The sequence below is a fragment of the Lactobacillus helveticus genome (assembly GCF_046109915.1).
Taxonomy (GTDB): Bacteria; Bacillota; Bacilli; order Lactobacillales; family Lactobacillaceae; genus Lactobacillus; species Lactobacillus helveticus.
Genome location: NZ_CP151471.1, coordinates 1556039 through 2017411, shown reverse-complemented (window position 1 = coordinate 2017411; position 461373 = coordinate 1556039). Strand labels below are relative to the sequence as shown.

The following is a 461373-nucleotide window of genomic DNA, read 5'->3' as shown; positions in this document are numbered from 1 at the left end:
AGGCCATTAATTTTAATGCCTTCTTTTGAATATCAATTGATTCAGTTGGAATTTTTTCCTCATTATCAACCATTGATTGTGCGGTCTTTTTATCGTGATCGACAAAAGCTCGGGTGGCTTGATCAATTTGTTCGTTTACGAACACACCCATTTCCATAAATTGTGTGTTTAATTTCTTTAATTCATCTAAAAATATTTCGTGCATCTTTTTACCTCAAAATTTAACCAAAACGACCATTAAGATAATCACTCGTCATTTGTTTTTCAGGTGCAATAAACATTTCTTCAGTTGGACCCGCTTCAATCAAATCACCATTCATTAAAAATGCTGTTTGATCAGAAATTCGTCCTGCCTGCTGCAAGTTATGAGTAACCATAATGAAAGTATACTGATGTTTTAATTCCATTAAGGTTTCTTCAATTTCACTACTTGATATTGGATCTAGTGCACTAGTTGGTTCATCTAAAAGCACTACCTTAGGTCTAACCGCTAATGCACGAGCAATACAAATTCGTTGCTGCTGTCCACCAGAGAATGCTTGCGCATTACGCTTCAAGTTATCCTTGGTTTCCTTCCAAATAGCGGCTTGTTTTAGACTTTCTTCAACTCTTTGATCAATTAAATCCTTGTCTTTTACACCAGCGATTTTTAAACCATAAGCTACATTGTCATAAACAGAAAATGGAAATGGTGTAGGCTGTTGGAAAACCATCCCTACTTCCTTGCGAAGCTTAACTAAATCCATTTTAGAGCTATAGATGTTTTGCCCTTCAAACTTGATTTCTCCAGTAATTTTTATATTTTCAATATCATCATTCATTCGATTTAGGCAACGCAGAAATGTTGACTTCCCACATCCTGAAGGTCCAATTAATGCTGTTAATTCTTTTTCTTGAAAATCAAGACTAATGCCATGAAGTGCTTCATAATTGCCATAGCTCAAATGAACATCTTTTGCTGAAATTATTGTTGTCATTTTAACCAAAACTTCCCTGAATATATTCTTCAGTAATCTTACCCTTAGGATTAGTAAAGATATCCGCCGTTGCATTGTATTCAATTACATGTCCTAAATGGAAAAATGCCGTATAATCGCTGATTCTTGATGCTTGCTGCATATTATGCGTAACCATAATCATCGTATATTTGCTTCTAAGTTGCTTTAAGGTATCTTCCAATTTAGAAGTAGAAACTGGATCTAATGCACTAGCCGGCTCATCTAAAAGCAGTACTTCAGGTTTAACAGCCAAAGCTCTTGCAATACACAAACGTTGCTGCTGTCCACCGGATAAAGCTAAAGCACTTTTATCTAACTTGTCTTTTACTTCATCCCATAAAGCTGCAGCACGTAAACTTTCTTCTACGATCTTATCGAGCTCAGCCTTATTAGTTTGCCCATCAGCCTTTAAAGCATAGACAATATTTTCTCTAATTGATTTAGGGAATGGATTAGGACGCTGGAAGACCATACCAATATTTTTTCTTAACTCATAAACGTTAATATTGGGCTTATTCACATCTAAACCATGAAACCAAATTTCGCCATTAACAGTCGCAACTCGATCATTCATACGATTAAGCGAACGCAGAAAAGTTGATTTTCCAGAGCCAGAAGCTCCAATTAAAGCAGTAATATTATTTTTCTTAAATTGTAAACTAGCATCAAAAAGTTTCTGTACTTTTCCGCCGTATAAAACACTTAGATCCTTTGTAGAAAGCTCTAAATTATCCTTGGCAAAAGTTTTGACGTAGCTTTGTTTTAATTCTTGCATCATATCACCTTTATTTAGCTGCGGTTAACTTACGGTACAATTTATTACCTAAATAACGTGCACCTAAATTGAACACAATAACCACAATCACTAGTAAAGCAGATGTAGCCGCAGAAACGATTGTTGCATCCGGAATAATACCCTCTGTATTAACTTTCCAAATATGAACTGCAAGAGTTTCTGCTGGACGCATCACATTTAATGGACTAGTTGGACTAAATGGATTCCAATCTGCATAGTTAATAGTTGATCCACTTTGACCTGCAGTATAGATTAATGCAGCTGCTTCACCAAAAATTCGCCCTGCACTTAAAATGATACCAGTCAAGATACCAGGAAGTGCCGCTGGCAAAACAATACCGCGAATAGTTTTCCAATTAGATAATCCTAATGCCAAACCAGCTTCACGTTGATCTTGTGGCACGCCCTTAATTGCTTCTTCAATATTACTAGTTAAAATAGGCAAATTGAAAAATGTAAGAGCTAAAGCACCAGAAATAATCGAAAAGCCTAATCCAAATTGAACTACAAAGAGCAAGTATCCAAATAAACCAACTACGATTGAAGGTAAAGAACTTAAAATTTGGATAGTGGTACGAATCAAGTTAGTGCCCCAATTATCTTTAGCATATTCTGCCAAATAAATTGCAGCACCTAACGCAATAGGCAATGAAATGATCGTGGTTAAGATCAATAAATATATTGAATTAAATAATTGATCTCGCACCCCTCCACCAGCTTGATATGAGGAAGCTTCTGATGATAAGAAATGCCATGATAAGTGAGGAACACCGGTAATTAAAATATTACCTAAAATACCAGCCAGAATTAATACAACGATTCCAACCAAGATGTAGATAACAGCGGTTGCTAATTTATCTTTCTTTTTTGCATCCATCTTATTTCTGGCCTCTCTTTCCAATTAATTTAACTAAAAAGTTAAATACTAATGACATAATCAAAAGCAATAAGGCTAATGACCACAATGCATTGTTAGGCAATGTACCCATTACGGTATTTCCCATTTGACTGGTTAATTGACTAGTCAATGTTGCGGATGGACTAACCAAGTTGTATGGCATAAGAACCGCATTACCAATAACCATTTGTACGGCTAACGCTTCACCAAAGGCTCTAGCCATACCAAAAATTACTGCTGTTAAAATTCTAGGAGTAGCTACACGCAAAACCACACGATAAATGGTTTGCCAGTGAGTTGCTCCTAATGCCATTGATGCCTTTCTGAAATGACTAGGCACGGCTTTTAGACTATCTACAGTTAAGGATGTAATAGTAGGCAAAACCATAACAAATAAAACTAAGGTTGCAGCTAAAATACCAAAACCTGTTCCACCGAACAATGTTCTAATCACTGGAATAATGATAGTTAAACCTAAGAAACCATAAACAACTGATGGAATACCTACTAACAATTCTGTAACTGATTGTAAAAATGAAGCTCCCTTTTTAGATGAATATTCTGTCATGTATAGTGCAATAGCGACAGCAAATGGCGTAGCTACCAAGGCTGCCAAAAGCGTTACTGCAAATGAGGTAACAATCATTACTGCAGCTCCCACATGATTCTTCCCTTCACCAGGATCCCAATCAGTTGAGGTCAAGAAATGAAAGACATTTACATGGTTATCAATAAAAGTTTCAAGTCCGTGATAACCTACAAAGCCAATGATTGATACAACCAATACAATGATTAAACCGATAGCCAAGTAAGTTAATCCTTTGCCCCAATATTCTTGACGCGTTTCTTTCGAGGGTTTAGTTAATTTTTCAATATCAACATTATTCGGACCCATCTTTTTCAATTTAACGTGTGGGACCTGTTGATCAGCTATCGCCTGGTCAACCACTTCTTTTAATTTATCTTTATCGTTCATAAATTATTTTCCTACTTTAATAACTCGATTATTACTGTCTCGGGTTACCTTCATTTCATCAATACTCAAATAACCGATCTTAGGTACAAGATCATGTTGTACTTTTTTACCTAACATGTATTTAATGAAAGTCTTAGTCTTTTTATCTGGTTCACCCTTAGTGTACATATGCTGATAAGCCCATAATTGCCACTTGTTAGTAGTAATGTTCTTATTAGTTGGCTTCACGCCATCAATACTAAGTTTTTGAATATTATTACCATTAGCATATGGAAAAGATATGTAGCTAATCGTTCCCGGCGTCGAATCAACGATTTTCTTAACCGCACCATTTGAATCTTGCTCTTGTGATTTAATAGCTTTTTGATTATGTAGAACAATATCTTCAAAAGAATCCCTAGTACCACTGCCTTTAGAACGATTAATTACAGTAATCGGAATGTTTTTTCCACCAAGTTGTTTCCAGTTAGTTAGCTTACCGGTAAAAATCTGACGGAGTTGTTTCATAGAGACATCCTTAACACCGACGCCTTTATTTACAATTGGTACAATGCCAACAACTGCAACTTTGTAATCTTTAAGCTTTTTTGCATCGATTCCTTTTTTTGTCTCCGCAAAAACATCAGAGGTTCCAATCTGAACTGCACCAGCTTGTACTTGACTTAATCCAGTACCCGATCCACCACCTTGAACAACAATATTGCTACTTGGATGGGTCAAACGATAATCATTACCAGCCTGTTCTGCTAGAAGCTGCAATGCACTAGAGCCAACAATTGTAATCTTAGAATTATCCTTAGCACAGCCTGTCACAAAGGCTAACATCAGCAGCACTAAAACAAATATTTTTCCAATAGAATGTTTTTTCATTAACATTTTCCTTAAGTAAACAGAATACGATTTCATATAGACAATTTATGATACCATGTTAAAAAATGCCAGGTCAATTATGTCCATGGCTTCTTAAGCCATAATTAGGTTAAGTTTTTCTTAAGCACATAAAAAGCCTCGCAAAAGCGAGACTTTTTATTAATCAATTTTAAATTAGTCCAAGTTTAATGGATCAAGCTTGATACCAGGGCCAAAGGTTGCAGAAACAGCAACACTCTTGATGTATTGACCCTTAGCTGAAGCTGGACGAGCACGTAAGATAACGTCACGTAAAGCATCAAAGTTTTCAACTAATTGATCTTCAGTGAATGAAACCTTACCAATTGGAGTATGAATAGCTGCTTGACGGTCAACACGGTATTCTACTTGACCTGCCTTAACGTTCTTAACAGCCTTTTCGATATCCATAGTTACAGTACCAGTCTTAGGGTTTGGCATTAAGCCCTTAGGTCCAAGGATACGACCTAAACGACCTACCTTAGCCATCATCATTGGGGTTGCAACTACAACGTCAAAGTCCAACCAACCGTCTTGGATCTTTTGTACTAAATCATCTGAACCAACAAAGTCAGCACCTGCAGCCTTAGCTTGATCAGCTTGTGGGCCTTCAGCAAATACTACAACGGTTTGAGTCTTACCAGTACCATTTGGTAAAACAAGTGAACCACGGATTTGTTGGTCTGCTTGCTTAGGATCTACGCTCAAGTTGTAAGCTACATCAACTGTAGCGTCGAAGTTAGCGTATGAGGTTTCCTTAACAAGTTTCATAGCTTCTGCTACTGAGTATAATTTATTTGAGTCTACCTTCTTGGCAGCATCTAAATATTTCTTACCATGCTTTGGCATGTGATTTCCTCCTTGTATATGTGGTCAAACGAGCTTCTCTCACTCTCCCACCTAAAGTGTTAACTAAATAAAATTAACAGGATTAGTCTTCGACTTCGATACCCATACTTCTAGCGGTACCTTCAACCATGCGCATAGCAGCTTCAATATCAGCAGCATTAAGGTCTTTCATCTTAGTCTCAGCAATTTCCTTAACTTGGTCCTTGGTTACCTTACCAACTTTCTTGGTGTTAGGTTCGCCAGAAGCCTTCTTGATCTTAGCAGCTTGCTTTAAAAGCACTGGTGCTGGTGGAGTCTTAGTAATGAATTCGAATGAACGATCTTCATATACTGTAATAACTACAGGGATAATCATGCCCTTTTGGTCAGCAGTTCTAGCATTGAAGTCCTTAGTAAAACCTACAATGTTAATACCAGCTTGACCCAAAGCAGGACCAACTGGAGGTGCTGGGGTAGCAGCACCAGCTGGGATTTGTAACTTAACTACGTTAATAACTTTTTTTGCCACGGTCAAAACCTCCTTGATTCCGTGATGCGGTTAAAATGGAGAATTTTTCTTTTTTCTCCTCCCACAACAATAAATGTACCGTATTAGAATAACATCGTTTAGCTGCAATTACAACTAAAATTTATAGTTATTCGTTTACATCCAACTTTTTAACTTGATCATAATCAAGTTCAGCTGTAGTAGCACGACCAAACATATCAACTGAAACGTATAATTTGTACTTATCAGGTTGAATATCAGTAATCTTACCAACCATGCCGTTAAATGCACCCTCAGTAATAGTTACTGCTTCACCAATTTCAAAGTTTTCAGTTGCCTGCTTAGCAGGTTGGCCTTGGTTCTTAAGAAGACGATCTACTTCTTCAGGAAGAAGTGGTGAAGGCTTAGAACCACCACCGTGTGAACCAACAAAGCCAGTTACGTTAGGAGTGTTTCTTACGATGAACCAACTTTCATCAGTCATTACCATTTCAACTAAAACGTAACCTGGGAAAATCTTTTCTTCAACTTCTTGCTTCTTACCGCGGACAGTTTCAACCTTTTCTTCTTCAGGAACCATTACGCGGAAAATGTAATCTTGCATCCCCATACTTTGAGCACGAGAAAGCAAGTCTGACTTAACCTTATCTTCATAGCCAGAATAAGTGTGTAAAACGTACCATTGCTTTTTTGCAGTTTCGACCATAATTCTTCTCCTTATTTTTGGGTAAACAAAAAAACCTCCCACAGAGGTTTTTCTAGCTATTGTTTATTATAACATGAACTAATAAGAATTTCTATTCTCATTGATTACTACATCTTTTGAGTTAACCAGCTAAAGAGCCAGTCAAGTGCACCCAAATATGCCGCAAACAAAATTGAACTTGTAATAACAGTCATAGTATCATGTCTATTTTGCTTTGCAGTTGGCCAAGTAACCAATTTCATTTCGTGGGCAACGCTCTTAAAGAACTTAATCATTAACCTTTTACCTCGTTTCCTTGTGTAAAGTCATTTTACCGCAATGCTTGCAGAACTTCTTCAGTTCAAGTCGCTTAGTGCGATTCTTACTTGCGGTGATTGAGTAGTTGCGTGACCCGCATACGCTACAGGCTAAAGCTGCTTTTTTCACTGCCATAATCTCACTTCCAAACTTTTACGTAAAAACACATACTTATGAGTATTTTATACTGTCAAACACAATTACGTCAATATTCTAAATACCAATAACTAAAATCTATCCTAATCCATAGCAACTTAATATTTCAAATCATTCTATTACTTATCTATAATAAGTATAACGAGTTAAGGAAAGGACTACTATTTATGAACAAACATCCAGAATATTTATTAAATAAAATTTCTGGTCCGCAAGACTTAAAGAAATTATCTATTCCTGAAATGGAACAATTAGCACAAGAAATTAGAACCTTGATCTTAGAAAAAGATGCCGCTGAAGGTGGTCACTTAGGTCCTGATCTTGGAATCGTTGAAGCTACTATTGCATATCACTATGTTTTCGACGCTCCAAAAGACAAGATTGTTTGGGATGTATCTCACCAAACTTATCCACATAAGATGTTAACAGGACGTGCCCTTGCTTGGCTTGATCCTGATCATTATGAAGATGTTACGCCATACAGCAATCCTGACGAAAGTCCATATGATTATTACGCTGTTGGTCACACCTCTACTTCAATTGCCTTAGCAACTGGGATGGCTAAAGCTAGAGATTTAATGGGTGGTCACGAAAGCATCATGGCTTTGATTGGTGATGGCTCAATGACTGGTGGGCTTGCTTATGAAGGCTTGAACAACGCCGCTATCGAAAAGCATAACTTAGTCGTTGTAGTCAACGATAATCAAATGTCCATCGATGAAAACGTTGGTGGTTTAGTCACTGCTTTGAAGAAGCTTCGTGATTCAAATGGCGAAACTAAGGAAAATCCATTTACTGCAATGGGCTTTGACTACCGTTATGTTGCTGATGGTAACGATATTAAATCAATGATTGAAGCCTTTAAAGCAGTTAAGGATGTTGATCACCCTATTCTTTTACACATCAATACTTTAAAAGGCAAAGGCTATAAGCCAGCAATTGATCAAGAAGAAGCTCACCACTGGGTAATGCCATTCGATTTAAAGACTGATAAGCCATTAGCACCTGCAAGTAGTGCACCAACTGCTAACTCCGTTGCCTTAGATGTAGTTAGCGAAGAAATCGAAAAAGGTACCAACTTAATGGCGATTAACGCCGCTATTCCTGGCGTATTCGGTTTAGATAAAATTAAAAATAAATATCCAGACCACTACACAGACGTTGGTATTGCCGAACAAGAATCCGTTGCCTTTGCCGCGGGTGCTGCTAAAGAAGGTGCAGTTCCAGTTTTATTTGAAAACTCCACTTTCTTGCAACGTGCATTTGACCAATTATCACATGATGTCGCAGCTAATGATTTGACTGTTGTTATGATGGTTGCTGGTGGCGGAATCTCTGGCACGAGTAAAACTCACCTTGGTATTTTTGACCAAGTAATGATTTCTAACTTGCCTAACTGGATTTACTTAGCTCCTACTAATTTAGCCGAAGAAAAAGCAATGATGAAATGGGCTATTAAGCAAAGAAAGCATCCCGCAGCAATTAAGATGCCAACTAAGGCTGTCCCTGAAAATGGAGATGCACAAGCAGACTACAGCAAAATTAAATACCAAATTAAACCTGGCAAAGATGTGGCTGTTCTCGCCTTAGGCGATATGTATGCCATGCTTGGTGAAAAGGTAGCTCATGAACTTGGCGCCACTTTAGTTAACCCAGTTTCAGCCAATATCTTAGACAAAGATGCCTTGGATAAATTAGCTAAAGAAAATAAAGTCATTATCACTATTGAAGACAATGTTTTAGATGGTGGTTTTGGAGAAAAAGTAGCTTCATACTTAGGTGACCAAGATGTCAAAGTTTTGAACTATGGTCAAAAGAGAGTCTACACTGACCAAACCCCATTAAAGGATATCTTGAAGGATAATCGCTTGACGGTTGAGCAAATAGTTGAAGATGTAAAGAACGCTTAAATAGTATTAATATCCCTAAATTTTTGATAAGAAGCAGCTAAATCATTCTTAATTTCACGATAAAGTGGAAACAGTTTTTGATAAATGGCTGCTTCTTTTTGATTAGGATAATAAACTTTGCCTTTTTCAATAAACCGACCTATTTCATCAACATTTTTATTTAATCCTAGTGCCTGCCTTGCTAAAAACATAGCAGCAAGGGAGCCACTTTGTTGCTCCTTCATCGTGACAATTGGCACATCAAAAATATCGGCACACGTTTGTCTGATAAGATCACTTTGCATAAATCCGCCAGTTGCATTAATCGCAGCTGGCTTTTTTGTGCTCTCAATTAATCCTGTTGCTGCATCATAAAGATTAAAAATAATTCCTTCGATCACTGCTCGTGCCATGTCAGCTTTAGTATGCTGCCGAGTTAAGCCAACAAAAGAACCGCGAGCATTGGCATCCCAGATTGGAGCTCGCTCTCCTCCCAAATATGGCAAAAAGATCAAGCCATTGCTGCCAACTTGTGCACTTTTAGCTAATCGCAAAAAATCTTTTACGGTTGCCTTTTCATTTAATAGAGTTAGAGTTCGTCTTGCCCAATCCAAGACAATACCGCCATTATTAACTGGACCGCCCAGTAAGAATTGCCTTTTACTTGCTGAATAACAAAAATAGCGCGCATCTTGATCCACTTGTGCTTGGGGTGAAATAGTTCGGATCGCGCCAGAAGTACCAACATTCAAAGCAAAATGATTTTCATCCACAGCGTCTACGCCGATTGTAGATAAATAGCCATCGCTCGCTCCTAAAACGATTTTAGTATCTGCACTTATCCCCAGTTTTTGCACATATTCCGTACTAACTGAACCTACAATTTCTGTTGGACTAGCTAAGTCAGGCAATTGATCTGCAGCAATTCCAGCTTTTTGCAACAGATCCTGATCCCAAGATAATGTCTTCAGATTAAGCATCCCCGTACCAGCCGCCATTGTTGTATCTATCATAATTTTGCCAGTCAAACGAAATATTATATATTCCTTGATTCCAATCCATTTTTGTACCTGGTGAAAAAGATTAGGATTACTCTGCTTCAACCACATTAACTTATAGATCGGAGCCATCGGATGGATCGGCATCCCTGTTGTGTGATAAATTTTCTGCGCTAATCCATTCTTCTTGGCTTCTTCAACTATATTGGTGCAGCGATTATCTGCCCAGGTAATGCTATTAGTTAAAATCTCATAGTTTTTTCCTAGTCCAATTAAACTGTGCATTTGACTCGACCATGAAATAGCAGCGACTTCTCCCTGTACTTTTTCAGCTAATTTAAAAATAATCTTTTGCACAGCATCCAAAATTACCTGTGGATCCTCTTCTGCCTGTCCCAATTTTCTTTGAATTAATGGATAACCTCGACTTGCAGATATAATCATCTGTCCATTTAAGTCATACAGCACCCCTTTGGCTGCCGTTGTTCCAATATCCATGCCAATTATATATTTCATAAATCTATTCCTTACTCATTTTTGCAACAAAAAAACAGCTGCCGGAGAGCAGCTGTCTTGGTGGTCAAACATACGTGACCACGGTGCGTAGAACATTGTTTTTAGTCGGATTTACTTCTTAAGATTTTCGTTAACGAAGGCTTCGATTTTTTCATCTGAGTCTTTCAAAAATGGAAGCATATCTTCTTCCGTCTTCATGGTATCTCTACCATTCTTTTCCATAAAGTAGTCCCAAAGGGCATCTCTAACTGGCATATCTGAATCACTCCAGTCAAAAGCTTCCTTCATGTGACGGTCTAACAATGCAGTCTTAATAATTTCGTCTGCCATCTTAAATTACCTCCTAAAATATTCTACATCTAGTATTATACCGCACTTTCTTTTGATCAGCTACAAATAGACATACTAAAAAAGAACATTCCTCATCTTTTGAATTGTTCTGGATCGTGCTCGCAATAACTGAGTAGCTCCAATATTCAACTGATCAATTACGTACTCAACACTCATCTCGCCCAATATTGTTAATAAGGCAATTAATTCAAGTCGTGACAAGCTTTTAACAAAATTATTATAGGTATCATTGATCGGGATCGCGAGTTCAGAGCGTTTAGGTTCATTAATACCCTGTAAATTAATTCTTTCTAAAGAAATTGAATTGTTATACGTTCGCCGCCTTAATGCAGTGTGATAACGGACTAAAGTTCGAGCATGATTAGTCAGCTTTGCCTTATATAAACCAGCAAAATTTCCCTTACGCTCTGAATAAACCATCGCAGCTTCATAACAGATAATCATCGCCTCTTGTTGCCAATCTTTTTGATCATAGTGTCGTAAATAATATCCCTTCAATACCTTATTAACCAAAGGTTGATATAAAGCAAATAACTCCTCTAAGGCTGTGTCATCTCCCTTTTTGACCTGCTTAATTAGCTTCTTCTCTTTAGCATGCATTTTATTTCTCCTCAACTTTTCTTCGTTGAGAATACCTGGCGTCCTCAGAGGCTGAGAAGAAAACAGATGTTTATCACTACATATCTATTTTTCTGTATAAAAAAAGACGGACAAAGCTATTCCTTTGTCCATCCCTATTCAATTAATGCAATGGCTGCCTGCTATTGTAAGCTTGGTAAAGTAAAACCCCGGTTGCTACACTAGCATTTAAAGATTGTACATGACCGATCATTGGCAAAGTGATTGTTTGATCCATTTGCTTTTTGAGTAATGGTGCAATTCCCTTACCTTCGTTGCCAATTACTAAAACGGTCTTTCCTTTTGCATTCCATTCACGATAATCGGTACCAGCCATATCAGTACCAAATATCCAATAGCCACGCTTCTTTAATTCTTTGGTAGTTTGTACCAAATTGTTAACGCGAGCAACTGGCACATAATCGATTGCACCAGTTGAAGTCTTCGCTACAACTGAGGTCAACCCTGTTGCATGGCGTTTAGGAATAATAATACCGTCAACTCCAGTAGCATCAGCCGAACGCAAAATTGAACCTAAATTGTGTGGATCTTCAATAGAATCAAGCATTAATAAAAATGGTTCTTTGCCTTCATCATCAAATTGATCCAACAATTTACTTAAATCAGCATATTCAAAACTAGAAATAGCCAAGACCAAGCCTTGGTGATTACCACCATCAACTAAACGATCAAGCTTATTTTTAGGCACATTTTGAATTACTAAACGTTTCTTTTTACAAATGGCATAAACCTGATTAGCAAAATCTTCCTGAATACCATGTTGTAAAAAAACTTTATTGATTTTATCAGCACTTTGCGTTTTTAAATAATCAAGACCAGCATGACGACCAAAAACAAAATCTTTACTTGAAGTCATAATCTTTTAATCCATCCTCTTCTACTGTGTTAATACACCACTCAGTTATTTCTTGAACGCGTTCATTTTTATTCAACAAATCAAGATAACCAATCATGGCTTCAAACCCAGTCGATAATTGATATGTCTTCAAACTAGTATTTTTAGCCTTAGTATGACTTTTGGCATTTCGGCCGCGGCGAAAAGCTGTCAATTCCTCTTCCGTTAGTCGTTCTTCATCTTGCATTTTAGTAACTAAGCCAGCTTGAGCCTTAGCGGAAACATAATGAGTAGCTTCTCGCTGCAAAACTTGGGGTTTAACAATTCCACCTTTGACTAAATGGCGCCGAATAATCACTTCATAAACTGCATCCCCTAGATAGGCAAGCGTTTGTCCATTTAGAGTATCAGGATTTACTTCTTCCGTCAATTTCTTAATTTTAGTCACGAGTCCACCTTGTTCCTTGTGGAGTATCTTGAATAGTGATACCCATTTCTTTTAATTGATCACGGATCTGATCACTAGTTGCCCAGTCCTTTTTCTTACGTGCTTCATCACGTTTTTTTACTAATTGATCAATTTTATCATTTGAGCCAGCACTTTGACTGCAGAGTTTTTCAGTGTCAATTCCAAATACCAATAACCATGCGGAAAGTTTGTCTTTGAAAAGCTTCAATGACTTTTTATCAGCTTTTTCTGCATTAGCATTGGCATTAACTATTGGCAATAAATCATAAATAGCAGTTAAAGCATTTTGCACATTGAAGTCGTCATCCATTGCTACTTCAAATTTTTCATTTGTTTTAGCAATAGCTTTTGCCAATTCATCTGAATCTTTACTTGGCGTATCGTCTTCAAGACGGTAATTGATATTAACCAGAGTATTTTTAAATCTATCCAAAATAGTAGCTGCTTGTTGCAGGTTTTCTGCAGAGTAATTGATCTGACGACGATATTGTACGCTTGCCATGAAGAAACGTAAAACTTGCGGATCAACTTCTTTCAAAATATCGTGCACTGTTACAAAGTTGTGCAATGACTTAGACATTTTTTCTTGATCCTTGCCCACAGTGACAAAACCATTGTGGAGCCAGTAATTAACAAATTTCTTACCAGTCTTGGCTTCACTTTGAGCAATCTCATTTTCATGGTGAGGGAATTCTAAGTCTTGACCACCACCATGAATATCGATTGTATCACCCAAATACTTGGTAGACATGACAGAACATTCAATGTGCCAGCCTGGACGGCCTTTGCCCCAAGGTGAATCCCAAGCAATTTCATCAGGTTCTTTTTGAGCTTTCCAAAGAGCAAAATCGATTGGGTCTTCTTTACGATTTTGTTCTTCATCATTAATGTGCTCTGATGCACCTTCTTCAAGGCGTTCAATATTTTGATCACTCAGTTCACCATAATGCTTGAATTTTTTAGCACGATAGTAAACATCACCGTGACTTTCATAGGCATAGCCCTTATCAATCAAAGTTTGAACAAAGGCAATAATCTCTTTAATTTCATGAGTAGCACGGGGATGCAGTGTTGCCGGTTCAATATTTAAAGCAGTTGTATCCTCTAAAAACGCATTAATAAACTTTTCGGCTAACTTAGGAACCGTGGTCTCTTCAGCATGGGCTTCATTAATCATCTTGTCATCAACATCAGTAAAGTTAGAAACATACTTAACCTTATAGCCCTTGTACTCTAAATAACGTCTGATAGTATCAAAAGCAATCGAGCTACGAGCATTTCCGATGTGAATATAGTTATACACAGTAGGTCCACAGACATACATGCTAATTTGGCCTGGAACTAATGGTTTAAACTCTTCTTTTTTACGCGTCAGTGTATTATATACTTTCACGGCTAACACTTATCCCTTCTGTAAAAATAGCTATCCTCATTTTAGCAGAAGAAAAAAGAAGTTGCAGTTATCTGCAGCTTCTTTTTCTGCTCAATATAAAATTAAAGATTATTTTCGCTCATTTGCTTTAAGGTCAAATCAATGTGTTCAACCACACGCTTCTTGCCTAAAAGTTCCATAGCTTCACCAATACCAGGGCCCACCATTGAACGAGTAGTAGCAATTCTGATTGGCATAAAGAGCTTTCTGCCCTTAACACCAGTTGCTTTACGAGTAGCTTGAATAGCATTCATGATTTGAACTGAAGTAAATCTTGGAATAAGGTCTAATTGCTTCTTGAATTCTTCAATTACGCCACGACCATCATCGTTTTTGATTTCTTCGATTTCTTCATCTGAAAGATCTTTTGCTTCTTCAAAGAAGATCTTAGCCATGTCAACGATTTGCTTAGTGTATGACATTTGTATTGAGTAAATGTTAACCAATTGACGAATCCATTCCATCTTTTCTGGAGTTGGGTGTTCATCAACTAAGCCTGCTTCTTGCAAGTTGTTCAAAGCAAGGTCAAGCAAGGTATCACGGTCGGCCTTCTTGATGTATTGGTTGTTAATCCATTCAAGCTTCTTTTGGTCAAATGCAGCAGGTGACTTAGATAAACGAGCTGGATCAAATTGCTTGATGAATTCACGCTTGTTAAAGATTTCGTTTTCACCTTTTGGTGACCAACCAAGAAGAGTAATGAAGTTAAACATAGCTTCTGGCAAGTAACCAAGGTCACGATATTGTTCAATAAATTGAAGAACTGATTCATCACGCTTAGAAAGCTTCTTACCAGTTTCTGAGTTGATAATCAAAGTCATGTGACCAAACTTAGGTGGTTCCCAACCAAGTGCTTCATAAACAACTAATTGCTTAGGTGTGTTTGAAACGTGGTCATCACCACGAAGTACGTGAGTGATCTTCATCAAGTGGTCATCAATTACAACGGCAAAGTTGTAAGTTGGCATACCATCACGCTTTTGAATAACGAAGTCGCCACCGATGGTGTCTGATTCGAATTCAAGGTGACCCTTAACGATATCATCCCATGAGTAGGTTTCCATTTCTGGAATATGAATACGAACAACTGGCTTCAAGCCCTTAGCCTTAGCTTCATCTTGAGCTTGCTTGATTTCATCAGCAGTCATGCCTTCATATTCATAAGTATAGTGAGGTGCAACACCCATAGCACGTTGTTCTTCACGTTGTGCTTCAAGTTCTTCTTCAGTCTTGTATGAGTAGTATGCCTTACCTTCATCGATCAATTGATCAATATACTTTTGGTAAATTTCTTTTCTTTCTGATTGACGGTATGGACCGTAGTCTCCGCCCTTATCTGGACCTTCATCCCAGTCAATACCCAACCAGTGAAGGTTTTCCATCTGAGACTTGGAACCGCCCTTAACGTTACGTTTTTGGTCGGTATCTTCAATTCTCAATACCATAGTACCCTTGTTGTGACGGGCGAATAAATAGTTAAAAAGTGCAGTACGTGCGTTACCAATGTGCAAGTGACCAGTTGGACTTGGTGCATATCTTACACGGATTTTTTCTTTAGCCAAAATTCATGCCTCTTTCAAAATAGTAAATTCAAACAATTTTAGTTTACTCGTTATATAGGAAGAATTCAATCTGTGCTAGCCAAAAACTAATTCTAATGCCTGTGGAATGCTGGCAACTGGAATTACTTCAATGCCATTTTCCGTTAGACTTTGATACATATTGTGCTTAGGAATAAAAATACGTTTAAAACCTACCTTGGCAGCTTCCTTTACTCTAGCTTCGATTTTATCAACGCTGCGAACTTCACCGGTTAATCCCACTTCCCCTACAAAACAATCAGTCGGTGAGATTTCTTTATCGGTGTAGCTTGATGCTACTGACATAGCAATAGCTAGATCGATTGCAGGTTCATTTAATTTAATACCGCCAGTAGCCGTTAAATAAACATCCTGATTTTGAAGCATTAAATTGCCGCGTTTTTCAAGAACCGCTAATAATAGTGAAGCTTTATTAAAACTAATTCCTGAAGTAGTTCGTTTGGCATAGCCAAATGCAGTTGGCGTTACTAATGCTTGAATTTCTGCCAAAAGTGGCCGCGTTCCTTCAAGTGAAACTACTACGGCTGACCCAGTTGAATTAGGTAATCTTTGATCAAGGAAAATCGAAGATGGATTGGTTACTTCACGTAAGCCTTCATTTTCCATTTCAAACATGCCGATTTCGTTAGCAGCACCAAAACGATTTTTTACGGAATGCAAAATCCGGTACGTGTGGTGTTCATCCCCCTCAAAATAAAGGACAGTATCCACCATGTGTTCCAAAATTTTGGGGCCAGCAATCGCACCTTCTTTAGTCACGTGTCCAATAACAAAAACAGTAATTGCATCCATCTTAGCAATCTTCATCAATTCACTTGTTACCTCACGTACTTGTGAAGCAGAACCAGTCATTGAATCAAGACTAGGTTCATTCATCGTTTGAATAGAATCAATAACGACAAAATCAGGCTTAACATCATTGATCTGCTCACGAATATCATGCATATCTGTTTCTGGATATAAAAGCATGTTGCTTTGACCAACTCCAAGCCGATCTGCCCTCAGCTTGATTTGATTAGCTGACTCTTCTCCTGAAACATAAAGCACTTTATATTTTTCTGCCAGATCACTCATAATATGCAACATTAAAGTTGACTTACCAATACCAGGGTCCCCACCAATTAAGACGAGGGATCCAGGAACGATCCCGCCACCTAATACACGATTTAATTCTTCGGACTTAGTAGGAATTCGTTCTTCTTTTTCAGCCTTGATTTTATCCAAATGAACAGGTTCATTAAGACCTGTTTTTTGAATTAAACGGCTTGCCGTTGCTTTAGTAGATCTTTTCTGTACTTCTTCAGTTTCTTTTTCAAATTGATTCCATGCACCGCAGTTAGGACAACGACCCAAGTAACTAGCTGAAATATAACCACAGGAACGACATTTATATTGCGTTTTTACTCTAGCCATTAATCATCTTCCTTTTCATTCGTTGAACCAAAACCACTTAATCGTTCACGACTAATCGGATTATCGTCATCGGTTTTCAAATATTTCATAAAAATACCTTGTGCAATTCGTTCACCTTTATGAATGTGCAGCGGACAAACGCCATAATTTAGCATTTGAACAAATAACTCACCCTCATTATTGGGATTATTGTAATAATCAGCGTCAATGACTCCAATGCCATTTGGTAAAGACAAGTGTCTTTTAAAAGTATTGGATGAGCGATTTGCCAAAATTAACACCTCATCTTCTGGCATATAAACTTTCAAACCAGTTGGTACTAAAATTGGCTTTAAAATTTTATCGGCCATCTCAAAATCACGTTGATACAACTGATGACCATTACGAATTAAACGAAAAATTCTAACAAAATCTAACCGCCAAATGCTAGGGATAGTAATATCCTCAGCTGCTTCAATATCGTAGCCTGCACTAGCTATAGTTTGGCGTCGTGGTAAATTAATCCCTTTATCCTGATATTTCTTTACTACTTCAAATCCGCGTGTTTTCATTTCGATAACTCCATTTATTACTTTTCATATGACAGATATATATTCTACAATGTTTTGAGTAAACAAAAAATATTTAGCTCTCTATTATTTATTACGCAAAAAAAGAACGATTTTTCTTTTAAAAGGTGAAATTTTATGTTTGATATTAATAAATCCCATCTGTCCTTTGAAGATCATGATGACAACAATGTTTTAACCAGTAGTTGGACAATGGACAAAATAAAAAGAAATGACGGCACCGTTTGGGTGATGAATCATTTCTTCATTAATCCTAATTCTAATCTAGAAGCAGCTTTAGCAAAAGAAATGCCAACTGCATTATCCGTTGCTCAAGAATCCGACTATCCTATCTGGCCACTTGATCCAATAGTTATCGACTACTTTGAAAAGCATCCCGAATTCCACAAGATTTGGTATCATCGTCCCTACGCAAAATAAAAGCCCATGTTTGTGGACTTTTATTTTCTTTATAATTGATTGTATTTTGCTCTATCAGGCAATTTAAAATCTATTTTATTGATTAATTGCCGAAGAAAACACGGGATTTTAATCCCGTGATGAATCCGGCCTTTTTTAGTTTTTTTGCTTGTTCCCCCCTTCTTTCTTAAACATATGTTTGATATAATCTTAAAAAGAAAGGAGGGAACAAATGTGCTAAAAGGGATCAAATTAAGACTCTATCCTAATAGAACACAACAAAACCAGCTTGAGCAGATGTTTGGCAATGATCGCTTTGTTTGGAATCAAATGCTGGCCATGATGAATGAGCGCTATCAGAATAATAAAGCTTTGCCTTTTTTAGGCAAGTTCAAGCTGAATTATCTGCTTAAGCCGCTTAAAAAAGAATATCCTTTTTTGAAAAACAGCGATTCTTCAAGCTTGCAGGTAGTTAATGAATTCCTAACTCAATCTTGGAAGAACTTCTTTCAAGATAAAACTGGTCAAATTGGCAAGCCTCGTTTTCATTCACGCAAGTATCTGAAAAAGTCTTATACAGGCAAGTCAATCATAAAAACTGCAGGTAAAAGGTACTTGCAGATTCCTAAATTAGGCTATGTCAAAACCAGCAAGACTGGAGTTTTGCAAAACACTAAGATTAAGCGCTACACTGTTCTGCTTGAACCAACAGGAAAATATTATTTGTCTCTACAAGCTGAAATATCTGAACCAGAGAAGTACAGCTTAACTGACAAACAGGTTGGAATTGATGTTGGCGTAGCTGATTTAGCAATTCTGTCTAATGGGCTAAAATATCCTAGTTTTGACAGTTCTTATTTTGAAAAGAAAGCCAAAGTCTGGCAAAGAAAATATGCTCGTCGCAGACATTTAGTTAAATTACTAGTTTTACAAAATAAGAATAAAAGGGTGCTTTGTCCTAGAAGCTTAGAAAGCTTTACTAATTGGCAAAAAGCGCAAAAGTCAAAAGCCAAATACCAAGCTAAAGCAGCTAATCAGCGCAGAGATTATCTGCATAAACTAACTACGCATTTAGTTAAGCAATATGATGTAATTGCGATTGAAGATTTGAAAACCAAGAATCTTCAGAAAAATCATCATTTGGCTAAGTCAATTGCCAATGCTTCATGGCGAATGTTTAGACAAATGCTAGAATACAAATGCGAATGGTATGGCAAGAAACTAATTGCAGTTGATCCCAAGAACACTTCCAGAATTTGTTCAAAATGTGGCTATAACAGTGGCGCTAAGCCATTAGAGATTCGTGAATGGATTTGCCCTAAGTGTCAAACCAAGCATGATCGAGATATTAATGCGGCAATTAATATCTTGCATAAAGGAAGTACAAAGCTAAGTGGTCAGGGACTGGCCATGGTAACAAGCTGAGTTCTGTGAGTTAGGTATTTGACTAGTTCAATGTAAGATCCTAAACACTACTCAGTGTTCCCAGAAACCCGGCACTTTAGTGCCGGTGTAGTTCATTGTAGCCATTTCAAATTGTTTGTTGCTCTACTAATTTAGTTTCATTATTTTGTGTACTTCTTTGTCTTTTTTTCAGTCATAATTTCTCCCTTCATCTCGCTATCTTTAGCTTATCAAAATATATTCTCTAGATATATTCATCTAGAGATAGACCACTTCCTTTTTATCAGCTAAAATATAGAATGAGAAGGTATACATTAAAGGAGGATTTTTAATGGCAAAAGAAATTAATAACGATACCATTGCAAAATTTGAAAATGATTTAAACAATCATCCTGTTTTCAATGTTGCAAGTCACGCAGCACAAGAAAACGGTATTTACAAAGCAAGTCAAAACTTACAAACTAAGATCGACTTAGACCCAATTTTCTCAATTGAAATTGATACTGGTAAGCCAGCTAATCAAAAGCAATCAGGTCGTTGCTGGATGTTTAGTGCTTTAAACACTATGCGCCACCCATTACAAAAGAAGTTTAAGTTACAGGACTTCGAATTATCTCAAAACTACACTAACTTCTGGGATAAATTTGAAAAATCTAACTGGTTCTTCGAAAACGTGATTGCGACTGCTGACAAAGATTTAGGCGATCGTAAGGTTTCATTCTTGTTTGCAACACCACAACAAGATGGTGGTCAATGGGATATGCTTTGCGGTATTATCGAAAAATACGGTATCGTACCAAAGAGCGTTTACCCAGAAACTGCTAATGCAACCAACTCAAGTGCATTAAATGATACTTTAAACACCTTGCTTCGCAAAGATGGTCTTGAATTACGCAGACTTGTTAATGCTGGCAAATCAGAAGACGAAGTACAAGCTCGCAAGGAAGAAATGTTAAATGATGTCTTCCGTGTTCTTGCAATTTCACTTGGTGTTCCACCAAAGAAATTTAACTTCGAATACCGTGACGATGATCACAACTACCACATCGACAAGGACATTACGCCTAAGGAATTCTTTGACAAATATGTTGGTATGGATTTAGCCAACCATATTTCAACTATCAATGCCCCAACTAGCGACAAGCCTTTCCACAAGGTATTCTCAGTTGAATACTTAGGTAACGTTGAAGGTGGTCGTCAAGTTCGTCACTTAAACTTAAAGGTTGATGAAATGAAGGATTTGATCATCAAGCAATTAAAGAGCGGCGAAGTTGTATGGTTTGGTTCAAACGTTGTTAAGGATTCTGAACGTCGCGCTGGACTTCTTGACACCAATCTTTACCGCCGTGATCAATTATTTGACGTTGACTTCTCAATGTCTAAGGCTGATAAGCTTGACTCAGGCGAAAGCATGATGGACCACGCAATGGTTATTACTGGTGTTGACATCGTTGATGGCAAACCAACTAAGTGGAAGATTGAAAACTCATGGGGTGAAAAGCCAGGCTTTAAAGGCTACTTCGTAATGAGTGATTCATGGTTTGACTCATTTGTTTACCAAGCAGTTATTAACAAAGATATTTTGCCAGAAGATCTTAAGAAGGCTTACGACGAAGGCAAGGATAATCCTATTCAATTATTGCCATGGGATCCAATGGGTGCTTTAGCATTTAAGTATTAATAATTAGATTTATTCCACATAATTAAAAGACTAGGAATGTTTGACACTTCTAGTCTTTTTCATGAAAAGGCAAAAAATTTGCTAGCAATTTAGATTTATTTTAATATTATGTAAGTACTTACAAAAAATAAGGTAGTTAATTTATGAATATACTTATTGCTTTAATTCCAGCACTTGGTTGGGGAATTTTTTCACTTATTGCTGGCAAAATTAAAAATAGTCATCCTGCTAATGAGTTAATGGGGTTAGGAACTGGGGCATTAATAATCGGTATTATTACAGCTATCATTCATCCAACCAGTTCCAACATTACAAGTTTTTCGTTATCACTAATTTCTGGAATGTTTTGTGCACTTGGACAATCTGGTCAATTCATTTCAATGAGAAATATCGGTATCAGTAAAACGATGCCATTATCAACAGGTTTTCAACTGATCGGTAATACTTTAATTGGGGCAATAATTTTTGGAGAATGGACTAGCAGCTCTCAATATTTAATTGGTACTTTAGCTTTAATCTTAATTATCGTTGGTGTTAGTTTGACCGCCATCAGCAAAGATAAAAGCGCCAAACTCAAAATGAGAGATATTATTCTATTGCTCTTCACATCAATTGGTTATTGGATTTATTCATCATTTCCCAAAGCTATTACAGCCGATGCACAGACCCTATTTTTACCACAAATGATTGGTATCTTTATTGGTAGTATTATCTTTTTGTTAGTATCTCGCCAAACCAAGGTATTAAAAGAAAAAGCTACCTGGCTTAATATCTTTTCCGGTTTTTCATTTGGGATCGCCGCATTCGCATATATCTTTTCAGCTCAATTAAACGGCGTTATTACTGCTTTTATTTACAGTCAACTTTGCGTAATAATTTCTACTTTAGGCGGTATTTTCTTTATCGGTGAAAATAAGACTAAATCCGAATTAATTGCAACCTTTGTTGGCCTAATCTTAATTATCATTGGTGCTGCTATTCAATGAATACTAAAAATTAATGAAAGACTTCAGATTTATTCTGAAGTCTTTTCTTCATTTCCTGCCAGTATTCTCAATCTTATAATGTTTAAAAAATTCCAAGTGCATATTCTTGCTTTATCCAAAAATGAAACATACAGTGAAAGCCTATTTATTAGAGATGATCATTTACCTAGGAGGTAATAAACATGACAGATTATTCAAAGAGACAGACAGATTATTCAAAGAGACAATTGAAAGCTTTAGACAGATTTTCTAAGAAGATTAGTGAACGCTGAAAGTCACTTAGCTAGAATCGAAGATTCAGTTCCTGACCGTCGTCACCGTACTGCACAACATGAAACTATTAAGGACATTAAGTCCATTTTAAAGCATGCTAGAAAAGTCGGTGAATATGACGCCAAGATTGACGCTAAAGCTGATGAAAACGAATATGTTTATGTAGAGGATGAATAAGGCGTTATTAAGGATCTTGAAAAAGAATTCAAGGAACTTGATGAAAAGCTTGATAGATTAAGTGATACTGATATTAAACGTTATCGTGAAGAACACCACTCACTTGAAAAGGCTAAGGAAGTTTTAGCCAAAGCTGGTAAATTAGAATAATTTATTCAGTAAAATAAAAAAGGCACAGCTAGGTAAGCAAATCTTACCGACTGTGTCTTTTTTGTTATATCAAGTATTTCTCAGATTTCATGTACCACTTTTTAACTACAGTAGTTAAGGCAATATATAAAACTAATAAAACAAATACGATTGCCAAGAAGTATACCGGAATCGGACCAAACTTCATTGCACTTGCAATTGGATTAATAAACGGTAAAGCTGTTCCGATTGCTGCCATGCTAATGGTTGACCAAGTAACAATTGCCGTTGCATGTTGCTTAATAAAAGGTACTCTTGGATCTCTTAAAGCATGGATCACCATTTCTTGTGTCCAAAGAGATTCAATAAACCAACCAGCACTAAAGACAAGACTAAACAATAATTTTTGTGAAGCTGTTGCTCCTGCATAACTGGTACCCACAACTTGTGGACAAACTACAAAAAATAGAATTGCAAAAGTCAAAATATCAAAAATCGATGAAGTTGGACCAAAGTAGAACATAAACTTAGGCAACTTCTTAGTACTCCACTTTCTTGGTTCTGAAAGATAATGACGATTCATTGTATCAAATGGAATTGATAAACAACTGGTTCCGTACATCAAATCGAGAATTAGTAATTGAATTGGCAACATTGGCAAAAATGGTAAAAATGAAGATGCTACTAAAATTGATAAAATATTACCAAAATTAGATGAAAGTGTAATCTTGATATACTTCATTGCATTACCAAATACTTGTCGACCAATTTGAACTGCTCTTTCCAAGATTCGTAAATCTTTATGAAGCAAAATAATATCTGCAGATTTTTTAGCGATATCCACAGCCGTGTCCACAGAAATTGAAACATCGGCAGCCTTCATAGCTGGAGCATCATTAATACCATCACCCATGTAAGCTACGGTGTGCCCATCTTCTCTCAATACTTTAATAATCTTGGCCTTTTGCTGTGGTGATAGCTTAACGAAAACATCGCATTCTTGCACTATCTTCTTTAATTCAGCTGTAGTTTTATTTTCAAGTTCTTTACCTTGGTATACTTTATCAATATTCAGACCTACTTGCGCACCAACATTTCTCGTTACAGCTTCATTATCACCAGTCAGAATCTTAACTGTAATTCCATCTTGTTTTAAAGCATCCAATGCCTCCTTAGCACTATCCTTTGGTGGATCAAGGAATGCTAAAAATCCGGCGAGAATCAATTCTTTTTCATCGGCTACACTAAATTCACCAACAGGAGCTGGATTTTTCTTGTAAGCAAGCAAAATAACTCTAAGACCATCACGATTCATTTCATCAATCTTGTCTAAAATCTCTTTTCGCTGCGCTTCATCTAACGGTTTGATCTCCCCATCCTTTTCTACTCTATTAGAACATGCCAACATTTCTTCCGCAGCACCCTTAGTTACTAATAGATGCTCATTTTTCTTATTTTTAACAACTACACTCATCCGCCGACGTTTAAAATCAAAAGGAATTTCATCAATTTTTTGATAATCTTGTTTAATCTTAACTGTGTCTATTTCATCATCGGCAGCATGAATGATGGCCTCATCCATCAAGTCTTTCATCCCTGTTTGATAGTAACTATTTAAAAAGGATAATCCTAAGACTTTTGGTTTTTCTTCTAGATTTAGATTGTAATGTCTTTCAAGTACAACCTTATCTTGAGTTAAAGTACCTGTCTTATCAGTACACAAAATATCTGCAGAGCCAAAGTTCTGAATTGAACTCATTCTCTTAACAATCGTTTCATGCTTAGCCATTTCTACAGACCCCTTAACCAAGTTACTGGTAACAATTACCGGTAACATTTCTGGTGTTAGACCTACAGCAGTTGCAATCGCAAAAATTAAGGCATTAAACCAATCGCCCTTTGTTAGCCCATTGATCAAGAAAACCAATGGCGTAATAACTGCAGTCATCGTTAATAAGGTCTTAGAAATATTTTTAATACCAATATCAAAAGTAGTTTCCTTAGTCTTATTTTTAGCTAAACTACGTGCTAGATTACCAAAAACGGTTTTATCACCTGTCGCAAATACAACTCCCATGCCTGAACCGGAAATAATATTAGTACCCTCGTACAGGATATTAGGATAATCAAGATAACTTTCATCATCTTTTGGTTTTTGATCTGCAATCTTTTCTACCGGATTAGATTCACCATTTAAAGAACTAGCTGAACAAAATAGATCCTTGCTTCGAAGTAACCGCATATCAGCTGGAACTAAATCCCCTGCAGTTAAATTAATGATGTCACCAACTACAACTTCCTTAGTTGGCAATTCTTGGTCTTTTTGATCCCGTCTAATATTAGTAGTTACGGAAACCATATTTAAAAGACTTTCTACAGCATCATTTGTTCTTACATTTTGAATAAAACTCGTTAGTCCAGAAATCAATACCATAGTCAACATAATAATTACGGTACTCAAATCCTTATCAGCTGGTGCTGCTAATAGATAATTAGTAAAAAACGATAAAGTTGCTAAAATCAATAACACTCCAGTAAATGGAGTCATAAATGCATCTACTAAGAAATGTAACTTAGGATGATGCTCTTTATTGGAAACCTCATTTAATCCATCACGCTCTAATCGTTTTTTTGCCTGACTAGTTTCTAATCCTTCAACCGACGTATGTAATCTATCTAATACCTCACTTTTTCCCTCTCCTGCAATCTGTTTAGCCAAAGTCGCATCTGTTACCACACGATCTTTAGAGTAAATTTTTAACATTCTAATCCCTCCCCTAAAAAATCGGCAAACAAACAAAAGACCAACGCAAAAACTGCATTGGTCTTAGTTATCAAGCGATTTCTACTCGTCGTTCAGTTTTAACACTACGTAACGTGAAGTCTGTTCAACTAGCTGACTGGGCAAAGCCTTAATTCGACAGTTCCTGTTTAACCCATCGGCATCTCTGGATGTTGCTGGGCGTCAGCGTATATTTACGTAGGAGTCTCACCTAACAGTTCATTTGCTTTAACTATTTAATTAACAACTTCATCATAAAAGGGCAAGGACAGATATACAAGTACTTTTAATAAATCTTTATCTTTTCTTCATATAATTTTTAGATAACTGCTATTAAAAAATTATCAGACCCCAAAATGAACTACACCGGCACTGAAGTGCCGGGTTTCTGGGAACACTGAGTAGTGTTTAGGATCTTACATTGAACTAGTCAAATGCCTAACTCACAGAACTCAGCTTGTTACCATGGCCAGTCCCTGACCACTTAGCTTTGTACTTCCTTTATGCAGGATATTAACTGCCGCATTAATATCTCGATCATGCTTGGTTTGACACTTAGGGCAAATCCATTCACGAATCTCTAATGGCTTAGCGCCACTGTTATAGCCACATTTTGAACAAATTCTGGAAGTATTCTTGGGATCAACTGCAATTAGTTTCTTGCCATACCATTCGCATTTGTATTCTAGCATTTGTCTAAACATTCGCCATGAAGCATTGGCAATTGACTTAGCCAAATGATGATTTTTCTGAAGATTCTTGGTTTTCAAATCTTCAATCGCAATTACATCATATTGCTTAACTAAATGCGTAGTTAGTTTATGCAGATAATCTCTGCGCTGATTAGCTATTTTTGCTTGGTATCTGGCTTTTGACTTTTGCGCTTTTTGCCAATTAGTGAAGCTTTCTAAGCTTCTAGGACAAAGCACCTTTTTATTCCTGTCTTGCAAAACTAATAATTTAGCTAAATGTCTGCGACGAGCATATTTTCTTTGCCAGACTTTGGCTTTCTTTTCAAAATAAGAACTGTCAAAACTAGGATATTTTAGCCCATTAGACAGAATTGCTAAATCAGCTGCGCCAACATCAATTCCAACCTGTTTGTCAGTTAAGCTATACTTCTCTGGTTCAGGTATTTCAGCTTGTAGAGACAAATAATACTTGCCCGTTGGTTCAAGTACGACCATATAACGCTTAACCTTAGTGTTTTGCAAAACTCCAGTCTTGCTGGTTTTGACATAGCCCAATTTGGGAATCTTTAAATATCTTTTACCTGCAGTTTTTACGATTGACTTGCCTGTATAAGACTTTTTCAGATACTTGCGTGAATGAAAACGATCATTGCCAAACATCTGCTCAAGCTGGTTTTGTTGTGTTCTATTAGGATAGAGTCTTAATTTGATCCCTTTCAGCACATTTGTTCCCTCCTTTCTTTTTAAGATTATATCAAACATATGTTTAAGAAAGAAGGGGGGAACAAGCAAAAAAACTAAAAAAGGCCGGATTCATCACGGGATTGAAATCCCGTGTTTTCTCCGGCAATTAATCAATAAAAAATGAGTCTGGAAAAATATTTTTCCAAACTCACTCATTTTTACCAAATATGTAATAACCGTGTTGGATCTAACTTGCTTAAGTTAAACTGACGAACGTGCTGCTTAGAATTTTCTGGAAACTTCTTAATAAAATCGGCTACATTGTAGAGCCCTGTTGAATACGTCCAAACCCCTTTAACTTTCCTAATTGGATCAAGCATTTCATTTCTGATTGGGTAAGCAGAAATTAAGAAATGCTTATGATGAAACTTGAATACAAAGTATGGTAACTTGAATTGCTTTACAGCCTCATCTTCAGTTTTTGCAATAGAAACTACATTTCGATATGTACCATATTTTTCAGTAAACTTTTCGTTGAATGAAAAGTAGAAGTTAGAGATATGCACATGTGGAAAATCTTCTTCTTCCACTTGATCTGGAACTGCAATCACATGTGCATAACGATCTAAATTACTTTCTCTCTGGGACAAAGCGTGATCCATTTGATTAGGGATAATCTTGTGTGCCCAGTAAGGTACCTCAGGATGAGCCTCATATGAACGATACATTTGTTTAACTACTTCTGGTTTTACCCAGTCATAATGCATTCTCGTCTGATTACGTTTAAGCAAATTCTCTAATGTATTGTGCTGCATAAAATCAACTACAAAACATTCATAATGATACTTATCTACCCATGGCTTAAAATGTTCAATTGCACTCGGAACAATATGCGTTCCATCGACAATTACGGTTTCCCCATGTTCCATCTTGTGTTCTACAAGGTGATCCACCATTTGCTCAGTACGCACTGTTACGTGCCGCGGAATAACTTGGTGTAATACATCCGCATCCTCTTGATAATAAACTGTCAAATTCGCCAATAATAACCTTATTTGATCTCGACTAATCGCATAAGGCATTAAGTGATGGCGTGCAATAAAAGAAGATTTACCGGAGCCAGGTGCACCTCGTAATAAAAATAATTTACGCATGCCTAATACTCCAAACTAAATATACTAGAAATCATATTAGATTTTACCATAGATACGCGAAAATCATTATTAAGAGCACTAAAAAAATGCAGCAAGCTGCATTTTAACTCCTCAGTATTTCTTTTTTAACAATATTTAACTGCTCATCCATAGTATAAACAATTGGTTCTGCGTTAGGCACTTCCAAGTTTACAATATCGTGATTGTTAATATTTTCTAATTTTTTAATTAAAGCTCGCAAACTTGAACCATGAGCTACTATTAATTGATCCTCACCATTAAGCAATCTTGAAGCAATGTGATCATAATAATATGGCATTAGTCGCTTTTGTGTTTGATGCAAACTCTCCGCACGCGGCATTAAATGTTGATCACACAACTTATAACGTCGATCGATAACTGGCGAGCCTTGCTTTGGCGGAACAGAGTCAAAACTGCGCCGCCATAATAAAACTTGCTCTACGCCAAAGACTTTACGTGAGATATCCTTGTTAAGGCCTCTTAAGGCGCCATAATGCCGTTCATTTAAACGCCACGTCTTAGTCATAGGTAGCCATAAGAGATTGCACGTCTCAGCTACGATATTGGCTGTTACAATAGCACGCGACAAAACAGAAGTATGAATATGCGTTGGTGCAAAATCAGAAATAGTATTAATCAATTCACCTGCTTTTTTAGCTTGTTGCTCACCTTTTTTGGTTAACGGCACATCATTCCAGCCCGTATAAACATTTGCGGCATTAGCAACACTTTCACCGTGTCGAACCAATACTAATTTCGCCATTTTATCGATTCCTTTATTTAAGTAAACATCTAATAATCATTACTATACCAGCAATTGTAAAAATTATCCCCAAAATCATGAAGGCTCTAATGCCACCTTTATTATTGAGCTGCTTGCGTCTATTAAAGGCGTAAGACATGTCATAGATCCCCATAATCAAAACAATTATCGCTGTAAAAATATTAACTGAGAACATTTTTTCACCTAATCCTCATTAGTTCCACGGCATGGAACGATCATTTTATCATTACGTCCACGTTCACATTCCGCTTGTAAAGTTACATGGTTAATACCCAATTCTGATTTAAGTTTTTTACCAATATCTTGATAAAGATTCTCAAGTTCATCTGCGTGAAGATTGCGATCAACATTAATATGGGCATCCATCATAATAAAGTCATCACTGTAGCGCCATACATGAACATGGTGAATATTCTTTACTTCTGGAAAAGAAAGCACAATATCATTAACTGAATTTAAATCAATATTGGGATTTGATTCCATCAACACATTAGCAGCTTTCATCGTGATTTCATAAGCTTCATGCAAAACAAAGATTGAAACCAAAATTGTCAAAACCGGATCAAGCCAAGTCACATTCCAGAAATAAATGAAAATCGCGCCGATTACAACAGCTACACTAGACAAGGCATCACTAAGCATATGAATAAAGGTTGAACGGACATTTAAATTACCTTTAGCATCGTGATGCATGGCTAACATAGAAATAATATTAGCTACCAGTCCGATAATTGACACGACCAGCATAATTCCGCCATGAATATGTTCTGGTTTCCAAAATCTTTGAATAGCTTCAACGAATAATACAACACTAATAACTATTAGCACAACACCGTTAGTAAATGCAGCCAAAGTTTCGGCTCGATCATAGCCAAAAGTCTTTCGCTGATTGCGGCTTCTTCTACTAATCAAGTGCGCTACAAAAGACAAAATAATGGCTCCTACATCACTTAAATTATGCACAGCATCTGAGAGTAATGCCAATGAGCCTGATAAAATACCACCTAAAAATTCCGCAATAGTAATTATCACATTAAGCAATGTAACAAATACATAACGCTTTGTTGTATGATCTTTATTCATAAATATTTTCCTTCCGTTATCAGTGTACCAAAAAAGCCCTACTTATGCAGTAGGACTTATTTTTATAGTTTTTCGGCATCGACATTATAATCTACAATTTCAAATTTGCCATTATCGTGCAAAATCCCCCGAGTGACACTTCCGTTATCTGGGAAAATAATATCGTGTTTGCCATCGCTTTTATTCCAGTACTTAATTGATAAGGTCTTAATAAAATCACCATGAGTTACTAATAACACTCTTTGTTCATTTTTGGTTACATCTCTTAAGACATCAATTGCGCGAACCATGCGTTCATCTAGCTCATCTTTATCTTCAGCCAAATGTCTTGGATCTGCTCTCTTAGTAGCTTCACGAAATTCTCGCAAACCTACTTGATTGATAATCTTGGCAACATTATCTTCATGCCCTATGCCTGCTGCCATTGCTACCTGATCCCAGGTTTGGTTAATATCGTCACCTTCAAAAGTTCCGAAGAATACTTCACGAAATTCAGGTAACTTTTTAATTTTACCAATATCTGAAACCAAGTTAGCATCTTTCATTAAGTGAACAGTGTCAATTGCTCTTTTTAAATCAGATGAATACATATTATCAAAGTGAACCTGGCTCAAAGCATTAGCGGTCACTTTTAAATCGTTAATTCCCTTAACAGTCAGCGGTGAATCACACCAACCTTGAACCTTATTCAATTGGTTAAACATGGTTTCACCATGGCGAACTAAATAAACTTCTGTTGACATATTAACCTCCCTTTACATTACTAAATATTGTATCAAACTTAATGTAAATAAGCTTTATAAAAGAAATATCCGGCTTGAACAAACGCCAATGTGGCAATAAAAATTCGGATCGGTTTTTCTGGTACTCGTCTTAAAATTGCTGGTCCAATATAACCACCAATAAACATCCCGATAGCTAATGGTATCGCCTGCAGCCAATAGATGTGCGAAGTAAAAATAAAAATGATGAGAGCCACTAGATTAGCAAAACCACAAATTACATTTTTGATTGCATTAATTACAATGAATCTTTCATTAGTTATATAAGTCAAAAGCACGAGTACTATTACACCACCAGCAGCGCCAAAATAACCGGTGTAGGCGCCCATTATTAAAAGTGCAATGAAATAGATTATCTTTAACCATGTCGGCTGCTTTTTGGTATTTAAACTGTGATGTTTTCCCGAAACAATGATCATAATTCCAGAAAATGCTATGAAAAACGGTACTGCTTTTTCAAAAACGCTGGATGGAAACGAAAGCAAAAGCATGCAGCCAATAATTGAACCAACTACAGTAAAAATCGTGTAAAACCAGACCTGCTCCCAGTGCCCTTTTAACTCTTTCGTAGAAGAAACGGTTGAACCTATACTAGTCCAAATTAATGCAGCGTCATTGGTCACATTGGCAAAAACAGGCGGAATACCTACAGCTAACAGCACCGGATATGAGGCAAGTGATGCCATCGATGCAATAGAGGAAAGCAACCCACCAGCTACTCCACCTAGCAACAAGAAAATTGTCGTCCAAATCGTCATTTTCTAATCTCTTTCCTTAAACTATCTTCTTCATTATAATTCTAGTAGTTACTAACACAAAGGAAGTCATTACATGTCTACATTCAATACTTTAATTTTTATTCCGAGGGCAGTCTTTTAAATGAAAAACTAGCTGAAAGAAATGCTCTTCGCCAAACCTTAAAACATTATGGCGTAGATTGGGGGACCTGCAGAACGGATTAAATATACTAGCCTGCAGAAACAATTCAAGCTTTTATCCACAGATGAACAAATCGATTTAGCTTTATCTACATATTTAAAAGAAAACTTAGCTGCAACACGAACTATTTTTGCACAAAAAATGCAAGAACAAACTCGCTTGGTTAAAGGTGCTACCGATTTTTTAGATGAGGTCAGTGGTTCTCTGCGTATGATCTTGCTTGCTAAAGAAACTAGAACTCAGATTGAACCGCGCCTAGCACCAACAGAATTACTCAGCTCTTTCGATTTTGCCTATTTCGCAGATGACTTCAAAGTCAAATTACCTAGTAAAAATATCTTCTTCAAGATATTGAAAGATCATCCTGAGATTGATCCTGACAATACTCTTGTGATTGGTACAAATCTAGATGAAGAAATTCAGGGCGCAGAGAATGCAAATCTAAAGTCATTATGGCTCGCACCAAAAAAGGACAAGATTCCTATCTCACCTCGCCCTACTTTGCATTTAAGCAAATTAGCAGACCTTGATTTTTTATCTAGATCTCAACTAACAGTTATAATAGATATATGTAACTTAGAAAGGATGATTCTATGACAAAAGTTGCTGTTATCTTTGCAGACGGTTGTGAAGAAGTTGAAGGTTTAAGTGTTGTTGATGTATTGCGTCGTTTAAACGTTGAATGCGATATGGTCGGTTTACACAGTAAAGACGTTGATGGTGATCACCATATTAAATTAACTTGTGATAAAGTTGTGGACGACAGCTTGCTTGATTACGATTTGGTAGCATTCCCAGGTGGAATGACTGGTTCAGCTAACTTGCGTGACGATGAAAAATTACGCGATTTAATGGTTAAGCGCCATGAAGCTGGTAAGTGGGACGCTGCAATGTGTGCTGCTCCTCGTGCATTGGCTCGCTATGGCGTATTAAAGGATGCTGAATTCACTTGCTACCCAGGTATCGAAGAAGAATGTGAAAAGTATGATCCAAGTGCTCACTTTAGCGAAAGAATTACTGTCACTGACAAGGAACACAAAGTTTTGACCAGCCGTGGTCCAGCTACTGCTTGGGCATTTGCCTACGCTATCGCAGAAGCACTTGACGTTGATACTAAGCAATTGAAGCATGGTATGCTTTACGACTACTTAGCTGATAACATTAAAGATAGTTTATAATTTGTGATTACATTATGGAAAAAGAATATTATAAACAACCCTATCATGAACCGGAAAGCCAGGTTCCTAATCCCAGCTTTTCAGAATTATGAAAGATTTCTTTTTTGCACCTTTTAAGTGGAATGCTCGAAGCACAAGAAAAGAATTTTGGGTCAGTTATGCTATTCAATTCGTTATAAGTATTATTATTGGTACCATCGAATTGCTTGCACTTTTACCTTATACCACAGTTGATACCAACGGTACTGGTTGGACTGAACCTGTATCATCTATCACAATCACGTTTATTATTATCAATGTGATTGTAGCTATTCTATTGATTTGGTTAAAACTAGGACTATTAGGTACTGCAGTCAGACGATTACATGATACTAACCATGAAGGCTGGTGGATTTTACTATATTTAGTACCATTTGGCTGGATTTTTATCATTTACTTTATGATTTTGCCTACTGTTGAAAAACCTGTTAGATGGGGCAATTACTTATTTACTAAATAAAAATTGGCATCAAAAAAGCATCCCTAATTGGGATGCTTTTTGTATAAACGTAAATCTGAAGATTAACGCTTTGAGAATTGTGAAGCTTTACGGGCTTTTTTCAAACCTGGCTTCTTTCTTTCCTTCATTCTTGGGTCACGAGTTAAGAAACCTGCCTTCTTAAGTGGACCACGGAAGTCTGGGTCAACTTCAAGAAGAGCACGTGCGATACCGTGACGGATAGCTCCGGCTTGGCCAGAGAAACCACCACCGTTAACATTAACGTGAACGTCGTATTGACCTTCAGTTTCAGTTAATGTTAAAGGTTGTTTCAAATCTTTAACCAAGTTAGGGTATGGAATGTATTGATCAACATCTTTACCGTTAACAGTGATCTTACCGTTACCTGGTACTAAACGAACACGCGCAACTGAATCCTTGCGGCGACCAGTACCTGTGTATGCAGCTTGTTGTGCCATTATTTAACCTCCTAATTAAATTAACTTGTTGATATCTAACTTTTCAGGCTTTTGTGCTTCGTGCTTGTGGTCTTCACCAGCATAAACATGCATCTTCATGAATTCATGATGACCAAGAGTGTTCTTTGGAAGCATACCCTTAACTGAGATTTCAACCATCTTAACTGGGTTATTGGCAAGCAATTCGCCGTATGAAACAGCCTTCAAGCCACCACGCCATTCTGAGTGGTGGTAGTAGAACTTGTCTAAAGCCTTTTTACCAGTCAACTTAATCTTTGAAGCGTTGATAACAATAACGTTATCACCGGTATCAACATTAGGTGTGTATTGAGGCTTGTTCTTACCTCTCAAAATAGTGGCTACAGCTGCAGAAAGACGACCTAAAGATACGTCAGTTGCATCAATAATGTACCACTTACGTTCGATTTCACTAGATTTTGCTAATGGTGTAGTACGCAATTTAAATTCCTCCGTTTATTTGCAGTTTGAAAACAATAAGTTTCCGGGGCCTACCGTGGACAAACATACTATACTAGAGTACGTCCTTTTTGCTAAAAAGTCAATTATAAATGCCGGTCATGTCGATATTTTTGTGGTATTTCATCATAAAAAACGTGATATAGATAAAGACCACTTGCTTGAGCAGTTTGTCGTACTTCTTGTCTATCTTTAGCGGCAATTACACGCTTCAAATCATGAACCGGGCGCCTTCCATTGCCAATTTCAAGCAATGCAGCAACCATAATTCGAACCATATTGTATAAAAAACCAGAACCAATAAAATCAAATACTATTTCATTTTCTTTTTCATCTTTAGCAATGTTCACATAATAAATAGTTCTGACCTTATCCTCTATCTGTCCACCGCTTGCTGCAAAGCTAGTAAAATCATGCTTGCCTAGCAAGTCTTTAGCGGCTTCTTGCATTTTCCCTACATCCAATGCATAAGAAAAATGTCCTGTGTAGAATCGCTTAAAAGGATTAACAAAATGATCCAAACTTACTCTGTAGCGATACCATTTACCTTTGATAGAATATCTAGCATGGAAATTCTCATTAACTATTTCACAATTATTAAAAATAATATCAGTCGGCATCATTGAATTTAATGCTAAAATCATCCGATTAGCCGGAATAGTTTTACCAGGATAATCAAAATGGATTACTTGTCCAATGGCGTGAACACCAGCATCTGTTCTACCCGAGCCTTGAACGATAATTCGCTTTCCCTTAGTCATTTTCTTTAATGCATCTTCAACGGTCCCTTGAACTGTACGTTGATCCGGTTGCAACTGAAAGCCATGGAATAAATGACCATCGTATGCCATTGTCATCTTATATCTAGTTGTCATAATTAATGTGTCCTAAAAATTAACAATAGTCCTACCAACAAAATAAAATATGCCAAAGAAATCAAATCATACTTTGACCAATTTAGAACTCGATATTTAGTTCGTCCTGCACTTCCACGATATCCACGTGATTCCATCGCAGTAGAAAGATCAATCGCCGTTTCAAGCGAATGAATAAATAATGGTATAAGAATCGGTGCAATTGCTTTAGCCCTTTTTATTAAGCCACCATCATTAAAATCAGCTCCACGTGATCTTTGTGCATTCATGATTTTTAAAGTCTCATCAAATAAAGTTGGGACAAAACGTAAGGCGATCGAAATGACAAGGGCAATTTTATCTACAGGAACTTTAAATATTTTTAGAGGCTTTAACAGCCACTCCATTGCATCTGCTATCTCTAGAGGCATAGTGGTCACCGTCATCACTGTAGAAATTAAAATGATTAACGTAAATCGAATGAAGATATATATTGCATTCTCGACACCATAACTTGAAATACTAAATATCCACCAATGCCAAAAAACATGGCCACCAGTCATAAAAAATAATTGCAATAAAGAAGTAAAGAAAATTAAGCCTATTAAAGGCTTAACACCGTTCCAAAAAACTCTTGCTTTTAATCCTGTAGCAATTATCGCTAAAAAACAAAAGAAAGTAATAATTGCATAAGTAATCGGATTATTTGCTAAAAAGATAGCCAAAATGAACAAAATAGTAATTAATAATTTGCCTCGGGGATCCATTTTATAAACAAGAGAATCACCAGGAATATATCGTCCAATAATTATCTTACTCATTAAACTCCCCCTGCACATTTTCCTTAATTCCATCAACTAATTCTTTTATAGTTAATGGATTTTCTTTAAATTTAAAACCTGTTAAAGATGATGCAAATAAACTTGGAGTAGGCTCATCTAAGTAATGTTTCTTCAACCATTCCTTATTTTCAAAAATCTTTCGTGGTTTATCATGCTTTATTAATTTGCCATGTTCCATTACTAAAACATCATCAGCATACTTAGCCACATCATCCATATTGTGTGTGACTAAAATGACAGTATGCCCCGCCTTTTGATAATTTACAAAGATTTGCATCATTTCTTCTCGAGCTCGTGGATCTAATCCAGCTCCTGGCTCATCTAAGCAGAGTATTTGAGGCTCATTGACCATTACACCTGCAATTGCCACACGCCTCATTTGCCCTCCAGAGAGCTCAAATGGAGATTTAGAAATCACATCAGTAGGTAATCCTACTTGTTTTAACCATTTTTTTGCCTTAATTTCGGCTTCTTTGTCACTTACCCCAAAATTTTTAGGCCCAAATTTAACGTCTTCAAGCACAGTATTTTCAAACAACTGAGTTTCTGGAAATTGAAATACCAATCCCACTTCTTTGCGCAACTTTTTTAAGTTTTTATTTCCTGTTTGCGGTGTAATATGATATCCAGCTATATCAATGGTTCCCGAACTAGGCTTTAATAATGCATTAAAATGTTGCATCAAAGTCGATTTACCACTACCTGTATGTCCGATCAATGCAATAAAACTATTGTCTAATAATTCAAAAGAAATATTATCTAATCCCTTTTTCTCCATTGTTGTTCCAGGAGAATAAATATAATTTATATTTTCAAATTTAATTGACATAGATATTGCTTCAACTCATCTTTCGTTCTTACATTCTGAGGTACTGATACTCCACTCTTATCTAATGCTAGTATCAACTTATTAGTAAACGGAATATCTAGACCTATTTGTTTAAGCATCGTTGTCTTGTTAAAAATCTTTACTGGTGAATCTTGATCAATTATTTCGCCATCATTTAAAACAATGACACTATCTGCCATATTGGCTTCATCGATATCATGTGTGATAGAAACAACTGTTAACTGTTTCTTTTTCATCAGCTCACTAATTATTTTTAAAATTTGCTTTCTACCACTTGGATCAAGCATAGAAGTAGACTCATCTAAAATAATAATTTGGGGCTCAACGGCTAATATTCCAGCAATAGCTATTCTCTGTTTTTGTCCTCCAGAAAGATTTGCAGGCTCAGAATCAATATATTCCAGCATACCCACTTCAGATAAAACATTTCTTACTATTTTTATCATTTCTTGTCTAGGTACACCACGGTTTTCTAAACCAAATGCTACATCATCTCCGACAGTAGCGCCAACAAATTGATTGTCTGGATTTTGAAAAACTATTCCAACTTTTTCTCTAATATCCCAAATATTTTCAGCAGTCACATTGGTCCCTAAAACAGTAATTTTACTATCAGAATTTTCATCTGGTAAAAGTAACCCATTGATTAACTTGGAAATTGTAGATTTACCGCTCCCATTGTGTCCAATTAAAGACATCCATGAACCTTTTTTAACTACAAAATTAACATCTTTTAAGACCGTTTTTTTTGAATCTGGATAAGTGAATTTAACATGTTTAAACTCAATAGCATTATTGTTAGACATACTCACACATTCCCCTCTTAGATTACTTATTAGTAATTGTAACAGAAAAAAGAGCAAAAAAAATCATCCATGAAGAGGGATGATTTTATCATCTAAGCTAGACTAAGCTTTCGCCATCATCTTTACGCTTTTTCTCACTTTCATGGATAATTCTTAATACGTATTAAGTTGTGGTAATCCTAAATTAAACTAATTCAAGAATAACCATTGGAGCAGCATCACCTTTACGAGGAACAGCTAACTTCAAAATTCTAGTGTAACCACCGTTACGATCCTTGTAACGAGGTGCTACATCGCTGAAAAGCTTTTGCAATGCTGATTTAACAACAACTGCATCTTTTTCTTCATGAACATCTGCAACTTCGTTACGTACGAATGCTGCAGCCTTTCTTCTTGAAGCTAAATCGCCGCGCTTACCTAAAGTGATCATCTTTTCGGCAGTTTTACGAACTTCTTTAGCACGAGTTTCAGTAGTAACAATACGTTCGTTCATGATTAATTGAGTAGTCATTTCTCTTAGCATTGCTTTTCTGTGAGCACTATCGCGACCTAATTTACGGTATGCCATGGGTTTGCCTCCTTTATTTACCTACTTTAGTCTTCCTGACGAAGTGAAAGACCTAAGTCGGTTAATTTATTCTTAACTTCTTCCAATGATTTACGTCCCAAGTTACGTACACGCATCATATCTGACTCTGTCATATCAGTTAACTCTTGAAGAGTGTTAATGCCGGCACGTTTCAGGCAGTTGTATGAACGAACAGAAAGATCAAGCTCTTCAATTGTCATTTCGAGTTTCTTTTCTTTCTTGTCGTCTTCCTTTTCCACCATTACTTCGCTGAATTTAGTATCTGCATCAGCTGATTCAAATACTTTGAAATGTTCAACTAAAATCTTAGCAGCAAAACTAAGGGCGTCATTAGGCTTGATTGAACCGTCAGTCCAAATCTCAAAAGTGAGCTTGTCAAAATCGTCTCTCTTACCAACACGAGTTGATTCAACTTGGTAGTTAACCTTTTTAATTGGTGAGAATAGAGAATCAACAGGAATTACTCCAATTGGCATGTCATCACTCTTATTGTCACTTGCAGCAACATAACCTCTACCATTTTGTACGGCGATTTCCATGTGCAAGTGTCCACCTTCAGCAATGGTACAAATGTATTGATCCGGATTTAAGACTTGAACGTCTGCATCAACTTTAAGATCATCAGCAGTTACTGTGGCAGGACCTTCAACGTCCAATTCAATAACCTTTCTTTCATCTGAAAAAGACTTTAATTCAAGCTTCTTCAAATTAAGAATAATCTTGGTTACATCTTCTCTGACGCCAGGAACTGTTGAGAACTCGTGTAAAACGCCATCAATTTGCACATAAACAAGTCCAGTACCAGGAATAGAAGTAAGTAAGACTCTTCTTAAAGAGTTACCTAAAGTAGTACCAAAGCCTCGCTCAAGTGGTTCAACAACAAACTTACCGTAAGAATCTTCTTGTTCAACAACGGTAATATTTGGTTTTTCAAATTCAATCATTACTGGGCCCCTTTCAAAACGTAACGTCCTATATCAAGGACAATATTAAACACGACGACGTTTTGGTGGTCTGGAACCATTGTGGGGAACTGGCGTAACGTCACGAATTGCAGTAATTTCAAGACCAGTTGCTTGAAGTGATCTAATAGCAGATTCACGACCAGCACCAGGACCTTTTACAGAAACTTCTACATGTTTCATACCTTGGTCCATTGCACTCTTAGCTGCTGCTTCTGCTGCCATTTGAGCTGCAAATGGAGTAGACTTACGACTACCCTTAAAGCCCAATGCACCAGCTGAAGACCAAGCAACTGCATTACCTTGAACGTCAGTAATCATGACTAAAGTATTATTAAACGTTGAGTGAATGTGTGCCACACCGCTTTCAACATGCTTCTTCACACGACGCTTACGTGCTGTTTTCTTTGCAGGCATCAATAAACCTCCTTATAAATAAAATTAACGGTTTCTCTTAGTACCCTTACGAGTACGAGCATTATTCTTGGTATTTTGACCACGAACTGGAAGTCCACGGCGGTGACGAATACCACGATAAGAACCAATATCAACTAATCGCTTAATGTTCATGCTTACTTCACGGCGCAAGTCACCTTCAACACGATACTTATCAACTTCAGTACGAAGCTTTTCTTGATCTTCTGGAGTTAAATCCTTTGAACGAACATCTTCAGAAACACCAGCATCAGCACAAATCTTCTTAGCAGTTGCATCACCAATACCATAAATGTATGTTAAAGCAACAACAATTCTTTTATCTCTTGGTAAGTCAACACCAGCAATACGAGCCATAAACTACACCTCCTCTTTTTCTTACTATTAACCTTGACGTTGCTTGTGCTTTGGATTTGCTGAGCAAATAACCATTACACGGCCATGTCTTTTAATGACTTTACAATGTTCGCACATTGGTTTAACAGATGGTCTAACCTTCATGTTTCCCTCCGTTATATTACTTTATAAACCGATACGTAATTCTACCTTTAGTTAAATCATATGGAGATAATTCTACTGTTACACGGTCTCCAGGCAAAATACGAATATAGTGCATTCTAATTTTACCTGAAACATGTGCTAAAATAGTAGCTCCATTTTCTAATTCAACTTTAAACATAGCATTAGGTAAGGTATCAACTACCTTACCCTCTACTTCAATGACATCATCTTTTGCCAAAGTTGTTCCTCCGCAATTAAACAGTCATACTTTGAAATTATAACACGGATAAAAAATTATACAAATTTATTCTATTGATTATTACTCAATACCGCATCAATATCTTCAAAGACTTTTTCTGGAGTTTGTTCACCATTAATTACAGTAAGCAAACCTTTCTTTTGATAAAAGTCTTTCAAAGGTGCATTCATCTTTTCATTAACTTCAAGACGATTCTTAACAACTTCTGGCTTATCATCTTCACGTTGATAAAATTCATGACTACCACAACGATCACAAGTACCTTCAACTTTAGGTTGCTTTGAAAGTTTATTGTATGTAGCACCACAATTTTTACACATGTATCTAGCTGATAAACGCTTAATCAAAGTGTCCTCATCAACTTCAAGCGCAATAACATTTGTTAATGGTTTCTTCAAGCGTTTAGTAATACCGTCAAGAAGTTCTGCTTGTACAGTAGTTCTTGGAAAACCGTCTAAGATAAAACCTTCTTTAATATCAGGTTGACTTAAACGTTCTTCAACTAACTTAGCAGTTACTTCATCTGGTACTAAGTTACCTTTATCAATGTAACTTTTAGCTTCAAGACCTACCTTAGTCTTATTAGCCATTGCTTCCCTAAACATATCTCCAGTTGAAATATGAGTTAAGTGATATTTATCGACAATTCTCTCTGATGCTGTACCTTTACCAGCACCTGGTAAACCTAAAAGAATTAAGTTAATCATTTATCCGTTCCTATCTGATGAATCCAACATATTCTCTCTTCATTAACAATCCGTTAATTTGACGAGATAACTCAAGAACAACCCCAATAACAATTAAAAGACTTGTTCCTCCTAAACCAATAGAACTTGGGAGATTCCAAAAGTTAGTAGCTAATTGAGGTAATAATGCAACTAAGCCTAAAAATACTGAACCTACAGTTGATAATTTAATCAACATTTTTGAAATATAATTCTGGGTATCTTTTCCTGGCCAAATGCTAGGAATGTAAGCACCTTGTTTTTGTAAGTTTTCTGCTAGCTTCTCAGGGTTAACCTGTACAAAAGCATAGAAGAATGTAAATAAGATAATTAAAAAGGTGTAGATAATAACTCCAGGTGTAGTTTGTAAACTAAAGATCTGGTTCATTACTTTAAACCATTGCTGATCACCTTGGGTTCTTTGAAAGGCCATTAAAATTGTTGCCGGTGTAACAATAAAAGAACTGGCAAAAATAACTGGAATAACTCCAGATACATTGACCTTTAATGGTAGAAAACTTTCAGAACCACTAATCGTCGCTCTTCTTGTATATTGAATAGGAATACGACGATCAGCTTGTTCAACCCACGTAACCAATTGGGTTACGATAAGGATTGCAACTATAATCGCGATGAAGAACAAAATACCTTGCCAACGATCACTGGCACTATTATTAATAACCCCTTCTTTATAGATTTGCCATAAACCACTAGGTAATCTTGCAATAATACCAGCAAAGATAATTACTGATACACCATTTCCAAGACCTTTATCTGTGATTTCATCACCCAACCATGTTAACAACATGGTTCCGGCAGTCATGATAATAGCAATTTCTATATAGGTTTGTGGAGTTTGGCTTTTTACTAACCCCATTTGAGTTAAAGCGTTAAAACCAAGTGTAATACCAATACTTTGAACAAAAGCAACTACTAATGTTAAGTATCTAGTAACTTGATTTGTTTTACGACGCCCAACTTCACCTTGTTTTCCCCATTCTACTAATGTAGGTACGATATCCATTTGCAATAATTGAATTACAATTTGTGCCGTAATGTAGGGAGAAACACCCAAGGAGAATATTGAATAGTTATCTAGTCCACCACCAGATACAGTATCTAGCATTGGAACTAGTCCAGTTTGAGCAACCTGCGTGATCGCCTTTGCATTAATACCAGGAACAGCAATATTAGCACCAATCCGGTATATTAAAAGAATAAAGAGAGTAAAATAAATCTTATTTCTAATTTCTTTATCCTTAAAGGCGTTCTTCAAGGTCGAAAACATTAGATCACCTCAACAGTTCCGCCAGCGGCTTCAACTGCTTTCTTAGCAGCTGCGGAAACTTTGTTAACCTTTACAGTTAATTTAACTTTCAATTCACCGTTGCCAAGTAACTTAACGCCTGATAATTCTTTCTTTACCAAACCGTTTTCTTTAAGAGTTTCAACAGTTACTTCACTGCCGTCATTGAACTTATTTAAGTCATCTAAGTTTACAATTGCATATTCTTTACGGTTAATATTCTTGAAACCACGCTTTGGCATAGTTCTGAACAATGGCATTTGACCACCTTCAAAACCTAAACGTGTATGACCGCCTTGACGAGCCAATTGACCCTTTTGACCACGGCCAGAAGTCTTACCGTAACCACTTGAAGTACCACGACCAACACGCTTTCTATTGCGACGTGAGCCTTCAGCAGAATGTAATTCATGAAGCTTCATTAATTTGGCACCTCCTTGATATCTTATTTATTAATCTCTTCAACAGAGATTAAGTGAGCAATTTTTAATAATGCACCGCGAGTAGCAGCGTTGTCTGGAAGAACAACAGTACTATTTACTCTACCTAAGCCAAGAGCTTTAACAGTCTTTCTTTGTTCAGGTAGACTGTGAGCAGCACTTCTAATTAAAGTAATCTTTAAATCAGTCATCTATGATCTCCCTAATCTAAGCTCTTTCAGGTTGACGAAGTTTATTTACTTCTTCGCTAGTTCTAAGCTTCTTCAAACCATCAATAGTTGCACGAACAACATTGATTGGAGTATTAGAACCAAGTGACTTTGAAGTTACGTCTGAAATACCAGCCATATCCATAACGATACGTACGGCACCACCAGCAGCAACACCAGAACCAGCTTCAGCAGGCTTCAATAAAATGTTACCTGAACCGTAGTGACCAATAACTTCATGAGGAATAGTAGTACCAACCTTAGGTACGTTAATCATCTTCTTCTTACCGTCTTCTACAGCCTTACGGATTGCTTCCGGGACTTCTTGAGCTTTACCAGTACCAAAGCCTACACGGCCTTTCTTGTCGCCAACAACAACAAGAGCAGCAAATCTCATACGGCGACCACCCTTAACAACCTTAGTGATACGGTTGACAGCGACTAATTGATCTTCGATATCGTCTTTGTTTCTGCGATTATTACGAGAATCATTACGGTTTGCCATGTGTTAATTCTCCTTTCCTAGAAATCTAATCCGTTTTCACGAGCAGCATCAGCTAATGCTTGAATACGGCCGTGGTATAAGTAACCACTTCTATCAAATACAACAGTAGAAATATTCTTAGCCTTTGCAGCTTCAGCAATAGCCTTACCTACAGCAGTAGCTTGTTCTACCTTAGTTGCATCTTCTGATACGTTTTCATCCAAACTTGAGGCGTTTGCAAGCGTAACACCCGCTACGTCATCAATTAATTGAGCGTAGATGTTTTTATTTGAACGAAAAATGCTTAAGCGTGGGCGCTCAGCAGTACCAGAAATCTTGCCACGAATACGTTTATGACGCTTTAAGCGTAACTTATTTTTATCTGGTTTAGAAATCACAATTTCACCTCAAAATAACTACTTATTACTTACCAGTCTTACCTTCCTTACGACGTACGTATTCATCAACATAACGAATACCTTTACCCTTATAAGGTTCTGGTGGACGTACGGCGCGGATTTCAGCTGCAAATTGACCTACATCTTGCTTTGAAACACCTTCAACTTCTACATCAGTTGCTGAAGTTGCCTTAACAGTAACACCTTCTGGTGCAGTCAATACAACTGGGTGAGAATAACCAACGTTTAAAGTAACCTTGTTGCCTTGTGCTTGTGCACGGTAACCAACACCGATTAACTTCAAAGTCTTCTTATAACCGTTAACTACACCTTCGATCATTGAAGCCAAGTTAGCTCTTTCAGTACCGTGAAGTGCTTTATCACTTTCGCTTGAACGTGAAAAGTTAATTTCACCATCTTTTTGTTCAAAAGTGATCTTTGGATCGAAGTATCTAGTTAATTCACCCTTAGGACCCTTAACAGTAATGTTGTCGCCTTCCTTGGTAACAGTGACACTGTCAGGGACTTCAATAGTCTTTAAACCGATTCGGCTCATTAATTGTTCTCCTTTCTGTCAGTATTACCAAACGTAGGCAATTACTTCGCCGCCAACGTTCTTTTGTCTTGCTTCTTTGTCAGTAATAACACCAGCAGAAGTAGAAACGATGGCAATGCCTAAACCATTGAGAACTTTAGGTAAGTCTTCAGCACTTACGTAGTTTCTAAGACCTGGCTTAGAAATACGCTTTAAGCCTGAAATAACACGTTCTCCATTTGGACCATATTTCAAGAATACCTTGATAACGCCTTGCTTGTTATCATCAGCAACTTCATAATCACGGATGAAACCTTCACGTTTCAAAATTTCTGAAATAGACTTTTTAATATTTGATGCAGGAATTTCAACTGAATCGTGCTTTGCCATGTTGGCATTTCTGATTCTAGTCAAGTAATCTGCGATTGGATCTGTCATGACCATTTAAGCTATCCTCCTAACCGTATACTACCAACTAGCCTTTTTAAGACCAGGGATTTGACCCTTGTGTGCTAATTCCTTTAAGCAAATACGGCATAAACCGAATTTACGGTACACGGAATGTGGACGACCACATCTCTCGCAACGTGTATATTCGCGTGAAGAGAACTTAGCAGGACGACGATTTCTGATTTTTTGTGATGTTTTAGCCATTAATGTCCTCCACTATCTTGCAAACGGCATACCAAATTGAGTCAAAAGTTCACGAGCTTCTTCATCAGTGTTGGCAGTAGTTACGATAACAATGTCTAAACCTCTAGTACGGTTAACTTTATCAAAATCGATTTCTGGGAAAATCAATTGTTCCTTAACACCTAAAGTGTAGTTACCACGACCATCAAATGAACGAGTTGATACACCACGGAAGTCACGAACACGTGGAATAGAAACATTGATTAACTTGTATAAGAAGTCATACATTCTGTCGCCTCTAAGAGTTACCTTAGCACCGATAGACATACCTTCACGTAAACGGAAGTTAGCGATTGACTTCTTTGCCTTAGTAATTAATGGCTTTTGACCAGAAATTAAAGTTAATTCTTCAACAGCTTCATCCAAGTTCTTGGCGTTAGAAACAGCGTCACCAACACCCATGTTCAAAACGATCTTATCGATCTTTGGAATTTGCATTGATGACTTGTAATCAAACTTTTCTGCCAATGCAGGAGCTACTTTTTCTTTGTATTCTTCAGCTAAATAACTTGCCATTTGTGTCCTCCCTTCTACTTATCTTCTTTTTTACTAATTACTTTAACGTTTGATGCATGAATTGAACCTTCTGATTCAACTACACCACCGTTAGCGTTGGTTTGAGAAGGCTTTTGGTGCTTCTTAATCTTGTTAACACCCTTAACAACTACACGGTTCTTCTTAACATTAATAGAAAGAACAGTACCTTCTTTACCTTTATCTTTTCCGGCAATAACTTTTACCTTGTCACCAGTTTTAACGAACATCAGTGCACCTCACTATCAATTATAAGACTTCAGGAGCAAGAGAGACGATCTTCATAAAGTCGTACTCACGTAACTCACGTGCAACTGGCCCAAAGATACGAGTACCACGTGGGCTCTTATCTGCGTTAATAATTACTCCAGCATTTTCATCGAATTTGATGTATGAACCATCTTCACGACGTGCACCTGACTTTGTTCTGACAATTACAGCTTTTACAACGTCGCCTTTTTTGACAACGCCACCTGGTGTTGCTTGTTTAACAGTACATACAACGATGTCACCAATGTTACCAGTCTTACGCTTTGAACCGCCTAAGACTCTAATAACTAAAAGTTCTCTGGCACCAGAGTTATCAGCAACCTTTAAACGAGATTCGTTTTGAATCACTGTAGAATCCTCCCCTCACTAAATCTGCAAATTAAACAGATTTCTTAACAATCTTTGCTAAACGGAAGCGCTTCTTACGAGATAATGGACGGGTTTCCATGATACGTACAGTATCGCCAACTTTAGCTTCGTTATTTTCGTCTTGTGCGTAGTACTTCTTAGAATATCTAATACGCTTGTTGTAAACTGGGTGGTTCTTGTAAGTATCAACAACGACTACGATAGTCTTGTCCATCTTATCAGAAACTACACGACCTTGGTATACGTGACGACGATTTCTTTCGTTTGTTTCGCTCAAGTTAATAGCTCCCTTCCACTAATTGTTTTCTAATGCTTTTTCGCTCAGAATAGTCTTAATTCTGGCGATATTCTTGCGGACTTTACTCAAGCGAGCGGTATTTTCTAATTGACCCGTTGCTTGTTGGAAACGCAAATTAAAGAGTTCTTCTTTATATTGCTTTTCTTTTTCTAACATTTGATCAGTGGTTAATGCTCTGATATCTTTAGCCTTCATTAGATTCGCCACCTACTTCCGAACTTCTAGTTACAAACTTAGTCTTAATTGGTAACTTAGTTGAAGCAAGTCTCAAAGCTTCACGAGCAGTTGCTTCATCAACACCACCAATTTCAAACATAATCTTTTCTCTCTTAACTACAGCTACCCAACCTGCAGGTGCACCTTTACCAGAACCCATACGTACACCTACACCTTTTGCAGTGTATGACTTTTGAGGGAAAATTCTAATCCAAACTTTACCGCCACGCTTCATGTAACGTGTCATAGCAACACGAGCAGCTTCGATTTGACGGTTAGTAATCCAATGTGATTCGAGGGCTTCAAGACCATATTCACCAAAGGCAATATACTTACCACCTTTAGCAGCACCACGCATCTTACCACGGAATTCACGACGGTGTTTTACTCGTTTTGGTACTAAAGGCATTATCTATTTCCTCCCTTCGCTGGCTTTGAAGCTGGCTTGTTCTTACGAGTAGGTAAGATTTCGCCACGGTTAATCCAAACTTGGACACCAATTTCACCATAAGTAGTGAAGGCATTTACCCAAGCGTAATCAATATCAGCTCTCAAAGTTTGTAATGGAACACGACCTTCTGTGTGCCATTCTCTTCTTGCCATGTCGGCACCGTTCAAACGACCAGAAGTTTGAACCTTAATACCCTTGGCACCAGCACGCATAGCTCTTTGAGTAGCTTGACGCATAGCACGTCTGAAAGCAATACGAGCTTCAAGTTGACGAGCAATACTATCTGCTACCAATTCAGCATCAAGATCTGGTTTCTTAATTTCAACAATATTAATGTGAACTTGCTTGCCAGTTAAAGCATTTAATTGCTTTCTCAATGCTTCAACTTCAGAACCACCTTTACCAATTACCATACCTGGCTTTGCAGTGTGGATTGAAATGTTAATTCTGTTAGCTGCACGTTCAATTTCAACAGTGGATACTGAAGCATCCTTCAATTTCTTTGAAATAAACTTTCTGATTCGAAGGTCTTCATTTAAAGTTTCTTTGTATCCTTTGTCAGCATACCATTTTGATTCCCAATCACGGATGACACCGAGACGAAAACCGTTTGGGTTAATCTTTTGACCCATTAATATACCTCCCTTAATCGTTCTTTTCTGAAACTACTACAACTACGTGACTGGTTCTCTTGTTAATTGGAGAAGCCATACCCTTAGCACGGGGACGGAATCTCTTCAAAGTAGCACCTTCGTTTACATATGCTTCTGATACGTAAAGATTTGCACTTTCAAGATCGTAGTTGTGTTCTGCGTTAGCAATTGCTGAACGTAAAACCTTTTCAACGATTGGGGAAGCAGCTCTAGGCGTAAATTCTAAGATTGCTAATGCTTCGGCAACGCTCTTACCACGAATTAAGTCAACGACCAAACGAGCTTTTCTTGGAGCGATGCGAACAGTTCTTGCTTCTGCCTTAGCTGAACTAATTTGTTCTGCCATTTAGATGTTTCTCCTTCCTCTATTGTGCTGTGGTTTTATCTTCAGTGGATCTGTGTCCATGGAAAGTTCTTGTTGGAACAAATTCACCTAACTTATGACCAACCATGTCTTCATTAATGTATACTGGGACATGTTTTCTACCATCGTAAACAGCTATAGTCAATCCAATAAAGGAAGGAAAAATAGTTGAACGACGTGACCAAGTTTTAATAACTTGCTTCTTATCTGCATCTGCTTGTGCATCAACCTTCTTTAATAATGATGCATCAGCAAAAGGACCTTTTTTAATACTACGGCTCATTAATTAACCCTCCTTCTATTACTTGCTACCTTTACGGTGACGAATGATTAACTTCTCGCTAGCCTTCTTGGTGTCTCTAGTCTTGATACCACGAGCCTTCTTACCCCATGGAGTCATAGGTTGTGGACGACCAACTGGAGCCTTACCTTCACCACCACCATGTGGGTGATCGTTAGGGTTCATTACAGAACCACGTGATTGAGGACGCTGGCCTAACCAACGCTTACGACCAGCTTTACCTAATTTAATTAATGAATGTTGTTCGTTACCTACAACACCGATAGTTGCACGGCATGATGACAAGATCTTACGAACTTCACCACTTTGTAATCTTACTAAAGTGTAGTCACCATCAACACCCAAAACTTGAGCAGAAGCACCAGCACTTCTTACAAGTTGGCCACCCTTACCTGGCTTTAATTCAATGTTGTGAATTGAAGTACCAGATGGGATGTTCTTTAATGCTAATGCGTTACCTGGCTTAATGTCAACTGAATCGCTTGATTCAACGATATCGCCAACCTTTAATCCCTTAGGTGCTAAGATGTAAGCTTTAATACCATCAGTGTAGTGAAGCAATGCAATGTTAGCAGTTCTGTTTGGATCGTATTCGATAGCCTTTACAACTGCCTTTGTATTGTCCTTGTTACGCTTAAAGTCGATGATACGGTATTTTTGTTTGTGACCACCACCACGGTGTCTTACAGTGATGTGACCATATGAGTTACGACCTGCAGTATGTGATTGTGATTCAAGTAAAGTCTTTTCAGGCTTTGTCTTGGTAATCTCAGCAAAGTCGGAAGAAGTCATATGACGACGACCATTAGTGGTTGGCTTGTAAATTTTAATAGCCAATTGACTGACCTCCTATTACTTGTTGTCTTCTTTATTTTCGTTTTGGAAAATCTTGATGTCGTTTGAATCGTTAGTCAAAGTAACGATTGCCTTTCTACGACGAGCAGTCTTACCAGTGTAACGACCTACTCGCTTGTCTTTACCGCGAACATTCATAATGTTAACGTTCTTTACCTTAACATCGAAGATTTCTTCAACAGCATTGCGAACTTGTGTCTTGGTTGCAGTTAAAAGCACGTCGAATGTGTACTTCTTATCATCCATTAAGTTCGTGGACTTTTCAGTAATGACAGGTCTTAAAATGATATCGCGTGCGTTCATTAAGCCAAAACCTCCTCAATCTTCTTAACAGCATCTTGAGTCAAGATTAACTTACCATAGTTAACTGCATCTTCAACGTTTAAACCGTTAACTGGAACAGCCTTAACCTTAGCTAAGTTTCTTGCGGAAAGTTGTACATTGTTATCATCTGAAACAATTAAAACTTTACCATCAACATTTAAGCTGTTTAACATTGATACTAAATCCTTAGTCTTAGGTGCTGACATAGTCAACTTATCTAAAACAATCAAATCCTTATCAATCATCTTTTGGGAAAGAACTGACTTAATAGCCAAACGACGTTGCTTTCTTGGCATCGTGTATGCGTATGAACGAGGTGTTGGGCCAAATACTGTACCACCACCACGCCATTGTGGAGATCTGATAGAACCTTGACGAGCACGACCAGTACCCTTTTGTCTCCAAGGCTTCTTACCACCACCGCGAACGGCAGATCTGTTCTTAACCTTTGAGGTACCTTGACGCTTACCGGCTCTTTGTCTAATGATTGTTTCAAAAACGACACTTTCGTTAGGTTCAATACCAAAAACTTTATCGTTTAAAGTAACTTCACCAGAATCTTTACCGTTTTGATCCATAACTTTTATATTAGCCATTCTAGTCCTCCTTCCTATTTATCAGCCTTAACAGCTTTAGAAGCAGTCTTAACAACGATTAATGAGTTCTTAGCACCTGGAACATTGCCCTTGATCATCAATACGTTCTTGTCTGCTACAACTTTTTCAATTACTAAGTTTTCAATGGTAACTTTCTTCATACCCATGTGACCTGGCAAACGCTTGCCCTTTGGTACACGGTTAATAATGGAACCCATTGAACCAGGAATTCTGTGGTATCTTGAACCGTGGGTTTCTGGTCCTCTTGATTGGCCCCAACGCTTGATGTTACCTTGGTATCCATGACCTCTTGAAGTACCAGTAACGTTTACAACGTCACCTTCCTTGAATGTATCCACAGTAACTTCTGAGCCGACTTCATAGTCCTTAAGCTCAACACCGCGGATTTCCCGAATGAAGCGCTTAGGTGAAGTCTTTGCTTTATCAGCATGACCTTTTTCTGGTTTGTTGCTCAAAACTTCACGTTTGTCTTGGTAACCTAATTGAACAGCTTCGTAACCGTCTGATTCAACAGTCTTAACTTGCATAACAACGTTAGGAGTTGCTTCTACAACTGTTACAGGAACAAGGACACCATCTTTAGTAAAGATTTGAGTCATACCAACTTTTCTTCCTAAGATTCCTTTGGTCATGATTACACCTCTTTCTATTTAAATTACAATTTAATTTCGATGTCTACGCCACTTGGAAGATCAAGCTTCATTAATGAATCAACAGTCTTAGGTGTTGGATTCAAAATGTCAATTAAACGCTTGTGAGTACGCATTTCGAATTGTTCACGTGAGTCCTTGTTCTTGTGTGGTGAACGAAGAACAGTGAATAAAGTTCTTTCTGTTGGAAGAGGAACTGGACCTGAAATTTCAGCACCAGTTCTCTTTGCAGTAGCTACGATCTTAGCAGCTGATTCATCGAGAATACCGTGTTCGTAAGACTTAAGTCTAATACGGATTGTTTGACTTGCCATTAAATTACCTCCTTAACGTCTTCTTTAAAAGATGACTCGCTCGGCAAAAATTCCCCGCACGCCACTGTGGCAATGCATCCTGGCGTGCCGCAACCTTTTGCGTCAACACTTTACAACAATATTAACTGCCCAGGGCACAATCGTCCCTTAAGCACAAAAACTATTGTACTTTGTCTTCCCCTAAATATCAAGGCTTACGGGCATTTTTTCTTAAAAAGATTTACAAAAAAAGAGTTATTGAAAATTCTCAATAACTCTTTTTTTATATATAATTGTTTTCAATTAAGCTAAAAGTATTAAAACTTTTTATCATTAAAAATTATTCAGCTTCGCCGCCGCGTTTCTTAATGATATCAGCTTGAATTGACTTAGGTGTTGGTGAGTAGTGATCAAATACCATAGTAAATGTACCACGACCTTGAGTTGATGAACGCAAAGTAGTTGCGTAACCAAACATTTCTGAAAGTGGAACAAATGAGTTAATGATCTTAGCACCGGCTCTGTCTTCCATACCTTCCATAGTACCACGACGAGCAGTGATTGAACCCATAACATCACCTAAGTATTCTTCTGGAGTAGTTACTTGAACCTTCATAATTGGTTCCAAGATAACAGCGCCAGCCTTTGAAGCAGCATTCTTCAAAGCAAGTGAAGCAGCAACCTTGAAGGCAGCTTCTGATGAGTCGACTTCGTGGTAACTACCATCGTAAAGCTTAGCCTTAACGTCGATTAATGGGTAACCTGCAAGAACACCATTCTTCATAGCTTCTTGTAAACCTTGGTCAACTGAAGGAATGAATTCACGAGGAACAACACCACCAACGATGGCATCTTCAAATTCGTAACCCTTACCCTCTTCGTTAGGAGTAAAGTCAATCCAAACATCACCGTATTGACCTTTACCACCTGATTGACGAACAAACTTACCTTGAGCCTTAGCTTCCTTAGTGAAGGTTTCACGGTAAGCAACTTGTGGTTCACCGATCTTAGCATCAACGTTAAATTCACGTCTCATACGTTCAACCATGATATCAAGGTGAAGTTCACCCATACCTGAGATCAAAGTTTGACCAGTTTCTGGGTTAGTTTCAGCTCTAAAGGTTGGGTCTTCTTCAGTAAGCTTTTGCAAAGCAACATCCATCTTATCACGGTCAGCCTTTGACTTAGGTTCAACAGAAACTTGGATAACTGGATCTGGAACTTTCAAGCTTTCCAAAATAAGTGGGTGATCTGGATCAGTTAATGAGTCACCAGTAGTGGTGTTCTTCAAACCGATGGCACCAGCAATATCACCTGAGAATACTTCTGGAATTTCAGTTCTTGAGTTGGCGTGCATTTGAAGCAAACGACCTACACGTTCACGTGAGTTCTTTGATGCGTTCAAAACGTATGAACCTGATTCAAGAGAACCAGTGTAAACACGGATGAATGTCAAACGACCTACGAATGGGTCAGTAGCAATCTTAAATGCAAGAGCTGCAAATGGCTTCTTGTCGTCAGCCATAAGTTCAACTTCGTCACCAGTCTTAGGATCGTGAGCAACATAAGGCTTAACATCAAGTGGTGATGGCAAGTAGTCAATAACACCATCAAGCATCATTTGAACGCCCTTGTTCTTAAATGCTGAACCAGCATATACTGGGAAGAATTCCAAGTTCAAAGTAGCCTTACGGATAGCTGCCTTTAATTCGTCGTTAGAAATTTCTTCACCGCCAAGGTATTTTTCCATGATGCCGTCGTCAACATCAGCAACAGCTTCAATTAATTCACCACGACGCTTTTCAGCTTCTTCCTTGTATTGATCAGGAACTGGTACAGTATCCCACTTTGAACCAAGCTTGTCTTCGTCGTAGATATCAGCAACCATGTTAATTAAGTCGATGACACCTTCAAAAGTATCAGCTGAACCGATTGGCATTTGAACTGCGTGAGCGTTAGCGTTTAAACGTTCGTGCAATGACTTAACTGACTTATCAAAGTCAGCACCAATCTTATCCATCTTGTTAACAAAAACAATACGAGGAACACCGTAAGTTTCAGCTTGACGCCATACGTTTTCAGTTTGTGGTTCAACACCAGCTTGAGCATCAAGAACAGTTACAGCACCATCAAGAACACGAAGTGAACGTTCAACTTCGATAGTGAAGTCAACGTGTCCTGGGGTATCAATAATGTTAATTCTGTAGTCCTTCCATTGTGCAGTAGTGGCTGCAGAAGTAATAGTGATACCACGTTCCTTTTCTTCATCCATCCAGTCCATTTGTGAATCACCTTCGTGAGTTTCACCAATTTTGTGGATCTTACCAGTGTAGTAAAGGATACGTTCAGTAGTAGTAGTCTTACCCGCATCAATGTGGGCCATAATACCAATGTTACGTGTCTTTGCTAATGGAAATTCACGCTTGTTAGCCATAAATTGTTTCTCTCCTTAAATTAAAACGAACAAATTAGAAGCGGTAGTGTGCAAATGCACGGTTAGCTTCAGCCATACGGTGAACGTCTTCACGCTTCTTAACAGCTGAACCAGTGTTGTTTGAAGCGTCAATGATTTCGTTAGCTAACCGTTCATCCATAGTGTGTTCGTTACGTAAACGAGCATATGAAACAAGCCATCTTAAACCTAAAGTAGTTCTTCTTTCAGGACGTACTTCAACTGGGATTTGGTAGTTTGAACCACCGATACGGCGAGCTCTAACTTCCAAAACTGGCATAACGTTGTTCATAGCTTCTTCAAATACATCAAGTGGTTCCTTACCAGTCTTGTCTTGAACAATGTTGAAAGCATCGTAAAGGATTGAAGATGCCTTAGCTCTCTTACCATCAATCATCAAGTGGTTAATTAACTTGGTAACAAGCTTTGAGTTGTAAACTGGATCTGCTAAAACGGCTCTTTTAGTTACGTGACCTTTTCTAGGCATTATTTAACTCCTCCTTTAATCTTTCTTAGTACCGTACTTAGAACGGCTTTGCTTTCTGCCATCAACACCGGCAGTATCGAGGGCACCACGAATGATGTGGTAACGAACACCAGGAAGGTCCTTTACACGACCACCACGAATTAAAACAACTGAGTGTTCTTGCAAGTTGTGGCCTTCACCTGGAATGTAAGCAGTAACTTCGATTAAGTTTGAAAGACGTACACGAGCGTACTTACGTAAAGCTGAGTTAGGCTTCTTTGGAGTCATAGTACCAACACGAGTTGCAACACCACGCATTTGTGGAGCTGGGTTGAATACTGATTCCTTCTTCATACTGTTGTAGCTGTAATTCAAAGCAGGTGACTTTGACTTAGTAACCTTTGAATGACGGCCTTTTCTTACCAATTGATTAATGGTTGGCATTAAAATTTCCTCCTAAAATTATTATTTTGTTCACACATCCGGGAGTTTCTTTTTAAACTCACGAATAGACTGTTCAAAACATACAAACACTATTGTACTCGGTTTTTAAGAGAAATCAAACTTTTTCAAAATAAAAAAAGAAAAGTGATGATTTTTTGCGTATTAAATAGTGAGGTGATTTTTTTGAATTTAATTTATCTTTTTACTAATTTTGTAATTGGAACTTGTATTGCATCCCACATGGCTGTAATTTTTGATCGATGGGAGAATAAAAATTTTATTTTTTCTCGTTCCTATTGCAAATATTGTCACTTTGAATTATCCCTGCTGGACGAGATTCCCATTATTTCTTATTTACTATTAAGAGGACGTTGTCGTTATTGCAAGCAACCTATTCCAAGCGAATTGTTTTTATTTGAATTGGTGGGAGGATTTGCTTTTTCTCTAATTGATTTCAGCTCTATTAATGGCATTACGAATTCTGTATTCCTTTCCTCTCTTCTTTTAACTGCCATCTCTGATTTCTATGAAAATGAATTCGATCTATTATTTCTTTTCCCTGCAATGTTTATTGCTACCTTCGAAAATAAACTTTCTGCTTTTACGACCTTAGATTTTATTTCCTTCGTATCAATTATTTCAATTTTTTGTTGGAATATTCTTAAACATAAAATGGGATTAGGCGATCTATTAATTTATCTCGCTATTGCCAGTTACTTAACTCCTTCTACTGCTAACATAATATTTTTATTTGCCTGCTTCTTGCTTTTATTATTTTTTGCAATTGAAAACAATGATGCCAACTATCACTATCCTTTCATTCCTTTTATCTTTTTAGGACTAATTTTTACGCAATTCTTAAACTAAAAAAGCGTTTCTATTCTTTATGAATAGTGTAGTGGCCCGCATTTTTCGGACACTTTGTTGATATTATGCGGTTAAGGACTTATTCCGATATTCTATCGGAGTAAGTTCTTTTAGTTTGTTTTTGGTTCTCTCTGTATTGTAATCGTTTATACTTTCTGATAGCTTGTTCTAATTCGTCAAGCGAGTCATATTTATTCTCCTGACCATAGAACATTTCTCGTTTAAGAATGCCAAAGAAGCCCTCCATTAAGCCATCATCTGGAGAGCAGCCTTTCCTAGACATGCTTTGTTCAATGCCTCGAATAGCTAACTCGTGTTGGTAAGCCTTGTGCTGGTATTGCCAGCCTCGATCTGTATGAAAGATTAAACCATTTAATGCTTGATTAGTTTTAAAAGCATCGTTCAACATCGACATCACCTGTTTCAGATTAGGATGACGAGAAATATTATAAGCAACTGTATCACGTCCACAGCCATCAATAATAGGCGATAAATAAAGTTTCTTACCTTTAAGATTGAATTCAGTAATATCGGTATACCATTTCATATTTGGTCTTAAAGCAAAGAATTTGCGTTTAATTATGTCTGGCTTGATTCTGCCTTTAATATCTCCTTGATAGCTGCTATATGGATGTCTACGCTTCATTACATAACCATACAGATCCATTTTGCGCATTAAACGACTAACTGTTTTGCGATTAATTTGACAATTCATGCCTCAATTCGGTAATAGCTTGTGCTATTTCTGTTTTGGTTGGCTCTTTCTTTTTTGAACCAAGGCATCCAATTTTTTTATATATGCGTTTTCGACAGTAAGCTTTAAATTCTGGCTACGCAGCTTGGCGTTTTCTTGCTTGAGCCGCTCTAATTTGTTCAGCTTTTTCTTGCTCATGGGTTCGTCGTCCTTTCTTCTTGATAACGACATTATACCCATTTTCTTTGTAAGAGCGAATCCAATTGCCTAACATACCTCTGCTAGCTAAGCCTAAATCAAGCGCTACAGCGTTAATTGCTTCATTTCCTAAAAGCACTCTTTTAATTGCCTGCTCTTTAAATTCCTTAGAATAATGTGCATAAGATTTATCAAGAATAGACAAGCCATGCATTTTAATTAAGCTTACTAAATAATTTATATTGGCTATATTTACTCCATATTTTTTGTTTAAGTAAGTACCACGTTTATCTTCTAAAGTCCATTCTTCAAAAATATGAATTTTATCTTGTTTGGTTAATTTGGACATAATAAACATTCTAAGCTAAATAGTGAATTGATTATCCGACGGGATAATTGATTCACTATTTTTATTCTCTTGTAGAATTGAGATAGCAGTAAAACAATATGCCTTCGGGGGTTTAGACACGTGATGTCGTATAATAAACTGGCAGTTTTGCATAGGAATTTGGCAATCTCTTCGAAGAATGTGGGCACCTAGATGTCGAGTTTAGAAAATTAGATCCGAGTTCTTAAGCAAAAATGTTTTACTGCTGGATTGGGAGGCTAATGATGAAAGTTGTATTCGGTATTGATGTAAGCAAGTCTGCTTCAACAGTGTGTGAATTAATCGGTGAAAGCAAGAATGAGTTTGAGATTACCAATGATCGGCCAGGCTTCTTGCAGCTATTAAAAGAATTGCATGTATTTGCCATTCATCCACAAATTATCTTTGAAGCAACCGGCGTTTATTCGCGCAGACTACAGACCTTTCTTGAAGATTATGGCTACGATTATATCATTCTTAATCCGTTAAAGGCCAAGAAAGAAATGGATCAGGGATTACGCCACAACAAGACTGACCGCAATGATGCTTATCACTTAGCACTAATTTAAAAACTTTATCATCATCCAGTTAATCAATTGCAGGCTGAAGAATATCATCAGCTCAATGCTTTAAGCAGGTTCTATGATCAATTAACCTCAGATTTGATAATGGCTAAGAATCGTCTTCACCAGGCACTGCAGTCGACTTTTCCTGAAATTGAGACTTTATTTAGTAATTCTAAAGGCAATAATTATTGGCAGATAATTAAGCAATATCCACATTGCGAAAGTATTCTTGAATCTGACAAGGAGCAGATTGTTCGCTGGCTGCTTACGTTAAAAGGCTTTGGCAACAAGCACGCACAAAAAACTGCCAAGAAACTTTTAGAATTGGCTCATAAAAGCTATCCTGTTGTCGAAAATGGTAGCGTTGAAACAAAACAAGCAAGATACTATGCAGATCGTCTGCTCGTATTAAGCAGTCAAAGGGAAAGGATAATCAATCAAATGACAGCTTTAGCTAAAAAGCTGCCAAATAGAGATCTTGAAATACTTGAAAGCATTCCTGGATTTGCTCAAACTACTGCAGTCAGAGTGTTAGCAGAGTTAGGCGATATGCGCAGATTCAGTAATCCCAATAAGATTAATGCGTTTATCGGTATTGATCCGGGAAGATACCAGTCAGGTGAAATGGATTCAAGCTTAAGTATTACTAAGCATGGCAATGCCGTAGCCAGAAAGATTCTCTATCGGGCCATTGGACAGATAGACAATGCAGCTAAAACCAACCCATGCCATATTGCCGACTATTATGAAAGCAAAAAGCGATCTTCTCAAACCAAAGGATTCAAGAAAATCGCTATTGCTTCAATTCATAAACTGATCAGAACCATATATGCCCTGATCCAAAACGACCAATTATATGATTACAGCGTAGCCACACATAACCAAAAAGACTTTTGCCGTAATTAATTGATCTAAAGACATTATACCCCAGCCTATTAAAGAAAAGCATAATTAATAGGCTTATTTGTCATAGATTTAATTCTTAAATAAATTGCCCCTCAAATACTAAAAGATAAAAATCAAGGTAAAAAACAAAGCCAAGTACCTAATGATACTTGACTTTACGTAGAAAAACCCCCGAGATTCGTGTCCGAATTTCGAGGGTCACTACATAGAAACGCTTTTTATATAGAACTAGTTTTACTTACTTTGTTCTTTTTCTTTCATTTGCTTTTCAATATCACCAATTGAGTAAACTGAATCTGGCTTCTTAACGTCAGCTTCAGGTTCCATGTTGCGGTATACAGGCATACCAGTACCAGCAGGAATAATCTTACCGATAATAACGTTTTCCTTAAGTCCAAGAAGTGGATCATTCTTACCTCTGATTGAAGCATCAGTAAGAACACGAGTAGTTTCCTGGAATGAAGCAGCTGACAAGAAACTGTTAGTTTCCAAAGCGGCCTTAGTAATACCTAAGATAACGCTTTGTGCAGTTGCTGGGATACCACCAGAAATAATAACTTCCTTGTTACGGTCTCTAAATTGACCGATATCCATAACTTCACCTGGTAAGATGTCAGTTTCACCTGGATCAAGGACACGTACCTTTTGAAGCATTTGACGAGTCAATACTTCGACGTGTTTGTCGGCAATGTCTACACCCTGCATTCTATATGCCTTTTGAACTTCAGCCAAGATGTACTTTTCAGTAGTCAAAGTATCAGTAACTTGGATCAATTCCTTAGGATCAACAGAACCAAGAGTCAACTTATCACCACGGTGAACATAGTCGCCTTCAGATACAGCCACAGAAGCAGTGTAAGGAACACTGTAACTTCTAGTATCAATCTTACCCTTAACAGTAATTTCACGAGTATGGTCTGCTGGGTTTTCTTGAATTGAATCAATTACACCATCTACTTCAGAAATGGTTGCACGACCCTTAGGGTTACGTGCTTCGAACAATTCTTGCACACGAGGCAAACCTTGAGTAATATCTTCGGCACCGGCAACACCACCGTTGTGGAAAGTTCTCAAAGTAAGCTGAGTACCAGGTTCACCAATTGATTGAGCGGCAACAGTACCAACTGCTTCACCAACTTCAACTTCTTCACCAGTAGCAAGGTTCATACCGTAACATTTACGACATACACCGTGTGGAGTATCACAAGTAAGAATTGAACGAATCTTAACATGGGTTACACCTGCATCACAGATCTTATGAGCCATGTTTTCATCCATCATAACATCTCTACCCACGATAGCTTCACCAGTCTTAGGATCCTTAACTGTTTCAGCAGTGAAACGACCAACCAAACGATCAAATAATGGTTCGATCATTTCGTCACCTTCCATAATGGCACTAACTGTAATACCACGATCAGTACCACAATCATCATTACGAATAATAACGTCCTGAGCAACATCAACCAACCGACGAGTCAAGTAACCTGACTGAGCAGTCTTCAAAGCAGTATCAGTCATACCTTTACGAGCACCGTGAGTTGACATGAACAATTCCAATACTGACAAACCTTCCTTGAAGTTTGAAGTAACAGGGATTTCGAACAAACCACCGTTAGGAGTAGCCATCAAACCACGCATACCAGCTAACTGAGTAAAGTTTGAAATGTTACCACGGGCACCAGAGTCGGCCATGATTGAAATTGGGTTACGTGGTGAGTGAATTTGAGCAATTTCGTTTTGGATTTCGTCCTTACATGCGTTCCAAATACTAATTACTCGATCGTGACGTTCTTGTTCAGTAATTAAACCACGTCTGAATTGCTTAGAAACAATATCAACTTGTTTACGTGCCTTAGCTACCTTTTCATCCTTATCTTTAATTTCTGGAACATCATTCATACCAATGGTAATACCTGAAGTAGTTGAACTAGTGTAACCTAACTTCTTCAAATCATCCAAGTATTCTGAAGTTCGTTGAACCTTGTAGTACTTGTAAATAGTAGCAATAGAATCAGATAAGAAACTACTCTTAAATGGAGTAGCGATTAAATCATCGCCAACTTCATCAATCTTGTCATGAATATCTTGACCTTCACCCAAGAAGTACTTAGCATCCAAAGGATTATTTAAGTTTTCTTCAGTTGGTTCGTTGATGTAGAAGTAATCATCTGGAAATAATTGGTTAAAGACAAGCTTACCGTATGTAGTAATGAAAATGCCATGTTCATGACCTTGTGGCCATGGCTTCTTAGGCATAGCATCAGCTGACATACCAATGATAGTGTGGTAGTGAATGTCACCATTTTCATAAGCTACAGTAGCTTCAGCAGGTGAACTAAAGATCATACCTTCACCTTCACGACCACGTTCAGCTTGAGTCAACCAGTAGTTACCCAAAACGATATCCTGTGATGGAGTAACGATTGGCTTACCATCCTTAGGAGCCAAGATGTGGTGAGCAGCAAGCATAAGTAAACGAGATTCAGCAACAGCTTCATCTGAAAGTGGTACGTGGATGGCCATCTGGTCACCATCGAAGTCGGCGTTGTAGGCTTCACAAGCTAATGGGTGAAGTCTGATTGACTTACCTGGTACCAAAACTGGTTCAAATGCTTGAATACTCAAACGGTGAAGAGTAGGTGCACGGTTCAAAAGAACTGGACGTTCCTTAATTACATCTTCAAGTACATCCCAAATATCATCATCTTCACGATCAATCTTACGCTTAGCATTCTTAATGTTAGAAGCAATACCACGTTTAACCAATTCGTGCATTACAAACGGCTTAAACAATTCCAAAGCCATTGGACGAGGAACACCACATTGATAGAATTTCAATTTTGGTGAAACATCGATAACTGAACGACCTGAGTAGTCAACACGCTTACCAAGCAAGTTTTGACGGAAACGACCTTGCTTACCCTTAAGCATGTGTGAAAGTGACTTAAGTGGACGGTTACCTGGTCCAACAACTGGACGACCACGACGACCGTTATCAATTAAAGCATCAACAGCTTCTTGAAGCATACGCTTTTCGTTTTGAACGATGATGTTAGGAGCGTTCAAATCAAGCAATCTCTTCAAACGATTATTACGGTTAATAACGCGTCTGTATAAATCGTTCAAATCTGATGTAGCGAAACGTCCACCTTCAAGTTGAACCATTGGACGAAGATCTGGTGGAATAACTGGAACAGCATCCATAACCATCCATTCAGGCTTATTACCAGAGTTCTTAAATGCATCCAAAATGTCCAAACGTCTGATAGCACGTGTACGTTTTTGACCAGTTGCAGTTTGAAGTTCTTTCTTCAAATCCTTAACTTCTTTGTCAAGGTCAACTTTTTTAAGCAATTCGCAAATAGCTTCAGCACCCATTTTAGCTTCAAAACGGTTGCCATATTTAGCCTTTTGTTCACGATATTCTGCTTCGGTCAATAATTGCTTAGGCTCAAGATCAGTATCACCTGGATCAATTACGATATATGCAGCAAAGTAGATAACTTCTTCAAGCAATTTTGGAGAAATGTCCAATACTAAGCCCATTCTTGATGGGATACCTTTGAAGTACCAAATGTGAGTTACAGGGGCAGCTAATTCAATGTGTCCCATACGTTCTCTTCTTACTTTTGAAGAGGTAACTTCAACACCACAACGGTCACAAACGATACCGCGGTATCTAACACCTTTATATTTACCACAGGCACATGACCAGTCTTTAGTTGGTCCAAAGATTCTTTCATCAAATAGACCATCTTTTTCAGGTTTTAAAGTACGGTAGTTGATGGTTTCAGGCTTCTTAACTTCACCATATGACCAGCTTCTGATCTTGTTAGGTGATGCAAGACCAATTTGCATACTTTCAAATTTATTTACGTCGATCAAAAGTTTAACCTCCTACTATTTAGAAACTTTGTCGTCAGATTCATCTGCAGGAGCTACTGGCTTATCTGCATCTTTCTTGTTTTCTTTCTTATCTTCTGATTTTCCAGTTTCTTCGGCTAACTTCTTTTTTTCTTGTTCTTCTGCCATACGTGACAATGAATCAATGTTTAAGTGTTCACTTGAATCTTCATCCATATCACGAAGTTCAATTTCATTATGATTCATATCAAGAACACGAATATCCAAACCTAATGATTGAAGTTCCTTAACAAGAACACGGAATGATTCTGGAACACCTGGCTTAGGAATTCTTTCACCCTTAACAATTGCTTCGTATGCCTTTACACGACCAACAACATCATCTGACTTGTAAGTCAAAATTTCTTGCAATGTGTAAGCTGCACCGTAAGCTTCAAGGGCCCAAACTTCCATTTCACCGAAACGCTGACCACCGAACTGAGCTTTACCACCCAAAGGTTGTTGAGTAACTAATGAGTAAGGCCCAATTGAACGAGCGTGGATCTTGTCATCAACCATGTGAGTAAGTTTCAAGTAGTGCATGACACCTACAGATACACGGTTGTGGAATGGTTCACCGGTACGACCATCGTAAATAACAGTCTTACCATCTTTATCAATACCAGCTTGACGAACAGTGTCCCAAACGTCATTTTCGTTAGCACCATCAAATACTGGAGTAGCTACGTGAATACCTAATTGACGTGCTGCTGCACCCAAGTGTAATTCAAGAAGCTGTCCGATGTTCATACGTGATGGAACACCCATTGGGTTCAAGCAAATGTCTACTGGAGTACCATCTGGTAAGTATGGCATATCTTCTTTTGGTACAACAGCAGCAACAGTACCCTTGTTACCGTGACGACCAGACATCTTGTCCCCAACTTGAATCTTTCTCTTTTGTGCAATGTAAACACGAACCATAGTGTTAACACCTGGTGAAAGTTCATCGCCGGCTTCACGAGTATAAACCTTAACGTCTTGAACGATACCGCCACCACCGTGTGGTACACGAAGTGAAGTATCACGAACTTCATGAGCCTTTTCACCAAAGATTGCGTGAAGTAATCTTTCTTCAGCAGATAATTCAGTTACACCCTTAGGAGTTACCTTACCTACCAAAATATCACCATCGTGAACTTCAGCACCGACACGTACAATACCGTCAGCATCAAGATCCTTCAAAGCATCTTCACCGATGTTAGGAAGTTCTCTAGTAATTTCTTCAGGGCCAAGCTTAGTGTCACGAGCTTCTGATTCGTAGTCTTCAATACTAATTGAAGTGTAAACATCATCCTTAACTAAACGTTCTGAAAGCATGATGGCATCTTCGTAGTTGTACATGTTCCAGGTCATGAAAGCGATAAGTGGGTTTTGACCTAAAGCAAGTTCACCGTGATCCATAGTTGGACCGTTAGCAATAACATCACTTACGTCAACATGATCACCTAATTTAACATTAGGAGTTTGGTTGTATGACTTAGAGTTGTTTGAACGACGGTATTTTTCAAGAGTGTACTTGTCTAAAGTACCATCTTCACGTCTGATACGGATTTCATTTGCATCTACGTATTCAACAGTACCAGCAGCCTTAGCAATTAAAGCAGCACCTGAATCGTGAGCGGCACGATATTCCATACCAGTACCAACAAGTGAACCATGTGGGTTGATCAAAGGTGCAGCCTGACGTTGCTGGTTGGCACCCATCAAAGCACGGTTAGAGTCATCGTTTTCAAGGAATGGAATACATGCTGAAGCTACAGAAACAACTTGCTTAGGAATAACGTCCATGTAGTCAATCTTATCAGGAGTAACTTCGACGTTATCTTCCTTTTGACGAGCTAAGATCACATCACTCTTAAATGAACCATCGTCATTCAAAGGAGTGTTTGCACCGGCAATGATGTAATTATCTTCTTCATCAGCAGTTAAGTAGTCAATCTTATCAGTAACCTTGTGAGTCTTCCAAGATACACGACGGTATGGAGTTTCAATGAAACCATACTTGTTAATAATTGCGTATGAAGCAAGTGAGTTGATCAAACCAATGTTAGGACCTTCTGGAGTTTCGATAGGACACAAACGACCATAGTGAGTATAGTGAACGTCACGAACTTCATAACCAGCACGGTCACGAGTCAAACCACCAGGCCCTAAGGCTGACATACGACGCTTGTGAGTCAATTCACCTAATGGGTTGTGTTGGTCCATAAATTGTGAAAGTTGTGATGAACCGAAGAATTCCTTGATACTTGCAACAATTGGACGAATATTGATCAATTGTTGTGGAGTAACGGTTGAAGGATCTTGGATTGACATTCTTTCACGAACAACACGTTCCATTCTTGCTAAACCAATTCTAAATTGGTTTTGAAGAAGTTCACCAACACGACGAATACGACGGTTACCCAAGTGGTCGATATCATCAGTGGTACCAATCTTGTCTTGTAAAGCAAAGAAGTAGTTAATTGATGCCAAAACATCTGCTGGAGTTAAGTGCTTAACATCTGCAGCAATATGACCATTTGACATTAATTTAACTTCACGTTCAGGATCTACCTTTGAGTAAACCTTAATTTCTTGAACTGTAATAGGATCTGGTAATACGCCTTCCTTTGAAGGTTGGTAAGTTACCATCTTAAAGTCATCACGATCAAGGTATGGAGCTAACTTGTCCATTACTTCGTGAGTAACAACAGTATCCTTCTTAGCAATGATTTCACCAGTATCTGGATCAGCCAAAGTTTCAGCTAAAGTTTGACCGTATAAACGGTTCTTAAGTGAAAGCTTCTTGTTAATCTTGTAACGACCAACTGGTGCCAAGTCGTAACGACGTGGGTCAAAGAAACGAGCATACAAAAGTGAACGTGATGAATCAGTTGTCTTAGGTTCACCTGGACGTAATCTTTCGTAAATATCCTTTACGGCTTCAGCTACACGAGAATCTGCTGGATTCTTGTGAACATCTTTGTCCAAAGTAAATTTTAAAGTATCGCTTTGACCAAACATGTCGATGATGTCACTATCAGAGCCGATACCCATAGCTCTAATCAATACAGTAAGTGGCAACTTACGAGTACGGTCTACACGAACAAATGAAACATTCTTAGCATCAGTTTCATATTCAAGCCAAGCACCACGGTTAGGAATAACTGTAGTACCAAAGATTTGACGACCATTCTTGTCGTAATCACCAGTGTAGTACACACCTGGAGATCTTACTAATTGAGAAACAATAACTCTTTCAGCACCATTAACAATGAATGAACCTGATTCGGTCATCAATGGTAAATCGCCAAAGAATACATCTTGAGTCTTAATTTCACCAGTTTCTTGGTTAGTAAGCTTTAAGGTTACGCGCATTGGTGCAGCATAAGTTGCATCGTGATCACGAGCTTCATCAACTGTATATTTAGGCTTTTGAAGCTTGTAGCCTTCATATTCTAATGAAAGCTTACCTGAGAAGTCACTAATAGGCATAATGTCGTCAAAGACTTCTTTAATGCCTTTATCAAGAAACCACTTATATGATTCGGTTTGAACATCAGTTAAGTTGGGAAGCTTCAATACTTCTTTAATGCGAGAGAAGCTACGTCTAGTTCGATGTTTACCGTAGTTCACTACGTGTCCATTTAACAAGGAAAAACATCCTTTCTGTCTAAGAAAGCAAATATTACATTTCTGTTACAAATTCAAAAAACTGCAATTTTAGGTATAAAAAAGACAAAAACGAAGTTTTCTCGTTTTTGTCCTTATCATTTTGCTGGACAATAGATCAGCAAAATCCTGAATCTCAGTCTTTTTAAATCAGTAAAAATTTTACATTGTTTTTTGCTTTTTGTCAAGGTCTGATGCTTGATATTACTTAGTTTTCACCAGTTTTTTCTCTGGCACAACATCAAATTTCAAATGACCATGTTGACTACCAATTTTCAAAGTGTCGTTTGCTTTTACTTCACCTGTAATCAACATTTCTGCTAATTTATCTTCGATATCATTTTGGATTGCTCTTCTAAGTGGACGAGCACCATTTTCAGGGTCATAACCATCTTTAACAATTTTATCCAAAGCGGCACGGGAAATCCTAAGCGTAATTCCCTTCTTTTGCAAACGAACTACCAACTTGTGAGTAAGTAAAGTTACAATGTCCCGCAACTGCTTCTTAGTTAATTCATCAAAGATAATCGTTTCATCAATTCGGTTCAAAAATTCCGGACGGAAGAATTGCTTAATTGCCTGTTGAACTTTAGCTTGTCTTACTTTAGCTTGGTCAACCCTATCAGCATTGAAACCTACAGCCTTGCTGTCAAATAACGTACGTGAACCCAAATTAGAAGTCATAATGATGATTGTATTTCTAAAGTCGACTTTTCTGCCTTTAGAATCTGTCAAAAATCCTTCATCCAAAACTTGCAAAAGCAAATTAAATACATCAGGATGAGCTTTTTCCACTTCATCAAGCAAAACAACTGAATATGGATGACGACGAACTTGTTCAGAAAGTTGTCCGCCCTCTTCATAGCCAACATAACCAGGAGCTGAGCCAATTAACTTGCTTGAGGCAATTTGATCCATGTATTCAGACATATCTAATCTGATCAAATTATCTTCTGACCCAAACATTGCTGCTGCAACTGATTTAGCTAATTCAGTCTTACCTACACCTGTTGGCCCTAAGAACAAGAATGATCCAATTGGACGGCGCTCATCCTTAATACCGCTTCTGCTACGACGAATTGCACGAGCTACAGCTGAAACAGCCTTATCTTGCCCAATCACGCGTTTATGCAAAATGCTCTCTAAGTTAGCTAATTGGCGACTTTCATCCCTCTTCATCTGAGTAACAGGTACACCTGTCCAGTCAGATACTACCTTGGCAATATCTTCGGGGCCAACAACAGCCTCAGCACTAACCTTAACTTGCAATGCATTCTCCATTTCTTCTCGCTGCATTTGCAAATTGTTTTGTGCTTCTTGAAGTTGAGCTGCTTTAACAAAGTTCTGACTCGTAGCTGCTTCATTCTTTTGTTCAATAATATTCTTTATCTTTTCATTAATTTGAACCAAATCTTTGTTTGAACCAACATTAGTTCTAATTTTAACTGCTGCACTAGCCTCATCTACCAAATCAATCGCCTTATCTGGCAAGAACCGATTAGTAATGTACCGACTAGATAAATCAACAGCATCCTCAAGACTAGCATCTGAAATAGTCACATGGTGGAACTTTTCATACTTAGGTCTAAGTCCCTTTAAAATAGCTAACGTATCCTTCTTAGTAGGTTCATTCAAACGTACTTGTTGGAAACGACGAGCCAATGCTTGATCCTTTTCAATGTACTTTTGATATTCATCAAATGTAGTAGCACCAATCATTTGAATATCGCCGCGCGCAAGTGAAGGTTTCAAAATATTAGAAGCATCAATTGCCCCTTCAGCACCACCAGCACCAATCAAAGTATGCATTTCATCGACAAATAGAATGACTTTACCGTCTTTGGCAATTTCATCCAAAATCTTTTTCATTCTATCTTCAAATTCACCACGATACTTAGTGCCTGCTACTAAACTGCCCATGTTAAGAGCCATTACTCGCTTATCAAGCAAGCCTTCTGGAACTTTTTTATTAACAATTTCTGTAGCAATTGCTTCGGCGACCGCAGTTTTACCTACACCAGATTCGCCTACCAAAATTGGATTGTTCTTAGTACGACGAGATAAAATTTGAATAACTCGCTTAATTTCTTTTTCACGGCCAATAACTGGATCAATTCCACCTTCACGGGTGCGTTGATTTAAATTAACCGCTACTTTATCTAGAGTTGGTGTAGTACTATTTTTACGTTTCTTTTGGCCAGTAGCGGTATTGCTATTGCCTAACCAGCTTGCTGAATCGCCAAAGTCTTGTTCTTGATCCAAGCTGTCATTAACATCTTGACGCAAACGGCCAATATCAACATTTAAGTTCTTTAAAATCATGGCTGACAAAACCTGTTCACTAGCAGTTATTCCTAGCAAAACATGATTAGTTTCAATTTCTTTATATCCACCTTGGTCAGCCTGTCTTTTGGCATAATCTAACGCTAAGCTTAAACGAGGTGACATTTCCATGTAGCTTGACTTAGCTGCTGAGCCATAGCCTGTGTAACGTTCAATCTCTTCTCGTACGGCAGTTGGCGTCAATCCCCATGAGCGCAAGATTTTTCCTGCTTCACCTTCAGTTTCAATCACCATAGCCAATAACACATGCTCAGTACCAATTAGCCGATGATGAAACTCCTGTGCTTGTTCACGCGCAATTTCTAACACTTGATTAACGCTTTTACTATATGAATTTTCCATATAAACACCACCCCTTTAAAATACGCTATGGTATTGTACTTTTATTTTAACAGTTAGTAAAATATTTCGACTTATATCCAAGTTCATTATAACTATGCAAATAATTATGCAAAAATCACGTTTGCAATTTCAGTTAAATACTTTTTATCTGTCTCATCAAAATTATCTAATTTAGTTGAATCAAAATCAAAAACGCCCCAAAGTTGATCATCTTTAAAAATAGGCACAACAATTTCAGAATTAGAAGCACTATCACATGCAATATGTCCCTGAAATTCATGAACATTAGGAACAATTTGTGTTTTTTCTGTTTGAGCTGCTGTACCACAAACGCCCTTGCCCATTTGAATATGAACGCAAGCTGGCATCCCTTGAAATGGTCCTAAAATCAACTCACCGTTTTCAAACCGATAAACGCCGGCAAAGTTAACATTATTCAATGAATTAAACAAAAGAGCAGATAAATTGGCTGTATTAGCAATCCAATCTGATTCTCCAGCAACTAATGCTTTTGCTTGCTCAACTAATAATTCATATTCCTCTTTTTTGGCTGCAGTCATCTATAAACATCCCCTATGATTTTAGAGCTTATTATAACAAAAAGAAAAAAGCTGTCCTACTAGACAGCTTTTCATTATCGGGAAAACAAGATTTGAACTTGCGACCTCTGCGTCCCGAACGCAGCGCTCTACCAAACTGAGCCATTTCCCGTAAAAAAAGGCTCACCATTCGGTGAGCCTTCTATCTTGGAGCGGAAGACGGGATTCGAACCCGCGACCCCCACCATGGCAAGGTGATGTTCTACCACTGAACTACTTCCGCAACAACAAATATAATTATAGCAAATCATTTATGCTTTGCAATACCTTTTTTGAAAAAAGTTTGATTTTCACCATAATCAACTGTTGTAACATATCAATCCACATTAATTTGCCAAATGAATATGTTTAAATAGTAATACTTTACGCGCAATCGGCTGAGCAATTAAAGCTTCAACAGCAAATGCTATGCCAAAATTTCGTGGCCAATTATTGAAATAAGTATAAAAAGGAGCAAATGAAATTTGTCGTTGACCAATCCAAGTCCCAATAATAGTCATTATCGCAGAAATAATAATTACATTACACAGAATATTAACAGTAATTTGTGCGCCAAAACTATCATGCTTATCAACAAATTAATTTTTTAAAACTGTTGCAGGTTTTTGTGCAAGCAAAACGATTATAATTACTGCCATCCACATGAATGGAATAATTGATAGTGTCATTAAATAATTATGCCAACTAAAACTTGTCTCAAACATTGAAATTAATGGCGCAATAATATTTACCGAGATAATTGAAACAATCCCCATAAAAATCATAGTTTCATGAACATTGTGTAGTCATTGCATATAGCCTTTTTTCATAATTAACCTTTCTTTCAAAGAAAAAAACGGTTCAGCAAAATTCAATAAAGAATTGCTGAACCGTTATACGCTAAAAATTTAGATTTTATAAAAATAAAAAGACTCATAATCATGAGTCTTCATCTTAGAGCGGAAGACGGGATTCGAACCCGCGACCCCCACCATGGCAAGGTGATGTTCTACCACTGAACTACTTCCGCAGAACAGTTATTATTATAGCAAAACCATTTCACTTTGCAATACCTTTTTTCAAAAAAATAAAAAATAAGCTATTTTCTTTTCCAAAATAGCTTATCTTTTAGTAATTTATTCTACTTGTTTTCTTTATTCTTCTTAGCTAAATCAGCCTTAACTTCGGCATCAATTGATTCAACACGTTCTGGACGCATTGTTGGGAAGAGCAAAACATCACGAATAGCTGGAGCATCAGTCAAAAGCATTACCAAACGGTCAATACCGATACCCAAACCACCTGTAGGTGGCATACCGTATTCCATAGCACGAAGGTAATCTTCATCAATCATATCAGCTTCATCGTTACCTGCTTCACGTTCTTCCATTTGAGCTTCAAAACGAGCACGTTGATCATCAGGATCGTTCAATTCTGAGAAGGCGTTACCGTATTCTTCACCCATGATGTAAATTTCGAAACGGTCAGTAAATCTTGGATCATCAGCATTCTTCTTAGCAAGTGGTGAAATCTCTACTGGGTGACCGTAAACAAATGTTGGGTCAACAATAGTTTCTTCACAGTACTTTTCAAAGAAGGCGTTAATAATGTGGCCAACCTTCCAGAACTTTTCAACATGAATATCGTGATCTTCAGCAATCTTAGTTGCTTCTTCAAGAGTCATTGGCTTCCAGAAATCAAGGCCGGTCTTTTCCTTGATTAAATCAACCATGTGAATGCGACGGAATGGCTTGCCTAAGTCAATGTCTTGACCTTGGTAAGTAATCTTGCCATCATCTGAAACAACCTTAGCTGCAGCACGAATAATGCCTTCTGCTTCGTCCATAACATCGTGGAAGTCCCAGTATGCAGCATAACTTTCAAGTTCAGTAAATTCTGGGTTGTGGTGAGTGTCCAAACCTTCGTTTCTGAATACACGACCGATTTCGTAAACACGTTCCATATCACCAACAATCAAACGCTTCAGTGGAAGTTCCAAAGCAATTCTCATGTAAAGGTCAATATCCAAAGCGTTGTGGTGAGTAATAAATGGACGAGCTTCAGCACCACCTGGAATGTTGTGCAATACTGGAGTTTCAACTTCCAAGAAGTTTTGCTTATTCAAGTAATCACGAATAGCTTGGATAATTTGAGTACGGTGAACAAAACGCATGTAGCTATCGCGATTAGTAATCAAGTCAAGGTAACGTTGACGGTAGATTGCTTCAACATCCTTCAAGCCGTGGTACTTGTCTGGCAAAGGACGAAGAGCCTTAGATAAGAAGGTTACGTGAGTAGCACGAATAGTCAACTCACCAGTACCGGTTTTCATAACTTCCCCATCAATACCCAAGAAATCACCAATATCTGACTTCTTGAAGATCTTGTAGTTGTCTTCGCCTACGATGTCTTTACGTACATAAATTTGAATCTTACCAGTACGGTCGTAAAGATCTGCAAAACCTACTTTACCCTTACCACGTTTTGCAAGCATACGACCTGCAATCTTAGTCTTAGGCATATCATCGTTTAATTCGTCTTCATCTTCTTTACCATACTTTTCTTCCAAAGCACTTGCCAAATCTTGACGATCAAACTTTCTTTGACCGAATGGTTCAATTCCGTTTTCACGCATTTCGTCCATCTTTTGACGACGAACACGTAATTGGTCATTCATTTCGTTCTTTGCCAATTTATTTTTCCTCCATTATTTGTTCATTGTCGCGCGTCTTGCAGCACGAGCTTTTTCTCTTTTTTCATACTCATCAACAAAATTGTCGAGTAAGTCATATACTTCTTGACGCGTCCAGACCTCATTTATTTTAGCACGAGTACGGGCCGAACGGGGAATTCCCTTCAAATAGTATGCAGCTTGTTGACGAAATTCTGGCACTGCACGCTTTTCTCCATGAATTTTAATCAAAGCATGAAGTTGATGCTTAGCAGTTTCTACCTTTTCACGTACCGTTTGTGGCGGTAATTTCTTACCAGTCTCTAGGTAACGGGTCATATCCTTCAAAATCCAAGGATTACCTAAAGCCGCACGTCCTACCATCACCGCAGTACAACCAATCTCATCCAGTGCTTTCTTAGCAAGCTCAGGGGTTCTGATATCGCCATTAGCCACAAAAGGAACATCGAGCACTTGAGCAACATCGTGCAGGATCTCCCAATCTGCTTCGCCCTGGTACATTTGCTTACGGGTTCGACCATGCATTGCAATCATGCTAGCGCCTGCTTCTTGAGCCGCTAAAGCATTTTCTACCGCAAATACATGCTTTTTATCCCAACCAGTTCTCATTTTAACAGAGACAGGTTTTTGAACATTCTGCACTACTGCATGGACCATTTGATAAATTTTATTCGAATCAAGCAGCCATTTTGAACCAGCATCAGTCTTGGTTACCTTAGGTACAGGACAACCCATATTAATATCAATAATGTCAGCATCAGTATGTTGATCAATATATTGAGCAGCTTGAAGCAATGTTTCTTCAGTTCCCCCAAAAATCTGAATACTCATTGGGTGCTCTCGTGGATCCACATCCATCATACTTAAGGTCTTTTTGTTTCGATAAATAATTCCATGATCAGAAATCATTTCGCAAACAACCAGCCCAGCTCCGAATCCCTTACATACAACGCGGAATGCTGAATTTGAAACTCCCGCCATCGGGGCAACAACAACTCGGTTAGGAATGGTGATATCGCGAATTTTCCAGCTGTTATCCACCAAATCATCCTTTCAAAATACCCTATTATAATATCAAAAAAGCCCCGCAGGACAAAACCCTAGGACTTTTTATTTAGTTAATAATCTTTTTCTTCTTTTTTCTTAGCTAAGATATCTTTTAATTCATCTTCAGTGTAATGATACTTATTTCCGCAGAAATTGCAAGTAAGTTCTGCTCCATGATCTTCATTAATCATGGCTTTTAATTGTGAACTCTTCAAAGTTTCAAGAATACCAGCATATTTTTCTTTAGAACAGTCACAACTAAATGCAACATCATCTTTTTCAAGAATCTTGCAATCAGTGCCTAAGATCTTGCGAGCTAAATCTTCTGGTGTCATACCATCTAAAAATGCGGTAGAAAGAGCTGGCAATGCCTTGATTCTCTTAATCGTTTCAGTAATCAAAGCATCGCTTGCACCTGGTAAAGCTTGAAGCATAAAGCCACCAGCTTCACCAATAGAATTATTGGGATTAACGAAAACAGATAAACCAACAGCTGATGGTATTTGTTCTGACTTAGTTAAGTAGTATGCAAAATCTTCTGCAATTTCGCCAGAGACAATTGGCACTTGACCAGTATAAGGCTCTTTCAAACCTAAGTCCTTGGTAACTTCGAGCATCCCTTGACCAACGGCCTTTTTCACATCAATATGGCCATTCTTCTTTGGTGACAAAGCAATATGCGGATTCTTTACATATCCCTTAACCTTTAAATCTGATGTTGCAGTTACAATGGTTGGTCCAACGGGGCCATTGCCTAACAATCTAACTGTTAATTCTTCTTTATCTGTTAATTCTGCTCCTGCTAAAAGCAATGAGCCAACCAGTGTACGACCAAGTACAGCAGCAGAAGCAGACCATAAATCATGACGCTTTTGTGCTTCTCCAACAACATCTTTAGCAGTAATTGTTAGCAAACGTAAATTTTTAGTTTTATCAATTGATTTTACTAAATAATCACTCATTTTTAATCCTTCTCTCTAAAAAAAATAGAGCCCATTACAGGCCCCATTTTCATTTAGTTATCTTTGTGTTCTTCATCCGCAGAATGATCTTCAGTTGATTTATTTGAACTTCCCGTTTTTTCTGGATTTTCAGGATTTTCTTCTTCAACTTCGTGATTCTTTTCTGATGGAGTTTCCAAAGCAGATTTTTCTTGTTCAGCCAATGCTTGATCTGAATCTTTCTTTTCTGCCTTTTCAACTTCACGTTTTTCTGCAGCAGCCTTAGCTTCTTCATAAGTTGAAGCCTTAGATTCACTTGGATATTCATTTTCGTATTTTTCAGGCATCTTGCCAGTCTTATACAAAGACATGATTTGCTTTTCGTCTAAAGTTTCATACTTGAGCAAGGCTTCGGCAATAATTCTATGCTTTTCCTTATTTTCCTTAACAATCTCAAGAGCTTTAGCGTGAGCTTCATCCAAGATTTTCTTAACAGCTTCATCAATCTTAGCTGAAGTAGCTTCACTGTATGGCTTAAAGCCGTATGGATTGGTTTCGCCTTCTTTTTCAAGTTCAACCATTCCTAATGATTCGGTCATACCGTAATTTACTACCATACTGTGAGCAATAGCAGTAGCTTGTTCAAAGTCGTTAGAAGCACCAGTTGACTTATCGCCAATAGTTGCCTCTTCACCAGCACGACCACCCATTAAACCAACAATTTGTTCAAATAATTGTTTCTTAGTCAAAATGAATTGGTCATCTTTAGGTAACATAATGTTGTAACCACCGGCACGGCCACGTGGCACAATAGTTACCTTACGAACTGTTCTAGAATCACTTAAAACCAAACCACAGATTGAGTGCCCTGCTTCGTGAAAAGCAACACGACGTCTTTCTGGTTCAGCAATTAAACGATCCTTCTTAGCTGGTCCCGCGATGACACGGTCTTCAGCCTCATCAATATCTGAAGCAGTAATTTTAGTGCCATTTCTACGAGCAGCGACCAAAGCAGCTTCGTTCAAGACATTAGCTAAATCTGCACCAACGAATCCAGGAGTTTGACGAGCAACTTCCTTCAAGTCTACATCTGGAGCAAGTGGCTTGTTTTTAGCGTGAACCTTCAAGATGGCTTCACGACCACGAACGTCTGGACGATCAACTAAAACCTTACGATCAAAACGACCTGGACGAAGCAAAGCTGGGTCCAAAACGTCAGAACGGTTAGTAGCAGCAATGACGATAACACCTTCATCGCCTTCAAAACCATCCATTTCAACCAGCAATTGGTTCAAAGTCTGTTCACGTTCATCGTTGCCACCGCCGGTGCCATTGCCACGACGACGACCGATGGCATCAATTTCATCGATAAAGATGATACTTGGTGCATTCTTCTTGGCATTGTTAAACAAATCACGTACACGACTTGCACCAACACCAACAAACATTTCAACAAAGTCAGAACCTGAAATTGAATAAAATGGCACGTTAGCTTCACCAGCTACAGCACGAGCAAGTAAAGTTTTACCAGTACCAGGAGGACCCTCAAGTAAAACACCAGATGGAATTTTGGCACCTAACTTAGTATATTTTGATGGATCCTTTAAAAATTCAACAACTTCTACTAATTCTTGTTTTTCTTCTTCTTCACCGGCTACGTCAGAGAAACGAACCTTATTCTTAGAAGGATCCTCTGGCTTGACGTGTGAACGACCAAAATTCATAATTCCGCCGCTGCCACCACGACCAGCGCCACCCTGATTCATCATCATCCAAAGCATGACAATAAACAAAACGGTTGGCACAAGCATGACAATGGTTGAAATCCAATTGCCAGACTGTGATTCTCCTTGAGTCGTCATCCGAGCGTTACTCTTTTGTGCCAAGTTTTGCACGTTAGAAACGGTAGAATCATTCTGTAACATAGTAGTAGAGAAGCGTGATACTTTCCTACTTGAGTTATTACTAAAGAAATCAAAACTATTATTTGATTGATTCTTTGCTGTTTGTGCAGTCTTGTAACTACCTGAAACGGTATATACACCATTTGCAGGTTGAACACTAAAGTTTTTAACTTTGCCTTGACGCAAATCTTTAACAAATTGTGAATAGCTGATATTTTCAGAGCTACCACCACTGTTAGAGCCGCCGAGTGCCCAGTTGATTCCCCATAGGAGCAAAAGGAACACAACTATATAGAATAGGCCGTTCGATAACAGCCGATTCCGGTTATTCTTCATAAAAAACCTCCGCAAAGTCTCTAAGTTATACGTTTAAAATTTTATCACAAAATAAGATGCTACCACTAATATTTTCAACTATTTTGAAGACTTTTTAAGAATTATATAGAAAATAATGTTTGCCATTTTTAATCCAATTTTGATTTTGATAAATTTTCTCTACAAAAACTGGCTCATTTTCCGCATAAATGGCTAAACAAAATGGTCGCAAAGCCAAGGAAATCGCATTTTCTGCAAACTTCTTTTTTGCTTTAACATGATGACCATTTTGAAGCAGAAGCTTACTGCCAGGAACTAACTCTCCCATGCTAAATTCAGTATCCGGCTTAAACCAAAAATCACCAATTGGCTTTAAATCTGTCTTCCTTTCAGTACTTAACACCATTTTTCTATTTCTGAACACAAATGGTTGATTTAGATTAATTTCCTGTTTTCTTACTTCCAGGATATTTTGCTTTTTATACAAATAAAAGTAATTCTGATATTCCATTACTACAAAATTACCTAAATTTTCATTAACGCGTCGATGATATTTTTGCCAAATCATTCTTTGCCAGAAGAAAATTCTTTCTTTCTCTGTCAGTTGACTCAAAGCCTCACTCTTAATGCGATAGGCCACATTCAAAAAGGATTCTAGTTGCCCCATTGCACTATTTTTTTCATCAACATAATCAATCAACTCATCCATTTTTTGGCTAAAAAAGAGCGCATTCCTGATTAAGGCAGGATTTTCTTTTTTGAGTAATGGCACCACATGATGACGCAAGCGATTACGCATGGTTTCATCAGCCTGATTGGTTGAATCAATTACAAAATCAATTTGATGTTTTTGATTATATTGCAATAACTCAGCTTTGCTGTAGCCTAATAACGGCCGCAGGAGCTTTATGCCATGCATTTTGCCTATCATTTGCAAACTGTTCATTTCTTCGGGATTGCCTGAACGAATGAATTTCAACAAAATATTTTCCAGCAAATCATCCCCATGATGAGCAGTTAACAAATAATCAGCATTATTCTCTTTAGCCATTTGTGTCAAAAATGCATATCGCGCATGTCTAGCAGCAGCTTCAATTCCCACTTTAGGTTGATCTTCCTTGGGCCATTTAGCAATAAACAATGGCACATGATTTTCGCTGCAGTACTTTTTAAGAAGTTTACTTTCTTCTTCACTATCTGCTCTTAATTGATGGTTAAAATGAGCTGCCATCAATTTAAAATGTGCATTATCCTGTAGGTTTTTAAGCATATCAAGTAGAGCCATTGAATCAGGACCACTACTTGCAGCTACTAGTAATTTTTTATCGGTTACATTTATATTATTTTCTCTAAAGAAATCTGCTATTTTCATAAATATCCCTAACGAAAAAATGACCCACCACGGGTCATTTTTAATTCTTATTTAAAACCTTTTTCAATTCATTAATTTCTTTTTTGGCATCTCTACTTACCTTGTTTAAAACCTGATCAAATTCTGCAGGTTTAGTATCAGAGAATTGATTGTCATGATCAACCAAGTCAGGATCATTTACACGCGCAATTGACAGATTAAATCTACCTTTGTGAATATGCACAACAATTACGCGAACTTCTTGACCTACCTGATATTGTCGCCTTTCTCGCGCCCAATTATTGCCAAAATCGCTATGATGAACTAATCCTGAATGTCTATTAGGCAATGTAACAAAAATACCTGAATCGGTAATATTATTAATCACCCCGGTTACCCGGTTACCGGCTTGATACTTTTTCATCAGTCATTATCATTTCTTTCATGCACGTTATAAATATTTTCATTTGATTTAGAATAATAAAATTTATAACGAATTAATTTGGCAACATAATTTGGATCATTAAGATTTTGTCTTTTGGTTTTCAAATTATTGGCCGTTTTCTTCACCTTAGTCAAGTTTTCTTTTTCAGCTTTTACTTGATTATTAATGCGTGCTGTTTGAGAAACCCTAATTGCAATCTGAACACCTAAAACAACAAAAATTATGGCAAAAATAGCAACAATTCTATTTAACCGAATGCGATGCGTTTTCTTCTCTATTTTTGCTTGTTTACGTCGCAATTGTTCTCTTTGGGCTTCAGGACTTAACGAATTGTAAATATGTGGACCATAATTCATTTTTTTATCCTATCCTCTGTTATAACAAATATCGTTTACGTTAAGTATAACAACGATTCATGGGAAAGTCATCAATCAACTAACTCGTAAAGTTCACTTGCTTCAGCTTTTTTAGTAGTTTCGCGAATGTTTAAAACTTTAGCTTTAATTACTCGAGCACCGTAACCAAGTTCAATAATATCATCGATTTTTACATCGTAACTTGACTTAACTACTCGGCCATTGACCTTAATTCGACCTTGGTCTGCCATTTCTTTAGCAACAGTTCTTCTTTTAACTAATCTTGAAACCTTTAAAAATTTATCAATTCTCATAATTTATACCTCTATCTTTGTACTATTTCACTAGCAGCTTGCAAGAATGTAGTTAATTCATTAAATAAAACTCGATTCTTCATTTTATCAGGCAGCTGCAATAAAATAACCATTCTTTTTTCTTGATTCATACTAATACGTGCTTTAAGACTCACATGCTCTAAGGCTCTAAAAATATTAGGGCCTTCTAGTTCATGTGATGCAGCATTATTAAATTCAACCTTAATAGTATTATTGTCTTTCTTCAGTACATTTAAGACTTGAGCCAAATCTGCATCTACTTTTAATCCAGCTACAGCGAGCAAGTTCTCAACGGCTGCAGGATAATCTCCAAAACGATCAATTAGTTCATCTTCAATTTTATCTAATTCTTCCTGATTATTGACCGCTTTAATCTTTTTGTAAAATTCAATCTTTTCTTCTTGGTCGCCAATATATGAATCTGGAATATAAGCTTCAAGCTTTAAATCAATTTCGGCATTTGATTTCTTAACTGTCTTCTTGCCCTTACGTTCTTTAATTGCATCACTCAGCATTTGTGAATACAAATCATAACCAACACTATCAATAAAGCCATGCTGTTGGGCTCCGAGCATATTGCCGGCTCCTCTAATCGATAAATCACGCATAGCAATCTTAAAACCTGAACCTAATTCAGTAAAATCACGGATTGCATCTAGCCGCTTTTCACCAACTTCAGTTAACACCTTGTTAGGTTGATACAAAAAATATGCGTAAGCTAGTCTGGCACTACGGCCAATTCTGCCTCGAAGCTGATAAAGCTGACTCAAACCGTAATGATCAGCATCTTCGATAATCATCGTATTGACATTTGGCATATCAATTCCCGTTTCAATAATCGTGGTGGTAACCAAGATATCAAATTCTCGATTCAAAAAGCGATATAAAATATCCTCTAATTGATTTTGACTCATTCTCCCATGAGCACTAGCAATACGCGCATTAGGAATCAGTTGTTGCAATTTTTCCACCGTTTCATCAATATCGCTAATTCGGTTATGTAAATAAAAGACCTGTCCATCACGCTGCATTTCGCGTAAACATGCATCCCTTACTACACTTGGAATTTGTTCCATCACATAAGTTTGGATTGGATATCTGTTTTGAGGCGGCGTTTCCATCACAGATAAATCGCGCACACCAACCATTGACATATGCAAGGTTCTAGGAATTGGCGTAGCAGTGAGTGTTAAGACATCGATATTAGCCTTTAACTGCTTTAATCGTTCTTTGTGTTTAACGCCAAAGCGCTGCTCCTCATCAACGATTAATAATCCCAGATCTTTAAACTCAACGTCTTTGGACAAAAGTCTATGAGTACCTACAACTAAATCGATCTTGCCCCCTTTAAGACCTTCAATGATCTCTTTGGATTCAGCGGGAGTTTGGAAACGAGAAAGCATGGCAGTGTTAACTGGGAAGTCTTTGAAACGATCTTGAATAGTTTCATAGTGCTGCTGAGCCAAAATGGTTGTTGGTACTAAAAAAGCAACTTGTTTATTATCTTGGATTGCTTTGAAAGCCGCTCTTAAGGCAACTTCCGTTTTACCAAAGCCAACATCTCCTACAACAAGACGATCCATTGGCTTCGGTTTTTCCATATCTTCTTTGATTTCTTTAATTGAGCGCAATTGATCCGGAGTTTCCGCATACGGAAAGGCGTCTTCAAATTGTTTTTGCAGATCATCATCTGATGAAAAGGCAAAGCCCTTTTCCGACTCACGCTTAGCATAAAGTTCAATCAAATCATCAGCAATATCTTCAACCTTAGATTGAACCTTGTGCTTAGTCTTAGCCCATTCACTGCCGCCAAGCTTATTAATATGTGGCGTCTTTCCTTCGGAAGCCACATACTTCTGCACCAAACTCAGCTGATCTGCTGGCACAAATAATTGATCGCCATGTTGATAAGTAATGGTAATATAGTCTCGTTTTACGCCATTATTCTCTAGCGTTTTAATTCCTTCAAAGCGACCAATACCATGATTAACATGAACAACATAATCTCCAGGTTTTAGTTCAGTATAATTACGTAACCTTTGCGCATTTTCTAAAGTTTTGATTCTCTTTTTACGTTGTGGGCGCTTGTTAAATAATTCACGCTCAGTCAAATAAACTAATTTTACTGAAGGTAAGCTAAAGCCACTAGTATAACCAGCTACTACAATTTGTGATTTGCCTTCTGTAATTTCATCCTCGCCTACAATTGGCAAATTTAAGCCAAAATCAACCATTGTCTGGTCGATTTGCTTTGCTCTTTTTGCATTATCAGCTTGCAATACAACCGTTTGACCAGATTTTTGATATGATTCAAGTTCAGATTTAATTAGGGGCATCTGGCTGAAGAACTGCGCTGGTTCACGCGTTTGCCAATTGAACATTTGACCTAAACGAATTCGGCCCATACTGCGCTGGAAAAGAGAGAAATATATTCTATAATGTTTGTCTTTAGTTAATACTTGATCAAAATCATTGCGCAATGTTTGCTTAGGCAACATCACACCAGTTTTTAGTTCATCGCTAATAAACGCAGTATTTTGCTTATCTACAGTCTCTACTGCTTGTTTAACCAAGGGTAAATCATCAATTAAGATTTGACCATTTTTATCTAAATATTCTAATAAGCTGCTTGGCTTTTTAATTAAATAATCTACCAAAAAGGCATAATTATCAGGCAGTCCCCCTGCATTCAATGCATCAAGTGCAATCGTAAAATGGTCTTTGACTGCCTTGTCTGGTGCAGGTGCATCCCCCATATCTTGTTCTATCGCTTCTGCCGCAGTTTTAATAGCTTCAACGGAAAATACCCGATCTTGAGCTGCAGAAATTTCAACATGATCAATTTCTTTTTGACTGCGCTGAGTTGCTAAATCAAATTCCTTAATCGTATCAATTTCATCACCAAAGAATTCAATTCTTACAGGATTTTCTCTATCTAAAGGATATACATCCAAAATATCGCCACGAATAGCGAATTCTCCAGGACGCGCTACTAAAGCTTCTTTTTTATAGCCTAAACTGACAAGCCATTTATTCAGATCAGTTAATTCATATTCCTTACCAGGTTCAAAGTCCTTTTTTGCCTGAGCAAACTCTTGCGGATCTGATAGCTTATACTGCAAACCTTGCGGAGTCGTAACTACGATCCCAGATTTTTTGCTTAATAAAAAATTGAGGGCTTCAATTCGATTGCTTAACTCATCTGGTGAACTAACTGCAGTTTGCGTAGCGATAGTGGCATCGACAGGAAAGATTTGGACACTGCCATCAGGCAAAATTGCACTTAATTCTCCATATAAATTTTGTGCTTTATTTTCATTTTCCTCTACTAAAATAAGTGGAGTTTTTAACTCAGTTACGATTTGTTTTAAAAGCAGACTAAAAGCACCGGCATTAGCGCCAGTGATTAGTGAATTCTTTACTTGTTTAGTTTTTGCAATAAAATTATTTAAGTCTTGATCTTCTTTTAATATTTCTGTTAGACGCATTTTAATTATACTTATTCATCAAATATTGACTATCGCGGCCTGCAATAAAGTCATCGATAATCTTTACACTTGTATCAAATGCATCATCCATTAATTTTTGTTGTTCATCGTTAAATGGCGTAAGCACCCATGAAACAACTGTTGTGTTCTTAGGGTGACGAATGCCAATTTTTAAGCGATTAAACTTTTCTGTTCCCAAGTCTCGGATAATGCTTTTAATTCCATTATGGCCGCCGCTTTTACCATTAGCTCTAATTCTAATTTTTCCAATTGGCATATCCATATCATCTTGAATAATCAAAACGTCTTCTGGGTCTACTTTAAAGAAATTAGCAATTTGACTAACTGAACGACCTGATTCATTCATATAAGTTTGAGGTTCAAGCAAAATTACATCTTCACCATTAATTTTTTGCTTAGTCCAATGTCCTTCAAACTTGTCTTTGTCTAATGACAAACCTTTTTCATTAAGATAATGGTCCATCGTCATAAAACCAGTGTTGTGCTTGGTTTTATCATACTTTTGACCTGGATTACCTAAACCTGCAATTATTTTCATTTATATATACCCCTCATTACATCATAATCCTTCATATAATAGCACAATCAGCAAATAATAATTTTATTAATACCTGCTATCATGGTATAATTTTTTTGTTAAAATTATCACTAATAAAAAGGAGATTTATTGTTATGGCAAGAGAGGAAAAACCTCGTAAAGTTATTTTAGTCGGTGATGGTGCTGTAGGTTCTACCTTTGCATTTTCAATGGTACAACAAGGTATCGCTGAAGAATTAGGTATTATCGATATCGCTAAGGAACACGTTGAAGGTGACGCAATCGATTTAGCTGACGCAACTCCTTGGACTTCTCCAAAGAACATTTACGCAGCTGACTACCCAGATTGTAAGGATGCTGACTTAGTTGTTATTACTGCTGGTGCTCCACAAAAGCCAGGCGAAACTCGTCTTGATCTTGTTAACAAGAACTTGAAGATTTTATCATCAATCGTTGAACCAGTTGTTGAATCAGGTTTTGAAGGTATTTTCTTAGTAGTTGCTAACCCAGTTGATATCTTAACTCACGCAACTTGGAGAATGTCAGGCTTCCCTAAGGATCGTGTTATCGGTTCAGGTACTTCACTTGATACTGGTCGTCTTCAAAAAGTTATTGGTAAAATGGAAAACGTTGACCCAAGTTCAGTTAATGCATACATGCTTGGTGAACACGGTGATACTGAATTCCCAGCATGGAGCTACAACAATGTGGGTGGCGTAAAGGTTGCTGACTGGGTTAAGGCTCACAACATGCCTGAATCTAAGCTTGAAGACATCCACCAAGAAGTTAAGGACATGGCTTACGACATTATTAACAAGAAAGGTGCTACCTTCTACGGTATCGGTACTGCTTCAGCAATGATCGCTAAGGCTATCTTGAACGATGAACACCGTGTACTTCCACTTTCAGTACCAATGGATGGTGAATATGGTTTACACGATCTTCACATCGGTACTCCTGCAGTTGTTGGCCGCAAGGGTCTTGAACAAGTTATCGAAATGCCATTAAGCGATAAGGAACAAGAATTAATGACTGCTTCAGCAGATCAATTAAAGAAGGTTATGGACAAGGCCTTCAAAGAAACTGGCGTTAAGGTTCGTCAATAATCTTTAATCTTGTTCATTAATAAAGAGCATCTCTTTTCTTAGGAAGAGATGCTTTTTTATTTCACTAACTATTGTTAAAATATATATGATTACTTTAGCTAGTCTTTAATTAACATTTAATTAATATGCTGATTATGCTATAATTACTTGAAACATTTTCACTTTGGAGGCGAACTCATGCTTATTAAATCTTTAGTCATTAAGAAAGATTACTTAACAACAGTTAATGAAAAAGCCACATTAGCAGAAGCATTGGACATTCTAGAAGAATCTGGATATAGATGTGTGCCTATTGTAGATGACACTGGCACTATTTTCCGCGGTAACATTTATAAGATGCACATTTACCGTCACAAATCTCAAGGCGGAGATATGAACTTGCCTGTAACTTACTTGCTTAAAAACGCTACTAAGACAATTAAGGTAAATTCTCCATTCTTTAGAGTATTCTTCAACATCAAAGACTTGCCATATATTGCTGTTCTTGATGAAGACAACCATTTCTACGGTATCCTTACCCACTCAAGATTGTTAGACATGTTATCAGATGCGTGGGATGTAAAGAATGGTTCATACGTCTTAACAGTTTTATCTGATAATGCACGTGGTAATTTAATTAAGATGTCAAAAATCGTGTCAAAGCACACTAACATGTCTAGTGTAATGACACTTGACGCTGCAGCAGGAGAACTTGAAGGAGACTTCGTAAGAAGAACCCTATTCACCTTGCCTGCCGGTGTTTCTGAAATCACAATGAAAACTATTGTAGGCAAATTGCAAAAGAAAGGTTTCGTTGTTTCTGAGATTGAAGATTTGCAAGCTGGCATGACTATTATGAGCGATGAAAATCCTGGTGTATTCATCGAACATCCACACAAAGATTAAAAAATTGCATAGAAAAAGCTTCTAACTAAATTAAAAGTTAGAAGCTTTTTTATATTGCATTAATCCTAAGAATTGTAGTGGTGTTCGAGTTAAATACCCTGCAATATAACGACGCATATCAGCTGGTGATAATTCATCATTATATTTAATTAATTGCAACACGACATTAATAATATTAATATCAAAAATTCCTAAAACCATTTTAGGCGGAAGCGACTGCTCTTGTGCCAAAATAGCTTTATAGTTTGGATTCATCTTCTCCATCCGCACAGCAAATTCCTTGTTGGCATATTCAACCATTTTATTAAAAAAGCGGATGTCACCATTATCAGAAGTTAAAATTTCAAGTTTAGTTTTGTTTTTCAAAAAGAAAGAAATGGAATTTCTAGAAATATTTTCCGCTACTGTTATTAATTCATCTTGAGATAAAACGTGATCAATTCCGTTAACAGCGCTACGATCAGCAAGTAATGCTTTATTGAATTCAGCTAAAATATCATCTTCAACCGCTAATAATAAAGCATGGATATCCTTATAATATTGATAAAAAGTACGTGAACTAATGCCAGATGCTAGAATAATATCTTTAACTTTAATTTCACTAAATGCTTGCTTTTTCATACATTGAAGCAAAGCTTTTTTTTAAAATTACTTTTTGTTGTTTGGGTTCTAATATCCAATATGTTCCACCTTGTTATTACTAGATAAAAAAAGGCCAGAATCACGAAAAACGATCGTGATTTCGGCCTTTTTACCTATTATTTTTCATAATAAACTCGTGGTAACCGATCATTCAATAAGCATGCAACTTCATAGTGAATTGTATCAACATAATCTGCAGCAGCCTTAATATTGTTAGGATCAGATGGATTATTTGAAATAATTACTACCTTAGTGCCGACTGGCATTTTCTTAGGCATTTTAACCATAAATTGATCCATACAAATACGTCCTACGATTGGACAATACTCATCGCCAACTTTTACTTTAAAGCCTTGATACTTTCTAATCCAGCCATCAGCATATCCAACTGGTACCGTACCAATAATTGTATCTTCTTCAGCCATGAAAGTAGAGCCGTAGCCTACACCATCACCTTTATGAATGGTCTTAACATGAGTTAATTCACTTTCAAATGATAAAGCAGGTTCAAGTTCAATCGCTGAAGTTAAATCAGGAGAAGAAGGATTAGAAGATGGATTTAAGCCATAAATTCCAATTCCAAAACGAACTAAATCGCTTTTTATGCCTGAATGAAAAATACTTGCGGCAGTATTATCAACATGAATCCACTTAGGCTTAACAGTTAATAAGCTCTTCATATGCTTAAATTTTTCACATTGATGCTTGAAGTAAGTTTTATCATCACTATCTGCAGAAGCAAAATGGGCAAACATACCTTCAATAAAGAAATTATCATTATTTTCCAAGAACTTATTAGCTGCAACAAATTCATCATCTTCATTAAAACCAATTCTACCCATACCAGAATCAATTCCTAAATGAATCTTTAATTGCAGATTCTCTTTAGCTAAGTATTTTTCAGCATCTTTAAGCCACTCTAAGTTAGGTACTGTTAATGAAACATTATTTACAGCAGCAATTGGTGCATATTCAGGAGAAACAACTCCCAAAACCAAAATAGGCTTAACGATATCAGCACGACGCAATTCAAGTGCTTCATCTAAAATAGCAACACAAAAGCCTGTTGCTCCCTCTTCTTCAGCCACCTTGGCTACTTCTACTGCACCATGACCGTAACCATTAGCCTTAACTACAGCTAGCATCTTTTGATTTGGTTCAAGATGTTGCATCTCATTTTTAATATTTCTTCTAATTGCACCTAGATTTACCTTTACTACGGCTGGACGATGATAGCCTGGAACCATTTTTATTTCTCCTCTAATACAACAAAAGTAATAATTTCATGATTATCATGTGTGATACTTGGAAAAATATTTCCATCAAACTTAGTTGAAGTCATCACCGGATGGCCCAAATCATCCCATAAAGTTTCCACATCTTGAAAACCTACGTATTTACCTAAGCCTGTTCCCATAGCTTTAGAAAAAGATTCTTTTAATGAAAAACGACCTCCGAGATATTCAACTTTTCTTTTGCCTTTCATCTTTTGATATTGGGCAAATTCTTTTGGAGTCAAAACTTTATCAGCGAAAGAGTCTCCTTTTGCCACGATCTTTTTAACACGTTCAACTTCAATTGAGTCAATCCCTACACCTTTAATCATCGTTTCTCACCTCACACAATGACATAATTATAATACAAAAAAGAAGTTGCGAAAATTACAACTTCCTTTTTAATCTAAAAAATTAATCTTTTTTATTCTTGATTGCGAATTTATGTCCGTTGCCACGTCCACGACGCCCACGATTACCATTATGACGGTAATCGTCATTACTATTGCGGCGACGGTGATAATTTCCATGTCCGCGACCACGACCGTGATTATCATGTCCACGGCGTCCACGTCCATGACGACCATCACCCCTATATGGCAAAGGCTTTTCTGGCGTAATTTTAACCTTGATATCCGTTGAATCCTTAGCCAAATTCTTAAGGAAGGCAGCTACCAAATCAAGAGCTGAGTAATTATCAAGAAGCTCACTAGCATCTTGAGTATACTTACCCAAGTCGCCATTCATTAAGTCTTCGATTTCAGCCTTAGCTTGCTTTAATTGACCACGAAGAGCTTGATCATCTGTTGGTAGACGAAGTGGTGACATCTTTTTCTTAGTAAGTTGTTCAATAGTTCTCATGTAGCCAATTTCGTTTGGAGTTACGAAGGTTACTGAAACACCATTTTGTCCCGCACGACCAGTTCTACCAATACGGTGAACATAAGAATCTGGATCTTGAGGAATATCATAATTATATACGTGAGTCACTCCTGAAATATCCAAACCACGTGCTGCCACATCAGTAGCAACTAAAATATCCAACTTACCCTCACGGAATCGCTTCAAGACTGCCATACGACGTGCTTGAGACAAGTCTCCGTGAATACCTGCAGCATTATAGCCACGTGCCTGCAATCCACGTGTAAGCTCATCTACGCGGCGTTTAGTCCGTCCGAATACAAGTGCCAAGTCTGGGCCTTGAACATCAATCAAACGACACATAATGTCAAATTTTTCGGATTCTTTGGCACGAACAAAATATTGATCAATTAAGTCAGCTGTTAATTCCTTAGCCTTAATTTGAACAATAGCAGGATCCTTCATGAACTTTTCACCAATTCGTAAAATTGGCTTAGGCATAGTAGCACTGAAAAGCAAAGTTTGCTTACAGTTTTTAGCATACTTCAAAATGCTTTCGATATCTTGGATAAAGCCCATGTCGAGCATTTCATCTGCTTCATCCAAAACTACTGTATTAACTTTATCTAAATCAATTGTGCCACGCTTTAAGTGATCTAATAATCGACCTGGCGTACCAACTAAAATTGATGGTACATTATGCTTTAATGAACGAATCTGGCGGCCAATATCTGCTCCACCGTAAACCACTTGTACATGGGCATGTTCATCACGACCCAAGCGGAATAATTCTTCCTGTGTTTGAATAGCAAGCTCACGCGTTGGTTCGATAATAATTGCTTGGATTGCCTTTTCGTTTTTATCAATAGATTGCAAAATTGGCAAACCAAATGCTGCTGTCTTACCAGTACCAGTTTGTGCTTGTCCAATTACATCTTTTCCTTGCAAAGCAAGTGGAATAGTTTGCTCTTGGATTGGGGTTGCCTCTTCAAAACCTGAGCGTTTAATCGCTTTAAGAAGCGCATCGTTTAATCCTAATTCTGAAAACTTCAAAAAATTGTTCTCCTATCTTAGTCGGGCTAAGACATTTTCAAGGTGCATCCCGTGTGAACCCTTTAATACGATAATGTCGTCCGGCTTAATGTCATTTTTAAGATCATTAATCATATGATCCATTTGATCTTGAGTATAATAATGTAAATTCTCTGGCTCGTATTTATCCTGCAAAGCATCATACAAATTCTTCATTTCAGAGCCGTACAAGTACACTTCATTGATGATTTGTGGATCCAAAGTATCGCTTAATCCGGCATGAAGTTCAGGTGATTTTTCACCTAATTCCAACATGTCGCCAAGTACAGCGATTCTGCGACCACCATCTTTAACTTCAACTTGACCAAAACTAGTAACAACCGCTCTAACAGCAGTTGGATTTGAGTTGTAAACATCACTCATAATAGCTTCGCCAGCGTCGCCTTTTTCCCATTCCATTCGGTTAGCAGTTGGCTTAAAGTTAGACAATGATGAAGCAATTTCCTCATCACTTTCACCAAAGTGATGACCTACACTAATTGCTGCCATTGCATTAGAAACATTATGCTTACCAATCATGGGAATTGAGAACTTTTGCTCTGAATCATTAATTGTAAAAGTGGCATGATGCATGTAGCTCTTGAATCCAGTTGCATGAACTGTATCTTCATCTCTGAAGCCAAATGTAGCTTTAGCTTGATCAAGCTTCTTAGCACGTTCTTGCAACAATGGTTCATCACCATTATAAATGAATTCACCATCTTCACGCAAAAAGTCTGTGATTTCCATCTTAGCATCAGCAATCTTGTCACGGCTACCAAAGAACTCAATATGAGCTTCACCGATCATAGTAATGACAGCTACATCTGGATGAGTCAATTCACTCAAATGATGTAATTGACCTGGTCTATCCATACCCATTTCAAGTACCAAAATTTCAGTATTTGGTTTCATTTCGAGAATGGTCATTGGTACACCAATTTCATTATTAAAGTTAGCTTGTGTCTTATGTACGTTAAAACGCTTAGATAAAACTGCAGCAATCATATCCTTAGTAGTAGTCTTACCATTAGAACCGGTAATGCCTACTACAGTTGGATTAACCTTGCGCAAATAATAACGCGCTAAATCTTGCATAGCAGTAAGAGGATTATCTACTTCAATTACTGTGATATTTTCAGGCTTATTTGGATGGCCCTTTTTCCACAAAGTAGCAGAAGCACCATTACTAATAGCACCCGCTACGAAATCATGTCCATCACGTTCACCCTCAAGCGGTACAAACAAACCACCAGTTGTTATATTTCTGGAGTCAAAGGCAACAGAAGTAATAACAGTTTTGTCGTCGCCTTCACAAGTAGTATTTAAAGCCTTGGCAATTTCAGCCATTTGCATTTTCATTGAATCTTTACTCCCATAAAAACATTTTTATACAGAAACCATTATACTGTCTTTCAAGCATTCTGCCAAATGATCTAATAAAGAAAAAAGCAGTCCCAATGGGACTGCTTCCACCAGACAAAGTTTTACTTCTTCAAGCCGTACTTCTTGTTGAACTTTTCGATTCGACCATCTGCTTGAGCAAACTTTTGCTTGCCAGTGTAGAATGGGTGTGAATCTGATGAAACTTCAACACGTACTAATGGGTAAGTTTCGCCTTCGTAGTCAATAGTTTCTTCTGGCTTCAAAGTTGAACCAGCTAAGAACTTAGCACCAGTTGCTGAGTCCATGAAAACTACTTTTTGAAAATCTGGATGAATACCTTGTTTCATAATTTATTACTCCTTTGCCATGACCATATTACAGATCATAGATTAATCGATTAACATAGAATAGAATAACATCTTCATGTAATTAATTCAAGACATTTTTCACAAGTTGCAACTGATATAGCATGTAACCCCTTACAAGGAGTGCTAAACTAATAGCAGAATTTATTTTGAGTGAGGTAATTAGATGAAAGATCTTCCTTTTAAAACTGTTGCAATAGATGTCAATGGTACATTCGTAAACGATGAAAAGAAGTACGCTCATGAGATGTTCGGCGAAATTTTATATCGTTTGCACAAACATGGAGCTCACTTCATCATTGCCAGTGGCAGACCTGCTGGACGATTAGAAGCAGACTTTGGTGATTTTATTGATTCAGTTGATTTCGTTGCTGATAATGGTGCAGTTTTGGTTCGTGATGGCAAAATCATTCGTACAACAACTTTTTCTAAAAAATGTATTTTAAATTTAGTTGATTATTTGCAGCTGCGTTATCCCGGAGCAGTACAAAGCACATTAATCAGCGGCGTCAAACATTCATACTTCTTAAAAAGTACGCCGGCTCAATTTAAACGATCACATCATTATTTTTATCCTAATAGCATTGAAGTTGATAATTTTGATAAAATTCCTGAAGATGATCAATATACTAAAGTTACAGTCGATTATCCTAGCAAGGTTCGGCGAGAATTAGAGTATGGCTTCAATAGTCGAAGTGTAGCAAAAATTCATGTTACCACTAGTGGTTGGAACTATATGGATATTGTTCCTCAAAATGTAAATAAAGCTAATGGTCTTAAAGAATTCTTAGCCTACCTAGACGTCCCTCGAACTCAATTAATTGCATTTGGCGATGGCGAAAATGATATTGAAATGCTTAAATTAGCTGGACTAAGTTATGCCATGGAAAATGGTCAAGACAGCGTTAAAAAGATTGCTAAATTTATTGCACCAAGTAATAACGATAACGGAGTTTTCAAAGTGTTAAATAAATATCTAAACGAAACACGAAAGTAAAAAATAAAGTTGCCGCCGGCAACTTTATTTTTTATCATCTTTTTCAATGTAAAGATCGATTTTGCGTAATCCTGTTTTAATGCCCCAGTAATAAAATCCAAGTGAAGCAACAGCAATCACAACAAAGTCCACTGGATATTTAATCCAATTTTGCCCGCCAAAGCCTTCGCTTCCTACATAAGACATCACTGACATAAAAATCAAATAACCGATCATCCACCAGCAGCTACGCAATTGTTCTTTCAAATTTAAATGCTGATAGCGAATTTCATAATAGAAATAAATTGGCAAACCTAACGCAATTACTAAAATAACTTGAATTGTCGTTGGCCACATCGACCAATAAATAGCTAAACTGGTTAAAACAAATGCAATCGGTGCTAAATATGGCATATAACGCGGCTTAAACGGACGATTAAGATTTGGCTTTGCCTTTCTCAAAGTTATTACTGTCACTGGACCTGTCAAATATGCAATTAACGTAGAAGCAGTAATTACTGTGGCCAGTAAATTCCAGTTTCGGAATAAACTAACTAAAATTACCGCCAAAACTAAGTCAGCAATCATTGCATAACGAGGAATTAAATACTTTTGATTAAGACGACCTAACCACTTAGGTAAATGTCGCGTATGTGTCATGGCAGCCAATGCTCTCGATGCTGTAGCAACAAAGGCCACTCCTGTACCAAATGGTGACACAAATGCATCTAAATAGAGCAAAATCACTAACCAATTAATTCCTAAAATAATTGCCAAATCTGCAAACGGTGAGGTAAAGTCGATGCCATGCCAACCTGCTTTAGCCAATGTACTTGGCTCAACTGCACCAATGAAAGTTACTTGCAGCATAATATAAATCGCTGCAGTAATGATCATGGAAATCAGGATGCCACGCACAATATTCTTACGTGGATTCTTCAACTCTCCACCCATGTTGATCACAATCTGAAAAGCATCATACGACATGATAATTCCTGAAACTGATGTTGCTTCAAAGATAGACCGTGTACCATATGGCATGAATTCATGAACGTTGGAGCCAAAGTTTTGTGCATGAAAACCACTACAAATTAAAACCACAATCGTCAAAGTAGGCAATAAGATTTTAAAAATAGAAATTAAATTAGTAAACTGCGTCATGATTTTTACTGACCAAAAATTGATCATTGTAAAAATACACATAAAAATAAATACGATACCTAATCCTGCAAAAGTAATATTGCCATCTTTAATAAAATTCTTAGTCCAATTAGCCCATGACCATTGCCACGAACTCATATATTGCACTGCCGCTACTGCTTCCATTGGCACTAAAGTTACCAGTGAAATCCAATTGGCCCAAGCAGCCACAAATCCCAACAATGGTCCATGGCTATACTGAGCGTAGCGACTCATCCCTCCACTTTCAGGAAACATTGCCCCTAATTCTACGTAGGTCAAAGCAATAGCAATAATAATGACGGCACCTAAAATCCAAGATAAGATTGCAGCTGGTCCCGCAATTTTAGCGGCAGACCCTGACCCAAATAGCCAACCTGATCCTATCAAAGAATTTAGGGCCAACATAATAGCTGAAAATAGGCCTATTTTATGTCGTTTTATTCCTTCCAAATAATCACTCGTCCTTCATTCTCATCCTATGTTTTATTTCTTGCTTTTTAGCTTTTAATTATAGCAAAAACAGTTCTAGCAAAAAACTAGAACTGTTCATTGTAAGTGTCAATATTTTTGCGGTAGGCTATTAGCCATTAGTCTGACCTTAATTTCTTAAATATTTATTTGATTTATTTTTCTGCTAAAATCGTTTAAATAGCTATGTCCTGCTGTTAAGCTTTCAATGGCGCCGTGATGAATGCCCAGATGAGCTTCATGCGTCTTTCTTAGGCTGGCACGAACTGCACCTTTCAATTCTTCCTGATCAACAATATCGAGCTGCCCACCTGCAAATTCACTGCTAAGCCAGTATTCCAGCTCTTTGTTTTTAATGCAAGTCAGCACACGCAGAATTCCTTCGGCACCATCTTCTGACCAGTATTTTCCTTGCCCTTTGACGCGATAAGTATACTTGCGGTGATTGCTCTCACAGCAGCCAATTGCCTTAATTACTGACAAATGACGCATTTTGAATGGCTTAATATCCACCCAGCGACGATGAAGATAGCTGCGCAGGCGCCTTAAATTCTCATGATTTTCTGGCGTATTCAGCTCATCAATCAGATTGCTTTCAATCGTGTCTAAAATCACGTCAGTCAAGTGACGGTCATATTTAAACTCAACTGCACTGATCAATTTGCTTGGCATAGCCGGCATAAAGCCTAAACGGTCCTTGATCTTTTTATTCAAGTGAAAGACATCCAAGAAGTGTTCGTGCTGCCGGCAATAGCCAACTATTTCATCAAAGTCTTTCTTGGCATAGCCAGCACCGCCATCGGCATTACTGATAATTAAAGTATCGCTTAAGTCATAGGTATTGGCTAAATAAGCTTTAATTTTTTGCAAAGCATCCAAGCGGCTTAAAGAAACAAACTCTTTGGCCTGTACTCTCTTTCTGCGTGTCTTGCTTAAATTAATAATATCCTCGCAGACTTGATAGCGATGAAATTCCAGTCGCTTCTTGGTGCCTTTAATCACAACGCCATCGCCTTCAAGATAAAGCACTGGCACCTTTTTCTTTTGAGCAATACCATCGTATCTTTCCTCAGACTGCTGCTGTGCTTTAATCTGTTTGCCTGCTTGCACAATCAGCTTGCCAACTTGACTATGGCTAATATTGAAACAGGAGAGAGTATTAACAGCTAAAGCAGTATTGCGGTAAGTTGCCACGGCGCTAACCTGCAAAATATCCTTCACTGCCAAAACACTGTAACGCTTATATTTGTCATAGCCCATCAGCTTATCCAGTGGATATTTAGCCTTTTTGCCAGGACAAGCATATCTTCTGCGCCAATAGCTGATTTCACCAAAGGCAGTCACAACTGAACGCTTATTTTTCTTCTCGATCTGATAGCCTTGCTTTTTAGTCTCTTCAACTAGACCAGCATCAACTTCTTCTAGTGCTGCTGTCATCAATTCTCTAATCAGATCAAAGAAATAGCACATTAATGCCTTTTCACGGGCAATAACATTATTTTCAGACTTAATAATTTTTACGATATCAGCTATAATAGATTCCATAAAAGACCAGCTTCTAATGTGTTTTTTTCGTTAACATCAGACTACTGGTCTTTTTGCTTGAGCTCAAGTCCAATTTCAAAGGATTTGAGCTTTTTTAATTAATTATTCAACTTACCGCAAAAAATTATACACTTAGCTGTTCATTTTCTATTCAAGTTAGTCAATTGGATGCTTTTGAGTTAATCCCTTAACTTCTTGCTTAACATGATCAATTGTCGCTTCATCTTCTGGATTAGATAAAATTTCAATAATTAATTCAGCAGTCTTTTTAGCATCTTCTTCATCAAATCCGCGGCTAGTAATAGCAGGCGTACCTATTCTCAAGCCACTAGTTACAAATGGACTGCGCTTATCACCTGGAATTGATTCCTTATTTGTTGTGATGTGAACATAATCAAGCAAGTTTTGAGCATCTTTACCAGTTAATCCGGTATCGGTAATATCAATGATCATTAAATGGTTATCAGTCCCACCTGAAACTACTCGAATATTATCTGATTGAGCAAAAGTTTCAGCCATTGTCTTAGCATTTTTAATTACTTGCTTAATATAATCTGTAAATTGTAGCTGCAAATCTTCATAGAATGCTTGCGCCTTGCCCGCAATTACATGTTCAAGCGGTCCGCCTTGCGTACCAGGGAATAATGCCGAATTAATCTTTTTGCCAAGTTCAAGATTATTAGATAAAATCATGCCCCCACGTGGGCCACGTAAGGTTTTGTGTGTAGTTGTAGTCACAACATCTGCAATAGGAATTGGACTTGGATGCTGACCTGTCGCGACCAAACCAGCGATGTGTGCCATATCTACCATCAGGTAAGCACCAACTTCATCTGCAATTTTACGGAATTTTTGCCAATCAATAATACGGCTGTAAGCTGAAGCACCGGCTACAATTAATTGTGGTTTTACCTTTAAAGCGATTTTACGAATTTCATCAAAATCCAGTTCTTCTGTTTCTACATTTAAACCATAACTATAAGATTGATAATATTTACCACTGAAGTTTACTTTAGAACCATGTGTAAGGTGTCCACCGGCACCCATGCCCATACCCAGGATCTTATCGCCAGGTTTTAAAAGTGCTTGGTAAACAGCCATATTGGCTTGAGAACCAGAGTGTGGCTGTACATTGGCAAATTTTGCATTAAAAAGCTTTTTAGCATAATCAATAGCTAGTTGTTCAACTTGATCGATGTATTGACAGCCACCATAGTAACGCCGACCTGGATAGCCTTCTGCATATTTATTAGTTAAAACTGAGCCTTGGGCTTCACGAACGGCATCAGAAACAATATTTTCTGACGCGATTAATTCGATAGTATTTTGTTGGCGTTGTTCTTCTTTATGAATTGCATCCCATAAAGCAGGAGATTTTTCTGCATATTTCAAATAAGGTGCCCCCTTCTATATCTATTAAATTGTTAGTTTATAAAAATTATACTATTAATGTAAGCCTTTTACTATTAGCAAAAAACACATTGTCATTCTATTCATAATATATCTTTATTTAGACATTGCAAAAATGCATATTTTTTTATAAAATAAAATCGCCCGTAGTAATACTAGCGATCTTACTTATTATGGGACAACATGCTTAGCCTTCCCGAAGCTAAGCATGTTTTTGTATACTTATACAATATATTACTTAAACGCGTGGTGCTAGTTAAATTGTTTTAGTTAATATAGACTTAAGTTGTAGTATCAAAAAGAAAAGAGTCTGATCTGATTGAACTGCCTTAAGCTTAAGCGTTTTAGCCACCATTTACAAGTTAGTTTTAAAGATTTAGTGATAATTTGTCGGCACTGGTATCGTTTGTATGCACCGGCTGAGTTTACTCATCGGCGAAATATTGATCAAATTAAAACTACGGACAGTCTGATTTTGGCTTTACTTATCTGGCAAGCTAAGACAGGAATTGAATCACAAAGAAGATTCTGTGAATGTTTCAATTGTTTATCACACTCACGTTTTAATCGACGTTCACGTCAGCTATTGCAATTGATTTATCAGATACGGCAAGAAATGAATAAAAAGGTTGACCTGAATGGACAGTTCTTGATCATTGACAGCTTTTCCGGTACCTGTTTGCCAACCAATTCGCAACTATCGTGCTAAAATTTTTGGCGGTTATGCCAACATTGGTTATAAGGCCACCAAGAAAATTTACTTTTATGGTTTCAAAGTTCATGCCATTGTTAGCGATGACGGTTACATTCTTGATTATGTCGTAACAAAAGCATCAGTTCATGATGCCAGGGAGACAGTTGAACTGATGGAAAATACCCATCCATCTAATTACTATCTTCTTGGCGACGAAGGCTATTTAGGCAAAGAACTGCATCAACAGCTAAAACAAATGGGTTATGAACTTTGGACACCATATCGTAAAAATATGACAGGAGCTAAAAAGCACAATGATCATCAATTGATGGCTATTCGCAGAACAATTGAAAGCGACTTTTCGCTTCTGACCTATTACAATGCCGAGAACAATCGAGCACGTAGTCTGATAGGCTTTCAAAGCCGGTTAGAAATTGCAATTTTAGCTTATAATTTGGCTTATTGTCTAGAACGATTTAACTAGCACCACGCGTATTACTTAAACATAATTATACTATAAATAACGTCCACTCTCAGCATAACACCCTTTTAAACAAAGTTAAACGCCATTATTATAATAGTGACATCAGAATTTTAATGAAAACGTAAAAAAACTACTTTTTGTAAGAGACTTAATTGATTTTCAACAAAATCTTTCCCTTATTTCAGCCCTTTGCCACTTTATCCATGGCTTCTTTCGTTTGAGATAAAGAAAAAATATCTCCATAAACGGGATGTACATTTGCTTTAGTCAGAATATCAACAGCCTCTTGCAGCTGCTTTCCATCTGCATGAACAAAGATAAAATGATAATGAACTTGATATTTCTTCGCCATGCATTCAATTTTTCGACTAGCTAATTTGAAAAGCAATTGTTTTGCCTTTATTTCTATCAAATAATCCATAAGTCCAAACTGTTTTATTATCCCAAGTTACGCTTAATTCCGCATTGTCTCTTTTATCTTTATGAACTACACCGGCACTGAAGTGCCGGGTTTCTGGGAACACTGAGTAGTGTTTAGGATCTTACATTGAACTAGTCAAATACCTAACTCACAGAACTCAGCTTGTTACCATGGCCAGTCCCTGACCACTTAGCTTTGTACTTCCTTTATGCAAGATATTAACTGCCGCATTAATATCTCGGTCATGCTTGGTTTGACACTTAGAACAAGTCCATTCACGAATCTCTAATGGCTTAGCGCCACTGTTATAGCCACATTTTGAACAAATTCTGGAAGTGTTCTTGGGATCAACTGCAATTAGTTTCTTGCCATACCATTCGCATTTGTATTCTAGCATTTGTCTAAACATTCGCCATGAAGCATTGGCAATTGATTTGGCTAAGTGATGATTTTTCTGAAGATTCTTGGTTTTCAAATCTTCAGTCGCAATTACATCATATTGCTTAACTAAATGCGTAGTTAGTTTATGCAGATAATCTCTGCGCTGATTAGCTGCTTTAGCTTGGTATTTGGCTTTTGACTTTTGCGCTTTTTGCCAATTAGCAAAGCTTTCTAAACTTCTAGGACAAAGCACCCTTTTATTCTTATTTTGTAAAACTAGTAATTTAACTAAATGTCTACGTCGAGAATACTTTTTCTGCCAAATTTTAGCTTTCTTTTCAAAATAAGAGCTATTAAAACTAGGATATTTTAGCCCATTAGACAGAATCGCTAAATCAGCCACGCCAACATCAATTCCAACCTGTTTGTCAGTTAAGCTGTACTTCTCTGGTTCAGATATTTCTACCTGTAGAGACAAATAATATTTTCCTGTTGGTTCAAGCAGAACAGTGTAGCGCTTAATCTTAGTGTTTTGCAAAACTCCATTCTTGCTGGTTTTGACATAGCCTAATTTAGGAATCTTTAAGTACCTTTTACCTGCAGTTTTTATGATTGACTTGCCTGTATAAGACTTTTTCAGATACTTGCGTGAATGAAAACGAGGCTTGCCAATTTGACCAGTTTTATCTTGAAAGAAGTTCTTCCAAGATTGAGTTAGGAATTCATTAACTACCTGCAAGCTTGAAGAATCGCTGTTTTTCAAAAAAGGATATTCTTTTTTAAGCGGCTTAAGCAGATAATTCAGCTTGAACTTGCCTAAAAAAGGCAAAGCTTTATTATTCTGATAGCGCTCATTCATCATGGCCAGCATTTAATTCCAAACAAAGCGATCATTGCCAAACATCTGCTCAAGCTGGTTTTGTTGTGTTCTATTAGGATAGAGTCTTAATTTGATCCCTTTTAGCACATTTGTTCCCTCCTTTCTTTTTAAGATTATATCAAACATATGTTTAAGAAAGAAGGAGGAAACAAGCAAACAAACTAAAAAAGGCCGGATTCATCACGGGATTGAAATCCCGTGTTTTCTCCGTCAATTAATCAATAAATATTAAAACCTATTCCAATAAATGAAACTACCAATGAAATGATAGATATGACAATAGGAATCCAATTTCCCATATAATTCTTTTCCCCCCATTAAAAAACTCTTAGTTTTTACACTAAGAGTTTTATTATTGGCATACTTTTGGCATACTTCTATGTCAATTAATACCTTTTTAAGTAGTTTTTGTTCCTGTTAAATGCTGATATATCGGCATTCCAACTCTAATTAATATAATGGTTTTATTCCCATTCAATAGTTGAAGGTGGCTTACTCGTCACATCGTAGACTACACGGTTAACGTTATCTACTTCATTGACGATTCTATCTGAAATATGACCAAGTACATCCCATGGAATTTGGGCAAAATCAGCAGTCATCCCATCAATTGAAGTAACGGCACGAATACCAATGGTGTAGTCATAAGTACGGCCGTCACCCATAACGCCAACTGAACGAATACCTGGTAAAACTGTGAAGTATTGCCAGATCTTTTCTTGCAAACCAGCCTTCTTGATTTCTTCACGCAAAATCGCATCGGAATCACGCACAATCTTGAGCTTGTCTTCTGTAACTTCGCCAAGCACGCGAATACCAAGACCTGGACCTGGGAATGGCTGACGCCATACTAAGTCATGTGGAATGCCTAATCTTTCACCAAGTTCACGAACTTCATCCTTGAACAACTTACGAAGGGGTTCAATTAACTTGAAGTGCATGTCCTTAGGAAGGCCACCAACGTTGTGGTGAGACTTGATAGTTTGGGCAGTGTTAGTCCCTGATTCAATGACATCAGTATAAAGCGTACCTTGAGCTAAGAAGTTTACATCCTTTAACTTCTTAGCTTCTTCATTGAAGACTTCGATAAATTCCTTACCGATGATCTTACGCTTTTGTTCAGGATCAGTAACACCCTTTAACTTGTCCAAAAATCTCTTTTGTGCGTTAACGCGAATAATGTTGACGCCAAGATCCTTATTCAAGGCTTGCATTACTTGGTCGCCTTCATCTTTACGCAGCATCCCGTGATCAACGAAAATTGCAGTCAATTGATCGCCAATTGCTTTGTGTAAAAGAGTAGCAGTAACGCTGGAATCCACACCGCCTGAAAGTCCTAAGATAACCTTCTTGTCACCAACTTCTTTACGAATATCGTCAACCTTCATGTCGATAAAGTCGTTCATGGTCCAGTTAGTCTCAGCACCACAAACATCAAAGGCAAAGTGCTTCAAGATGTCTAAACCATATTCTGAATTACGTACTTCTGCGTGGAATTGAATACCGTAAAACTTTTTATCTGGATTAGCAATAGCAGCAATTGGACAGTTCTTGCTTGAAGCAGTTACCTCAAAGCCGTTAGGAGCCTTAGTTACCAAATCACCATGACTCATCCAAACATATTGCTTACTTGGCAGGCCCTTAAACAATGCACTATCAGGATCTTCAACGGTAATATTAGCACGACCATATTCTTTGTTCTCAGCCTGTTCAACCTTACCGCCTAAGTCATATGACATGAGCTGCATTCCATAACAAATACCTAAAATTGGGATACCCAACTTGAAGATTTCTGGATCTACTTTTAATGCACCATCATCGTAAACACTATTAGGACCACCAGAAAAAATAATGCCCTTGGGATGCATTTCTTTAATCTTGGCAATAGAAAGATCGTGAGGTAAAAGTTCTGAATAAATACCGAAGTCACGAATGCGTCGAGTAATCAATTGGTTGTATTGACTACCAAAGTCAAGAACAATAATTTTATCAAAATAGTCTAGATTTTTAGCCACTAGGTACTCCCTCTTTTCACTAAACATTTTTAACTAACTCTACTAGGAAAAATTAAAAAGGTCAATCAAAAAATATGAAACCCGCCACAATTGTTCGGCTTTAACTATGGCAACTAGCAGTTGCAACCGCTAGTTGCGAGCGATGCAAGCAAAAAGTTCTTGTTTGCAACTGAGCTTTTTTGTAAATTGAGGATGTTCAAAAAATTGCAGAACTACGCAAGAAAGATCATCTTTCCAAAGAGGCCTTAGCCGAAAAAATGAATGTCAGTCGACAAGCCGTATCAAAATGGGAAAGCGATCAATCGATTCCCGATATTGAAAAAATCGTGGATTTATCGGAGCTTTTCGGTGTTACTACTGACTACTTATTGAAAAATGGCACGCCCTCTTTTAACACTAATGCAAAGCAAGATTCCGAAAAAAGGGAAGTAGAGTTACCCAAGTTAACCGATGATCAAATTAACGATTATTTATCGGTCACTGCAAAGGCAGCTAAGTTTAAAAGCGTTGGGTTGACTTTGGGAGGCATCGGTCTAGCACTTTTCTTTGCTATTATGGGATTCTATGAAGCAATTCATTACACTATTTTTCCTTCAACCGCCATTATCACAACGTTAATTACCTGGGCAATTAGTGTTGGATTCTTTATTTATGGATTTTTGTTAACTCGTGATTTTTATCAAATTAAAAGAAAGCAATTTACATTAACAAATGAACAACTAAAACAAATTCAAAATAAGCAAAAAAACTTCCATGACAAGAATAATAAGCGCATCATCGCTGGAGTTGTTTTATGTATTCTAGCAATTATCCCGCCTTTAGCTGTTATCGCTTTATTTACTATCCCCTTTTTTGAAGTAGAAGCCCTTGCTTTATTTATCCTCTTATTCAGCATTGCTCTTTATCAATTTGCAATTTACAAGTTACAAAAAGCAACATATACCACATTAATTCAAGAACAAAGATTATTATCGAAGAAAGATCAACAATTATTTATTAACATCTCCATCATTTACTGGTTCATTATTTTTACATGTTGGTTCATAATTGTCACTTACTTATACTCTACTTGGCTTTATAAACTAACGCTTCCAATTATTCTCTTCGGCTTCATCATTTACCTCATTTTCACCTGGTTCTACATCCAGAAAAAAGCACAAAAATAGCTAATTCAATTGCTATCATTTAGAATATTAATTAAAATATATAATCATTAATTTCATATATGATAGAAGTGAATATCATGACAACACATGCACTAACTCAAAACACTATCAATCAATTTCTTGCTGCTCGTAAAAAAGCAGCTACGCAAATTGCCATCGGCGTTCTGCTCTGCATTTTAGCAGCAGCTCCCCTGTTGATTTTAATCAGTTTCACACATCTTGGACTTTTTAGACTGTCTCTAGAAATGATGGGCATTTTAGGTGTAATTATCCTGCTAATCCTAGTAGCAATCGGTGTTTCCTTCTTCATTGCCGCTGATCACCAGACTAAGATTTACGAAGAACTAGAATATGAAAATTGTGAACTTAGCAATGAACAAGCCGAGCAAATCAGACAAGCTAAAAGAAATTTTTCTAAGCCATACACCAATATGACTATCACAGCGACTGTTTTATGCATTCTTTCAGCTGTTCCTCTTCTCTGCGGAGTCTTTTTCACTAAAACGTTAAACGGCAGCCAAATGGATCACCTAATGCCTGGGCTTGTTGCCGGTACCCTAGTTTTAGTAGCCATTGGCGTTTTCTTCTTCATCAAGAGCAACATCACAATGAACAGCTACAACATTTTGCTTCAAACAGATGACTACACGCCTCAAAAGAAAAACGGTCGCCGCATCATGAACAAATACGCTGCTATTTATTGGCTAACTGCCACAATGCTCTACTTAGAGCTACAGCTTCTTGACAAATAACTGGGAGCACAACTGGATCATCTGGCCAATTGCCGGTATTCTTTATGGCATCATTGAAAAAGTTCTTAGTCTGAAAAACAACGATATCGCACCAAAATAGGTCTTGCATTAATAATCGAACATTTAACTCTCAACTAAGTGTATAATTTTTTGCGGTAAGTTGAATAATTAATTAAAAAAGCTCAAATCCTTTGAATTTGGACTTGAGCTAAAACAAAAAGACCAGTAGTCTGATGTTAACGAAAAAAACACATTAGAAGCTGGTCTTTTATGGAATCTATTATAGCTGATATCGTAAAAATTATTAAGTCTGAAAATAATGTTATTGCCCGTGAAAAGGCATTAATGTGCTATTTCTTTGATCTGATTAGAGAATTGATGACAGCAGCACTAGAAGAAGTTGATGCTGGTCTAGTTGAAGAGACTAAAAAGCAAGGCTATCAGATCGAGAAGAAAAATAAGCGTTCAGTTGTGACTGCCTTTGGTGAAATCAGCTATTGGCGCAGAAGATATGCTTGTCCTGGCAAAAAGGCTAAATATCCACTGGATAAGCTGATGGGCTATGACAAATATAAGCGTTACAGTGTTTTGGCAGTGAAGGATATTTTGCAGGTTAGCGCCGTGGCAACTTACCGCAATACTGCTTTAGCTGTTAATACTCTCTCCTGTTTCAATATTAGCCATAGTCAAGTTGGCAAGCTGATTGTGCAAGCAGGCAAACAGATTAAAGCACAGCAGCAGTCTGAGGAAAGATACGATGGTATTGCTCAAAAGAAAAAGGTGCCAGTGCTTTATCTTGAAGGCGATGGCGTTGTGATTAAAGGCACCAAGAAGCGACTGGAATTTCATCGCTATCAAGTCTGCGAGGATATTATTAATTTAAGCAAGACGCGCAGAAAGAGAGTACAGGCCAAAGAGTTTGTTTCTTTAAGCCGCTTGGATGCTTTGCAAGAAATTAAAGCTTATTTAGCCAATACCTATGACTTAAGCGATACTTTAATCATCAGTAATGCCGATGGCGGTGCTGGCTATGCCAAGAAAGACTTTGATGAAATAGTTGGCTATTGCCGGCAGCACGAACACTTCTTGGATGTCTTTCACTTGAATAAAAAGATCAAGGACCGTTTAGGCTTTATGCCGGCTATGCCAAGCAAATTGATCAGTGCAGTTGAGTTTAAATATGACCGTCACTTGACTGACGTGATTTTAGACACGATTGAAAGCAATCTGATTGATGAGCTGAATACGCCAGAAAATCATGAGAATTTAAGGCGCCTGCGCAGCTATCTTCATCGTCGCTGGGTGGATATTAAGCCATTCAAAATGCGTCATTTGTCCGTAATTAAGGCAATTGGCTGCTGTGAAAGCAATCACCGTAAATATACTTATCGCGTCAAAGGGCAAGGAAAATACTGGTCAGAAGATGGTGCCGAAGGAATTCTGCGTGTACTGACTTGCATTAAAAACAAAGAGCTGGAATACTGGCTTAGCAGTGAGTTTGCAGGTGGACAGCTCGATATTGGTGATCAGGAAGAATTGAAAGGTGCAGTTCGTGCCAGCCTAAGAAAGACGCATGAAGCTCATCTGGGCATTCATCACGGCGCCATTGAAAGCTTAACAGCAGGACATAGCTATTTAAACGATTTTAGCAGAAAAATAAATCAAATAAATATTTAAGAAATTAAGGTCAGACTAATGGCTAATAGCCTACCGCAAAAATATTGACACTTACAACTCTCAATTTTAACTTGTGTTCGGTAAAATCTTCTGCTAAGATTGAACCAACATAAATATCTATATAAAGTCGTAATATGGTCGACAGTTTCTACCCATTACCCTAAATAATGGACTATAGGTGATTGAAAGTTAAGAATGATATATCTTATGGACTTCTTTTACCTAGTTAAGGTAGAAGAGGTCTTTTTGTTTATCTCGGGAGGTAAACGTTGAAGTTATTAGAAGACAGAATTAAAAAAGAGGGCGAAGTTTTAGACGGTGACGTTTTAAAAATCAATTCATTTTTGAATCATCAAGTTGATCCCCAACTGATGATGCAATGTGGTGCAGAATTTAAACGCCTTTTTGCAGATCAAAAGATCGACAAGATTTTAACCTGTGAAGCTTCTGGAATTGCACCCGGTGTGATGACCGCCTATGTATTAGGCGTACCTATGGTTTTCGCCAGAAAAAAGAAGCCATCAACTCTTAACGATGCCGTTTATTGGGCCGATGTCTTCTCATATACCAAAAAGGTTAACAATAAAATCTGCGTCGAAGAAAAATTCCTGCACAAGGGTGAAAATCTTCTGATTATCGATGATTTCGTTGCTCATGGTGAAGCTGTTAAAGGCATGGTTAACATCGCCAAGCAAGCTGAATGCAACATCGTTGGCGCAGGTGCCGTTGTTGCTAAAACCTTTCAAGGCGGTAGCGACTGGGTTAAGCAGCATGGTCTTCATTTTGAAGCTTTAGCAAGTATTGATAGTTTTAAAGATGGTCAGGTTCACTTTGCAAAGGAAAATTAAACTATGAAACACGATGTTAGCCACAAAAAAGCAGCTATCTTAGGTCTACAACATCTACTTGCAATGTATTCCGGTGCGGTTGCTGTTCCCCTTTTGATCGGTACCGCCCTTAAATTTAACAGTGAGCAGATGACTTATCTGGTCTCCATTGATATTTTTATGTGTGGTCTAGCCACTTTAATTCAATTATTTAGAAATAAATATTTCGGTATTGGCTTACCCGTCGTTTTAGGCTGTGCTATCCAAGCAGTTGCACCCCTAGAGATGATTGGACAAAAGTTCTCAATTAACACCATGTATGGTGCGATCATCGTCGCCGGAATCTTCGTCTTTCTAATCGCTGGCTGGTTTTCAAAAATCAAAAAGCTTTTTCCACCTGTTGTCACAGGAACTTTAATCACAGTCATTGGACTAACATTAATTCCTGTCGCCTTTCAAAACATGGGTGGCGGCAATGCTCAAGCTAAAGACTTCGGTGATACTAAAAATCTAATTGTTGCCTTTTTAACTATCATCATCATCGTAGCCATAGAAGTCTGGACCAAAGGATTTCTTCGCTCCATCTCCGTTTTGATTGGCTTAATTGTGGGAACACTGCTTGCCAGCTGCATGGGCCTCGTAACTCTAACACCAGTAGCTCAAGCTTCCTGGTTCCATTTACCACAACTTTTCTATTTCGGAGTTCCAGAATTTGAGTGGTCATCCTGCTTAACCATGATTATCATCGCTTTAGTTTCCATGGTCGAATCAACCGGCGTATTCTTTGCCATCGGTGATCTCCTTCATCAAGATATCACTGAACAAGATCTAAAAAAAGGATATCGTGCAGAAGGTATTGCACAAATCTTTGGTGGTCTTTTCAACACCTTTCCTTACACCACATTCTCACAAAACGTTGGCTTGCTCCAACTATCTGGCATCAAAACCAAGCGACCTATTTTCTGGGCTGCGGGACTTTTAATGGGTATGGGTTTATTGCCTAAAATCGGTGCTCTAGTTACAATCATCCCTGATTCCGTTTTAGGTGGAGCAATGCTAGTCATGTTTACCATAATCGCCGTTCAAGGAATTAAAATGCTAACTAAAGTAGATTTTCAAAACAACCGCAACATTCTCGTAGTAGCAATTTCAATCGGCTTAGGATTAGGCGTAACAGTTTATCCACAAATTTTTCAAGCTTTACCTCAAACAATCCAGCTTTTCCTCGGCAATGGTATCGTAGTAGCCAGTTTAAGTGCAACTTTGCTTAATTTGATTTTCAATAAACAAAAAAACTAGTAACTTAACCAATCAAATGAAGGACATCAAGTTAGATGTCCTTCATTTTTTTCATCTATAATAGATATAAGATATTTTCTATAACTGAGTGAGGTTAATATGCCAAATCAATACCATAATTTATCCAATCCACATATTGAAAGCTACATTCTATTTTATGGTCAACAAAAGTGTCATCCCAATGAATATTTTGAAAGCAATAATTTGCAAAAAAACTACGTTTTATACTACATCCTTTCAGGTGAAGGCACTTTTTCATCCAATGGCCATCACACCGTTAATTTAAGTCAGGGAGATCTATTTTTAATACCACGCAATACAACATGTTTTTTTAAAGCTGATAAAGACAATCCGTGGGAATATCTCTGGCTAGGCTTAGCTGGCAGTGATACTAAGAAAATAATTGAGGCATCCAATTTACCTAATAAAAATTTTCTTCGTCAAATCAAAAGAACTGAATTCTACAGTATCTTACTAGAACTATACGAAATGCTGAATAAAAGAAAGTCTTTACTAACTAATCTTAAAATTGCGTCTCTTACTTCTCAGTTCTTCTACTATTTAGTCAAAGAATTTCCTAACCATCCTCCAGTTCGAAAAACTCCTAAAAATGATCAATACCAAATCGCAATTAATTATTTGCAAAAAAATTATACTGATCCTAATTGCAACATTGTGGAGCTTTGCAACAGGTTAGGTGTCTCACGTAGTTTTTTATATTCATTATTTAGAAAAAATACTAATATTTCACCGCAAAAATATCTGATGCAGCTGCGCATGGAAGCAGCCAAAAAAGAATTGCAAAATACCACATCCAATTTAAAAGAAATTGCCCACAAAGTTGGCTATGGTGACGAATTCACTTTTTCAAAAGCATTTAAGCGTTACAGTGGTGTTAGCCCCAATGTATTTCGTAGAAATTAATTATATTCTTTGCTTAACTCAGGCTTCTTTGCATACAATATATAGTGTATAACTTATTAAAACAGTAAAGGAATGATTCAATGAAACAAACAGAATGTACTACTATCTTAGTAGGTAAAAAAGCAAGTATTGACGGCTCAACTATGATCGCTCGTAGTGAAGATGGTGGCCGTGTAATTATCCCTGAAGGCTTTAAAGCAGTTAATCCAGAAGACCAACCTAAGCACTACACTAGCGTTATCAGCAAGCAAAAGATCGATGATGAAGATTTAGCTGAAACTCCACTTCGTTATACTAGTGCTCCAGATGTTTCTGGTAAAAATGGTATTTGGGGCGCTGCCGGTATCAACGCTGATAACGTGACAATGACCGCTACTGAAACTATTACCACTAATTCACGCATCCAAGGCGTTGATCCTATTCTTGATCCAAGCGAAGGTGGTCTTGGGGAAGAAGACTTTGTTACTTTAACTCTTCCATATCTTCACTCTGCTTTCGATGGCGTTAAGCGTGTCGGCTACCTTGTTGAAAAATATGGTACCTACGAAATGAACGGTATGGCCTTCTCAGATAAAGACAATATCTGGTACCTTGAAACTATTGGTGGTCACCACTGGATTGCACGCCGCATCCCTGATGATGCCTACGTTATCGCACCAAACCGTTTAAACATCGATACTTTCGACTTCGATGACAGCGAAAACTTCGCTGCAGCTAGCGACTTAAAGGATTTAATCGATGAATATCATTTAAATCCAGACCGTGAAGGTTACAATATGCGTCACATCTTTGGTTCTTCAACTATCAAGGATGCACACTACAACAACCCACGTGCTTGGTACATTCACAACTACTTTGATCCCGACTTTGGCGGCACTCCAGCAGATCAAGATCAACCTTTCATTTGCCGTGCTAACCGCTTAATCTCAATCGAAGATATTAAGTGGGCTGAAAGCTCACACTACCAAGACACCCCTTACGATGCATATGGTGATCAAGGTACTCCTGAACAAAAGAAGACCTTCCGTCCAATCGGAATTAACAGAAACTTTGAAACCCACATTTTACAAATCAGAAATGACGTTCCTGCAGAAATTGCGGGTATCCAATGGTTAGCATTTGGTCCCAACACCTTCAACTCAATGGTGCCATTCTACACCAACGTCACAACCACTCCAGAAGCTTGGCAAACCACTCCTAAGTTTAACTTGAACAAGATTTTCTGGTTAAACAAGTTAACTGCTCAACTTGGCGACACCAACTACCGTGTATATGGCGAACTTGAAGATGCCTTTGAACAAAAGAGTTTAGCGCAATGCCACAAGATTCAACATGAAACTGATAAAGAAGTTAAGAATCTTTCAGGCAAGGAATTGCAAGATAAATTAATTGCAGCTAACCAAAAGATGTCTGACACTGTTTACAACAATACTGTCGAACTTTTGGGTCAAATGGTTGACGAAGGTCACGGCTTAATGACTTTGAAGTACGACTTGCTCGACTAATAATTCAAATATAAAAAGCAATAAGAGCTTGAGAATCATCTCAAGCTCTTATTTTTTACTCAAATAATGGAATTTGCATCGGCAAGTGTTTTGACTACAGTCACCTTTTTGGTTATTTCTTCTGACGGCATCACTTGGTCTGGAACAAGTACCACATCAATTCCTGCATTTAATCCTGATTCCACTCCATTTGGTGCATCTTCAAAAATCACTGCTTCATTTTTATTCACTTTTGCGATATCCAATGCATGAAGATAAATATCTGGAGCTGGCTTATTATTTTTTACATCTTCACCGGTAACGATACCTGCAAAATATTGACGCAAATCGTTGTGGCTAAGATTAAAATTAATCTTTTCCATATCTGAAGAAGAGGTAATGTAAGATTTAATTCCTTTTTCTTGTAAAAAACTAAGCAATTTTTCTGCACCAGGTTTAACTGCCAGCTTCCCTTCTTCAACTCGCTGATTAAATAAAGCCAAGGCCTCATCAAAAATCTTTTGCCCTAATGCCTTATCACCTGTTTTTTGCTGTAAATATCTCAATGTAGGCTCAAACCCAGTTGCCAAAAGTTTATTATTTTCAGATTTTTGATAATCAAAACCATATTTTGCTAAAACTTCTTTACGCGTTTAAAAATATAATGTCTCACTATCAACTAGTGTTCCATCCATGTCAAAAAAAGCTACTTTTTTATTCTTTAAATCCATTTTACTCTCCTTATACTTTTTATTTTATGTAACCTCTTTCATTGTAACAAATAAAAAAGGCATATTCTTATTCGAATATGCCTTTTTAACTAGATATTATCTAATATACCAGGTTCACTTGGATCATCTTTAATTGTGACATCAGCTCCAAGTTGACGAAGCTTCTCTTGTACACGATCATACCCGCGCAAAATATTGCCAGCTTTATCAATTACAGTGGTACCACTTGCCATTAATCCAGCAATCATCAAGCAAGCTCCTGCCCTAATTTCACCAGCAGTTACTTCTGCACCATGAAGTTGCTTAGTTGGATGAGCCAAAATAATATTATCCTCAACCTTAATATCAGCCCCCATCTTTTGTAATTGTGGGATGTGACCGTTACGTTTTGGATAAATATTATCAATTACTACGCCTTCACCTGATTTAGCAGTTAAAAGAAGTGGGGTAATTGGTTGTTGAAGGTCAGTGGCAAAGCCAGGATACACATCGGTCTTCACCTGAACCATCTTTAAGTCCCCTGCTGGGTAAACATAAAGTGAATCTTCATCTGCGTTAATTACTACACCCATTTCTTCTACTTTAGCTAAGTAAGAATCTAGGTGTTCTTCAATAATATTATGAATACGAATACCATTACCAATGCAAGCGGCCAAAGAAACATAAGTACCTGCTTCAATACGATCAGGAATAATTGTATGTGGAATCTGTGCTTTAAGCATATCCACACCTTCAATTCTGATTGAATCAGTTCCGGCACCACGAATTACTGCACCCATATTGTTTAAAAAGGTGGCTAAATCAATAATTTCTGGTTCTTTAGCTGCATTTTCAATAATAGTTTGACCCTGCGCAGTTACACTGGCCATAATAATATTCATCGTTGCACCAACAGATGGCATTTTCAAATGAATTTTTGCCCCATGCAATCCATCTTCTGGTGCTGTAATTATAATTTGATCATTTTCATTCTTTACACTGGCGCCTAAGGCTTCAAAGCCCTTAATATGTTGGTCAATAGGACGTGGCCCAATATCGTCACCACCAGGGAAGCCTACTACTGCCTTGCCAAAACGACCAAGAAGTGCACCCATGAAGTAATACGATGCACGCAAACTCTTAATCTTACCAGCTGGTAATGGACTCATCTTGATATTTTCTGGATCAATACGTAATGTAGTTTCTCCAAAATCACAATGTACATCCATCTCGCTTAATAAATCCATTAAGTTGGCAACATCAACAATCCTTGGGACGCCTTCCAAAGTTACTGGTGTTCTTGACAAAATCGATGCTGGAATGAGCGCAACTGTAGAGTTCTTGGCGCCACCAATCCAAACATCACCTTGTAGAGGCTTTCCACCATGAATAATCATCTGCTTCATTGGCGAAAATCCTTTTCTTTTACTTTCAATTAATCATAATAATGTTAAAGGATATTTGAGAAAAAAACAAGAGCCGAGGTCTCTCAACTCTTGTTTTCTTAAGATTTTGTATAATTCAAGTAATTATTTTTAAAATTCTTGTTCTGGAAGTCCACTAGCTGCACCAATAAATGACTTAAACAATCCTTCTGGACGTTGTGGACGACTCAAAAATTCTGGGTGATATTGAGCTGCAATAAAGAACTTCTTCTTTGGCAATTCAATAATTTCAACCAAATGATTATCTGGTGATACACCTGAGAATACCATACCAGCCTTTTCAAAAGCTTCACGGTATTTGTTGTTAAATTCGAAGCGGTGACGGTGACGTTCTTGAATCACATCTTGATCGCCATAAGCCTCGCGAGTCTTAGTACCCTTCTTAAGAGCAGCTGGGTAAAGACCTAAACGCAAAGTACCACCAATATTTTCTTCATCACGCTTATCAGCCATAATATCAATAATATTGTTCTTGCAATGTGGTTCTGCTTCAGTAGTATTAGCATCTTCAAGATTTAAGATGTCACGTGCAAATTCTACACTTGCCATTTGCATACCCAAACAAATACCCAAGAATGGAATATCATTTTCACGAGCATACTTGATAGCAGTAATCATGCCTTCAAGACCACGAGTACCAAAACCACCAGGCACGATTAAACCATCTGAACCTTCCATGATCTTAGCGATGTTGTCTTCAGTGATATCTTCTGCTTGAACCTTATCTACATCAATCTTGGTGTTGTAAAGGTAACCAGCATGTTGCAAAGCATCAGTTACTGAAATATAAGCATCTTCAAGTTCTACATACTTACCAACCAAAGTAATCTTAGTGTGGTGCTTTAAGTTCTTAGCACGATCATCAAGCTTCTTCCAAGCTTCCATATCTGCTTCAGGCTTTGGACTGTCAATATGCAAGAAGTCACAAACCTTTTGGTCCATGCCTTGCTTTTGAAATGCCAAAGGCACATCGAATAATGAAGGAGCATCAATAGATTCAATGATTCGATCAACAGGAACATCAGTGAAAGTTGAAATCTTATTCTTGTGTTCTTGATCAATTGGTTGTTCAGCACGAAGAACAAGCATATTAGGTTGAATACCGATACTGCGAAGTTCAGCAACTGAATGTTGAGTTGGCTTAGTCTTCATTTCATGAGCTGCATGAAGAAGTGGAACTAAAGTACAGTGAATGTACATTACATTTTCTTCACCAACTTCACGACGCATTTGACGAATTGCTTCCATGAATGGAGTTGATTCCATATCACCAACAGTACCACCAATTTCAGAAATAATTACATCTGAATCAGTGGTGAGTGCTGCACGCATGATCTTCTTCTTGATCATATCAGTAATATGTGGAATTACTTGTACAGTAGCACCGTTGTAGTCACCACGACGTTCTTTTTCAAGAACTTCTTGATAAATCTTACCAGTAGTTACATTAGAATACTTACTGGTTCTAACATCAACGATTCTTTCATAGTGACCTAAGTCAAGGTCAGCTTCTGTACCATCATCGGTAACATAAACTTCACCGTGTTGGTAAGGACTCATTGTACCCGGATCAATGTTAATATATGGGTCAAACTTTTGCATGGTTACTTTTAAGCCACGATTTTTAAGAAGTCGACCTAAACTTGATGCAGTAATACCCTTACCAAGTGAAGATACGACACCGCCAGTTACGAAAATGTATTTTGTCATTTATTTGCTCCTTTTTAACTTATCCTTTAAACAAAAAAGCTCCCTTGTTAGGGAGCTAAACGCACATAGGGTGCCCAACAAAAATACTATCTGCTTTGTCCTCTTAAGTCAAGCAAATTAATTATCTTCGTCGTCATCATCGTTTAATTGTGATAATTGACCTTCAATTCCGTCTGGCAATACATCATCAGTATCGTCATTGTCTTCGTCATATTCAGAATCATCATCACCATAATCGTCATCGCTATCGTCAGCAGTAGCGTCTAAATCATCGTCTTCTGGATCATCATTATCGTAGTCAATAATGTCATCATCACCAGTTGCGCTTGCTAAGAATGCGTTAACCTTCTTATGGTGCTCACGTGCATCGTCTTCTTCATCTTCTGGGTGGTTAACTTCTTCGTCAACTGATTCATATGGGAACCAAGTACGAAGTGCCCATACATTTTCACCCATAGAGATAAATTCACCATCAGTATTCATATCTGTATAAAATTGTGGTAAACATTCACGAATTTCTTCGTCACTCTTATTCAAGTATTTTTGTACGGCATTAACGATATCAGCAAATGCCATTCTCTTACCATTATCTTCCAAAATTGCTCGTGCAACTTCGATCATTGATAATTCATCGCGGTTTTTGTCTTTAAATTTGTCTAATCCCACAGCTGTACGTCCTCTCTTTTACAATCTTTACTATTCTACTAGGCGTTTAAGTAAAAATCAACGTGATTGCATAGTTACTTATTAAGTATAGTCCATTAAAGAGGTCATATTCAAGCCGAAGTTGATGTGAACTTGCTTGCTCTTCATATTCAAGCAAATTTGTCACACTGGTCATATCCATTTGTCGCCCTTCAACAACATAGCGGCAATTAGCCTTTTCACCAGGAACAAATTTCATTAAAGAGTAATTGCTACTATCTACTCCACGCCGAATTATGAGTTCGTCCTCTTTCAGCAACATTTTAACAGGAATAGTATCATCTTCTTTATAAGACACACGAATTACTCCATTATTTTCTTCTAACTGACCTGGAGCTACTTTAGTAAAAGTTTCAGTTTCATCATCTTGTGTAATTTTGCTAGTCAAATTAATCCTAATTGCTGCCATGTCCTCATCCCTTTCCTGAACACTCTGCGTATATATTTGCTATAATTTTATGTGGTTACAATCTATTTTAGTATATAATTCTAAAAATTAAATTATCAAGCTTGGTGGTTTTTATGGCAAGATTTCAAAGTAAAAAATTAAAACAAGAAGTTGTACTCCGTGATCCAGTACACGGCTATATTCATATCGAAGACAAAGTTGTTCTAGATGTTTTTAAATCTAAAGAATTCCAACGCATGCGCAGAATTAAGCAGCTAGGACCTGTCAGCTATGTTTTCCCTGGTGCTACTCATACCCGATTTGAACATAATCTAGGTGTGTATGAACTTACTAGAAGAATCTGTGATATTTTTGCCAAAAAATATCCTTCTATCACACCGGGGGATGGGTTATGGAACGACGACAATCGTTTATTAGTTGAATGTGCCGGCTTGCTCCATGACATTGGTCATGGCCCATATTCACATACTTTTGAGTATCTTTTTAATACTAATCATGAAAAGATCGGTCAAAAAATCATTACGGATCCTAATACCGAAATCAACAAAGCTTTAAAACAGGTTGCACCTAATTTCCCTGAATTAGTAGCTAGCGTTATTGCTAAAACTTATCCTAACCCACAAGTAGTTAAGATGATCTCTAGTCAAGCTGATGCGGACAGAATGGACTATTTGCAACGAGACGCATACTTTACAGGCGTTAACTATGGTCGATTTGATTTATCCCGCATTTTACGTGTTATTAGACCTTATCAAAACGGAATCTGCTTTACCAATAACGGAATGCACGCCGTTGAAGATTATATAGTTTCACGCTATCAAATGTACCAACAAGTTTACTTCCACCGTGTAGGACGTTCTATGGAAGTTATATTGCAGCATCTGCTTGAACGTGCAAAAGATATTTATAAGAAAGGCAATTTAAAAGTTACTTCTAGCTTAGCCAGCTTTTTGGAAGGAAATTGGACTCTTGATGATTACCTTAACTTAGATGATGGTGTGATGGAAACCAACTTCTTAATATGGACCGAAGCACAAGATCCCATTTTATCAGATTTGGCCAAGAGATATTTATACAGAAAGCCTTTTGCCAGTGTAAGAATTGATGAAGAAACTAAGAATTTATTGCCTAAACTTAGAAACATCATTAAGCAAACGGGCTTCAACCCTGATTACTACACTGCTACTAACTCTGCTTTTGACGAACCTTATGATGCTTATAAGCCTTCAGGCAAAAATGCCAATAGTCAAATTGAAATCATGCAAGATGATGGCAGCTTGATAGAGTTGTCACAGCTTAGTCCTTTAGTTCGGGCATTAAATGGTACTTTCCAAGGTGATGAACGCTTCTTTTTCCCTAAGACCATGCTGTCTCACGATGAGGATCAACCACAAATTTTTGATCCTCTTTACGAGCAATTCCAAAAATACGTTAAAAATGGAGCGTTAAGATACTTAAGAAAGCCTCGTAAGAAGTAAATAGACTTATAGAAAGAGGTATTTGCTATGAACAACGAAGACTTAAACAAAAACATAAGAACTCAAATTAATCCTGAAGATGAGATTGAACATGTAGAAAAGAGCGGCTACAGACAAGTCAAAGACTTAATGAATACTATTCATGGTTATTGCATGGATTATACTAAGTTGTCATTTGATTTCATTCATGACAATAAGGATTTAGTTAAAGAAGTTGTAAAGACAGGATGCAAGACTGCAATGGTTGTTAGCATAGCTGCAGCCAGCGTAAGTATTGCTAAAGCTTTATCCAAAAATGAATAAATTTAATTAATGAAAATGGACTAGTCAATAACTAGCCCATTTTTGTTTACTCTTTTTCTTTTAACTCAAGCAGCAACGCATATAAAGCCCCATATAAGTTAGCGTCATTGCCATATTTTGCGGCGACCACCGGTGGAGCAATCATTTGCTTACCGATCATTAGATTGTTTTCTAAGATTTTATGCAATTGATTATTAATTTCTTCAATCAGTACTGGCTGCGCACTAATACCTCCACCAATTACAAATTTTGAAGCATTAACTACGGTTTGAATATTAATGATCATAATGGCAACATTGCGACAATAACGTTTAAATATTGCCAATGCACGCAAATCTTCTTCATTAATTGCTTTAAATGCTGCGACCCCATCATCTACATTAGTAACATTACCTAGCGCCAAATTAACTTTTTTAATCATATTTACTGCCGAACATGTATATCCAGTATATGCCGCCATATTCTTAGTACCTATTCCAGCATTGGTAATCATCCAGCTAAGCTCTCCGGCTTGAAATGTCCAACCATGAACTACTCGATGATTAACTACTATTCCGCCACCAACGCCGGTACCCAGGGTAATCGCAACCCCATCATCTACATCCTGCAATTCACCATGCCATTGCTCTGCTAAAGCAGCAGCTTTGCCATCATTTTCTACGCTAACTGGTACCTTATATTTTTCACCTAAAGTTTCTTGTAAATTTAAACCATCAAGGAACGGCAGAGCCCCACCAAAATAGATAATCTTATGTTCAGTATCGATCTTGCCTGGTGCACAAACAGCGATGCCCCGATATTTTCCTTGATATTTATCTGCAACTTGATAGATCGATTGCATGAAAGCCTCAAGACTTTCTGTGTTTGTTTCTACCCTATCTTTTTCAAAAATTTTTCCTTCTTCATCGATTAAGGCATACTTCAAATTAGTACCACCAATATCGAAAGTTAAATACTGTGTCATCTACTCACCCATACAAAAAGCACCTAATAACATAGGTACTCTTTTAACATAGGTACTCTTTTGCTTAATTAAAAAATATCGTTTACTTGTTCTTGTCTGCTTTGTATCTAGTATTAAATAATGGACTAAGTGCCTTATGTTCTTGAATGCACTTAATAGCATCCCCCATAAGTGGACCCACTGATACTAGAAGCATCTTATCAAGCTTCTTTTCAGCTGGTTGATTAATTGAGTCAGTAAGAACTAAGTTCTTAATTGGTGAATCATTCAATCTCTTGATAGCTGGACCAGAAAGAACGGCATGAGTTGCACTAGCATAAACTTCAGTTGCACCTGCATCGATTAATGCTTGGGCTGCTAAAGTAATAGTACCAGCGGTATCAATCATGTCATCAATGATAATTGCACGCTTACCCTTAACATCACCAATAATATTCATAACTTCGGCAACATTAGCCTTAGGACGACGCTTATCAACAATTGCGATAGGACAACCTAAGAATTCAGCAAGCTTTCTAGCACGGTTAACACCACCGTGATCAGGTGAAACAACAACTGCGCCTTCTTCTAAGTTGTTACGTAAGAAGTAATCAGCAAGAAGTGGAGCACCCATTAAGTTATCAACTGGAATATCAAAGAAACCTTGAATTTGTGGTGCATGTAAATCAAGTGACAAAATACGATTTGCACCTGCAGTTTGAAGCATATCAGCAACAAGCTTAGCAGTAATTGGTTCACGTGCACGAGTCTTACGGTCTTGACGAGCGTAACCATAGTAAGGCATCACAATGTTAATTGTACGAGCACTAGCACGACGTACAGCGTCAATCATGATTAAGAGTTCCATTAAATTATCATTTACTGGATCACTGGTAGATTGAATAAGGTATACGTCTTTACCACGTACAGTTTCATCAATATTAATTTGAATTTCGCCATCACTAAAACGTTCAACACTTGACTTTGAAAGTGGTACGCCCACGCGATCGGCAATCTTTTGTGCTAATGGCACGTTTGAGTTGAGGGCAAAAATCATCATATCGTCTTTATAGGACATAATTTCCTCCGTAAAAATAATTAACCAACTCTATTTTAGCAAAAGTCATTCCAAAAAGAACTACATACTCTTTAATTATAACAAGATTTTTCATTTTAACAGTAAAAAAGCGGTAAAAGCACTAACTATTCACCATTAAAAAAGTTAGAATATACTTGTACTTTCTAGTACAACGAAAATATCCTAAAAAATAAGACGTAGCATTTTTTGACGCTACGTCTTATTTTATTTCTTATTTAATTAACGATTGATAGCTGAGTTTTGAACAGCGTAATCATTAATGTTTAATGGTTGTGTGTAACCATTAGTTACGATTGATAAAGTAGTGTTGTTGTTTGAGAATTGAATTGCGCTTTCTGGAACGTTATTAGCATTTGCAGCAGCCTTAACAATTGCAGTTACTTCATCTGGAGTCAAGCTATTAAAGTTAGCTACGGCAATCTTAGCACCGTTAAGCTTAGCCTTAGCAGCGACAATAGCACCTTCAGCTTCGTTAACTTGACCGATAGTTGCACTAGCGTTGTTGTTTACAATAGCACCATCAGTAATAGCCTTGTCATATGCAGCCTTAGCACTTGAACTTGAAAGCTTGTAAAGTTCTGAAGCCTTAACACTAGCTGCTTCATTGATGCTTTGAGTCAACTTAGCCTTATCAGCAGCAGTTGCTACAGTAACATCAGCCTTAGCTTGTTCTGGAGTGTTAACTGGATTCAAAATCTTGCCATCCATAGTTACATCATCATACTTCAAGTAGCCTCTACCACTAGCTAACTTGAAAAACAATTGTGGAGTTGAGTTTACTGAAGTTGCAATGTATCTTAATTCAGAAACTTGTTGGCTTACACCAGCATCAAATATTCTATTAGCGTATTTTTGACCCTTAATATCGTAAAGTGAAACAACACGCTTAGTAGTTACCTTAGTTGAATTTACATCTTCAGTGTCTGGAACTTCAACGGTTGCTGCACCATCTGGTTCATTGACTGGATCAAGTTCTGTACCCTTAACCTTGCCTACATTAGTAGCCTTAACAAATTGATCGTCACCAATCTTGTAGTAAAGCTTTGTGCCAATGTATCTAGCTTCAGTAGTTTTAACAGTCTTGCCCTTCTTAACAAGCTTCTTCTTAGTCTTGCCTTCGCCATTATAGATGTAGGCGTTCTTCTTTAAGGTAATAATAGTTGATGAACTAGTTGCAGCCTTGCCATCTACATTGGCAGCCTTAATATATGCACCACCACCAAGGCTGTAGTAAAGAACGCCATCAATAGTCTTAGTACCCATTGGAATTACAGTTTCGCCTTTAGCAATAGTAGTGTACTTCGCCCAACCCATGTAAGTCTTAAGACGCTTACCATTCTTGTCATATACATAAGCATTGTGGATTAACTTAATAGTATTAGACGTAGTCTTTTTTGAAGTAGTTTTCTTTGATGGAGCAGCTTTCTTAGAAGTTGACTTCTTAGTAGAAGCGGACTTCTTGGTAGTTGCTTTCTTGGTTGAAGTCTTCTTTGCAGTGGTCTTCTTACTTGAAGCTGTTGCAGCATTTACATTTTGAGTAGTGTTTACAAGCGGACTAACACTCATTAATGCAGCTGCTGACACCATAATTAACTTATGACTTAATTTCATCGATAATTTACCTCAGATCTAAAACTAAAATTCTAATTCATTTATCTATTGTAAATCCAAATCAAAAATTTGCCAATTTTAGAAACAAAAAAGATACCCTTTTTGGCTCTATAATTTTTTCTGTTGATGACTTATCTATATGATAAGCTGTTAGCAGGATTTTTTATTGCAAAAAAGAGGACATAGTCCTCTTCAATAAAAATCGTTTCCACACAAATTCTTATAAATAAAGGTGATTTCTATGTCCTCTCTTAATCATTGTATTAAATTCGAGCTTGATGTTAAAGAAAAAAATATTGTTTTCAAAGACTATTTCTACAAAATGGTCCAGATGAAAAAGCACAAAATCTATGAAGCAGAATTGATTCAGCCTGCTTGTCCTTACTGTGGCTCCTTGGCTCTCCTGCATAATGGACATCTGATTACCAACATTCGCTATTTAACAGCTAATGCCAGCCATCCAGTAACTATTAGACTGGCTAAGCAGCGAGTTAGATGCCGTGATTGCAGTCGCTGGTCAATGGCCCAATCAGAATTGGCAAGCAAGTACTGTTCTATTTCTAATGCCTCTAAGCTAAAAATTTTGTCTGCGTTAACTGAAGATCGTTCGATGACCAGCATTGTCAGCGAAAACAATGTTTCTGTCAACACTGTTCAAAGAGTTTTAGGCAGCTGCTCTCACCGTTTCCTTGACAGCTATGAGTATCTGCCAACTCATTTGGCTTTCGATGAATTCAAGGGCGTTGATCGTCAGCTGCACTTTATCTGCTTAGACGGCGATAGTCATCAAGTCGTGCAGATTCTTAGAACGCGTTATAAGAAGAATCTGCTTAAGTATTTTGGACGTTTTTCGCCTCAAGCTAGAGCTAACGTTAAGACGGTCACGATGGATCTTAATTTTTACTATCAAGATATCGTCAGAGCTTGTTTTCCTAACGCTCAGATTGTCATCGATCGTTTTCATATGATTCAAATGCTTACGCGTTCTTTCAACTCACTAAGAGTCCAAGTCATGAAGACCTTTGATAAAAGATCCAGACAGTATCAGCTACTCAAATCTCCCTGGAAATTATACTTGAAGAAGTTTGATGAGCTTGAAAAAGTTCATCCTCGCTACAACTGGCATTACAAAGACTGCTTAACTCAAGCACAATTAGTTACAGAAGGCATTAACACCAGCACTACTTTAGAGAATTCATATAACCTGATGCAAAGCTTTATTCAAGCAATTGAAACAAACAACACTCAAGAGCTTAAATCATTGATTACCAGCAAAGATTCAATTGGAACCCTAATGCATAAGACGCTGCTAACTTTTAAATACAATCTAAAAGCGGTGCTTAACGGTGTGGCGCTGCCTGATTCTAATGGCTGTCTTGAAGGCTTCAACCGCAAAATCAAGCAAATCGAACGAACAGCTTTTGGCTATTCCAATTTTACCAATCTCTTAACCAGAATTCGTTTGGAAGAAGATCTGTACAAAGAAAAAGAACCAAACAGCCTTTTAATGGTTGCCTGATTCTATTCATTTACTCTCTATCAACAGGATTTGACAAAGAGCCCCCTTTTTTTAATGAAAAGGTATCTTTTACTTCATATTGTTACTTAACAGTAACATCTGAACTCTTAACGTAATAATGATTTGGCTTTAAAGCGTAGTATTTAGTCCCTTTAATAGTCTTAGTACCTAAGCCTTTTACAGTCACACCTTTACCAATGTAACTAGTACCTGAATAATTTTTAACGCGCTTACCATTTTCATCGTAAACATAAGCATTATGAATCAACTTAATACTAGTACTATCTTCTGATTACTCATCAGATGAAGTGTTCTTTTCTGATGAAGTATTCTTGTTTGAAGTAGTCTTTGATGATGTCTTCTTAGTTGATGAACTAGTTGCAGCCTTGCCATCTACATTGGCAGCCTTAATATATGCACCATCACCAAGGCTGTAGTAAAGAACGTCATCAATAGTCTTAGTACCATATGAATTTACAGTTACGCCTTTAGCAATAGTAGTGTACTTTGCCTTACCTTCATACTTCTTAAGACGCTTACCATTCTTGTCATATACATAAGCATTGTGGATTAACTTAATAGTATTAGACGTAGTCTTTTTTGAAGTAGTTTTCTTTGATGGAGCAGCTTTCTTAGAAGTTGACTTCTTAGTAGAAGCGGACTTCTTGATTGTAGTCTTCTTGCTGTCTTTCTTAGATTCTGACTTTTTAGCAGTCTTCTTTGTTGTCTTCTTAACTACCTTTTTAGTAGTCTTTTTAGCTGATTTCTTAGTTGATTTGGCAGTTGAAGTAGAAGTTACAACTTTCTTGCCATTAGACTTAAGAGTATAAGTTGTATTACCAGACTTGTAAGTTACTGTACCTTCAGTTGCAGCAGCTGGGATCCAGTACTTCAAATCAGTTTGAATACTGTAGTAAACTTCACCGTTAATGTTCTTTACATTCCAAATAGTGTAGTGACCACCCTTGGGTGCTGGCCTTGAAGTCTTCTTACCGTAGCGATCTACACACTTCATGGTCTTAGTCATCTTAACACGACTATTTTTGCCATAAGTATTGTGAACACCTTTAGCATGTGCAATTGGTGCAGCTTGTACAGAAGAACTATTTGCCATACCTACAACTGGGCTAACACCCATCAAAACAGCAGCTGAAACTAAAACTAATTTATGACTTAATTTCATTACTTATTACCTCATATCTAAAAATTATTAGCACTTATATTGTAAGGCTCTGCAGTAATTTTGCAATAAAATTTACTCTTTTTTACTAATTATTAACTACTTTACCTACATTTGCAGCCTTAACATAAGCATCATCGCCAATATAGTAGTATGTTTTGCCGCCAATTTTCTTTGTTCCATAGTAGTTAAGATCAGTGCCTTTTTTAATGAAGTATTTACCCAAGCTGCTCTTGATGCGCTTACCTTTGTAATTATAAACATAAGCATTATGAATCAAAGTTAAAGTCTTAGCAGTTGGAGCAGTCGTTGCATGCGGCTTAATTGACTGCTGTTCATTGCTAGTAATTGTATATGTTAATTTTCCCTTCTTATAAGAGATTGTCCCTTTAACTGCAGAAGCTGGTAACCAATATTGGTTATTCTTTTGTACGCTTAAATAAGTTTCGCCTTTCATATTCTTTACAGCATAAACAGGGTGACTGCCACCTTTTTCAGCTATAATCGATTGTTTCTTTCCTTGGCTATTAACGAAACTGGTATTCTTAACCACCTCAACCGTATTGTTACCAACTGTACTATATACACTTGCGTAAACTACATTTCCATTATGTGAAGAAGTCATCCTAGTAACAGAACTAATACCCATTATTGCAATAGCTGACGCCATAATAATTTTAGAATTCATCTTCATAATCTCTCGATCTCCTTCTATCAAATTTGCTCTGTCTATGTCTATATCCACGTATATTATAAAACTTCATTGTAGTTTAATTAATATATTTTGTTATTTTTTGTAAAATAAAGTTCCATCATGTCAGTGATATGTAAATATGAATGATCATGAAAACGTTATTTTAATATTGTGCATAATAAAAAAAGATCAAATTTTAAATTCGATCTTTTCTACATTTACTTTTTAATTTTTATTCCCAATCTTTATCTTTGGAAAGTGGAAGTTTATGCCAGTAGTCTTCCTTGTTAGTTTGACGACCACGAGCAATCGCCATATCGTATTTGCCAACATCCTTAGTAATAGTTGAGTCAGCAGCAATAAAGGCATGATCTGCAACATTGATTGGGGCAATAAGTGTTGATCCAGCACCGATAAATGAGTGGTCACCAACATTAGTATGGAACTTCTTAACACCATCATAGTTAGAGAAGATAGTACCACAACCAATGTTAATATCCTTGCCTAAAGTTGCATCCCCAACATAAGTCAAGTGACCTACCTTAGTATTTTCACCAATTTCTGCCTTCTTAATTTCAACAAAGTTACCAATATGAGCACCCTTGCGAATAATTGCCTTAGGACGAAGGTGAGAGTTTGGACCAATATCGGTATTGTCATCCATTTCTGCTTCTTCAATAGTAGAAGAAGTAATAGTTACACCATTGCCAATCTTAGAATCAACAATTCTTGAACCATTAGTAATGTAGCAGTCACTACCAATTTCAGTATTGCCCTTGATAACTACATTGCCTTCAATAACAGTGTCGTTGCCAATTTTTACATCTGCATCGATATAAGCAGTATCAGGGTCAATAAATGAAACACCATCACGCATATGTGCTTCATTTATTCTTCTTTGCATAGTCTTAGTAGCTTGAGCTAAAGCAACACGGTCATTTACACCAAGGCTTTCGCTAAAGTCAGGCATCTTGTAAGCACCAACGCGTTCACCATTGTTACGCAAGATTTCAAGTACATCAGTTAAGTAATATTCACCTTGAGCATTGTCATTATCAACATGCTTTAAAGCTTCAAATAACTTTTGGTTGTCAAAACAAAATACACCGGTATTAATTTCCTTAACTTTTAATTCGTCAGGATTACCATCTTTTTGTTCAACGATTCGTAAAACATTGCCTTGATTGTCACGAATAATTCTGCCGTAGCCAAATGGATTTGGAGCTTCTGCAGTCAAAACAGTAGCAGCATTACCCTTTTCTGCATGATACTTAAACAATTCATTAAAAGTATCAGTAGTAAATAGCGGAGTATCACCTGTAACTACTAAAGTAGCACCTTCTTTATCGCCTAAAGCTTCTTTAGCAGTCATTACTGCATCACCGGTACCCACTTGTTTTTCTTGGAAGGCAAAATCAGACTTATTTGCCAATACCTTTTCAACTTCGCCAGCACCAGTACCTACTACAGTAACAATCTTTGTAGGATTAATTCCACTAGCAGCATCAACTACATGTTCTACCATAGTTTTACCGCAAACTTTGTGTAAAACTTTGTACAACTTTGACTTCATTCGTGTCCCCTTGCCTGCGGCAAGAACAACTACATATTTTTCCATTAGTAATTAACCTCTTAATAATTAAAATTTAGGTCTAGTATAGCATTTAAAAGCGATCAAAATCAGTCTCATTTAAGAAGTTTCCTGGTTCAGCCAAGATGAGCTTCTTTGCTGTATCAATTTTACTAATTTTTACTAATGAAAGGTAATTCTTAACTAATTTTTCTTTATCAAAATCAGCTTCACAAAGAACGCAAATACCGGCAATATCACCTTCGAATTCTTTAACTAATTCTTCCATTCCAGTTAAGGTGCCGCCGCCCTTCATAAAGTCGTCTACAATTAAAACCTTAGCGCCTTTTTTAAGAGCACGAGTTGGCAATTCCATCTTAGAAACACGGGCTAATGAAGATGAAATATAGTTAACTGAGACTGTTGCTCCTTCAGTAACCTTAGAACGTTTTCTCGCTGTTACGAATGGCACATCCAAATAGCGAGCTACAGCTTGAGCCAAGGCAATTCCTTTAGTTTCAACTGTCATTACGGCATCTATATCATCATAAGCGTAGCGAGTGGCAACAAGTTCACCGATTCTACGTAAATCTTGTGTATTGCCTAAAATATCTGATAAATAAACAAAACCACCAGCAAGAATTCGACTAGGATCTTCAATTCTTGATGCTAAATCAGATAAATAATCTTCTGCATGATTTTTACCTAAAAATGGAATGTAGCGTACCCCGCCAGCTGCTCCTGCTACAGTTTCCAAAATACCATCTTGGTTATTGGCTAGTGTGTGTTTCAAAATGGCTAAATCTTCTGAAATAGAGGACTTAGCAGCACCGTATCGCTTAGCAAAAAATGGCAACGCAATTAGAGTATGGGGACGCTCCATTAAATATTTGGTCATATCAGCCAATCTTTCTGAACGTTTCATGATATTTCCTTTCTAATGTTTGGCTTTATACTTAATAAATATACTATAAAGAGCAAAAAAAAGCACTAACATTTTGAATGTTAGTGACATTTTGAATTGTGTTTAAGCTTCAGCTTCCTCAGCCTCATCATCAAACTTTAATGCAATATTCTTAGTTAATAAATCAGTGTAACTGTAAGAAACATGTTTAAAATTATTTTGATGTTGGTCTAAATCGACCACAAACACTGCAGGAAATGTTTCTCTAAGAATTCCCCGTCTCTTAGTAACTTTCTTACGACCCGCTTGAGCTACTACTGTTAAGGTATCACCTAAGTGAGAATCCAACTTATGCTTTATTGTGATAATCGATGTTGGCACTAAGCAACAACTCCTTTAGTGGCATTTTATCACATTTTTAAGGCAAAATCAATATTATACACTACTTAGTAAGTGTCAATATTTTTGCGGTAGGCTATTAGCCATTAGTCTGACCTTAATTTCTTAAATATTTATTTGATTTATTTTTCTGCTAAAATCGTTTAAATAGCTATGTCCTGCTGTTAAGCTTTCAATGGCGCCGTGATGAATGCCCAGATGAGCTTCATGCGTCTTTCTTAGGCTGGCACGAACTGCACCTTTCAATTCTTCCTGATCACCAATATCGAGCTGTCCACCTGCAAACTCACTGCTAAGCCAGTATTCCAGCTCTTTGTTTTTAATGCAAGTCAGTACACGCAGAATTCCTTCGGCACCATCTTCTGACCAGTATTTTCCTTGCCCTTTGACGCGATAAGTATATTTACGGTGATTGCTTTCACAGCAGCCAATTGCCTTAATTACGGACAAATGACGCATTTTGAATGGCTTAATATCCACCCAGCGACGATGAAGATAGCTGCGCAGGCGCCTTAAATTCTCATGATTTTCTGGCGTATTCAGCTCATCAATCAGATTGCTTTCAATCGTGTCTAAAATCACGTCAGTCAAGTGACGGTCATATTTAAACTCAACTGCACTGATCAATTTGCCTTGCATGGCCGGCATGAAGCTTAGACGATCTTTAATCTTTTTGTTCAAGTGAAAGACATCCAAGAAGTGTTCGTGCTGCCGGCAATAGCCAACTATTTCATCAAAGTCTTTCTTGGCATAGCCAGCACCGCCATCGGCATTACTGATGATTAAAGTATCGCTTAAGTCATAGGTATTGGCTAAATAAGCTTTAATTTCTTGCAAAGCATCCAAGCGGCTTAAAGAAACAAACTCTTTGGCCTGTACTCTCTTTCTGCGTGTCTTGCTTAAATTAATAATATCCTCGCAGACTTGATAGCGATGAAATTCCAGTCGCTTCTTGGTGCCTTTAATCACAACGCCATCGCCTTCAAGATAAAGCACTGGCACCTTTTTCTTTTGAGCAATACCATCGTATCTTTCCTCAGACTGCTGCTGTGCTTTAATCTGTTTGCCTGCTTGCACAATCAGCTTGCCAACTTGACTATGGCTAATATTGAAACAGGAGAGAGTATTAACAGCTAAAGCAGTATTGCGGTAAGTTGCCACGGCGCTAACCTGCAAAATATCCTTCACTGCCAAAACACTGTAACGCTTATATTTGTCATAGCCCATCAGCTTATCCAGTGGATATTTAGCCTTTTTGCCAGGACAAACATGTCTTCTGCGCCAATAGCTGATTTCACCAAAGGCAGTCACAACTGAACGCTTATTTTTCTTCTCGATCTGATAGCCTTGCTTTTTAGTCTCTTCAACTAGACCAGCATCAACTTCTTCTAGTGCTGCTGTCATCAATTCTCTAATCAGATCAAAGAAATAGCACATTAATGCCTTTTCACGGGCAATAACATTATTTTCAGACTTAATAATTTTTACGATATCAGCTATAATAGATTCCATAAAAGACCAGCTTCTAATGTGTTTTTTTCGTTAACATCAGACTACTGGTCTTTTTGTTTGAGCTCAAGTCCAATTTCAAAGGATTTGAGCTTTTTTAATTAATTATTCAACTTACCGCAAAAAATTATACACTTAGCACTACTTAGCTGGGATATTTCTAGCTATTTCAATAAATTGTTCAATTGTTAAATTCTCAGGTCTTACTCGTGGATCTACGCCAAGCTTTTTGATTAATGCTTCACGCTTTTCAGAATCTGGAATTAAGGTTTTCAAGTTGTTATTTAGTGTCTTTCTGCGCTGGGAGAAGCACATTTTTACCACCCAAACGAAGTGTTTGCGATTCTCAATCTCAGGCTTATTCTTCAATGGAGTTAAAACAACTACGCTCGAATCAACCTTAGGACGTGGCATGAATGAATTATGATTAACTTCCAGTGCCACCTTGACATCCATTTCAGTTTGGACAGAAATAGTCAAAGGACCATATTCTTTACTACCAGGCTTAGCTTCCAGTCTTTCAGCCACTTCTTTTTGCATCATTAAAGTTAAACTGGCAAAATGCAAATCTGATTCAGCCAAAGCAAAAATAATTGGAGTAGTAATGTAATATGGCAAATTAGCAACTACCTTGATTGGCTTACTCATATCAAAAAAGCCAGCAAGATCTTCTTTAAAATTAGCTTTCAGTACGTCTTTAAGCATTAATTTAAAGCGATCTTCTAAGGGAGCATCACCAATTTTTTTAGGCAGTTCATTTTGCAAAATTTCAGGTAAGCTGTCATCTACTTCATAGGCAAAAACTTTTGCACCGTCAAGTAAAAGCTGCTCTGTTAAAGAACCAATACCAGGACCGATTTCAATTACTTGATCACCTGCATGAATATCTGCCGCTTCGACAATACCCAAAATTGCATTTTGATCAATCAAGAAATTTTGACCCAAGTTTTTCTTAGCCTTTACAAAATAGCGGTTAATAATTGCCTGGGTTCTCACCGCAGAACCAATTGGAATATTATTTGCCATTCTTTGCCTCCTCTACTGCCTGCTTCAACTCATTAAGTGAAACACCAAAGGTATGCAAACGATTATAAAATTGCTTAGAATTGCCATAACCTACTCTTAACTTAATGCCAACTTGTTCACGCAATTTACGTGAGCCCGTACCACCTGCCAAGCCTAACTTACGGTATTCTTCTTTTGTTAAATCACTATTTTTCGGAGCAACATCGTGTAAATCACTCAAAGCCTTTTCAAGTGCCTCTTTTGAAGCATGTTCTACGCCAAGGCTCCCCTTTTTATGAGGTTCGCCCTCTTTACGTGTAATAAAGGCTTGCTTTGCATTAGGCACCGCGTTAGTGACAATCCGGCGAATACGCTCACCATTAAAGTCAGGATCTGTAAAAACAATAATTTGTCTAGTTTTACTAAGCTGCTTCAACTGAGTTAAAACACTATCTGAAACAGCAGAACCGTTAGTTTCTACTGTCTCAATTCCTGGGAAAAATTGTTTTAAACGAATAGTGTCATCTTTTCCCTCAACAACTACTACCGCATCAAAATTCTTTTTATTTAAGACCATAAACTCTCACTGTATTTTTATAAGTAGCTTCTGCGACTTCCTCAAGTGGAATATCTTTTAATTTAGCAATGGCTTCTGCAACATAACGCACATAGCCAGTCTCATTTTGACGACCGCGATATGGCTTAGGCGTTAAGTATGGTGCATCAGTTTCCACCATGATTCGATCAAGTGGAGCTGCTTTAGCACTTTCATGAACTTCAGTAGCCTTGGTAAAAGAAACCACACCTGAATATGAGAAGTAGACATTCAAATCCAAAAACTTGTTTAACCAGTCAATTCCACCATTAAAGCTATGCAAAATCGCGCCATACTCTAAATTGCTATTCTTCAAAATATCGTAGCAATCAGGAAAAGCATCCCTAGTATGAATATCAACCGGCATTTTTAGATCATGCGCTACTTCGATTTGACGTGCAAAAACTTCGCGTTGTACATCCCTAGGCGATTCATCCCAATAATAATCGAGACCGATCTCACCCATTGCGACAACCTTAGGCATTTTTAACTGCTCAATTAGCTTATCTTCAGCCTTTTGATCATAATCTTTGGCCACATCAGGACAATATCCTACCATCGCATAGACATTATCGAATCTTTGAACCAAATCAACAGCTTGCTGATTAAAATCCGGATCTTGACCCGCACATATTACTTTAGTTACTCCTAAACTTTTGGCACGTTCAAGATAATACTGTTCCTTGCCTCTAAAAGGCTCATCATTTAAGTGAGTATGGTTATCAATAATCTCCATTAGCCTAATTCAGCTCCAACTGAGTGTTCATCGCCAACAAGTGCTAATTTAACTTGACCATCTTTTTCACTGGATAAAAGCATGCCTTCGCTAAGGTGACCTAACATCTTGCGTGGCTTCAAGTTAGTAACAGCTAACACCTTTTTATCAAGAAGTTCACTTGCATCTGGGTAGAACTTGCGAATACCACTCAAAATTTGACGTTCTTTACCATCGCCAAAATCAAGCTTGAACATAAGCAACTTGTTTGAGCCCTTAACTGGTTCTACTGACAAAATTTGACCTACTTGAATCTTTACCTTGTCAAAATCGTCAATGGTAATTTCGTTACCCTTCTTTTGTTCACTTCTAGTGGTCTTCTTTGGCTTAGCCTTAGCCATTTCATCCTTGATGTATTTAACTTCTTCTTCGGCCTTAAGTCTTGGGAAAATTGGCTTTGGTTTTTCAACAACTTTGGTGTTCCAACCAAAATCATTAAAGGCTAAATTCTTTTGATCTTCATCATCCCAGTTCAAGCCAAGTTGTTCAAACATCTTAGGTGTAGTTTCAGTCATTACTGGATAAATCATGATGGCGATCAAACGCAAGCTTTCAGCTAAGTTGCTCATTACATGAGACAATTCATCCTTCTTGCCTTCTTTATTCAATACCCAAGGGGTAGTTTCATCGATGTACTTGTTAGCGCGGGCTACTAACTTCCAAATACTATCTAAAGCTTGTGAGAAATGAAGTGAATCCATTTGTTCACGATAGTCAGCAATTACACTAGCAGCTGTATCTTGCAAGTCCTGGCCAAACTTGTCTTGAGCAACAGGAACAGGTGCAACTTGACCATCTTGGTATTGGTTGATCATTGAAACAGTACGGTTAAGCAAGTTACCAAGGTCATTAGCCAAATCGTAGTTAATTCTTTCAATAAAGTCTTCAGGAGTGAAGATACCATCTGCACCAAATGGAAGTGCACGCATCAAGTAGTAACGAAGTGGGTCAACACCATAACGGCTAGTAAGTGATTCTGGGTAAACGGCGTTACCTTTAGACTTAGACATCTTACCGTTCTTCATCAATACCCAGCCGTGACCAATAATATGTTTTGGCAATGGCAAATCAAGTGCCATCAACATAATTGGCCAATAAATGGTGTGGAAGCGGACAATTTCCTTACCTACCAAATGAACGTCTGCTGGCCAGTATTTCTTAAACAATTCATCATGATCTGAACCATAGCCTAAAGCAGTAATATAGTTTGAAAGTGCATCAATCCAAACATAAACCACGTGCTTTGGATCACTTGGCACAGGAATACCCCAGTTAACAGTAGTACGAGTAACTGAAAGATCTTCAAGTCCTGGCTTAATGAAGTTATTAAGCATTTCCTTTTCACGAGAGTGAGGCAAAATAAATTCAGGATGTTCCTTATAGTATTCAACCAATCTGTCAGCGTACTTGCTCATCTTGAAGAAGTATGAAGGTTCCTTAACCAAACGTACTTCATGACCACTTGGAGCCTTACCACCAATAACGTTGCCATTATCATCCTTATAAACTTCGGCAAGTTGTGATTCTGTGAAGTATTCTTCGTCTTCAACTGAATACCAACCAGTGTATTCGCCTAAGTAAATGTCGCCCTTCTTTAAAAGTTTTTCAAAGATTTTTTGAACAGCCTTAACGTGTTCCTCGTCAGTAGTTCTAATGAATTTATCGTAAGAAATGTCGAGGCTCTTCCATAACTTCTTGTATGATGCAGCCATCTTATCTACAAATTCTTGTGGCTTAATTCCTTGAGCTTCAGCCTTTTGTTCAATCTTCAAGCCGTGTTCGTCAGTACCAGTTAAAAAGAAAGTGTCGTAGCCTTGACTACGCTTGTAACGAGCCATGGTATCTGCGGCAATTGTGGTATAAGCATTACCAATAGTTAATCTACCAGATGGATAGTAAATCGGGGTTGTAATGTAAAAAGTATCTTTATCAGCCATTAATTAGTCATACTCCTTTATTCGTCTAAAATATCTATTCTATAATAACATGCTAAAAAAGAAATTGGGCTAAAACACCAATTCCTTTTTCATTAAAATTTTTCTTTTTTCAAATATAAGTGCTTAACTGCAGTAGTTAATAAAACATATATTACTTCTAAGGCAACGACTACTAAAGTAAAGCCAATTGGCAATTGCGTTAATCCTAAACTAGGCGCAACGTTAGAAGATGGCAAAACGCTGCCCCAAATAGCTAAGCCGAAGGTGACAAGAATGACAACTGGCGTCGCATGTTGTCTAAAAAATGGGAAGCGTTCATCCCGCAATACATTAATAACCATTTCTCTTGTCCATAGAGATTCCACAAACAAGCCAGAGTAAAACAATGATTGGAATACCCAATGATGATAGTCTGCTCCCACCAAATATGGACAAATCACATAAAACATTAATGCTATGGTGATTAAATCGATTATTGCGGGAATTGGACCAAAGTTAAATACGAATTTAGGCCATTTATTAATTGACCATTTTTGCGGTTTTTTCACATAATTTCTGGATACGCGGTCAAACGGAATTACTACGCAGCTGAGACTATAAATCAAATTTAAGATAAGCAGCTGCAAAGGCAGTAATGGCAAAAACGGCAAAGTAAGTGAAGCTATTACCATCGCAATAATGTTGCCAAAGTTGGTTACCAAGAAGGTCTTGATGTATTTCATTGTATTTGAGAAGACTTTGCGCCCAGTAATAATCATTTGTTCAAGCAACTGCAAATCTTTTTGTTCAAATACAATGTCGGCGGATTCTTTAATAATATCGACAGAACTATTAGATGTCACGGTTACATCTGAGACTTTCATTGCTAGAGCGTCTTTATTGCCATCGCCCATGTAGCCTACTGTATGTCCATTCTTTTTTAGAGCCTGGATAATCTTAACCCGCAATTCAGGAGTTAAATGAACAAAAATATTACATTTTTCAACAATTTCAGCCAATTCTTCTGCCGTTGCTGTTTCAATTTGTTCACCATCGTAAACCGTATCGACGTTTAAGCCGACTTGCAAAGCAATCGCTCTAGTAACCGCCTCATTATCGCCGGTAAAGATTTTGACGTTTAAATTATCATTTTTAAGATCTTGTAAAGCCTCTTTAGTGCTTTCCTTAGGTGGATCAAGATATGCCAAATAGCCAATAATTGTTAAATCATTTTCATCTTTAGCAGAAAATTCTCCCACTGGCGCTGGATTCAATTTATAACCAACTAACAGCACTCGTAAACCATCATCATTCAGTTCATTGATTTGATTAAGGATTCTTTTGCGCCAAGCATAAGTCAACTTTTCGCTTTTGCCATTGACTTCAACTTGATTAGAAATATCCAGCATCCCTTCAGCTGCGCCTTTAGTAACCAATAAGTGTTGCCCGTGGTGTTCATCATTATCAACCACCACAACGCTCATTCTTTTTCTGCTATAGTCAAAAGGAATTTCGTCTATCTTGTTGTAATCACGCTGAATCTCGTTTACATCTAATTCATCACCAGCCGCATCAATCACTGCTTTATCAATCAAACCCTTCATCCCGGTTTGATAATAAGCATTTAAATACGAAAACTTTAGAATACGCGGCGTTTCTTCCATTTCCAAATCATAGTGACGCTCTAGAACTACCTGCTTTTGAGTTAATGTACCTGTTTTATCGATACAGAAAACATCAGTTGAGCCCAAATTTTGAATAGCATTCATTTGCTTGACTACCACGCCTTGTTTGGACATTTCAAGTGCGCCTTTAGTCAGATTGCTGTTAACGATAATCGGCAAAACTTCAGGAGTAAGCCCAACTGCCGCTGCCAAAGCAAATATTAGGCTTTCTCCCCAATCACCTTTTGTTAAACCATTAATTATGAATAACAAGGGCAACAAAATAGCTGTCACAATTATTAAAATTTTAGCAAGCTGCTTCATTTCTCGATCAAACAGCGTTGTATTGACCTTTTTGCGTGAAATCTTCTGAACTTCTTTGCCAAAAACGGTGTTGTTTCCTACCGCAAAAACAATGCCGCTACCGGAACCGGAAACAATCGTAGTTCCCTCATACAAAATATTGGGATAATTTAGGTAATCAGCTAACATACTCGGTTTTAGCGTAACGTTGGCAACTTTCTCTGTCGGTTCGGAATCACCATCAAGATAGCTAGAAGAACAAAATAAATCCTTACTTGTTAGCAGCTTCATATCAGCTGGGATCATGTCGCCTGCAGATAAGTTGATCACATCGCCAACTACTACATCTTCAGTTGGCAATTCCATATTTTTTCCATCACGCCTGATATTGGTAGTAACTGACACCATATTTAATAATTTGTCAGTAACCTTAGCAATCCGTATTTTCTGAATAAAATTTGCCACAACAGAAATCAGAAGCATCAGTAGCATTACCAATACAGTCTCTATATCACTATTGCCATGAGGAACAATGTAACTAGTAAAGGTGGTAAGCAAGGTCAAAATAATTAATACCAAAGTAAATGGTGTTGCTAAGGATTCACCCAATAATTTCCATTTAGATGCATTGGTATTCGTTCTTATCTCATTTTTGCCATATTCCTTTCTATTTTCATTAGCTTTTTTGGTTGAAAGTCCTTCGGCACTCGCTTGCAGCCTCGCTAGCGTTTCGCTGCGTGATTCACGTGCAATCCGTTGAATTCGTTGAATGTCAACATTTGAATGTTTTTTGCTCGCTGGTTTTAACATTCTACAATTCCTCTCATTCAATAGACAAGCAAACAAAAAAAGCCACCTGCTATTTCTGCAGGTGACTTGCACGCCAAACAAGGCTTTTGTCATACTCGTCGTTCAGTTTTAACACTACGTGACGTAAGCACATGCTAGCTATCTGGATCTCGCCTTAAGTCGACGACACCTATTTAACCCGTTGGCATCTCTGGATGTTTCTGGGCGATAGCGTGTGTTCACGTAGGAGTCTCACCTAACAGTTTTACTTACTATATCTACAAAAAGTTTAAGGACTTAATTCAAATAAGTCAAGTTGCCTATTTGCGCAAATTAGAGCTATGATGTCCGAATCTTCTAAGTATATATATTATTCCCATAATTAGGAATGCCAAGGCTAATGCGATTGGCAGTGCTATTCGATGGGGATGCGAAATCTTATTTTGTTCGCTTTGCGATAAATCAAATTTATCAAGAGCATATTGATATTGTTGATCTACCTTGGTTGCACAGGCACGAAAAACAAATCGCAACCCCTTGTTAAAAGTAGCATTATTATAACTTCGAAGTTGATCTGCCTCAGCGCTAAGAATATTTGATCTCGCATCTGCTGTAAAAGCACCATGTAAATCTTTGCTTGAAAAAATTTGTACATTGCGCTTCTTACCTTTTTGCCCTACCACAATAAAAACAGTGCGCTTAGATCGATTTAACGATTTTGGCGTTAAGTTTTTAAGTTTTTTCACTGTAACTACAGTTATTTGAGGTTGCTCTTTGGTTTGCAAATAACGATTATTCTTCTCTTTAATTAAAGTCTTAGTCTCTTTATTTAAAATATGAGCATGATCCTCAATATTAGGTTGCACAAATCCCGTCATCGTCATAAAGACGGCCAACAAGCCAAATAGCCAAATAAATCTAGTTTTCATCTTCTTCAAGTTTATAAGCCAAGCTTTCCACATATTTCCGATCGATTTTAATCTGTTCATATGGTACCCCACAATCATGAAGCAGCTGCATTGCCAACGGATTGTCGCGATAATCAAAGTAATAATTAATTTTCTTTACGCCAGCTTGAAGTAAAGATTTGCAGCAATTATAACAAGGAAAATGAGTCACATATATTTCAGTATCATCAGTTGATACGCCAAATTTTGCACATTGAATGATGGCATTCATCTCGGAATGAATAGTCCGAACGCAATGTCCATCAACCATTTGATGGCCTACTTCATCACAATGTGGCTGTCCAGAAACGGACCCATTATACCCTGTGCCAATAATACGATTATCTTTTACTAAAACACTACCAACAAGAGCTCTATTACAAGTAGAACGCTGTGCTATTACTAGTGCTTGCATCATGAAATATTGTTTCCAAGGAATTCGATCGTGCATGAACTTACCTCTGTTTATTCATATTATCTATTTTTAAAGTAGTTCAAACCAATAGCATCACGAACTTGTTCCAAAGTCTCATTAGCTACTGTATTTGCTTTCTTTGATCCTTCTAAAAGCATCTCGTAAATTGCATCTTCATCTTGAGCATACTTTTCACGACGTTCACGAATAGGTGCAAGTTCAGCTTCCAGCACTTTGTTTAAGTAACGTTTAATTTTAACGTCACCCAAACCGCCTTTTTGGTATTCTGCCTTAAGTTCTGCTACCTTATCCTTATCTGGATCAAAGACATCGAGATAAGTAAAGACAGTATTGCCTTCAACCTTACCTGGATCTTCAACGTGAATATGATTTGGATCGGTGTACATTGACATAACTTTCTTTTGTACAGTCTTAGCATCATCTGACAAATAAATGCAGTTGCCAAGTGACTTAGACATCTTAGCGTTACCATCAAGACCTGGAAGACGACCTGAACCATTTGGTGGGAAGTAACCTTTAGGTTCAACCAAAATATCAGTGTTGTAAACGCGGTTAAAGGTTCTTACAATTTCACGAGTTTGTTCAAGCATTGGTTCCTGATCATCCCCAACAGGAACGATAGTAGCCTTAAAAGCAGTAATATCTGCAGCTTGAGAAACTGGATAGTTTAAGAAACCTACTGGGATTGAATCTTTGAAATCTTTTTGCTTAATTTCAGTTTTAACAGTTGGGTTTCTTTCAAGGCGTGCAACAGTTACCAAGTCCATGTAGTAAGAAGTTAATTCAAACAAAGCTGGAATTTGTGATTGAACGTAAATTGTTGATTTACTTGGATCAATACCTACAGCTAAGTAGTCTAATGCTACTTGAATTAAACTGTTGCGAATTTTTTCTGGATTACGAGCATTATCTGTCAATGCTTGCGTATCAGCAATCATGATATAAGGATCATACTTGCCAGAATTTTGCAATTTTACTCTATTTTTAAGTGAGCCAATATAGTGACCAATGTGAAGCTTACCAGTTGGACGATCACCGGTTAATAAAATTTCTTTTGCCATAACTTCTACTCTTTTCTAATTTTATTTTATACTCTTTACTTTTTTATTTTATTTCTTAGTTAATACCTAATTTTAACAAAATTTAGACTATGATTAAACTACCAGCAAAGAAAGGAAACAATCCATGTGTAATCACTTTCGTTTACCCGATTTAATGCAAATCAAAAAATACCTGACCGAGGATTTGAATCTGCCATTAATAGATCCTCAAATTGAAATAAAACAACGAGATATTTTTCCAAACCAAGCTGCACCCGTTTTGCTTTATCATGATGATAAGCTGCAACTCGTCAATAAAAACTGGGGCTATCCTAGTCCAGTTGATCCCAAAAAGCCAATGTTTAATGCTAGAATCGAACGATTCTATGAAAATAAACCTTCGATGTGGGATCATTCTTTTGCTAAACAACGCTGTTTAATCTTAAGTAGCGAATTTTTTGGATATGCAAAAACTACTTATCAAGTAGCCAATGGTAAAAAATATCATGACCGTTACCGCTTTAAAACTAACAATCCTATCACGATGATTGCGGGTATTTATGATCAAAATGATTTTTCTATGGTTACTACTGCTCTTAACAAAGATACGGCTCCCATTCATAATCGGATGCCGTTAGTCATTGAACCAAGTGAATTGCGCAGATGGCTTTTTCAAAATTTTACCAGTTTAATCGATCGCAGCGATATTAACCTCGAAGTTCAAAAAGAGCCCCATCAAAAATAATTGGTTTCTTAATTAAAAGCATGATAGAATAAAGAAGTATTGCGGGTATAGTTAAATGGTAGAACGACAGCTTCCCAAGCTGTAGATGCGGGTTCGATTCACGCTATCCGCTTTTTTAATGTCAAAAAACGGATGAGATTTTTTCTCATCCGTTTATTTTTTAAGCCATAATAACAGTTAAAACTCCGCTAATAATAGCTAGATAAATTGGCATCCAGAGTGTTTGCGTATAAAGATAGCTCCAGGCAAATAACCCACCATAGATAATCTCAATCACAAACAATAGAAGTGAACTTTGAAAGTTTAATAAACTAAAGATAATTCCTGAAACAATAATTCCTAATATCGCAACTTGTTTGGTATTTCTTCGAAAAGCATAATTAAATAAAAATCCTGTTGCCAGAAATTCTTGCAGGATTGGCAGGATAATTCCTTGAACTAAAATCAAAAACCAAAACATGTCAACCGATTCATTTTTTAAATAAATCAATTGAAAATCATAATGTGGAATTCGATTATACGCCTGTAAGTACGAAATTAGGATCCGAGTAGCCGTAATCACCAAAGTAAGCAACATTACTGCCGAAAAGTTACCCAGCCAGGGCAGCTTAAAATCTCGAGCAAAAAAACGTTGTTCGCGGTTAAAGCGATAAATATAGAACAGTAATATCATTGCTGCAACAAGGCAAAATAAAATTAGATCCCAAACATGCAATGGCGTCTTCCTAGTCACCAACTTGACTACAGCAAAGACTATCACATACCCTACCAGGTATACTGCATAGCGGATAACATTTCCCTCTCTCGATTCTGGCGTATTCAAAATTTTCACTCCTACTCTGGATTCTATCCTACAAATTCCATATTATACCAAAAAAGTACAGTTTATTAAATACAGATAGGGCGTCCGTTTATTTCACTTCTACAATTGTCACTTTATATTCTCCAGCTGGTGCCTCAACTGTTGCCACTCCACCAGCTTCTTGTTTCATAATTGCTTGGCCTAAAGGTGAATCGAAAGAAATTTTTCCATCTGCAAGATCTGCTTCCATGCGTCCTACAATCTTATACTCTTCTGTTTCATCATCGTCATCAAACTTAAGAACAACGGTCTTGCCCCAATCCACTTTGCCGTCATCTGTAGTTTTCACAATTTCTGCATACTTTAATTGTTTACCTAAATAACGCAAACGACTTTGCAAGTGACCAAGGTCTCTTTTAGCCTCTGTATACTCAGTATTTTCTGATAAGTCACCTAAAGCCCGCGCTGCCTGCAGAATCTTTATTCTACGAGGACGATCCTTTTTTAATCGTGCAATTTCATCTTCAATTTGTTTGTAGCCTTCCGGCGTCATTTTTTGAAAATATACCATAATTTAACACCTGATTAACAGTTCATTCATTTTTTCTTTCTAATTATACAAAAGTTATCCACAGGTGTTAAGCATTGATCTAGCAAAGTTTTTCTACAAAAATTAGCACTATATGCTTTTTAGTGCTAAATAGTTTAACTTATTTAAAAAACGACTATAATAATCAGTGTAAGGAAAAAGAACGAGACCTTACAGATTAAACAAGCAAAAAAATAGAAAGGAAGTTTTCAATATGGCAAACGATATAATGAATCGTCGTAATGATATGATGGATGCAATGAACGACTGGTTTGGTTTTCCAAGAAACTTCTTTGATGACACTGAAATTGAAAACATCATGCAATCAGATGTTGCTGAAACCGATAAAAACTATACTGTTAAGATTGATATGCCTGGTATGAATAAAGAAGACATCAATGTAAATTACAAAGATGGTTTTTTAACAGTTGCAGGTAGCAGAAAATCATTCAAGGATACAAGCGACAAGGATAAGAATATTATCCACAAAGAAAGAAGCGAAGGTCGCATTTCAAGAAGCTATAGATTGCCAAATATAGTTGCAAGTGAGATCCATGCAAAGTATGATAATGGTGTATTGACTATCACCTTGCCAAAGCAAAACGCTGGCGATGATAGCAATTCTATCCATATTGATTAATTTATTAGATTAAGCAAGAAGTCTAATAAGTGACGGATATAATTTTCTGAAGCGAGTTCATTATTGAACCCGCTTTTATTTTGGCTTAAAATAGACTTAATTTAAGAAAAAATTAAAAATTATAAAAGGAGAATTCTTAAATGGCTCATGAATTAACTGTGCAGGAACTTGAAAAGTTTTCTGCTGATTTTAATAAAAATCCTAAAAATAAAGTCGTTGCTCGTGCTGCTCAACGTAGCGGTGTACTTGAAGCTTCTTATAATGACCGCGTTCAAAGCGAATTAACCCGTGTCTTTTCAACTGAACTTGATACTGACAACGTTACTAACCAAAAACACTCAGGTCGTTGCTGGTTATTTGCCACATTAAACGTTCTGCGTCATGAATTTGGCAAGAAATACAAGGCAAAAGACTTTACTTTCTCACAAGCATACAACTTCTTCTGGGACAAGATTGAACGTGCCAACATGTTCTACAACCGTATCTTAGACAGCGCTGATATGCCACTTGATTCTCGTCAAGTTAAGACTGACTTAGACTTTGCAGGTACAGATGGTGGTCAATTCCAAATGGCTGCTGCCTTAGTTGAAAAATATGGTGTCGTACCTTCATATGCTATGCCTGAAACCTTTAACACTAACGACACTACTGGTCTTGCCACTGCATTAGGCGACAAGCTTAAGAAGGATGCTTTGGTTCTTAGAAAATTAAAGCAAGAGGACAAAGATGACGAAATCAAGAAGACTCGTGAAAAATTCTTGAGCGAAGTTTACCAAATGACTGCTATTGCTGTTGGTGAACCACCTAAGAAGTTCGATCTTGAATACCGTGATGACGATAAGAAGTACCACTTAGAAAAAGACCTTACTCCACTTGAATTCTTGCACAAGTACTTAGATGGCGTTGACTTTGATGACTACGTTGTTTTGACCAACGCACCAGACCACGAATATGGCAAGCTTTATGGTTTACCAGCAGAAGATAACGTCTCTGGTTCAATCAGAATTAAACTTTTGAATGTTCCTATGGAATACTTAACCGCTGCTTCTATTGCTCAATTAAAAGACGGTGAAGCTGTTTGGTTCGGTAATGATGTGCTTCGTCAAATGGACCGTAAGACTGGCTACCTTGACACTAACCTTTACAAGTTGGATGACTTATTTGGCGTTGACCTTAAGATGTCAAAGGCTGACAGATTAAAGACTGGTGTCGGCGAAGTTTCTCACGCCATGACCTTAGTCGGTGTTGATGAAGATAACGGTGAAGTTCGTCAATGGAAAGTTGAAAACTCATGGGGCGACAAGTCAGGTGCAAAGGGTTACTACGTAATGAACAATGAATGGTTTAACGATTACGTTTATGAAGTTGTCGTTCACAAGAAGTATTTGACTGATAAGCAAAAGGAACTTGCAGAAGGCCCAATTACTGATCTTCCTGCATGGGATTCACTTGCTTAATGAAAATTTAAACATAAAAATAAGCCTCAGAACTTCTGAGGCTTATTTTTTATACTTATTTAGATAGTTTTGATTAAAGGATTAGTCTTCATAACTAGCCGCTACTTGTTCGTAGTGCTTAACTTCATCGTCACTGCAACGAACAAAGTGACCAGGGCGAATTTCATGCATACTGCGTTCCTTACCGTCCATTTCTTCTTTTTGAGCATCATAAGGAATACGAGTACGACTACGTTCAATTTCTGGGTCAGGGATTGGCACAGCGGAAATTAAACTCTTGGTATAGTCATGCAATGGACGATCATATACATCGTCTGCAGGACCAACTTCAAGCAGTTTACCGTAGTGCATAACTCCAATACGATCAGAAATAAACTTAACCATTGATAAATCGTGTGCAATAAAGAGATAGGTCAACCCGCGTTTTTTCTGCAATTCAATCATCAAGTTAACAACTTGAGCCTGAATTGACACATCCAAAGCTGAAATAGGTTCGTCAGCCACAATGAATTTTGGTTCAACCGCCAAAGCACGAGCAATCCCGATTCTTTGACGCTGACCACCTGAGAATTCATGTGGGAAACGACTGACATGACTTTCGTTCAAACCTACAGTTTCAAGTAGTTCTTCTACTCGTTTGCTTCTTTCTTCCTTGTTTTTTACTAAGTGGTGAATATCAAGCCCTTCAGCAATGATATCTTCAACGGTCATTCTTGGATTGAGCGAAGCATAAGGATCTTGAAAAATCATTTGAGCATCCCTAGTAAAAGCTAATTTATCAGCTCTACTTTTCAGGTTTTCAACATTCTTACCTTCAAAAATAACTTCACCGCTAGTTGGCTTATACAACTGTAAAATTGAACGACCGGTAGTTGTCTTACCAGATCCTGATTCACCTACCAAGCCAAAAGTTTCACCTTCATAAATGTCAAAACTTACATCGTCAACAGCTTTGGTGACATTACGGCCATTTTTAAAGTATTGTTTTAGATGTTTTACTTCCAAAATTTTCTTTTTTTCTGGCATAAAATTCTCCTTTGCTGCGACTACTTAACTCTTGGTAGTTTGTTTTCTTGTTTCATTAAATCATATTTCTTCCAGCGTCTTTGGATTTCCACTGGCGGTTTCACCTTTGGTGCACCTGGTGCAAGCAACCAAGTTGCTGCATAGTGCGTATCTGACACCTTAAAGAATGGTGGTTTCTTTTCTACATCAATTTTCATTGCGTATTTATTTCTTGGGGCAAATGGATCACCCTTTGGTGGATCCAATAAGTTAGGTGGAGTACCCGGAATTGATTCCAAAGTATCACTTTCAAGTGTTGGCATTGAATTAATTAAGCCCCAAGTATATGGATGTTGTGGATCATAAAAGATTTCATCGACACCGCCGAATTCAAGGAATTCACCGGCATACATTACGGCTACACGATCAGCCATTCCTGCAACAACACCTAAGTCGTGTGTAATGAAAATAATTGAAGTTTTTACTCTCTTTTGCAAATCTTTCATTAAGTCCAAAATTTCAGCTTGAACAGTTACGTCAAGCGCAGTAGTTGGTTCATCGGCCAACAAAATTTCAGGTTCACAAATCAGAGCAATAGCAATAACAATTCTCTGTCTCATACCACCTGAGAATTGGTGTGGATATTGGTTGATTCTTTCTTCAGCATGAGGAATTCCAACAGCCTTCATCATATCCAGTGCCTTGGCCCAAGCTTCTTTTTTAGAAACGCCTTTATGTTTAATCAAAGGTTCCGCAATTTGCTGACCAATCTTCATCGTAGGATCAAGTGAAGTCATTGGATCCTGGAAAATCATTGAAATTTCATTACCACGAATCTTCTGCATTTCTTTTTCAGGCAAATCCAATAAGTTTTTACCATGGAAATCAATCTCGCCACCCTCGATTTTGGCATTACGTGCCAATAAACCGATAATACTACGAGTAGTAACAGACTTACCTGAACCAGATTCGCCTACGATTGCTAAAGTTTCACCCTTATTCAAGTGAAAGGACACATTGCGGATAGCTTTAACCTCACCAGCATAAGTGTGAAAATCAATTTTTAAATTTTTAATATCTAAAACTCTTTCTTCTGGCATTTAGGTTAGTCCTTTCTATCTTTGTCCTCTTGGATCGAAGGCATCACGCAAACCATCACCAAGCAAGTTGAAGGCAATCATTAAGATACATAAAACAATTGCTGGGTACCACATTTGATATGGTAAGAATTGGAAGTTCTTTTGACCTTCATTAAGCAATACACCAAGTGATGTTTCTGGAGCAGAAATACCGATACCGATGAAACTTAAGAAAGCTTCGAAGAAAATAGCAGTTGGGATAGTGTACATCGTTTGAATGATGATGATACTTGAAAGGTTTGGTACTAAGTGCTTCCAAGCAATCTTCCATGATGATTCACCCAATGAACGGGCTGCTAAAACATATTCTTCGTTCTTCAAACTCAGCGTTTCAGCTCTGACCTGCCGCGCCATTGTCGTCCAACTAGAAATGGCGATGGCTAAAATAATTGAGGTAATACCTGGCTTTAAAACAACCAACATTAAAACAACGATAATCAGGTTAGGTACGGAAGAGATAATTTCGATAATTCGCTGCATCACGTTATCGACTCCTCCGCCTTTCCATCCGGACACTATTCCGTACGCGACCCCAATAGTTAAGTCAAAGAAGGCAGCAACTAAGGCAACAATTAAAGAAATCTTTGTACCATAAATAATTCTTTGACCAAGTGAACGACCTAAGTAATCTGTTCCGGCAATAAAGTATTTATCTTTTGGCACATTGTTTTCAGCATATGCATCAACCCACTTGCCGTTTTGCTTGATCTTACCGTTCAAGCCATTAACTGCACTCATGCCAGGAACCTTAGCAGGTAAGTTGGCATATTGTGGATGTGATTTAACCAAGGTTGATTTATTAATAAATGGCGTTGAACCAAAGGAAACAACAATCATAATAATAACGATAATTGCTGAAATCACAGCTGCTTTTCTTTGCTTAAAACGAATCCAAACGTTTTGGACAAAGGACAATGATGGACCAGCAATATTTTCATTATCTTGCGCTTCATCTTTTGGTAAAGGTTCAAAGGCATCTGCAGGAAGGGTTAATTTTTCTTCAGCCATATTGTCTTCTAAGCCTCGCTTTCATCTAATCTAATTCTTGGATCAATCAATCCATAGATAATATCAGTAATCAACAAAATTACTACAAGTCCGATACAGTAGACCATCGTAATTCCCATGATTGTTGGGTAGTCGTTAGTCAAAATTGACTTAACAAATTGTTCACCAATACCAGGAATATTGAAGATATTCTCGATAACCATTGAACCGGTCATCAAAGCAACTGCATAAGGACCAATTAAGGTAACTAATGGAATCATTGAGTTACGCATTGCGTGCTTTCTAATAACTTCCATTCGGCTCAAGCCTTTAGCTTTACCTAATTCAATGTAATCACTACTCAAGGTATCAACCATGCTAGTTCTAATGAACCGCGCCGTCTCGGCGAATGGTCCTACCGCCAGAGCAATTGTTGGCATGATCGTTTGAGAGAATTGACCCCAACCAGCTAATGGAAAAAGACCTAGCTTTAAACCAATATAGTACTGTAAAAGTACTGCTAAAACGAAGTTAGGAACTGATTTACCAATAATAGAAATTACGGTCGCAGTTGAATCTACCCAAGTTCCTTGCTTCACAGCAGCAATAGCACCGACGATTACGCCAAGTACAACGCCCAAGATTAAAGCTTGCAATCCCAATTGCATTGAAGCTCCTAAACGAGCACCAATCAATGAAGATACAGATTGATTACTGTATTGGAAGGACGTTCCAAAATCTCCATGAAGCATCCCAGCAATATAGATTAAATATTGTTGCCAAACAGGCTTATTCAATCCATATTGTTCATTCATAATATGTTGCTGTGTTAGTGTCATCTTCGCTTCGTTAGCGTAAGGTGAACCAGGCATCAACTTCATTAAGAAGAACGTTACCGTGGCTACGATAAACAAAGTGAGGATCATATAAAAAATACGTTTTAATAGGTATCTAGCCATATTAATTGCTCCCTCATTTTTCTTTTTATTTTATATTTTGTTTTTAATGTTGTTTTAATTATACCAAATGATTCAAAAATATCTAGGTAAATACTAAATAAAATTAAAAAAATAAGAGAAAAGCTTATACTTTTCTCTTATTTTTAATTTATTGAAGAAATCTTGCGATGATTTTACTTATAATTAGGTGCTGCCTTGGTCATTTGTACATCATGTGGGTGAGATTCACGCAAACCGGCATTAGTAATTTGTACAAATTGAGCTTTCTCAATCAATTCAGGAATATTAGCTGCACCACAGTATCCCATACCAGAGCGAAGACCACCGTCAATTTGGAAGACTACGTCACTAACATCGCCCTTATATTCTACGCGAGCTTCAACACCTTCAGGTACTAATTTATTAGCTTCGTTAACGCCACCTTGGAAGTAACGATCACTTGAGCCGTGAGCTTGAGCCATTGCACCAACTGATCCCATACCACGGTAACGTTTAAACTTCTTACCATTATCTTCAAAAATATCGCCAGGTGCTTCTGTAGTACCGCTAAGCATGCTTCCGAGCATTACAGCATTGCCACCTGCAGCAAGTGCTTTAACAACATCGCCAGAATACTTAATACCACCGTCTGCAATAATTGGCTTGTGATATTCACGTGCTGCTGTAGCAGAATCATAAATAGCTGTAATTTGTGGAACACCAACGCCGGCAACAATTCTAGTAGTACAAATTGAGCCAGGTCCAATACCAACTTTGACTACATCAACGCCAGCATCAAACAATGCTCGAGTTGCATCCCCTGTAGCAACGTTACCCGCAATTAAAGTTTGCTTAGGAAAATGTTCACGGATTTCCTTAATCTTGCGCAAAACACCTGCTGAATGACCGTGTGCAGTATCAATGACAATAGCATCTGCACCAGCTTCAAGCAAAGCTTCAGCTCTTTCAAAAGTATCGCTAGTCACGCCCACTGCTGCTGCACAAAGCAATCTATTTTGATCATCAACTGCAGCCTTGGTAGCATTACTTGGTACCACTACGCTCTTAACATTAGCTACTTCACTAGCTTGTGCTTGGATAGACATATTTTTATGTACAACGCCCAATCCACCTTGGAGAGCCATTGCAATAGCCATTGCACCTTCAGTAACGGTATCCATGCCGGCACTGATCAATGGAATATTTAATTTAATATTATCAGCCAATTTAGTACTTAAATCTACTTCATTTGGCAAAACATGACTTTCTGCTGGAATTAATAAAACATCATCAAAAGTTAAACCTTTTTTGGCAAATTTTGTATCCCAATTATACATTTATGCTCGCCTTTTCTCATTCAAAAAAAATTATTAGCTATACTTTACTAGCAGATTTACCATTTTTCAAGGAAAAATTTAAAAGCAGACTGAATTTTTTCAGCCTGCTTTTAACTTAAGAGAGGAGTTTTTATTGTTTAGTTATTGTTATTTATAGTTAGTTGGCAACATATGCACCTTTGAAGTTGTAAGGAGCACCTGCACCATTGTAGATTACGTTTTTGACGCTTGGGCGAACCATCCAAGCTTCTTCTGGGTGGTACAAAGGTGTTACGCCTTGAGTAGAAATGATTCTTTGTTCAGCCTTAACCAAATCATCCCAGCGCTTAGTTTCACTCGGAGTTACCTTAGAATCAGCAACTAACTTGTCATAGGTTGGATCTGAGTACTTTTCCCAGTTTTGAGAGTTCTTAGATGTGTTCAAGTCTAAGAATGAAATTGGATCTGAAAAGTCTGCAGTCCATCCCATTAAGAAGACGTCGTAGTTGCCGCTTCCTGCATGGTTCAAGGCTGTCTTCTTAGGAATACTTTGTACTCTGACGTTTACGCCCTTCAAGGTTGATTCAATAGTACTTTGCAAGTATTCACCCGCCTTCTTAGAAGCATCATCATCGTAAGTCAAGATAGCAAAGTTGACACTCTTCTTGCCCAATTCCTGTTGAGCTTTCTTCCAGAATGCTTGTGCTTGCTTCTTGTTGTATGTATTGAACTGCTTGGTTGCTTCACCTCTTACTAAGTCAGTGTAGTCTTTACCATTGACCTCAGTCATATTTTCAGGTGAAAGCGTATCTGCTGGTTCTGCAGTACCACCAACTGAGTTAGCCAATTCTTTTCTATCGATAGCTAAAGAAATAGCTTTTCTAAAGTTCTCGTTGTTAAATGGTTTCTTCTTCATATTCATTTCTAAGTAGATAGTTGAAGAAGTCTTTCTAAGCGTGTAGCCCTTTTGATTCTTCAATTGCTTAGAAGCTTGTGGACCAAGCAAAGCTGCATCTAACTTACCTGATTGATACAAGTTGTAGTCAGTTGATGGGGTCTTTTGAACGCTGAAGTTGATGGTATCCAACTTAATGTTCTTCTTGTCCCAGTAATTTTTATTCTTAACAAGTTTCCAGGAAAGGTTCGAGCCTGTCCAACCTTTTTGGATGAATGGGCCATTGTAAACCGTTGTCTTGGATGAAGTACCATAGCTCTTGCCATATTGTTCAACTGCTTTTTGATTTTGTGGGAAGAATAATGGAAAGCCCATAAGCAACTTGAAGTAAGGAATACGTTTATCCAAAGTAACTACTAACTTATCCTTACCTTCGGCTTTAACACCTAAAGTGTTAGGTTTCTTCTTCCCTGCCACAATTGCATCTGCGTTTTTCACACCAGAGAACAAGTATGAGTATTGTGAACCCGTACTTGGATCAACGGTTCTACGCCAAGAGTACACAAAGTCTTGTGCAGTTACGAGATCACCGTTGGACCACTTATCATTATTGCGTAAGGTAAAAGTCCAAGTCTTGCCATCATTGCTAGTAGTTGTCTTAGTAGCCAAACCAGGTTCAACTTTAGAATTTTTACCCAGGCGGTAGAGTCCTTCCATAGTATTGTTCAATTGGGTAAAACTTGTAGCATCAGTAACTTTAGATAAGTCCATGCCTTCAATTTCTGTTTTATCCATCCAATTTAAAGTCTTTTTAGTGCCACTGGATGAATTGCTACTATTATTGCCACATGCAGCAAGTGCCGCACCAGCCAAGGCAACAACTCCTACAGCCATTATTTTTTTCAATCTTCACATAATTTTGCCTCCCAAGGTGCAGAAAAGAGTAGCTGCCAATTCAGCTACTCTTTTTTGTCAATGTACTATTGATTAATTACCAGATACGTAAGCTTCCTTGAAGTTGTAGTTCAAACCAGCACCGTTGTAAACGATACCCTTGATGTCTGGACGTACAAGCCAAGCTTCAGTCTTGTAGTAAAGTGGTGCGATACCTTCTTCGCTAAGCAAGATCTTTTCTGCCTTTTCAAGATCATTCCAACGCTTAGTATTATCATCAGTAGTCTTAGAATCAGCGATCAACTTATCGTATTGAGCATTGCTCCACTTACCGTTGTTGTTAGCGTTCTTGCTAGTGAACAAGTCAACGAATGAAATTGGGTCGGCAAAGTCAGCTGACCAACCTGATACTACGATATCAAAGTTACCATTAGTTGAACGGTTCAAACGAGTCTTGAATGGAACGTTAGCTACTGAAACCTTCATGCCCTTCAAGTTTTCTTCTAATTGACTTTGAAGAGTTTCGGTAGTCTTTTGACCAGCGTCAGTATCATCTGAAAGGATGGTGAATGAAACGTTCTTAACGCCTAATTCCTTCAAAGCTTTTTGGTAAAGCTTCTTGGCATCAGCTGGGTTGTAAGAAGCACTTTCCTTATCGCCAACTACTGAAGCCCAATCCTTGCCATCGTGGTTAACAACGCCCTTAGCAGTCAAACTGTCAGCTGGAGTGTTGGCACCACCTAAAGCATTACCTAAAGCCTTTCTATTGATTGACATTGAGATAGCTTTACGCAAGTTTGCGTTTTGGAAAATCTTTCTCTTTTGGTTGAATTGAAGGTAGAATGTTGCAGCTGTGTCACGCAATGTGTAGCCTGCATTGTGCTTCAAGTTCTTAGTTTGTTGTGCATCTAAGATAGTTGCATCAAGCTTCTTTGATTGGTACAAATTGTAAGCAGTTGAAGGTGTCTTTTGAACACTGTAGTTAATTGCATCAAGCTTAACATTCTTCTTGTCCCAGTAATTCTTGTTCTTAACAAGCTTCCAAGAAAGGTTTGAACCTGTCCAACCCTTTTGTACGAATGGTCCGTTGAAAGCAGTAGTCTTGGATGAAGTACCATACTTAGAACCATTTGCTTCAACAACCTTTTGGTTTTGTGGGAAGAATAATGGGAAGCCCATTAACAACTTGAAGTAAGGAATACGCTTGTCCAAAGTTACGACTAACTTGTCATTGCCTTCAGCCTTAATACCCAAGCTGTTAACTGGTGCCTTACCAGCAGAAATCTTAGTTGCGTTGTGAATACCTTCGAAGAGGTAAGCATATTGTGAAGCAGTCTTTGGATTTACAGTTCTACGCCAAGAATATACGAAGTCCTTAGCAGTTAACTTATTACCATTGGACCACTTAGAAGGACGTAATGTGAAAGTCCAAGTCTTACCATCTTTAGAAACCTTAGTACTGGTTGCCAAAGCATTTTCAACTTTGCTCTTATTGCCCAAACGGTAAAGTCCTTCTTCAACGTTACCCAATTGGTTAAAACTAGTAACGTCAGTGGCTTTAGAAATATCCATAGTTGGAATTTCAGCTGAGTCCATCCAGTTGATGGTCTTCTTAGATGAACCTGACGAACTATTACTATTGCCACCGCAAGCCGCTAGAGTGGAGCCAGCGATAAGTACTGTTGCTCCTGCGGCAAATAATTTTGTAAACTTCATATTATTGCCCCTCTCATTTATGAGAAAATTAATAAATTTCTTAAGTTGTTTATAAGTATATCCGGTACTTATTAATTTTGCAAGCTTTTTCTAATAATAATTTTAACTTTAAGCAAAGAAATAAGCCTCAATGTTGCTACATCAAGGCTTATTAAATATTAAATTATTTTAAACACTCCATTCATCCATGAATTCTTTTACAAAAGTACGCATGTATTCTGTTCGCCGTTGAGCTTCTTTTTTAGCGGCTGGCGTATTCATCAAATCAGCTAACGAGAACAATTTTTCATAAAAATGATTAATCGTCGTTTCTTCATGATTACGATATTGATCATGACTAACTAGCTTCTCAGGTTTAATCTCAGGATCATAAATCTTGTTGCCATGCTTTCCGCCGTAGGTAAAAGCACGAGCAATTCCAATTGCGCCAAGACTCTCCAAGCGATCTGCATCTTGCACGTATTGCCCAGATAATGGCAAATGATAGTGATGCTCAATATTTGCTGAAAAAGACATATGTTGGATAGTAAATAAAATGTCCCATACTTCTAAGTCATTAAAGCCAACTTGAGGCAACAATTCTTTAATCTCTTCTACTACCTTTTCAGGGTTAGCACAGATTTTTTCATCAATTGTGTCATGCAAATAACCTGCACTTTTAATAATCGCTACCACACGACTATCTTCATGTGCTGACTCATGATCAGCTAGATACATCTTGCTGGCTAAATGAGCTACGCGTTCACCATGATAAAAATCATGGCCTGTTTTTTCATTTTTCAAGTGTTCCTTAGTAAATCGAATAACTGCCGCAATATCCATTATGCCATTGAGTCCCATGCTTCAACTGGGGTTGCTTCGCCTTCCCAGATTTTAACTAATTTATCTGGAACATATTGCTTCTTAACTACTACCTTGAAGAGATATTCGTTGAACCAGTCATCATCCATGACAAAGTAGCCCTTTTCACCAACTTTTGCACCCCATGAGTTTTCAATCTTCCATTGACGCGGCTTTCCATCAACTACATCAACACCGACTAGCGTCATGGCATGAGTTGAACCAGAAGCACCAGTTTGCAAGCGTTCCTTCTTGGATAATTTGGTTTCAATATTAAAAATAGTATCAGTTTGGTAAAGGCCTTTAGACAAGATACCCTTTTGACGATCACTGTCTTTGCCAACATCACAGCCAAACCAGATAGTTTCACCAGCTTCAAGTTGCTTAATTGCAGCCTCTTTTAAGTTGTCAATTTCAGTATTCAAAAATTGGACAGGAGTGCCGCCTTCAACATTATCCTCAAATGGCAAAGCATAAAGCTTATCAAATTCATGATCTGGCGCATTGAACAAAACAATATAATCATCAAGATCATCTGTAAAGTAATTATGGAAGAAATCAAGTGGAGTTAAATCACCATCAAAGTGGTACTTGCCATCGTCATCCTTGAATTCAAGATCAAATTTTTGAACAGGTTCACCAAAAGCAATGACAGCCATGCGGTAAACTTCGCTCAAGAATTCTTGACGCTTTGTTTCAATTTCATCGGTTTTATTTTCCTTAGCTAATTTACGCAAAATTAAGCCATCTTCACGCAGCTTCATGTTCAATGCACGGTTGAAGGCAGCGGTATTGTTTGCAGTAAAGCTTTCTTCTTGTGCGTAAGTTGGCACTAAACCATACTTGCGGATCAATGACACAGCCATTGCCCATTGACCACCATCAGCGTCAGGGCCCTGCATATAAGTGTGAACGGTTCTATCACCAAGCGGTTTATCTGCAGTATTTAAGATATTATCAAAGAAAATATTTGCTCTTTCCACTCTATCCCAGAAGAAGAGATAATTTTGAGAAAAAGTAAAATTCTTGGTGTTGTACTTCTTAGCAAATCCATGACGCAAAGTGTTTAATGCCGCAAACAACCAGCAGCGTCCAGATTGCTTTTGATCAGTTACATTATCAGTAGGAATTTCAATTGAAAAGGTCCGGTTTAATTTTCTAACGCCTTCATTGTTGAAACTAGCCTTTTGTACGCCGTTATTTACGACTGCGAGTTCCGCAACACGATTTTGAGGTTCTTTTTCATATTCTTGTTGGAATTTGGCAATTTCTGCCATTGTAAGTTCGTGTTTCATAGATTTTCCTTTCTCGATAAAATCATTCAATTCAGTTGCCATCATTTTAGCATTATTTTAGCTATGAAAAAAAGGACTTGTTTAGCCCTTCAATCAAAGCCGCTTCCCAGGTTTGAACTGGGGACCTCCTCCTTACCACGGCGGTGCTCTACCTATTGAGCTAAAGCGGCGTCTTTATTGTATCAAAAAAGACAAAGACATTCATTTCGAATATCTTTGTCCTTTAATTTTCCTAATCCAAGAGTTTGAAAACAGAAATAGTCTGAGATCATTAAAACTGTTAATCTAAGTTTATTCCTTGCTCTATTAGTCCTTTACAACGTCCTTGGTGTTCAACCATTGACTCTTGTTAATTCTAACAATCTTAGTGCTGTGAACTTTCTTAACTGCTTTAGCGGTGTAAGTTGAACCCATAGCAACTTTTTTGCTGGTTTTCTTAGCGTTCTTGTTATAAACAGTAACTTTTTGATTCTTAGTGTCTTTTACAACAACAAAGATCTTGTCACCCCCTCTTGATTGAAGGATTAGTTGGAGCAACTTCTGCAGTACCCAACTTTGGAGCAACGAATGATGTAGCTTGTACGGCATTGGCACCAACACCTAAAAGACTTAAACCGATTACCAAACTTGAAACAACCTTTAAAACTTTACTAGATTCTAACATTTTAATAACCTCTTTCTATCTTCTCGTTTTCCCTTTACACTTTTACTATAACACCAAAATCAAAAAGTAAACCACATTGCGATTGCTTTCACAGCTTTTCACAAAAAGCATATACTTTAGGGGTGTGCATTAGATCAATATTCGTTAATAGTATATGCATATATCTTATCACAGTTATTGTTGTAATTTATTTATTCATATAGTCATCATGTGAATTTGTGAATGCTATAAAGCGCTAATAATGCAATTTATATTCAAGAAATAAAATAACGATTTAATTAGTAAAAAATATTTTACCTGTTCTGCAAGCATTCCTAGCATAGCTATAATAAGTAAAAATTATATAGGTACAATAAATAATAAAAAATGAGATGCTCACGCATCCCATTTATACTATATTTATTTTAAGTAAAACAGTTAATTATTTGATAGTAACCAAAGTGTACTTTCTCTTACCCTTACGGATAATTACATACTTGCCATCAAATGCGCTTGAAGGATCAACATCAAAATCAACGCTTTGTTCACGATCACCGTTAACATAGATTGCACCGTTCTTGATATCTTCACGTGCTTGACGCTTTGAAGGTTCAATCTTGGTATCAACTAAGAAGTCCACCAAGTTCTTCTTTTCTGAACCGGCTTCTGCACTCGGAGCATTCTTCAAAGCTTGTTCGATTTGGGTTACTGACAAGTTCTTGATGTTGCCTGAGAACAAAGCATCAGTAATCATTTGTGCTTCTTTCAAACCAGCTTCACCATGAACGAACTTAGTTACTTCTTCAGCTAAACGTTTTTGAGCTGCTCTCTTCCAAGGTTCCTTTTCAGTCTTTTCAGACAAATCTTCGATTTCTTCACGACTAAGGAAAGTAAAGTACTTAAGGTATTTAACAACGTCACGGTCATCTTGGTTAATCCAGAATTGGTAGAATTCGTAAGGACTAGTCTTTTCAGGATCAAGCCATACGGCACCACCAGCTGACTTACCAAACTTAGTACCATCAGCCTTAAGCATCAATGGAATAGTCAAACCAAAGGCAGGACGATCTGCACCTTCAAGCTTATGGATAAGATCGATACCTGCAGTGATGTTGCCCCATTGATCGCTACCACCAATTTGAAGTTGAACGCCATCATCCTTGTTCAAGTGGTAGAAGTCGATTGCTTGCAAAATTTGGTAAGTAAATTCAGTAAATGAAATACCATTTTCAAGACGACTAGCAACAACGTCTTTGTTAATCATGTTGTTAACTTGGAAGAACTTACCGTAGTCACGCAAGAAGTCGATCAAGTTAAGCTTGCCAAGCCATTCAGCGTTGTTTCTAATTTCAAAGTTTTCAGTACCAAACAACTTCTTCATTTGGTTAGTCAAGCATTCTTCATTGTGCTTAACTTGGTCAGCAGTTTGCAAAGTACGTTCAGTCTTACGACCAGATGGGTCACCGATTGCACCAGTACCACCACCGATTAAAATTACTGGGTGGTAACCTGCCATTTGGAATCTCTTCAAGATCATGAATGGAATAAGGTGACCGATGTGAAGTGAATCACCAGTTGGGTCAGTACCACAGTAAAGAGCCAAGTCATCATGCTCTGCTAAGTACTTGCGTAAGCCTTCTTCATCAGTTTCTTGGTTAATGGCTCCACGCCACTTCAAGTCCTCTAAGATATCAAACTTTGCCATATATTTTCCTCCAATAAAAAACGTCCCCTGATCCGAAGATCAAGGGACGACTAAATTACATTATTAGCCGTGGTACCACCCACGTTTGCGCTATTGCGCCTTATTAAAGCCTGTAAAGGAGCAACCCTATTAAGTACTTCGCTAAAACCGACCTGTCTAGCTCACACCACCCGCTAGTTCTCTGAACGCTGAGCCGATTCGCTACTCATTCGTTAGTTATGATATTAACGAGAAAAATCGCTTTAGTCAACCGCTATTTTAAGAAAACTGTTTTAATTGCGGACCATGGGCCTTCTTCTCTACCGTTTAAAGCTTGCAATTTTACTTCATAGCTTCTATTTCTGGTAATGCCTGTAATTGCATTAGAAACTTGATCAGTCACTTCGTAATACCACTTGCTTGTACCCTTTTGACGGTAAGCAACACGGTAGCTTTGTGCACTATCAATTTTCTTCCAAGCTACATGAATGTTGTGGTAAGTATTATCTGCTTTAGCAATAGTTAAATCAACTGCACCCGGGGTTGCATCTGAAGGAGCATAGTAAGTGTGCTCTACGACTTTACTCCAAGCACCAAAATAATTATCAGTTTCTGGAACACCATAGCGAATGTAATCGGGGTTGCTTACACCGCGAGCCACGAAATCATAGGTTTTACCATTAACTAACTTTTTACCAATTTGAACTGGAATTTTATGGCCATTTCTTTCTATATAGCGTGTTTCAGGAGCAGTACTTACTTCTGTGGTATTGCTGCTAGAAGTAAAGGAAGCAGCCTTTGAACCTTTCTCACGCCATGCAAGTTCGTAAGTCTTAGCATGAAATGCATCCCTCAATGTAGCAATCACGCCATCCTTGGTATCCTTCAAAGATTCAATTTCAGTATCTGCCGGCACCATACGTGTATCAGGAACAGCTGTCAATTGGAAGTTATAAAGTCCACGAGTATTTACGCTAAATACATAAGTACCTTTAGCCAAGTACCAACTTTGACTGGCAGTCTTATTGCCATTAACTTTGAAATCCTCTGGATAAAGCATACTGCCACCACCAACAGAATTATCTTTATCAAACATGATTACGTCCATCTTGCTAAAGATGTTGCCTTTTCCAAGCTGATAAATTGGATTATTGGTCATCTTCATCGTAACCATTTGTGGTGAATCAATAGTAAAGCTGTAGTAGTCGATACTATCGTAATTGTACATCTCACCCATGGCCTTAATCTTTTGACCGATTTCAATCTTTCTAGCCTTAAGGCTGCTGTTATCATTATTCTTCTTTGTTTCAACGTAGGTTTCTAGACCCTTACGAATTTTAGTTAAACGAGTATAAGCAGTCTTTACATTAGCATTCTTTGAACTAGTCAAATAGTATGTACCCTTACGCAAATAATATGTATTCTTCTTTTTGCAATAAGGGATACATGTCCATTCCATGCTATTTTTCAAAGTAACATCGCCATTTGTAACTAATCTACCAGCTGCAGGCAAATGCAACTTGTAAATTTTACCCTTAGTTACATGGTTAAGCTTATTAATTTTAAAAGCAGTGGTATTTTTTGGATTATATGTTCCTGCTTGAACGGTTGTTGCGGAAAGTCCAAGAAGTGCAGCACTTGCTAGTGCCATTGTCATTATCTTTTTCATCTTAATCACCTTTAAAACGTTTTTTCTTAGCTACTATTTTACCATTAGACACAAAAAAGGCCGAACTTCGCGTTCGGCCTTTCGTTTAATTATTCAACTTGTAGAATCCCTTAGCCTTCAAGCCATAAGCTTGACCAGCAGTCATATCATATTGAACCATTTCGTAATCATTCAAAATTGATTGTTGTTCTGAAGTCAATTTCTTAGGATCAACGAAGTGTCCCTTTTGATCAACTAATTGGAAGCCTTTATCACCATTAAAGTTAATAGTGATTGCAGGAAGCTTCTTGTGTACTTCAGTAAGTAATGCTTGGTAAGGAGTTACCTTAGAGTTAGTTTGTTCAAGCATCATTGCAGTGAAGTCACTAGTGTCGACGTAGTTAGTGTTGTGAGGCAACTTCTCCTTAGCACCATGTTCTCTTGCATACTTGTTTGAGTAAATGAAGTAGCGAGTAGCGTGCATTTGAACAGGATATTTAGCAGTGTAGTTTTGTGACAAGATACTTGGGTAGTGGTCACCGTAGAAGACAATAGTGATTGGCTTCTTGATCTTATCAATTTGACCAATGAACTTCTTAACAGCCTTATCAGTGTATTGAACACCCTTCATGTAAGTTGCCATTTGTTCACGAACAGCGGCAGTGTTAAAGAGTTCACCTGATACCTTACCCATGTATTCGTTGTTTGGATACCAATTGTTGTAAGGCATGTGGTTTTGAATAGAAATTAAGTTGATGAATTGACCACCCTTCATGCTGTTGATTTGCTTCAAACCATTTGCATAAGTAGTGAAGTCAGAGTTGTAACTACTCTTGCCTAATTTCTTCTGGTCAATAATCTTGTACTTAGAACCAAGGTAAACAAACTTATTGAACTTAAATCTCTTGTAGTCTTCTACTCTTGAGTAGTAAGTACCAATAAATGGGTGAACAGCAGACTTGTAATTGAAGTCCATGCCAAGAGTTGGGTAGAAGTCATATTTGGGCACAATTTGAACATATGGAGTCAAAGTTGACTTGAACATACCCATGTTAAATCCTGTCAAAGTTTCCCATTCCATGTTGGCAGTACCACCACCGTAACCTGCACTAAGCATGCTACCGTAAGTAGATCTGTCCTTCATTGATTGAATAAACCTAACTGGGTTTGGAACCTTAGGATCAATCTTAACTGTTGGGAAAGTATATGGATCAACGAAACTTTCACTCAAGTTATAGACAATAGTTTGATCCTTTAAAGTATTCTTTCTAGTCTTGTTAATTTCATCAGCGATCTTGCCGTACTTTTCATTCAAGTGATCAATCGTAGCCTTGGAGTAATTAGATGGCTTATTCATAATCTGTAAATCGAAGTAGTTCAAGAAGTTTAAGACAGGACCGTTAATTTGGATATCACGTTCAGGGTTTCTGAATGATTGCTTGTTATCAAAACCATGATTAATGTAGTAAATAATTCCGCCATCATGGTTGAAGCGAGCTGGTGTCATAAACAAAAGCAAACTAAGCAATGCCCAGATACCACGGCGCTTCAATGAACCTTTCTTCTTAATTGGGAACTTGATTTCAAGGAAGATTGTCAAAGCAATTACAATTACCAAAGCAACGGCAATCATAATTACCTTTTGTTGACCAACCATTGGAAGCAAAGTCTTCCAGTTAACAATTTCATCAAGTTCAGTTGGATAAATAGGTTCACCACGAAGGTTAAGCTTGGTCTTGTTGGCAATAGCCCAACCAATAGTAATTACACTGACCAAAATGGTTGAGGTCCAGTAACGAGTCGTGATGAAGTAGAAAATTGCAAACATGGCATCCAAGAAAATGGCTGTCAAAATAATTGCAAAGAATCTAGTTCCGAGCAAGAAAATTACGGCATTGATATCAGTAGCCGTGGTGATTTGAATTCTTAAGTTGTCTGATTCAATTAAGAATGAAACAAAACTCAGAATATAGAACCAGCCCCAAGTAAGAAGTCTTACTCGATTTTCAACTACCCAAGCTGTAAAGTTCTTCCAACCATATTCAAGAACTTCAGCTAAATTGTCATGATTATTGAAGAACTCAACTGTCTTCTTAATCGGCTTTATTCTAAATAAAAAGCGGTTATATAAATAATTCAACGCAAGAGCTGCGATCATCATAATGACGATCATCAAAAACTTGTTGAAACCAGCGCTGTTAGTAAAGCGGAATGAGCTTGCGAAGTCACCAGTAATTGGTGCATCCATAAAGATAATTACTGGAATAAAGAAATGCATATCCTTAGCGCTATAGCTAACGATTACTTTTCTAAAGATTAAGAATGCTGCCAAAACCATTAAGAATAAGAATGGTGAAGCAGGATTGCTTAAAAACTTAGGAGTCCAAGAGTTAACGCTACTACGACCAGACAAACGTTGATACCAGTAAACACCGTTAAATCCTGGAACACCAATAAACATTACAAAGAATGAAAATACTCCAGCGGCAATTGACCAGCCGAATACTTTCTTAGGGATCTTAACGTTGGCTAAGAACATCCCCCAAGCAAAGTACAAAATAAGGTAAGCGCCGTAAATAGAGTAATTGAAGTACATCGTACCAGCACTAGTGGCAAAGCCAACTAATGTCAATGCACTAAGAAGCAATAAGTTCTGCTTAGTAGTAATTCGATGCTGCAACTCATATAAATATGGTTGAGCCCAAATACTAAAAATCAATCCAGCCAGCAATACTGAAGTACTTGTCAAAACTGGGAAGAATACGCCCCAAAGCTTCCACATGTTAAAGCTACCTGGTCGCTTAAAGAAGTTAACCAAGTATAAAAGTACTAGTGTTACGACCGCAATGATCCAGAATCTATAGGCCTCAGTTGGTCGAATCTTCTTTTTGCTATATACAGCCCCAAAGACCATTGGCACAAGCACTAACGTTGCCTTGTCCAACATCCCTGGAACAAATCTCATTAAGGTACTCAATGGCATTCTGCCAAAGGTTTTACCCCATGAATACATTTGCACTAGCATTAAAAATGCAGCCAAAATTATACAAATAATTTGACCGACACTTAGTGATTTCTTTTTATTAATCTCACTCATTTTCCTAGTCTATGTCCTTACTAAAATTTTTGTTATTACTTGCTCTTAATTTTCAACTTCTTCTTAATCGAATACAAGATATCAACTTTTTTGCCATGACCGGTAAAGAAATCTATGATATCATGCCAGAATTTGAAAATCATGATCAAAGTAATCACCAAAAAGACAATTCCTGCCTGTTGGTTATGCCAAAAAGCATAAACACTGAATAAAAGCATAAACACAATTGGCGGAATCGTCAAGTTTTGCATGATTGCAGTTAACACAAGAGCAACCAGCAAAGTTGCAAAACCAATTCTCCAATTATAAAAGACCGCCACCTGAACAGCAACGGCAACGCCTTTACCACCCTTAAAGTGATCCCAAATTGGAAAACAGTGGCCTAAAATCAGGCCTAACCCAGCATATGCAATATTGATATGTGCTGGGAAAGCAAAATATACGATAAACAGGGCAATTAAACTTTTTAGCAAATCGCCTAAACAAGTTAAAATACCCCATTTCTTTCCAAAAACGGCCCCCATGTTAGCCGTTCCTGGATTATGCGAACCATATTCTGTAGGATTTATTTTCAAAAAGATTTTACCAACAACCATCGCTGTCAAAAAATTGCCAAAAACATAGCCAATCAGCGTCGCCCAAACTCGCTCCATTAATTATCCCCTTCTCCAGTGTAATCATAGATATGATAATGCTGCGTCTTACCGCTCTCAAAACTAAAGCCGTTAGCCTCATTTTGTTCATTTTGGAAAGTCTCGTTATTCTGAACAACTTCTTTTTCTAAGCCCAACTCTGACCGAACTAAATACGAAATTCGTTGTAATTCGCTGGTTGGCTGAATCTGATAAGCTGCGTCTTTAATTTCTGCACTATAACCATGAAGATAATCACTAGATGAGCTATTAGCACAATTACGATAATTCATTGCAATCTGCTGCAGGGCACTAAATGGCAAATTAGTTCTAACGTTGCTTGAAACCGTAGTCAGGATTGAATCTAAATTCGATAGCGAACTAATTGAGACAGCCTTTTTAATTAAAGTCACAATGACCTGTCGCTGTCTTTCTTGCCTGCCGTAATCGCCCTTAGGATCGTCGTAGCGCATTCTTGAATAAGCCAGTGCTCCGGCACCACCCATATGGGTTAATTTGCCTTTTTCAAAAACATAGCCGCCATATTCAAAACTAAGCGTTGGCCTTATATTAATACCGCCAACATAGCGAATCATCTTCATGATTCCGCCCATGTTCACCACGGCATAATATTTAATCGGCACATTGATCAATTCGGAAACCGAATCCATTGCCATCCTCGCTCCACCTATTTCATAGGCAGCGTTGATTTTTTCGGTGCGGAAGGTTTCACTACCAACCATCTGTGCCATCGTATCACGCGGGATAGAAACCAGCGTGTAGTGCTTTTTAGCAGGGTTAACTACAGCTAAAATCATGGTATCGGTTCGTCCACGCTTCTCCGTTCGATTAAGAGCACCAGTATCAGTCCCCATCAATAAAACGGCAAAACGTTTTTTCCCATTAAATTCACCTGTAGTTTTCACTGCAGTATGTGGATCATAGGTTTTGTCAACGGCATTCTTTGCTTTGAAGTAAACAGAAGCAAAATAAGCCGCAATCGCAACTACTGCCACTAAAGCAACTATCCCCGTGACCCACGCCCAAATATGTCGTTTTTTATATCTATGATTCTGCACTCGAGTCTCGGTCGGGTGATTTCTATACTCTTTTTTACTTTTCTTCATAAATCATACCTATATGTAAATTCACATGAGTGTATTATAACAAAAAAAGCAAATCATCGCTGACTTGCTTCCTACATCTTATTAAAATCGTTACTTATTTTACTTCAATGTCAAGGTAATCTCAAAATTGCAGCTGCTTTCAGCCTCCAATTCAATTTTATCTGTAAAAGCAGTAACTTTGCCATCTTCTGCAGTTAATTTAAAATCAGTCGAAACAATATCAATTCCATGTTCTTCATTAATCAAACTAATTTTATTAACGCTGCTTTGACTTTGCCAAGTATTTGGCAATATAAAGCCTAATGAAAATGGTAATTCCTTATGTGATGAATTTTTTAGATAAAATGATATTTTTAATTGATTGCCCTTCAAAGCATAAGTTGTCATCACTTCAAAATGATACGGAAAACTCTTATAGCTTTCCGGAGTATCAATTAAAGTCAAACTGACTCGAGTATCACCTTTATCTACGACAGTCCAGGGCAGTTTGCTGGCCCAGTTATTGCCTTGATCAAGCACTGGAAAAGCAATTGCCATACCCTCTTCAGTCCCATTTTCGCCGAGATAATCATAATTATCATTAATAGATACAAGATGGACCATTTCGGCCCCATTCTCATCGACAGAGACTTGTAAGAGAGAATTATCAATTGTTTGCATATTTTTCTCCCCACTTTAATTCCATTGACAAAAATAGCACTTAACAGGGGCGACTGTCAATTTTTAACACATCGCGTAAGTGTCAATATTTTTGCGGTAGGCTATTAGCCATTAGTCTGACCTTAATTTCTTAAATATTTATTTGATTTATTTTTCTGCTAAAATCGTTTAAATAGCTATGTCCTGCTGTTAAGCTTTCAATGGCGCCGTGATGAATGCCCAGATGAGCTTCATGCGTCTTTCTTAGGCTGGCACGAACTGCACCTTTCAATTCTTCCTGATCAACAATATCGAGCTGCCCACCTGCAAATTCACTGCTAAGCCAGTATTCCAGCTCTTTGTTTTTAATGCAAGTCAGCACACGCAGAATTCCTTCGGCACCATCTTCTGACCAGTATTTTCCTTGCCCTTTGACGCGATAAGTATACTTGCGGTGATTGCTCTCACAGCAGCCAATTGCCTTAATTACTGACAAATGACGCATTTTGAATGGCTTAATATCCACCCAGCGACGATGAAGATAGCTGCGCAGGCGCCTTAAATTCTCATGATTTTCTGGCGTATTCAGCTCATCAATCAGATTGCTTTCAATCGTGTCTAAAATCACGTCAGTCAAGTGACGGTCATATTTAAACTCAACTGCACTGATCAATTTGCCTTGCATGGCCGGCATGAAGCTTAGACGATCTTTAATCTTTTTGTTCAAGTGAAAGACATCCAAGAAGTGTTCGTGCTGCCGGCAATAGCCAACTATTTCATCAAAGTCTTTCTTGGCATAGCCAGCACCGCCATCGGCATTACTGATGATTAAAGTATCGCTTAAGTCATAGGTATTGGCTAAATAAGCTTTAATTTCTTGCAAAGCATCCAAGCGGCTTAAAGAAACAAACTCTTTGGCCTGTACTCTCTTTCTGCGTGTCTTGCTTAAATTAATAATATCCTCGCAGACTTGATAGCGATGAAATTCCAGTCGCTTCTTGGTGCCCTTGATCACAACGCCATCGCCTTCAAGATAAAGCACTGGCACCTTTTTCTTTTGAGCAATACCATCGTATCTTTCCTCAGACTGCTGCTGTGCTTTAATCTGTTTGCCTGCTTGCACAATCAGCTTGCCAACTTGACTATGGCTAATATTGAAACAGGAGAGAGTATTAACAGCTAAAGCAGTATTGCGGTAAGTTGCCACGGCGCTAACCTGCAAAATATCCTTCACTGCCAAAACACTGTAACGCTTATATTTGTCATAGCCCATCAGCTTATCCAGTGGATATTTAGCCTTTTTGCCAGGACAAGCATATCTTCTGCGCCAATAGCTGATTTCACCAAAGGCAGTCACAACTGAACGCTTATTTTTCTTCTCGATCTGATAGCCTTGCTTTTTAGTCTCTTCAACTAGACCAGCATCAACTTCTTCTAGTGCTGCTGTCATCAATTCTCTAATCAGATCAAAGAAATAGCACATTAATGCCTTTTCACGGGCAATAACATTATTTTCAGACTTAATAATTTTTACGATATCAGCTATAATAGATTCCATAAAAGACCAGCTTCTAATGTGTTTTTTTCGTTAACATCAGACTACTGGTCTTTTTGCTTGAGCTCAAGTCCAATTTCAAAGGATTTGAGCTTTTTTAATTAATTATTCAACTTACCGCAAAAAATTATACACTTAGCACATCGCTGCTGTTTCAATTGCTACTGTTAAACCAGTTACCATATTGTCTAAGCTCATTGAAGGATAACGTCCATTCTTAGCTTGGCTTGGCAAATATGGAATGTGAATAAATCCGGCTTTTAAATTAGGATAATCGTGATGAATTAGATATTGAATTTCGTAAAAAAGATGGTTGCAGACATATGTGCCTGCAGAATTGGAAACTTGTGCAGGCAAGCCGGCATGACGAATCGCGGTGACCATCTTCTTAATTGGCAATTGCGTAAAGTAGCCATCTAATCCATCTGCTTGAATTTTGCCCTCTTTAGGACCCTTGCCAGAATTATCGGGAGTTGAGCCCGCTTGAAAATTAATTGCGATTCTCTCAGGCGTAATAGCACTGCGCCCTCCTGCTTGGCCTACATTAATTACCATTTCAGGATTTTCTTTTTCAATCGCCTTTTTTACCACTTCCGCACTTTGATAAAAAATAGTAGGAACTTCTAATTTAATAATCTGATTGCCTGCTATTTTATCAGGTAATCTTTTTACAGCTTCAATTGCAGGATTAATCTTTTCTCCACCAAAAGGATCAAAACCAGTTACTAATATTTTCATGTTGTTCCTCTTTTCTTAGAAAAAATGGCAAAATATCTTTATTTATAATATAATAAACCTGTTCCAAAAAATTATGAAATCAAATGTTTTAAAATAGTTTTTGGGGCAAGTTGATAAAATAGAGCATCCCTTCCGGGGTGCTTTTTTTGCATAAAAATCGCAAAATAAAAAGGAGCTTCTTGCGAAGTTCCTTTTTTGTGTGAATAACCATTAATTAAATTAGTCGTCCAACTTTTCCTTGTTAACAACATCCAAGTTTTCGTCGAATGTGTAAACAACTGGTTCACCAGTCTTCATTTCGAGGTTCATGATGTCGTCGTCAGAAATGTTTTCGATGTACTTAGTCAAAGCACGAAGTGAGTTACCGTGAGCTGCGATAATTACGTTCTTGCCGTCAAGTAAGTCTGGAGCAATGTGATCTTCCCAGAATGGCATTACACGGTCAAGACATACATGTAAGTTTTCTGTCTTAGGAACGATGTGTGGGTCCAAGTTTGCGTAACGACGGTCATGTGCTTGACTGAATTCATTGTCATCATCAATAGCTGGTGGCAATACATCGTATGAACGACGCCAAATGTGAACTTGTTCATCGCCGTACTTTTCAGCAGTCTTCTTCTTGTTCAAACCTTGAAGAGCACCGTAGTGACGTTCGTTAAGTCTCCAAGTCTTCATTTCTGGAATCCAGAGTTGACCACTTTCTTCCAATGCGAAGTGCAAAGTCTTGATGGCACGAGTTAATAATGAAGTGTAAGCTTGATCAAATTCAAGACCGTGTTCCTTGATTAAACGACCAGCCTTCTTAGCTTCTTCAACACCTTTTTCTGAAAGGTTAACATCAACCCAACCAGTAAATTGGTTTGAAAGGTTCCATTCACTTTGTCCGTGACGGATTAAAACTAATTTTGACATGAAATATCTCCTTTTAAAATTGAATGTTTCATCCATATTTTACACATTTCACAGTTTTTTTCATAGAGAAATGAGTAAAAAACATCTTTTTTTGATGTTCACTTTTTATTATCTACCTTTTTGTGTTACTTTTAAGTAAAAATATTCAAAAAGAAGTGTAAAAATGAGATTTAAAAACAAAAAATTACTTTTAGTCTTAGTTGCCTTACTAGCATTATGTTTATCTGCGTGTTCGCAAAAAAGCACTAAATCTGGCGACAATTTGCCAAGTGCTAAAACCATTTTAACTAAAGCACAAAAGGCAAATTACAATTCGATGCATGCCACTTGGTATGAAAAAAGCAATGGCAAAACTTTACAAAAGGCCGCAGTTCAATATACATCTAAGCCTACAATCGTTTATGCCAATGTTTCTGCAACCTCTAATCACTATAAAATGTGGGTTGAAGGGAAAAATAGCTACATTCAAATGAAAGGTACCAACAGCGATCACTGGTTCAAGACGACTGCTAAGGCTGGCACCTACTCATCATTTATCCAAAGTTTAAATGGCAACTTGCTAATTCCATTTATTCCTTTGCACAAACAATTCAAAGTAAAAAGAAACGGCAACAACTATGCCCTTATTTATAAAGGAAACAACAAAAAAGTTTGGAACGCAATCGTCTCTGACGCTGCAGTTACTACTTTAATCGGTATCGACATTGATGATGTAAAGCCAATCAACACCGAGATCCAAGTTGATGTTGATAAAAATTACAACGTCAACGATGTAAAAATTGCCTCTAGCTACAAGGATGATGGTCAAAAGAAGACTTTGACTATGAATGTTGATCAAATTGATCAGATTAAGAAATTATCTATTCCTAGCACAGTTAAAAAGAACTCCGTTGATTTAGGAAAAATTGGCAAAAAATAAGAAGAATTTAATCATGAAATTAAAAAAAGCAATTATCGGTATATCATTAGCTACTGTCTTTTTTACTCAGTGGCTGCAGTCAAAAAGAAAAGGAGGCTGACCCAGTTGTAAACAAAACTCAGGTAGTTCAAAAAATTAAAAAGGGCTTCAAGAGCGGTCAAGTTATTCAGTCAGTCACTCTTGGCACTGATACCTCTAATCAATCAGCTATCGCCAACACCACATTCGGTGGAGATTCAACCGTCTACCATATTACTAATGAGACCTCTAGCAAGGGCAAAACTCGTTCTAGCGAAGAATGGGTTAATATGAACAACGTTTATATCAATGGCCGCGATACTTGGTATGAACTACACCGGCACTGAAGTGCCGGGTTTCTGGGAACACTGAGTAGTGTTTAGGATCTTACATTGAACTAGTCAAATACCTAACTCACAGAACTCAGCTTGTTACCATGGCCAGTCCCTGACCACTTAGCTTTTTACTTTCTTTATGCAAGATATTAACTGCCGCATTAATATCTCGATCATGCTTGGTTTGACACTTAGGGCAAATCCATTCACGAATCTCTAATGGCTTAGCGCCACTATTATAGCCGCATTTTGAACAAATTCTGGAAGTGTTCTTGGGATCAACTGCAATTAGTTTCTTGCCATACCATTCGCATTTGTATTCTAGCATTTGTCTAAACATCCGCCATGAAGCATTTGCAATCGATTTAGCTAAGTGATGATTTTTCTGAAGATTCTTGGTTTTCAAATCTTCAATCGCAATTACATCATATTGCTTAACTAAATGCGTAGTTAGTTTATGCAGATAATCTCTGCGCTGATTAGCTATTTTTGCTTGGTATCTGGCTTTTGAATTTTGCGCTTTTTGCCAATTAGCAAAGCTTTCTAAGCTTCTAGGACAAAGCACCTTTTTATTACTGTCTTGCAAAGCTAATAATTTAGCTAAATGTCTGCGACGAGCATATTTTCTTTGCCAGACTTTGGCTTTCTTTTCAAAATAAGAACTGTCAAAACTAGGATATTTTAGCCCATTAGACAGAATTGCTAAATCAGCCACGCCAACATCAATCCCAACCTGTTTGCCAGTTAAGCTGTACTTCTCTGGTTCAGGTATTTCAGCTTGTAGAGACAAATAATACTTGCCCGTTGGTTCAAGTACGACCGTATAACGCTTAATCTTAGTGTTTTGCAAAACTCCATTCTTGCTGGTTTTGACATAGCCTAATTTAGGAATCTTCAAGTACCTTTTACCTGCAGTTTTTATGATTGACTTGCCTGTATAAGACTTTTTCAGATACTTGCGTGAATGAAAACGAGGCTTGCCAATTTGACCAGTTTTATCTTGAAAGAAGTTCTTCCAAGATTGAGTTAGAAATTCATTAACTACCTGCAAGCTTGAAGAATCGCTGGTTTTCAAAAAAGGATATTCTTTTTTAAGCGGCTTAAGCAGATAATTCAGCTTGAACTTGCCTAAAAAAGGCAAAGCTTTATTATTCTGATAGCGCTCATTCATCATGGCCAGCATTTGATTCCAAACAAAACGATCATTGCCAAACATCTGCTCAAGCTGGTTTTGTTGTGTTCTATTAGGATAGAGTCTTAATTTGATCCCTTTTAGCACATTTGTTCCCTCCTTTCTTTTTAAGATTATATCAAACATATGTTTAAGAAAGAAGGGGGGAACAAGCAAAAAAACAAAAGAAAAAAGCCGGATTCATCACGGGATTAAAATCCCGTGTTTTCTCTGGCAATTAATCAATAAAAATACCTACACTTTAACCGCTAAAACAATTGATAAAGCTTTAATGAAAAAAGCAGCTGAACCTATCTTTGACACCACTCCACAAAGTACGGGACAAGCTAAAGTGTTCAAGCAAATTCAAAAGTTAGGCAAATACAAATCAATGACTGTTAAAGCAGTAGTGAAGAACAATAAACTAGCTACCTTCAACGTCTTCGTTAACATGAAGCTTGGTAAAATGATGACAGTCAAGGTCGGTCAAAGTTACGGTAACTTTGGCAGCCACGACTTCTTGAAGGTTCCAACTAATGCTACGAACGCCAAGAATTTACCAACTACTGACAACAACAAGAAAAAGAAATAGGTATTTTAAATGAAATTAGGAATTATTGGCAGCGGCATGATTGTTCATGACTTTTTAACTACCGCTGATCAAATTAAAAACTTAGAATTAACCGCAATTTTTTCAACTAAGCGTAGCGCAGGCATCGCGCAGGAATTGGCACAAAAATATGGCATCCCTCAAAGCTATACTGACAATGAAGAATTAATGTCAGATAGCAACGTTGATACTGTCTATATTGGTGTACCTAACTCTTTGCACTATTCACTAGCTAAGCTCGCACTTGAACATGGCAAAAATGTCATCTGCGAAAAGCCATTTGTATTGAGTACAGATGAAGCAGAAGAATTAAAGCGATTGGCCGATAAAAAAGATTTAATTATCGTTGAAGCCATCACCAATGTCTACTTGGAAAACTACAAGAAGATCAAGGAAGAATTAAACAAGATTGCTCCGATTCATATCGTTTCTTTGAATTACACGCAATACTCGAGCCGTTATGACGCCTTCCTTGAAGGTAAGATCGCTCCCGTTTTTGATCCGAAAAAAGATGGTGGTGCATTGATGGATTTGAACATTTACAATATCCACCTTGCTGCGGGACTGTTCGGGTTGCCTGACAAGGTAAAGTACTATGCCAACATGCAAAAAGGCATTGATACATCGGGCATCCTGCATCTTTCCTATCCTGATAAACAAGTAACTTTAATTGGTTCAAAAGACAGTTATGTAACGCCACGTTCGTTCATTGAAGGTGAAAAAGGCAGCATTTATTTTGACGGTTCAACCGGTACGCTTGATAATTTCACTGTCGAGATGCGTGGACAAAAACCGAAGCGTTACAACTTGAATAAATATTCACATCGTATGGCGAGTGAGTTCACTGCATTTGCCGAGATGATCAATCAACATGATATTCGAAGAGCTGATGAAGCGTTTGTTAATACTTTAGAAACGATGAAAATTTTAACTGCAGCTAAAAATTCAGTTGAATAATGTGAAAGCCATCTTGCTTGAAGGTGGCTTTTTTGTGTTTTCTTTCATATAACATAAAAGAAAAGGAGCTAACGAATGCGACTCGCTAATTCCAATCGTAACTCAGGTAACTGAATCGTGTGAGCTAACCTTTACGGATGCATGCGCAGCAAGACGATAACTTGCAAACGCGCGGTGGCTCTGCATAATAGCAGGGCTTTTTTTATTTCCGATGATTACTAAAAAAGTGTCCGAAATTTTTCTCAGACACTTCTATTTTATTCTTCTGTTTTAGTAAACTGGTCAAAAATAAGCTGATCCTTAATTGGCTTACCTTTCTCAGTCATGGACCAAGGTGAACCTGCACGATGAGTTATTCTGCTCAAACCTGAAGCTGTATAATCGCTATAATCTTCATCAATTTTTTGCAGTAAATCATTAATTTCTGCATCTGAAGAAACTAAATTATAATCTTCGAAAGCTTGCTTATCTGGTTTATCAGGATCTAGCACGACCATTCCTCTAAACTGCTGATGGACTTCTTCCACAACTGGTCCATATTGCAAATGCAAAATTGGAGAAGAAAATAATCTCTTTTTACTTTTGACTAAAAATCTTCCGTAAGCAAAATACAATAACTTTACTACTTGCATCTGCGTAATCGGATCAACATTATAATCAAATTGCCGGGCAAAATAATTATTGACTCTAAACCAATTAGCCAATTGAACTGCCTTAAATTTAGGTTGTTCTGAGCTAATTCCTAGCACTGCTTTTCTTCCACCCAAATATGCTTTTATCTTTTCTTTTACAGAATCTGAATATTGATTTCCATTTTCAATCAAATATTCCTTTAAAACATCATCATTGCTAAACAATGACTTCAGCATCCTATTATTAGCATAGTGGGAAACTCGCCGGCTTCGTAAAGAGCAATAGCATTGGGACTTAAACCTGTTATTTCAGCTAGATCTCGTTGTGAAATACCTACTTTAGAACGATACTTCTTCAAATCTTTTGGAGAAATTAGTCCCATATCATTACGATACATTTGACGAGCAATTTTTACGGCATCATCGTCCAACTTATCATCAGGAATTTGCTTATTAGTTTTGCTATCAAATAAAGCAGGAGCTGCACTTTGTATTCACGACCATTAATCGTATAAATCGTTGTACAGTCTTTTGGGTATGACATTTCTCTATTCCTTACTCAACAAATCACGAACACGATCTGCTACCTTAAATTCGCCAGAGAAGACCAAAATATCTCCCGGCTCAATCTCAGTCGCACCGCGTGGAATCAGCCATTCATCCCCACGCTTAATTCTACTTACCGTAATCTGATCAATAAATTCCAAGTCCATCAGTTGACGACCTGTATAATGAGTATTCTTCACTTTGACAGAATACAAAATATTCTTCGTGTCGGTCATAATTCTGTAGACAGTTGGCGACTCGATCATCGCTCTCATCAATGCGGCATGCACATTGGTAGAATTAAAGACTTCAATTCCTTTTTCATTAAATTCGGTCAGAGTCTTGCTATCAACTTCGCTAAGTCGGGCAATTACACGATTTACGCCCTTTTCTTTTGCCATTCGAGCAATCTTAATATTGTCTTCGTCCGCGCGATTGGCCGCTACCACGATATCGCCATCGAACACGCCACCTTTTTCAAGCGTTTCCTCATCTAGATTTGGCAAAAAGGTTAAGTTCTCTACTCGACTATCGTAAGTCTTATATTGATTCTTCTTGTCAGTGAACATCTTGACTGAATACCAGTTAGCATGCAAATCATGCGCCACTGGCACAGTAACAGCGTTAGCACCAACAATTGCCACCTTTTCCTTGATCTTGTCTTCTGGCAATAAAACAAAGTTAGAGTTAAAGACAATCGGACTCAAAATGCAGACAATTACCGCAGCCAAAATAAAGGCATCTGATTGAGTTGATGTAATTGCGTGCAACTTTCGTGCAACCTGCAAGGTTGGCAACACAATCGTAATGGTCGTTGCCGTCAAAAAGCCACCAGCAAAAGCATTCTTCTTTTGGAAATAACGCATATAAGTTAGGACAACTGGTGCTTTAGCAATAAATAAGAAAATAACCAAAACTGGCAATAACATCAATGAAGATGGGTGTGCAAAAAGTGACCGCAAGTTAAGTCCTACACCCGTCATAATGAAGAAAATCGGAATGAAGAAACCATAACCAATTGAGGTCAACTTATCCTTAGTAGCTTCACTTGGTTCAAGCAGCTTCATGACCATCCCTGCTAAAAAGGCACCTAAGATGTTTTCAGCACCGACTCTTTCAGCAACGGTTACTAATGCAAAAATCAGGAAAAAGGCTAACCGAATATCTAGCTGAGTAGTTGCCTTCGTGATCTTGGCAAACCACAAATATGGTTGCTTGAAGCGTCGCAACAAGAAAATTGCGGCAGCAAACAACAGAATAATCAGCCATAATTGTTCAGCGTTGCCACCATTAACAGATGCGTAAATCGTTAACAAAAGCAAAGGAATAACTTCACCAAGTACTGCTGTTAGCAAAATAGTCTGTCCGATTGGGCGACCTAAGATATCCTTTTCCTTCAAGGTGGCGATAACCACACCAAGTGCCACGGTCATCAAGATAATGGCGGCCAACATGACTTCACTGAACAATCCGGTGAGCCGTAAGATATAGGCTAAAACAAAGGCCATGACCACGATTCCGATAAAGGCAGTAATCGCAGTCTTTAACGGATCGACCGTCTTCCCTGCTTGCGACTTTCCTTTAGGATTATTTTTTCTTTGTAATAAATCAAAATCAATTTCCATCCCTGATAAAAACATCAATAAGATCACACCTAGATTAGATAAAAAGGTTAGATCATGCGTTGATGTAATTAGGTTAAAACCGCTGGATCCCATGACGATGCCGACAATAATTTCGGCAACCGCGGTTGGTACATTACTAATCTGAAAGCGCGCCATAAATATTGGAATGACTAGCGCTAACAAAACTACTAAAAATAGTGATAGTTGTGCCATATACTCCCTCTCTTTCAACACGAGTTAATTATTTCATTTTCAAAATTAAAACGCTAGATGATATTCTAACAAATAATCATCTAGCGTTAAATCAACTACACTTCTATTCAATATCTTTAGCTAAGATATATTGTGTAGCGTTAAGTGCATAATACTTTTGACCTTTAATTGTGATCTTGTTGCCGTAAGTTAATACGCGGCTGCCTTTCTTAACTTTGTTTTGCTTTTCAACACGACCACTTCTGGTGTGCAAGTAGGTCTCATTCTTCACTGTGCGAACAGTAGCATCAATGTTAGAAGCAACAACATATTGATCCTTGCCAATCTTGTAGTACTTCTTCTTATTGATCGTCTTGTAGCCCATCACAACAACAGGACTGCCAGCCTTCTTCAAGGTCTTGGTCTTCTTGCCCTTTTCGGTGTAAATATAAGCATCGTGACCAAGAGTTACTGCACCTTGAACTGCAGGAACTTCTTCCTTCGTCTTGTTTGGATCCATGGTATGGGTATGTTCATTCTTCTTCTGCAAGTTGTAATAATACTCGATTAAAGAATAGAACTGATCCATGTCGTAGCCCCATTTTGCAAAATAGCCATCTGGGTCAACGTGATCAGTACCACCTAAATATGTGCTGACAGCGTGGTGAGACCAAATAGTCCCTTCACCATCATCACAAGCATTATCAGGCTTGAGATCATAACGGTGAAGCAGCTTTGCAATATAAATAGCATCGTTATTCACTGACTTAGCAAATGCATCCCTGCTGTTTTCTTCACAAAGCTCAATCTGGATAAAACGATTGTTAGCCTTAGGACCAGCACCCCAGGTACCCATATCTGGTGATCTCATCTGAATGATCTGCTTGCTGTCGACAAAGACATGAACGTAAGCATTGATGTTCATCCATTCACGGTTGAAGTAAATCGCTTCATCGTGGGCAGTAGCACCAGGATCGTCAGTTTCGTGAACCACGATTCCTTCTGGCTTGCCATTTTCGTATTCAACGCCAGGGAACTTATTGTACTTAATACCTTCAAGCTTCAGCATCTTGTATAAATAAGTCACACCGCTATATTGGTATTTTTGGGCTAGCGTGTTGATTGATTCAGCATGAACGTTTTCACTTTGAACATTAGCCACTGTAATCAGCCCCAATACCGCAATTAAAGTTGCTAAAAATTTCTTTAATTTCAAATCGGACCTCCGTTCTTATTACATGAAGTTAGATTTCTTGATGTATTGACGGATACCGATTCTGTAATACTTCTTGCCGTTGATCTTAACAGCACTACCGTATGTGGCAACTTGTTCATTCTTCTTGCGCTTCAAGGTGTTGTCGCGGTTGCCGTATTGGTTGTAAACATAGGCATTGTGCTTCAAGAATCTAAGAGTACCATCAATGTTGCCGGCTGCGATGTATTCATTTTCACCAACGCAGTAGTATGGTTTCTTCTTGATGGTCTTAGTTCCGTAAGTAGCAATCAACTTGCCGCCAGCTTCATCACTGATCTTGTACATCTTGCCCTTAATCTTCTTGCCTTTAGCATCGTAGACATCGGCATTGTGCATCAAGTTCTTTTCAACTTTGGTTGCACCCTTTGGAGCCTGAGTACTTGGTTCGCTAGTAGTGGTCTTGCCCTTAGTTAAAGAGGTACCGTTGATCCAGCCTTTTCCTTCAATGTACATTCTAGATGAACCATCGTGGAAAGTAATGGTCTTGGTTACAGTAACCTTCTCGCCGCTCTTAACGGAACCAACAGCCTTAGCTACTGAATGGTCGGTTGGCCAATTATAAACTGAACCTGACTTTTCAACGGTGTAATGCGTGGTAGTCTTAGAAATCACTGGGTCATATTGGTTCAAATTGTGGCTGGTGATTCTAGAATCAAGTGCAACATCGTACTTGCTGTCAGTAGCATAAGTACCAGTTAAAGCCTTGGTTGCTTCGGCATAAGTATTGGCATTTTCAAGCCAAGCGCCTTGGTAGCGAAGTGGTTGCCAAGTAACGCCATTACGCAACTTCTTACCATTATCTTCGAATGATTCTTCAAAAGAATTGTATTTTCTAAATGCTGCAGTAATGTAGTAGCTCTTACCATCCTTGCCTTCTTCACGAGTCTTGGCAGAATAAGTAGGGCCACTCCAACCACTAGCCTTCATACCAAAAAGGTTGTTCACATTAACTGCAAGAGCTGATTGTCCCCAACCAGATTCTACGATAGCTTGTGCGATCATTACTGATGGATAAGTACCATATTTTTTAGCAGCTTTAACAGCTTGCTTAGCGGCCTTATTCAAAAATTCTGTTTGTGCATCAGTAGCAGCAGAAACCTTTTGGCTACGAAGATCAGTAATTCCAGAAATATTAGATGCTGGAGCAATTGTGGAAGTCAACACAACTGCGGCAACTATGCTGGTCAAAAGTCTCTTCTTCATGAATTTTCCTCCTTGTATAACACCCTTTATTGTATCCAGTAAATAAGCAAGAAACAAGCCATTCATACCATTTGTACGGAAAAAGTAATATTTCTATTACACTCTTTTTATTGTGCTTTAGGAAAGTTGTACAATCTTAAGAAAGTGTATTTTTACATAGGGAGGTATGGCAAATTCCAGTAATTCAAGGAAGATTTGAACTACTCGTTCAAAATGGATACCGACATTGGTCAAAACAATTAGTTGAAAAGAGATTAACAGAAGATACGTTAGTTCGACAATATGTCGTTCATAACAACGACTACCACTTCAATCCGAATACGATTGCCATCTATAACTTCGCCGATAACCCAATGTTCGGTGAGTACAAGACCGTTGTGCTAGATCAAAAAGAAGGAATTGTCATTAGCACTAAGTCATCTAAGTCAGTCTTACACAAATACACCAAGCACGTCTTAATCAGCGGACTATCATTGCAGAAGTCCATCGCCCGTATTCTAGGCTTAGCTTCATTTCACTCAATTTCCTTAGTTCACTTAGTATTCTTCTCATGACATGCTTACTCTAAGAAGAACACTGATTGGGTTGGATTACATTTCTTCGAAGACTTTGATATGCAGAAAAACTCCATTCCCTTCAAAAGTATTAAAAATCAGTATACGCTCAGCTTCGATAATACTAATCCTTGCATCCATAAGCGTATCAGTGATAGTTTGCAGCACAATGTTATCCTTTCGCGCATTACTCATCGTTATCATGAATCAATTTCTTGGTCTTGTCCTCTCAACTCTCACAAGACAGGATCGATGATCTTCAACACTGACTTCTATAAGCCAACCGATGCCTTAATTAGTTTCAATTTCAAGCATGTGATTGATGAGATCATCCACGATTGGCACTATATCTATATTTGTCACGTTGCCCGCGAACATGATCTTTGGTTCTTAAGAGATGAACACGGGTATTTTTATGGCCGTGCTATGCGAAATCGCCAGAATTACTAAAAAAGTAGCTCGTTTTGAGCTACTTTTTTCATGCCTATAATTATGTTGCTATTTCCCAGGGAATAAGATTTTAAGATGCTGGCTTTTACCTGATTTCATATCTCCCAAGACTTAGCGACTTCAACCGTCGTTCTTTTTATCACTTCGAATCTTGCTAATCTAATAGTGCACAAGCGCTTGTGACACAACACGAAAAGGAATGTCACAATGATTAGTCAAAACAGTTTTAGAAAAGCATGGGAAAATCGCAAGTTAGTTGGTGGAGCGCTCAAGGCTGCACATGTCCGCCCTGATTACCACTTATATGAGGATCTATTTCAAGAAGGTTCTCTGGCGGACATTGAATAGACTGAAGCGCGAACAGAACAGCGTGTGTGTGAACACAGCACAAATATGGATGAAGCTTACGACCTTGGTGAAGAACCCGATTGGAACAACCTAGTCGTCTTGAAGCAGGAAGTTAACAAGTTGAGTAAGATGGAGCAAGTTATTTTCTATGATCATTTACTTTCTAACAAGAAGATCACAGAGTTAGCCGCAGAATACGGCACCTCACGCAGAACCCTCACTCGCCTCAAGCATGATTTATTAGTTAAGCTTCGCAAGATGCTGGTTAAATAAAAAAATTTCCCGGTAATATATCATTGAAGGGATCGAAAGACGAATTTAAAACTTTTATTAAAGGAGGAAAAATGAGCAAATCTATTATTAATGAATCTTTAGATGAATACCGTGCCTATCTCAATGGTGAACCTAATCAAGTGGAAGTTAATACTTATACTATTCCACAAAAGATTAGCTTAGATGATCTTCATCTGACTGAAGCTTTAAAGAAAAGTCTAACTAAAAAGTAAGAATTAAAGAATCAAAAAACGCACTACTTTAACGTTTAGAAAAGAGTAGTGCGTTTATTTTTTAGAGCAAAAGAAAAAACGAGGCAAATGCCTCGCTTTCCCTTTATTTAGTTAGCGTGTACTAGCTATCTTGTTAACCAAGAATATTAGTCAAAGTTTTCAACTCTAACGTAAGTCTTCTTGGTGTCAGCACCGATCTTGTAGTACTTCTTGCCGTTCTTGAACTTGTATGAACCACCGTAAGTAGTTACTTCAGTACCCTTCTTAAGAACAACCTTGTTAGCACGCTTCTTTGAAGTCTTGTAAACGTATGCGTTGTGCTTCAAAGTACGCTTAGTACCATCGATGTTGTCAGCGTTGATGTACTTGCCAGTTGCCTTGCCGTTTTCGATTACTTCGTAGTATGAAACACCGTTAGCAAGCTTAGTAGTGTTCATAGCAACAGTTACAGTGTTGTAACGAGTTACCTTGTCAGTACCAACACGCTTAGCGTTCTTGTCGTAGTAGTATGCGTTGTGCATAATAGTCTTAGCTACGCTAGGTACAACAGTTGACTTACCATTTGGAACAGTTACAACTACAGGTAATGAACCAGTCTTACCGTTAACGTCTGACTTAGCATTTAAAGTTACAGTGAATGTGTCTGGTGCTTCAAAGCTACCATCATCGCTTACCTTGATACCAGCCTTTTCAAGTTCAGCCTTAACATCGTCAGCAGTAGTAGATGGAGTAACAGTTGCAAAATTACCGTTTCGGAATTGCATTGCTTCATACTTATCATTTAATGCCTTCAAAAGAGTATTTACATTAAGGTTACCATTTTCATCAGCAAGAGTCATGTATGAACCTTGAGTTGCAACTAAGCCTGACTTAGCATCGTAAAAGCTTACAGCGTTAGTGTTTGCTGAGTCATATGCCTTAATGTTTGAGATAACAAACTTCAAATTAGTTGCATTACCGTATTGGTCCAAACTTACTTTAACATCATTGCTAGTATCGTTAACTTTAACATTCTTAGGCAACTTAAAAGTTAAGGTCTTGCCTGCATTAGCTTTACCAAAGCTGAAGCCTACACCACTAAGAGTCATAGTGTATTCCTTACCTGCTTCTACAGCACTAAGGTTATTATCAACCTTCTTTTCGCCTTCATTGTAACTGTAAACAGTCTTGCCACCATCATCTTTCAAGGTAACATCTTTAGCAACGTCAGCTATATCAGCAGTCACTGAAGTACCGTTAAGAGAAGCTTCAATACTACCTTTAAGAGTTGCAGGAGTACTCTTAGTAGCACTATTCAAAGTAAATGATGGAGTTACCTTAACAGTATCCTTAGATTCACTAACAGAACCTGCACCACTTAAGTCAACAGTTGGCTTGTTAGTAGTAGTTGCAGTAGCAGTAGCAGTAGTATCAGCGTTAACTGGCATAGCAGTTGCAGCAACAGGAGCAACAGCTAATAAAGCAGCAGCAGCAACGCTAACAATTCTTAAATTTTTCTTCATGTGGTCTTTCCTCCTTGAAATATAAAAAATGTAATAGGCCATAGGTTCAGCATGAGAAAGGAGCCTATAATGTACAAAACTCTTCAAAGCAAGTTCCATGAGTCTATAACTCTCATGAGGTAGTAGTCCTTGCTGAAGAATCAGCATGCGTACAGGCGTCATGCCTGAAGTACGTCCTATTACTTACCACGATTCCTATTTTACTAACCTGAGCAAAAAATAGCAAGTTAAATTAATTGAGAATCCCTTTTTGTAATATTTATCTAATATCTTACCCCGCGCGCTTTCCCGCAACCCAAAATCACAAAATTAATTCAATCGTAGTCATAACAAGAAAAGGCGGACCTCCGTCCGCCTTTAAATTTTTTATTTATTTTTTAAATTTTACAAAAATATAACAAAATGATCCGAAAAAAGTAATATTTCTATACGATTTCTTTAAAACATTTTTTTGTGTAGTTATCTTTTTGTAATTGTCTGATTATTTGAATGATTTCTAATAGCAAAGACAGATTAGTCTTGCATATCAGCAGATACTGATTCAGAATTTGCGCCATCATTAAAGATGTCACTAACAGTACGTTCAACATATGAAGCAGATTGTGGAGTTTCGTAATATGCAACACCGTCTTTCTCGAAGGCGTTAGCTGACGCAATAGTGTTCATCGCTTGACGAACTTGTTCTTCAGTAAGGTTGTCTACTGCATCCCCCAACGTAATACCGTTCTTCTTCTTTTCGCCGTTCAAGAAAGTCAATTTCAAAGTTTTAGTAGTTGTAGTCATTTATTTTTTCCTTATTTCCTTATTATAGTAGTTCAATATCCATCTTATTCAGCAGCTTCGATAACGCGTTGCTTTTGCACTAAGATTACATCGTCAAGACTGTCTTCTTGCAAGCCCGCAATTTCTTGACCCACTTTTTTGAGATCTTCAGCTGCAGCGCCCCTCTTCACGTTCTTGATCATGCGACTCTTAAGTCCATTAGTGTATCTCTTATTGCCAAATGTATATTGGATTGATTGTTCTGCTAATTCAAAGTTCATAATTTTCTCCTACCTTATTTAATAATTTGATTTGAATTGTTGTAATCAACCTGCCGGCCAGATGTCTTACACTATTACTAACAATCTGAGATCCAAAAATGAGCCAAAGTTTTTAATATTAGTTAAAAGTAAATCTTCTATTTATCTTTTTTCACCTAAATGCCTTAAACTATAATTAGTAATTAAGGTTCTCGATGAACCTAATTCACAAAAATACATGGGAGAGAGATTTTTAATGAAGAAATTAATCTTTTGGGGTGCGATTTTTGCTATGTTTTTGATTGGCGGAGGTGGCGCTGGCGCCTATGTTAGTCACAATAATTCTGTTCAGCACAACAATCAGAGTAGTTCTAGCGTGAAGTCTAATAATAAGGAAAAGAACAGCAACTCTTCTGATGACGATGCGAATAAGGAATCTAACTCAAGTTCCGATAATTCTAGTTCTAGCGGCTCTGACAAGGATAAGGATAAAGATAAGCAATCAAGTTCTGCTTCATCTTCATCCAGCGACAAGGATGCTGATGCTCAATCTAGTTCTTCAAGTAGTAGAGAACAATCGAGCAGCCAATCTAGTCAATCTTCTAGCAGCGCGCAATCATCAAACACCCAGAGTTCAGATGATTCTGGTAATAAGTAATTGCTGCAGACTTATGAAGTTGCTATAATAAGCAATGAAAAAGAGGATAACTCATTTTTCATCCTCTTAGTGTAGAATCGCGTAAGCGGTGCTATCTAGTAAATTAAATTTTTTGGCTAAATAACTGCCAGCTTGCGAGAGCTAAAGCAGTTATTTTTTATTTTCGTTGATCGTAAAACTTGATCAACTCTACAACTAATGCAATTAGTGTTACGACAAATGTGTCGAACTCTAACATTAGCTGCAACGCATCTGATACAGACACGAGGGCTTCTCCTTTCTATTAGGATATGCAAGTATGAGTTAAAATTTACTCATAAGCACCATCCCCCTTCCAGGATAGCCACCACTTCAGCTTTTCTACGGCTAAAATTATACTAAATTCAAACATACGTTCACAAACGAACATTATAAAGAAATTTCCTAAAAGTAGTTAAATTTGCTTTTATTTGCAGAAGTCGGTAGAATTATTATTGATTTTGCATCTATTTATTTTTTTAATAAAGGGGTAACAACTTTGACTGAAGAAGAAAAGAACGCTCAAGCACAAGCTGATAAAGAAACAGAAGAAAACGACGACCTTAAAGTCGTAATGCCAGAAGCTAACAAGACTACTATGCCTAAGGAAGAATTCAAGGAACAACCTGATTACTTGAAGGTTTTTGCTAACTTCTACATTGCTCAATTTGACGAAGATGACCTCGAAATCATCAACCTCTACGACGAAAAGCACAACATGGTTGATATCAACAGTTATCTCTTGAACAACATTCACTTCCCACGTAAGAAGTTGATTGATCACGTTTTGCAATACCACGATTACAACTTTAAGAACTTGCTCGACGTTATGATCGAAAAGACTGGTGTTAAGCCAGAAGACATGCTTACTTACGAAGCATGGGACAAGTGGTATGAAGAACAACGTGCTAAGATTTCTTCATCACTTTCATAATTTATAATATTGAAAAAGGCTCCCAAGTTGGGAGCTTTTTTGTGTTTAAATATTATTCAATAGCAAGGTGTTCAGTATAAGTGACAAAAATGCAAATTTTGTCACTTATATCGAACACCCTGCTTTTTCAAACCTAAAATTAAAACAAAATTATTTTACTTGCAATGTGAACTAAAATAGATGAAAATGAATATATTAAAAGAAAAATGTCATCGTGGCATTTTTTTTTTGTGTTAATAGCTACAATTTATTTGTGGGAGATATATAAATGAATACTAAGTCAAAACGTATGAGCGCGGTTGGCTTGCTGATCGCCATTGGTATTGTCTATGGTGTTATTGGTACTAGTCCACTTTATGTTATGAAGTCTATTGTCGAAGGCAATGGTGGTATTGGAAATGTTAACCGTGATTTCATCATCGGTTCCATTTCCCTAGTTCTTTGGACTGTGACACTGCTAACCACCTTACAGACGGTGTTGATTGCCTTGAAAGCAACCAACCATGGCGAAGGTGGTATTTTTGCCCTGTATACTTTGGTTAGAAAGCGGGCAAAATGGCTGGTATTGCCTGCCTTAATTGGTGGGGCTGCCATCTTAGCCGATGGTACTTTAACCCCAGCTGTTACTGTTACGACAGCGATTGAAGGTCTAAAAGGTCTTCAATTCGATGGCAGCGTTCCTGTTTCTACCCAGGGAATGGTAATTACGATTACCGTAATTATCCTGCTGGTACTCTTCTCTATCCAAAAAATGGGAACAAGTATCATTGGTAAGGCATTCGGACCGATTATGTTTATTTGGTTCTCATTCTTGGGAATCATGGGTGTAATCAACATGGCTGGCGACTGGTCAATCATTCAAGCAATTAACCCAGTTTATGCCATTAAGTTGCTCTTCAGTCCTTACAACAAGGCCGGAATCTTTATCTTAGGATCAATCTTCCTGGCTACTACTGGTGCTGAAGCCCTTTACTCCCATGTTGGTCACGTTGGTAAAAAGAATATTATTGGTTCTTGGCCATTTGTATTTGTTTGCTTGTCACTCAACTACTTCGGTCAAGGGGTTTGGATTTTAAATAACCCAAACTTCCGTCCTGCCGACGGCGGCGTGCTTAACCCATTCTATGAAATGATTCCAATCAACATCAGATTGTTTGCCATAATTTTGGCTACTATTGCCGCTGTTATTGCCTCACAGGCTTTGATCACTGGTTCATTCACCTTGGTCGCTGAAGCTAGTGGGCTTAAGTTCTTGCCAAAAATGAACATTAATTACCCATCAACTGAAAAGGGTCAGATTTATATTCCTTCCATCAATAAAGGAATCTGTGTTGCAACTATTGCTATTGTTTTGTACTTCCAAACTTCTGCTCACATGGAAGCAGCCTATGGTCTTTCCATCACGATCTCAATGCTCGCAACTACCATCTTGCTTTATGAATGGTTAGTCATTAAAAAGATCAACCCACTTTGGAACTGGATCTTCTTGATCTTCTTCGGTGTTCTTGACATCATGTTCATGATTTCAAGTTTGACCAAGTTTACCCACGGTGGTTACGTATCACTCTTCATCGCTGGTGTGATCGGCTTCATCATGTACGTTTGGTACTACGGTAACAAGGTACGTGACAAGCGTGAATCAAGAAATGCCTACGTTCGCCTAGAAGAGTATACCGACATGCTCACCAACTTGAGTCACGATGAAGATTACCCAACTTATGCCACTAACTTAGTCTACATGGCTAATGTTAAGTACAATAAGTTCATTAAACGTGAAATCTTGTACTCCATTTTGGATAAGCGTCCAAAGCGTGCCAAGACTTACTGGTTCGTTACCGTTAATGTAACCAACGAGCCATTCACCGCTGAATATGCCGTTAACACCTACGGTACCAAGAACGTAATTAACATTCAGCTGTACCTAGGTTTCAAGAAGCAAACAAGCGTGAATGTTTACATCCGTCAAATCGTACATGATTTGATCGCTGACGGTACAATTGAACCACAACCACGGGAATACACCACTACACCAGGGCGTGACGTTGGTGACTTCTCATTCGTTATTGTCAACGATGTCATCAGTCCTCAAACCCAATTAGTTGGTTACGAGAAGTGGTTAGTTGAAGCTCGTGTTCGTTTACAAAACTTGTCTTCTAACCCTGCTTCATGGTTCGGCTTGGAATATGCAGATACCGTCATTGAGCGTGTACCATTAATTTTAGGTAAACCAAATCCATCTTACGTCAAGAGAATTAAGCCTAAAGATTATTCCAATGCAAAAACAAAATAGCTAAAATAACAACTAAAAAAGGCTCCCATTTGGGAGCTTTTTTTAGTGCATAAATTTAAATTTATTGATTAATTGCCGGAGAAAACACAGGATTTCAATCCCGTGATGAATCCGGCTTTTTTCTTTTGTTTTTTTGCTTGTTCTCCCCTTCTTTCTTAAACATATGTTTGATATAATCTTAAAAAGAAAGGAGGGAACAAATGTGCTAAAAGGGATCAAATTAAGACTCTATCCTAATAGAACACAACAAAACCAGCTTGAGCAGATGTTTGGCAATGATCGTTTTGTTTGGAATCAAATGCTGGCCATGATGAATGAGCGCTATCAGAATAATAAAGCTTTGCCTTTTTTAGGCAAGTTCAAGCTGAATTATCTGCTTAAGCCGCTTAAAAAAGAATATCCTTTTTTGAAAAACAGCGATTCTTCAAGCTTGCAGGTAGTTAATGAATTCCTAACTCAATCTTGGAAGAACTTCTTTCAAGATAAAACTGGTCAAATTGGCAAGCCTCGTTTTCATTCACGCAAGTATCTGAAAAAGTCTTATACAGGCAAGTCAATCATAAAAACTGCAGGTAAAAGGTACTTGAAGATTCCTAAATTAGGCTATGTCAAAACCAGCAAGAATGGAGTTTTGCAAAACACTAAGATTAAGCGCTACACTGTTCTGCTTGAACCAACAGGAAAATATTATTTGTCTCTACAGGTAGAAATATCTGAACCAGAGAAGTACAGCTTAACTGGCAAACGAGTTGGGATTGATGTTGGCGTGGCTGATTTAGCGATTCTGTCTAATGAGCTAAAATATCCTAGTTTTGACAGTTCTTATTTTGAAAAGAAAGCTAAAATTTGGCAGAAAAAGTATTCTCGACGTAGACATTTAGCTAAATTATTAGTTTTGCAAGACAGGAATAAAAAGGTGCTTTGTCCTAGAAGCTTAGAAAGCTTCACTAATTGGCAAAAAGCGCAAAAGTCAAAAGCCAGATACCAAGCAAAAATAGCTAATCAGCGCAGAGATTATCTGCATAAACTAACTACGCATTTAGTTAAGCAATATGATGTAATTGCGATTGAAGATTTGAAAACCAAGAATCTTCAGAAAAATCATCATTTGGCTAAGTCAATTGCCAATGCTTCATGGCGAATGTTTAGACAAATGCTAGAATACAAATGCGAATGGTATGGCAAGAAACTAATTGCAGTTGATCCTAAGAATACTTCCAGAATTTGTTCAAAATGTGGCTATAACAGTGGCGCTAAGCCATTAGAGATTCGTGAATGGATTTGCCCTAAGTGTCAAACCAAGCATGATCGAGATATTAATGCGGCAGTTAATATCCTGCATAAAGCAACGCCAACTGGTCAGGGACTGGCCATGGTAACAAGCTGAGTTCTGTGAGTTAGGTATTTGACTAGTTCAATGTAAGATCCTAAACACTACTCAGTGTTCCCAGAAACCCGGCACTTCAGTGCCGGTGTAGTTCATATGGGTATAAGTTATAAAGGCCGCAGTGTAGTAGCAAGCACTGTAGTCATCTTCATTATAGGAGTCAATGCGAAAAAAAGGCTACTCTTTAGCATTTAAAAATAACAAATTAGCTAAAATGGCACAAAAATAACCTTGCTCAGCAAGGTTATTTTTGTGATTATTACCAAATTACAACACGTTTTTCAGGATCGAGCCACATGCCATCATGTTCAGTTACATCAAATGCCTTGTAAAATTCTTCTTGGCATTGTGATTGAACATTGGCACGTTCTGGACCTGGGGCATGAACATCAACTGATACTTGCGTCTTAATACTCTCTGGCAATTGCTTGGTTGCCCAGACACGAGCAAAGTTTTCAAATAATTCCTTCATGTTGCCATCTTCGCCCTTGTTGGCTTCAACAGCGGCTGTTAAACCACCTTGATCGGCAATATTTTCGGATACGATTTGTTTACCATTAAGAGTTACAGGGCCGTACTTAATACCGTCAAACAAGTCGATTTCAGCTTGAGTCCGCTTCTTAAATTCAGCGAAGTCCTTTTCAGTCCACCAATTCTTCATATTACCGAATTCATCAAATTGAGCACCGTTGTTGTCAAAGGCGTGAGAAATTTCGTGGGCAATTACAACACCGATACCACCGTAGTTCAAGCTACGTGATTGCTTCAAGTCGTAGAAAGGCTTTTGCAAAATAGCAGCTGGGAAAGTCAAATCGTTTCTTTGAGGATCGTAACATGCGTTAACGAGGTTACCTGGCATAAGCCATACGCTGCGGTCAACATCTTGATCTAGCTTTTCCAAATTGTACTTAATTTGTTCTCTGCCAAATTGAGTTTCATTAGCATAAAGACTAGCTTCTGGATCAACAGTTAAACGATCATAGATTTCTTCAATCTTATCTGGGTAACCAATCTTCAAGATCAAAGAACGCAACTTAACAATTGCCTTATCCTTAGTTGCTTGTGAAAGCCATGAATTCTCACGGATTCTCTTTTCATAAACGTCAAGCATCTTATGAATCATGTCAGTCACATCAGCCTTAGCTTCTGCACCAAAGTATGTTTGACCATAGTAAACACCAACTACTTCGCTAAAGTCGCTGTTAGCAATGCGATATGCTTGCTTAACACCGCTTGGAAGTTCAGGTTGACCAGACAAAGCTTGGCTAAATGGAAAGGCAGCTTCACGAAATTCTTGTGACAATGAACTAGCTACGCCATTAATGAACTTAACTAGCATCCAAGCCTTAATTTCTGCAAAAACATCTTCATTCAAGAGTTCTTCAGCGTGATCTAAGTAACGAGGTTCAGTATTAATTACTCTTTCTGGCTTCTTAGCAAAGAGTTCACCTAAGAAGTAATCCATCTTGAATGACTTGAACTTATCGGCAAAATCATCACGAGAAATTGGATTATATGTAGCAGGATAGTCAGCCCATTCTTCGGCAGACTTAACTACCTTGGCAATCTTAGCATCATATGCCAGAGCCTTTTCAGCATAGTCTTCAGCTTCAGACTTGCTAATGCCGCTCATTGTTAACAAGTTGATTGATTGCTCCTTCAAAACAGCCAAAAGCTTTTCAGCAGCGGGAGTCTTGTAAGTAGTAGTATCTGGCAAGAATGTGCCTGGACCACCAAATTGAAGTGAATGAATCTTAGTATTCTTCATATCTGCTTCAACTGAAAAATCAAATGGCATAGGAAAACCATTCTTGAAGAAGTCGGCAGCCTTCAAAGTAAAGTCGGCGAAGTTGCGCAAGCCTAAGATTTCATGTAAATCTGCTTGAATTGGATCTGCGCCATCCGCATTTCTTCTATCAAAGTCTCTAGCGATCTTGTAAAGTGCTACTGCCTTTTCAAAGTTAGGTACATCTGGCAAATCTTTTTTGCCATCTGCGAAATCTGCAAAGTCTTGCATCAATTCTTTTTCAATGTTTAAGTCAATGCCATCAAAACTACTAGTTCTGGAACGATCTGATGGAATCTTGGCATTCTTTAACCATTCTGAGTTAACGGCTAAGTATAAATTATCTTGTGGACGAGCTGATAAATCGGCTTCAGTAATGTCGCCAGCACCGCCGCGTACAGTCATTTTATTATTCAAAGAGAAATCCCCCTTTATTATCAAATTAATATTAAATCATTCTAATTATATCATTTTGATTTAATATAGTCTGTTTTTTTACTTATACAAAGTAAGCTTTTTGGCTAACTTTAAATAAATTGGAATCATCATGACGATCATCAAGGCAATTACAATTGCAGCTACCCAGAAGAAAGGAATATAGCCTGCTTGATCAATTACTAGACCACCAAATAGCGGGCCAAAGGCACGTCCGATACCGCTGGCAACCATCGTTGCTCCTTGATATTTACCCTTACTTGTTTTAGGTGATAAATCATTCACGTAGGCTGGAATAGCTGGAAAGGCGGTAGATTCACCCAAAGTCAAAATAAACATTGATAGTGCAAAGTGAGCGAAATCTTTGGCAAAGGCTAATGTAATGAAAGACAGTGAGAACATGCAAATTCCAAAGATGATCTGATGGAAAAGATTTTTGAACATATTTGGAAATCTAGCCAAAATTCCCTGCATAATTACAATCACACTGGCATTTAAAGTCCAAAGCAAACTGTACAAGTGGAATGGGATGCCTAATGAAACCATGTAAACAGACAAGTTAGATTCCCAGTTCATGTACATTAGCCAAGTTACGCCTAGCGTTGTGAAGAAAGCCATCGTCATAATGAAGTTGCGCTTAGGCATAGGAACCGCTTTTTGTGTATCCCCACTCTGGCCCTTAGCAACTCTCTCCTTATGAAAGCCAATGATTGGTCGATAATTAAACAACGCATTGATGAAGGCAATGAAAAAGAGCAGTGCCGCAATCACGAACAGCAAAGTAACTGAGTAATCATACAAATATCCAACGATCAAAGTACCAGTTACCACACCCAAGTTTTGGGAGAAATACAGCACATTGAATACATATCTGCCTGGATGGTGTCGTAAACTCGTGGCAATTGAGTTAATTAAAGTACCATTCCAACCGCCTAAAAAGCCAGTAATCGTTAGCCATACCCAATATTCAGGCCAACCGTGGAAGATTGCCATTAGGAATAAAACGGCAACATCAAGCCCGACACCCCATAAGATTAACGGATATGGGTTGTATTTATCGTAAAGACGGCCTGAAATAATTGAGCCCAAAATATTGCCGGCACAGTTGCAAAATAGAACAACCCCAATCATAGACAGGCTGATGTGCAGCTGCTTATTTAAATAAACCGAGGTCAGTGGCCAAATAAAACTTGCTCCAATCCAAGTGGCTAATTCACCTACAATAAACCAACGTAATTTGATTTCATCACCTTGTGTTCTCCCATGTGCAAGTTTCATTTAATCATTTCCCTCCTTATTTCATTATTACCCTTGACCTTAAGTGTAACAAAAAAGAGCGATCTTGGACAAGACCACTCTTGAAAGATGATTGATCATTTAAATTGTTCTCTTTTCACTAGTCCAGTTTCTTATATCGGTTACATCTTGTGCCACTTCTAGACAGCCCAAGTATTTTCCTTCTTGATTATGGACAGCATAGTACCGTAAATATAAGCAACGTCCCATCATATGCGGTGTGAAATGAAATTCATATTTATCAAATTCACCTTCATGCATTTGTTTAAACATCTTTTCAATCAACGGCCGGCTCTTAGCCGTATGGCAGGAGAAGACCGAATTGCCAATGGCATTTTTAGAATGCGGATAAATTGTGGCACCACCGCCAAAATAAGCCACCTTGTCATTTTCATCAATAAAGGTTAAAGCAAATGGCAATAAATCAAAAATTGCATTCAATTGCTCTAAATTAAGTGCACCTTCCTTGAAGTTGATAAAAAATGAACTCAGATTTTTCACATCAACTGGTGAACTCTTTTTAGGAAGCTGAGGCTGCCAATTCATTGGTTCACGGATCAAGGTATAACCAATTTGCTTTTCCTCATTTTTAACGTTGTACCAATCTTCTTGACTTGCGACTTCATCGATCATTGGAATCATGATCTCTTCTTCCTTAAAGATCATTTCTAAGACCTCATGGCAAGCTTTTTTAATGGTCTCGTCTAACTCATCTACATTTACTTTATCTTGGCTAGCGGCCTTCTGTGCATCCCTAATCAATGCACGAATATCATCATCCACACCCCACATCACTTCCGGCGGAGCGGTAATGCCGTACTTATTCATGATTGGGAAAAGCGAAGTCTCTTTTCTACGATAATGCTTATCAATCGTTGCCAGATCCTTCAATTCTTGTCTAATCTTCTTCAACGTATCTTTTCCCTGCTCATATTTAGCAAGATCTGGCAAAAGTGCATCATTAACCAGAGATTTAAGCACCGTATTTTCCAACTTGATCGTATGAACGGGATGCCCAGGAATCGCAAAATCAGGATTTTCTTCATTTTGCTTAATATTGCCCTTAAATACATCAGCATGGACATTGCACAAATATTGAATATCAGCTGGATTCAGGCCCTGTTTGATCAATTCTCGTTCAGCCGCCGTAATTTCAGCCACGTCGACCTGATCAAATTCTTCCTGAAACATTTTCTTGGCAGTCTTAAAGTCGCCGCCATTTTGGATATAATGCAAAATTTTCAAAATTGCATCTTGTCTTTTTTTATCAGTCATTGATTACCTTATACCCTTTTTCTTCAAATGCCTTTTTTACCTTGGTCAGATCAATCTTCATTGCTTGGGCTCCAAGTGGGATCGTCATTACCCTGCCTACAGTATTAAGCAAGCCTGGAATCTTAATCCGGGTAAAGCCGCAATCGTACATAATTTGGACAAAATCGGGATATTTATCCGCCATCTTCTTAATTGGCAAATTAAAATCGATTATCTTATCCTCATTTTGCGATTCAGCTTTCTTTTCTTCCTGCATCCCTAGCTGCTCCTTAGCAGCACGCGACATGCGCTCAGGCGACCACACCGGGTACCAAACCAGTTGAATCTCGCATTCATTGATGCCATCTACCTGCAATACTGCTTTTTGAATGCTATTTTGCAAATAATCTGATAAAGGACAGCCCATGATAGTCAAGGTCATCTTGATAGTGGCTTTTTCTTCTTCAATATCAATACCATAAATCAAACCCAAATTAACTACATCAACTTGTAATTCTGGATCAATCACCTGAGTCAATGCCGTCATAATTTGATCTACTTGCTTTATATTTTCTTCTCTCATTTTTCCTACCTAGCAAAAAAGGCTGGAAAATCTTCCAGACTTTATTTTACTTTATCGTTGCAATTTATCCCAGATTACTACCTTGCCTGCCTTCATTGATTTAGGCACATCAATAATTCGTTGATTGCTTGAGCCTCTGAACTGCAATGTCAAATCCTTTAAATCATTCATAAATCGACCATCGACTAAAATATCGATCTTCGAAAGCATCTCTTTTTTATCAGGCGTTTCTTTTTGCAATTCATCCCAAGTATAGCCTGACCAAGACCAGATATCCTTCTTATGACCGAATTCTTTTCTAATGCGATTAATGATTTTTAGACAAACATCAGTATTTAGGAAAGGCTCGCCACCCAATAAGGTTAGACCTTGTACGTAAGACTGAGATAAATCATTAATAATTCTGTCTTCTAATTCTTGTGTATATGGAAAACCATAGTTAAAATTCTGCGCTGCTAGGTTGTAGCAGCCAGGGCAATCAAACAAGCATCCTGAAACATATAGACTGCAGCGAACCCCTTCGCCATCAACAAAGTTAAAAGGCTTATAATCAGCTACCTTATGTTTTGAATAATCCTTGGATACCCATTCACCTGGTTTAGGGTTCTTAGGCTTACGGTGCAATCTTTTTAGCTTTTTTTGATGCTCAATCTGCGGTTTATATTGGTCTGGATCAACAAACATAGTATCTCCACCCATATTCACCTTGATCAGATTGCTACGGATATCAGGCCCTTTTTGCGGATTTTTATCTTTTTCAGGCATTAATATTCACCATTCTTAACTTCTTCACTTCTTCTTCAGTAGCCAAGCTATCTTCCATGCCAGAATCCATGTGCTTCACACGGTGGATGATCTCTTCGTGACGGCCATGAACCATCGGTCTCTTCAGTGGATTACCCAAATAGCCGCAGGTTCTCTTAACACAATCACAAGTTGCTGGATCATGGTTGCCGCACTCAGGACATTGGAAACCTTTAGCAGTTGCTTCAAATTCACCAGCAAAGCCACACTTGTAACACTTATCAATTGGCGTGTTGGTACCAAGATAGCCTACCTTGTCGTAAGCCCAATCCCAGACAGCTTCAAGTGCAGCCGGATTTTGTTTCAAGTTAGGGTATTCACAGTAGTGAATGAAACCACCAGCTGCATAGTATGGATATGGTGCTTCAAAGGTTAACTTCTCAAAAGGAGTTGGGTGTTTTCTGACATCATAGTGGAATGAGTTAGTGTAGTATTCCTTATCTGTAATGTCCTTAATTTTGCCAAACTTTTCAGTATCAAGACGGCAGAAGCGATCAGTTAAACTCTCGCTTGGTGTGGAATATAAACTGTAGTGCCAGTGATATGGATCTTCTTTTTCCCACTTAGCACACAAGTCATGCATTCTTTTAACAATTTCAATTGTAAAATCATGCGCTTCTTCATTGTGTTCCCAGTCTGGACCATAGAAAACGGTGCCGACTTCGTAAAGACCAATGTAGCCTAAAGAAATAGTAGCACGGCCGTTTTTGAAGAATTCGTTTACATCATCCCCTGGCTTGAGTCGTTTGCCAAAGACACCATATTGGTACATGATCGGCGCATTTTCAGGCTTAGCTTGAATTGCACGGCGTCCCTTAAATGCCAAAGCTTGATGACATGTCCGCATTCTAGTATTAAAGATCTTCCAGAAAAGTTCTTTATCACCGTGGCTTTCCATAGCGATTCTAGGCAAGTTCACGGTAACTACACCCAAGTTCATTCTACCTGAGTTGACCTCATGACCATTTTTATCTTTCCAACCTTGCAAGAATGAACGGCAGCCCATTGGTGCCTTGAATGAACCTGTAATCTTCTTAATCATGTCGTACATCAAGACATCTGGGTACATTCTCTTGGTAGAACATTGAATAGCTAACTCTTTGACATCATAGTTGGGATCACCGGGATGCAGGTTCAATCCTTTTTTAATAGTGAAAACTAACTTAGGGAAAATAGCCGTTCTTCTTTCTCGACCTAGACCTTTAATTCTGATGCGTAAAATATCTTTTTGAATTTCTTTTTCAATCCAAGAAGTACCAAGACCAAAGCCTAAAGTAGTAAATGGCGTTTGACCCTGACTAGAAAACATGGTGTTGATCTCATATTCAAGCCCCTGCATTGCATCATAGATGTCCTTCTTGGTTTGCTTTTTAGCATATTGCTCTACTTTTTCAGAATCATCAATAAACTCGGCCGCATCTTTTAAATGTTTTTGGTAGTTCTTTTCCGCAAATGGAGCTAGCACTTCATCAGCACGATCAAATGAACAACCACCATATTGACTAGAAGCAACGTTAGTAATAATTTGGGTAACTTGGTGCGTTGCCACATTGATTGAATTAGGACTAGTCATATAAGCGTTACCGATCTTAAAGCCGTTAGTAAGCATATCCTTAAAATCGATCAGACAACAGTTAGTCATTGGAGAAAGCGGTGTGTAGTCCAAGTCATGCCAGTGAATATCGCCGCGCAAGTGTGCCTTAGCAATATGTTGCGGCATCATGGTTAAACCAACAGTCTTTCCCACCGTACCAGCCGTTAGATCACGCTGGGTACTGAAGACCTCGCTATCCTTGTTAGCATTTTCGTTAACGATCGTTGGATCACCATTCACCATGCGTTCAAGTCTAGTACGCGTATCGGTTTGCTTGAGCCAATTCTTTTCATCTTGCTTACGGTAATCTACATAAGCCTTAGCCTCATCAAGATAGCCCAATTCATTCAGGCTTTCCTTAAAAGCGTGCGCTACGTCTTCTGCTTTCACAGTAGCACCAGTCAATTTAGCCGCAATTTTCTCAATCACGGCATCTGCTTCATCATCAAGATCTAAGTTATGCAAAACCATTTTCAATTTAAAAATTTCAAATGGATATTTTGCCCCATCACGCTTGATAAAGGTAGTTGGTAAGTTTAATTCTGTTTCTTTTTGATAGTCAAATTCTCGTTTAAGCATAATCATCACTCCAAAATATCGTATTTAAATTATACCATAGACACAACATCTTGTATTATATTCAAATATAGCTCAGTATATCTTGTATTAGCCAAAACAGCGCGCTTAAGGGAATAATTTATGCAAAAATAATTTCAAAAAAAGATGAAGCAATTCAAATTGCTTCATCCCTCAAATAATATTAATTTCTATTTATTTTTTAGCTTGAGCTTTTTCAATCAACATTATGATAATATTCAAAACGAACATCCAAGCAATGTTGTAAATCCATGGCAAGCAAAAAAGCCACCGAAACAACTTCGGTGACCTTAATTATCATTATTTATCTAATTTAGCATTCTCTTCTTTGAAGATCTTGCCCTTATTAACTTCATAGTAAGTCTTGTAGCGCTTGTAGTAATTATGGAACATGTACTTCATTAACAACCAGCGCTTGAAGCTCTTGTCCTTATCATAAAAGACAGTTGTACCATAACGACCTTCACGAATTAATTCATCAGCCTTATCCTTGTATTCATTTTCAAAAGCATATTCATTAAAGATCTTCTTAGGTACGCCAAGCCATAACTTGTACTTAGATTCAAGCTTGTTGCCGTAAATAGTTTCCTTGTCCTTCAAGGCATCTTCTACATAATCATCAATGTACCATTTAGCTAAATTGTAGCCATTCAAGGTTACGTAGAAGCTAGAACGACCTTGACGCAAGTTGATTTCAAAGAATTTGAATTCGCCATCTCTTGGGTCGTACTTAATATCAAAGTTAGCCATACCAGTGTAGTTCAACTTTTCAAGGAATTGTTGAACTTGTTCATACAACTTTTCATTGTATTCTGGCAAAATAGCCATGTAGTTACCAATTGATTGTGGTGTTGGATCTTCCAAAAGTGGGTGACCTAAGCACATCATCTTTACTTGGTGATTCTTATCTACATATGCGTTCAATGTACGCATGTTAGAGTCATCACCTGGAATAAAGTCTTGCAAAATAAGGTCAGCCTTGTAGCCATGAGTATAAATCTTGGTAACAATGTCCTTAAATTCAGCCTTATCTTGAATAGCAAAAGTCTTTTTACGACCTTCAAATTGACATTTAAGCCATGAAACAGGATCTTCTGGCTTAAGTTCTACAGGAAAGTCGAATGGCACATCCAAATACTTTTCAGACTTATAGTCATCCATAGTAATGATCTTAGTCCTAGGATATGGCAAGCCATATTCTTCTGCAGTCTTGTAGAAGCCTTCTTTTGAAATTAAAACTTCAAGCAAGTCATAGTCAATATAAGGAACAATGAAGACCTTGCTCAATTCTTCCTTGTGCTTAGCTAAAAGTTCCGCATAACCGTCACCACAGGCAATCAGAATTACTGGTTCCTCGTGATTCTTGTATTCTTCCATCTTCTTGTGCATTACATCCATGAAAGTTGGATCACTACTAAAGCCATGGTGCAATTCAACATCGACAATGCTGGAATAACGCGTTGCAGCAAGTTGAACGTCAGCTAAAGCTTTTACTTTGATACCGTAGGCTTCATTAAACGAACGAGCCATACCATAAACATTAATGTCACTACCAAGTAAAATTGGTGTAAATTTTTTAGTCATTATCCTAAATTAAACCCCTAAATTATAGTAATTTGCCTTGTGAAATTAAATTAGCAACTTCAGGTTGAACATGTTGGTATTTTTTAACAGTATTTTCGTAATCAACAAAGAACAACTTGTACCAAACAAGGAAGGTGTAGATAGCCCAGATTTGTCTTCTGTGTGAGCCGTCACCTTCGTAGTTGTCATCAAGCAACTTAATAATCTTCTTTTGGTCAAAGATATCATTAACGAATTCTTCTTCAAACAAACTACGAACTTGCTTGTAGAAACGTGGTTCCTTAAGCCATTGCTTGATTGGTGTTGGGAATCCAAGCTTTGGACGCTTAGCCCATTCATCTGGCAAGACTTTTTCTGAAGCTTTACGCAAAGCATACTTAGTATCATGACGGTTAACTAAGTACTTAGTTGGAATAGAGTTAGCAAGTTCTGCAATCTTCTTATCAAGATATGGCACACGAACTTCAAGTGAGTGAGCCATTGAAATCTTATCAGCCTTTTGTTCGATATCATTAAGCATAAAGTGGTGCAAATCAATGTATTGCATTTGCTTAACGTTATCGATGTTCTTAACCTTCTTGAAGTCCTTTTGGTAAATGCCATTAACAGTCAATTTATTGCGGTAAGTTGGCTGCAAAATACTATTAGCATCCTTAGAAGTAAAGATAGTTGGGTAATCCATGTCATAGATGACTGATTGACCTACATAAAATTCACTTGGTTCAGCCAAATTAGTATACATGTGAACCTTACCTGGGAAGTTAGGCATCTTCTTAATCTTATGAGCTAACTTCACTTGCTTCTTCTTAGGCAATTTCTTTAACTCACTAGTAAAGACCTTAATGATGTCATTGTGAGTGTGCATCCCGTAGTTTACGTAACCAGCAAACAATTCATCGGCACCTTCACCAGAAAGAGCAACAGTAACATGCTTACGAGCTAACTTACACAAGTACCAGAGAGGAATGATTGATGGGTTGGCATCAGGTTCATCCATGTGGTATTGCATTTCTGGGAAGTCACGCATAGCTTCATCAGCGTCTACCTTGTCACTAAAGAAAGTCCAGTGATTGATATCAGCTAAGGCCTTAGCCTTTGAAGCTTCATCGTAAGTTGAATCATCAAAGCTGACAGAGAAAACATCATCTGGATTAAGCAAAGTAGTCAAGTATGATGAGTCGATACCTTCAGATAAGAATGCACCAACCTTAACATCAGCGTTTCTGTATAAATCAACAGTTTCCTTTAAATCATCGTTGATTCGCTTTAAAGTTTCTTCAAAGCTTAAGCTGTTTTCTTTATATTCGGCATCCCAATATTGATGGGTCTTCATTTCACCATCTTTGTATTCGAACCAGTGCCCAGCTGGAAAACGGTAAACGCCCTTAAAGAAGGTTTCTTCAAGGTCATTATATTGGTTCATTAAGTATGGCTTAACAGCTTCTACGTTTAATTCACGCTTGAACTTTGGAAATTCCAAGAAACTCTTAAGTTCTGAGCCAACTAGCAAGTGGCCATTTTGGTTGCTGTAATACATTGGCTTAATACCAAAGAAGTCACGTGCACCATAAAGGGTCTTGTTGTTGTCATCCCAAATAAGGAAAGCAAACATTCCGCGTACACGCTTAAGAAGGCCATCCATGCCCCATTCTTCATATCCATGAAGAAGAACTTCAGTATCTGCTTTAGTTGAAAAAACGTGTCCAGCTTTAATTAATTCTTCTCTTAATGGCTTAAAGTTGTAAATTTCACCATTAAAGATGATTGCTCTAGTTTTATCTTCATTATAAATTGGTTGACTTCCGCATCGAAGATCGATAATTGATAATCTTCTAAAGCCAAGTGCAACTTCATCATTAGTGTAATAACCGTCGGAACTAGGTCCACGGTGCTTGATCGTCGCCATCATCTTACCAATGACAGCTTGTTTTTCATTTATTTTTGGATCATAAAATGCGACAATTCCGCACATAGTCAAATTCCCCTAAGTTAATCTCTCTAAAATTATATCTAGTTATTTTTTCACGTTAACTTTCTTATTATAAGCTAAAGACTTGTAATAGCCAAATGGCTTTACCATTCTTTAACTAAATAAAGTAAACGCGTCTTCTTGAAGCTGCACCATAACCAAACGATTGAATTCGATGACGCTTCAAATCAATATTTACAATGTATCCCGCAAACTCATTATTATGATCGATTTTACGGTTCAAGTTTTTATTATATTTAGTTGTTAACGAATGATTTGGGCCCATTAAAGCTGAGCAATTGAACAGGATATATTGAATACCGTTAATGCGATATTGATCTTCACGATGACGATGACCACAGAAGTAGGCTATAATGCGAGCATTTTTCACCTTAGTGAAATCAAAGTAATTAGACAAGCGAAATTCTGCTGGTTCACCTTCGCTAGCATGCATGCGTCCTTTTTCGCGTTGATTAAAGGCAACGAGCAATTCATGCAGTGAACGACCATTGTATTTCAATGCATTCGAGCCTTTACGATTAATTGGATTAGCATGACTCATGAAAACAATTTTTTTATTAGAAGACTTGGTGAGAATTTCAATGATTTCTTCAATCTGGTCTTCACGTACTGCTAAAGTAATCTTATTATCGTAACGTTTATGACCTTTATTATCCAAAATATATGGCACATCTGAAGTATTAACGGAAACCACGCGAACATCATCAATATCAAAATAAGCTACGCCATGTTGACGAGAAACATAGTGAATGCCCTTTTGACGATACATATCAGGCCACATAATATTTTCAAACTCATTTTCAGGGAATGAGGCTTTAAGATCATGATGCTCGTCAAACTTATCATTTTCATCATGATTTCCCTTAATATTCAAATACGGAACTTTATCTGATTTAAATGAATCTTTTAATTTAATAAGCTCGCTTTCGCCAATCAAACCAGCATCAGAGCCGTCGATCCAGTCGCCAAGATGTGCTTTCAGATCTAGTAAGCCAAACTTTTCTAAATAAGAAAATTCTTGGACATGCTGCAAACCATTCCAGCCATAGAAATCAACACTATCTTTATCTTTAAAGTGAGTATCAGTAATTACCCCGAGATTGACTGAATTTTTGCCATCACGAATGTGTTTTTTGACCTCACTCACATAATCATCAAGATAATCTTCTACTAAGTAACGACGACCCGTCTTTTTATTATGAAAAGCTCTAAAGCGGCCTAATTCATCGCTGTATTTACGAACATATTCAGGAGCCAGTTCAGTAGTACTCTCTGAACTAAGTGCCTGACGCAATACTCCGTCCTTATCTTGATAAACGGTTAGCACAAATTTTTTACCATCTGGCGTACCATCTTCTGCATCAACATGGTATTCACCAATAGTAGTATATTTTTGCATAGGATCAAGCAGCTCACCATCTTTATTCATGGCTGAACGCTTTCTTGCTCCTATGATCTTATCAACTATTCCTTTTGTATGTTTCAATAGCTTCATTTTTTCGCCCCAAAGACAAAAAAAGCCGACTCTCGCGACCCGACTCAAATAATTTATGCGTTGTGTGCTAAAGCATAAGCAGCAAGTCCTACTGACAAAACAGCGTCTTTAGCCAATACTTCTTGTAAATCCTTGGCAGCAATTGATTGAACTGCGCCAATAACCTTTAAACTGTAAACGATAACTCGATAATCAGTGGCTGGATCATACAAATCATCTTCATATGGATTTTCATGGTTGTAAGTCAAATTGATTTCATCCTTATCAACGTAACCATCAACGTGGTTAGTTAAGATACGATCATGCAAATCAGTCAACTTATCAGCCATTTTGATCAAAGTTAATTTATGATCGCTTTCTGCTTCGTAGTATTCTTCTTCGGTCATATCAAAGTAATCTTTAATAGGATTATTCAAAACGCCTAAGTTATCAATCACTTTATAGACAGCTTCAGCGTCAAAGTCTTGTTTACCATTCAAAATCTTGTCTTGTGATAAGGCTAAATCATCAGCCAACATCATGGTATCTAATTTCTCCATATGAACCTCCTCAAAATTCACCCCTAATTATAGCAAAAAAAGGAATTAAAGCCTGCATTTCAAACTTAAAAATAAAATTTCTCAGAAAAAAATCCACTTTTTTTGCGTAATGAATATTAGAGAGTAAAAATATTATTTTAAAAGGAGAAATTTTTATGAATGAAACTAGGATATTTCGCTGCCCTTGGGGCGATGTAAAAGATGCGACACTGAGAAACTATCATGACCATGAGTGGGGTAAATTAAATTTAGATGATCAATATCTCTATGAGATGTTAGTGCTTGAACTTTTTCAATCTGGACTTAGCTGGGCAACGATTCTGCACAAACGCGAAAATTTCAGAAAAGCTTTTAAAGATTTTGATGCAGAAAAAATGGCGCAAATGACTGATTACGATGTGGGACTACTCATGCAAGACAAGGGTATTATCCGCAACCATATTAAAATCAATGCCGCAATTAAAAATGCCAAGGCAATCCTAGCAGTAAAAAAGAATACGGTAGTTTTGCCAAATACTTGCAAAACTTTATCCCTTCACCCATCGTTCATCATCCCGATACGATTGATGAGGTTCCGACCACAAGCGACATCGCTAAGCAGATTGCCAAGCAAATGAAAAAAGATGGTTTCTTTTTCGTAGGTCCTGTAATCATTTACTCTTACTTGCAAGGAATTGGCCTAATTAATGACCATCTTGAAGATTGCTACTTCAAAAATAATGGATAAAAAAAGAGAAGACGCGCGTCTTCTCTTTTTTAGGAATTAAAAATTAAACTAATTTCTTTCTGATCCAACCAGAAATCCAGTCAATAATGACAACCATAATGATGATTCCTAGCAAAATGATACCTACACGATCCCATTGACGGTATTGCAAAGCAATGATCAGTGGATAACCGATACCACCGGCACCTACCAAACCAAGAATAGATGCGGAACGGATGGAAACATCAAAACGATACAAAGTATTGGAAATAAGTGCTGGCATTAAGTTAGGCATGGTTGAAAACATGATTACGTGGAACTTAGAACCACCAGCAGCTACAACAGCTTCATTTGGCCCATCTTCCAAGTTTTCAATTGCTTCTGAGAATAATTTAGCAAGCATCCCAACTGAGTGAAAACCCAATGCCAATACACCGGCTGCAGAACCAGGTCCTACGGCTTTAATGAACATCAATGCCAAAACAATTTCTGGGAAAGATCTAATAATTGCTAAGACAATCTTACCAGTTCTAGAAGTATACCAATGTTTGTGCTTGGTATGAGCTGCCCAGAAAGCAAATGGCAATGAAATAATAGCAGAAATAAATGTACCTAAGAAAGCAATACAAATAGTTTGCCATAATTGTGAAATCAGGTCTTCACCAGAACCGTTGTAAACGTATTTCCAATCAGGATGGAAAATACCAGCAAAAATAGCTCCGGCAATTTGACCAGCGGTTGCTTTAATACCACTAAAATCAATATCAGTAAATGACCAAACAATTAAAGCGATAGTTAAAATTGCAATTAACCAATGAATTATTTGCTTTTTACGGTCAACGGGTTTAGCGGGTAATTTTTTCATAGTAGTATCCATTATTTCATTAACGCCTCCCGTGACTTAGATGAAACGTAGTCAATTAAAACAACCACTACGATAATAACAATGATGATGGTACCAGTTTGAGCATAATTGAAGACCTGCAAAGTTTGTTGCAAGTTAAGACCAATACCACCGGCACCAATATACCCTAAGACAGTTGATGCTCTGACATTAATTTCAAATGCATATAAAACATAAGAAATAAAGTAAGTCATAATTTGTGGCATAACTGCATGATGGATAATTTGCAATTTATTGGCACCAACAGCAGTCAAAGCTTCAATTGGACCTGGATCAATAGTTTCAATCGCTTCATAAAAAAGCTTAACTACGACACCGAATGTAAATACGGCCAAGGCCATAACACCGGGAACTGGACCAATACCTACGATGGCTACGAAGACTGCACCCAAAAGCAAATCTGGAATAGTTCTGATGATGTTCATAATAAAACGAAGCACACCAGTAACTGCCTTATTTTTAACGATGTTGCGGGCAATCAATAATGAATAAATAAATGCAACTACAGAACCGATTACAGTACCTAAAACAGCCATCTTGATAGTTTCAATCAATTTAGGCCAAATGACACTTAAATAGCTCCAATCGGGATGTGACATTTGTACAAAAATATCCGCAAATTGATCCCAGTTTTCGAACAATACGCTAATGTGAGTATTGGTTACATTAATTGAAATAAATAGCCCTGCAATCATGATAATTGCCCAAACCAGGTTCATCACCTTAAATTTGCGCTTAGGCAATTTCATCAAGTTTTGTTTTTCAGACATTCTTTTGCCTCCTTGTTGCCGTCTCCGCCGTTGTAAATATCAGTGAAGACTGATTCAGGAGTATCCTCCATCTTGCCATCATAAACTACTTGTCCTGCACGAATACCAATTATACGTTGACCAAACTTGCGTGCCAATTCAACACTGTGCAAGTTAGCCAATACTGTCATGCCATATTTTTCATTAAGCATCTTCAAGTCATCCATAACCTTAATTGAAGTTTGTGGATCAAGTGAAGCAGTTGGTTCATCGGCTAAAATAATTTTTGGATCTTGCATCAATACACGAGCAATGGCCACACGTTGTTGTTGACCACCTGATAATTCATCGGCACGTGCATATACTTTGTCAGCCAAATCAACTTTTTGCAAAGCTTCATAAGCCCTTTGCTTGTCTTCTTTAGAAAACAAATTAAATGTAGTTTTCCAAGTTGGGTAATAAGCAACGCGTCCTACTAAGACATTGCGCAAAACGCTTGAACGCTTAACCAAGTTAAAGTTTTGGAAAATCATACCGATATCACGGCGTAAGTTGCGCAAATTCTTCCCCTTATCCTTAGTGATAGACTTGCCGTCAATTAAAATATCGCCTGAAGTAATATTGTGCAGACGGTTTATTGAACGAAGCAAAGTTGATTTACCTGCACCAGACAAACCAACAACTACTACGAATTCGCCTTTATTAATTGTTAACTTAATGTCCTTTAAGCCGACAGTACCGTTGTCATAAACTTTAGAAACATCTTTTAATTGGATCATTGGCTTATCTGCCATTTAACTCTTAACTCCCTTAAATTGATTTACTATTTTTGAGATGATTCAACCATCTTGTCGTATTTACGTACAATGTTGAAGTCACTATCTTTAGCGTAATCGTAACCTTCGTGGCTATATACGCTTTCAATAACTTTTTTACCTTCCTTTGACTTACCTACAGCAATAAATGCCTTAGCAAGCTTCTTACGGAATGACTTAGACATGCTTGGAATTACTGAGATAGTGTCGTTTGGAATTGGCTTAGTGAAGTAAATTGGAACAACTTGACTCATAATCTTAGGGTTGTCCTTTAAAACAGTGTTACGTGCATCTTCAAATACGAATGCTGCATCAGTATCACCGTTTAATACGTTCAATACTGCTTGGTCGTGACCAGTTACAGTAACCAACTTAGAATCCTTAGTTACGTCTAAGCCCTTTTCCTTAAGTTCAGCAACTGGGAATACGTAACCAGCTGATGAAGTTGGGTTTTGAACTGAGATTGACTTACCCTTCAAGTCTTTCCATGACTTAATCTTTGAACCCTTCTTAACAAGGATTTCAGCACGGTAGTTCTTAACTAAATCCTTAGTTGCTTTACCACCTGGTTGCTTAACACCGTAACGTTCAGCTTGCAAAAGCAAATCAGCAGCACCTTGCTTGTGAGCTAAAACGTAACCATCTGGTGGAAGGAAACCTACATCAACTTTCTTTGACTTCATTGCTTCTACAACAGTGTTGTAGTCAGTTGACATAGAAACATGAACAGGAATACCTAATCTCTTTGAAAGCATCTTTTCAAGAGGCTTAGCACGAGCTTGCAACTTAGTTGCAGCTTGACTTGGCACAAATTGAATAGTTAATGACTTTGGAGTGTAGTTTTCTTTATCAGATGAACTACTACTCTTGCTTGAACATGCAGTTGCAACCACTGCAACAAGTAATGCAACTACTGCTACAAAGATTTTTCTAAATCTTTTCATATTGTCCTCCATGAACAAAATAGTGATAAAACAATCAACGCTATAAAAAAAGACTTAATTACGGGTCGACAAAAATGATCAATAATTAAGCCTTATTAATAGCACATATATTAGTAAAACGAACAGAAAAAACGTCTCCAAAAGCGGATGACTTGCCGGTAACAATAAATTTATCCACACCCATAAGCAAAACTCATCCACTCCCTTCAGCAACTCTACGTTCATTTGTTAAAATAATACCAAAAATATTCGGGTTCTATCAAGCCTTTTAGTAAAGTTTTTTATAAAAATAGCTAGATGAATTTATACTCATCTAGCTATTACCACTATTTAATTAGTTCTTCTTCATTGTTGGTTTAACCGGGTTATTAGCCATATCAGTCTTAACAATCAAAACATCAGCTAAGGCGTGTTGGTTAACGTATTCAGTAACTGAACCCATTAACATTCTTTCAACCGCATTAAGACCTGTTGCACCCATAACAATCAAGTCACTGTGGTGGTCTTTGATGAAGTCATAAGAAATGATGCGCTTAGGACTACCATAACGAATGTGGTAATCTACATCATCAAAGTTAAAGTTATCATGAGCCCATTTCTTTAAACTCTTCAAATATTCTTCAGAGTCTTGAGTCATTTGGTAAATAGTATCGCCAGAAATCAAAGTGTCTTGCATTTCACCCATAAATTGACGAGTATCGATAACGTTCAATACATCAACGTGAGCACCATCACACAAACCAACTCGAACAGCTTTATCAAAAGCTCTTTCTGCTGATTCCGAACCATCAACTGGAACTAAAATACTTTCTTTATCTTTTGCCACTTCTATTCATCTCCTATCCGATTGTTTTATTCTTAATGTCTATTTTAACATAATTTTGTAAGCTATTACTTTTCTAAATAATTGTTTAGGTTCATATTTGTTGCTAAAATAATATGCATGACAAGATTTAATTACAGAAAGGTGTATTTTTTTGACCAAAAAATTAACTAATCAATTAATCGGCGTAACCAGTGGCCGCAACTTCCGTGAACTTGGAGGTTATGAAACTTTATCTGGCAAGAAAATCAAGATGCATAAATTGCTTAGAACCGGTAATTTGGCTGATCTATCACCATTTGACAAGCAATTTTTAACTGATTATGGCGTAAAATACGACGTTGACTTCAGAAGTAAAGAAGAAGTAGATAATCAACCTGACCGTGTTCCAGATGGTGTGGAATATATTTACGATCCTGTCTTTAGCGAAGACTTAACCAATTCATCCAAGAGTCTAAATGATTTGAATAAACAAGCCGCTAATGATGCCGACTTCGGCTTTGATCACATGCATTATGCTTACGAAGACATGATCGAAAGCGAATCTGCTCAAAACGCTTATCGCAAGCTCTTTGAAGTATTGCTTAAAAACGATGGCGAAAACAAAAGCGTCATTTTCCACTGTACTGCAGGCAAAGATAGAACCGGCTTTGGTGCAATGCTAGTCTTAAGTGCTTTAGGCGTGCCGTTCAGCACTATCAAAAAAGACTACCTTTTAACTAACATCACTACTAAGGACTTCGTTGACAGCATGGTTGAACACGCTCGTCAAAACGGTCGCAACGAAAACGTTCTTCAATCAATTCGAGATATTCAAAGCGTTCGTCCAGAATATCTTGATCATGCAATTAAGGTATTGAATGACGAATACGGCGGCATCAATAACTACTTACGTGACGTGATGAAGCTCTCTAGCGCAGACATTATGAAATTGCGTGAAATTTATCTTGAAGACTAAAAAAAGAAGGCTAGAAATTCTAGTCTTCTTTTTTCATGAATTTTTGTTTAAAAAATGCATAGATAGCTTGCAGATCGGTAAAATTAAATACCTCTCGCAATTCATTAGCTGGAGTATCGGCCAAAAAATCCATCACGCTAGCTAACAACTTAGCCTGCCCATCAGGATCATTATCTAAAAGCATGAACAAAAACTTCACTTCTAATGTTTGCTTAGGCTTAATCATATTATGAAAAAGAACCGGATTTTTAAGAGCAACAGGCACAATTAAACGAGTATTAACAAACTCGCCTTCTGTGTGCGGAACTGCAATATTAGGAATGTTTTGACCTAGTGTCTTCGTATCCAAGCCTGTAGGAAAATTATGTTCACGCTCAACAATATGTGATAAGAAATTACCTTTTACATAGCCTCGTTCAAGTAGCTTGTCATAAACTTCTTTTAAAACCAAATCTTGCTTAATTTGATCTGTTACAAAAACTGCATCTGGGGCAAAAAAATTTTTAGTATTAGTCATTGAATTTTACCTTCCATTATGGAATTACTATTTTTAGCGTAAGTTAACAAGACGTTTTTTTCAATCGAAAAGATGTTAAAGTTAATTCGTCAGCAATTTTTATGGGGAGAAAATTATGAACAAGAAAAAGACTTTATATTTTGGTGCCGGTTGGTTTAATGAAAAGCAAAACAAAGCTTACAAAGAAGCAATGGCAGCTTTAAAAGAAAATCCAACAGTTGATTTAGAAAATAGTTATGTGCCCCTTGAAAACCAATACAAGGGTATTCGCATTGATGAACATCCAGAATACTTGCACGACATTGAATGGGCTTCTGCAACCTACCACAATGATTTAGTAGGAATTAAGACTTCTGATGTCATGCTTGGCGTATATTTGCCAGAAGAAGAAGACGTCGGCTTAGGCATGGAACTGGGCTACGCATTATCTCAAGGAAAATATATTTTATTGGTTATCCCAGATGAAGATTACGGCAAGCCAATCAACTTAATGAGCTGGGGCGTTTGTGACAATGCCATCAAAATCAGTGAATTAAAAGACTTCGACTTTAACAAGCCTCGCTACAACTTCTACGACGGAGCTGTATATTAAAAAATAAGCAAACTAAATGACCTATCGCTTAAAAATTGCGATAGGTCATTTTTTAATATTATCTGTCATGTATAAAATCTTTCTTAATAAATATACTCCAAGTGATTTTCCAAAAAAATTATTATTCTATACCCACTTCATATGGAAGTCCGAGTCACTTATGTAAATCATATATCACTTGGTATATTATCTTACTACTAAGTTGTTACTTAGCTTTCAATGCCCATTGGTATCACAAGCCTTTCTTTATATCTGACTAACTACACTAACTATGTCATTGGCCTCACCTTTTCTTTTTTAATATTATTTCTTAATTTCTTTACACTCATAATATAGCACATTTCTCCCAAAAGTAAAAGCGCTTACATTCAAATAAAAGATTAATTTTTCTTTGACTACTATCCTTTTAGCATAATTGCACAAAAAGTTAAGATTTTTTCGCTATAATATATGGTAACAAGTTTTATTAGGAAGAAAGCAATATGACACAAAATCAAATAGAAAGACATCAATTAGGTCAACTCATCGGTGCGAATAAACGTGATCATTACTATGAACTTCACTATTCTACCGGAGAAGTTGCTCGTCTTTATATTTTAGCTGACGGAATATTCCGCTATTTCCTTGACCCAGCTAAGGAATTCGACGAAAATCATTCTTCTTTCGTTGACCTGTCTCAATTTAATAATAGTTACTTTGAAAAATCTAAAGCAAAGGCTACTAGCGATTCTTTAATCATTCAAACCAGCAACTATCAATTAATTTTTCAACAAAAGCCTGCAGTCATGACTATTTTTGACGAGACTTTGCATCGTAGTCGTTTGTCTCAGCTTAGTCCAATTGAACTAAGCAGCAATCAAACTACCGAAATTTTAAAACAACACAAAAATGAATTTTATTTCGGTGGCGGGATGCAAAATGGCTACTTTAGTCATAAAGGCAAAATTATTCAAATTGAACGCGACCATATTACAGGCAAAGGCGGAGTATTAACTCAAGTACCATTTTTCTGGGCTAACTCTGGCTTTGGTGAATTAAGAAATACTGACACCACTGGGAGCTATGATTTTGGCAAAACCAATCAAGATGCCGCAATCTTAACTCACAATAGCAAGTTGTTCGATACATTTTACCTATTAGGCAATTCACCTAAGGATATTTTGGCTAAGTATTATCTTCTAACAGGTAAACCATTGATGCCGCCTAAATACGCTTTAGGTTTGGGCCATGTCGGCAACTTCTTAACTACAATGTGGCAGCCAGGAGAAGCTAAAGAACGTAATGCAACCATGTTCGAAGATGGCAACTATTACACTAGGACTACTAATCCTGAAGATGCCAACGGCAAGGCTTCATTAAATGGTGAAGAAGAATACCAATTCTCCGCTCGTGCGATGGTCGATCGTTATCAAAAAGAGCATTTCAAGCTAAGCTGGATCGTTCCTAACTACCAGGTACAAGATTTCAATGCGGAAGCAATGACTAGCTTCAGTGATTACGCTGCAAGTAAAGACGTTAATGCTGGTCTTTGGAGTGAGAACCAAACACCAAAGACAACCCCAGATACCACTTTTATTCAAACCAATACTAGTGATCCTAAGATTTTGAAAAACGATGCCTTGATTTTACGTGATAATCTAAAACTTAAAAGACCGCTCATCTTTTCAAATACTGGAATTGCTGGCAGCCAAAGTAGAACGATGCTCGCTTTCGGCGATATTGGCGGCAATTGGGAAAATATTCCAACTCAAGTTGCTGGCTTTTTAGGTGCTAGTCTATCTGGTCAACCTTTAATCGGTAGTGCTGTAGATGGAACCGCTGGTGGTGGCAATGCTCAAATCAGCATTCGTGACTTTGAATGGAAAACCTTCACTCCACTGCTCTTCAATCTTGATGATCAAGGTAAATTTAGCAAGACGCCATTTGCTTATAACAACAAGATGACGCAAATCAATCGTGCATACCTGCAATTACGTGAACAATTGCAAACTTATATGTACACGCTGATCTACCGTGCTCAAGTCGGTGAACCAATCATGCGGCCATTATTCCTAGAATTTCCACATGAACAAGTCAACTACACCCCACAAGTTAGCCATGAATTTATGCTTGGGCCTAACTTGCTCATTTCACCAATTGTTAATGGTCGAGAAGACGGCAATGGCAATTCTAGAAAAGATAATCTTTATTTGCCAAATCACCGTACAATGTGGGTTGATTTATTCGATGGCAAGAAATACTTAGGTGGTCGAGTTTACAATAAGTTGTCATACCCATCTTGGCACTTGCCAGTCTTTGTTCGCGGCGGCTCTATTTTCGACTTGGGTGAACGCAACTATGTCCTTTACCCACAAGGCCGCAGCAAGATGGTTACCTATGACGATAATGGCTATAACGATTATTCAAGAAACCATGTTGCTACACAAATTACTAGTGAACTTGAGGCAAGCAAACTTAAGATTACGATTGATCCAACTCAAGGCGATTTCAATACCTTCCAAACAGAGAGCACCACTAACTTGAATATTATGTGTGATGGCTATCCTGATGGCTTGACTGTTAAGATTAATGATCAGATCATTGACATGCAGGAATATGGTACAGTTGATACCTTCGCACATGCTAAGGAAGGATTCTTCTTCAATACAAATTACAGCTGGATGCCTGAATTTGATCAATATCAAGAAAAGAAGCAAACTGCTTTGCAAATTAAGTTAGCTAAACGTGACATTACCGATTCTAAAATTGAAATTGTTATCCGCAACTTTAAGTACGGTAATGAAACCTTAGTACACGCAATTACTGATTCATTATTGCGCTCACCTAAGCAGCCAACAGTTGATCCAGAAAAGATCAGCTCACATTCATTAACAGTAGTTTGGCCACAATTAACTGATCAAGTTCAAATTGAAGTTAACGGCATTTGGCATGATGGTATCGATGGCAGCTCATTCACATTCCACGGATTAGCACCTAATACTCGCTATAGCATGCGTTTGCGTTATGTTGCCAAAAACAAGGTCTCTGAATGGTCAGATCCATTTGGTGCAATTACTAAACCAGATCCAATGAACTTCGCCATCAGAGATATTCACACTACTAGCAATATGACTAGTCAAAAAGATCATCCTTTGAAGTATTTGACTGATCTTAAACTAGCTAGTGAATGGGAAACTGTTAATGGCGTCAGTGAAGATCAACCACTTGAATTAACCTTCAAGTTTAATCAATTGGAACACTTAAGCAGAATGATTTGGGTACCAAGAAAGATTGACCATCAAGGTGATCCTGTTGAAGTCAGCGTCGAAACTTCTGTTGATGGCACTAACTTTAAGCCATACGGCGAACGACTTACTTGGAAGTCTGATAGCAAGAATAAGGTCGTTGGTTTGAGAGGCGTCGAAGCTAAGGCAATGAGAATCAGGGTTTACAAATCATCTGGTCCGATTGTTGCTGCTGAAGAAGTTATCTTCTATAAAGAAAAAAAGAATAATGATTAAGCAAAAAAGAGTTCTCATGATGAGAACTCTTTTTTACTGCTTCATTTTATGTTTTTTAACCAATGATGATATCCAACCACTAAAGTAAAACAACGTAATTAACACAAATTGCGCATCGATTGAATATGCAAATAATTTAAAATTCAAGATCAAAGTAATAATCAGCCACACGCAATACAATGCTTCAAATGGCATAATCAAACGATCGATTTTACGATTCTTCAAAATAACATGATAGATATCATGCATAGTTTCAACAGCCTTAATTTCATTTATTAAGTACCAATTCTAGCACAAACTAAAGCCGATGACGCAATGCTCTTTTACTCACCCCATTCGCTTCTCAGCCATTCCATCGCCAAGTTAAACCAATGAGCCGCATGTGGATTTTCCTGCCATTCACGTCCCTTAGATTTCACATTATGACGTGCTAAAGAAAAGCCATGATAGCCATGATTGAATAAGTGTGCTTCAGTTTTTACATTATTCTTATTCAAAGCACCAATGTATTCAATTGAATTGCCAATCAAGACAATTGGATCATCCCAAGCCTGAAAAATAAATGTATCCGGTGTTTCACGTGTAACACCTAATGCACTATCTAATAATTCCGGTTCTACTGGCATCTTATCCTTTTGATCATCTGGAATTGGAAAACCAATTTTCTTAATATCGATCAATGGATAACCTAGAATCGTCTTATTAGGCAATACATCATCTTTATTAAAACCATATTTACTCTGATAATCACTGCTCAAAGCCATGTTATTAGCCGAACTAACTACGTGACCACCAGCGGAAAAGCCAATCGTCAAAATGCGATTAGGATCCAAATGATACTCATCTGCATGATCTCTAAAATATTTAACCGTAGTAAGTACATCAAGACCAGCATCCGGATAGATCTTGCCTGGATCTTGAACTAAGTTATATTCCATAACCACACTATTAAAGCCTTGATTATTAAAAGCGAGTGCTACTGGTTCGCCTTCTCTTTTAGACAAATGATTAAAACTACCACCTGGAACCACAATTGCTAAAGGGCGTTTTTGTTCCACTAATTCTGGATTTTGATCCAGCACATAAGTATGGATCTTAAATTCACGCTTATTAAAATTAGTTATGGTCAGATTTTCTACTTTCATTTTTTAGTCCCTTCTTACTCATCCCTCTAGACAACATAAAGGATGACAGAGGCACTGTTAAAATAACCCCTATTAAAGAATACATGATAATTAAGGCTTCATTAACAAAAAGTTTTTCATTAAGGACTTCACCGATCGTATAGTGCAAACGGAAATACCATAAAAACAGAGCTAAAAAGCTACCAAACATTCCGAATAGAATTGTGTTCATCGCAGTACCTAACACGTCAGTACCAATAGCGTTACCACTGCTCATTAATTCTTCTTCACTGATATTTGGATTATGCTTTTTAATTTCTAATAAGCCTGAACTCATTGCAACCGCTGCTTCCGCAATTGCACCCAACGTTGAGAAAATTGCGACTGCAACTGCAATCATTGGGTAATCTAGTCCTGGCATCTGAGAAAGACCAACTAATAATTCTCCAGCTTCTGGGCCAAGGCCTGCAGCTTGAGCAAAATATTGGCATCCCCAAATAAATGCACTCACAATCAAACAAATCAAGAAGGCAGAATAAAACGAGTTTTTGGCAACTGTATAATCATGCGTACCTAAGAAAATAATCGTGACTAGCTTTAATGGAATAAAAATCAAAATTAAAATTGCAATATTAATTCCCCAAGAAATTAGCATCGCTACCAAAATTAACAATATGGTATTAATCAAGACACTAAAGAAACTACGAATTCCTGTTTCTCCGCCAACAATTGTCATTAAAATAGCCAAAACAACAATTAATGCCATTAACGTACTCATTTATTCTCACCTTCTTTTCTAAATAAACTCTTCCAGTCTTTATCTTTAACAAAAAGCAAACTACAGCCTGTCGCAAAGACGACTGTTAATACAATTCCGATCGCCGAAATTACACTTTGCGTTGCTCCAAGCGATAAGGTGAAGCCAAATGCTGAGCCCAATGTATTATTATCTCGCAAATACAAAATTGTTTCAGGCAATGCGCCTGCAATAAAAATTAAAACTAACACATTAATCAATGGTCCCATGATTTCTTGTCCCATGGTTCGACCACTGTGTACTAATTGACGAATAGTAATATCTTTCTTAGTTTGAATCAATTCATATAAACTAGAAATAATATCGGTTGCCTCATCCATAACGGCTCCCAGTATTCCGATTAATGTTTGAGCTAGGAACAAGCCACGTGGATCTTGCGTTGCATAGTCTCCTGTTTCATATTTCATTTCTGATTCGCCGGTCACATGCATAATTACGTAGCATAAAGCAAAGGAAACAAAAATACCTAAAACTGTAGCTAACCAAGTTGCCAGCATTTTTTTATTAAAGCCTTGAACAATCAATAAACTGAAGAAGGATAAAACAATATCAGCTAAACCGAAGAGCAAAATAATGTGTGCCCCATTTAGGTGAACATCCCAAACAATGACTAAATAAAACAGTGCCCAACTGATTGCCATAGAGACTACTAACGCAATCGTATGCATCCCCGATACGGCGATCATTAACGCTACCGTAATCGTAACTACCATCACTAATACCCAATCACGTTTAGGGTTAACAATAGCCGGATCGCCTTTTTTAATATTGACAAAAATACGTTGACCAGCACGATATTTCTGCGTTGTTAACTGTGAAGAATAATATATATTATTAGTTGTATATTTTTCACCCTTATGTTTACCAGATAATACTTTTAAATGTAGAATCTGTTCTCTCGTTTGATCCTGATTCTTATAAACATCCTCATTCTTTTCAATCAAAGTATCTTTAATCTGACTGTCCGTAATAAGTGCAACCTCATCTTTTTGATAAATATCAGTTGCAAAATACGTTAACACTGTCACAATAGCGCCAACGATTGCAGCAATAACTGCCGCTGTGTAGCGCTTTTTCCATTTAAAATTCAACGGTAACAACTCCCTATTTCTTTTTCACAGTTATTACTGTAAAACAAAAGGCAGCCCTATGTTAGGCTACCTTTTAATTCTTTACTTTTTTGCTTAAATCTTTCTTAAAACTTAAAGATTTTTTGCCACCAATGTTCCTTAGTTTCTGGAAGCTGCATATCCTCTAAGGTACGATGAACATTTGCAGTTGCCCGTTTTTTAGCATTTTCTTTTGCTTTAGAAATAATTTCGTCATGCATCTCTTCTTGACTCTTATGCATGTCTTCTTTTACTTCTTCGCGTTTTTCTGCAGCATCTTTTGGTTTTTCATCGTCATCAGCAACAACGCCAGAAATATCAGGTAAAGCAGCGATTTTATCGCTATTATCTTTTGGTGCAGCAAGTTGCTTTTGTGCTTCAATCAAATCTTCATTCTGCTTTTGAATGACATTCAATTGTTTTTGCAAAGAACTGATCGCTTCATTTTGATTTGAAATAGTCTTTTGCAAGGTATTCAAAAGCTTAACTACTTGTTGCGTATCCATCACATCATTAGCAGTATAGTGCACAGGTTCCTTGACCTTAGGTTCTTCGCCCTTTTCACTAACAGCATAAATTTGACGAGCCGCCTCTTGCAAAGTCAAGCCACTATTCTTAGACAAGTGATGGAAAGCCTTCAAATCGTCAATATCCTTTTGATGATATAAACGTGCCTTCTGCTTAGTCCGGGCAAAATAGTTTGAATTGCCCGTTACTTTTTCCACGATTAAAGAATATTTTCTTAATGTGGCAACACTTATTCCTAATTCTTTTGCAGCTGCCTTAGGTGCAGCGAGTTCTTCAAAATCATGCTTATTAGTAGTCATTAAAATCTACCTCTATAAAATTCGGTATTAATCGTGCTTATGAAGCAAAGTCTTCTTATGGTCAAAACGTTCCATTCCTACTTCAATCAAACGAGTAATTAACTCAGTGTAAGGAACACCTGCTTCTTCAAACAACTTAGGATACATACTGATATTAGTAAAGCCTGGAAGAGCATTAACTTCAGTCAATACTACTTTACCACCTGGAGTAAGCATAGAGTCAATTCTAGCCATACCACTACATTCGGTAACTTCATAAACTTTACGAGCATTTCTTCTTACGGTGTCAATAATTTCTTGTGGCAAATCTGCAGGGATTTGTAACTTAGAAGTTGAATTGTCATCGTATTTGTTCTTATAGCTGTAGAATGAGCCTTTTGCATTGGTGATTTGTCCCACACCTGCTACAATTGGCTTGTCGTTACCAAGTACGGCAGTTTCTACTTCAGTACCAGGAACAGTTTTTTCAACTAATACCTTGTCATCGTACTTAAATGCTTCTTTTAATGCTGCTGCATATTCATCAGCGTTAGTTACATGGCTAACACCAACTGATGAACCTTGGTTAGATGGCTTAACAAACATGTCACGGCCAAGTTTTTCAGCAACTTTTTCATAATCAAGTTTATCATTATTTTTGTCATCGTATTCAAAACGTTTAATTGCGATCCAGTCAGCAACAGGAACGCCAACTCTTTGAGCTAAAATCTTGGTAAATTCTTTGTCCATGGTTACGGCAGCAGCCAAGATGTCATCACCAACGAATGGCTTATTCATCAAACGGAATAAACCTTGTAAAACGCCGTCTTCACCCAAGTTACCGTGAACAATAGGGAAAAAGACATCAATTTCTGGTAAGTTTTCTAATTCAATTAAATTAGAAATATTGTGAACCTTGTGTGGGTTCTTTACTTGGTATGAAGGATCTTCTAAAACCTTGAAACTTTCTTCTTCATTTGCAAAGTAGCCTTCATTAGTAATCCAAATTGGGTGTACATCAAATTTTTCTTTATCGATTGCTTTATAAATATTACGACCTGAAACAATTGATACTTCATATTCTGATGAGTTACCACCAAAAATCAATCCAACTTGTGTTTTTTTAGTCATTGTTTTATACCTCTTTTAAATGTTACCAAACATTTATTATACGCAAAGAATACCAGAAAAACTTAAAATTATAGAATATTTTTCACTAAAGCCTTTTCACAATAGTTTATAATTAGTTAAATAGACTAAAAGATCCTAGAAGGGAGTTAAAAATATGCTTCTACGGAAAATCTCTATCACTACAATTGCAGCGATTTTATGTGTGCCATTTATTGGTCAAACTGCAAAGGGTGCAACTTTTACTACTCAAGAGATTAACGAAGTACACAGTTTTCAAAAAGAATACGGCAATCTCAATAAAACCCGCTATAGTATCAAAAACATTTACGCCAAAAAGCCACATTTAAAGAAGAATTTCAATGCAGGAGCTTTAAATCCAAAATATATTCAAACACAAGTCGATTACATTAATTATTATCGTTCTTTGTTCGGTTTACCCAATGTAACTGCAACTACTACTTTTAACAATAATGCTCAAAAAACTGCAGCAGTGATGGCAGCAATTAATGCCAATCCGTTTATTAATCAGCATGGTCTTCCCAGTGAGAAAAGACCTAGTTATATTTCAAAAGGCACTTGGAAACTAGCTAAAGATACTTCTGAAACTTCCAATTTGAATTTCAACGTTTCGCATCAATCAGCTGGTGACGTTATCACGGACCTTGTAACTGACCGCTATAACTTAACCGGATCAGATACAGGACACCGTGCTTGGCTTCTTTCCACTCGGTTGACTACTACTGGAATTGGAGCAGCATACGGCAAAAATGGCTACCGCTATTCTGTTCAAAAAGTACTGAACACCAATGATATGTTTCGAGCAGCTAGCCAACCTGTAGTGGCCTACCCTAGCATGCGTTTATTCCCTGTAGAATTGGCTACTGGGAACAAAACTGTTTGGTCACTTTACTTATCTGACAAAACAGTTAACTCCAAGCCAGAAATATCAATCAAGGATTTAGATACAGGGATCACAACCAGTGCCACTCACGTCAATAATTATAGTTCTAGTGGCTATGGCAATTTCAAAACGATTATTACTTATTCTCCAGCAAATACGCAACTTGTAGCTGGACATGAATACGAAATAAATATTAAGGGCGTTTATAAATATACCTTTAAACTGTTCAAACAAGATGGTACTAACGATACCACCAACTACACTACTGCTCCAGTAGCCAATCAATCTGCTACCACTTTAAGCAATAAAACGGAAGTGCAGTCACCTTTACTAAAGCAAAATAAAATTCTGCGTGCTGTTATTATGCCTAAGGCTGCAATTCTTCCAAACCAATCCAACAATCTGCTTAATACTTTAGCCGAAGATGGATGGAATCAAAATTTTTTTATAAGACAGTACGCATTGAAAAATCTCATCATCACAGAATGAAATGAAAAAATCCAAGCAAAACGCTTGGATTTTTGTTTACAAAACTTTTGATAAGAAATCTTTAGCACGATCACTAGTTGGATGTTCAAATACCTCTTCAGGAGTTCCTTTTTCTTGCAAATAGCCATCTGCCATAAACCAGATTTCATCGGCTACTTCACGAGCAAAGCCCATTTCATGGGTTACGATTACCATTGTCATCCCTGAATTAGCCAAATCTTGCATTGTCTTTAAAACTTCCCCCACCATTTCTGGATCTAAGGCACTAGTAGGTTCATCAAACAGCATTACTTCAGGATCCATCGCTAAAGCTCTGGCAATGGCCACACGCTGCTGTTGACCACCTGATAGGCTAGCTGGGAATTGTTTAGCACGATCAGCCAAGCCTACTTTTTCTAAAAGCTCTAAGCCTTTTTGCTCAGCTTCTTTTTCACTAACGCCTTTAACTTTCATTGGTGCAAGCTTTACATTTTCAATTACATTCATATTAGGGAAAAGGTTGAAGTTCTGGAAAACCATTCCCATTTTTTCTCGTAATTGATCTAATTCTTTGCCATCTTTTAAGCTAGCTAAATCTGTGCCATCAAAAACAATTTTTCCAGCTGTAGGATGTTCCAACACGTTTAGACAGCGCAAAAAAGTACTTTTACCAGAACCAGAAGGTCCAATAATACAAATTACCTGTCCTTTATTTACGGTGGCTGAAATATCTTTTAATACTTCATTTTCACCAAAAGTCTTTTTTAGATGTTGAATATCAATCATTTTAGTCATTGTGTTTCATCCGTCTTTCGAAATAGTTAAGCAATCTAGTCAAAGTAAAGGTCATGATGAAGTAAATAATCATCGCAATGAATAATGGCAATACGCCACGGTAAGTTGAAGTTTGAATAAGTTCAGTTTGGTACATCAATTCAGTTACCCCAATCACTGAAACTAATGAACTATCTTTAAGCAAAGTGATAAATTCGTTACCTAAAGCTGGCCAAATATTCTTCAATGCTTGTGGAATAATTACGTAACGGTATGCCTTAGCTTGACTCAAACCAAGAGATCTAGCAGCTTCTGTTTGTCCCTTAGCAACTGAAGCAATTCCTGATCTAATATCTTCAGCAACATAAGCACCTGAATTAAGTCCAATCGCAATAATACCTGCTACTAATGCAGATAAGTTTGAAATAAGGGCCCCAACGCCAAAGTAAACAAACAAAATTTGGACCATTTGCGGCGTACCACGGATAAATTCAATGTAGCAAACCGCAATCCAGTGTAACAACTTGTTCTTAGACAAACGCATTAATGCTAGAAGCATCCCTAATACGATACCAATTAAAACAGAGAAGACAGTGATAATAATGGTGTATTCTATCCCCTTAACAAAATATGGAGCGTATTTCGCCATTGTATTAGTATTTTGCGCTGTCTTCATGTATTTAGCGGATTCAGGCAAATACTTCTTGTTGATCAAGTCGTCTTTTTCAACGCGGCTAATTGTCTTATTAACCGCCTTTACTAAGCCTGGTTGTCCCTTAGCAATAGCTACCGCATTCCCTGCTTGCTCTTCGCGCAAATCACTTCTAACAGCCATTAAGCTATTATCATTTTTAGCATATGCCTTGGCAGTTAATTCTTCCATTACTACACCAGACATCTTGCCAGACTTCAAAGCCAAAACTAAGTTGTTGATCTTACCTAAACCCTTAGCCTTAGATTTTTTCATTTGCGACTGAATCAATTGATATTGAATACTACCAGTTTGAGCACCAACGGTTTGACCAGCAAAATCCTTAATTTTCTTATACTTAGTTTGGTCACGCTTATTAATTAAGAAATATTCACCACTTGGCTTGTAATAAATCTGTGAAAAGTCTACGCTCTTTTTTCTTTCAGGGTTAGGTGTCATGGCAGAAATAACCATGTCAACCTTGCCTGTTTCAAGTGCAACTAAAAGAGAGTCAAAACTCATATTTTTAATTACAAGCTTAGCATGTAAATCCTTTGCAATATCTTTAGCTAGTTCAATATCTACCCCAACATACTTGGTATTGCCATTTACACTAGTGGTAAATTCAAGTGGCGGGTAGTCTGCAGATGTGCCCACTACTAATTCTTTCGACTGTTTAATCTTCTTCATTACGGAGTCACTGGCTACCTTTTTATCTGCAGCAGAGACTGGTTGATTAAACAAAAAAAGGGTCGAAATTATTGTAATGAAAGCAAGAAACAAATTAACAATCTTTGCTTTTTTCATAAAATTCGCCTATTTTCCTCGTTAAATATACCTAAAATTTATTAATTATTTTTTAATTATATACAGAAAATTCGTCATTATGCAAGAAAAACCGCAATCGTGGTCGCATGATTACGGTTTCTAAACTTATTTAGTTGAAGTAGCTTGCCAAGGAATAGCACAAATAACGTAAATAATTGCTCCAACAATGACATATTCTAAGAAGACGCTACTGCCGATTTCAAGAATTGAACCAAATTCAATGTTATCAACATCAAAAATTACGGGAACTAGTGCTAATAATCCTGAAATTAGGATCAACCAAAAACCAGCCCACATTCCTGCCGCGGTCGCATTATGAATAAGCATTCTTGTAGAAGCTTTAGATCTCATGTCATTAATTAATGAAATCAGAGTAATAATAGTCACAATTACAATGATTACATTAACAATGAGCAATAAACTAGCAATATTGGCACCTAATGTAACGATATTTAAATCAAATGCCTTAACAATTGCATACGGTGCATTAGCATCCTGTTTTTTTAATTTATTATTGATTACTTGTGCTCCACTTGAAGAGCCCTTATCAATCCCTTGATTAATATCCGTTAAAATCCGTTGAGCAAGTCCCAGATTATTAACCTTAAACCAGTGAATGCCTAACGTATAATCAATTATATGGTCGGCAATTGGCTGGGTTTGTGCCTGAGCAAGTAAGTTTGAATCATCTTCGTCGCGAGCATCAATTACATCTGCCAAAACATCAAAATTTTTATTAACTTGGCGTACAACAACGGCTTGATTATAACTAGTTCTAATCTGTTTTTTCATAAAAATAGGATTTAGAAAAGTAGCCGTTATCAATGTTAAAGCCGCAGCCAAAAAGATCACAAAAGCCATCATGCGCTTATACTGGCTGGCTTGTTCTTGCCCCATTCGTCGCAAATCGGCTCTTCTGCCTTCAACCATAACAATTCCCCTTTAGCTGAAAATTTCTTTACCTTCATCAAACATCGTATCAATTGCACGGTGAACAACTTCCATATCAGCTGATTCGATGATCTCATGTCCCTCTTTTAGAGCTTGATCAATTTCACGAGAAGAGCAATGCAAGAAACTAAACATCAATGCACTTGTAGCATAATCTGCAAGAGTTTCTGCGGATAAGTGGTACTTCTTACGATCATGATAAAGTCGTCCAATACCACTAGTTACAAATGCAATACCCGTTTCAAGCTCGTCTTCGTCAACATCAACATCATCAAATAAGTGATTGACATTGATCCAATCATTAAGCATTACGCCCCAGTTATCTAGGGTTGCGTTGCTGACAAAAGCTTCTGAAATAATTCGGTCCAAGCCCTCATCATGCATCCCCAAAATGGCAATAGTATAAATAAAAGCCTTAGTTCGTGCATATGGAGCATTGCTATTAGCCATATCGTAATTATTTACTTGTTGTCCTAAAGTGTTAAAAAGATTACGAATGATGTCATTAGTCAACTTGGCTTTATGAGGATAATATGACTGCAGCAGGGACTTTGAAATGCTTGATTTTTCTGCAATCATTTGCAAAGAAACATTATCCATTCCATTTTCTCTGATTAAATGAAAAGTATTGCCAAGAATAACTCTCCGTCTTTTCATATTTTTCCGTCGTGCCATGGTTATTCCTCTATCTTTCTCTTTCTATCTATACAACACAGATCAATTATACCAATCATTGCTATTTATAAATAGTTTTATAACTCGATCTTAAATAAAAATAATCCTCATTCAGATGAGGATTATTATATATCAACTATTTATATTTTTTAATTTAAACGATTTTGTTCATCAAAAATTTGGTGAATTGAACGATCATTATAAACGTAATCAATACCACGAGCAAGAAGTTGATCTACAGAAATACGAACCATTCTGTCTGGGTAACGATTATGCTTGATAGTATCAGTTACAACAATTTGTTCAATTGGTAATTCATTAAGTACTTCAGTTGCATTCTTAGAAAGAAGTGCGTGAGTTGCAGCAACATAAACCTTCTTGGCACCTGCTGCCATAACTGACTTAGTTGATGATGAAATACGAGAACCAGTATCAATTATATCATCAACGATGATACACTTCTTGTCTTTTACATCCCCAATAATATCGTGCACTTCAGTATCATAACGAGCACCACGTTGATCAACAATAGCGATTGGAGCGTTGAAGTATTGACCAAAGTTACGTGCAAGCTTAGCACCTGAGTGATCAGGTGAAACAACTACGATATCATCATCTTCCTTAGTAGCAATACCATTATCTAAGAAGTATTGACCAAGAAGTGGAATAGCGTGCAAGTGATCCACTGGAACACTGTAGAAACCTTGAATTTGTGAAGCATGCAAATCAACTGTGATTAAACGATCCATACCAGTTAATTGAAGCAAGTTAGCAACAAGTTTAGCGGTAATTGGTTCACGTGAACTAGTCTTAGTATCTGAACGTGAATATGCTAAATATGGAACTACCACGTTAATGGTATGAGCTGACGCACGGTGCAATGCATCCAAGATAATTTCAAGTTCCATGAAGTTTTCGTTAACTGGATCTTGAATTGATTGAATTACAAAGACATCACAACCTCTGACAGTTTCACCAATATTAACTTGGATTTCACCATCGCTGAAGTGATGAACTGCAGTTTCAATTAATGGTTGACGCAAAATTGCAGCAATCATTTCGTTTAATGCTGGGTTACCACCTAACCCGATCACCTTCATTGGGTGCAATAATTTATGGAGTTCTTCCTTGTTCATAGCTACCTCTTCTGAATAAAAATCATATACAGACCCATTATATACGAAAAACCTTCTCTGATAAATAAAAGAGGAGGTTCTTTATTTAAGAAATTCTATTTTCACTTTGAATTTACGTCCCTTTTTGCGCGCAAATTTAGATTTTTTCGTCCAAAAAAGGACGCAATTTTTTGCGTCCCTCTTTACATTTCAAATTGAACGTAAATCTAATTCATTTGTCGTCTAGAAACAATGAACAAAACCAGCCCGACAATCGCTGCCAATTCTGGTACTACTAAGTTCATAAAGCTTAAGCCGGCATTATGCGTTAAATAAAGCAAACAAACTACGGCAACTTCCATCGCAATGGCCACATCCCGTAAGCTGACAGTTCTGACTGCTTTTGTTACAAAACCAATAATTAAACTAATGATGCCTATAGCAATTAAAATTCCGCCAACAAACTGCAATACTGATAATTCTTCAAAGTTATTCATCACAGGAACTAATCCTATAATTAAAATCAGTTCAAATACTATGAAAACTGCACCTGCAGTAAATAAATTAAAATCTTCTTGTCTTTCTTTAAGGCCAAAATAGGCGATTGCCATTGCCACTAATAAGTTAATTACTAAAATGATCCACATTTCTAATACCAGCCAGGCTTGTCTCCTTCTGTACCTGGCTTGCCTAAGCCAATTGATTCGCCAACGTCTTCCTTAGGATTCTTGATCAAATGGTAAACATATGCAGCGACTGACTTACGTGATACTTCAGTATCCTTGATTGGTTCGCCCTTCTTAGACTTTTCATAGTCTACTTCATCTTTATTATCCATCCAAGTTGGACGAATAATAGTGTAGTCTAAACCTGATTCTTCAATTTTCTTAGCAGCCTTAGCATATTCAGTAATGTAGTCGCCTAAAGTTTCTTTGTTCCATTCACCGAACTTGCCAGGAACTTCATCATAAATGCCCAAAGTAGAAATCCAAATCAATCTCTTAACGTGAGCATTCTTCATTGCTTCAATAACGGCTTCTGCTTCAAGATCAATATCATCCTTGCCACCTAAGTTAGCGTAGACAATATCTTGACCCTTCATAGCTTTTTCAAGTTGTGCGGCATCAGTTGCACTGCCTTCAAAGATTGTAGCTTGATTCTTTTTATCTTCCATGCGCTTAGCATTACGTAAAAACAATGAAGTTTCAACATCTTTATCAGCAAACAAAAATCTTTCAGCAATTTGTGCTACTTGTCCGTGAGCACCAAGTACTACAACTTTAACCATAATTTTTCTCCTTCTTAATTATTTACAAAATTCTTTAATCAAATCTAATAGCTTAAGGCTACGCACTGCATAGCTCTCATGAGTTTGACGTGGCATAATCACTAATCGTGCATTAGGCATAAATTGACTATACCAGCGAACGTGTTCAACCTTAACCCAATCTCTTTCTCCGACCACACATAAAGTTGGCGTAGTAATCTTTTTAAGGTCATCTTCTGCAATAAAAGATTCAGTTAATTCCACGCGGCTATCGCGATCAAGCTTAAAAAAGCGGTGGAAGCCTTCAGTCAGATAGTGGTATGGACGAATGCCCGCACCATTGACAAATACACCAGCAACAATCATTTTCTTAAAAATTGTTGGGTATTTTCTAGCTAGCATCATGGCAACTAATCCGCCTGCATCAAAACCAAAACAGTAACATCCCTCGATGCCTACTTGTTTAATAAAAGCGTAGACATCCTCTACTTCGGTATGATAATGTTCCGCAATATCGCCTTCACTTAATCCATGCCCACGCATATCTAGTACATAGACAGTGTAATAAAGAGAAAGTGGAGCAACGATTTTATCAAACATGCCTCCATCTAAATGGTGACCATGCAAAAGAAGCAAAGGTGCCCCTTTGCCTAATTTATGATAATAAAATTCGATGCCATTAACCTTTTCTTTCATAAAAACCTCTCTTACTGAGCCTCACTATCACGCAAAGCTGAACGATTTAGCTTCTTACGCATCTTCTCTTCTTCACGATCTTTCATGATAGTCTTAATGATCTTGTGCCATACACGGTAATTGCCGCGGAAATTATCTGCTACCTTTTTAAAGTTAGGTTGGTGAATAATACTGCCTTTTCTTTGCCAATAGTGATAATACGGCTTTTGGGTATAGTACACGCCTCTAGCTACTGAAGTATATTTAACATTGAAAATTTGATCCTCTAACAAAGAAATATCACAATCAAATCTTAAATGATATTTATTGATGATCGCTGTTTTATAAGCTTTATTCCAGCTATATCCTTTCATTGGTGAACCAAATACATTAGTTAATTTAAGGTAAGTTTCACCACGTGTTAAAAATCCACCTTCTGGGTGGCCAACAACACGTTCTTTTTTATCAGGATAATCAATCCAATAACCACATGATACAAGATTTACATTTGGATGTTCTTCAAAGGCATTAATAAAGAATGCAGTATAACCTGGATCTACCCAATCATCGCCATCATGAAAGGTGACATATGGCGTGTCGATGTACTTTATACCAACATTACGTGCATCAGATGGGCCTCCATTCTCCTTTTGAATTAATTTGAAATATGGAAAACGAGAGGCATAACTTTGCGCTACCTCAACCGAATTATCAGTTGAGCCATCATCAACCACAATTAGCTTAAATGCTTTATTAACTTGCTTAAGCAAAGCATCGAAAGCACGTGGCAAGTATTGTGCCGTATTATAAACCGGCATAATAATAGTTAACTTTGGCACTTGTAACATAATGTCCCCCTTTGTTGCTACTTATTATATCATCTTTAGGAATTAGGTCGAACTTAAGAAAGTTTTAGACTGTAGTCCTATTAAATTTTTTCAAAATTCTAGTATAATGGGGCGTGTTAAACAGAATATATTTTCGATAAAAAGAGGAAAAAGATTTAATCATGAAAAAATCACTTACATTAATTACGGCAATCTTGCTTAGTGTAGTCGCGATATTTTCTTTTAGTAAAAAAGAAACGGTACTCGCTGACGACGATACCCCAGTTGTTACTCTAGGTACATCCTTAACCGAATCACAAAAACAAGGTACTTTGAAGACCTTGACTGCCCCATTAAACGGCAGCAATTACCAAACTATTACAGTTACTGGTTCAGACCTAGTTAAGTATTTGAACCCATCTGGTGATAATTTCACCACTTCATCCGATGTTTGGTCCAGTGCAATGATTCAAAAAACTAACAGCGGTTCAGGAATTAACGTTAAGATTTTAAACTATAACGGTAAAAACAATATCACAACTATCACCGCTAACCAATATAAAAATGCGGCTTTAACCGCCGGAATTACTGACGCTAACATCTACGTAACCAGCGCTATTCCAATTGATGGTTCTGGTGCCTTAGCCGGTGTTTATGCAGCTTATGCCAAAAACGGCAATGCCTTGAATCAAAAACAAGTCAACGCAGCTCAAGATGAAATGAATACTTTGAGTGGCATTACTAAAGAAAACAAAAATAAAGATGGCTATTCTGATGCTCAATTAAACAATGCCGTTGCTGGTGCCAAGTCTGAAATGGCTAAGCAAGGACAGAATATTTCCGATAGTCAAATTCGTGACATTGTAAATAATCAAATTAATATCAATCACTTAGGCAACACCATTAACAATAATCAAAAGAATCAAATCATTAATTTATTAATTGAGATTCGTGATTCTGGTGCTTTAAAGAATGGCGACTTTAAGGGCCAAGCTGCTAAGCTTTCTAACCAAATTGAAAATGGTGCTAAGAACATCTTTAACAAGTTCAACACTCCTGAAAATCGCAATCTTTTCCAACAAATTTGGGACAGCATTGTCAACTTCTTCAGCGGCTTGTTTAAGTAAACAAAAAGGCCTGATTTCTTTTGAAGTCAGGTCTTTTTTATGCTTTTTACATCTTGTTATCCATATAACGGTTCAATTCATGGTCTACAAATTCGTTGCCTCGATTATTGGCATGGCCCTTAGTCCATTCAAAAGTACTGTCTGGAAAATGCTTAAGCAAACGATCAAGTTCTTGCCATTCTGCCACATTCTTCAATAGTCCACCAGACCGTTTCCAACCGCGTTTTTTCCAGCCGGCTAACCAGTGCTGGTTAATCGCATTTAAAACATATTTTGAATCCAATACAAACAATAAATGCTTTTCATTAAAGCCAAGTTCGATTAATTTTTTCAAGGCATTAATCAAAGCAGTTTGTTCCATCTTGTTATTGGTTGCACCATATTCACCGCCTGAGCCATGAACTTCTTGATCATCCCATTCAATCAAATAAGCCCACGCTGCCTTGTCTGTCTTTTTAACGTGACCGCCCTTATAGACACCTGTATTGCGAGTACCGCCATCAGTGTAGGTTACGGCAAAAAAGTCTGCAGTTTGATGAGCCTTTGTTTTCTTAGCTTGTGGCTTATTTTTCACCCTATTGCTTTCTTGCTTAATCTTTGCAATGGCATTTTGTAAAGTATTTTCACCCTTTTGCAAAATATCCTGTTGTGTTTCTTTATTTAAATCTAAATAATCCGTCGCATCAGTAATATTTTCAAACGATTTATACTCTGCCCCAGAAAAGCCATCTACTTGCTTTTTTGCTTCATCCCATGTGCGGTAGACGCCTGGCACACGACCATTTTTTACAGCATAAAACTTCATGATTCACCTCAAAAACAAAAAATCTCTACTCAATGTTAAAATATAATTATTATTCATTATAGGGAATTATGTAAGAAGGTGGCAAAAATGTTCTTTAACTCCAAAAAATATGCCGAAGAAGCTGAAAAGAACCATAAACATGATCTAAAACAGGAACCTAGCATGTTTAACATGATCTCACTGGGTCTGCTTGCCTCCTTTGCCCCTACACGTATTTTCCTCAAGTTGCACAAAAGACGCATTGAAAACAAGGCAGTCATTGAAGAAAGCTCACTAGAGCAAGTTCCTATTATTTATTTTCATGGCTTTCGCGGTGGAGATTACACCACCAACGTCATGGTTCACCAAGCAATGCAAGATAAGGGAACCGATAAATTTTTAAAGGTGACGGTTGATCTATTAGGCAATTTTAAGTTAGAAGGCACTTGGACCAAGGATCAACACCCCATCGTACAAGTTGCTTTTCGTCAAAGAATCGTAGGAATTTACGGAATCGATTACTACCTCAGTTTTGTTTTGCCCTTTCTTTCCAAAAGATACCACTTCAAAAAATATATTGCTGTAGCTCACTCCCTAGCCTGTCCTTGCATTATTAGAACTGAAATGAAACACGCCTACAGCAAAACTTTCCCTCATTTAGTCAAATGTGCATTAATTGCTGGACCTTTTGACGGCGTAACTTATTTGGGTGATATTCCCAACGTAAACATCCTTAATGAGAATGGTCGCCCCAGTATGATGAATCCACACTACTTATATTTGCTTCTTAATCGCAGAAAATTTAATTCTAATATTTCAGTGCTAAACATCTATGGCAATGTGCTTGATAATACCAACACCGACAAATTCATTTCTGTAGTTTCAGCCAAAAGCATCCGCTATATTTTGGCTCCTAAAGCACATTTTTACCAAGAAGTAGAAATTCGTGGTAAAAACGACGCCGAACATAGCTGGATGCATGATAATCCATTCGTGATTGATCTTGTTGATAAATTTCTTAACTTGAAAAAATAAACTATTTTGGAGGAAGAACATGGTCTGGTGGCATGATTTTATCAGAATTATCTTTATTACTAACACACTCCTTGCTTTTTACATCGTTTTCCACCGAAGACGATCGGTCTCTACAACTTGGGCTTGGCTGATTATTTTACTAATTTTTCCCGTAGTTGGTATTACCCTTTATGCCTTTTTTGGCCGAGGTATTTCCCAGGAAAACATTTTTTCCATTAATAAGCAGCATCACATTGGTCTGCGAAATGTGCAAAAATCGATTGCTAAGGCACCTAAAGAGGTTAGCCCCTCAGATACTTCTAAATTAGGGGAAATTGCAATTCATTTTTTTAATTGCAATAATGAGTCGCCTTTAACCAAGAACAACAACGTAGAGCTTTATACTGAAGGTGAGACCTTCTTTCATGATCTGCTAAAAGATATGGTTCGTGCAAAAGAAACCATTAATGTCGAATTCTATACTTTTTATAGCGACAACATCGGCAATCGTGTCTTGCAGCTTTTAATAAAAAAAGCTAAGCAAGGTGTAAAAGTCCGCGTAATTTATGATGCATGGGGATCAATGGGTGCAACTAAAGCCTGGTTTGATCAACTTCGTAAAGCAGGCGGAGAAGTTTTGCCCTTCATTACTTCTAGAAATATGATCACCAGATACCGCATTAACTATCACTTACACCGTAAGATCGTTGTAATCGACGGACGCATATCTTGGACTGGTGGATTTAATATCGGTGATCAATATCTAGGACGAAAAAAGAAATTTGGTCACTGGCGTGATAGCCAGGTACGCATCGTTGGTTCTGCTTCCTTGCTATTGCAAGAGCGTTTTGTAATGGACTGGAACGCCTCTATCAAGCGCCCTGAACAACTTATCCGCTTTAACTCCACTCTCTTCCCTGATCTTGATGAAAAAAAGATCCATCGCGGAGATGTTGCTACCCAAATTGTTTCTGATGGACCTGACCGTTATATTCCCTATATGCGTAACGGTATGATGCGGTTAATGCAGCTAGCTAGAAAACGCCTATGGATTCAAACTCCTTACTTAATTCCTGACGATGCCGTTTTCGCCACATGGCAGACGATTGCCATGTCAGGTGTTGATGTGAGAATCATGATTCCTTGCAAGCCAGACCATCCTTTTATTTATCGTGCCACCCAATGGTATGCCAACGAATTAACTCGTTGCGGCGTGAAAATTTATATTTATGAAGATGGCTTTTTACATGCCAAAACCACTATCATCGATGACAGTTTTTCGACCGTTGGCTCGATGAATCAAGACTATCGTTCATATGACTTAAACTTTGAAGATAATGCCATTTTCTATGATAAAAAATTTACTAAAAAAATGACTGAAGTTTTTGAAGCTGACATGAAGAAATCTCACTTGCTTACTCGTGAAGAAATAAAAAAGCAAGGTCGCATATTGCGAACCTTGCAAAGTTTTTCACGGATGCTTTCTCCAATCTTATGATTGAATTTCAACGGGAATATTTTTACCAATATATTTTTGCAATGCGGCAATGACTTCATTAACTTGAATCCGGAACCGCATCATGTATGCCTTATTATTGTCAGTTCTAAAAATTGCCATTACTAATGGCTTTTTAGGATTAGGGACATTAATTAATGTAACGCTAGAAATTTCATTATATTTAACTGTTCGTTTAAAGTAGCCTGAAACTACCATCTTTTTAGGACTAAAGCCTGAAAAGCCATCAATTATGCTAATTAACAAGAATAAGGCCAAAAATACATTAACACCTGGATCACCTTTCTCAATGTAGTTCCAGGTAAAACCTAGCCAAATAAAAATAAGAGCCCACACGATTGAAGAGATGCGATAATGTCCACGAAATTCTACTTTTGCCTGCCAATACCAACTGTAACAAGCATAAGCTAGCATTAATACATTCACTACAATATAAAAATAAGACATATAAGCCATAAAAATCCCCTCAAAAACTTTATTTCTTTTCATTATAACAAAGACATGATTTTTGATTAAACAAACAGATTGCAGAATAGAGGCAAAAATTATGAAACAAACTGATTTATCTGAATTGCAAAAAGAAATTGATAATGCTAAACATATCGTCTTCTTAACGGGGGCAGGTGTTTCAACTCATTCTGGCATCCCCGATTATCGTTCAAAAAACGGCATTTATAACGGCGTACAGGAAAGTCCCGAAACTATCCTCAGTGAAAATACTCTCTATGAGCGACCAGAATTTTTCTATCATTTTGTAATGAATAATATGTATTTTCCAAAAGCCCAACCTAACCTAATTCATCAAAAAATTGCTCAAATCTGTAATAAAAAAGGTGATTTAATTACCCAAAATATTGATCGTTTGGATACAAAAGCTGGAAATAAACACGTGACAGAGTTTCATGGAAATCTATATAATACGCGTGGTGCTAGTTAAATCGTTCTAGACAATAAGCCAAATTATAAGCTAAAATTGCAATTTCTAACCGGCTTTGAAAGCCTATCAGACTACGTGCTCGATTGTTCTCGGCATTGTAATAGGTCAGAAGCGAAAAGTCGCTTTCTATTGTTCTGCGAATAGCCATCAATTGATGATCATTGTGCTTTTTAGCTCCTGTCATATTTTTACGATATGGTGTCCAAAGTTCATAACCCATTTGTTTTAGCTGTTGATGCAGTTCTTTGCCTAAATAGCCTTCGTCGCCAAGAAGATAGTAATTAGATGGATGGGTATTTTCCATCAGTTCAACTGTCTCCCTGGCATCATGAACTGATGCTTTTGTTACTACATAATCAAGAATGTAACCGTCATCGCTAACAATGGCATGAACTTTGAAACCATAAAAGTAAATTTTCTTGGTGGCCTTATAACCAATGTTGGCATAACCGCGAAAAATTTTAGCACGATAGTTGCGAATTGGTTGGCAAACAGGTACCGGAAAGCTGTCAATGATCAAGAACTGTCCATTCAGGTCAACCTTTTTATTCATTTCTTGCCGTATCTGATAAATCAATTGCAATAGCTGACGTGAACGTCGATTAAAACGTGAGTGTGATAAACAATTGAAACATTCACAGAATCTTCTTTGTGATTCAATTCCTGTCTTAGCTTGCCAGATAAGTAAAGCCAAAATCAGACTGTCCGTAGCTTTTACCCGGTTGATGTTTCGCCGTTGACTAAATTCAGCCGGAGCAGATAAACGATACCAGTGCCGACAAATTATCACTAAATCTTTAAAACTAACTTGTAAATGGTGGCTAAAACGCTTAAGCTTAAGGCAGTTCAATCAGATCAGACTCTTTTCTATTGAATACTACAACTTGAGTCTAGTCCGATTGGACTTTTTTATTAACTAAAACGATTTAACTAGCACCACGCGTATATAATATATATTGTACTAAATGCCACCATTCAATTTCTTATGAAGAATATTCTCAAAATTATATCCACCAAAATTGTGGTGGCATTATTCGACCAGGAATAATATTATATGGTGAATCAATCAATCCTGAAACTTTAACTAAATCGATTGAGATCATGCAAAAATCCGACTTAGTTATTATTTGTGGAACTAGTTTTGTGGTATATCCATTTGCTCAACTTTTAGCCTATCGCAACGAGAAGGCAAAGATTATTGCCATTAACAAAACTGAAATTCCTACGCCAGGAATTAAACAAATTATTGGTGATGCTATTGATGTATTTAAATTCTTGAATTAATATATAAACATTTAATATTTTCAAAGCAAAAATTATACAGGCGGTGAAAACATGGCAGAGTTTTTTTATTATGATTATGTAACAATCCAACCGTGGACTTACTTTTTAACGGCTTCCAGGTTTAGATTAACTTATGTAGGGCTTAAAGGAGACGAAAGTGTTTCCCCTATCTTCAGCTTTTACCCTCACCGAATGCTTGTACATGACCCTGAGAAACTAGCTCCTTATGTCAAGCAACTAAAAGAGTATTTTGCTGGGACCAGAAAAGAATTTGACGTTCCTATGATATTTCGAAATTTGGTACCGAATTTCAAAGAAAAACGTTACAATTTATACAGACTATCCCATATGGCTTTACAGCCAACTATGGTGATATCGCAACATCGTTACCAAATGCTACATCTTCACGTGCAGTAGCACATGCTGTAGCGTTAAATCCAGTTTTGATTTTTATTCCAGATCATCGAATTATTCTATCTAATAACCAAGTGGGTACTTACCGTTTAGGACAAAAAGAAAAAGTTAGATTAATTGAATTAGAAAAGAGTCATTTACATGGCAATCTTTAAAATGTATGCTCCATTTTTTGACCTAGGCAACTGGGCCCATGTTTTAACTAGTGGCAAGGATTGGATGATTATCCTTACCCTAATCTTAATGGAGTGCCTGCTTTCGGTTGATAACGCTGTGGTTTTGGCAGCGCAAACGCAAGTGCTGCCCACAAAAGCAGAAAAGGAAAAATCATTATTATACGGATTATGGGGTGCCTACCTTTTCCGCTTTATCGTTATCGGAATCGGAACATATTTAATTCACTTTTGGGAAATTAAATTGGCAGGTAGTATCTACTTATTCTATCTAGCTTTTAAATTTTTCTATGATCAACGTCACCCTAAGCAGGCCGCTGAACGTGAAAAAGAAGAGCGTGAAGCTGCTCATCATAAAGGCAAAAAGAAGAAGAAACACGTCTTATCTTTATTCTGGCGTACAGTTATTTCAATTGAATCAATGGATATCGTCTTTTCTATCGATTCAGTGCTTGCAGCATTAGCCGTTTCAAGCAATCCGGTTGTAGTTTTAATCGGTGGAATGATTGGTATCCTCTGCATGAGAGGCGTAGCGGAAATTATCATTAAATTAATGGATATCATTCCTGAATTGCAGCCAATGGCTTATCTGTTAATTGCTATCATCGCCTTAAAATTGCTTTTAGCACTTCCACCACTTCACTTTGAATTGCCAAACACCGTCTTTGCTATTATTGTATTTACTATTTTAATTTTGACTATTCTGTTTCACTTCTGGCGCGTCAAACGCCATGGACGTAAACATATCTAGATAAAAAAGCTTATCTACTGCGATAAGCTTTTTCATTTACTTTAATCTTTCTTGTACATATTCTTTTAAAACAACAGCTTGATTATGTTTCCTATTCTTAGCACCATATAAAAAGAGAACATCATTTTTTATCAATTGCTTTTTAACCGTTTCTATAAATTCGGATGTAAATTCATTTTTATCAAGTTCTTCAATATATTTAGCCTTAAATTCAGGGAACTTCTCATCCTCATGATTGAACCATTTTCTTAATTCATTTGTTGGTCCAATTTGCTTATCCCATTCATCTAGAGCAGCCTTAATTTTACTCATTCCCCGTGGCCACATCCGATCCACGAGCATTCTATAACCGGCAGGTTGTTCATGATCATAAATTCTTACTAATTTTATTTCACTCATTTGATAAAATCCTCTTTTTTAGATTAGTCTATAGCTAAGACAAAAAAAATGAAACCAGAAAGGCATCATATGAATTATTCAGATTACTTTACCAATCGTCCTACAGATGAGATTACGCGTGATTTAATTGGACAACCTCTTATTTATGATAATGGAAAAGAAAAATTAGGTGGCTATATTGTTGAAGCTGAAGCATATATGGGCAAAAATGATCGCGCAGCCCACTCTTACGGCGGCCATCGCAGTCCTGCCAACGAGGGGCTTTATCGCCGCGGAGGCACCATTTATATTTATGCGCAGAGGCAATACTTCTTTTTCGACGTTGCTTGTCAAGAAGAAAACGAGCCTCAAGGAGTACTTATCAGAGCAATCGAACCCATCTGGGGAATTGATACTATGATCAAAAACAGAAGCGGCAAAAGCGGTGTCTTGCTTACCAACGGCCCAGCAAAAATGATGCAAGCCTTCGGAATACACGATAAAAATTGGAACCTGCATTTTCTTTCTGATTCGCCATTTAAAATTGATCTTGAAGACGATCATAGAAAGCCCGCTCAAGAAATTATTGCAGACAAACGAGTTGGCATTAACCAATCAGATCCTGTTTGGGCTAATAAAAAATTACGCTATTACGTCGCTGGCAATCCTTATGTTTCAGATATGAAAAAGAGAAACTATGCAAAAAACAATGGATGGGCTTGACATCTTTTCATTTTTCTTTTATTATTCTTCCATAGTTAAATAATATTCCAATGCAATAGAGGTTGCGACAATCACGAAGTAAGTTGGAGTCCACGAAGACGAAGAAGGTTATTTTAGGATTGTTGCCGAAATAGGTTTAATATTCGTGTGTTGACCTGTTGGGCTATAGAACAACATTCTATAGACTGTCCTGGTTAGCCCCCAGGGAGCGCTATATGATTTGGTTTTAATACTGATGATTATAACCTCGTTGTGAACGGAGCAACGAGGTTTTTATTTACGCTTTATTGTATTGGCTTTATGTTGAAAACATTGGAGGGTTTTTCATTGAAGTCAAGATTTAGATGGATTGCTGCATTATTGACAATCCTAATCAGTTTATTTATTGGATTCAGCTTTAACAGCCGCGAGACCCAAGCTGCTAAAAAAGATTCCAGCGTATTAAAAATAGGTATGGAAGCCAATTACCCACCATACAACTGGACTCAGCCTAAAAAGACAAACGGTGCTGTGCCAATTGATGGTTCAAATTCTTATGCAAATGGTTACGACGTGCAAATCGCCAAAATCATTGGTAAGAGACTTCACAAAAAAGTTGTAGTTGAAAAGACTCAATGGGAGGGTTTATTGCCTGCTTTAACTTCTGGCAAGATTGATCTAATCATCGCTGGTATGAGTCCTACTGCTGAAAGACGTAAGGCTATCAACTTCTCAGAACCATACAGAAAAAGTACTTTTGTCGTTATTACCAATAAAGCAAGTAAATACTCAAACGCTAAGAAATTATCCGACTTTAAGGGTGCTAAGTTAACTGCTCAACAAGGTACTTTGCACTACGACTTAATCAAGCAATTAAAGGGTGCTAAGCGCGAACCAGCTATGCGTGACTTCTCAGCCATGCGTCAAAGTTTAGCTTCTGGCACCATCGATGGTTACGTTGCAGAAGACATCGAATTTGAAAGTTACCACAATGTTAATCCTAACATCATTGCCGTTAACTTGAATAAGATGGCTGGTTTTAAGGTTGATCATGATGATTCCGTAACTAGTATCGGTGTTAAGAAAGGCAACACTAAATTGCTTAACGAAGTTAACGCTACTTTAAGAACTATTTCTAACAAAAAGCGTGAACAATTAATTTCACAAGCCATTAGAGAACAACCTAAGGCTGGTAACGAAACCAAGAAGGAAAACTGGTTAGTAACTACTTGGAAGCAATACGGCGGCATGATTATGTCCGGTATTGGCATGACTTTGCTTTTGGCTTTAGTTGGTACTGTTGTTGGTTTCTTCATTGGTTTGCTTATAGGTATCGTTCGTACCATCCCTACCCCAACTACTCGCGGTAAGCGCTGGGCTTTGAACGTTGTAAAATGGTTATTATCAGTTTACGTTGAAATTTTCCGTGGTACTCCAATGATGGTTCAGGCTGCCGTAATTTACTATGGTATTGCTCAATTCTGGCACTTAAACTTGAACAGAACTATTGCCGCTTTAATCATTGTTTCAATTAACACTGGTGCCTACCTTGCCGAAGTTATCCGTGGTGGTATTATTTCTACACCAGAAGGACAATTTGAAGCAGCTAGTGCTTTAGGTATGACCCACAACCAAAAAATGTGGCACATTATCTTGCCTCAAGCTATTAAGAACTGTTTACCATCAATTACTAACGAATTTATCGTTAACATCAAGGATACTTCAGTATTGAGTATCATCTCAGTTTCTGAATTGTTCTTCGTTGGTACAACTATTGCCAGTCAATCATTCAAGTTCTTCCCAACTTACTTAATGATTTCAGCAATCTACTTAATTTTGACATTTACTATTACCAGAATCTTCAACTTTATCGAAAAGAAGCTTGAAGGTAAAAAGAACTACAACTTGATGGCTAACCAAGTTCAAGTTGGTACTCCAAAAGATGCGGAGGCAAATAATTAATGACTGAATACAACGAAGTAATTTTAAGTTTAAAGCATATGCAAAAGGCATATGGTAATCACCAAGTATTAAAAGATATTTCATGCGATATCAATAAAGGCGAAATCGTTACTATCATCGGGCCATCTGGTGGTGGTAAGTCTACTACTCTTCGCTGCATCAATTTGCTTGAAGAACCAACTGGCGGCGAGATTGATTTCCACGGTGAAAATATTTTATCTCCTGGCTACAACCGTAATACTTTCAGATCAAAGGTTGGTATGGTTTTCCAGCAATTCGACTTATTTGAAAATAAAAATGTTTTGGAAAACTGCATGATTGGTCAAGAATTAGTGCTTAAACGTTCTAAAGATGAAGCACGCAAGATCGCTATGGAAAACCTTAGAAAAGTTGGTATGGAACCTTTCATCAAGGCTAAGCCACAACAATTATCAGGTGGTCAACAACAACGTGTTGCCATTGCTCGTGCTATTTCAATGAATCCGGAAGTATTACTCTTCGATGAACCTACTAGTGCCCTTGATCCAGAAATGGTTGGCGAAGTACTAGACGTTATGCAAAAATTAGCTACTACTGGTTTAACAATGGTCATTGTTACCCAAGAAATGGGTTTTGCTAAGAGCATTTCTGATAGAGTATTGTTCATCAATGATGGTGTAATTACTGAACAAGGTTCACCTGATCAAATCTTTGACAATCCACAAAATGAAAAGACACAGAAGTTCTTAAGCAACTTTAGAAAGATGGACTTCTAAAACAACAAAAATAAGCTTGAAAATTAAAATTCAAGCTTATTTTTTTATTCAATTAAATAATATCGTTATTTTGCTTAATTCGTGCTAATTTCCATCCAGTATCGAAATAACTTTTCCGAGTCATACGCAGGTCATCATAATCGCTTTGCAAACTATCAATTGCATCCTGCAACTTTTTATTTTCCTTCCGAATCGCATTAAGCTCGGGATCATTAACTACACCTTTGAGATGAACTTGAGCAGCCAGATAGCGCCGACGATGTTCAAATTCTTCTTTTAAGGTTCCCAAAGCATTCTCATATTTGACTAGCTTCTTATTAACACCAGAAATTTGATCATTTAATTTAATAAACAAATCATATGACATATCCGATTTAATCCTGTTGCACTCTGCACAAGCCAAAGTCAAATTATCAAGACTATTATTATGGCTCAGTGACACTGGATCCTTATGATCTACGCTGCGGCCACGTCTACCACAATACTGGCAACGATACTTATATTTTGCCCGAATACGTTCACGATCAATATAATCTACTTCATTTAATTGAAAATCGACCCGTAAACCCATTTTTTCCATGTTCTGAGCAAAGGTTACGCCTTGATCGGGTACATAGTCTAATTTTCCATCTTCGCTCTTAATCATATCTAAATTTAAGTCTGAGCGCTTAACCTGCCTCTTAGCTATTTCGTTACCATCATAATCCTGCAAAAAAGCTTCGTATCTTTTACGGATCTTTTTATTTTTTACAATCGGATCAGGTTGAGCAGTATCTTTTTCTTTGCCTACAAAAGTATAGAGCAAACTTTTGGCAAAAGTAGCCACCGCATCGTTAGCATAATCATCTGCATTTAAGCCGCGAGTTAAACAAATATCACAAATACTAGTTAGCTTAGGGTTCATTAACCCTTCCTGCTTAAAATGCAAAGAGTCCATGCGCAAACCGCATGAACTGCACAAAAATTTCACCTATTCATCATCCCCTAACAAAAGAATACTAAAAGCTATCCGTTGCATCTTATCCTTACCTGCAAAATCGCCTTTAAATAAATCTGGCAAAATCTTTTTAATAAAGTATTGCACGCAAACTAAATCATCGAACTTCTTAATAGTTTCAAGACTTTCTTTAAACATTTGCATATAAACTGGGTTCGGATTACCTAACTCAATTTCGCCATATGCTTCATAAAGCAAATCAAGCTTATCACAAACAGATAAAATCTTTCCTTCTAGAGTATCATCTTTTGCTTCTGAAAGGCGCTTAGTATAAATCTCTTGGAATTCTTCAGGAATTTCATCCTTGATGAATTTGGTGGTCATCGTTTCTTCGACGTCGCCAATCATTTTTCTAAGTTGAGGAGTGGCATACTTAACAGGCGTCTTAATATCACCGATGAAGCGTTCAGTATAGTCGTGATTCAAGCTCTTTTCGTAAAGAGCCTTCCAATTGATCTTTTGCTTGCCATGAACTTCTTCGATATCACCCATCATTTGAGCAAGTTCAGCTGTTCTGAAGCAGTGATCGGCAACTGAATGATGATGATATTTAAAGTAGCCCGGTGCACGATCGATTGACTCTAAACTATTAAAACCTTGAATATAAGCATTTAATCCCATTTTTATTCCTCCCCATAAATTCACTAAAATTTTTACTATGTTAACAAAAAAAGACTTTTACTGCAAATGAAAATGACTAGAAAATATTCCTAGCCATTTTCTTTAGATCTTTTCTACCTCTAGCGCTGTCATCGTTGTTAAAGCCGCATCATAGTAATTTTTAGCAGGCAACGGCCGCGCAAAAATATATTGCTGGGACATGAACAAATTGTCAAATCCTTGATTTGAATTAAAACTTACAGCATTAAAAATTGGAGCACTAAAACTAGCAGATTGATACTTATTTAGCGGCTTACCTTCTAAAGTAAAACCTGCAGTTAAAGTGCTTTGCTTACTAAAGAATTTCATCATCCGCTTCAATGTGTTTTTTGCAAGAGGATCGTTAGATTGAGCAAGCATCATTGGTACCCGGCATGCATTCGCTGAAAAATCGCCATCATATTTGGTGGCCACCGCATTGGCTTTTACCGGCTTAGCGTTGCTTTTACTTACCCAAGCAAAGTCTGGGACAAGTCCACTCTTATGTTGATGGCTCAATTGGTTAAGACGTTTTAGCATCGTCTTTTTAATCAAAAGCCACCGTCGATCTCCCGTTTCTTGATAAAAATCATCGAAAAATTCAGGCATTACATCTGAAGTCCGCATTAAATTATAGAATTTGGATTTGGAATTCGCCCAATTTCCCACTGTCAACGTATTAGTCTGCGGATTGTACTCATAACGTAAAATATCATTTATCAAGGCATGGGCTTCATCAGTATATTGATCATTATACCAAATTTTGCTTGCCTTAAGTAAAGCCTCTGCAATAAACAAATCACCATCTGTCGCGCTATTTTTATCGACTTTCCATTTTCCTTGCTTTTTGATCATACGCCAAGACATTAAATCCGTTGTTGCACCAGCAATCCGTTCACGGTGAGCCAAATAAAAATTGTTTAATCTCTCAAAATCATTTTCTTTGCCCCAGCCATTTTTAGCTGCCAAAACATTAATATACATGCCATAGCCTTGACCTTCAGATAAAGCCATCGTTTTATGAGTACGCGGAGTAGTATTAATAAAGCTCTCGTCATTTTTATATTTAACGACGTAATCTCTTCTCCATTGTAAATAAAATCTGTGGCGCAACTGCCGGCTATTGTCAAAACGAACATAAGCCATGATCGCAGCAAAAATTGTAATTATTCCTATAAATGCCCAAGGCAAAAGCTTCAGTCTCTTCATAACTTCTCACCCATTAATCAGCAAATCTCTTTGTCTTAACCCATTTAGTTCCATCACGATGAAATATGCGATCGCAGCAAACTGAGCACACAGCATGGATAGAAACCACAATGAACAATTGTGAATAGGTGAAATATGAAGCAAGCGAAAGCCAAATTTGACTCGTTGTAGCTTGCCCATATTGCGTACACATTGCCACATTAATTTGCAAAATATAAAGCAAAATCATCAATAGCCAGTTCATCAACAAAATTTGTGCAAGCAAAATATTGCTTGAAGTAATAGTAAACGGCAATGTGACATTAGGCTCCCAAATATGGACAATCAATGCAATTAAATTAGCCAAAAAGATTATATCGGATAGCACAATTGCCGCATTAAACCAAAAGAACGTACATGAATAATAAAAAGTTTCTAATTTAACGCGCCAATTGCTGCGATCAAAAATATGCTTAAAATTATTGATTACTACTTCATAATTACCCTTAGCCCAACGCAAACGCTGAAAGTAATAATCTTTGATTCTTTCGGGTTCCTGTTGGAACGCTTCAGAGTTATAGGCCAATGCTATTAACTTGCCTGACCCCATAATTTTAAAGGAGATATCAGTATCCTCGGTTAAAGCGCCATTGCGCCAGCCGCCAATCGATTCAACGTACTGTTTATTAATGATAAAGTTGGTTCCCGGAATGCGGCCAATCTTAAATAATTGCCAAATGCCGCAATGCTGGACTCGCTGCGTTACAACGATTTCTTGATTGATACATTTAGTTAAGAAATTCTGCTTAGCATTACGCGTTTTATTGCGGCCAAAAGCTGCCATATAACGCTCTGGATTCTCCAACACCTTTCTCACTAAAAAGTACAACGCATTTTCTTCAGGCATGGCATCCGCATCATAAACGCCCAGATATTCACCATGAGCAATCTTTAAAGCATCATTCAAAACGCCTGCTTTTCCGCCCGTACCAGTCCTTCTAATTACCTGAGCATTGCGGCCTTGATATTGCTTTTGAGCTAATACCTTGTCCAGTACATCTGCAGTTTTGTCTTCGCAGTTATCTGCATAAAATAAAATCTCTAACTTATCCTTAGGATAATTCAAATCTAAAATAGCCGTTGCGGTCTTTTCAATCACTAGTTCCTCATTATGAGCAGGTACCACGATTGTTACCTTAGGATATCTCTTAAGCGGCGTAATTCTAACCAAAACCTTGCTGTGTATTAACCAGAATAGCACAGCTCCAGCCAGAGTAATTATCGACATGAGCAGCGAAAGCCAAATCGAAATTAGAGTGATTATCTGCATTAAATCATTCATTTTTTCTTTTCCCCCTCGCTTTAACCAGAGATCTTTGCACATTGTAATAAATTTTCAGCGCACAAAAGAAAATAATTACGAAACAAGCTATAAATAATAATGTTATGCCTAATGCCAAAAAGTAGAACCAGTTAGTCATCCTGATCCTCCTTCAAATACTCAACAATAATGTCAGTTTCCAAACCCCGATGTAAATGCTTGACTAGTTTGTCTAATTCTGGAAATTCCTGATAATTTTTTAAATCTATTTTTTGCATCGACATTTTTAAATCAATCGGAATGGGAATAGACATCTTACACAAATTCTCTTCCGTAATGGTGTTTATTCTTTCCATCATTTCCCGGGTAATTTGGGGTGAAATAACCATAAAAGTTCCACCCTCTACATAATAGATAAATTCACTTTTTAATCGGCTCGTTTTTAAAGCCTTAGCAATTTGACGTAAAATTCTCAAATATTCATTAGGATAATATTCTGATAATTGCTTGTAGTGTTCCCAACGAATCAAGCCAACATATGTCCATAAATTAAGGTCGGCATAATTCTTTATTTGTTTTAACTCGCGCTGATAAAATTTATTTGCATTATAGTAAGTCTGCAGTTTTACATTTAAATTATAGTGAGCAACGTGTCTTCGAACATCTTCTTCTCGTGCAGAAATCACTCTCCATTCAAGAATATGATGGCGCAGTATGCTCAATAAAGTAGCCTCAATTGGAAAAACCATAATTAAAGCTATTTTTTCAGATGCAGGCATTACTACATAGCCTAGTAAAAGAAATCCTGCAGCTATGGTAGTAAGAATAATGATCAACCAGCTAATCGTATACCGTGCAGAAAAAAGCCCCACAAATATCGCTAACAGGAAGATCATCATCAATCCATTATCAACATTTGGTGAGAAAGATTCTGCTATCCATAATACAATTACTGGGAAAACAAGTGCTGCTATCAAAGTCAAATATATTAGTCGGATATATTTCTTAGTCATCAGTTAAGTCCCTTCAAAAAATTCCCAATGCAAAACAAAAAAGACCACCAAGAAAATCTTATGATCTCTTAGTAGTCTCTCTGTTTTCATGTTTTAAAAAACGAAATTACTTGTTTTCGTCTTTTGCGGCCTTGTTCAAGAATGCAACAACTGCTGCTACGTGAGCAACACGCTTCTTTGCGTTTCTCTTGTTCTTAGGTCTTTGGTTTGGTTCACAACCAGTGTTGTAGTTTTCACCTTTACGCATAGTACTATACTTCCTTTCAGATTTTCGAAAATCTAGTATATTTTAGCATGTCAATCGTTTAAGTTCAAGTCCAGCTTGAATTAGGTAAGTGTCAATATTTTTGCGGTAGGCTATTAGCCATTAGTCTGACCTTAATTTCTTAAATATTTATTTGATTTATTTTTCTGCTAAAATCGTTTAAATAGCTATGTCCTGCTGTTAAGCTTTCAATGGCGCCGTGATGAATGCCCAGATGAGCTTCATGCGTCTTTCTTAGGCTGGCACGAACTGCACCTTTCAATTCTTCCTGATCACCAATATCGAGCTGTCCACCTGCAAACTCACTGCTAAGCCAGTATTCCAGCTCTTTGTTTTTAATGCAAGTCAGCACACGCAGAATTCCTTCGGCACCATCTTCTGACCAGTATTTTCCTTGCCCTTTGACGCGATAAGTATATTTACGGTGATTGCTTTCACAGCAGCCAATTGCCTTAATTACGGACAAATGACGCATTTTGAATGGCTTAATATCCACCCAGCGACGATGAAGATAGCTGCGCAGGCGCCTTAAATTCTCATGATTTTCTGGCGTATTCAGCTCATCAATCAGATTGCTTTCAATCGTGTCTAAAATCACGTCAGTCAAGTGACGGTCATATTTAAACTCAACTGCACTGATCAATTTGCTTGGCATAGCCGGCATAAAGCCTAAACGGTCCTTGATCTTTTTATTCAAGTGAAAGACATCCAAGAAGTGTTCGTGCTGCCGGCAATAGCCAACTATTTCATCAAAGTCTTTCTTGGCATAGCCAGCACCGCCATCGGCATTACTGATGATTAAAGTATCGCTTAAGTCATAGGTATTGGCTAAATAAGCTTTAATTTCTTGCAAAGCATCCAAGCGGCTTAAAGAAACAAACTCTTTGGCCTGTACTCTCTTTCTGCGCGTCTTGCTTAAATTAATAATATCCTCGCAGACTTGATAGCGATGAAATTCCAGTCGCTTCTTGGTGCCTTTAATCACAACGCCATCGTCTTCAAGATAAAGCACTGGCACCTTTTTCTTTTGAGCAATACCATCGTATCTTTCCTCAGACTGCTGCTGTGCTTTAATCTGTTTGCCTGCTTGCACAATCAGCTTGCCAACTTGACTATGGCTAATATTGAAACAGGAGAGAGTATTAACAGCTAAAGCAGTATTGCGGTAAGTTGCCACGGCGCTAACCTGCAAAATATCCTTCACTGCCAAAACACTGTAACGCTTATATTTGTCATAGCCCATCAGCTTATCCAGTGGATATTTAGCCTTTTTGCCAGGACAAGCATATCTTCTGCGCCAATAGCTGATTTCACCAAAGGCAGTCACAACTGAACGCTTATTTTTCTTCTCGATCTGATAGCCTTGCTTTTTAGTCTCTTCAACTAGACCAGCATCAACTTCTTCTAGTGCTGCTGTCATCAATTCTCTAATCAGATCAAAGAAATAGCACATTAATGCCTTTTCACGGGCAATAACATTATTTTCAGACTTAATAATTTTTACGATATCAGCTATAATAGATTCCATAAAAGACCAGCTTCTAATGTGTTTTTTTCGTTAACATCAGACTACTGGTCTTTTTGTTTGAGCTCAAGTCCAATTTCAAAGGATTTGAGCTTTTTTAATTAATTATTCAACTTACCGCAAAAAATTATACACTTAGTTGAATTAGGCTTCAAGATCATTCGGCATATGGACAACTGTAACGTAATTTAAGATTCTGTTGGCATAGCTTGAATCATCTTGAAACTCTTGGATCGCCTTTTTAGCAAGCTTTACTCGATCGGTAATTAAACCATCCACCTGCTCATACATCATCTTCTTCATTAGCTTTTCATCGTTAATCGTCCAAGCATAAACAGGATGATGCTGCAGATGAGCTTGCCAGATAAAGTCTGAATTCAGTGTGGAATATTCCATCGAATAGCCATCAGCTACACTATGTGGGTACATAAAGTTATAAGGCTGAATATAAAATACATCTAGCTTAGGGTTAATTTGATGAAGACTTTCAACTACGCGGTAGTCCAAGGACTGAACCTGATATTTGTTTTGCAAAATCGTCTTAGCATATTTTTTATTAAACTGCTGGAGCATCTTCTTAGAATCATTAGGCGTAGTCTTAACCTCAATTAAAAGCTTTTGATGCAATTTTTTAGCTTCTTTCAAATATTGATCAAAGCTAACAAGCTTGGCTTGATGACCATCTTCTTTTGCAGTCAGCTTAGTAATTTCTGCCAAAGTTAATTCATGCGGTGCTTTATTTATACCAGTCAATTTTTGTAAATTCTCATCATGTAACACAATAAATTGTTTATCCTTAGTTTCATGCAAATCAATTTCTACATAATCTGGCTTTTCTTTAGCTGTCTTCCTTAATGCTTCAAGCGTATTTTGGACGCCATTTTTATTATCAACGCCGCGGTGCGAAATAACTACAGGCGCATGAGCATTAACTCCGACCAGATACATAATGTTAGTAACAATTGAAGTAATTACAATCAGGCCAAAAATTATGGAAACAAAGCTAATTAGTTTCTTGCTTGCATGATTTTTAGCTGTCTTTTCTTCCATTGGCACTATTTTCAACGGAGCAAAAATAATAAATAAAGCAATGACACCTGACCAAATAAATACTAATTCACTGCCAATTTGAATCAATGATAAGTTAGCTATTGCCAAAATTAAAGCTGGATATTTCCCCGGCAATAAATCCCAAAGCAGCTGCATCCCATACACTGCCAAATAAAAGACTGTTAGTATTACGGAAACGAATACTGCCAGCAAAAACAGACGCCAAATAATTGGCCACCACTGCATCCCTTTAGTCAGTTGCCAACTTTTCTTCATCGCGGTTCTAGTTTTTTTCTGACCAAGAACCATCAATGGCAGCGTAAATAGCAATCTTACTCCAAAGAACAGTACCACTACATAAAATACGATCAAAATCGTCAATAAAATTGGCGTTCTCGTCATGTAGTCAAGAATAAACTCTGGAATTTGAATTTTAGCCAAGAGCGGCGTTCTAAAAACAATATCCGCAAAAGGGATAACCAACAAAAAATATAATGCCAAAAGCAGCAGCGATCCTAAGCGAATTTTTTTGATGTTTTGCCAGATCTGTTTAAAGCTGTTTTTTAAAGTTAAATTTTTACTATAAATTGCTCGCACGCCATGCAATAAATAAGCAAACTGAGCATAAATCATTACTAGCAAAAGCAATAATTCAATTATTAAGATAATAAAAACTACCGTATGCGTCGTAATAATCGTAATTATATTTTGATAAGATACGAATGGAATCGCACCCGCCTGCAAGACAAAGGTTGTAATATAGCGAAATAGCGGAATAATCACAAACTGATTAAGCAAGTCTAAGCTTAAAAACAGCATCAAATATTCCAACCAATGTCTTCTAAATTCTCGCGTATACCCTGCGAATTCTTTTAAAATCAATGTTTTTTCTCCTTATTACTAATCACTTTCCTATTCTAACAAAAAAGACGAGGTATCCCTCGTCTTCTTCATCAACACACATTATTATAATTGCTTTAGCATTGACCACCATTTTTCAGATCGTCTGCTGTAACTTCTTCTGGTTCATATTGACTGACGGTCACACCACCATCAATAATTCCGCTGTCAGAAGACAAACTTAAAGTTGAAGCACGGGCATTTAATACTAAGCCTGGTTCAAAATAAGTAGTCTCTGGCTCTGCAGTGTACAAATCAAGTCCTGCATTATTTTCAATTTTAATATTGTACTTAGGATCTAGCTTTTCTAAAGTAACAAATTGAAAACTATCACCAATGGTACAAGTACCACCTTTTTTAGAGTATTTGTTTGAACCATCATCTAAGGCCAAAATTACAATTTGATGGTCCTTATCCATCTTCTTTTCGATTAACTCTTTTGCTTCAGGTTTAATATTGATTGAAATAGTTTTTTCTGTCATGTTCATTACCTCGCTTTAACTATAGTTTATCATTTTACCCCGTTTTTTCCTAAAAACATGCCTAAAAATGCGCTTTATCTTTAACTTTTTAAAATTTAACATTGCAAGCAACATTAAAAAGGCTCAAAATGGTAAATAGGGTTTTTAGACGATTGTAATATGTAAGGGGGACCTTTTATGACCGTCTTAAAGAATATTGCTAAAGATAGAATTTTACAAATTACCGTTTTAATTACGGTAATCAGTCTTTTTTTTGCTAGACCGCGGTTTGCAGATATTAACTTTCATACGCTATGGTCTGTTGCCGCGATGTTAACGATTATCCAGATCTATGCTTACTTGCACGTTCTGGATGTTTTGGCGTACAAACTTACAAGCATTGCAGATAATACTCGCAAGCTTAATATGTTATTTACAGCCCTTGCGGTTATCGCGGGGATGTTTTTGGGTAACGATATTACTGCATTGACTTTAATTCCGCTTTATTTAAATATTGCGAAGAGATATAAGCTGCCACAAATTTTGCCTGTTACCTTAATTGGTATGGGGGCAAATATTGGTGCTGCGTTTACTCCATGGGGGAATCCACACAATATTTTCTTAGTAAGTCGGTACAACGTCAGTCCACTTAAGTTTTTCGAGTGGTCTGTGCCTTATCTGATACTTTCTTTAATCATTATGTTGTTGGTCTTTTTATTCATTCCTAAAAAAGAGATCCCTACTCAAAAAACAGAACCTATCAGAATTAGTTGGCGCCCTACTATTATTACAACCGTAGTATTTATCTTCTTCTTCTTTGGTGTCTTCAGAGCAATCGACATCATTTGGCCATTGATTGTTGCCATCGTTTTAGCACTTGCCATCAATCCGCGCATTATGCTTAAGATTGACTATGCCCTACTTCTTACCTTTACAGGCTTCTTCATCTTTATCAGTGATATCCAACAAATCCCGGCAATTGTTAACTTGATTCATGACATGGTCTACTCCGAAATCTCAACTTACTTTGCTTCAACCATTTCAAGTCAGGTAATGAGCAACGTGCCATCAACCATTTTGGTTGGTAAATTTACCAACTACGCCCAAGCCCTGTTCTTAGGTTCAAACATTGGTGGTTTTGGTTCTGCTATTGGTTCTATGGCCAATATGCTGGTACTAAAGACCTTCAACCAACACGGTAGCGTAAGCAAGAAGAAGTTCTTTATTCAATGGACGATCATGCAGTTTGCTGGTTTGATTATTTTAACTATCGTTGGATTAGGATTATTAATATTCAGAATTTAATACTTTTCATAAGAATGTCACTCAGGCATTCTTTTTTATTGCATCCAATATCAGAAATGGATAAAATTAAATAAACGTATAGAAAGGGGAAAATCATGTCATCATTAGTATGGATAATTTTAATTATCATTGTCTTATTAGTCGGTATCTATATTGCCATTTACAACGGATTGCAAAAATCTCGTGTTTACGTTGATGAATCATGGAGTCAAATTGACGTTCAACTTAAGCGTCGTAATGATTTAATTCCTAACTTGGTTGAAACTACCAAAGGCTATGCCAAACATGAAAAATCAACTTTAGAAGGTGTAGTTAAGCTGCGTGATCAATTGGTCAACGTTCCTCAGGGAGATCACGAAGAAGCAATGAAGTTGTCCAATCAAATTACTGATTCCTTAAAATCAATTTTTGCATTGGCTGAAGCTTACCCTGACTTAAAGGCAAATCAGAATTTCTTAAAACTCCAAGAAGAGTTGACTAACACAGAAAACAAGATTGCTTACTCTCGTCAGCTTTACAACTCAAGCGTTGCATCTTACGATCAAAAATTGCTTACTTTCCCTTCCAACTTAATTGCTAAGATTCACGGCTTTACCAAGATCGATTACTTGGAAACTCCAACTGAAGAAAAGGCTGTACCTAAAGTTAAGTTTTAGTTAGAAGGAAAATTATGTTATACCTCCAAATTGCCCGTAACAAGCGTAAAACTGCGTTAATTATGGTCCTCTTTGTGGTGATTTTAACCCTTGTTGGTGCTGGATTAGGCTATCTCTTTAGCAATCGCCCTTGGATGGGAATTATTATTGCCTTAGCAGGTAGTTTGATTTATTTATTAATCATGTGGCAAAATCCGGCCAATATGATTATGAGTCTTAACCATGCTCAAGAAATCCAGGAAGCAGATAATCCTGAATTGTGGCATATTGTCGAAGACATGGCGATGGTAGCCAGAGTGCCAATGCCGCGTGTTTATATTATCCCTGATCCAAGCCCAAATGCTTTTGCAACGGGACGCGATCCTAATCACAGCGCGGTAGCTGTAACCGAAGGGATTCTTCAATTAATGAACCGAGAAGAATTAGAAGGCGTGCTAGGACACGAATTATCACATGTTCGCAACTATGATATTTTGCTTTCCACCATTGCCGTTGTATTGGTTGGAGTAATTTCATTCATTTCTGGCATGGCATCCCGCTACATTTGGTTTGCAGGTGGAAGCCGTGACAGTGATGATGATCGCGATTCCAATGCCTTTGAGATGATCTTTAAGGTGGTAGCCATTGTCTTTGTCTTAATCTTAGGACCATTATCGGCTTCCCTTGCGCAAATGGCGCTTTCGCGTAACAGAGAATACCTAGCAGATGCTTCATCTGTAGAATTAACGCGCAATCCGCAGGGATTGATTTCCGCTTTGAGAAAAATTGAAAACAGTCAGCCAATGAAACAAGCTGACCGCAGCAGTGCTGGATTATATATCGAAAATCCATTTCATAATCATGGCCTATCACATCTGTTTGACACTCACCCACCTACAGAGGACAGAATAAAAAGACTTGAACACATGTAAAAAAAGAATCTGGAAAAATTCCAGATTCTTTTTTTACTTTAAATTAATATTGGCTTGTCTGAACAATTCTTCTCGCATTGCTGCAGGAGTCATGTGATAGTATTGGTTAAATTTCTTATAGAAGAATGACTTGCTGGAATAACCTACTCGACCAATAATTTCTTTCAATGATAAATCTGGTTGAGCGAGCAACTCACGTGCTTCTTGCATTCTTCTTTCATCAACATGATCCACAAAGCTCTTACCAGTCTTTGCCTTAACCATATTGGAGAAATAGTTAGGATTAAAGCCAAAATACTTAGCTGCTTCTGCCAAAGATACGTCCGCAAAATGCATATCAATGTAATTATTCAATGATTTCTTTTCAAATTTGGTCTTGTCCAAGCTAGTTGGTGTAGCCATTCTTTGCGTCCTAATTGAAATAATGAGCATGACAGTTAGTTCAGCTTGAATTAAGGCTTTAATGAATAAATCATTGTTCAAATATCCTCCAATAATGTGCTGCATTACTTGAGAGGCACGAGTTATTTGATTATTTTTCAGCCATAAAACATGTTCATTTTCAAGGCTGTCAACGATTTGCTTAATAACCTTAATCTCTCGGTTTCCTTTATAACTAAAATCGTTAAAATATTTACGATATTTAAAACCAGGCTTAAATTTTAATTTAGCAAGTACTGTATCTGATGTTTGTTTTGTAACCTCATAAATGCTATTTTCCGTAAGTAAAAGAACGTCACCAGATTTCATTGGGATAATCTTTTCACCACTCTTAATTGTCACAGTACCTTTGGCGACATATAAGATTGTCGAGACATCCATCCGATAACGATGAATGCCAGTATTATGATTTTCAAGGTAGATTGTAAACAGATCAAAATCAGGATTGCCAGCTTCGAGTTTTACCTCGTTTGTATCCGTTATGTTTGATTTTAATACGCTGGCTAGATATTGGTCCAAAGCAACAGCTGGCATATGTCCACCTCCTTTAAATTAAACAAATAATAATAGTACTATAAGTACATTATAAAAAAGTACATTATAAAACAAAAAGATATTTAGTATTGTATATAATTGCTTTATTGTACTGAAATGGCCCTTTTTACGGCAGTAGACAGGCAAAAAATCATTTTGTACAATCAGAATTATGATGATAGAAATTAGTGATGTAACTTTTTCTTACGAAAAAGAACCCCTTATCAACCAACTTAATATGAATATTGCACCCGGTTTTAATCTCTTGATTGGACCAACAGGCTGTGGCAAATCTACCCTATTAAAAATCATTGCGGGACTCTATCCAAAATATGCCGGAAAATTAACGGGAAAAATTGATCTTCATGGTCAAAAAGCAGCCATGATGTTTCAAAATGCTGCGGAACAATTTACGATGACAACGCCACGTGAAGAAATCGTCTTTGCGTTAGAAAATTTGCAAATAAAAGCTAAGGATTATGACCTCCACATAAAAAAAGCGGTGGAATTCACCAAAATTGCAGATTTGCTTGACCAAAAAATCAATACACTATCAGGTGGGCAACAACAACATGTAGCTCTAGCCGTCTTAATTGCAATGGATGTCGATGTTTTTCTGCTAGACGAACCCTTTGCTAGTTGTGATCCCAACACGCGTCATTTTTTGATAGAAAAATTAGCAAGTTTAGCTGAAACTGGAAGAACGATCATATTAAGCGACCACGTATTGGATGATTATGAGAAGATTTGTGATCACCTATATCAATTTGAAGGTAAAACCGTTAAAGAATTATCTGCTAATGAAAAAAATAAATTGTTTAAGCAAAATAAACAATTTCATGAACAATCTTATTCTTTTGCGTTGCCAACTGGCACACCTGTTTTTGAATTAAACAAGACACAGATCAAACAAAATCGTCTTTTGCTCAAACAAAACAAATTAAAAATCTACGGCAAAACAACTCTAATTACTGGTTCAAATGGTGTCGGCAAAACATCACTATTTAAAGCAATGACTAAAATGATTCCGTACAAAGGTAATTTTACCTATTTAGATAATGAAATTGCAAAGATAAAATACCGTAAATATTTATCACAAGTAGCACAAATTTTCCAAAAGGCAAGCGATCAGTTCTTAACGGTTACCGTCAAGGATGAAATTGAATTAAGCAAAAAAGATAGCAATATTTTTTTCACTGATGCAAAAATTGATGAATGGCTAGAAAAATTGCAGCTAAAACAGCACCTTGATCAGGTAGTCTATTCTCTATCAGGTGGCCAACAAAAAAAGCTGCAAATTTTGTTAATGCTGATGACTAAACATAATGTGTTGCTGATTGATGAGCCATTGAGCGGACTGGATCACGAATCAGTTGATTTAGTTTTGCAGCTGATGCAGGAATGCCAAGAGAAGCTCCAGCAGACGTTCTTGATCATCAGCCATCAGATAGACGCGTTAGCTGACTTTTGCGATTACAGGCTGGTTTTTGCGGATCAACAGCTAAAATATGTGGAGGAGTAAGCCATGAATCCTAGTTTAAAGTTTATTTTGGCTTTTATTATTTCCCTGGAAATACCTTTGAAGGCGAGTTTAACCACCAATTTAATCGTCATTGCTTTTGCTTTGGTTTATCTCATGGTTACTAGAATTAAGATCAAGGAATTGATTTTGTTAATCGCCGTGCCGTTCATCGCGGCGTTCACGATATTTGCGACGTTGTTCTGGTTTTCACCGACTCCCGATGCTTATTATGCTTGGAATCTGTCGAGCCGTGTGTATGTCTATACTTTGACCATTGCTTGTGTCACGAGGAACACCACTGCGACGGATTTTGCCCGTTCGCTTGAACAAAATCTGCATCTACCTAGCAAATTCGCATATGGCGTTTTGGCAGCGATCAACATTATTCCGCAGATGAAAATCGCGGTTAAACAAATTAGAACTGCGGCCATGATGCGTGGAATGTACCTGAGCTTCTGGTCACCGGTGCTCTACTTTAAGGCAATCTTGGTAGCGCTCAACTCCGCCGACAACTTGGCGCAAGGCATGGAATCCCACGGCTACGTTGAAGGACAGAAAAGAGCAACCATTGTAGCAATTCCGCTAACTAAAAAAGACTGGCTGATTTTCTTTACTTTATTGATTTTGGTTAATATTTCGTTGTTCATTTTTAAGTAGGCAAAAAGATGGAAATTATTGAAGGAAAAATGCCCTTCATGGGCTATGAAACTTATTATCGAATTGTTGGTGAAAGAAGCGAGAAGCCGCCATTGGTTTTGCTGCACGGCGGACCTGGCTCAAGCCACAATTATTTTGAGGTGCTGGACGAATTAGCACAAAAAGATGGCCGCCGCATCATTATGTATGACCAATTAGGTTGTGGTGAAAGCAGCATCCCTGATGATCATCCTGAACTTTACACTAAGGAAACTTGGGTGAAAGAATTAGAGGCTTTACGTGAGCATTTGGCATTACGCAAGATGCATTTGCTTGGACAAAGCTGGGGCGGGATGCTCGCCATTATTTATATGTGCGACTATCATCCCAAAGGCATTCAGAGCTTGATTCTATCTTCTACCCTGTCATCGGCATCCCTTTGGAATAAAGAACTCCACCGCATGATTAAGTATTTGCCAATTGAGGAGCAGGCAGCGATTCATAGGGCTGAGTTGACTAGCAATTTTAACGATCCAGACTATTTGAATGCTAACGAGCATTTCATGAACCAGCATGCCATCGATATGACAAAGACTTGGCCAGAATGCGTGATGCGTAAAAAGCGTGGCGGCACTGTGGCGTATGAAACGGCATGGGGACCGAACGAGTATACGCCAGAAGGCAATCTGCATGACTATGAGTACACGGATAAATTGAGCAAAATAAAAGTTCCAACTCTGATTACGAGCGGAACTGATGATTTATGTACGCCATATGTAGCTAAGACTATGCAAGATCAGATTGCCAGCAGCAAATGGCATTTGTTTGAGGGATGCGGTCACATGTCCTTTGTTGAGAAAACTGATGAATATGTTGCACTACTACAGGAGTGGCTGAATCAACATGATGAATAATAATAGGCTGACCTCGATTGGTCAGCTTTTTTGATGTAAATATGTTTATCTTTTTAAGACTAAAACAAAAACGAAGGAGCAATTTCTGCTTCCTCGTCTTTCTTCATTCTTTCACTGCGTTTGTGAGCCTATTTGAAGTTCACTACTTTAACGTAGCGTTTGTTGGTTGCTGTTGCGCCGGCTACCCGGTAGTAGCGCTTGCCGTTCTTGAACTTGTATGAGCCGCCATATGTGGTGATGGTTTGACCCTTCTTAAGTACGGTGTAATCGGCACGGCGTTTGCTAGTAGCGTAAACGTAGGCGTTGTGTTTTAGCGTACGCTTAGTACCATCAATGTTTGAAGCTTTGATATAAGCCTCATCATAATTTGCTCCTAAAGCTAGCTTGTAATATTCACTGCCATTAATATCAACTGTATCTGGTAAAACTGAAATTTTGCGGTAGGAATAATATTTTTTACCTAATGATTTACCTTCACTGTTATAAAGAATAGCAGTATGCATCAAAGTCTTGGTAACTGGCTCTGCTGGAGTAGTTGGCTTAGCATCGCTAGAGGTATTGTTACTACCTTCAATATCAGAAGTATGAATGTAAATATCTGAATTTGCACTATTAAGTCTAGTATATGAAACATTGTTAACTGTCACTGTACCAAATGTAGCTAATTGAGTATTACTACGGATTGTTACAGGTGCCTTTGAAACTACGCCACCCTTGATAGTAAATACGTAAAGATTACCGCCATCTGGATTCTTGGCATTTGCATAAACTGCACCAGAATTCTTTTCGCCAACATATAAATCAAATGAAAGTGTAGTAGTCTTGCCTTGAGTATTTGTTGCAGTAACTGTTGTTGGATATTTACCAGCTACTTCCCAGTTGAAACTATCCATGTTAACTTTTACTGTTACAGGAGTTTTATCACTGCTAGAAGCCGTTGCTGTAAAAGCATTTTTGATTGCCGATAGAGTATCAGACATTGAATTCATTTTTCTTACAGGGATGTAATTAAATGAAGCATCATCAGTTACATCATTAATTGATTGATCCTGATCATAGCTTTTACCAGCAAATGTAATTACAGGATTAGTGCTAGTTTCATTAGCAGTAGTGGTCACAGCATTCGTCGTAGTATCAGCTTGCACAGTTGAAGCAATTGTAGGTGCAATTGTTAACAAAGCTGCGGCAGCCAAGCTAATTAATTTAGTTCTCTTGTTCATGATTATAATTCCTTTACATATATAAAGAAAATTTTCAGTTAGTATTTAGCTAGCTGGAAACTTTCTAATTACTTAACTTTATTTAAATATTTGAGGTCCAATTTACTCTATAGATTCTATTCATTGCTGTTAAACCATCTGAATCTCTATGATAAGCAACTGTTAGATACAAATCATTGTCATTAATAAGTTGAATACCCTCTAATTCAGTATAGTAGCCATTGGCATCAAGAATAGTTTGAGGGTTAAGATCTACAGTTTCCCATGAATCAGGATTAGCATTGCCCCATGGAATTTTAACAATTTTTCTATTAGAATCACCAGCAAATTGACTTGAAATGTAGATATAATTACCACCATCGCTTACATCAAAGCCTTGAAGTGAACCTACTGAACCATTTGCACCGGCGATACCTGGGATTTCAAAAGCTCTAACACAATGAATACCTCTAATGTCAACAGGATTAGTCCCTGCCGCATTAAGTGCACTGTTAATGTCACTAAGATAATAAAGTGAGAAGTAGCCATTGTGGTATACATCGCCACTAGCAATCATAAAGTATTGATAATCTGGTGAAACTGCAGCTTCTACTCTTGCCATATCATCTCCAGAATAACCAATACCATAACTTTCACCAGCTCTATTCAAATAAGATAAACGCTGTAAATTAGTATTGTAGTAAATCTTTTGACCATCTGGAATATGAACACGAGCAATTTGTTTTGTCCAGTTATCTTGATTTGGCATTGGCTTTGTCCCAACAAACCAATCTCCCGATTGATTTGCATATTCCCAAGTTTGAGTATGGCCACCAGCAGTATAGCCATCTTGACCGATCAATCTTAAAACAGGGTTTGATTTATCAAAGTTAACATTCTTTTGTCTGCTTCCACGGAATACATAAATATTATGTTGTGAATGAAGTAATTGTAAGGCATAAACATATGAAGAACCTACATTACCTTTTTGAACAACAACGTGATACAGATCATCATCACCATCATCGTAATCATTCAAATTGTACTGTAAGCTTACATTTACATTAGATGCATAAACCATTACTGTTTACCTCCTAACTATCACTTTAATTCCTTAAAGCACTTACATCATACCCTGATTAAAAAAATAGCAAATCAAAAAATCCCTAATAAGGGATTTTCAGTTAATAAAATATACTAATGTGCAAAAATTTAATTGGTAATTAATTATTACCATGGTTGTATATATTTTTTATTTGAAGAAATGCAAAGATCCAACTTTCTTTTAAGTGCCCATCTTCTAAAGAATCTAGAAATTGTCGAATTGGATATTCTTTACCTGTATCAATGTAATTCAGCAAAGCTTTCATGAACTTGATTCTTACTTTAGTTAACAGATCATTTTGTGAAAAATTCAGCTGACACGTTGCATTTAAAATCACTCTAGCTTTGTCAGGTTGTTTTTCTTTTAGTAGAGCAAATACGGCGTTTATTAATGTATTACCTACAAGCACAGAAACTAGCTTTTTATCATACATCTCACCTGCTAACGATCTAGACAATTTATAAACACTATCTTCATCAAGCAATAACTGTACATTAGCAAATAAAATAATTTCTTTTTTAAACCAATGTCTAATATTATTAAATTGCTTTGCCAAAGTTACTTTATATTTAATATCCGAAAGATCTTTTCCTGATAAATCTAAATAATAATTCATAGCCATAGCTGATTTTAATAGATATTCTACTTTTGAGAATTCATCACGCGATTGCTGATATTTATCAAGTAAACACAATGATAATTTTTTTAATTCATTGATATCATTTTCTTCATAAGCAAATTCAATTTTAGCAATTACTTGTTTTATATCTACTTCACTAGTAATAATCTCGTTATATGAAATATTCATGCTAGTAAGTAATTTCTCGAAAATCTCTACAGGTAACCCTTCTTCACCACGCTCCCATCTTGATAATGTTGATGTTGAAACAACTCCTACTTTTTGCGCTAATTCCTTAAGGGAAACATTTGCTTCTTTTCTAATTTCTTTAAATTTTGGACCAACTATTTTGTCTATTTTTGCATTTCTTCTTTTCACTGAAAGGACCTCATAATGTTAACCGAGAAACTAAAATATCTTTTATCATCTATAATCATTAGTGGCGGATTAGCCGTCATGGGAAACACGATCTCCATTTATATTCCTAATATTAAAATAATATAGTACTCTTTTTTCAGCAAAAGACAATTTTAATGGTACATAAACATACTAACCTAAGTGTTGGATAATCTTTCGACGGAAGGATTATCTAGCGCTTTTATTTTTGCTTTAAAATAAAAGTTGAGATGAAGCACTTAATGCCGTGATCTTTTTGGGCACTTGATGCCATTATATAAACTGGCAGTTTCACCGGCTTTTCAGGAAATTTCATTGGAGTATGTTGGCTCTTTAAGCCTTGTTCAGAAAATTAATGACTGATAGCTTATGTGAACAGTAACTTCATCTCGTTAGAGCATGGATTGAAAGGATGGCTTAGTGATGACCTATAACGTAGTTTTTGGAATTGATGTTAGCAGTAAAAGTTCAACGGTAAGTGTTTTGATCAAAAGAAATGAGTTTAAACATTTTACTATCGCCAATGACTTAGTTGGCTTTAATGAACTGCTAGAACAATTACAGTGCTACAAGCATCCTGTAGTTATCTTTGAGGCTACTGGTGTCTATTCCTTACCACTGCAATCATTTTTAGATCACCATAACTATGATTACACGCGCATCAATCCATTAAGTGCTAAGAAGCTAATGGATAACAATCTGCGCCATCTAAAGACAGATCGTACTGATGCACATAACTTAGCGAAAATTCAATTTGATGTGCCACAGCCACTGACTCCTAAGCAAGACTACCGTTATCACGAAATGCAAAATGCCAGTCGGTTTTATGAAGAACTAACCAGAGATTTAGTCAAATATAAGAATCGCTTGCATCGTGCATTGCAATCTACTTTTCCTCAGATTGAACAAATCTCTAGTAGTCGAAGTGGTGAGGTTTATTGGCATATTGTTGATTTATTTCCACACGCCAAATTTGTCTTAGACAGTTCCTATGATCAAATAGCATCTCAATTGGTTAAGATCAAAGGAATTGGAGCTTCTAAGGCTAATCAAGTAGCCTGCAGCTTGCAAAGTCTTGCACAACGCACTTGGTATTACGATGACTGTGACAGTATCACAGTTGAATTAATTAAGTATTGTATTGAACATTTGCTTCAAATTGAACAAAGACGCAAGCATATTCTGGCATATATCAAGCAAATTGCACCTAATCCTAAAGATGTCCAAATATATTTATCTGTACCTGGTATTGGCAAGAAGACGGCCTTAAGAATATATGCGGAATTAGGTGATTTAAGACGCTTTAACAATGCTAATCAAGTTGATGCTTTCATTGGAATTGATCCTGGTGAATCTCAATCTGGAAATACTGACAAGCACTTACCGATTACAAAACATGGTAATGCAATAGCGAGAAAGATTATGTACCGTATCATTACCCAAATGGAATCGGCTAAGAAGACTAAACCTTGCCATATTACAGACTATTATGAACATAAAAAACAGCTTTCTCAGACGAAAGGTCATAAGAAAGCTGCCATCGCATCAATGCATAAACTGATTCGCACAATCTATGCTCTAATTATTAATGATCAATCATACGATTACCATAAAGCACTCCGTAATCAAAGGTAATGATTAATCACTCATAGTATATCAGCCTGCACAAACAGAATAAAGTGAAGGTTTAGTTTGTTGTGCTCAAAATCATGCTTTAACATGAAATTATTGAGCATAACTCGCTCCATTAGTGATAAAAGCAAAAAATAAATTGCTCAGAATCATTGATAATACTTGATTTTTGGTAGAAAAAAGAACCTCTATTCTTCCTAATCGAAAAATAGAGGTCTTTTTCTACTTATGATACGGACTACCCGAATTAATCATGAACGCACGATAAATCTGCTCAATTAGCACCACCCGCATCAACTGGTGCGGCATCGTCAGCTTACCAAAACTAATCAGGTCATCCCCGCGCTTATTGACAGCATCGCTCGTACCCAAGCTGCCGCCAATCACAAAGGTAATATCCGAATGACCATACGTAGCTAGATCCTGAATCTCCTTTGCAAATTCCTCGCTGCTGCGCTGCTTACCCTTAATCGCAGTCACGTAGACATACTCCTTATCCTTAATCTTGCTCAGAATCCGCTCGCCTTCGATCTGCTTGACGCGTTCATCTTCAGCTGCACTAAATTTTTCCGGTGCTTTTTCATCTGGCACCTGAACAATCGACACTTTTGCAAAGCGACTAAGCCGCTTTTTATATTCCGCAATCGCATCTTTAAAATACTTTTCTTTTAATTTTCCAACACAAACAATCTTAATATTCATACCTATTAGTTTATCATCAAAATTAACAGAAATTCCACTGTAGTTTTCCACATCCTGTTCAAAACACAATCTACATTTTGTGGTATTATTAAAGACAACTTCTACACTTTGTGGTTCAAATTTTATTGAATTTTTTCCAAAAAACTTTTCCACATTTTACCTATGGATAAGCATTTTTCACAAACTTTGCGTTAAAAAGCTTAATATGCCAGCATGAACGCACGTTTTAACAAAATTTATTCACTTATTTTTTAAAATTTTATCCACAGCAAATAAGAACAAAATTTACCGAGTTATGCACAGTCCACAGAGTTATCCACATCTGTTAACAAGTACTCTTTTATTAGTACTTTCTTGACAAGTTAATAAAACGAACTTTTCCTTGTTACACGTTATTATAGTTAACAAAAAGAGCTATATCTGCTTTAAATCGCGTGATATAGCTCTTTTTCTTTGTCTAAATATTTTTATTTCTTAATTAGTTGCCTTCAAGCTTTACCTTCATGTCAACATCTTTACCATTTCTGTTCACGGTTACATTTACGGTATCACCGACTTTGTGACTGTAAAGGATGCTGTGTAACGATGCAACATCGTCAACTTTCTTACCGTCAACCTTGGTAATGACATCGCCGCTCTTAATACCTGCATTTGCGGCAGAACCATTTCTGCTTACAAATGCAATGTAAATACCGTTCTTGAGGTTAGACTTGATCTTCAAACGACTTCTGTAGCCTTCTGGAATGCCTTGAAGCGCGATTACTCTTACGCCAAGTTGTGGACGAGTAATCTTACCCTTCTTAACTAGTTCATTCACAATAGTTACTACTTCATTTGAAGGAATTGCGAAGCCCATCCCTTCTACAGAAGTACCATCGCTTGACTGTGCTAACTTCATTGAGTTAATACCAATAACTTGACCAGCTGAGTTAACTAATGCACCACCAGAGTTACCTGGGTTAATTGCGGCATCAGTTTGGATAACTGTTTGTTGATTACCTGATGAAGTAGAGATTGTTCTGGCAGGTGCTGAAATAATCCCTTGCGTTACCGTAGAAGCATATTCACTACCAAGTGGGGAACCAACCGCAATAACTGTTTGGCCGGCTTCTAGGTGCTTAGAATCGCCGAATTGAGCCGTTTGAGTTACGTACTTAGCATCAATTGATAAAACAGCCAAGTCAGTTGTACTATCTTTACCTACAACTTTAGCATTCACAGTTTTACCATTAGCAAGCAAAACTTGCACTGCGTCGCTACCGGAAATAACGTGGTTGTTAGTTACAATATAACCCTTGCCGTTAGATTTCATGTAAACGACACCTGAACCTTCACTATAGGTCTCAAGCTTGCCATTCTTGCTTGAAGAACTATCGCTATCATCGCCAAACAAGCTATTGTAAAGTGAATCAGTACCGCTTGAAGCTGATTGACGCTTCAAGTTAATGACGGACACAACCGCACCTTTAACATCATTATAAGCAGCAGTCATCGTACCACCATTTTTGGCACTCTTTTCTGAAACCTTGCTGCTGCTTGAAGAAATACTGGTTTGTGCTGCGCCGTTGCCTTGACCATTATTCATTTGGCCCATTGCGTAATAAGACACGCCACCGCCGACAAGTCCGCCAACTACACCAACGATTGCTGCAGTGGCGATAATTTTATTACCACTCTTTTTTCTAGGTTGATTTTGATTATTATTTTGATTCTCTACCATACCGCTTTTCCCCCTTGTATCATTATTGTTGTATTAACTATACACGGCAAATTTGAAAAATATATGAATAATCTATACAAAAACTGCTAAATTTCTATCAATTTTGTTGGACTAGCAGGCTCTGTATCAATAATTTTTACATCATCACTCAAATTTGCATCCCCTTCAATCAGCATTTCCTTCGCCGTCTCATGCGCTAAGTATTCCGTATTATTATGCTGACTGCGATGTGCCAAAAAGATATGCTTCGTCTTAGGCGTCACTACATCAACTAATGCCTGGGCGGCCTCATCGTTTGATAAATGCCCAACATCTGACAGAATTCTCTGCTTAAGCGACCAAGAATACGGTCCATCTCTTAGCATCATAGTATCATAATTGAATTCCATCATATAGGCATCAGCATCCTCAATTGTCCCCTCGACTTCTTCGGAGACATAGCCTGTATCTGTTAAAAAGGCAATGCGCTTGCCGCCACTTGTAAAAACATAATACTGCGGCTGAGCCGCATCATGACTAGTTGCAAATGCCGTGACATCGAGATCGCCAAAAGTCTTAGTCTGTCCCGGTTCAATCGTATTCATCTGTTCTGCCGGTAACTTGCCAATCTTTTGCGTATCTAGTAAATACTGCCACGTACCGCTATTGGCAAAAGCATCAATCTTGGGATAACGCCGCATCAAAACGCCTAATCCACCGCTATGGTCTGTATGATCATGACTCAAAAACGCCATATCAATATCGTTAATATCTACGCCAACATCGGCCAATAATTGCTTAGTCTTTTTACCAGAAAGGCCAGCATCCATTAGGATCTTATGCTGGCCTGTTTCGATTAAACTAGTATTACCGGTTGACCCGCTCGCTAAAACGGAAACCTTCATCTTCGCTTTACCTTTCTATTTTTCAACGTTATACGTGCTTGATTGCAGCATTTGCGCCGTATATGCGTTAACTCGCTTTAACGTAATATTCTTAGTGGTCTTGTTTTCTATCCAGACTAACCAAGTCGGTAACAAAATCGTACTGCCACGAACTTCAGTCAACTTAGAATAGCCCAACTTAATTTGCGTTACCTTCGAATTGTTAGTCAACTCTCGATTAGTATACATCGCACGCACTGCACGCCATGCACTGATCGTTGACTGCAATTCTCTTACTGGACTAGCTGGACCCATGTAAGATTCCGCATAATTGATAATCTGATGATCCTTAACCGCGATGCTCAATTGAGCTGAACCAGCATAAATCTCGCCATAGTCAGTTGTTTGTACAAAAACATAATTGTCTTCGCTGGACATATCTGGCTCATACTTGAATTCTTTTCCATAAGGGACATTCTTAGGATCATTCTTGAATTTATTTACTTGTTCTAGTGCCTTTTTAGGATTTTTATCCAAGAGCGTTGTCATCTTAGGTGTAGCGTAAAGAACATTTTCGTCTTTAGAATAGCGTGCGTTAACATTGGTCAAAGCATCTATTTTATTGGAAAGATAATTACGGTTTTTGGTTGCTAAATAATAGCCTGAGGCAGGTGCATTAGAAAGTTTATCTGGCAAATCAATATTATCTGACTTCATTTCTGAACGAATGCTGGCCACGCTGCGAGTGGTCGTATCTGCTCCGCTCAAATTGACGGGTGAACGTAGAATCTCAATCCCCAAATAGATATCGATCAATAAGAAAACAATGAAAAACAGCCATTCTATTCGTTTATGGTCCATTTTTATTTCACCTCATTAGTTTTAACTGTCTCCCCAGGTTCACGGTAAGGAGCTACATTCTTCTTTTCCCACTCGTCAACGCTCTTCCACTCATCGTAAGCCTTTACGTAATAAGTTGGAATTAAGTTAATCAAGCTATGGTGACTAGAATCCTTTTCTATCTTGAAACCGACAATAATTCGTTGAATATCAGATTGATTAAGACCATGCGCACCTAATTCACTCACTACCTCAGCAGTCGGCTTTAACTCTTGAGTTTGACCATCAAAAGGAATCGGAATTTGGAAATTGACGCTGTTGAAGGCAACGTTAATTGAATCATATGAAAAAGTAGTTTTAACCTGCAAATCATGCTGGTTCAAGAAAACAGGAATCCCTTCAATATAGTTGACATAGCCCACATTAGAGCCATCCGCGTCAAAGAAGCGCAGATCTTGTTCGGTTAATCCCAATTGGTGCACGTAGTACACGCTATCAAGCAAACGGTTAGTTGCATTCGGAATCTTATTCTTTTCAAAATGAGTATACAAGTAATTATGCTCGCCTGATTCAGGATCTGGCACCTTTAATCTGGTGTAATAGTTGAGAGAATAGATGGTTTGTCCACTCTTATTAGTCTTGCTAGTTACTCCAGAAGTTCCCAATAAGCGAGAAACGAAGTAAGAATAAGACTGGTGATTAGTCAAATAGCTGTAAACCTTGCTATTGGTTGTTCGACTATAGAATGGTGAATAACCTTCCTGCAATTTAACCAAGTGCACTGGACTCTTAGTTTTGGCATTACGAGCAAAATTACGCAACTTATCAAAGTTAGCGCCCTTGATCTTAATGCGGTAAATCGCACTAGTTTGATCATTGCCTAAATAAATAATGTTATTGGAATGCGAAACAAAGAAACGGTTAAATTCTCGATTATCATTATTAGAATTATTCAAATGATTGAACAAAGAAAAAGTGATTTCATCAGGATAAACTAATTGCAAATAAGCATCATCATTCAAATATTCTTCGTACTTAGCGCGAGACTTAACAATTTTCTTTACATCGCTAACTGCCTTGGCTTTTTGAATTTCCTTGGTAAATTCCAAAGTTAAATTATTTTTTGAATCATACAACTGGCATAATCTGCCGTCTACAAAACCGTATGAAGTAGTTGGAATGTACAGATCATATAATGATTTGGCACTATGACTGCGGGCCTGCTGCTTTGTAGTATTATTCTGATTTTGACCAATATTGCTGAAACGCTGGTCACTCGTCATGATAAAAATCCACAAAACAATAGAAAGAACAATGGCGAGCAGGGTAGCTAAACCTAAGAAAAATTCACCGAATTTGAATTTAAACTTCATCCCAGTCATCCTCCTCTGTCATTGGTTCATAAGGCAAGGAAATATAGAAGGTAGAGCCCTTGCCCTCGCTACTATCAGCCCAAATGCGACCATGATGAGCTTCCACAATTTCTTTAGCAATGGCTAAACCTAACCCGGTTCCGCCTTGAGCACGTGAACGAGCCTTATCTACACGATAGAATCTATCGAAGATCTTACCTAAGTCCTTTCTAGGAATACCTAATCCTTGATCAGAAATACTCAAGATAACGTGACCTTGACTATGAGTTAAGCGAACGGTAATCACACCACCATCAGGTGAATATTTAATCGCATTATTCATAATGTTGTCGATCACCTGCATCATCTTGTCAGTGTCGATCTCTACCCAAAGGGCCTGATTGCCTAACTCACGCTTAATAGTGTATTTCTTTTTGTGGCCCTTATTTTTATCGGTTTTCACAATCATATCAAACCGGTTCAAAATATGGCTAACAAAGTCATTCAAGTTAACAAATTCCAGATCCATCTTTGAAACGCCACGGTCCATCCTGGACAAGCTAAGCAAGTCGTTAATCATTCTGATCATTCGACTCGTTTCTTGCTGGGTAACTTCCAAGAATTTAGGCGCAATTTCAGGGTCTTTCCATGCCCCTTCATTTAAGGCTTCGATGTAGGCCTGCAAACTGGTTAAAGGCGTTCTTAATTCGTGAGAAACGTTTGAAACGAACTGTCTTTGTGAGTTTTCATTCTTTTGTTGTTCTGTGACATCATGAAGAACGCAAACACTACCTGATACAAAGCCTGTAACGCGCTTAATCAATGAGAAGCTGGCATGCAAAATAATTTCATCACGCGTACCTGGATCAACGGTAACGACAATTTCTTTTTGACTGGAAATCAAGTCCTGTGATGAGGTGTCTTTTAAGCCTAAAACTTCTGCAATTGGTCTATTGATAATCTCGTCTTCGTCCGCATTCAAATAGCTAAGTGCCATGTGGTTAACGACGCTGACGTTGCCGTGACGGTCGGTAGCAAGCACCCCATCACTCATGTGCGCTAGCACGCTATCTAGCCGCCGTCTTTCACTATCTGATTCTTCTTGCGATTGTTCAATTCGAACGGACAAAGTATTAAAGGCCTTGGCTAATTGCCCCAACTCATCGTCTGAGTAGATTTTTACCTGACTAGAATAATCACCGTTGGCAATATGCAGGGCCTGTTTTTGCATTTCTTCAATTGGTTGAGTAATTGCGCGGGAAATAACTAGTGCTAAAAATGCGCCAAGCAGTGCTGCAATCAGCGAAGCAATTAAGAATGTTAAGGAAATCTGCCGCAGATTATCAAAGACATCCTGCATGCTGGCTTTAACATAAATCGCACCGACATTGTTGTTCGAGCCGTTGCCACTAGTTAAAGGCGAAATCTGAATCATATAATTGCCATGATCATCAACCACCTTATTAATCTGGTGCCCGGTTGAAATTACCTGCTTAACGTCAGTATTGTTGATTCGCTGGCCAACCTTTCTTTTATCGTTCAAATTAGAAACCGCACGAATTGTGTCCTTATTATCAACAACAATAATTTCACTAATCGAGTCATTGTTATAATCATTGACGATTTGATTCAAGCGGTCATTAGCATTTTTACTATCGCTAGCTAGTTGATTAGCCAACTGGTTGCTAACGATTGTTTGAATCTGAATCGATGATTGAAAGTTTTCAATACTATTTTGTTCTAATTGCCTTGTAAAATAAGCTCCAATTACTTCAATTGTTGCTAGCAGCATTAGCATGAACACGACCGCTAGCTTAGTATTAATTGAATTAAATGTAGCATTTAATTTCTCTCTGAGTTTTTTCATCATTCATTCAACATTTTTATATAAAAAAGAAAGTCACTTACCTTTCCAGTTGTGTGACTTTCTTCATTAACCTTCACTTGGCTGTTTTACGTAATATCCTACACCACGACGAGTAACCAAAACTTGAGGTTGGATTGGGTTGTCTTCAATCTTTTCTCTCAAACGGTGAACAGTTACGTCTACTGTACGCACATCGCCAAAGTAGTCATAGCCCCAAACAGTTTGTAAAAGGTGTTCACGAGTCATAACTTGCCCCATATGTTGAGCTAAGTAGTAAAGAAGCCCAAATTCACGGTGAGTAAGCTCAATCTTCCGACCATCTTTTTCAACGATATAGGCATCTGGCATGATAACCAAGTTACCGATCTTAATATTCTTATCTGTATCGTCTTGGTTAGCTGCTTCTGCCTTCTTAACAATGTCACGACGGCGCAAGTTAGCCTTAACGCGGGCAACTAATTCTCTATTAGAGAAAGGCTTAGTGACATAGTCATCGGCACCCATTTCTAGACCAAGTACTTTATCAATTTCAGTATCTTTAGCTGTTACCATGATAATTGGCATATCGTGCGTTTGACGAACTTCACGAGCAACCTCGAGTCCATCTTTCTTTGGTAACATCAAATCCAGGATCATTAAGTCTGGATCGTATTCGTCAACTTTCTTAACAGCTTCTTCACCATCATAGGCGGTGTCGACATCAAAGCCTTCCTTAGTTAAATTAAATTTAATGATATCAGAAATCGGCTTTTCATCGTCGACGACGAGAATCTTTTTTGGCATCGGGAATGCCTCCTTTGCCCTTACATTATACTGGATTTTACGGTTTTAGCCAAAAAAATCGAAAAAATTTAAAAAAAGTCTTGCATTTTTTGCCAGATAATTGCATAATAATATCTGTTGATTGATTCAACACATGGGTGGCTAGCTCAGCTGGCAGAGCAACGGACTCTTAATCCGTGGGTCCAGGGTTCGATCCCCTGGCCACCCATAATATATTCGTTAGAGATAAGACTTCTGTCTTATCTCTTTTTTTAATCTTCTAATTGGATTTAAGATTGCCAATCTTGGTAAAATATAGATAAGATATTTTGACTAAGGGGGCTTTACTATGAACGAAGCTGTATTTTTCAATCCGGGAAATGCGATTGCATCTTCCCATGACTTCAAGGAAGCACGCAGAAGTGCACAAATTATTAAGGCAGAACGTCCAACGGGCCGCCAGATTGTAATTGCTAAAAATGATAAGAGTGGTGTCTATGCTGTCTACTATGCAGACAAGATGCAAGAAGATCAGACTGGCACTGCATACCATATTGAAGATAAGCTTTAAGATTGATCGGTCAAACGGCCGATTTTTTTGTTTTTTATGTTTTTGAGCAATTATTTTGACTTTTTTTAAAAAGTACTTGTCAAAAGCAAAATCTACTGGTAATATATTTAACTGTCAGCAAGAGAGCTGATGAAAAATATGGGTGGCTAGCTCAGCTGGCAGAGCAACGGACTCTTAATCCGTGGGTCCAGGGTTCGATCCCCTGGCCACCCATAATATGGAAATGGCACTGCAAGAAGGCGGTGCTTTTTTTGTACTTAAAACCGAATAAAGAAAAAGACTGATATGTCCTCGCTGATTATAGCGAAGACTATCAGTCTTTTTTGCTTATATTTCAAAAATTATTTCTTCAATGCTGCAGCTTTTGCTTCTGCGGCTGTATTTAATAGAGTTAGCTTTACACTTCTATTAACATCTCACTTATACTTCTCCATCATCTGCTATCAATTTTTAGTCAATTAATATAGAACATCAATTAAAATGAACTATAATTGTATTATCATTCAAGATATCAATGAGGTGTTAACACATGAAGAAGAATAGAACAATATTTACCATTCTTATCGTTGCCTTTTTGGGCATCGTTTCACTAAGCATGAACTCCAACCCAGTTAAAGCAGCCAACACTGTGAAACTATATTTAAATAGCAACTCCTACGTATACAACCACAAAGGTCAACGTTTACGTGGTAAATACATCAAGAAGAATAAAGCTGTTGCTGCTCCAGGAAAATTGCGAAAAACAAATTCTGTGAAGAGATATTACATAATGAAAGATAATAGTTCAACTGGTGTAATGAATTCTAATGAGAATTTGTTTAATTATTTATATTGGCTTCCATATAAAAAAATAAAAAAGCAAGAATACTACAGAATAGGCTACAACAGATATATCAAGTGTATAAACGTTAAATCCATCTACAGTAAAGATCTTCCTTCACTGTATGCACATAAGGCAAACGAACTAATAACTAATCATGCAACTGTTATAACAAAAGATCCTAAGACAATTAACCAAAAACATATTTATGCACTGAAAGAAGTTTCTAAAAATAGAGCAGAAAATGCATATGTATTACCCAAAAATAAGAAATTAGTCGTAGATGATACTACAGGATTTGATAATATGTATGCAGAAACATACCACATTAAAAATACGAAATATTATGTTTATGCTGGCGATATAGTTAAAAGACCTAGACACCCAGTATATTCTCATCCTTTTAAGTCCATCATCAATGGAATTAAAACTTTATACTAAAAAAGCAATCGACCTATAGTTAGGTTGATCGCTTTTTTTTTTGGCTCTATGATAAATCCTGTTGATAGATTTCTATGATATTCTATCAACAGGATTTATCATAGAGCCATTCTTTTTTAAGCGGCTTAAGCAGATAATTCAGCTTGAACTTGCCTAAAAAAGGCAAATCTTTATTATTCTGATAACGCTCATTCATCATAGCCAGCATTTGATTCCAAACAAAGCGATCATTGCCAAACATTTGCTCAAGCTGGTTTTGTTGTGTTCTATTAGGATAGAGTCTTAATTTGATCCCTTTTAGCACATTTGTTCTCTCCTTTTTTTTTAAGATCATATCAAACATATGTTTAAGAAAGAAGGGGAACAAGCAAAAAAAACAAAAGAAAAAAGCCGGATTCATCACGGGATTGAAATACCGTGTTTTCTCCGGCAATTAATCAATAAGCCTACGGAGGAATAAGAATGAAACGCGTTTATTACTACCACAAAACTACCGACGATGTTGTCGACAGCCATAACCAAAATTTCAGCTTACCCGATGATTACGTCATCCTGCCAACCTCTTGCGCTGCCAAAATCTGGTCTCGAATCGCGCGTCGCCTCGCAGCTGGCTTCGGCTGGATCGGCTTTCGCCTCTTTGATCATGTCCAAGTCATTGGCAAAGAAAAGCTAAAACAAGTTAACGGTGGCTATTTCATCTACGGCAACCACACCCGTCCCATGGGCGATGTCTTCACTTCACTCACCATTTTCCCAGTAAAAAACTTCTACGCCATTGCTAATCAAGCCAACTGGGGCATCCCCTTCATCGGCAAATATCTCGTCCGCTACGGCGGCCTCCCCGTTGGCAAAAACATCAAACAATCAATCAAACTAATCAAGGCCATTCAAACCGTGATCAACGACAAAAAAGGTGAGGTCCTTATCTACCCTGAAGCCCACGTTTGGCCCTATTACACTAAGATCAGATATTTCGACTCCACCAGCATGCACTTTCCTGTCAAGCTGGACGCTCCAAGTTTCGTCATGACGAAGACCTACCATCAAAAGCGCATAGGACGTCGTCCACGCTGCGTTATTTACATTGATGGACCATTTTATCCAGATCAAGCTTTAAATCGTAAGGAAGCCCAAAATAAGCTGCACGATCAAATCTGGCAAACCATGAATGAACGCGCAAAATTAAGCAACTACGATTATTATCAATACATCCAAAAATAAAAGCCGTCCTGCAATCGGGCGGCTTTTATCATTAATAAGCAAAAACTTTTCCATGGTATCATATAGTTGTTAATTTTTATCACTAAAGAACAGGAGAAGATATGAATATACTTTTTTGTGGGGACGAAAACGCGGAAGATGGCATCTTAATCTCTACTCTTTCTTTAATAAAAAATTCCGGTGCTAAGGAATTACACCTTTACATCTTAACCATGGATGCTCACAGCGATGAACACAAGTATCATCCATTTTCCATGCAAGCCGCAAATTACATTCGCAGCCTTTTGACCCAGGCAAATCCTAACAATACTTTGCAACTGATCGACTGCACAGAGCTTTTTAAAAAGCAGCCGCCAACTGTCAACATGAATACGCGTTTTACGCCTTATGCCATGCTCAGATTGTTTGCCGACGAATTGCCAGAAATTCCTGATCGCATTCTTTACCTTGACGATGACATCATCATCAGAAGCGACATCACCGAATTCTATCAGCAAGATATGACCGGTATCGAACTAGCTGGTGTACTTGACTATTGGGGCAAGTTTTTCTTCCACAACGTCAAGACTAAGCGTGTCTTTGATTACCTCAATTCCGGTGTATTGCTTTTGAATATGCCTAAGATCAAAGAAACTGGTCTTTTTGCCAAAGTGCGTCAGATGATGCAAACCAAGAAGATGTTCTTGCCAGATCAATCAGCTATCAACAAACTAGCCGTGGCTAAGCGCGTCTTCCCACGCTACTACAACGAACAGTACAAGCTGCAGAAGAACACCAAAATTCAGCATTTCACTACCAGCTTTCGTTTCTTGCCATACTTCCATACTCAGACCGTTAAGCCATGGGATGTAGAACGCGTACACAGCGTACTTCATTTACATGAATATGATGATATCCTCACCGAATATCTCAAAATACGCGATAATTTAAAGAAATAGTTTTTTTGGAGGAAAATTATGAAAACAATTCCAGTATTTTACACTATTAGTGACAACTACACGCCTTATGCCTATGTTTCAATTCAATCATTAATTGACCATGCAGATCCTAACAAGGACTACACCATCACCCTTTTGGTTCAAGAAATCTCTCCTGAACACAAAAAGAGCTTAGAAGACATGTCTACTGACAATATCAACGTTAACGTTTTTCACATTAGTGATGACATGGTAAACCGAATTCACAAGGGTAAGGAAAATTACTTACGTGCACAATTCTTCACCATGTCAATTTTCTATCGTCTATTTATTCCAGACCTCTTCCCACAATATGACAAGGCCGTTTACTTAGACGCTGATACGATCATTTGTGATGATATTGCCAAGCTTTATGACACCGAAGTTGGTGAGAATATGTTTGCCAGCTGTCCCGATTTATCTATCCGCTACATGCCGCTTTTACAAAAATACATCAAGGAATGCCAAGGCATTTTGCCAGCCGAAAAATACATCAACAACGGCGTAATCGTCTTTAACATGAAGGCATTCAGAGACAAGCACTTCGTAGACAAATTCTATTACTTAATGGACAAATATCACTTCGACAACGTCGATCCTGACCAAGCCTACATGAACGAAATCTGTGAAGACAAGATCTACCACTTGCCTAAGGAATGGGACGCTATGCCTAATGAAAGCATCCCTGAATTCGAAAATCCTAAGATTGTCCACTACAACTTATTCTTCAAGCCATGGCACTTCGCCGACGTCCAATACGGTCACTACTTTTGGGATGTTGCCAAAAAGACGCCATATTATGATGAATTAAAGAAACAATTAGATGATTTCACAGATGAAGATCGTCAAAGAGCACGTGCCGACCTAGAACGGATGGCTGAAAGAGTTGATACAATCGTCAAAGAGCCAAATACCTGGGCTAAAGTTAAGCAACATGAATCAGTAAAGATTGATTAAGGAAAGCAATTATGACAGTTCCAGTTTTTTATAGCATTAGTGATGATTTCACTAAATATGCTGCAGTGTCTCTTAATTCATTGGTTAAACATGCCGATCCTGCAACAGACTATACAGTGTATTTTTTGAGTCAAGACTTATCTGATCAGCATAAACAAGATTTAAGTGACCTCGGCAGTCAAAATGTGCACGTTAAATTTTCCCATATTGATGATGAATTAGTTAAACCAATTCAAAATCGCAAAGAAAACTTCTTGCGTGCTGATTTCTTTACTATGTCGATTTTTTATCGCTTATTTATTCCAGAATTATTCCCGCAATATGATAAAGCGATTTACATCGACAGCGACACTATTGTGAATGACGACATTGCCAAGCTTTATAACACCGAATTAGGCAACAACTTATTCGGTGCCTGCACTGACTCCTCTATCCAATATGTAGCCGAAATGGTGAAATACATCAAAGATGTTTTAGCACTAGATCCAAAGAAATATATCAACTCAGGAATGTTGGTCATGAACTGCAAGGCATTCCGCGATGAACATTTTATCGATCACTTCATGGATTTATTAGAAAAATACCACTTCGACTGTATCGCTCCCGATCAAGACTACTTAAATGAGATCGGCGAAGGACGAATTTTGCAACTCGATCCACGCTGGGATGCAATGCCTAATGAAAATACTGAACCACTTAAAGATCCTGGTCTTATTCATTACAATCTTTTCTTTAAACCATGGCATTTCAAGAACGTGCAATATGAAGATTACTTCTGGCAAAGTGCTAAAGAAACTAAGTTTTATAATGAATTAAAAGCAGAACTCGATAGTTACACTGACGCCGAGCGTGCAGATGATCGAGAAAAACTAAACCATATGCTTTTAAAGGAAAAGAAAACTGAACAAGATCCTAATAATTGGGCACGAGTGAAAGAACGAGAGGCTGTTACATTATGATATTTGGCGATAATCGCGAAGCTGTAATAAAAAATATTCAAAAAGCTGCTAATGAGCGAGATTTCACTGCAAAAGCAGAAATTGGTGATCCTCAGATGACACTTGCTGAGCGTTTGAAGCTGGTCAACGATTTCTGGGAAAATCGCAACTCGCTTTCAAGCAAGATTAATAATCAAATTGGACATGCTATGCTTACGGCTTTTGCTAAAGCTTTAGCTGGTTCAACTGAATTCAAGGGATTAGAAAACCTAAATAACCTCCCTATCGGTGGAGCAATCGTTACTGCTAACCACTTTAATCAAATTGATTCTTTGCCAATTAAGTTGCTCGCAAACAAGATGCATCATCAACTCTCAATTGTCATTGAAGATACTAACTTGATGCTTCCCGGCTTTTTCCGCTACTTAATGAACTACGTTGGCACTATCCCCTTGGTTCAAAGTGCAAGCTACATCGGTAATGAATTCCCTAAGCATTTAAGCAAAGCTTTAGCTCAAAATAATTGGGTATTGATTTATCCTGAACAAGAGATGTGGTGGAATTATCGTAAGCCACGCAAATTGCAGCGTGGTGCTTACTACTTTGCCGCAAAGCAAAATGTGCCCGCTATCTCGCTTTTCATTGAAATTAAAGACTTGCCTAAGACCGAAAAGAAAGATCCTAATTTCTATGAGACTAAATATATCGTTCATGTTTTGCCACCAATTTTCCCTGATGTTTCTTTAAGTGCTAACGAAAATGCCCACAAAATGATGGAACAAGATTACCAGCAAAAAGTTGCAGCTTACGAAAAAATCTACGGCAAGAAACTTAACTATGATTTCACAGACTGGGATATCGCCGGCTGGAGAGGTCATCTTTCATAAGAAAAACATAAGATAGCTTAAAATATTTTGTTCTAAAGTGACAATGTGTTACCATCATTGTAACGTATATGATGTAACTAATAACTTCCATTGGACAAACGGTGAGTATCACAATATGATAGCCGGTCAAGATGTTAGTTTTAACTTAACTAATACGTCTGATGTATTGGTCCATATTAATAAAGTCGGCTCATACATCTAAAATAAACAAAAATTTGATCAATAAAATGAATCCCCACAAAGAGCAGATTGTAAATATCTGCTCTTTTTTCTTTCCCAAGTCGAACATTATTCTTATTTAAAAAGATAATATAATACGCGTGGTGCTAGTTAAATCGTTCTAGACAATAAGCCAAATTATAAGCTAAAATTGCAATTTCTAACCGGCTTTGAAAGCCTATCAGACTACGTGCTCGATTGTTCTCGGCATTGTAATAGGTCAGAAGCGAAAAGTCGCTTTCAATTGTTCTGCGAATAGCCATCAATTGATGATCATTGTGCTTTTTAGCTCCTGTCATATTTTTACGATATGGTGTCCAAAGTTCATAACCCATTTGTTTTAGCTGTTGATGCAGTTCTTTGCCTAAATAGCCTTCGTCGCCAAGAAGATAGTAATTAGATGGATGGGTATTTTCCATCAGTTCAACTGTCTCCCTGGCATCATGAACTGATGCTTTTGTTACGACATAATCAAGAATGTAACCGTCATCGCTAACAATGGCATGAACTTTGAAACCATAAAAGTAAATTTTCTTGGTGGCCTTATAACCAATGTTGGCATAACCGCCAAAAATTTTAGCACGATAGTTGCGAATTGGTTGGCAAACAGGTACCGGAAAGCTGTCAATGATCAAGAACTGTCCATTCAGGTCAACCTTTTTATTCATTTCTTGCCGTATCTGATAAATCAACTGGAGCAGCTGACGTGAACGTCGATTAAAACGTGAGTGTGATAAACAATTGAAACATTCACAGAATCTTCTTTGTGATTCAATTCCTGTCTTAGCTTGCCAGATAAGTAAAGCCAAAATCAGACTGTCCGTAGTTTTAATTTGATCAATATTTCGCCGTTGACTAAATTCAGCCGGAGCAGATAAACGATACCAGTACCGGCAAATTTTGACTAAATCTTTAAAACCAACTTGTGTTAGGATGACTAAAACGCTTAAGCTTAAGGCAGTTCAATCAGATCAGACTCTTTTCTATTGAATACTACAACTTGAGTCTAGTCCGATTGGACTTTTTTATTAACTAAAACGATTTAACTAGCACCACGCGTAATATAATAATAGTTAGTTAGTATATTGTTATAAGTGAAGTGTTAAATTATGAATCTAAATCAACTTTATTACTTTAATGAATTGGTTAAACAACACCAATTTTCTAGTGTTGCAAAACGATTACATATTTCTCAGCCTAGCTTATCTAATTCAATTAAAACCTTAGAAAAAGAATTAAATTGTAACTTGATTGAGCGTCGCAATGGGCGAGTCGAATTAACTAAATATGGTCAAATTTTTCTAGAATCTGCAGATTCTATCATTTTAACTTTAGAAAACGCCAAACATAACATCAATCACACTAAGCAAATTGAAAATAATACTATAGAAATAGGCTGTATCCCTACTGCGAGAGAAAATTTCCTACCTCACATTACTTCAGTATTTGAAAAAGAAAATTCCAGCACTTTTCATTATATTTACCATAATGGCATTTCTAATCAAATTTGCCTGGAAGTACAAAATGGGAACTTTGACCTGGGCATTTGCTCAAAGATTGATACTTATTCAGATCTTAATTTTATCCCGTTATACGTTGAAAATACTTTTTTTACTGCTTCAAAACTAGCCTCCAAATTAGATCTGCCACAAAGTACAAGAACAATTTATCTAGTCTATAGTACTAAACATGAATTATCTCAGCCTGCTCAAAAATTAATTGATTTTATCACAAATTAAAATATCAGCCGCAATGACTGATATTTTTTATTAACAGTAGAATTTGCATCACTAAAATCCTAGACGAAATAGTTTTCTAGCTAATGCGTTATAATAATTTTATTATCGAAGGAAAGAAGGGATTTTAATGAACGACCCCGAAGCTTTGTTGCACTATCTTGATGTATTGCTCAAAGAGAGCAACTTTACTAAAGCTGCTCGCGAATTATATATTTCTCAACCTTATTTAACCCAATTAATAAAAAGAATTGAGAAAAAACTCGGTACAAAAATCATCAACCGTGACCGTGTGCCTTTTTCCCTAACAGAAGCAGGAATGATTTATTACAAATATTTGGAAAACATTTCCTATAATGATCAACAATTAGAGCGCGACCTTGCTCCGTACACTGAACCTAATAAAGAAATCATCAAGTTAGGAGTCTTAGAAAGCTTAGGTTCTTTTTTGTTGCCTAGATTACTGCCTTCATTTTTACAGAATAATCCTAACGTAGAAATTCAACTGTTTGAACATTCACCCCAGAAAAATGAAACTAACTTGCTTAATGGCGACATAGATTGTTACATTGGTCAGACACCTGAGACTATTTCTCATGATTTGAACTATCTGGTTAAAAACGGAGAACAATATTATGTGGTAATTCCTCAGAATTCGCATTATTTTCGCTCTGACAAGTTTATTTTAGAGGCAGATGACTTAAGACCTGACGGAAGTTTTACAAGCTCCTATGGTCTTAACTGCCTCAGAATCGGCTATTCGACATCAAGTTAATGGATTATTTCAGAAATTCCATATTAAACCTAATATTGTTCTTGAAAGTAAAAGTATTATTACCGCCACCGATTTAGCCTTAAGGGGTGTGGGCCTCACCATTTCTTCTGCCAGCATACTCACACGTATGCGTCAAACCCCAGTTAATCTATTAAAAATTGACGAAAATCTAATTTATATTAATTTCTTTATTGCAACCAAAAAAGATATTGATATTTCTCCTTCCTTGCAAAAATTAATCGAAGGATTTAAAAAACTTGATCTAAGTTAAAAAGCATCTGTAAATCACAGATGCTTTTTTGGCTAATTGTTTTTAACTTTGATCTTAAAAATAATAGTTCCTATAATTAAACCTACAATCATGGGAACTACCCAAGATAAGCCTTGACCGGCTAATGGAAGAGCGTTTATTAAATGTGCAACGGCCAATCCGAATGAGCTTTGACTAATCACTGCTGGCATGCTCACAATCATATCAAGAGTTGCAGAAGTTAAGCATTTGAATACTTTGGCTGTAAATTTAAACTCGCTTTTAAAATGATGCCTTTCTTGAGAGTAAGCTGATGTTTTTAATACTAATCCCGAAAAACGAAAAAAACTGCAATCTGATATTCAGCTGCAGTACTTTCATCTTTTTATGCAACAAAAAAAGAAGGAAGCCAAGCTTCCTTCTCTTCCCTTGCTCCGGCTGTCAGACTCGAACTGACGACATCTTGATTAACAGTCAAGCGCTCTACCAACTGAGCTAAGCCGGAATATTAAAAAAGAGCACGGCAGCTTCCTTTCCTCGCAGGCAGTTGCCCACCAACTACTTTCGGCGTTAAGAAGCTTAACTTCTGTGTTCGGCATGGGAACAGGTGTATCCTTCTTGCTTTCGCCACCGTACTCTTTTGAGCTACTACGCTCAAAACTAAACATAATCTTTCGCAAAAAACCTTCTTCTGATTGCTTGGCCTTTGGTCAAGTCCTCGACTGATTAGTACTGGTCCGCTCCATTCTTCACAGAACTTCCACTCCCAGCCTATCTACCTCATCGTCTTTGAGGTGTCTTACTGCTTGCGCAAAGGAAATCTCATCTTGAGGGGGGCTTCGCACTTAGATGCTTTCAGCGCTTATCCCTTCCGCACATAGCTACCCAGCGATGCTCCTGGCGGAACAACTGGTACACCAGCGGTGCGTCCATCCCGGTCCTCTCGTACTAAGGACAGCTCCTCTCAAATTTCCTACGCCCACGACGGATAGGGACCGAACTGTCTCACGACGTTCTGAACCCAGCTCGCGTGCCGCTTTAATGGGCGAACAGCCCAACCCTTGGGACCGACTACAGCCCCAGGATGCGACGAGCCGACATCGAGGTGCCAAACCTCCCCGTCGATGTGAACTCTTGGGGGAGATAAGCCTGTTATCCCCAGGGTAGCTTTTATCCGTTGAGTGATGGCCCTTCCATGCGGTACCACCAGATCACTAAGTCCTAGTTTCCTACCTGCTCGAGCTGTTTCTCTCGCAGTCAAGCTCCCTTATACCTTTACACTCTGCGAATGATTTCCAACCATTCTGAGGGAACCTTTGAGCGCCTCCGTTACACTTTAGGAGGCGACCGCCCCAGTCAAACTGCCCACCTGACACTGTCCCTGGCCTGGCTTACAGGTCGAGGTTAGAGCATCCTTCAAACAAGGGTAGTATCCCAACATTGCCTCCAGCAAAACTAGCGTCCTGCTTTCCTTGGCTCCTACCTATCCTGTACATGTTTAAAAGATACTCAATATCAAGCTACAGTGAAGCTCCATGGGGTCTTTCCGTCCTGTCGCGGGTAACCCGCATCTTCACGGGTATTATAATTTCACCGAGTCTCTCGTTGAGACAGTGCCCAAATCATTACACCTTTCGTGCAGGTCGGAACTTACCCGACAAGGAATTTCGCTACCTTAGGACCGTTATAGTTACGGCCGCCGTTTACTGGGGCTTCAATTCAAACCTTCGCTTGCGCTAAGCTCTCCTCTTAACCTTCCAGCACCGGGCAGGTGTCAGCCTCTATACGTCATCTTACGATTTTGCAGAGACCTGTGTTTTTGATAAACAGTTGTTTGGGCCTATTCACTGCGGCTAACCATTCTCATGGCCAGCACCCCTTCTTCCGAAGTTACGGGGTCATTTTGCCGAGTTCCTTAACGAGAGTTCTCTCGCTCACCTTAGTGTTCTCCACTCGACTACCTGTGTCGGTTTGCGGTACGGGTATGTTCTCTCTGGCTAGAAGCTTTTCTTGGCAGTGTGACTACCACACCTTCGCTACTTTTATTTCGCTCCTCATCACGACTCGTGTTGCTGGTTAGAAGCATTTGACTCTTAACCGCACTTGTCGCTTGAACATCGTTCCATCGCGATGCGTGCTTCACCTCCTGCGTCCCTCCTTCGCTCTTAACGATTGAACACAGTACAGGAATCTCTACCTGTTATCCATCGACTACGCCTTTCGGCCTTGCCTTAGGTCCCGACTTACCCTGGGCGGACGAGCCTGCCCCAGGAAACCTTAGTCTTTCGGCGGATAGGATTCTCACCTATCTTTCGCTACTCATACCGGCATTCTCACTTCTAAGCGCTCCAATTATCCTCTCGGTTAACCTTCGCCGCACTTAGAACGCTCTCCTACCACGTACTTACGTACATCCACAGTTTCGGTACTATGCTTAGCCCCGGTAAATTTTCGGCGCAGCGTCACTCGACTAGTGAGCTATTACGCACTCTTTGAATGATGGCTGCTTCTGAGCCAACGTCCTAGTTGTCTGCGCAACTCCACATCCTTTTCCACTTAGCATAGATTTTGGGACCTTAACTGGTGATCTGGGCTGTTTCCCTTTCGACTACGGATCTTATCACTCGCAGTCTGACTCCCGTGTATGGATATCTGGAATTCGCAGTTTATCTGGATTCAGTAACCCCTGACGGGCCCCTAGTCCAAACAGAGCTCTACCTCCATTATCCTCTCCACGAGGCTAGCCCTAAAGCTATTTCGGAGAGAACCAGCTATCTCCAAGTTCGTTTGGAATTTCACCGCTACCCACAACTCATCCCCGCAATTTTTAACTTACGTGGGTTCGGCCCTCCAGCGCGTTTTACCACGCCTTCAGCCTGGTCATGGGTAGGTCACTTGGTTTCGGGTCTACGTCACCTAACTTCTCGCCCTATTCAGACTCGCTTTCGCTCCGGCTCCGTCTTTTCTGACTTAACCTCGCTAGATAACGTAACTCGCCGGTTCATTCTACAAAAGGCACGCCATTGCACTTTAATGTGCTTTGACTACTTGTAGACACACGGTTTCAGGTTCTATTTCACTCCCCTTCCGGGGTTCTTTTCACCTTTCCCTCACGGTACTGGTTCACTATCGGTCACTAATTAGTATTTAGCCTTGCGAGATGGTCCTCGCGGTTTCAACCGGGATTTCTCGTGTCCCGGCCTACTCAGGATTCTGCTAGGCGCGCTTGCAATTTCGCTTACGGGGCTCTCACCCTCTCTGGCTTACCTTCCCAGATAATTCTGCTATCGCTCACGCTGCCACGTCGCAGTCCTACAACCCCAAATGATAAATCACTTGGTTTGGGCTCTTTCCTCTTCGCTCGCCGCTACTAAGGAAATCGATTTTTCTTTCTCTTCCTGCAGCTACTTAGATGTTTCAGTTCACTGCGTATTCCTTTGATTGACTATCTATTCATCAACCAATAATGCATCGCTGCATTGGGTTCCCCCATTCGGACATCTCCGGATCACTGCGTACTTACCGCTCCCCGAAGCTTTTCGTAGTTCGTCACGTCCTTCATCGGCTTTTAGTGCCTAGGCATTCACCGTGCGCCCTTTTCTACTTGACCTTACTCAAGAATTCTCTTCTCGGTCGCCTTACAATCTGTTCTCTTTGATTTTCTCGGTTTTTTACTTGGATTATATTCAGTTTTCAATGTACTAGCTCTTTGACCCTTTCGGATCAATGGAGGCTAACGGGTTCGAACCGATGACCTCCTGCGTGCAAAGCAGGTGCTCTCCCAACTGAGCTAAGCCCCCAAGTCTTTTATTTCAGCCAGACATAACTTTATCGCTTTTTAGCCGTTATGTCAATGGGCCTAAATGGACTTGAACCATCGACCTCACGCTTATCAGGCGTGCGCTCTAAACCAGCTGAGCTATAGGCCCGACTAACGCTTGGTGTTTTTATTTAAATCTTTGAGGTACTACCCTCAAAACTAAACAAAGTTTCTCAGTGTGCTTCCGCTTGCTTTTGTGACTTCTCTTAGTATCTCTACTCTCCATCACTTCAGCTTCCTTAGAAAGGAGGTGATCCAGCCGCAGGTTCTCCTACGGCTACCTTGTTACGACTTCACCCCAGTCATCTGCCCTGCCTTAGACGGCTCCTTCCCGAAGGTTAGGCCACCGGCTTTGGGCATTGCAGACTTCCATGGTGTGACGGGCGGTGTGTACAAGGCCCGGGAACGTATTCACCGCGGCGTTCTGATCCGCGATTACTAGCGATTCCAGCTTCGTGCAGTCGAGTTGCAGACTGCAGTCCGAACTGAGAACAGCTTTCAGAGATTCGCTTGCCTTCGCAGGCTCGCTTCTCGTTGTACTGCCCATTGTAGCACGTGTGTAGCCCAGGTCATAAGGGGCATGATGACTTGACGTCATCCCCACCTTCCTCCGGTTTGTCACCGGCAGTCTCATTAGAGTGCCCAACTTAATGCTGGCAACTAATAATAAGGGTTGCGCTCGTTGCGGGACTTAACCCAACATCTCACGACACGAGCTGACGACAGCCATGCACCACCTGTCTTAGCGTCCCCGAAGGGAACTCCTAATCTCTTAGGATGGCACTAGATGTCAAGACCTGGTAAGGTTCTTCGCGTTGCTTCGAATTAAACCACATGCTCCACCGCTTGTGCGGGCCCCCGTCAATTCCTTTGAGTTTCAACCTTGCGGTCGTACTCCCCAGGCGGAGTGCTTAATGCGTTAGCTGCAGCACTGAGAGGCGGAAACCTCCCAACACTTAGCACTCATCGTTTACGGCATGGACTACCAGGGTATCTAATCCTGTTCGCTACCCATGCTTTCGAGCCTCAGCGTCAGTTGCAGACCAGAGAGCCGCCTTCGCCACTGGTGTTCTTCCATATATCTACGCATTCCACCGCTACACATGGAGTTCCACTCTCCTCTTCTGCACTCAAGAAAAACAGTTTCCGATGCAATTCCTCGGTTAAGCCGAGGGCTTTCACATCAGACTTATTCTTCCGCCTGCGCTCGCTTTACGCCCAATAAATCCGGACAACGCTTGCCACCTACGTATTACCGCGGCTGCTGGCACGTAGTTAGCCGTGACTTTCTGGTTGATTACCGTCAAATAAAGGCCAGTTACTACCTCTATCCTTCTTCACCAACAACAGAGCTTTACGATCCGAAAACCTTCTTCACTCACGCGGCGTTGCTCCATCAGACTTGCGTCCATTGTGGAAGATTCCCTACTGCTGCCTCCCGTAGGAGTTTGGGCCGTGTCTCAGTCCCAATGTGGCCGTTCAGTCTCTCAACTCGGCTATGCATCATTGCCTTGGTAAGCCGTTACCTTACCAACTAGCTAATGCACCGCGGGGCCATCCCATAGCGACAGCTTACGCCGCCTTTTATAAGCTGATCATGCGATCTGCTTTATTATCCGGTATTAGCACCTGTTTCCAAGTGGTATCCTAGACTATGGGGCAGGTTCCCCACGTGTTACTCACCCATCCGCCGCTCGCGTCCCCAGCGTCATTACCGAAGTAAATCTGCTGGTTCTGCTCGCTCGACTTGCATGTATTAGGCACGCCGCCAGCGTTCGTCCTGAGCCAGGATCAAACTCTCATTTTGAAATTTAAGTTTGAATGATTGCTCATTCGATTATTTAAGATCTTTGTCTCAAATTTATTGCTTGCGAATTGACTTCGCTTCTTGTTTGGGTTTTTACACCCGCACACTTTTAGCGAAACTTTGTTCAGTTTTCAAAGTACTACCTCCGTCTGGCTGAACCAAACGGCTTTTATATTTTATCAAATTCATAATTCTTTGTCAAGAACTTTTTGAATTTGTTTTTTTGCCGCTCAAGCTCTCGCCTGACGACATTTAAATATATTACTCGTTTTGCTCTAACTTTGCAAGTCTTTTTTCAAAAACTTTTTTAAAGCTTGCGAGCTCTTCGTCATCTCTCAAGACGACTTTATTAATTTACCCTACTTTCCCTCTTTTGGCAAGCTATTGTTTCAATTTTTCTAAATTAAAATTCCATCGCAATGATCTAATTCATGTTGAATAGTTTCTGCAATGAATTCCGAAAAGTCTTGCGTCACTTCTTTAAAATCAAAATTCTGATAAGTTACCGTTATTTCCTTATAACGAACGGTTTGACGCTGACCGCTTAAAGATAAGCATCCCTCTTCAGTCATATACTTACCGCTCTTTCTAACAATCTTCGGATTAATCATCATAAAAGGCAAACTTCCTATATAGAAAGCAATAATTCTCTTGGATTGTCCAATCATATTCGCAGCTAACCCCGCTGCTTTGCTTCTGTTTGCTAAAAGCGTATCACACAAATCTAGCGCTGTATTTAAATCTTCTTTATTTGCCAATGTTGATTTTTGACTTAAAAATACTTGATCATAAATGATCTTTTTTACTGCCATAACTTTTTCCTTCCAAGTTTATTCAATATAGAATCTTAACAAATTATCGCGCAGTTAACCAAAACAAAATCAATATAATAGAATTAAAATACTTTCTTAATTATTTTGAACTTGTATAGGGCAAAGATCGCGCTAAAATGTTAACTAGACACTTTTAAGGGAGGCCTTCAAAATTTTTAAACAATTACTCACCGGAATAGCAGCAATTACTTTATTTTCTGCTGCGACACCTTCAATTATTTCTTCAAGCACAAGCACAAATACAGTACATGCGAGCACATATTCCAGAAGTGCTATGCGCAGCTACGTAAGAAACGTTTTGGCCCAAAACAACAGTCAAGGTAGCACAGTCATTATAAAAAACGGCAAGCCTCAGCAAATCAGTTATGGTTGGGCTTGGTATGGCAAAAGAATCGGCAATGGTAACGACAGCGTAGTTTATCCAACAGCTTCTTTACAAAAAGTTGTTACTGCTGCCATGGTTGTTCAATTAATGAATGAAAAATGGCACACCAGTGAACGTTTTAGCCAAAACACTAAAATCTCACGTTGGTACCCTGAACTGAAAAATGCCAATAATATTACATTAGGTCAATTAATGACCCACACTTCTGGAATTAACGCCGTAAATACAGAAGCCGATCGTGGAATCAATTATTCAGAAGATGATGCAGTCAAATGGGCAATTGATAATGCCAATGCTATTGATCCTGGCACTCCCGGTACTTATTTTTACAATAATACGAATTACATTCTCTTAGCAGGTATTATCAAAAAAATCAGTGGTCAATCTTATGAAACCAACTTCAACAACCGAATTGTTAATAAGTTAGGCTTAGCAAATACCTATCTTTACCAAAATATTCCTAGCTGGAAAACTGATCCCATCTCATATACATGGAATATCAAAAATTATCAAGATCCCGAATATATAACTAAAACTCAAGCTTCTCAGCTTGTAGGTGCAGCCAATATGTTCACCACGCCAATGGATTATTACAAAATTCAAGTCGGTCTATCTAATGGTGCGATTTTAAATAAATCTGACTTCCATTACCTCACTCACTTAAAGAGCAGAGCCAATAACTACTCCGGCGGTATTTATCTTGATAACAACGACACCATAAAATCTGCATACGGCAATCTTGGTGGCACTCATTTTGGTATTTGGTTCCAAATGACGACTGATAATCGCAACGGTTTAATTATGTTCTTAAATCAAACTGCTGGCGACGAAAATGCTCAAAAACAAGTCGGATATCAAATTTTAAATCATATTAAGCCATATACATTTATCGCAGGATAAAACAAAAAGACTTTTCCGAAATTGGAAAGGTCTTTTTTATTATTCAAATAAAAGCTCTGACATGCTCGTCTTCAATGGCTCCTTCAGCAATAAATTCATCCCCACAGCTGGCTTCTTTTTAGGTCCTAATAATTCTTCTTTCACCGAATTAGGCTGAATTTGTGCTTCACCTAAATAGAAAAATTGCTTGCCATCTGCATCGCTTCTTTTAACAAAAACATGGATATGCATATCAGACGTCTTCAATAAACGCTGCACTTCTTCTGAATCTAAATGTCGCGGCATTCTAGTATACCAACGTAAGCTGCGACCATTTTCTAAAGTATTGTGATATAACGCATTGCGCTTTTCTTGATCATCTTTTCGATAAGTAATAAAAATCGGCGTATCATGGTCGCCTACTCGATAGCCATACATCGGTGCAGAAACATCCCTAGGCCAATTCAGCAATCTGCAAGCATCTTTTCGATCATATTGCTTATATAAAGTAAATTGCTTCTGCTGATCATAATCAGTACATAATAATAAACCTGTTTCAATTGCATCTTTAAATAAACCAGCAAACCATTTATTTTGAGTTAAAGCATTTTGTAAGTCTTTATTTAATTCATAGTCAAACAAGTTGCTATGAACTACTACAGGTTGATCACCGTATTGCGCCTTCTTGGTGGTCTTGCCTTGTTTAACATCAAAGAAATCAAGAGATAATATATCATCCACTGAATTTAAAGCTGCTTCATTTACATAGATTTTCTTTTTCCGCAATTCTAAGACAAAGTCTTCCTGATTGACCTGTTTTTGCTTTAGCAGCATTTGTAACAAAACTAGTTCATGGGCGCGCTTGCCGTTCAAAAGCTCCTTAGTTAAAAAACTCAAAACTGCATTTTCATAATTACTAATTTTTACCGCTTCACCCATTTTTATTAGAAATGAAGCGTAATTATCAAGGCCGCGATTATTAGCAAAAACCATTGGCGAAACTGAACCGTATTGAGCAAAATCATGCAATAAGGGAATACGCCCTAATTTATTCTTCAAGCTTTGATAACTGTGCCGCAATTCCCGCATATTATCTAGCTTTATTTGATCTAGCGAAGCTAAAATCTTTTCTGATGCAACTTTATTAAAGTTAATTGTTGATACATCAATAAAGTGAGGTAGGCGAGCTTCTCTTTTAGCTTGATCTTTATCGCGACTCGTATCGTGATTAAGAGCAATCGGAATCATGTAATTATTTTTATAATTGCCAATAAAATCCAAGACTGTCACAAATTCTTTGCCAGGATATTTTCTTAATCCTCGACCCAATTGCTGGATAAAAACGATACTCGATTCAGTATTACGCAACATAATAATCTGATTCAAAGCGGGAATATCGATTCCTTCGTTAAATAAATCTACTGCCACAATATATTCAATTTCACCAGCTACTAGTCTTTGGACAACTTTATTACGCACTTTTTCACTATCTTCATTTGTCAATGCAACAGCAGGATGGCCTTTTTCTGAGAAAAGCCGAGCTAATTCATGTGCTTCCTCTCTTCTGCTGCAAAAAACGAGGCCCTTCGCTTGATCACCGCAATAGCCATAATAATCGATTTCTTTTAGCACATAATTTACGCGCTCTTCCGAAACCAAATAGCGTAAATCTGTTGTCTCATCAATCGCTTGCCCATTAGTTTCATAATCTTGCACACCGACATAATGAAATGGCGTCAGCATCTTATCTTGTAGCGCATCCCGCAGCCGAATGTCATATGCCAAATTATAATCAAAAATCTGATAAACATTTTGTTCATCAGTTCTTTCAGGCGTAGCCGTCATCCCTAATAAAAATTGCGGCTTGAAATATTGAAGAATCTTTTGATAGCTTGGTGCAGCCGCTCTGTGTGCCTCATCGATCAAAATATAATCAAATTCATTTAGATCAAAGCTTTTTAGCATATTCGGCTGAGATAAAGTCTGAATCGTCGCAAATAAATATTTTTTATTTTTATCATGCTTATTGCCGCTGAGTAGACCATATTCCTGCTTTTTCCCGCCAATTACACGTTGAAAACTTGCAAGCGACTTTTTAGCAATTTGCTCGCGGTGCACAACATATAAAAATCTTTTAGGATTAAACTCTTTAACCGCAAATGCGCCTAAATACGTTTTTCCCGTACCTGTTGCTGAAACGACAAGGCCTCTTTTCTCACCATTATCTACTAGACTACGCAAGTTTCTGAGAGCTGCTTGTTGCATTTTATTAGGCACGATTTTACTCTCATTTTTAGTAAAATGCGGCACCGGTGCAGGCCGCCAATTCTTTTTATAATCAGCTAGCCATTGATCACTAAGATCAAAACTATTATCTTTCAATACAGAAATTTTCTGCATTAATTGTTTAGTTAAATCGGCTTGCTCTCGTGAACTGACCTTTAGCGCCCATTCATAATTGCTAAGCATAGCTGAACGGGTAAAATTAGCACTACCAATTACAAGAGTTTGATAATCTTCATGTTCAAATAGATAGCCCTTAACATGGAATCCAGCTTCAGCTGCAATTTTCACTTTTAAATTAGGAATTTTAGCTAACTCTTCAAATACGCGCGGATTATTGAAGTTTAAATAATTGCTAGTAATTATTGTTCCACCAACGCCTTTAGCTGCCAAATCAGCTAAAGCAACTTTTAACGGCACCAGCATATCCTGCGTAATAAAAGCTACCGCCCAGGTAAAACTTTGACAGCGATATAATTCATTTCGCAAAGTTAGCCATATTTTCTCATCTTGTTCATTAGCTAACAGCTTAGGACCTAAAAAATTATTTCCTAAAATCTTTTCATCGTAAAAACCATTTAAGATTGCATCCCGCATTACATTGGACATTTTTTCACCTCATTTGGTCTAATTCTACTAAAAAAGCATCCGTCTTTTAAAACGAATGCTTTTAATTTATTCTTTTGGCCATTTTTCATGCCAATGATAAAGAATCAGCGGCAAAATCGATACGATTGCGCACATGCCGATCAAAGTCTCAACATAGATTCCACGCAATCCTGCTGCAGTGCCTTGAGCAGGCACAAAAGTAACGAAGAATGCTACAACCGTGATCACCAAAGCCAAAATTGCAATTGCAATACTTAAGTTAGGATTTTTAGTCATGTAATACATGCGGTGGTAGTCTTCATGCTTTTTCTTCAAAACCATGTATGCAATTAACATGATCATATATACCATTAGATATTGTGCTGTCGTTGCGGCTAATGAAACATTAAACGCAAAGTCAGCATCAGCGCCACTAGTAAAAGTGATTAACAAAGCTGAAACAGTAACAATTGATGACTGTAAAATCATGATTCTAATTGGAACGCCATGCTTAGTTGTTTTAGCGAAAAACTTAGGCATGTAGCCTTCTTTAGCAGCTTCATACATCCCTTGGTTAGGCCCGGCAATCCAGTTGCCAAGTTCGCCAATAATACCGCAGGCTAACATTACGCCAACAATTTTTTGCAATAAGTCTCCTGGCAATCCAATAGAAGTTAACAGTTTGCCATATGTATAAACGAAACCTGTACTATTTTGAATTTCGCCTTTAGGAACAGTCATTCCAATTGCCATACTTCCCAAAAGGTCAAAACAAATTGCAGTTGCTGCCAAAGCCAGCATTACTTTTGAATAAGATTTTGGATGATCTAGATTCTTAACGTGTGGTGCGGAAGCTTCTCCCCCACAAAAGGCCAGCATAAATGGTACAAAAGCAACTAACGTAGTGCCATTCAAATGGTGCGGAATAATCGTATGCCAATTAATCACCATATGGACTGGATGACCTTGAGCCAAGTATACAAAGAATGAAATAATCAACAGAATTACGGTAAGTGCAATTCCCAAAATGAATAGCCATTCCGCAATTCGACCGATTTTTCTAATACCGATAACTTGAATGGCGGTTGCGCCCCATAAAATAATCATCATTAATATAAAACGCACAATTGGCGTGGTATTAAACCAAGGTGTACCAAATGTGATCGATAATGCACCGATAATTACGTACATCATCATGTCCATCCCCACAGTAATGTGAATCCATTGGTAAAACATCGCGGTCCAACCTACTTTGTCTCCCAAGGATCCTTTCACCCAGGTAAAGATACCACCTTTTCCCAGCCATCAATTGAGGCCATTTCACCAGCCATTTGAGTAATTGGAATAAACCAGGCAGTACCAGCAATTAATAAATAAAATAATGCCGTAGGACCGGTTTTCCCAAATGGGGCTAGTTCATTTACGGAAATAACCATCGAACTAGTCATTGCGAACAGCTTAAAAGCTGTTAGACGATTGTACTTTAGGTCTTGCTCTAAAGCCCAATCTTCCTTTTTGTTATTCAAAAAATTTCAACCCCTATTTTAATTTAAAACTCATTATACTAGTGTTTTTGGTAATTTAAAGATTTATTTCTAGTAAAATTGGGCAATGATCTGCACGTTTGCCAGTATCGATCATTTCTGAGCGAACTACTTTATCGGCAATTCGGTTGCTTACTAACCAATAATCAATTCTCCAGCCTGAGTTGTTGGCTTTAGCGGTTCTAACTCTTTGAGCCCACCAAGAATAAACGCCTTCAACGTTGCCATTGACTTTTCTAAAGGTGTCAGTAAAGCCAGCATCAAGTAAATTAGTAAAATCTGCTCTTTCTTCATCAGTAAAGCCGGCAGAATGATGATTATTTTCGGGATGCTTTAAGTCGATTTCAGTATGAGCACAGTTATAGTCCCCACTTGCTAAAACTGGCTTTTTTTCATTTAACTTTTTCAAATATTCAATATATTTTTGATCCCAAACTTGACGATCAGCTAAACGTTTCAAACCGTTGCCTGAATTTGGCGTATAAACTTGAGTGACAAAATATTTATCAAATTCTAAAGTGATAATCCGTCCCTCTTCATCCATTGGTCCAGGCGCACCAATTGCTGGTTTAGAAACTGCTGGCGTTAATTCCTTCTTATACAAGTACATTGTGCCTGCATAACCCTTTCTAGCAGGTTCTTCGGATGAACGCCACACATAGTCGTATTCAGGAAACTTTTCAGCTAATATGGTTTGATGCTTTTTAGTTGGTCCAGTTGCACGCAACTTAGTCTCTTGAATCGCAATAATGTCTGGATTTAGAGCATGAATTTTATCTAAAACTCCACGCGTTTCTTCTGCTCTAGCTGAAGTTCCAGTTAATGCCGCATTCAATGAATCGATATTCCATGAAATTAAAATCATTATTTTTCCCCTTTTAAAATATTTCAAGACTAATTATAGCCAAAAAAAGAAAAAGGATTAGCTTAGATGACTTTTCTAAACTAATCCTTTTAAGGGAGTTGTGTTGAATGAGAATAACGAGATTTTTTTACATTAGCCTACTCATCACTAATGTTGCGAAAATGATTTATCAAGATTAACAAAACGTTCAACGCTAGAGACATTGCAGGGGGAGCCTGATTCCTCACTTTTGCAAAAAGGAAATGGACTTTCATTAATCTTTTTTCAGCAACTGCATAGGGGGACAGTTAACCAAAATACCCAATGTATGAATCAATATGTGTCCAATAGGATGTATTAATAAATTCTTTAGAAATTGCTCAAAATTTGATCTACGCTATTGCCATATTCTTCACCAAACAAATCTAAATGCATGCAAAGATAGTAGAAGCGGTACCAGTTAAGCCGCCGTTCTAAGCCCGGTTTTATGGGATATGCTCGATTGTAGGCTGCATAAAATTCATCATTGAAGCCGCTAAAAACCGTCGTCATTGCTAAATCAAATTCACGATCTGCATACACGGCGTCTGGATCAATTAGATAGGGCTTTTCTTTTGCAAACATCACGTTGCCCCACCACAAGTCACCGTGACACAAGCTAGGCTGAACTTCATTTTTTGCGTAATAATCTTTAAAAGCAGCCACCATTTTTTGAAAATGTTTTTCACGATAATCATTCCAGCGACCCACTTTTTTGGCATATTCAACTTCAGGCATCAAGCGTTGATTAACATAAAAATCTACCCAACTAGAATTCCAATGATTGTCTTTTTTTAAAATTCGAGTTCGATAAGTATCGCCAAAACCAAACTGTTCATGATGATACTGATGCATTTTTGCGACCATTTTTCCTAGATCAGCTTGGCTGCCGCTAGTCCTGTCTAGCCAGTTTAAAAGTAAATATGCATCCCCTTCAATCTGACCACTAGCTAAAACTTGCAAAGTATTTACCCCAGCTTTAGCCATTTCATTTAGTCCTCTTTTTTCATGATCAAAAAATAAACTTGGCTTACCTGGCTGCACTTTCATGAAATAAGTTTTAGCAGCAGTTTTAATTCTAAATGTTTCATTCATGTCGCCGCCGTGCACTGCTTCACACGAAACAATTTTTTCTATTGGCAATTGACTAAGCCACTTTTTATTTATATTCATAATTATTTACCTCTTCTTTCATTATAGATTTTTCTCAAAAAAATTAGATCTTTTGTGTTTTGTTGAGAAAAGTGAAGCGTATAATGAGGAATGGTCATACTAATAAATTTTACGGAGGTTGAATTTATGACAAAGATTTTTGCTTACGCTATTCGAAAAGACGAAGAACCATTCTTGAATGAATGGAAGGAAGCTCACAAGGATATCGATGTTGATTACACTGATAAGCTTTTGACTCCTGAAACTGCAAAGCTTGCTAAGGGTGCAGATGGTGTTGTTGTTTACCAACAATTAGACTACACTGCAGATACTCTTCAAGCTTTAGCAGACGCTGGCGTAACTAAGATGTCATTACGTAACGTTGGTGTCGACAACATTGACATGGACAAGGCTAAAGAACTTGGCTTTGAAATTACTAATGTTCCAGTTTACTCACCAGACGCTATTGCTGAACATGCTGCTATTCAAGCTGCACGTGTATTACGTCAAGACAAGCGCATGGACGAAAAGATGGCTAAACATGATTTACGTTGGGCACCAACTATCGGCCGTGAAGTTCGTGACCAAGTTGTCGGTGTTGTTGGTACTGGTCACATTGGTCAAGTATTTATGAGAATTATGGAAGGTTTCGGCGCAAAGGTTATTGCTTACGATATCTTCAAGAACCCAGAACTTGAAAAGAAGGGTTACTACGTTGACTCACTTGACGACTTGTACAAGCAAGCTGATGTAATTTCACTTCACGTACCAGATGTTCCAGCTAACGTTCACATGATCAACGACAAGTCAATCGCTGAAATGAAAGACGGCGTTGTAATTGTAAACTGCTCACGTGGTCCACTTGTTGACACTGATGCTGTAATTCGTGGTTTGGACTCAGGCAAGATCTTCGGCTTCGTTATGGATACTTACGAAGACGAAGTTGGTGTATTTAACAAGGATTGGGAAGGTAAAGAATTCCCAGACAAGCGTTTGGCAGACTTAATTGATCGTCCAAACGTATTGGTAACTCCACACACCGCCTTCTACACTACTCACGCTGTACGTAACATGGTTGTTAAGGCATTCAACAACAACTTGAAGTTAATCAACGGTGAAAAACCAGATTCCCCAGTTGCTTTGGACAAGAACAAGTTTTAATTAGATAACTAAAGCCAAAAAAGCTTGAGCGTTTGCTCAAGCTTTTTTTCTATGTTCTTTAATGAGTTTGTCGATATTTTCTTACTCGAATATATGAACTGATCATCACAAACAAAAAGATAATATCTAACGGAACAGGCATAATCAAAATGAATAATGCACCTAATCCACCAGTCAAATACATGTAGAGATTAATACCAGCAATAACTAAAAATTGGATTAAGATATCCCAGTAGCCTATTTTTTCTATATACCATAGTTTGTAATTTTGATAAGCAGGTAAAAAAGATATGGCAAGCGTGATTATTATGACAACTATGCCAATTACTATGCTGATATTCATGAAATTGCTCCTTTTATCTCTTCAACTTATCCTCATTTTACAAGAAAAAAATAGTGAATCAATATCTCACTAGATATCGATTCACTATTTATATTTTCTGCTAACAAGAATCCCCTGCATATTATCTGTTTGATTACAGAAATCTAATGCAGTCTTCTCTTCTTTACTGCATCCCAATAGTAATTTGATCTCTGAGTCTTTTTTCATAATATCAACTGTGATTATCACCGCAGTTAATTTTTTAACAGCATTGCTACCAATAAATACATCAATCGCTTCATCATCAGAACTGGTTGTTCGATTTAAATAGCCATAATCCAAAGGATAAACAGTTTCATGAAAGCGTGGATGCCTACTTCATTTAGGTCGATCAATTACTATTTTTGAATCATTAATCAAATGATCTAGTAATTGCCAAAAACGTACATTATCTTCTAACATTCAATCTCCAAATACTTAGCCAAAACTTTTAGCACACCATTATCATCATTCGACGGTGCTTCATATTTCGCTACCGCTTTGGTCTTCTCATTGGCATTCTTCATCGCATAGCTATAGCCACATGCTTCCAGCATCCCGATATCGTTTTCGCCATCGCCAAACGCAATCAAATCTTTTTGAGCGATACCGTAATGCTTAAGCATATCTGCAACGCCCTTAGCCTTGTTAATGCCCTTGTGCACCAAGTCAATCGTCATATTGCCGCTGCTAGTACCGCGAATATAATCACCGTATTTTTCATTAAAGCGATTCTGAATCACAGTAGCTAGTTCATCATCATCAGTCAAACAAACCTTTAAAATAGCGTCGCTGGGATCAATATCTGTAAATTGATCAATCTCCGTTACCTTACGATAATAAATGCGAATGTCATCTTTGTCTGCTTGATCCATGCTCTTCAAAATATAGCAGTGGTGTTGCGCACTAACCATAATGATGGCTTCAGGATATTCTGTTTGAATGAATTTTAATAATTTCTGCGCAATATCATAGTCAATTGCCGTTCTCTTGAATACTTTGCCATCTACCTCTAAGATCGCACCATTTTCGGAGACATAATCGATCCCAGTAGTAAATTCTTCAAAATATTCATGTGAACGAATTAATTGGTTACCTGTTGCCGAAATAAATGGAATGTTGTTTGCTTGTAATTTTTTTAGGATTTTGCCAAATAATTCGTGATCAAAAGTCTTTTTTTCTGTTAAAAATGTTCCGTCCATATCAACCGCTACGACTTTAAAAGGAATTGTAGTCATTAATATCAACCTTTCTATCATAGCTTTATCTTACTATGTGAGCGGTCATCTTTCATTATTTACAGAGCAAAATGAAATTTCTTTCACAGGTAATCATATATTTCAGTTTGCGCAAGAATTTTTCTCTAACTCAATGGATAAGTATAAGGATAATGCGCGGTCTGCGGCACCTGATCCCAGGTTACTGTATGTCCTGCTCCATCGGAACAAAAGACAGAGTTTGGCGTATTTTCTAAATCAGATACAGGATCATAATCTTTCGCCGCAATTACTTCATCCGTATTATGACATGGCAAATATCCTTTGACTACACATTCAAATATTCCTTGACCATGAGTGTAGTTACGCACCTCAGTGGCATAATCTCGCATTTCGCTGACTGGTGCAGAGCCGTTAATAATCGTTCGATTTCCATTATTTTCTGGTGTGTCAAACTTGCCATGCATCCGCTGAATATCATTTAAAGCGCGACCAACTTGGTCTTGCTCAACTTCTAAATGAAAATCATACCAAGGCTCAAGCAGCTGCAGCTGATCTCTTACTTTTAATTCCATCAATCCCTGACGAATAGCGCGATACGTCGCCTCTCTAAAGTCGCCACCGACTGAGTGCACTAGGCTGCCCTTTCCACCAATCAATGTGATTTTCATATCTGTAATTGGTGAACCAGTTAAAACACCTAAATGTTCTTTTGATTTTAATGCGGTCATGATTTGATGTTGCCAGTTTTTAGTTAAAACTTCCAAATCACACTTATTTTCAAAAACAATACCACTGTTTGCTGGACCCGGTTCAAGTAATAAGTGTACTTCCGCGTAATGACGCAATGGTTCAAAGTGTCCGACAGCTTCAATCGGTTTAGTAATTGTTTCTTTATATAAAATATTGCCTTGTTCAAAGCGGATTGCTAAATTAAATCGCTCCTGCAAAAGCTGCTGCAAAATCTCTAACTGAATTTCTCCCATTACTTGGACGTGAATCTCTTGTAAATGTTCTGACCAAGTTACATGCAGTTGCGGATTTTCATCTTCTAGAACTTTCAACGCCTTTAAACATTCATGGATGTCATGCTCACCAGGATTTACCCGATAGGTCAAAACCGGCTTAAAGAACGCATGCGTATCTTGGATACCTATTCCCTCACCAGGGTAAGTATTTTTCAGACCAGTAGCTGCTACAACATCCCTGGCCTTTGCTTCAGGCACCACAGTGAATTTGGCGCCGTTATAGCTACGCAGTTGATTGATTTTTTCATCATTAAGCATAGTTTTGGCTTTTAAACTGCCACCTAAAATCCGCAGCCATGATAGACGCTCACCTTTTTGATCATGGGAAATCTTAAAGCATCTTGCCTTGAAATCTGAAGCAAATGTCTTTTCTTTCGTCCATTTATCTAAACCAGCTAAAAATTCAGGAATGCCAGTAAGTTTTAATGCTGAACCAAAGAATACGGGGAATACTTGTCTTTGTAAAATCAATCCCTGAATATCTGCCGCTTCAATTGCCTGTCCATCTAAATATTTTTCCAGCACGTCATCATCAACTGCAGCAATATTTTCATAAAAATTATCATCGATCTTGCTAAAATCAATGCATCCCTATTAACAATTATTTGGTCAATTATCCTAAAGAAAAAGAAGTACAACGATTAGTACTTCTTCTCAAAATCATTTTGCATTAACTTAACAAATTCAGGATAAGTTTCCACTTCAAATTTTGGATGCAAATTTAATGTGTTTTTACGATGACGGTGGTTGTACCAGATGCTGTCAAAGCCATATCTCTCAGCGCCCAAAATATCTGACTGCAATCCATCGCCAAAAAAGACAGTATCATCAGGCCCAATCTCAGTGCGACTAAAGAAATAGTCAAAGGCATGAACATTCGGCTTGGAATAATGGGCTTCTTCTGAAGTAACGATTAAATCAAAATATTTCTTCACGCCCGCTAATTCTAAGCGATGATTTTGCATAAACTTTTCGCCATTGCTTAAAACAGTTAATTTATAGCCCTGTTTTTTAGCAAACTTAAGAGTATCTTCTACCCCTGGAAGCAATTGATGTGCTTCACCAAAGTAAGAGCGATACTCGTCCATTGTCTTTTGACCATCAATTTCTAGTCCGAAATGATCCTTGATAAAATCGTGAAAGGTCATCTCACTTAATTCTTCATAAGTTATTTCACCTTGCTCAAGCTTGCGCCATAATCCTTGATTATAAGCATGATATTGACGTTGAAGCTCTGGCGTTAATTGCCAATGATGAATATTGAAAAGGCTGTGTAAGGCAAAATCTTCGGTAGCGGCGAAGTCGATGATCGTATCATCCACATCGAAAATAATTTGTTGATAGCGCAATGAAGTCATTCCTTTCTATTTTTACAACTGGGTATTAATTATACCAGCTATCGTTAAGAAAAAAACAATTGACATCTTTCTCATATTTCTTTAAAATTTGAGCAACAGGTATTTTAGACGAAAGGAAGATTTATCATGTTTAAGAATGTAGTACTCAATCGTTGGCAATTCCAGCACTAGAGTTGTTTCTGCACGCTTAAGGTACAGATGCGACTCATACGATCGCGTCTGTGCTGGTAAATCTTCATGAAAATTACCCGCACGGAGAATAAACGTGCGGGTTTTGTTTTAAGCATTTCCCATCAAAAGGAAATGCTTTTTTGTTTGAGGTTTAAAAAATGAAAAGATTAATCGGAACGCTTATTGCTCTTTTTGCTTTTTTGATTGTGGCATCTATTTCTGAAATCAACCAAGAAAAAGCAGAGCAAAAACAACCTACTGTCGGAATTTTACAAACAATGAGCCACCCTGCTTTAGACCAAATTCATCAAGGAATTATTCAAGGTCTAAAAGAAGAAGGCTATTCTGAAGGAAAAAACATTAAAATTGATTTTCAAAATGTCCAAGGTGACCAGAGCAACCTAAAATCAATGGGTGATCGTTTCATAGGAGAACATGCGGCAGTGACCATTGGGATTGCGACGCCAGCAGTTCAATCCCTAGCCAACACGCCTGGAGATACGCCAGTAATCATGGGGGCCGTTAGTGATCCAATTGGTGCACATTTGGTTAAAAGTTTGGCTCGTCCCGGTGGCAAAATTACCGGCGTGCAAGACAGACAGCCAATTGCAGCTCAACTTAAATTAATGCAAACTATTATGCCCGATCTAAAAAATGTCGGCGTTGTTTATACTTCCAACGACGATTCTTCTACTTCTGAATATCGTGAATTTAAACAGCTTGCAGAAAAACGCGGCTTAAAAGTTACGCCTTATACGATTACTTCAACCAATGATATTGAACAAGTTGCTCAGACCTTGGCAGGCAAAGTTCAAGCGGTATATGTGCCAACTGATAACACCGTAGCCTCAGGAATTGCTACTTTGCTTAAAGCTACAAATGCCGCAAAAATTCCGGTCTTTCCTGCCGCAGATACGATGGTTAAATCAGGTGGATTAGCTACTCGCTGCGTCAGCCAATACGACATGGGAATTTTAACTGGCAAAATGGCAGGACAAGTTTTACATGGCAAAAATCCGGTTACTTTACCTGTTAAACGAGTAACTCATTATGAAACAGTAATTAATGCTAAAACTGCCGAGAAATTAAATATTCATATTCCAGCTTCTGTTTTATCTGCCGCACAAAAGAAAGGAAGAATTATCAAATGAGTTTAATTACTTCAACTATTGGGCAAGGGCTACTGTGGGGAATATTAGCTCTTGGACTTTTCCTAACATTTAGAATTCTTAACTTCCCTGACATGACTGTCGAAGGCACCTTTCCTTTTGGCGCCGCTATCTGCATCAGCGCACTAGTTCATGGCGTTAATCCGATCATTGCTACTATTCTTTCTTTTTTAGGCGGGATGCTCACAGGATTAATTACCGGTCTGCTTTACACTAAAGGTAAAATTCCTGTTTTATTAACCGGAATTTTAACCATGACAGGAATTTATTCAGTTAACTTACGTATCTTAGGAAAAGCAAACGTAGGCTTGCTCGACAAAGCCACACTACTTAACGAAAAACTTTTACAAAAACTGCCAGATAATTTTCCTACTATCATAGTTGGATTACTATTCGCGATCTTCATTATTCTATTGTTGGCACTTTTCTTAAATACCGATCTAGGGCAAGCTTTTATTGCCACAGGCGATAATGAAAAAATGGCTCAATCATTGGGAATAAATACCGATAACATGAAGATTCTCGGTCTAATGCTGTCTAATGGTTTAATTGGGTTAGCTGGCGGATTATTAGGGCAAAATGGTGGTTACGCCGACGTTAACATGGGAATTGGAACGATGGTTATCGGTTTGGCCGCTATTATCATCGGTGAAGTTGTTTACGGCAACCTCTCTTTAACAGCTCGACTAATCGCTGTGGTCATCGGTAGCATTATTTATCGATTGATATTACTTTTAGTATTGCAGCTCGGTTTCAGTACCAACGATTTCAAGTTGATCTCTGCTATCATTCTAGCTATCTGCATGATGTTGCCTTTATTTGAGAAAAAATTTCACGCTCGTAAATTATTGAAAAAAGGTGTGACTAAGCCATGAGTACAATTTTAGATTTACAAAATATCACTACCACAGTCAATGTGGGAACTAATGAAGAAAAAAATATTCTCAAAAATATCAATTTAAAAATAAATGATGGCGATTTTATTACTCTACTTGGAACCAACGGGGCCGGAAAGTCCACCCTGCTTAACATTATCAACGGTTCTGTTTTTCCCACCAGCGGGAAAATTATTTTAAAAGATCGCGATTTAACTAATTTATCTGAGGTAAAACGAGCAAATAATATCGCCCAGGTTTTCCAAGATCCCAAAATGGGAACCGCACCTAGAATGACCGTTGCCGAAAATTTGCTTTTGGCGACTAAACGAGGTCAACGACGCGGTTTGCGTATGCGCGGATTGGATCAGCATCTAGAAGATTTTAAACGCGAAACGGCTCAACTGCCAAATGGATTAAATGAGCGCTTAAATACTTTTGTTGGCAATTTATCTGGTGGTCAAAGACAAACTCTCAGCTTTTTGATGGCTACTATCAAAAAGCCTGAATTACTGCTGCTTGATGAACATACCGCTGCCCTTGATCCAAATACCAGTCGGCAACTCCTAGAATTAACTAATAAAGTAGTTAAAAAAGAACATTTAACTTGCATCATGATTACTCACCAATTAAAGGATGCTATTAAATATGGCAATCGCACTATTATTTTAAATAGCGGAAAAATTGTTTTGGATGTTAATGGACAAGAAAAAAAGAATTTAACTGAAGAAGATATTTTGCAATACTTCACCGATTAGAATTTAAATCCAGATGTTTTAATAGGCAGCTGGATTTTTTATAACAAAAATTTTTGTTTTTTATTTTTGCGATTTTTCTAATCAAAACTTAGCATAAACGTTATTATAGCAAGTTTTTGCGCCGTCTATTTTCTTTTTAAAAAAGTTTTATTTTTCCCTTACATTATATAACATGTGTTATATAATAAAGATGTAAGGAATAAGGGAACGAAAAGTTCCAACAAGTTAAAGTGATTTAGAAAATAGAGGTATTCATTATGTTAGACTCAAATAAAATTGTTAAAGTTGTTTCAGTTGTAGTTGCTTCAATTAGTTTCATGGGTATTGGTTCTGGTGCTGCTCAAGCTGCTAGCTTCACTGCTCCAAAGTTAGGTGTTTCAGAAGTTGCTCCTACTAACCCAGCAATTAAAAAAGGCAACAAAATCTTTGTAGTTGTTAAGGACACTAAGAATCAAAAAGTTAACGTTTTAAACGCTAATGGTAAGAAGACCAGCAAGAAAGTTGCCATGGGTTCAACCTTCACTGCTAAGGCAGTTAAGAAGACTAATGGCAAGAAGATCGTTAAGATCAACAAGAGTCCAATGGTTGAACGTTAAGGACTAATCAAAACAAATAAATAATTCTAAACATAATGAATATCTAAAAAAGGACTTAGCAGTCGATGCTACGCCCTTTTTGCTTCACCAAAATCTTTGATTTTTTCTAAAATCATCTCAGTTGATAATCCACCTTTTCTAATTTGGAGTAAAATAATTGGCATAGAATTAAAATAATTGGCATAGAATATGGAGGTATGAATTATGCTTTCACTTATATTAGCCATCTTGTTAATTTGGCTATTTTTCAAATTAGGAATCGGCTTAATTAAAATCTTTTTCTTTTTAATTACAGCCGGATTAATCTTTGTATTTTGTGCCTATCTCCTTGTCCCATTTTTAGTATTATTGCTAATTGGTGGGCTAGCTTGGGCTGTAATCAGATAATCAAAAAGAGACCTCACGGTCTCTCTTTTTTTACATCTTTTTCAATTCTGAACTAATTAAATTAGCCAATATTTCATATCCCTTATCGCCAAAATGCAGGCCATCATTCTTTATTCCCCGAGAAATCATGCTTAAATCGCCTGCATCTATCATTGCCTGGCATAAATTGGCATAACGAAAATGATATTCATCTGCTACTTTTTTAACCACTCCCGTATATTTTTCAACCAGCTTATTGTTGCGTACATGTTGCTTCTTCTCGTCTACTGCTGGCGGTGAAATGAGCAATACATGTGGCGGATAATACTGGCATATTACTGCCGAAGCAATTAATTGCATATTTCTTTTAAACTGCTCTAACGGAACCTGCTTATGCGTTGCCAAGTCGTTTGTTCCTAACAAAATCACCAAATTATCGCATTTCTTCACGCTCAATACTAACTCATTTAACCGAGCAAAAAATGCTCCGGAATTAATTCCCGAAACCGCAGTATTTTCAATCTGAATCTCAGGCAATATCTGCTTTAAATTCCAGTTAATATGTGGCTCGGTCTTCCCTTCATATCGAGCAATAATGCTATCACCTGTAAGTAGTACTCTCATTTTGCTTTAGCTTTCTTATCTTTTTTGGTAGATTTGATATTTAAAACATCTAATAAAAACGTAAAGATTGGAACTCCTACAATCAATCCCCATGTACCCCAAAAGTGTTCTGCTACAAGAAGCACTAAAAAAGTATAGAAAATTGGCAATTCTGTCTTGCTGGCCATAAATTTAGGATTAAGAACATAAGCTTCGATTGCGTGAATAATCATGATCATGACAAAAATATAAATTACATAGCGAATTCCGCCTACAGAATACCCGACTATGCTCAATGGAATTAACGAAATAATCACACCCGCAACTGGCACCAAGCTCAAGATAAATACCATTAATCCTAAAGCCACAATCTGCGGCATTTTTATAATAGCCAACCCAATCATCGTAAGGGCTGTGTTACAGATTGCGATGAAGAATTGTGCTTCCAAAACTACGCCGAATGTATTAGTAAACTTTTTGCCAAAATAGCGAATATCTTCAAACAACCATTTTAAGTAGCCACTTTTAACAAATAGGCTTGAGAATTCTCGCATCTTTTTTAATTCGATTGTATAAAAGAAGCTCAAAATCAGCGACATGAAAGTAGTAATCATCAAAGTACCAATACTTGTTGCCGTATGAAATGCGAACGTCATGGCATGTTTTGCCTGCGTGATGATCTCGTTTTTGCTGATATAGTGCGTTGCGTATGACAACAATCTCGACGATTCATCGGATTCATAAAACGCCATTACGGATTTAACCATCTTAGAAATTTGCCCCACTAGCATCGGCATGTAGACCATTATGAAAAAATACAGCAACGCTAAAATAATTAGATATGTCACAACAACGATCGCACCAGTTGGCATCTTGGGAACATAACGCTGCACTAAGTGAATCAAATGCACGATGACATAAGTAAAAATAAACGTTAACAAAATCATATTCATCATCGCACGCATTTCATAAAGAAAAGCAACAATTATCAAAAATACTACAAACCTACGCAAAGGAATATTATTCTTGAATTTTTGCCAAGCAGTATCCATAACTCAACCTCGTTTTCTTTAACTCATATGTTTGATTGTATCATTCCTAATTTTTTCTTGTCATTTCTATATCACTTTCCACTAAAAAATTTTTTAGCATTTTTGATCCCTATTCTAAAAATATTTGTATTTTACAACTCAAACCTATTCACAATAAATTAGTTTTAAACCACAAGATATTGTGGTACATTTAGATATGTATTCATACATGATGTGTTTATGAAACGGAATAATTTACTTAGGAGTGGAGAAATATGCCAGCTACTAGAATCACACTAGATTCAACTTTTATTGATCAAGTGAAACATGAAATCAAACCTCATTGGGGCGAATTGGGATGGGTTACCTATAAAAGAACCTACGCCCGTTGGCTACCTGAAAAAAATAGAACGGAAAACTGGGATGAAACAGTCAAACGGGTAATTGAGGGCAATATCAACCTCGACCCTCGTCTTCAAGATTTACCTTCTCAAGATGTCATTGATGAATTAACTAACGAAGCACAAAAATTGTTCCGCTTAGTTTATAGCTTATCTGCAACACCATCTGGTCGTAATCTTTGGATTTCAGGAACCGACTATCAAAAACGCAATGGAGATTCACTGAACAATTGTTGGTTCATTGCCATTCGTCCTCAAGCATACGGCGACAGTCATATTGTTCCTACTTACATCGATAAGCGTAAAGAAGCTGTTTCCATGCCATTTTCATTTCTTTTTGATCAATTAATGAAAGGCGGCGGCGTTGGCTTTTCCGTGGTTGACGATAATATCAATCAAATCCCTCAAGTTGACCATCAAGTCGATTTATCCGTTGTCATTGATAAAAATAGCAAATCCTACGATGCATCCCTCAAAGTAGGCGCAATCGACAAGGCTGAATGGGAAAAGAATAATTCTGACTTAGATAATGTAATTTACTACAGAATTCCCGATACCCGTGAAGGCTGGGTGCTCGCCAACGCTCGCTTGATTGATTTGCACTTTAACGACACCAATCCAGATCAAAAAACTAAATTAGTCTTGGATATCTCCGATATTCGACCTTACGGTGCTAAGATTCACGGCTTCGGCGGCACTGCTTCTGGTCCAATGCCATTAGTCGAAATGTTCTTTGACATTAACAATGTGATTAATGAACGTGTTGGACAAAAGCTAACGGCTGTTGATGCCACGGATATCTGTAACCTCATCGGTAAAACAGTAGTTGCCGGCAATGTCCGTCGTTCAGCTGAACTTGCTCTGGGTTCAAGCGATAACCAAGATTTCATCAAAATGAAGCAAGATAAGGAAAAACTTTATCACCACCGCTGGGCCTCAAATAATAGTGTCGCAATCAACTCTAAATTTAATAATTATGGTCCGATCGCTGACGGTATCATGCATAACGGCGAACCTGGCATAGTCAACCTCGACTTATCACGCAACTATGGGCGAATTGCCGATGGCTATCAAGCAGGCATTGATGACGACGTCGAAGGTACCAATCCATGTGGCGAAATTTCCTTAGCTAACGGCGAGCCATGCAACTTGTTTGAAGTATTTCCATACATTGCCGAACAACAAGGCTGGGATTTAAAGGAAGCCTTTAGCCTAGCTGCTCGTTACACTAAACGCGTAACTTTTAGTCATTACGATTGGGAAGTTTCTAGAAATATTATCCAAAAGAATCGCAGAATTGGTGTCTCCATGTCCGGTATTCAAGACTGGCTTTTAAATGATTTAGGTCATCGCGTAGTCACTGGCTTTAAAGATGCAACTGATAAGGAAACTGGCGCTCCAATTAAAAAGCCTATCTATGATCCTCAAGGAATTAAGATGGTCGATGGACTTTATCACGCTGTCATTGCCGCTGATAAGGCCTACAGCGAAGAATTAGGAGTTAATCCATCAATTAAGCACACCACGGTAAAGCCTTCTGGTACGGTGGCTAAATTGGCTGGTGTGTCCGAAGGGATGCACTTCCACTATGCTGGTTATTTGATTCAAAGAATTAGATTTCAAGCAAGTGATCCGCTTTTGCCAGCACTAAGAAAATGCGGTTATCATACCGAGCCTGACATTTATACTAAAAACACTATTTGTGTAGAATTTCCTTTACGTGCAGCTCACGCTGACAGCAAAAACTTCGCTTCTGCTGGAACTGTTTCAATTGCAGAGCAATTTGCGACTCAAGCCTTTTTGCAAACATATTGGTCAGATAATGCGGTCAGCTGTACCGTTACTTTCCAAGCTAACGAAAGCAATCAAATCGCTCCTCTTTTGCATCAATACAGACATACCATTAAATCAACTTCACTTTTGCCTTACTATGGTGGCTCACTCAAGCAAGCTCCTAAGGAACCTATTAATAAAAAGACCTACGAAGATAGAGTTGCCATGATTACCGGCGATGTTAAAGAAGTCTTTGAAAATCAAAATAAAGATCAAAAAGGATTAGAACTTGTAGATCAAAGCGATTGTGCCAGCGGTGCTTGCCCAATTAAATAATTATTTCGGAGGAAAAAATGAAGAAACAAAATAGATTCAGCTTAATTTTTGCTATCATTGCATTTTTTACATTAGCTTTAACAGGTTGCTCAAACAATAATGCAGCGCCTAAAAAGGCAAACTCAAATCAGATTTCAGTTAATTACACTCTAAAAGAAGGCAAAAAGACTGTAGATTCTAAAACTGTTAAGGTTCCTAAGAAATCAAAAGTTATTACCGGCTTGAAAAAAGCTTGGAAAGTTCAAGAAACTAAGGGCTTTATAACTGCAATCGACGGTAAAAAACAGAATCCTAAGAAGAAAATTTATTGGACCTATACCATCAATGGAAAATGGGCAACCAAAGGCGTCACTCAGCAAAAGGTCGCTAATAAGGACAAGGTAAAGTTCACGTTAGATAAGGTGAAGTAATATGGTTACTGAACGAGTACAAATTAGGCAGATTGCTCTAATGGCAATGCTCACAGCAATGTGCGTAGTATTGCGAATCTTTAAGGTTATTCCTATTCCCAACGTGCAGCCAGTGACAGATATTTTAATGATTGTCACTTTAACTTTAGGCATTGGTTCAGGAATCCTGCTAGCCGCTTTAACAATGTTCATTTCTAATATTTACTTAGGTTTTGGAATTTGGACGATTCCCCAAATCTTGGCATATGTTGGTTGTGTATTGACCATTGCATTGTTAGCTAAAGTTTTGCCTATTCAAAATCATTTTTGGATGCAGCTTGCTCTAGCTACGTTTCTCGGTTGGGAATACGGTTTTCTAGTTGATTTAGGCATGACGATTTTTGGCGGTTTTCCAGCCTTCATCGCCTATCTTGTCTCCAGTTTTGCTTTTGATACATACCATGCAATCGGCAACTTTGCCTTCTACTTCGTTTTGTACAAGCCAGTAACTTTAGCACTAAAAAATTACCAGCGGAGGTGCATCTAATTGTTAAAAATCTACACTAAAGTTGGCGATCAAGGATTTACCAAGCAGGTCACCGGGAAAATGGTCCCAAAATGTGATTTGCAGATAGAAGCTTTAGGCAACGTTGATGAACTGCAATCTTATCTTGGCGTGACAATCGCAAATTTATCTCCTAATTGCGAAGAATTAAAACCCGAACTGGAAAATATCCAGCGCCAACTTTATCAATTGCAAGCAGATATCGTAGTTAAGCGCCACAATGAAATTAATTCAGAAATGATTAATGCGTTAGAAAAAAGGATCAATGAACTAACGCCTAAAATACCTACTATCCCTGAATTTATCCTACCTGGTGGCAAGGCTACCGGTGCCAACTTGCAGTATGCGAGAACTTTAGCTAGACGTGCCGAGCGATCTCTGGTTAATTTAAACCTGAACGAACAGAAACTCTCAGAAAATATATTAGAGTACATTAATCGCTTATCTGATTATCTCTTTATACTAGGACGCTACGCGAACGTTCTGGACAACTATACTGAGGTAAAAAGCAAAAAACATGATCCTAACCGAATTAATGGCTAAAAAAACAAGCAACTCGATTGAGTTGCCTGTTTTGCTATCTAATTTTCTTTTTTCAAAATATCTTTTTTAATTTCCATAAACTTTGGTGCATCAAGTACTTTTAACTTAGGGAAACTCTTAAGAAAACGTTTATGGTTCCAGCTTAATTTATATGGCTGTAATTCATTATAGTGCTGCATTACTGAATGATGCCAATCGCCAACTTTTAACTTACCTTTTTCAGGCATTCTGCTTTCAACTTTGATTCTTACGCGTTCAATGAATTGATTGATATGGTCATCCCACATCTTGGTGGTAGTATGGAATCTTTCTACACTGATCATAGTCAAGACTGTATCAATTCCCATCACAACGGTAATACCTACGGCTAACCATCCATGGGTGTCCTTTTCCTCGATGTTTATAATGTCTTGAATAAATGGTTGAACAAATTTAACTAGCAGCACTACCCCAATTCCCCAGAAAAGTGAAATAACTGGAGCTACTCTTCCTTGAATATTTCCCCACAAATGAGAATAATCCCATAACTTCATATGAAATACTTTCTCAAGAAATAAACTGGCAAAATATTCAAAAACTGTCGCTACAATAAATCCGACCACGAATAAAAGAAATAAGTTATCTTGTACATCTTTAGCACAAATTAAAATAGTCATAATCGCAAATCCATAGACTGGACAATATGGTCCAAAAAGAAAGCCACGATAATCATAATGATGATCATTGATTGAACAGTAGCAAGTTTCCCATAGCCAGCCAATAAAAGAATACGTAAAAAATAAAACAATAATTTCTGAAATTGAGTATGGCATATTATATCTCTTTCATGATACAAAGTTATAACTCCATAATACGTGAAAGATCAGGTTTTATCTATCAAAAATCCGAATTTTATAATTAAATCTATTTTATTTCAAAAATTTCTTTTTAAACCCTATCATTCCTGCTAGCAAAATGAATACACCCACGAAACTTAAAATTCCATTTCTACTTTCACCAGCTTGTGGCAGTTTAGCAGCATGGCTTTTAGATGAATGTTCTTTAGTTGAAAAATCTTTAATATCATCATCTTCATCTAAATCAGCGTCATCCTCACTTAGTTTAGTATGCGCATTATTTGTACTACTTTGCTCTTTCTTGTCAAAGCCGCTTAATCCTTTAGGATTTACTTCCTTAGCTGCTTCAAATGTAGATGCTGGTTCGGCTGTTTTAGATAATATCTTAACTGGTTCAATATCTTTATTATTTTTTGATTGGTCTTCTTTTTCACTATCTAATAATTTAAGTAATCTCGAGAACAGCAAGGACAATCCTCTATCTCTTTCAGCTTTTTCAAGAGTCTTGCGTCGTACCATTTCGTCATCGCTCTCATTACGGATCCCCACAAAAGTTGCATCAAAATCATTTAGAATTCTCCCTTCATATACACTGCTTTTTCTCTTATCATCATCTTTCAACTGATATTCCAATTGAATCTTATTAATCTTGGTAGTCGCATTTTGATCTAAAATTTTCGTCTTATATTTAAGAGTAAAAGTTCTGTGTGAACGACCCTTATTATTTAAATTAATCAACAACTTATTTTGATCAAATTTAACTTCTTCTTTGCCTAATTTGACAAAAACATCATCGGCTTCGATTCCTACTGTACTTTTATCAAAAGCTAGGCCTTCTGGCAGTTCATTCAAAATTTTTATAGGTCCTAAAAATTCCTTTTCGTCAGGATTTACTTTTATTTCCCATGAAATACTATCTTGACGTTGATTCAATTTGCCAGTTACTTCAGCAAGAAGTGAACTTTTATCTGAAGGATCAACTGTTATTGCCTTCTTAATTTCTCCTGCGTGTACAGTTATTTCCTGCTTATCATCAGTTGAATTATGAACTAAAAGATCAAATGCAAGCTGTCCTACAAGGTGATTATACTTTTCAATATTGTCGTTAAATTTTATTAATACACGATCTGCTTCAACAGTATAGGTACCAACTTTTTGTTCACTATCGTTTTCGTCTTTAACGATAATATCTTTAGTTTTATTAATTCCTTTCGCCTGTACCTTATCGGAGCCGCTCCAGGTAATAGTCAGTGGAACATCGCTTTTTAACTTGTCTTTTTGAACAGAAGCAAGCTCCACATTAACGTGCACCAGCTGACCACTCTCGACTTTTTCTGATTTACCGTCGTTAAAAACAATCTTAGTAAAATTGTCACTAACCGCAGCTTGAACAGTTTTTACTCCTTTAACCCACGTCAGCATTAATAAAAGCAAAACACTGACCAGTAATTTTTTCATATCATATTCCCTCATTAACTTTTAGATTTGTTAGTTGAGATTATACAGAGGCAAAAAGCAAAATATAGCTGTTTTTTGAAAGAGTGAAACAATAATTATCCTCTGTCATTGCTTTTATGACAAAAGATAAGTTTTGTTCATCCAATAAAACAAAACTTATCAAAAAAAGCCCGCCATTTCGGCGAGCATTTCTTAATTTCAAGCTTAATAATTCAATTTAATTTGCAATGCACCAGTTTCGACACAATCACCGAAACACTTCATTGCGGCATCATAAGCAGCTTTTGCAGTTTGATCATTAGCCTTTTGCAATTTCATTTGTAATTCTTCACCGGTTAACTTTTCAACCTCTGAATCAGTTTCAAGCAAAATATGACGACCAGCAGCTAATATTTGTTGCTTCAATTCTTCAACTGAAGCGCTGTAGCGGAATGGATGCTCATCAACAATAGTAGCGATGGCTTGGGTCAGCCAATACATATTCTTGATATCAAAATGTTCCTTGGTATCACGGTAAACACTAGGCGTATCAAGCACGTTAGTATAATATGGAGCAATGCCATTGAATGCATTAGGACCAAAGGCTATCCATTGAACGCCAGCTATTTCTTTAGGAACATCATTTCTGATTTGTAAAATTGATAATTCCTGATTACGTTGAAAACCAATTGGACGAAAGGCATGACGATCAGCTTCGGTACCTTGCGAGCCATAAGGATCATATTTAGTATGTTGATAACGTGATGACAAAGCATACTTGAAGTCCTCAATAGTGAGTAAATGCTCAGGCTTTTTAATGAACTACACCAGCACTGAAGTGCCGGGTTTCTGGGAACACTGAGTAGTGTTTAGGATCTTACATTGAACTAGTCAAATACCTAACTCACAGAACTCAGCTTGTTACCATGGCCAGTCCCTGACCATTTAGCTTTGTACTTCCTTTATGCAAGACATTAACTGCCGCATTAATATCTCGATCATGCTTGGTTTGACACTTAGAACAGGTCCATTCACGAATTTCTAAGGGCTTAGCACCACTGTTATAGCCGCATTTTGAACAAATTCTGGAAGTGTTCTTGGGATCAACTGCAATTAGTTTCTTGCCATACCATTCGCATTTGTATTCTAGCATTTGTCTAAACATTCGCCATGAAGCATTGGCAATTGACTTAGCCAAATGATGATTTTTCTGAAGATTCTTGGTTTTCAAATCTTCAATCGCAATTACATCATATTGCTTAACTAAATGCGTAGTTAGTTTATGCAGATAATCTCTGCGCTGATTAGCTACTTTAGCTTGGTATTTGGCTTTTGACTTTTGCGCTTTTTGCCAATTAGCAAAGCTTTCTAAACTTCTAGGACAAAGCACCCTTTTATTCTTATTTTATAAAACTAGTAATTTAACTAAATGTCTGCGACGAGCATATTTTCTTTGCCAAATTTTAGCTTTCATTTCAAAATAAGAGCTATTAAAACTAGGATATTTTAGCCCATTAGACAGAATTGCTAAATCAGCTACGCCAACATCAATTCCAACTCGTTTGCCGGTTAAGCTGTACTTCTCTGGTTCAGATATTTCTACCTGTAGAGACAAATAATATTTTCCTGTTGGTTCAAGCAGAACAGTGTAGCGCTTAATCTTAGTGTTTTGCAAAACTCCAGTCTTGCTGGTTTTGACATAGCCTAATTTAGGAATCTTCAAGTACCTTTTACCTGCAGTTTTTATGATTGACTTGCCTGTATAAGACTTTTTCAGATACTTACGTGAATGAAAACGAGGCTTGCCAATTTGACCAGTTTTATCTTGAAAGAAGTTCTTCCAAGATTGAGTTAGGAATTCATTAACTACCTGCAAGCTTGAAGAATCGCTGTTTTTCAAAAAAGGATATTCTTTTTTAAGCGGCTTAAGCAGATAATTCAGCTTGAACTTGCCTAAAAAAGGCAAAGCTTTATTATTCTGATAGCGCTCATTCATCATGGCCAGCATTTAATTCCAAACAAAGCGATCATTGCCAAACATCTGCTCAAGCTGGTTTTGTTGTATTCTATTAGGATAGAGTCTTAATTTGATCCCTTTTAGCACATTTGTTCCCTCCTTTCTTTTTAAGATTATATCAAACATATGTTTAAGAAAGAAGGAGGAAACAAGCAAAAAAACTAAAAAAGGCCGGATTCATCACGGGATTAAAATCCCGTGTTTTCTTCGGCAATTAATCAATAAATGGCAAGTTAGGATCATCTGGTTCATGAACATCACTTGGATTGAAGAGTTTTTGAATATACCATTGGCGCGGAATATTGTATTCATAATCTGAATCATCGTGACTGCCAAAGATGTGGCGAAGATTATATGGATTGCCGCTGTGATCAATATCTAAGTGATACTTTTCAATCATTTCTTCTAAATCGGCAGAAGCCATCGTATCATCGCTGGTAAAGTCAAAATCAGTGATGCTAAACCAGTTTGGTGCAGCGATGTAACAATCATCTGGAATTCTTTGAGCTGACCAGTGATGGCCACCAATAGTTTCCATGTACCAAACTTCGTCTTTATCTGAAAAAGCTACGCCTTTTGATTCATAAGTACCGTATTTTTCTAGATATTGCCCAAGCAATTTTACCCCTTCACGAGCTGAGTGAATGTAAGGCAAAACGCTTGTAACGAAGTCTTCTTCACCGATTCCCTTTTTGTTCATTGGGTCAACGCCCAAAACACGTGAATTGGTAGTGCTGGTCTCTGTGGCACTCATTGCGACGTTAGCTGCATTAATACCAGCTTCACCCCACCATCCCATGGTCTTCATGGTTGATTCAAGTTCAGGCACAGCGGTATAACGCATTGGATTACCAGTCAAATCTACCTTGCACTTAGAAGTTACTGATTGATAATCTTTAGGTTGCTTGTCAGGCGTTACGACGATGAAGCGTTTAGGATTGAAGGCGTGACCGTAGTCTTCGTTTCTGGCAATTAAAGTTGAGCCGTCAGCCGCAGCTTTTTTACCGGCTAAAATTGTTGTACATGGCATTTTTTATCCTCCTATAATTTTGTTCTTTTTAGTCTATTGTAGAACATTTGAGGAATAATTAATGGGATACAACATTTAGCTACTCTTCTTTCAGAATATCTTCTGGTGATTTAAAAGATTGATCGCGACTCAATGAATCTAAATATTCTTGAAGAGTTATATTTTTCTCATAGATATATTTTCTTACGGTCTGTGCAACCTGCTTACCACTAATTAACATGATTGGATAATCGTCTTCCAGTATTTCACGTTGAGCTGGGTCGCTGAAAAAAGATGTAGTCACAAATGCTGCAATCCATCCACGCTTTAACCTAGCAACTACTCTATCAACGGCTTCTCCTGTTATACGCTGATCTCGTCGGTAACATTTAGCTTGACCTAATACCACCTGTCTAACTTGGCTAATGCCCTTAGTTCCAATATCTACTCGTAAAACAAAATCATAACCACCATCACCAGATGATTTAGTTACCCAACCATCATGGCATGCATCCCCAATAATTAATCGTGTAATTTCTTTAGCTAGACCTTCAAATTCAAAATCTCCACTATGAGCTTTTGAATTATCTTTCTTACGATAATATTCATAGATTTGATTCAAAATTTTATCATATGCAGAACCAGGTGTAGGCAGTTGCTCCTCTTTTTTAGAAGTACTTCTTCCATAAACCTTCCGGCGAACTTTTTCTAAATCTCCAGTCCTTATCCAAAATTTCCATTCTTTAGGAGCGGCTAAAGAAAGAAAATTTTTATCTTTAGCTGCTTGTTTTCTCGCTTCAATCCAGGACCAATCAAAGCCTTCCTGTTCTTTTTTCATTGAAAATACACAGAAGGTGAATAAATAATTGGAAAAATATGCTTTATCTGCCCCACTACCTGTGTATTGAGTTACCAATTTAACATTTTTTATCACACCATATCCATGAAAAATTCTTTCTCCCTGTTTACGTGTTTCAAAAAACACAATAGGAACAGCAGTAGCTCTTACTTCGGGATTAGGATCATGACTAATTTTAAATTGATCCAACAAATATTTATTCCCTCGTGTAGTTGCAGGATCTGTGTCAGGTCTTTTATTATCACCATAATAATTTATATACCCGACATCTTCATTAAACTCATCTTCCCATGGATTATAGTTAATCCCTCTGGATTTCGTATTACTTGAAATAATAATGCATTCATTTTCAGCAGGTTTAAAAATTCCAGCTTGATTAAAATAATTTTTCTTTCCATCTTTTAAATGGGTTTCAATAAAATAATTTTTCGAAGAATCATCATCTTCAGAAATATAATATGTATCAGAAATTTCCTGTGCTTCTTTTTTAGCCTGAGGTCCCGTTTTATACGAAACACCTATATGTAATACCATTTACTCACCTACTATAAAAACTTATTACTTAAAATATACGCTTCTTTCTTCTAAACGCATCAAAAAAAGATGCATCAAGTCACCTCAATGCATCTTTATTATTCTACTTCCTACTCAACCGCTCATATCCAGCTTCCGCAAACTCATTCAACATCTGGACATCATGGGGCCATTTCTCATCTTTCACAAAATTATGCGCGCGGTTAACCGCAAACGAACCATGAATTACATATCTAAATAACGTCTCCGCATCTTCTCTTGGAAGGTGCGTTTTTTCAATCACTGCTGGCAAAACCTTGTCTCGCTCATTCACTATGATTCTGCCAATGATGTATTCGCTCAAATCCGGGTCCATCAATAATTTTTGATATTTCCCAGCATCCCCAATTTGCTGGCAAGCCGGTACTAACGATTCATTGCTTTTCAGATAATCCAGCGATTTCCCGTTTCCAGCAAAAAATGGGACAGGATTTGTCTCTGTCAGCAACAACGCATCATTTAGCACATCGTTCAAGAAATCAGTCACCGAGGAATAATGCACATGAAATGTTGATCGCGTTATCCCAGCCTCACGACAGATCCGCGCGATATTAACTTTAGAATATGATTCTTCATCAACTAATTTCAAAAAAGCATCTTTAATTAAACTTAGCGTATAAAGCGTACGTCGATCAGTCTTTCTTTGGCACTAAAATTGCACCATCACCATTGTTTGGAATTTCAATGCTAATTTGTGAAAAGCCAACTCCCGCATCGTTGCTATCCTCAATAGCGGTAAAAGTACCTGGATCAACGTAAAAGCCGTGAACCTCATCTTTGCTCTTATCAAGACCGAGACGCACCTTATAATATTGCCATCTTGAGTAAAGCAGTGAACAATTGCGGCATCCCCGATTGAATACATCATTGATTGACCATATTGCACCGTATGCAAGTATGACGGATGCTTTTGATCAATGGTCAAATACATTGGAAAACTGCTAGGACGAATGCCGCTATCTACCATGTAGTCAGGATAAAATTGCTGCATAACTTTAGCTTGTTCAGCCTTTTGCTCCGGTGTTAATTCTGGTTTAGGTTGAGGCTTAGTTGGACCTTGGGTTGTAGCAACATGACTTTTACCAGTCATGGTTTCCTTAAATGCATCACCAATTGAGGCAGAAAAACCAATACTGCGGTCTGCAATGATATCTAGAATATTCAACTCGCCTTTGTTGATCGTAATGTAGCGACTATTTCTGTCAACTGCAACTAATTGCATACTTGGAACCTTAATCATTTGGTTGCGTGGGCCAATTCCAAGTTCAAGTACGACTAACTTCTTATCTTCATATTTTTGAATAAAATCTTGAAAGGCGTTGATCTGCTTCTGGTCAATTTGAAAATCTTGGTTAGCAGTAGTGTTGATATTCATTGGCGCACCGCATTTATCACAGGTCGGGATGTCAGCCTTAGTTAGAGTCCCTGCCTTATCTTTGACGTAAAATTCATGCAGTTGCTTAGCCAAATTAACAACACCATGCTTCTTAGGATGCGCGCTGCAGACACCATCAAGCCAGTTGCCTTCGATTTCAAACAAATTATCAAAACCAGCAAGTGCAAAATGGTGATCTACATTAGATGTCCAAGCAAAATATAGCTTATCACCAATAATTTTCTTCAAATCTTGCATATAAACGCTAGGCTGGTAGTTATTGCTGTAATATCCAACGGTTCTAGCAATCACGCGCCAGTAATCTAGTTCGTCTGGATATTGATAACTAAAAGCCGTAAGCAAGTTAGACAAATGATATTTATCAACCAAGTTGCCTAATACTTCCTTTAATTTTGCATCGTCAGCAAATAAATTTAATCCTTCAGAGATTGATAAACCATTGCTGGCAGTAACCAAAATAGCATCTGATTCATCTATCCATTTCTTTGCAATTTGTGCAGCTTCCTTAGTCATTTTTGTCTCCCTTAATTTTTTCATTAGCTTCTTTAAGAGCTTCATTAATATCCTCTCCAATCAATAAAGAACGATCTTGAATAGCAGGATTAGTTCGTGCATCCTGAGGATTGATATTAATATAGAAAGAATCTGGCATATATTGTGTCATTTTCCAGAATGGTTCCTGAATAAACATTGGCGTCATGCGGCCGACACCCATTTCTAAGAAAAGAATCTTTTCTCCCTTATGATCAGCCATAAACTTGTTCCACTTGGCATGTTCTTCATAATACTTTTGATCTTCCAAAAATTCTGGACTACGAACCCATGGAATAAGTAGAGCACCGTCGATATCACTCTTAGGAATCAATTTGCTTGGTATTTTCAATCTTATCGTATAAGACATCGAGCATCCCCTTAGTTGGGTAAAGCTTACGATCACTCGTTGGACGAGAACTTTGAAAATAATGCCATGATCCCTGAATTTCACTAACTTCATTTTCCGGGAAATACTTGGTAAATAACATATCTTGGTTAGTAGTTACATAATGAACAGGTTTATCTCCAATCAAGTTTTTCAAGTATTCATAAGTCGGCTTCTGTGGTGGGATTTCATTCATCATCTTGTAAAGTTCAAGCAAAAATGCCCAGTGCTCTTCTTCAGATTCAAAACGATTATAGAAACCTTGGAATAAACCATTAAAGCCATATTTTTTAGCAAAATATTTCATGTTGTCCATATATAACGGACTATCTTCCTACCAAAAAGCAAGACCGGTAGCGCGTGACATTCCGCTTCCTGCGCCAACAACAATTGCATCTGCATCTTTTACATGCTTAAAATTCATCTATTTTATTCATACATACCTCGTTAAAATTCACATACACGATGTATTTAACTTTTAACAAGATTAAAGCATGTATGGAAAAAGTAATTAAGATCAGATTCGTGCCGTGTGTAGAGTTATAGACAGATTCTATAAAATGTAGCGAATTTTTAGATAAAAATAAAAGCCCTGGTGTTTAAACCCAGGCCTTCTCATCGCAGCTGCATCTGTTCATTAAAATAATTTTTATAGGCTAAATAACCACTGATTACTGCACCAAGACTTGTCGCCGACAGTAACATGAATGTGATCATAATCTGATACTTGATCGCGTAAACTGGATTAATTCCTGCGAAGATCAAGCCCGACATCATCCCTGGTAAATTAACTAACCCCACGGTCTTGGCAGAGTCAATCGTTGGCTGCATCGCAGTTTTGATACTCCGACGCAGGATCGGCATTGATGCCAATTTAATATCGCTGCCCAGCGCTAACTTTTCTAGAACTTGCTGATGTAGGTCATTGAAGCTATCATGCAATGCCTTGTAGCATAAGCCAATCGCCACCATTTCATTACCGGCAATCATCCCCGTAATTGGAATCACCTGCATCGGAATTGGTTTAATTACCCCTGAAAAAATCAGCAACCCTAGCGTCACGTAGGTACCGATGGCCTCGGCAATTATCGAATTCCAAAGACTGCAGTGCGGATTAGGATCACGTTTATTAGCGTTCCAAGATGCGTTAAAAATGATGACCAACGTCGAAACGATGGTTAACCACAGCTGATCAACGTGAAAAATAAACTTCAGCACAAAGCCGATGATGACTAACTGAATAATTGCTCTAAATACACTCGTTAAAATATCTTTAGTTAAGCCCAGCTTTTCTTTAGCCGAGATCGCGATTGATACCAGCACCAAGGCAAAAGCCAACACTAAAGATAAATTACTAACCATCATATTCTTCATTTGATGATCCTTCCCTGCTTAATCTGCATAATATGACCGGCCGTCTGAATCTCACTTTGATCGTGAGTTACTCGAATAATAGTAGTTCCTTGTTCGTGCACTCGCTTAATCAATTGATGCACTATTTCCTTGCTATCATCATCAAGGCCAGTTGTAACCTCATCTAAAAGCAACACTTTGGGGAGAAAAATTAAATTTCGAATGAGAGCTACTCGCTGTTTTTCTCCGCCTGACAAGGAATTTATGTTCTTATTTAGAAAATCGGCTGACAGATCAACTAGTTTTAGTAACTCATCTATCCTTTTTTCTACAATAGCTTGCTTTCTAATCTCATAGGGAAAAATTAAATTTTCTCTTACCGTTTTGCCAAACAAACTTGGCTGCTGGAAACAATAAGAGACTTCCCTGCGGTATTGGATGGGATTGTATTCCAACATCTTTTTATCTTGATAAAAAATATCACCTGCTGTTGGGCTGATTAAATTGGCAGCTAATTTTAAAATAGTACTTTTACCAGAGCCTGATGGTCCAACCAAGGTCAAAAAATCTCCTTGATTTACCTTAAAAGAAACATCATGCAAGATTTGTTTCTCTTTTACCTGGTAACTAATATGTTTGAATTCAATAATTGTCATAGTTTTTTCCTAAAAATATTTTTGCATTAACATTTTTAGTTTAACCATATTTGCTTTCGACAGCAATCTTTTATGTCATATATAATTGATATTTGCCACAAACATGATAATATCATTTTAAATAAATGTCATATATATTTGACACAATGACTACAAAAGGCGATTAAATGAATCACGTAAGAGAATATCGTAAACAAAAAAAGATTTCACAAATGGAACTTGCTAAAAGAATAGGCGTAGCCAGGCAGACTATTAATCTAATTGAAAACGATAAATATAATCCTTCACTTGAATTATGTTTAAGCTTAGCACATGTATTAGGCACAGATTTGAATAGTTTATTTTGGGATGGGGATGAACAACAATGAGAAGACAAGAAAGCTTGTGGTTAAAATTTATTAGATATTGGTTCGGAATTGACAGCAGATTAGATGAGCGTCAACTAGATGAAGTAGAACGAATTGGCAATAATGCTTATATAGTATTTAGCCTAACGGAAATGATTATGGTACTTATTTCGTTATGCTTTGCCTTCACTACTCAACTTGCGTTAGCTTATTACTTCTTGGTATTAGCCACCGCAATATTAACCTTATTGTTATGGGGCTATATTAACTTTGCACTTAACAAATTACAGATCCTGCATATAGAAATTACTCCAGATGAACGACCAAAAGCAGTTCGTACAATCCTTGATTTTTGGTCACTTCAAGTTTAGGTCTTCATGGCCTTTTTGTTTAACACTTAGCGTTGCACTTCAATTTTAAATCCGGGACTTTATTTTTTATAGTAATACCCAAAAAAGCTTTACAAAAATTAAAAAAGCGGTATACTAAAAGTGTCAAATGAATAGGCGATGACGTTCGTCATTAAATGAGCAAAATCTAATGACGTCTACTATCAATACACAATTAGTGTGTATTGATAGTAGGTGTTTTAAATTTTGCTCTTTTTTGCTTTAGGAGGTAAAAATTATGACAGTTTATATTGAACAAGTTAGAGCGATGGAAATTTTTGATTCTCGTGGCAATCCAACTGTAGAAGTTCATGCATATTTATCTGATGGTACGGTTGCCAAGGCAGAAGTTCCATCAGGTGCTTCAACTGGTGAAAAAGAAGCAGTTGAATTACGTGATAGTGGCTCTCGCTTAAGTGGGAAAGGTGTTACCAAGGCTGTCGCAAATGTTAATGGTGCAATTAACGATGCTTTAAAGGGTATGAGTCCTTATAATCAAGCTAAAATTGACCGTACGATGATCGAATTGGATGGTACACCTAACAAAGCTAAATTAGGTGCTAATGCCATCTTAGGTGTATCAATGGCTGTAGCTCGTGCCGCTGCCCATTCAAAACATGAACCACTATATCGTTACCTTGGTGGTTGCGACTTAGAATTACCACAAACCTTCCATAACGTTATTAACGGTGGTAAGCATGCTGACAATGGTATCGATATCCAAGAATTCATGATTACTCCGGTTAAAAAGACTAGCTTTAGAGATGGTTTTGAAAAGATTGTTAATACTTACCATACCTTGAAGAAAGTTATTGAAGAAGCAGGCTTTGAAACTGGCTTAGGTGATGAAGGTGGTTTTGCTCCTAACTTAAAGAGTTCAGAAGAAGCCCTTAAGATGCTTCATGAAGCTATTGAAAAAGCCGGGTACAAACCAGGTGAAGATATTGCTATTGCTTTTGACGCAGCTGCCTCATCCTTCTATAACAAAGAAGATGGCAAGTACCACTTTGAAGGTCATGTATGGGATGGCGATCAAATGCTTGATTACTACGACAAGCTTTTGAAGGAATTCCCAGAAATTATTTCCGCTGAAGATCCATTTGATGAAAATGACTGGAACAACTTTGAGAAGTTTACTGCAAGATTTGGTAAGAACATTCAAGTTGTTGCTGATGATAACGTATGTACTAATCCAAAGCTTGTACGTAAGGCAATTAAGGATAAGCTTTGCAACGCTGTTTTGATTAAGGTAAACCAAATTGGTACTATTACTGAAACTCTTGAAACTATCCGTTTAGCTAGAAAGAACAACTTCACTACAATGGTTTCTCACCGTTCAGGTGAAACTGGTGACACCTTCATTGCTGACTTCACTGTAGCTACTAATGCTGCCGAACTTAAGTCGGGTGCTCCAGCTCGTTCAGAACGTGTTGAAAAGTACAATCGTTTGCTTGAAATCGAAAATGAAATCGGCGTTGAAGATGAACGCTTAGCCCACTTTCCAAATAATATAGATATGGACTAATTAATAAAACATCAAAAAAACTCGAACACAAAGAAAGGATTATCTCCGAGACTGAAGATAATCCTTTTTATATCCCTCAAACACACAAAAAATCAAGCCTAAAGCCTGCTCTTACGCCATTTTGACACTCTCTAAAATACTAAATTTACTCAATAAAAACTTATTGTGTGTTTCTATGTGTTGTTTCACTTAATTTCATTTTATTTCTTTATATTTCAAACCATTTCATTCTAGTTTAAAACAAAGAAAAAACCTACCAAATCAACATTTTAAGAAGTGATTTGATAGGCTTTAATTAAATATGAGCATAAATATATGCTGACTAGAAGCCCGATGGTTTCCAGTCTTTTTTGTTGATTTATCATTGTTTGTTTTTACTTCAAATATAGTTTGTGTGCCATTCACTGGCACATATTAAGCTAACCAAAGTTTTGTCATTTTCTGATTAATACTTGGATCAACACCGACATAAGTATTCATAAACATTTGGAGTGAGTGTCCCATCTTTTCTGCAGCCCATGGATAAGACATATTAGGCGTATTTGCTAACTTAGTACAAATTGTATGTCTAAAGGAATACAAACTAAGACGTTTATCATTAGGCTTAATTTCCAATTTATCACACACAATCTTAAACATGTCATTGATACTCTTTTGCCTTATTGGTTCACTTAATGCCGCACTAGCATAATCATGAGTGTTCAAGAAAATTAGATCTGAAGAATTAATAATACTATTCTCCTTGAAATACTTGTCCTGCTTAATCTGATATTGCTTTAACAGTAATACTACATCATTAGGAATAGGCAATACCGTCCTTGAATATCCCTTTGGACGAGCTTTCAAAGAACCAGTAAACGCCCTAGTATAATCGGACCAACTATTATTAATTTTTAACGTCCAATTATTATCTTCATAAACAATATTACTGAACCTTAAAGCTTGTAATTCTCCAACTCTCATGCCAGTATAGCTCTCAATCAAAATAGCTAATTTACTTGCTGAATTACTTACAGAAGCTGTCTTTAAATCCTTAATGAGTAACTTACGAATTTTATCTAATTCTTGATCTGATAAAATATACCATTCTTGTGGTAGTGAAAAATCACTCTGCCTAAAGAAAACTTTTAATGCACCTTCTGGTACTGGATTTTCTTTAATAGCTTTCCCCTCAATACTCTTGAAGAAGTTCCTCATATGGATTAACCTCTTAGCAATTGTAGATGACTTACTAATAGTGGTATGATGCTTGTCTACGTAGTCGTGAGCATACTTAGAAATCAATGGGGTAGTAATATTCTTAATCTTAGCTTTACCAAAATATTTTGTGAAAGATTTGGCTGATTCTTGCCAAGACTTCAGCGTTACTGGACTAATAGAATTAGCCCTTTGATCAACATACTTTTGAAAAGCACCAGCAAATACGGTATTGCCATCACCCAAATTAAGTCCTGACTTATATTCCGTCCAAATCTTCTTTTCAATTTTGGAAGCTTCAGATTTAGTTTTAGCATACTTAATAGGTAAGTTTACTCTTTTACCAGTTATTGGATCACGAGGCTGTACTCTAATCAAATATACTTTTTCTGAATCTTTGTTAACTTTTTTAATCATTATTCTACCTTCTTTAAAGAAAAAGTAGAATAAGAGTCAACTCCTATTCTACCTTAATTCTCCTTATTTGGACCATATTTTTTTCTGGTGGTAACCAGTCTTGTGGAGCCAGTCTTCAACTTCACCTAAAATGTAATACTTGCGTCCGTTACCAATCTGATGGTAAGGCATACCATTATTCAAAAATTGATAAAATCTAGTAGTACTAATGTTTAAGGCACTCATTAAGTCTTTTGCATTTTTAACATTATTTTTCATTTCCATCACCAAATACTTTCTTTGCCATTTCTGGCGTTACTTTAATAACCTTGTCGATACGGCGCTTAAGCTGATCTACTGTATCTACTCGTCTATCAGCTATTTTGGTCATCTTATAAAACGTTTCTGGATTGTAAGGTGTTGTAATGATTAGTTTTTCAATATTTAGCGCGACATTTCTGTATCTTCTAGGAGCATGTTTGTCATGTTGGTATGGGTCCATTATCTTAAGTAAGTCCCCATACTTAAGATCGTTAGGACGCAATTCATCTAACACCACTACATGATCTTGTGCATCATAATCTTGAAAATAATCATTAGATGAACCTAGTACACAATATTGTTTTCCCGATCGTTTAGCTTCCTCTAAGGCTAAACGCGTCTTACCAACACCAGCCGGTCCATAATACCAATCTACGGTCATTTTCTGCCCTTGAAAAGATTGTAGCCATTCCTTGTGAGTTTGATTATCCAACACAGTATTCAACTTTTTTATAATTTCCAAGTTTTGTGCATAAGCTAAATTACCGATTTTGGTTTTTAATTCTGCTTGTGATAAGCCGCCATTGGCATACAGATTAAGCGAATCCTTAATTTCTTGCTTAGAAACTCAATTGGTAATTTCAGAAATACGCTTTGGAAAGTCAAAAGAAGCTACTACTTCCTTAGGGCTATAGATATGTTTATCTTGAGCCCCACTAGTTAAATGAATCAAATAACTATAGGCGTTGTTAATTCTGCCTTTCCAAATTTGAAGGTACTGTGGTTTAACCTTTAAAGTTTTAGCGAGTGTGTCAAGCATTCTTTCATTTTCAAACTTAAGAACTGATGCACATGTGGTTTTACTAACCCACCATTTTCACTTTTGTCTTTATCGTGAACTATGAAAGCCCATTCCTTTGCTTTAAGTCCTGACAGTATCTCTTTTAACTTACCCAAATCATATGGTAACTTGTTTAAGTCTTGCACCATCATATATTGACGGGATTTAGTTTTTTGTGCCATAACACTATTTCCTTTCTTAAAATTTTTATTTCAAGAAAATCATAATAAATCTAGGTATTTTTCGTTTCAAAAGACGCCGTCCAAATTGGACGACGATATTTTTAACTTTTTAGCTTTTTTATTTAAACCCACTTTACGCATTTCTAATAACAAGCCCAGAAATGCTTATGTATCAACGTTCAATACGGGTTTACACACTTTTTTGATATTTTTTACCCTATCTATGCCACTCGCTCCTTGGGTCGAAGGACCCAAAGCGGTGGCTCATGTCTGACTTCATGCCTATAATTACTATTTTATTTTGTTCAAACTTAGGTTTCGAAAATACCACGCCACTATAATTTAAATCTAAAAAGCGCTTGAATTCTGCACTATTTACTCTTTCCATTAAGCACTGAGCTACTTGCGGATTAGTAGATAATTGCCATAAGCCACGTGTTGGTATTTCTAAAATCACTTTCTTACCATGAGTAATTACATTAGCACCTAATGCAATAGCGTTTGCCTGTTTATCAATATAATCCAAGTTATAAGAAGTGCGTCTAATAGCTTTGGATAGGGCTGATTCATTGCTTTGCCCCCACTTTAAAAACATACTTACAAAGAACAAAAACTAAAAGAATAATAAATAAACATACTAACCTAAGTGTTGGATAATCTTTCGACGGAAGGATTATCTAGCGCTTTTATTTTTGCTTTAAAATAAAAGTTGAGATGAAGCACTTAATGCCGTGATCTTTTTGGGCACTTGATGCCATTATATAAACTGGCAGTTTCACCGGCTTTTCAGGAAATTTCATTGGAGTATGTTGGCTCTTTAAGCCTTGTTCAGAAAATTAATGACTGATAGCTTATGTGAACAGTAACTTCATCTCGTTAGAGCATGGATTGAAAGGATGGCTTAATGATGACCTATAACGTAGTTTTTGGAATTGATGTTAGCAGTAAAAGTTCAACGGTAAGTGTTTTGATCAAAAGAAATGAGTTTAAACATTTTACTATCGCCAATGACTTAGTTGGCTTTAATGAACTGCTAGAACAATTACAGTGCTACAAGCATCCTGTAGTTATCTTTGAGGCTACTGGTGTCTATTCCTTACCACTGCAATCATTTTTAGATCACCATAACTATGATTACACGCGCATCAATCCATTAAGTGCTAAGAAGCTAATGGATAACAATCTGCGCCATCTAAAGACAGATCGTACTGATGCACATAACTTAGCGAAAATTCAATTTGATGTGCCACAGCCACTGACTCCTAAGCAAGACTACCGTTATCACGAAATGCAAAATGCCAGTCGGTTTTATGAAGAACTAACCAGAGATTTAGTCAAATATAAGAATCGCTTGCATCGTGCATTGCAATCTACTTTTCCTCAGATTGAACAAATCTCTAGTAGTCGAAGTGGTGAGGTTTATTGGCATATTGTTGATTTATTTCCACACGCCAAATTTGTCTTAGACAGTTCCTATGATCAAATAGCATCTCAATTGGTTAAGATCAAAGGAATTGGAGCTTCTAAGGCTAATCAAGTAGCCTGCAGCTTGCAAAGTCTTGCACAACGCACTTGGTATTACGATGACTGTGACAGTATCACAGTTGAATTAATTAAGTATTGTATTGAACATTTGCTTCAAATTGAACAAAGACGCAAGCATATTCTGGCATATATCAAGCAAATTGCACCTAATCCTAAAGATGTCCAAATATATTTATCTGTACCTGGTATTGGCAAGAAGACGGCCTTAAGAATATATGCGGAATTAGGTGATTTAAGACGCTTTAACAATGCTAATCAAGTTGATGCTTTCATTGGAATTGATCCTGGTGAATCTCAATCTGGAAATACTGACAAGCACTTACCGATTACAAAACATGGTAATGCAATAGCGAGAAAGATTATGTACCGTATCATTACCCAAATGGAATCGGCTAAGAAGACTAAACCTTGCCATATTACAGACTATTATGAACATAAAAAACAGCTTTCTCAGACGAAAGGTCATAAGAAAGCTGCCATCGCATCAATGCATAAACTGATTCGCACAATCTATGCTCTAATTATTAATGATCAATCATACGATTACCATAAAGCACTCCGTAATCAAAGGTAATGATTAATCACTCATAGTATATCAGCCTGCACAAACAGAATAAAGTGAAGGTTTAGTTTGTTGTGCTCAAAATCATGCTTTAACATGAAATTATTGAGCATAACTCGCTCCATTAGTGATAAAAGCAAAAAATAAATTGCTCAGAATCATTGATAATACTTGATTTTTGGTAGAAAAATAAATATCATTTTTATCACCTTTCATAAATCGTGGGCATTTCAACTGGTTCGATTCCATAGTGGTAGCCATCATTTATTGAAATAATTCCACTGCCTTTTCCTCCAATAGGAAGAGGTATGTTATCACTTAAATCGCCAAATAAATAAGCTGTAGAAGTGGAATCAATTACGCCCAGCAAAATTTTCACTAGCATCTGACTTCTGATTGGGATTGGAATAACGTCGTTACGCGCTATTTGCGAAGTAATGCATAACCCCACCAAACTTTCACGACCGAGTAAGGCAATTAAAGTTAGAAGTCGATATAAATCCTGAATTTGTGCAGATAGTGGGGACATTCCCAATGTGACTCCTTCAAACTCCTCGAACATCACCCAAATGGGTGGAACATCTAGTTCATTGGCATCTGTTGTGATTCTATTGGAGAAGTTATATAGCTCATCTTGTCTGTGATTCATTTCCGCAACTATTTGTTCTAGTTTTCGATTACATCTGGGTATATAGTCTTCCGGACGATCCCCCTCTTTGGGAACGATTAATTCAATTTCTGGATTATTTCTTTTAGCCCAACGACTTCCAGCACCCTTCTTGCTATCAAAAATAATTATTTTCGCAGGCTTGGTACCACTTCTATTAGTTGTCTTAGAAAAGACCTGCTCAAAATATTTAAATGCCTCGGTCTTACCTGAACCTGTGTTTCCGGTTATGAGATAACTGCGCACGTTAGTTTTAGCTGTCATTCCCTTCATGATAGGGATTTCTTGATTTAGATCATAGTCACTTAGTATTTCTTCAATTGATCCGACCAAACGACTTGCTCGACCATTTCTCCAAGGAAAGAAAAATCCGACTGAAGTTTCTATTGGCATATTATCAATAGGAACTAATTGAAAAGTTAAAGGTCGAATCATTGTTTTTTCTTTTGAAATTGCCGGTGCGATGATATCGTACAAATCGAAATATGTCTTAGCATCTAGCTTCATTCCGCTGGGATATCTTAAAACAAAAAGCAGCCCTTTTCCAAGCTGCTCTTCAAGGAATACATAGGAGTGACTAATACTGCTTTGATCATTCGTTTCAACTGCTAATCTAGCATCAACTACTTGTGTTATATAGTCACACAAGGGTGTTCTAGTCCCCTTCAATGATTCCATCACCCTTCATTGCCACTTGGACAAAGCTGTTACGAGTCCAAAAATGAATTTCTCCATTTGGAACTCTGGCTCCACTTTTTGAGTTAAAAGTGAATTCTTGTCCGACTTGAATGTTATCTGCGTTTTTCACTTTGATAGAAATAATCTGACCGTTGTTAACGCCTGATGGATCGTTGGTAATAGCCAATCTCACATTCTTAGGATACTCGTTAACATCCTCTTCGTTATGGTAACTAGGATTTGCTTTGCGAGTAATCACACCAATTACTACTGCAGAACATCCTTCTAATGCTTGATTAACCGTCATTTCAATTTTAAATGCCATGTGACATATCTCCTTAAATCTGATTTTTGTTAAGTTTTATTTCTTAACAATTCTCAGTTTAGAGGATTTGAATAAAATACTTTTAAAAAACCGTCGCCCAATTTGAGTGGCGGTTTTCTAATTTTTTGGCTTCTTTTTGCATAACACTTTAATTAAAGAAAATTTTCTAAACTAGAAATGATTGATTAATCAAAAAAACTCCGCATTTTCTCGACTTTGGAGAAACTCTGACAAGTTCTCAAAAGCTTGATATTATGCAATTTGTCGACAAAGGTAAATTCATTTTTGGCTTTTAAAAGTAAAAAATGAGTTAGCTCTAATTTAAAGTAAATTATTATTAATCATTCGAATGATATAGAGAAAGAAAGGATAATAGCAAACCGGTTTGCTTGACAATGAAAATGGTCAAGCATCAAAAATTGGCAGAAGCATTAGCTTCGCTAAAATTAACTGATAAAGAATTAACTGATAAGTTATCAGACATTATCAATCATAATTTTGAAATGAGTATAGCAGATTTAGTTCAAAAGAAACTTACTACTGCAAACGTTTCAGGTTGGCGTAAAGGTACAGCACATCCAACCAATTTAACAATTCGGCAAGGTATTTCTATACTATTAACAGGCCACAAAGATAAGTATGGTTCCTTTATTGTGTCATCACAAAAGGAAGCTAAAAAGATACTTCATGATGCTTTAAGCACTAATAATCAAAAGATTATGGATAAATTTGAAGACTTTAAAATGGCATGCGCATCTGGTGCGTATGATAAAACTAGGAGTTATCCTGACAGTACCAAAATTAATTCTGAAACACTAATGGAATGCATTGCTTACTTAATCATTCAAGGTTATTTATTTACTGATTTTTCACATGCAAAAGGTCATCTAACCCTTGATAATTATTCGAGAATAGTTGATATTGAAAGTCTTGTTAGTCAAACCGATATAGATAATTTGTTATCAAACCTTCAATTTTTTTGCAATACTGCAAAAAAAATATGATAACACTAATATTCAGACTCAAGCTTTACTATTTCTTTTGAAGCAAATTGCTCATCAGGAATTTTGGTTATAATTTTTGGTTATAATAAATAAATTTATTTAGTATTTTTAATACTACATAAAAAAAGAAAAAAACAATATCCGTAAGACTATCTTACGGATATTGTTTTTCATAAGCCAAAGTATTATATCGGAATCAAATTTAATAGACATAATATTTTAACTCTTCCTAGTAATTTAGTTGTAAAATTTAATTACAATGAAAAATAAAATTATAGAAGAACCTACAAAAATCCACCGGAAAACATGGTATTACAACAACTAGATGCAAACAGCTATATTTATAGACGATAAATTTTAATGTAGCCTTAATTGAGATACAAAAAGACAAAGAGAAATCAAGCCTTAATCAGTTAGAACTAATGTTTACTTATTTTTTAACATATCAGTAGATAGTCCTTTTCTGTACTTTAGTTATTTATAAGCTAAAGTACTCTTCTTAACTCAATTAATGTAAAACTTAAAGTTATAATTCCCATACTCAAAGGAGCCAGCAAATTAGATGCAGCAGATTCTCCAAATATCATTGGTCCTACAATATTCTGCAATTGTCCTCCTAGGTTTATCGCACTTAAATCTAATGTTAAATATTGAGATCTACTAAATTCAACCATATAAACGGCTAATGCCGCAGAACTAAATAATTCAGCTATTATTTGCATAATAATTAAAAATATTAGTAGTATCAAATAAGTGTTTTTTGCATTAAAAATATTAGAAATAATTATTCCTAAAAATGACACCACTAAACAAAATCCAGAAATAATCCAAAAAAGATCATATACTTTCTTTTGAACAGCGAATTTATTTGTAGGTCCTTGAAAAAGAGCAATCACAATAGTATTACATACAAATGCAGTAGGAGCCATCCATGTTAAATTAGGGATTTTTTCTGCAACTAATAATGGAATATATACATTTAGTAAAGTTCTATGAAATGAAAAGATAAAATTTTCAATAATTAAAATTAGTCTTTCTTTATTTATCACAGAACTTTTAATTGCTTGAAAAGATGTTAACGGTGATCGCTTAAGTTTAGCTGAAGTTACACTAACATCCTTTAAAGCATAATTATAAATGATTACCACCAATACAAAAGAACAAGCATTAATAATTAAAGCTATGGCTAAATTTAACTTAAAAAAGCTTATTATTCCACTTATCCCTGCACCGATACCATATCCCAGATTAGTTGGCAAAGCCATGTTACCCATTAAAATTGAAGCTTTTTCTTTACTTAATGGTGCAACTATTAAGCTCCTAGTTAAAGAGGCGGCTGACCTATCAATTATTCCAAACAAAGTCATAAAAATTAAAAAAACAATATTTCCTCTTATTGCCAGCCACAACAACATTCCTATTGCTCTTAATATATAAGATATTGAAAATGTCCTTAATTTTCCCAATCGATCAGCCAAGTATGCAATAGGTACAGAGGCAATCATGCCAGATATCGCAGACAATGTCAGTCCTATACCAATAAAAGTCGTATTGACATGACTATTTGTCAAAAAGAAAATAGTAGAAATACTAACAAAAGACCCTGTACCTAATGAATCTACACCAGAAGCCAGCAGAGCAACGCGTTCAATTAATTTTTCTTTATTTACAGTAATCATTCTACTTTGCCACAAGTTGGACAATCTGAAAGTTTAGGGATTGGAATCCTATAATAATCATTTGAAAAACTAGATGCGCAAAGTAAATACCCACGAGCCAAATTACCTTTTTTTAAGATGATTTTTAAAACTTCATTAGCTCCCATCACACCAGCAATACCAGTCCCTATACCCCAAACTGCTACCGGACCTCTACGACTTTCTGCTAAATCTGGAAATGCACATTGTAAACACGGATCTACTTTAGCATTAAGCATAGTAAGCACATAACCATACTGGGCAGAGACATGCACCATAGGAATATTATTATCTACACAGTATTTATTGACCATTAAGCGTTGTTCTGGTCCATCTCCACCTTCTAAAACGATGTCATAATTAGATAATAAAGAATCAATATTTTGTGGTGTAACCTTTTCTTCAGAATCAATAATTTGAATTTCTGGATTTAGGTGTCTTAATCTATCCGCAGCAACTTTAGCCTTATACTTTCCAATATCATCAGTAGTATATAATATCTGTCTATTTAAATTACTTAATTCAATTTTATCAAAATCAATAATTTTAATTTTTCCAACTCCAGCAGCTACTAAATAATAGAGGAGTGGAGACTTAACCCCACCTGCACCTACACTAACCACACTAGCTTTACTTATACGCTTCTGACCAATTTCACCAATTTCCGGCATTTGAATTTGACGATTATATCTAAAATTTTCAAATATCATTCTTATTCATTATTTCTAAATAAAAGAGTCTGGATATTTCCAGACCCGCAAAAATTATAATTAGCCATCACAAGTAACCACACCTACTAATGCAACAGAATCAGTTGTCTTAAGCGTTTGATTAAACTGAGCTAATTCTCCATTTACTAAAACTCTACATAATTTTCTAGGCTCATTTAACGTAGTATTAAAAATATTATGTTTTAGATCTTCATCTAAAGATACAACTTTTTTAATCATATCTTTTACTTTTGAGCCTAACCGTAAATCATAAGCAATATGATTTACTCCTAATCTACCTTCAGCAATACCTCTTAATTGAACCGTAACCATTATTTTGATTTACCTCTTTTTATTAAGCTAAATATTGAATCAACGATCATCTAAACTGATACCCTTTTTTCAATTTAAATTGTCGATCACAGTATCATTTTTTTACTTTTTAATAAATTTTCTATTTAAATTAACCCAAAAGTACTGGTAATTCCCACCAAATCATTTTTAAGCCCCCTATCTATCTTGTTAATATTAATATTAAATGTTTTAACTAATAGTTGATGCTTTTAGTATCATATTTGTTACAAATTCTAAATATGCTTATAACATAAAATTATTTCACAGCTAAAAGGCTCTAATTAATCTTAGTCAGGCCAGTTAGTAATCATTTCTCCATAGCCATAAATATTCATATCTTTCCTGATTTTTGCAGTCTTCTCTCTATCATTTTTAAATAATGCTTTCATATAAATAGCATTTATTCTATAAATCATTAAATGAGTAGTCGATGTTGCACTAATAATATAGTTAATTATCTCGTCTATAATACGCTTATTATTACTTACTTTTTTTATACTTTGAGACTGTAAAATAGTTTGTGTAAGGATGAATGATTCCTTAAATTAATTTCTTAAAATATTAGAAAAAGGAGTTCCTTTCTCGTATGATTGGTTTGAACAAAAAACACATACAGAAAGAAGAACTCCTTCATGAATGATTTTACCAAAAATATTGCTCAAGCTCTATTCAATCAAGACAAAATTAATGATTTATTGCGTAAAGAATTACAACAAGCAGTTAATGACTTGTTAGAAGCTGAACTGACTGCGTTTTTAGGCTATGATCCTTATGCCAGAGCTGGCTGGAATACCGGCAATTCTAGGAACGGTGCCTACTTTCGCAAGGTGGATACGCAGTTTGGCGAAATTGAAATCCAGGTGCCACGAGACCGCAACGGCCTGTTTCATCAGCACACGCTGCCTGACTACAAGCAGCACTCCGATGTCTTGGAAAGTATGATTATCAAGCTATATTCCAAAGGCGTAACTACCAGAGAGATAGCTGATTTGATTGAAAAAATGTATGGCAGCCATTACAGCCCCGCTCAAGTATCCAATATTTCTAAGCAGATGATCCCCAAGGTAGAGGCCTATCACAAGCGTAAGCTTAGCGATAAGTTCTTCTGCGTTTATCTAGACGCTACCTACGTTCCTCTGCGCCGAGAAACTTTTGAACGTGAAGCTGTCTATATTGCCATTGGCATCAAACCTAATGGCCAAAAGGAAGTTATCGACTACTGCATTGCGCCCAATGAAAACATTGAAGTCTGGACGGAGCTGCTCCAAAGCATGAAGTCTCGCGGCTTAGAGCAAGTAGAGCTTTTTCTTTCAGATGGCGTTGTGGGCATGAGGACAGCACTGGCAAAGACCTATCCTCAAGCTCATTTCCAGCGTTGCTTGGTTCATGTCATGCGTAATATCTGCGCTAAAGTACGCGTGGAGGATCGCGGGGCAATTATGAACGAATTCAAGCAGATTCACCAGCAAGCCAATAAAGCAGCTGCTGTTGATGTATTGCATGCCTTCTATGCCAAATGGGACAAGAGTTATAATCATGTCATAAGAAACCTGAAAGACATCGAGCCGGACCTGCTGGTCTTCTATAATTATCCTAAGCAGATCAGAGCTTCAATTTACTCTACCAACATGATTGAATCTTTTAACAGCGTCATTAAGCGCAAGGCTAAGCCCAAAGCAGAGTTTCCGACTGAACAGTCGCTTGATACTTTCATTGGCATCCAAGTAATGAGTTACAATGACCGCTACTTCAACCGAATTCACAAAGGCTTTGGTCAGGTTCAGGACACCTTAGAATCTTACTTTGATTAAATAAAGAATAAAAAATCAATCTATGAGAAAGATCTATTTACACAAAAGATTTGACAGTCTCGATATCTTTATATCTTGTTTTTTATTTGATAATACTCTCCATATATACTTATGCTAGTTTTATTTAATATTAGATTTGAACCTATGCACACAAAAAAGGTGAGCTAAAAGCCCACCATATCAACTCTTATTCTACTTTAAAAATTATCTTTTGGAACACTCCTTAATTTGTGTTCCAAACTCTGTGCCAAAAATACTTTTACACAAAAAAATTAACCTTTACTTATCTTCGTAAAACGTTGATAAATCAAGGTTAATCAAATTTAATGAATCTAATTAATGCTGACTAGAGGATTCGAACCTCCGACCTCATCATTACTAGTGACGTGCTCTGCCAACTGAGCTAAGTCAGCAACTCTTCGTTGTCTCACCCGACAACAGTATTTATTAAACCATATGAAATAGACTTGTGCAAGCTTTTTTTGCAAAAAAGTTCAAAAAATTTTCAAAACTATCAAATCAAGGATTATAATGTAAAATAAATATGTAATTTTAATGAAATAAGGAGTGATTTTATGCAAACTCTAGCACCAATTCCAACTGAATTAGATTGGCTGCTTAGAATAATTGTTGCTGCTTTTTGTGGTGGGATCATCGGTTACGAACGTGCTATTCAACGAAAAAGCGCGGGCGTCAGAACACACATCGTAGTCGCAATTGCCTCTGCACTCTTTATGATCGTATCCAAGTATGGATTTACAGATCTTCTAAATATGCATGATATTGCGCTCGATCCTTCCAGAATTGCCGCACAGATCGTTACTGGTATTTCCTTCATTGGGGCCGGTACAATTTTAGTCAGGAAAGAACAAATTTCTGGTTTAACCACCGCGGCTGGTGTTTGGGCAACTGCCGCCATCGGTATGGCTATCGGGGCTGGCATGTACTTCATTGGAATTCTTTCTACCGCTCTTATTTTTGTCATTCAAATGCTCTTCCATGATGACGTGATCATCAGTAAAATCACACCACATGTCCGCTTTAATATTCAAATTGAAGCCATTAACCAGCATCATATTTTGTCTAAGATAAAAAATGAACTTGAGGAAAACAAAGTTGAAAACATCAACATTAAAATTCTAGATGTTAGCGATGAAAGAATCGTCTTTTATATCGATGGCGTGATTAATAATAAAATTAATGAAAACAATATTGTGATGGCACTGCGCAAGTATCCTGATATTACTCGAATTAGTTACACACGCGGTGGACTTAACTAAATCTCAAGCAATTCTGCTTGAGATTTTCTTTTGAAAAAAGAGCCTGTAAAATACATCAATATTAATACAGAAAGGACATATATATGTCAGGTACTCTTGATTATTTACGCTGGCGCGGTGACTTACCCTTCAAAGAAAAGCCTTTTAATAGCGTTGACGCTTCTTTATTTTCTTCTTTAATTTATTTACCAGTAGATAAATCGGCGAAGGGGCATACTTTAGCTGAAGTTGCGGAGAAATTACGCGTTCTCCCCTCCTTTCAAGTACAAATGCACGATGAGACAGGCGCACAAATTTGGCTTTTACCTAAAAGTCCACGCCTAGGCAACGTTGAAATCTTAAATTGGACTAATCGCTTAGAAAAAGACCCTTACCCGTTGCAATTTACTGCTGCCACTTTTCGTCTAAATGCCAATACTATTCTCATTGTTTATCGCGGTACCGATAGTTCTATTATTGGCTGGAATGAAGACATGACTATGAATTACATGCCTAAAATCTATGGCCAGGATGTTGCTGCTGATTATCTCAGAGAAATGGCCGAAGAATTTCCTAATGATAAAATTTACCTCACTGGTCATTCCAAGGGTGGTAACTACGCAGAATATGCTTTGAGCGTTGTTGAGCCTGAATTGCAAGACCGCATTATTAAAGCTATTAGTTTTGATGGACCTGGCTTCTTTGGTGAAGTATGGCGTTCCCCTGGTTTTGTTCGAGCACTTCCTAAAATGAAGACATACTTGCCTGAAGGATCTATTATTGGCACGATGTTAGATCATCCTGAGCGAGTTTTAATTACTAAGAGTAATGCTCCTATGGTCCAGCAACACGATCCTCGCCGCTGGAGCGTTGGCCGCGATAGTTTCGTTTTAGCAGATGGACTTACTTCTGGTGCCAGATCTTTGCGCCATTCTTTAATCGATTTCAATCACACTATTCCTGACGTTCAACGCGGCGAATTATGGGACACCATGTTTCAATCATTTGAAGAATTGAATATTACTGACGTCTTCCAAATAACTGCTCATAAATTGCTAGGCACTGTTCGCTTTAGCCGCGTGATCATGTCGCTTACTCCTGATACGCGAAAATATATTTTGCATATGATCAACGAGATTATTAACGCAATTCGCGGAAATATTAGTCTGCCATTTTCAGAAACCGATTTTGCCCTTTATCCAAAGAGCAATGACTCAAATAAGAAGCCGATCTTCTACGAATTCTACGACACTTCAGTTCCTAGCATTTTGCCTGAAGAAATCAAAATTAGATTTAAAACTGAAAAAGACGCAGAGAACAAAAAATTAAAGTAAAAAAGTTTCACACGAAACAAAAAGGACATGCAAGTGCATGTCCTTTTTTAGTATTAAGTTTTTATTCAGTTTGTCGTTTGAAAATACTCATGATGAATGAAACCAAAGCAACCAATATTATCGCTCCCAATATGGATGGCACTATTGCCATGCCAGCCATTTGTGGTCCCCATTCACCAAAGATTGCTTGTCCAAGAGTCGAGCCAACCAGCCCCGCTATTGTATTAGCTATGAAACCCATCGACCCGCCTTTACCAGTTATGAAACCGGCGGCTAGTCCTATTATGGCACCAACTATTAAGACCCAGATCCAATGTAACATAGGATCATCTCTTTTCTTTCCGTTTAGGTTTAATAAAGCAAACTGCTATTTTAATGATCTTCAAGATCATCCTTTAACTTCTTAGCCTTTTCCTTTATTTTACCCTTACCTTGTTGAGCTTTTCCTTGTACTTCACGAGCCTTGTCGCCGGTAACCTTACCTTCGACCTCTTTCACTTTTCCGATAACTTTGTCTTTTAAACCTCTATCTGTCTTTTTCATAGGTAGAACTCCTTTCTGAAAAATAATGTGATAGGTTTTCTATGTTTCTAACATTACACTGATTTGCCTGAATTGTCAATTTAAGTGCAACAGTTGTAAGTGTCAATATTTTTGCGGTAGGCTATTAGCCATTAGTCTGACCTTAATTTCTTAAATATTTATTTGATTTATTTTTCTGCTAAAATCGTTTAAATAGCTATGTCCTGCTGTTAAGCTTTCAATGGCGCCGTGATGAATGCCCAGATGAGCTTCATGCGTCTTTCTTAGGCTGGCACGAACTGCACCTTTCAATTCTTCCTGATCACCAATATCGAGCTGCCCACCTGCAAATTCACTGCTAAGCCAGTATTCCAGCTCTTTGTTTTTAATGCAAGTCAGCACACGCAGAATTCCTTCGGCACCATCTTCTGACCAGTATTTTCCTTGCCCTTTGACGCGATAAGTATACTTGCGGTGATTGCTCTCACAGCAGCCAATTGCCTTAATTACTGACAAATGACGCATTTTGAATGGCTTAATATCCACCCAGCGACGATGAAGATAGCTGCGCAGGCGCCTTAAATTCTCATGATTTTCTGGCGTATTCAGCTCATCAATCAGATTGCTTTCAATCGTGTCTAAAATCACGTCAGTCAAGTGACGGTCATATTTAAACTCAACTGCACTGATCAATTTGCCTTGCATGGCCGGCATGAAGCTTAGACGATCTTTAATCTTTTTGTTCAAGTGAAAGACATCCAAGAAGTGTTCGTGCTGCCGGCAATAGCCAACTATTTCATCAAAGTCTTTCTTGGCATAGCCAGCACCGCCATCGGCATTACTGATGATTAAAGTATCGCTTAAGTCATAGGTATTGGCTAAATAAGCTTTAATTTCTTGCAAAGCATCCAAGCGGCTTAAAGAAACAAACTCTTTGGCCTGTACTCTCTTTCTGCGTGTCTTGCTTAAATTAATAATATCCTCGCAGACTTGATAGCGATGAAATTCCAGTCGCTTCTTGGTGCCTTTAATCACAACGCCATCGCCTTCAAGATAAAGCACTGGCACCTTTTTCTTTTGAGCAATACCATCGTATCTTTCCTCAGACTGCTGCTGTGCTTTAATCTGTTTGCCTGCTTGCACAATCAGCTTGCCAACTTGACTATGGCTAATATTGAAACAGGAGAGAGTATTAACAGCTAAAGCAGTATTGCGGTAAGTTGCCACGGCGCTAACCTGCAAAATATCCTTCACTGCCAAAACACTGTAACGCTTATATTTGTCATAGCCCATCAGCTTATCCAGTGGATATTTAGCCTTTTTGCCAGGACAAGCATATCTTCTGCGCCAATAGCTGATTTCACCAAAGGCAGTCACAACTGAACGCTTATTTTTCTTCTCGATCTGATAGCCTTGCTTTTTAGTCTCTTCAACTAGACCAGCATCAACTTCTTCTAGTGCTGCTGTCATCAATTCTCTAATCAGATCAAAGAAATAGCACATTAATGCCTTTTCACGGGCAATAACATTATTTTCAGACTTAATAATTTTTACGATATCAGCTATAATAGATTCCATAAAAGACCAGCTTCTAATGTGTTTTTTTCGTTAACATCAGACTACTGGTCTTTTTGTTTTAGCTCAAGTCCAATTTCAAAGGATTTGAGCTTTTTTAATTAATTATTCAACTTACCGCAAAAAATTATACACTTAGGCAACAGTTAGGTTATGAAGAGATATATTGCTTGAAGAGTTCTTCTGCTGGGTGATATTGGTGGATTCGGCGATGTTTGTGGTTAATGGCATTAGTTGCCTGTTGAACATATGCAGCTGTCTTATCTTTCACGCTTTTGCCTTTAGGGAAGAATTGACGCAGAAGACCGCTGCAGTTTTCATTTGTGCCTCTTTCCCAAGGTGAATATGGATGAGCAAAGCAGATCTGACAGTTCTTGATTTTAGTCATATCTGCAAACTCAGAGCCGTTATCAAAAGTAATAGTCTTGAACCAATCAGGATGCTGGTCTATTTCTTTTTGAAGCAGTCTTTGACAAGTACTTGCTCGATAATCTGGTATTTTGATGACAACCTCAAAACGAGTAGTTCTTTCTGTCAGAGTCATCAAAGCAGGTTGATTTTTACGTCTAACGCTTTTAACCATATCTCCTTCCCAGTTAAGAGGAGTTGCCCTGTCTTCAACTTCTTTAGGCTACTGCTCAATTGAATTGCCAAGATTCTTTTTGTGTAAAGCATGCCCACCATGACTATGATGCCGTTTGTTTCTGCGTCTTTTAAGCTTCATTGGCAGATCAATATCCCGCGATCAATATAGCGATAAACGGTAGGCGTGCTGGGGCAGGGATAGCCTGGCATCGTCTGCTTGAACTCACCCGCAAACTCATCAATGCTGGTAGCATCAAATTTAGCTTTAAACCGCTTAGACAGCATTCTCAGAAAAACAGCATAATGTTTTAACGGATCACGCTTATAGCAGTTCTTGCGTCGCTTATCATGATAGATCTACGCAGTATCGGCATAGTAATGCTCATAGAGCAGATAGTTATGATCTCTTTGCCGGACGCTGCCACGTCTGATTTCACGGCTAATTGTCGATTTGTGACAGCCAACTTCTCGAGCAATAGCGGAACAGGAAGTTATGCCTGAATCAAGCAGAGCTTGTATTTGTCCTCGTTGTTCACTATTTAATTGATGATAATGTCTAGAGATGCTAGAATTTGAATTGTTCATGAAGATTCACCTTCCTTGATTTTTGGTCACTTCAAGTTTAGGTCCTCATGGCCTTTTTGTTTAACACTTAGCGTTGCACTTCAATTTTAAATCCGGGTTACACTGATTTGTATCCGATTACGTCAAAAAAGGCTCGCCTTACGTCTTTCTTAAGAGGTTGAGCCTTTTTATTGCATATTTATTTTTTATTCTTTTTTACTTAAGTAAATTCTTAGCTAATTCAAAATCGCCTAAGGTAGCTGAACCATTGTTAGCTACAGCTGGACGAACAATTAATTCATTCAAATCAGGTGTAGCTACATAGTTGTTGTTAAATTCGTCAAAGAACTTTCTTACCTTAACTAAATCGTCTTCGTTTAATACAGAACCACCCACGATCATCACATCTGGACGAGCGGTCATGTAAACATTGAAGAGCATTTGTGCGATGTAGTATGCGGAATAAGTGAAGACTTCGTTATCACGAGAAAGCTTTTCACCTGGGATACCAGTTCTACCCTCAAGACTTGGACCAGCTGCCATTCCTTCTACACAAGCATCGTTATGGAACGGACAGTGGCCTTCATAATCATCACCTGGGTAGCGGCGTACAAGCATGTGTCCCATTTCAGGGTGGTTGTTAAGACCAAGCATCTTGCCGCCTTGAACGATCCCGGCACCTACACCAGTACCTACAGTTGCATAGAAGTAACTCTTAGAATCGTCACGGCCGCGCGCAACATATTCACCGTAGCATGATGCATTAACGTCAGTTGTCATTACTACAGGAATACCTAATTCTTTTTCAAAGAATCCTTTTACATTAGTACCTGACCAACCTGGCTTTGGTGTATCCAAGATATAACCGTAGGTTCTTGACTTAGGATTAATATCAATTGGACCAAAAGTACCAATACCTAATGCATCAACTGGGTGCTTTTTAAAGAACTCTGCAGTCTTTTCCAAGGTTTCCTTATTGGTGGTAGTTGGAATACGGTCTCTTGCAACTTCCTTACCTGTTTCAACATCTTGAACTGCTACGATAAATTTAGTACCACCGGCTTCAATACTGCCGACATATTTCTTATCTGACATATTCTCATCCTTTTCGTAAAAAATTTTTATCTCCAAATAGTTTTGTGCTGCACCTATTATAAAGAAAAAAGCCCTCAGGTGTAAAGGCTTTCATGTATACGCAATTAAATTTCTTTACTTACGCATTATCTACAACTTCTTTTGAGTCAATTCCTTTGATTGGCTGACCGTTTTCATCAAAATAATCATCCAATTCGCGGCACCAAATCATTGCCATAGTTCCTTGTCCTACGTGCACTCCGACTACCGGGCCAATGATGCTAGTATTAAATTCATACTTAGGGAACTTAGCTTGATAATCCTTAACCCACTCTTCTTTTTTGTCTGGATCAAGCGAATCAAAAATAGTGCATTGAATCTTATATGTCATATTCTTGGTCAGATTATCAAAATCGGTTTGGATATGCTTATAAGCCCGCTTGGTTTGACGTTCTTTAGCAATTGCGGAAATGTGTCCTTCAGCTTGCACATCCATTGAAAGAATCGGCTTAATTTTTAACAAAGCACCGACAAAGCTAGTAGCGTTAGAAAGACGGCCCGTACGCTTCAAGTGGCTTAAATCGTCCACCATAAAGCGCACATCCATTGTTTTCTGCAGATCAGTTAAATCATGCATGATTAAATCAACGTCTGCTCCGGCTGCGACAAGGCGTCCTGCAAGAATAGCATAATCTGCTTCACCAGCACATGTAATTTTGCTATCAAAAGGATGTACCTTAATCCTAGTTTTGTCTTCAGCGATACTGTGCACAGTAGAGTAATAGCTTGAAATACCACTAGACAAGGTAATTATGATCACATCGGTGTAGCCCTCTTGGACATATTCATCAATCTTCTTTTGTAAATTACCGATTGATGGCTGTGAAGTAGTTGGCAAGTTCTTTTCTTCGTCTAGTTTTTGATAAAACTCTTCGTAACCAATATCAATCAGATCACGATACGTTTTATTATTCCAAATAATCGGAATAGGCAAAACATCGATATGATATTTTTCCTGTTGTTCTTTAGTTAAATAAGCTGAGCTATCAGTTAAAACGGCGATTTTCATATTTTTTCTCCTTTGTTACATATTCTAACCGATATATCACGCACAAGAAAAGACCCACTTTTGACAAAGCGAGTCTTTTCAATGCAATGATTATTTGCCAGTTGCTTCATTAACAATCTTTTGATAATTACGCAAGCCATCAAAATCAGAATCTTTAGCATCTACATAGCCATAGTGGTTATAGATGCTTTCAATAATTTGTTTGCCTTTCTTAGATTTAGCAATGTTTTTGAAAGCCTTAGCTAATTTAACTCTGAACTTCTTAGGCATGTCCTTTCTAACAGCGATGGTATCGTTAGGAATCCATTGCGTGAAGTAAATCGGAACAACATCAGTCATTGCTCTCTTATCATCCTTCGCAGCGATATTACGGGCATCTGAGAATACAAATGCAGCGTCCACATCCCCGTTTAAGACTGAAATAACCTCTTGGTCATCGCCCTTAATATTAACGAGCTTGCTATCCTTGGTGACGTTCAGACCTTTTTTATAAAGTTCCGCAATTGGATAAACATAACCAGATGAAGAACTAGGATCACCAATGGCAATTTTCTTCCCTTTCAGATCTTTCCAAGATTTAATCTTTGATCCCTTTTTCACCACAATCATGCCACGATACTTGTGCATCAATTTGTGATTCATCTTGCCTGATGGCTCATCATATCCATACCGTTCGGCCTGTAAGAGTACGTCCGCAATCCCGCGTTTATGCGCCAAGATATAAGAATAAGGTGGCATGAAGCCAACGTCAACCTTCTTAGAAGACATTGCCTCAACCAAGCCGCTGTAGTCTGTAGAAACAGTTACGTGAACTGGAATATGTAACTGCTTTTGCAAAAGCGTGCCTAATGGCTTGGCTTTAGCTTCCATCTTGTTTGCTTGCGTGCTAGGCACAAATTCAACATTTAATTCTTTTGGTTTATTTGATGAAGATGAACTTTTTTTATTGCCCGAGCATGCAGATAGAGACAATGCAGCTAAAACAGCGAATGCACCTACCAAAACTTTTTTGATTTTCATAAAATTCTATTATCCTCCGATGAATTCATGAATGACTTATTTCAGTAATAGGTATATCAAAAAATTAATGGTGTTAAAACTCAAAATATTAATTATTTTAAGCAATTATATTATAAACATACGCTTTTTACATGAAATCCCAGAATATAAAAATTATGAGCGTGATATTTATCACAGTTTAAGAACATTAATATAAAAATAAAAGACACCTGCTATAAAGCAAATGTCTTTTAACTTAATTACCATCTGGATCATCATGCGCATAATCCAAGTTTGAAAACCGGTTATACGGTTTAGAAAACATTAATTTTACGGTACCACGACTACCCGAACGGTTCTTTTCAATAATTACTTCAACTTCACCGTTATCGTCTTCGGATCCTACTTCATTGCTGCTACCGCTATTTTCACCATCTTCTGACTCATCACGGTAATAATCATCGCGATATAGGAAAGATACAATATCGGCATCCTGTTCAATTGATCCAGATTCACGAATATCAGACAATACAGGCCGTTTATCCTGTCTCTGCTCAACTGACCGTGACAACTGGGAAAGGGCAATGACGGGCACGTGAAGCTCCTTAGCTAGCTTCTTTAATTGCCGTGAAATTGAGGAAACTTCTTGTTGCCGTGATTCACTACGTGGACCTTCAATCAGCTGCAAGTAGTCGATCACAATTAGCCCCAGGTTGCCCTTTTCTTTGGCTAGTCTTCTGGCTTTTGCACGGATTTCACTCATTTTAATACCCGGAGTATCATCAATAAAAATATCCGTGTTGGCAAGCGAGCCTGACGCAATTACTAACTTGCGCCATTCCTCTTCATCAAGCTGGCCTGTTCTTAAGTGCTGAGAATCTATTAGTCCTAAGGATGCTAACATTCTTTGAACTAACTGTTCCCCACTCATTTCTAGAGAAAACATCGCAACAGTTTTATCAGTATGAAGCCCCACAAACTGTGCCACATTCAATGCAAATGAAGTTTTACCTACACCAGGCCGTGCAGCGATAATGATCAATTCATCATCATGAAAACCAGTCGTCATCTTATCCAGTTCAGCGAATCCTGTTGGCAAACCCGTAACCATATTGCCATCGTCAGGGATATTATTAATATCCTTAATAGTGGAATTAACGATTTCCTTAATTGTTCTGAAACCACCACTATTATTTTCTGATGACACATTCATAATTTCGCTTTCTGCGTCATCAAGAATATCGGTTACATCATCTGACCCATCAATTGCGTTAGAAATAATCTTTTGACTAGCAGAAATCAGTCTGCGCAATAGTGCCTTGCGGTGCACAATTTGTGCATAGTAAGTAACGTGCGCAGCAGTAGGAGTGGCCAATGCCAACTCTGAGACATAACTAATCCCACCAATGTCATCTAGCTGATTTCTCTTGTTTAGTTCATCTTGAAGGGTCAGCGGATCAATTGCATCCCCGCGGTCTGACAAATCCAGCATCGCTTGATAGATGATTTGATTTGCCCTTTCATAAAAATCTTCAGGTTGGACTACTGCACTAGCATCTGCAATTGCTTCTGGATCAATAAAAATCGCACCCAGAACGGCTTTTTCCGCATCTGAGTCGTGTGGAATTTGTTGAGAAACGATATTATCCATCAATCACAACCACTTTTTATAAAAATAGAATTAGTCTTGTTCAGTAACGTGTACACGAATAGTAGCTTCCACGCCCTTGAACAACTTAGCATGAACATTAGTGTAGCCCAATGTCTTGATTGGTTCTGGCAAGTTCAACTTACGCTTATCAACCTTGATGCCATATTGTTTTTCAAGGCCTTCCACGATCTTCTTGCTTGAAATTGAACCAAACAAACGTGAATCTGTACCAGCCTTTGACTTGAAGTTGACGATTGTATCATCTTTTTCAAGTTCTGCCTTAATCTTTTCAGCTTCAGCTTTTTCAGCTTCGTAAGCAGCCTTTTCGTTAGCTTCTACACGCTTCAAGGTATTCATGTTACCCTTAGTAGCTGCCTTAGCCAAGCCACGCTTAATTAAATAGTTTTGTGCATAACCATCTGGAACTTCCTTAACTTGTCCACGCTTACCACGACCTCTAACGTCTTGTGTAAAAATAACTTTCATCTTGTTCTCCTTTATTCATTTTCCTTTTCGTATTCATCAATTGCCTGAAGCAATTTTGCTCTTGCTTCTTCAATAGTAACACCTTTGATCTGGGTAGCCGCATTGGAAAGGTGACCACCGCCGCCCAGCTTTTCCATAATAATTTGCACGTTAATCTTACCCATGGAACGTGCAGAAATACCAATGGTATCTGGAGTGCGCCGCGTAATGGCAAAACTAGCACCCACATTTTCCAAATCAAGTGCCGTATCAGCTGCTTGAGCCGTGATGATTGGATCAATAATTTTGTCATCAGGGCCACACAAAACAGCCATATGTGGTTTTACCATCTTCAAAGTTGCAACCAAGTGTGTTCTCTCAAGGAAGCTATCGATGTCTTCCTTAAGCAGCGAACTTACCACAGCTGAATCGGCACCAATTGACCGCAAGTAACTTGCCGCATCAAAGGTTCGAGTACCCGTTCTAAGCGAGAATTCTTTAGAATCGACGACGATACCAGCCAGCATTGCAGTTGCTTCTAAGTCTGTTAATACTCGCTTGCCTTGAGCTGGTTGTTGATACTCAATCATCTCAGTGACCAACTCACAAGCAGAAGAAGCATATGGTTCAACATAGGTAAGCATTGGGTTTTCTGGGAATTCCTCACCACGTCTATGGTGATCAATTACGATAATCCTATTCTTCAAGCGGTCATACAAGGGCTGAGAATAAGTAATTGAATACTTAGAGTGGTCAACCATGACCAACATTGATTTATCGGTTGTTTCAGCCAGAGCTTCCTCAGGACTGATAAAAATATCCTTGTCCTGATTCTTCTGTTGCATCCTGATGACTAAGCGACCTACGTCATAATTAGTCTTGTTAGTGTCCAAGACAAAATTAGCTTTTACGCCATGAAATCGAGCCAATTTTACGACACCAATACCACTACCAACAGAATCCATATCCGGACGTTGGTGACCAACAACGAAAACGCGGTCTGCATCTTTGAAAAGTTCACTAATTGCTTGTGAGACCATTCGTGCTCTAACTCTGGTTCGCTTCTCCATTGGGTTAGATTTACCGCCATAAAAGCGTGCATCCTTACCCGGTTGACGGAGCACGACTTGGTCCCCGCCTCGTCCTAAGGCTAAATCAAGGTTAGATTGTGCCTGGTTGGCAATTTCAGATAGCGAATCGGAGCCAAAAGCAATCCCGACTGACAAAGTAAGCGGAGTATTGTTGCGGCTAGTTTCTTGCCGCACTTTATCCAAAACAGAAAACTTGTCCTTTTCCATCTCAGCTAAATCTTGCATATGTACTAGCAGTAAAAAGTGATCTTCATCGATCCGTTTTAAATATGCCCTAAACTTCTTAGCATAATTGCTTAGCGTGTTTTGTACATATGAACTCATGCTGGTCAATTCCTGATCATGCATTGTCTCACTTAATTCATCATAATTATCAATAAAGACCTGCCCAATGGCAAGACGTTCGGCTTCATATTTGTCTTCAATTTTTGCATAACGTGTAATATCCAACAGATAAATTACGCCCAAATCATCTTGAACTACCATTTCAAAACGGTGTCCATCCCAATTAACTATGTGATTTTCTGAGGTTTTAGCTTCAATCGCTTCATTCAACAATTTATTCAGATCTGGATCTACAGCTTCAATTGTGTGACCTACTAGGTCTGTATCCTTAAGATACAATTGCAGATAAGGGTTTACCCATTGAATCTGGTGATCAGAATCATAGAGCAAAATACCAAGCGGCATCTTGATCATTGCTTCTTGTTCACTACGTTTTATACGGTAGGACAAATTAACTGCAAAATTAGTTGCCTTACCTGCTAAAATGTAGGTTCCATAAATGGCAAAAGCAACAGACAAAATGAAAATCAATACCATTGCCAGGCCAAATAATGGACTCATAATCATCGCAATAATGCTTCCCACTAAAGAAAGCACTAAGATGATTACTACGGAAGCTGTTAATCGTGAATCTTTAATAAATTCAGGCAATTCAAGCTTACGTAAAAAATCTTTCATGAAGATCCTTCCTATTACAAGGTAAAATATATCAGTATCAATTATACATTATTACGCGTTATGAATGAAAAGAGTAGATGCTAAAAAGAGAATCTCTGACTAACAGAGATTCTCTTTTTAGATATTTTGTAATATATGCTATTTCTTCAAAGCAGTAGCTTGTGCTTCTTCTGGTGTATTAGATGGGGTTAGTTTAACACCGTGAAATTCAACATCACTTGCTTTTACATAGGCATCTTTAACCGTAAAGTAATTATGATCTGCATCTAATCTTTTCGTGACCAGATGATAAAACAACTCTGCTTTTTGTTCAGTAGGAACCCAAATATATAATAATTTATCTACTTTGATTTTGTGCTTTTTCATCTGGACCATTTTGTAGAAATAGTCTTTGAAAACAATATTTTTTTCTTTAATATCAAGATCAAATTTAATACAATTATTAAAAGAGGACATAGAAACACACCTTTATTTATAAAATGTTTAGTAGGATAGATTTTTTATTACAGGGGACTATGTCCTCCTTTTTTATGCAATAAAAAACCTGTTAACAGCTTATCATATTGATAAGTCATCAACAGGAAAAATTATAGAGCCAAAAAAGGGGCAGGAAATAATCCTGTCCTTTTAGTTTATATTCGATCTAATTTAAATTAGTCTTCAGCAACAAATGGTAATAAGCCCATGATACGAGCTCTCTTAATAGCATTTGCAACTTTACGTTGGTTCTTAGCACTAGTGCCAGTAACACGACGTGGTAAAATCTTACCTCTTTCTGAGATAAAACGTTTCAACAGATCGACATCCTTGTAGTCAACGTAATCGATGTGGTTAGCTGCAATGTAGTCAACCTTACGACGACGACGGCCGCCTCTTCTTTGTTGAGCCATGTTCTAGAATCCTTTCTTTAAATATTTTTTAGAATGGAAGATCATCATCAGAAATATCAATTGGATCACCAGAGCCTGCAAATGGATCTTGAGCGTTGCTTGATTGATTATTATTCTGAGCATTATTTTGTGATCCACCATTATTTTGGAAGTTGTTAGTGCTTGGTGCACCAGCATTTCCAGTGTTTGGTGTATAACCACCGTTTTGACCGCGGGCTTCACGATCCTTGCGTGATTCGAGCAATGCGAAGTTATCAACGACAACTTCAGTTACATATACTCTTTGCCCATCTTTATTGTCATAACTTCTGGTTTGAATACGGCCATCAATACCAACCAATGAACCCTTTGAAGTAAAATTGCAGAAGTTTTCTGCAGATTTCCTCCAAATTACACAGCTGATAAAGTCCGCGCCCCTCTCACCTTGGCTATTTGTAAATTGACGGTCAACAGCAAGAGTAAACGTAGCAACCGAGATTCCACTCCCAGTAGTACGCAATTCAGGATCACGTGTTAAACGGCCAACAAGTACAACTCTATTAATCATACTTATGCCCTTCCTTTCCTAAATCACGAAAACAATAAATTAAAATTACTTGTCTAACTTAACGGTCATTGAACGTAAGATCATGTTGTCAATCTTTGACAAACGACCAAATTCATTAACTGCGTCAGCGTTGTCAGCAGTGAAAGTCATAATGTGGTAAGTACCTTCACGATACTTATCAATTTCATATGCGAAACGACGCTTGCCCCAGTCTTTGGATTCTACCATAGTACCACCGTTATCAGCGATAACCTTGTCGTAGTTTTCTACGAGGGCCTTCTTTGATTCTTCATCAACATCAGGCTTGATAATGTAAGTTACTTCGTACTTTGTAGTTGCCATGACTAATGCACCTCCTTTTGGACTATATGGTTCTTGCTAAAATCAAGAACAAGGAGTAATTGAAATATTACTCGCAATTTCTAATTCTAGCATATAAATAAAAAATTACCAAACAGTTTTTCACGTGATCCTAAATAGTTTTTTACTGTTCACTATTTATTACGCAAAAAAGTTTGATAATTTTTTTAAAACTTCAAATTTTTTGATTTTTTAATCAATTACTCATTATCATCATTGTCATCTTCATCATCAACTTGATCTTGATCAGCTTCAGATGGAACAATGGTTAAACTTGCAACTTGACTATCATCGTTAACCTTGATTAAGCGAACACCCATGGTGCTACGTCTAGTTTGAGAAACATCCTTAGTCTTAAAGCGAATCATAATACCATCGGTAGTGATAACCATGATGTCCTTGCCCTTGCTAATGACAATTACGCTAGCAAGTGGACCATTCTTTTCAGTGATATTAGCAGTCTTGATACCTTTACCACCACGGCCCTTAACTGGATATTCTGCAGCCGGAGTACGCTTACCATAACCCTTTTCAGAAATGACTAATACCTGGTCGTCTGCGTCTAATACGCCTGAACCAACTACATAGTCATGATCACGTAAGTTAATTCCGCGAACACCTGCAGCAGTTCTACCCATAGCACGAACATCATTTTCGTTAAAGGTTACTGCATAGCCTAAATGAGTACCAATTAAAATGTTTTGCTTACCGTCAGTAGTAAGGACATTGCTTAATTCATCCCCATCACGCAAAGTAAGAGCAATCAAACCACTATTTCTAATGTTTGAAAATTCACTGACATGAGTGCGTTTTACGGTACCCATCTTAGTGATGAAGAATAAGTAATTATCATCTGCTCCTTCTGGAACGTTGATTACAGTTTGTACCTTTTCGCCCTTTTCAAGTTGAAGCAAGTTAACTACAGGCAAGCCTTTGGCCATACGACCATATTCTGGAATCTCATATGCTTTCTTTGAGTAAACTTTACCAGCATTAGTAAAGAACAAAAGCATGTCGTGAGTACTTGAGTAAATTAGGTGTTCAATGAAGTCGCTATCTTGAACGCCCATACCCTTGATACCTTTACCACCACGGTTTTGGGTCTTAAATTCTTGAATTGGCATTCTCTTGATATAGCCATTATGAGTTACAGTCAAAAGAATATTTTGCTTTTCAATTAAATCTTCGTCTTCAATTGAAACAACTTCACTAGCACCGATTTCAGTTCTACGCTTATCACCAAAACGTTTTTGAATATCTAATAATTCATCGTAAATGATCTTATCGATTCGTTCAGGCTTAGCCAAAATATCCTTGTAGTCAGCAATCTTAGCTTGCAATTCTTTATATTCGGCTTCAACCTTGTCTCGTTCCAAACCGGTTAAACGTACAAGACGCATATCCAAAATTGCTTGAGATTGCTTATCATCAAGACCAAAACGACTAATTAAAGTTGCTTTAGCAATATCACTTGAATGACTGCTACGGATAATATGAACAATTTCATCGATATTATCTAGAGCGATTCTTAAACCTTCAAGAATATGAGCTCTAGCTTCAGCCTTGGCTAATTCGAACTTAGTTCTACGCGTTACAACATCTTTTTGGTGATCCAAGTAGTATTGCAACATTTGCTTCAAAGTTAAGTAGTGAGGTGCACCGTCAACAATGGCAACCATGTTCATGCCGAAGTTGGCCTGCATTTGAGTTTGCTTGAATAAATTATTCAAAACAACACTCGCACTAGCATCCCGGCGAATATCGATGGTAATTCTCATACCAGTCTGGTCAGATTCATCGCGAACACCGGTAATACCATCAATGATCTTTTCACGAGCTAAATCTGCAATCTTTTTAACTAATTCAGCCTTGTTGACCATGTAAGGAATTTCGCTAACGATAATTCTTTCACGGCCACTCTTTTCAGTTTCAATGTTGGTTTTAGCACGAACAACGATATTGCCCTTGCCACTTTCATAAGCACGGTAAATTCCACCGCGACCCATGATAATACCACCAGTTGGAAAATCAGGACCTGGAATAACTTTCATCAAATCCTTAGTAGTCGCATCAGGATTTTTCATCAACATATGCAAACCGCTAATTACTTCACTTAAGTTATGAGGTGGAATGTTGGTTGTCATACCAACAGCGATACCATTAGCACCGTTAATCAACAAGTTAGGAATTCTAGCTGGCAAAACTACTGGTTCATTTTCAGTATCATCATAGTTTCTTTGCCAGTCGATTGTATTTTTGTTGATATCACGAAGCATTTCCACAGCGATTTTACTCATTCTTGCTTCGGTATAACGCATTGCGGCTGGTTCATCCCCGTCGACGGAACCAAAGTTACCGTGACCGTCAACTAGCATGTAACGATATGAAAAGTCTTGTGCCATGTGAGCCATAGCTAAATAAATTGATGAGTCACCGTGTGGGTGAAACTTACCCATAACTTCCCCAACAATTCTGGCACTCTTCTTATATGGCTTATCAGGTGTAACACCTAATTCGCTCATTCCGTAAAGAATACGGCGCTGTACAGGCTTCAAACCATCACGAACATCAGGCAAAGCACGAGCTACGATAACTGACATTGCATAGTCCAAGAAAGAACTACGCATCATGCTAGTTAAATCGACGTTTCTAATTCTACGATCTTGGGTTTGATTATCGTCCATCTAACCTCTCCTATGCATCCAAATTTTCAACATATTTAGCATTCTTTTGAATAAAGTCACGTCTTGGAGCAACTTCATTACCCATTAAGAGTTCAAAGACTGCATCTGCATCCTTGGCATATTCAGGACTTACTCGATCCAAACGTCTATTTTCTGGATTCATAGTAGTTTCCCATAACTGCTCTGGGTCCATTTCACCTAACCCCTTGTAACGCTGTACAACAGGCTTAGGACTTGGCTGCAAACTACCTAAGTAATCATGCAATTCCTCATCAGTATCAAGATACTTAATTACCTTGCCCTGACGGACTTGGTACAGAGGTGGACGAGCGATGTATACATATCCTTTTTCAATCATTGGACGCATGTAATTGTAAAACAGCGTCAAAAGCAAAGTTCTAATGTGAGCACCATCGACATCGGCATCAGTCATAATAATCAACTTATGATAACGTGCTTTAGACACATCAAAGTCCGCACCAAATCCTGTACCTAAAGCTGTAAACAAAGATCTAATTTCTTGGTTGGCCAAAATTCGATCCATTGAAGCTTTTTCAACGTTTAAAATCTTACCTCTGATTGGCAAAATGGCTTGGGTTAAACGAGATCTACCTTGCTTAGCTGAACCACCGGCTGAGTTACCCTCAACGATGAATAATTCAGAAATACTTGGATCATTGCTTGTATTATCGGCTAATTTACCTGGCAAGTTTGCAATTTCCAAACCAGACTTTTTACGAGTAACTTCACGTGCACGCTTAGCAGCGGTTCTAGCACGTTCGGCAAGTTGACCCTTTTCCACAATTTTGCGTCCAACTGATGGGTTTTCCATTAAGAAGCGACTAAAGGTTTCAGAGAATGACTTATCTACTGCTGTTCTAGCATCTGAGTTACCCAATTTTGTCTTAGTCTGCCCTTCAAATTGAGGGCTGGGGTGCTTAACTGAAACAACAACCGTCATCCCTTCACGGATGTCTTCACCAGAAAGGTTATCATCCTTGTCTTTTAAGATTTTTGCCTTATGAGCATAATCATTTACAACACGAGTCAAAGCAGTCTTGAAGCCGGCTTCGTGCATCCCCCCTTCATAGGTATGGATATTGTTGGCAAAGGTCATTAAAGTAGTTTTGTAGCCATTTGTATATTGCAAAGCAACTTCCACGTCAATGCCGTTATATGTGCTTTCGACATAGATAGGTTCATCAAATAATACTTCCTGCCCCTTGTTCAAAAAGGCAACGTATTCTTTAATACCACCTTCGTACTTGTATACATCGGTTTCGGCACTATCTTTACGCTTATCTGTAAAAGTAAGTTTCAATCCCTTGTTTAAAAATGCAAGTTCACGAATTCTATTCTTTAAGATCTTGTCATCGAAAGTAGTAGTTTCAGTAAAAATGTCAGGATCTGGATAGAAATGAACAATAGTCCCATGTTGATCAAGTGGCACAGTACCAATCTGCTTCATTTCATCCTTAACGCGGCCGTGATCAAAATCGATGAAATACTTTTTACCGTCACGCATGACAGTTACATCAAGCTTGGTGGACAAAGCATTTACAACAGATGCACCAACACCGTGAAGACCACCTGATACCTTATATCCGCCACCGCCGAATTTACCACCGGCGTGAAGTACAGTAAATACAGTCTCTAAAGCTGGACGACCTGTCTTTTTTTGAATATCTACTGGGATACCACGACCATCATCTTGAACAGTAACACTACCATCCTCATTAACAGTAATTTCAATCTTGGTAGCAAAACCAGCAAGTCGTTCATCAATACTGTTATCAATAATTTCCCACACTAAGTGGTGCAATCCCTGAGAACTAGTCGAACCGATATACATACCTGGTCGCTTACGAACAGCCTCCAGGCCGCCTAAGACTTGAATTTGACTGGCATTATACTTGTCGGCCTCTTTTTCATATTTTTTGACCTTATCAAGATTTTTCTTTGAATTATCAGCCATTTAATTCTCCTTCTCAAAACTAATTTTGCCTGATTGAATGTGGTACACACGCGGCTTCTTAATTATTTCCCAGGAAATTCCCTCTAAATATGTCGTAGTAATAAAGGTTTGAGTTTTCCCATGAATATAATTAAGCAGTGCACTTTGACGAGTGTGATCTAGCTCACTCATCACATCATCTAATAACAACAACGGATATTCATCAGTTAATTGATGAACCAGTTGAATTTCCGCAAGCTTCACACTTAACGCAATAGAACGTTGCTGTCCTTGCGAAGCATATAAATGTGCGTTTTTGCCATCGAGTTTAAACTCAATATCATCTCGATGCGGTCCTGACGTTGTAGTACCCTTCCGCATTTCAACAGCTTTATTACGTTCAAAGTTTGCTAGTATTTTTTGATAAATCTCTTCAACAGTATCATCTGCCTCAATAGTAGAAACAGATGGGTGGTAAGCTATTGCTAGCTTTTCACCACCCAAACTGATATGTGCATATGCATCGCTGGCATAGTGACTTAAATAGCGCAAAAATTTAAAGCGCCGAAAAATCACTTCCGCTGCAATGCCTGCAAGTTGATCCGATAATACATCTAAAAAGACTTGATCTTTTGTTTTTCCTTTAGCAAGTTGCTTTAGATAATTATTTTTCTGAAGCAAAACTTGGCGATACTTACTAGCAAAGTATAAATATTCCGCATTTATCTGTCCGAATTCTTGGTCCATAAACCTTCTCCGCAAAGCCGGAGCACCCTTTATCAACTCCAAATCTTCTGGAGAAAATAAAATAGCATTAAGCTGACCAACATATTTCGATAACTTAGCTTGCTCAACACGGTTTATCCACACTTTTTTACCCTTTTGGGTAATCAGAACGCGCAAGGTTAAATCAACCTGACTTTTTCGCACATGACCTAGCAAATTTGTGTATTCTCCACCAAAACCAATCAGCTCCTTATCTGAATTGGTTCGATGAGATCTAGTCAAGGCTAAAAAATAAATTGCTTCCAAGAGATTGGTTTTCCCCTGTGCATTTTTGCCAATAAAAATATTGACGTTAGGATCAAAATCGATATCAAGCTTCTTCAAATTGCGAAAATTTTGAACTACGAAATGATCAAGATACATTAATCTTCCCGCCGAAATTCATATTCCTGTCCATCAACTAGCAGATGATCTCCAACGCGAATTTTTTTACCTCTACGATTCTCAAGTGCTCCATTTAAAGTTACTGGATTATCCTGGAGATAAAATTTAGCTTGTCCACCTGATGAAACAATGCTTTCTTCTTTAAGGAATTGCCCTAAAGTTATACAGTCGCCAACAATTGTAAAATATTTGATGATGCTCACCTTCAATACTCTTTTTACCTATATAATTATATTAGTTTTCAGGCCAAATAACAAACTTAAAACGCTATTTAAGGCGTTTTCTGCGGTTTTTAAGTAAATAAACTGATCACACTTATTCAGAATAAAAAATACGAGAACGTCGATTTTTAGCTTTTAACAGAAAAGCAAATAAAAAAACTGCCCATTTTTAGGGCAGTTTTTTATCACCTAAATATTGTGTACTCAATTAGTATGTTCTAACTGGAGTGATTAATTGAACAAATTCAATATCATCTTTACCTGGATTGATGATGAATGGACGAAGTGGTTTAGTAAAGCTCATTACCACTGAATCAGTAACAGATGCTCTAAGGGCATCACGCATGTAATCAGGGTTAAATGAAATTTGTAAATCGTTTCCTTCCAAATTTCTAAAGCTTACGTCTTCTTCCACATTCCCAATTTCTGCAGACTTACCAGATAATTTTGCAGTTTGATTTGCAGTATCCAAAGTTAAGGTTACTACGTTATTGCGGCCTGCGTGAGTTAACAAACTTGCACGTTCAAGCGCACTGGACAATTCTGAAATATCAAATTCAACACTAGTAGTCTTTTCAGTTGGAATTAAGCGATCCGTATCTGGGTAATTGCCGTCAAGTAAGCGTGAATAGAATGAAAGATTGCCAATTACAAATAATGCTTGATTGTCTCCAGGACAAATCTTTACTTCTGGATCTGTTTCACCAATAATTCTGGCTAATTCTTGCAAACTCTTACCTGGAATAATCAAATCGGTTTCTGCTTGAGGTCCGTTTTCTAAAGCAATGGTTCTTTGTGACAAACGGTGCGAGTCAGTTGCGACTGCTTTAATGTTAGTTGGATTAAAGAAGAACCGAACACCAGTCAAAATAGCTCTAGTTTGATCATTTGAGGTAGCGAATTGAGTTTCATTGATAATTTCACGGAAAGTTTTACCAGAAATAGTAAATGCAGCATTGTCAGGAATTTCTGGCAAACGTGGATAATTATTTGCATCTAACCCATTAATTGTAAATTCACTATTTTCAGATACGATTTGAGTTTGGAAACTTTCTTTTACTTCAAATGAGAAATCTTTACCCGGCAATTTTTTAACGATTTCACTGAAAAATCTAGCAGGTAAAACAATTGAACCTGTAGATTCTACATTTAAATCTTCATTTACAGGTATTTTAATTTCAATGGAAATGTCTGTATCGCTACCAGTTAATGTTAAATCAGTATCTGTTAAATCCAATTTAATACCACTAAGAATTGGAATAGTTGCTCTTGAAGAAATGGCTCGCATCACATTATTCAAGTTTTCGATAAACAGATTACGCTTAATTGTAAATTTCATTGTTATCCTCCTAAGTTACTTTATATTAATTATATATTTAATTAGTAGTAGTAGGGCCTGTGAATTTTGTTGAAAACTCATTAGAAGCCTTAAAATAACGGAATTAGAGCGGTTAAAAACTATGTGTAAAACTCTGAAAGTTATCCACAGTGGATAACTTAAAGCTAGTGTTCAATCATTTGTTTTAAATCAAATACTGCACTTTTTATTTCTGTATCTGTTTTTATCTGCTTGTCGATTTTATCATAGGCATGCATTACTGTAGTATGATCTTTGCCGCCAAATTCTTGTCCAATTTTTGGCAAACTAGCATCAGTTAATTCTCGAGATAAGTACATCGCTATTTGCCGTGGTACTACAATCTGCCGTACACGCTTTTTACCCTTTAATTCAGCAGTTGAAGTTTGGAAATAATTTGCGACGACTTCTTGGATCTTAGATATTTGCAAGCCCCGATTTTTTTGTACTAATTTGAGATCAACTAGAGCTTCTCGTGCTAGGTTGACGTTTATATCTGCCCTTTCAATAGTTGCGTATGCCTGAACTTTAACAAGAGCACCTTCGAGTTCTCTAATGTTAGTGTCTACTTGAGAAGCAATATAATCTAAAGTATTGTCATCAATGACTAGGCCTTCTGCTTCTGCCTTTCTTCGCAAAATTGCAATCCTGGTTTCAAGATCCGGAGGTGTAATTTCAACCTGTAAGCCCCATGTAAATCGCGAAACTAAACGCTCTGATAGATCAGGAATTTCAGTTGGCAGACGATCACTCGTCATTACAATTTGCTTTTGATCATTATATAAAGTCTCAAAAGTATGGAAAAATTCTTCCTGAATACCCTCTTTTTTGGCAAAAAATTGAATATCATCAACTAGCAGCAAGTCACAAGTCCTGTATTTTTCGCGGAATTGGTCTTGCGTTTTATTTTTTATGGAATTAATAAAATCGTTAACGAAAGTTTCACTCTGTATATAGACTACTTTTGCATTTGGTCGTTCAGCGAGCATTTGGTGACCAATCGCTTGCATTAAGTGAGTTTTTCCAAGACCGACTCCACCAAAAATAAATAATGGATTATAAAAACTACCAGGACTGTCCGCTACGGCTAATGCAGCACCGGCAGCCAATTTATTTCCTTCACCTTGAACGAAATTGTCAAATGTATATTTTTCATTTAACTTCAAATTTTTAGTAAATTGCTTGGGTGCTCTTTTTTCTTGTCGTAATTGAATAGCATACCTAGGTTCTGGAGTAACGATTCGCTCAGGGCTGTCGTTATTTTCGTTTATTTGGAATACAGGTAGGATTTCCATTCCAGCATATCCATAGGCGGATTGAATTAACTGTGAAGAAAGATTTTTTTCCCAATATCCTTTTGTTACAGGATTTTGAACTAAAATTTTCAATTCGTGTGTATTTTTATTGTAAGAAATAGGTTTAGTATTTTTAAACCATGCATTATAAGCAACTTCATTAAAACGAGCTCGCATTTCATCGTTAAAATGTTGCCAAAATTTTTTAATGTCGAACAATGTGCATTCCCCCAATAGTAAAAAGCACATTAAGTGTATCATTTTATATAAAAGTTTTCCACAAGAGCAAAAGTAATTAACATGATTAACAGCCTGTGGATTATTTTAATATTAATATGCACATTTTGACATGGTTAAATTTAAAATGTTGCTTTATGCACATCTATGCTGTGGATTACTTTTGCTATTGTATCAGTATTTAAATACCATTACCATATGCGTTATCCACATGGTGTGAATTATTTTTTAAACACCCTGTGGGATGTGGAAAAAACTGGGAATTGATCTGTGAATTTCTTTTTTTGTGAAAAATAATAATTTTTTTATCCACATAAAAAATCCTTATTTTTGATTTTGTTTTTAAGCATGCAGATGTGCTTTTTTAAATAAATACTTGGTTTTTGCGGCTATTCGTGCTATTCTTAATAAGAAATTGTGTATTTAGCACAAAGATTTTATGGAGGTGCAGTTTACAATGACAACTAAGAGAACTTACCAACCTAAGAAGCGTCACCGTTCACGTGTTCATGGTTTCATGAAGCGTATGAGCACATCAAATGGCCGTAAGGTTTTAGCAAGACGCCGCGCAAAGGGTAGAAAAGTCTTATCTGCTTAAACCACTGAATCCCAGTGGTTTTTTTAGTCTACATAGAGTGGAATGAAACGTTTTGAGAAAGTCTTATCGAGTAAAATCTGAAAAAGATTTCCAGCAAGTTTTCGAGTCTGGTAATTCAGTAGCCAATCGTGCTTTTGTCATTTATAAGGTAGAAAAACCAGAAAATAAACATTTTCGGGTAGGTATTTCTGTCGGCAAAAAGGTTGGTCATACTGCAGTTGCGCGTAATCGACTCAAGCGTTATATTCGGGCCGTAATTGATGAAGAGAAGTTGGAGATTGATCCCCAAGTTGATTTTTTAATCATTACACGGCCTTATGCTCGTAATTTTGATATGGTCAAAGTACGAAAAAACTTGCTTCATGCATTAGCTTTGGCTCATATTATTGAAGAAATGCCAGATGAAGTTGAGGAAAATTAGATTGAAGGACATTCTGACCAAGAGAAATGTCAAACGTCTTCTTGCCGTTTTAGCTTTGATTACACTTGCTGTCGTTTTGACAGGATGTGCGGCTCAAGGTACAAACGGTCATGTTGCACCAGTTTCACATAACAGTGGAAATTGGTGGGACAGATGGATTGTTTATTACATGTCAGCTTTCATTTTGTGGTTAGCTAAGTTAATGGGCAATAGCTATGGATGGGCAATTATTGTCTTTACCATTATTATTCGTGTGATCTTGTTGCCTTTGAATGCTATTTCTATTCGAAGCACAACAAAGATGCAAGACATTCAACCACAAATTAATGAGTTGCGTAAGAAGTATCCAGGACGTGACACTGAATCAAGGACACTATTACAACAAGAAACTAACAAACTATATAAAGAAGCAGGAGTAAATCCATATACTGGATGTTTGCCTGTTTTGATTCAATTGCCTGTTATGTATGCTTTGTATGGTGCGATTTTACGTACACCACAGTTGCAAACTGGTCGCTTTTTATGGATGGATTTGAGTAAACCGGATCCTTATTACATAATGCCGATCTTGGCAATGGTTTTCACTTTCTTGTCTACCTACATTAGTCAGTTAGCTACGCCTAAGTCAGCTCAAAATGGGATGACCAAGGTAATGACTTATGGAATGGCGATCATGGTAGGTGCAATGGCATTGAACTTCCAATCAGCTATTACTCTTTACTGGGTTATTTCCAACTTGTTCCAGGCAGTTCAAACCTTTATCTTGCAAAATCCTATTAAATTTAAGAAAGAGCAAGAGGCTAAGGCAGAAGCTGAACGTGAGCGTAAGCGTAAGATAAGAAAAACTTACAAGCGTTTAGGACGCAAAAAGAGATAAAAGAATATCAATCTAAAATGATTTTTAGATAAAGTAGTCAAAGTGCTTTATCCATCATGTTTATTCGTGGTGGTATAATGCACTTTTTTTATTGAAAAAAGGTGAAATTATGGCTCAAACTTTAACAGAGTTCGATACAATTGCTGCAATTTCAACCCCTATTGGCGAAGGCGGAATTTCCATTGTGCGGATGTCGGGTGAAGATGCAGTAAAAATTGCTAATGAAGTTTTTAAAGGTGCAGACTTAACTAAAGTACCAACGCATACCATTCATTACGGTCATATTGTTGACCCTGATACTGATAAGACTATTGACGAATCAATGGTTACAGTATTGCGTGCGCCTAAAACTTTTACACGTGAGGATATTGTGGAAATCAATTGTCACGGTGGGATCGTAGTTACGAATCATATTTTGCAGCTTTTATTAAGTCATGGCGCACGTATGGCCGATCCAGGTGAATTTACAAAACGTGCTTTTGTTAATGGCAGAATCGACTTAACTCAGGCTGAAAGTGTGATGGATATTGTTCGTGCTAAAACGGACAAGGCACGTCAAGTTGCCGTCGGCCAACTTGCTGGGGGTCTTTTACATAAAATCCAAGCAATGCGCCAAGAAATCTTAGATACTCTAGCTAATGTGGAAGTAAATATCGATTACCCAGAGTATGATGCGGATGCCGTTACTGCTAAGCAAATGGCTGACACAGCTAAATCAGTGATTAAGAAAATCGATCGACTATTAAAAACGGCACAAGAGGGTAAAATCTTGCGTAACGGTCTTGCAACTGCAATTGTGGGGCGGCCTAATGTGGGTAAGTCATCACTGCTTAACTACCTGACTCAGAGTGATAAGGCGATTGTAACCGATGTGGCCGGAACCACGCGAGATACACTCGAAGAATATGTATCTGTAAAAGGTGTACCTCTAGAATTAATTGATACTGCTGGAATTCACCATACGGATGATAAGGTTGAAAAAATTGGAGTAGAAAGATCGAAGAAAGCTCTCGATCGTGCGGATTTAGTACTTTTACTGATTGATGCTAGTCAAGAATTGACTGCTGAAGATAAGGCCTTGATTGAAGAGACTAAGAATAAGAAGAGAATTATTGTCTTGAATAAATCTGATTTAGGACAAAAGATAACAGTCGATGAGATGAAAAAACAAACTGGCAGTGATGTTATTTTAACTTCGATTTTGAAGGAGAAAAATCTTGATAAATTAGAAGAATTAATCAACAAATTATTCTTTGCAGGCATTGAAAATTCTAATGATCAAGTAATGGTTACTAACCAGCGTCAAACATCACTTTTAACTAAGGCTAAAAAAGAATTGCAAGATGTTGTACAGGCAGTTGAAGATGGCATCCCAGTTGATATTGCTCAAATCGACTTTACCGGGGCTTGGGACACCTTAGGTGAAATTACTGGTGAAAGCGCACCTGATGAATTGGTAACGCAATTGTTTAGTCAATTCTGTTTAGGAAAGTAGGGAAGAGAATGATTAAAACATATGATTCAAATGAATATGATGTAATTGTTGTTGGAGCAGGTCACGCAGGCTGTGAAGCAGCATTGGCAAGTGCACATATGGGGCAAAAGACCTTGCTTGTGACTATTGGTTTGGATATGGTTGCATTTATGCCATGTAACCCATCAGTTGGAGGCCCTGCTAAGGGTACCGTTGTCCGTGAAATTGATGCTTTAGGCGGACAAATGGGTAAAAATATTGATGCTACATACATTCAAATGAGAATGTTAAATACCGGTAAAGGTCCTGCTGTGCGTGCACTTCGTGCGCAGGCTGATAAGTGGCAATATCATGAATATATGAAGGATACAATTGAAAATACGCCTAATTTAACCTTGCGTCAGGCAATTGTAGATCAATTGGTAGTTGAAGATGGCGTCTGCAAAGGTGTAATTACCAATACTGGAGCTAAATATCACGCTAAAAGCGTTGTGCTTACTACTGGTACCGCAGCACGTGGCAAGATCATTATTGGTGAACTTACTTATTCTTCAGGTCCTAACAACACAACTCCTTCAATTAAGTTGTCAGAAAATCTAGAAAAGCTTGGTTTTAAGCTTCGTCGTTTTAAGACTGGTACGCCTCCACGTGTTAACGGCAATACGATTGATTACTCTAAGACTGAGGAAGAGCCTGGCGATAAGACACCTCGTCATTTCTCATATGAAAGTAAAGACGTTGATTATTTAAAGAATCAAATTTCTTGTTGGATGACTTACACCAACAACGGTACTCACGAAATTATTAGAGAAAATCTTAATCGTGCACCTATGTTTAGTGGAATTATCAAGGGCGTTGGTCCACGTTATTGTCCTTCTATTGAAGATAAGGTGGTTCGTTTCGCTGATAAGGATCGTCACCAAATTTTCCTTGAACCAGAAGGCAGAACTACTAAGGAAGTTTATGTGGGAGACTTTTCAACTTCAATGCCAGAAGAAATCCAATTAAAGATGGTTCACTCAGTTGCCGGACTTGAACACGCTGAAATGATGCGCCCAGGTTACGCAATTGAATATGATGTAGTTGAGCCATGGCAATTGAAACATACCCTTGAAACAAAGAACATCAAGCACTTGTTTACTGCAGGTCAAATGAACGGTACCTCAGGTTACGAAGAAGCTGCTGGACAAGGCCTTATCGCCGGCATTAACGCAGCTCTCAGTGCACAAGATAAGCCTGGCTTTACTTTGGGCAGAAACGACGCCTACATCGGTGTTTTGATCGACGACTTAGTAACTAAGGGTACCAATGAGCCATATCGTTTGCTTACTAGTCGTGCAGAATACCGTTTGATCTTGCGTCATGACAATGCTGATTTGCGTTTGACTGAATATGGCCATGAACTTGGCTTGATTTCTGATGAACGTTACGAAAAGTTCGAAGAAAAGAAGCAAGCTATTAGGGATGCAAAAGAAAGATTACATGAAATCACAGTTCATTTAAGTGATGATGTGCAAGAATTTTTGAAGAGCATTGGTCAAAAACCAATGAAGGCTGGAGTTAAGGCAGATGTATTTTTACGTCGTCCTAACGTGAAAATTGCAGATATTGAACGTCTCACTGGTGAAAAGATTCCTGGTGATCGTTACGTCAAGGAACAAGTTGAAATTGGCATTAAGTATGCTGGCTACATCAAGAAAGAAGAAACCAGAATTGCTCGTCTGAAGAGACAAGAAGCTAAGAAGATTCCTGCAGATATTGATTATGAGATGATCGAAGGCTTAGCAACTGAAGCAAGACAGAAGTTTGAAAAGATTCGTCCTGAAACATTAGCTCAGGCTGAAAGAATCTCAGGAGTAAACCCCGCTGACTTGGCAATTTTAAGTGTATATATTCAAAACGGACGCTATTCTAAGGTTAAAAAATAAATAATATGAAAAAAGGCATAATTGATTTACTCAATTATGCCTTTTTTGCTTGGAATTAAATAATCATTAGTCAAAATATCCCGGGTAATAAAAAAATTTATTAATTTTTTACTATAAGTAAAAATAAATGTATATGAAATAAATCCTTTTTAGTATAATAATGTTCATGAAATCACAATGGAAAGCGCTACCGATGAGTGACATATAAGTAGAAATTTATCTATCTTTGTGAAATGATTATTTTTAAAAAGCACTTTCATCTGCATAATAACAGCATTTGTAACGCTTTGAAAATATGAATAAATGTGTTTTAATACATTATGAAAAAAACAAAAGATTAAGGAGATGAACTTTATAATGACAAAAATTAATGGTTCTGATGCAATGCTTAAAGTTATTTATGATTGGGGAATTGATCACATCTATGGTTTCCCTGGTGGTTCATTCGACTCAAGTATGAATGCCATCTATGACTTCAGAGATAAGATGAAATTTATCGAAGTACGTCACGAAGAAGCTGGCGCACTCGCTGCTTCATCAGAATACAAAGTAACTGGTAAGTTAGGCGTATGTTTTGGTTCTGCCGGTCCAGGTGCTGCACACTTATTTAATGGCTTATACGATGCTAAATATGACAAGTCACCAATGGTAGCAATCGTTGCCAACGTACCAACTAGCAAACAAGATATTGATTTCTTCCAAGCCTTTGATGAAGATAAATGGTTCTTAGATGCTAGTGTATGGTGTGCTTCAGCTAAAACTCCAGAATTAATTCCAGTATTAACTGATGAAGCAATTCGTCAAGCTTATGAAAGAAAAGGTCCAGCTGTTTTGATTATTCCTAAGGATTACGGCTGGCAAAAGATCGAAGATAACTTCCGCGTGAACAAGGATGCTCATCCTAAGGCAAATTACCCAGCTCCAACTAAGACTTCAGTTGATGAAGCTGTTAAGCTTTTGAAGGAAGCCAAGAATCCAGTTATGTATATTGGTGCTGGTGCAAAGGATGCTGGTGAAGAAGTTAAGGAATTCGCTGAAAAGTTCAAGACACCTATTATGTCTTCATACTTAGGTAAAGGTGTTGTAGAAGACGAATTCCCAGCATACTTAGGTACTATTGGTAGAATTGGGCCTAAAGCACCTAATGAAGTTCAAAAGTATACTGACTTAGTTGTTTGGGTTGGTAACAACTCACCATTCTCATTATTATGGTTCCCTAAGGATGCAAAGGTTATCCAAATTGATGTTGATGCATCTAAGTTTGGTAAGCGTCACGCAACTACTGTTTCAATGTTAGCTGACGCTAAGAAGTCTCTTCGCGCTATTATTGATGCTGGTGAAGAAAGAACTGAATCACCACTTTATAAGGCTGCTATTGTTGACCGTGAGAACTGGGATGCATGGGAAGACAGCTTCAATAATTCAGATCAAATGCCAGTTCGTCCAGAACCAATTTGGGACGTAATTAACAAGAATGCTGATGACGATGCTGTCTTTGCCATTGACGTTGGTAACGTAAACGTTGACTCATGTCGTCTTTTGAAATTACATGATGATCAAAAGTGGACTACCTCAGGTCTTCACGCAACTATGGGCTATGGTGCTCCAGCTGCACTTATGGCAGCAACAGTTTACCCAGACCGTGAAGTTTGGAACTTAGCTGGTGATGGTGGTATTGCCATGATGAACCAAGAATTATTGACTATGTCACGCTACAACATGCATGTTTTGAATGTTGTCTTCACCAATGAAACTTTAGGTTTCATTGAAGCTGAACAAGTTGATGAATCTAACCAACCATTGTCAGGTGTAAAGCTCCCTGACAACGATTGGGCAAAGGTAGCCGAAGGTATGAATATGAAAGGTGTAGTTGTTCGCACCAAGAAAGAATTCGAAGAAGCTGTTGATGAATTCAAGAAGATGGATGGTCCAATGTTGATTGACATCAAGTACACTCACAACATGCCTTACTCAACTGAATTGAATTCACTTAATGATCCTGCATTCGTTAAGAAATACGAAGCAGAAGATTTGAAGCCATTTAGTTACTTTGCAGAAAAGTATGGCTTGGAAGCTGATGCTGCAACAGGTGCATCTCAACATGAAGAATCAGAACCGGAAGAAGCTCCTGATACAGTTTCTGGTGCATCACAACACTAATTTTGAAAGATGTTTTAATTCAATTGACCAAAAAGCGAGATATTTATCTCGCTTTTTGTATGGAGATATTTCCTAGGAAATATAATATTTTAGTTTCGCTTTTCTTCGTCTAAAACGTATAATAAAGTTTGATAAATTGTAATTAAATGGAGGATATTTAAAGATATGCAACAATTCGGCGTTATCGGTTTGTCCGTTATGGGTAAAAACCTCGCTTTAAACGTTAGAAATCACGGCTTCTCAGTTTCTGGTTTTTCAATTGATAAACCAGAAGTTGATGCTTTTGCAAAATATGAAGACGATAAGTTGAAGCCATGTTACACATGGGAAGAATTTGTAAATTCACTTGAAAAGCCACGCAAGATTTTGATTCAAATTATGGCTGGTGATCCAGTTGATCAAACTTTGCAAAAATTGCTTCCATTATTGAACAAGGGCGATATTTTAATCGATGGTGGTAACTCAAATTACCACGATACTAACCGTCGTTACCACGAAATGGAAAAGCATGGCATTCACTTTATTGGTATGGGTGTTTCCGGTGGTGAAGAAGGTGCCCTCAATGGTCCTGCTCTTATGCCTGGTGGTGATGAAGCAGCTTATGAAAAGGTTGCTCCAATTCTTGAAGCTATTGCAGCTAAGAACAAGGAAGGTAAACCATGTGTAAGTTACATGGGTCCAGAAGGTGCTGGTCACTATGTAAAGATGGTTCACAATGGTATCGAATATGGTATCATGCAAGAATTCTCAGAAGTTTACAACTTGCTTCGTGACGTTGCTCATAAGAGTGACGATGAAATGTCCGCAATTTTTGACAAATGGAACCACGGTAAGGTTGAAGCATACCTTAGTGAAATTACTTCTAAAGTATTAGCTCAAAAAGATGATTTAACTCCAGATCACGTTATCGATCATATCTTGAACGTTGCTTCATACAAGGGTACCGGTAACTGGATGCTTGAAGATGGTGTTGCGCTTGGTGCTCCAGTAACTGTTGTAGCTGAAGCCGTTATGGCTCGTTTCATGAGTAAGCAAGCTCATTTGGCAGTTAAGAGTGGTATTAAGCCTACTAAGTTTGAATACAAGGGTGAAATTCCTGATGATTTAGTTGATGAATTTGAAAAGACTTTGCAATTGGCTCAAGCTGTCGCATACGCACAAGGCTTCCAACAATTAACTATGGCTGCAGAAGCTTACAATTGGGATTTGCGTTACAAGTCCATCGCCCAAGACTGGGAAGCAGGCTGCATCATTCGTTCCGCAATGCTTAAGGATATCGAAAATGCATATTCAAAGGGCAACAAGCTGATGAACTTGTTCCAAGATGACTACTTCAGAAAGCTTATGGAAGAAAACCTTCCAGCATTAAGAAAGTCAGTTGAATTTGCTACTAAGGCTGGCGTTCCGACTCCAACTTTGAGCGCAGCTCTTAACTACTTGGAATCAATCTTTAACCCAGATTTACCAGCAAACCTTATTCAAGGTCAACGTGACTACTTTGGTGCACATACTTACCAAAGAAATGACCGTGAAGGCACATTCCACACTGAATGGTATGAAGAAAAATAATTAATCTGTTTCACATGAAACCAAAAACCAGCTAAATCTTAGCTGGTTTTTATTGTACAATAGAGTTTGTCGAAATTGTTCAATTAAAGAGAGGATTATATGAAAGACGAGGGAAATAAAACCAATATAAAACTACTTTTACAAGCATTAGTAGTTGGTATTTTTACTGGTATAGTAGTTGGACTATTTAGGTTTGGAATTGAAAAAACGTCAGGCTTTTGGCTGCATTTGTTTCAACTAGCTCATAGTAATCCACTATGGTTCATTGTGATTATTATAGGCTTTATCGCAGTAGCCGTAATTGCAGGCTATTTTGTAAAACAGTATCCGCATGTGGGAGGATCTGGTATTCCTGAAGTAAAATTGCAGCTTCAAGGGAAGTTATCTCTGCAGTGGTTCCCAATCTTATGGCGTAAGTTAATAGGGGGTATTCTGGTAATTGGTACAGGTCTGTTCTTAGGACCAGAAGGCCCTTCATTACAACTGGGTTCAACTATTGGCCAAGGTGTTGGCCAAGGTTTCAAGCAGAATAAGCTTAATTCACGAATTTTATTAGCAACCGGTGCTGCTAGTGGTTTGTCTGCAGCATTTGGGGCACCTCTTAGTGGAGCCCTATTTGTACTAGAAGAAGTTTTCCATAATTTTTCTCCACTTGTTTGGATGAATGCTTTAGCTGGAGCAATCGCATCAAACTTTGTAGTGTCTAATATATTCGGTATTCGGCCAGCACTTGGAATCTTATATAATTATTCATTCCCAATTGTGCTCTATTGGCATTTGATTATTTTAGGGATCTTATTAGGTGTTCTAGGTCATTTATACAAAGTCGGATTATTTAGTTTGAAAAAAGTTTATGCAAAAATCACGTTTTTACCACGCTGGCTACATGGTTTAATACCTTTAGCAATCTTAATTCCAATAGCTTACTTTTGGCCATTGATTACAGGTCCAGGTAATCGCTTGATTTTGGCAATGCCACATATAATTACCAAAAGTGGATGGGGCTTAGTTGGAATGTTAGCCTTTTTCTACGTTATGAGAATTGTCTTTTCAATCGTAGCTTATGACTCTGGTTTACCAAGTGGTATCTTTTTGCCAATTTTGACTATGGGTGCCTTAATTGGTGCAACTTATGGCTTGTTCATGGTTCAGCTTGGGTTATTGCCTCAACGTTTAGTAGTTAATTTAGTAATCTTCTCGATGGCAGGGTATTTTGCCGCAATTATCCGCGCACCATTTACTGCAATTATTTTGATCACTGAAATGGTTGGCTCATTGTTGCACTTAATGCCTCTTGCTGTTGTTGCATTTATTGCCTTATTAGTTGATGAACTTCTTGGCGGCAAGCCTATCTACGGCCTTTTAGCAGCCGCTATGGACAAGCATAGCGATCGTAAGGTTAACTATACTGGTCAAGCTGATCAAATGGTTCTGCCAGTCTATGAGAGCTCTAGATTAGTTGATAAAAAAGTATCGGAAATCAAATGGCCTGAAGATACGCGTGTAAGTACTATCCGCCGGGATGGGGATGAAATTATTCCTAATGGTCAGACCGTTATCCGCGGTGGTGATATGTTGATTCTGGAATTTGATTCAAGTCAACGTGGTGCAGTTTATAGTAAGATGAAACAACTGCAGGGCGTTGAGCTTGATGGTTAATGAAATTAAGTGACATCAATAGATGCCGCTTTTTTCTTGCAGAAAAATGGTTCTTAGTGGATACTTGAACTTATACAGAAAAGAGGGATAGATGTGAATAAATTAGTGCAGGTTACATTGAATGCCGATCAAGAAAAATATAATTTAGGCGGGGACGAGAGCATTACTTTTATTGATGCTAATTCTTACTATATTGGTCAAATTGTAGCCCGTGAACACGGCTGGATTGTTTTAGAATCAGTTGATCAAACTGGCAATCAGGGCGGAATTGTTTTTATAAAAGAGGATCAAATAGCTAAAATAGAAGACTATACACCCGTACTGCATTATTATGCAACCACTGAAATTAAAGATCCTTTTGATATGAAACACTTAAATAGTTCAGTAAAGAATTGGGATTTTACTGATATTTATGACTTGTTGATCAATGTTGTCGATGTGCAGCCTTTTGCGACCTTTGAGGTTGATACGGGCGTAACTTACACTGGTTTGATTACTCAACTTGATAAAAAAGAGGTTCATATTTTAGAGAAAAATGGAACTTCTATAGAGCATTTTGCTACAGTTATTCCTCTTAAAGATATTGTTTGTGTCGATGTGAATAGCATCGATAATAACTTGTTTTTGCACTACTTAAAGCAAAAACAAAATTATGATTTTAATGAGCTGAAGCTTGTAGAAATTTATTTTGATTATACTTTTGATGATCAATTTGGCAATTTTGTGATTGGTAAGGTGCTTAAGTATGATGAAGATAATATCTTGCTTGAAAGTTTAAACGAGCTAGGCCAAGTTGAATCTATTGCTGTGATTGCGCGTCGACATGTTGCTCATGTCACGGAAGAATCTGAAAGGCTAAATTACTTTAATTATTTAGTTGACTGGCAACAAAAAAATCATAGTTTTGATCCTGATAACTTAGAACGTTCACTCAATCTTAATGGTCCAATTAAATCGATTACTGAAGTAATTGAAACTTGGCCAGATGATCATGTGATAAAAATTAGTGATTCTGTTTACCATTACCCAGACCGCTTGGGCTTAATTGCTGACCGCGGTGATGAGGGATTTGATTTGAAGATTTTGACTGAATATGATTTAGGTGAGATCAGTGATCATAATTATGATGATCTAATTAGTGTTGATTTAGCTGGCTCAGAGATGATAAAAATGCAACGTTTCATAGATCATAAATAGTTAAATAAGTTGCTAGTAACTCCGTAATTTTTATATAATGGGGAAAACGAAAGGAAGATGAGTTATGGGATTAACTTTTGACAACCCTAATAATTTACAAAAGATGCTTGATCGTTTTGCGACTGTTCCAGATCCAAAGAAAACGCCAAAACACAAGGATCCAGAAGAATTACTTAACAAAGATTCTAAAGATAAAAAGAAGAAAGATAAGAAATAACTAAAAACGAGATTGCGTTCGCAATCTCGTTTTTTGATTTATAATTATTCAGTTTTTTGTTCTTTTTTCATGAACTTAGGTGATGTTTCTGGTGCCCAGATAAGGCAAACGATAAATGCAAAGAGCAATACGATTGCACAAACCAACATAGCAAGTTTTGCACCACCGATATTAGTTAGAACAGGTAATAAGAAAGTACCAGCGGCTGCACCAAAACGGCTAATCGTGATACAAGTGCCGACTCCTGTACCCCGTACTTTAATATCGAATAACTCAGTAGGATATGGGTAATCAAGCACGAGTCCTGATGAAAGGATGATTGCAAAAATGGTGAAGATAGTTAACTTAACCATTGAATCTAAACCAGGAACCAGAGCAAGGATACCGATTAAAACAGCTGAAGTTAAGAAGTTTCCAACTAAAAAAGCGCGACGGCTAATTCTATTAAAAATAAAGATACCGAATAAAACGCCGACAAACATACCACCGTTATAGATAATTCCTGAAATATTGCTGTCGGTAATATTCATTCTGCTAAGCAAGATTGGTAAGAAAATACTAATACCAAAGAATGAGAATGCTTGGCACGCATAGAAGATACCACCTACTAAAGTACGGCGTAAATATTTCTTTTAGAATAGTATTGCCCAGGAAATATTCTTAGGTGTCTTCTTTTTCTTCTTCATGAAGCGCTTAGGCAAACGCCATTTGCTTACTGATGATTTTATTAGCTTTTTTAACTTTGCCTTTACTTGCAAGCCAAGTAGGAGAAGCAGATAATGGGAAGAAGCTTCTGAATAATGCAGTAATAATTGCTGGAACAGCACCAGTAGCTAAAATTACTTGCCAAGTATATGCACCAAAGCCAGTAATGAGAGTACCAGCTATGTATGACAAAATAAAACCAATTGTCCAATAGATCAATAAATGACTTTGTCGTTTACTGTCTTCGCCTTTAGGAAGCCATTCTGTTAGTAGAGCATTCCCTACGGTATAGTCAACAGCGATCATTAAACCGATTCCGATTCTAATGATAAAGGTTAAGAGTAAATTGGCCGTTAACAAGTGAAGCAGGGTTAAACCTGCAAAAATATACATATTGATCATTAATAGCTTGCGTCGACCAATTTTATCAGAGAGTCGCCCGATTAAAAGACTACCGGCTAACCCAATCAATGAACCAGCACCGATTAACCCGGTCCATAAATCGCTGATATTGATATATTTAGCTACGTTTGAAAGTGCAGTACCACTGATACCTAATGCATAACCACAGGCTATTTGACCTAGCACCACGGCAATCATCACCCTTAGGTGAATCGGCATCAGTGGAGCGCGTTTATAATTCTTTTTAGTTTTGATAATTTTTTCACGTGTAGTTTGGGTATTATTTTCCATAAGAGCAAGCAGAGCTTGCTTATCCATCAACTCCTTAATTAATACAATAATATAATGTTAACAAAAGATTAAAAAATCTGCAAAAAGGCAAAATAAAAACCAGATTTAACATCTGGTTTTTATTTCTTAAGCACCTGCGATTTTTGTTTTATTTAGCAGCATTGAACTAGTTACAACTGAGACAGAACTAAAGGCCATTGCTAGACCTGCTAATTCTGGACTAAGAGTTAAACCCAAGCCCATAAACAAGCCAGCGGCAATAGGAATGCCGATAGTGTTGTAAATAAGGGCCCAGAAGAGGTTTAATTTAATTCTATTGAAAGTCTTCTCAGAAATCTCTAAAGCTCGTACAACACCCATTAAATCGTTTTGTACAAGGATAATACCACCTGATTCGATGGCAATATCTGTACCTGAGCCCATTGCAATACCAACATCGGCAGTGGAAAGGGCGGGAGCGTCGTTAATACCATCACCAACGAAGGCCACCTTATTGCCTGCATCTTGCAATTTTTTGATTTCATTGGCTTTTTCAGTTGGCAAAACGCCGGCGATTATTTGATCGATCCCAACTTCTTGGGCAATTGCTTCGGCAACATTTTGATTATCACCTGTAAGCATAACTGTCTTCAAGCCGCGCTTCTTCAGTTCGGCGATTGCTTTCTTTGAACTTGGTTTTGGCACATCTTGAATGGCAATCAGACCAATAATGATTTGTCCTAAACCAACATAAACTACGGTTTTAGCTTCCTTTTGCAGTTGAATAGCTTTTTCTTTCATTTCCTGGGAAATAGCAATATCTTCAAGCAATTTATCACTACCAACAAAGGCCTCTTGATTGTCGTAATTTGCTTTAACGCCTTTACCTTCAATTGCCGCAAAGTTCTTTACACTTGCTAAGGCGATTTTATCTGCTTTGGCTTTGTTAACGACAGCCGTTGCAAGTGGGTGTTCGGAGTTTTCTTCAAGACTAGCTGCAATAGTTAAAACTTGTTTTTCATCACCAACAATATCGGTAACTTGAGGTTTACCAACAGTGATCGTACCAGTCTTATCGAAAACAACGGTGTCAATGTCGCTAACTTCTTCAAGGACTTCACCGTTCTTGATTAAAACGCCCATCTTAGCGCTACGTGCGGTACCAACCATTAAAGCAGTTGGAGTAGCAAGACCCAATGCACATGGACAAGCAATCACTACTACAGAAACGGCAAATAGCATGGCATTCACAACAGTTGCACCGAGGAAGACGTACCAGATCACGAAAGTAATAATCGCGATGATTAAAACAGCTGGTACAAAGATATTTGAAATCTTATCAGTTAAATTCTGGATAGGTGCATGGCTAGTTTGAGCCTTTTTAACCAAGTCCACAATTTGAGCAAGCATCGTGTCGCTGCCAACTTTAGTTGCTTTAAAAGTGAAAGTACCATTAGTGTTGATGGTTGAGCCAACAACTTCGTCACCTTTTTTCTTAGTGACGGGCATGCTTTCACCAGTAACCATTGATTCGTCAATAGTAGTTGAGCCATCGACAATAAGACCGTCTACCGGAACTTTTTCACCTGGCTTAACGCGAATGATGTCGCCTGGCTTAACTTGATCAAGTGGAACCTTAACGAACTCACCGTTACGCTCGACTTCGGCATCTTTTGCTTGTAGATCGATTAATTTAGCTAAAGCGTTGGATGCATTGTTATGCATCTTTTCTTCCATTGCATCTCCAAGCAAAACAAAGACCGTTACAAATGCAGCACTTTCGAAGTAAACTTCACGGCCAGTAAACATGGCAAAGATGCTGTAGAAATAGGCAACAGAAGTACCGACTGCAACCAGAGTGTTCATGTTTGCCTGATGATGCTTAAAAGCAGCCCAAGCACTAGACCAGTATGGCGCAGCTGAAATTGCCATAATAATGGTAGTCGTGATGAAAGCAATCCAATTATATCCTGGCATCATCCAATGAAACGGCATGGCAAACATTTGAATAAGCATTGGAATGGAGAGAATAAAGGATATCCAGAAGCGCTTAATATTAGAAAGTTTCATTATTTGACTACCACTTTTCCATGAAACATGTCCATGCCACATGCGTAGTTATAAGTACCTGGTTTGTCAGTTGGAATATCGATGGTTACTTCTTTTTGACCATCGAGTTTAGTGTCGAAGTTTAAGTCTTTTGAAAGGACTTCATTCATACAGCCCATGTTGTCTGATGGAATAAATTTTAATTGAGCTGGCTTGCCTTGCTTGAAGGTAACAACTTCTGGCTTGTAACCATGATTCTTAGCATTAACAATAACTTTTTTAGTTTGATTCTTTGAAAAAATACTCATTATTTAACAACAACCTTTCCATGAAACATATCCATCCCGCAGGCAAAATTGTAAGTGCCTTTTTTATCAGTCGGAATATCAATAGTAGTAATTTTTTGTTTAGTTAAATCCTTATTTACTCCAAGTTGCTCAAAGACTACATGAGATAAACATGCAGTTGAGTCCCTCATATCGAAGTTAACTTTGGCAGGTACACCTTGCTTTAAGACAACGGTAGAAGGAGAATACCCACCTTTAACAACGATATTTGCTTCTTGAACGCCTTGATCAACACTGGCAGTACCAACGGCTTCTTGGTGTTTGCCGAAGAACCACCAGAGGATAAAGCCGATTAAAATCGCCGCTACAATTAGCGTGATAATTTGAGCTATAGTCATTTTTAACTCCTCCTAACACATCTTTTCATTGCCTGGCAGGCAATTGCATGGCACCATGTCCGGTGCGTCTTTTTCTTTGGTATCAATAAATCCTTTTATTTTAGATAAATCGCTTTTTGAAATAGGTGAGTTAGCAATCAACTGCAATAAAACTTCACCTTTGTGCATATCGCACATGCGATTTAACAATTTTTCTGCTGCCTCGGTCATTACTTGAGTTTGATTGACGTTAGCTGAATAGATAAAATGTCTGCCTTCTTTAGTTGTATGAAGCAGATCTTTTTTAACCAGGCGGCGCAGCAGAGTTTTTATTGTAGACTCGGACCAGTCCTTTTTTGACTGCAATTCTTGAATTATTTTGGTAGAACTAACAGGTTCAAGTGTCCAAATAATTCGCATGACTTCCCATTCGCTGTCGGAAATCGTGCTTTTATTTTCTTGAAGCTTAACCATTTTCTCCTCCTTTAGTTTACATCTGTAAATATAAACTAAAAATTTACATTTGTAAACTTAAATGCAATAAAAAAAGAAAGATTGTCAAAATCTTTCTAAATTAATGAATAAATAAGCTGATTATTAATAATACAAACGCGATCCAAACGGCATCGATTAAATATACTAAAATCTTAATCCAGATCTTCTTATACAATTGTCCGGTTTCAAAAAGAAAATACAATGCCACTCCAGCTAGAATTACTGCGAAGGTGGGTGCAGAACTATTATGAATATTCAAATAAAAGAAGATTCCTGCGATTGCCGAGGTGATTAAAGTACCGATAATCCAAAGTGCATTTTTGCTTAATTTCATGTTAGTCACTCCCATAAGTCTGTTCCATGTGAAACTTAATAAGGCTATCATACCAAAAAAAGGCGGTTAACCAATAATAGTTAACCGCCCTTTTCTTTTTCTATAAATTAGTTACTAAGAAGAATATGATAAATACCACAAATAGGATATACATCATTGGTGTAACTTCCTTGTAACGCTTAGAAGCAATCATAGTGATAGGGTAAGCAATCAAACCTAATGCTAAACCATCTGAAATGCTGTAAGTAAGTGGCATCCCTACAACTGTCAAAAATGCAGGAACGGCAATTTCAAATTTATCCCAGTCAATCTTCTTTAAATTACTTGCCATTAACACACCAACAATAATTAAGGCAGGAGCTGTAACTGTAGTTGGAATAACTTGAAGAAGTGGACTGAAAATCATACTGATCAAGAAGAAGATACCAACGAAAATAGCAGTCAAACCAGTACGCCCACCCATTGCGATACCGGCACTTGATTCTACAGAAGTACCAAGTGGTGCAGTACCAAAGACAGCGCCTTCAACCATGGCAGTTGAATCAGCTAAGAACGCACGACCAATGCGGGGAATCTTACCGTTTTTATCAACCATGCCAGCTTGTTCGGTCATTCCGATTAAAGTACCAGCAGTATCAAAGAAAGTTACCAATAAGAAGGTCAAAACGACCATCCAAAGTTGAGCCGTATTGATGTCTTTAATGTGAAAAACTGCTTGACCAAAAGTTGGTGCCATACTTGGAGCACCTGAAATAATGCCGTGAGGCAATGGGATTTGACCAATAATCATACCAAAAAAGGCGGTTACGATCATTCCGATAAAGATTGAACCAGGAAAATTCATTGCCATCAAAACTACAGTTAAGATTAATCCAAATAAAGTGATCCAAACAGCAGGGTTACTGAATTTACCTAAGGCAACTAAAGTTGAATCGCTGTTAACGATAATTTGACCATTTTTCAAACCGATAAAGGCGATGAACAAGCCGATACCAGCAGAAATTGCGTATTTCATGTCTTGGGGAATGGCATCAACTACGATTTCACGTAATTTAAAAATCGTAATCAAAATAAATAAAACAGAAGCCACAAGAACGGCAGCCAAGGCAGTTTCCCAAGAAATCTTCATTCCTACACAAACGTTGTAGGCGAAGAAGGCACCACTACCCAAAGTTGGTGCTAAGGCAATAGGATAGTTGGCAATTAACCCCATCAAGAAACAACCTACTGCGGTTGCAACTGCAGTAACAGTAAAGGCTGCACCCTTAGGAATACCTGCTGCATTTAAGATATTAGGGTTAACAAACAAGATGTAGGAGAGGCTGACAAAAGTGGTTAACGCTGCGATTAACTCACGTTTGACGGTAGTATGAGCATCTTGTAAATGAAAGACTTTATTTAACAATGTCGTTGACTCCTCCGTAAAAAACAATAGAAAACAAAAAGACAACTTCTACCATCAGTATAGTATGGTAAAAGCTGCCTTACAAATTATGACCTCAATTACCTATAGTCCTGAATTTCTGGTTCAGGGTAGAAACTGTCGACCTTATTTCGACGATATATAGATATCACGTTAGTCGTATTCTAGCAGAGTTTTATTTTTTATGCAATGTGGTAACAAATTAAGTAAGTGTCAATATTTTTGCGGTAGTCCAAAAACCATTAGTCTGACCTTAATTTCTTAATATTTTATGTGGTTTAACATTCGATCTAATTTAGCTAAATAGCTTCCCCCCGACAACCTCTGCTGTTAGTGCTCCGTGTTGAATGCCAACATGAATTTCATGGCGACGCTTCAAGCTGTCTCTGATCGCTGCCAGCAGCTTCTTGTGATCTAAGCTGATTAATTTGCCTGCTTCAAAATCACTATTTAGCCATTGCTCTAAGTCACGATTCTTGATACAGGTCAAAATCCGAAGCATGCCTTCTGCACCAGCTTCAGACCAGTATTTGCCTTGGCCTTTAACACGATAAGTGTACTTACGGCGATTGCTTTCACAGCTGCCAATTGCCTTAGTAACCTTCAAATTACGCATTTTAAACGGTTATTTGAACTCTAAGGCATAAATCAATTTGCCTTGCAGTTCTGGAGCGAAACAAAGTCGGTCTTTAATCTTTTTGTTCAAATGGAAGACATCCAAAAAGTGCTCATGTTTAGCGCAACGACCGACAATTTCATCTGCCCAAAACTAAACAAGAATTAATCGATTTAATTGAAGCTGGTATTTACTACTTCAATTACGTCGATCGAACTATACAAAGAAACGGCTCCACCGCGGTTGAATACCGCGGTGAAGCCGCTTAAGAAGTATCTGAAAATTATATTATTTTATCCGTCAACTTGACAGGGACTAGTACAGAGAAATCTGAGATGATTTCTTGCGACACGTTTTTATATTCTTGCATCCTTGATGTTGCTGAAATGGGGTATGGTTAAATCAGGCTTGTTTTAAAGATCCAGGGGATAAGCTCACTGGAAAAAACTCGGATTAGCGCCGTTATGACGCCAAACTCGTCGTTTAATTCCCTAGTTAGGCTAATGCTCAGTCTTTTCCCATCTGATTCATGCCCGCTTGTGATACTGAGCATTGATAGAAATGCCATGCGAATGCTTTCTCGAACGTACTGAAACCTGTGCATATTACGCTCATGATTCCGATTATCGGAATCGTTGTTGCTTATCTAGCAGTTGCGCTAACTGACCACGAAATTCATCGCTATGATGTTGGATGTTCGTCAAGTCGTGACTCATTTGAACGGTGTAGTCAGCGACTTCGCCGTGTTCGCCTTGATCGAGTCCGAGTTCTTCCTCTTGTTCGTCAACGCGCATTCTGATGACTCGTTTCAATAGTACGATAATGACGATGCAAACGATGGTAGTAAAGCCAATGGTAAAGATCGTTGCTAATAGCTGTAATCCGAATAATTTAAAGCCGCCACCATAGAAAAGACCGTTTAGAGAAATTGAGTTATTAACGGCTTTGCTAGCGAATAGCCCAGTCATGATACTGCCGACCATGCCGGAAACACCGTGGCATCCAAAGGCATCGAGTGCATCATCGATACCTAAGCGTGGTTTGATGAACGTAATGAAGCCATAACTAGTTAATGTGGCGATAAGGCCAATCCAAAAGGCACCAGAAATGGTGACGTAGCCACAAGCAGGTGTAATCGCAACGAGACCACAAAGGGTACCGGTGCAGACACCGACTAGGGTTGGTTTGCCCTTGGTTAGCATATCAACGACCATCCACGTCATCATGGAAGTGGCGGTGGCAACGGTCGTGGTTAAGAAGGTTTGGATGGCGATGTCGTTCATGGCAAGCGCCGAACCGGCATTGAAACCGTACCAGCCGATCCATAAAATAGCGGTCCCCAGCAATACCCATAAGATGTTATAGTGCTGGGTCATATCCTTGCCATACTTGTGGCGGGCACCTAAGAATGCTGATAAGACTAAAGCGGTGATACCGGCATTGATGTGGACGACGGTACCACCAGCGAAATCGATGACGCCAAGTTTAGCTAATAAACCGTTATCCCAAACCATATGAACCATTGGATAGTAGATGAGGAGTGACCAGAAGATGATGAAGGTTAATAAGAATTTAAAACGGATACGGCCGACCACTGCGCCAACAAATAGTGCTGGCGTGATAATGGCAAACATCATTTGAAAGATGAGATATAAACCGTTGGGAATCTTTGTCGCGGTAAGCGCGGTCAAGTCCACACCATGTAACCAAGTGGCTTTGAGATTACCGACAAAGCCACCTAAATCACCGGAAAAAGATAGTGAATAACCGAATGCGAGCCATAACAAGATTGCTAAGCCACAAATCATGAAGACGGATAACATGGTGTTAACGACATTCCGTTCGGAAACTAAGCCACCGTAGAAAAATGCTAATCCGGGCGTCATGAATAATACCAATATACTAGATAACACTAAAAACGTTGAATTTGCAGCGTTCATACTCCCAACCCCTATCCATACCATTTGATATTAGAAATTATAACATTGATTATTGAGTGACGCACTCTTTTTTTGTGTTTAGTAAGTGTCAATATTTTTGCGGTAGTCCAAAAACCATTAGTCTGACCTTAATTTCTTAATATTTTATGTGGTTTAACATTCGATCTAATTTAGCTAAATAGCTTCCCCCCGACAACCTCTGCTGTTAGTGCTCCGTGTTGAATGCCAACATGAATTTCATGGCGACGCTTCAAGCTGTCTCTGATCGCTGCCAGCAGCTTCTTGTGATCTAAGCTGATTAATTTGCCTGCTTCAAAATCACTATTTAGCCATTGCTCTAAGTCACGATTCTTGATACAGGTCAAAATCCGAAGCATGCCTTCTGCACCAGCTTCAGACCAGTATTTGCCTTGGCCTTTAACACGATAAGTGTACTTACGGCGATTGCTTTCACAGCTGCCAATTGCCTTAGTAACCTTCAAATTACGCATTTTAAACGGTTATTTGAACTCTAAGGCATAAATCAATTTGCCTTGCAGTTCTGGAGCGAAACAAAGTCGGTCTTTAATCTTTTTGTTCAAATGGAAGACATCCAAAAAGTGCTCATGTTTAGCGCAACGACCGACAATTTCATCAAAGTCCTTTTTCGCGTAACCAGCACCACCATCGGCATTACTGATGATCAAGGTATTAGCTAAATCATAAGTGTTAGCTATATATTCCTTAGCTTCATTCAAAGCGTCTAGACGACTTAATGACACAAATTCTTTGGCATTAGTCCGCTCTCTACGTTTGTAGGTCACATTACGTAATCCTTGACAAACTTGATAGCGATGAAACTCCAATCGTCCTTGAGTGCCTTTAATCATGACGCCATCGCCTTCAAGATAAAGAACTGGCACTTGCTTCTTTGCAGTTTGAGCATCATAACGACTATCAGCTTCTTGTTGTTCTTTGATCTTTTGACCTGCAGTCTTAACTAAATTGCCAATCTGAGCGTGACTAATATTAAAACCCGAAAGACAATTAACAGCTAAGGCAGTATTGCGATAAGTAGCGACGCTGCTTACTCCCAGGATATTTCTTACTGCCAAGACGCTATAATGATTATATTTATCAAAGCCCATGAATTTATCTAAAGGATAGCGGCTTTCTTGCCCAGCTTTAACGTATCTTCTTCTGACATAAGTCGCTTCGCCAAAAGCCATATTGATTGAACGTTGATTCTTCTTTTCAATTTGGTAGCCCTGATTCTTCATTGATTCACTTAGCTCTTGATCTGCTCGTTCCAAGGCTAAGGACATCAATTCTCTGATCAAATTGAGAAAGAAAAAGGCTATAGCTTTTTCACGCTTAATAATATTAGTTTCAGACTTTATAATTTTGACGATTTCAGTTACACTTAATTCCATAAAAGACCAGCTTCTAATGTGTTTTTTTGCTTAACATCAGACTACTGGTCTTTTTGTTTTGGAGTCAAGTCCTGAAATGGATTTGACTCCTTTTAATTTATATTTAAACGTTACCGCAAACTATTTTACACTTAGACAAATTAAGACAGGGCTATTTCCCCGGAAATGAAAAAGGATCAACTTAGGTTTTGCGTCTAAATTGATCCTTAATGAAGAGATTTTTATATGAAGTGGAAGTCTCATTTGAAGTTTAAAACGAAGAAGTAAATGACGAAGACTACAAACAGAATCCACATCATCGGTGTAATCTTCTTGAACTTCTTAGCAGCGATCATTGAAATAGGGTAAACAACGATTCCCCAGCCAAGACCGTCTGAAATTGAATAAGTTAACGGCATCCCCAATGCAATCAAGAAACATGGAATGGCAATTTCAAGATCGGTCCAGTGAACATGTGCTAAGTTTTCAGCCATTAAGACTCCGACGATAATCAAAGCTGGAGCTGTGACTTGGGTAGTAAAGACACTTAAGATAGGTGAGAAAATGGTAGAAATCAGGAAGAAAATACCAACCCAGACAGCGGTTAAACCGGTCTTACCGCCAACCGCAATACCAGCACTTGATTCAACGAATGCCCCAACTGGTGAGGTACCAAGGACAGATCCGACCAACATACCGGAAGAATCGGCAGCTAATGCTTCACCAGCTCGTGGCATTTTATTATTTTTCATTAAACCAGCTTGTTGTACTAAACCGATCAGCGTACCGGTGGTGTCGAAGAAAGTTACCAAGAGGAAGGTGAAGACCACTACCCACATTTGAACGGTATTGATTTCACCAATATGAAAGATGGCTTGAGCAAAAGTTGGTGCGATGCTTGGAATAGATGAAACGATTCCCTTAGGCATTGGAATTTGTCCAATTGCGACACCGAAGATTGCGGCTAAGATCATGCCGATAAAAATTGCGCCAGGTACGCGAGCAATCATTAAGAAAATGGTAATGATCAATCCGAAGATAGTGATCCAAACTGTAGGGTTATTTAAGGAACCAATAGTTACCAAAGTAGAATCACTATTTTGAATTAAGTGTCCACCTTGCAAACCAATGAACGCGATGAAGAGACCGATACCAGCAGAGATGGCATATTTGATATCGGCAGGAATTGCATCGATAATCATTTCACGTACTTTAAAAACAGTTAGAATAATGAAAAGGATAGATGCCACTAAAACGGCAGCTAATGCAGTTTGCCATTTCACCTTCATACCTAAGCAGACGGTGTAGGTGAAGAAAGCATTTAATCCTAAAGTCGGAGCTGATGCAATTGGATAGTTGGCGACTAGTCCCATGACCACACAGGTGAATGCTGCGGAGAGAGCCGTTACCGTGAACAAGGCACCTTTGTCCATTCCGCTGGCTCCCAGAACATTCGGGTTAACGAAAAGGATGTATGACATACTAACAAAAGTAGTCAAACCAGCTAATAGTTCGGTCTTAAAAGAAGCATTGTTCTCTTTTAGATGAAAAAATTTGCTAATAGCGTTCATTTAAACCTCCAAAATTTATATAATATGAACATTTAATTAAGATTATACCTAAATAGTTAATAATTACAATATGAAATATGGATTTTGTTCGATTTTGTCAATGAATACGCTTTATTTTAGAAAAACTTGACCTTAACCTAGGGTAAAACCGTATATTCAAATTAGGAGGTGACAGCAATGTCGCGAAAATATTCTATTGGTGACGTAGCAAGAAAGCTAAACATGACGACGCGCACAATTCGTTTTTATGATCAAAAAAACTTGGTAAAGCCAGAATCTATTGGTGAAAATGGCTATCGTTATTATGGTGAAGAGCAGATTCAAAGACTAGAGCTGATCAATTACCTACGAGGATTAAACTTTTCTATTAAACAGATCAAGCAATTGCTTAATGATCAAAAAGGATCAGATTCACTGCTATTGCTCTTTCAAAAACAAATTGAAGAAAATGATGCGCAGATCGCAGACTTAAAGCAAAAACAGACACAATTACGTCATTTAGCAAAAACAATTGCTACACGAAAAATAGATGCAGATGGTTTAACAGACATTGCGAAAATCATGAAAAAAGAAACTAGATTGACTAACTTAAGAAGAAAAATGTGGTTGTTCAGTTTTTCCATTTTGTTAATCGAAGTACTTGGAATCTTTAGTGCATATCAATTTAAGCAAAGCAATGCTTTACCGGCAATGTGGTTGAGTATAGCGACTATGTTAGTACTTATTTTTGGCTTAACTGCTTTTTTGACAAAGTATTACTATGACCAAGTTGAATATATTTGCCCTAATTGTGGAACCAAATTTATTCCGGCAATGACCATATTCATTTTTTCAGTTCATACACCAAAATTTAGAAGATTAGCTTGTCCACACTGCCACCAAAAATCATATTGTTTAGAAATTGCACGATAGTATTTCCTAGGAAATGGAGTATTGTATCGATTATAGTCGCGAAAATACTCTATTTTTATATTCTTATCGATTATGATCGATAAGATTGATTATTTTTGCATTTATATCGATTATAATCGATATAAATGAGGTGAGTAGATGATCAAAAGAACAGTTTATTTGAACCGAATCAATCCATTCATTGATAAAGATATCATTAAGGTAATTACTGGAATTCGCCGTAGTGGAAAATCTGTTTTATTACAACAAATTCAAGATGAATTAATACAGCGCGGTAAAAATAAATCTAATTTTATTTATATTAACTTTGAAGATTTGCAATATGAATCACTATTAGATTATGAGACACTTAACAAAGAATTAGTTAAACGTATCCAGCAGATTGATGGTAAAGCTTATATTTTTCTCGATGAAATTCAAAAAGTTATTTCCTGGGAAAAGACAATCAATTCTCTACGTGCTAGTTTTGACTGCGATATCTATATTACGGGATCAAATTCGCAATTATTATCTGGTGAGTTGGCAACAGAAATTGCTGGACGTTATATTGAAATTAAGGTATATCCATTTTCTTTTAGTGAATTCTTGAAAGCTATTAATTCAGATCGTCAAAATTTAGACCGTGATTTCTTAACATACGTAGAGATAGGTGGTATGCCATTTCTATCTCTTATTTACAATGATCGTCAGGCCTGTGATACATATTTGCAGGATATATATAGTTCAGTGGTTGTAAAAGATATTGTTGACCGTTATAAGATTAGAAATGTAGATTTGATGCGAAGAATAATTAGTTATCTAAGCAGCGAGATTGGTCATCCTATTTCAGCAACAGGAATAGCAAAATTCTTTAAGAATGAGCATAGAGGAAGCTCAATAGATACAATTCTTGATTATATTTCTTATACCTGTGGTGCTTATTTGTTCACTCGTGTACCCCGATCTTATTTGCAAGGAAAACAAAATCCGAGAGTCAATGATAAATACTACATTACTGATCATGGTTTGCGACAAAAGATGTTAGGTAATAATCAGCAAAATATAGATCAAATTTTAGAAAATATTGTTTTTGTTGAATTATTGCGCAGAGGTTATAAAGTTTCTGTTGGCTTAAACGATAAGAAAGAAATTGATTTTGTTGCACAGAAAGGTAATGAAAAACGGTATTATCAAGTAACTTATATGCTAGGCAGTCAAGCAACTATTGAACGTGAATTTGGTGCATATGATGGGATTGCTGATAATTATCCGAAGTACGTGCTATCAATGGATAAATTTAATATGAGTCGTAACGGCATCATTCATCAAAATATTATTGATTTTCTATTAGAGCATTAACTAAAAAAGACTAGTAAATCAACGTTTTTTAACGAAGATTACTAGTCTTTCTTTTTATTCATTCGTTTAGAAATTCAAAACCCATAAGAAGATCAGGAAGATTACGAAGAGTAGCCACATCATCGGTGTGACTTCCTTGCCACGCTTAGCTGCGATCATGCAGATTGGGTAAGTGATCATTCCCCATGATAAACCATCTGAAATGGAGTAGGTTAATGGCATCCCTAAAATAATCAAGAATGCAGGAACCGCAATTTCCAACTTGTTCCAATGGATATGTGCAGTGTTTTGGGCCATCAAGACACCAACGATGATCAATGCTGGTGCAGTAACTTGAACAGTGAACACACCTAAAAGTGGACTGAAAATCATTGAGATCAAGAAGAAGATTGCTACGAAGACAGCGGTCAATCCGGTACGACCACCAACGGCAATACCAGCACTTGATTCAACAAACGCACCAACTGGTGAAGTCCCAAGAATAGAACCAACGGCCATGGCACTAGAGTCAGCAGCTAAAGCCTTACCAACACGTGGCATCTTGTTGTTCTCCATGAAACCAGCTTGTTGAGCCAAACCGATCAATGTACCTGCAGTGTCAAAGAATGTAACTAATAGGAAAGTAAGAACTACGATCCACATTTGAACAGTATTGATATCTTTAACGTGGAAGACAGCTTGACCAAAAGTTGGAGCTAAGCTTGGTGCAGTAGAAATAATCTTGTGTGGTAATGCAATTTGACCAGTGCAGATGCCAAAAACTGCAGCTAGCACCATGCCGATAAAGATCGCACCAGGCACGTTCAAAATCATTAAGATAACCGTTACTAATAAACCGAAAATAGTGATCCAAACAAGGGGATCGTGCAGTGATCCTAAACCAACCAAGGTTGATTTGTTAGCAACGATCAACTTACCATTTTGCAAGCCTAAGAAGGCGATGAACAAACCAATACCAGAAGAAATAGCGAATTTTAAGTCAGCTGGAATTGAATCAATGATCTTTTCTCTTAATTTAAACAAAGTAATCAAGATAAAAAGAATTGAAGCAACGAAGACGCTGGCTAAGGCTGTTTGCCACTTAACATGCATCCCGATACAAACGGTGTAAGCAAAGAAGGCGTTAATACCTAAAGCGGGTGCTTCACCAATAGGATAGTTAGCGACAATACCCATGATGGCAGTACCCAGAGCCGCTGCTAAGGCTGTTGCGGTAAAGACGGCACCTGTATTCATTCCACTAGCTCCCAAAACGCTAGGGTTAACAAATAAAATATAAGACATACTGATAAACGTAGTTAAACCAGCAATAAATTCGACCTTGATGCTGGTCTTATATTTATCTAATTGAAAGTAGTTTTTGATAAAATACATTATTCTCTCTCTCCAAAATTAATGTTCGTGTTTTTGCTCCTTTAACACAACTTCTATACTTTAACATTGCTTTTTAAAAATGTAAACACGAATTATTAATAAAAATAATAGATTTTTTATTATCTTTTGCTACTAAAAATTAATAATATTGATCAATGTATTGGCTTTCATTCTTATTTTCTAAGCATTATTCTTAACTATAAGAAATAGTAAAAATAAACAGAATAAAGGTGAGTAAATGTCCTCAAAACTTATTTTTTCAGATATTGATGGCACATTGATTAATGACGAATTGAAGGTAACGCCTAAAACGCGTGATGCAATCCGCCAGCAGATTATTAAGGGGAACGTTTTTATTCCGGCTTCGGCACGACTTCCTAAGGGAATTACTACTGCAGTAGGCCAAATTCTAACAGTTTTCCCAATGATTGCCTATAACGGTGCCTTGGCTTTAGATGAAACCGGTAGAGCTTTAATTACGCGCTTTTTCGATGCGAAAAAGGCTGCGGCAATTTGTCGTTACGTGGATGAACAAAATAATGGATCAGTGTGGAATATCTACAGTGGGTATGTTTGGTATTGTGCTAAAGAAAAAAGTCCGCTGGTCAAACACGAAGAAGAAATTGTCGATGTTAAAGCTGCTCCGACGACTGTTGATCAGATTGAAAAATTGCAGGGCGTGCATAAGGCCTTAATCATGGGTAAGTCAGAAGAACTTGATCGCATGCAAAAAGAATTGACTGAAAAGTTCCCAGATCTTAGCTTTGTAAGATCATCTAGGACTTTACTAGAAGTAGTATTAAAAGGCGTAAGCAAGGCAAGTGCAGTAAAAATCTTAGCTGAAGAATACAAGGTGCCATTAAAAGACTGCATTGCTTTTGGTGATAACTATAATGATGAAGAAATGCTTGAAGAAGTAGGGCATCCTGTTCTGATGGGCAATGCACCTGCAGAATTAAAAGAGAAGATCGGCTTAGATCACGTGACGCTGGACAATAATCATGATGGCATTGCTGAAGCATTAGCAAAATTTGAATAAAGAAAAACCGCATAGAATTTCTATGCGGTTTATTATTTTGGCTCTATAATTTTTCCTGTTGATTGCTTATCAATATGATAAGCTGTTAACAGGTTTTTTATTGCAATAAAAAAGGAGGACATAGTCCTCTGTAATAAAAAATCTATTCCACTAAACATTTTATAAGTAAAGGTGTGTACTATGTCCTCTTTAAATAATTGTATTAAATTTGCGCTTGATATTAAAGATAAAAATATTATTTTTAAGAGCTTTTTCTACAAGATGGTTCAAATGAAGAAGCATAAAATCTATGAAGCCGAATTAATTCAACCCGCTTGCCCTTGCTGTGGCTCCTTGGCTCTCCTGCATAATGGTCATTTGATTACTAATATTCACTATTTGACAGCTAATGCTAGTCATCCTGTAATTATCAGACTAGCTAAACAGCGAGTTAAATGTCGCGATTGCAATCGCTGGTCAATGGCTCAATCAGAATTAGTAAACAAATACTGCTCTATTTCTAATGCATCCAAACTGAAGGTATTATCTGCTTTGACTGAAGACAGTTCCATGACCAGCATTGCTAGAGAAAACAATGTCTCTGTCAATACCGTCCAAAGAGTTCTAGGCAGCTGTTCGCATCATTTTCTTGACAGCTATGAATACTTGCCAGCTCATTTAGCTTTTGATGAGTTCAAGGGCGTTGATCGTCAGCTGCACTTTATCTGTTTAAATGGTGACAATCATCAAGTCGTTCAGATTCTTAGAACACGCTATAAGAAGACCCTGCTTAAATATTTTGGTCGTTTCTCACCCCAAGCTAGAGCCAACGTTAAAACGGTCACGATGGATCTTAATTTTTACTATCAAGATATCGTTAGAGCCTGTTTTCCTAATGCACAGATTGTCATTGATCGCTTCCACATGATTCAGATGCTCACTCGATCATTCAATTCATTAAGAGTTCGAACCATGAAGACCTTTGACAAGAAATCCAGAGAGTATCAGCTGCTCAAATCTCCCTGGAAACTATATTTAAAAAAGTATGATGAACTCGAAAAGATTCATCCTCGCTATAATTGGCATTATAAAGATTGCCTAACTCAAGTGCAAGTAGTGATGGAGGGTATCGGTGCCAACACTACATTAGAAAACTCATATAATCTGATGCAGAGCTTTATTAAGGCGATTGAAGACGGCGATACTCAGAAAATTGAATCATTAATTGCCAGCAAAGATTCCATTGGAGCTTTAATGCATAAAACGCTGCTAACCTTCAAACATAATCTAAAAGCGGTACTCAACGGAGCAGCTTTGACTTACTCCAATGGCTGCCTTGAAGGCTTCAATCGCAAAATCAAACAAAATGAGCGAACAGCCTTCGGCTATTCTAACTTTATCAATCTTTTAACCAGAATTCGTTTAGAGGAAAACTTGTTTAAAGAAAAAGAACCAAACAGCCTTTTAATGGCCGCTTGATTCTATTCATTTACTCTCTATCAACAGGATTTGACAAAGAGCCATTATTTTCCGAGAAATTAAGCTTCGATTTGGATATCTGTTGGCTTTTTCCAATCTTCAGGGAGCTTTCCCATTTCTTTTAATTTATCTGTAATTTGATCCAAGACTATTTGCTTATCGGCTGGATTAGCCATGAAATCGAGTTTATCACCGTCAATTTCCATCTTTGGCGAATAATCATAGTTCTCATACCAAGGCTTGTAATAACGAAGCAGACGCTTGTAATAGTCTTCTAAAGTTGAATTATAACTTAATTGTTCATATGGACGTCCACGCTTTTTAATTCGCTTAATCATGGTGTCATATGAAACATTGATATGAACAAGCAAGTCTGGGTTCTTCTTAGGCATTCTTTCAAGCTCGTTCATCATGTTATGCAACAATTCATAGTAAGTATCTACTTCTTCTGAAGTTGCACGACCGATGTCAGCGTTCATTTGGAAAAAGAGCGCATCTTCATAAATAGAACGATCTAAGACGTTGTTATCTTCAGTAAGAGCATCCTTGATGCTGTGAAAACGCGTATTTAAGAAGTATACCTGCAATAAGAAAGCATATTTCTTAGGATCAGCATAAAAGAGTGGCAGAACTGGATTGTCGTTAACACTTTCATAAAATGGCTTAGTGCCTAAATATTTAGATAAAATACTTGTTAAACTGGATTTTCCGGCTCCAATTGGCCCGCTTAAAACAATAACTGTCATCACGTTCCTTCTTTTTATTCAGTCTTATAAGTTGCCGATTTCGTGCAGCTTCTCATCAATTTCCTTTAATACTTCTCTTTGGGCGTCCATGCTAGAAACAAAATCAAGTTTGTCACCATTAATAGCCATCTTAGGAGAAGCGTCGTATTGTTCATACCATGGCTCATAGTATCTGAGCAATCTAGCGTAGTAATCCTTCAAACCTGGATCTGTGCTGATTTGTTCAAATGAACGACCACGCTTTTTAATACGATCAAGCATGGTATCAAGTGAAACATGGATGTAGATAAGCAAGTCAGGCTTCTTGCTAGGGTTGCCTGGGGTATCTTCCATCATGTTTTCAAGCAAGTCGTCATAGATCTTAAACTCTGTAGGATCTGCAACCTTGCTATCAGCGTTCATCTTGAAGAAAAGTGCATCTTCATAGATAGAACGGTCGGATACACTATTTTTATCTTGAATAGCTTGATTGATTTGAGCTAAACGGTGGTTAAGCAAATAAGTGTTAAGTAAAAAAGTGTAACGCTTCATATCTTTATAGTAGAGCGGCAAAACAGGATTGCTGTCGACTCCTTCATAAAATGCTTGCGTACCTAAATGTTCTGCTAAAATACTGGTTAAACTGGATTTCCCGGCTCCAATTGGCCCGCTTACAACAATAACTTGAATCACATTCTTTCTTAAATACCAGATATTGTACAATTAATAAGTTTAATACGAGATATTGTGGCACACAAGCTCTTTTTTAATTCTGTTTCACGCAAAAAAGTCAAGGGTAGAAGTGAAAAATCGAATAGGAATGAAATATGATTCAATTGGAGCAGAAAAATTTAAAAAAATGAATTATACTACGCGTGGTGCTAGTTAAATCGTTTTAGTTAATAAAAAAGTCCAATCGGACTAGACTCAAGTTGTAGTATCAAAAAGAAAAGAGTCTGATCTGATTGAACTGCCTTAAGCGTTTTAGCCACCATTTACAAGTTAGTTTTAAAGATTTAGTGATAATTTGTCGGCACTGGTATCGTTTGTATGCACCGGCTGAGTTTACTCATCGGCGAAATATTGATCAAATTAAAACTACGGACAGTCTGATTTTGGCTTTACTTATCTGGCAAGCTAAGACAGGAATTGAATCACAAAGAAGATTCTGTGAATGTTTCAATTGTTTATCACACTCACGTTTTAATCGACGTTCACGTCAGCTATTGCAATTGATTTATCAGATACGGCAAGAAATGAATAAAAAGGTTGACCTGAATGGACAGTTCTTGATCATTGACAGCTTTCCGGTACCTGTTTGCCACCCAATTCGCAACTATCGTGCTAAAATTTTTGGCGGTTATGCCAACATTGGTTATAAGGCCACCAAGAAAATTTACTTTTATGGTTTCAAAGTTCATGCCATTGTTAGCGATGACGGTTACATTCTTGATTATGTCGTAACAAAAGCATCAGTTCATGATGCCAGGGAGACAGTTGAACTGATGGAAAATACCCATCCATCTAATTACTATCTTCTTGGCGACGAAGGCTATTTAGGCAAAGAACTGCATCAACAGCTAAAACAAATGGGTTATGAACTTTGGACACCATATCGTAAAAATATGACAGGAGCTAAAAAGCACAATGATCATCAATTGATGGCTATTCGCAGAACAATTGAAAGCGACTTTTCGCTTCTGCCCTATTACAATGCCGAGAACAATCGAGCACGTAGTCTGATAGGCTTTCAAAGCCGGTTAGAAATTGCAATTTTAGCTTATAATTTGGCTTATTGTCTAGAACGATTTAACTAGCACCACGCGTATTATACTTCATTTTTTATTAAGGCTAAAGTTATCTAAAAATAAAGCAGATAACGCTATTACTAAAAAAATAAGTACTTAGGTAAATTAACCTTATATTTTGATAAGCTCTCTTTAATTAATGTGAATTTTAAATTTAAAAAATGTGAATTTTAAATTATTTTTTGAACAGTATTGAATTATTAATTCAAAAGAGATATTATAATTTTTGTAAAGGCTTACATGAACTCACTTAATAATATATTTTTAGGAGGGAAACATCATGGCAGATAAGTATTCTACTTTAGGTCGAGAAATATATGCTAATATTGGCGGACCTAATAATGTTGAATCAATGTACCATTGTATGACCAGACTTAGAATTAAAATTCGTGATAATTCTAAAGTAGATATTGCTGGTTTGAAGAATATTGATGGTGTTTTAGGAGTAGTAGATGCTGATACCTTGGAAATTGTTTTAGGTTCTGGGGTAAACGCTAAGGTTGCTCAAGATATGGTTAGCCAAGTGGGAGTTAAAGAAGACGAAGAATTTCCTACTAATGTAACCAATGATTATCAGTCAGAAAAATCTGAAGTACAAGCTAAAGCAGCTGAGGTACACGCTCAGCATAAAGCTCAGCTGAAGCAAACCTGGTGGCGTAAAGCTTTAGGCCATATTTCAGCCATTTTTATTCCATTAATTCCTGCATTTATTGGTGCTGGTTTGATCTCAGGTGTTGCTGGTATTTTAAAGAACATGCTTACTGTCAAGATGCTTCCAGCAAGTTGGGCTTTAGGTGTAACAATCTTGAGTATGATTTCAAGTGCTTTGTTTAGCTACTTGAATATTTATGTAGGTATTAATACAGCTAAAGAATTTGGAGCTACGCCTGGACTCGGTGGCATCATCGGTGGTGTAGTCTTATTACCAGGAATTGTTGCTCCTGTTACAATTCCTAACTTTTTAGACGGCAAGCCGTTAGCTGCAGGACAAGGTGGTATCATTGGAGTTTTGTTTGCTGTGTGGATTTTGTCATATGTAGAAAAATGGTTCCACAAGCACATTACAGACTCGGTTGATATCATCTTTACTCCATTTTTAACAGTATTAATCATGGGCTTATTTACAGTATTCGTAGTTATGCCTATTGCTGGATGGATTTCAAATTCATTAGTTGGTGCTATTAATTGGGTATTAAACGTTGGCGGACCTGTAGCCGGATTCCTTCTCGGACTGTTCTTCTTACCAATGGTAATGCTAGGATTACACCAAATTTTGACTCCAATTCACTTGGAAATGATTCAAAAGATAGGATATACTCCATTACTTCCTATCTTAGCTATGGCCGGTGCAGGTCAAGTTGGTGCTGCCATTGCTTTGTGGGTAAAGTGCCGCAAAAATAAGGAATTAGTTAGATTGATTAAAGGTGCATTGCCTGTAGGTATCTTAGGTGTTGGTGAACCATTAATTTATGGTGTTACCCTTCCTTTAGGTCGTCCATTTATCACTGCATGTATTGGTGGTGGTATCGGTGGTGCTGTAGTAGCTTCATTTGGTCATGTTGGAGCTATTGCGATTGGACCATCCGGTGTTGCTTTGATCCCATTGATTGCTAACAACATGTGGTGGGGTTATGTCATTGGTTTATTATGTGCCTACGCTGGTGGATTTGTTGCTACTTATTTCTGGGGTGTCCCTAAGACTGCTATGGAAGGCGAAGTAAAAAAGCCAACTCAAGCAGTTAAAGAAAAAAGAAGAAATGCTGAAACAAAAGCTGACAATTTAAATATGCCTAGTGAAAAAGTAGAAGTTGCTTTTGAGGCACCTATAACAGGTAAACTTCAAAAACTTGAAGATGTAAAAGACGACGTATTTTCAAAGAAAATGTTAGGTGATGGTTTCGCAATTGATCCAAGCAATGGAAAAATTGCTGCTCCAGTTGATGGAACTATTGATTCTGTAATGGATACAAAGCATGCTATTACATTGAAAACAAATAAAGGGCATCTTGACGTGTTAATGCACTTAGGGCTTGATACTGTGGAATTAAAAGGCAAACCTTTTATCATCAATGTTAAACCAGGTGACAAAGTTAAAGCTGGAACACAGATTGGCTCAATGGATATTAAAGCTATCAAAGAGGCTGGTAAAGAGCCGGTTGTGTTAACTATTATTGCTAATATGGATCATGTTGATCATGTTGTAAGAATGAGCGATGGAGAAGTAGAAGCCGGCAAAGATGTGTTCCATGTTATTACTAAATAATAAAAGAAAGAATTGATATAAATGTCACTTGATAAATTAACTACTGAGCAGAGAAATGCAAACACAACACACATAGATACCATGTCAACATTAGAGATGGTTAAAACTATTAATAATGAAGACGAAAAGATTGCCCCAGCGGTTGGTACACAAGATGAAAAAATTGCACAGGCAATTGATATTGGAGCTAAACGATATCATGATGGCGGACGTTTAATTTATATTGGTGCCGGTACAAGCGGTAGATTGGGAGTTCTAGATGCGGTTGAACTTGTACCAACATATGGTATCAAACCGGAAAGAGCTATTGGCTTAATCGCAGGCGGCAAGAGTGCTATGTATTTAGCAGTTGAAGGTGCTGAAGATGATCCAGATTTAGCTGAAGCAGATTTAAAGAAAATAAATTTGTCTGAAAAAGATATGGTTTTAGGAATTGCAGCTAGTGGTCGTACCCCTTATGTAATTGGAGGTCTTGACTATGCTAAAAAGGTTGGGGCAGCTACTGTAGCAGTTGCTTGTGTAAAAAATAGTTTGATTGGTCAACATGCAGAAATTGCAATTGAAGCTGTAACTGGTCCAGAAGTAGTTACTGGTTCCACTAGAATGAAAGCCGGCACAGCGCAAAAAATGATCTTAAATATGATTTCTACAGGGATTATGATCCGTCAAGGTAAAGTTTATGAAAATGTAATGATTGATGTTCTTCCAACTAATGAAAAATTAGTAGAAAGAGCTAAACGAATTATTAGTACCGTTACTGGAATTTCAAAAGAGCAAGCATCACGTGTTCTAAAAGAAGCTGATAAAGATGTTGGTTTGGCTATTGTAATGGCTAAAACAAAAATGAATAAAGAACAAGCGGAGACTTTACTTGCAGAAAATCATGGTAATGTTAGCGACGTTTTAAAACAATTTGATATAAAAATATAATAATTTTGTTTAACTGTATGAGAAGAGGAAATACTATGAATCGTAAGCATTTAGTTACAAAGAGTTGTACTGCAGCTTTATCTTTATTAATGTTAGCAAGTACATCTGTTGTTTGCATTCCTAATAGTATAAATCAGCCAGTGTTTGCAGCTACTATTAAACGTTCTCAAGAACCTGCTGGGCAATATCAAATTAATGAAAGTTTTCCTATTGATGAAAAGGATGATAATCCTAGATTCGATACGTGGTCTTTATTAGACAACATTAATAGAAAGTTTTATGGCTTTAAAGGTCAAGGTTCAGTTTGGGTTCATAGTAATAATCCTAAGAAATTTAGTCTCTATATTAACGGTCGGAATATTAAATTAACTAAAGTAGGTCGTAATAAATGGGTAAAATTAGATATTAGTAAGTATACAAAAAATGGTAATAATGCTTTGCAAATTTCACCTCAAAAAGGAATATCCGCTAGTGATAAAATCGATGTAAAATTACCATATCCGGTTCTGATTGATAATACTAAAAAATATCGTGATAACGATACTTTTAAAGCTATGGATAAGTTAATAAAAGCTGAGATTAAAAATGGTTATCCATCTGCACAAATAGTTGTTATACATAATGGACAAATTATCAAGCGCAGTGCTTATGGTAGAGTAAATGCATATACGCAAGATGGTAAGCGAATTAAAAGTGCACCTAAAGTAACTAATACAACTTTATATGACTTAGCTTCAAACACAAAGATGTGGGCAACCAATATGGCTATTCAGAAGCTAGTATCAGAGAAAAAATTAAATATTGATGCAAAAGTTAATACTATTTTTCCAACTTTTAAGGATAAAGCGAGTGATAAGATTAAAGGTAAAACAGATCTGACTATTCGTGATATTTTAATGCATCAAGCAGGATTCCCAGCAGACCCTCAATATCATAATAATAATTATGATCCAAATAATCCTAATAAACCCAAAAAAGATGCCAACCCAGTTTATACGCAAGATAGGAATAATATTCTAGAAAAGATTATTGCTACGCCTTTACAGTATAAACCAGGTACCAAAACTATTTATTCCGACGTTGATTACATGCTTTTAGGTCTTATTATTGAAAAGATAACAGGTGAAAGAGAAGACCAATATGTAGAAAACCATATTTATAAACCGTTAGGGTTAACTCATTTGATGTATAAACCATTAGAAAAAGGAATAGCTAAGAATAATATCGCCGCTACAGAATTAAATGGTAATAGTCGTGACGGGCAAATTAGTTTTAATAATATTCGGCGTTATACTTTACAAGGACAAGTACATGATGAGAAGGCATATTACACAATGCATGGTGTAAGTGGACATGCTGGCCTATTTGGAAATGCTTCAGATTTAGCTGTTCTTGCCCAAATGGTAATAAATCGTGGTGGATATGGTAATCATAAAGTATTTGATGAAGATACACTTGATGAATTTATTAAGCCTAAATCAAATAATCCTAGTTATGGTTTAGGTTGGAGACGACAAGCAAGTAATGCTTATGGATGGGCATTCTCAGGATTATCAGATGCGTCTACTGTTGGACATACTGGTTGGACTGGTACGTTGACTGTTGTTGATCCACATGATAATACTGCGGTAATATTGTTAACTAATGAAAGAAATACACCTATTTTAAAGCCTGAAACAACTGCAACTGCTAATGATTTTGCAGGTGGACATTATTTATTGTCTAAATATGGTGATATTGCAAGCTTAGCATTTGCCGCTGTTAATGATGATAAACAATCCGCTAATGATGCTAAATTAATCAGTTTAGTTACTCAAAGATATAATGAGATTCAAAAGAATAAAGATGACCAAACTAATGCAGATAAAGCAGATTTATGTGGAATTTATGATGCTGTAGTTTCTCGTAAGCATAATAAAGCAATCAAGAAGTTTCTATCCAGTTCAACTGGTAAAAAAATTACAGCGTATGTTAAAGCAAATAGATCAGCTGTAAATAATGTTCGAAATAGAAATTAATTAAATAGTATTAAAAAAAGAAGGTCATTCGTCAAGAATGACCTTTCTTTATTAGAAAGGAAATAAAGATGTTAGGGATTTCCGTTTATTTTCGTGATTATGATGAACAGTATCTAAAAGAAGCAGCTAAAGCCGGTGTTAAATATGTTTTTACTTCTTTGCAAATTCCTGAGGAAGATTATTCTAAGCTTGATCAAAAATTACCTGAATTTTTCAAATTATGTAATGACTTAAAGCTTGAAGTAATACCAGATGTGTCACCTGTTACTTTAGAACGATTAGATATACCTAAAAACGATTTTAAAGCATTGAAAGAAAAAGGATTTAAAGCTTTAAGACTAGATTATGGTTTGGATGATTTTAAATTGGTAAAAAGGCTACAAGAAGATTTCAATATTTTATTAAATGCTAGTGTTGTTACACCTAAATATATTGAGACAGCTAAAGAAGCAAATGTAGATTTAAATAAATTAGCTTTAACTTACAACTTTTATCCTCATACGGATACTGGTATGGGGTGGGATGATTTTAAACGTAGAAATTGGCTTTTCAAAGATCTAGATTTACGTACTCAAGCTTTTGTACCAGGGGATGAAATCAAGCGTTTCCCTTTATATGAAGGTCTACCAACAGTTGAAAAAAGCCGTGGAGAGTTACCGTATGTTGCTGCAGTTGAATTGATACAAGAAGCTAATATTGACGATATTTTTATTGGTGATAGTCGTGCCTCGATTAAACAATTAAGATATATTCATTATTTTCAACAAAATGGTGTCATGAATATTGAGTGTCATCTTTTGAAAAAGTACCAAACTTTATATGATCAAAAATTTGAGATACGTAAAGATATTCCTGAGAAGATCGTCCGTTTAACTTGCCCTCGCACACCTGGCATAGCAATTGAACATGCATTAAATCGAAGGAAAGGCTCTATTGTTATGCAAAATAAATTGGCTCAGTGGTACAGTGGAGAAATAGATATTGTTAAACAAGATTTACCGTTTGAAGCACGTAGTAATGTGATAGGCTGGGTTACACCCGAATATGTTAATTTGTTAAACTATATTGATGACCAAACTAAAATTATATTTAGAAAAATAGATTAGGAGATGATCATTAATGTCTAGCTTAGCCAGCAAAATTTCTAATGCATATCCAACTTTTAATAAAACTTCAGCTCTTATAGCAGATGCCTATTTTAAAAATCCTAGTATTTTTTTGAGTAAAAATATTAAGGAATTAGGCGATATTACTAAAACTAGTGGTGCTTCTGTAATTCGATTTTGTAAAAATCTAGGTTTTAAGGGCTTTAAAGATTTTCAAATAGCTTGTGCTCAAGAACAACCATTGCAAGTTGATAACAAAATTGAAACAATTATAACTGAAAATGATAATCCTACGAGTGTATTGTTCAAATTACAAACTAATTTAAGTAAAAATATTGTTGACTTAGGTAGGTCCATTGATCATAAGGAATTAAAACAAGCTGTTGAATTGATTGATAAAGCCAGAGTGGTATTTATTGCTGGTGAAGGAGCTTCAGGATTGGCAGCGGAAGATTTTTTTGATAAGCTAATTCGCAGTGGCAAAGAAGTCATTTTTATAAAAAGTTCACATATTGCCTTAGAAGGAATTACAAATATCACAAAAAATGATGTTTTAGTTATTTTTTCTTATAGTGGAATGACTCAAGAACCACTATTGATGGCTAAGCAGGCTAGAAAAAATCACGCAAAAATAGTTTTGATTACACGAGAAAAGACATCTCCATTAAGACAAATCTCAGATATAGTAATCTCTTTACCAACAAATGAAAAACTTTTACGATTTGGAGCAGTAAATTCATTGTTTTCTGAAATGTTTGCTTCAAGTTTATTATATTTAAGTTTAATTTCGCCTAAATTAAATGAATTAAAAGAAAAAATGGAGATTACTCAAGAATTAACAGATTATTTAAAGATAAAGGATTAATTAATACAAAACAGCATTTGAGTTAAGAAAAACAAAAATAACCAACTAATTATTTAACAGAATAATTGGTTGGTTATTTAGTTTGAAAAAGTTATTTACTGGGAAATATTTATAAATAGCTTTTTTAATCAGGGATAAATTGTTATTTAGTTCTTGTATTTGTCGTCTAGTTCTTGAGCTGCAGCCTTATCAACAATAACAGTTACATTAGGGTGCTTTTGCAAAATTGATGCTGGCACTTGTTCAGTAACAGGTCCTTCAATCATTTCTTTGATTGCTTGTGCCTTCTTTTCACCAAAGGCCATCAAAACGACCTTCTTAGCATCCATGATGTTAGCAGTACCCATACAAATTGCACTCTTAGGTACTTCATCTTCATTATCGAAGAAGCGTGAGTTAGCCTTGATCGTATTCTCAGTTAACTTAACTTCGTGAGTACCAATGTCAAATGGAGTACCTGGTTCATTGAAGGCGATGTGACCGTTACGGCCGATACCTAACAATTGAACATCAATTGGATTGTCTTTGATAATTTGATCGTATTCTTTGCAAGTAGCAGCGACATCCTTGGTCATGCCATCTGGAACGTAGGATTTCTTAAAAGGCTTTTTATCGAATAAGTGCTTACGCATGAAATAGTGGTAACTTTGAGGATTATCAGGTGTTAAGCCAACATATTCATCAAGGTTAATGCTGATTAAGTTTGAACAGTTGAGATCACTGTTGATAAAGTTTTGATAAAGAGTTTCAGGGGTAGAACCGGTAGCTAAACCTAAAACTTTAGCACCATTTTTGATTTCATTTTCAAAAATCTCAAATGCTTTTGCTCCACCTTGAATTTTGTTTTCAGTAACAATAACTTTCATTTTAGAATTCTCCTTTACTGGTCTATTCCATTATAAAATGGAATAGACCATTTTGTCAATTGGTAAAATGAAAAAGGCAGAACTATGTTAAAATTTGAGTAAAGGAAGTGAATACGGATGGATTTTGAAAAATTATCAGGTTTAGGTATAGGTACTTGGGGGATTGGTGAAGATCCTAAAAAGAAAAAAGATGAAATTGCAGCCATTCGCTATGGATTAGATAATGGGTTGAATGTTATCGATACAGCAGAGATGTATGGTGATGGCAAAAGTGAAAAACTGATAGGCGAGGCATTTAGAGGTTATGACCGTGATAAATTGTTTTTAATTTCAAAATTCTATCCCTATCATGCAACTCCTGAGCTGGAGAGAAAAAGCCTTGAAGCCAGCTTAGAGAGATTAGGCACTGATTATTTAGATTTATATTTATTGCATTGGCGTGGTAATCACCGCTTGTCAGATACGATTCGCGGCTTGCAGGCTTTACAAAAAGAGGGATTAATTCGCCATTGGGGTGTTTCTAATTTTGACACGTCCGACATGAAAGAATTATTTGGTGTGCCCGGTGGAACAGAATGTTTTGCTAACGAAGATCTCTATAATATTAAAGAGCGCGGCACGGAGTTCGATTTACAAGATTGGCAAAAAAATCATGGTGTCAGCTTCATTGGTTATTCTCCATTTAATTCTGGAGCAGGAGACACGATTAGAATTACGCAGAATTTGAAGATCGTAGCTCGCGATCATGGTGTAACGCCGCATCAAATTATGCTTGCTTGGACACTGCGCAATGGCAATGTGTTGGCTATTCCAAAAAGTAGCAGCATCAAACACATGAAGGAAAATATTGTTGCTCAAGAAATAAAGTTAACTGATGACGAGTTAAGATTAATTAATAGTGATTTCCCAATTCCAACGGAGAAGACGCCTTTAGCGGTAATTTAGATAAAAAATAAAAGACTTGTTTCATGTGAAACAGGCCTTTTTTGATGAGAAAAATTTTAGACTATGGTTTAATTAGTAATATCTTTTTTATGAATTGGGGATAAAAATGAGACGAGAAGAAACGAGACGTATGACCATTACTGCAGTTTTTGCAGCTATTTTGATCATGCAAACTTTTTTGCCGAATATTGGCTATGTGAGAATCATTCCTGCTTTACCAGCAATTACCACGATTCCAATGACAATTGCAATTTATGGTACTTTGATGGGAACAAAGGCTGGTCTAGGATTCGGATTATTCTGGGGAATTACCAGATTAATTGTTGCCTACACACAACCTGGTGATATGGTCAGCTTGATGTTGTTCCAAAATCCAGTAATTTCTGTTGTGCCTAGTGTTTTAGCAGGATTTTTCCCGGGCTTAATTACCAAGGCAATGGGTAAAACCAATTATGCTAAGTTAGGCTACATTTTTAGTGGTGCAGTAACATCATTAACTAATACGATCATGGTAATTTTACTGACTAGTATTTTCTTTATGCATGATCCAGCTAGTCTAATCCATTACCTAGGTAACTATAGTTCTAGCACACCGCTGATTCTGATTTTGATTACAGCGTTAGGTGCAAATGGTGTGATTGAAGCAATCTTCACTGCATTAGTAGTGCCGGTGATTGTTACACCGCTTAATTTAGTGTTAAAAAGAGCGTAGAAAAACAGCGTTAGTAATTCTAACGCTATTTTTCTTATTCGCTTCTAAGCGCGATAGCTGCGTCCTTTTTAGCTGCCATTCTGGCAGGGATGTGACCACCAATTAAAGTTAATACAGTTGAAATAATGATCAAAATCAACGTAGCCTTTGGATCAAGCTGAGCCACATTAGCTAGGTCAGTGATCTTGTAAATCACGCTGTTGATAGGGAATGTTAATAGGTAAGCGATGAAGACACCGAGCACACCAGAGAAGACACCTAAGATAAAGGTTTCTGCGTCAAAGACGCGAGTGATGTCTTTCTTACGTGCACCTAAAGCCTTCAAGACTCCAATTTCCTTGGTTCTTTCCAAAACTGAAGTGTAAGTTAAGATACCGATCATAATCATGGAAGTGATTAATGAAATTGCGGCAAAGGCAACCAAGATAGTGGTAATACCGCCAAGCAATCCACCGGTCATGGTCGTTACGGCACTCGACATATCGGTGTAGACGATCTTGTCAGCCTTCTTTTTGCCCTTGTTCCACTTATCAAGATAATCAAGAACCTTGTCCTTATCATCAAAGTTGTTTGGATAGATCATAATGCCAGTAGGGATGCTTGAGCCACCTAAGGTTTGCATGATCATCTTCTTTTCGCTAGCCTTCATGCTTTGTCCAGTTAAAACATTGCGGTTAGTCTTCTTTTGAGCCTTCACGATGGCAGAATTCTTGTTGTCATTGATGACATCTTGAGAAAGCTTGTCACTATAAGCGATCCCTGTTGATAAAAGAGCCATCGAATCTTCATTCTTAGGTCTAATTACTCCAGTTAGCTTCAGCTTACTACCGCCGTTGTACATTGCTGAATTAGCCTTCTTAGGAATAAACATTCCCGTAGGCAATTCTTGGTAGTAATCATTATTATCAACGATACTGAATTCTTTGCCGATTAACTTACTAAATTTAACACGTTCTTTGTTGTCGACATCAAAACCAAGGTCCTTCAAAGAATTAATGTTAACGGTATTTTTATTATCGGTTACTAAAACAAGGTCAGTAGTTTTGCTTGGCCAATGACCAGAAAGCAACTGATAATTTTGCTTCAAAAATGAGCCCTTCTTTTTATTTAAAGCGGTAGGAAAAACAGAGGAACCGATTCCCATGGAACTCATTGCTTGTGAGCGCATTGCAGACATTGAGGCGTTTTGCTCAGGATCTGCACTTGAAAATTGTACGCGTTCAACTTTGCCGTAAACCTTAGAAAGCAGGTTTAAATTAACCGCTCTTTGATAAGAAACATTGTTGGCATAGTTAGGATTGATCTTATTGATGTAATCAACGTACTTCTCAGTGATCTTGTTAGTATGCTGAGCCTCTTCACTGGGATCCTTTTTCGCCGTGACATAACCGTGATTTTTAACGTTTTTGTCCGAGTCATCACGTTCGCTCATCGAAGTCATGTCAGTAGCCGTCTGTGAGATCGCAATCGGATATTTGGCTAAAGCCTTACTCATGGTTGTATTGATTTGCTTTTGAAAACCATTAGAGATCGAAAGCACAACGGCAATAGAAATAATCCCAATACTGGAGGCAAAAGCAGTTAAAATAGTTCGCCCTTTTTTAATCATAATATTGGTGAAACTAAGCTTAATTGCGTTCCAGTAAGACATTTTGGTCCGCTTCAAGTTGAAAGTATCTTTTTCGTCCTCTGGCTTAAAAGGTTTGGAATCATGCTGAATTTTACCGTCTTGGAAATTAACGATTCTGGTAGCATATTTTTCAGCTAATTCTGGATTGTGTGTAACCATGATGATCAAACGATCTTTTGAAAGCTTCTTGATCAATTCCATGATTTGCACGGAAGTTTCGGTATCAAGCGCACCAGTCGGCTCGTCACACAGCAAGATATCGGGGTCATTAGCGATCGCACGGGCAATGGCAACACGTTGCATTTGACCACCGGATAATTGGTTAGGGCGCTTATTAATGTGTTCCTTTAATCCAACCTTAGTCAATGCGGCAATAGCTTTTTCATGACGTTCTTTTTTACCGACACCAGATAGATTCATCCCTAATTCAACGTTAGCGATGATTGATAGGTGGGGGATTAGGTTATAATTTTGAAAAATAAAGCCAACACTGTTATTGCGGTAGGCATCCCAATCGGTTTCCTTAAAATTCTTGGTTGACTTACCGTTAATAATCAAATCGCCTTTGTCATAATGGTCAAGTCCACCAATTACGTTCAACATTGTTGTCTTCCCAGAACCACTTGGTCCCAAGATAGCAACAAATTCTTGATCTCTAAATGAGATCGTTACATCATCTAGGGCATGGGTGATATTGTCTCCAACCTTGTATGATTTAAAAATATGTTTTAGTTGTAGCATTCGGTCCCTCTCTTCTAAATAGTTTTAGATCACACTAAACTTTACATTGCCTGTTGCAACTAAGATAGCTTGTAAGATAAAGAATAAAACTATTACTCCCATGATAACGAAATGACGGTGTTTATGCATGACAAACACACCGGCAAATTCGCGAATAATGGCATTAGGCAGATAGTACAAACGGGTGAAAGCCCCGACACCATTAGCTTTTAGACCTACTTCCTTAGCTAAAAGCGCTGCTCTAAAAATATGGTAGTTGTTGCTAAAGAAAGTCGATCTAAAGTTGCTACTGCCGAAGTCCTTAGTAGCTAATCTCTTAGAAAAAAGCATATTTTGGTAGGTGTTTTTAGACTTGTCTTCAATTAGCAAGTGGTTAGTCTTGATGCCACGTTTTCGGGCAAATTTAGCCATTGCAACAGCTTCAGGTATCTTTTCATCAGGTCCTTGACCACCTGATATGATGATAATAGGACGCTTCCTGCCTTTTTGATACTGGCGGTTAGAGTATTGAATAGCACGGTTGATGCGTGCAGCAAGGAGCTTAGAAACGCGATCACCATTGATTAAGCCGGCACCAAGTACGATCAGGTAATCTTGCTTGTAACGGCGTGGGTAAATTTGATACAAAAGCAAATTGATCAAGAAGTTATATAAAACTAAACCTAAGTAAATAGCAATAGCTGGAATTGAAGCTAGCAGCACGCTGAGCCAGCGCGGCAGGTATTGTCCTGGACCAAATAAAAACATTAGACTCAGAATTAAAGCGACAAAGCCGAAGATCAATGTTAAAAGGTTAGGCAGTGTATGACCCTCGTATTTCCAGACAAAATAGGCGTTCCAAAATAGGAAAAGCCAAGCGAAGATTAATAGCGCGGTGATCAAAAAGAAGGCCGCTAAGACTAGCAAATCATAGGCTCGCTGCAGGCCGTGACTCGTGCTTTTATGCACCATAACGGTAACCCAGATTACTACTGAAGCAAGAAAGATAGTAAAAAATACGCCATTGATCAGGCGGCGTGGTTCAACTAGCCATGAAATGAGAAAGACAAAAAACATGACTAGCATGAAAACTGAGATGTAGAAAAATTCGCCTCGTCTCCCAAAAAAAGCGATGATTTCATTCAACATGATGACCCCCTCCTTAGTCATTTTGAGTTATTTCTATTATAATGGAAACAATAATTAAAAGATGAAAGAATCAAGGTGTTAATGAAAAAATGGCGAAATTTTGGCATTACCTGGGAAATATTGCGGGGGCAATTTTGTCGCTCGCTTTATATGTCGAGCTGCAAGTATTTTATTTTTACCCACAAAAAATCAGATTGGATCATATGCGGGCATTAGTGACTGCGTTGGTGACGGTAGTCGTACTTTTCGTGATTTTCAATCTGTATAAACGGCAATTAAAAGAACATAATGATTGGGGCTTTAATCAGACGCCGCACTGGGATATGCGGAGAATCGGAATTGCGATAGTTGGCTTTGTTTTAATTATCATTGTTTCAATATTAATGTTGAATTTAGTTGGCCGAGGAGTTTCGAATAACCAACAGGCATTAGATAAGATTGAGCTGCATAGCAAGGGCTTGTTTGAAATTATGGTGGTCTTTATTGCGCCGTTTTGTGAGGAAGTCATTTTTAGAGGGATGTTTTTCAATATTTTCTTCACAAAGAAAAAGATTACGAATAAGTGGCTAGGGATCATTGTTAGTGGCTTCTTATTCGCTTATATGCATGATCCAATGCTTAGCAAGTTTATCTTTGTATATTGGGGCTTAGGCATGGTGCTAGCTTGGGTCTACATGCAGACGAAGGACTTACGTTACTCGATTCTAGTGCACATGTGTTATAACGCTATGGGCTTTATTGGATAAAAAATTTTTAGTTGGCCATTTTATACGAAAATGGAAAGAAGTTATTTTAAAAAATAATATATAGATGTTATAATACATTTGCAACTAAGAAAATATGTCTATATGACAGTACTCAAAAAGCCCTACCTGGTGTCGAAATAGGTAGAGCTTTTCTTTACGCTTAGCAGCAACTAACTAAGTGTGAGGGCAGATCAACGACTACTTATGATTGTTGTCTCGATGATCTAGCCAGTGTTCGAATAGTGCAAGCACTATACCCACAATGATGGGCGCAACAATCGAAGAAAATATATCCATAACAGTCTCACCTCCTCTCAAGATTAGGAGGATGTAGTCGTTGGAAATAACTAACATTCATAGATATATAAAAATCCCGTTACGTTTGATGTAACGGGATTTTTTGATTGTGATTATAAGTTGCTCCAAAATTTTACTCCCCAAAATGAAAAGTAAGATGGTTATGTGTCATGAAAAAATTGGATGGGCTGGAGCAGTATACCTGGTTGCTTGGGCGATTGCTATAAGTATCATACTAGGCGCGGTTGGCAGACTTGCCATTAACTTAGCCAAAGCTTATGCAATAATGAAAAAAGCTAACCACAAGGGTTAGCTGCGATAGTCATTCGAGTTACGCTTGGAGTTAGCAAGTGCAAGTTGCTAGCTCCTTTTCTTTTATTATTATATGAAATCAAGCTAAAAACTGCAATTAAATTGAGTTAAATATGAGCCTATTGGTCTTTATATTCTTCAACGAATTCTTTGGCTTGGTCATACTATCCCTCAATATAAAGTGTTTTTTAGAAGTACATCAGATGATTAGATAAAAGGAAAGTATGTGTTGCTCTATAAGATATTAAAATATAAATAATTGTTGAAGCTGTTTAAACTTGTTATAATAGTGATGAAAAAGAGGCTGACAAATGGGCCAACCTCTTAGTGTAGAAATAGCATCAGCGGTGCGATCAAATATAATTTTAAAATATACTGAATAACTGCCAGCTTTGCCGAGCTAAAGCAGTTATTTTTTATTTTGCTGATTAAAAAAATTTAATCAACTCTACAACTAATGAAATTAATACAACGACAAATGAGCCGAAATCTAACATTAGCTGTAACGCATCTGAGACAGACACGAAGGCTGCTCTATTAGGATGTGAATACGAGTTAAAAATCACTCATAAGCACCATCTCCTTCGAGGATAGCCACCGTTTCAGCTTTTCTACGGATAAAATTATACTAAATCCAAATATACGTTCACAAGCGAACACAAAAAATCGGCTCTTTGTCAAATCCTGTTGATAGAGAGTAAATGAATAGAATCAAGCGGCCATTAAAAGGCTGTTTGGTTCTTTTTCTTTAAACAAGTTTTCCTCTAAACGAATTCTGGTTAAAAGATTGATAAAGTTAGAATAGCCGAAGGCTGTTCGCTCATTTTGTTTGATTTTGCGATTGAAGCCTTCAAGACAGCCGTTAGAATAAGGCAGGGCTGCTCCGTTAAGCACAGCTGTTAGATTATGCTTAAAGGTTAATAGTGTTTTGTGCATTAAAGTTCCAATTTGATCTTGGCAGTTGATTAACGATTTGAGCTCATGCGTATTGCCAGTTTCAACGGCTTGAATAAAGCTTTGCATCAGGTTATATGAATTCTCTAAAGCAGTGCTGGTGTTAATGCCTTCTGTAACTACTTGTGCTTGAGTTAAGCAGTCTTTGTAATGCCAGTTGTAGCGAGGATGAACTTTTTCAAGCTCATCAAACTTCTTCAAGTATAATTTCCAGGGAGATTTGAGCAGCTGATACTGTCTGGATCTTTTATCAAAGGTCTTCATGACTTGGACTCTTAGTGAGTTGAAAGAACGCGTAAGCATTTGAATCATATGAAAACGATCGATGACAATCTGAGCGTTAGGAAAACAAGCTCTGACGATATCTTGATAGTAAAAATTAAGATCCATCGTGACCGTCTTAACGTTAGCTCTAGCTTGGGGCGAGAAACGACCAAAATACTTAAGCAGCGTCTTCTTGTAGCGAGTTCTAAGAATCTGCACGACTTGATGACTATCGCCGTCTAAGCAGATAAAGTGCAGCTGACGGTCGACTCCTTTAAACTCATCAAAAGCTAAATGAGCTGGCAAATATTCGTAGCTATCAATAAACCGGTGTGAACAGTTGCCCAGTACTCTTTGAACAGTATTAATTGAAATATTGTTTTCTCTGGCAATGCTGGTCATAGATCGATCTTCAGTTAAAGCTGACAATACTTTAAGCTTAGAGGCATTAGAAATAGAACAGTATTTATTTACCAATTCAGACTGAGCCATAGACCAGCACTCACAAGCGCGACATTTAACTCGTTGCTTAGCCAATCTGATAATGACCGGTAAACTTGCATTAGCTGTCGGATAGTGAATGTTGGTAATCAAATGGCCATTGTGTAAGAGATCTAGGGAGCCGCAGAAAGGACAAGCCGGTTGAAGCAATTCAGCTTCATAGATTTTATGCTTTTGCAGTTTGATCGATTTATAGAAATAATCTTTAAAAACAATATTTTCATCTTTAACATCAAGCTCGAATTTAATACAATGATTAAGAGAGGACATAGAAATCACCTTTATTTATAAGAATTTGTGTGGAAACGATTTTTATTGAAGAGGACTATGTCCTCTTTTTTGCAATAAAAAATCCTGTTAACAGCTTATCATATAGATAAGTCATCAACAGGAAAAATTATAGAGCCAAAAAATCGTTCACACATTAGTGGGAACGATTTTCTTTTCCATAGAATGAATGCAAAATTAGCCAAACAATAGTGGCAAGGACTGCAATATCAAAGCACCAAATACCGGGATGAAAGCCACTAACTAATGGAATAAAGCCGATAATAGCAACAAATTGATCATGGATAGCAGGTAGGTGCGGATCTTGTATCCAACCATAAATCTTTACTGCCATGAAAATAATAGTTATTACCCAGGCAATAATTGCAATGAGTGCGGAAATCTTTTTAGCTAAGCGTATTTTCTCTGTAGGATTCATTCATTGTCCTCCCAAATTTGTTTAACTTCCTTGAAGGCTTCTAACAATTTCTGTGCATGGCGTGAGCAGTTCAATTGTATCAAATTATTAAATATTGCTAGAACTGGTTGTTCATTTCCAGTCTGACAGTAGTCGATGCCCCGTTGCAAAAAGGTTAAGGTAAGATCAAAAAACATGAAATGAGGCGGAAGTTCGATCTTACGCAATTCATCTAATAACTGTTGTGCGTAGTCTAGTTTCTTTTTAAAAATAAAAGCAATAACAGTATCTGAGAGACCACCCATAAAGATTGTGAGATTATCAGTCAAATCGCTAACTTGGTCAAAGTTATGGACGATCCGCATGGCGATTTTAAAGCCAATTTCGGAATTCAACAAGAAGGGTGAATTGGCAAACAAGGTAATGTTGTATTTAGACCAGACTGTATTATGTAGCAGATAAGAGCCAATGCGTTGAATATCAGCAGTAGTCAGGTAATTCTTCCCCTCATTTAAAAGCAGTTGGTTACAGACTAGCATAATATTTTTTAATTCAAGAATGTTTTTGCTAGCGTGATATTTAGCTAAATGATCCTGCGCATACTTACGTAGTACAGGAACATCTTCATCCTTAATTGCTGTAACTATCTCATCAGGCAGTTCAAATTCTGCTTCGATGTTTGTCCGTTCGGTGAATTCATCTAGCGTAATGTTAATGCGTTTGAGTAACGCAATTGCCGTACTGAATTCTACTTCTACCTGATTGTTTTCCCAACAAGAGAGTTTAGAAATTGAACAAATTTCCTTGCACGCCTCAGTTTGCGTGATTTCTTGTTCTTTTCGTAATTTTTTATAAACTGAGCCATATTTAAACATGTCACACCTCGATTTGCAGATCTGCAAATTCTTCACATTTTTATTCATTATCCTGCAATACTAAAAACAATTCAAGTAGCGAGGGATAGAAATGAAAAGAGGATTAAAAATGTTAATTTTGGCTATTGCAATTATTTTAGTCATCTTAGGAACTTTAAAGGTGCAGGATATGAATAAAGCAGGTTCAGAACAAGTGGTACAAAAAGTTTTAACCAATCGCAAATTTAACCAAGTAAAAGTTGATACCAGTAATGCCAATATTAAAGTCAAACGAGGCAGTCATTACCGTGTTCTTTTTGAGGGAAGACAGAAGTTGCTTCCAAAAGTGGAAATCAAGAATAAGCAATTAATTGTTGAAGATAAAGATGGCATTAAGGTGGTTAATGGAAATCTCTTTGACTTATTCAAAAAACATTCTGTAGTACCACAAATTACGATTGAATTACCAAATGAAAAGTTAAAAAATATTGAAATCGATAATTCTAACGGTAGCGTTACGGTTCAAGGCGTTGCTGTTAGTCAAGGTGAAATTGATCTTTCAAACGGCAATATTATGGTCGATCATAGTACAGCTGACGGTTATGATCTGGATACATTAAATGGACACGTTGAGATAAATGGTTCAGATAAAGGCGACTCTTACAGCAAGAATGACAAGGCGCGAAGAGTATTAAGCATTGATAATTCAAATGGCGACATAACGGTAAGTTGTGGAGGATAGAAATATGATCTATAAATACTCTTCACATTCTAAATTTATCAGTATGATTATCTTCGGCTTAATTGCCAGTATGCAACAGATTATCGTGGCTTATATGGTGCAGACGTTGACTAATATTGCTACGCAAAGAAGTTTCAGTGACTTACCGCAAATTTTGTTAATTGCTGTTAGTGGTCTGTTGATTACCTTTTTAGCTTCACTTATTTTCAATCGTTTAAAAACAGGTGCGATTCAAGAAGCAAATATTACTTTACGGCTTGGTATCTTAAAAGGGATGCTTAAACAATCTAGTGATGAAAATACTAATAGTTTAGGTTATCTAACTACAGATTTTAAATTATTAGAAACTAATCGTTTTGATGCAGAAATTGAAATCATGATGCAAGCGTACATGATCATTTTTGCATTAGGCTATGCATTGTCGGTTAACTGGTTAGTAACCTTGCTTTTCCTAATAGGTTCATGCTTACCGATGATAGTGTCTAGCTTCTTTCAAAGGAAAATTCAGACTGCTTCCGAAAATTGGACTAACGCCAATGATAAGTATGTTAGTCATATCAAGAATTTTTTAGCTGGTAGTTCAACGTTGAAGTTATATGATAAGCAAGATAATGCTGTTAAGAAGAATAATGTGTTCGTTAACCAATTAGAAGCAGCACTGCGCAAGATGAATTTACTGAACTTGGACACAATTTCATGGGTCAGCTTGATTGCTAACTTATTTACCTTTACAGTGCCATTCTTAGTAGGGATTTACATGGTAGTTAATGGACAAACTACATTGGGTGCATTATTTGCAATCGTGCAGTTGTCGAATTCTTTTGTTAATCCAATTTTGGCAATTTTAGAAGATCGCAATAAGTTATCAACTACTAAAAAGATTGTTGCTAAAGCTGAAAAGTATATTGCCGAAGGCAAGAAAACTGAAGACGTTTCTGAAAATGATTTTAGTGAATTGGAAGTGGATGATTTAACTTTAATTAGAAAAGATCAGGAGCTGGCTAGACATCTTAATTTAAAGATTAAGGCTGAACAAAAAGTAGCGGTTATTGGACCATCGGGTACTGGTAAATCAACGCTTTTGCAATACTTAATGACAGGAGAATTCGGTCAGGCTAAAGATATTATTTTGAATAATAGCCAAGCTAAGGCTGGTGGATTCGCCAATATCTTTTCATACGCTAGTCAAAGTCCTGTAATTTTTGCGGACAATTTATGGTTTAACTTAACTCTTGGCGTAGATATTTCCCGGGAAATGGTAATGGAAGTCTGCACCAAGTTGGGACTAGACACCATCGTGAAAGAGAAAGGATGGGATTATTCTTTAGGCGATAATGCGGATCAATTGTCTGGTGGGCAGCTAGCAAGAATTGAATTGGCTCGTGCCATTTTAATGAAGCGGCCAGTACTGCTGCTTGATGAAATTAATGCATCCCTTGATAAAAAGATCTCAGATCAGATTCATGATTACTTGTTAGAGTCTGATTTGACCTTTGTGGAAGTAATTCACCATTATGAACCAGAGGAGTTACAGAAATATGATCAAGTGATCGATTTAGAACAGTTTATTTAAGAATATAAAAAATCCCCGACTTATTGTCGAGGACTTTCTATTTAGAATAGTGATATTTTAGTTGCCATATTTGAAGTTCTGTTGCCGTAACTGAATAAACCATACGATCTTTGTGATTAATTTTTCGAGACCATGTACCGCTTAAATTTGCCTTTAAAGGCTCAGGTTTTCCTTTTCCAGTGAATGGATGGCGTTGACAATCTCTAATGAGACCATCGATTTTCTTTGAAGTTTTTTTATCTTCTTTCTTCCACTCTAGATATTCATCCCAGGCATTATAGTTAAAATTTACGTTAAGCTTCGTCATCTTTAGTTAGAGCCTCGAATTCTTCTGGGGTTAAGATTTTGTTTCGGGTATCTTTATTTTCAAACGATTCTTTAGCTTCTGCTAATGCATCACGATTTGCCTTAGTCCCTAGAAGATATGAGGTCTCTTGCCATGAATCATATTCTTTTTGTGAAATAATTACGACGTTTTTGTCTTTAGGACGAGCAACAATAACTGTAGTATCATAGTCATTAATGTCATCAGCAATTTTTTTAAAGTTATTACGTAGGTCACGAGCAGTAACTGCTTTAATATTATTAGGTGTTTGTAGCATGTTCCGTCATCTCCTAACAGCATTATATTATGTAGGCTAAATTGTGTCTACATTTTAAGACTGAAAAATCTAGTATTCGTTCGCAAGCGAACATGAAAAATCCCCGACGCCTTGTCGAAGACTTTCTTTTACATAAATTCTGTACTATCTTTTTGCTTTTTAATAAAGTGATTCAAGATAAATGGTGAAAGCACCGTTGTAACGATGATTACTAAAATCAAACTGGAGTAAATATCTTCAGGGAAGAGGTGATGAGCGATCCCGATCTGTGCCACGATCAAGGCAACTTCTCCACGAGAAACCATCCCGGCCCCCACAATGTTGCCTTCATTTTTAGTAAAACCGAAGACTTCGCTTGAGTATTTACCAGCCCAGAATTTGGATAAGAGAGCTAAGATTGTCATCACAATGATGAACCAAATATCCTTGAAGAAGCTCTCAAAGGTCATTGAAAGACCGATGTCAGCGAAGAACACCGGAATAAAAATCGCGTAACCAATTGCAGAAACTGAAGAGTGAACTTCTTTATATTGTGGCGTTTGTCTAATAGCCAAACCACCAAAGAATGCACCTACAACGGCGGATAATCCAACGAAGTCGGCAGCCCAAGCCATTGTTAAAGCTAAGACAAGTGAACCGATAACTACGGAGTAATCAACATCGATTTTTTCGGAAGCCTTCATAAAGTATGGCGCAACGAACTTAAAGATGATCCACACAACAACGAAGTAGACAATTTCGATCAAGATATTAATAAAGAAGTTGTTAGTTAACCCACTCTTGCCGCCTTCATGACTGAAAGTAGTGAACAAACTTAATACAACAACCGCTAAAATATCGTCAACTACGGCTGCTCCTAAAATTGCTGTACCGGCACGGGTATGGAGTTGTTGTGCTTCTTGCAATACTACAACGGAGATTGACACACTGGTTGCCGCAAAGACAATTCCGATAAAGAGAGCTTCAAGTGGTTTCATGCCGAAGAAATAGCTGGCAATACCCATGAAGACAACGGGTAAGATAACTCCGACACTAGCTACGGTGAAACTTAACTTGAAGTATTTCTTTAATAAGTCCAGGTCACTTTCCAGACCTGCTAAGAACATTAACAGGATTACCCCAAACTCTGAGAATAGACTGACGATGTCGTTTGGTGTTACCCAATTTAAGATAGCAGGGCCCAATATGATTCCTGATAATAATTGTCCGATAACTGCAGGCATATTAAAGCGAGCAAAGACCTGTCCTAATAAAACTGTAGTTAAAAGGATTAAGATTAATTCCCCTAAAAAATGCATGTATTCCCTTTCTATAAAAAAGCAAAAAGCTTTCAAGGTGCTTCTTGACCCAAAGAAGCAAATCTTGAAAGCTTTTATTCTGATAAAAACCCAACCACTAAATGAAATATTCAGTTGAGTTTAATTTTAATATTTTTCTAAACTGGATGCAAATTACTCTTCCAAACCAAATTGCTTGTTGCTTGGTTTAGTCTTAGCAAGAAGTCCCAAACTGATAGTAATCATGTCGACAACTTCTTGCAAGATAGCACCCCAAAAGGCAGGGATGACACCAGTGAAGGCAATCAATTCGATGATGATAACAACACCAATAGCAGTTAAAACGTCGATGTTAGCAACCTTCATAGTGTGCTTAGAAATGGCAACCGCATCGTTAACCTTGGATAAATCGTTAACCATGATAACGGCGTCGGCACTTTCACTAGCAGCTGTTGCGCCTTTGGCACCCATAGCGATACCAACGTCAGCAGCAGTCAAACTTGGAGCATCGTTAACACCGTCACCAGTCATAACAACAGGACGTAAGTCTTTAGGCACTTCCTTAATAGCCTTAATCTTTTCAGCTGGTAAAAGATCGGCACGAATATCGGTAATACCAGCCTTTTTACCAACCTTTTCGGCAACTTGCATGTGGTCACCGGTAAGCATCATGATGTCTTCTGCACCTTGACGCTTCAACTTAGCAATGGTTTCAGCTGTTTCAGGACGAATTTCATCCATCATAGTGATATAACCAGCAAACTTGCCATCGACTGAGACAAAGACAGCAGTTGAAGTTACAGCAATCTTTTCATGATCAGGAGCAACGAAGCTTAATTTACCAACCTTAACATGCTTACCATCTACGTCGCCTTCTACACCTTGAGCGGTGGTTTCCTTTAAGTTGGTAACTGGCTTGATTAAACTGCTGTCAGTAGCCTTAACCAAAGAGCTGGCAATAACGTGGCTAGATTGGTGTTCAACACTAGCAGCTAAGCTTTGCAATTCTTCTTTTGAAAGACCATCACCTTCAGGGATGATTTGATCAACAACTAATTGATTTTCAGTTAACGTACCAGTCTTATCAAAGGCGAAAGTCTTAGCACGAGCTAACTTTTCAAGAGTTGGACCTGACTTAACAATGATGTGGTGTGCTGACATTGAACTCATACCACTGACCAAAGCAACAGGAGCTGCAATCAAAAGTGGACATGGAGAAGCAACAACCATAACTTCCGCAAATCTTGTGGCATCCCCAGATACAGCCCATGCGACACCACCAATGATCAATGAAATGATGGTGAATGGAACGGCGTAACGGTCAGCCATCTTAACGAACTTAGCTGGCTGAGCTTGTGCTGACTTAACCAAGGCAACAATTGACTGATATTCTGAATCCTTGGCAGCTTTCGTAACCTTCATTTGAACGGCTGCATCACCGTTAACGGAACCAGACATCAGTTCATCGCCCGGCTTTTTAGCAACAGGAACAGATTCACCAGTTAATGATGATTGGTCAAAACTTGAGTCGCCTTTAACAATTTCACCGTCAACTGGGACTTGTTGACCAGGCTTGATCAAAACGATGTCACCAATCTTCAAGTCTTCAACGTTAATTTCACTAATCTTGCCATTAACTAACTTGTTAGCAATACGAGGAGTATTGTTCAAAAGGGAACGCAATTCCTTGCTGGCTTGACCTGTAGCGTAGTCTTCTAGGGTTTCACCACCAGTAGACATTACCAAGATCATCCATTCAGCCCAGTAATTGTTGATTAAAATGGTAGAAACGATCGCAATTACGGCCAAAATATCGACACCGTAACGGCCAGATTTCCAATCATTAAATATTTCCATTAATAGGAGAACGGAAATCCAAATACCCAAAATGTGGATAATAATTGCTTGCGGATTCATTTGTAATTTAAGAATTGGCGTTACAAATAGAGTAGAAGCATGCAAACCAAATTCAAAAATTAAACTTATTACCCCGGCAATTAAAACGACAATAAATTTCCATTGACGTTTCATATATAGCCTCCAAAAAAGTAAATACATCACTCTACTCAAATCATTCTAACATTCTTTTGCCATAAGGATATGTAAATAGAAAACTAATTTCAATCATTAAAAAAGACAGCTTTTTGCAAGCTGCCTAACAGTTATTTTATTTTGATAGATTTATAGTGCTTATCATACGTATGAGTTACATAATTAAATGCTTTGATCCACTCACGTCTAGTAAGCAATCCTTGGAAAACGCCACGGTCATCGACGACTGGCAAGAAGGCATTATTAATTAATAAATGCAGTTGTGCTTCTAGTGTAGTTTGCACAAAATTTATTTTATCGAACTTTGTTTGCATGACATCTTTGACTTTTAATTGATCTAACGGTGCGGTAGAAATTTCTTCATTTGTTAGCATCTTGTCTGTAATCATAGCTAAATTTAACAAACCGACCACTTTTTTATCTTTATCTAAAACTGGAATCTTAGAATATTTAACTTTAGTAAGGATTAAAAAGGCATGATAGAGGGGATTGTCATCTTGAACGAAAGCAATCCGACTAGCTGGAATTAAAAACGAACCTGATTTTTCTTGAATTAAATGTTTGATTGATGGTGAAAACATATTTGCGCCTCTTTTCTACCTTAAATATACAGGAAAAAAGGAAAAGGCCCGCAAAATTTTGCGGACCTTATTAGTTTCATCTACTTTGGAGGAGTAAGAATGAATGAAATAAAAAAGTGGGAGTATGTAACAAGTTTCTACCGCCTTGCTACGATTTATATACTACATGCTAAATGTGAATTAAAAATGTTCAAATTCTTATGAAAAGGTAAAGATTTGCTTGCGAAGCATTTAAGAAATTGATTTTGCGTATAAGAAAAGCTCACGCAACGCACGTGAGCCGAAAGGGATAGATATGAAATTGACTAATTGGAGTAAGTCAATTTTTTTTATTTTCATTATTTACTTGGAGGAGTATGAATGAAAAACAAAAAAGTTGAGTTGTAGTAAGTAGAATTCTTACTTGCTACATTGCATAGTATAACCTTAAATTGTGAAAAAAGTGTGACGAAATACACTTTATTTTCGAAAAATCTATATTTTTAAAGAAAATTGTTAGCAGATTAATAAAAGTATCTTGAATAGTGGTTATAATATAAGACATGTCAAAAAGGTAGAGAAAGGAACAGTTCAGTGAAAAAATTTGGTAAGTTTGTTTTGCAATTGATAATAGCTGTTCTCATCTTAGTAGGTGTCGGAACAGGTGGCTATTTTGGCTATCAATGGCTGCAAAAACAAGAAATGCTGCGAGAGCGTCCTAAAGTAGTAAAAGCTAAAGATGGGACAAATACTAGTGCAGCTTGGCATAATTTCAAAAACTATCAAAAAGCTTTACGTGAAAATTATCCTTTCATCAATAAGGTATCTACTTATGTTCCACCGAGGACATGGGATGGAAAAGATTTTATTATTCCAGGCCTGATTTCGACTAAGGCTTATAATTTTAAGACTAAAAAATATGATGTAGCGACTGCGATGACGCCGCAGGGAATTGCTGTAGCAAGCAAGTACATTTTGATTACTGCCTATGATGGAGACCATGTTCATGCTTCGGTTATTTATGTTTTAGATAAAAAGACGGGCAAATATATTAAGACAATTCAGGTTCCCGGCAGACCGCATTTGGGCGGTATTGCCTATGATCCTGTAGCTAAAAATATTTGGGTTACAGGATCATTGGGCAAATCTTCAGCGTTAGCTGCATTTTCGTTAAAAGATATGAAAGAATATAAGCCAGGAAGCAGGATTCCAATTAAGTATGATCACCAGATTGCGATTCCTGCAGTTGAAAAGGCTTCAGCAGTTACTTATTATGATAGTCAATTGTTCGTTGGATTTTTCAACATGTATGGACGCGGAAAAGTTGCAGCATACCGGATTGCGCGCAACGGTAAAAATAAAGGCTCAATTACTAATAATGAAGTAAAATCTGTTACGGGTACTCTGCAGTGGTCGGATCCAACTGGTGAAACAAGTATGGACAAGCAGATTCAGGGGATCGCAATTTATCAAAATAAGATCTTCTTGAGTCAGTCATACGGAAGCGGCAACTCGAAGCTATACGTTTTTCCAACTTCGGCTTTGAATGCACTGGATGAAAAGAATGCTGAGCTAGAACTAGAAATGCCGCCATATTTGGAGCAGATTACAGCTTATAAGGGACAACTGCTCTGTCTATTTGAATCGGCATCGCAGCAATATGCTAGACCTAATATTGTGGTAATGGATCGAGTTTTATCAATTAATATTAATGCGCTATTTGGCAATTAATAATGAAAGGAAGCGAGTAATGAATCTCAATTATCATCAAAAAGAAATCTTTTGGCTGCGTTTTGCGGGCTGGTTTTGTTTATTGCCGGCAACAACGTACCTGTATTTGTATCAAAATTTGCACTCATGGTTTTGTTTAGGCGAATTAATCATTATTGTGCTTTTTGCAGTGTATGTTTTGACCACTGCAAAAAGCAATCGCTGGACTGATCCTAAAAATATGATGCGCTTATTGATCTTTGCTCTAATCATCGTTGCGGTAATTATTGCCATTCCACTGTATTTGGCATACCGTAATTGCAAAAAAATACAATAATAAAACAGTTTCCGTATATTTTTCTGCAGCTTTAATTTAAGAAAAAGTTTAAATTTGTTAAAATGTATAACGATGATACGCTTATTATTGCTATTTGTAGTAATATAAGTCAAAGTAATAAATTATTTATAAGGCAAAGTAATAAATTATTACAAAAATATTACTTGAGGGAGAAATAATGGATAAGAAAACGAAAATTGATTCTCGTGGCAAACGCATCGGTATGTTTGTCTTGAAAACAATTATTTATTTTGGAATCCTGATGGCCCTTATTTATTTGTATGAGTATAGTGGACTTACTTCAGTTCATTTCATTTACAACGAATTTTAAGGTAGGTGCTGTCACATGATTCAAGATGTTATTAAGAGAATAGACGAGATAGCTGAACAAGAACCAGATCGTGTTGTTTACGACTATCTTGGTAAAACCAATACATATGGCGAACTAAAGCAGCGTTCTAATGCGTGGGCACACAAGATTGCTGCTATGGATATTCCGGATCATGCCCCAATCATGATCTGGGGCGGTCAAACTTTTGAAATGATCGCTAGTTTCCTTGGCTGTGTTAAGTCAGGTCACGCATATATTCCAATTGCTAGCTACTCAAACGCTGAACGTTTGACTATGATCCAAGACGTTTCAAAATCACCAATGGTTTTGGAAATTGATCCATTACCAGATGTTGATTTATCTGACCTTCAAGTACTTAAGGCTAGTGAAGTTGAAGACGGTGACTTTACTGTTAATGAAGATGACTTTGTCGAAGGTGACGATAATTACTACATTATCTTTACCTCTGGTACAACTGGTAAGCCTAAGGGTGTACAAATTAGTCATGACAATTTGCTTAGTTTCGTAAACTGGGAATTATCAGACTTTAATTTGCCAGAAAATCCAAGTTTCTTGGCACAAGCACCATATTCTTTCGACTTATCAGTTATGAGTCTTTACCCAGCACTTGTTTCTGCTGGTAAGTTAGTGGTACTTCCACATGATGTTACCCAAAACTTTGGCCAATTATTCCAAACTTTGCCAAAGATGCAATTTAACGTATGGGTATCTACACCATCATTTGCACAAATGTGCTTCTTGGATAAGACCTTTGATAGTGAACATCACCCAGATTTGACTCACTTCTTATTCTGTGGGGAAGAATTGCCACATAGTGAAGCAGACATGCTTAAGAAGAAATTCCCTGCTAGTCATATTTTCAATACTTATGGCCCAACTGAAACTACAGTTGCCGTTACTCAAGTTGAAATTACTGATGAAGTACTTGAAAAGTATGATCGTTTGCCAATTGGTAAAGTAAAAGAAGATACTGAAATTACAATTGATGCTTCAAAGGGTGATAAGCCTGGTGAAGGTGAAATCATTATTAGCGGTCCAAACGTTTCAAAGGGCTACATGAATAACCCAGAAAAAACAGAAGCTGCTTTCTTCCATGAAGATGGTAAAAAGTATGCTAGCTACCGCAGTGGGGATGCCGGATTCTTTGACGGCGATATGCTCTTTTATCGCGGTAGAATTGACTTCCAAATCAAGTTCAATGGTTACAGAATCGAACTTGAAGAAATCAACTTCTACTTAACTAAGAACAAATACGTTCGTTATGGCGTTGCGGCTCCTAAATATAGTAAAGACCACACTGTTAAGCAGATCGTTGCAGAAATCGAATTGAAGCAAGGCGTAGCGCGTCAACATTCAGAAGCTGCCTTAACTAAGGAGATTCGTGAAGATTTGGCTAAGAACGTTATGCCTTACATGATTCCACAACGTTTTGTTTACCAAGATAAATTGCCAATTTCACAAAACGGCAAGGTAGACATCAAGGCGGTTATTAAGGAGGTTAATAAGTAGTGAATTTTAATTTCATTAACTTACAACCTTACTCAAATCCGCAATATTTCGTTTACTTGATGATTGCATTAATTCCAATCATTTTGGGATTATACTTCGGTCATCGTTTCAAGACATATGAAGCAATTTTCTCAATTGTTTTCTTATTCTTGATTTTTGATGGTAGTCACTGGCAGCAAGGGGTTAACTTATTAATCTGGCTGGTTTATGAGTTTATCTTGATCTTTGCATATCAGTATTATCGTCATCACGGTAAAAATAAGACTTGGGTATTTAGCTTAGCAGTAATTTTGGCAATTATTCCATTAGCTGCAGTTAAGTATTTGACAGCTTTCCCTGATAATTCCATTGGCTTTGTAATTGGGTTCTTAGGTATTTCATATGTAACCTTTAAGACTGTCCAAGTTATCATGGAAATGCGTGATGGTGTGATTAAGAAGGTAGATCCTGTAACTTATGCAAGATTCTTGCTCTTCTTCCCAACCATTTCATCAGGTCCTATTGATCGTTACCGTAGATTTAAGAAGGATTATGAAAAGGTTCCTACAAGGGATGCATATATTACTGACTTGCAATATGCAGTAAGATATTTATTCCAAGGCTTTTTATACAAATTTGTTATTGGTTGGTTCTTTGGAACTTACTGGTTGCCAAAGATCACTGCCTCTGCATTAGCAGTTGGTAATGCAAATGGTGGTTTGAAGCTTTCATGGTGGGTACTTGCTTACATGTATTGTTACAGCATGTACTTGTTCTTTGACTTTGCAGGTTATTCACTATTTGCCGTATCAATTTCATACTTCATGGGCATTCATACCCCAATGAACTTCAATAAGCCTTTTATTTCTAAGAACATTAAAGATTTCTGGAACCGTTGGCATATGACTTTGTCATTCTGGTTCCGTGACTACATCTACATGCGATTCACTTTCTTTGCAATGAAGAAAAAATTGTTTAAGAATCGAATTAGATTATCACAAGCTTCTTATTTCTTGCTCTTCTTAATCATGGGCTTTTGGCACGGACTTACTTGGTACTACATTGTTTACGGTATTTTCCATGCCGCAGCAATCTGTATCAACGATGCTTGGCTCAGATTTAAGAGAAAGCATAAGAACCAAATTCCACATAATAAGTTTACTGAATGGTTCGCCATTTTCCTGACTTTCAACGTAGTTTGCTTCAGTTTCTTGATTTTTTCAGGATTTCTTAGTCAACTATGGTTTGGTTGGAAATAAGCTTATATAATATGGAATGATATTAATTAAGTATTTGTGTTGAATAGAGGTATTAATTATGGACACTAAACAAGGTGTATTAGATATTTTAAACGATTTAACTGGTGAAGATTTATCAGATCAAATGGATGAAAACATCTTTGACAATGGTTTGATCGACTCAATGGCAAGTGTACAAATGCTTTTGAGCTTACAAGAAAAATTTGATATTGATGTTCCTGTTTCAGAATTCAACCGTGCTGAATGGGATACTCCAAATAAGATTGTTGCAAAGGTGGAAAGCTTAGAAAATGAGTAATAAACGCCGGCTGTGGCAAATTTTTGGCCCAGTTATTTGCGCTTTTATCCTTTTATTAGTTGTATTCCTTATTCCCTGGGAAAGAACTTTTTCTAAGCAAACAATCGATGAAGCCGCTGCTTCACAAAATACTACTGTCTTTAAAGGCAGTACAATGAAGCAAGAAGCTTTTAATGACGGTTATGTGCCTTTCTATGGTTCAAGTGAATTGTCAAGATTTGACCCATTGCACCCTAGTGTAATTGCGGAAAAGTATCATAGAAATTACCGTCCGTTCTTGCTTGGTGGTCCAGGTAGTCAATCTTTGGCTCAATTTTTGGGGATGCAAGGCACAGCTAAGCAACTTAAGAATAAAAAGGCTGTTGTGATTATTTCACCACAATGGTTTACCAAAAAGGGTCAAGATCCTAATGCCTTTGCTTTGTATTATTCACCACTTCAAGCATGCAATTTCTTGTTAAGTGCTAAGAATAATAAGACTGACCGTTACGCTGCAAAGCGTTTGCTTGAAATGCCAGACGTTAAGGGCGAAATCAAGAATAGTCTTCAACAAATTGCGGAAGGCAAGAAACTAACTACTTTCCAAAAGTTTTACTTAAATAATCGTCGCAGAATGTTGAGTAATGAAGATAACTTCTTCAGTGCATTCCAATTGCGCGATCGTGTAAATAAGATTCAAAAGAAAGCAAAAGTTTTACCAAGTGCATATTCTGTTAAGGCTTTGAATAAGGTTGCTGCAGAACAAGCTGCAATGCATACTAATTCAAATAACTTAGGAATTGACAATACTTTCTATAGAACTCGTTTGCCTAAGAAGGTATTGATGCGTTTGAAAGGTAGTCAACGTCATTTCGACTATGTCCATTCAGTTGAATATGGTGACTTCCAATTGATGCTTGAACAATTTGCTAAGCAACACACTAATGTATTATTCATTATTCCTCCAATTAACGGAAAATGGATGAAGTACACTGGTTTATCAGAAAAAATGTACCAGGAATCTGTTGCTAAGATTGAACACCAACTGGTTAACCAAGGCTTTGAAAATGTAGTTGATCTTTCAAAACATGGCAATGAAAAGTACTTCATGGAAGATACTATTCACTTAGGTTGGAAAGGATGGGTTGCAGTTGATCAAGCTGTTAAGCCATTCATGGAATTACCAAATAGACGCTACAACTACTACATGTCTAACTACTACTACTCCAAGAAGTGGCAGAATAAAGACGATGTTAAGAGCGTTGATTTGACTAATAAGAACAGTTTAAAAGCAAAGTAGTGCGCCAGGCTATTGATCGTTTAGGCATTAAAGGCTCTGTCTTGGTAACAAGCAACAGAAAACCTTTACTTAAGTACGCTACAAATAATAGTACTGACACTAGTTATTTGATTAATTCAGTGCAAAAATCAATGACTGCTGCGATGGTTATGCGTGAGGTGCAAAAGGGAAAGCTGAAACTAGATGATCCGCTTTCCAAGTTTTACCCTAACGTAGATGGTGCAGATAATGTCAAGATTAGCAACTTGTTAACCATGACTTCTGGATTAGATCTAGAAGTCGATCAGCAATTGGGGACACCGAAATTTATTTCTGATGAAGCCAATATTGCTCACGATGCAAAATACACCGTGTTTGACGGAAGAAAGTTAGGCAAGTGGCATTATACTGCGGTGAACTATATTTACCTCTGCGGTATCTTGTCTAAGCTGGAACATAAGTCTTATGAAAAGCTATTCCGTGAGACTTACATCAAGCCGCTTAAGTTAAAGCAAACCGAATTTTTATGGTCACGCATGGCTAAGCTGAAATCTGCTGGCTGGGTTCCAGGTTACGAAAGAAGTTCTGGTCAATTCATGAGAGTTGATCATGATCAGGCTGTGAAGGATGCACATAATGAATTAGGTGCAGGTTCTATTGTGATGTCTAATGCTGATTTAGCAAAAACGATTGAGTATATCCTACATGGTAAATTACTGACTAAAGAAAGCAGAAAAGTGCTCTTCAAGGGTAAGGCACCGTCATATTACAACGGCGGCTTTTACAACTTGAAGAAGTACAAGGCAGCGAATGGTGCTGGCGAAGGTTATTACACCTTTTTGCGTACTACCAAAGGTGCTAAGGATATGATTATTATTCAGGATAATCACACTGCTCATGGTGAATTTGGTAAGATTAAAAAGAAAGTAAACCGCATTATGTCGATAATGCTGCACTTTAATTAAAGATAAAAGACGAGGCGTTGAGCCTCGTCTTTTTGTATGTAAACAGGTTGATCTATTAAAGTGTGCAAAAGAGTATCTTGCTTTATAATTTAATTGTAGTCAATATGTTCAAAAAGGATGGATAGGTAACAACTTCTAATCCTCCACCAATAATAATATTTAAAATAAATTTTTTAAATGTCATTTTCATAATAGGAGTTTCCTTTCATAGATGGTTTATCAAAGTTATAATTTTGGCAGTAAATTTAAAGAACTGAGAAGAAGTAAGGGAATAAGTATAGAAAAAGTTGCCAAGGATATTACTTCAAAATCCCATTTAAGCAATTGGGAAAATGGAAAAGCAACATTAGATATAACTGTTTTCGTAAAATTGTTGAGCGGAATTAATATACAGCCTGCTGAATTTTTTAAAGATTATGAGGTTTATGAATTACACGCATATACTGATAACATTGTTGAAATGTATGCTAATTTAGGAGCACTTGCATTTTTAATAGCCGCTTGCTACATGACTTACTGCTGGGATCATAGATCAAATCCAAATTGAAAATTTAAGACTAGCTCAAATTGGTCATATTTAGTTTTAACAGTTTTAATAATTTTCGTGATTTGGGATATTTTATGGAATATTTGTTCAGGGTCAATGTCAAGATTTACTAGCCAAGCATTTCTGCAATCATCGTTTCGTTTTGCTTGGAAACCGTTCTTTGATGCTATTTCTACAGGAGTTTCAGAAGAAACTTTCAGATATTTGTCTATCGTTACACTGTTAGAATGTCTTAAGGAAACTAAACATCAAGTAACATTTGTAGTTATTATCAGCGCAATGATTTTTGGAGCCTTTCATTTGCTTAATGTGATGGATGAACCATTTATTGCTGCTATTTCCCAGGTAATTATGGCTTTTGTAAGTGGTCTTGTTTGGGCAATTATTTATTTATACAGGAAAACTCTGGGCTATGATGATAATTCATGGTATATATGATTACTTCATGTTTTTACAACCAATAGGTATTTCGACGAGCAATAGCATTTTTATAATTTATTGTGTGATAGAAGTCATCATTCCAATTTTGTTAACTATTTGGATGTTAACCGGTAAGCGTTATAAAGTTTTACAAGCAAATGCTAGAAGAATAATGCTTAGACAGAATTTTAGTTTTTAGAAAGTGCCAATATTATGATTGATTGGGTAATGATTGGTTTTTATACCGTTATGTTGTTACTAGGTGTTTGGCAATTATATCGCGTGTATGGCTTCTATAAATGGGATAAAAAAGCAAAGATATTACCGACAGCACCTGCTGTAATCTTTTATGGGGGATATTTTGGCGTGGTTTTGATATTGACATCAATAACTTTTATGACGGGAACTACTAATATTAAATTTGGTCACACTTTCTATGTAATTGTAGGAATATTATTAATGCTCGCAGCTTTGGCAATTTTTAGACGTGATAGAAAAATGTCAAAGAAATTGAAAAAAGATGACAGTAATCTTGAAGTGGTTCAAACTTACTTAATCGCTTTTGTGTTACTGTTTACAGGATTTCTGAACTTTTTTAAGTGAAAGTGTGGAGAAAATAGTAATTATCATTATTTCTCTAGTTTTAATTCTTTTAGGAATTTTGCAGCTTTACTTGACGTACCGATATTCACAAAATATTAAAAAATTGAAGATTCGTCCGACTACAGCCCCGTTTGCAATTTGGAGTGGCGTTGTTTTTGGTATTTTCTTTATTGTTTTCCCAATTTTAGTAATGATTGGAAATGTAAAAGCTATAAGTAATGCAGGGCATGTAATGTCGATTATTGGTGGTATTTTGTTCTGGATTGCTGCTATTTTTGCTCTTGTTAGAGCTAACAAAATGAGAAAACAACTAAAGACACAAAATAAGCCATTAACTAGTTCATGGCAAGTAATTGCGACTTATGCAATTGTAATTGCTGCTGTAATTATGGGGTTATGTGCAATATTGTGATCTAATTTTTAGGGGATAGATAGCAAATAGATTTTAGAAATTGCGAATATTATGGCAACTTTAGTTACATATGGTGTATTTGTTTTCATTGTAATAATGGGTATTGTTTAAATTCTGGTAAGTAATTCCGTCATGAAGCAAACTGCTGGTAATAAAGGATATAATGCTGCCAACGTTAGACGCAATAGTAGAAGAATCGGATTATCATAGGCGTCGGTCTGATTATCTTATGGTCTGCTAGCAATGCAAATAACGGTACTATCTATAAGTGGACTGCAATTGTTGCAGGAATTTTTGTAGCAATTATTGGAATTTATAACGCTTGGCAAGTTCACAAATCTATTAATGCTGAGCATCCCCTCAAAGAAGGCAAAAACGCGGGTCATCTTGCAATAGCAGTGTTACAAATTATCTTTGGCATTATTGCAATTATTTGTGGATTGTAATTATCAAAATAACGATCTGTATCAATCCGTGTCATTTTGCTTGTTTTTTATATTTTTGAATGCTAGAATTTTCATGTACCGCCGCTAGGAGTAGTCATTTTCTCCGGTAGCGAAAATGTTATCTTCTATATGTGGTCAGAGACGGCGGTCAACACTGTGTGAGCCTAGTTTCGTGTTGGTGGAATTAGGCTTTTTTTGATGCCGTTTTTCATTGACTATAATCTACGTTTAGGCGACACTAATTATGTAACTGATATAGAAAGAGTGGGAAAATGGCTGTTACAAGAAAAGAATTGAAAGACAATGCCAAGCAAGCCTTACGTGAAAATTGGGGCTGGGCAGTAATCGTCTTTTTAATTAATGCAATCATCGTTGGTGTTTTCACGGGTTGTGGACATAGATTGGATGAGATTTATATGAACTATGATGGAAATAGTTTTTTGATGCAATGGCTTAGTCCATTAGGATCTCTTCTAGGTTGGATTGGCGATTTCTTTGCTTTAAGTTTAGCAATTTCATTTTTGAAATTAAGAGATAATCAAAAAGAAGAAAAGCCATATATGGCTGCATTTTCCGTATTTACTGAAAATCGTTTTGTTCCAGAATGTCTTAACTTTATATTAACGAGTATTTTTACATTTTTATGGACTATTCTTTTAATTATCCCAGGTATTATAAAATCTTATTCATATTCAATGACAGCATACATTGTTAAGGATATGGTAGCCAGCGGTAAGCAAGTTGGCGCAACCGATGGTATTAACGCCAGCAAGGAGCTAATGAAGGGTCACAAGATGGATTTGTTTATCTTTGACTTAAGTTTCATTGGATGGTTCTTGCTTGGCGGTTTAACCGCAGGGATAGGCCTATTATGGATTGTTCCATATTACCAAACTGCTAAAGCAAACTTTTACCGTCACATTGCAGGCGATAAGTTCTTAAAGTAAAAAGAGCAAAATAAAATGCATCAGGTAAGTTTTTACCTGGTGCATTTTTTGATAACTAATTATTTTTAGTGCATTTTTTGATAACTAATTATTTTTAGTAGACATTATCAGCCTTGATGTACTTGTTTTTACCAATCTTGTAGTACTTTTTACCGTTGATGTTCTTCTTCTTACCATGAACAGTAACAGAATGGTTCTTCTTTAAAGCCTTGTGCTTCTTACGCTTGCCGTTCTTGTCGTAAACATAAGCGTTGTGCTTCAATACACGAGCCTTACCAGTGTTCTTCTTAGGAGCTTGAGAAACTGCACTACCTGATGATGAAAGTGGTAAAACGTTGATGTTACCGTCTACGTTAAGACCACGCCAGTTATCAGTAAATTGCCAAATTGAAATGCCCTTCATTGATGGGAAGTAATTGAAGTTTAGATTATCAATACGACCTGAGATTGCGTATGAAGCAACCCATAAACTGTTAGGGAATTCATTAACTACTTTGTTAGTGTTAATGTTGTTTCTCAATACAGATGAACTAGCGTAAAGAAGTGGCTTGTAACCAGCAGCTTTAACTTTCTTCATGAAAGCAATAATTGCATTAGCAGTTGGGTTCTTACCCATGTTGATATTGTTGCCGTCACCTGATTCGTAGTCACAAGCAAGGTATGAGCCTGGGTTAAGGCCTACAGCCTTAGCTGATGAGATAGCGTAGTTTGCTTCACGCTTAGCAACTGAAGTGCTTGCACTGAAAGTAGCGAAGTGGTAGCCCATTGGCATCATGTTTTGACTGCGTGCACTAGCAATTTGACCACTAGCCTTAGGGTTTCTGTAGCTGGTACCTTCACTAACTTTAACTACAGCAAACTTGGCACCAGATCTAGCATGAGCAGACAAATCAGCACTTTGGTAACTAGCAACGTCAATACCAAGTGAACGTGCAGCAACTGAAGTAGTTGAAGCTTGAACAGTTTGTGGAGCTTGAGCTTTTACTGCAGCGATACCTGTAGTTGAAAAAATAGCAACGCATGCTAATTTAGTAATAAATCTCTTCTTAAATAACAACGTAAATCCCCCATGAATTTTTTATTAATAGAATTATAAATAATCAGTAACTTTCACATAGAAACATTTCAATCATAATGATTATTCCGAAGCGGGTCAAGCTTCCTAACGATAAATTAAACTATAGGTAATAATATGGTAACTAATGTAACCAATTTGTATTATTTGTCGACTAAATTTCTCTAAAAAGGAGCCCCTTTATTCCCAAAAATGAAAAAATCCACGTATAATTAATGAGGCACAATGAGATAAAGTAGATTTGAGGTTTTACTGTTGAATAAAAAGATCCTATCGGGTTCGTTATGGCTATCATTTGGTAGTATCGTATCGAGAATTCTAGGAGTAGTATATTTAATTCCTTGGTTGATTATGCTGGGAAGCTATCACAACCAATTGAATGCACAGGCTCTGTTTAATTCTTCGTATACACCATACGCATTATTTTTATCTGTTGGGACCGCGGGGCTTCCTTCAGTTATTGCCCGGGAAGTATCACAATTAAATTCACAAAATAGATATAAAGATAGTTTGTATATTACTAAGCTGGGTCTCATTATCATGTTGGTAATGGGGTTAGCTTGTGGAATTTTGCTATATGCAACTGCACCAATTATTGCCAAAAACAGTCCAGTAGATTCTGTAGCTAGTGCTACAATTTCAATTCGGGTTTTGGTACCGGCTGTAATTATTTTGCCATCAATGAGTATGGTAAGAGGATGGTTCCAGGGAAATAACGATATGAAGCCATATGGTATTTCCCAATTATGGGAACAATTTGCGCGAATTCTCTTTATTTTGCTGGCAACTCTCTTAGTGATTGAAGTTTTTCATCACAATTACGTAATTGCAGTTTATTTTAGTGTATTCGGTGCCTGTGTTGGCGCTATTGCCAGTTATTTATACCTCTTTGCGTATTTACGCAAGCAGTGGGGACATTATAAGCAGCTCCTTGAAAGCAGCGAGGAGCGAGCTTTAAACAACGTAACGCGAAGCTTGCTTAATTTATGGTATGCTTCCATACCTTTTGTTTTATTGGGTTCCTTTATTACACTTACTCAATTAGTGGATCAATTGTTGTTCAAGCAGGTCTTGATAAACTTTAATCACCTCACTAGCAGCTACGTTAGTTACATTTATACGATTTTTTCAGCCAATCCAAGCAAGATTACTACAGTGATTATTTCTTTGGCTACCGCTGTATCTGAAACGAGCTTGCCATTATTGGCCGGTCTTAAGTTTAAAAATAAAAATCGACAAGAAAGCATTAAAAAGTTGTTGCTAGAAAACTATCGCTTGCTCTTATTTGTATTGTTACCGGTAGTAGCCTTAGGTGCATTTGCGGCATCACCAATTTATACGGTGTTGTTTTCTCATGATAGTCTTGGCGCATATTATTTGGTTGAAAATATTGTTCAAAGTTTGTTAGCCGGACTAGTAATGAATTCTTTAACTTTGCTCTTAGCTTTGAATATGAATAAACTAGCCGTGATTTACATAGTTTGGGGTGTTGTGTTTAAAGTGATCTTGCAGGTTCCGATGACCATATTTATGAATGCGGACGGTGCAATTTTATCTACGGACATCTCATTTTTAATCGTTATTTGGCTTAGTTACCATAAGCTTAACAAGACCTATAGCATTCGCTTAACTAGTTTATTGCCAATTGTTGTTACTAACGAAATTTATGTAGTCATTTTATTTATTTATCAATTGTTGATAGGAAATCACTTTAATCATTTAGGTCGAGTAGGCAGTTTCATTTACTTAGCAATTTTTGGTTTAGTCTTTTTAGGATTATACATATTAATTGCCAACTTAATGGAAATTTCCCAGGATATTTTTGGCAAAAAAATTGGTTATCGATATTATCGTTATAAGCATTATGAATAGAAAAAGCAGCAGGTTGTCCTGCTGCTTTTTTAGTAGTTTTAATAGTTGCGATTGATGTCGCCCATGCTGGAGCGCATTGCTTCATCAACATATCTTGACGTTTCTACATCCGCTTCTTTTAATGCGTCTTGAACGTCTTTGTAACTCATTTGATTAACGAGATAGAATCTCAATGCTTTATTGACTAATTCGTTAAAATCAGTGTCATTAATTTCATTATATTTATCGATTAATTTAGCAACATCGCTATTTAATTCAAAGTGTTTTCTTGGCATATTTGTTCCCACCCTTTTCTATAAAGGCATTATAGCATAAGGCCTGCTAATCAATTGATGACAAAGCATCTAGCATATTGATCTTTTTGATTTTATGGTGAACCACAATTGCTAAAGCTGCGGTAATGATTGCTGGAATTAATGCGGAAAAGACAAAATTAAGTGGATACATATTTGGATCAAACATTGCGGCATCAGGTGGCAAGCTGGTGATGATGAAGTGGTGCAGCCACCAACCCAAAACCGAAGCCTACGATGATTCCTAATGCGGAAAGAATAATAGTTTCTCGGTAGATATACATGGTAGCTTCGTTATCATAAAAGCCTAGCACCCTGATAGTAGAAAGTTCCCGGATTCTTTCGGCAACGTTGATGTTAGTCAAATTGTAGATAACGACAACAGCGAGCATCCCTGAAATCAAAATCAAGATGAAGATAACCTCATTCAAACTGCCGGTGTAGCTACCCAAAATTTTTCTGTTAGAAGAATTAGAAACCACAGTTTCGATTGCGGCCGTTTTGACTAATTTTTGACTGATTCGGTTAACTTCTTGCGGCTGATGGTTTCGTATAGTAATGAGATATGCATTAGCCGTATATTTTTGCCCGGCAGCTCGGGTGTACTCTGTTTGATTCATGAAGATGTAATGGCCTAAATACATCTCACAAATGCCTTTAACTTTAAAGTGATAAGTTTTTCCGGCACTATTTTTTAGAGAAATAGTTGAACCCTTTTTGACATTTAATAAAGTAGTCAATTTTTCAGAAATAATTACACCATCGTTAGGCAAGGCAAGTTTCTTTTTGCTTTGTCTTTCTCTCAAGTTAATTGATTTCCTAAAATTGGTGGCTGATTTTGGTGCAATCATCATGATATTTTCGGTTGAGCCACTTTGATTAAGGTGCTTGGTTAATTGTTGATATTGCACGGGATTTGTTTGCGTAATATCTTTTTCTTTAAAAATCTTATCTAATTCATTCTGTTCTTTCTTAGTAACGTGTTTACTCTTTAAAGCGATGACATCATTTTTTTGGACAGCAGAATATTGAATATTTCCAATGCCTTGTAAAGAATCTCGAATCCCAAAGCCCATGACCAATAATCCAGTACAGCCCGCTACCAAAAAAATAGTCATTAACATTCTGCTCTTATAACGGAAGATGTTTCGTGCAGTAACTTTGGCAGAAAAACTCATATACTTCCATAGCCAAGAAATATGTTCTAGCAAAATGCGAGAACCATTCTTCGGTGGCTTTGGCAAAAGCAATGCGGCGGGCTTTTCTCTTAGCGTTTGATAAAGCGTGAGCATGGAAATAGCAGTAGTGGCAAGTAGTGCGATGATCAATGAAATGAGTAGTGGTCCCCAAGCAAAGTTTAACTGGTAATCACTACCTAAGGTGGAACTTGCTAGGTATGCTTTGATAATCAGATTAGGCAAGAAAGTATACCCTAAGCTGACACCTAAAATTGTAGCAGATGTACTGTAAAGCAAGAATTTTATGGCGATACTGCTATTGCCATATCCCAGAGCCTTAAAAGTACCGATATTGGTGCGTTCTTCTTCCACAAAACGCATCATGGTAGTTAGGCTGACTAATGCGGCAACTGCAAATAAGAAAACAGGGAAGACGTTGGCTAAAACCTCAACTCGCTCGGAATCAGCCCGGTAAGATGAATATCCTTGGCTTTCTTCTCGACTGCTAATAGTGTAGCTAGGATAATCAATTTTGATTTTATTTTTAGGTACCTCAATTTGACCGGGTGTAATAGGGATGCCTCTTTTGATTAATTGTTCCGCAGCCTTCTTTTGATATTGCTGTTTATATAATTGAACGTATTTATCATATTTGTCTTGTCTATTCTTATTTAATGCCTTTTGGAGTTTGTTTTGATCATGGTAGACGCGCTTGCAATAAGTGACGCTAAATGGGCTCAAATTAGCAGTGTTTTTAAAAGTTACACGTGAAACTTGATAAACAGGTGAGGCGAACGCATTGTGCGTTGTAACGGCAAATCCACTTAGTCGACCGTTGCCGATATTAGTTTGACCAAATTGCGTTTTATTTAAAAATTCACTGGATTTAACAAAGCCAACAATTTTATATGTTTTATTCTTTAGAATTCCTGGCTTAGTAAAACTAATCTTTTCACCGATGTGATACTTCTTTTTAAGCAAATATGAAAGAGCGATTTCTTTATTATTTTCTGGGAATGCCCCTTAATTAGTTCATAGTTTGAAAGAGTATTTGATTGAGAGAATACCTGTAAAACATCTTGGTTAGATTTAACCTTTGCATCTTGCAAATAACCAAAGGTAGCCTGCTTAACTTCGGGCGAATTTTGAATAGTTGCTCGGTCGGTTGAATTGATCCCATAGTTAGAAGTAACGGTCACATCAGCCAAGTTGTGTTTAGCAAAAAAGTCAGCACCTGTTGCACGCATGTCGGGGCCGGCCATCTTTAGTCCTACAAAGGCAAAGGTACCTAAACCTATTAGCAAAATAATTGCAATATAACGACCAAGCGAGTGCGTTATAGCTTGAAAAGCATCCTTCCATAAAATCGATTTACGCATCATTAACACCTACCATTCAATGCTACTGATATCGGCAGGATGATCATTAGTCTCAATCTTCTGAATACCGCCATCATGAATACGAATCACCTTATCCGCAATTGGGGCAATAGCAGCGTTATGAGTAACGATCAGTACAGTAGAGCCATTTTTTCGGCTCATGTCTTGCAGAATCTTTAAAATCCGTTTACCAGTTTTGTAATCCAGTGCTCCGGTCGGTTCATCACACAATAATAATTCTGGCTTTTTGGCGATAGCACGTGCGATCGCTACACGTTGCTGTTCACCACCAGATAATTGAGCAGGAAAGTTTTGCTCGCGATCAGTTAAATCGATTTCTCTTAATGCTTCATCTGGATTCATAGCATCAGGAACGATTTGCGCTGCCAATTCTACATTCTCTTTTGCGGTTAGGTTAGGAATTAAATTATAGAATTGAAAGACAAAACCTACATTATTTCTGCGGTAAGTTGTTAATTGTTTGGCGTTATAAGATGCAATATTTTTACCTGCTACAATCACGTCACCGCTTGTATTAGGTTCCATCCCGTCTAAAATGTTCAGCAACGTTGACTTGCCAGCTCCTGAAGAGCCCAAAATGACTACTAATTCTCCCTTATCAATAGAAAAAGTAATATCTTTGTTGGTATAAATAGTTGTATCCCCAGATTGATAAATTTTAGTATTATTTTTCAATTCTATATAAGCCATAATTATCAACTTCCTAGCATAATTGTATAATGTGATTAATATAAGTTCATTCAATCATATTTATTGAAGATAGGTAAAGGGAAAAGCTATGGGAGAGAGAATAACCAATCTTATTCTTATAATAAGAAGACTGCCGATATTTAGAATTTTTCAGCGAACTTTGGGAATGCTGATGCCAATTGCAATTATCGGTTCATATTTTAAGTTGCTACGTGATGCTGTTTTTTCACCAGACAGTTTCATTTATAATATCTTGAATTTTGATGAAACTATGCCTGACAAGATATGGTATGCTGGTTCATTTATTTGTAACGGTTTTGTACGGGTAACTTTTGGATTATTTGGCCTTTATGCGGCATATTTTGCGGCTAGATATACAGCGCGTTTATACCATAAAGATTCTACTTTAGCTGGTATGACTGCAGTTATGGTAATTATGTTTTGTGCATATGCAAATAATGTAGGCAATAAGTTTGGTAATAAATCAATGTTTTCATCAAGCGTATTGCAAATCAACGCTTTGTTACTAGCTTTATTAATTGGATATGCTGTAGGTGAAATTTTCCACTGGCTAGGTAAAAATCACCAGCCAGTAGAATTTGAGCATGTTCACCGTGTTAGAGCTCGTGCCTGGAATGCGCTATTGCCAGCGTCTGTTTCTATTATCGCAGGGATGATTTTAGGAATTATTATTTATGAATTGCAAATCAAAATATTAAGTTCAAGTACCTTTAAGGAACTAGTTATCCAAATTCAAAGTTCAAATAATTTATTGGAAATTATTCCGTTAGCATTTGTCGTTATGCTGTTAAACTGGATTGGTATTGGTTATCCGCTGACTTCATTATCTACAGCCACAGCACTTACAAGTGGTGTGGCTACCGTTAACCTCAGTTATGCATTAAAGCATGGTGGCTCATGGAATGTTCCATATAAATTTTTGGGTAGTTCACTCGTTTACCCTTATGGCGCAATGGGTGGTGCTAGCGTAGTTTTAGCATTAATAGTAATTACTTTATTGTTGCATCAAAATAAAGAGACAGAAAATATTGCAAAAGCCAATTTATTGCCAGTTGCGTTTAATTCAACGTGGGGCTTTATGATAGGGATGCCCATCATTTTAAACCCGGTACTCTTTTTACCTATAGTATTGATCCCGGTAATCAATATTATTATTGCCTCAATAGCAATTTTTCTTCGTATTATTACCCCATGTGTTTATCCAGTATTAAAAGGGACGCCTGGAATTCTTATTTCATTTTTCGGTTCTAACGGAAACTGGAGTAATTTAGTCTTTTCTATTTGTTTATTCATTTTAGATATTTTGATGTTAATACCAATTTCATTATTAGGACAAAGGATAGAAAGGAAACTTAAAGCTTATGAATATGAAAAAGGCCAAGAATCTGCTTAAAAATCCCAATTTAAAATGGATTGCCCTAGTTTTGTTAATAGTCATGGTTTTCGCTATTCCTGGTTATAAGTGGATGGAAAAGGATAACCAAGCTCGAGCACAAAGAATGAAATCTGCTTTGTCTCCAGTAATCATGGTGCCCGGTTCTAGTGCAACTACTGAACGCTTTAATCAATTGATTAAATTATTGAATCAAAATACTCCGACCAAACACAGTGTATTAAAAATCAATGTTTCAACTGATGGCAATTTATCTTATTCCGGTTCGATTAACAAGAATGATAATGAGCCTTTTATTATTATTGGTTTTAAAAACAATAAAGATGGCTATAGCAATATCAAAAAACAAGCTGGTTGGTTGAATGAAGCTTTTGCAGCAATTTCACAAGACTATAAATTTAATAATTTTAAGGCTTTCGGACATTCAAATGGAGGTCTGATTTGGACATATTGGCTAGAACATTATTATTCAGACTATTCAGATGAAATCACTATGAAACGCTTGATGACCGTGGGTACTCCGTATAATTTTAGTGAAAAAAATATCAACCATAAAACACAAATGTTGGAAGATTTTATTAAGTGCAAAAATAGACTCCCTAAGAGCTTAGTGGTGTATTCTGTATATGGAGGCAAAGATTATGAATCAGATGGGATTGTACCAGAAGCTAGTGGTGCGGCAGGAAAATATATTTTTCAAAAACAAGTAAAGAGTTACACTGCGATGACAATCACTGGCGATAAGGCTGATCACTCTGACTTGCCTCAAAATCAGCAAGTAGTCCAGGTTATTCAACAATATTTATTAGAACCAATTAAGAATAATCAAGAGATAACGCGCCAAGGAAAAAAGCAAGATAATGATAAAAATGGACAAAATAATCAGAATTAATATTCATCCTGTGGATAACTCCTTTGCCTAGTAGTCCTTCAAGCGCATATTTCCATCCTTCTTAATAAAATTTTTAGATATTGTGAAGCAATATAATCGCTTATATATCAACGATTTTGTTACTTTTTATAGATTAACATCACAATTTAAAAGAAAAATGTGGAAAACTTTTAAAGTTATGCTTGCAATCTGTGGATAACCTGCTATACTTATAAGTGTAATTAATTAGCACTTGAAGGCTTTAAGTGCTAACAATCAAGTTTATGATGGGGGTATTTGCAGATATGGCATACTTTGACAATGATTTTGACAACTTATTTAACGAATTGAACAGCTCATTCTTTAATGATGACTTCGGTAGAAGAAGCGGCAATGGTAATTCCGGCTCAATTCCTATTAATTACTCAAGCAATATGAGTTCAGCTCCTCAAACCATCCAACAAAATCCACAACAACCAAATGAAAAGCCAATTGGTGTAGATTTAGTTGAAGAAGCAAAGAAGAATAACTTGGACCCAGTTATTGGTCGTGATGAACAAATTGATAACGTTATTGAAATTTTATCAAGACGTAAGAAGAACAATCCTGTATTAATCGGACCTGCTGGTGTTGGTAAGACTTCTATTGTAGAAGGTTTGGCTGAAAGAATTGCTTCAGGCAATGTACCAGCTAAGATGGCTAACATGCACATTATTTCAGTAAACATCAATGACATGGTTGCTGGTTCAAGTCTTCGTGGTAGCTTCGAAGAAAGATTAAAGAAGGTTATCGACAAGGCTAAGAGCGATCCTAACATAGTTTTATTCATCGATGAATTGCACAACATTGTTGGTGCTGGTTCAACTGACTCAGAAAACAACAACGGTGACGCTGCTAACATCTTGAAGCCAGCTCTTGCTAACGGTGACTTGAAGTTAATCGGTGCTACTACTACAAGTGAATTCCAAAGAATTGAAAAGGACCCAGCTTTATCACGTAGATTCCAAGCTGTACAAGTTCCTGAACCAACTACAGATGTAGCTATCAAGATTTTGGAAGGCTTAAAGAAGAAGTACGAAGATTACCACCACGTAAAATACAGTGACGATAGTCTTAAGTTAGCTGTTGAATTATCAGAAAGATACATTCAAGGTCGTTACTTACCAGACAAGGCCATTGACTTAATGGACGAAGCTGGTGCTAAGAAGGCACTTTTGGTACAACCAACTGATGAAAAGAGTTTGAAGAACCAAATCAGTGCTCTTGAAGCTAAGAAGTCAGAAGCTGCTAAGGCTGAAGATTACGACAAGGCTGGCGAAATTAAGGCTAAGATTGCTGAACTTGAAAAGCAATTGAAGAACGTAGATACCAAGAATACTCCAGAAGTAACTGAAAAAGACATCTACGCAATTATTGAACAAAAGACTAAGATTCCTATGAGCGAACTTCACGCAGATGAAGCTCAAAAGAACTTAGACTTGGCTAAGAAGTTAAAGAAGAACGTTATTGACCAAGACAGAGCTATTGACGTAATTACTGACGCTATTGCTCGTAAGCAAATCTTCAAAGACAGCGATCGTCCTACTGGTTCATTCTTACTTACTGGTCCTACTGGTGTTGGTAAGACTGAACTTGCTAAGCAATTAGCTATCCAATTATTTGGTAACAAAGATCACTTAATCCGTTTGGACATGAGTGAATACCAAGACGAAATGGCTGTTAACAAGTTGATCGGTTCTGCACCAGGCTACGTAGGCTATGGTGAAGGTGGTCAATTAACTGAAAAAGTTCGTCACCAACCATACTCATTGATTTTGTTTGACGAAATTGAAAAGGCTAACCCACAAGTCTTCAACGCACTTCTTCAAATTATGGATGACGGTCGTTTGACTGACGCTCAAGGTAGAACTGTTTCATTCAAGGACACTATCTTGATTATGACTTCAAACGCAGGCTTCTCAGACAAGTTGTTTGAAGATGGCAAGGTTGACCAAGACAAGTTAATCTCAGCTCTTGAAAACTACTTCAGACCTGAATTCTTGAACCGTTTGGACGCAATCGTACCATTCAACTCACTTACTGAACAAGACATGGGCAAGATCATCAACATTTACTTGAAGAAGATGTCCCACGTACTTGCTAAGAAGGACGTAACTGTAGAAGTTTCTGATGAAGCTAAGAACTTCTTAGCTGAAAAAGGCTACGACAAGAAGTTTGGTGCTCGTCCACTTAGAAGGGTTGTTGAACAATACCTTGAAACTCCAGCTGCTAAGTTAATCTTAAGAGAACCTGACACTAAGAAGATTGAATTCACTGCTGATGACAAGCACTTGTACTTGAACGGCAAAGCAATCTTTGACATTTCTCCAAAGGTAGAAGAAAAGGTCAAGGAAGACGAAGCTAAGGCTGAAGACAAAAAAGAAGACTAAATTTACTTCGTTAAATTAAAAGGATATTCCCTCGGGAATATCCTTTTTTTGTGCATGATGTATAATATAGAAAGTTTGAAAAACATAATAATGAATGAGGTTTATTAATGACGGATAAAACAAATAAAAAAGAGAATAACGAATCATGGGGGAAATTCTTCCTTGATATTGTAATTATTTGGGCAGTCTTAATGGGGATCTTTTTCTTACTCTTTCACTTCGTATTGAGTAATGATACAGTTTCAGGTCCATCGATGCAGCCTACTTTTCAAAATGGGGATCGTTTAATCTCCATTCGTCATGCAAAAATTAAGCGTGGTGAAGTAGTCATTGTGAAGGCACCAGATGAACCAGGCGCTTTGTATATCAAGCGTGTTATTGGCTTGCCTGGTGAAAAGATTGTCAGCAAAGATAACCAGATCTATATTAATGGCAAAAAAATTGCTCAACCTTGGCTAACTAAGGGCAAGGATATGATTGACAACGGTACTGATACATTTTACTCAGCTACGCAGAACTTTACTATGAAGTCTCTGGCTAGATCACGTCAATATCAACAATTCTATACTAAATCACAATTAAAATATATTAATAAAACGAATCGAATCCCTAAAGGAACATACTTTGTAATGGGTGACCACCGCAGCGTGTCAAAGGACAGTCGTTACATTGGTACGATTAAACGCAAAAATATTGTGGGTGTAGTGAAATTAAGATACTGGCCATTAAATCAAATTAAAGTTTATTAACTAAAAGGATATTTCCGAGGAAATATCCTTTTTTGTTTAGTTCATATCTTTTGTATAATTGAAATAATATAATTCGAGTAAAGGGATAAAAATATGAGTAGAAAAACATTCAATTTAATTATTAAAATCGTCTTAACGCTTTTAGCACTAGCTTCGGGAATTCTCGCGTTTGCTTTGCAAATGCCAGGTCGTTCTTTAGTATTGGCTTCGATTTACGGAATTTTGTATTTCATTGCGGCTATCAGTTTTTGGTTTGAAGATAAAAAATCATGGATTCAAATTGTGATGATTGCCTCTTTGGTGATTACACTGTTATTAACTATTGCTCAATCTATTGCAGGAATACCATTGGGAGTCTTTCAAGGCAGTGGCATTCTCTTTTCATGGATGATGGTTTTATTTGTATCACCCGGCGTGTTAGGACTGATTTACTTTAATTTGAATACGCACCATGACAACTGGGATTTGTTAAATGCTTTCATGAAAATCATTCTTAGCTTTGAAGTTGGAATTGTGGCTTTTATGCTTATCTTCATGCTGGAAGTCTCTGGTGGGATGATTTGGTCATTGCCGCGGTGGGGCCAATATCTTTTTGTTTATGGCATCATGCTGCTAGCTATTTTGGATATTATCTACGCTATTATTAACTGGTTAAACTTTTACCACGGTAAAATTGCTTGGATTACCACAGCATTATTTGTAATTGAAGTAGTTGCATGCTTGCCTTTCTTTGGTATGCCAACAGTACCTGTAATAGTTTTCGTGATTATTATGTTAGCGATTGTAATCTTTACTGCATATCTTAATAATCGCATTAAATCTAAAAAACAATTGCACAAAAAGTAAGAAGGCTTTATAATTCAAAACAAAGATAATTTTAATGGAGCGTCTGTTTCATTGCAGAAATAGACGCTCTATTTCTTTATTCATAAGGAAGGTAGGGATAACTGTGAATGAAAAACCGAAATTAAAGCGGGGATTGAAAAGTCGTCACGTAACAATGATTGCAATAGGTGGTGCAATCGGTACAGGTCTTTTCTTGGGTTCCGGTTCAGCCATTCGTAGCGCCGGCCCTTCAATTATTTTGTCCTATTTAATTGTAGGTATTATTACGTTTTTTATGATGAGAGCTTTGGGAGAACTAATTTTAGCTGATCCTGAGAGTCATTCATTTTTAGAATCGATTAAAAAATATTTAGGTAAACGTGCTGAATTTATAGCCGGTTGGATTTATTGGGCTTGTTGGCTTAGTTTGGCCATGGCAGATTTAACCGCTACAGGGATTTATTTACGTTATTGGTTCCCATGGCTGCCACAATGGGTCGGTCCATTGGTAATCGTGGTCTTATTAATGCTAATTAATATGGTAAATGTAGGGTTATTTGGAGAACTTGAAAGCTGGTTCTCTATGATTAAAGTTATTGCTATTATCGCTTTAATTATTACTGGGGCAATCATGATATTGCTTCAGACGCATGTTAAAGGCGGTATAGTATCATTGACTAACCTAGTTAGTCATGGTGGCTTTTTTCCAACTGGACCGTGGGTTTTCTTGCTTTCATTTCAAATGGTAGTTTTTGCCTTTGTTGGGGTAGAAATTGTTGGTCAAACTGCGAGTGAAACAGCTAATCCACAAGAAGATATTCCTAAAGCAATTAACACTTTGCCAGTAAGAATAGGTCTTTTCTACGTGGGATCAATGATAGCGATTATGTCGGTTTATCCATGGAATGAAATTACTACTACGTCTAGTCCATTTGTTCAGGTCTTTACTGGAATTGGTGTAACTGCCGCAGCTGGTGTACTTAACTTTGTAGTTTTAACGGCTGCAATGTCTGCAACTAATAGTGCAATCTTCTCAACGAGTCGTTCAATGTATTCATTAGCTCGCAATGGTCATGCACCAGAGAAATTGGGTAAGCTTACTAAAAAAGCTATTCCAATGAATGCTTTGACTACATCATCACTTATTTTGTTTGTTGTGGTAATCTTGAATTATGTGATGCCAGCGAAGATTTTTGATGTAGTTTCTACAGTTTCAACTGTCTGTTTTGTAATTGTCTGGATCATGATTATGTTTGCGCACATTGTTTATCGGAAAAAGAATAAGAACAACCTCGGTAAATTTAGAATGCCTGGCTATCCTTTAACCAGTTGGTTAACAATTGTATTTTATTTTGCTGTCTTAATTTTGTTGTTCTTTATTCCAAGTACGCAATTAGCTTTAATCATTTCAATTTTGTTTGTAGTGGTTTTAGCAATTAGTTATAATTTTGTGCCAAAGAATGAGAAAAATAATTAATATTTCCTAAGTAATATTTGCAGATGCTAAAAAGGGGAGTTGAATATGGCAAAAAAAGCACCTGAATTAAAACGGTCGATGACGGCCGGTCAAATGGAAATGATTTCGCTTGGGGGAGCGATTGGAGTTGGACTCTTTATGGGTTCTGCTTCAACAATTAAATGGACAGGGCCCTCAGTTTTATTAGCCTATATGTTTGTGGGGCTGATTTTATATATCGTAATGCGAGCATTAGGCGAAATGCTTTACGTGGACCCAGGAACCGGTTCATTCGCGGATTATGCTGCAGAGCATGTTCATCCAATTGCGGGATATTTGGCTGAATGGGCCAATGTCTTTCAATATGTGGTTGTAGGTATTTCAGAAGTAGTTGCCACTACTGAATACTTGCGTTTCTGGTGGAAAGGAACCTCTGACTGGGTTGCTGGGTTGGTTATTATTGCCTTTTTGTTACTAGCTAATCTAGCTAGTGCTAAGGCATATGCCACCCTAGAATTTTGGTTTGCAATGATCAAGGTAGTAACCATTATTTTGATGATCATTTTAGGTTTCATGGTCATCTTATTCGGCTTTGGCAATGGCGGTCATCCGGTAGGATTTTCTAACTTATGGAGTCACGGTGGCTTCTTTACTGGCGGGATAAAAGGATTCCTGTTCTCGATGGCCATCATCGTTGGCTCTTATCAAGGGATCGAATTGATTGGTATTTCAGCTGGTGAGGTGGCTAATCCTCAAGAAGCAATTGTTAAGAGCGTTAAGTCAGTTTTATGGCGAATCTTAATCTTCTACGTTGGTGCGATCTTCGTAATTGTTACGATTTATCCATGGGATGAATTAGGCAATATTGGTTCCCCATTTGTAACAACTTTTGCTAAAGTGGGGATTACTGCTACAGCTTCAATCATTAACTTTGTAGTTTTAACAGCTGCTTTATCTGGGGCCAACTCAGGTATTTATTCTTCAAGTAGAATGCTGTATAAGATGGCACATGAAGACTATGCACCTAAGACATTTGGTTATGTCTCAAAGCGTATTGTGCCTAGTCATGCTATTATTGGTATTACTTCAGGGATTTTCATAGGCTTTATGATGAATGTATTGTTGCAATTCTTTAGTAAGTCATTAGAAAATGTCTTCGTAGTTGTATATAGTTCATCCGTTTTACCAGGAATGGTAGCGTGGTTTGTAATTTTGCTGGCAGAATTGCGTTTTAGACGTAAAAACAAGGAGCTCATGAAGAAGCATCCCTTTAAGCTGCCACTTTATCCATATTCGAATTACTTTGCCTTATTCATGCTAGTATTAATCGTTATTTTCATGTTTATTAATCCTGAAACTCGTATTTCAGTAGCGGTTGGTGCGGTAGTATTAATCGTGGCGGTATTGGCATACGTGATAAAGTATGGTAAGAAAAAATAGAATTTAAGCAGTGAAGCACATTGTTTCACTGCTTTTTTTATATTTTAAGATACATAGAGATACACAAAACTATCCAAGCAATTTTGTGGCTAATTACCGCAGACGATTGCTCGATGATTAGATCATTAAATCAACAAATTATGGTGAAGTCGCATTTACTTTGCTTTATTTTAAAGAATATGTTTTACAACAATATCGCTTTGAACAGGGATTAGAATAAAAAATTGAAAAATAATAAAATGCACTACTTGCATATGTAGTGGATTTTTTATATAATATTACATACTAAAAGTAAGTGAGGAGGAGTGCAAATGACAAAACCAATTATTGGTATTTCAGGTTCGGTAATTATTGATGATGGTGGGATTTTTCCCGGGTATCACCGCAGCTATGTAAATGAGGATTACGTAGATTCTGTAGTTCAAAACGGTGGTGTGCCTTACATCATTCCATTTACTGAAAATGATGAAGTGATTAAAGCACAGCTTGATAGTGTGCAGGGTTTGATTCTTTCAGGTGGTCATGATGTTGATCCACATCAATACGGAGAAGAACCTTTGCAAAAGATAGGTGCTACTTGGCCTGCGCGTGATCATTTTGATATGCGTTTGCTTAAATTAGCAGAAGAAAATGGAATTCCGGTGCTTGGTATTTGTCGTGGCGCTCAGATTATTAATGTTGCTCATGGCGGAACATTATATCAAGATTTGTCCTACCGTAAGGAATTGACTCTGAAGCATATGCAAGGCCATACACCAGATTTGCCAACTCATGGAATGAAGGTTAAGGCTGACAGCAAGCTAGCTCAAATTTTAGGGAAAACAGAGTTTAGAGTTAATTCTTTCCACCACCAATTAATTAAGGATGTTGCACCAGATTTGATTGCTTCCGCAACAGCTCCAGATGGTGTGGTTGAAGGTTTAGAAAATAAAGCAGGTAATGTTATTGCGGTGCAATGGCACCCTGAAATGCTGCATCGTAACCCAGATGTCGCATTCATGAATAATTTATTCAAATTTGTAATTGATAATGCAAAATAGGGAGAAAAATATTGAACGAGAAAACGGGAGATAAGCTAGGCTTTTGGTCAATCGTACTACTAGCTATTAATGCCATCATTGGCTCAGGTATCTTTTTGACACCTGGTAACGTAGTACAACAAGCAGGTTCAAAAGCTTTAGTTGTTTACTTTAGTGCAGCAATTTTTGCGGCAATTTTAGCCATTTCATTTGCGGCAGCATCTAAGTACGTGACAAAGTCAGGGGCTGCATATGCTTATTCAAAAGCAGCCTTTGGCGATAAGATTGGTTTTTATATGGGCGTGTTGCGTTACTTCTCAGCCAGTGTTGCTTGGGGCGTAATGGCCGTTGGGGTTATTAAGTCAACTATTTCCATTTTTGGTGGCGATCCTAATAAAGCGCTTAGCGTAACGGTTGGGTTCTTAGTTTTGATGGCGATCATTACGATCATCAATCTCTTTGGTCAACGCGTTTTAAAGTGGGTGATGAACCTTGCTACTATTGGTAAGCTGGCAGCTTTGATTTTAATTATTGTAGCAGGTGTTGTGTTGCTGATTACAACCGGTGCTTCAAATCACTTATCTGAAGTAGATCAAATTACGCAAAACGGTCAAAAGATCGTTCCTACTTTGACTACTACTACGTTCGTTATGGCAATCGTTTCAGCGTTTTATGCCTTTACTGGATTTGAATCAGTTGCATCTGGTTCTGAAGATATGAAGGATCCAGAAAAGAATTTGCCACGTGCGATTCCACTCGCAATATTGATTATTGCGGTAGTTTATATCGGCGTTGTGGCAGTTGCGATGGTGATGAATCCTAAGGCCTTGATGACTACTAAGCAGGTAGTAGCGGTAGCTGCAATCTTTAATAATGAGATTTTGCGGGATGTCATCTTGGTTGGTGCACTTGTCTCAATGTTTGGGATTAACGTTGCATCTAGTTTTAATGCGCCACGTATTTTGGAAGCCATGGCTCGTGAAGGTCAAATGTCTAAGGCGTTGACTAAGAGAACTAAGAATAACTTTCCAATTAGAACGTTCTTTATTTCAGTTGCTTTAGCCGTTTTAATTCCGATGGCGTTTGAATATAACATGGTCAACTTAATCACATTGAGTGCGATGGTTAGATTCTTAGGCTTTATCGTTGTGCCAATTGCCGTTATTCAGTTCTATCGCGGCAAGGCTAAGGAAGATGTTCTTAATGCTGATAAGAATGTTTTGACTGATGTTGTGGTACCGATTTTGTCAATTGTGATTGTGGTCTTCTTATTGATTGAATATAACTGGAAGGCACAATTTGGTGTTGCTAATAGCGCTGGTCAAATTGTTGGCGTTAACTGGTATGCTATTGCGATGATGATCTTCGGCTTTGTATTGTTGCCACTCATTATGGCTTGGATTTCTAAAAGAGAACGGAAATAGAATGATTAAGTAAGAATATCTTACATTTTTGATATGATGATATGAACCAAAAATTGAGGATATATTGTTTTTATTAACATATTTCGATATTCTATCGGAGTATGTTTTTTTAGTACTGTTTTATGATTATGGTAGTGAATACGTTCTTTAATTGTTTGATCTAATTCATTCATAGTCTTAAATGTATTTTCAAAAATATCTTTCTTTTAAGAATGTTAAAGAGTATTACATTAAATCAGTTAATCGTCATGTATAACATAGATTGAATAATGCCATGATTTTTAGGCTACGTTGAAAAATAGTGTGCTGATATATTGCTCATAAGGATTAATCTATTAAGTGTAAGATACTTCTGATAGGCTAAATTCAGCATATTTATTACTTGTAAGACTGGATACTAATTTGATGTATGTGGTTTAATGCATAAGCGATGGTCGGAATTTTTTTCTCATTAGGATAAAATTCAGTAGTATTCAAGTAGTACCAAAAAGCTAGTTGTAATGGACCTAGTCCATATAAAGAATGACAAGTCTGTGGAGATGTAATTGGAAGAAAGATGTGTTATTTGCAACTACATTATTAGGTTTGCATTAAAAGATAGGCTATTGACAAAAGATAGTTCTTCATATATCGCACATTTAGTAAAAAATATGATATATGTAACTTATATTAAATTATAATTAACTCTTTACAAACTTATATGATATAATTATTATGATTTTAATCTAAGACATATGGAAGGAGACAAAATCATGAAACTGTCAAATAGTTTGTGTAAATAGATCTTTCTCGTAAATTGATTTTTTAATTTTTTCTTAGTCAAAGTAGGATTCCAATGTATCCTGCACTTGGCCGAAGCCTTTATGGATTCGGTTGAAGTAGCGATCATTGTAGCTTATTGCCTGAATGCCAATGAAAGTATCAAGCGACTGCTCGCTTGGAAACTCTGCTTTGGGCTTTGCCTTGCGTTTAACGACATTGTTAAAGGATTCAATCATGTTGGTGGAATAGATTGAGGGTCTGATCTGTTTGGGATAGTTGTAAAAGACCAATAGATCAGGCTCAATGTCTTTTAGATTCCTAATGACATGATTGTATGCCTTGTTCCATTTGTCATAGAATGCATGAAGAGTTTGTACAGCGGCTGTCTTGTTAGGCTGCCTATGAATCTGCTTGAAATCGTTCATGATTGTCTCACGATCGTCAACACGCACTTTATTGCAAATATTGCGCATGACATGAACCAGGCAGCGCTGAAAATGTGCTTTGGGATAAGTCTTTGCCAGAGCTGTTTTCATGCCGACAACACCGTCAGACAAGAAAAGCTCGACTTGCTTCAAACCCCGCGATCTCATGTTTTGAAGCATTTCAGTCCAAACTTCGACGTTTTCGCTGGGTGCTATGCAGTAGTCGATTACTTCTTTATGGCCATTGGGCCTGATGCCGATGGCAATATAGACGGCTTCACGCTCAAACATTTCTCGGCACAGCGGAAGATACGTTGCGTCAAGATAAACGCAAAAGAACCTGTCGCTAAGCTTGCGTTTGTGATAGGCTTCAACCTTTGGAATCATTTGCTTGGAAATATTTGATACCTGAGCCGGACTGTAATGGCTGCCGTACATCTTTTCAATCAGATCGGCTATTTCTCTGGTAGTGACGCCTTTGGCATAAAGCTTGATAATCATGCTTTCCAGGACGTCCGAGTGCTGCTTGTAGTCAGGCAGAGTGTGCTGATGAAATTCGCCGTTTCTGTCTCTGGGAACCTGAATTTCGATCTGGCCAAACTGCGTATCAACCTTGCGATAATAGATGCCGTTTCTGGAATTGCCAGAGTTCCATCCGCTTTTTGCATAAGGATCATAGCCTAAAAAGGCAGTCAATTCAGCTTCAAGCAATTGATTAACTGCAGTTTGAATTTCCTTGCGCAAAAAATCATTAACTTTGTCTTGATTGAATAGTGCTTGAGCCATATTTTTGGTAAAATCATTCATGAAGGAGTTCTTCTTTCTGTATGTTGTTTTTTTGTTCAATCCAATCATACGAGAAAGGAACTCCTTTTTCTAATGTTTTCAGAAATTAATTTAAGGAATCATTCATCCTTACACAAACTATTTTACGGTCTCAAAATCATGGATGATTCTATCAATTTAAATAGTTACAAAGATTCTTTTAACGTTCCTAAGAGAGAATATTCTCAATTAGGTGGTGCTAGAAGTAACAAAACCCGTTTTTCTTACAGAACAGCGGATGATGGTGAAAACTTATTTGGAATTGAGATGGTGCACCATCATGGTGGTCATGGTGGTTCTCATGGTGGCGGCGGTGGTTTTCATGTAGTCGTTGCTTGCTGTGTCTCAGTATCTACTGGTGCAGCTGGGTTAAGAAAAAGAGAACGTAAATAGAGGAGGAAAATAGTTGTCAGCCTTGTAAGGCTGACAACTATTTTAATAAATACTATGGGTTTTATATTAAAAACCAAAGCTTTTGTAAGATTTTATGCTGAGTTAGCTGTTGATAATAAGATCAGCTTGCTTTTTACACTTTTATTTCCAGCAATTTATCAATTGCTCAATTCTGGAACGGGTACAATTACTAACAACAACGATTTTATACAAGTATGTTTGCCAATGATTGCATATATTATTGTAGCAACAGCCTTAAATGGTGTAACTATGTCTATTATTTCAACTAGAAATAGTGGGTATATAAAAGCATATTACTATGCTAGTGGTAGTAGGTGGGCTATCTATTTAGCAAATTTATTTGTTCAATTAGCTATAGTTTTATTAGAGAACATAATTTTTATAATATCATTAATGATATTATATAGGTTCTTTTCTCTTTCACTGTTAGCCACTTTTGTTTTGATGACTTTAATTTCATTCCCTTTTATTGCATTAGAATTCAATATTCTATTTTTGCTTAGAATAAGGGCATCAGATATGTCTATTTTAGCAACTGCATTATTATTAGGGCTTTTATTTTTATTTAATGTTCCTATCCCCAACTTTCTAAAAATTATAGCTGAAATTAATCCTTATATGTTCGTAAGTTCCGTTTTACATGAGTTATTACGACCTAATATTGTCGTTCTTTTTAATGTAATATTCGATTGTATAATATTTGGTTTAGTTGGATTTATTGGGTTTCAGTTTTTTGATCTACAAAATAGGGGGATTAAGAATTGACGATTGAATTAAAAAATATAACGACCGGTTATTCTAAAAATAATGTTTTTGAGAATTTTTCAGGAAAAATTTCTTGTAATAATTTAGTTGTTTTAATGGGAAAAAATGGTGTTGGAAAAAGCACATTATTAGATGTTATTAGTGGATTAAAAAAAATAGATTCAGGCTCTTTATATGGAATTCCCTCTACTAAAGAAATCATGTATATGTTCCAATCTACTCCCTTCTATTCGGATGTTACGGTTAAACAAATGATAGATATGTACAAAAGTTTTGGAAAAACTACTAGCTTCGAAAAATATAAAATTATAAAAATAAAAAATTTTTTCGATGAAAATATTAATCCATTGTTAAACCAATCTCTGGGGGATTTATCTGGAGGTGAAGCAAAACTAGTGTTTACATATGCATCTGCAATGGTGCCTAAATCACTATATTTATTTGACGAGCCACTTTCTGGAGTTGATCCAGAAAATCGAATTAAAATTATTAAGTTATTGGAAGAACTTGGACGAAAAGTACCAGTTATTATTACTTCACATGAAATTTTACCATTTAAAAATATTAATTGTACTTTAAAGTATTTATCGACCCACAGATTTATTTTTTCTGGTAGCTATGCCCAGTTGACTAAAAAATATGGTGCAACGCCTGAAGAAGCATTTCTTAATTTAACTCAAGAAATGAGAAAGGAAAATAAAGGATATGAATAAGAATATTACATACAGAGTTGCTCAGTTCGCTATATATGAATTGGATAATCAATCATGGGTGCTACAAACAACAGAGCGTATTAATATTATTAAAAATATTAAATTAGTACATTTTTTGAAAGAAATTATGTATAGAAGATATATCACTGCTGATGTATTGCTTCAATTAAAAGAAAAATATGAAGATATTTTTGATGATATCGTTAAATATCTTCAAGAGAATGAAATACTATTACCGTTAAAAAATCTAAATTTTAATCTACAATCTACACTGTTAGTTACTAATAGCAAAAAAATTTATAATTTTTTAACAATCATTATTTCGATCAAACTATATTATTACGAAACTTAAAAAATATTGATTTAAAAAATACTTTAGTAGTAGTTATTTTAAATCCTTATAATCCTGAAATAGTTCGAAAAATATATAAAAAAATCTCTAATAATAATTTCCTAATATTGGGTTATTTTTATAATTTTAATTTTTATTTGGATAATATTTATCACCCTGAATTGGAATTACCAGATCATTTTGATCATATAAAGTACATTCAAACAAAAATATATTCAGATCAAACAAGTTATACTTATCAAGATCTAGTTGACATTATTTTTGAAAAAGATCCTAATTTCGGACTCATTTATCCAATTTCTTGGGTTGATTTAATTATGATATCAAATTTAGTTTTGAAAAGAGTGCTAACTATTTTTGATTTAGATGAAGATACTAATTTATACATAACTAAAGAAATACTTAAGATGGAAGAGTTAAATATGAAGACGCATAAAAAAATGGAAGATTTTGCTGAATTTTGGGAGATGGGTTAATTGAAAGATAATAAGGATTCGTTTTCTTGGCAAGATAGTTTGGTTGATTGGCCTGATTACACGGGAAATAATTTTCCAATTACTACTTTTAGAGAAGTAAGCAAATTTGATTTGTTAAGCTCGTCTACAGCATTATGTGGAAATGAAAAAAGCTATCTAGATGATGAAATGCTTTCTTGGCTAAAACATGCGGAAAGAAACAGCAGAATACCTCAAAATTTTGAAGAAAAGATAAATTTAAAAAGTAATAATTTGGATAAAAAATGTTCTTATAGATCTTTTAAAAATAAAAAAATTGCTTATGATGATTTCTCTTCACTAATGTATAAAGCTTATGGTTACGATGAACAAAATAATACTAGAGGTTATGGATCAGGAGGAGGACTATATCCGATTAATGTGATAATCTTTGTACTTGAAGATAATGCCATTGAAGACTTAAAAAGAGGAGTATATTATTTTTATCCCTTAAAAAATTGTATTTATCGTCTGAATTCATTTAATGGTATTTCAAGCGATAAACTGAATATGGCCTTGTATCCAAATAGAAAAAGGCCATATTCTAATATTGCTATTGGTTATGCTGCTGATCTTAGAAAATGTATTAGAAAGTATCAATATCTTGGCTATAAAAATGCATTAATTGAAATAGGATTAATGATACAGGCATTAAAGACTGCTTTACCTCAAAATATGGGAGAATTTAGCTGTCAGGACTTTAATAATAGATTGTTAACTACTATAGCTGATTTAGATAAAAGAAATGCTCCTATAGAAATAATACAGTGGATAGGAAGAATAGATTAACATGTTAAATTTTTATATTTCCGCATCGCAAACATATAATCTGTTTAAAGAAGATTATATATATTCACGTGCTACTTTTAATTCAATATTGGTTGATAACATGCTCAGTCCTAATGGGGGGAATGCTATTTCAAGAAAGTCGAATTTCTCATTGGCTAAAGCTGTTTCAGAAGCTTGCGAACGACATGCTTTAGTTATTCCAACGACTAATCCCCCAAAAAAGTATGTTTCGTATGATGTAATAACGAACAAGATTAAATATGTTTCGGGTTATAAGATAGGTTATAATTATCAGGCTGATTCAACTGGCACTGCTACACATTTAAATATGTTTAGTGCTATTGAACACTCAATTGGAGAACTTATTGAAAAAAATGCCTTATTAAGAATGTGGTATAAGAATGATATTAAAAACATATCTACTATGGGTTGGCAACCCAATAATAGGAAAACTATTTTTTTATTGAATAGTTTCTTTTTTCCATATTATGTTGTTTTGGCTGCGTATAAAGACGAAAATCAATATTGGCATTGTGGGTTAGGAAGCTCTTTAAAAAGTGTGGATATCGCTAAGCAAAAAGCATTTGAAGAAATGAATTTGATGTGGTTTCAGAATAATATAGATAGAGTTAATGTTAGTTCATCAAAAAAGTATGATAAAACTTTGTATTGGAAGTGGAATTCAGAACAAATTCAGCATATGGATATGCTATCTTCAATAAGTCACGTTAGGGGGAATAAGTGTCTTTCCGGTCATGATCCGAGAGATATTCATGAATTGGGGTTACTGCTTTCTTGTACGTTTAAACACATGTACGTAGTATTAATTACAGATGGCTTATTTAACAAGCCTTTATTGACTGCTAGGTGTTTTAGTGATGAATTAATATCATGCGTTGTCCCCAAATTTCAATTATTAAAATTAATTTCTAATAATTCAATTAATTTTATAAGTTTAAAAGATGTAAAAAATAAGGTAGATTGTCCAATAGTTTAAAATTATGACAGAATTAATAAAAAAACTTAGAATTTCAAATTCTATTTTCGAAAAAGATACAAGTACAATAAAAATTGATGGTTTTTTTAACGCTTTACTTGGTGTGGCTAATAAACTTACTTTACCTGATTGTTTAAAGTCTGGAATAGGTGAATTTACAGAAAGGTATATTGAATTACATCCATCTAATAAGTTAAAAAAGTTGCTGCTTTAAACATTGTTGATAATAAAATCAATTTTATTGATCCTTAGAAAGTATATTTATTAAGAGATACAGAGAATTGTAATATTAATTCTTTTATTGACTCAAGTGGAACAGCTTACTTTACTAACGTGGAAGATGCGATTAAGAAAGCTTTCTTTGAATTTATAGAACGGCAAAGCTTAGTTTATTCGTTTTTACGGGAATGGCCAGGTAAAAAAATTAATAAGGGAGTTATCCACAATCAATTAAAGCCGTATTCTAAATTTAAATTTTCTTGTTTAATGATAAATGATATCTCAATAATAAAGGATATATATGTTATTCTTTTTGTGGGTATAAATAGAAATTCATATAATGTAGGTTTGGGAACAGATTTTAATTTGCTAACAGCTATAAATAATGCTTTAGCAGAAGGGATGGGGAATAGTCCTTTTTATGTTTCAGATAATGAAATAGAGAAGAGAAACAAATTATTAAATACTTTAGATTATCACTTAAAGTATATTGATTTACAAAGCATAGAGTCTTATTCGATGATATTTTCAAATTGGTTAACTCCTAAATATATATTGAAAAAGTTTAATTATTTAAATAAAGCTAGTGTGCTGGAAAATAAAAAGGAAGACTCGTATGTTTCTTTAAGTATAATAGAAAAAATAAAAAGGCCGATTGTAAAATTAAGTTGAACACTTTGTAAAAAATAAAAGTCCATCTGGACCTGTTTGATAGAATGTTAATAACCACAAAAAACATCTATTGGAGGTCACAAATGGACTCTTTACATTCTACCATGAATCAGCACATTAAAGGCAAGCACTTGTCATTTGAAGAACGGGTTATTATCCAAACTCGCTTAAAAGATGGCTGCTCTATTAGAGCAATTGCTCGCGAACTGGGCTGCTCTCCTTCTACGATCAGCTATGAAGTCAGACGGGGCACTGTTTCTCTCTATCACGGCAAGCAGAAGCGCTACAAGGCTGATCAGGGCCAAAGCGTTTATCAAATAAATCGGCGCCACTGTGGCCGCAAATCAGCTTTCTTGAAGAAGGCTGGCTTTATCAATTATGTCATTAAGCATTTCTTTGAAGACGGCTGGTCGCTTGACGTTTGTGCCAACCGTAGTTTAGCTACCGGGGAATTCTCGCATTATCAAACAGTCTGCACCAGAACTCTGTACAACTACGTTGATCAAGGACTGATGACCATCAAAAACTATAACTTGCCCGAAAAGCTCAAGCGCAATACCAAGCTTCATCATGTTCGCCAAAACAAGAAGAAGCTGGGACGAAGCATCGAAGAGCGGCCTAAAGAGATTGAGCAGCGCAGCGAATTTGGTCATTGGGAATGCGATCTTGTCTTGGGTCATAAGACCAAGGACGATCAGGTTCTGTTAACTCTTTCCGAGCGCATGAGCCGCGAATTCCTGATTATTCGTATACCTGACAAGACCTCTGCCAGCGTCATGCAGGCTTTTCAAATGCTTCAAAAACAGTACAGCGAACATTGGAACGATATCTTTAAGACAATTGCTACTGATAATGGTTCAGAGTTTGCGGATCTAGCTAATCTGGAACAAGTCTCTAAAACGCTTATTTATTATGCTCATCCTTATACTTCTTGTGATAAAGGAACTGTTGAAAGACATAATGGCCTGATCCGCAGATTCATTCCTAAAGGAGACTGCATCAATAACTATTCTCTCCAACAAATCATTGATATTGAAACCTGGTGCAACTCTTTGCCCAGAAAGATCCTGGCATATCACACGCCAGATGAAATCTTTGAGAGAGAATTAGATCAAATCTATCAAGCAGCTTAAGCGTTCAATTTATTATTGCAATTTGCGAGCATTTATCATTCGAGGAAAGAGTTATTATTCAATTGCGTTTGAAAGATGGCTATTCTTTGCGTGCCATCGCCCGTGAATTAAACTGTTCTCCTTCTACTATCAGCTATGAGGTTAAGCGCGGTACTGTAGAACTGTATCATGGCAAAGTCAAAAGATATAAGGCTACTCAAGGGCATGATGCATATCAAGCTCATCGTAAAAATTGTGGGCGCAAATCAGACTTTCTCAGGAAAACTCAATTCATGCGCTATGTCCACAAGCATTTCTTTAAAGACGGCTGGTCGCTTGATGTGTGCAGTAATCGTGCCACTGCTGTTGGCGCATTTAGCAGCAGAGATGTTGTCTGTACTAAGACTCTTTACAATTATGTCGACCAAGGTCTATTAGATATACATAATTACGACTTGCCAGAGAAGCTTAAACGCAATACCAAGCTTTATCGTATTCGCAAAAATAAGAAAAAACTTGGCAGAAGCATTGAAGAACGTCCTAAAGAGATCAATAAACGTAATGAATTCGGTCATTGGGAATGCGATTTAGTTCTCGGACATAAGAGCAAAGATGATGAGGTGCTGCTAACCTTATCTGAGCATATGAGTCGTGAGTTTTTAATTCTTCGTATTCCTGACAAGACTTCTGTCAGTGTCATGCAGGCCTTTAAAGAACTCCAAAGGCAATACAGCGAACATTGGAATGATATTTTTAAAACCATTACCACTGATAATGGCTCAGAGTTTGCAGATCTTTCCAACCTAGAAAAAGCATCCAATACACTGGTTTACTATGCCCATCCTTACACTTCTTGTGATAAGGGAACAGTTGAAAGACACAATGGTCTTATTCGCAGATTCATTCCTAAAGGAGAAGCAATAGCTAACTATTCTTTACAAGACATCATTAATATTGAAACCTGGTGCAATTCTTTGCCAAGAAAGATACTGGCCTATCATACACCAGATGAAATCTTTGAAAGAGAATTAGATCTAATCTATCAAGCAGCTTAACTAAAAGTGTTCAATTTATTATTGCAATTTGCGGAAAAAATAAAAAGAATTTCTATGGAAAATTCAATAAAACCCTATCTTACATTTTTAAATGGTAAATCTGAAAATATAAGAGGTACAGTTATGCATTTTTCTGCTAAAGAAGCATATCCTCATATTTTTACTCCATTTATAAATCCAAATAATTATAAAATTTCTTATCTTTTGCATTCAAATAATAATTTTCCAAATAAATATAAATATTTACCGTTTCCTTAAGGTGATTATACTAAATGAAATCTAGTGTTAGATGGTAATTTAATTGAATGATTGTCTAGCACTTTTATTTTTGTTTTAAAATGAATGCACATAATCATCGGATGTTTTGATTGACCTAATACTTTGGAATAAACAGGAGTAGAGATATTTTTATTGTTTTCGATTATACTCCCCAGCCTTTCCGCTTGATGCTGTCACTTTGACATAGATAGATTTCAATAAAATTAATGACCGAAGTATTTTGGTTCTTGATGAATTTTCATCAGGAATTGATAAAACTACTTTGAGGAAGATTGAAAATAAACTGTTGGATTTACAGACAACGATTTTATATATTACCCATGTGTTAGATGATAATCTCAGTAGTAGGTTTGATGAAGTAATAAAGTTAAAATAATGCTATAAGCAAAATAAAAAATCAATTTGCATCAAAAAGCAAATTGATTTTTTTAGTTCATTTTTCTTAAAGTAATTCAATATTGTCTGCTTCGCATTTTTCAACCATATCTTCTGGCCAAATAGAAGCTTGTACTTCACCAATGTGAGCCTTACCTAACAGCAACATACATAGACGAGATTGACCGATCCCACCGCCGATTGAATAAGGTAATTCACCCTTCAAAATCATCTGGTGGAATGGCAATTTAGTGCGTTCTTCGCAGTGAGCCTTCTTAAGTTGTTCCTTTAAGCTCTCTTCACTGACTCGGATACCCATTGAAGAAATTTCAATCTTGCTTTGAAGAGGTTCATACCAGAAAACTAAATCACCGTTTAATTGCCAGTCATCGTAGTCAGGTGCACGACCGTCGTGAGGTTTACCGCTACGCTTTAACTTATCACCGATCTTCATGATGAAGACAACTTTTTCTTCTTTAGCAATTTGATTTTCGCGTTCGTCTGGTGAAAGATCAGGCCAGCGGTCTTCAAGCTCTTGTGTAGTAATAAATGAAACGTGGTCACCAAGACGGTAGGTAGAACCAGGGTGGCGTGCAGATACTAATTTTTCAGTTTCTTTAATTGCTCTAAAAATCTTGTTAACGGTGATTTCCAAAGTATCGGTATTGCGTTCTTCCTTGCGAATGATTTTTTCCCAATCCCATTGGTCAACGTAAATGGAGTGGAAGTTGTCTAAATCTTCGTCGCGGCGAATGGCGTTCATGTTAGTATAAAGACCTTCGTGCATGCCAAAGCCGTACTTCTTAAGGGCGAGTCGCTTCCACTTAGCAAGGGAGTGGACAATTTCAATCGTATCTTCTTTAGGCATAGCCTTCACGTCGAAAGCAACAGGACGTTCGACACCGTTTAAGTTGTCGTTCAAACCAGTTTTTTGTTCAACGAACATTGGAGCAGACATTCTTTGGATGCCAAGAATAGATGCTAATTTGTCTTGGAAGGTTTCACGGATGAAAACAATCGCTGCTTCAGTATCACGGACAGTTAATGTAGGGCGGTAGTCTTTAGGTAAAATAAGTGTCATAATAATAAATCCTCTTTCTCGAAAATATTTGAGAGTAAAGAAAAAACCCTTCGCTCCCTATAATCCAGGGACGAAAGGCTTTTTTCCGCGGTACCACCCACATTGTCTAATTACATAGACCTCTTTATGGAGCACAATCATGCCCCACCGGTGTGGTAACGTGCCGGAGACGTCTCAACCTACTTTAAGAATTGTTATTTCGGTGAGCTGCTAAAAGTGTTTTTCAATAATCCAGGGTCTATTAGTTTCGCACTAACACTAATTCACTGTAGAGAAATAGATTATTTACTCGTCTTTTTCATAGCTTTTTAATTTATTATATATATATTTAACAGTATTTCTATAAAAAAGCAAGACAAAAATGTGATATGATAATTTAGAAAGCGTTTTACTTATAGACATAAAAGAAAATATTATTACTTTAGAGGATTAAAATGTTAGGTTTTTCTGTTTATCTCGGACATGATTTAACGGCCGAGAATTATAATTATTTATTGATGATGCGCAACAGTGGTTTTATGTGCGTATTTACGCAACTTGGAGTTTCTGATACAGAGAATGACATTGTATTAAAGCGATTAGCTAATTTGGTTAATTGGTGTCAAAAATTAGATTTAAAAATTGTGGCAGATGTATCAGAGGAAGTTCTACATAAGTTAAATATTAACGGCGTGGATCAGATTAAAAGCTTAAATTTAACCGGTTTACGGGTAGATGATGGATTTGCTATGGAAACTATTGCCAAATTATCTAAGGAAATGCCAATTGTACTGAATGCCAGCACGATTACGCAAGATGATATTGATAATTTGAAATACGGCAATGCTAATTTTGATAATTTAACGGCGGGTCATAATTTTTATCCACGTCCAGAAACTGGGCTTGATGCCCACTGGATGCAAGAAAAGAATAAATGGCTCCATAGCTATAATTTGAAAACAGCTGCCTTTATTTCAGGAAATGGCAAGTTGCGCGGACCAATTTTTGCAGGGTTACCTACACTTGAAAAACAAAGAAATGAAAATCCACTTGCAGCAATCTTAGAATTACAAAAACTGGATTGTGATGATATTTTTGTGGGTGATCCGCAATTAACTAAGGATACAATTGAATCGATTACCAATTATCAAAAAGAAAAAGCTATTACATTGCACCTAGATACTGAAATTCCAGAATTATTTGAAAATGATTGGCATAATCGGCCTGATGTGGCAAGGGATGTAGTACGATTAAAGGAAAGCAGGGAAAAGCAATTGCTTTCAACAGAACCACAAGACAACATTTATGCTCGGCCTAAGGGCAGCGTGACGGTCGATAATGATTTGTATCAGCGGTATAAGGGTGAAATCGAAATAACTAAGTGTGATTTGCCACGGAATGAAAAAGTTAACGTGCTAGCTCAGGTAAAAGATTATGATTTGCCATTGCTTGATTATATTGGCTCTAATACGCGGGTAATTTTTAGAAAAGCAAATGCAAATAGTATTTAGCGAAGAAGTATTTCTCAGGAAATACTCCTTTTTTTGTACAAAAAAGAGATGAATCAAAGATTCATCTCACAGTAAATATTATCGGGAAAACAGGATTCGAACCTGCGACCCCCTGGTCCCAAACCAGGTGCTCTACCAAACTGAGCCATTTCCCGTTTTTAAGTGCGCCCTGAAGGATTTGAACCTTCAACCTTCTGATTCGTAGTCAGACACTCTATCCAGTTGCGCTAAGGGCGCGTCTATCAACTCAATTAGTATAACATAAATATAAGCGATGTCCAATAATTTTTTGCAAGAAAAAAGCCTAGTTACTGTCTACCCTCCAGTAACTAGACCTATACTATTCTATCGAAAAAATGCCAATAAAACTATCTTATTACAAAATAATTAACAAAAAATAATCAAAATGCAACTATTTTGTACTAAAAATGTTTAATTATCTATCACCATCAAAAATATTGTCTTTAACGATGACGTAATCAACAAGCTTGATGGAGTTTAAATCCCGACCACCTGCATATGAAATTGATGATTGTAAATCTTCTTTCATTTCGCGCAAAGTATCTTTGATTGATCCGCGATAGGGCACGAGCATTTGTTTACCTTCTACATTCTTGTAGGCACCTTTTTGCACTGCAGAAGCTGAACCCCAATATTGCTTATAAGTTTTACCGTTAATTTTGATAACATTGCCAGGAGATTCTTCATGACCTGCAAAAAGTGAACCGATCATCACCATGGTTGCACCAAAGCGAACGGATTTAGCGATATCACCGTTATGACGAATGCCACCGTCAGCGATCATCGGCTTGGATGCTGCTTTACTGCACATGCGTAAAGCGGCTAGTTGCCAGCCACCAGTCCCAAAACCAGTCTTTAATTTAGTAATACATGCCCGGCCCGGACCAACACCAACTTTGGTTGCATCAGCGCCGGCATTTTCTAATTCTCGCACAGCCTCTGGTGTAGCAATATTACCAGCGGTAAGGAATGATTCTGGTAATTTTTGCTTAATGTATTTGATCATTTTAATCACATAAATTGAATGACCATGTGCAACATCAATAGTGATATATTCAGGCTTTAAATTTTGTTCAACTAATTCATCGATGAATTTGTATTCACTATCTTTGATGCCGACGGAGATTGATGCAAATAAGCCTTTTTCATGCATCATTTTAATAAATAGAATCCGTTTTTCTGGCTGAAAACGATGCATTACATAATAATAACCATTTTCAGCAAGCCAAATTGCTAGGTCATCATTAATGACGCTCTCCATGTTAGCTGGCACAACTGGTATTTTAAATGTTCGGCTTCCGAACTTAACGCTAGTATCGGCGTCACGGCGACTCTTAATGATACCTTTGTTTGGAACAAGTTGGATATTATCGTAATCAAAGGCTTCCATACAGAAATAATTGCTCACTTTTTAAGTTCTCCTTGCTAAGTTATCGTATAAACCGTCAATTACTATATTGAAAATAAATTGTTTTGTCAATATAAAAATCGAACTATTAAATAAATTAAAAATAAAATAATTCGGAATTTGCATTGACTAACGATTAACAAATTGCTAGACTAGCATACGTAATATTTAAGAGATTTTTATGAGGTGAATTTTAAATGACAGCAGTTGCAGTCGTAGGGAGCCAATGGGGCGATGAAGGAAAAGGTAAGATTACTGATTTTTTGAGCAAGGATGCTACTATGGCAGTCCGCTCAAATGGTGGTAACAACGCAGGTCACACTATCGATATCGATGGTAAAGAATTTAAGATGCGTTTGATTCCATCAGGTATTTTTGCTGCTTCCAAGGGTGCCGTAATTGGTAATGGGGTAGTAATTAACCCAGAAGTGATGTTCGGCGAACTTGATAACCTTGAAAAGAACGGTATTGATACTAGCAAATTAAGAATTTCTAACCGTGCTCATATCATCATGCCTTATGACGTTAAGCAAGATGAATATCAAGAAGAAGCTAAGGGTGATAGAAAGATCGGTACTACCAAGAACGGTATTGGACCAACTTACATGGACAAGGCTTCAAGAATTGGTATTCGTGTTTGTGATTTACTTGAAAAAGATACCTTTGAAGAAAAATTACGTCTTAACTTAAAAGTGAAAAACGAATTATTTACTAAGGTTTATGGTAAGCCTGCTCTTAAGTTTGAAGATATTTTTGACAAGTACTATGAATATGGTCAAAAGATGAAGAAATATGTTACTGATACTTCTGTATTAGTTAACGATGCACTTGATAACGGTGAAAAGGTGCTCTTCGAAGGTGCTCAAGGTACTATGCTTGATATTGATGAAGGTACTTACCCATACGTAACTTCATCTAACACTATTTCCGGGGGAATTTGTTCAGGTATCGGTATGGGTGCCAACCGCTTGAATACAGTGATTGGTGTCTGCAAGGCTTACACTACTCGTGTTGGTGAAGGCCCATTCCCAACTGAATTGCTTGATGAAGTTGGTGACCGCATTCGTGATACCGCACATGAATATGGTACTGTTACTGGTCGTCCACGTCGTGTTGGTTGGTTTGATTCGGTAGCACTTCGTCATGCTAAGCGTGTATCAGGTATTAACGGCTTAAGCCTTAACTTGCTTGATGTCTTCTCAGGCTTTGACAAGATCAAGATTTGTACTGCTTATGAACTTGATGGCAAAAAGATTGACTACTACCCAGCAAGTTTGAAAGAATTATATAGATGTAAACCTGTTTATGAAGAGCTTCCAGCATGGGAAGAGGACATTACTGCTGCTAAGAAGTGGGATGACCTTCCAGAAAATGCACAAAAATTCTTGAACCGTGTTTCTGAATTGGTAGACGTTCCATTGGTAACAGTTTCAGTTGGTCCTGATCGTGAACAGACTATTGTTTTGAAGAATCCATGGGAAATGTAAAATATGCTTGAACGTTATACTCGCCCAGAGATGGGAAAAATTTGGACGGATGAAAATAAATATGCAGCTTGGCTTGAAGTAGAGATCGCTGCCACTAAGGCATGGGCTGAACAAGGCGAAGTGCCTGAAGCTGATGCAGAAAAGATTGCAAAGAAGGCCTCCTTTACTGCAGAACGTGTAGCAGAGCTTGAAGCTGTAACGCATCATGATGTGGTAGCCTTTACCCGAACTGTTTCTGAAAGCTTAGGTCCTGAGAAGAAGTGGGTCCACTTTGGTTTGACTTCAACTGATGTAGTTGATACTGCACAGGGACTTTTGCTTAAGCAAGCCGATGAGATTATTCGTAAAGATCTGCATGAATTAAAAGAAACGATTGCAGAAAAGGCTAAGAAGTACAAGTACACTGTCGAAATGGGACGTACCCACGGTGTACAAGCTGAGCCAACTACTTTTGGTTTGAAGCTTGCTCGTTGGTATGCTGAAATTAACCGTGATATTGACCGTTTTGAACATGCAGCAAAAGGCGTAGAGTCTGGTAAAATCTCTGGTGCCGTAGGTACTTTTGCTAACGTGCCACCTGAGATTGAAACTAGCGTAATGAAGCAGCTTGGCTTAACTCAACAGCCAATCACTAGTCAGGTTTTACCACGTGACTTACATGCAGAATATATTGCAATGCTTGCTTTGATTGCTACTAGTATTGAAAACTGGGCTACTGAAATTCGCGGTTTGCAACGCAGCGAAATCCATGAAGTTGAAGAAAACTTCCGTGCGGGTCAAAAGGGCTCTTCTGCAATGCCCCACAAGCGCAATCCAATTGGCTCAGAGAATCTTTGCGGTATGGCCCGGGTAATGCGTGGTCATATTGTAACGGCATATGAAGACGTTGCATTGTGGCATGAGCGTGATATTTCGCACTCTAGTGCAGAACGTGTAATTTTACCTGATACGACTATTGGGATTGACTACATGCTGCACCGTTTCAACCGAATTTTAACTAATTTGGATGTTTTCCCTGAAACGATGCTTAAGAACATGGACCGTACTTACGGTTTAATTTACTCACAACGAGTTTTGCTTAAGTTAATTGATGAAGCAGGACTATCTCGTGAAAAAGCCTACGATACGGTACAAAAATTAACTGCTAAGTCATGGAATGAACAAAAGCAATTTAAGCCTCTAGTAGAAAATAGTGAAATTATGAATTATCTTTCTAAGGAAGATGTTGATGATGCATTTGATTATCATTACCATTTGCGTCATGTTGATGACATCTTTAAAAAACTTGGTTTAGATGATTAATTAAAAGCGTTTGGCATCAGCCAAGCGCTTTTTTGGTACAATGAGAACAATAATGAGAGGAAGAGACTATGAAAAAATTTGTTTCATTCATAATTAGATTAATTGTTTTGCTCGCAGGAATTGCATTAGCGGGATTTATGGTTTGGCAGTTCTTTACTAATGCTTCAATGCTAGACGTCGATATTCAAACGCAGGGCCCCGTAATTATCGTAATCTTTAGCTTAGTTGCGCTAATTACTTTGGGAGCCAGCGTAAGCTTTTTTACTGATAAAAATATGGGCTCGACCATCTTTTTAGGAGCATTATTAACAGTAATTGCTTTGATTTTATGGTTGAAAAACCAGGATCTGGCAGATATTTACCGTTGGTACTTCATTTACGGCTTGCTTGTAGCTGTACTTTGCCCATTTTTTAGAAAAGACACTAAATAATAAAAAATCTTCATTTCAGAAAAAATTTTGCCACTTTTTTGCGTACTTATATATAGAAGGGTAAAAACTCAAATTTTAACGAAATGAGGATTTTTTTATGTTAGAAAATGGTATGTCACCAGCAATGATAGATCACTTAGCTGCAGGCATTTTGAAGAAATATAATGATAGGTTGCTTGATGAAGTACAAAGAATACTGCCTGAACTTGATATTCAAGAAGCTACTTCACTTGATGATCCTAATAGAAATGTTTTAGAGGAAAAAGCAATTGTACATGTGATTGCACGAGATAAAAAGCGCAACAAATATGGATTGATCATTCAAGTAGGATCACAAGAACCAGGAGAAAATATTTTAGAGGTAGCCAATAGCTATCAAGAAGAGATAGTTTTGGGTGGGTTAGGCTGTCCAGAGGAGGAATTCAAAGTGGCATATGTAGTCTTTCTTTGCCACACGGATCCTTTTGGTAAAGGGAAGCCTCGCTATGAATATTATGGTGGTAAGTATAATAAAGAAACTCATCAAACTTTCTCGGCGCCGAATGTGATTTTTCTTAATCTGAGTAGTAAAAAATAAAAAAGGAAATCGGATTATCTGATTCCTCTTTTGCTTAGAGATTAATCTATTGTTAGTAGCTTCTGTTCCTTAATCAGATAGTTTGATTGACAAAATTCAGTTAAGAACTTCCGATTATGAGAAGCAATAATACATGTAAAGTGCGAGTCTTTTAGCATTTTAGCCAGAGCTATTACGCTTTCTGGATCTAAATAATTAGTAGGTTCGTCAATTAGCAGAATAGTTTCGTGGTCAAGGTACAATTGTTTAAGTAGAGCTAGCTTAGCAAATTCTCCACCGCTTAAATTTTTTATTTTAGTAGATAAATCAACAAACATATCCATTTTGACTAATAAACGCTTAATATCGATTTTACCTAAAATTGTTTCTGTAAAAAAAGTCAGCTACTGTTTCATAGCTTTGTTGTTTGTTTAAATTTAAACCAATATAAGTTGCTTGAGGTAGTAGATGCTGATGATTAAAGTAATTCTTTAAGTATTTGAGTAAGGTAGTTTTGCCTGAACCATTCGATCCAATTAATCCTAGCGATTGTCCTGTACATAAAGTTAATGCAGTATTATTTAAAATTGTTTCATGTCTAGGGCTAAGTAATTCATCTATCTTAATAGAAAAAGTAGTCGATTTTTTGTACCAGTTTTTGAATTCAGGTAATTGAATATGGTGCTGATATACATGTCTTTTTCTAGGGAGATTACGCAATTCTCTTTCTGCACGCTTGACGCGACTGTTTAATCCTTTTTGAACATGATCATGACTGCGCGAGGTAAAACGTCTAGTACTATCTTTCTGAGACTTAAAGTGATTATAATTGTTGCTCTTTTGTTGTAGAGCAACGATTTTATCATTGAAATTGATCACAGACTGGTTATTAATCTGATGTTGTTCTAAGTATTGACTATAGTTTCCAGGGAAATAAATCACTTTATTGGGCTGAAGGATAATAGTCTTTTGACATAAACGATTAATAAAATCTAAATCATGACTAGCAACTAATAATGCACCATTATAGTTTTTTAGTAAATAAAGTAAGTTTTCAATGTTGTTTTCATCCAAGTATACAGTTGGCTCATCTAATAGTAATAATGATCCAGGTAGCCAAATTGTATTTTCGATTAAAGTGAGTCGCTTCTCTCCAGCACTTTTAGGATCATTAATTGTATCAGTATAATCAATTTGGGGTATATAGTTAATCTCACCATGATGAATTATACGACCATGATCCGGTTGAATTTTATTACGAATTAAATTTAACAGTGTTGATTTACCAATGCCGTTTGGTCCTATTAAAGCAATACGTTCACCTACAGCAATGGAAAAGCTTAAATCAGTGAATAAATTTCTATTTGGATAAGAAAAATCAACATGATTAATACTTAATATTGTTTTATTTAGTTGTGGTTGTGACATAATAACCTGCTTTTTTATGAAAAGTCAGGACTTGTCATCCTGACTAACGACAGTTTGACAAGTTATTTTTAATAATCCTAACCATAATCCCACCCAATCTAAATGAAGTTACCTTAATTAAAAAAAGATTAAAAAATAAAGCAAATAAAAAATGGCAGTTTAACTTGAACTGCCATTTTAAATTAGAAGTTAAATGCTGCAGCAATGATTGTCATTACTGCGAAAAATCCGGTAACCGTAATTTGAATTCTCTTGGTAATAACTAAATATGCGATGAATTCTCGCACAAAGGCATTCAAGGTAAAGTACCATTTGGTTTTAGCTCCGTAGCCAATACATTGCAATCCTTGTCGTTTTGCCAAAACTAGAGCACGGTAAACGTGGTAAGAATTAGTGACGATGCAGAACTTGCTATTTGGTTTCATTAAGGCATGTGAAAAGCGCAGATTTTCATTAGTAGTTCTAGATTTGTTCTCAATGATGATGTCTTCTTTGGGGATGCCCAAGTTGATTGCGTATTCGGCCATAGCCTCTGCTTCTGGGATATCTTCGCCTGGACCTTGGCCACCAGACATGATTAATTTTGAACCAGGATTCTTTTGATAGATTTCTATTCCCCGGGTAATTCTTGCGGCTAAAAGTGGCGTTACCGTTTTACCCATAATTCCTGCACCAAGTACAACGACGTAATCAAGATGAGGAACATGCCAGTTGATTAAATTGATCCAGGCGGTTAACGTGTACATCATCATAATAGTTATTAAGTAGATGATAACAAGTAACAAAAATGCATAGGATAAACAAGCCATGAATCGTGACTGAATTTGCCTAATTGTGGGTAGAAGAACAAAAAGAAAATAATGACAATTCCCATGGCTAGTGACAAATAATTTGTCCAACGATTGCCTTCTTTACGAATAATTTTTATGCCATCATATAAAAACATAATAATCAGAGTAAAAGCAAAAACGGTGACTCCTAAAGCGACCGCTGCTAAGCCAAATACAAAAAGCGGCAAAATCCAATCTTTATAATGGGGATCAAGGTCTGCAATGTTAACTAGTACAGTTGCCGCAAAAAGTGCAAGACTGAAAAGTGTTAAGACAGACATAAAACCGGATTTAAGCGACCGTCGCTCATGCGTCAATATCCAAATAAAATATCCTAAAAATACTATAAATATTAAAAATGTAATTAAAATCGGATAGGACATATTTTTAATCAATTATACAGGTGAAATGAAGTAAGGTGAATAAAAATCATGGGTGCTTATTTTGCAATTTTTAATTTTTTGAAAACTTCTGGTGTTTTTTAAAAAATTAGAATATAATCATGGATAATTAGATTAAAATTAAAAGTAGGTGAGATCGTGAACGACCACATGGATGAGAATGATTTAAGCAATGGTTAAAGCGGCGTAAAGTTGACAAAGTACTGGCTTATCTTGAGCTATTTTATGTAATTCTTTTATTGCTAAGTTTGCTCTATGATTTTTCAATGTTCATGCACCTGCTTTTAGTTCAAGGCATCGTAATTTCATTATATTTAGTAGTTGGTTGGATCTTTGATCGAGGAGATCCAATTATTCGTATGAGAAAGCGTGATACGCTGTGGGAGACCATTACAAGTATTAGGCTCACTAAGTTGTTTTTCTTGCGCTTATTTGAAGGCCTAATTTTCTTCATCGCGCTGGGCATTGCCATTAGATTTTATCGTCAACTCTGGAATATTCTTTTTGAAATGCCATTTAAATTTAAACTTAGTGACACAGCCATGAACATTATGTTATATGGGGATTTTGCATATGTTCTGATCATGGTTGGATTAGCTATCGGTATTTTAGCGGCTAATAAGAGATTCATTAGGGTAGCCAGTGTTATCACTATATTTTTAGCAATTGTTTTATTATTGGCAAAATCTCCATTGTTGATTACTAATATATTAGGGATGTTAGTTAGCTTAATCGGAATATGGTTTTCCTACCGAGCTAAGCTCTAAAGAAGGGGAAAATAGTAATGATGGATCCAAATTCTAAAACTTTTACACGCTTATTTAAAGATAAAAAACGTATCAGATATGTACTTTACGCTGAACTGATTTATGCTCTTTTACTTTTGACTACAGTAGTTTTCGCTATTCAAATTTTCTGGCGTTTAATGATTATTCAGTTCGTGTTAATTTTGGCTTTCTTTGTAATTAGCTGGGCATATAATTGGCATGACAAGAAGACTGGTAAGGTCGTAGCCGTTAAAAAAGATCGTTCTTTCTTCCTGAAAACATTTATGGAAGAGACGCCCGTTCAAAAGCAAAAAGCTATTTTTCGCACAATTAGCTTAATCACTGTCATTCTTTCTTTTGCAATTGCGGCTTTTTCTTGTTACGAAATTTTTGTAGATATTGCAGGTAAACCTCAAGTAGGACAATTGGCAATCATTGAAAATATATTGATGAGTGCGGATACATTCTACGTTTTTACCACAGCTGGAATTATGTTTGGTCTGCTTTTTGGTAAAAAACGTCTAACAAGAAATTCAAGCGTAGCTACAATGTTTGTTTCATTGATCCTTTTAGCCTTCCATCCAGTTCTTTGGTGGGTGTATATAATCGGCTTGGTAATTGGTGCGGTTGGTTATACTTTGTATCATTTAAATCAACTTTAGAAGTGGTCGCCTTTGGGCGGCTATTTTTTGTGCAAAAACCAATTTTCCTGCTAGTTTCTTTTTGCTATGATAGAAGGTGCTAGTTTAGAATTGGGGAAAAGAAGAATGGTTACACAAAAAACACGCCGTTTATGGGCGTTTTTAGCTGCAATGGCAGCTGTCATGTGGGGCATTTCAGGCTTATTTGCTAAAGGTCTGTTTAATATTAGTCCCAAAATTACGCCAATGTGGTTAACACAAGTAAGATTAATTATTTCAGGAATAGTGCTGCTGCTTGCATCTAGCGGATTAAAGCATACACCGATTAAAACTTTGAAAAATAAGCACAATGCTTTAGTAATCCTATCTTACGGAATATTTGGATTATTGCCCGTGCAATTATTCTATTTTATGTGTATCAAAGTTGCTAATGCATCAATTGCAACAATTTTACAATTTATCGGTCCATTTTTTGTTTTGGGCTACCTGACTATCACGCACAAACAAGTTATGCGTAGATTGGATATCATTGCCGCAATTTGTGCTTTCTTGGGTGTTTTTCTTTTGTCAACGCATGGTCAGTTTGATCATTTGGCAATTACACCAGCGGCTCTTTTTTGGGGCTTGCTTTCAGCCGTAGGTGAAGCAGCTTATACTTTAATTCCTGTTAATATTGTTAAAAAAGAATCCAGTATGGTAGTGACTGGTTGGGGGATGCTATTTGCCGGACTTAGCCTAGTAATTATTCAGCCACAATTTCAAGCAATTCCTAATAAATCTGAGGTTTGGCTATATACAGCAGCGGTTGTAATAATTGGTACCATCATTCCATTCCAAATTATGGCTAATGCCTTGCGCTATGTTGTCCCTTCAACTGCTAGTCTGCTTGATGCATTCGAACCATTTTCTGCAACGATTGGCTCTGTACTTGTCTTTGGGTTAATTATGATGCCAATGGATTGGGTAGGAGCAGTCCTTGTCGTAGTAGCTGCCATGGCCCTTAATATCATCCCTAAAAAGCGTAGCAATAAGATTGGACAAAATAAGTTAAGTAAATAATTATTACTCAATTACAAAATTTTACTAGCTTTGTCACATTGCTTAATTCGATAGTAGTCTTTTTAACATCTCTTTGTAATATTTCTTGGGTAATATATAAACCGTTGAGTGATTAAACGAATCATTTGACCTAAGAAATAATATTAAGGAGAAATACATTGGAATTTAAACGTAGTTTAGTTAAGTTAGTTGCAGTTTTATCATTATTCTTTACAGGTGTATCTTTTATCAATGTGCCTAATTTGAATCAATCACAAACTGTACAAGCAGCAAGCAAAAAGGAAAAGCGTAACGCAGTTGCTAAACTTGCTAAGAAGCAAGTAGGTAAGCCATATGCTTACGGCGCAACTGGCCCTTCCGCATTTGACTGCTCAGGCTTAGCTCAATACGTTTATAAAAAAGCTGCCAATAAGACCTTGCCTAGAACTACATATAGTCAGGTAAACAAGG

At 37.3% G+C, this 461373-nt stretch carries 428 protein-coding genes, 13 tRNA genes, 3 rRNA genes, 29 pseudogenes, 6 riboswitches and 2 other annotated features (2 of these 481 only partly in view); of the genes and pseudogenes, 162 read left to right on the top strand and 311 right to left on the bottom strand.

Going from position 1 to position 461373, the window contains the following annotated elements; genetic code table 11:
- The 11 genes from phoU to rpmG form a co-directional block, all read right to left on the bottom strand.
- Window positions 1–205, bottom strand: partial view of a phosphate signaling complex protein PhoU gene (phoU, locus tag AADV52_RS10280; RefSeq protein ID WP_003625900.1) — the beginning only. Its footprint begins 473 nt before the window's first position; only the first 205 of its 678 coding nucleotides appear in the window; its start codon is at window positions 203–205; its stop codon lies off the left edge, out of view.
- Window positions 206–221: 16 nt separating this feature from the next.
- Window positions 222–977: a phosphate ABC transporter ATP-binding protein PstB gene (pstB, locus tag AADV52_RS10275; protein ID WP_014918261.1), complete on the bottom strand. Its 756-nt coding sequence runs from the start codon at window positions 975–977 to the stop codon at window positions 222–224.
- 1 nt (window position 978) lies between these two features.
- Window positions 979–1776 carry a phosphate ABC transporter ATP-binding protein PstB gene (gene pstB, locus AADV52_RS10270; protein WP_107775329.1) on the bottom strand — a complete coding sequence of 266 codons (798 nt, stop codon included), beginning with the start codon at window positions 1774–1776 and terminating at the stop codon, window positions 979–981.
- A 7-nt stretch (window positions 1777–1783) separates the two neighbouring features.
- On the bottom strand, window positions 1784–2671 hold the full coding sequence (gene pstA / locus AADV52_RS10265) for a phosphate ABC transporter permease PstA (RefSeq protein WP_014918259.1): 888 nt from the start codon (window positions 2669–2671) through the stop codon (window positions 1784–1786).
- Window position 2672: 1 nt separating this feature from the next.
- Window positions 2673–3668: a phosphate ABC transporter permease subunit PstC gene (gene pstC / locus AADV52_RS10260; RefSeq protein WP_014918258.1), complete on the bottom strand. Its 996-nt coding sequence runs from the start codon at window positions 3666–3668 to the stop codon at window positions 2673–2675.
- Window positions 3669–3671: 3 nt separating this feature from the next.
- On the bottom strand, window positions 3672–4538 hold the full coding sequence (locus AADV52_RS10255) for a phosphate ABC transporter substrate-binding protein (RefSeq protein ID WP_014918257.1): 867 nt from the start codon (window positions 4536–4538) through the stop codon (window positions 3672–3674).
- A gap of 174 nt (window positions 4539–4712) precedes the next feature.
- A complete protein-coding gene (rplA, locus tag AADV52_RS10250) occupies window positions 4713–5405 on the bottom strand; it encodes a 50S ribosomal protein L1 (RefSeq protein WP_003625887.1) in 693 nt (230 codons plus the stop codon).
- A gap of 82 nt (window positions 5406–5487) precedes the next feature.
- Window positions 5488–5913, bottom strand: coding sequence for a 50S ribosomal protein L11 (gene rplK, locus AADV52_RS10245; RefSeq protein WP_013853556.1), 426 nt, complete (start codon window positions 5911–5913; stop codon window positions 5488–5490).
- 127 nt (window positions 5914–6040) lie between these two features.
- Window positions 6041–6598, bottom strand: a complete 558-nt coding sequence (gene nusG, locus AADV52_RS10240) for a transcription termination/antitermination protein NusG (protein WP_014918256.1) — start codon at window positions 6596–6598, stop codon at window positions 6041–6043.
- Between the two features lie 107 nt (window positions 6599–6705).
- Window positions 6706–6873 (bottom strand): preprotein translocase subunit SecE, encoded by a 168-nt coding sequence (secE, locus tag AADV52_RS10235; RefSeq protein WP_003625881.1) that lies wholly within the window; start codon window positions 6871–6873, stop codon window positions 6706–6708.
- A 7-nt stretch (window positions 6874–6880) separates the two neighbouring features.
- The gene (gene rpmG / locus AADV52_RS10230; RefSeq protein WP_012211413.1) at window positions 6881–7030 is read right to left on the bottom strand and encodes a 50S ribosomal protein L33; all 150 of its coding nucleotides are present in this window, start codon (window positions 7028–7030) and stop codon (window positions 6881–6883) included.
- Between the two features lie 188 nt (window positions 7031–7218).
- Here rpmG and AADV52_RS10225 point away from each other — a divergent pair, with 188 nt between their 5' ends.
- Entirely contained in the window at window positions 7219–8961 is a 1743-nt protein-coding gene (locus tag AADV52_RS10225; RefSeq protein ID WP_014918255.1) for a 1-deoxy-D-xylulose-5-phosphate synthase, read from the top strand.
- Here the strand turns inward: AADV52_RS10225 and AADV52_RS10220 are convergent.
- From AADV52_RS10220 to AADV52_RS10180, 9 genes are all read right to left on the bottom strand, one after another.
- Window positions 8958–10454, bottom strand: a complete 1497-nt coding sequence (locus tag AADV52_RS10220) for a gluconokinase (protein ID WP_014918254.1) — start codon at window positions 10452–10454, stop codon at window positions 8958–8960. The genes AADV52_RS10225 and AADV52_RS10220 overlap by 4 nt on opposite strands.
- A 111-nt stretch (window positions 10455–10565) precedes the next feature.
- Window positions 10566–10784 (bottom strand): hypothetical protein, encoded by a 219-nt coding sequence (locus AADV52_RS10215; protein WP_003549087.1) that lies wholly within the window; start codon window positions 10782–10784, stop codon window positions 10566–10568.
- Between the two features lie 75 nt (window positions 10785–10859).
- A complete protein-coding gene (locus AADV52_RS10210) occupies window positions 10860–11405 on the bottom strand; it encodes a sigma-70 family RNA polymerase sigma factor (RefSeq protein WP_014918253.1) in 546 nt (181 codons plus the stop codon).
- A gap of 142 nt (window positions 11406–11547) precedes the next feature.
- On the bottom strand, window positions 11548–12300 hold the full coding sequence (rlmB, locus tag AADV52_RS10205) for a 23S rRNA (guanosine(2251)-2'-O)-methyltransferase RlmB (RefSeq protein ID WP_003625865.1): 753 nt from the start codon (window positions 12298–12300) through the stop codon (window positions 11548–11550).
- Window positions 12287–12727, bottom strand: a complete 441-nt coding sequence (locus AADV52_RS10200; RefSeq protein WP_014918252.1) for a Mini-ribonuclease 3 — start codon at window positions 12725–12727, stop codon at window positions 12287–12289. Before AADV52_RS10200 ends, rlmB begins: the two co-directional genes overlap by 14 nt.
- Entirely contained in the window at window positions 12720–14150 is a 1431-nt protein-coding gene (gene cysS, locus AADV52_RS10195; protein WP_041808634.1) for a cysteine--tRNA ligase, read from the bottom strand. Before cysS ends, AADV52_RS10200 begins: the two co-directional genes overlap by 8 nt.
- A 92-nt stretch (window positions 14151–14242) precedes the next feature.
- The gene (gene gltX, locus AADV52_RS10190) at window positions 14243–15742 is read right to left on the bottom strand and encodes a glutamate--tRNA ligase (protein ID WP_003625860.1); all 1500 of its coding nucleotides are present in this window, start codon (window positions 15740–15742) and stop codon (window positions 14243–14245) included.
- 75 nt (window positions 15743–15817) lie between these two features.
- A complete protein-coding gene (gene radA / locus AADV52_RS10185; RefSeq protein ID WP_014918250.1) occupies window positions 15818–17194 on the bottom strand; it encodes a DNA repair protein RadA in 1377 nt (458 codons plus the stop codon).
- Window positions 17194–17745, bottom strand: a complete 552-nt coding sequence (locus AADV52_RS10180) for a dUTP diphosphatase (protein ID WP_012211405.1) — start codon at window positions 17743–17745, stop codon at window positions 17194–17196. The genes radA and AADV52_RS10180 overlap by 1 nt, the downstream gene beginning before the upstream one ends.
- A 135-nt stretch (window positions 17746–17880) precedes the next feature.
- On the opposite strand from AADV52_RS10180, the gene AADV52_RS10175 reads away from it, so the two are divergent.
- From AADV52_RS10175 to AADV52_RS10155, 5 genes and pseudogenes are all read left to right on the top strand, one after another.
- Window positions 17881–18183 carry a hypothetical protein gene (locus AADV52_RS10175; protein WP_003625857.1) on the top strand — a complete coding sequence of 101 codons (303 nt, stop codon included), beginning with the start codon at window positions 17881–17883 and terminating at the stop codon, window positions 18181–18183.
- Between the two features lie 144 nt (window positions 18184–18327).
- Window positions 18328–19587 carry an RNA-guided endonuclease TnpB family protein gene (locus AADV52_RS10170; protein WP_107775328.1) on the top strand — a complete coding sequence of 420 codons (1260 nt, stop codon included), beginning with the start codon at window positions 18328–18330 and terminating at the stop codon, window positions 19585–19587.
- Window positions 19588–19897: 310 nt separating this feature from the next.
- On the top strand, window positions 19898–21247 hold the full coding sequence (gene pepC / locus AADV52_RS10165; RefSeq protein ID WP_003625856.1) for an aminopeptidase C: 1350 nt from the start codon (window positions 19898–19900) through the stop codon (window positions 21245–21247).
- A 143-nt stretch (window positions 21248–21390) separates the two neighbouring features.
- Window positions 21391–22233, top strand: a complete 843-nt coding sequence (locus tag AADV52_RS10160; RefSeq protein WP_014918248.1) for a RhaT/GlcU family sugar-proton symporter — start codon at window positions 21391–21393, stop codon at window positions 22231–22233.
- 182 nt (window positions 22234–22415) lie between these two features.
- Window positions 22416–22833 (top strand): annotated as a pseudogene (locus tag AADV52_RS10155) (hypothetical protein).
- 64 nt (window positions 22834–22897) lie between these two features.
- Here AADV52_RS10155 and mgtA (AADV52_RS10150) read toward each other — a convergent pair.
- The 8 genes from mgtA (AADV52_RS10150) to AADV52_RS10115 all read right to left on the bottom strand — a co-directional run bounded on the left by mgtA (AADV52_RS10150) (window position 22898) and on the right by AADV52_RS10115 (window position 31552).
- Entirely contained in the window at window positions 22898–25576 is a 2679-nt protein-coding gene (mgtA, locus tag AADV52_RS10150) for a magnesium-translocating P-type ATPase (protein WP_014918246.1), read from the bottom strand.
- A gap of 76 nt (window positions 25577–25652) precedes the next feature.
- Window positions 25653–25820: riboswitch (M-box (ykoK) riboswitch) on the bottom strand.
- 226 nt (window positions 25821–26046) lie between these two features.
- Complete coding sequence (locus AADV52_RS10145) at window positions 26047–27048, bottom strand: RNA-guided endonuclease TnpB family protein (RefSeq protein ID WP_080588342.1); 1002 nt, start codon at window positions 27046–27048, stop codon at window positions 26047–26049.
- 140 nt (window positions 27049–27188) lie between these two features.
- Window positions 27189–28124 (bottom strand): AAA family ATPase, encoded by a 936-nt coding sequence (locus tag AADV52_RS10140; RefSeq protein ID WP_014918244.1) that lies wholly within the window; start codon window positions 28122–28124, stop codon window positions 27189–27191.
- 103 nt (window positions 28125–28227) lie between these two features.
- On the bottom strand, window positions 28228–28908 hold the full coding sequence (locus tag AADV52_RS10135; RefSeq protein ID WP_014918243.1) for a 2,3-bisphosphoglycerate-dependent phosphoglycerate mutase: 681 nt from the start codon (window positions 28906–28908) through the stop codon (window positions 28228–28230).
- Window positions 28909–28921: 13 nt separating this feature from the next.
- On the bottom strand, window positions 28922–29104 hold the full coding sequence (locus AADV52_RS10130) for a hypothetical protein (RefSeq protein WP_014563022.1): 183 nt from the start codon (window positions 29102–29104) through the stop codon (window positions 28922–28924).
- A gap of 8 nt (window positions 29105–29112) precedes the next feature.
- Window positions 29113–30012 (bottom strand): cation diffusion facilitator family transporter, encoded by a 900-nt coding sequence (locus tag AADV52_RS10125; RefSeq protein WP_014563021.1) that lies wholly within the window; start codon window positions 30010–30012, stop codon window positions 29113–29115.
- Between the two features lie 62 nt (window positions 30013–30074).
- The gene (locus tag AADV52_RS10120) at window positions 30075–30755 is read right to left on the bottom strand and encodes a histidine phosphatase family protein (RefSeq protein ID WP_014918242.1); all 681 of its coding nucleotides are present in this window, start codon (window positions 30753–30755) and stop codon (window positions 30075–30077) included.
- Window positions 30756–30793: 38 nt separating this feature from the next.
- Window positions 30794–31552: a sulfite exporter TauE/SafE family protein gene (locus AADV52_RS10115; RefSeq protein WP_012211396.1), complete on the bottom strand. Its 759-nt coding sequence runs from the start codon at window positions 31550–31552 to the stop codon at window positions 30794–30796.
- Window positions 31553–31625: 73 nt separating this feature from the next.
- On the opposite strand from AADV52_RS10115, the pseudogene AADV52_RS10110 reads away from it, so the two are divergent.
- The 3 genes and pseudogenes from AADV52_RS10110 to AADV52_RS10100 all read left to right on the top strand — a co-directional run bounded on the left by AADV52_RS10110 (window position 31626) and on the right by AADV52_RS10100 (window position 33410).
- Window positions 31626–32286 (top strand): annotated as a pseudogene (locus AADV52_RS10110) (HAD family hydrolase).
- Between the two features lie 40 nt (window positions 32287–32326).
- Window positions 32327–32911, top strand: a complete 585-nt coding sequence (locus tag AADV52_RS10105) for a DJ-1 family glyoxalase III (protein WP_003625837.1) — start codon at window positions 32327–32329, stop codon at window positions 32909–32911.
- An 88-nt stretch (window positions 32912–32999) separates the two neighbouring features.
- Window positions 33000–33410, top strand: a complete 411-nt coding sequence (locus AADV52_RS10100; protein ID WP_014918240.1) for a DUF805 domain-containing protein — start codon at window positions 33000–33002, stop codon at window positions 33408–33410.
- Window positions 33411–33472: 62 nt separating this feature from the next.
- Here the strand turns inward: AADV52_RS10100 and rpsI are convergent, their stop codons facing one another.
- From rpsI to rpsL, 38 genes are all read right to left on the bottom strand, one after another.
- Window positions 33473–33868, bottom strand: coding sequence for a 30S ribosomal protein S9 (gene rpsI / locus AADV52_RS10095; protein WP_003625832.1), 396 nt, complete (start codon window positions 33866–33868; stop codon window positions 33473–33475).
- A gap of 15 nt (window positions 33869–33883) precedes the next feature.
- Window positions 33884–34327, bottom strand: coding sequence for a 50S ribosomal protein L13 (rplM, locus tag AADV52_RS10090; protein WP_014918239.1), 444 nt, complete (start codon window positions 34325–34327; stop codon window positions 33884–33886).
- 104 nt (window positions 34328–34431) lie between these two features.
- Window positions 34432–35220 carry a tRNA pseudouridine(38-40) synthase TruA gene (truA, locus tag AADV52_RS10085; RefSeq protein WP_014918238.1) on the bottom strand — a complete coding sequence of 263 codons (789 nt, stop codon included), beginning with the start codon at window positions 35218–35220 and terminating at the stop codon, window positions 34432–34434.
- 2 nt (window positions 35221–35222) lie between these two features.
- The gene (locus AADV52_RS10080) at window positions 35223–36020 is read right to left on the bottom strand and encodes an energy-coupling factor transporter transmembrane component T family protein (RefSeq protein WP_014918237.1); all 798 of its coding nucleotides are present in this window, start codon (window positions 36018–36020) and stop codon (window positions 35223–35225) included.
- Entirely contained in the window at window positions 36013–36870 is an 858-nt protein-coding gene (locus AADV52_RS10075; protein WP_014918236.1) for an energy-coupling factor transporter ATPase, read from the bottom strand. The genes AADV52_RS10080 and AADV52_RS10075 overlap by 8 nt, the downstream gene beginning before the upstream one ends.
- A complete protein-coding gene (locus AADV52_RS10070) occupies window positions 36846–37697 on the bottom strand; it encodes an energy-coupling factor transporter ATPase (RefSeq protein WP_014918235.1) in 852 nt (283 codons plus the stop codon). Before AADV52_RS10070 ends, AADV52_RS10075 begins: the two co-directional genes overlap by 25 nt.
- A gap of 184 nt (window positions 37698–37881) precedes the next feature.
- Window positions 37882–38265 (bottom strand): 50S ribosomal protein L17, encoded by a 384-nt coding sequence (rplQ, locus tag AADV52_RS10065; RefSeq protein WP_003625821.1) that lies wholly within the window; start codon window positions 38263–38265, stop codon window positions 37882–37884.
- Between the two features lie 26 nt (window positions 38266–38291).
- Window positions 38292–39230 (bottom strand): DNA-directed RNA polymerase subunit alpha, encoded by a 939-nt coding sequence (locus AADV52_RS10060; protein ID WP_014918234.1) that lies wholly within the window; start codon window positions 39228–39230, stop codon window positions 38292–38294.
- Between the two features lie 45 nt (window positions 39231–39275).
- Window positions 39276–39665: a 30S ribosomal protein S11 gene (rpsK, locus tag AADV52_RS10055; RefSeq protein ID WP_003625817.1), complete on the bottom strand. Its 390-nt coding sequence runs from the start codon at window positions 39663–39665 to the stop codon at window positions 39276–39278.
- Between the two features lie 24 nt (window positions 39666–39689).
- Window positions 39690–40040, bottom strand: coding sequence for a 30S ribosomal protein S13 (gene rpsM / locus AADV52_RS10050; RefSeq protein ID WP_003625815.1), 351 nt, complete (start codon window positions 40038–40040; stop codon window positions 39690–39692).
- 27 nt (window positions 40041–40067) lie between these two features.
- A complete protein-coding gene (rpmJ, locus tag AADV52_RS10045; protein WP_005721621.1) occupies window positions 40068–40184 on the bottom strand; it encodes a 50S ribosomal protein L36 in 117 nt (38 codons plus the stop codon).
- 16 nt (window positions 40185–40200) lie between these two features.
- Window positions 40201–40422 carry a translation initiation factor IF-1 gene (gene infA / locus AADV52_RS10040; RefSeq protein WP_002878178.1) on the bottom strand — a complete coding sequence of 74 codons (222 nt, stop codon included), beginning with the start codon at window positions 40420–40422 and terminating at the stop codon, window positions 40201–40203.
- Window positions 40423–40493: 71 nt separating this feature from the next.
- Window positions 40494–41150, bottom strand: a complete 657-nt coding sequence (locus tag AADV52_RS10035) for an adenylate kinase (RefSeq protein WP_003625812.1) — start codon at window positions 41148–41150, stop codon at window positions 40494–40496.
- Window positions 41151–41160: 10 nt separating this feature from the next.
- A complete protein-coding gene (gene secY / locus AADV52_RS10030; protein ID WP_014918233.1) occupies window positions 41161–42456 on the bottom strand; it encodes a preprotein translocase subunit SecY in 1296 nt (431 codons plus the stop codon).
- Complete coding sequence (gene rplO / locus AADV52_RS10025) at window positions 42456–42896, bottom strand: 50S ribosomal protein L15 (RefSeq protein ID WP_003625809.1); 441 nt, start codon at window positions 42894–42896, stop codon at window positions 42456–42458. Before rplO ends, secY begins: the two co-directional genes overlap by 1 nt.
- A 23-nt stretch (window positions 42897–42919) precedes the next feature.
- Entirely contained in the window at window positions 42920–43105 is a 186-nt protein-coding gene (rpmD, locus tag AADV52_RS10020; protein WP_003625808.1) for a 50S ribosomal protein L30, read from the bottom strand.
- A gap of 16 nt (window positions 43106–43121) precedes the next feature.
- Window positions 43122–43628 (bottom strand): 30S ribosomal protein S5, encoded by a 507-nt coding sequence (gene rpsE / locus AADV52_RS10015; protein ID WP_003625807.1) that lies wholly within the window; start codon window positions 43626–43628, stop codon window positions 43122–43124.
- A gap of 17 nt (window positions 43629–43645) precedes the next feature.
- On the bottom strand, window positions 43646–44005 hold the full coding sequence (gene rplR / locus AADV52_RS10010; RefSeq protein WP_014918232.1) for a 50S ribosomal protein L18: 360 nt from the start codon (window positions 44003–44005) through the stop codon (window positions 43646–43648).
- A 25-nt stretch (window positions 44006–44030) separates the two neighbouring features.
- Window positions 44031–44561, bottom strand: a complete 531-nt coding sequence (gene rplF, locus AADV52_RS10005) for a 50S ribosomal protein L6 (protein WP_014563005.1) — start codon at window positions 44559–44561, stop codon at window positions 44031–44033.
- A gap of 24 nt (window positions 44562–44585) precedes the next feature.
- Window positions 44586–44984: a 30S ribosomal protein S8 gene (rpsH, locus tag AADV52_RS10000; RefSeq protein ID WP_003625802.1), complete on the bottom strand. Its 399-nt coding sequence runs from the start codon at window positions 44982–44984 to the stop codon at window positions 44586–44588.
- A 24-nt stretch (window positions 44985–45008) separates the two neighbouring features.
- Window positions 45009–45194 (bottom strand): type Z 30S ribosomal protein S14, encoded by a 186-nt coding sequence (locus AADV52_RS09995; protein ID WP_003549037.1) that lies wholly within the window; start codon window positions 45192–45194, stop codon window positions 45009–45011.
- Between the two features lie 12 nt (window positions 45195–45206).
- Window positions 45207–45749, bottom strand: a complete 543-nt coding sequence (rplE, locus tag AADV52_RS09990; protein WP_014918231.1) for a 50S ribosomal protein L5 — start codon at window positions 45747–45749, stop codon at window positions 45207–45209.
- 14 nt (window positions 45750–45763) lie between these two features.
- Window positions 45764–45997 (bottom strand): 50S ribosomal protein L24, encoded by a 234-nt coding sequence (gene rplX / locus AADV52_RS09985; RefSeq protein WP_012211381.1) that lies wholly within the window; start codon window positions 45995–45997, stop codon window positions 45764–45766.
- A gap of 19 nt (window positions 45998–46016) precedes the next feature.
- Window positions 46017–46385, bottom strand: coding sequence for a 50S ribosomal protein L14 (gene rplN / locus AADV52_RS09980; RefSeq protein ID WP_012211380.1), 369 nt, complete (start codon window positions 46383–46385; stop codon window positions 46017–46019).
- 31 nt (window positions 46386–46416) lie between these two features.
- A complete protein-coding gene (gene rpsQ / locus AADV52_RS09975) occupies window positions 46417–46683 on the bottom strand; it encodes a 30S ribosomal protein S17 (RefSeq protein WP_014918230.1) in 267 nt (88 codons plus the stop codon).
- Between the two features lie 18 nt (window positions 46684–46701).
- On the bottom strand, window positions 46702–46899 hold the full coding sequence (gene rpmC / locus AADV52_RS09970) for a 50S ribosomal protein L29 (RefSeq protein WP_003625794.1): 198 nt from the start codon (window positions 46897–46899) through the stop codon (window positions 46702–46704).
- On the bottom strand, window positions 46889–47329 hold the full coding sequence (gene rplP, locus AADV52_RS09965; protein WP_003625792.1) for a 50S ribosomal protein L16: 441 nt from the start codon (window positions 47327–47329) through the stop codon (window positions 46889–46891). The genes rpmC and rplP overlap by 11 nt, the downstream gene beginning before the upstream one ends.
- Entirely contained in the window at window positions 47329–48003 is a 675-nt protein-coding gene (rpsC, locus tag AADV52_RS09960; protein ID WP_014918229.1) for a 30S ribosomal protein S3, read from the bottom strand. Before rpsC ends, rplP begins: the two co-directional genes overlap by 1 nt.
- A 13-nt stretch (window positions 48004–48016) precedes the next feature.
- Window positions 48017–48370, bottom strand: a complete 354-nt coding sequence (gene rplV, locus AADV52_RS09955) for a 50S ribosomal protein L22 (RefSeq protein ID WP_003625788.1) — start codon at window positions 48368–48370, stop codon at window positions 48017–48019.
- A 19-nt stretch (window positions 48371–48389) separates the two neighbouring features.
- Window positions 48390–48671 (bottom strand): 30S ribosomal protein S19, encoded by a 282-nt coding sequence (rpsS, locus tag AADV52_RS09950; protein ID WP_014918228.1) that lies wholly within the window; start codon window positions 48669–48671, stop codon window positions 48390–48392.
- An 18-nt stretch (window positions 48672–48689) separates the two neighbouring features.
- On the bottom strand, window positions 48690–49526 hold the full coding sequence (gene rplB, locus AADV52_RS09945; protein WP_014918227.1) for a 50S ribosomal protein L2: 837 nt from the start codon (window positions 49524–49526) through the stop codon (window positions 48690–48692).
- A 15-nt stretch (window positions 49527–49541) separates the two neighbouring features.
- Window positions 49542–49847 (bottom strand): 50S ribosomal protein L23, encoded by a 306-nt coding sequence (gene rplW / locus AADV52_RS09940; protein ID WP_014918226.1) that lies wholly within the window; start codon window positions 49845–49847, stop codon window positions 49542–49544.
- The gene (gene rplD / locus AADV52_RS09935) at window positions 49847–50464 is read right to left on the bottom strand and encodes a 50S ribosomal protein L4 (protein WP_014918225.1); all 618 of its coding nucleotides are present in this window, start codon (window positions 50462–50464) and stop codon (window positions 49847–49849) included. The genes rplW and rplD overlap by 1 nt, the downstream gene beginning before the upstream one ends.
- A gap of 14 nt (window positions 50465–50478) precedes the next feature.
- The gene (gene rplC, locus AADV52_RS09930) at window positions 50479–51117 is read right to left on the bottom strand and encodes a 50S ribosomal protein L3 (RefSeq protein ID WP_003625776.1); all 639 of its coding nucleotides are present in this window, start codon (window positions 51115–51117) and stop codon (window positions 50479–50481) included.
- Window positions 51118–51140: 23 nt separating this feature from the next.
- Window positions 51141–51449, bottom strand: coding sequence for a 30S ribosomal protein S10 (gene rpsJ / locus AADV52_RS09925; protein ID WP_003549023.1), 309 nt, complete (start codon window positions 51447–51449; stop codon window positions 51141–51143).
- Between the two features lie 319 nt (window positions 51450–51768).
- The gene (fusA, locus tag AADV52_RS09920) at window positions 51769–53862 is read right to left on the bottom strand and encodes an elongation factor G (protein WP_014918224.1); all 2094 of its coding nucleotides are present in this window, start codon (window positions 53860–53862) and stop codon (window positions 51769–51771) included.
- 34 nt (window positions 53863–53896) lie between these two features.
- Window positions 53897–54367, bottom strand: a complete 471-nt coding sequence (gene rpsG / locus AADV52_RS09915; RefSeq protein WP_003625773.1) for a 30S ribosomal protein S7 — start codon at window positions 54365–54367, stop codon at window positions 53897–53899.
- Window positions 54368–54382: 15 nt separating this feature from the next.
- Window positions 54383–54790 (bottom strand): 30S ribosomal protein S12, encoded by a 408-nt coding sequence (gene rpsL, locus AADV52_RS09910; RefSeq protein ID WP_012211375.1) that lies wholly within the window; start codon window positions 54788–54790, stop codon window positions 54383–54385.
- 183 nt (window positions 54791–54973) lie between these two features.
- On the opposite strand from rpsL, the gene AADV52_RS09905 reads away from it, so the two are divergent.
- Window positions 54974–55657 carry a prepilin peptidase gene (locus AADV52_RS09905; protein ID WP_014918223.1) on the top strand — a complete coding sequence of 228 codons (684 nt, stop codon included), beginning with the start codon at window positions 54974–54976 and terminating at the stop codon, window positions 55655–55657.
- A 63-nt stretch (window positions 55658–55720) separates the two neighbouring features.
- Here AADV52_RS09905 and AADV52_RS09900 read toward each other — a convergent pair.
- Together AADV52_RS09900 and AADV52_RS09895 are read right to left on the bottom strand one after the other, a co-directional pair.
- Window positions 55721–56324 (bottom strand): annotated as a pseudogene (locus tag AADV52_RS09900) (IS3 family transposase).
- 163 nt (window positions 56325–56487) lie between these two features.
- Entirely contained in the window at window positions 56488–56898 is a 411-nt protein-coding gene (locus tag AADV52_RS09895) for a transposase (RefSeq protein WP_237578223.1), read from the bottom strand.
- A gap of 260 nt (window positions 56899–57158) precedes the next feature.
- Between AADV52_RS09895 and AADV52_RS09890 the strand changes: the two are divergent.
- Window positions 57159–58388: pseudogene (locus tag AADV52_RS09890) on the top strand (IS110 family transposase).
- Between the two features lie 234 nt (window positions 58389–58622).
- Here AADV52_RS09890 and rpoC read toward each other — a convergent pair.
- From rpoC to pth, 17 genes are all read right to left on the bottom strand, one after another.
- Window positions 58623–62276 (bottom strand): DNA-directed RNA polymerase subunit beta', encoded by a 3654-nt coding sequence (gene rpoC / locus AADV52_RS09885; RefSeq protein ID WP_014918222.1) that lies wholly within the window; start codon window positions 62274–62276, stop codon window positions 58623–58625.
- A 15-nt stretch (window positions 62277–62291) separates the two neighbouring features.
- Window positions 62292–65933 (bottom strand): DNA-directed RNA polymerase subunit beta, encoded by a 3642-nt coding sequence (locus tag AADV52_RS09880; protein WP_014918221.1) that lies wholly within the window; start codon window positions 65931–65933, stop codon window positions 62292–62294.
- A 222-nt stretch (window positions 65934–66155) separates the two neighbouring features.
- A complete protein-coding gene (locus AADV52_RS09875) occupies window positions 66156–68636 on the bottom strand; it encodes an ATP-dependent Clp protease ATP-binding subunit (protein ID WP_014918220.1) in 2481 nt (826 codons plus the stop codon).
- A 104-nt stretch (window positions 68637–68740) separates the two neighbouring features.
- Entirely contained in the window at window positions 68741–69196 is a 456-nt protein-coding gene (locus AADV52_RS09870; RefSeq protein WP_003625767.1) for a GAF domain-containing protein, read from the bottom strand.
- 77 nt (window positions 69197–69273) lie between these two features.
- Window positions 69274–69347, bottom strand: a tRNA-Pro gene (locus AADV52_RS09865).
- Between the two features lie 36 nt (window positions 69348–69383).
- Window positions 69384–69458 (bottom strand) — tRNA-Gly (locus AADV52_RS09860).
- Window positions 69459–70172: 714 nt separating this feature from the next.
- Window positions 70173–70244: transfer RNA gene (locus tag AADV52_RS09855), tRNA-Gly, on the bottom strand.
- A gap of 111 nt (window positions 70245–70355) precedes the next feature.
- The gene (gene lysS / locus AADV52_RS09850) at window positions 70356–71906 is read right to left on the bottom strand and encodes a lysine--tRNA ligase (protein ID WP_014918218.1); all 1551 of its coding nucleotides are present in this window, start codon (window positions 71904–71906) and stop codon (window positions 70356–70358) included.
- Window positions 71907–71921: 15 nt separating this feature from the next.
- Complete coding sequence (gene dusB, locus AADV52_RS09845) at window positions 71922–72947, bottom strand: tRNA dihydrouridine synthase DusB (protein WP_014918217.1); 1026 nt, start codon at window positions 72945–72947, stop codon at window positions 71922–71924.
- 77 nt (window positions 72948–73024) lie between these two features.
- Entirely contained in the window at window positions 73025–73915 is an 891-nt protein-coding gene (gene hslO, locus AADV52_RS09840) for an Hsp33 family molecular chaperone HslO (RefSeq protein ID WP_014562986.1), read from the bottom strand.
- A gap of 53 nt (window positions 73916–73968) precedes the next feature.
- Entirely contained in the window at window positions 73969–76134 is a 2166-nt protein-coding gene (gene ftsH / locus AADV52_RS09835; RefSeq protein ID WP_014918216.1) for an ATP-dependent zinc metalloprotease FtsH, read from the bottom strand.
- A gap of 94 nt (window positions 76135–76228) precedes the next feature.
- Window positions 76229–77485 (bottom strand): tRNA lysidine(34) synthetase TilS, encoded by a 1257-nt coding sequence (tilS, locus tag AADV52_RS09830; RefSeq protein WP_014918215.1) that lies wholly within the window; start codon window positions 77483–77485, stop codon window positions 76229–76231.
- A gap of 40 nt (window positions 77486–77525) precedes the next feature.
- Window positions 77526–77888, bottom strand: coding sequence for a S1 RNA-binding domain-containing protein (locus AADV52_RS09825; RefSeq protein ID WP_014918214.1), 363 nt, complete (start codon window positions 77886–77888; stop codon window positions 77526–77528).
- The gene (locus AADV52_RS09820) at window positions 77888–78265 is read right to left on the bottom strand and encodes an FtsB family cell division protein (RefSeq protein WP_014918213.1); all 378 of its coding nucleotides are present in this window, start codon (window positions 78263–78265) and stop codon (window positions 77888–77890) included. Before AADV52_RS09820 ends, AADV52_RS09825 begins: the two co-directional genes overlap by 1 nt.
- 71 nt (window positions 78266–78336) lie before the next feature.
- The gene (locus AADV52_RS09815) at window positions 78337–78579 is read right to left on the bottom strand and encodes an RNA-binding S4 domain-containing protein (RefSeq protein WP_003625749.1); all 243 of its coding nucleotides are present in this window, start codon (window positions 78577–78579) and stop codon (window positions 78337–78339) included.
- An 11-nt stretch (window positions 78580–78590) separates the two neighbouring features.
- Window positions 78591–82088 (bottom strand): transcription-repair coupling factor, encoded by a 3498-nt coding sequence (mfd, locus tag AADV52_RS09810; protein WP_014918212.1) that lies wholly within the window; start codon window positions 82086–82088, stop codon window positions 78591–78593.
- Window position 82089: 1 nt separating this feature from the next.
- Window positions 82090–82647 (bottom strand): aminoacyl-tRNA hydrolase, encoded by a 558-nt coding sequence (gene pth / locus AADV52_RS09805; RefSeq protein WP_014918211.1) that lies wholly within the window; start codon window positions 82645–82647, stop codon window positions 82090–82092.
- 134 nt (window positions 82648–82781) lie between these two features.
- Between pth and AADV52_RS09800 the strand changes: the two genes are divergently transcribed.
- The gene (locus AADV52_RS09800; RefSeq protein ID WP_014918210.1) at window positions 82782–83753 is read left to right on the top strand and encodes an L-lactate dehydrogenase; all 972 of its coding nucleotides are present in this window, start codon (window positions 82782–82784) and stop codon (window positions 83751–83753) included.
- Between the two features lie 177 nt (window positions 83754–83930).
- Window positions 83931–84638 carry a cyclic di-AMP binding protein CbpA gene (gene cbpA, locus AADV52_RS09795; protein ID WP_014918209.1) on the top strand — a complete coding sequence of 236 codons (708 nt, stop codon included), beginning with the start codon at window positions 83931–83933 and terminating at the stop codon, window positions 84636–84638.
- A gap of 30 nt (window positions 84639–84668) precedes the next feature.
- On the opposite strand, the gene AADV52_RS09790 is transcribed toward cbpA, so the two are convergent.
- From AADV52_RS09790 to AADV52_RS09765, 6 genes are all read right to left on the bottom strand, one after another.
- Window positions 84669–85259 (bottom strand): TetR/AcrR family transcriptional regulator, encoded by a 591-nt coding sequence (locus AADV52_RS09790; protein ID WP_014918208.1) that lies wholly within the window; start codon window positions 85257–85259, stop codon window positions 84669–84671.
- A gap of 137 nt (window positions 85260–85396) precedes the next feature.
- Complete coding sequence (alr, locus tag AADV52_RS09785) at window positions 85397–86527, bottom strand: alanine racemase (RefSeq protein WP_014918207.1); 1131 nt, start codon at window positions 86525–86527, stop codon at window positions 85397–85399.
- A 2-nt stretch (window positions 86528–86529) separates the two neighbouring features.
- A complete protein-coding gene (acpS, locus tag AADV52_RS09780) occupies window positions 86530–86886 on the bottom strand; it encodes a holo-ACP synthase (RefSeq protein ID WP_014918206.1) in 357 nt (118 codons plus the stop codon).
- An 82-nt stretch (window positions 86887–86968) separates the two neighbouring features.
- The gene (locus AADV52_RS09775; protein ID WP_014918205.1) at window positions 86969–88468 is read right to left on the bottom strand and encodes a DEAD/DEAH box helicase; all 1500 of its coding nucleotides are present in this window, start codon (window positions 88466–88468) and stop codon (window positions 86969–86971) included.
- 12 nt (window positions 88469–88480) lie between these two features.
- Window positions 88481–89848, bottom strand: coding sequence for a UDP-N-acetylmuramoyl-tripeptide--D-alanyl-D-alanine ligase (murF, locus tag AADV52_RS09770; protein ID WP_014918204.1), 1368 nt, complete (start codon window positions 89846–89848; stop codon window positions 88481–88483).
- Between the two features lie 125 nt (window positions 89849–89973).
- Window positions 89974–90219 (bottom strand): type B 50S ribosomal protein L31, encoded by a 246-nt coding sequence (locus AADV52_RS09765; RefSeq protein WP_014918203.1) that lies wholly within the window; start codon window positions 90217–90219, stop codon window positions 89974–89976.
- 184 nt (window positions 90220–90403) lie between these two features.
- On the opposite strand from AADV52_RS09765, the gene AADV52_RS09760 reads away from it, so the two are divergent.
- Entirely contained in the window at window positions 90404–91234 is an 831-nt protein-coding gene (locus AADV52_RS09760) for a Cof-type HAD-IIB family hydrolase (RefSeq protein ID WP_014918202.1), read from the top strand.
- A gap of 24 nt (window positions 91235–91258) precedes the next feature.
- Here AADV52_RS09760 and AADV52_RS09755 read toward each other — a convergent pair whose 3' ends face one another.
- The 3 genes from AADV52_RS09755 to glyA form a co-directional block, all read right to left on the bottom strand.
- Entirely contained in the window at window positions 91259–92845 is a 1587-nt protein-coding gene (locus AADV52_RS09755; protein WP_014918201.1) for an APC family permease, read from the bottom strand.
- Window positions 92846–93001: 156 nt separating this feature from the next.
- The gene (locus AADV52_RS09750) at window positions 93002–94408 is read right to left on the bottom strand and encodes an ISLre2 family transposase (protein WP_126096224.1); all 1407 of its coding nucleotides are present in this window, start codon (window positions 94406–94408) and stop codon (window positions 93002–93004) included.
- A 156-nt stretch (window positions 94409–94564) separates the two neighbouring features.
- Window positions 94565–95800 carry a serine hydroxymethyltransferase gene (gene glyA / locus AADV52_RS09745; protein WP_014918199.1) on the bottom strand — a complete coding sequence of 412 codons (1236 nt, stop codon included), beginning with the start codon at window positions 95798–95800 and terminating at the stop codon, window positions 94565–94567.
- 337 nt (window positions 95801–96137) lie between these two features.
- Between glyA and AADV52_RS09740 the strand changes: the two are divergent.
- Window positions 96138–96996, top strand: a pseudogene (locus AADV52_RS09740) (IS982-like element ISLh1 family transposase).
- A 181-nt stretch (window positions 96997–97177) separates the two neighbouring features.
- Here the strand turns inward: AADV52_RS09740 and AADV52_RS09735 are convergent.
- The 3 genes and pseudogenes from AADV52_RS09735 to guaA form a co-directional block, all read right to left on the bottom strand.
- Window positions 97178–97417 carry a zinc-binding dehydrogenase gene (locus AADV52_RS09735; RefSeq protein ID WP_014918198.1) on the bottom strand — a complete coding sequence of 80 codons (240 nt, stop codon included), beginning with the start codon at window positions 97415–97417 and terminating at the stop codon, window positions 97178–97180.
- Window positions 97418–97574: 157 nt separating this feature from the next.
- Window positions 97575–98804: pseudogene (locus tag AADV52_RS09730) on the bottom strand (RNA-guided endonuclease TnpB family protein).
- Window positions 98805–99142: 338 nt separating this feature from the next.
- Window positions 99143–100720 carry a glutamine-hydrolyzing GMP synthase gene (gene guaA / locus AADV52_RS09725; RefSeq protein WP_171030388.1) on the bottom strand — a complete coding sequence of 526 codons (1578 nt, stop codon included), beginning with the start codon at window positions 100718–100720 and terminating at the stop codon, window positions 99143–99145.
- A gap of 230 nt (window positions 100721–100950) precedes the next feature.
- Between guaA and AADV52_RS09720 the strand changes: the two genes are divergently transcribed.
- The 7 genes and pseudogenes from AADV52_RS09720 (at window position 100951) to AADV52_RS09690 (ending at window position 108843) form a co-directional block, all read left to right on the top strand.
- The gene (locus AADV52_RS09720) at window positions 100951–101859 is read left to right on the top strand and encodes a helix-turn-helix domain-containing protein (RefSeq protein WP_014918194.1); all 909 of its coding nucleotides are present in this window, start codon (window positions 100951–100953) and stop codon (window positions 101857–101859) included.
- A 59-nt stretch (window positions 101860–101918) separates the two neighbouring features.
- Window positions 101919–102711: pseudogene (locus tag AADV52_RS09715) on the top strand (hypothetical protein).
- 170 nt (window positions 102712–102881) lie between these two features.
- Window positions 102882–104288, top strand: coding sequence for an ISLre2 family transposase (locus tag AADV52_RS09710; protein WP_126096223.1), 1407 nt, complete (start codon window positions 102882–102884; stop codon window positions 104286–104288).
- 97 nt (window positions 104289–104385) lie between these two features.
- Window positions 104386–104483: riboswitch (purine riboswitch) on the top strand.
- 74 nt (window positions 104484–104557) lie between these two features.
- On the top strand, window positions 104558–105136 hold the full coding sequence (locus tag AADV52_RS09705) for a xanthine phosphoribosyltransferase (protein ID WP_014918191.1): 579 nt from the start codon (window positions 104558–104560) through the stop codon (window positions 105134–105136).
- 3 nt (window positions 105137–105139) lie between these two features.
- Window positions 105140–106414, top strand: coding sequence for a nucleobase:cation symporter-2 family protein (locus tag AADV52_RS09700; RefSeq protein ID WP_014918190.1), 1275 nt, complete (start codon window positions 105140–105142; stop codon window positions 106412–106414).
- A 99-nt stretch (window positions 106415–106513) separates the two neighbouring features.
- Entirely contained in the window at window positions 106514–107338 is an 825-nt protein-coding gene (locus AADV52_RS09695; protein ID WP_014918189.1) for an AraC family transcriptional regulator, read from the top strand.
- A gap of 80 nt (window positions 107339–107418) precedes the next feature.
- On the top strand, window positions 107419–108843 hold the full coding sequence (locus tag AADV52_RS09690) for a C69 family dipeptidase (protein ID WP_014918188.1): 1425 nt from the start codon (window positions 107419–107421) through the stop codon (window positions 108841–108843).
- 59 nt (window positions 108844–108902) lie between these two features.
- Here the strand turns inward: AADV52_RS09690 and AADV52_RS09685 are convergent, their stop codons facing one another.
- From AADV52_RS09685 to AADV52_RS09665, 5 genes are all read right to left on the bottom strand, one after another.
- Window positions 108903–109412 (bottom strand): HAD family hydrolase, encoded by a 510-nt coding sequence (locus AADV52_RS09685; protein WP_014918187.1) that lies wholly within the window; start codon window positions 109410–109412, stop codon window positions 108903–108905.
- A 230-nt stretch (window positions 109413–109642) separates the two neighbouring features.
- A complete protein-coding gene (locus AADV52_RS09680; protein ID WP_014918185.1) occupies window positions 109643–110938 on the bottom strand; it encodes a UDP-N-acetylglucosamine 1-carboxyvinyltransferase in 1296 nt (431 codons plus the stop codon).
- A gap of 129 nt (window positions 110939–111067) precedes the next feature.
- Entirely contained in the window at window positions 111068–112687 is a 1620-nt protein-coding gene (locus AADV52_RS09675; RefSeq protein ID WP_014918184.1) for a CTP synthase, read from the bottom strand.
- Between the two features lie 117 nt (window positions 112688–112804).
- Window positions 112805–113353 (bottom strand): DNA-directed RNA polymerase subunit delta, encoded by a 549-nt coding sequence (rpoE, locus tag AADV52_RS09670; RefSeq protein ID WP_014918183.1) that lies wholly within the window; start codon window positions 113351–113353, stop codon window positions 112805–112807.
- Between the two features lie 46 nt (window positions 113354–113399).
- Entirely contained in the window at window positions 113400–113801 is a 402-nt protein-coding gene (locus AADV52_RS09665) for a DUF1934 domain-containing protein (RefSeq protein WP_014918182.1), read from the bottom strand.
- A 113-nt stretch (window positions 113802–113914) separates the two neighbouring features.
- Between AADV52_RS09665 and AADV52_RS09660 the strand changes: the two genes are divergently transcribed.
- Both AADV52_RS09660 and AADV52_RS09655 read left to right on the top strand, forming a co-directional pair.
- Entirely contained in the window at window positions 113915–115279 is a 1365-nt protein-coding gene (locus tag AADV52_RS09660) for an HD domain-containing protein (RefSeq protein ID WP_014918181.1), read from the top strand.
- Between the two features lie 27 nt (window positions 115280–115306).
- Window positions 115307–115582: a hypothetical protein gene (locus AADV52_RS09655; protein WP_003630873.1), complete on the top strand. Its 276-nt coding sequence runs from the start codon at window positions 115307–115309 to the stop codon at window positions 115580–115582.
- A 46-nt stretch (window positions 115583–115628) separates the two neighbouring features.
- On the opposite strand, the gene AADV52_RS09650 is transcribed toward AADV52_RS09655, so the two are convergent.
- From AADV52_RS09650 to AADV52_RS09640, 3 genes are all read right to left on the bottom strand, one after another.
- Window positions 115629–116546, bottom strand: coding sequence for an ROK family protein (locus tag AADV52_RS09650; protein WP_014918180.1), 918 nt, complete (start codon window positions 116544–116546; stop codon window positions 115629–115631).
- Window positions 116547–116628: 82 nt separating this feature from the next.
- Entirely contained in the window at window positions 116629–117603 is a 975-nt protein-coding gene (locus AADV52_RS09645) for a ribose-phosphate diphosphokinase (RefSeq protein WP_014918179.1), read from the bottom strand.
- Between the two features lie 240 nt (window positions 117604–117843).
- A complete protein-coding gene (locus tag AADV52_RS09640; protein WP_014918178.1) occupies window positions 117844–119235 on the bottom strand; it encodes an SLAP domain-containing protein in 1392 nt (463 codons plus the stop codon).
- A 241-nt stretch (window positions 119236–119476) separates the two neighbouring features.
- Here AADV52_RS09640 and AADV52_RS09635 point away from each other — a divergent pair, with 241 nt between their 5' ends.
- Complete coding sequence (locus AADV52_RS09635; RefSeq protein WP_014918177.1) at window positions 119477–120754, top strand: ISL3 family transposase; 1278 nt, start codon at window positions 119477–119479, stop codon at window positions 120752–120754.
- Between the two features lie 82 nt (window positions 120755–120836).
- Here the strand turns inward: AADV52_RS09635 and AADV52_RS09630 are convergent, their stop codons facing one another.
- The 15 genes from AADV52_RS09630 to trpS all read right to left on the bottom strand — a co-directional run bounded on the left by AADV52_RS09630 (window position 120837) and on the right by trpS (window position 136501).
- The gene (locus tag AADV52_RS09630) at window positions 120837–121028 is read right to left on the bottom strand and encodes an SLAP domain-containing protein (protein ID WP_080588340.1); all 192 of its coding nucleotides are present in this window, start codon (window positions 121026–121028) and stop codon (window positions 120837–120839) included.
- A gap of 18 nt (window positions 121029–121046) precedes the next feature.
- Window positions 121047–121937 carry an SLAP domain-containing protein gene (locus AADV52_RS09625; protein WP_014918175.1) on the bottom strand — a complete coding sequence of 297 codons (891 nt, stop codon included), beginning with the start codon at window positions 121935–121937 and terminating at the stop codon, window positions 121047–121049.
- 85 nt (window positions 121938–122022) lie between these two features.
- The gene (locus tag AADV52_RS09620) at window positions 122023–122622 is read right to left on the bottom strand and encodes an SLAP domain-containing protein (protein ID WP_227028450.1); all 600 of its coding nucleotides are present in this window, start codon (window positions 122620–122622) and stop codon (window positions 122023–122025) included.
- Between the two features lie 238 nt (window positions 122623–122860).
- Complete coding sequence (glmU, locus tag AADV52_RS09615; protein WP_014918173.1) at window positions 122861–124246, bottom strand: bifunctional UDP-N-acetylglucosamine diphosphorylase/glucosamine-1-phosphate N-acetyltransferase GlmU; 1386 nt, start codon at window positions 124244–124246, stop codon at window positions 122861–122863.
- A gap of 46 nt (window positions 124247–124292) precedes the next feature.
- A complete protein-coding gene (gene purR / locus AADV52_RS09610; protein ID WP_014918172.1) occupies window positions 124293–125123 on the bottom strand; it encodes a pur operon repressor in 831 nt (276 codons plus the stop codon).
- A 102-nt stretch (window positions 125124–125225) separates the two neighbouring features.
- Window positions 125226–125483 carry a Veg family protein gene (locus tag AADV52_RS09605; protein WP_003625575.1) on the bottom strand — a complete coding sequence of 86 codons (258 nt, stop codon included), beginning with the start codon at window positions 125481–125483 and terminating at the stop codon, window positions 125226–125228.
- Window positions 125484–125606: 123 nt separating this feature from the next.
- Window positions 125607–127013 (bottom strand): ISLre2 family transposase, encoded by a 1407-nt coding sequence (locus AADV52_RS09600; RefSeq protein ID WP_126096222.1) that lies wholly within the window; start codon window positions 127011–127013, stop codon window positions 125607–125609.
- Between the two features lie 138 nt (window positions 127014–127151).
- Window positions 127152–128036 carry a 16S rRNA (adenine(1518)-N(6)/adenine(1519)-N(6))-dimethyltransferase RsmA gene (rsmA, locus tag AADV52_RS09595; protein ID WP_014918171.1) on the bottom strand — a complete coding sequence of 295 codons (885 nt, stop codon included), beginning with the start codon at window positions 128034–128036 and terminating at the stop codon, window positions 127152–127154.
- Window positions 128026–128592, bottom strand: coding sequence for a ribonuclease M5 (gene rnmV / locus AADV52_RS09590; protein ID WP_014918170.1), 567 nt, complete (start codon window positions 128590–128592; stop codon window positions 128026–128028). The genes rsmA and rnmV overlap by 11 nt, the downstream gene beginning before the upstream one ends.
- The gene (locus tag AADV52_RS09585; protein WP_014918169.1) at window positions 128579–129346 is read right to left on the bottom strand and encodes a TatD family hydrolase; all 768 of its coding nucleotides are present in this window, start codon (window positions 129344–129346) and stop codon (window positions 128579–128581) included. Before AADV52_RS09585 ends, rnmV begins: the two co-directional genes overlap by 14 nt.
- Window positions 129346–131322: a methionine--tRNA ligase gene (gene metG / locus AADV52_RS09580; protein WP_014918168.1), complete on the bottom strand. Its 1977-nt coding sequence runs from the start codon at window positions 131320–131322 to the stop codon at window positions 129346–129348. Before metG ends, AADV52_RS09585 begins: the two co-directional genes overlap by 1 nt.
- A 92-nt stretch (window positions 131323–131414) precedes the next feature.
- Window positions 131415–134078, bottom strand: a complete 2664-nt coding sequence (gene mgtA, locus AADV52_RS09575) for a magnesium-translocating P-type ATPase (RefSeq protein ID WP_014918167.1) — start codon at window positions 134076–134078, stop codon at window positions 131415–131417.
- An 86-nt stretch (window positions 134079–134164) separates the two neighbouring features.
- Window positions 134165–134328: riboswitch (M-box (ykoK) riboswitch) on the bottom strand.
- A 49-nt stretch (window positions 134329–134377) separates the two neighbouring features.
- Window positions 134378–134986, bottom strand: a complete 609-nt coding sequence (locus AADV52_RS09570; protein WP_014918166.1) for a TPM domain-containing protein — start codon at window positions 134984–134986, stop codon at window positions 134378–134380.
- Window positions 134976–135455 (bottom strand): ComE operon protein 2, encoded by a 480-nt coding sequence (locus AADV52_RS09565; protein ID WP_014918165.1) that lies wholly within the window; start codon window positions 135453–135455, stop codon window positions 134976–134978. Before AADV52_RS09565 ends, AADV52_RS09570 begins: the two co-directional genes overlap by 11 nt.
- 23 nt (window positions 135456–135478) lie before the next feature.
- On the bottom strand, window positions 135479–136501 hold the full coding sequence (gene trpS / locus AADV52_RS09560; protein ID WP_014918164.1) for a tryptophan--tRNA ligase: 1023 nt from the start codon (window positions 136499–136501) through the stop codon (window positions 135479–135481).
- Window positions 136502–136625: 124 nt separating this feature from the next.
- Between trpS and AADV52_RS09555 the strand changes: the two genes are divergently transcribed.
- Both AADV52_RS09555 and AADV52_RS09550 read left to right on the top strand, forming a co-directional pair.
- Window positions 136626–137225, top strand: a complete 600-nt coding sequence (locus tag AADV52_RS09555) for an SOS response-associated peptidase family protein (protein WP_014918163.1) — start codon at window positions 136626–136628, stop codon at window positions 137223–137225.
- Between the two features lie 41 nt (window positions 137226–137266).
- A tRNA-Gly gene (locus AADV52_RS09550) sits at window positions 137267–137337 on the top strand.
- A gap of 48 nt (window positions 137338–137385) precedes the next feature.
- Here the strand turns inward: AADV52_RS09550 and AADV52_RS09545 are convergent.
- Window positions 137386–138048: a CPBP family intramembrane glutamic endopeptidase gene (locus AADV52_RS09545; protein ID WP_012211324.1), complete on the bottom strand. Its 663-nt coding sequence runs from the start codon at window positions 138046–138048 to the stop codon at window positions 137386–137388.
- A gap of 88 nt (window positions 138049–138136) precedes the next feature.
- The gene (gene greA / locus AADV52_RS09540) at window positions 138137–138598 is read right to left on the bottom strand and encodes a transcription elongation factor GreA (protein ID WP_014918162.1); all 462 of its coding nucleotides are present in this window, start codon (window positions 138596–138598) and stop codon (window positions 138137–138139) included.
- 232 nt (window positions 138599–138830) lie between these two features.
- Between greA and AADV52_RS09535 the strand changes: the two genes are divergently transcribed.
- Together AADV52_RS09535 and AADV52_RS09530 are read left to right on the top strand one after the other, a co-directional pair.
- Window positions 138831–139256 carry an Hsp20/alpha crystallin family protein gene (locus tag AADV52_RS09535; protein ID WP_014918161.1) on the top strand — a complete coding sequence of 142 codons (426 nt, stop codon included), beginning with the start codon at window positions 138831–138833 and terminating at the stop codon, window positions 139254–139256.
- Window positions 139257–139396: 140 nt separating this feature from the next.
- Window positions 139397–140713 carry a C1 family peptidase gene (locus AADV52_RS09530; protein WP_014918160.1) on the top strand — a complete coding sequence of 439 codons (1317 nt, stop codon included), beginning with the start codon at window positions 139397–139399 and terminating at the stop codon, window positions 140711–140713.
- Between the two features lie 81 nt (window positions 140714–140794).
- Here AADV52_RS09530 and AADV52_RS09525 read toward each other — a convergent pair whose 3' ends face one another.
- The 20 genes and pseudogenes from AADV52_RS09525 to AADV52_RS09430 all read right to left on the bottom strand — a co-directional run bounded on the left by AADV52_RS09525 (window position 140795) and on the right by AADV52_RS09430 (window position 164413).
- Window positions 140795–141739, bottom strand: coding sequence for an ABC transporter ATP-binding protein (locus tag AADV52_RS09525; RefSeq protein ID WP_014918159.1), 945 nt, complete (start codon window positions 141737–141739; stop codon window positions 140795–140797).
- Between the two features lie 20 nt (window positions 141740–141759).
- Window positions 141760–142818: an ABC transporter ATP-binding protein gene (locus AADV52_RS09520; RefSeq protein ID WP_014918158.1), complete on the bottom strand. Its 1059-nt coding sequence runs from the start codon at window positions 142816–142818 to the stop codon at window positions 141760–141762.
- A 15-nt stretch (window positions 142819–142833) separates the two neighbouring features.
- Complete coding sequence (locus AADV52_RS09515; protein WP_014918157.1) at window positions 142834–143865, bottom strand: ABC transporter permease; 1032 nt, start codon at window positions 143863–143865, stop codon at window positions 142834–142836.
- Between the two features lie 8 nt (window positions 143866–143873).
- A complete protein-coding gene (gene opp3b / locus AADV52_RS09510; RefSeq protein WP_014918156.1) occupies window positions 143874–144803 on the bottom strand; it encodes an oligopeptide ABC transporter permease in 930 nt (309 codons plus the stop codon).
- A gap of 173 nt (window positions 144804–144976) precedes the next feature.
- Window positions 144977–146119, bottom strand: coding sequence for an IMP dehydrogenase (locus tag AADV52_RS09505; RefSeq protein ID WP_014918155.1), 1143 nt, complete (start codon window positions 146117–146119; stop codon window positions 144977–144979).
- Between the two features lie 157 nt (window positions 146120–146276).
- On the bottom strand, window positions 146277–147887 hold the full coding sequence (locus AADV52_RS09500) for a peptide ABC transporter substrate-binding protein (protein ID WP_041808624.1): 1611 nt from the start codon (window positions 147885–147887) through the stop codon (window positions 146277–146279).
- A 93-nt stretch (window positions 147888–147980) separates the two neighbouring features.
- Window positions 147981–149603 carry a peptide ABC transporter substrate-binding protein gene (locus tag AADV52_RS09495; protein ID WP_003625555.1) on the bottom strand — a complete coding sequence of 541 codons (1623 nt, stop codon included), beginning with the start codon at window positions 149601–149603 and terminating at the stop codon, window positions 147981–147983.
- A gap of 168 nt (window positions 149604–149771) precedes the next feature.
- Window positions 149772–150425: an HD domain-containing protein gene (locus AADV52_RS09490; protein ID WP_014918153.1), complete on the bottom strand. Its 654-nt coding sequence runs from the start codon at window positions 150423–150425 to the stop codon at window positions 149772–149774.
- Window positions 150425–151738, bottom strand: coding sequence for a C1 family peptidase (locus AADV52_RS09485; protein ID WP_014918152.1), 1314 nt, complete (start codon window positions 151736–151738; stop codon window positions 150425–150427). The genes AADV52_RS09490 and AADV52_RS09485 overlap by 1 nt, the downstream gene beginning before the upstream one ends.
- 97 nt (window positions 151739–151835) lie before the next feature.
- Window positions 151836–151908: transfer RNA gene (locus AADV52_RS09480), tRNA-Thr, on the bottom strand.
- 136 nt (window positions 151909–152044) lie between these two features.
- Window positions 152045–152402, bottom strand: a pseudogene (locus AADV52_RS09475) (hypothetical protein).
- A gap of 421 nt (window positions 152403–152823) precedes the next feature.
- A complete protein-coding gene (gene tyrS / locus AADV52_RS09470; protein WP_014918151.1) occupies window positions 152824–154086 on the bottom strand; it encodes a tyrosine--tRNA ligase in 1263 nt (420 codons plus the stop codon).
- 253 nt (window positions 154087–154339) lie between these two features.
- On the bottom strand, window positions 154340–155734 hold the full coding sequence (locus AADV52_RS09465; protein ID WP_014918150.1) for a fibronectin type III domain-containing protein: 1395 nt from the start codon (window positions 155732–155734) through the stop codon (window positions 154340–154342).
- An 85-nt stretch (window positions 155735–155819) separates the two neighbouring features.
- Window positions 155820–158810, bottom strand: coding sequence for an LTA synthase family protein (locus tag AADV52_RS09460; protein WP_014918149.1), 2991 nt, complete (start codon window positions 158808–158810; stop codon window positions 155820–155822).
- Between the two features lie 35 nt (window positions 158811–158845).
- Window positions 158846–159463 carry a glycerol-3-phosphate acyltransferase gene (locus AADV52_RS09455; RefSeq protein ID WP_014918148.1) on the bottom strand — a complete coding sequence of 206 codons (618 nt, stop codon included), beginning with the start codon at window positions 159461–159463 and terminating at the stop codon, window positions 158846–158848.
- Window positions 159463–160569, bottom strand: coding sequence for an LCP family protein (locus AADV52_RS09450; protein ID WP_041808622.1), 1107 nt, complete (start codon window positions 160567–160569; stop codon window positions 159463–159465). Before AADV52_RS09450 ends, AADV52_RS09455 begins: the two co-directional genes overlap by 1 nt.
- Window positions 160570–160668: 99 nt before the next feature.
- The gene (locus tag AADV52_RS09445) at window positions 160669–161229 is read right to left on the bottom strand and encodes an aldose 1-epimerase (RefSeq protein WP_014918146.1); all 561 of its coding nucleotides are present in this window, start codon (window positions 161227–161229) and stop codon (window positions 160669–160671) included.
- A gap of 130 nt (window positions 161230–161359) precedes the next feature.
- Window positions 161360–162766, bottom strand: coding sequence for an ISLre2 family transposase (locus AADV52_RS09440; RefSeq protein WP_126096221.1), 1407 nt, complete (start codon window positions 162764–162766; stop codon window positions 161360–161362).
- A 132-nt stretch (window positions 162767–162898) separates the two neighbouring features.
- Entirely contained in the window at window positions 162899–163501 is a 603-nt protein-coding gene (gene pcp, locus AADV52_RS09435; RefSeq protein WP_014918144.1) for a pyroglutamyl-peptidase I, read from the bottom strand.
- Window positions 163502–163720: 219 nt separating this feature from the next.
- Window positions 163721–164413 (bottom strand): 2,3-diphosphoglycerate-dependent phosphoglycerate mutase, encoded by a 693-nt coding sequence (locus tag AADV52_RS09430; protein ID WP_014918143.1) that lies wholly within the window; start codon window positions 164411–164413, stop codon window positions 163721–163723.
- 163 nt (window positions 164414–164576) lie between these two features.
- Between AADV52_RS09430 and AADV52_RS09425 the strand changes: the two genes are divergently transcribed.
- Together AADV52_RS09425 and AADV52_RS09420 are read left to right on the top strand one after the other, a co-directional pair.
- Window positions 164577–165332, top strand: a complete 756-nt coding sequence (locus tag AADV52_RS09425) for a DUF6612 family protein (protein WP_014918142.1) — start codon at window positions 164577–164579, stop codon at window positions 165330–165332.
- 13 nt (window positions 165333–165345) lie between these two features.
- A pseudogene (locus tag AADV52_RS09420) lies at window positions 165346–165682 on the top strand (hypothetical protein); the annotation flags it as partial.
- A gap of 91 nt (window positions 165683–165773) precedes the next feature.
- Here the strand turns inward: AADV52_RS09420 and AADV52_RS09415 are convergent.
- Entirely contained in the window at window positions 165774–167033 is a 1260-nt protein-coding gene (locus tag AADV52_RS09415; protein WP_126096220.1) for an RNA-guided endonuclease TnpB family protein, read from the bottom strand.
- Window positions 167034–167109: 76 nt separating this feature from the next.
- Between AADV52_RS09415 and AADV52_RS09410 the strand changes: the two are divergent.
- Both AADV52_RS09410 and AADV52_RS09405 read left to right on the top strand, forming a co-directional pair.
- Window positions 167110–167448 (top strand): annotated as a pseudogene (locus AADV52_RS09410) (hypothetical protein); the annotation flags it as partial.
- 9 nt (window positions 167449–167457) lie between these two features.
- Window positions 167458–168423 carry a Gfo/Idh/MocA family protein gene (locus AADV52_RS09405; RefSeq protein WP_014918138.1) on the top strand — a complete coding sequence of 322 codons (966 nt, stop codon included), beginning with the start codon at window positions 167458–167460 and terminating at the stop codon, window positions 168421–168423.
- A gap of 257 nt (window positions 168424–168680) precedes the next feature.
- On the opposite strand, the gene AADV52_RS09400 is transcribed toward AADV52_RS09405, so the two are convergent.
- The 5 genes from AADV52_RS09400 to AADV52_RS09380 form a co-directional block, all read right to left on the bottom strand.
- A complete protein-coding gene (locus AADV52_RS09400; RefSeq protein WP_227028449.1) occupies window positions 168681–169280 on the bottom strand; it encodes a Panacea domain-containing protein in 600 nt (199 codons plus the stop codon).
- 5 nt (window positions 169281–169285) lie between these two features.
- Window positions 169286–169486 (bottom strand): helix-turn-helix domain-containing protein, encoded by a 201-nt coding sequence (locus tag AADV52_RS09395; RefSeq protein WP_227028448.1) that lies wholly within the window; start codon window positions 169484–169486, stop codon window positions 169286–169288.
- Between the two features lie 117 nt (window positions 169487–169603).
- Window positions 169604–171439, bottom strand: coding sequence for a monovalent cation:proton antiporter family protein (locus AADV52_RS09390; RefSeq protein ID WP_014918137.1), 1836 nt, complete (start codon window positions 171437–171439; stop codon window positions 169604–169606).
- Window positions 171440–171542: 103 nt separating this feature from the next.
- On the bottom strand, window positions 171543–172634 hold the full coding sequence (locus AADV52_RS09385; protein ID WP_014918136.1) for an SLAP domain-containing protein: 1092 nt from the start codon (window positions 172632–172634) through the stop codon (window positions 171543–171545).
- An 18-nt stretch (window positions 172635–172652) separates the two neighbouring features.
- Window positions 172653–173876, bottom strand: coding sequence for a glucosaminidase domain-containing protein (locus AADV52_RS09380; RefSeq protein ID WP_014918135.1), 1224 nt, complete (start codon window positions 173874–173876; stop codon window positions 172653–172655).
- A gap of 614 nt (window positions 173877–174490) precedes the next feature.
- On the opposite strand from AADV52_RS09380, the gene AADV52_RS09375 reads away from it, so the two are divergent.
- From AADV52_RS09375 to AADV52_RS09360, 4 genes are all read left to right on the top strand, one after another.
- Complete coding sequence (locus AADV52_RS09375; RefSeq protein ID WP_126096219.1) at window positions 174491–174880, top strand: hypothetical protein; 390 nt, start codon at window positions 174491–174493, stop codon at window positions 174878–174880.
- Between the two features lie 207 nt (window positions 174881–175087).
- Window positions 175088–175228: a hypothetical protein gene (locus tag AADV52_RS09370; protein WP_227028447.1), complete on the top strand. Its 141-nt coding sequence runs from the start codon at window positions 175088–175090 to the stop codon at window positions 175226–175228.
- Between the two features lie 24 nt (window positions 175229–175252).
- Window positions 175253–175501: a hypothetical protein gene (locus tag AADV52_RS09365; RefSeq protein WP_230856751.1), complete on the top strand. Its 249-nt coding sequence runs from the start codon at window positions 175253–175255 to the stop codon at window positions 175499–175501.
- 71 nt (window positions 175502–175572) lie between these two features.
- Window positions 175573–175734 carry a hypothetical protein gene (locus tag AADV52_RS09360; RefSeq protein ID WP_014918132.1) on the top strand — a complete coding sequence of 54 codons (162 nt, stop codon included), beginning with the start codon at window positions 175573–175575 and terminating at the stop codon, window positions 175732–175734.
- A 146-nt stretch (window positions 175735–175880) separates the two neighbouring features.
- Here the strand turns inward: AADV52_RS09360 and AADV52_RS09355 are convergent, their stop codons facing one another.
- From AADV52_RS09355 to AADV52_RS09345, 3 genes are all read right to left on the bottom strand, one after another.
- The gene (locus AADV52_RS09355) at window positions 175881–177236 is read right to left on the bottom strand and encodes an SLAP domain-containing protein (protein WP_014918131.1); all 1356 of its coding nucleotides are present in this window, start codon (window positions 177234–177236) and stop codon (window positions 175881–175883) included.
- Between the two features lie 513 nt (window positions 177237–177749).
- On the bottom strand, window positions 177750–178019 hold the full coding sequence (locus AADV52_RS09350) for a DUF2922 domain-containing protein (RefSeq protein ID WP_014918130.1): 270 nt from the start codon (window positions 178017–178019) through the stop codon (window positions 177750–177752).
- A gap of 44 nt (window positions 178020–178063) precedes the next feature.
- Entirely contained in the window at window positions 178064–178279 is a 216-nt protein-coding gene (locus tag AADV52_RS09345) for a hypothetical protein (RefSeq protein ID WP_014918129.1), read from the bottom strand.
- Between the two features lie 235 nt (window positions 178280–178514).
- Here AADV52_RS09345 and AADV52_RS09340 point away from each other — a divergent pair, with 235 nt between their 5' ends.
- On the top strand, window positions 178515–178916 hold the full coding sequence (locus tag AADV52_RS09340; protein WP_014918128.1) for a hypothetical protein: 402 nt from the start codon (window positions 178515–178517) through the stop codon (window positions 178914–178916).
- 157 nt (window positions 178917–179073) lie between these two features.
- Here the strand turns inward: AADV52_RS09340 and AADV52_RS09335 are convergent, their stop codons facing one another.
- On the bottom strand, window positions 179074–179181 hold the full coding sequence (locus AADV52_RS09335) for a putative holin-like toxin (protein ID WP_023191406.1): 108 nt from the start codon (window positions 179179–179181) through the stop codon (window positions 179074–179076).
- A 252-nt stretch (window positions 179182–179433) separates the two neighbouring features.
- Here AADV52_RS09335 and AADV52_RS09330 point away from each other — a divergent pair, with 252 nt between their 5' ends.
- The 3 genes from AADV52_RS09330 (at window position 179434) to AADV52_RS09320 (ending at window position 183545) form a co-directional block, all read left to right on the top strand.
- The gene (locus AADV52_RS09330) at window positions 179434–179868 is read left to right on the top strand and encodes a hypothetical protein (RefSeq protein ID WP_012211299.1); all 435 of its coding nucleotides are present in this window, start codon (window positions 179434–179436) and stop codon (window positions 179866–179868) included.
- A 268-nt stretch (window positions 179869–180136) separates the two neighbouring features.
- Entirely contained in the window at window positions 180137–182158 is a 2022-nt protein-coding gene (locus AADV52_RS09325) for a KUP/HAK/KT family potassium transporter (RefSeq protein ID WP_014918127.1), read from the top strand.
- A gap of 133 nt (window positions 182159–182291) precedes the next feature.
- Window positions 182292–183545, top strand: coding sequence for an RNA-guided endonuclease TnpB family protein (locus AADV52_RS09320; RefSeq protein ID WP_126096218.1), 1254 nt, complete (start codon window positions 182292–182294; stop codon window positions 183543–183545).
- A 259-nt stretch (window positions 183546–183804) separates the two neighbouring features.
- Here AADV52_RS09320 and AADV52_RS09315 read toward each other — a convergent pair whose 3' ends face one another.
- From AADV52_RS09315 to AADV52_RS09270, 10 genes are all read right to left on the bottom strand, one after another.
- Window positions 183805–185736, bottom strand: a complete 1932-nt coding sequence (locus AADV52_RS09315) for a M13 family metallopeptidase (protein ID WP_171030348.1) — start codon at window positions 185734–185736, stop codon at window positions 183805–183807.
- A 90-nt stretch (window positions 185737–185826) separates the two neighbouring features.
- A complete protein-coding gene (locus AADV52_RS09310) occupies window positions 185827–187044 on the bottom strand; it encodes an MDR family MFS transporter (protein ID WP_014918123.1) in 1218 nt (405 codons plus the stop codon).
- 99 nt (window positions 187045–187143) lie between these two features.
- Window positions 187144–188337: a DUF438 domain-containing protein gene (locus AADV52_RS09305; protein WP_014918122.1), complete on the bottom strand. Its 1194-nt coding sequence runs from the start codon at window positions 188335–188337 to the stop codon at window positions 187144–187146.
- A complete protein-coding gene (locus AADV52_RS09300) occupies window positions 188330–188899 on the bottom strand; it encodes an iron-sulfur cluster assembly protein (RefSeq protein ID WP_003630015.1) in 570 nt (189 codons plus the stop codon). The genes AADV52_RS09305 and AADV52_RS09300 overlap by 8 nt, the downstream gene beginning before the upstream one ends.
- A 51-nt stretch (window positions 188900–188950) precedes the next feature.
- Window positions 188951–189664, bottom strand: a complete 714-nt coding sequence (gene nrdG, locus AADV52_RS09295) for an anaerobic ribonucleoside-triphosphate reductase activating protein (RefSeq protein ID WP_003625482.1) — start codon at window positions 189662–189664, stop codon at window positions 188951–188953.
- Entirely contained in the window at window positions 189657–191876 is a 2220-nt protein-coding gene (nrdD, locus tag AADV52_RS09290) for an anaerobic ribonucleoside-triphosphate reductase (protein ID WP_014918121.1), read from the bottom strand. Before nrdD ends, nrdG begins: the two co-directional genes overlap by 8 nt.
- A 318-nt stretch (window positions 191877–192194) precedes the next feature.
- The gene (locus AADV52_RS09285; RefSeq protein WP_014918120.1) at window positions 192195–193478 is read right to left on the bottom strand and encodes a carboxylate--amine ligase; all 1284 of its coding nucleotides are present in this window, start codon (window positions 193476–193478) and stop codon (window positions 192195–192197) included.
- Between the two features lie 22 nt (window positions 193479–193500).
- Window positions 193501–195450, bottom strand: a complete 1950-nt coding sequence (gene asnB, locus AADV52_RS09280) for an asparagine synthase (glutamine-hydrolyzing) (RefSeq protein WP_014918119.1) — start codon at window positions 195448–195450, stop codon at window positions 193501–193503.
- Window positions 195451–195565: 115 nt separating this feature from the next.
- A complete protein-coding gene (locus tag AADV52_RS09275; RefSeq protein WP_012211291.1) occupies window positions 195566–196963 on the bottom strand; it encodes a metallophosphoesterase family protein in 1398 nt (465 codons plus the stop codon).
- Window positions 196964–197016: 53 nt separating this feature from the next.
- A complete protein-coding gene (locus AADV52_RS09270) occupies window positions 197017–197502 on the bottom strand; it encodes a hypothetical protein (RefSeq protein ID WP_014918118.1) in 486 nt (161 codons plus the stop codon).
- Between the two features lie 155 nt (window positions 197503–197657).
- Here AADV52_RS09270 and AADV52_RS09265 point away from each other — a divergent pair.
- A pseudogene (locus tag AADV52_RS09265) lies at window positions 197658–198229 on the top strand (DNA-3-methyladenine glycosylase I).
- A gap of 43 nt (window positions 198230–198272) precedes the next feature.
- On the opposite strand, the gene phnE (AADV52_RS09260) reads toward AADV52_RS09265, so the two are convergent.
- The 5 genes from phnE (AADV52_RS09260) to AADV52_RS09240 all read right to left on the bottom strand — a co-directional run bounded on the left by phnE (AADV52_RS09260) (window position 198273) and on the right by AADV52_RS09240 (window position 202446).
- Entirely contained in the window at window positions 198273–199085 is an 813-nt protein-coding gene (gene phnE, locus AADV52_RS09260; protein WP_014562890.1) for a phosphonate ABC transporter, permease protein PhnE, read from the bottom strand.
- Window positions 199085–199882: a phosphonate ABC transporter, permease protein PhnE gene (gene phnE / locus AADV52_RS09255; protein WP_041808900.1), complete on the bottom strand. Its 798-nt coding sequence runs from the start codon at window positions 199880–199882 to the stop codon at window positions 199085–199087. Before phnE (AADV52_RS09255) ends, phnE (AADV52_RS09260) begins: the two co-directional genes overlap by 1 nt.
- A complete protein-coding gene (phnC, locus tag AADV52_RS09250) occupies window positions 199861–200655 on the bottom strand; it encodes a phosphonate ABC transporter ATP-binding protein (RefSeq protein WP_014918116.1) in 795 nt (264 codons plus the stop codon). Before phnC ends, phnE (AADV52_RS09255) begins: the two co-directional genes overlap by 22 nt.
- 29 nt (window positions 200656–200684) lie before the next feature.
- Window positions 200685–201620 (bottom strand): phosphate/phosphite/phosphonate ABC transporter substrate-binding protein, encoded by a 936-nt coding sequence (locus AADV52_RS09245; RefSeq protein ID WP_014918115.1) that lies wholly within the window; start codon window positions 201618–201620, stop codon window positions 200685–200687.
- Window positions 201621–201954: 334 nt separating this feature from the next.
- A complete protein-coding gene (locus AADV52_RS09240) occupies window positions 201955–202446 on the bottom strand; it encodes a universal stress protein (RefSeq protein ID WP_014918114.1) in 492 nt (163 codons plus the stop codon).
- Between the two features lie 151 nt (window positions 202447–202597).
- Between AADV52_RS09240 and AADV52_RS09235 the strand changes: the two genes are divergently transcribed.
- Window positions 202598–203401, top strand: coding sequence for a tyrosine-protein phosphatase (locus AADV52_RS09235; RefSeq protein ID WP_014562885.1), 804 nt, complete (start codon window positions 202598–202600; stop codon window positions 203399–203401).
- Window positions 203402–203420: 19 nt separating this feature from the next.
- Here the strand turns inward: AADV52_RS09235 and AADV52_RS09230 are convergent, their stop codons facing one another.
- Window positions 203421–203918 carry a PTS sugar transporter subunit IIA gene (locus AADV52_RS09230; protein WP_014918113.1) on the bottom strand — a complete coding sequence of 166 codons (498 nt, stop codon included), beginning with the start codon at window positions 203916–203918 and terminating at the stop codon, window positions 203421–203423.
- A 115-nt stretch (window positions 203919–204033) separates the two neighbouring features.
- On the opposite strand from AADV52_RS09230, the gene AADV52_RS09225 reads away from it, so the two are divergent.
- Both AADV52_RS09225 and AADV52_RS09220 read left to right on the top strand, forming a co-directional pair.
- Complete coding sequence (locus AADV52_RS09225) at window positions 204034–204510, top strand: nucleoside 2-deoxyribosyltransferase (RefSeq protein WP_012211284.1); 477 nt, start codon at window positions 204034–204036, stop codon at window positions 204508–204510.
- A gap of 482 nt (window positions 204511–204992) precedes the next feature.
- Window positions 204993–208010, top strand: a complete 3018-nt coding sequence (locus tag AADV52_RS09220) for a TIM-barrel domain-containing protein (RefSeq protein WP_014918112.1) — start codon at window positions 204993–204995, stop codon at window positions 208008–208010.
- 33 nt (window positions 208011–208043) lie between these two features.
- Here the strand turns inward: AADV52_RS09220 and AADV52_RS09215 are convergent, their stop codons facing one another.
- The 6 genes from AADV52_RS09215 to AADV52_RS09190 form a co-directional block, all read right to left on the bottom strand.
- A complete protein-coding gene (locus AADV52_RS09215) occupies window positions 208044–208259 on the bottom strand; it encodes a hypothetical protein (RefSeq protein ID WP_014918111.1) in 216 nt (71 codons plus the stop codon).
- 74 nt (window positions 208260–208333) lie between these two features.
- The gene (locus AADV52_RS09210; RefSeq protein ID WP_014918110.1) at window positions 208334–209155 is read right to left on the bottom strand and encodes an alpha/beta hydrolase; all 822 of its coding nucleotides are present in this window, start codon (window positions 209153–209155) and stop codon (window positions 208334–208336) included.
- Window positions 209127–209912, bottom strand: a complete 786-nt coding sequence (locus AADV52_RS09205; protein WP_014918109.1) for a YibE/F family protein — start codon at window positions 209910–209912, stop codon at window positions 209127–209129. Before AADV52_RS09205 ends, AADV52_RS09210 begins: the two co-directional genes overlap by 29 nt.
- Window positions 209909–211042 (bottom strand): YibE/F family protein, encoded by a 1134-nt coding sequence (locus AADV52_RS09200; RefSeq protein WP_014918108.1) that lies wholly within the window; start codon window positions 211040–211042, stop codon window positions 209909–209911. The genes AADV52_RS09205 and AADV52_RS09200 overlap by 4 nt, the downstream gene beginning before the upstream one ends.
- A gap of 104 nt (window positions 211043–211146) precedes the next feature.
- Window positions 211147–211887 carry a MerR family transcriptional regulator gene (locus AADV52_RS09195; RefSeq protein ID WP_014562878.1) on the bottom strand — a complete coding sequence of 247 codons (741 nt, stop codon included), beginning with the start codon at window positions 211885–211887 and terminating at the stop codon, window positions 211147–211149.
- A gap of 27 nt (window positions 211888–211914) precedes the next feature.
- On the bottom strand, window positions 211915–212997 hold the full coding sequence (locus tag AADV52_RS09190; protein WP_014918107.1) for a D-alanine--D-alanine ligase family protein: 1083 nt from the start codon (window positions 212995–212997) through the stop codon (window positions 211915–211917).
- 154 nt (window positions 212998–213151) lie between these two features.
- Here AADV52_RS09190 and AADV52_RS09185 point away from each other — a divergent pair, with 154 nt between their 5' ends.
- Window positions 213152–214387 (top strand): CAP domain-containing protein, encoded by a 1236-nt coding sequence (locus tag AADV52_RS09185; protein ID WP_014918106.1) that lies wholly within the window; start codon window positions 213152–213154, stop codon window positions 214385–214387.
- 36 nt (window positions 214388–214423) lie between these two features.
- On the opposite strand, the gene AADV52_RS09180 is transcribed toward AADV52_RS09185, so the two are convergent.
- From AADV52_RS09180 to AADV52_RS09140, 9 genes are all read right to left on the bottom strand, one after another.
- Window positions 214424–215161 carry an amino acid ABC transporter ATP-binding protein gene (locus AADV52_RS09180; protein ID WP_003625442.1) on the bottom strand — a complete coding sequence of 246 codons (738 nt, stop codon included), beginning with the start codon at window positions 215159–215161 and terminating at the stop codon, window positions 214424–214426.
- Entirely contained in the window at window positions 215154–216638 is a 1485-nt protein-coding gene (locus tag AADV52_RS09175) for an ABC transporter substrate-binding protein/permease (protein ID WP_014918104.1), read from the bottom strand. The genes AADV52_RS09180 and AADV52_RS09175 overlap by 8 nt, the downstream gene beginning before the upstream one ends.
- 126 nt (window positions 216639–216764) lie before the next feature.
- Window positions 216765–217589 (bottom strand): hypothetical protein, encoded by an 825-nt coding sequence (locus AADV52_RS09170; RefSeq protein ID WP_107775331.1) that lies wholly within the window; start codon window positions 217587–217589, stop codon window positions 216765–216767.
- A gap of 12 nt (window positions 217590–217601) precedes the next feature.
- Window positions 217602–218285: a TetR/AcrR family transcriptional regulator gene (locus AADV52_RS09165; RefSeq protein ID WP_014918103.1), complete on the bottom strand. Its 684-nt coding sequence runs from the start codon at window positions 218283–218285 to the stop codon at window positions 217602–217604.
- A gap of 149 nt (window positions 218286–218434) precedes the next feature.
- Window positions 218435–219421 (bottom strand): ribose-phosphate diphosphokinase, encoded by a 987-nt coding sequence (locus AADV52_RS09160; protein WP_014918102.1) that lies wholly within the window; start codon window positions 219419–219421, stop codon window positions 218435–218437.
- 206 nt (window positions 219422–219627) lie between these two features.
- Window positions 219628–220047, bottom strand: coding sequence for a hypothetical protein (locus AADV52_RS09155; protein WP_014918101.1), 420 nt, complete (start codon window positions 220045–220047; stop codon window positions 219628–219630).
- A 2-nt stretch (window positions 220048–220049) separates the two neighbouring features.
- Window positions 220050–220688 carry an NAD(P)H-binding protein gene (locus AADV52_RS09150; RefSeq protein WP_014918100.1) on the bottom strand — a complete coding sequence of 213 codons (639 nt, stop codon included), beginning with the start codon at window positions 220686–220688 and terminating at the stop codon, window positions 220050–220052.
- 18 nt (window positions 220689–220706) lie between these two features.
- Window positions 220707–221363: an alpha/beta fold hydrolase gene (locus AADV52_RS09145; RefSeq protein WP_012211271.1), complete on the bottom strand. Its 657-nt coding sequence runs from the start codon at window positions 221361–221363 to the stop codon at window positions 220707–220709.
- 11 nt (window positions 221364–221374) lie between these two features.
- Window positions 221375–222190, bottom strand: coding sequence for a glycosyltransferase family 2 protein (locus AADV52_RS09140; RefSeq protein WP_014918099.1), 816 nt, complete (start codon window positions 222188–222190; stop codon window positions 221375–221377).
- A gap of 161 nt (window positions 222191–222351) precedes the next feature.
- Between AADV52_RS09140 and AADV52_RS09135 the strand changes: the two genes are divergently transcribed.
- Window positions 222352–223296 carry a DUF1002 domain-containing protein gene (locus AADV52_RS09135; protein WP_014918098.1) on the top strand — a complete coding sequence of 315 codons (945 nt, stop codon included), beginning with the start codon at window positions 222352–222354 and terminating at the stop codon, window positions 223294–223296.
- A gap of 46 nt (window positions 223297–223342) precedes the next feature.
- On the opposite strand, the gene AADV52_RS09130 is transcribed toward AADV52_RS09135, so the two are convergent.
- Window positions 223343–224101, bottom strand: coding sequence for a ribonuclease H family protein (locus AADV52_RS09130; RefSeq protein WP_014918097.1), 759 nt, complete (start codon window positions 224099–224101; stop codon window positions 223343–223345).
- Window positions 224102–224188: 87 nt separating this feature from the next.
- On the opposite strand from AADV52_RS09130, the gene AADV52_RS09125 reads away from it, so the two are divergent.
- Together AADV52_RS09125 and cls are read left to right on the top strand one after the other, a co-directional pair.
- Entirely contained in the window at window positions 224189–225115 is a 927-nt protein-coding gene (locus tag AADV52_RS09125; RefSeq protein WP_014918096.1) for an alpha/beta hydrolase, read from the top strand.
- 19 nt (window positions 225116–225134) lie between these two features.
- The gene (gene cls, locus AADV52_RS09120) at window positions 225135–226592 is read left to right on the top strand and encodes a cardiolipin synthase (RefSeq protein ID WP_014918095.1); all 1458 of its coding nucleotides are present in this window, start codon (window positions 225135–225137) and stop codon (window positions 226590–226592) included.
- Here the strand turns inward: cls and AADV52_RS09115 are convergent.
- Window positions 226587–227066 carry a hypothetical protein gene (locus AADV52_RS09115; RefSeq protein WP_014918094.1) on the bottom strand — a complete coding sequence of 160 codons (480 nt, stop codon included), beginning with the start codon at window positions 227064–227066 and terminating at the stop codon, window positions 226587–226589. The two genes, cls and AADV52_RS09115, sit on opposite strands and share 6 nt — an antisense overlap.
- A 91-nt stretch (window positions 227067–227157) precedes the next feature.
- On the opposite strand from AADV52_RS09115, the pseudogene AADV52_RS09110 reads away from it, so the two are divergent.
- A pseudogene (locus AADV52_RS09110) lies at window positions 227158–227529 on the top strand (Sir2 family NAD-dependent protein deacetylase); the annotation flags it as partial.
- A 10-nt stretch (window positions 227530–227539) separates the two neighbouring features.
- Here AADV52_RS09110 and AADV52_RS09105 read toward each other — a convergent pair.
- Window positions 227540–228397 carry an IS982 family transposase gene (locus tag AADV52_RS09105; RefSeq protein ID WP_014918709.1) on the bottom strand — a complete coding sequence of 286 codons (858 nt, stop codon included), beginning with the start codon at window positions 228395–228397 and terminating at the stop codon, window positions 227540–227542.
- A gap of 92 nt (window positions 228398–228489) precedes the next feature.
- Between AADV52_RS09105 and AADV52_RS09100 the strand changes: the two are divergent.
- The 3 genes and pseudogenes from AADV52_RS09100 to AADV52_RS09090 form a co-directional block, all read left to right on the top strand.
- Window positions 228490–228831, top strand: a pseudogene (locus AADV52_RS09100) (Sir2 family NAD-dependent protein deacetylase); the annotation flags it as partial.
- Between the two features lie 51 nt (window positions 228832–228882).
- Window positions 228883–229400 (top strand): annotated as a pseudogene (locus AADV52_RS09095) (methylated-DNA--[protein]-cysteine S-methyltransferase).
- Complete coding sequence (locus tag AADV52_RS09090) at window positions 229387–230169, top strand: TerC family protein (RefSeq protein WP_014918088.1); 783 nt, start codon at window positions 229387–229389, stop codon at window positions 230167–230169. Before AADV52_RS09095 ends, AADV52_RS09090 begins: the two are co-directional and overlap by 14 nt.
- Before the next feature lie 36 nt (window positions 230170–230205).
- Here the strand turns inward: AADV52_RS09090 and AADV52_RS09085 are convergent, their stop codons facing one another.
- Entirely contained in the window at window positions 230206–230568 is a 363-nt protein-coding gene (locus AADV52_RS09085) for a DUF488 domain-containing protein (protein WP_014918087.1), read from the bottom strand.
- 69 nt (window positions 230569–230637) lie between these two features.
- Between AADV52_RS09085 and AADV52_RS09080 the strand changes: the two genes are divergently transcribed.
- From AADV52_RS09080 to AADV52_RS09070, 3 genes are all read left to right on the top strand, one after another.
- On the top strand, window positions 230638–231270 hold the full coding sequence (locus AADV52_RS09080) for a DNA-3-methyladenine glycosylase (RefSeq protein WP_014918086.1): 633 nt from the start codon (window positions 230638–230640) through the stop codon (window positions 231268–231270).
- A 48-nt stretch (window positions 231271–231318) separates the two neighbouring features.
- Window positions 231319–231492: riboswitch (Lysine riboswitch) on the top strand.
- A 105-nt stretch (window positions 231493–231597) separates the two neighbouring features.
- On the top strand, window positions 231598–233211 hold the full coding sequence (locus AADV52_RS09075; RefSeq protein WP_014918085.1) for an ABC transporter substrate-binding protein/permease: 1614 nt from the start codon (window positions 231598–231600) through the stop codon (window positions 233209–233211).
- The gene (locus AADV52_RS09070) at window positions 233211–233966 is read left to right on the top strand and encodes an amino acid ABC transporter ATP-binding protein (RefSeq protein ID WP_014918084.1); all 756 of its coding nucleotides are present in this window, start codon (window positions 233211–233213) and stop codon (window positions 233964–233966) included. The genes AADV52_RS09075 and AADV52_RS09070 overlap by 1 nt, the downstream gene beginning before the upstream one ends.
- Before the next feature lie 52 nt (window positions 233967–234018).
- Here the strand turns inward: AADV52_RS09070 and AADV52_RS09065 are convergent, their stop codons facing one another.
- The 9 genes from AADV52_RS09065 to AADV52_RS09025 all read right to left on the bottom strand — a co-directional run bounded on the left by AADV52_RS09065 (window position 234019) and on the right by AADV52_RS09025 (window position 243346).
- Window positions 234019–234936: an HNH endonuclease gene (locus tag AADV52_RS09065; RefSeq protein ID WP_014918083.1), complete on the bottom strand. Its 918-nt coding sequence runs from the start codon at window positions 234934–234936 to the stop codon at window positions 234019–234021.
- Window positions 234937–235584 (bottom strand): YfbR-like 5'-deoxynucleotidase, encoded by a 648-nt coding sequence (locus AADV52_RS09060; RefSeq protein WP_014918082.1) that lies wholly within the window; start codon window positions 235582–235584, stop codon window positions 234937–234939.
- 102 nt (window positions 235585–235686) lie between these two features.
- On the bottom strand, window positions 235687–236811 hold the full coding sequence (locus AADV52_RS09055) for a glycosyl hydrolase family 8 (RefSeq protein ID WP_014918081.1): 1125 nt from the start codon (window positions 236809–236811) through the stop codon (window positions 235687–235689).
- Window positions 236812–236824: 13 nt separating this feature from the next.
- Window positions 236825–238132, bottom strand: a complete 1308-nt coding sequence (locus AADV52_RS09050) for a glycosyltransferase family 2 protein (RefSeq protein ID WP_014918080.1) — start codon at window positions 238130–238132, stop codon at window positions 236825–236827.
- Between the two features lie 131 nt (window positions 238133–238263).
- Window positions 238264–239124 (bottom strand): hypothetical protein, encoded by an 861-nt coding sequence (locus AADV52_RS09045; RefSeq protein ID WP_014918078.1) that lies wholly within the window; start codon window positions 239122–239124, stop codon window positions 238264–238266.
- 106 nt (window positions 239125–239230) lie between these two features.
- Entirely contained in the window at window positions 239231–239371 is a 141-nt protein-coding gene (locus tag AADV52_RS09040; protein ID WP_003548644.1) for a hypothetical protein, read from the bottom strand.
- 139 nt (window positions 239372–239510) lie between these two features.
- The gene (locus AADV52_RS09035; RefSeq protein WP_126096217.1) at window positions 239511–240917 is read right to left on the bottom strand and encodes an ISLre2 family transposase; all 1407 of its coding nucleotides are present in this window, start codon (window positions 240915–240917) and stop codon (window positions 239511–239513) included.
- 141 nt (window positions 240918–241058) lie between these two features.
- Entirely contained in the window at window positions 241059–242846 is a 1788-nt protein-coding gene (locus AADV52_RS09030; RefSeq protein ID WP_014918073.1) for a glycerophosphoryl diester phosphodiesterase membrane domain-containing protein, read from the bottom strand.
- A 95-nt stretch (window positions 242847–242941) separates the two neighbouring features.
- Entirely contained in the window at window positions 242942–243346 is a 405-nt protein-coding gene (locus tag AADV52_RS09025) for an iron-sulfur cluster biosynthesis family protein (RefSeq protein ID WP_003625382.1), read from the bottom strand.
- A 177-nt stretch (window positions 243347–243523) separates the two neighbouring features.
- Here AADV52_RS09025 and AADV52_RS09020 point away from each other — a divergent pair, with 177 nt between their 5' ends.
- The 3 genes from AADV52_RS09020 to htpX all read left to right on the top strand — a co-directional run bounded on the left by AADV52_RS09020 (window position 243524) and on the right by htpX (window position 246197).
- The gene (locus tag AADV52_RS09020) at window positions 243524–244630 is read left to right on the top strand and encodes an SLC13 family permease (protein ID WP_014918072.1); all 1107 of its coding nucleotides are present in this window, start codon (window positions 243524–243526) and stop codon (window positions 244628–244630) included.
- Between the two features lie 95 nt (window positions 244631–244725).
- Window positions 244726–245286 carry a LemA family protein gene (locus AADV52_RS09015; RefSeq protein ID WP_014918071.1) on the top strand — a complete coding sequence of 187 codons (561 nt, stop codon included), beginning with the start codon at window positions 244726–244728 and terminating at the stop codon, window positions 245284–245286.
- Between the two features lie 14 nt (window positions 245287–245300).
- A complete protein-coding gene (gene htpX, locus AADV52_RS09010; RefSeq protein WP_014918070.1) occupies window positions 245301–246197 on the top strand; it encodes a zinc metalloprotease HtpX in 897 nt (298 codons plus the stop codon).
- Window positions 246198–246230: 33 nt separating this feature from the next.
- Here the strand turns inward: htpX and AADV52_RS09005 are convergent, their stop codons facing one another.
- Entirely contained in the window at window positions 246231–247172 is a 942-nt protein-coding gene (locus AADV52_RS09005; protein ID WP_014562851.1) for an AraC family transcriptional regulator, read from the bottom strand.
- Window positions 247173–247344: 172 nt separating this feature from the next.
- Between AADV52_RS09005 and AADV52_RS09000 the strand changes: the two genes are divergently transcribed.
- The 3 genes from AADV52_RS09000 to pepI are packed head-to-tail and all read left to right on the top strand — an operon-like array spanning window position 247345 to window position 250244.
- The gene (locus tag AADV52_RS09000) at window positions 247345–248694 is read left to right on the top strand and encodes an ATP-binding cassette domain-containing protein (RefSeq protein ID WP_041808618.1); all 1350 of its coding nucleotides are present in this window, start codon (window positions 247345–247347) and stop codon (window positions 248692–248694) included.
- Between the two features lie 3 nt (window positions 248695–248697).
- Window positions 248698–249351, top strand: a complete 654-nt coding sequence (locus tag AADV52_RS08995) for an energy-coupling factor transporter transmembrane component T family protein (protein ID WP_014918068.1) — start codon at window positions 248698–248700, stop codon at window positions 249349–249351.
- Window positions 249352–249359: 8 nt separating this feature from the next.
- Window positions 249360–250244 (top strand): proline iminopeptidase, encoded by an 885-nt coding sequence (pepI, locus tag AADV52_RS08990; RefSeq protein ID WP_014918067.1) that lies wholly within the window; start codon window positions 249360–249362, stop codon window positions 250242–250244.
- A gap of 128 nt (window positions 250245–250372) precedes the next feature.
- Here pepI and AADV52_RS08985 read toward each other — a convergent pair whose 3' ends face one another.
- The 3 genes from AADV52_RS08985 to AADV52_RS08975 form a co-directional block, all read right to left on the bottom strand.
- The gene (locus AADV52_RS08985) at window positions 250373–251464 is read right to left on the bottom strand and encodes an SLAP domain-containing protein (RefSeq protein ID WP_014918066.1); all 1092 of its coding nucleotides are present in this window, start codon (window positions 251462–251464) and stop codon (window positions 250373–250375) included.
- Window positions 251465–251546: 82 nt separating this feature from the next.
- Window positions 251547–252524 (bottom strand): helveticin J family class III bacteriocin, encoded by a 978-nt coding sequence (locus AADV52_RS08980; RefSeq protein WP_014918065.1) that lies wholly within the window; start codon window positions 252522–252524, stop codon window positions 251547–251549.
- A gap of 142 nt (window positions 252525–252666) precedes the next feature.
- A complete protein-coding gene (locus tag AADV52_RS08975; protein ID WP_014918064.1) occupies window positions 252667–253545 on the bottom strand; it encodes a helix-turn-helix domain-containing protein in 879 nt (292 codons plus the stop codon).
- Between the two features lie 438 nt (window positions 253546–253983).
- Between AADV52_RS08975 and AADV52_RS08970 the strand changes: the two genes are divergently transcribed.
- The gene (locus AADV52_RS08970) at window positions 253984–255198 is read left to right on the top strand and encodes an IS110 family transposase (RefSeq protein WP_107775408.1); all 1215 of its coding nucleotides are present in this window, start codon (window positions 253984–253986) and stop codon (window positions 255196–255198) included.
- Window positions 255199–255417: 219 nt separating this feature from the next.
- On the opposite strand, the gene rlmH is transcribed toward AADV52_RS08970, so the two are convergent.
- The 7 genes from rlmH to yycF form a co-directional block, all read right to left on the bottom strand.
- Complete coding sequence (gene rlmH / locus AADV52_RS08965) at window positions 255418–255897, bottom strand: 23S rRNA (pseudouridine(1915)-N(3))-methyltransferase RlmH (RefSeq protein WP_014918062.1); 480 nt, start codon at window positions 255895–255897, stop codon at window positions 255418–255420.
- 478 nt (window positions 255898–256375) lie between these two features.
- Complete coding sequence (locus AADV52_RS08960) at window positions 256376–257617, bottom strand: S1C family serine protease (RefSeq protein WP_014918061.1); 1242 nt, start codon at window positions 257615–257617, stop codon at window positions 256376–256378.
- Between the two features lie 86 nt (window positions 257618–257703).
- Complete coding sequence (locus AADV52_RS08955) at window positions 257704–258501, bottom strand: MBL fold metallo-hydrolase (protein ID WP_014918060.1); 798 nt, start codon at window positions 258499–258501, stop codon at window positions 257704–257706.
- Between the two features lie 15 nt (window positions 258502–258516).
- Window positions 258517–259341 (bottom strand): two-component system regulatory protein YycI, encoded by an 825-nt coding sequence (locus AADV52_RS08950; protein ID WP_014918059.1) that lies wholly within the window; start codon window positions 259339–259341, stop codon window positions 258517–258519.
- A 2-nt stretch (window positions 259342–259343) separates the two neighbouring features.
- A complete protein-coding gene (locus AADV52_RS08945) occupies window positions 259344–260693 on the bottom strand; it encodes a YycH family regulatory protein (RefSeq protein ID WP_014918058.1) in 1350 nt (449 codons plus the stop codon).
- A complete protein-coding gene (walK, locus tag AADV52_RS08940) occupies window positions 260683–262539 on the bottom strand; it encodes a cell wall metabolism sensor histidine kinase WalK (protein ID WP_041808893.1) in 1857 nt (618 codons plus the stop codon). Before walK ends, AADV52_RS08945 begins: the two co-directional genes overlap by 11 nt.
- Window positions 262540–262605: 66 nt before the next feature.
- Window positions 262606–263322, bottom strand: a complete 717-nt coding sequence (gene yycF, locus AADV52_RS08935; protein WP_014918056.1) for a response regulator YycF — start codon at window positions 263320–263322, stop codon at window positions 262606–262608.
- Between the two features lie 135 nt (window positions 263323–263457).
- Between yycF and AADV52_RS08930 the strand changes: the two genes are divergently transcribed.
- The 4 genes from AADV52_RS08930 to AADV52_RS08915 all read left to right on the top strand — a co-directional run bounded on the left by AADV52_RS08930 (window position 263458) and on the right by AADV52_RS08915 (window position 265133).
- Window positions 263458–263530: transfer RNA gene (locus AADV52_RS08930), tRNA-Lys, on the top strand.
- A 120-nt stretch (window positions 263531–263650) separates the two neighbouring features.
- Window positions 263651–263872 carry a hypothetical protein gene (locus tag AADV52_RS08925; protein ID WP_014918055.1) on the top strand — a complete coding sequence of 74 codons (222 nt, stop codon included), beginning with the start codon at window positions 263651–263653 and terminating at the stop codon, window positions 263870–263872.
- A 140-nt stretch (window positions 263873–264012) separates the two neighbouring features.
- A tRNA-Lys gene (locus AADV52_RS08920) sits at window positions 264013–264085 on the top strand.
- Window positions 264086–264401: 316 nt separating this feature from the next.
- On the top strand, window positions 264402–265133 hold the full coding sequence (locus AADV52_RS08915) for an SLAP domain-containing protein (protein ID WP_014918054.1): 732 nt from the start codon (window positions 264402–264404) through the stop codon (window positions 265131–265133).
- 91 nt (window positions 265134–265224) lie between these two features.
- On the opposite strand, the pseudogene AADV52_RS08910 reads toward AADV52_RS08915, so the two are convergent.
- A pseudogene (locus AADV52_RS08910) lies at window positions 265225–265476 on the bottom strand (helix-turn-helix domain-containing protein); the annotation flags it as partial.
- Window positions 265477–265595: 119 nt separating this feature from the next.
- Between AADV52_RS08910 and AADV52_RS08905 the strand changes: the two are divergent.
- The 5 genes from AADV52_RS08905 (at window position 265596) to AADV52_RS08885 (ending at window position 270092) form a co-directional block, all read left to right on the top strand.
- Window positions 265596–266354, top strand: coding sequence for a lysophospholipid acyltransferase family protein (locus AADV52_RS08905; RefSeq protein WP_014918052.1), 759 nt, complete (start codon window positions 265596–265598; stop codon window positions 266352–266354).
- A 101-nt stretch (window positions 266355–266455) separates the two neighbouring features.
- Window positions 266456–267292: a glycosyltransferase gene (locus AADV52_RS08900; RefSeq protein WP_014918051.1), complete on the top strand. Its 837-nt coding sequence runs from the start codon at window positions 266456–266458 to the stop codon at window positions 267290–267292.
- An 18-nt stretch (window positions 267293–267310) separates the two neighbouring features.
- Window positions 267311–268267, top strand: coding sequence for a glycosyltransferase family 8 protein (locus AADV52_RS08895; RefSeq protein ID WP_014918050.1), 957 nt, complete (start codon window positions 267311–267313; stop codon window positions 268265–268267).
- 11 nt (window positions 268268–268278) lie between these two features.
- Entirely contained in the window at window positions 268279–269226 is a 948-nt protein-coding gene (locus AADV52_RS08890; RefSeq protein ID WP_014918049.1) for a glycosyltransferase family 8 protein, read from the top strand.
- On the top strand, window positions 269223–270092 hold the full coding sequence (locus tag AADV52_RS08885) for a lysophospholipid acyltransferase family protein (RefSeq protein ID WP_014918048.1): 870 nt from the start codon (window positions 269223–269225) through the stop codon (window positions 270090–270092). Before AADV52_RS08890 ends, AADV52_RS08885 begins: the two co-directional genes overlap by 4 nt.
- Window positions 270093–270418: 326 nt before the next feature.
- On the opposite strand, the pseudogene AADV52_RS08880 reads toward AADV52_RS08885, so the two are convergent.
- A pseudogene (locus AADV52_RS08880) lies at window positions 270419–271277 on the bottom strand (IS982 family transposase).
- 143 nt (window positions 271278–271420) lie between these two features.
- Here AADV52_RS08880 and AADV52_RS08875 point away from each other — a divergent pair.
- On the top strand, window positions 271421–272050 hold the full coding sequence (locus tag AADV52_RS08875) for a LysR family transcriptional regulator (RefSeq protein ID WP_014918046.1): 630 nt from the start codon (window positions 271421–271423) through the stop codon (window positions 272048–272050).
- Between the two features lie 127 nt (window positions 272051–272177).
- Window positions 272178–273093, top strand: a pseudogene (locus AADV52_RS08870) (LysR family transcriptional regulator).
- Window positions 273094–273125: 32 nt separating this feature from the next.
- Here the strand turns inward: AADV52_RS08870 and AADV52_RS08865 are convergent.
- The 8 genes from AADV52_RS08865 to AADV52_RS08830 form a co-directional block, all read right to left on the bottom strand.
- Entirely contained in the window at window positions 273126–273434 is a 309-nt protein-coding gene (locus AADV52_RS08865) for a branched-chain amino acid transport system II carrier protein (RefSeq protein ID WP_138427588.1), read from the bottom strand.
- Window positions 273435–273504: 70 nt separating this feature from the next.
- Window positions 273505–273577 (bottom strand) — tRNA-Asn (locus tag AADV52_RS08860).
- Window positions 273578–273590: 13 nt separating this feature from the next.
- Window positions 273591–273707 (bottom strand): 5S ribosomal RNA (gene rrf / locus AADV52_RS08855).
- A 71-nt stretch (window positions 273708–273778) separates the two neighbouring features.
- Window positions 273779–276682: ribosomal RNA gene (locus AADV52_RS08850) — 23S ribosomal RNA — on the bottom strand.
- 117 nt (window positions 276683–276799) lie between these two features.
- Window positions 276800–276872 (bottom strand) — tRNA-Ala (locus AADV52_RS08845).
- Window positions 276873–276926: 54 nt separating this feature from the next.
- A tRNA-Ile gene (locus AADV52_RS08840) sits at window positions 276927–277001 on the bottom strand.
- A 134-nt stretch (window positions 277002–277135) separates the two neighbouring features.
- Window positions 277136–278699: ribosomal RNA gene (locus AADV52_RS08835) — 16S ribosomal RNA — on the bottom strand.
- The 16S, 23S and 5S rRNA genes sit together here with 3 tRNA genes alongside, the layout of an rRNA operon.
- Before the next feature lie 398 nt (window positions 278700–279097).
- On the bottom strand, window positions 279098–279511 hold the full coding sequence (locus AADV52_RS08830) for a peptide deformylase (protein ID WP_014918043.1): 414 nt from the start codon (window positions 279509–279511) through the stop codon (window positions 279098–279100).
- Between the two features lie 295 nt (window positions 279512–279806).
- Between AADV52_RS08830 and AADV52_RS08825 the strand changes: the two genes are divergently transcribed.
- Window positions 279807–280817: a serine hydrolase domain-containing protein gene (locus tag AADV52_RS08825; RefSeq protein WP_014918042.1), complete on the top strand. Its 1011-nt coding sequence runs from the start codon at window positions 279807–279809 to the stop codon at window positions 280815–280817.
- A gap of 39 nt (window positions 280818–280856) precedes the next feature.
- On the opposite strand, the gene AADV52_RS08820 is transcribed toward AADV52_RS08825, so the two are convergent.
- From AADV52_RS08820 to AADV52_RS08805, 4 genes and pseudogenes are all read right to left on the bottom strand, one after another.
- Window positions 280857–283688 carry a DUF3427 domain-containing protein gene (locus AADV52_RS08820; RefSeq protein WP_014918041.1) on the bottom strand — a complete coding sequence of 944 codons (2832 nt, stop codon included), beginning with the start codon at window positions 283686–283688 and terminating at the stop codon, window positions 280857–280859.
- Window positions 283689–283754: 66 nt separating this feature from the next.
- Window positions 283755–285193, bottom strand: a pseudogene (locus AADV52_RS08815) (amino acid permease).
- Between the two features lie 55 nt (window positions 285194–285248).
- A complete protein-coding gene (locus AADV52_RS08810) occupies window positions 285249–286076 on the bottom strand; it encodes an exodeoxyribonuclease III (protein WP_014918040.1) in 828 nt (275 codons plus the stop codon).
- Between the two features lie 348 nt (window positions 286077–286424).
- A complete protein-coding gene (locus AADV52_RS08805; protein WP_014918039.1) occupies window positions 286425–287267 on the bottom strand; it encodes a fructosamine kinase family protein in 843 nt (280 codons plus the stop codon).
- 126 nt (window positions 287268–287393) lie between these two features.
- Here AADV52_RS08805 and AADV52_RS08800 point away from each other — a divergent pair, with 126 nt between their 5' ends.
- Window positions 287394–288407, top strand: a complete 1014-nt coding sequence (locus tag AADV52_RS08800) for a D-2-hydroxyacid dehydrogenase (protein ID WP_014918038.1) — start codon at window positions 287394–287396, stop codon at window positions 288405–288407.
- 58 nt (window positions 288408–288465) lie between these two features.
- On the opposite strand, the gene AADV52_RS08795 is transcribed toward AADV52_RS08800, so the two are convergent.
- The 5 genes and pseudogenes from AADV52_RS08795 to AADV52_RS08775 all read right to left on the bottom strand — a co-directional run bounded on the left by AADV52_RS08795 (window position 288466) and on the right by AADV52_RS08775 (window position 292362).
- Window positions 288466–288750 carry a hypothetical protein gene (locus AADV52_RS08795; protein WP_014918037.1) on the bottom strand — a complete coding sequence of 95 codons (285 nt, stop codon included), beginning with the start codon at window positions 288748–288750 and terminating at the stop codon, window positions 288466–288468.
- Between the two features lie 84 nt (window positions 288751–288834).
- Complete coding sequence (locus tag AADV52_RS08790; protein WP_014918036.1) at window positions 288835–289071, bottom strand: hypothetical protein; 237 nt, start codon at window positions 289069–289071, stop codon at window positions 288835–288837.
- A gap of 113 nt (window positions 289072–289184) precedes the next feature.
- On the bottom strand, window positions 289185–290006 hold the full coding sequence (locus tag AADV52_RS08785) for a Cof-type HAD-IIB family hydrolase (RefSeq protein WP_014918035.1): 822 nt from the start codon (window positions 290004–290006) through the stop codon (window positions 289185–289187).
- 125 nt (window positions 290007–290131) lie between these two features.
- A pseudogene (locus tag AADV52_RS08780) lies at window positions 290132–291601 on the bottom strand (elongation factor G); the annotation flags it as partial.
- A gap of 53 nt (window positions 291602–291654) precedes the next feature.
- Window positions 291655–292362, bottom strand: a complete 708-nt coding sequence (locus tag AADV52_RS08775; RefSeq protein ID WP_014918033.1) for a YjjG family noncanonical pyrimidine nucleotidase — start codon at window positions 292360–292362, stop codon at window positions 291655–291657.
- 338 nt (window positions 292363–292700) lie between these two features.
- Here AADV52_RS08775 and trpX point away from each other — a divergent pair, with 338 nt between their 5' ends.
- The 5 genes and pseudogenes from trpX (at window position 292701) to AADV52_RS08750 (ending at window position 296327) form a co-directional block, all read left to right on the top strand.
- Window positions 292701–293693: a tryptophan ABC transporter substrate-binding protein gene (gene trpX / locus AADV52_RS08770; protein ID WP_014918032.1), complete on the top strand. Its 993-nt coding sequence runs from the start codon at window positions 292701–292703 to the stop codon at window positions 293691–293693.
- A complete protein-coding gene (locus AADV52_RS08765) occupies window positions 293690–294586 on the top strand; it encodes an ABC transporter permease (protein WP_014918031.1) in 897 nt (298 codons plus the stop codon). The genes trpX and AADV52_RS08765 overlap by 4 nt, the downstream gene beginning before the upstream one ends.
- Entirely contained in the window at window positions 294583–295344 is a 762-nt protein-coding gene (locus AADV52_RS08760) for an ABC transporter ATP-binding protein (protein WP_014918030.1), read from the top strand. Before AADV52_RS08765 ends, AADV52_RS08760 begins: the two co-directional genes overlap by 4 nt.
- Before the next feature lie 257 nt (window positions 295345–295601).
- Window positions 295602–295947: pseudogene (locus AADV52_RS08755) on the top strand (hypothetical protein).
- Window positions 295948–296144: 197 nt separating this feature from the next.
- Entirely contained in the window at window positions 296145–296327 is a 183-nt protein-coding gene (locus AADV52_RS08750) for a hypothetical protein (RefSeq protein WP_014562808.1), read from the top strand.
- A 30-nt stretch (window positions 296328–296357) separates the two neighbouring features.
- Here AADV52_RS08750 and AADV52_RS08745 read toward each other — a convergent pair whose 3' ends face one another.
- A complete protein-coding gene (locus AADV52_RS08745) occupies window positions 296358–296930 on the bottom strand; it encodes an SGNH/GDSL hydrolase family protein (protein ID WP_014918028.1) in 573 nt (190 codons plus the stop codon).
- Window positions 296927–297961: an AI-2E family transporter gene (locus tag AADV52_RS08740; protein ID WP_014918027.1), complete on the bottom strand. Its 1035-nt coding sequence runs from the start codon at window positions 297959–297961 to the stop codon at window positions 296927–296929. The genes AADV52_RS08745 and AADV52_RS08740 overlap by 4 nt, the downstream gene beginning before the upstream one ends.
- Before the next feature lie 254 nt (window positions 297962–298215).
- On the opposite strand from AADV52_RS08740, the gene nrdJ reads away from it, so the two are divergent.
- The 4 genes from nrdJ to AADV52_RS08720 are packed head-to-tail and all read left to right on the top strand — an operon-like array spanning window position 298216 to window position 301947.
- The gene (gene nrdJ, locus AADV52_RS08735; protein ID WP_014918026.1) at window positions 298216–300450 is read left to right on the top strand and encodes a ribonucleoside-triphosphate reductase, adenosylcobalamin-dependent; all 2235 of its coding nucleotides are present in this window, start codon (window positions 298216–298218) and stop codon (window positions 300448–300450) included.
- 17 nt (window positions 300451–300467) lie between these two features.
- Window positions 300468–300860 carry a DUF4430 domain-containing protein gene (locus AADV52_RS08730; protein ID WP_014562804.1) on the top strand — a complete coding sequence of 131 codons (393 nt, stop codon included), beginning with the start codon at window positions 300468–300470 and terminating at the stop codon, window positions 300858–300860.
- Window position 300861: 1 nt separating this feature from the next.
- Window positions 300862–301386, top strand: a complete 525-nt coding sequence (locus AADV52_RS08725; RefSeq protein ID WP_014562803.1) for an ECF transporter S component — start codon at window positions 300862–300864, stop codon at window positions 301384–301386.
- Window positions 301387–301947, top strand: coding sequence for a cob(I)yrinic acid a,c-diamide adenosyltransferase (locus AADV52_RS08720; RefSeq protein WP_014918025.1), 561 nt, complete (start codon window positions 301387–301389; stop codon window positions 301945–301947). It abuts the gene before it with no gap.
- Window positions 301948–301985: 38 nt separating this feature from the next.
- Here the strand turns inward: AADV52_RS08720 and AADV52_RS08715 are convergent, their stop codons facing one another.
- The 12 genes and pseudogenes from AADV52_RS08715 to AADV52_RS08660 all read right to left on the bottom strand — a co-directional run bounded on the left by AADV52_RS08715 (window position 301986) and on the right by AADV52_RS08660 (window position 313002).
- Window positions 301986–302759, bottom strand: coding sequence for a putative ABC transporter permease (locus tag AADV52_RS08715; RefSeq protein ID WP_014562801.1), 774 nt, complete (start codon window positions 302757–302759; stop codon window positions 301986–301988).
- Between the two features lie 96 nt (window positions 302760–302855).
- Window positions 302856–304241, bottom strand: a complete 1386-nt coding sequence (locus AADV52_RS08710; protein WP_014918024.1) for an LPXTG cell wall anchor domain-containing protein — start codon at window positions 304239–304241, stop codon at window positions 302856–302858.
- 204 nt (window positions 304242–304445) lie between these two features.
- Window positions 304446–305039 (bottom strand): C69 family dipeptidase, encoded by a 594-nt coding sequence (locus AADV52_RS08705; protein WP_409045420.1) that lies wholly within the window; start codon window positions 305037–305039, stop codon window positions 304446–304448.
- A gap of 94 nt (window positions 305040–305133) precedes the next feature.
- Window positions 305134–306363, bottom strand: a pseudogene (locus AADV52_RS08700) (RNA-guided endonuclease TnpB family protein).
- A gap of 94 nt (window positions 306364–306457) precedes the next feature.
- Window positions 306458–307267: pseudogene (locus AADV52_RS08695) on the bottom strand (C69 family dipeptidase); the annotation flags it as partial.
- A 79-nt stretch (window positions 307268–307346) separates the two neighbouring features.
- On the bottom strand, window positions 307347–308639 hold the full coding sequence (locus AADV52_RS08690) for a restriction endonuclease (protein ID WP_014918018.1): 1293 nt from the start codon (window positions 308637–308639) through the stop codon (window positions 307347–307349).
- Window positions 308640–308742: 103 nt separating this feature from the next.
- Window positions 308743–309267, bottom strand: a complete 525-nt coding sequence (locus AADV52_RS08685; RefSeq protein WP_230856750.1) for a TetR/AcrR family transcriptional regulator — start codon at window positions 309265–309267, stop codon at window positions 308743–308745.
- A 60-nt stretch (window positions 309268–309327) separates the two neighbouring features.
- On the bottom strand, window positions 309328–310587 hold the full coding sequence (locus AADV52_RS08680) for a Sir2 silent information regulator family NAD-dependent deacetylase (RefSeq protein WP_014918016.1): 1260 nt from the start codon (window positions 310585–310587) through the stop codon (window positions 309328–309330).
- Window positions 310580–310975 (bottom strand): hypothetical protein, encoded by a 396-nt coding sequence (locus AADV52_RS08675; RefSeq protein WP_227028445.1) that lies wholly within the window; start codon window positions 310973–310975, stop codon window positions 310580–310582. The genes AADV52_RS08680 and AADV52_RS08675 overlap by 8 nt, the downstream gene beginning before the upstream one ends.
- On the bottom strand, window positions 310929–311309 hold the full coding sequence (locus AADV52_RS08670; protein ID WP_227028444.1) for a hypothetical protein: 381 nt from the start codon (window positions 311307–311309) through the stop codon (window positions 310929–310931). Before AADV52_RS08670 ends, AADV52_RS08675 begins: the two co-directional genes overlap by 47 nt.
- Before the next feature lie 299 nt (window positions 311310–311608).
- The gene (locus tag AADV52_RS08665) at window positions 311609–312367 is read right to left on the bottom strand and encodes an ABC transporter permease (protein WP_014918015.1); all 759 of its coding nucleotides are present in this window, start codon (window positions 312365–312367) and stop codon (window positions 311609–311611) included.
- A complete protein-coding gene (locus tag AADV52_RS08660; RefSeq protein ID WP_014918014.1) occupies window positions 312364–313002 on the bottom strand; it encodes an ABC transporter ATP-binding protein in 639 nt (212 codons plus the stop codon). The genes AADV52_RS08665 and AADV52_RS08660 overlap by 4 nt, the downstream gene beginning before the upstream one ends.
- A 167-nt stretch (window positions 313003–313169) precedes the next feature.
- Between AADV52_RS08660 and AADV52_RS08655 the strand changes: the two genes are divergently transcribed.
- The 3 genes from AADV52_RS08655 (at window position 313170) to eno (ending at window position 315263) form a co-directional block, all read left to right on the top strand.
- Window positions 313170–313370 (top strand): helix-turn-helix transcriptional regulator, encoded by a 201-nt coding sequence (locus tag AADV52_RS08655; RefSeq protein ID WP_003624837.1) that lies wholly within the window; start codon window positions 313170–313172, stop codon window positions 313368–313370.
- Window positions 313367–313720 (top strand): DUF3278 domain-containing protein, encoded by a 354-nt coding sequence (locus AADV52_RS08650; protein WP_014918013.1) that lies wholly within the window; start codon window positions 313367–313369, stop codon window positions 313718–313720. Before AADV52_RS08655 ends, AADV52_RS08650 begins: the two co-directional genes overlap by 4 nt.
- Window positions 313721–313845: 125 nt before the next feature.
- A riboswitch (Fluoride riboswitch) is annotated at window positions 313846–313906 on the top strand.
- Window positions 313907–313976: 70 nt separating this feature from the next.
- The gene (gene eno, locus AADV52_RS08645; protein WP_014918012.1) at window positions 313977–315263 is read left to right on the top strand and encodes a phosphopyruvate hydratase; all 1287 of its coding nucleotides are present in this window, start codon (window positions 313977–313979) and stop codon (window positions 315261–315263) included.
- 414 nt (window positions 315264–315677) lie between these two features.
- Here the strand turns inward: eno and AADV52_RS08640 are convergent, their stop codons facing one another.
- From AADV52_RS08640 to AADV52_RS08620, 5 genes and pseudogenes are all read right to left on the bottom strand, one after another.
- A complete protein-coding gene (locus AADV52_RS08640; RefSeq protein ID WP_014918011.1) occupies window positions 315678–316877 on the bottom strand; it encodes a tyrosine-type recombinase/integrase in 1200 nt (399 codons plus the stop codon).
- A 63-nt stretch (window positions 316878–316940) separates the two neighbouring features.
- Window positions 316941–317135, bottom strand: a complete 195-nt coding sequence (locus AADV52_RS08635; protein ID WP_041808885.1) for a hypothetical protein — start codon at window positions 317133–317135, stop codon at window positions 316941–316943.
- A complete protein-coding gene (locus tag AADV52_RS08630; protein WP_230856749.1) occupies window positions 317125–317559 on the bottom strand; it encodes a hypothetical protein in 435 nt (144 codons plus the stop codon). The genes AADV52_RS08635 and AADV52_RS08630 overlap by 11 nt, the downstream gene beginning before the upstream one ends.
- Before the next feature lie 186 nt (window positions 317560–317745).
- A pseudogene (locus AADV52_RS08625) lies at window positions 317746–318107 on the bottom strand (Rep family protein).
- A 250-nt stretch (window positions 318108–318357) separates the two neighbouring features.
- Entirely contained in the window at window positions 318358–318666 is a 309-nt protein-coding gene (locus AADV52_RS08620) for a hypothetical protein (protein ID WP_126096215.1), read from the bottom strand.
- Window positions 318667–319044: 378 nt separating this feature from the next.
- Between AADV52_RS08620 and AADV52_RS08615 the strand changes: the two genes are divergently transcribed.
- Window positions 319045–320259: an IS110 family transposase gene (locus tag AADV52_RS08615; RefSeq protein ID WP_107775408.1), complete on the top strand. Its 1215-nt coding sequence runs from the start codon at window positions 319045–319047 to the stop codon at window positions 320257–320259.
- 193 nt (window positions 320260–320452) lie between these two features.
- On the opposite strand, the gene AADV52_RS08610 is transcribed toward AADV52_RS08615, so the two are convergent.
- Window positions 320453–321592, bottom strand: coding sequence for a chromosome partitioning protein ParA (locus AADV52_RS08610; protein WP_172994466.1), 1140 nt, complete (start codon window positions 321590–321592; stop codon window positions 320453–320455).
- Window positions 321570–321917 (bottom strand): hypothetical protein, encoded by a 348-nt coding sequence (locus AADV52_RS08605; protein ID WP_014918006.1) that lies wholly within the window; start codon window positions 321915–321917, stop codon window positions 321570–321572. Before AADV52_RS08605 ends, AADV52_RS08610 begins: the two co-directional genes overlap by 23 nt.
- Window positions 321918–322336: 419 nt before the next feature.
- Here AADV52_RS08605 and AADV52_RS08600 point away from each other — a divergent pair, with 419 nt between their 5' ends.
- Window positions 322337–322921 (top strand): hypothetical protein, encoded by a 585-nt coding sequence (locus AADV52_RS08600; protein WP_126096214.1) that lies wholly within the window; start codon window positions 322337–322339, stop codon window positions 322919–322921.
- Between the two features lie 485 nt (window positions 322922–323406).
- Here the strand turns inward: AADV52_RS08600 and AADV52_RS08595 are convergent, their stop codons facing one another.
- The 3 genes from AADV52_RS08595 to AADV52_RS08585 are packed head-to-tail and all read right to left on the bottom strand — an operon-like array spanning window position 323407 to window position 325661.
- Window positions 323407–324600, bottom strand: coding sequence for an MFS transporter (locus tag AADV52_RS08595; protein WP_107775397.1), 1194 nt, complete (start codon window positions 324598–324600; stop codon window positions 323407–323409).
- Complete coding sequence (locus tag AADV52_RS08590; RefSeq protein ID WP_014918004.1) at window positions 324597–325328, bottom strand: HesA/MoeB/ThiF family protein; 732 nt, start codon at window positions 325326–325328, stop codon at window positions 324597–324599. Before AADV52_RS08590 ends, AADV52_RS08595 begins: the two co-directional genes overlap by 4 nt.
- A 60-nt stretch (window positions 325329–325388) precedes the next feature.
- Window positions 325389–325661 carry a MoaD/ThiS family protein gene (locus AADV52_RS08585; RefSeq protein ID WP_014918003.1) on the bottom strand — a complete coding sequence of 91 codons (273 nt, stop codon included), beginning with the start codon at window positions 325659–325661 and terminating at the stop codon, window positions 325389–325391.
- A 653-nt stretch (window positions 325662–326314) separates the two neighbouring features.
- Here AADV52_RS08585 and AADV52_RS08580 point away from each other — a divergent pair.
- Window positions 326315–327493, top strand: coding sequence for an IS256 family transposase (locus AADV52_RS08580; protein ID WP_126096171.1), 1179 nt, complete (start codon window positions 326315–326317; stop codon window positions 327491–327493).
- A 340-nt stretch (window positions 327494–327833) separates the two neighbouring features.
- Here AADV52_RS08580 and AADV52_RS08575 read toward each other — a convergent pair.
- Window positions 327834–327906 (bottom strand) — tRNA-Thr (locus AADV52_RS08575).
- Between the two features lie 162 nt (window positions 327907–328068).
- Here AADV52_RS08575 and AADV52_RS08570 point away from each other — a divergent pair.
- Both AADV52_RS08570 and AADV52_RS08565 read left to right on the top strand, forming a co-directional pair.
- The gene (locus AADV52_RS08570; protein ID WP_014917999.1) at window positions 328069–328773 is read left to right on the top strand and encodes an MgtC/SapB family protein; all 705 of its coding nucleotides are present in this window, start codon (window positions 328069–328071) and stop codon (window positions 328771–328773) included.
- Window positions 328774–328856: 83 nt separating this feature from the next.
- Window positions 328857–330086 (top strand): DUF2974 domain-containing protein, encoded by a 1230-nt coding sequence (locus AADV52_RS08565; RefSeq protein ID WP_014917998.1) that lies wholly within the window; start codon window positions 328857–328859, stop codon window positions 330084–330086.
- Window positions 330087–330147: 61 nt separating this feature from the next.
- On the opposite strand, the gene AADV52_RS08560 is transcribed toward AADV52_RS08565, so the two are convergent.
- The 20 genes and pseudogenes from AADV52_RS08560 to dnaA all read right to left on the bottom strand — a co-directional run bounded on the left by AADV52_RS08560 (window position 330148) and on the right by dnaA (window position 351341).
- On the bottom strand, window positions 330148–330408 hold the full coding sequence (locus tag AADV52_RS08560; RefSeq protein WP_003631749.1) for a GlsB/YeaQ/YmgE family stress response membrane protein: 261 nt from the start codon (window positions 330406–330408) through the stop codon (window positions 330148–330150).
- 50 nt (window positions 330409–330458) lie between these two features.
- Window positions 330459–330629 (bottom strand): CsbD family protein, encoded by a 171-nt coding sequence (locus AADV52_RS08555; protein ID WP_003624867.1) that lies wholly within the window; start codon window positions 330627–330629, stop codon window positions 330459–330461.
- Window positions 330630–330779: 150 nt separating this feature from the next.
- Window positions 330780–332186, bottom strand: coding sequence for an ISLre2 family transposase (locus tag AADV52_RS08550; protein ID WP_126096177.1), 1407 nt, complete (start codon window positions 332184–332186; stop codon window positions 330780–330782).
- 148 nt (window positions 332187–332334) lie between these two features.
- Window positions 332335–333353 (bottom strand): annotated as a pseudogene (locus AADV52_RS08545) (IS30 family transposase).
- Between the two features lie 195 nt (window positions 333354–333548).
- On the bottom strand, window positions 333549–334427 hold the full coding sequence (locus tag AADV52_RS08540; RefSeq protein ID WP_014917994.1) for an ROK family protein: 879 nt from the start codon (window positions 334425–334427) through the stop codon (window positions 333549–333551).
- Between the two features lie 118 nt (window positions 334428–334545).
- Window positions 334546–335475: a DegV family protein gene (locus tag AADV52_RS08535; protein WP_014917993.1), complete on the bottom strand. Its 930-nt coding sequence runs from the start codon at window positions 335473–335475 to the stop codon at window positions 334546–334548.
- Between the two features lie 90 nt (window positions 335476–335565).
- The gene (gene phnD / locus AADV52_RS08530) at window positions 335566–336495 is read right to left on the bottom strand and encodes a phosphate/phosphite/phosphonate ABC transporter substrate-binding protein (RefSeq protein ID WP_014917992.1); all 930 of its coding nucleotides are present in this window, start codon (window positions 336493–336495) and stop codon (window positions 335566–335568) included.
- Between the two features lie 235 nt (window positions 336496–336730).
- Entirely contained in the window at window positions 336731–338125 is a 1395-nt protein-coding gene (gene dnaB / locus AADV52_RS08525) for a replicative DNA helicase (RefSeq protein WP_014917991.1), read from the bottom strand.
- 30 nt (window positions 338126–338155) lie between these two features.
- Window positions 338156–338611, bottom strand: coding sequence for a 50S ribosomal protein L9 (rplI, locus tag AADV52_RS08520; protein ID WP_014917990.1), 456 nt, complete (start codon window positions 338609–338611; stop codon window positions 338156–338158).
- A gap of 11 nt (window positions 338612–338622) precedes the next feature.
- Window positions 338623–340644 (bottom strand): DHH family phosphoesterase, encoded by a 2022-nt coding sequence (locus tag AADV52_RS08515; RefSeq protein ID WP_014917989.1) that lies wholly within the window; start codon window positions 340642–340644, stop codon window positions 338623–338625.
- Window positions 340645–340782: 138 nt separating this feature from the next.
- Entirely contained in the window at window positions 340783–341100 is a 318-nt protein-coding gene (locus tag AADV52_RS08510) for a hypothetical protein (RefSeq protein ID WP_014917988.1), read from the bottom strand.
- A gap of 197 nt (window positions 341101–341297) precedes the next feature.
- The gene (rpsR, locus tag AADV52_RS08505; RefSeq protein ID WP_003549366.1) at window positions 341298–341534 is read right to left on the bottom strand and encodes a 30S ribosomal protein S18; all 237 of its coding nucleotides are present in this window, start codon (window positions 341532–341534) and stop codon (window positions 341298–341300) included.
- A gap of 28 nt (window positions 341535–341562) precedes the next feature.
- Window positions 341563–342081, bottom strand: a complete 519-nt coding sequence (gene ssb, locus AADV52_RS08500; protein ID WP_014917987.1) for a single-stranded DNA-binding protein — start codon at window positions 342079–342081, stop codon at window positions 341563–341565.
- A gap of 45 nt (window positions 342082–342126) precedes the next feature.
- The gene (rpsF, locus tag AADV52_RS08495; protein ID WP_003628006.1) at window positions 342127–342423 is read right to left on the bottom strand and encodes a 30S ribosomal protein S6; all 297 of its coding nucleotides are present in this window, start codon (window positions 342421–342423) and stop codon (window positions 342127–342129) included.
- 218 nt (window positions 342424–342641) lie between these two features.
- A complete protein-coding gene (gyrA, locus tag AADV52_RS08490) occupies window positions 342642–345125 on the bottom strand; it encodes a DNA gyrase subunit A (protein WP_014917986.1) in 2484 nt (827 codons plus the stop codon).
- Between the two features lie 10 nt (window positions 345126–345135).
- Window positions 345136–347100, bottom strand: a complete 1965-nt coding sequence (gene gyrB, locus AADV52_RS08485; protein WP_014917985.1) for a DNA topoisomerase (ATP-hydrolyzing) subunit B — start codon at window positions 347098–347100, stop codon at window positions 345136–345138.
- Window positions 347101–348228 carry a DNA replication/repair protein RecF gene (gene recF / locus AADV52_RS08480; RefSeq protein WP_014562759.1) on the bottom strand — a complete coding sequence of 376 codons (1128 nt, stop codon included), beginning with the start codon at window positions 348226–348228 and terminating at the stop codon, window positions 347101–347103.
- Window positions 348228–348452 (bottom strand): S4 domain-containing protein YaaA, encoded by a 225-nt coding sequence (yaaA, locus tag AADV52_RS08475; protein WP_014917984.1) that lies wholly within the window; start codon window positions 348450–348452, stop codon window positions 348228–348230. The genes recF and yaaA overlap by 1 nt, the downstream gene beginning before the upstream one ends.
- A gap of 226 nt (window positions 348453–348678) precedes the next feature.
- Window positions 348679–349809: a DNA polymerase III subunit beta gene (gene dnaN / locus AADV52_RS08470; RefSeq protein ID WP_014917983.1), complete on the bottom strand. Its 1131-nt coding sequence runs from the start codon at window positions 349807–349809 to the stop codon at window positions 348679–348681.
- A gap of 164 nt (window positions 349810–349973) precedes the next feature.
- On the bottom strand, window positions 349974–351341 hold the full coding sequence (gene dnaA, locus AADV52_RS08465) for a chromosomal replication initiator protein DnaA (RefSeq protein WP_014917982.1): 1368 nt from the start codon (window positions 351339–351341) through the stop codon (window positions 349974–349976).
- Window positions 351342–351816: 475 nt separating this feature from the next.
- Here dnaA and rpmH point away from each other — a divergent pair, with 475 nt between their 5' ends.
- The 10 genes from rpmH to AADV52_RS08415 all read left to right on the top strand — a co-directional run bounded on the left by rpmH (window position 351817) and on the right by AADV52_RS08415 (window position 363459).
- Window positions 351817–351957 carry a 50S ribosomal protein L34 gene (gene rpmH, locus AADV52_RS08460; RefSeq protein WP_003549412.1) on the top strand — a complete coding sequence of 47 codons (141 nt, stop codon included), beginning with the start codon at window positions 351817–351819 and terminating at the stop codon, window positions 351955–351957.
- Between the two features lie 52 nt (window positions 351958–352009).
- Window positions 352010–352378 (top strand): ribonuclease P protein component, encoded by a 369-nt coding sequence (gene rnpA, locus AADV52_RS08455; RefSeq protein ID WP_003624919.1) that lies wholly within the window; start codon window positions 352010–352012, stop codon window positions 352376–352378.
- Window positions 352359–353255 carry a YidC/Oxa1 family membrane protein insertase gene (locus AADV52_RS08450; protein ID WP_041808875.1) on the top strand — a complete coding sequence of 299 codons (897 nt, stop codon included), beginning with the start codon at window positions 352359–352361 and terminating at the stop codon, window positions 353253–353255. Before rnpA ends, AADV52_RS08450 begins: the two co-directional genes overlap by 20 nt.
- A gap of 109 nt (window positions 353256–353364) precedes the next feature.
- Complete coding sequence (gene mnmE / locus AADV52_RS08445) at window positions 353365–354750, top strand: tRNA uridine-5-carboxymethylaminomethyl(34) synthesis GTPase MnmE (RefSeq protein ID WP_014919669.1); 1386 nt, start codon at window positions 353365–353367, stop codon at window positions 354748–354750.
- 8 nt (window positions 354751–354758) lie between these two features.
- Window positions 354759–356657, top strand: coding sequence for a tRNA uridine-5-carboxymethylaminomethyl(34) synthesis enzyme MnmG (gene mnmG / locus AADV52_RS08440; RefSeq protein ID WP_014919668.1), 1899 nt, complete (start codon window positions 354759–354761; stop codon window positions 356655–356657).
- A gap of 357 nt (window positions 356658–357014) precedes the next feature.
- Window positions 357015–358817, top strand: a complete 1803-nt coding sequence (spxB, locus tag AADV52_RS08435) for a pyruvate oxidase (RefSeq protein WP_014919667.1) — start codon at window positions 357015–357017, stop codon at window positions 358815–358817.
- A 165-nt stretch (window positions 358818–358982) separates the two neighbouring features.
- Entirely contained in the window at window positions 358983–360386 is a 1404-nt protein-coding gene (gndA, locus tag AADV52_RS08430) for an NADP-dependent phosphogluconate dehydrogenase (RefSeq protein WP_014919666.1), read from the top strand.
- Between the two features lie 99 nt (window positions 360387–360485).
- On the top strand, window positions 360486–362045 hold the full coding sequence (locus tag AADV52_RS08425; protein ID WP_014919665.1) for a ClC family H(+)/Cl(-) exchange transporter: 1560 nt from the start codon (window positions 360486–360488) through the stop codon (window positions 362043–362045).
- A gap of 93 nt (window positions 362046–362138) precedes the next feature.
- The gene (locus tag AADV52_RS08420) at window positions 362139–363242 is read left to right on the top strand and encodes a hypothetical protein (RefSeq protein ID WP_014919664.1); all 1104 of its coding nucleotides are present in this window, start codon (window positions 362139–362141) and stop codon (window positions 363240–363242) included.
- A 64-nt stretch (window positions 363243–363306) separates the two neighbouring features.
- A complete protein-coding gene (locus AADV52_RS08415) occupies window positions 363307–363459 on the top strand; it encodes an SPJ_0845 family protein (protein ID WP_003624933.1) in 153 nt (50 codons plus the stop codon).
- A 44-nt stretch (window positions 363460–363503) separates the two neighbouring features.
- Here AADV52_RS08415 and AADV52_RS08410 read toward each other — a convergent pair.
- The 11 genes and pseudogenes from AADV52_RS08410 to AADV52_RS08360 form a co-directional block, all read right to left on the bottom strand.
- Window positions 363504–364857: pseudogene (locus AADV52_RS08410) on the bottom strand (MFS transporter).
- Between the two features lie 126 nt (window positions 364858–364983).
- Window positions 364984–366906: a copper-translocating P-type ATPase gene (locus AADV52_RS08405; protein ID WP_014919663.1), complete on the bottom strand. Its 1923-nt coding sequence runs from the start codon at window positions 366904–366906 to the stop codon at window positions 364984–364986.
- A complete protein-coding gene (locus tag AADV52_RS08400) occupies window positions 366906–367193 on the bottom strand; it encodes a cupredoxin domain-containing protein (RefSeq protein ID WP_014919662.1) in 288 nt (95 codons plus the stop codon). Before AADV52_RS08400 ends, AADV52_RS08405 begins: the two co-directional genes overlap by 1 nt.
- The gene (locus AADV52_RS08395; RefSeq protein ID WP_014919661.1) at window positions 367193–367570 is read right to left on the bottom strand and encodes a cupredoxin domain-containing protein; all 378 of its coding nucleotides are present in this window, start codon (window positions 367568–367570) and stop codon (window positions 367193–367195) included. The genes AADV52_RS08400 and AADV52_RS08395 overlap by 1 nt, the downstream gene beginning before the upstream one ends.
- 12 nt (window positions 367571–367582) lie before the next feature.
- Window positions 367583–368023 carry a CopY/TcrY family copper transport repressor gene (locus AADV52_RS08390; RefSeq protein WP_014919660.1) on the bottom strand — a complete coding sequence of 147 codons (441 nt, stop codon included), beginning with the start codon at window positions 368021–368023 and terminating at the stop codon, window positions 367583–367585.
- A 100-nt stretch (window positions 368024–368123) separates the two neighbouring features.
- Entirely contained in the window at window positions 368124–368378 is a 255-nt protein-coding gene (locus tag AADV52_RS08385) for a hypothetical protein (protein WP_014919659.1), read from the bottom strand.
- 100 nt (window positions 368379–368478) lie between these two features.
- The gene (locus tag AADV52_RS08380; protein WP_014919658.1) at window positions 368479–369783 is read right to left on the bottom strand and encodes an NCS2 family permease; all 1305 of its coding nucleotides are present in this window, start codon (window positions 369781–369783) and stop codon (window positions 368479–368481) included.
- A gap of 85 nt (window positions 369784–369868) precedes the next feature.
- Window positions 369869–369966, bottom strand: a riboswitch (purine riboswitch).
- A 96-nt stretch (window positions 369967–370062) separates the two neighbouring features.
- Window positions 370063–370561, bottom strand: a pseudogene (locus tag AADV52_RS08375) (ISLre2 family transposase); the annotation flags it as partial.
- Between the two features lie 479 nt (window positions 370562–371040).
- Window positions 371041–372357 carry an ammonium transporter gene (locus AADV52_RS08370; protein WP_012212401.1) on the bottom strand — a complete coding sequence of 439 codons (1317 nt, stop codon included), beginning with the start codon at window positions 372355–372357 and terminating at the stop codon, window positions 371041–371043.
- A 136-nt stretch (window positions 372358–372493) separates the two neighbouring features.
- Window positions 372494–373769: pseudogene (locus AADV52_RS08365) on the bottom strand (ISLre2 family transposase).
- Window positions 373770–374008: 239 nt separating this feature from the next.
- Entirely contained in the window at window positions 374009–375319 is a 1311-nt protein-coding gene (locus AADV52_RS08360; RefSeq protein ID WP_014919656.1) for an NCS2 family permease, read from the bottom strand.
- A 177-nt stretch (window positions 375320–375496) separates the two neighbouring features.
- Here AADV52_RS08360 and AADV52_RS08355 point away from each other — a divergent pair, with 177 nt between their 5' ends.
- Together AADV52_RS08355 and AADV52_RS08350 are read left to right on the top strand one after the other, a co-directional pair.
- Window positions 375497–376231 carry a MerR family transcriptional regulator gene (locus AADV52_RS08355; protein WP_014919655.1) on the top strand — a complete coding sequence of 245 codons (735 nt, stop codon included), beginning with the start codon at window positions 375497–375499 and terminating at the stop codon, window positions 376229–376231.
- Window positions 376232–376369: 138 nt separating this feature from the next.
- Entirely contained in the window at window positions 376370–377569 is a 1200-nt protein-coding gene (locus tag AADV52_RS08350; RefSeq protein ID WP_014919654.1) for an ATP-binding protein, read from the top strand.
- A gap of 66 nt (window positions 377570–377635) precedes the next feature.
- Here the strand turns inward: AADV52_RS08350 and AADV52_RS08345 are convergent, their stop codons facing one another.
- Entirely contained in the window at window positions 377636–378943 is a 1308-nt protein-coding gene (locus AADV52_RS08345) for an NCS2 family permease (RefSeq protein WP_014919653.1), read from the bottom strand.
- 238 nt (window positions 378944–379181) lie between these two features.
- Between AADV52_RS08345 and AADV52_RS08340 the strand changes: the two genes are divergently transcribed.
- The gene (locus tag AADV52_RS08340; protein WP_014919652.1) at window positions 379182–379982 is read left to right on the top strand and encodes a Cof-type HAD-IIB family hydrolase; all 801 of its coding nucleotides are present in this window, start codon (window positions 379182–379184) and stop codon (window positions 379980–379982) included.
- A gap of 180 nt (window positions 379983–380162) precedes the next feature.
- Window positions 380163–381440: an ISL3 family transposase gene (locus tag AADV52_RS08335; RefSeq protein WP_126096213.1), complete on the top strand. Its 1278-nt coding sequence runs from the start codon at window positions 380163–380165 to the stop codon at window positions 381438–381440.
- A 59-nt stretch (window positions 381441–381499) separates the two neighbouring features.
- Here AADV52_RS08335 and AADV52_RS08330 read toward each other — a convergent pair whose 3' ends face one another.
- Together AADV52_RS08330 and AADV52_RS08325 are read right to left on the bottom strand one after the other, a co-directional pair.
- Window positions 381500–382186, bottom strand: coding sequence for a deoxynucleoside kinase (locus tag AADV52_RS08330; RefSeq protein WP_014919651.1), 687 nt, complete (start codon window positions 382184–382186; stop codon window positions 381500–381502).
- A 24-nt stretch (window positions 382187–382210) separates the two neighbouring features.
- Window positions 382211–382858: a deoxynucleoside kinase gene (locus tag AADV52_RS08325; protein ID WP_014919650.1), complete on the bottom strand. Its 648-nt coding sequence runs from the start codon at window positions 382856–382858 to the stop codon at window positions 382211–382213.
- Between the two features lie 272 nt (window positions 382859–383130).
- Here AADV52_RS08325 and AADV52_RS08320 point away from each other — a divergent pair, with 272 nt between their 5' ends.
- From AADV52_RS08320 to AADV52_RS08295, 6 genes are all read left to right on the top strand, one after another.
- Window positions 383131–383982 carry an IS982 family transposase gene (locus tag AADV52_RS08320; protein WP_126096212.1) on the top strand — a complete coding sequence of 284 codons (852 nt, stop codon included), beginning with the start codon at window positions 383131–383133 and terminating at the stop codon, window positions 383980–383982.
- Between the two features lie 268 nt (window positions 383983–384250).
- The gene (locus tag AADV52_RS08315; RefSeq protein WP_171030393.1) at window positions 384251–386236 is read left to right on the top strand and encodes a glucose PTS transporter subunit IIA; all 1986 of its coding nucleotides are present in this window, start codon (window positions 384251–384253) and stop codon (window positions 386234–386236) included.
- A gap of 21 nt (window positions 386237–386257) precedes the next feature.
- Window positions 386258–387166 (top strand): N-acetylmuramic acid 6-phosphate etherase, encoded by a 909-nt coding sequence (gene murQ / locus AADV52_RS08310; RefSeq protein WP_014919648.1) that lies wholly within the window; start codon window positions 386258–386260, stop codon window positions 387164–387166.
- Window positions 387167–387201: 35 nt separating this feature from the next.
- A complete protein-coding gene (gene pbp4b / locus AADV52_RS08305; RefSeq protein ID WP_014919647.1) occupies window positions 387202–389184 on the top strand; it encodes a penicillin binding protein PBP4B in 1983 nt (660 codons plus the stop codon).
- 68 nt (window positions 389185–389252) lie between these two features.
- A complete protein-coding gene (locus tag AADV52_RS08300; protein ID WP_014919646.1) occupies window positions 389253–390290 on the top strand; it encodes a MupG family TIM beta-alpha barrel fold protein in 1038 nt (345 codons plus the stop codon).
- A gap of 13 nt (window positions 390291–390303) precedes the next feature.
- On the top strand, window positions 390304–391155 hold the full coding sequence (locus tag AADV52_RS08295; RefSeq protein WP_014919645.1) for a MurR/RpiR family transcriptional regulator: 852 nt from the start codon (window positions 390304–390306) through the stop codon (window positions 391153–391155).
- A 146-nt stretch (window positions 391156–391301) separates the two neighbouring features.
- Here the strand turns inward: AADV52_RS08295 and nagB are convergent, their stop codons facing one another.
- Window positions 391302–392021, bottom strand: a complete 720-nt coding sequence (gene nagB, locus AADV52_RS08290) for a glucosamine-6-phosphate deaminase (RefSeq protein WP_014919644.1) — start codon at window positions 392019–392021, stop codon at window positions 391302–391304.
- A gap of 117 nt (window positions 392022–392138) precedes the next feature.
- Here nagB and AADV52_RS08285 point away from each other — a divergent pair, with 117 nt between their 5' ends.
- Together AADV52_RS08285 and AADV52_RS08280 are read left to right on the top strand one after the other, a co-directional pair.
- Window positions 392139–392966, top strand: a complete 828-nt coding sequence (locus tag AADV52_RS08285) for an aldo/keto reductase (protein ID WP_014919643.1) — start codon at window positions 392139–392141, stop codon at window positions 392964–392966.
- A 106-nt stretch (window positions 392967–393072) separates the two neighbouring features.
- Window positions 393073–393678, top strand: coding sequence for an ECF transporter S component (locus AADV52_RS08280; protein WP_014919642.1), 606 nt, complete (start codon window positions 393073–393075; stop codon window positions 393676–393678).
- 34 nt (window positions 393679–393712) lie between these two features.
- Here AADV52_RS08280 and AADV52_RS08275 read toward each other — a convergent pair whose 3' ends face one another.
- Together AADV52_RS08275 and AADV52_RS08270 are read right to left on the bottom strand one after the other, a co-directional pair.
- A complete protein-coding gene (locus AADV52_RS08275) occupies window positions 393713–396049 on the bottom strand; it encodes an ABC transporter ATP-binding protein/permease (protein ID WP_014919641.1) in 2337 nt (778 codons plus the stop codon).
- A 24-nt stretch (window positions 396050–396073) separates the two neighbouring features.
- The gene (locus AADV52_RS08270; protein WP_014919640.1) at window positions 396074–397177 is read right to left on the bottom strand and encodes a YdcF family protein; all 1104 of its coding nucleotides are present in this window, start codon (window positions 397175–397177) and stop codon (window positions 396074–396076) included.
- An 89-nt stretch (window positions 397178–397266) separates the two neighbouring features.
- Between AADV52_RS08270 and AADV52_RS08265 the strand changes: the two genes are divergently transcribed.
- Window positions 397267–397923, top strand: a complete 657-nt coding sequence (locus AADV52_RS08265; protein WP_014919639.1) for a CPBP family intramembrane glutamic endopeptidase — start codon at window positions 397267–397269, stop codon at window positions 397921–397923.
- A 198-nt stretch (window positions 397924–398121) separates the two neighbouring features.
- Here the strand turns inward: AADV52_RS08265 and AADV52_RS08260 are convergent, their stop codons facing one another.
- The 5 genes from AADV52_RS08260 to AADV52_RS08240 form a co-directional block, all read right to left on the bottom strand.
- Window positions 398122–398220: a type I toxin-antitoxin system Fst family toxin gene (locus AADV52_RS08260; RefSeq protein WP_014919638.1), complete on the bottom strand. Its 99-nt coding sequence runs from the start codon at window positions 398218–398220 to the stop codon at window positions 398122–398124.
- A gap of 740 nt (window positions 398221–398960) precedes the next feature.
- A complete protein-coding gene (locus AADV52_RS08255; RefSeq protein ID WP_107775368.1) occupies window positions 398961–399056 on the bottom strand; it encodes a putative holin-like toxin in 96 nt (31 codons plus the stop codon).
- Between the two features lie 187 nt (window positions 399057–399243).
- A complete protein-coding gene (locus AADV52_RS08250) occupies window positions 399244–400521 on the bottom strand; it encodes an ISL3 family transposase (RefSeq protein WP_126096211.1) in 1278 nt (425 codons plus the stop codon).
- Window positions 400522–400675: 154 nt separating this feature from the next.
- Complete coding sequence (locus AADV52_RS08245; protein ID WP_014919635.1) at window positions 400676–400957, bottom strand: hypothetical protein; 282 nt, start codon at window positions 400955–400957, stop codon at window positions 400676–400678.
- A complete protein-coding gene (locus tag AADV52_RS08240) occupies window positions 400954–401811 on the bottom strand; it encodes an Rgg/GadR/MutR family transcriptional regulator (RefSeq protein ID WP_014919634.1) in 858 nt (285 codons plus the stop codon). The genes AADV52_RS08245 and AADV52_RS08240 overlap by 4 nt, the downstream gene beginning before the upstream one ends.
- A 91-nt stretch (window positions 401812–401902) precedes the next feature.
- Between AADV52_RS08240 and AADV52_RS08235 the strand changes: the two genes are divergently transcribed.
- The gene (locus AADV52_RS08235; RefSeq protein WP_041808867.1) at window positions 401903–402532 is read left to right on the top strand and encodes a DUF4097 family beta strand repeat-containing protein; all 630 of its coding nucleotides are present in this window, start codon (window positions 401903–401905) and stop codon (window positions 402530–402532) included.
- A 4-nt stretch (window positions 402533–402536) separates the two neighbouring features.
- Window positions 402537–404105, top strand: coding sequence for an ATP-binding cassette domain-containing protein (locus tag AADV52_RS08230; RefSeq protein ID WP_014919632.1), 1569 nt, complete (start codon window positions 402537–402539; stop codon window positions 404103–404105).
- A 37-nt stretch (window positions 404106–404142) separates the two neighbouring features.
- Here AADV52_RS08230 and AADV52_RS08225 read toward each other — a convergent pair whose 3' ends face one another.
- From AADV52_RS08225 to cbpB, 5 genes are all read right to left on the bottom strand, one after another.
- Window positions 404143–404412, bottom strand: a complete 270-nt coding sequence (locus AADV52_RS08225; RefSeq protein ID WP_004561119.1) for a Txe/YoeB family addiction module toxin — start codon at window positions 404410–404412, stop codon at window positions 404143–404145.
- Entirely contained in the window at window positions 404399–404707 is a 309-nt protein-coding gene (locus tag AADV52_RS08220) for a type II toxin-antitoxin system Phd/YefM family antitoxin (protein WP_003625002.1), read from the bottom strand. Before AADV52_RS08220 ends, AADV52_RS08225 begins: the two co-directional genes overlap by 14 nt.
- A 128-nt stretch (window positions 404708–404835) precedes the next feature.
- Entirely contained in the window at window positions 404836–406005 is a 1170-nt protein-coding gene (locus tag AADV52_RS08215; RefSeq protein WP_014919631.1) for a cation:proton antiporter, read from the bottom strand.
- A 39-nt stretch (window positions 406006–406044) separates the two neighbouring features.
- Window positions 406045–406101 (bottom strand) — a sequence feature (sodium ion sensor (DUF1646 type); this cis-regulatory element may regulate processes involved in with the transportation of sodium ions).
- A 57-nt stretch (window positions 406102–406158) separates the two neighbouring features.
- A complete protein-coding gene (locus AADV52_RS08210) occupies window positions 406159–408015 on the bottom strand; it encodes a heavy metal translocating P-type ATPase (protein ID WP_014919630.1) in 1857 nt (618 codons plus the stop codon).
- Between the two features lie 131 nt (window positions 408016–408146).
- Entirely contained in the window at window positions 408147–408617 is a 471-nt protein-coding gene (gene cbpB, locus AADV52_RS08205; RefSeq protein WP_014919629.1) for a cyclic-di-AMP-binding protein CbpB, read from the bottom strand.
- Window positions 408618–409190: 573 nt separating this feature from the next.
- Between cbpB and AADV52_RS08200 the strand changes: the two genes are divergently transcribed.
- The 13 genes from AADV52_RS08200 to AADV52_RS08140 all read left to right on the top strand — a co-directional run bounded on the left by AADV52_RS08200 (window position 409191) and on the right by AADV52_RS08140 (window position 419638).
- Window positions 409191–410327, top strand: a complete 1137-nt coding sequence (locus AADV52_RS08200; protein ID WP_014919628.1) for a YncE family protein — start codon at window positions 409191–409193, stop codon at window positions 410325–410327.
- A 19-nt stretch (window positions 410328–410346) separates the two neighbouring features.
- A complete protein-coding gene (locus tag AADV52_RS08195) occupies window positions 410347–410643 on the top strand; it encodes a hypothetical protein (protein ID WP_014919627.1) in 297 nt (98 codons plus the stop codon).
- 178 nt (window positions 410644–410821) lie between these two features.
- On the top strand, window positions 410822–410974 hold the full coding sequence (locus AADV52_RS08190; protein ID WP_014919626.1) for a teichoic acid D-Ala incorporation-associated protein DltX: 153 nt from the start codon (window positions 410822–410824) through the stop codon (window positions 410972–410974).
- A 15-nt stretch (window positions 410975–410989) separates the two neighbouring features.
- A complete protein-coding gene (gene dltA / locus AADV52_RS08185; RefSeq protein ID WP_014919625.1) occupies window positions 410990–412504 on the top strand; it encodes a D-alanine--poly(phosphoribitol) ligase subunit DltA in 1515 nt (504 codons plus the stop codon).
- Window positions 412504–413742, top strand: coding sequence for a D-alanyl-lipoteichoic acid biosynthesis protein DltB (gene dltB / locus AADV52_RS08180; RefSeq protein WP_014919624.1), 1239 nt, complete (start codon window positions 412504–412506; stop codon window positions 413740–413742). Before dltA ends, dltB begins: the two co-directional genes overlap by 1 nt.
- A gap of 58 nt (window positions 413743–413800) precedes the next feature.
- Window positions 413801–414040, top strand: a complete 240-nt coding sequence (gene dltC, locus AADV52_RS08175; RefSeq protein WP_014919623.1) for a D-alanine--poly(phosphoribitol) ligase subunit DltC — start codon at window positions 413801–413803, stop codon at window positions 414038–414040.
- Window positions 414033–415319: a D-alanyl-lipoteichoic acid biosynthesis protein DltD gene (gene dltD, locus AADV52_RS08170; RefSeq protein WP_014919622.1), complete on the top strand. Its 1287-nt coding sequence runs from the start codon at window positions 414033–414035 to the stop codon at window positions 415317–415319. The genes dltC and dltD overlap by 8 nt, the downstream gene beginning before the upstream one ends.
- Entirely contained in the window at window positions 415319–416263 is a 945-nt protein-coding gene (locus AADV52_RS08165; RefSeq protein WP_014919621.1) for a serine hydrolase domain-containing protein, read from the top strand. Before dltD ends, AADV52_RS08165 begins: the two co-directional genes overlap by 1 nt.
- A 211-nt stretch (window positions 416264–416474) precedes the next feature.
- Window positions 416475–416810, top strand: a complete 336-nt coding sequence (locus AADV52_RS08160; protein WP_014919620.1) for a helix-turn-helix domain-containing protein — start codon at window positions 416475–416477, stop codon at window positions 416808–416810.
- Window positions 416811–416906: 96 nt separating this feature from the next.
- A complete protein-coding gene (locus tag AADV52_RS08155; RefSeq protein ID WP_014919619.1) occupies window positions 416907–417248 on the top strand; it encodes a CPBP family intramembrane glutamic endopeptidase in 342 nt (113 codons plus the stop codon).
- A gap of 195 nt (window positions 417249–417443) precedes the next feature.
- Window positions 417444–417833, top strand: coding sequence for a hypothetical protein (locus tag AADV52_RS08150; protein ID WP_014919617.1), 390 nt, complete (start codon window positions 417444–417446; stop codon window positions 417831–417833).
- Window positions 417834–417837: 4 nt separating this feature from the next.
- Window positions 417838–418245 carry a hypothetical protein gene (locus tag AADV52_RS08145; RefSeq protein WP_014919616.1) on the top strand — a complete coding sequence of 136 codons (408 nt, stop codon included), beginning with the start codon at window positions 417838–417840 and terminating at the stop codon, window positions 418243–418245.
- Window positions 418246–418963: 718 nt separating this feature from the next.
- Window positions 418964–419638 carry a DUF975 family protein gene (locus AADV52_RS08140; protein WP_014919615.1) on the top strand — a complete coding sequence of 225 codons (675 nt, stop codon included), beginning with the start codon at window positions 418964–418966 and terminating at the stop codon, window positions 419636–419638.
- A 94-nt stretch (window positions 419639–419732) separates the two neighbouring features.
- Here AADV52_RS08140 and AADV52_RS08135 read toward each other — a convergent pair whose 3' ends face one another.
- Window positions 419733–420695, bottom strand: a complete 963-nt coding sequence (locus tag AADV52_RS08135) for a GH25 family lysozyme (protein ID WP_014919614.1) — start codon at window positions 420693–420695, stop codon at window positions 419733–419735.
- 273 nt (window positions 420696–420968) lie between these two features.
- On the opposite strand from AADV52_RS08135, the gene AADV52_RS08130 reads away from it, so the two are divergent.
- Window positions 420969–422585: a putative polysaccharide biosynthesis protein gene (locus AADV52_RS08130; protein WP_041808864.1), complete on the top strand. Its 1617-nt coding sequence runs from the start codon at window positions 420969–420971 to the stop codon at window positions 422583–422585.
- A gap of 38 nt (window positions 422586–422623) precedes the next feature.
- On the opposite strand, the gene AADV52_RS08125 is transcribed toward AADV52_RS08130, so the two are convergent.
- The 3 genes and pseudogenes from AADV52_RS08125 to AADV52_RS08115 form a co-directional block, all read right to left on the bottom strand.
- Complete coding sequence (locus AADV52_RS08125; RefSeq protein ID WP_014919612.1) at window positions 422624–422860, bottom strand: hypothetical protein; 237 nt, start codon at window positions 422858–422860, stop codon at window positions 422624–422626.
- A 46-nt stretch (window positions 422861–422906) separates the two neighbouring features.
- Window positions 422907–425435, bottom strand: a pseudogene (locus AADV52_RS08120) (FtsX-like permease family protein).
- A 9-nt stretch (window positions 425436–425444) separates the two neighbouring features.
- A complete protein-coding gene (locus AADV52_RS08115) occupies window positions 425445–426146 on the bottom strand; it encodes an ABC transporter ATP-binding protein (RefSeq protein ID WP_014919611.1) in 702 nt (233 codons plus the stop codon).
- A gap of 88 nt (window positions 426147–426234) precedes the next feature.
- Here AADV52_RS08115 and AADV52_RS08110 point away from each other — a divergent pair, with 88 nt between their 5' ends.
- From AADV52_RS08110 to AADV52_RS08070, 9 genes are all read left to right on the top strand, one after another.
- A complete protein-coding gene (locus AADV52_RS08110; RefSeq protein WP_041808860.1) occupies window positions 426235–427560 on the top strand; it encodes a PTS transporter subunit EIIC in 1326 nt (441 codons plus the stop codon).
- Window positions 427529–428452: an alpha/beta hydrolase gene (locus tag AADV52_RS08105; RefSeq protein WP_014919609.1), complete on the top strand. Its 924-nt coding sequence runs from the start codon at window positions 427529–427531 to the stop codon at window positions 428450–428452. Before AADV52_RS08110 ends, AADV52_RS08105 begins: the two co-directional genes overlap by 32 nt.
- Window positions 428453–428736: 284 nt before the next feature.
- Window positions 428737–430860: an ATP-dependent Clp protease ATP-binding subunit gene (locus AADV52_RS08100; protein ID WP_014919608.1), complete on the top strand. Its 2124-nt coding sequence runs from the start codon at window positions 428737–428739 to the stop codon at window positions 430858–430860.
- Between the two features lie 107 nt (window positions 430861–430967).
- The gene (lepB, locus tag AADV52_RS08095; RefSeq protein ID WP_014919607.1) at window positions 430968–431609 is read left to right on the top strand and encodes a signal peptidase I; all 642 of its coding nucleotides are present in this window, start codon (window positions 430968–430970) and stop codon (window positions 431607–431609) included.
- A 93-nt stretch (window positions 431610–431702) separates the two neighbouring features.
- Entirely contained in the window at window positions 431703–432455 is a 753-nt protein-coding gene (locus AADV52_RS08090) for a hypothetical protein (RefSeq protein ID WP_014919606.1), read from the top strand.
- A gap of 103 nt (window positions 432456–432558) precedes the next feature.
- Window positions 432559–433911, top strand: coding sequence for an amino acid permease (locus AADV52_RS08085; protein WP_014919605.1), 1353 nt, complete (start codon window positions 432559–432561; stop codon window positions 433909–433911).
- 45 nt (window positions 433912–433956) lie between these two features.
- Window positions 433957–435330, top strand: a complete 1374-nt coding sequence (locus AADV52_RS08080) for an amino acid permease (RefSeq protein ID WP_014919604.1) — start codon at window positions 433957–433959, stop codon at window positions 435328–435330.
- Window positions 435331–435641: 311 nt separating this feature from the next.
- Window positions 435642–436370 (top strand): gamma-glutamyl-gamma-aminobutyrate hydrolase family protein, encoded by a 729-nt coding sequence (locus AADV52_RS08075; RefSeq protein ID WP_014919603.1) that lies wholly within the window; start codon window positions 435642–435644, stop codon window positions 436368–436370.
- Between the two features lie 11 nt (window positions 436371–436381).
- A complete protein-coding gene (locus tag AADV52_RS08070) occupies window positions 436382–437773 on the top strand; it encodes an APC family permease (RefSeq protein ID WP_014919602.1) in 1392 nt (463 codons plus the stop codon).
- 20 nt (window positions 437774–437793) lie between these two features.
- Here AADV52_RS08070 and AADV52_RS08065 read toward each other — a convergent pair whose 3' ends face one another.
- Entirely contained in the window at window positions 437794–437970 is a 177-nt protein-coding gene (locus AADV52_RS08065) for an IS3 family transposase (RefSeq protein WP_107805698.1), read from the bottom strand.
- Between the two features lie 618 nt (window positions 437971–438588).
- A complete protein-coding gene (locus tag AADV52_RS08060; RefSeq protein WP_014919601.1) occupies window positions 438589–439767 on the bottom strand; it encodes an IS256 family transposase in 1179 nt (392 codons plus the stop codon).
- A 138-nt stretch (window positions 439768–439905) separates the two neighbouring features.
- On the opposite strand from AADV52_RS08060, the gene AADV52_RS08055 reads away from it, so the two are divergent.
- The 12 genes from AADV52_RS08055 to AADV52_RS08000 all read left to right on the top strand — a co-directional run bounded on the left by AADV52_RS08055 (window position 439906) and on the right by AADV52_RS08000 (window position 447625).
- Window positions 439906–440178, top strand: coding sequence for a hypothetical protein (locus AADV52_RS08055; RefSeq protein ID WP_020828930.1), 273 nt, complete (start codon window positions 439906–439908; stop codon window positions 440176–440178).
- A 54-nt stretch (window positions 440179–440232) separates the two neighbouring features.
- Window positions 440233–440964, top strand: coding sequence for a hypothetical protein (locus AADV52_RS08050; RefSeq protein ID WP_003625061.1), 732 nt, complete (start codon window positions 440233–440235; stop codon window positions 440962–440964).
- Entirely contained in the window at window positions 440961–441677 is a 717-nt protein-coding gene (locus AADV52_RS08045; RefSeq protein WP_014919599.1) for an ATP-binding cassette domain-containing protein, read from the top strand. Before AADV52_RS08050 ends, AADV52_RS08045 begins: the two co-directional genes overlap by 4 nt.
- Window positions 441670–442029, top strand: a complete 360-nt coding sequence (locus AADV52_RS08040; RefSeq protein WP_014919598.1) for a hypothetical protein — start codon at window positions 441670–441672, stop codon at window positions 442027–442029. Before AADV52_RS08045 ends, AADV52_RS08040 begins: the two co-directional genes overlap by 8 nt.
- The gene (locus tag AADV52_RS08035) at window positions 442011–442505 is read left to right on the top strand and encodes an McbB family protein (protein ID WP_107775401.1); all 495 of its coding nucleotides are present in this window, start codon (window positions 442011–442013) and stop codon (window positions 442503–442505) included. Before AADV52_RS08040 ends, AADV52_RS08035 begins: the two co-directional genes overlap by 19 nt.
- A complete protein-coding gene (locus AADV52_RS08030; RefSeq protein WP_014919596.1) occupies window positions 442506–443312 on the top strand; it encodes a hypothetical protein in 807 nt (268 codons plus the stop codon).
- 1 nt (window position 443313) lies between these two features.
- Entirely contained in the window at window positions 443314–444309 is a 996-nt protein-coding gene (locus AADV52_RS08025) for a hypothetical protein (protein WP_014919595.1), read from the top strand.
- 4 nt (window positions 444310–444313) lie between these two features.
- On the top strand, window positions 444314–444523 hold the full coding sequence (locus AADV52_RS08020; protein ID WP_014919594.1) for a hypothetical protein: 210 nt from the start codon (window positions 444314–444316) through the stop codon (window positions 444521–444523).
- Between the two features lie 74 nt (window positions 444524–444597).
- Window positions 444598–445200 carry a YcaO-like family protein gene (locus tag AADV52_RS08015; protein WP_107775400.1) on the top strand — a complete coding sequence of 201 codons (603 nt, stop codon included), beginning with the start codon at window positions 444598–444600 and terminating at the stop codon, window positions 445198–445200.
- Window positions 445201–445283: 83 nt separating this feature from the next.
- A complete protein-coding gene (locus tag AADV52_RS08010) occupies window positions 445284–446333 on the top strand; it encodes an IS30 family transposase (protein ID WP_126096210.1) in 1050 nt (349 codons plus the stop codon).
- An 11-nt stretch (window positions 446334–446344) separates the two neighbouring features.
- The gene (locus AADV52_RS08005; RefSeq protein WP_126096209.1) at window positions 446345–447367 is read left to right on the top strand and encodes an IS30 family transposase; all 1023 of its coding nucleotides are present in this window, start codon (window positions 446345–446347) and stop codon (window positions 447365–447367) included.
- Window positions 447368–447421: 54 nt separating this feature from the next.
- Complete coding sequence (locus AADV52_RS08000) at window positions 447422–447625, top strand: hypothetical protein (protein ID WP_107805705.1); 204 nt, start codon at window positions 447422–447424, stop codon at window positions 447623–447625.
- A 463-nt stretch (window positions 447626–448088) separates the two neighbouring features.
- Here the strand turns inward: AADV52_RS08000 and asnA are convergent, their stop codons facing one another.
- Complete coding sequence (gene asnA / locus AADV52_RS07995) at window positions 448089–449102, bottom strand: aspartate--ammonia ligase (RefSeq protein ID WP_014919590.1); 1014 nt, start codon at window positions 449100–449102, stop codon at window positions 448089–448091.
- Window positions 449103–449165: 63 nt separating this feature from the next.
- Window positions 449166–449413: a binding site (T-box leader), on the bottom strand.
- A gap of 123 nt (window positions 449414–449536) precedes the next feature.
- Here asnA and AADV52_RS07990 point away from each other — a divergent pair.
- Window positions 449537–450592, top strand: coding sequence for a DUF871 domain-containing protein (locus AADV52_RS07990; RefSeq protein WP_014919589.1), 1056 nt, complete (start codon window positions 449537–449539; stop codon window positions 450590–450592).
- An 81-nt stretch (window positions 450593–450673) separates the two neighbouring features.
- Here the strand turns inward: AADV52_RS07990 and AADV52_RS07985 are convergent.
- From AADV52_RS07985 to AADV52_RS07975, 3 genes are all read right to left on the bottom strand, one after another.
- Window positions 450674–450747: transfer RNA gene (locus AADV52_RS07985), tRNA-Pro, on the bottom strand.
- A gap of 8 nt (window positions 450748–450755) precedes the next feature.
- A tRNA-Arg gene (locus AADV52_RS07980) sits at window positions 450756–450829 on the bottom strand.
- 199 nt (window positions 450830–451028) lie between these two features.
- Window positions 451029–452021 (bottom strand): GMP reductase, encoded by a 993-nt coding sequence (locus tag AADV52_RS07975; RefSeq protein WP_041808856.1) that lies wholly within the window; start codon window positions 452019–452021, stop codon window positions 451029–451031.
- A 197-nt stretch (window positions 452022–452218) separates the two neighbouring features.
- Between AADV52_RS07975 and AADV52_RS07970 the strand changes: the two genes are divergently transcribed.
- The 4 genes from AADV52_RS07970 (at window position 452219) to AADV52_RS07955 (ending at window position 455818) form a co-directional block, all read left to right on the top strand.
- Window positions 452219–453508, top strand: coding sequence for an adenylosuccinate synthase (locus AADV52_RS07970; protein WP_014919587.1), 1290 nt, complete (start codon window positions 452219–452221; stop codon window positions 453506–453508).
- Window positions 453509–453511: 3 nt separating this feature from the next.
- Window positions 453512–454810 (top strand): adenylosuccinate lyase, encoded by a 1299-nt coding sequence (gene purB / locus AADV52_RS07965; protein WP_014919586.1) that lies wholly within the window; start codon window positions 453512–453514, stop codon window positions 454808–454810.
- A gap of 68 nt (window positions 454811–454878) precedes the next feature.
- Window positions 454879–455241, top strand: a complete 363-nt coding sequence (locus AADV52_RS07960; protein ID WP_014919585.1) for a hypothetical protein — start codon at window positions 454879–454881, stop codon at window positions 455239–455241.
- Between the two features lie 97 nt (window positions 455242–455338).
- Window positions 455339–455818: a hypothetical protein gene (locus AADV52_RS07955; RefSeq protein ID WP_014919584.1), complete on the top strand. Its 480-nt coding sequence runs from the start codon at window positions 455339–455341 to the stop codon at window positions 455816–455818.
- A gap of 41 nt (window positions 455819–455859) precedes the next feature.
- Here the strand turns inward: AADV52_RS07955 and AADV52_RS07950 are convergent, their stop codons facing one another.
- The 3 genes and pseudogenes from AADV52_RS07950 to AADV52_RS07940 form a co-directional block, all read right to left on the bottom strand.
- A complete protein-coding gene (locus tag AADV52_RS07950; RefSeq protein WP_041808854.1) occupies window positions 455860–456135 on the bottom strand; it encodes an AAA family ATPase in 276 nt (91 codons plus the stop codon).
- Between the two features lie 34 nt (window positions 456136–456169).
- A complete protein-coding gene (locus tag AADV52_RS07945) occupies window positions 456170–457225 on the bottom strand; it encodes an ATP-binding cassette domain-containing protein (RefSeq protein WP_014919582.1) in 1056 nt (351 codons plus the stop codon).
- A 182-nt stretch (window positions 457226–457407) separates the two neighbouring features.
- Window positions 457408–458438 (bottom strand): annotated as a pseudogene (locus AADV52_RS07940) (YdcF family protein).
- 257 nt (window positions 458439–458695) lie between these two features.
- Here AADV52_RS07940 and AADV52_RS07935 point away from each other — a divergent pair.
- The 4 genes from AADV52_RS07935 to AADV52_RS07920 form a co-directional block, all read left to right on the top strand.
- Window positions 458696–459223, top strand: coding sequence for a hypothetical protein (locus tag AADV52_RS07935; RefSeq protein WP_227028440.1), 528 nt, complete (start codon window positions 458696–458698; stop codon window positions 459221–459223).
- 17 nt (window positions 459224–459240) lie between these two features.
- Window positions 459241–459885, top strand: coding sequence for a hypothetical protein (locus tag AADV52_RS07930; RefSeq protein ID WP_014919580.1), 645 nt, complete (start codon window positions 459241–459243; stop codon window positions 459883–459885).
- A gap of 105 nt (window positions 459886–459990) precedes the next feature.
- Entirely contained in the window at window positions 459991–460923 is a 933-nt protein-coding gene (locus tag AADV52_RS07925; protein WP_014919579.1) for an EamA family transporter, read from the top strand.
- Between the two features lie 158 nt (window positions 460924–461081).
- On the top strand, window positions 461082–461373 hold the 5' portion of the coding sequence (locus AADV52_RS07920; RefSeq protein ID WP_014919578.1) for a C40 family peptidase. Its footprint extends 158 nt past the window's final position; 292 of the gene's 450 nt are visible here — the first part of the coding sequence; its start codon is at window positions 461082–461084; its stop codon lies off the right edge, out of view.

Bases quoted from the DNA above. Each gene is read 5' to 3' on its own strand.
- pbp4b (WP_014919647.1), top strand. From the start codon at position 387,202: ATGAATCGTAAGCATTTAGTTACAAAGAGTTGTACTGCAGCTTTATCT.
- AADV52_RS08960 (WP_014918061.1), bottom strand. From the start codon at position 257,617: ATGGTAGAGAATCAAAATAATAATCAAAATCAACCTAGAAAAAAGAGT.
- AADV52_RS08725 (WP_014562803.1), top strand. From the start codon at position 300,862: ATGGTTACTGAACGAGTACAAATTAGGCAGATTGCTCTAATGGCAATG.
- rnmV (WP_014918170.1), bottom strand. From the start codon at position 128,592: ATGGTCTTAAATAAAAAGAATTTTGATGCGGTAGTAGTTGTTGAGGGA.
- AADV52_RS08355 (WP_014919655.1), top strand. From the start codon at position 375,497: ATGTCGCGAAAATATTCTATTGGTGACGTAGCAAGAAAGCTAAACATG.
- AADV52_RS08800 (WP_014918038.1), top strand. From the start codon at position 287,394: ATGACAAAGATTTTTGCTTACGCTATTCGAAAAGACGAAGAACCATTC.
- AADV52_RS08270 (WP_014919640.1), bottom strand. From the start codon at position 397,177: ATGTTGAATGAAATCATCGCTTTTTTTGGGAGACGAGGCGAATTTTTC.
- AADV52_RS09130 (WP_014918097.1), bottom strand. From the start codon at position 224,101: ATGAAGTTTTATGCTGTAAAAAATGGTCGTGTGCCAGGCGTCTACCGC.
- AADV52_RS07970 (WP_014919587.1), top strand. From the start codon at position 452,219: ATGACAGCAGTTGCAGTCGTAGGGAGCCAATGGGGCGATGAAGGAAAA.
- AADV52_RS09600 (WP_126096222.1), bottom strand. From the start codon at position 127,013: ATGGAATCTATTATAGCTGATATCGTAAAAATTATTAAGTCTGAAAAT.
- AADV52_RS09465 (WP_014918150.1), bottom strand. From the start codon at position 155,734: ATGAAAAAGATAATGACAATGGCACTAGCAAGTGCTGCACTTCTTGGA.
- AADV52_RS08760 (WP_014918030.1), top strand. From the start codon at position 294,583: ATGAGTACAATTTTAGATTTACAAAATATCACTACCACAGTCAATGTG.
- AADV52_RS09170 (WP_107775331.1), bottom strand. From the start codon at position 217,589: ATGGTTGAAGGCAGAAGAGCCGATTTGCGACGAATGGGGCAAGAACAA.
- AADV52_RS08925 (WP_014918055.1), top strand. From the start codon at position 263,651: ATGAACGAAGCTGTATTTTTCAATCCGGGAAATGCGATTGCATCTTCC.
- AADV52_RS08220 (WP_003625002.1), bottom strand. From the start codon at position 404,707: ATGCTACAAACACCTAATAATATTAAAGCAGTTACTGCTCGTGACCTA.
- murQ (WP_014919648.1), top strand. From the start codon at position 386,258: ATGTCACTTGATAAATTAACTACTGAGCAGAGAAATGCAAACACAACA.
- AADV52_RS09485 (WP_014918152.1), bottom strand. From the start codon at position 151,738: ATGAAACACGAACTTACAATGGCAGAAATTGCCAAATTCCAACAAGAA.
- rlmB (WP_003625865.1), bottom strand. From the start codon at position 12,300: ATGACTTCAAGTAAAGATTTTGTTTTTGGTCGTCATGCTGGTCTTGAT.
- AADV52_RS10100 (WP_014918240.1), top strand. From the start codon at position 33,000: ATGAAAGATTTCTTTTTTGCACCTTTTAAGTGGAATGCTCGAAGCACA.
- AADV52_RS09160 (WP_014918102.1), bottom strand. From the start codon at position 219,421: ATGAACAAGGAAGAACTCCATAAATTATTGCACCCAATGAAGGTGATC.
- AADV52_RS09185 (WP_014918106.1), top strand. From the start codon at position 213,152: ATGCTTCTACGGAAAATCTCTATCACTACAATTGCAGCGATTTTATGT.
- AADV52_RS09090 (WP_014918088.1), top strand. From the start codon at position 229,387: ATGGCAATCTTTAAAATGTATGCTCCATTTTTTGACCTAGGCAACTGG.
- trpS (WP_014918164.1), bottom strand. From the start codon at position 136,501: ATGGCAAAAGAAATTTTATTAACCGGTGATCGTCCAACTGGTAAGCTT.
- asnA (WP_014919590.1), bottom strand. From the start codon at position 449,102: ATGACACTTATTTTACCTAAAGACTACCGCCCTACATTAACTGTCCGT.
- AADV52_RS09455 (WP_014918148.1), bottom strand. From the start codon at position 159,463: ATGGAGCGAGTTTGGGCGACGCTGATTGGCTATGTTTTTGGCAATTTT.
- pepC (WP_003625856.1), top strand. From the start codon at position 19,898: ATGGCAAAAGAAATTAATAACGATACCATTGCAAAATTTGAAAATGAT.
- rpmH (WP_003549412.1), top strand. From the start codon at position 351,817: ATGACAACTAAGAGAACTTACCAACCTAAGAAGCGTCACCGTTCACGT.
- AADV52_RS09015 (WP_014918071.1), top strand. From the start codon at position 244,726: ATGTCATCATTAGTATGGATAATTTTAATTATCATTGTCTTATTAGTC.
- AADV52_RS08875 (WP_014918046.1), top strand. From the start codon at position 271,421: ATGAATCTAAATCAACTTTATTACTTTAATGAATTGGTTAAACAACAC.
- dltD (WP_014919622.1), top strand. From the start codon at position 414,033: ATGAGTAATAAACGCCGGCTGTGGCAAATTTTTGGCCCAGTTATTTGC.
- glmU (WP_014918173.1), bottom strand. From the start codon at position 124,246: ATGGAAAAATATGTAGTTGTTCTTGCCGCAGGCAAGGGGACACGAATG.
- AADV52_RS10220 (WP_014918254.1), bottom strand. From the start codon at position 10,454: ATGAAATATATAATTGGCATGGATATTGGAACAACGGCAGCCAAAGGG.
- AADV52_RS09405 (WP_014918138.1), top strand. From the start codon at position 167,458: ATGAAATTAGGAATTATTGGCAGCGGCATGATTGTTCATGACTTTTTA.
- AADV52_RS08250 (WP_126096211.1), bottom strand. From the start codon at position 400,521: ATGTCCTCTCTTAATCATTGTATTAAATTCGAGCTTGATGTTAAAGAT.
- AADV52_RS09070 (WP_014918084.1), top strand. From the start codon at position 233,211: ATGACTGAATACAACGAAGTAATTTTAAGTTTAAAGCATATGCAAAAG.
- AADV52_RS09035 (WP_126096217.1), bottom strand. From the start codon at position 240,917: ATGGAATCTATTATAGCTGATATCGTAAAAATTATTAAGTCTGAAAAT.
- AADV52_RS10130 (WP_014563022.1), bottom strand. From the start codon at position 29,104: ATGTTCTCAGTTAATATTTTTACAGCGATAATTGTTTTGATTATGGGG.
- AADV52_RS09520 (WP_014918158.1), bottom strand. From the start codon at position 142,818: ATGCCAGAAGAAAGAGTTTTAGATATTAAAAATTTAAAAATTGATTTT.
- AADV52_RS08080 (WP_014919604.1), top strand. From the start codon at position 433,957: ATGGCAAAAAAAGCACCTGAATTAAAACGGTCGATGACGGCCGGTCAA.
- eno (WP_014918012.1), top strand. From the start codon at position 313,977: ATGACAGTTTATATTGAACAAGTTAGAGCGATGGAAATTTTTGATTCT.
- AADV52_RS09995 (WP_003549037.1), bottom strand. From the start codon at position 45,194: ATGGCTAAAACATCACAAAAAATCAGAAATCGTCGTCCTGCTAAGTTC.
- AADV52_RS10160 (WP_014918248.1), top strand. From the start codon at position 21,391: ATGAATATACTTATTGCTTTAATTCCAGCACTTGGTTGGGGAATTTTT.
- AADV52_RS09225 (WP_012211284.1), top strand. From the start codon at position 204,034: ATGAACAAGAAAAAGACTTTATATTTTGGTGCCGGTTGGTTTAATGAA.
- rpsM (WP_003625815.1), bottom strand. From the start codon at position 40,040: ATGGCTCGTATTGCTGGTGTTGACTTACCAAGAGATAAAAGAATTGTT.
- AADV52_RS08400 (WP_014919662.1), bottom strand. From the start codon at position 367,193: ATGAGTATTTTTTCAAAGAATCAAACTAAAAAAGTTATTGTTAATGCT.
- phnE (WP_041808900.1), bottom strand. From the start codon at position 199,882: ATGTCTGAAAAACAAAACTTGATGAAATTGCCTAAGCGCAAATTTAAG.
- AADV52_RS09115 (WP_014918094.1), bottom strand. From the start codon at position 227,066: ATGGCTTATATGTCTTATTTTTATATTGTAGTGAATGTATTAATGCTA.
- rpsH (WP_003625802.1), bottom strand. From the start codon at position 44,984: ATGGTCATGACAGATCCAATCGCAGATTACTTGACTAGAATCAGAAAT.
- AADV52_RS08825 (WP_014918042.1), top strand. From the start codon at position 279,807: ATGCGCAGCTACGTAAGAAACGTTTTGGCCCAAAACAACAGTCAAGGT.
- AADV52_RS08915 (WP_014918054.1), top strand. From the start codon at position 264,402: ATGAAGAAGAATAGAACAATATTTACCATTCTTATCGTTGCCTTTTTG.
- AADV52_RS10215 (WP_003549087.1), bottom strand. From the start codon at position 10,784: ATGGCAGACGAAATTATTAAGACTGCATTGTTAGACCGTCACATGAAG.
- AADV52_RS10140 (WP_014918244.1), bottom strand. From the start codon at position 28,124: ATGCGTAAATTATTTTTATTACGAGGTGCACCTGGCTCCGGTAAATCT.
- AADV52_RS08385 (WP_014919659.1), bottom strand. From the start codon at position 368,378: ATGAAATTAAGCAAAAATGCACTTTGGATTATCGGTACTTTAATCACC.
- AADV52_RS09345 (WP_014918129.1), bottom strand. From the start codon at position 178,279: ATGAACTTTGAATTAGCAGAACAATCAATCCAATATACATTTGGCAAT.
- AADV52_RS09080 (WP_014918086.1), top strand. From the start codon at position 230,638: ATGAATTATTCAGATTACTTTACCAATCGTCCTACAGATGAGATTACG.
- rplW (WP_014918226.1), bottom strand. From the start codon at position 49,847: ATGAACGCACGCGATATCATTTTAAGACCTGTCATTACTGAAAAGTCC.
- AADV52_RS10080 (WP_014918237.1), bottom strand. From the start codon at position 36,020: ATGAGTAAGATAATTATTGGACGATATATTCCTGGTGATTCTCTTGTT.
- AADV52_RS08785 (WP_014918035.1), bottom strand. From the start codon at position 290,006: ATGACTACAATTCCTTTTAAAGTCGTAGCGGTTGATATGGACGGAACA.
- AADV52_RS09555 (WP_014918163.1), top strand. From the start codon at position 136,626: ATGTGTAATCACTTTCGTTTACCCGATTTAATGCAAATCAAAAAATAC.
- AADV52_RS08890 (WP_014918049.1), top strand. From the start codon at position 268,279: ATGACAGTTCCAGTTTTTTATAGCATTAGTGATGATTTCACTAAATAT.
- AADV52_RS09460 (WP_014918149.1), bottom strand. From the start codon at position 158,810: ATGAGTGAGATTAATAAAAAGAAATCACTAAGTGTCGGTCAAATTATT.
- AADV52_RS08945 (WP_014918058.1), bottom strand. From the start codon at position 260,693: ATGAAGTTTAAATTCAAATTCGGTGAATTTTTCTTAGGTTTAGCTACC.
- AADV52_RS09165 (WP_014918103.1), bottom strand. From the start codon at position 218,285: ATGGCACGACGGAAAAATATGAAAAGACGGAGAGTTATTCTTGGCAAT.
- htpX (WP_014918070.1), top strand. From the start codon at position 245,301: ATGTTATACCTCCAAATTGCCCGTAACAAGCGTAAAACTGCGTTAATT.
- AADV52_RS09655 (WP_003630873.1), top strand. From the start codon at position 115,307: ATGAACAACGAAGACTTAAACAAAAACATAAGAACTCAAATTAATCCT.
- AADV52_RS09735 (WP_014918198.1), bottom strand. From the start codon at position 97,417: ATGGATTATTTGATAGAAATAAAGGCAAAACAATTGCTTTTCAAATTA.
- AADV52_RS09350 (WP_014918130.1), bottom strand. From the start codon at position 178,019: ATGACTACAACTACTAAAACTTTGAAATTGACTTTCTTGAACGGCGAA.
- walK (WP_041808893.1), bottom strand. From the start codon at position 262,539: ATGAAAAAACTCAGAGAGAAATTAAATGCTACATTTAATTCAATTAAT.
- greA (WP_014918162.1), bottom strand. From the start codon at position 138,598: ATGGTATATTTTCAAAAAATGACGCCGGAAGGCTACAAACAAATTGAA.
- AADV52_RS09125 (WP_014918096.1), top strand. From the start codon at position 224,189: ATGTTCTTTAACTCCAAAAAATATGCCGAAGAAGCTGAAAAGAACCAT.
- mnmG (WP_014919668.1), top strand. From the start codon at position 354,759: ATGATTAAAACATATGATTCAAATGAATATGATGTAATTGTTGTTGGA.
- tilS (WP_014918215.1), bottom strand. From the start codon at position 77,485: ATGAAAATAGCAGATTTCTTTAGAGAAAATAATATAAATGTAACCGAT.
- AADV52_RS08215 (WP_014919631.1), bottom strand. From the start codon at position 406,005: ATGCATTTTTTAGGGGAATTAATCTTAATCCTTTTAACTACAGTTTTA.
- AADV52_RS09390 (WP_014918137.1), bottom strand. From the start codon at position 171,439: ATGGCACAACTATCACTATTTTTAGTAGTTTTGTTAGCGCTAGTCATT.
- AADV52_RS09515 (WP_014918157.1), bottom strand. From the start codon at position 143,865: ATGGCTGAAGAAAAATTAACCCTTCCTGCAGATGCCTTTGAACCTTTA.
- phnC (WP_014918116.1), bottom strand. From the start codon at position 200,655: ATGGCAGATAAGCCAATGATCCAATTAAAAGATGTTTCTAAAGTTTAT.
- mnmE (WP_014919669.1), top strand. From the start codon at position 353,365: ATGGCTCAAACTTTAACAGAGTTCGATACAATTGCTGCAATTTCAACC.
- rplF (WP_014563005.1), bottom strand. From the start codon at position 44,561: ATGAGCCGAATCGGTTTAAAGACTATTGAAGTCCCTGACAGTGTCACT.
- rpmG (WP_012211413.1), bottom strand. From the start codon at position 7,030: ATGGCAGTGAAAAAAGCAGCTTTAGCCTGTAGCGTATGCGGGTCACGC.
- AADV52_RS10125 (WP_014563021.1), bottom strand. From the start codon at position 30,012: ATGAATAAAGATCATACAACAAAGCGTTATGTATTTGTTACATTGCTT.
- cls (WP_014918095.1), top strand. From the start codon at position 225,135: ATGGTCTGGTGGCATGATTTTATCAGAATTATCTTTATTACTAACACA.
- AADV52_RS08955 (WP_014918060.1), bottom strand. From the start codon at position 258,501: ATGAAGGTTTCCGTTTTAGCGAGCGGGTCAACCGGTAATACTAGTTTA.
- AADV52_RS09675 (WP_014918184.1), bottom strand. From the start codon at position 112,687: ATGACAAAATACATTTTCGTAACTGGCGGTGTCGTATCTTCACTTGGT.
- AADV52_RS08100 (WP_014919608.1), top strand. From the start codon at position 428,737: ATGGCATACTTTGACAATGATTTTGACAACTTATTTAACGAATTGAAC.
- AADV52_RS10135 (WP_014918243.1), bottom strand. From the start codon at position 28,908: ATGGCGAAATTAGTATTGGTTCGACACGGTGAAAGTGTTGCTAATGCC.
- AADV52_RS08830 (WP_014918043.1), bottom strand. From the start codon at position 279,511: ATGGCAGTAAAAAAGATCATTTATGATCAAGTATTTTTAAGTCAAAAA.
- AADV52_RS08340 (WP_014919652.1), top strand. From the start codon at position 379,182: ATGTCCTCAAAACTTATTTTTTCAGATATTGATGGCACATTGATTAAT.
- pstB (WP_107775329.1), bottom strand. From the start codon at position 1,776: ATGATGCAAGAATTAAAACAAAGCTACGTCAAAACTTTTGCCAAGGAT.
- AADV52_RS09660 (WP_014918181.1), top strand. From the start codon at position 113,915: ATGGCAAGATTTCAAAGTAAAAAATTAAAACAAGAAGTTGTACTCCGT.
- AADV52_RS09150 (WP_014918100.1), bottom strand. From the start codon at position 220,688: ATGGTTAAAGTTGTAGTACTTGGTGCTCACGGACAAGTAGCACAAATT.
- AADV52_RS08280 (WP_014919642.1), top strand. From the start codon at position 393,073: ATGAGACGAGAAGAAACGAGACGTATGACCATTACTGCAGTTTTTGCA.
- AADV52_RS08895 (WP_014918050.1), top strand. From the start codon at position 267,311: ATGAAAACAATTCCAGTATTTTACACTATTAGTGACAACTACACGCCT.
- gyrB (WP_014917985.1), bottom strand. From the start codon at position 347,100: ATGGCTGATAATTCAAAGAAAAATCTTGATAAGGTCAAAAAATATGAA.
- AADV52_RS09175 (WP_014918104.1), bottom strand. From the start codon at position 216,638: ATGAAAAAAGCAAAGATTGTTAATTTGTTTCTTGCTTTCATTACAATA.
- AADV52_RS08075 (WP_014919603.1), top strand. From the start codon at position 435,642: ATGACAAAACCAATTATTGGTATTTCAGGTTCGGTAATTATTGATGAT.
- AADV52_RS08115 (WP_014919611.1), bottom strand. From the start codon at position 426,146: ATGGCTTATATAGAATTGAAAAATAATACTAAAATTTATCAATCTGGG.
- AADV52_RS09380 (WP_014918135.1), bottom strand. From the start codon at position 173,876: ATGAAGAAGAGACTTTTGACCAGCATAGTTGCCGCAGTTGTGTTGACT.
- ssb (WP_014917987.1), bottom strand. From the start codon at position 342,081: ATGATTAATAGAGTTGTACTTGTTGGCCGTTTAACACGTGATCCTGAA.
- AADV52_RS09620 (WP_227028450.1), bottom strand. From the start codon at position 122,622: ATGAATTCTAAAATTATTATGGCGTCAGCTATTGCAATAATGGGTATT.
- rpsE (WP_003625807.1), bottom strand. From the start codon at position 43,628: ATGGCAAACCGTAATGATTCTCGTAATAATCGCAGAAACAAAGACGAT.
- AADV52_RS09285 (WP_014918120.1), bottom strand. From the start codon at position 193,478: ATGACTAAAAAATTTACACCAATTTTACTTGGTAGTGACATTAATGTT.
- rpsL (WP_012211375.1), bottom strand. From the start codon at position 54,790: ATGCCAACCATTAATCAATTGGTAAGAAAAGGCCGTCATTCAAAGGTT.
- AADV52_RS08140 (WP_014919615.1), top strand. From the start codon at position 418,964: ATGGCTGTTACAAGAAAAGAATTGAAAGACAATGCCAAGCAAGCCTTA.
- metG (WP_014918168.1), bottom strand. From the start codon at position 131,322: ATGGCTGATAAAGATACTTTTTACATTACAACCCCGATTTACTATCCA.
- AADV52_RS08660 (WP_014918014.1), bottom strand. From the start codon at position 313,002: ATGACAATTATTGAATTCAAACATATTAGTTACCAGGTAAAAGAGAAA.
- AADV52_RS09245 (WP_014918115.1), bottom strand. From the start codon at position 201,620: ATGAAAAGATTTAGAAAAATCTTTGTAGCAGTAGTTGCATTACTTGTT.
- rplO (WP_003625809.1), bottom strand. From the start codon at position 42,896: ATGAAGCTTCATGAATTACATTCTGCTGAAGGCTCACGTCGCAATAGA.
- AADV52_RS10035 (WP_003625812.1), bottom strand. From the start codon at position 41,150: ATGATTAACTTAATTCTTTTAGGTTTACCAGGTGCTGGTAAAGGTACA.
- AADV52_RS09720 (WP_014918194.1), top strand. From the start codon at position 100,951: ATGAATGTCAGTCGACAAGCCGTATCAAAATGGGAAAGCGATCAATCG.
- acpS (WP_014918206.1), bottom strand. From the start codon at position 86,886: ATGATTAAAGGTGTAGGGATTGACTCAATTGAAGTTGAACGTGTTAAA.
- AADV52_RS08635 (WP_041808885.1), bottom strand. From the start codon at position 317,135: ATGAAAAATAATGTTAAAAATGCAAAAGACTTAATGAGTGCCTTAAAC.
- AADV52_RS08565 (WP_014917998.1), top strand. From the start codon at position 328,857: ATGTCAGGTACTCTTGATTATTTACGCTGGCGCGGTGACTTACCCTTC.
- AADV52_RS09710 (WP_126096223.1), top strand. From the start codon at position 102,882: ATGGAATCTATTATAGCTGATATCGTAAAAATTATTAAGTCTGAAAAT.
- AADV52_RS10255 (WP_014918257.1), bottom strand. From the start codon at position 4,538: ATGAAAAAACATTCTATTGGAAAAATATTTGTTTTAGTGCTGCTGATG.
- tyrS (WP_014918151.1), bottom strand. From the start codon at position 154,086: ATGGCAAAGTTTGATATCTTAGAGGACTTGAAGTGGCGTGGAGCCATT.
- AADV52_RS09750 (WP_126096224.1), bottom strand. From the start codon at position 94,408: ATGGAATCTATTATAGCTGATATCGTAAAAATTATTAAGTCTGAAAAT.
- pstC (WP_014918258.1), bottom strand. From the start codon at position 3,668: ATGAACGATAAAGATAAATTAAAAGAAGTGGTTGACCAGGCGATAGCT.
- rpsI (WP_003625832.1), bottom strand. From the start codon at position 33,868: ATGGCACAACAAGCTGCATACACAGGTACTGGTCGCCGCAAGGATTCA.
- AADV52_RS09585 (WP_014918169.1), bottom strand. From the start codon at position 129,346: ATGGAGATTATTGATAACCATACTCACTTAAATGATGAGCCTTTTAGA.
- AADV52_RS08590 (WP_014918004.1), bottom strand. From the start codon at position 325,328: ATGATATTTGAAAATTTTAGATATAATCGTCAAATTCAAATGCCGGAA.
- AADV52_RS09695 (WP_014918189.1), top strand. From the start codon at position 106,514: ATGCCAAATCAATACCATAATTTATCCAATCCACATATTGAAAGCTAC.
- AADV52_RS08655 (WP_003624837.1), top strand. From the start codon at position 313,170: ATGAATCACGTAAGAGAATATCGTAAACAAAAAAAGATTTCACAAATG.
- rpsK (WP_003625817.1), bottom strand. From the start codon at position 39,665: ATGCCTGCAAAGAAAACAGCACGTAAGCGTCGTGTGAAGAAGCATGTT.
- AADV52_RS08905 (WP_014918052.1), top strand. From the start codon at position 265,596: ATGAAACGCGTTTATTACTACCACAAAACTACCGACGATGTTGTCGAC.
- AADV52_RS08000 (WP_107805705.1), top strand. From the start codon at position 447,422: ATGGAAAATTCAATAAAACCCTATCTTACATTTTTAAATGGTAAATCT.
- AADV52_RS08675 (WP_227028445.1), bottom strand. From the start codon at position 310,975: ATGTCTTATACGATAAGATTGAAAATACCAAGCAAATTGATTCCTAAG.
- nrdJ (WP_014918026.1), top strand. From the start codon at position 298,216: ATGCCAGCTACTAGAATCACACTAGATTCAACTTTTATTGATCAAGTG.
- AADV52_RS09430 (WP_014918143.1), bottom strand. From the start codon at position 164,413: ATGTCAAAATTAGTTTTAATCCGTCACGGACAAAGTGAATGGAACCTT.
- AADV52_RS08640 (WP_014918011.1), bottom strand. From the start codon at position 316,877: ATGATTAAAAAAGTTAACAAAGATTCAGAAAAAGTATATTTGATTAGA.
- AADV52_RS07960 (WP_014919585.1), top strand. From the start codon at position 454,879: ATGAAAAAATTTGTTTCATTCATAATTAGATTAATTGTTTTGCTCGCA.
- AADV52_RS07990 (WP_014919589.1), top strand. From the start codon at position 449,537: ATGTTAGGTTTTTCTGTTTATCTCGGACATGATTTAACGGCCGAGAAT.
- AADV52_RS08335 (WP_126096213.1), top strand. From the start codon at position 380,163: ATGTCCTCTTTAAATAATTGTATTAAATTTGCGCTTGATATTAAAGAT.
- AADV52_RS08285 (WP_014919643.1), top strand. From the start codon at position 392,139: ATGGATTTTGAAAAATTATCAGGTTTAGGTATAGGTACTTGGGGGATT.
- yycF (WP_014918056.1), bottom strand. From the start codon at position 263,322: ATGCCAAAAAAGATTCTCGTCGTCGACGATGAAAAGCCGATTTCTGAT.
- pstB (WP_014918261.1), bottom strand. From the start codon at position 977: ATGACAACAATAATTTCAGCAAAAGATGTTCATTTGAGCTATGGCAAT.
- AADV52_RS08650 (WP_014918013.1), top strand. From the start codon at position 313,367: ATGAGAAGACAAGAAAGCTTGTGGTTAAAATTTATTAGATATTGGTTC.
- rplP (WP_003625792.1), bottom strand. From the start codon at position 47,329: ATGCCTTTAGTACCAAAACGAGTAAAACACCGTCGTGAATTCCGTGGT.
- AADV52_RS08680 (WP_014918016.1), bottom strand. From the start codon at position 310,587: ATGACTAAGGAAGCTGCACAAATTGCAAAGAAATGGATAGATGAATCA.
- AADV52_RS09005 (WP_014562851.1), bottom strand. From the start codon at position 247,172: ATGCCAGCTGTTGCTTTGGACCAATATCTAGCCAGCGTATTAAAATCA.
- AADV52_RS09565 (WP_014918165.1), bottom strand. From the start codon at position 135,455: ATGCACGATCGAATTCCTTGGAAACAATATTTCATGATGCAAGCACTA.
- AADV52_RS09895 (WP_237578223.1), bottom strand. From the start codon at position 56,898: ATGTCCAAATTAACCAAACAAGATAAAATTCATATTTTTGAAGAATGG.
- AADV52_RS07925 (WP_014919579.1), top strand. From the start codon at position 459,991: ATGGTTACACAAAAAACACGCCGTTTATGGGCGTTTTTAGCTGCAATG.
- rplC (WP_003625776.1), bottom strand. From the start codon at position 51,117: ATGACCAAAGGAATCTTAGGAAGAAAAGTTGGTATGACTCAAATCTTT.
- AADV52_RS08795 (WP_014918037.1), bottom strand. From the start codon at position 288,750: ATGAATATCAGCATAGTAATTGGCATAGTTGTCATAATAATCACGCTT.
- AADV52_RS08670 (WP_227028444.1), bottom strand. From the start codon at position 311,309: ATGGACAACATGAAATATTTTGCTAAAAAATATGGCTTTAATGGTTTA.
- AADV52_RS09625 (WP_014918175.1), bottom strand. From the start codon at position 121,937: ATGAAATTAAGTCATAAATTAGTTTTAGTTTCAGCTGCTGTTTTGATG.
- AADV52_RS08350 (WP_014919654.1), top strand. From the start codon at position 376,370: ATGATCAAAAGAACAGTTTATTTGAACCGAATCAATCCATTCATTGAT.
- AADV52_RS10180 (WP_012211405.1), bottom strand. From the start codon at position 17,745: ATGAAAACACGCGGATTTGAAGTAGTAAAGAAATATCAGGATAAAGGG.
- AADV52_RS08535 (WP_014917993.1), bottom strand. From the start codon at position 335,475: ATGAAAATCGCCGTTTTAACTGATAGCTCAGCTTATTTAACTAAAGAA.
- nrdD (WP_014918121.1), bottom strand. From the start codon at position 191,876: ATGCTTAAACGAGAATTTGACTATCAAAAAGAAACAGAATTAAACTTA.
- AADV52_RS08210 (WP_014919630.1), bottom strand. From the start codon at position 408,015: ATGAAACGTCAATGGAAATTTATTGTCGTTTTAATTGCCGGGGTAATA.
- mgtA (WP_014918167.1), bottom strand. From the start codon at position 134,078: ATGTTAAAACCAGCGAGCAAAAAACATTCAAATGTTGACATTCAACGA.
- AADV52_RS09525 (WP_014918159.1), bottom strand. From the start codon at position 141,739: ATGCCAGAAAAAAAGAAAATTTTGGAAGTAAAACATCTAAAACAATAC.
- nusG (WP_014918256.1), bottom strand. From the start codon at position 6,598: ATGGTCGAAACTGCAAAAAAGCAATGGTACGTTTTACACACTTATTCT.
- AADV52_RS08295 (WP_014919645.1), top strand. From the start codon at position 390,304: ATGTCTAGCTTAGCCAGCAAAATTTCTAATGCATATCCAACTTTTAAT.
- AADV52_RS09000 (WP_041808618.1), top strand. From the start codon at position 247,345: ATGATGATAGAAATTAGTGATGTAACTTTTTCTTACGAAAAAGAACCC.
- purR (WP_014918172.1), bottom strand. From the start codon at position 125,123: ATGAAACGTTCAGAAAGATTGGCTGATATGACCAAATATTTAATGGAG.
- cbpA (WP_014918209.1), top strand. From the start codon at position 83,931: ATGCTTATTAAATCTTTAGTCATTAAGAAAGATTACTTAACAACAGTT.
- AADV52_RS08980 (WP_014918065.1), bottom strand. From the start codon at position 252,524: ATGGTTTATGCATCTAATGTAAATGTAAGCTTACAGTACAATTTGAAT.
- AADV52_RS09180 (WP_003625442.1), bottom strand. From the start codon at position 215,161: ATGACTAAAATGATTGATATTCAACATCTAAAAAAGACTTTTGGTGAA.
- secY (WP_014918233.1), bottom strand. From the start codon at position 42,456: ATGTTTTCGACCTTGAAGAACGCCTTTAAGGATAAAGAAATTAGAAAT.
- AADV52_RS08765 (WP_014918031.1), top strand. From the start codon at position 293,690: ATGAGTTTAATTACTTCAACTATTGGGCAAGGGCTACTGTGGGGAATA.
- AADV52_RS09790 (WP_014918208.1), bottom strand. From the start codon at position 85,259: ATGAAAAAGCAAGCATTTAGTGAAATTAAAGTTAAAGATATTATTCTA.
- AADV52_RS10210 (WP_014918253.1), bottom strand. From the start codon at position 11,405: ATGCATGCTAAAGAGAAGAAGCTAATTAAGCAGGTCAAAAAGGGAGAT.
- rpmD (WP_003625808.1), bottom strand. From the start codon at position 43,105: ATGACTGATTTAAAGATTACTTTAATTAGAAGTGCTGCTCACAGTCTA.
- rpmJ (WP_005721621.1), bottom strand. From the start codon at position 40,184: ATGAAGGTTAGACCATCTGTTAAACCAATGTGCGAACATTGTAAAGTC.
- spxB (WP_014919667.1), top strand. From the start codon at position 357,015: ATGACAAAAATTAATGGTTCTGATGCAATGCTTAAAGTTATTTATGAT.
- AADV52_RS08300 (WP_014919646.1), top strand. From the start codon at position 389,253: ATGTTAGGGATTTCCGTTTATTTTCGTGATTATGATGAACAGTATCTA.
- AADV52_RS09215 (WP_014918111.1), bottom strand. From the start codon at position 208,259: ATGCATGATATCTATCATGTTATTTTGAAGAATCGTAAAATCGATCGT.
- AADV52_RS09340 (WP_014918128.1), top strand. From the start codon at position 178,515: ATGAAGAAATTAATCTTTTGGGGTGCGATTTTTGCTATGTTTTTGATT.
- AADV52_RS08690 (WP_014918018.1), bottom strand. From the start codon at position 308,639: ATGGTATTACATATAGGTGTTTCGTATAAAACGGGACCTCAGGCTAAA.
- pstA (WP_014918259.1), bottom strand. From the start codon at position 2,671: ATGGATGCAAAAAAGAAAGATAAATTAGCAACCGCTGTTATCTACATC.
- AADV52_RS09305 (WP_014918122.1), bottom strand. From the start codon at position 188,337: ATGACTGATAAAAAAAGACAAGATGCAATTTTGAAAATTTTGCATTAT.
- AADV52_RS08995 (WP_014918068.1), top strand. From the start codon at position 248,698: ATGAATCCTAGTTTAAAGTTTATTTTGGCTTTTATTATTTCCCTGGAA.
- rplQ (WP_003625821.1), bottom strand. From the start codon at position 38,265: ATGGCATACCGTAAATTAGGTCGCGATAGTGCTCACAGAAAAGCAATG.
- AADV52_RS08090 (WP_014919606.1), top strand. From the start codon at position 431,703: ATGAGTAGAAAAACATTCAATTTAATTATTAAAATCGTCTTAACGCTT.
- AADV52_RS09425 (WP_014918142.1), top strand. From the start codon at position 164,577: ATGAGATTTAAAAACAAAAAATTACTTTTAGTCTTAGTTGCCTTACTA.
- AADV52_RS10115 (WP_012211396.1), bottom strand. From the start codon at position 31,552: ATGACGATTTGGACGACAATTTTCTTGTTGCTAGGTGGAGTAGCTGGT.
- AADV52_RS09440 (WP_126096221.1), bottom strand. From the start codon at position 162,766: ATGGAATCTATTATAGCTGATATCGTAAAAATTATTAAGTCTGAAAAT.
- AADV52_RS09210 (WP_014918110.1), bottom strand. From the start codon at position 209,155: ATGAAAGTAGAAAATCTGACCATAACTAATTTTAATAAGCGTGAATTT.
- AADV52_RS08885 (WP_014918048.1), top strand. From the start codon at position 269,223: ATGATATTTGGCGATAATCGCGAAGCTGTAATAAAAAATATTCAAAAA.
- AADV52_RS09530 (WP_014918160.1), top strand. From the start codon at position 139,397: ATGGCTCATGAATTAACTGTGCAGGAACTTGAAAAGTTTTCTGCTGAT.
- AADV52_RS08160 (WP_014919620.1), top strand. From the start codon at position 416,475: ATGGTTTATCAAAGTTATAATTTTGGCAGTAAATTTAAAGAACTGAGA.
- AADV52_RS08110 (WP_041808860.1), top strand. From the start codon at position 426,235: ATGGGAGAGAGAATAACCAATCTTATTCTTATAATAAGAAGACTGCCG.
- AADV52_RS09875 (WP_014918220.1), bottom strand. From the start codon at position 68,636: ATGGAAAATTCATATAGTAAAAGCGTTAATCAAGTGTTAGAAATTGCG.
- AADV52_RS09490 (WP_014918153.1), bottom strand. From the start codon at position 150,425: ATGGATATTGCGGCAGTTATTCGATTTACTAAGGAACACTTGAAAAAT.
- hslO (WP_014562986.1), bottom strand. From the start codon at position 73,915: ATGAGTGATTATTTAGTAAAATCAATTGATAAAACTAAAAATTTACGT.
- AADV52_RS08605 (WP_014918006.1), bottom strand. From the start codon at position 321,917: ATGGCATTTAAAATTGAAATGACGGTTAATCAAGCATTAGAAGGATGT.
- AADV52_RS08950 (WP_014918059.1), bottom strand. From the start codon at position 259,341: ATGGACCATAAACGAATAGAATGGCTGTTTTTCATTGTTTTCTTATTG.
- truA (WP_014918238.1), bottom strand. From the start codon at position 35,220: ATGACAACTAGATATAAGATGACAATGGCATACGATGGTCATTTATTC.
- opp3b (WP_014918156.1), bottom strand. From the start codon at position 144,803: ATGGCTAGATACCTATTAAAACGTATTTTTTATATGATCCTCACTTTG.
- AADV52_RS08450 (WP_041808875.1), top strand. From the start codon at position 352,359: ATGAAGTTGAGGAAAATTAGATTGAAGGACATTCTGACCAAGAGAAAT.
- pcp (WP_014918144.1), bottom strand. From the start codon at position 163,501: ATGAAAATATTAGTAACTGGTTTTGATCCTTTTGGTGGAGAAAAGATT.
- AADV52_RS09270 (WP_014918118.1), bottom strand. From the start codon at position 197,502: ATGGAGAAATTAGATACCATGATGTTGGCTGATGATTTAGCCTTATCA.
- AADV52_RS10075 (WP_014918236.1), bottom strand. From the start codon at position 36,870: ATGTCAATTAAATTTGAAAATATAAATTATATTTATTCTCCTGGAACA.
- rplX (WP_012211381.1), bottom strand. From the start codon at position 45,997: ATGTTCGTTAAAACTGGTGACAAGGTAAAAGTTATTGCCGGAAAAGAT.
- AADV52_RS08240 (WP_014919634.1), bottom strand. From the start codon at position 401,811: ATGTTTAAATATGGCTCAGTTTATAAAAAATTACGAAAAGAACAAGAA.
- AADV52_RS10145 (WP_080588342.1), bottom strand. From the start codon at position 27,048: ATGTTTGATATAATCTTAAAAAGAAAGGAGGGAACAAATGTGCTGAAA.
- AADV52_RS09375 (WP_126096219.1), top strand. From the start codon at position 174,491: ATGCAGAAAAACTCCATTCCCTTCAAAAGTATTAAAAATCAGTATACG.
- AADV52_RS09370 (WP_227028447.1), top strand. From the start codon at position 175,088: ATGATTAGTCAAAACAGTTTTAGAAAAGCATGGGAAAATCGCAAGTTA.
- rpsC (WP_014918229.1), bottom strand. From the start codon at position 48,003: ATGGGTCAAAAGATTAACCCAAACGGTTTTCGTCTCGGTGTCATCCGT.
- AADV52_RS07950 (WP_041808854.1), bottom strand. From the start codon at position 456,135: ATGTTTGTTGATTTATCTACTAAAATAAAAAATTTAAGCGGTGGAGAA.
- AADV52_RS09645 (WP_014918179.1), bottom strand. From the start codon at position 117,603: ATGTCCTATAAAGACGATATGATGATTTTTGCCCTCAACTCAAACGTG.
- AADV52_RS09145 (WP_012211271.1), bottom strand. From the start codon at position 221,363: ATGAAAGAAAAGGTTAATGGCATCGAATTTTATTATCATAAATTAGGC.
- AADV52_RS08560 (WP_003631749.1), bottom strand. From the start codon at position 330,408: ATGTTACATTGGATCTGGGTCTTAATAGTTGGTGCCATAATAGGACTA.
- AADV52_RS08025 (WP_014919595.1), top strand. From the start codon at position 443,314: ATGTTAAATTTTTATATTTCCGCATCGCAAACATATAATCTGTTTAAA.
- AADV52_RS10070 (WP_014918235.1), bottom strand. From the start codon at position 37,697: ATGTCTAACAATAATGCTATTGAGTTTAAACATGTTAAATTCACTTAT.
- AADV52_RS08195 (WP_014919627.1), top strand. From the start codon at position 410,347: ATGAATCTCAATTATCATCAAAAAGAAATCTTTTGGCTGCGTTTTGCG.
- AADV52_RS09045 (WP_014918078.1), bottom strand. From the start codon at position 239,124: ATGACTAAGAAATATATCCGACTAATATATTTGACTTTGATAGCAGCA.
- AADV52_RS08900 (WP_014918051.1), top strand. From the start codon at position 266,456: ATGAATATACTTTTTTGTGGGGACGAAAACGCGGAAGATGGCATCTTA.
- AADV52_RS09640 (WP_014918178.1), bottom strand. From the start codon at position 119,235: ATGAAATTAAGTCATAAGTTAATTATGGTGTCAGCAGCTGCATTAATG.
- AADV52_RS08370 (WP_012212401.1), bottom strand. From the start codon at position 372,357: ATGAACGCTGCAAATTCAACGTTTTTAGTGTTATCTAGTATATTGGTA.
- secE (WP_003625881.1), bottom strand. From the start codon at position 6,873: ATGATTAAGTTCTTTAAGAGCGTTGCCCACGAAATGAAATTGGTTACT.
- dltA (WP_014919625.1), top strand. From the start codon at position 410,990: ATGATTCAAGATGTTATTAAGAGAATAGACGAGATAGCTGAACAAGAA.
- ftsH (WP_014918216.1), bottom strand. From the start codon at position 76,134: ATGAAGAATAACCGGAATCGGCTGTTATCGAACGGCCTATTCTATATA.
- AADV52_RS09025 (WP_003625382.1), bottom strand. From the start codon at position 243,346: ATGACAGAAAAAACTATTTCAATCAATATTAAACCTGAAGCAAAAGAG.
- mfd (WP_014918212.1), bottom strand. From the start codon at position 82,088: ATGCGTCTAACAGAAATATTAAAAGAAGATCAAGACTTAAATAATTTT.
- AADV52_RS09230 (WP_014918113.1), bottom strand. From the start codon at position 203,918: ATGACTAATACTAAAAATTTTTTTGCCCCAGATGCAGTTTTTGTAACA.
- AADV52_RS09325 (WP_014918127.1), top strand. From the start codon at position 180,137: ATGAATACTAAGTCAAAACGTATGAGCGCGGTTGGCTTGCTGATCGCC.
- AADV52_RS08595 (WP_107775397.1), bottom strand. From the start codon at position 324,600: ATGATTACTGTAAATAAAGAAAAATTAATTGAACGCGTTGCTCTGCTG.
- trpX (WP_014918032.1), top strand. From the start codon at position 292,701: ATGAAAAGATTAATCGGAACGCTTATTGCTCTTTTTGCTTTTTTGATT.
- AADV52_RS09815 (WP_003625749.1), bottom strand. From the start codon at position 78,579: ATGAGAATTGATAAATTTTTAAAGGTTTCAAGATTAGTTAAAAGAAGA.
- AADV52_RS08820 (WP_014918041.1), bottom strand. From the start codon at position 283,688: ATGTCCAATGTAATGCGGGATGCAATCTTAAATGGTTTTTACGATGAA.
- AADV52_RS08710 (WP_014918024.1), bottom strand. From the start codon at position 304,241: ATGAAAAAATTACTGGTCAGTGTTTTGCTTTTATTAATGCTGACGTGG.
- phnE (WP_014562890.1), bottom strand. From the start codon at position 199,085: ATGGATACTACTATGAAAAAATTACCCGCTAAACCCGTTGACCGTAAA.
- AADV52_RS09635 (WP_014918177.1), top strand. From the start codon at position 119,477: ATGTCCTCTCTTAATCATTGTATTAAATTCGAGCTTGATGTTAAAGAA.
- AADV52_RS09445 (WP_014918146.1), bottom strand. From the start codon at position 161,229: ATGCAAACAATTGATAATTCTCTCTTACAAGTCTCTGTCGATGAGAAT.
- AADV52_RS09760 (WP_014918202.1), top strand. From the start codon at position 90,404: ATGAAAGATCTTCCTTTTAAAACTGTTGCAATAGATGTCAATGGTACA.
- AADV52_RS09690 (WP_014918188.1), top strand. From the start codon at position 107,419: ATGAAACAAACAGAATGTACTACTATCTTAGTAGGTAAAAAAGCAAGT.
- asnB (WP_014918119.1), bottom strand. From the start codon at position 195,450: ATGTGCGGAATTGTCGCATTTTATGATCCAAAAATAAATGAAAAACAA.
- AADV52_RS10225 (WP_014918255.1), top strand. From the start codon at position 7,219: ATGAACAAACATCCAGAATATTTATTAAATAAAATTTCTGGTCCGCAA.
- recF (WP_014562759.1), bottom strand. From the start codon at position 348,228: ATGTATCTTGATCATTTCGTAGTTCAAAATTTTCGCAATTTGAAGAAG.
- AADV52_RS08630 (WP_230856749.1), bottom strand. From the start codon at position 317,559: ATGACCGTAGATTGGTATTATGGACCGGCTGGTGTTGGTAAGACGCGT.
- AADV52_RS09450 (WP_041808622.1), bottom strand. From the start codon at position 160,569: ATGAAGAAAAGTAAAAAAGAGTATAGAAATCACCCGACCGAGACTCGA.
- AADV52_RS08745 (WP_014918028.1), bottom strand. From the start codon at position 296,930: ATGAGAGTACTACTTACAGGTGATAGCATTATTGCTCGATATGAAGGG.
- AADV52_RS08510 (WP_014917988.1), bottom strand. From the start codon at position 341,100: ATGTCCTCTTTTAATAATTGTATTAAATTTGATCTTGATATTAAAGAA.
- AADV52_RS08395 (WP_014919661.1), bottom strand. From the start codon at position 367,570: ATGACTATAGCTCAAATTATCACGCTAATTGTAGCGGCGATTTTAATC.
- rpsG (WP_003625773.1), bottom strand. From the start codon at position 54,367: ATGCCTAGAAAAGGTCACGTAACTAAAAGAGCCGTTTTAGCAGATCCA.
- AADV52_RS09135 (WP_014918098.1), top strand. From the start codon at position 222,352: ATGAAAAAATCACTTACATTAATTACGGCAATCTTGCTTAGTGTAGTC.
- rplE (WP_014918231.1), bottom strand. From the start codon at position 45,749: ATGGCAAGTTATTTAGCTGAAGAATACAAAGAAAAAGTAGCTCCTGCA.
- AADV52_RS09310 (WP_014918123.1), bottom strand. From the start codon at position 187,044: ATGAAACTTGCACATGGGAGAACACAAGGTGATGAAATCAAATTACGT.
- AADV52_RS08060 (WP_014919601.1), bottom strand. From the start codon at position 439,767: ATGAATGATTTTACCAAAAATATGGCTCAAGCACTATTCAATCAAGAC.
- AADV52_RS08330 (WP_014919651.1), bottom strand. From the start codon at position 382,186: ATGACAGTTATTGTTTTAAGCGGGCCAATTGGAGCCGGAAAATCCAGT.
- AADV52_RS10105 (WP_003625837.1), top strand. From the start codon at position 32,327: ATGACAAAAGTTGCTGTTATCTTTGCAGACGGTTGTGAAGAAGTTGAA.
- AADV52_RS07945 (WP_014919582.1), bottom strand. From the start codon at position 457,225: ATGTCACAACCACAACTAAATAAAACAATATTAAGTATTAATCATGTT.
- AADV52_RS10120 (WP_014918242.1), bottom strand. From the start codon at position 30,755: ATGTCAACAGAAGTTTATTTAGTTCGCCATGGTGAAACCATGTTTAAC.
- AADV52_RS09020 (WP_014918072.1), top strand. From the start codon at position 243,524: ATGACCGTCTTAAAGAATATTGCTAAAGATAGAATTTTACAAATTACC.
- AADV52_RS08010 (WP_126096210.1), top strand. From the start codon at position 445,284: ATGGACTCTTTACATTCTACCATGAATCAGCACATTAAAGGCAAGCAC.
- AADV52_RS08040 (WP_014919598.1), top strand. From the start codon at position 441,670: ATGAATAAGAATATTACATACAGAGTTGCTCAGTTCGCTATATATGAA.
- pth (WP_014918211.1), bottom strand. From the start codon at position 82,647: ATGAAAATAATTGCAGGTTTAGGTAATCCAGGTCAAAAGTATGATAAA.
- AADV52_RS09535 (WP_014918161.1), top strand. From the start codon at position 138,831: ATGGCAAACGATATAATGAATCGTCGTAATGATATGATGGATGCAATG.
- AADV52_RS08105 (WP_014919609.1), top strand. From the start codon at position 427,529: ATGAATATGAAAAAGGCCAAGAATCTGCTTAAAAATCCCAATTTAAAA.
- AADV52_RS09060 (WP_014918082.1), bottom strand. From the start codon at position 235,584: ATGGGATTAAATGCTTATATTCAAGGTTTTAATAGTTTAGAGTCAATC.
- AADV52_RS08610 (WP_172994466.1), bottom strand. From the start codon at position 321,592: ATGGAATCATTGAAGGGGACTAGAACACCCTTGTGTGACTATATAACA.
- AADV52_RS09570 (WP_014918166.1), bottom strand. From the start codon at position 134,986: ATGAAAACTAGATTTATTTGGCTATTTGGCTTGTTGGCCGTCTTTATG.
- AADV52_RS08405 (WP_014919663.1), bottom strand. From the start codon at position 366,906: ATGAAACTTTCTAATATTAAGCGCTTCTGGATATCCTTTATTCTCTCC.
- AADV52_RS09190 (WP_014918107.1), bottom strand. From the start codon at position 212,997: ATGACTAAAAAAACACAAGTTGGATTGATTTTTGGTGGTAACTCATCA.
- AADV52_RS09800 (WP_014918210.1), top strand. From the start codon at position 82,782: ATGGCAAGAGAGGAAAAACCTCGTAAAGTTATTTTAGTCGGTGATGGT.
- AADV52_RS09825 (WP_014918214.1), bottom strand. From the start codon at position 77,888: ATGAAAAAGTATCAAGCCGGTAACCGGGTAACCGGGGTGATTAATAAT.
- lepB (WP_014919607.1), top strand. From the start codon at position 430,968: ATGACGGATAAAACAAATAAAAAAGAGAATAACGAATCATGGGGGAAA.
- pepI (WP_014918067.1), top strand. From the start codon at position 249,360: ATGGAAATTATTGAAGGAAAAATGCCCTTCATGGGCTATGAAACTTAT.
- AADV52_RS09315 (WP_171030348.1), bottom strand. From the start codon at position 185,736: ATGACTGTACGCGGCGGTGCTGGCGACATTACTGAAGCCGATTTATCA.
- AADV52_RS08585 (WP_014918003.1), bottom strand. From the start codon at position 325,661: ATGGTTACGGTTCAATTAAGAGGTATTGCTGAAGGTAGATTAGGAGTA.
- rplD (WP_014918225.1), bottom strand. From the start codon at position 50,464: ATGGCTAATATAAAAGTTATGGATCAAAACGGTAAAGATTCTGGTGAA.
- AADV52_RS09820 (WP_014918213.1), bottom strand. From the start codon at position 78,265: ATGAATTATGGTCCACATATTTACAATTCGTTAAGTCCTGAAGCCCAA.
- AADV52_RS08555 (WP_003624867.1), bottom strand. From the start codon at position 330,629: ATGAAAAAGACAGATAGAGGTTTAAAAGACAAAGTTATCGGAAAAGTG.
- AADV52_RS08020 (WP_014919594.1), top strand. From the start codon at position 444,314: ATGACAGAATTAATAAAAAAACTTAGAATTTCAAATTCTATTTTCGAA.
- AADV52_RS08715 (WP_014562801.1), bottom strand. From the start codon at position 302,759: ATGCCATACTCAATTTCAGAAATTATTGTTTTATTTTTTACGTATTCT.
- AADV52_RS09870 (WP_003625767.1), bottom strand. From the start codon at position 69,196: ATGACTGCAGCCAAAAAAGAGGAATATGAATTATTAGTTGAGCAAGCA.
- AADV52_RS08245 (WP_014919635.1), bottom strand. From the start codon at position 400,957: ATGAATCCTACAGAGAAAATACGCTTAGCTAAAAAGATTTCCGCACTC.
- phnD (WP_014917992.1), bottom strand. From the start codon at position 336,495: ATGAAAATCAAAAAAGTTTTGGTAGGTGCATTCGCTGTTTTAGCTGCA.
- mgtA (WP_014918246.1), bottom strand. From the start codon at position 25,576: ATGTTAAAAATTTACTCTAAAGATCGTGTGGTAACAGATGCGACTTTG.
- AADV52_RS09495 (WP_003625555.1), bottom strand. From the start codon at position 149,603: ATGAAGTTTACAAAATTATTTGCCGCAGGAGCAACAGTACTTATCGCT.
- AADV52_RS08390 (WP_014919660.1), bottom strand. From the start codon at position 368,023: ATGGTTAAGCTTCAAGAAAATAAAAGCACGATTTCCGACAGCGAATGG.
- AADV52_RS08235 (WP_041808867.1), top strand. From the start codon at position 401,903: ATGAAAAGAGGATTAAAAATGTTAATTTTGGCTATTGCAATTATTTTA.
- AADV52_RS08580 (WP_126096171.1), top strand. From the start codon at position 326,315: ATGAATGATTTTACCAAAAATATTGCTCAAGCTCTATTCAATCAAGAC.
- rsmA (WP_014918171.1), bottom strand. From the start codon at position 128,036: ATGGCAAATAATATTCCAATTGGTTCTGCGGTGAGAACCCAGGCAATT.
- alr (WP_014918207.1), bottom strand. From the start codon at position 86,527: ATGGTTCCAGGCTATCATCGTCCAGCCGTAGTAAAGGTAAATCTAGGT.
- AADV52_RS09140 (WP_014918099.1), bottom strand. From the start codon at position 222,190: ATGTTACAAGTGCCAAAGTTAACTATTATTATGCCGGTTTATAATACG.
- rpsS (WP_014918228.1), bottom strand. From the start codon at position 48,671: ATGAGCCGTAGTATTAAAAAAGGTCCTTTTGCTGATGCATCATTATTA.
- nagB (WP_014919644.1), bottom strand. From the start codon at position 392,021: ATGAAAGTTATTGTTACTGAAAACAAAATTCAAGGTGGAGCAAAAGCA.
- AADV52_RS08550 (WP_126096177.1), bottom strand. From the start codon at position 332,186: ATGGAATCTATTATAGCTGATATCGTAAAAATTATTAAGTCTGAAAAT.
- AADV52_RS08055 (WP_020828930.1), top strand. From the start codon at position 439,906: ATGGATGATTCTATCAATTTAAATAGTTACAAAGATTCTTTTAACGTT.
- AADV52_RS09275 (WP_012211291.1), bottom strand. From the start codon at position 196,963: ATGAAGCTATTGAAACATACAAAAGGAATAGTTGATAAGATCATAGGA.
- AADV52_RS08050 (WP_003625061.1), top strand. From the start codon at position 440,233: ATGGGTTTTATATTAAAAACCAAAGCTTTTGTAAGATTTTATGCTGAG.
- rplA (WP_003625887.1), bottom strand. From the start codon at position 5,405: ATGCCAAAGCATGGTAAGAAATATTTAGATGCTGCCAAGAAGGTAGAC.
- AADV52_RS08260 (WP_014919638.1), bottom strand. From the start codon at position 398,220: ATGGATATATTTTCTTCGATTGTTGCGCCCATCATTGTGGGTATAGTG.
- AADV52_RS08150 (WP_014919617.1), top strand. From the start codon at position 417,444: ATGATTGATTGGGTAATGATTGGTTTTTATACCGTTATGTTGTTACTA.
- AADV52_RS08810 (WP_014918040.1), bottom strand. From the start codon at position 286,076: ATGATTTTAATTTCATGGAATATCGATTCATTGAATGCGGCATTAACT.
- rpmC (WP_003625794.1), bottom strand. From the start codon at position 46,899: ATGAAGGCTAAAGATATCAGAGCATTAACCACTGATCAAATGTTAGAA.
- AADV52_RS09155 (WP_014918101.1), bottom strand. From the start codon at position 220,047: ATGTGGATCATTTTAGTAATTAACTTATTAGTGGCAATGGCAATCGCC.
- AADV52_RS10060 (WP_014918234.1), bottom strand. From the start codon at position 39,230: ATGATTGAATTTGAAAAACCAAATATTACCGTTGTTGAACAAGAAGAT.
- AADV52_RS08805 (WP_014918039.1), bottom strand. From the start codon at position 287,267: ATGAATATAAATAAAAAGTGGCTTAGTCAATTGCCAATAGAAAAAATT.
- rpsJ (WP_003549023.1), bottom strand. From the start codon at position 51,449: ATGGCAAGTCAAACAATCCGTATTAGACTTAAGTCTTACGAACACGGT.
- AADV52_RS09040 (WP_003548644.1), bottom strand. From the start codon at position 239,371: ATGCGTAAAGGTGAAAACTACAACACTGGTTGTGAACCAAACCAAAGA.
- AADV52_RS09205 (WP_014918109.1), bottom strand. From the start codon at position 209,912: ATGAGTACGTTAATGGCATTAATTGTTGTTTTGGCTATTTTAATGACA.
- radA (WP_014918250.1), bottom strand. From the start codon at position 17,194: ATGGCTAGAGTAAAAACGCAATATAAATGTCGTTCCTGTGGTTATATT.
- AADV52_RS08740 (WP_014918027.1), bottom strand. From the start codon at position 297,961: ATGGATACTGCTTGGCAAAAATTCAAGAATAATATTCCTTTGCGTAGG.
- AADV52_RS08265 (WP_014919639.1), top strand. From the start codon at position 397,267: ATGGCGAAATTTTGGCATTACCTGGGAAATATTGCGGGGGCAATTTTG.
- cbpB (WP_014919629.1), bottom strand. From the start codon at position 408,617: ATGTTTTCACCATCAATCAAACATTTAATTCAAGAAAAATCAGGTTCG.
- fusA (WP_014918224.1), bottom strand. From the start codon at position 53,862: ATGGCTAACAAGCGTGAATTTCCATTAGCAAAGACACGTAACATTGGT.
- AADV52_RS07930 (WP_014919580.1), top strand. From the start codon at position 459,241: ATGATGGATCCAAATTCTAAAACTTTTACACGCTTATTTAAAGATAAA.
- AADV52_RS08155 (WP_014919619.1), top strand. From the start codon at position 416,907: ATGTCAAGATTTACTAGCCAAGCATTTCTGCAATCATCGTTTCGTTTT.
- AADV52_RS08190 (WP_014919626.1), top strand. From the start codon at position 410,822: ATGGATAAGAAAACGAAAATTGATTCTCGTGGCAAACGCATCGGTATG.
- AADV52_RS09360 (WP_014918132.1), top strand. From the start codon at position 175,573: ATGAGCAAATCTATTATTAATGAATCTTTAGATGAATACCGTGCCTAT.
- guaA (WP_171030388.1), bottom strand. From the start codon at position 100,720: ATGTTTAGTGAAAAGAGGGAGTACCTAGTGGCTAAAAATCTAGACTAT.
- rplV (WP_003625788.1), bottom strand. From the start codon at position 48,370: ATGGCAGAACAAATTAGTTCAGCTAAGGCAGAAGCAAGAACTGTTCGC.
- nrdG (WP_003625482.1), bottom strand. From the start codon at position 189,664: ATGCCTGAAAAAGATAAAAATCCGCAAAAAGGGCCTGATATCCGTAGC.
- AADV52_RS09050 (WP_014918080.1), bottom strand. From the start codon at position 238,132: ATGAATGATTTAATGCAGATAATCACTCTAATTTCGATTTGGCTTTCG.
- AADV52_RS07955 (WP_014919584.1), top strand. From the start codon at position 455,339: ATGTTAGAAAATGGTATGTCACCAGCAATGATAGATCACTTAGCTGCA.
- AADV52_RS08515 (WP_014917989.1), bottom strand. From the start codon at position 340,644: ATGAAAGATTTTTTACGTAAGCTTGAATTGCCTGAATTTATTAAAGAT.
- AADV52_RS09505 (WP_014918155.1), bottom strand. From the start codon at position 146,119: ATGTATAATTGGGATACAAAATTTGCCAAAAAAGGTTTAACTTTTGAT.
- purB (WP_014919586.1), top strand. From the start codon at position 453,512: ATGCTTGAACGTTATACTCGCCCAGAGATGGGAAAAATTTGGACGGAT.
- AADV52_RS09220 (WP_014918112.1), top strand. From the start codon at position 204,993: ATGACACAAAATCAAATAGAAAGACATCAATTAGGTCAACTCATCGGT.
- AADV52_RS08985 (WP_014918066.1), bottom strand. From the start codon at position 251,464: ATGAACAAGAGAACTAAATTAATTAGCTTGGCTGCCGCAGCTTTGTTA.
- AADV52_RS08415 (WP_003624933.1), top strand. From the start codon at position 363,307: ATGGGATTAACTTTTGACAACCCTAATAATTTACAAAAGATGCTTGAT.
- AADV52_RS08730 (WP_014562804.1), top strand. From the start codon at position 300,468: ATGAAGAAACAAAATAGATTCAGCTTAATTTTTGCTATCATTGCATTT.
- AADV52_RS08615 (WP_107775408.1), top strand. From the start codon at position 319,045: ATGATGACCTATAACGTAGTTTTTGGAATTGATGTTAGCAGTAAAAGT.
- dltC (WP_014919623.1), top strand. From the start codon at position 413,801: ATGGACACTAAACAAGGTGTATTAGATATTTTAAACGATTTAACTGGT.
- AADV52_RS09665 (WP_014918182.1), bottom strand. From the start codon at position 113,801: ATGGCAGCAATTAGGATTAATTTGACTAGCAAAATTACACAAGATGAT.
- AADV52_RS09355 (WP_014918131.1), bottom strand. From the start codon at position 177,236: ATGAAGAAAAATTTAAGAATTGTTAGCGTTGCTGCTGCTGCTTTATTA.
- AADV52_RS08425 (WP_014919665.1), top strand. From the start codon at position 360,486: ATGAAAGACGAGGGAAATAAAACCAATATAAAACTACTTTTACAAGCA.
- AADV52_RS09700 (WP_014918190.1), top strand. From the start codon at position 105,140: ATGAAACACGATGTTAGCCACAAAAAAGCAGCTATCTTAGGTCTACAA.
- AADV52_RS08665 (WP_014918015.1), bottom strand. From the start codon at position 312,367: ATGAAGAATATGATGGTTAGTAATTTATCTTTAGTGTTGGCTTTTGCC.
- AADV52_RS09680 (WP_014918185.1), bottom strand. From the start codon at position 110,938: ATGAAGCAGATGATTATTCATGGTGGAAAGCCTCTACAAGGTGATGTT.
- gyrA (WP_014917986.1), bottom strand. From the start codon at position 345,125: ATGGACGATAATCAAACCCAAGATCGTAGAATTAGAAACGTCGATTTA.
- AADV52_RS10175 (WP_003625857.1), top strand. From the start codon at position 17,881: ATGTTTGATATTAATAAATCCCATCTGTCCTTTGAAGATCATGATGAC.
- AADV52_RS08225 (WP_004561119.1), bottom strand. From the start codon at position 404,412: ATGACGAAGCTTAACGTAAATTTTAACTATAATGCCTGGGATGAATAT.
- AADV52_RS09300 (WP_003630015.1), bottom strand. From the start codon at position 188,899: ATGAGAGAAGAAAATATAAAGCAAGTAGATCAAATTATGACGGCATTG.
- rpsR (WP_003549366.1), bottom strand. From the start codon at position 341,534: ATGGCTCAACAAAGAAGAGGCGGCCGTCGTCGTCGTAAGGTTGACTAC.
- rlmH (WP_014918062.1), bottom strand. From the start codon at position 255,897: ATGAATATTAAGATTGTTTGTGTTGGAAAATTAAAAGAAAAGTATTTT.
- AADV52_RS08360 (WP_014919656.1), bottom strand. From the start codon at position 375,319: ATGAACGCTATTAGCAAATTTTTTCATCTAAAAGAGAACAATGCTTCT.
- gndA (WP_014919666.1), top strand. From the start codon at position 358,983: ATGCAACAATTCGGCGTTATCGGTTTGTCCGTTATGGGTAAAAACCTC.
- AADV52_RS08275 (WP_014919641.1), bottom strand. From the start codon at position 396,049: ATGCTACAACTAAAACATATTTTTAAATCATACAAGGTTGGAGACAAT.
- AADV52_RS09195 (WP_014562878.1), bottom strand. From the start codon at position 211,887: ATGACTACTAATAAGCATGATTTTGAAGAACTCGCTGCACCTAAGGCA.
- murF (WP_014918204.1), bottom strand. From the start codon at position 89,848: ATGAAAATGCAAATGGCTGAAATTGCCAAGGCTTTAAATACTACTTGT.
- dnaB (WP_014917991.1), bottom strand. From the start codon at position 338,125: ATGGATAATATCGTTTCTCAACAAATTCCACACGACTCAGATGCGGAA.
- AADV52_RS08345 (WP_014919653.1), bottom strand. From the start codon at position 378,943: ATGTATTTTATCAAAAACTACTTTCAATTAGATAAATATAAGACCAGC.
- rplI (WP_014917990.1), bottom strand. From the start codon at position 338,611: ATGAAAGTTATTTTTACACAAGACGTTAGAGGTCGTGGTAAGCGTGGA.
- AADV52_RS08750 (WP_014562808.1), top strand. From the start codon at position 296,145: ATGCTTTCACTTATATTAGCCATCTTGTTAATTTGGCTATTTTTCAAA.
- AADV52_RS08125 (WP_014919612.1), bottom strand. From the start codon at position 422,860: ATGCCAAGAAAACACTTTGAATTAAATAGCGATGTTGCTAAATTAATC.
- AADV52_RS09500 (WP_041808624.1), bottom strand. From the start codon at position 147,887: ATGGCTGTAGGAGTTGTTGCCTTGGCTGGTGCGGCACTTGCTGCATGT.
- AADV52_RS08540 (WP_014917994.1), bottom strand. From the start codon at position 334,427: ATGTCAGATAAGAAATATGTCGGCAGTATTGAAGCCGGTGGTACTAAA.
- AADV52_RS08230 (WP_014919632.1), top strand. From the start codon at position 402,537: ATGATCTATAAATACTCTTCACATTCTAAATTTATCAGTATGATTATC.
- dnaN (WP_014917983.1), bottom strand. From the start codon at position 349,809: ATGAAATTTACAATTAAGCGTAATCTGTTTATCGAAAACTTGAATAAT.
- AADV52_RS09085 (WP_014918087.1), bottom strand. From the start codon at position 230,568: ATGAGTGAAATAAAATTAGTAAGAATTTATGATCATGAACAACCTGCC.
- AADV52_RS09765 (WP_014918203.1), bottom strand. From the start codon at position 90,219: ATGAAACAAGGTATTCATCCAGATTTTCAAAAAGTAGTTTTCATGGAC.
- AADV52_RS09055 (WP_014918081.1), bottom strand. From the start codon at position 236,811: ATGAAGAGACTGAAGCTTTTGCCTTGGGCATTTATAGGAATAATTACA.
- AADV52_RS09650 (WP_014918180.1), bottom strand. From the start codon at position 116,546: ATGACACAGTATTTAACTTTCGATATTGGTGGTACTAATTTGAAGTAT.
- rpsF (WP_003628006.1), bottom strand. From the start codon at position 342,423: ATGGCAACTACAAAGTACGAAGTAACTTACATTATCAAGCCTGATGTT.
- AADV52_RS08570 (WP_014917999.1), top strand. From the start codon at position 328,069: ATGCAAACTCTAGCACCAATTCCAACTGAATTAGATTGGCTGCTTAGA.